This is a genomic window from Maribacter sp. Hel_I_7, assembly GCF_000688315.1.
GTDB classification, from domain to species: domain Bacteria; phylum Bacteroidota; class Bacteroidia; order Flavobacteriales; family Flavobacteriaceae; genus Maribacter; species Maribacter stanieri.
This window is the reverse complement of the sequence record NZ_JHZW01000002.1, coordinates 1957640-2290000: the sequence shown is the minus strand read 5'-3', so window position 1 is coordinate 2290000 and position 332361 is coordinate 1957640. Positions and strand designations below refer to the sequence as shown.

General features: G+C 38.0%; 276 protein-coding genes, 4 tRNA genes, 4 rRNA genes and 6 pseudogenes (2 of these 290 only partly in view). 140 read left to right on the top strand and 150 right to left on the bottom strand.

Features of this window, described 5'->3' with window-relative positions; genetic code table 11:
- From P178_RS0111515 to P178_RS0111485, 7 genes are all read right to left on the bottom strand, one after another.
- Positions 1–1402 (bottom strand): 16S ribosomal RNA (locus P178_RS0111515); it reaches 123 nt to the left of the window's first position.
- A 1302-nt stretch (positions 1403–2704) separates the two neighbouring features.
- Positions 2705–2816: ribosomal RNA gene (gene rrf, locus P178_RS0111510) — 5S ribosomal RNA — on the bottom strand.
- 168 nt (positions 2817–2984) lie between these two features.
- Positions 2985–5815, bottom strand: a 23S ribosomal RNA gene (locus P178_RS0111505).
- Positions 5816–5957: 142 nt separating this feature from the next.
- Positions 5958–6031, bottom strand: a tRNA-Ala gene (locus P178_RS0111500).
- A gap of 158 nt (positions 6032–6189) precedes the next feature.
- Positions 6190–6263, bottom strand: a tRNA-Ile gene (locus P178_RS0111495).
- 179 nt (positions 6264–6442) lie between these two features.
- A 16S ribosomal RNA gene (locus P178_RS0111490) occupies positions 6443–7967 on the bottom strand.
- The 16S, 23S and 5S rRNA genes sit together here with 2 tRNA genes alongside, the layout of an rRNA operon.
- Positions 7968–8557: 590 nt before the next feature.
- Complete coding sequence (locus tag P178_RS0111485) at positions 8558–10549, bottom strand: putative porin (protein WP_027066361.1); 1992 nt, start codon at positions 10547–10549, stop codon at positions 8558–8560.
- Between the two features lie 168 nt (positions 10550–10717).
- Between P178_RS0111485 and P178_RS21915 the strand changes: the two genes are divergently transcribed.
- Positions 10718–14992 (top strand): thrombospondin type 3 repeat-containing protein, encoded by a 4275-nt coding sequence (locus tag P178_RS21915; RefSeq protein WP_231500529.1) that lies wholly within the window; start codon positions 10718–10720, stop codon positions 14990–14992.
- Positions 14989–15714 (top strand): hypothetical protein, encoded by a 726-nt coding sequence (locus P178_RS0111475; RefSeq protein ID WP_027066360.1) that lies wholly within the window; start codon positions 14989–14991, stop codon positions 15712–15714. The genes P178_RS21915 and P178_RS0111475 overlap by 4 nt, the downstream gene beginning before the upstream one ends.
- 63 nt (positions 15715–15777) lie before the next feature.
- On the opposite strand, the gene P178_RS0111470 is transcribed toward P178_RS0111475, so the two are convergent.
- The 5 genes from P178_RS0111470 to P178_RS0111450 all read right to left on the bottom strand — a co-directional run bounded on the left by P178_RS0111470 (position 15778) and on the right by P178_RS0111450 (position 23380).
- Complete coding sequence (locus P178_RS0111470; protein WP_027066359.1) at positions 15778–16479, bottom strand: hypothetical protein; 702 nt, start codon at positions 16477–16479, stop codon at positions 15778–15780.
- A gap of 132 nt (positions 16480–16611) precedes the next feature.
- Complete coding sequence (locus P178_RS0111465; protein ID WP_036146152.1) at positions 16612–17991, bottom strand: aryl-sulfate sulfotransferase; 1380 nt, start codon at positions 17989–17991, stop codon at positions 16612–16614.
- Between the two features lie 116 nt (positions 17992–18107).
- Positions 18108–18845 carry a hypothetical protein gene (locus P178_RS0111460; RefSeq protein ID WP_027066357.1) on the bottom strand — a complete coding sequence of 246 codons (738 nt, stop codon included), beginning with the start codon at positions 18843–18845 and terminating at the stop codon, positions 18108–18110.
- 13 nt (positions 18846–18858) lie between these two features.
- Positions 18859–20295, bottom strand: a complete 1437-nt coding sequence (locus tag P178_RS0111455) for a RagB/SusD family nutrient uptake outer membrane protein (protein ID WP_027066356.1) — start codon at positions 20293–20295, stop codon at positions 18859–18861.
- A gap of 19 nt (positions 20296–20314) precedes the next feature.
- Positions 20315–23380 (bottom strand): SusC/RagA family TonB-linked outer membrane protein, encoded by a 3066-nt coding sequence (locus tag P178_RS0111450; RefSeq protein ID WP_027066355.1) that lies wholly within the window; start codon positions 23378–23380, stop codon positions 20315–20317.
- 207 nt (positions 23381–23587) lie between these two features.
- Between P178_RS0111450 and P178_RS0111445 the strand changes: the two genes are divergently transcribed.
- The 5 genes from P178_RS0111445 (at position 23588) to P178_RS23390 (ending at position 29026) form a co-directional block, all read left to right on the top strand.
- Positions 23588–24169: a ribonuclease HII gene (locus tag P178_RS0111445; RefSeq protein ID WP_036146147.1), complete on the top strand. Its 582-nt coding sequence runs from the start codon at positions 23588–23590 to the stop codon at positions 24167–24169.
- Positions 24170–24212: 43 nt separating this feature from the next.
- A complete protein-coding gene (locus P178_RS0111440; protein WP_027066353.1) occupies positions 24213–26666 on the top strand; it encodes a hypothetical protein in 2454 nt (817 codons plus the stop codon).
- 116 nt (positions 26667–26782) lie between these two features.
- On the top strand, positions 26783–27475 hold the full coding sequence (locus P178_RS0111435; RefSeq protein WP_027066352.1) for a hypothetical protein: 693 nt from the start codon (positions 26783–26785) through the stop codon (positions 27473–27475).
- Positions 27476–27592: 117 nt separating this feature from the next.
- Positions 27593–28219, top strand: a complete 627-nt coding sequence (locus P178_RS0111430; RefSeq protein WP_027066351.1) for a collagen-like protein — start codon at positions 27593–27595, stop codon at positions 28217–28219.
- Between the two features lie 117 nt (positions 28220–28336).
- A complete protein-coding gene (locus P178_RS23390) occupies positions 28337–29026 on the top strand; it encodes a collagen-like protein (RefSeq protein WP_027066350.1) in 690 nt (229 codons plus the stop codon).
- A 32-nt stretch (positions 29027–29058) separates the two neighbouring features.
- Here P178_RS23390 and lipB read toward each other — a convergent pair whose 3' ends face one another.
- The 3 genes from lipB to P178_RS22920 are packed head-to-tail and all read right to left on the bottom strand — an operon-like array spanning position 29059 to position 30702.
- Positions 29059–29772 (bottom strand): lipoyl(octanoyl) transferase LipB, encoded by a 714-nt coding sequence (gene lipB, locus P178_RS0111420; RefSeq protein WP_027066349.1) that lies wholly within the window; start codon positions 29770–29772, stop codon positions 29059–29061.
- Between the two features lie 26 nt (positions 29773–29798).
- On the bottom strand, positions 29799–30536 hold the full coding sequence (locus tag P178_RS0111415; RefSeq protein ID WP_027066348.1) for a hypothetical protein: 738 nt from the start codon (positions 30534–30536) through the stop codon (positions 29799–29801).
- A 10-nt stretch (positions 30537–30546) separates the two neighbouring features.
- Positions 30547–30702 (bottom strand): YqaE/Pmp3 family membrane protein, encoded by a 156-nt coding sequence (locus tag P178_RS22920; RefSeq protein WP_074669928.1) that lies wholly within the window; start codon positions 30700–30702, stop codon positions 30547–30549.
- A 78-nt stretch (positions 30703–30780) separates the two neighbouring features.
- Here P178_RS22920 and P178_RS23385 point away from each other — a divergent pair, with 78 nt between their 5' ends.
- The 8 genes from P178_RS23385 to P178_RS0111370 all read left to right on the top strand — a co-directional run bounded on the left by P178_RS23385 (position 30781) and on the right by P178_RS0111370 (position 43776).
- Positions 30781–31860: a response regulator transcription factor gene (locus tag P178_RS23385; protein ID WP_051638248.1), complete on the top strand. Its 1080-nt coding sequence runs from the start codon at positions 30781–30783 to the stop codon at positions 31858–31860.
- Between the two features lie 97 nt (positions 31861–31957).
- Positions 31958–32521, top strand: coding sequence for a TlpA family protein disulfide reductase (locus tag P178_RS0111400; protein ID WP_027066346.1), 564 nt, complete (start codon positions 31958–31960; stop codon positions 32519–32521).
- Positions 32522–32747: 226 nt separating this feature from the next.
- Positions 32748–34439 carry a lysine--tRNA ligase gene (lysS, locus tag P178_RS0111395; protein WP_027066345.1) on the top strand — a complete coding sequence of 564 codons (1692 nt, stop codon included), beginning with the start codon at positions 32748–32750 and terminating at the stop codon, positions 34437–34439.
- Between the two features lie 55 nt (positions 34440–34494).
- Positions 34495–35925, top strand: a complete 1431-nt coding sequence (locus P178_RS0111390; RefSeq protein WP_027066344.1) for an SLC13 family permease — start codon at positions 34495–34497, stop codon at positions 35923–35925.
- A gap of 197 nt (positions 35926–36122) precedes the next feature.
- Positions 36123–38612: a zinc-dependent metalloprotease gene (locus P178_RS0111385; RefSeq protein ID WP_027066343.1), complete on the top strand. Its 2490-nt coding sequence runs from the start codon at positions 36123–36125 to the stop codon at positions 38610–38612.
- A 180-nt stretch (positions 38613–38792) separates the two neighbouring features.
- On the top strand, positions 38793–38972 hold the full coding sequence (locus P178_RS0111380; protein ID WP_027066342.1) for a hypothetical protein: 180 nt from the start codon (positions 38793–38795) through the stop codon (positions 38970–38972).
- Between the two features lie 162 nt (positions 38973–39134).
- Positions 39135–39590, top strand: a complete 456-nt coding sequence (locus P178_RS0111375; RefSeq protein WP_027066341.1) for a hypothetical protein — start codon at positions 39135–39137, stop codon at positions 39588–39590.
- 256 nt (positions 39591–39846) lie between these two features.
- Entirely contained in the window at positions 39847–43776 is a 3930-nt protein-coding gene (locus P178_RS0111370; protein WP_027066340.1) for a DUF2194 domain-containing protein, read from the top strand.
- 79 nt (positions 43777–43855) lie between these two features.
- Here the strand turns inward: P178_RS0111370 and hemL are convergent, their stop codons facing one another.
- Genes hemL through P178_RS0111350 form a run of 4 tightly spaced genes read right to left on the bottom strand, consistent with a single transcriptional unit; the run spans position 43856 to position 47222 of the window.
- A complete protein-coding gene (gene hemL, locus P178_RS0111365) occupies positions 43856–45136 on the bottom strand; it encodes a glutamate-1-semialdehyde 2,1-aminomutase (RefSeq protein WP_027066339.1) in 1281 nt (426 codons plus the stop codon).
- 18 nt (positions 45137–45154) lie between these two features.
- Positions 45155–45979, bottom strand: coding sequence for a glucosaminidase domain-containing protein (locus tag P178_RS0111360; RefSeq protein WP_027066338.1), 825 nt, complete (start codon positions 45977–45979; stop codon positions 45155–45157).
- Positions 45976–46881 carry a 1-aminocyclopropane-1-carboxylate deaminase/D-cysteine desulfhydrase gene (locus P178_RS0111355; RefSeq protein WP_027066337.1) on the bottom strand — a complete coding sequence of 302 codons (906 nt, stop codon included), beginning with the start codon at positions 46879–46881 and terminating at the stop codon, positions 45976–45978. Before P178_RS0111355 ends, P178_RS0111360 begins: the two co-directional genes overlap by 4 nt.
- Before the next feature lie 11 nt (positions 46882–46892).
- The gene (locus P178_RS0111350) at positions 46893–47222 is read right to left on the bottom strand and encodes a hypothetical protein (RefSeq protein ID WP_027066336.1); all 330 of its coding nucleotides are present in this window, start codon (positions 47220–47222) and stop codon (positions 46893–46895) included.
- A gap of 196 nt (positions 47223–47418) precedes the next feature.
- On the opposite strand from P178_RS0111350, the gene P178_RS23380 reads away from it, so the two are divergent.
- Together P178_RS23380 and P178_RS0111345 are read left to right on the top strand one after the other, a co-directional pair.
- Positions 47419–47577 carry a DUF5522 domain-containing protein gene (locus P178_RS23380; protein ID WP_177214896.1) on the top strand — a complete coding sequence of 53 codons (159 nt, stop codon included), beginning with the start codon at positions 47419–47421 and terminating at the stop codon, positions 47575–47577.
- 74 nt (positions 47578–47651) lie between these two features.
- Positions 47652–48221 (top strand): DUF4136 domain-containing protein, encoded by a 570-nt coding sequence (locus P178_RS0111345; RefSeq protein WP_027066335.1) that lies wholly within the window; start codon positions 47652–47654, stop codon positions 48219–48221.
- A gap of 60 nt (positions 48222–48281) precedes the next feature.
- On the opposite strand, the gene P178_RS0111340 is transcribed toward P178_RS0111345, so the two are convergent.
- Positions 48282–48749: an Lrp/AsnC family transcriptional regulator gene (locus tag P178_RS0111340; RefSeq protein ID WP_036146125.1), complete on the bottom strand. Its 468-nt coding sequence runs from the start codon at positions 48747–48749 to the stop codon at positions 48282–48284.
- 168 nt (positions 48750–48917) lie between these two features.
- Between P178_RS0111340 and P178_RS0111335 the strand changes: the two genes are divergently transcribed.
- The gene (locus P178_RS0111335; RefSeq protein ID WP_027066333.1) at positions 48918–50675 is read left to right on the top strand and encodes an aromatic amino acid hydroxylase; all 1758 of its coding nucleotides are present in this window, start codon (positions 48918–48920) and stop codon (positions 50673–50675) included.
- Here P178_RS0111335 and P178_RS0111330 read toward each other — a convergent pair.
- The 3 genes from P178_RS0111330 to alaS are packed head-to-tail and all read right to left on the bottom strand — an operon-like array spanning position 50665 to position 54897.
- The gene (locus tag P178_RS0111330; protein ID WP_027066332.1) at positions 50665–51279 is read right to left on the bottom strand and encodes a DUF4230 domain-containing protein; all 615 of its coding nucleotides are present in this window, start codon (positions 51277–51279) and stop codon (positions 50665–50667) included. The two genes, P178_RS0111335 and P178_RS0111330, sit on opposite strands and share 11 nt — an antisense overlap.
- Positions 51276–52235, bottom strand: a complete 960-nt coding sequence (locus P178_RS0111325) for a GSCFA domain-containing protein (RefSeq protein ID WP_027066331.1) — start codon at positions 52233–52235, stop codon at positions 51276–51278. Before P178_RS0111325 ends, P178_RS0111330 begins: the two co-directional genes overlap by 4 nt.
- 46 nt (positions 52236–52281) lie before the next feature.
- Positions 52282–54897 carry an alanine--tRNA ligase gene (gene alaS / locus P178_RS0111320; RefSeq protein ID WP_027066330.1) on the bottom strand — a complete coding sequence of 872 codons (2616 nt, stop codon included), beginning with the start codon at positions 54895–54897 and terminating at the stop codon, positions 52282–52284.
- 104 nt (positions 54898–55001) lie between these two features.
- On the opposite strand from alaS, the gene P178_RS0111315 reads away from it, so the two are divergent.
- From P178_RS0111315 to P178_RS0111295, 5 genes are read left to right on the top strand one after another with little or no spacing between them, the layout of a single operon-like run.
- Positions 55002–55979, top strand: a complete 978-nt coding sequence (locus tag P178_RS0111315; RefSeq protein ID WP_027066329.1) for a M23 family metallopeptidase — start codon at positions 55002–55004, stop codon at positions 55977–55979.
- Complete coding sequence (locus P178_RS0111310) at positions 55979–56308, top strand: MerR family transcriptional regulator (protein WP_027066328.1); 330 nt, start codon at positions 55979–55981, stop codon at positions 56306–56308. Before P178_RS0111315 ends, P178_RS0111310 begins: the two co-directional genes overlap by 1 nt.
- Positions 56309–56318: 10 nt before the next feature.
- Positions 56319–56918, top strand: a complete 600-nt coding sequence (locus tag P178_RS0111305) for a LemA family protein (RefSeq protein ID WP_027066327.1) — start codon at positions 56319–56321, stop codon at positions 56916–56918.
- Positions 56919–56921: 3 nt separating this feature from the next.
- Positions 56922–57359 (top strand): TPM domain-containing protein, encoded by a 438-nt coding sequence (locus tag P178_RS0111300; protein WP_027066326.1) that lies wholly within the window; start codon positions 56922–56924, stop codon positions 57357–57359.
- Positions 57340–58134: a TPM domain-containing protein gene (locus tag P178_RS0111295; protein ID WP_027066325.1), complete on the top strand. Its 795-nt coding sequence runs from the start codon at positions 57340–57342 to the stop codon at positions 58132–58134. Before P178_RS0111300 ends, P178_RS0111295 begins: the two co-directional genes overlap by 20 nt.
- Positions 58135–58224: 90 nt before the next feature.
- Here P178_RS0111295 and der read toward each other — a convergent pair whose 3' ends face one another.
- From der to P178_RS0111275, 4 genes are all read right to left on the bottom strand, one after another.
- Positions 58225–59529, bottom strand: a complete 1305-nt coding sequence (der, locus tag P178_RS0111290) for a ribosome biogenesis GTPase Der (RefSeq protein ID WP_027066324.1) — start codon at positions 59527–59529, stop codon at positions 58225–58227.
- 51 nt (positions 59530–59580) lie between these two features.
- Positions 59581–60312 carry an acetyltransferase gene (locus tag P178_RS21905; protein ID WP_036146113.1) on the bottom strand — a complete coding sequence of 244 codons (732 nt, stop codon included), beginning with the start codon at positions 60310–60312 and terminating at the stop codon, positions 59581–59583.
- Positions 60313–60539: 227 nt separating this feature from the next.
- On the bottom strand, positions 60540–61424 hold the full coding sequence (gene era / locus P178_RS0111280) for a GTPase Era (RefSeq protein ID WP_027066323.1): 885 nt from the start codon (positions 61422–61424) through the stop codon (positions 60540–60542).
- Complete coding sequence (locus P178_RS0111275) at positions 61411–62775, bottom strand: alanine/glycine:cation symporter family protein (RefSeq protein WP_027066322.1); 1365 nt, start codon at positions 62773–62775, stop codon at positions 61411–61413. The genes era and P178_RS0111275 overlap by 14 nt, the downstream gene beginning before the upstream one ends.
- A gap of 195 nt (positions 62776–62970) precedes the next feature.
- On the opposite strand from P178_RS0111275, the gene P178_RS0111270 reads away from it, so the two are divergent.
- The 5 genes from P178_RS0111270 (at position 62971) to P178_RS0111250 (ending at position 70139) form a co-directional block, all read left to right on the top strand.
- Positions 62971–63043, top strand: a tRNA-Met gene (locus tag P178_RS0111270).
- A 252-nt stretch (positions 63044–63295) separates the two neighbouring features.
- The gene (locus P178_RS0111265; protein WP_155941625.1) at positions 63296–64366 is read left to right on the top strand and encodes a tyrosine-type recombinase/integrase; all 1071 of its coding nucleotides are present in this window, start codon (positions 63296–63298) and stop codon (positions 64364–64366) included.
- Positions 64367–64819: 453 nt separating this feature from the next.
- Entirely contained in the window at positions 64820–66193 is a 1374-nt protein-coding gene (locus P178_RS0111260; RefSeq protein ID WP_027066320.1) for a hypothetical protein, read from the top strand.
- A 172-nt stretch (positions 66194–66365) separates the two neighbouring features.
- A complete protein-coding gene (locus tag P178_RS0111255; RefSeq protein WP_027066319.1) occupies positions 66366–69515 on the top strand; it encodes a class I SAM-dependent DNA methyltransferase in 3150 nt (1049 codons plus the stop codon).
- Between the two features lie 93 nt (positions 69516–69608).
- The gene (locus P178_RS0111250) at positions 69609–70139 is read left to right on the top strand and encodes a hypothetical protein (RefSeq protein ID WP_155941624.1); all 531 of its coding nucleotides are present in this window, start codon (positions 69609–69611) and stop codon (positions 70137–70139) included.
- Positions 70140–70182: 43 nt separating this feature from the next.
- Here the strand turns inward: P178_RS0111250 and dgt are convergent, their stop codons facing one another.
- The 7 genes from dgt to P178_RS0111215 all read right to left on the bottom strand — a co-directional run bounded on the left by dgt (position 70183) and on the right by P178_RS0111215 (position 76510).
- A complete protein-coding gene (gene dgt, locus P178_RS0111245) occupies positions 70183–71544 on the bottom strand; it encodes a dGTP triphosphohydrolase (RefSeq protein ID WP_027066317.1) in 1362 nt (453 codons plus the stop codon).
- A gap of 493 nt (positions 71545–72037) precedes the next feature.
- Positions 72038–73066 carry a relaxase/mobilization nuclease domain-containing protein gene (locus P178_RS21900; RefSeq protein WP_051638247.1) on the bottom strand — a complete coding sequence of 343 codons (1029 nt, stop codon included), beginning with the start codon at positions 73064–73066 and terminating at the stop codon, positions 72038–72040.
- Positions 73063–73404 (bottom strand): plasmid mobilization protein, encoded by a 342-nt coding sequence (locus P178_RS22910; RefSeq protein ID WP_081819429.1) that lies wholly within the window; start codon positions 73402–73404, stop codon positions 73063–73065. The genes P178_RS21900 and P178_RS22910 overlap by 4 nt, the downstream gene beginning before the upstream one ends.
- A gap of 179 nt (positions 73405–73583) precedes the next feature.
- Entirely contained in the window at positions 73584–74069 is a 486-nt protein-coding gene (locus P178_RS0111230) for a hypothetical protein (RefSeq protein WP_027066315.1), read from the bottom strand.
- Entirely contained in the window at positions 74066–74848 is a 783-nt protein-coding gene (locus P178_RS0111225) for a hypothetical protein (protein WP_027066314.1), read from the bottom strand. Before P178_RS0111225 ends, P178_RS0111230 begins: the two co-directional genes overlap by 4 nt.
- A gap of 29 nt (positions 74849–74877) precedes the next feature.
- Positions 74878–75915: a nucleotidyl transferase AbiEii/AbiGii toxin family protein gene (locus P178_RS0111220; RefSeq protein WP_027066313.1), complete on the bottom strand. Its 1038-nt coding sequence runs from the start codon at positions 75913–75915 to the stop codon at positions 74878–74880.
- Positions 75908–76510, bottom strand: a complete 603-nt coding sequence (locus P178_RS0111215) for a DUF6088 family protein (RefSeq protein ID WP_027066312.1) — start codon at positions 76508–76510, stop codon at positions 75908–75910. The genes P178_RS0111220 and P178_RS0111215 overlap by 8 nt, the downstream gene beginning before the upstream one ends.
- A 318-nt stretch (positions 76511–76828) precedes the next feature.
- Here P178_RS0111215 and P178_RS23245 point away from each other — a divergent pair, with 318 nt between their 5' ends.
- On the top strand, positions 76829–77038 hold the full coding sequence (locus P178_RS23245; protein ID WP_155941623.1) for a hypothetical protein: 210 nt from the start codon (positions 76829–76831) through the stop codon (positions 77036–77038).
- 141 nt (positions 77039–77179) lie between these two features.
- Here P178_RS23245 and P178_RS0111205 read toward each other — a convergent pair whose 3' ends face one another.
- From P178_RS0111205 to P178_RS0111180, 7 genes are read right to left on the bottom strand one after another with little or no spacing between them, the layout of a single operon-like run.
- On the bottom strand, positions 77180–77512 hold the full coding sequence (locus P178_RS0111205; protein WP_027066310.1) for a hypothetical protein: 333 nt from the start codon (positions 77510–77512) through the stop codon (positions 77180–77182).
- Between the two features lie 10 nt (positions 77513–77522).
- Positions 77523–77885 (bottom strand): hypothetical protein, encoded by a 363-nt coding sequence (locus P178_RS0111200; RefSeq protein ID WP_027066309.1) that lies wholly within the window; start codon positions 77883–77885, stop codon positions 77523–77525.
- A gap of 30 nt (positions 77886–77915) precedes the next feature.
- Positions 77916–78695 (bottom strand): PRTRC system ThiF family protein, encoded by a 780-nt coding sequence (locus tag P178_RS0111195; RefSeq protein ID WP_027066308.1) that lies wholly within the window; start codon positions 78693–78695, stop codon positions 77916–77918.
- On the bottom strand, positions 78685–79392 hold the full coding sequence (locus tag P178_RS22680) for a hypothetical protein (RefSeq protein WP_027066307.1): 708 nt from the start codon (positions 79390–79392) through the stop codon (positions 78685–78687). Before P178_RS22680 ends, P178_RS0111195 begins: the two co-directional genes overlap by 11 nt.
- A gap of 3 nt (positions 79393–79395) precedes the next feature.
- Positions 79396–80436 (bottom strand): hypothetical protein, encoded by a 1041-nt coding sequence (locus P178_RS0111185; protein ID WP_027066306.1) that lies wholly within the window; start codon positions 80434–80436, stop codon positions 79396–79398.
- 36 nt (positions 80437–80472) lie between these two features.
- Entirely contained in the window at positions 80473–80691 is a 219-nt protein-coding gene (locus P178_RS22905; RefSeq protein WP_081819428.1) for a PRTRC system protein C, read from the bottom strand.
- Positions 80691–81179, bottom strand: a complete 489-nt coding sequence (locus P178_RS0111180; protein WP_081819427.1) for a PRTRC system protein E — start codon at positions 81177–81179, stop codon at positions 80691–80693. Before P178_RS0111180 ends, P178_RS22905 begins: the two co-directional genes overlap by 1 nt.
- 594 nt (positions 81180–81773) lie before the next feature.
- Between P178_RS0111180 and P178_RS0111175 the strand changes: the two genes are divergently transcribed.
- Positions 81774–82715, top strand: coding sequence for a hypothetical protein (locus P178_RS0111175; protein ID WP_027066304.1), 942 nt, complete (start codon positions 81774–81776; stop codon positions 82713–82715).
- Between the two features lie 264 nt (positions 82716–82979).
- Positions 82980–83864, top strand: coding sequence for a hypothetical protein (locus P178_RS0111170; protein WP_027066303.1), 885 nt, complete (start codon positions 82980–82982; stop codon positions 83862–83864).
- Positions 83865–84217: 353 nt separating this feature from the next.
- On the opposite strand, the gene P178_RS0111165 is transcribed toward P178_RS0111170, so the two are convergent.
- The 5 genes from P178_RS0111165 to P178_RS22675 form a co-directional block, all read right to left on the bottom strand.
- Positions 84218–89224 carry a helicase-related protein gene (locus tag P178_RS0111165; RefSeq protein ID WP_027066302.1) on the bottom strand — a complete coding sequence of 1669 codons (5007 nt, stop codon included), beginning with the start codon at positions 89222–89224 and terminating at the stop codon, positions 84218–84220.
- A gap of 6 nt (positions 89225–89230) precedes the next feature.
- On the bottom strand, positions 89231–89596 hold the full coding sequence (locus P178_RS0111160) for a hypothetical protein (RefSeq protein WP_027066301.1): 366 nt from the start codon (positions 89594–89596) through the stop codon (positions 89231–89233).
- Between the two features lie 10 nt (positions 89597–89606).
- The gene (locus P178_RS0111155; RefSeq protein WP_155941622.1) at positions 89607–89840 is read right to left on the bottom strand and encodes a hypothetical protein; all 234 of its coding nucleotides are present in this window, start codon (positions 89838–89840) and stop codon (positions 89607–89609) included.
- 88 nt (positions 89841–89928) lie between these two features.
- Positions 89929–91188, bottom strand: a complete 1260-nt coding sequence (locus P178_RS0111150; protein WP_027066299.1) for a hypothetical protein — start codon at positions 91186–91188, stop codon at positions 89929–89931.
- A gap of 13 nt (positions 91189–91201) precedes the next feature.
- Positions 91202–91996 (bottom strand): M23 family metallopeptidase, encoded by a 795-nt coding sequence (locus tag P178_RS22675; RefSeq protein WP_051638246.1) that lies wholly within the window; start codon positions 91994–91996, stop codon positions 91202–91204.
- 98 nt (positions 91997–92094) lie between these two features.
- Here P178_RS22675 and P178_RS0111140 point away from each other — a divergent pair, with 98 nt between their 5' ends.
- From P178_RS0111140 to P178_RS0111055, 18 genes are all read left to right on the top strand, one after another.
- On the top strand, positions 92095–93306 hold the full coding sequence (locus P178_RS0111140; protein ID WP_027066298.1) for a hypothetical protein: 1212 nt from the start codon (positions 92095–92097) through the stop codon (positions 93304–93306).
- Between the two features lie 119 nt (positions 93307–93425).
- Positions 93426–94238 (top strand): hypothetical protein, encoded by an 813-nt coding sequence (locus tag P178_RS0111135; RefSeq protein WP_027066297.1) that lies wholly within the window; start codon positions 93426–93428, stop codon positions 94236–94238.
- Between the two features lie 232 nt (positions 94239–94470).
- Positions 94471–95655, top strand: coding sequence for a hypothetical protein (locus P178_RS0111130; RefSeq protein WP_155941621.1), 1185 nt, complete (start codon positions 94471–94473; stop codon positions 95653–95655).
- 45 nt (positions 95656–95700) lie between these two features.
- On the top strand, positions 95701–98166 hold the full coding sequence (locus P178_RS22670) for a type IV secretory system conjugative DNA transfer family protein (protein WP_051638245.1): 2466 nt from the start codon (positions 95701–95703) through the stop codon (positions 98164–98166).
- Positions 98166–98564, top strand: coding sequence for a hypothetical protein (locus tag P178_RS0111120; RefSeq protein ID WP_027066295.1), 399 nt, complete (start codon positions 98166–98168; stop codon positions 98562–98564). The genes P178_RS22670 and P178_RS0111120 overlap by 1 nt, the downstream gene beginning before the upstream one ends.
- 245 nt (positions 98565–98809) lie before the next feature.
- Positions 98810–99484 (top strand): ParA family protein, encoded by a 675-nt coding sequence (locus tag P178_RS0111115; protein WP_027066294.1) that lies wholly within the window; start codon positions 98810–98812, stop codon positions 99482–99484.
- Between the two features lie 2 nt (positions 99485–99486).
- Positions 99487–99927, top strand: coding sequence for a hypothetical protein (locus tag P178_RS0111110; protein ID WP_027066293.1), 441 nt, complete (start codon positions 99487–99489; stop codon positions 99925–99927).
- A 59-nt stretch (positions 99928–99986) separates the two neighbouring features.
- On the top strand, positions 99987–100280 hold the full coding sequence (locus P178_RS0111105; protein ID WP_027066292.1) for a hypothetical protein: 294 nt from the start codon (positions 99987–99989) through the stop codon (positions 100278–100280).
- Complete coding sequence (locus P178_RS0111100) at positions 100213–100569, top strand: hypothetical protein (RefSeq protein ID WP_197026796.1); 357 nt, start codon at positions 100213–100215, stop codon at positions 100567–100569. The genes P178_RS0111105 and P178_RS0111100 overlap by 68 nt, the downstream gene beginning before the upstream one ends.
- A gap of 2 nt (positions 100570–100571) precedes the next feature.
- Complete coding sequence (locus P178_RS0111095; protein ID WP_027066290.1) at positions 100572–100895, top strand: DUF4133 domain-containing protein; 324 nt, start codon at positions 100572–100574, stop codon at positions 100893–100895.
- Positions 100880–103471 carry a TraG family conjugative transposon ATPase gene (locus P178_RS0111090; RefSeq protein WP_027066289.1) on the top strand — a complete coding sequence of 864 codons (2592 nt, stop codon included), beginning with the start codon at positions 100880–100882 and terminating at the stop codon, positions 103469–103471. Before P178_RS0111095 ends, P178_RS0111090 begins: the two co-directional genes overlap by 16 nt.
- A gap of 10 nt (positions 103472–103481) precedes the next feature.
- Positions 103482–104111 carry a hypothetical protein gene (locus P178_RS0111085; RefSeq protein ID WP_027066288.1) on the top strand — a complete coding sequence of 210 codons (630 nt, stop codon included), beginning with the start codon at positions 103482–103484 and terminating at the stop codon, positions 104109–104111.
- Complete coding sequence (locus tag P178_RS0111080) at positions 104111–105025, top strand: type IV secretion system protein (protein WP_027066287.1); 915 nt, start codon at positions 104111–104113, stop codon at positions 105023–105025. Before P178_RS0111085 ends, P178_RS0111080 begins: the two co-directional genes overlap by 1 nt.
- 7 nt (positions 105026–105032) lie before the next feature.
- Positions 105033–105659 (top strand): hypothetical protein, encoded by a 627-nt coding sequence (locus P178_RS0111075; protein ID WP_155941620.1) that lies wholly within the window; start codon positions 105033–105035, stop codon positions 105657–105659.
- A 65-nt stretch (positions 105660–105724) separates the two neighbouring features.
- The gene (gene traM / locus P178_RS0111070) at positions 105725–106690 is read left to right on the top strand and encodes a conjugative transposon protein TraM (protein WP_027066285.1); all 966 of its coding nucleotides are present in this window, start codon (positions 105725–105727) and stop codon (positions 106688–106690) included.
- The gene (locus P178_RS0111065; RefSeq protein WP_027066284.1) at positions 106687–107667 is read left to right on the top strand and encodes a DUF4138 domain-containing protein; all 981 of its coding nucleotides are present in this window, start codon (positions 106687–106689) and stop codon (positions 107665–107667) included. Before traM ends, P178_RS0111065 begins: the two co-directional genes overlap by 4 nt.
- Positions 107664–108215: a conjugal transfer protein TraO gene (locus P178_RS22665; RefSeq protein ID WP_027066283.1), complete on the top strand. Its 552-nt coding sequence runs from the start codon at positions 107664–107666 to the stop codon at positions 108213–108215. Before P178_RS0111065 ends, P178_RS22665 begins: the two co-directional genes overlap by 4 nt.
- Before the next feature lie 10 nt (positions 108216–108225).
- The gene (locus P178_RS0111055) at positions 108226–111582 is read left to right on the top strand and encodes a TraQ conjugal transfer family protein (RefSeq protein WP_027066282.1); all 3357 of its coding nucleotides are present in this window, start codon (positions 108226–108228) and stop codon (positions 111580–111582) included.
- Between the two features lie 44 nt (positions 111583–111626).
- Here P178_RS0111055 and P178_RS0111050 read toward each other — a convergent pair whose 3' ends face one another.
- On the bottom strand, positions 111627–112076 hold the full coding sequence (locus tag P178_RS0111050; RefSeq protein ID WP_155941619.1) for a hypothetical protein: 450 nt from the start codon (positions 112074–112076) through the stop codon (positions 111627–111629).
- Positions 112077–112561: 485 nt separating this feature from the next.
- On the opposite strand from P178_RS0111050, the gene P178_RS0111045 reads away from it, so the two are divergent.
- The 6 genes from P178_RS0111045 (at position 112562) to P178_RS0111020 (ending at position 120694) form a co-directional block, all read left to right on the top strand.
- Complete coding sequence (locus P178_RS0111045; RefSeq protein ID WP_027066280.1) at positions 112562–114013, top strand: PQQ-binding-like beta-propeller repeat protein; 1452 nt, start codon at positions 112562–112564, stop codon at positions 114011–114013.
- A gap of 68 nt (positions 114014–114081) precedes the next feature.
- On the top strand, positions 114082–114522 hold the full coding sequence (locus tag P178_RS0111040) for a hypothetical protein (RefSeq protein ID WP_027066279.1): 441 nt from the start codon (positions 114082–114084) through the stop codon (positions 114520–114522).
- A 71-nt stretch (positions 114523–114593) separates the two neighbouring features.
- Entirely contained in the window at positions 114594–115778 is a 1185-nt protein-coding gene (locus tag P178_RS0111035; RefSeq protein WP_027066278.1) for a TolC family protein, read from the top strand.
- Between the two features lie 18 nt (positions 115779–115796).
- On the top strand, positions 115797–116078 hold the full coding sequence (locus tag P178_RS0111030) for a hypothetical protein (protein ID WP_027066277.1): 282 nt from the start codon (positions 115797–115799) through the stop codon (positions 116076–116078).
- Between the two features lie 20 nt (positions 116079–116098).
- Positions 116099–117601, top strand: coding sequence for an efflux RND transporter periplasmic adaptor subunit (locus P178_RS0111025; RefSeq protein WP_027066276.1), 1503 nt, complete (start codon positions 116099–116101; stop codon positions 117599–117601).
- A gap of 12 nt (positions 117602–117613) precedes the next feature.
- On the top strand, positions 117614–120694 hold the full coding sequence (locus P178_RS0111020) for an efflux RND transporter permease subunit (protein ID WP_027066275.1): 3081 nt from the start codon (positions 117614–117616) through the stop codon (positions 120692–120694).
- 81 nt (positions 120695–120775) lie between these two features.
- Here the strand turns inward: P178_RS0111020 and P178_RS0111015 are convergent, their stop codons facing one another.
- From P178_RS0111015 to P178_RS23555, 23 genes and pseudogenes are all read right to left on the bottom strand, one after another.
- Positions 120776–122755: a heavy metal translocating P-type ATPase gene (locus P178_RS0111015; RefSeq protein WP_027066274.1), complete on the bottom strand. Its 1980-nt coding sequence runs from the start codon at positions 122753–122755 to the stop codon at positions 120776–120778.
- Positions 122756–122823: 68 nt separating this feature from the next.
- Positions 122824–123666 (bottom strand): universal stress protein, encoded by an 843-nt coding sequence (locus P178_RS0111010; RefSeq protein ID WP_027066273.1) that lies wholly within the window; start codon positions 123664–123666, stop codon positions 122824–122826.
- A 15-nt stretch (positions 123667–123681) separates the two neighbouring features.
- Complete coding sequence (locus P178_RS23240; RefSeq protein WP_155941618.1) at positions 123682–123864, bottom strand: hypothetical protein; 183 nt, start codon at positions 123862–123864, stop codon at positions 123682–123684.
- Between the two features lie 292 nt (positions 123865–124156).
- On the bottom strand, positions 124157–125050 hold the full coding sequence (locus P178_RS0111000; RefSeq protein WP_027066271.1) for a cation diffusion facilitator family transporter: 894 nt from the start codon (positions 125048–125050) through the stop codon (positions 124157–124159).
- A gap of 70 nt (positions 125051–125120) precedes the next feature.
- Positions 125121–125912, bottom strand: a complete 792-nt coding sequence (locus tag P178_RS0110995; protein ID WP_027066270.1) for a cation transporter — start codon at positions 125910–125912, stop codon at positions 125121–125123.
- 250 nt (positions 125913–126162) lie between these two features.
- Complete coding sequence (locus P178_RS0110990) at positions 126163–126597, bottom strand: Fur family transcriptional regulator (protein WP_027066269.1); 435 nt, start codon at positions 126595–126597, stop codon at positions 126163–126165.
- 45 nt (positions 126598–126642) lie between these two features.
- Positions 126643–129204, bottom strand: a complete 2562-nt coding sequence (locus P178_RS0110985; protein WP_027066268.1) for a heavy metal translocating P-type ATPase — start codon at positions 129202–129204, stop codon at positions 126643–126645.
- Between the two features lie 4 nt (positions 129205–129208).
- On the bottom strand, positions 129209–129568 hold the full coding sequence (locus tag P178_RS0110980) for an STAS/SEC14 domain-containing protein (protein WP_027066267.1): 360 nt from the start codon (positions 129566–129568) through the stop codon (positions 129209–129211).
- A gap of 69 nt (positions 129569–129637) precedes the next feature.
- Positions 129638–129937, bottom strand: coding sequence for a hypothetical protein (locus tag P178_RS0110975; RefSeq protein WP_027066266.1), 300 nt, complete (start codon positions 129935–129937; stop codon positions 129638–129640).
- 2 nt (positions 129938–129939) lie between these two features.
- Complete coding sequence (locus P178_RS0110970; protein WP_027066265.1) at positions 129940–130374, bottom strand: hypothetical protein; 435 nt, start codon at positions 130372–130374, stop codon at positions 129940–129942.
- A gap of 266 nt (positions 130375–130640) precedes the next feature.
- Positions 130641–130991 carry an STAS/SEC14 domain-containing protein gene (locus P178_RS0110965; RefSeq protein WP_027066264.1) on the bottom strand — a complete coding sequence of 117 codons (351 nt, stop codon included), beginning with the start codon at positions 130989–130991 and terminating at the stop codon, positions 130641–130643.
- Between the two features lie 26 nt (positions 130992–131017).
- The gene (locus P178_RS0110960) at positions 131018–131440 is read right to left on the bottom strand and encodes a Fur family transcriptional regulator (protein WP_027066263.1); all 423 of its coding nucleotides are present in this window, start codon (positions 131438–131440) and stop codon (positions 131018–131020) included.
- Positions 131441–131442: 2 nt separating this feature from the next.
- A complete protein-coding gene (locus tag P178_RS0110955; RefSeq protein ID WP_027066262.1) occupies positions 131443–132075 on the bottom strand; it encodes a cation transporter in 633 nt (210 codons plus the stop codon).
- Positions 132076–132159: 84 nt separating this feature from the next.
- Positions 132160–132498: a P-II family nitrogen regulator gene (locus P178_RS0110950; RefSeq protein ID WP_027066261.1), complete on the bottom strand. Its 339-nt coding sequence runs from the start codon at positions 132496–132498 to the stop codon at positions 132160–132162.
- A gap of 106 nt (positions 132499–132604) precedes the next feature.
- The gene (locus tag P178_RS0110945) at positions 132605–133831 is read right to left on the bottom strand and encodes an efflux RND transporter periplasmic adaptor subunit (protein WP_027066260.1); all 1227 of its coding nucleotides are present in this window, start codon (positions 133829–133831) and stop codon (positions 132605–132607) included.
- A 19-nt stretch (positions 133832–133850) separates the two neighbouring features.
- The gene (locus tag P178_RS0110940; RefSeq protein ID WP_027066259.1) at positions 133851–138254 is read right to left on the bottom strand and encodes a CusA/CzcA family heavy metal efflux RND transporter; all 4404 of its coding nucleotides are present in this window, start codon (positions 138252–138254) and stop codon (positions 133851–133853) included.
- 117 nt (positions 138255–138371) lie between these two features.
- Positions 138372–138767, bottom strand: coding sequence for a hypothetical protein (locus P178_RS0110935; protein ID WP_231500528.1), 396 nt, complete (start codon positions 138765–138767; stop codon positions 138372–138374).
- Between the two features lie 58 nt (positions 138768–138825).
- Positions 138826–139134, bottom strand: coding sequence for a DUF6660 family protein (locus P178_RS23685; RefSeq protein WP_081819423.1), 309 nt, complete (start codon positions 139132–139134; stop codon positions 138826–138828).
- Positions 139135–139248: 114 nt separating this feature from the next.
- Positions 139249–140520 (bottom strand): PQQ-dependent sugar dehydrogenase, encoded by a 1272-nt coding sequence (locus P178_RS0110930; protein ID WP_027066257.1) that lies wholly within the window; start codon positions 140518–140520, stop codon positions 139249–139251.
- Between the two features lie 68 nt (positions 140521–140588).
- Positions 140589–141152, bottom strand: a complete 564-nt coding sequence (locus P178_RS0110925; RefSeq protein WP_036146099.1) for a DUF305 domain-containing protein — start codon at positions 141150–141152, stop codon at positions 140589–140591.
- A 174-nt stretch (positions 141153–141326) separates the two neighbouring features.
- Entirely contained in the window at positions 141327–141542 is a 216-nt protein-coding gene (locus P178_RS0110920) for a heavy-metal-associated domain-containing protein (RefSeq protein WP_027066255.1), read from the bottom strand.
- Positions 141543–141581: 39 nt separating this feature from the next.
- The gene (locus P178_RS0110915; RefSeq protein WP_027066254.1) at positions 141582–141824 is read right to left on the bottom strand and encodes a hypothetical protein; all 243 of its coding nucleotides are present in this window, start codon (positions 141822–141824) and stop codon (positions 141582–141584) included.
- Between the two features lie 871 nt (positions 141825–142695).
- Positions 142696–143038 (bottom strand): annotated as a pseudogene (locus tag P178_RS23555) (heavy metal translocating P-type ATPase); the annotation flags it as partial.
- A gap of 110 nt (positions 143039–143148) precedes the next feature.
- Between P178_RS23555 and P178_RS21870 the strand changes: the two are divergent.
- A complete protein-coding gene (locus P178_RS21870) occupies positions 143149–144465 on the top strand; it encodes a PQQ-dependent sugar dehydrogenase (protein WP_081819422.1) in 1317 nt (438 codons plus the stop codon).
- A gap of 153 nt (positions 144466–144618) precedes the next feature.
- On the opposite strand, the pseudogene P178_RS21865 reads toward P178_RS21870, so the two are convergent.
- The 38 genes and pseudogenes from P178_RS21865 to P178_RS0110705 form a co-directional block, all read right to left on the bottom strand.
- Positions 144619–145293: pseudogene (locus P178_RS21865) on the bottom strand (flavodoxin reductase).
- 267 nt (positions 145294–145560) lie between these two features.
- Positions 145561–145722: pseudogene (locus P178_RS22885) on the bottom strand (zinc-dependent peptidase); the annotation flags it as partial.
- 106 nt (positions 145723–145828) lie between these two features.
- Entirely contained in the window at positions 145829–148120 is a 2292-nt protein-coding gene (locus P178_RS0110890; RefSeq protein ID WP_027066252.1) for a multicopper oxidase family protein, read from the bottom strand.
- 30 nt (positions 148121–148150) lie between these two features.
- Positions 148151–149044, bottom strand: coding sequence for a DUF3347 domain-containing protein (locus P178_RS0110885; RefSeq protein WP_027066251.1), 894 nt, complete (start codon positions 149042–149044; stop codon positions 148151–148153).
- A 94-nt stretch (positions 149045–149138) separates the two neighbouring features.
- A complete protein-coding gene (locus tag P178_RS0110880) occupies positions 149139–149513 on the bottom strand; it encodes a hypothetical protein (protein WP_027066250.1) in 375 nt (124 codons plus the stop codon).
- Positions 149514–149722: 209 nt separating this feature from the next.
- Complete coding sequence (locus P178_RS0110875; protein ID WP_027066249.1) at positions 149723–150517, bottom strand: zinc-dependent peptidase; 795 nt, start codon at positions 150515–150517, stop codon at positions 149723–149725.
- Positions 150518–150531: 14 nt separating this feature from the next.
- Positions 150532–150744 carry a heavy-metal-associated domain-containing protein gene (locus tag P178_RS0110870; RefSeq protein ID WP_009778930.1) on the bottom strand — a complete coding sequence of 71 codons (213 nt, stop codon included), beginning with the start codon at positions 150742–150744 and terminating at the stop codon, positions 150532–150534.
- A 20-nt stretch (positions 150745–150764) separates the two neighbouring features.
- Positions 150765–153023 carry a heavy metal translocating P-type ATPase gene (locus tag P178_RS0110865; protein ID WP_027066248.1) on the bottom strand — a complete coding sequence of 753 codons (2259 nt, stop codon included), beginning with the start codon at positions 153021–153023 and terminating at the stop codon, positions 150765–150767.
- Positions 153024–153188: 165 nt separating this feature from the next.
- Complete coding sequence (gene merTP, locus P178_RS0110860) at positions 153189–153800, bottom strand: mercuric transport protein MerTP (RefSeq protein ID WP_027066247.1); 612 nt, start codon at positions 153798–153800, stop codon at positions 153189–153191.
- A 2-nt stretch (positions 153801–153802) separates the two neighbouring features.
- Entirely contained in the window at positions 153803–154072 is a 270-nt protein-coding gene (locus P178_RS0110855; protein WP_027066246.1) for a thioredoxin family protein, read from the bottom strand.
- A 69-nt stretch (positions 154073–154141) separates the two neighbouring features.
- Positions 154142–154474: pseudogene (locus P178_RS0110850) on the bottom strand (metal-sensing transcriptional repressor); the annotation flags it as partial.
- Positions 154475–154567: 93 nt separating this feature from the next.
- Positions 154568–154768: pseudogene (locus P178_RS21860) on the bottom strand (GDCCVxC domain-containing (seleno)protein); the annotation flags it as partial.
- Positions 154765–155367 carry a mercuric transport protein MerTP gene (gene merTP, locus P178_RS0110840; RefSeq protein WP_027066245.1) on the bottom strand — a complete coding sequence of 201 codons (603 nt, stop codon included), beginning with the start codon at positions 155365–155367 and terminating at the stop codon, positions 154765–154767. The gene merTP (P178_RS0110840) and the pseudogene P178_RS21860, both read right to left, overlap by 4 nt.
- Positions 155364–155738: an ArsR/SmtB family transcription factor gene (locus P178_RS0110835; RefSeq protein WP_027066244.1), complete on the bottom strand. Its 375-nt coding sequence runs from the start codon at positions 155736–155738 to the stop codon at positions 155364–155366. Before P178_RS0110835 ends, merTP (P178_RS0110840) begins: the two co-directional genes overlap by 4 nt.
- 144 nt (positions 155739–155882) lie before the next feature.
- Entirely contained in the window at positions 155883–156530 is a 648-nt protein-coding gene (locus P178_RS0110830; protein ID WP_027066243.1) for a class I SAM-dependent methyltransferase, read from the bottom strand.
- An 82-nt stretch (positions 156531–156612) separates the two neighbouring features.
- A complete protein-coding gene (locus P178_RS0110825; RefSeq protein ID WP_027066242.1) occupies positions 156613–157179 on the bottom strand; it encodes a helix-turn-helix domain-containing protein in 567 nt (188 codons plus the stop codon).
- Between the two features lie 245 nt (positions 157180–157424).
- Positions 157425–159236, bottom strand: coding sequence for an efflux RND transporter periplasmic adaptor subunit (locus tag P178_RS0110815; protein WP_027066240.1), 1812 nt, complete (start codon positions 159234–159236; stop codon positions 157425–157427).
- Between the two features lie 57 nt (positions 159237–159293).
- The gene (locus P178_RS0110810; protein ID WP_027066239.1) at positions 159294–160019 is read right to left on the bottom strand and encodes a PepSY domain-containing protein; all 726 of its coding nucleotides are present in this window, start codon (positions 160017–160019) and stop codon (positions 159294–159296) included.
- 1 nt (position 160020) lies between these two features.
- Positions 160021–160605: a DUF2911 domain-containing protein gene (locus P178_RS0110805; RefSeq protein ID WP_027066238.1), complete on the bottom strand. Its 585-nt coding sequence runs from the start codon at positions 160603–160605 to the stop codon at positions 160021–160023.
- Between the two features lie 23 nt (positions 160606–160628).
- Positions 160629–161387, bottom strand: a complete 759-nt coding sequence (locus P178_RS0110800; protein WP_027066237.1) for a heavy metal translocating P-type ATPase — start codon at positions 161385–161387, stop codon at positions 160629–160631.
- Positions 161388–161389: 2 nt separating this feature from the next.
- Positions 161390–162616 carry a permease gene (locus P178_RS0110795; RefSeq protein WP_027066236.1) on the bottom strand — a complete coding sequence of 409 codons (1227 nt, stop codon included), beginning with the start codon at positions 162614–162616 and terminating at the stop codon, positions 161390–161392.
- A gap of 10 nt (positions 162617–162626) precedes the next feature.
- Positions 162627–163103 carry a YybH family protein gene (locus P178_RS0110790; RefSeq protein ID WP_027066235.1) on the bottom strand — a complete coding sequence of 159 codons (477 nt, stop codon included), beginning with the start codon at positions 163101–163103 and terminating at the stop codon, positions 162627–162629.
- Between the two features lie 18 nt (positions 163104–163121).
- A complete protein-coding gene (locus tag P178_RS0110785; RefSeq protein WP_027066234.1) occupies positions 163122–163670 on the bottom strand; it encodes an ion channel in 549 nt (182 codons plus the stop codon).
- A complete protein-coding gene (locus P178_RS0110780; protein WP_231500527.1) occupies positions 163667–164944 on the bottom strand; it encodes an FMN-binding glutamate synthase family protein in 1278 nt (425 codons plus the stop codon). The genes P178_RS0110785 and P178_RS0110780 overlap by 4 nt, the downstream gene beginning before the upstream one ends.
- A gap of 250 nt (positions 164945–165194) precedes the next feature.
- Positions 165195–165797 carry a DUF2231 domain-containing protein gene (locus P178_RS0110775; protein ID WP_410477203.1) on the bottom strand — a complete coding sequence of 201 codons (603 nt, stop codon included), beginning with the start codon at positions 165795–165797 and terminating at the stop codon, positions 165195–165197.
- A gap of 355 nt (positions 165798–166152) precedes the next feature.
- Positions 166153–166692, bottom strand: coding sequence for a hypothetical protein (locus P178_RS0110765; RefSeq protein ID WP_027066231.1), 540 nt, complete (start codon positions 166690–166692; stop codon positions 166153–166155).
- Between the two features lie 142 nt (positions 166693–166834).
- Positions 166835–167248, bottom strand: coding sequence for a DUF3347 domain-containing protein (locus P178_RS0110760; RefSeq protein ID WP_197026795.1), 414 nt, complete (start codon positions 167246–167248; stop codon positions 166835–166837).
- A gap of 129 nt (positions 167249–167377) precedes the next feature.
- Complete coding sequence (locus tag P178_RS0110755; protein WP_027066229.1) at positions 167378–167830, bottom strand: heme-binding domain-containing protein; 453 nt, start codon at positions 167828–167830, stop codon at positions 167378–167380.
- Positions 167831–168481 (bottom strand): DUF3347 domain-containing protein, encoded by a 651-nt coding sequence (locus tag P178_RS0110750; protein ID WP_027066228.1) that lies wholly within the window; start codon positions 168479–168481, stop codon positions 167831–167833.
- 22 nt (positions 168482–168503) lie between these two features.
- Positions 168504–168974, bottom strand: coding sequence for a DUF302 domain-containing protein (locus P178_RS0110745; protein ID WP_027066227.1), 471 nt, complete (start codon positions 168972–168974; stop codon positions 168504–168506).
- A gap of 10 nt (positions 168975–168984) precedes the next feature.
- A complete protein-coding gene (locus tag P178_RS0110740) occupies positions 168985–169371 on the bottom strand; it encodes a DUF302 domain-containing protein (RefSeq protein ID WP_027066226.1) in 387 nt (128 codons plus the stop codon).
- A gap of 4 nt (positions 169372–169375) precedes the next feature.
- On the bottom strand, positions 169376–169465 hold the full coding sequence (locus tag P178_RS23550) for an SHOCT domain-containing protein (protein WP_231500539.1): 90 nt from the start codon (positions 169463–169465) through the stop codon (positions 169376–169378).
- Positions 169466–169625: 160 nt separating this feature from the next.
- The gene (locus P178_RS0110730; RefSeq protein WP_027066224.1) at positions 169626–170186 is read right to left on the bottom strand and encodes a hypothetical protein; all 561 of its coding nucleotides are present in this window, start codon (positions 170184–170186) and stop codon (positions 169626–169628) included.
- 56 nt (positions 170187–170242) lie between these two features.
- Positions 170243–171536, bottom strand: a pseudogene (locus P178_RS21855) (APC family permease).
- A gap of 2 nt (positions 171537–171538) precedes the next feature.
- Positions 171539–173911, bottom strand: coding sequence for a multicopper oxidase domain-containing protein (locus P178_RS0110720; RefSeq protein WP_036146083.1), 2373 nt, complete (start codon positions 173909–173911; stop codon positions 171539–171541).
- 76 nt (positions 173912–173987) lie between these two features.
- Positions 173988–175205 (bottom strand): TolC family protein, encoded by a 1218-nt coding sequence (locus P178_RS0110715; protein WP_027066222.1) that lies wholly within the window; start codon positions 175203–175205, stop codon positions 173988–173990.
- Positions 175202–178966: an efflux RND transporter permease subunit gene (locus tag P178_RS0110710; RefSeq protein WP_027066221.1), complete on the bottom strand. Its 3765-nt coding sequence runs from the start codon at positions 178964–178966 to the stop codon at positions 175202–175204. The genes P178_RS0110715 and P178_RS0110710 overlap by 4 nt, the downstream gene beginning before the upstream one ends.
- Before the next feature lie 104 nt (positions 178967–179070).
- A complete protein-coding gene (locus P178_RS0110705) occupies positions 179071–179487 on the bottom strand; it encodes an HYC_CC_PP family protein (RefSeq protein ID WP_027066220.1) in 417 nt (138 codons plus the stop codon).
- 270 nt (positions 179488–179757) lie between these two features.
- Here P178_RS0110705 and P178_RS21850 point away from each other — a divergent pair, with 270 nt between their 5' ends.
- Complete coding sequence (locus tag P178_RS21850; protein ID WP_036146079.1) at positions 179758–181992, top strand: TonB-dependent receptor family protein; 2235 nt, start codon at positions 179758–179760, stop codon at positions 181990–181992.
- Between the two features lie 63 nt (positions 181993–182055).
- On the opposite strand, the gene P178_RS21845 is transcribed toward P178_RS21850, so the two are convergent.
- Positions 182056–182640 (bottom strand): RNA polymerase sigma factor, encoded by a 585-nt coding sequence (locus P178_RS21845; protein WP_051638242.1) that lies wholly within the window; start codon positions 182638–182640, stop codon positions 182056–182058.
- Between the two features lie 115 nt (positions 182641–182755).
- Between P178_RS21845 and P178_RS22660 the strand changes: the two genes are divergently transcribed.
- From P178_RS22660 to P178_RS21835, 5 genes are all read left to right on the top strand, one after another.
- Positions 182756–183916: a FecR family protein gene (locus P178_RS22660; protein WP_051638241.1), complete on the top strand. Its 1161-nt coding sequence runs from the start codon at positions 182756–182758 to the stop codon at positions 183914–183916.
- A gap of 147 nt (positions 183917–184063) precedes the next feature.
- Entirely contained in the window at positions 184064–187276 is a 3213-nt protein-coding gene (locus P178_RS0110685) for a SusC/RagA family TonB-linked outer membrane protein (protein ID WP_027066219.1), read from the top strand.
- 215 nt (positions 187277–187491) lie between these two features.
- The gene (locus P178_RS0110680) at positions 187492–188631 is read left to right on the top strand and encodes a hypothetical protein (protein WP_155941616.1); all 1140 of its coding nucleotides are present in this window, start codon (positions 187492–187494) and stop codon (positions 188629–188631) included.
- A gap of 102 nt (positions 188632–188733) precedes the next feature.
- A complete protein-coding gene (locus tag P178_RS0110675; RefSeq protein WP_027066217.1) occupies positions 188734–191280 on the top strand; it encodes a fused MFS/spermidine synthase in 2547 nt (848 codons plus the stop codon).
- A 56-nt stretch (positions 191281–191336) separates the two neighbouring features.
- Complete coding sequence (locus tag P178_RS21835) at positions 191337–192101, top strand: DUF6503 family protein (protein ID WP_051638240.1); 765 nt, start codon at positions 191337–191339, stop codon at positions 192099–192101.
- A 13-nt stretch (positions 192102–192114) separates the two neighbouring features.
- Here the strand turns inward: P178_RS21835 and P178_RS0110665 are convergent, their stop codons facing one another.
- On the bottom strand, positions 192115–192552 hold the full coding sequence (locus P178_RS0110665; protein ID WP_027066216.1) for a ubiquinol-cytochrome c reductase iron-sulfur subunit: 438 nt from the start codon (positions 192550–192552) through the stop codon (positions 192115–192117).
- Positions 192553–192819: 267 nt separating this feature from the next.
- On the opposite strand from P178_RS0110665, the gene P178_RS0110660 reads away from it, so the two are divergent.
- The 49 genes from P178_RS0110660 (at position 192820) to P178_RS0110420 (ending at position 239662) form a co-directional block, all read left to right on the top strand.
- Positions 192820–193242 carry an HYC_CC_PP family protein gene (locus tag P178_RS0110660; RefSeq protein ID WP_027066215.1) on the top strand — a complete coding sequence of 141 codons (423 nt, stop codon included), beginning with the start codon at positions 192820–192822 and terminating at the stop codon, positions 193240–193242.
- 180 nt (positions 193243–193422) lie between these two features.
- On the top strand, positions 193423–194004 hold the full coding sequence (locus P178_RS0110655; protein WP_027066214.1) for a helix-turn-helix domain-containing protein: 582 nt from the start codon (positions 193423–193425) through the stop codon (positions 194002–194004).
- 72 nt (positions 194005–194076) lie between these two features.
- Positions 194077–194481, top strand: a complete 405-nt coding sequence (locus P178_RS0110650) for a c-type cytochrome (RefSeq protein WP_027066213.1) — start codon at positions 194077–194079, stop codon at positions 194479–194481.
- Positions 194481–195638: a hypothetical protein gene (locus P178_RS0110645; protein ID WP_027066212.1), complete on the top strand. Its 1158-nt coding sequence runs from the start codon at positions 194481–194483 to the stop codon at positions 195636–195638. The genes P178_RS0110650 and P178_RS0110645 overlap by 1 nt, the downstream gene beginning before the upstream one ends.
- 25 nt (positions 195639–195663) lie before the next feature.
- Complete coding sequence (locus P178_RS0110640) at positions 195664–195984, top strand: hypothetical protein (RefSeq protein WP_036146077.1); 321 nt, start codon at positions 195664–195666, stop codon at positions 195982–195984.
- 112 nt (positions 195985–196096) lie between these two features.
- Complete coding sequence (locus tag P178_RS0110635; RefSeq protein ID WP_027066210.1) at positions 196097–196912, top strand: prohibitin family protein; 816 nt, start codon at positions 196097–196099, stop codon at positions 196910–196912.
- A gap of 156 nt (positions 196913–197068) precedes the next feature.
- On the top strand, positions 197069–197548 hold the full coding sequence (locus P178_RS0110630; RefSeq protein WP_027066209.1) for a hypothetical protein: 480 nt from the start codon (positions 197069–197071) through the stop codon (positions 197546–197548).
- A gap of 32 nt (positions 197549–197580) precedes the next feature.
- Positions 197581–197847, top strand: a complete 267-nt coding sequence (locus P178_RS0110625; RefSeq protein ID WP_027066208.1) for a hypothetical protein — start codon at positions 197581–197583, stop codon at positions 197845–197847.
- 20 nt (positions 197848–197867) lie between these two features.
- A complete protein-coding gene (locus P178_RS0110620) occupies positions 197868–198083 on the top strand; it encodes a heavy-metal-associated domain-containing protein (RefSeq protein WP_027066207.1) in 216 nt (71 codons plus the stop codon).
- A gap of 28 nt (positions 198084–198111) precedes the next feature.
- Positions 198112–198330, top strand: coding sequence for an SHOCT domain-containing protein (locus tag P178_RS23650; RefSeq protein WP_027066206.1), 219 nt, complete (start codon positions 198112–198114; stop codon positions 198328–198330).
- Between the two features lie 38 nt (positions 198331–198368).
- On the top strand, positions 198369–198584 hold the full coding sequence (locus tag P178_RS0110610; RefSeq protein ID WP_027066205.1) for an SHOCT domain-containing protein: 216 nt from the start codon (positions 198369–198371) through the stop codon (positions 198582–198584).
- Positions 198585–198710: 126 nt separating this feature from the next.
- The gene (locus P178_RS0110605; protein WP_027066204.1) at positions 198711–199157 is read left to right on the top strand and encodes a hypothetical protein; all 447 of its coding nucleotides are present in this window, start codon (positions 198711–198713) and stop codon (positions 199155–199157) included.
- Positions 199158–199210: 53 nt separating this feature from the next.
- Complete coding sequence (locus P178_RS0110600) at positions 199211–199486, top strand: DUF5676 family membrane protein (RefSeq protein ID WP_027066203.1); 276 nt, start codon at positions 199211–199213, stop codon at positions 199484–199486.
- An 8-nt stretch (positions 199487–199494) separates the two neighbouring features.
- On the top strand, positions 199495–200778 hold the full coding sequence (locus P178_RS0110595) for a multicopper oxidase family protein (protein ID WP_027066202.1): 1284 nt from the start codon (positions 199495–199497) through the stop codon (positions 200776–200778).
- 27 nt (positions 200779–200805) lie between these two features.
- Positions 200806–201960, top strand: a complete 1155-nt coding sequence (locus tag P178_RS0110590; RefSeq protein ID WP_027066201.1) for a hypothetical protein — start codon at positions 200806–200808, stop codon at positions 201958–201960.
- Between the two features lie 4 nt (positions 201961–201964).
- Positions 201965–202669, top strand: coding sequence for a lycopene cyclase domain-containing protein (locus P178_RS0110585; protein WP_027066200.1), 705 nt, complete (start codon positions 201965–201967; stop codon positions 202667–202669).
- A 46-nt stretch (positions 202670–202715) separates the two neighbouring features.
- Positions 202716–203186 carry a universal stress protein gene (locus tag P178_RS0110580; RefSeq protein WP_027066199.1) on the top strand — a complete coding sequence of 157 codons (471 nt, stop codon included), beginning with the start codon at positions 202716–202718 and terminating at the stop codon, positions 203184–203186.
- Positions 203187–203281: 95 nt separating this feature from the next.
- The gene (locus P178_RS21830) at positions 203282–204664 is read left to right on the top strand and encodes an NAD(P)/FAD-dependent oxidoreductase (RefSeq protein ID WP_410477207.1); all 1383 of its coding nucleotides are present in this window, start codon (positions 203282–203284) and stop codon (positions 204662–204664) included.
- The gene (nhaA, locus tag P178_RS0110570; protein WP_027066198.1) at positions 204657–205985 is read left to right on the top strand and encodes a Na+/H+ antiporter NhaA; all 1329 of its coding nucleotides are present in this window, start codon (positions 204657–204659) and stop codon (positions 205983–205985) included. Before P178_RS21830 ends, nhaA begins: the two co-directional genes overlap by 8 nt.
- Positions 205986–205992: 7 nt before the next feature.
- Positions 205993–207006 (top strand): type II glyceraldehyde-3-phosphate dehydrogenase, encoded by a 1014-nt coding sequence (locus tag P178_RS0110565; RefSeq protein WP_027066197.1) that lies wholly within the window; start codon positions 205993–205995, stop codon positions 207004–207006.
- Positions 207007–207016: 10 nt separating this feature from the next.
- Positions 207017–208078, top strand: a complete 1062-nt coding sequence (locus P178_RS0110560) for a class I fructose-bisphosphate aldolase (protein ID WP_027066196.1) — start codon at positions 207017–207019, stop codon at positions 208076–208078.
- Between the two features lie 13 nt (positions 208079–208091).
- Positions 208092–209456, top strand: coding sequence for a dicarboxylate/amino acid:cation symporter (locus tag P178_RS0110555; protein ID WP_027066195.1), 1365 nt, complete (start codon positions 208092–208094; stop codon positions 209454–209456).
- Between the two features lie 11 nt (positions 209457–209467).
- Positions 209468–211153, top strand: coding sequence for an alpha-amylase family glycosyl hydrolase (locus tag P178_RS0110550; RefSeq protein ID WP_027066194.1), 1686 nt, complete (start codon positions 209468–209470; stop codon positions 211151–211153).
- 74 nt (positions 211154–211227) lie between these two features.
- The gene (locus P178_RS0110545) at positions 211228–212133 is read left to right on the top strand and encodes an alpha/beta fold hydrolase (RefSeq protein ID WP_231500526.1); all 906 of its coding nucleotides are present in this window, start codon (positions 211228–211230) and stop codon (positions 212131–212133) included.
- A gap of 48 nt (positions 212134–212181) precedes the next feature.
- The gene (gene glgP, locus P178_RS0110540; protein ID WP_027066192.1) at positions 212182–214722 is read left to right on the top strand and encodes an alpha-glucan family phosphorylase; all 2541 of its coding nucleotides are present in this window, start codon (positions 212182–212184) and stop codon (positions 214720–214722) included.
- 31 nt (positions 214723–214753) lie between these two features.
- Positions 214754–214966: a hypothetical protein gene (locus P178_RS21825; RefSeq protein WP_036146060.1), complete on the top strand. Its 213-nt coding sequence runs from the start codon at positions 214754–214756 to the stop codon at positions 214964–214966.
- 87 nt (positions 214967–215053) lie between these two features.
- Positions 215054–216301, top strand: coding sequence for an acetate/propionate family kinase (locus P178_RS21820; protein WP_051638239.1), 1248 nt, complete (start codon positions 215054–215056; stop codon positions 216299–216301).
- On the top strand, positions 216277–218667 hold the full coding sequence (locus P178_RS0110525) for a phosphoketolase (protein WP_036146057.1): 2391 nt from the start codon (positions 216277–216279) through the stop codon (positions 218665–218667). Before P178_RS21820 ends, P178_RS0110525 begins: the two co-directional genes overlap by 25 nt.
- A 55-nt stretch (positions 218668–218722) precedes the next feature.
- Positions 218723–219697, top strand: a complete 975-nt coding sequence (locus tag P178_RS0110520; protein WP_027066190.1) for a 6-phosphofructokinase — start codon at positions 218723–218725, stop codon at positions 219695–219697.
- Positions 219698–219700: 3 nt separating this feature from the next.
- Positions 219701–220969, top strand: coding sequence for an MgtC/SapB family protein (locus P178_RS0110515; protein WP_027066189.1), 1269 nt, complete (start codon positions 219701–219703; stop codon positions 220967–220969).
- 10 nt (positions 220970–220979) lie between these two features.
- Positions 220980–221969, top strand: coding sequence for a 2-hydroxyacid dehydrogenase (locus P178_RS0110510; protein ID WP_027066188.1), 990 nt, complete (start codon positions 220980–220982; stop codon positions 221967–221969).
- A 46-nt stretch (positions 221970–222015) separates the two neighbouring features.
- A complete protein-coding gene (locus P178_RS0110505; protein WP_027066187.1) occupies positions 222016–222789 on the top strand; it encodes an SDR family oxidoreductase in 774 nt (257 codons plus the stop codon).
- A 24-nt stretch (positions 222790–222813) separates the two neighbouring features.
- Positions 222814–223644, top strand: coding sequence for a universal stress protein (locus P178_RS0110500; protein ID WP_027066186.1), 831 nt, complete (start codon positions 222814–222816; stop codon positions 223642–223644).
- 15 nt (positions 223645–223659) lie between these two features.
- Complete coding sequence (locus P178_RS23705) at positions 223660–224214, top strand: potassium channel family protein (RefSeq protein WP_051638238.1); 555 nt, start codon at positions 223660–223662, stop codon at positions 224212–224214.
- A complete protein-coding gene (locus P178_RS0110490; RefSeq protein ID WP_027066184.1) occupies positions 224207–225046 on the top strand; it encodes an ATP cone domain-containing protein in 840 nt (279 codons plus the stop codon). The genes P178_RS23705 and P178_RS0110490 overlap by 8 nt, the downstream gene beginning before the upstream one ends.
- Positions 225047–225084: 38 nt before the next feature.
- Positions 225085–225339, top strand: a complete 255-nt coding sequence (locus P178_RS0110485) for a hypothetical protein (protein WP_027066183.1) — start codon at positions 225085–225087, stop codon at positions 225337–225339.
- Positions 225340–225537: 198 nt separating this feature from the next.
- Complete coding sequence (locus P178_RS0110480; protein ID WP_027066182.1) at positions 225538–226914, top strand: MBL fold metallo-hydrolase RNA specificity domain-containing protein; 1377 nt, start codon at positions 225538–225540, stop codon at positions 226912–226914.
- Between the two features lie 31 nt (positions 226915–226945).
- The gene (locus P178_RS0110475; RefSeq protein ID WP_027066181.1) at positions 226946–228448 is read left to right on the top strand and encodes a thymidine phosphorylase family protein; all 1503 of its coding nucleotides are present in this window, start codon (positions 226946–226948) and stop codon (positions 228446–228448) included.
- A gap of 3 nt (positions 228449–228451) precedes the next feature.
- Complete coding sequence (locus P178_RS0110470; protein WP_027066180.1) at positions 228452–229591, top strand: hypothetical protein; 1140 nt, start codon at positions 228452–228454, stop codon at positions 229589–229591.
- Positions 229533–230426 carry a ribose-phosphate pyrophosphokinase gene (locus tag P178_RS0110465; protein WP_027066179.1) on the top strand — a complete coding sequence of 298 codons (894 nt, stop codon included), beginning with the start codon at positions 229533–229535 and terminating at the stop codon, positions 230424–230426. Before P178_RS0110470 ends, P178_RS0110465 begins: the two co-directional genes overlap by 59 nt.
- Positions 230427–230455: 29 nt before the next feature.
- On the top strand, positions 230456–231073 hold the full coding sequence (locus P178_RS0110460; RefSeq protein ID WP_231500525.1) for a hypothetical protein: 618 nt from the start codon (positions 230456–230458) through the stop codon (positions 231071–231073).
- 6 nt (positions 231074–231079) lie between these two features.
- Positions 231080–231373, top strand: a complete 294-nt coding sequence (locus P178_RS0110455) for a hypothetical protein (protein ID WP_027066177.1) — start codon at positions 231080–231082, stop codon at positions 231371–231373.
- 65 nt (positions 231374–231438) lie between these two features.
- A complete protein-coding gene (locus P178_RS0110450; RefSeq protein WP_036146547.1) occupies positions 231439–233559 on the top strand; it encodes a copper-translocating P-type ATPase in 2121 nt (706 codons plus the stop codon).
- Positions 233559–234767: an MFS transporter gene (locus tag P178_RS0110445; RefSeq protein ID WP_027066175.1), complete on the top strand. Its 1209-nt coding sequence runs from the start codon at positions 233559–233561 to the stop codon at positions 234765–234767. Before P178_RS0110450 ends, P178_RS0110445 begins: the two co-directional genes overlap by 1 nt.
- 44 nt (positions 234768–234811) lie before the next feature.
- Positions 234812–235255 carry a universal stress protein gene (locus tag P178_RS0110440; protein ID WP_027066174.1) on the top strand — a complete coding sequence of 148 codons (444 nt, stop codon included), beginning with the start codon at positions 234812–234814 and terminating at the stop codon, positions 235253–235255.
- A 102-nt stretch (positions 235256–235357) separates the two neighbouring features.
- Positions 235358–236551: a phospholipase D-like domain-containing protein gene (locus tag P178_RS0110435; RefSeq protein ID WP_027066173.1), complete on the top strand. Its 1194-nt coding sequence runs from the start codon at positions 235358–235360 to the stop codon at positions 236549–236551.
- Positions 236552–236689: 138 nt separating this feature from the next.
- Positions 236690–238402, top strand: a complete 1713-nt coding sequence (locus P178_RS0110430; RefSeq protein WP_027066172.1) for a GMC oxidoreductase — start codon at positions 236690–236692, stop codon at positions 238400–238402.
- 77 nt (positions 238403–238479) lie between these two features.
- Positions 238480–238932: a pyridoxamine 5'-phosphate oxidase family protein gene (locus P178_RS0110425; RefSeq protein WP_027066171.1), complete on the top strand. Its 453-nt coding sequence runs from the start codon at positions 238480–238482 to the stop codon at positions 238930–238932.
- A gap of 223 nt (positions 238933–239155) precedes the next feature.
- Positions 239156–239662 carry a hypothetical protein gene (locus P178_RS0110420; RefSeq protein ID WP_155941613.1) on the top strand — a complete coding sequence of 169 codons (507 nt, stop codon included), beginning with the start codon at positions 239156–239158 and terminating at the stop codon, positions 239660–239662.
- A 20-nt stretch (positions 239663–239682) separates the two neighbouring features.
- Here the strand turns inward: P178_RS0110420 and P178_RS0110415 are convergent, their stop codons facing one another.
- A complete protein-coding gene (locus P178_RS0110415; RefSeq protein ID WP_027066169.1) occupies positions 239683–241359 on the bottom strand; it encodes a DUF6035 family protein in 1677 nt (558 codons plus the stop codon).
- Between the two features lie 5 nt (positions 241360–241364).
- Positions 241365–242243, bottom strand: coding sequence for a HEPN domain-containing protein (locus P178_RS0110410; RefSeq protein ID WP_027066168.1), 879 nt, complete (start codon positions 242241–242243; stop codon positions 241365–241367).
- Positions 242244–242409: 166 nt separating this feature from the next.
- Here P178_RS0110410 and P178_RS0110405 point away from each other — a divergent pair, with 166 nt between their 5' ends.
- From P178_RS0110405 to P178_RS0110370, 9 genes are all read left to right on the top strand, one after another.
- On the top strand, positions 242410–246195 hold the full coding sequence (locus tag P178_RS0110405) for a hypothetical protein (RefSeq protein WP_027066167.1): 3786 nt from the start codon (positions 242410–242412) through the stop codon (positions 246193–246195).
- A 261-nt stretch (positions 246196–246456) separates the two neighbouring features.
- Positions 246457–246529: transfer RNA gene (locus P178_RS0110400), tRNA-Met, on the top strand.
- A 15-nt stretch (positions 246530–246544) separates the two neighbouring features.
- Positions 246545–247000, top strand: a complete 456-nt coding sequence (locus P178_RS23545; protein WP_231500524.1) for a hypothetical protein — start codon at positions 246545–246547, stop codon at positions 246998–247000.
- A 128-nt stretch (positions 247001–247128) separates the two neighbouring features.
- Entirely contained in the window at positions 247129–247917 is a 789-nt protein-coding gene (locus P178_RS23540; protein ID WP_410477202.1) for a tyrosine-type recombinase/integrase, read from the top strand.
- Entirely contained in the window at positions 247918–248847 is a 930-nt protein-coding gene (locus tag P178_RS0110390; protein WP_027066166.1) for a hypothetical protein, read from the top strand.
- 102 nt (positions 248848–248949) lie between these two features.
- Positions 248950–249510 carry a hypothetical protein gene (locus P178_RS0110385; RefSeq protein WP_155941612.1) on the top strand — a complete coding sequence of 187 codons (561 nt, stop codon included), beginning with the start codon at positions 248950–248952 and terminating at the stop codon, positions 249508–249510.
- On the top strand, positions 249507–250556 hold the full coding sequence (locus tag P178_RS0110380; protein WP_036146050.1) for an AAA family ATPase: 1050 nt from the start codon (positions 249507–249509) through the stop codon (positions 250554–250556). The genes P178_RS0110385 and P178_RS0110380 overlap by 4 nt, the downstream gene beginning before the upstream one ends.
- A 3-nt stretch (positions 250557–250559) precedes the next feature.
- Positions 250560–250742, top strand: coding sequence for a hypothetical protein (locus P178_RS0110375; protein ID WP_027066163.1), 183 nt, complete (start codon positions 250560–250562; stop codon positions 250740–250742).
- A 60-nt stretch (positions 250743–250802) separates the two neighbouring features.
- The gene (locus P178_RS0110370) at positions 250803–251660 is read left to right on the top strand and encodes a DUF6371 domain-containing protein (RefSeq protein WP_027066162.1); all 858 of its coding nucleotides are present in this window, start codon (positions 250803–250805) and stop codon (positions 251658–251660) included.
- Positions 251661–251707: 47 nt separating this feature from the next.
- Here the strand turns inward: P178_RS0110370 and P178_RS0110365 are convergent, their stop codons facing one another.
- Positions 251708–254842 (bottom strand): CHAT domain-containing protein, encoded by a 3135-nt coding sequence (locus P178_RS0110365; RefSeq protein WP_027066161.1) that lies wholly within the window; start codon positions 254840–254842, stop codon positions 251708–251710.
- 122 nt (positions 254843–254964) lie between these two features.
- Between P178_RS0110365 and P178_RS0110360 the strand changes: the two genes are divergently transcribed.
- Both P178_RS0110360 and P178_RS0110355 read left to right on the top strand, forming a co-directional pair.
- Positions 254965–255711: a hypothetical protein gene (locus P178_RS0110360; protein ID WP_155941611.1), complete on the top strand. Its 747-nt coding sequence runs from the start codon at positions 254965–254967 to the stop codon at positions 255709–255711.
- A 3-nt stretch (positions 255712–255714) separates the two neighbouring features.
- Positions 255715–256884, top strand: a complete 1170-nt coding sequence (locus P178_RS0110355; RefSeq protein ID WP_027066159.1) for a CHASE2 domain-containing protein — start codon at positions 255715–255717, stop codon at positions 256882–256884.
- Positions 256885–256905: 21 nt separating this feature from the next.
- Here the strand turns inward: P178_RS0110355 and P178_RS0110350 are convergent, their stop codons facing one another.
- The 10 genes from P178_RS0110350 to P178_RS0110300 all read right to left on the bottom strand — a co-directional run bounded on the left by P178_RS0110350 (position 256906) and on the right by P178_RS0110300 (position 270643).
- Positions 256906–257205, bottom strand: coding sequence for a hypothetical protein (locus P178_RS0110350; RefSeq protein WP_027066158.1), 300 nt, complete (start codon positions 257203–257205; stop codon positions 256906–256908).
- Between the two features lie 201 nt (positions 257206–257406).
- Positions 257407–258255, bottom strand: coding sequence for a hypothetical protein (locus tag P178_RS21810; RefSeq protein WP_051638237.1), 849 nt, complete (start codon positions 258253–258255; stop codon positions 257407–257409).
- Complete coding sequence (locus tag P178_RS0110340) at positions 258242–260200, bottom strand: AAA family ATPase (RefSeq protein ID WP_027066157.1); 1959 nt, start codon at positions 260198–260200, stop codon at positions 258242–258244. Before P178_RS0110340 ends, P178_RS21810 begins: the two co-directional genes overlap by 14 nt.
- Positions 260193–263204 carry a type I restriction endonuclease subunit R gene (locus P178_RS0110335; protein ID WP_027066156.1) on the bottom strand — a complete coding sequence of 1004 codons (3012 nt, stop codon included), beginning with the start codon at positions 263202–263204 and terminating at the stop codon, positions 260193–260195. Before P178_RS0110335 ends, P178_RS0110340 begins: the two co-directional genes overlap by 8 nt.
- Before the next feature lie 472 nt (positions 263205–263676).
- A complete protein-coding gene (locus tag P178_RS0110330; protein ID WP_027066155.1) occupies positions 263677–265227 on the bottom strand; it encodes an RNA-binding domain-containing protein in 1551 nt (516 codons plus the stop codon).
- Positions 265224–266369, bottom strand: coding sequence for a DUF1643 domain-containing protein (locus P178_RS22655; RefSeq protein WP_051638236.1), 1146 nt, complete (start codon positions 266367–266369; stop codon positions 265224–265226). The genes P178_RS0110330 and P178_RS22655 overlap by 4 nt, the downstream gene beginning before the upstream one ends.
- The gene (locus P178_RS0110315; RefSeq protein WP_027066154.1) at positions 266369–266623 is read right to left on the bottom strand and encodes a hypothetical protein; all 255 of its coding nucleotides are present in this window, start codon (positions 266621–266623) and stop codon (positions 266369–266371) included. Before P178_RS0110315 ends, P178_RS22655 begins: the two co-directional genes overlap by 1 nt.
- 11 nt (positions 266624–266634) lie before the next feature.
- Positions 266635–267963, bottom strand: coding sequence for a restriction endonuclease subunit S (locus P178_RS0110310; protein ID WP_036146045.1), 1329 nt, complete (start codon positions 267961–267963; stop codon positions 266635–266637).
- The gene (locus tag P178_RS0110305) at positions 267963–268895 is read right to left on the bottom strand and encodes a DUF4268 domain-containing protein (protein ID WP_027066152.1); all 933 of its coding nucleotides are present in this window, start codon (positions 268893–268895) and stop codon (positions 267963–267965) included. The genes P178_RS0110310 and P178_RS0110305 overlap by 1 nt, the downstream gene beginning before the upstream one ends.
- Positions 268895–270643 carry a class I SAM-dependent DNA methyltransferase gene (locus P178_RS0110300; protein WP_036146042.1) on the bottom strand — a complete coding sequence of 583 codons (1749 nt, stop codon included), beginning with the start codon at positions 270641–270643 and terminating at the stop codon, positions 268895–268897. The genes P178_RS0110305 and P178_RS0110300 overlap by 1 nt, the downstream gene beginning before the upstream one ends.
- A 422-nt stretch (positions 270644–271065) precedes the next feature.
- Here P178_RS0110300 and P178_RS0110295 point away from each other — a divergent pair, with 422 nt between their 5' ends.
- Entirely contained in the window at positions 271066–272196 is a 1131-nt protein-coding gene (locus P178_RS0110295; RefSeq protein WP_027066150.1) for a hypothetical protein, read from the top strand.
- A 232-nt stretch (positions 272197–272428) separates the two neighbouring features.
- Here P178_RS0110295 and P178_RS0110290 read toward each other — a convergent pair whose 3' ends face one another.
- The 20 genes from P178_RS0110290 to P178_RS21780 all read right to left on the bottom strand — a co-directional run bounded on the left by P178_RS0110290 (position 272429) and on the right by P178_RS21780 (position 301494).
- Positions 272429–273379, bottom strand: coding sequence for a hypothetical protein (locus P178_RS0110290; protein WP_155941610.1), 951 nt, complete (start codon positions 273377–273379; stop codon positions 272429–272431).
- 538 nt (positions 273380–273917) lie between these two features.
- On the bottom strand, positions 273918–275681 hold the full coding sequence (locus P178_RS0110285) for an SGNH/GDSL hydrolase family protein (protein WP_027066148.1): 1764 nt from the start codon (positions 275679–275681) through the stop codon (positions 273918–273920).
- Between the two features lie 49 nt (positions 275682–275730).
- Positions 275731–277611: a cytochrome-c peroxidase gene (locus P178_RS21795; protein ID WP_051638235.1), complete on the bottom strand. Its 1881-nt coding sequence runs from the start codon at positions 277609–277611 to the stop codon at positions 275731–275733.
- Between the two features lie 47 nt (positions 277612–277658).
- Positions 277659–279305, bottom strand: a complete 1647-nt coding sequence (locus P178_RS21790; protein WP_051638234.1) for a metallophosphoesterase — start codon at positions 279303–279305, stop codon at positions 277659–277661.
- 5 nt (positions 279306–279310) lie between these two features.
- Positions 279311–280153 carry a tetratricopeptide repeat protein gene (locus P178_RS0110270; RefSeq protein WP_027066147.1) on the bottom strand — a complete coding sequence of 281 codons (843 nt, stop codon included), beginning with the start codon at positions 280151–280153 and terminating at the stop codon, positions 279311–279313.
- Positions 280154–280195: 42 nt separating this feature from the next.
- On the bottom strand, positions 280196–281224 hold the full coding sequence (locus P178_RS22650; RefSeq protein ID WP_051638233.1) for a carbon-nitrogen hydrolase family protein: 1029 nt from the start codon (positions 281222–281224) through the stop codon (positions 280196–280198).
- Positions 281225–281264: 40 nt separating this feature from the next.
- A complete protein-coding gene (locus P178_RS0110260; RefSeq protein ID WP_081819419.1) occupies positions 281265–282935 on the bottom strand; it encodes a right-handed parallel beta-helix repeat-containing protein in 1671 nt (556 codons plus the stop codon).
- 70 nt (positions 282936–283005) lie between these two features.
- The gene (locus tag P178_RS0110255) at positions 283006–284133 is read right to left on the bottom strand and encodes a M20 family metallopeptidase (protein ID WP_051638232.1); all 1128 of its coding nucleotides are present in this window, start codon (positions 284131–284133) and stop codon (positions 283006–283008) included.
- 45 nt (positions 284134–284178) lie between these two features.
- Entirely contained in the window at positions 284179–285591 is a 1413-nt protein-coding gene (locus P178_RS0110250; protein ID WP_027066144.1) for a Gfo/Idh/MocA family protein, read from the bottom strand.
- 57 nt (positions 285592–285648) lie between these two features.
- Positions 285649–287265 carry a PQQ-dependent sugar dehydrogenase gene (locus P178_RS0110245; protein ID WP_081819418.1) on the bottom strand — a complete coding sequence of 539 codons (1617 nt, stop codon included), beginning with the start codon at positions 287263–287265 and terminating at the stop codon, positions 285649–285651.
- A 35-nt stretch (positions 287266–287300) separates the two neighbouring features.
- Positions 287301–288164, bottom strand: a complete 864-nt coding sequence (locus P178_RS0110240; protein ID WP_027066142.1) for a GNAT family N-acetyltransferase — start codon at positions 288162–288164, stop codon at positions 287301–287303.
- Between the two features lie 9 nt (positions 288165–288173).
- Positions 288174–289241: a dihydrodipicolinate synthase family protein gene (locus tag P178_RS0110235; RefSeq protein WP_027066141.1), complete on the bottom strand. Its 1068-nt coding sequence runs from the start codon at positions 289239–289241 to the stop codon at positions 288174–288176.
- Positions 289242–289324: 83 nt separating this feature from the next.
- Complete coding sequence (locus P178_RS0110230; protein ID WP_051638231.1) at positions 289325–290365, bottom strand: NAD-dependent epimerase/dehydratase family protein; 1041 nt, start codon at positions 290363–290365, stop codon at positions 289325–289327.
- Positions 290366–290407: 42 nt separating this feature from the next.
- Positions 290408–291628 carry an Nramp family divalent metal transporter gene (locus P178_RS0110225; protein ID WP_027066139.1) on the bottom strand — a complete coding sequence of 407 codons (1221 nt, stop codon included), beginning with the start codon at positions 291626–291628 and terminating at the stop codon, positions 290408–290410.
- On the bottom strand, positions 291625–292884 hold the full coding sequence (locus P178_RS0110220) for a hypothetical protein (RefSeq protein ID WP_027066138.1): 1260 nt from the start codon (positions 292882–292884) through the stop codon (positions 291625–291627). Before P178_RS0110220 ends, P178_RS0110225 begins: the two co-directional genes overlap by 4 nt.
- Positions 292885–293132: 248 nt before the next feature.
- The gene (locus tag P178_RS0110215) at positions 293133–294446 is read right to left on the bottom strand and encodes an amidohydrolase family protein (protein WP_027066137.1); all 1314 of its coding nucleotides are present in this window, start codon (positions 294444–294446) and stop codon (positions 293133–293135) included.
- Positions 294447–294559: 113 nt separating this feature from the next.
- Positions 294560–296110: a RagB/SusD family nutrient uptake outer membrane protein gene (locus tag P178_RS0110210; protein ID WP_027066136.1), complete on the bottom strand. Its 1551-nt coding sequence runs from the start codon at positions 296108–296110 to the stop codon at positions 294560–294562.
- A 27-nt stretch (positions 296111–296137) separates the two neighbouring features.
- Positions 296138–299461: a TonB-dependent receptor gene (locus P178_RS0110205; protein WP_051638230.1), complete on the bottom strand. Its 3324-nt coding sequence runs from the start codon at positions 299459–299461 to the stop codon at positions 296138–296140.
- A gap of 193 nt (positions 299462–299654) precedes the next feature.
- Complete coding sequence (locus P178_RS0110200; protein WP_027066134.1) at positions 299655–300773, bottom strand: FecR family protein; 1119 nt, start codon at positions 300771–300773, stop codon at positions 299655–299657.
- Positions 300774–300912: 139 nt separating this feature from the next.
- Positions 300913–301494, bottom strand: a complete 582-nt coding sequence (locus P178_RS21780) for an RNA polymerase sigma factor (RefSeq protein WP_051638229.1) — start codon at positions 301492–301494, stop codon at positions 300913–300915.
- Between the two features lie 580 nt (positions 301495–302074).
- Here P178_RS21780 and P178_RS23235 point away from each other — a divergent pair.
- Both P178_RS23235 and P178_RS21775 read left to right on the top strand, forming a co-directional pair.
- Positions 302075–302428, top strand: coding sequence for a hypothetical protein (locus tag P178_RS23235; RefSeq protein ID WP_155941609.1), 354 nt, complete (start codon positions 302075–302077; stop codon positions 302426–302428).
- A gap of 33 nt (positions 302429–302461) precedes the next feature.
- Positions 302462–303697 carry a glycoside hydrolase family 31 protein gene (locus tag P178_RS21775; protein ID WP_155941608.1) on the top strand — a complete coding sequence of 412 codons (1236 nt, stop codon included), beginning with the start codon at positions 302462–302464 and terminating at the stop codon, positions 303695–303697.
- Between the two features lie 291 nt (positions 303698–303988).
- On the opposite strand, the gene P178_RS0110185 is transcribed toward P178_RS21775, so the two are convergent.
- The 3 genes from P178_RS0110185 to P178_RS22645 all read right to left on the bottom strand — a co-directional run bounded on the left by P178_RS0110185 (position 303989) and on the right by P178_RS22645 (position 307642).
- Complete coding sequence (locus P178_RS0110185; protein ID WP_027066133.1) at positions 303989–306289, bottom strand: type IA DNA topoisomerase; 2301 nt, start codon at positions 306287–306289, stop codon at positions 303989–303991.
- 192 nt (positions 306290–306481) lie between these two features.
- Positions 306482–306922, bottom strand: coding sequence for a DsrE family protein (locus P178_RS0110180; RefSeq protein ID WP_081819417.1), 441 nt, complete (start codon positions 306920–306922; stop codon positions 306482–306484).
- 279 nt (positions 306923–307201) lie between these two features.
- Positions 307202–307642 carry a BLUF domain-containing protein gene (locus tag P178_RS22645; RefSeq protein ID WP_197026794.1) on the bottom strand — a complete coding sequence of 147 codons (441 nt, stop codon included), beginning with the start codon at positions 307640–307642 and terminating at the stop codon, positions 307202–307204.
- A gap of 232 nt (positions 307643–307874) precedes the next feature.
- Between P178_RS22645 and P178_RS0110170 the strand changes: the two genes are divergently transcribed.
- Both P178_RS0110170 and P178_RS0110165 read left to right on the top strand, forming a co-directional pair.
- Entirely contained in the window at positions 307875–308342 is a 468-nt protein-coding gene (locus P178_RS0110170; RefSeq protein WP_027066131.1) for a hypothetical protein, read from the top strand.
- A 130-nt stretch (positions 308343–308472) separates the two neighbouring features.
- The gene (locus tag P178_RS0110165) at positions 308473–308982 is read left to right on the top strand and encodes a peroxiredoxin-like family protein (protein WP_027066130.1); all 510 of its coding nucleotides are present in this window, start codon (positions 308473–308475) and stop codon (positions 308980–308982) included.
- Positions 308983–309091: 109 nt separating this feature from the next.
- Here P178_RS0110165 and P178_RS0110160 read toward each other — a convergent pair whose 3' ends face one another.
- On the bottom strand, positions 309092–309808 hold the full coding sequence (locus P178_RS0110160) for a ribonuclease activity regulator RraA (protein ID WP_027066129.1): 717 nt from the start codon (positions 309806–309808) through the stop codon (positions 309092–309094).
- Positions 309809–309830: 22 nt separating this feature from the next.
- Positions 309831–310799 carry a sugar phosphate isomerase/epimerase family protein gene (locus P178_RS0110155; RefSeq protein ID WP_036146030.1) on the bottom strand — a complete coding sequence of 323 codons (969 nt, stop codon included), beginning with the start codon at positions 310797–310799 and terminating at the stop codon, positions 309831–309833.
- 114 nt (positions 310800–310913) lie between these two features.
- Between P178_RS0110155 and P178_RS0110150 the strand changes: the two genes are divergently transcribed.
- From P178_RS0110150 to P178_RS0110135, 4 genes are all read left to right on the top strand, one after another.
- Positions 310914–313229, top strand: a complete 2316-nt coding sequence (locus tag P178_RS0110150; protein ID WP_027066127.1) for a chondroitinase-B domain-containing protein — start codon at positions 310914–310916, stop codon at positions 313227–313229.
- Positions 313230–313341: 112 nt separating this feature from the next.
- The gene (locus tag P178_RS0110145; RefSeq protein WP_155941607.1) at positions 313342–315582 is read left to right on the top strand and encodes an alginate lyase family protein; all 2241 of its coding nucleotides are present in this window, start codon (positions 313342–313344) and stop codon (positions 315580–315582) included.
- A gap of 21 nt (positions 315583–315603) precedes the next feature.
- Positions 315604–315978 (top strand): cupin domain-containing protein, encoded by a 375-nt coding sequence (locus P178_RS0110140; protein WP_027066125.1) that lies wholly within the window; start codon positions 315604–315606, stop codon positions 315976–315978.
- A 106-nt stretch (positions 315979–316084) separates the two neighbouring features.
- Complete coding sequence (locus P178_RS0110135) at positions 316085–317335, top strand: Nramp family divalent metal transporter (RefSeq protein ID WP_027066124.1); 1251 nt, start codon at positions 316085–316087, stop codon at positions 317333–317335.
- 2 nt (positions 317336–317337) lie between these two features.
- Here the strand turns inward: P178_RS0110135 and P178_RS22640 are convergent, their stop codons facing one another.
- A complete protein-coding gene (locus P178_RS22640; RefSeq protein ID WP_051638227.1) occupies positions 317338–318432 on the bottom strand; it encodes a type I phosphomannose isomerase catalytic subunit in 1095 nt (364 codons plus the stop codon).
- A 634-nt stretch (positions 318433–319066) separates the two neighbouring features.
- Here P178_RS22640 and P178_RS0110125 point away from each other — a divergent pair.
- The 5 genes from P178_RS0110125 to P178_RS0110105 all read left to right on the top strand — a co-directional run bounded on the left by P178_RS0110125 (position 319067) and on the right by P178_RS0110105 (position 326663).
- On the top strand, positions 319067–322102 hold the full coding sequence (locus tag P178_RS0110125; protein WP_027066123.1) for a SusC/RagA family TonB-linked outer membrane protein: 3036 nt from the start codon (positions 319067–319069) through the stop codon (positions 322100–322102).
- A 26-nt stretch (positions 322103–322128) separates the two neighbouring features.
- Complete coding sequence (locus P178_RS0110120) at positions 322129–323658, top strand: RagB/SusD family nutrient uptake outer membrane protein (RefSeq protein WP_027066122.1); 1530 nt, start codon at positions 322129–322131, stop codon at positions 323656–323658.
- A gap of 194 nt (positions 323659–323852) precedes the next feature.
- The gene (locus tag P178_RS0110115) at positions 323853–324554 is read left to right on the top strand and encodes a FadR/GntR family transcriptional regulator (protein ID WP_027066121.1); all 702 of its coding nucleotides are present in this window, start codon (positions 323853–323855) and stop codon (positions 324552–324554) included.
- A gap of 56 nt (positions 324555–324610) precedes the next feature.
- Positions 324611–325888 (top strand): MFS transporter, encoded by a 1278-nt coding sequence (locus P178_RS0110110; protein WP_027066120.1) that lies wholly within the window; start codon positions 324611–324613, stop codon positions 325886–325888.
- 13 nt (positions 325889–325901) lie between these two features.
- Positions 325902–326663, top strand: a complete 762-nt coding sequence (locus tag P178_RS0110105; protein ID WP_027066119.1) for an SDR family NAD(P)-dependent oxidoreductase — start codon at positions 325902–325904, stop codon at positions 326661–326663.
- 59 nt (positions 326664–326722) lie between these two features.
- Here P178_RS0110105 and P178_RS0110100 read toward each other — a convergent pair whose 3' ends face one another.
- Complete coding sequence (locus tag P178_RS0110100) at positions 326723–327739, bottom strand: LacI family DNA-binding transcriptional regulator (protein WP_027066118.1); 1017 nt, start codon at positions 327737–327739, stop codon at positions 326723–326725.
- A gap of 149 nt (positions 327740–327888) precedes the next feature.
- On the opposite strand from P178_RS0110100, the gene P178_RS0110095 reads away from it, so the two are divergent.
- The 4 genes from P178_RS0110095 to P178_RS0110080 form a co-directional block, all read left to right on the top strand.
- On the top strand, positions 327889–328935 hold the full coding sequence (locus P178_RS0110095; protein WP_027066117.1) for a sugar kinase: 1047 nt from the start codon (positions 327889–327891) through the stop codon (positions 328933–328935).
- Between the two features lie 44 nt (positions 328936–328979).
- A complete protein-coding gene (locus P178_RS0110090; RefSeq protein WP_027066116.1) occupies positions 328980–330200 on the top strand; it encodes a 6-phosphofructokinase in 1221 nt (406 codons plus the stop codon).
- Positions 330201–330208: 8 nt separating this feature from the next.
- Positions 330209–330877, top strand: a complete 669-nt coding sequence (locus P178_RS0110085; RefSeq protein WP_027066115.1) for a bifunctional 4-hydroxy-2-oxoglutarate aldolase/2-dehydro-3-deoxy-phosphogluconate aldolase — start codon at positions 330209–330211, stop codon at positions 330875–330877.
- Between the two features lie 291 nt (positions 330878–331168).
- Positions 331169–332361: the 5' portion of a tetratricopeptide repeat protein gene (locus P178_RS0110080; protein ID WP_027066114.1), read on the top strand. It continues 472 nt past the right edge of the window; the window shows 1193 of its 1665 coding nt (coding positions 1–1193); the start codon lies at positions 331169–331171; its stop codon lies beyond the right edge, outside the window.

Here is a 332361-nt window from a genome sequence, read left to right as displayed (position 1 = left end):
CTTGACGGGCGGTGTGTACAAGGCCCGGGAACGTATTCACCGGATCATGGCTGATATCCGATTACTAGCGATTCCAGCTTCACGGGGTCGAGTTGCAGACCCCGATCCGAACTGTGACAGGTTTTATAGATTCGCTCTGCCTTGCGACATGGCTGCTCTCTGTACCTGCCATTGTAGCACGTGTGTGGCCCAGGACGTAAGGGCCGTGATGATTTGACGTCATCCCCACCTTCCTCACGGTTTGCACCGGCAGTCCCGTTAGAGTCCCCATCATGACATGCTGGCAACTAACGGTAGGGGTTGCGCTCGTTATAGGACTTAACCTGACACCTCACGGCACGAGCTGACGACAACCATGCAGCACCTTGCAAATTGCCCGAAGGAAAATCTATCTCTAGACCTGTCAATATGCATTTAAGCCCTGGTAAGGTTCCTCGCGTATCATCGAATTAAACCACATGCTCCACCGCTTGTGCGGGCCCCCGTCAATTCCTTTGAGTTTCATTCTTGCGAACGTACTCCCCAGGTGGGATACTTATCACTTTCGCTTGGCCGCCCAGAACTCAAGGTTCCGGACAGCTAGTATCCATCGTTTACGGCGTGGACTACCAGGGTATCTAATCCTGTTCGCTCCCCACGCTTTCGTCCATCAGCGTCAGTATATAGTTAGTCACCTGCCTTCGCAATCGGTGTTCTATGTAATATCTATGCATTTCACCGCTACACTACATATTCCGGCAACTTCACTATAACTCAAGACCGACAGTATCAAAGGCAGTTCTACCGTTGAGCGGCAGACTTTCACCCCTGACTTATCGGCCCGCCTACGGACCCTTTAAACCCAATAATTCCGGATAACGCTCGGACCCTCCGTATTACCGCGGCTGCTGGCACGGAGTTAGCCGGTCCTTATTCTTACGGTACCGTCAGTAAGCTACACGTAGCTCTTTTTCTTCCCGTATAAAAGCAGTTTACTACCCATAGGGCATTCTTCCTGCACGCGGCATGGCTGGATCAGAGTCTCCTCCATTGTCCAATATTCCTCACTGCTGCCTCCCGTAGGAGTCTGGTCCGTGTCTCAGTACCAGTGTGGGGGATCCCCCTCTCAGGGCCCCTACCCATCGTAGTCTTGGTAAGCCGTTACCTTACCAACAAACTAATGGGACGCATGGCCATCTTGTACCGCCCGAAGGCTTTAACCATATCCCGATGCCGGGTCATGGTACCACGGGGCATTAATCCAAGTTTCCCTGGGCTATTCCCCTGTACAAGGTAGGTTCCATACGCGGTGCGCACCCGTGCGCCGGTCGTCAGCGGAGCAAGCTCCCTGTTACCCCTCGACTTGCATGTGTTAGGCCTGCCGCTAGCGTTCATCCTGAGCCAGGATCAAACTCTTCATCGTTGTTTTGTAAATATTCGTCCCAACGAAGTCCAAATCTCTCCCGGCCCCGACTCTCGATTCAATTCCTTATATATACCTTACGATATACTAAATTGTATGTTTCCTTAATTCTTGTTCCTCTCGAACAGGTCCTCACCTATTCTCGATTCTTATCTCCACAATATTTCAATGAACTTCTATCCACTCCGCACCGAATCTCTCGATTCCCTTGCTTCGTTTCCCTTAGGTGTTTCCCTAAGCGGCTGCAAATATACAACTGTTTTTTAACCTGACAACTTTTATCGAAAAAAAATATTTTTTCTTTTTTCGCCAAACCAAAACAACATATCTATGAACCTTTTTCCAACTAACGATTCAGAACTAATCTTCCTCGTTTGCGGGGTGCAAATGTACACACTATTTCTAAATACACAACTACTTTTAAAACAAAATAAACAAAGTTTTTTGCACCAACTCCCAACACCTTTGTTTACAGGTTTCTATAACTCTGAAATAATATTACATCACTGCTTTTTAATTATAGATCCCATATCGAACCACTATTGACCTATCATATATATGACAACTTCACCCCCTACTACCCTATGCAACATGGAACACATCTACCCCCACAAAACTAAAAAGCAAATCATAACACCATTCTATTGTAGACGTGGATAGTTCATTGAGGCTTTAACCTATATAAGAACGGAATATACTGCTTAACAAAAAGAAGACATAAACGAAACTAAAAGAATTAATACTTTCAATATTGTTGAAACATAAAGCTTCACTTAATTAGAAATTACAGTTTAAACAAAAAGAACACATCATGTAGACAAGTATTTGATGCGAGATTTGGCATAGCCGTTTAAGAGGGATGGCGACATGCCCGGAATATAGATGAGATAATTACAAAATAAAAGGTCTCGACTATCGTATGATACTCGAGACCTTTTTATTTAAAACAATTTTGAAAGACCTGTTACATTCCATATTAACTATTCACATGTACCAATTGAGTCTTCCCTGAATCTTATTTGATCTTGATAAACGGTACAATAACTAAATATTTTCCGTAATACACCCCAGTTATCCTTGATAAACCACCGGCAGGGTTTCGATACACTGTAAGTTTCGGTTCCAAAAAAGATAACTAGTTTATAGCGAACCTCTATAATCGTCTTGTACCGTATGCCGGGACGGGTTCTTGTTGTTATATATAAAATGTTCTTTGCAAGTCTTGATATGTAAGGACCGTACCCCTTGCGTTAAATCTATGGTATAAAAAAAGCCCCTTACATTTCTGTAAAGGGCTTTCGAAAAAGGCGGCTACCTACTCTCCCACTTGGTATAGCAGTACCATCGGCGCAAACGGTCTTAACTTCCCTGTTCGGAATGGTAAGGGGTGGGCCCCGTCGCCATGGCCACCTAAGTTTTAGTTCGGGCATTCCCGAGCGCGGCCTCCGCCGCAATATCGTTGACATGAATGGAACAGGATCCTATAAAGGAAAGAAGCACTTATAGTATTAAGTATGTTTCGGTATAAAAAGAAAGAAGTAAAGATCGTCGTCCGCCCCGTTCCTAAGAACGGGACGAGCGTATGCGCAAGCCTGACGGGCAATTAGTACTACTCGGCTACGGACATTACTGCCCTTCTACCTATAGCCTATCAACGTGGTCATCTCCCACGGCCCTTTAAAGAAATCTCATCTTGTGGCTGGTTTCGCGCTTATATGCTTTCAGCGCTTATCCAATCCCGACATAGCTACCCAGCGATGCTCCTGGCGGAACAACTGGTGCACCAGCGGTCAGTCCAACTCGGTCCTCTCGTACTAGAGTCAGATCCACTCAAATTTCTAACGCCCGCAGTAGATAGAGACCGAACTGTCTCACGACGTTCTGAACCCAGCTCGCGTGCCACTTTAATGGGCGAACAGCCCAACCCTTGGGACCTTCTCCAGCCCCAGGATGTGACGAGCCGACATCGAGGTGCCAAACCCCCCCGTCGATATGAGCTCTTGGGGGAGATCAGCCTGTTATCCCCGGCGTACCTTTTATCCTTTGAGCGATGGCCCTTCCATGCGGAACCACCGGATCACTATGCTCTTGTTTCCAACCTGATCGACCTGTATGTCTCTCAGTCAAGCGCCCTTGTGCCATTGCACTCTACACACGATTGCCAACCGTATTGAGGGCACCTTTAGAAGCCTCCGTTACTCTTTTGGAGGCGACCACCCCAGTCAAACTACCCACCACGCACTGTTCTCTCATCGAGAGTTAGGCCCCGGACAAGCAAAGGCTGGTATTTCAACAATGACTCCACCACACCTAGCGATGCAGCTTCAAAGTCTCCCAGCTATCCTACACATTGCTTGACCAAGGTCAATACGAAGCTATAGTAAAGGTGCACGGGGTCTTTTCGTCCCACTGCGGGTAACCGGCATCTTCACCGATACTACAATTTCACCGAGCTCATGGCCGAGACAGTGTCCAGATCGTTGCACCATTCGTGCAGGTCGGAACTTACCCGACAAGGAATTTCGCTACCTTAGGACCGTTATAGTTACGGCCGCCGTTTACTGGGGCTTCAATTCAATGCTTCTCCCCGAAGGAATGACATCTCCTCTTAACCTTCCAGCACCGGGCAGGTGTCAGGCCCTATACTTCATCTTTCGATTTTGCAGAGCCCTGTGTTTTTGATAAACAGTCGCCTGGACCTCTTCACTGCGGCCCCCCATAAGGGGGCGACCCTTCTCCCGAAGTTACGGGTCTATTTTGCCTAGTTCCTTAGCCATGAATCTCTCGAGCGCCTTAGAATACTCATCCCAACCACCTGTGTCGGTTTACGGTACGGGCTGCTTCACTTGCTTTTCTTGGAAGTCGATATGCTGGATTATCACCTTGACCGTGGTCTCGGTGTACTATCGGGGTATTACTACTCCCTTCAACGTACAATTCCGTCTGTACGCACCAACTTCTCGCCTCCGTCACTTTTAGCGTGAGCAGGTACAGAAATATTAATCTGTTGTCCATCCACTATCCCCTTCGGGTTCGCGTTAGGTCCCGACTGACCCCCAGCTGATTAGCATAGCTGGGGAAACCTTGGTCTTTCGGCGTGCGGGTTTCTCGCCCGCATTATCGTTACTTATGCCTACATTTTCGTTTGTAACCGCTCCAGCATCCCTCGCAGGTACACCTTCGACGCAGTTACAATGCTCCCCTACCCCTCATATTAATATGAAGTCACAGCTTCGGTGATATACTTATGCCCGATTATTATCCATGCGGAACCGCTCGACCAGTGAGCTGTTACGCACTCTTTAAATGAATGGCTGCTTCCAAGCCAACATCCTGGCTGTCAATGCAGTTCCACCGCGTTATATCAACTTAGTATATACTTTGGGACCTTAGCCGGTGATCTAGGTTCTTTCCCTCTCGGACATGGACCTTAGCACCCATGCCCTCACTGCGCAGAAACATTTTATAGCATTCGGAGTTTGTCAGGAATTGGTAGGCGGTGAAGCCCCCGCATCCAATCAGTAGCTCTACCTCTATAAAACTATCTACACGCTGCACCTAAATGCATTTCGGGGAGTACGAGCTATTTCCGAGCTTGATTGGCCTTTCACCCCTACCCACAGGTCATCCCAAGACTTTTCAACGTCAACGGGTTCGGTCCTCCACTATGTGTTACCACAGCTTCAACCTGCCCATGGGTAGATCGCACGGTTTCGCGTCTACTACTACTAACTATGGTCGCCCTATTCAGACTCGCTTTCGCTACGGCTCCGGACCTGAAGTCCTTAACCTTGCTAGTAAAAGTAACTCGTAGGCTCATTATGCAAAAGGCACGCCGTCACCCATATGGGCTCCGACCGCTTGTAAGCGTATGGTTTCAGGATCTATTTCACTCCGTTATTCACGGTTCTTTTCACCTTTCCCTCACGGTACTGGTTCACTATCGGTCTCTCAGGAGTATTTAGTCTTGGCGGATGGTCCCGCCGGATTCATACAGGGTTTCACGTGCCCCGCACTACTCAGGATACCACTATCTAAATGCTCTTTACCTATACGGGACTATCACCCTCTATGGTCGCTATTTCCAAAGCGTTCTAGTTCATTACACCTCGAATGTCGTGGTCCTACAACCCGCACATGCCGGAACATGTACGGTTTGGACTAATCCGATTTCGCTCGCCGCTACTATCGGAATCACTTTTGTTTTCTCCTCCTCCGGGTACTTAGATGTTTCAGTTCCCGGGTTTGCTTGGCTTACGCCATGACATATCTTCAATATGCCGGGTTGCCCCATTCGGATATCTACGGATCATATCGTGTGTGCCGATCCCCGTAGCTTTTCGCAGCTTATCACGTCCTTCTTCGCCTCTGAGAGCCTAGGCATTCCCCATACGCCCTTTTCCAGCTTGTCGCCAGATCTTTAATCTATTCTATTTTATTCGTACTCTTTACTTAATAAAGATTCGTGTTTCTTTCTTTTTTAGTCGGCAATACATTAAAAATGTATTACCTCCTGTTCCAATATGTCAATGAACGTTGTCGACTTTCGTCGCTGTGGAGAATATCGGAGTCGAACCGATGACCTCCTGCGTGCAAGGCAGGCGCTCTAGCCAGCTGAGCTAATCCCCCGTTTTAAGTTGCCGGTGATCAGTAACCAGTAACCAGTTTTTATGCTGTTGTACTGTGTACCGCATACCGCGTACTGTAAACTGGTCTTAACCAACTTCTAAAATTTCCTTCAATACTTAATGAACGTATCGCCTATTGCTAAACGATTTTCTTGTTTGTAGTCCCAGGCAGACTCGAACTGCCGACCTCTACATTATCAGTGTAGCGCTCTAACCAGCTGAGCTATGGGACTGTCCCTACTCTTTCCTCTCGGTATAAATACCTCGCAAAAAAAGCAATTACTTATATATCATAATTATGGAGATCATTTATTGGAACATTTACTAAAGAAACTATTATTAAATCAAAAGACCGGGACCGTAGTTCCATTCTTCACTTCGTCAGGGACCGTCCTTAAAGGACAATCTCTAGAAAGGAGGTGTTCCAGCCGCACCTTCCGGTACGGCTACCTTGTTACGACTTAGCCCTAGTTACCGATCTTGCCCTAGGCCGCTCCTTACGGTGACGGACTTCAGGCACTCCCGGCTTCCATGGCTTGACGGGCGGTGTGTACAAGGCCCGGGAACGTATTCACCGGATCATGGCTGATATCCGATTACTAGCGATTCCAGCTTCACGGGGTCGAGTTGCAGACCCCGATCCGAACTGTGACAGGTTTTATAGATTCGCTCTGCCTTGCGACATGGCTGCTCTCTGTACCTGCCATTGTAGCACGTGTGTGGCCCAGGACGTAAGGGCCGTGATGATTTGACGTCATCCCCACCTTCCTCACGGTTTGCACCGGCAGTCCCGTTAGAGTCCCCATCATGACATGCTGGCAACTAACGGTAGGGGTTGCGCTCGTTATAGGACTTAACCTGACACCTCACGGCACGAGCTGACGACAACCATGCAGCACCTTGCAAATTGCCCGAAGGAAAATCTATCTCTAGACCTGTCAATATGCATTTAAGCCCTGGTAAGGTTCCTCGCGTATCATCGAATTAAACCACATGCTCCACCGCTTGTGCGGGCCCCCGTCAATTCCTTTGAGTTTCATTCTTGCGAACGTACTCCCCAGGTGGGATACTTATCACTTTCGCTTGGCCGCCCAGAACTCAAGGTTCCGGACAGCTAGTATCCATCGTTTACGGCGTGGACTACCAGGGTATCTAATCCTGTTCGCTCCCCACGCTTTCGTCCATCAGCGTCAGTATATAGTTAGTCACCTGCCTTCGCAATCGGTGTTCTATGTAATATCTATGCATTTCACCGCTACACTACATATTCCGGCAACTTCACTATAACTCAAGACCGACAGTATCAAAGGCAGTTCTACCGTTGAGCGGCAGACTTTCACCCCTGACTTATCGGCCCGCCTACGGACCCTTTAAACCCAATAATTCCGGATAACGCTCGGACCCTCCGTATTACCGCGGCTGCTGGCACGGAGTTAGCCGGTCCTTATTCTTACGGTACCGTCAGTAAGCTACACGTAGCTCTTTTTCTTCCCGTATAAAAGCAGTTTACTACCCATAGGGCATTCTTCCTGCACGCGGCATGGCTGGATCAGAGTCTCCTCCATTGTCCAATATTCCTCACTGCTGCCTCCCGTAGGAGTCTGGTCCGTGTCTCAGTACCAGTGTGGGGGATCCCCCTCTCAGGGCCCCTACCCATCGTAGTCTTGGTAAGCCGTTACCTTACCAACAAACTAATGGGACGCATGGCCATCTTGTACCGCCCGAAGGCTTTAACCATATCCCGATGCCGGGTCATGGTACCACGGGGCATTAATCCAAGTTTCCCTGGGCTATTCCCCTGTACAAGGTAGGTTCCATACGCGGTGCGCACCCGTGCGCCGGTCGTCAGCGGAGCAAGCTCCCTGTTACCCCTCGACTTGCATGTGTTAGGCCTGCCGCTAGCGTTCATCCTGAGCCAGGATCAAACTCTTCATCGTTGTTTTGTAAATATTCGTCCCAACGAAGTCCAAATCTCTCCCGGCCCCGACTCTCGATTCAATTCCTTATATATACCTTACGATATACTAAATTGTATGTTTCCTTAATTCTTGTTCCTCTCGAACAGGTCCTCACCTATTCTCGATTCTTATCTCCACAATATTTCAATGAACTTCTATCCACTCCGCACCGAATCTCTCGATTCCCTTGCTTCGTTTCCCTTAGGTGTTTCCCTAAGCGGCTGCAAATATACAACTGTTTTTTAACCTGACAACTTTTATCGAAAAAAAATATTTTTTCTTTTTTCGCCAAACCAAAACAACATATCTATGAACCTTTTTCCAACTAACGATTCAGAACTAATCTTCCTCGTTTGCGGGGTGCAAATGTACACACTATTTCTAAATACACAACTACTTTTAAAACAAAATAAACAAAGTTTTTTGCACCAACACACAACACCTTTGTTTACAGGTTTTTATAACTCCGGAATAAAGAAACACATACAAAACACTAACTACCAGACACTTAATTAATCAGGTAAACATAACTTTCCAATAATCAATGCTTTACAACTTATGCAATAAGGTTAAGAAAAGAAATTCCACACCAAACCAAAGCGTATTACAAAATCTCGATATGGGTAGTTTGGTGCTGCATAGTAATCATACCCTGAGAAAGAAGAATTAAAATGTTCTGCCTTTAAATAAATTCTTGTCTGTTTAATTCGTGCATTAATAAAGAAATCTAATAAAGGATACCCACCTAGCTCTTCTTTATTCTGAACATAAAACTCACCTAAAATAGGATTGTAACCATTCATATTATAACTAGTAAAGTATTTAAAGGTAATACCTGTTTGTAGGTACATTGCTTTTTCAAATACATCGGAAGAAAAATACAGTGTATTCCTTGTGACTAATTGCGGAACATTCAAAACTTGGGTATCTTGAGTTACGTTTTGATACATTACCGTATTATTCAAGGCAAACATTCCTACCTTAAATTCTTTTTCATATTTAACCTTTAAATGTGATACAGTTTTACCTTCTTGTAACGGTTGCAAAAAAGCATTATCAAAACCATCTGCTATTTCTTCATCTGAAACCGGTGCAAAATATGTATAGTTATCTAAATCACTATACTTTACCATTAAGTTACCCCACTTTTTTGATAAGAGCTCCCCTTTTAAACTACTAGTGCGTTCTTTTTCAAAAACATCACTATTATTCCAATTATAATTTAAGTATTCGCTTTGATATAATAGATAATTGAAATCTGGCATCCTTGAAGAAGTGTGCAATGAGAATTTCAACTTATTATTCTTATTAATACTATATGATGCCGAAGCATTAAAAAGGTTACCCGCCAATTGACCTGAAAGGTTATATTTCAAATCAGCATCAAAATCAAAACCTCCTATTCGTTTTTCATACTTACCCCCTATTCCAAACTCTGTTCCATTTAATCTATTAGGTATTATTGTCCCATCTGCTTCTATAAATTGACTATTAAAGTAGTAATCATAATTATACACGTTAATGCCACCCGTTAACCTACCTAGGGTTCTATTATAAAACTCAGCATTAACTTCGTTATAAAAAGATTTTAAAATTGCTTTATCATCTATACTACTTAAAATTGCTTCACCGAACAAATCGTTATTACTCGTCTGGACAAACTGATAATATTTAGTCTCATAATCAAAAGTATGACCTATAGATAAAGATGTTTTTTCAAAGCGAGTTGAATCTAACTGCTTTCTAACTAATTTATAGGTCTGATCCAAATAATACCTTTTACCTAAAATCTTATTATTTGCATCATCTAAATAAACATCTACTCTCGGCCTATTGATGAAATCTGGATCTCCTGATTCAAATTGATCTTCTTTTTCTGATAAACCTCCATTTTCTTCAGAAGTAATATTCTGGGCAGCTATGTGGGCCCTTAACGCATATCTACCGTTTTTAGACAAGTAATTTGTTGTGGTGATAAAGTTTCCTGACTCTATTTCAGTATCATTATATTTCCCTAATGATCTAAAACCGGTATATCCTATAGAGAAGTTTAATCTTCTGGAAGTATTAAAAGTTAAATTGGCATCTAAAAGTTGACCTTCTTCCAATGTTGTTTTAAAAAAGAGCTCTGTCATTGGTGTTGCTACATTATAATAATCTATTTGCTCTTTTTCCAAATACTTGCGATCTTTTGCTTTAGCACCTAAACTGGGATAGCTAGTTATTCTATCAAAATCTACTCCTAATTCATTATAAGCTTGACCAATATTAGAAAAGGACATCAACTCAAAATCATCTTCACGTAAGTAATTATACTTATATTCCTTTTGAATGGTAAGGGTAGTATCTAAAAAAGTAGTATCTCTCTCAAAAGAAATTATTTTATAATCTTCTATTGTCAATGTTATAGAATCTTTCTGCAACTTCTCTTTTGGACTAATTGGTTTGGTCTTTTTACCCGGCGGAAGTGAATCATTCTTTCTTTCTGACTTCTCAATTACATCTTGGCCTAAAGTAATCGAAGTTGTTAAACACAATAAAACTATAATTATATATCTCATGAAGTCTTGTTACCCTTGCAAAGTTAATTTTTTTGTTGCTAAGTAAATGTGAAAATTCAATTGACTTTAATAACCACAATACAAAGGATTCCCAAATTAATATTAAATTTTAACTGATGTCTTTATTATATAAAGGAATATTTTTCTGATTTTTATAAAAAAATGTTAATGAAAATATTGCTTTTTAATGCATTCGCATTCTTAGCGTTTGCATCCGCTTCTGCACAGTTCAATGAAAATGCGCCTTGGATGAAAGAACTAAACGGAAATGAACAAACCTCAAAGTCTTTCAAAAGTACCCATTCTTTATATGATATCTCTGATGCGTTCAATGATTATTGGCGAGATAAAGACTATTCTAAAAAAGGTAGCGGATTTAAACCTTACAAAAGGTGGGAGAATTACTGGAGTTATTATATAGATAAGAATGGAAATTTACCTACTTCTTATGATTTATGGGAATCATGGAAAAGCAAACAAGAAAGTATTGGCAAAGAACTTAACCCAACTGCTAGTTGGAATGCAATAGGTCCTTTTACCCATGACACCTATTCTGGTGCTCTTTCTGGTCAAGGAAGGGTAAATGCAATTGCAGTAGACCCTAATAATGCTAACATTTGGTATGTTGGCGCACCTGCCGGTGGAATTTGGAAATCAATTGACGGTGGCGCTTCGTGGGTAAACTTATTTGACGATTTTCCCCAAATTGGTGTTTCGGGTATAGCAATTGACCCTAATAATTCGCAAATTATATATATAGCTACAGGTGATGATGATGCCGCAGATTCTTATAGTGTGGGTGTTTTTAAATCTATTGATGGCGGAAATAGTTGGAACGAAACTGGATTAAACCCTAGTACTTCTAACATTAATTTATTGATGAATGAAATTACCATTGACCCGACCAACTCTAATACTATTTGGGTAGCTACCAGTGTTGGCCTTCAAAAATCCATAGATGGTGGTACAACTTGGGAAGTAAAAAGAGCAGGTAATATTCAAGATTTTAAATTAAAACCTAATGACCCGAACACAATTTACGCGGTTACGTCTAATACTTTTGTGAAATCTACAGACGGAGGAAACACTTTTACTGAAATAACAGATGGAATTCCTGGAAGTTCAGGAAGGTTAGTTATAGGAACAAGTGTAGCAAACCCAAGTGGGGTATATCTACTTAGAGCTTTAACAGGAGGAAATAGTTTTGCGTTTGGAGGGCTATATAAATCTTTAGACAGTGGTGAATCTTTTACAAAAACAGCAAGTGAACAAGATATCTTTGAATCTAATCAAGCTTGGTTTGATTTAGCCATTGAAGTTTCCCCTACGAATTTTAATGAAGTATACACAGGTTGTTTAAATGTATGGAAAAGTACAAATGGCGGTAACACTTTTATTAGAGTAAATAGATGGAATGTTAGTGACCAAGGTTATACCCATGCAGATATACATACCATTAAAATTTTCAATAATAAGGTATACGTTGGTAGCGACGGTGGAATCTATATGTCTGAAAATGGGGGAAGCACTTTTACCGATTACACTGCTGGAATTTCTATTAGCCAGTTCTATAGAATTTCTGTAGCTAAAAATGATTCAGGGAAAATAACTGGAGGACTACAAGATAACGCTGGTTTTATTAGAGATCAAGAACAATGGAATGTTTTTACCGGTGGTGACGGCATGGATTATGAAATAGACCCAAACAACAGTAGCTTGGTTTATGGATTTGTACAGTTTGGTGGAAGTTTATTTATTTCTTCGGACTCCGGTCAATCTGTTGGTGTAGTTGGTGCACCAAATGATGCCAATGGAAATACAATTCAAGGAAACTGGATTACACCATTAGCTATAAGTTCTGACGGCAATGTTTACGCTGGTTTTGATGCACTCTACAAATTAGAAAACAATGAATGGACTAAAATTTCTTCATCTATAGGAACAGGAAATATAGATGATTTAGAAATAGACCCGCAAAATCCCGAAACTATTTTCGCTGCTGAAAGTAATATACTGTACAGAAGTAGAAATGGGGGGCTTACGTTCAGCTTAGTAAAAGTTATGGATTCTGAAATTTCAGATATGGCCATTAACTCAAACGACAGTAATATAATATACCTCACAACTTCTAATAGAGTAGGACTTGCTTTAACAGACCAACCAGCCGAGAGAGGTGTATTTAAGGTTACTATTGGTGAAACAGAAACTACTTCTGAGAACATAACTTATGACATACCTACAGATCAAGCCTTTTTCTCTATAGCGCATCAAGGCAGACATACAGATAACCCTATATATGTAGGTACTAGTTTAGGTGTTTACAGATTAGATGACACTTTAACCGAATGGGAAGAATACTATACCAATTTACCAAATGTTGCGATTAGCGATATTGAAATAAATTTAGATGGAGAGAAAATTATTGCCTCCACTTACGGTAGAGGTGTATGGGAATCAAGTATACCTATACAAATTCCCGATGATGAAATTAGATTGGTTTCTATAAGCCCATCATCTAATGAAGTTCTGTGTAGCAATTTTATTCCTACGGCGACGGTAGAAAACCAAGGTATTAATACAATTACAGCTGTGGATATTGAATATTCCATAAACGAAAGCCCTACTCAAACCTTTACTTGGACCGGTAACCTTTTAAGCAATGAAACTGCTATAATTGAATTACCCTTAGAAACCACAGTTACTTTTGGTACCTCTACAATAGCGTTAACGGCAACTATTGCCAATGACACTTATAATGATAATAACACTTTACAAAACAGGTTCTTTTTGAATGAACCTGGCTCTGGTGGTACGGTGAACACTTTTGAAACAGAAGAAGAATCGTTAATTACCTATAATGATGGTAATTCTGAAAATGTTTGGCAAAAAGGTATCCCAACAGGAACAAAATTAAATACATCAACATCGGGTACTAATGTTTACGGTACTAATTTAAGTGGCGATCACCCAAACAGTACCAAAGCTATTCTTTTAAGTAATTGTTATGATATGACTACTATTATAGCTCCAGTGCTGAAATTTAATATGGCTTATGACCTAGAATTAAACTTTGATGTGTTGTATGTAGAATACTCTATTGACGGAGGTGGCAATTGGGACATTTTAGGAAATATTGATAGCGAGCCAAATTGGTATAATAGTAATAGAACCAACGCACTTTCTGAAGAAGCGGACGATTGTCAAAATTGCCCTGGTGCACAATGGACAGGTGAAAATACTGATATGACAGCATATGCTTATGATTTTAATTTGAATGCTGCCAATGGAGAACAAAACCTTACCGGTGAAACTAATGTTCTATTCAGAATTGTTTTTCAATCTGACCCTGCAGTAACTCAAGAAGGTGTAATTATTGACGATTTTGTCGTTGATGGTTTACCAGATGATGATGACGATGATGATGATGGTATTTTAGATATTGATGATAATTGCCCATTAATTGCTAATGCCGATCAGTTAGATACCGATAATGATGGAGCTGGAGATGTCTGTGACACTGATGATGACAATGACGGTATTTTAGATGTTGATGATAATTGCCCATTGGTTGCCAACCCAAATCAAGAAGATGATGATTTAGATGGTATTGGTAATGTTTGTGACGATGACAGTGACAACGACGGTGTACCAAACGATATAGATTTATGCGATGACACACCAAATGGTACAGTCGTAAACATTGATGGTTGTGAGGTATTTTCTTTGCCAAATACTAACTTTCAGATTCAAACAATAGGCGAAGGTTGTAGCATAAGTAATAATGGTAGTATTTCAATTACCTCTGCAGATACATCTTTTAACTATAATGCAGTTCTAACAAACTCAAATGGCTCTGCAAACGCCAGCTTTACCGAAGAAAATACATTTACAGATTTAGCCTCTGGCAATTATGAATTATGTGTAACAGTTGAAGGACAAGATGATTACCAAGCATGTTTTGAACTTACTATTTCTGAACCAGATGCATTATCCGTATCCGCTAAGATAAATTCATTAAACAACGAGGTAACACTTAAGCTATCTGGAGGTGAATTATATACCATCTTTTTAAACGATAAAATGTATTCTACCACGGAAAAAGAAATTACTTTGCCTTTGGAAGATGCTTCTACATTAATTTCAGTTAAAACAGGTTTAGATTGCCAAGGAGTATTTAAAGAAAAAGTAGTACTGAGCGATGCTTTACTTATATATCCGAACCCAATTGAAGGAGGAGATTTAACTATTTATCTTGGAGCAGAAGCTGCACCTGAAATAACCATATCACTTTATAACGTAAATGGAACAAGTGTTTTATCTAAAAACATGAAACCATCTAATAACGAAATAAAGCTTAGTGTTGACGGTTTAGCCACCGGAGTTTATCTATTAAATATAAAATCTGGCAGTACACTTTCTAATTACAAAATTATAAGAAAATGAGAATATTAAAATATACATACTACATAATACTAGTAAACCTACTACTAATATCTTGCGGTGGTGGATCTGATAATGACACTCCTGTTGACCCCATAGTACCAGTTGTACTAGATCCAGATGCGGCAAGCTTAATATTTCCAGAAGACAATACGGAATGTAATGAAGGTGTTGTAAGCACTAGCGATGAAACAAAAAGTACCGTTACATTTGAATGGTCAGCTGCAGAGAACACAGATTCCTATGAGATTAAGCTTAAGAATTTAGATACGGGAAGTGTAACAACTGCCGTTTCTAATACTAACGAGAAAGATATCAGTATAAATAGAGGCACACCTTATGAATGGTATGTTATTTCTCTCGCAAATGGCACATCTACTAGTGCAACTAGCGACACTTGGTCTTTTTATAACCAAGGACCTGGAGTTGAAAATTACGCACCTTTTCCTGCTATTGCTATTAGCCCACAAAGGGGATCTACAGTTTCAAGTTCTAGTACCACTATAATTTTAGAATGGACAACATCAGATGTAGATGATGATATTGTCTCTTATGAAGTTTTGTTCGATACTAGCGAAACACCTACAGTTTCTTTAGGTGAAACAACCGAATCAACTATAGAAGCTACTATTGCTTCAGGCAACACTTATTATTGGAAGGTTATTACAAAAGACTCATTTGACAATTCTTCTATCTCTGAATTATTTGAATTTAGAATAGAATAACAAAATTAAAAAAGCCAAGGGTGCAATTGCACTCTTGGCTTTTTTAATTTAATAAATATTTTTTTATAGCGAGTTATAATAATTAAGGAAACTAATTACATCTTTCTCTTGACGAAGGTTCAATTTATTTTCCTTCACATATTCTTTCATTTCCTCTTTTCTATCTCCCGTAAAGTCCAAAATACTTTTTTTCGTTAGACGTACTTTAACCGCATGATTTTCCTCATCGACATCAGTTTCATCTAATAAATAATATGAACTGTTCCACACATATGTTGGTGGAGAATACTTTTCATAAGATGTACTTGGGCTACGTGCTTGTTTCAACAAAGCTTCCGGCTTGAACAATAATTTCAAGTTTCCTTCATTTAAATTCGTAAAATAGCTTGTCTTTATAGATTCATCATTATCAACATATGTATAAATACTGTACATCTTACCACCAATTTCTACCTTTATATAGGCTCGCTTTAATAAGGAATAAAAAGAATCTTTAGAAATATTATCTAAAATCTCTACTTCATTTCTGTATGCGTTATAACGCATCTTCCCTATTTCTTCAACTTTATCATTTACAATAACTTCTCCATGAACAAACTCTTCATTTAAATAAGGTGTTCCCTTGGCTTTTGAAGGTTCTATCTCGGTACTACTAGTAACAAAATTCACTATACCTTCCTCAGGTACTGGCGAATAAGCGTTTTGTCCATTTACGTTGTTGATTACAAAAGTGGCAATGAAAATTACCGTTAAAATTTTATTCATTTTATGCATTGATTATGGGACAATTTAATTGTTTATTATGAATTGAAGTGTTTAAAAACTGTTATTAAAAACTTAAAATATATAGTTTTATAACAAATTATTATACGACCATTCTACTGTTAATTTTAAATATTACGGAGTATCATTATTTAAAAAAGAAATAGCTGGACTATCAAGATTATAGTGATAAGATCTCCAGTAGAAACCAGTACCCTCAAACTCCCAAACTACTTCTTTTGCATTAGTTACTTCGATAACACCCATAGAACCAGAAGTTATCAATGTATTGCCATTATCTAAACGAATTGCTCCCGAAACTCTAGCAGAATAAAGATTATCCCTAGTGTATTGCCATACAGTTTCTGGTTCATTATTTTCATTTGGAATTAAATTCAATTCTGCCGGTAAGCTAAATTCGTAAACTACAGATTGTTTAGTATCGCCATTTCCATTAGCATATACTAAAATATTACCAGCACCCGGCAAACCATCTTTTAAAATATTAGGGAAGTGATTATTGTAGAATAATCGTTCACCACTCTCGTTATTATAAGCCCTAGGATTTCCAAAACGATAAACTAAATCTCCACCTTTACCAAAATTACCACCTGTATCTATTATAGCTTCCTCAGCAGTTGTACTATGATCAATAACCCAAACCTCACTAAAATAGTTTACACTTAAATAAATTAAATCTTTATTACTATCATAACTTAATCCATTTGCATGCATAATATCACCGTCAGGACCTGTTTCCTCTCTTAAAACATCTATAAAGTTGATGTTAATTTTTTCAGGGTTATCTACCACAACACCAAAATACGGTTTAGAACTATCAGCATCTTGAACTATATGGTCCCAAGAATCCCACTTCCAAACAACTTCATTTGTAGTTGGGTTTATTTCTATTATGGATTCCGTATACACTTTTTCCTCCTCACCAAGGTAACCTATGGCGTCAAGTTCATCGGGTAGTCTTAGATCCCACACTAAGGCCAATACATTTCCATTAGGCAACATTTCAACATCATGATGGATGATATGTTCTTCATTTGCCAATATAAACTCCCAATCAATTGAATTATCAGGATTTATTATTTGGATTATTCCACCAAATCCACCAAAACTAAAAGCTGGAGAATCTACTCCCAATGACGCCAAAAGCTGACCATTAGGCATTAACTCCACATCATTACCTAAACCAAATTCTAATTGCCATTCATGAACAATTTTTGCAGAATCTTTTTCCATTAAATACACCCGATCCTCAGTAGCTTCGTTGAACAAAACATATCCTTCTTTTGACAAAGAATTATCATACAGCAATACATTACCTGTTTCCCCTTCAACAGGATAAGCGGTTTGAACAGGATCATCTGGTTCTGACTCCTCTTCTACAACTTCTTCTTCTTCCCTTTCTTCAAAATTATCTACAGTTTCATCATCTGAAGAACATGCAATACTATTTAACAAAAGGCAACTTAATACACCGATAAATAATTTATGTTTCATAACAAGTTATAATTGGTTTTATATTCTGTCGTACTATTAGTCTAAACTTTAACATAAGGTAAAAAAAAATCAGGCTAAATTGCTTCAGCCTGATTTTTATAAATTAAAATAAATCTTTATTGATTAATACAGAACTCTTTAGCTTCTGAAGAACCAAATGCTCCTCCACCTTCAAGTACATTAAGAATAGAACAAGTAATGGTATAACTACCAGTTACAGTTCCGTCAACTTGACCATCGCCATAAGAATCAAAAATTGTGAATGTATAACAACCATCTTCCAAGAAAACTTCTTGTGTATAAGTATCACCTCCTGTTACATTAACAAAAGGACCATCAGAAGCAACTACCGTACCATCGGCATCAGTAATTTCCCAAGTAGTTTCTCCACCATAAGTATCTGTAACTACGGTCACCAAAATATCGTTACATACAATCTCCTTGAAATACTCAATTTCCAAAGTATCGTCAAATGCAACACCACCAGCTGGTGCAGTTAGATTTACTATTAAAGAGTACACCTCACCATCTACTAATGGATCAAAGTTTAAAGAAACATTTAAAACCCCGCTATATTCCCCTGCCGGAATAGTTACAGATCCAAGTGCGTAGTTAGACGAACCACCTACGGATTCTTCATTTACGCTTACATCAAAAGTTCTATCCGCATCAGCTACAGTAGTTACATTAACGGGAACTTCAATATCTAAACCTTCAGTAGGAACAGAAACATTAAATTCAGTTTCTGCAAAAGAAACACCAGTTTGACCATTTTCATTATCAAATACTATATTCTCTTCTTCACAAGAAACAAAAGCAAATAGTACTGCAATTATTAAAATATATTTTTTCATAATTCTTTAATTTTTAATAGCCAGGATTCTGAACCATGTTTTGATTAGCATTGATTTCTGCAATAGGAATTGGCAACTGAAATCTAAAATTGTCCGCTTCTAAAGTAGGAAACTCAGGCGGAGTTCCAGAACCGTCAAGTATATCTCCCATAGTTGAACGCTGTACAGGTTCACCACGACGCTTTAAATCAAAGAATCTATGCCCTTCAAAAGCTAACTCAACTCTTCTTTCAAATTGAATGGCATCTTCTAAAGCTTGACCAATTTCACCACCTTCATATGACACGTATCTTAAATCTCTAAGTTCGTTTAGAGTAGATAATGCGTCCTGACCTAACTCATACTGAGCTTCTGCTTTATTCAATAAAACTTCTGCAGCTCTCATAACTTTGACATCCACACGACCATTCACTTCACCAGCTTCACCTAAAAATTTTGATATAGCATTATACTGATTACCACTGTTTTCACCGATGTAAGAAATCTTGTCCAATCTTAAATCATCTTCATCAAATGAATTGAACAAATCAAAATCAAATGCAAATTCCAAAACATCCGAAGTAGTAGTTTGACTATATAAGACCCCTACATTGTTACCAGTACTTTCAACAGATGTATTAATTGCTAATTTAATTACTAAACCTGCTTCATTAACATCTGTATACATATCCTCTAACTCTTCAGCTGTAGCCAAAGGAATAGATACTTGATTAGCAGCATCTATTGCTAATTGATAATCTCCATTATAAAGATATACTCTAGAAAGAAGACCATAAACACCATCTGCGTTTAATTGACCTTCTCCATTTTCACCAATTAATAAACTTGCTCTTTCCAAATCACCAATGATCTCAGCATAGTTACTTGCAACTGTTTCTCTAGCAGGCTCAGCAAATGGATCTTCTGTATCCCCATCCTCAACCTTTAGATAAACCACACCTAAAGAAGCGTTAGCATCAGCAGACTGTGTAGGTATTTTACCATAGACCCTAACTAAATCAAAATGAGCCCAAGCTCTAATAGCTAATGCTTGCCCTAAAATGTTATCCTTTTCATCACCGTCTGCCAAATTATCTATTTGACCGATAATCAAATTTGCAACATTAACTGCCTCATATGCCTCACTCCAATACAAATCAATAGCACCAGCTGTACTAGCAACATATCTATAGTCGTAATATGCACTATTAGACAACCTACCTGTTTGAACTTGAATTACATTATCAGAAAGGATGTCAGGAATACCCTGTAATCCAGAACCAGTGCTTGAATAATAATTCCATAATTGTCTATATGCACCGTCTACACCGTTTTGGAATGCTGAAACACTATTAAAAAATGTTTCAGGGTTACCTTCTACAAAAGGCTGTAAATCATTCAACTCATCATCGCAGGACATAAAGAATCCGAACGAAAACAAAAGAACTAATAATTTTATATTATTTTTCATTTCTATCTTTTTTTAATTTTTAAAATCCTACTTCAACACCAAAAGTATAAGACCTTGTATTAGGATAACTAAATAGGTTAAATGAACCAGGAACAAATCCATTATCACCAGGCTCACCAGATTCCGCAGAACCTAAACCAACTTCTGGATCTCCATTAAATTCAGTAACTGTAAATAAATTTTGTCCGGCTACGAAGAATCTCAAAGAATTTAATCCAATACCATCAATCATATCTCTAGGCATGTTATAATCTAAAGTCAAAGTACGCAATCTCAAGTAATCACCCTTTTCTAAAAATCTAGTAGAGGTTTGATCAGCCGTACCTTCAAATAATGGACTAGGCAAAACATTGGTATCACCCGGTTGTTTCCAATAATTAAAAGCTTCCACTCTTTGGTTACTTGCAATACTCCCAATTGCGACACCTGAAGAACGCTGGAAGTTATAAATATAATTTCCTCCCTTGTAAACGAAATCACCCCTTAAACCAAATCCTTTATAAGAGAATGCTGTATAAAACCCGCCTTCAAAATCAGCTATAGGCGATTTTCCTTCTTGTATTTGCTGAAAACTATCACTAAACTCATTGGTTATATTACCATCTAAATCATAATACAATGGTTCACCGTTAGCTGGGTTAACTCCTGCATATTCAACCGCATAATAAGAATTGATTTCTTCACCTACGCGTAAAATGTTATCTCCAAATGTACCTGTTATGATATCTTCACCATTTACTAATTCAACAACCTCATTATCAATAAAGGTAATGTTTCCACCTAAAGTCCATTTGAAATTCTGAGTTCTGATAACATCTCCGCTTAAAGAAATCTCAATACCAGAGTTTTGAACTTCACCAATATTAGATGCGATAGAGTTATCCTCATCACCAATAGTATAAGAAATTGGTCTATCTAACAATAATTCTTTAGAATTTTTCTTAAAGTAATCCACAACACCATTTAATCTGTTGTTGAACAAACCAAATTCTACACCAACATCAAATATTGCTTGAGACTCCCACTGAATTTGAGGGTTACCTACACCTACCGGTAAAGCCGTTGTTTGCCCATTATATGTATTTGCAAAATCTAACAAGTTCAAATACTGGAAATCGTCGATATTCTGGTTACCCGAAGTACCGTAAGAAGCTCTTAATTTCAATGTATTGAAAATAGAGTTTTCCATAAAGCTTTCATTAGCAATGTTCCATGCCGCACTACCACTATAGAAGTATCCATATTTATTTTCCGAACCAAATCTAGAAGAACCATCTCTTCTAATAGATCCAGAAAGAATATATCTACCATCATAGTCGTAGTCTGCAAATAAACCTTGAGAGAATAAAATTCTTCTAGATTCTGTAGAAAACGCATTTGTAGGTTCAGCCGCAACAGCTAAATAAGGAATATCTGGTGAAGGAAAGCCTCTACCAGCAGTCAATAATTCTGTTGCAATATTTTCATTATATTCTAACAAGAAACTTGCAGAAAAATTATGAAGCCCATTAAAAGTATCCGAATACGTAAAAACGTTATTTACATTATATTCAAAGTCAACATTTAATTCGTCTGTCTGAGTTCCGGGAAATGCAGCTGAACCTACAATAGAATTCAATACACCCCCTGCTATAGATCTGCTGGTTCTATTGTATCTGTTACTAATTAAACCGACACTAAAATTATTAGAAAATTTATCACTAAAAGTCATTCCAGCAGTTAAATTCCCTATCAACAATAGATTCCTTGTATCTTCTGGCTCAGTAATTAATGCATTTGCAACAGAAAAACCTGATCTGGTTGGGTTATATACATTTTCTCCTTGACTATCCGTAACCAATGACCCGTCATCGTTCGTTAAAAATAATGGCTCATAAGGGTTATAGTCATACATTGCCCTAAACGGATTCTGCACATTGTTCCTATCCCTTGGCAAATCTGTAGTACTACGAGATACAGAAACATTAGCCCCAATATTTAACCAATCTTTTGCTTGATAGTTTGTATTCAATCGAGTAGAAATCCTTTCAAATCCATCGATATTTTCAATAATACCAGAATTCTTGTCATATCCTAGAGATAAAAAATAAGTTAATTTTTCATCACCTCCAGAAATAGAAAGGTTATTTGATTGAATCACAGAATTTTTCAAAAGAGCTTCTTGCCAATCAGTATCTAAAGCAATTAAACGTGCAAGCTCAGCATCATCCGCAGTTGCACCAGGTCGACTTGCAGCAGAAGGCACACCCACAGCAGCATACTGACGCTCCAACTCTAATTTTTGAGATGCATTCATAATATCAAAATTGTCTGGAATTTTTTCACCAAAACCGTAAGAAGATGAAAATTTAATTCTAGCATCACCTGCTTTACCTCTTTTCGTAGTAATTAAAATAACACCATTAGCACCACGAGAACCGTATTTAGAAACGGTAGCCGCATCTTTTAATATTGAGAATGTCTCAATATCACTTGGATTCAAGTTACTAATTGGGTTAAAATCTCTTTCCGTATCAATTGGAATTGGAACACCATCAATAACATACAAAGGAGTAGTTTGTGCATTAATTGAACCAACACCTCTAATTTGAACGAAGGCAGTATTACCTGGTCTACCATTTGCAGCAGTTACCTGTACACCTGCAGCTTGACCTTGCAAAATGTTATCAATACTAGTAGAAGGTACAAATGCTTCAATTTTCTCAGCAGAAACTGTAGAAATTGCAGATGTAGAAAGTTCTTTAGATCTAGAACCATACCCTACAACAACAACTTCTTCCAATGCCTCAGCATCTTCTTCTAATTGTACATTAATAGTGTTAGATGCACCAACACTCATTGTCACTGTTTTTTGACCTAGGTAAGAAAATCTTAATTTTTCACCTTGATTTACGTTGATGGCATAGTTACCATCAAAATCTGTTTGAGATCCGTTTGTTGTTCCAACAACTACAACCGACACTCCCGGTAACGGCAAACCGCTTTGATCGGTTACAACACCGGTCACTGTTTTTTCCTGTGCAAAGGAAAATGTCATGAAGAGCACCAATAAAGGTGTCAACATCCACGTCAACTTCTGTTTCATAAAATTTGTTTTTGAATTAGCTTGCGCCAAAAGTCCAAAAATTTGCTTAGTATTCCAAAAGCTATCTTAACCCAAAAAAGTTATATGTTAAAAAAACACGTATTATTATTTTTTTCTTTTCAAAAGGAGAAATTTGTTGAAAAAAAAACAATTATTTAACAATAAATCATTATTTAAAATTCAAAATTTTAAGTTAAAAAAAACATAATGCTTCTTAATTTTTACAAAAATATTAACGAAACAGGTACCGACGAGGCTGGCAGAGGCTGTTTAGCAGGACCTGTCACTGCTGCCGCAATCATTCTTCCCGAATCATTTGAGAACACTATTTTAACAGATTCAAAGCTATTATCAGAGAAAAATAGAGGATTATTAGAGCCTCTTCTAAAGAGCGCAAGTATCTGTTATGGTATATCTCATATACAACATGATGTCATAGATGACATCAATATCTTAAATGCTTCTATTTTAGCAATGCACCAAGCAATAGATTCATTGTCCAAAACTCCAAATTATATAATTGTTGACGGCAACAGATTTAAACCATATAAAGACATTCCGCATTCATGCATAATTAAAGGAGACTCTAAATATTTAAGTATTGCCGCAGCTTCAGTTTTAGCGAAGACGGCTCGAGATGCCTACATGTTAAAACTTCATGAAGAATACCCTATGTATAACTGGAAGAAAAACAAAGGCTACCCTACCAAAGAGCATAGAGCGGCTATTAAAAAATATGGTCCTACTAAATATCATAGAATGAGTTTTAAGCTTTTGCCCGACAACTAAACCTAATTATACAAATAGTATAACTTTGCAAAAACTTATCTGAATGAGGCATACCTTATTATATGTAGTAATAGTACTATTATGCATAAACTGTACGAATAACAAGACCACGGAGAATTACGTATTAGATTTAGTTCCAAATAATGCTGCCTTAGTTTTTAAAATTAATGATTTTGAGACCTTAACAGATGTACTTTCTACTAACGAAATTTTAAAATCGCTAGAAACTCAAAAGGCATTCGCCAATATAAAAAATACCTTAAAACCGTTACAACATCTATCTAACCAGAAAAAAGGTTTACTAGCCTTATCTATTGACAGCACACACTTAGATTACACCTATATTTCAAATGATAGTCTTTTAATACGCAATTGGGACAGCATTACCAGCAAAAGCATTGAGACCATTTCTTTCAACAATACAAAAATTACAAAATACGTAATTGAAGATTCCACTTTCTTTAGTTCTCATATCGAAAACAATTGGGTTTTGTGCTCTTCTCAAACTTTACTACAAAACATAATAACCAATATTGAAAACCCTAATACCAACGAAGAATTAAAACGATTCTATGATGTCTCTAATGAAGAAAAGATTTTGAATGTTTTTCTTGACATTGAGCATGGCGAAACATTGCTTAAACAGCTTTTTGATGAAGACCAAAATATTTCGAATTTTGCAAGATGGTTAACTCTAGACCTTACCTTAAACGACACGGAAATTCTACTAAACGGCGTTGCAGAATCGAATACTGATGAAAACAAGTTTTTAAGTTTTTTTCAGAATACTAAACCAATACAGAACAAAACATGGAATTTAGCGCCGAGCGATGTAAACTATATAACATCATTTGGTTTAGATGATTTTAAAAAATACTCGGCAAACAAAACAGTCTTAAATTCTGCTAAAACAGCATTAGACTCCTTATTGACTACAGTTGAAGAAATTGGAATTACCGAATATGACAATGAGCATATATTATTCTTAAGAACTTATGGTACGGCAACACTATTGGATTACTTTAATGAAGAAAAAATTTCTACCGATGAATTTAGTGGCAACGAAATCTGGGAGTTAAAATCAAACCTTGAAATTTTTGAACCATTGACCCCATTAATTGGCGAACATTCATTTAAATATTCTAGTATAATCGAAAACACTTTTATCTTCTCAAAATCTAAAAGCGTATTAGAATCGGTTATTACAAAAATTAAAACGGGAGATACTTTTGATAAAACCATGCTTTTTAATAATGCCGAAAGTAAACTTACTTCGTCATCAAGCGTACTTTCTATTTCTAACTTAAAAGGTGCTGTTTCAATTTTAAATGAATCGGTTTCTAAAACACTAGGAGATTCATTTAATAAAAGTGACTTAAACGATTATGTTTATGGCTCGCAATTTATTGCCGATGCCGGTTTTTTTCACACAAATTTTTTAATTAAAAAAATAACAAAAGAAGAAGATCAAAACTCAGTCTCTTCTGCATTTGAAGTTCAATTCAATACAGATCTAGCAACATTGCCTCAATTTGTGACCAACCATAGCAATGGAAGAAAAGAAATTGTAGTCCAAGATCAAGAAAATATACTTTACCTTATTTCTAACAGTGGGAAAATTTTATGGAAAAAACAACTAGACGGACTTATACAGGATAAAGTACACCAAGTAGACCTATTCAAAAACGGCAAATTACAATTAGCATTTACAACAAATAATGAATTCTTAATTTTAGACAGAAACGGCAAGGAAGTAAAACCGTTCACCAAAAAATTTACTGGAGGAAATTTAAACCCTCTGGCTGTATTTGATTACGAGGGCACCAAAAACTACAGATTTGTTGTTACTCAAGATAAAAAAGTGTTCATGTACAACGGTAAAGGTGACATTGTTAATGGTTATAAATATGACAAAGCCGAAGCTAATATTTTAGCTGCCCCACAGCATTTTAGAATTGGGAAGAAAGATTATATTGTTTTCAAGCTTGAAAATGGGCGCTTAAAAATAACTAATAGAGTAGGTAATACAAGAGTTAATGTAAAAGATAAATTTTCGTTTTCCGAGAATGACATTAAACTTTATCAAAATAAATTCACCTTCACATCTGAAGATGGAATCTTGTATCAAATTGATTCTCAAGGAAAATCCACATCTAGTAATTTAAACCTTGCAAAAGACCATGGAATAGATGCCACTTCTAGAACATTGGTTATTATGAATGATAATATATTACATATACGCGATAAAAAAGTGGAACTTGAATTAGGGGTGTATTCTAAACCAATCATTTTCTACCTGAACGATAAAATTTACGTTTCGGTTACCGATATTCAGAATCAGAAAATTTACTTGTATGATAGTCAAGGAGCATCTATACCAAACTTTCCGATTTTCGGCAGTTCCAACATAGATATGGCAGATATGAATCTAAACAAAAGAGCAGAGTTTGTTTTTAAAGATCAAGAAAACAGCATTAAAGTCTTTAAAATAAGATAAAGTATCAAACTGAAAAATACACAAACATTTATACCAATTACACAAATAGGATAAATAGATAATTTGATTTCCATATATTTAAGTAGTTATTAAACAGAACCTTAACTACAAGTAAAATGAAAACTAAACTTCTTCTTTTCTTATCTTTCTTAATTGGCACTACTTCATTTTTTGCTCAAGACAATTGTAGCAAATTTTACCCTATGACTGAAGGTGTATCTATGGAATACACCAATTACAATAAAAAGGGCAAGGTTGAAAACGTTAGCTCGTTTAAGGTTGTTGATGTAAATAATACGGGAGGTGCCACAAATGCTACTATGGATATCAATTTAAAAGACCATAAAGGGAAAGACATCTATAGTACCAACTATAATCTTACTTGCAAAGACAATGTTGTTACTTTAGATTATGAATCATTATTGCCTACAGAAATGATGCAGCAGTATGGTGATATGGATATTGAAGTTTCTGGTAATGATATTGAAATACCAAACAATTTAAGCGTTGGCCAAAACCTTAGAGATGCCAATGTATCTATGAAAATTGGCATGAGCGGCATTAATATGAATATGACCGTTAATATGGTGAATAGAAAAGTAGAGAAAAAAGAGAGTATTACTACTACTGCAGGAACTTACGATTGCTTTGTGCTTTATAGCGAAAACCAATCAAAAATGATGATGGCAAACCAAGTATACCCAACTAGAGTTTGGTTGGCCGAGGGTGTAGGTATGGTAAAACAAGAGACGTACAAGAAAAACGGAGATGTAATGAGTAGTACAATGCTCACAGCATATAGTAAATAACAACTTCTACACCTATCAATAAAAAAAACCGAAGCTTATGCTTCGGTTTTTTTATGCCTTATTGTTAACCTTTAACCAAGTGCTTCATTAAGAGGAAACAATCTTAAAATATTTAAAATGAAGACAACAACAAATTTTATTAAGTGTGCAATTTTGCTATGCGCAATTATATTGACCTCATGTTCAAAAGATGGAGACATTGGTCCAATTGGACCTCAAGGTGAACAAGGAATACAAGGTGAGCGAGGTCCCACAGGAGAAGACGGTGAAGATGGAGAGAATGGTGAAGACGGTGAAGATGGCAACGCCAATGCGATATCTTCTAGTTGGCTTGTAGCAGATTTTCCAAATAATTATTCTTTCTCTGCAGCAACTGTTACCATTAACGATTCTAGAATTACGCAAGATGTATTGGACAATTATACTGTTTTGGGTTATTTTTCTTTTAGTGACAGTTATTCTGAAGTTTATGCCATACCGTTTACAGAACCTTTATTCAGATCTTTTATTATGGAGCAAAAAATGGCTATTGGCGAATATAAAATTACCGAAATGGGTAATTTAGATACTGTAGACACTATTGATCCTGTAGATGGTTTCGTACGCTATGTTCTAATTGCTAATTCCACAATTACACTTAAATCTGGAGAGAATAATCTACATACCGTTAGCGCTATGAAGGCCAACAACGTAAATCTTTCTAACTATCATGAAGTAATGGACTACTTAGGAATAGATTATTAAACTATGAGTTTAATCAAATGAAAAAACCGAGGCTTACATCTCGGTTTTTTTTGTACACTATTGTTAACCTTTGCTACTTAGTTTTCATTAAAAAGAAATAATCTTAAAATAAGAAAAATGAAAACTACAATGACTATTATTAAATGTACACTCATGACTATTGCTATTGCATGTACCTCATGCTCAAAAGATGGGGATATTGGTCCTAGTGGACCCCAAGGAGAGCAAGGCATTCAAGGAGAACAAGGTCCTGCTGGCGAAGATGGCGAAGCACTTGGCATACCAGGTCCACAAGGTCCACAAGGTGAAACTGGAGCCACTGGAGCCACTGGTCCGGCTGGTGAGGATGGTACAAATGGTGCTGACGGGGAAGACGGCAATGCAAATGTATCAACATTCACTTATGATCTTTCAACTGAATCTGGTGCAACTATTGCTATTACAGCCACCGCTTTAACTCAAGATGTTGTTGAAAACGACCTTATACTTGGTTATCTTTTAAAAAATGAAGATACCTACACCCCTATTCCTTCGTCAATATATGCTTTTGGACTAAATGACAATAGTGATATAGCTGTTGAAATACAACTAAATAGATATTGGATGTTTTTTTATGAAGTTGGCACAGAGAATTTTAAATCAGTTACTGCTGGGCAATTGGACGAACTTAAATTAGTGATCATAGAATCAAACAGCACAACTTCTGGAAAATCAAGTAAAGAGGACATACTTTCAAAAATGAAGTCCGATGGAGTAAATACCGATGACTACTACGCAGTAATGGATTACTTCGGTTTAAATTTTTAAACCTATATAAATACACACTAAAAAACCGAAGCTTATGCTTCGGTTTTTTCTATTATTTCAGCTTCAAAAAGTACTTGAAAATGCTTCAGTAATTTTTGTTTAACTTCCACCAAGTCCACCTCTTTTTTTCCTAATTCCACATTTAATGAAGTAACAGCTTTTCCTTTTATACCACAAGGAATCATCATATCAAAGTATCCTAAATCGGCATTTACGTTCAATGCAAAACCGTGCATGGTCACCCAACGGCTAGCACGTACGCCCATTGCACATATTTTACGTGCAAACGGAGTACCAACATCTAACCATACTCCTGTTTCCCCTGGTGAACGTTCAGATTTTATTCCGTACTCTGCTAAAGTTAAAATGACCATTTCTTCCAGAAAACGAAGGTATTTATGTATATCGGTAAAGAAGTTGTCCAAATCTAAAATGGGATAGCCTACAATTTGCCCAGGACCATGATAAGTAATATCTCCTCCTCTATTAATTTTATAGAAAGTTGCACCTTTGGCAGCTAATACTTTTTCATCTACTAATAGATTGGAAATATCACCGCTTTTACCCAACGTATAAACATGAGGGTGTTCAACATATAAAAAGTGATTAGGAGTTTCTAAATCCAGAGCTTCTCTCCTATTTCGGATTTTTAAGTCTAAGGTTTCCTTAAATAACTGTTCTTGGTAGTCCCAAGTTTCCTTATAGTCTTTAAAACCTAAATCTTGTATTAGCACTTTCTTGTTCATCTTACAAAGATATGAAAAGCTAAATCCTATTTTTCTAGCTCTACTTCAATTACAATAGATTCTGGATTTTTCATCATATCCAAGAAATTTACTTCGTGAATCATGGTTTTACCATCCATTGAAAATGTAGCCTCCTCAATATTAGTAGATTTAACCCGCTTTGGAAAATGGTATTTAAATGTATATGTAGAACTGGACAGAAACATTTCTGCACTTGCCAAACTATCAATACTTTTTTCAAATAAGGCTTGATCTAAAATAATAGTCTCACGTTTAAACTTATTCTTTTTAAAAGTATAATTAACTTGTGTTGTCTCCTCTGTTGCACTATTTGGCATAGATTTGCCTCCTGCAATTGGACCTACAGCACTAGCATTTTGAAAAGCGTTGAATGCATCATTTACTTCAGAAACCTTTTTAAAATCTGTATACATATTAAAGTTCATTACCCCATTGTCTGGATCTACCTTCATATGTAATTTAAAAGGCTCTAGCCTTTTCAATTTAGCCTGCTCCTCTGCAGATAATTGAGCAATACTATCCTTTTTATCTTGTAATAAATCTTTGAATACAAGTGTTGAATCTATTGCTTTATCTAATTGTGTAGAATCTGAGGCAGGTAACATTTGCATCATTTCTCCACCATCAAACAGTATGCTCATTTTACCAGAACCGTCTTTATTAAAATAAATCTCTTCGGTAAAATTACAAGCAGCAAAAAGTACTGTTATTAAAACAGCTGACAAAATTTTAAAAAGTCTCATGTATTTGATTCTAATTTGGATTATTCAATATGACCAATGCAGCGATTACACCTGGCACCCAGCCGCAAAAAGTCAAAAGTAGAACAATTAGAAAAGACCCACAACCTTTACCTAAAACTGCTAAAGGGGGAAAAAATATGGCAAGCAATACTCGAATTAAACTCATTTGATTATTATTTTGATTGATTGATGTACCTTATACGTCGCAAGTATAATCGCTTTGTTACAAAATCTGTTATTTTAAATGATTATTATACCACCAATGCTTAGAAAGTTTTTCTTAATTATTATTCTTCTCTCCTCTTCCATTGGTCTATCTCAATATAATTTCAAAGGTCAGATTGCAGAACAAAAGAGCGGCAAAACTATTTATCTCTCCATCATTGAAGATTACAGAAAGTTCGGTAGAATTTCTATGAATCAAATTCTAAAAAAAACCACGACAGACTCTTTGGGTTATTTCAGTTTTAACGGAAACAACCTTATTAACGAAAATAGAATCTATAGAATTCATTTAGATGGTTGTCCAGAATCCTCTTCTAGTTCAGAACATTTTTTTGGCAGTTGCGAATACAGTAAGAGTATACTATTTATAGCCAATAATACTGACACCATTACATTTCCCACCTCATTTAATAATGAAGCCCTTTGTGAAATTACATCTACAAACAGTAAATCATCTACCTTTTTAGATATTGATGTATTAAAGGACCAAATGGCTTTCGATTTTAATGATTTTAGAAGTGACGCCAATAGAAAACTAAACTCCAAAAAATGGTTCTCCACCTTGCAAGATTTTGGAGAAAAACTAGATGAGCCTTTAGCCGAACTATATATCTTCAATTTCTTATCTGACAAAAGAAATGAAACCTACAATTATTACTTAAAAGACATTGGCAATACAGACTACTATATAAAACTTGGCGAAAGATTAAACGCAAAATACCCTAAGGCACCATTTACCAATCTGTACTTAAATGAAATTGCCATAGACCAACAGATTGCCGATAGCAACGAGCCAACATCGCAATTATGGAAATGGCTTCTACCATTATTGCTTACACTGTCAATTGCACTGAATATTTACTTTTTAATTAGAAATAAACAAAATGTAAAAAATGCAGACAATGAAGCTCTTGAAAAATTAACGGAGCAAGAGCAAAATATTGTTCAACAGATTCTTGAGAATAAAACAAATAAAGAAATTGCTTCTTCTATGTTTATAAGTGTTAGTACTGTAAAGACACATATCAACAACATATATAGAAAATTACAAGTAGCTTCAAGAGATGAAATTAAACGGCGATATAAATCCCTAACTTAATTTCCACCTAGGGTCTAGTACCTTTTTCCACCCCATTAAATCCGTTTTGCACTAACAATTTCTAGAATTTTCAGGTCTAATATTAAAACTGAAAATAATGAAATTATCATTTGTATTGACCACACTTCTTTTGAGCTTCTTCCTCAACACATTTTCTCAGAACACCAACCAAGAGGTTAGTATTGAAAATCAGCAGCCGTTTTTATTAGGAGAAATAACTATAGACGGCCTTTTATCCAACACCTATAAAACCTGGTTTATATCTAATTTCGATAATTATAACACCGACAGCAAACAGATAGATTTGATTAAAGATAAATTGAAACCTTATAAAATTTTAGTTTTTATGGGTACTTGGTGTGGCGATAGCAAACGTGAAGTGCCAAGGTTTATAAAAATTCTAGAATCTTCTGAATATGCTATGGATAACTTAAAAATAGTAGCCTTAGATAAGCGAAAAGAAACTTATAAAAAAAGTCCTCAAGGCGAAGAATGGGGTTTGAATATACGTAGGGTTCCTACTTTTATATTCTATAAAAACGGACGGGAAGTCAATAGAATTATTGAAACCCCTATTACAACTCTAGAAGATGACATTTTAAAAATTATTTCAGAGGAAGAATATATCCCTAATTATTCAGCATCATTACATTTCGACTGATGTACTTTTTGGTAAATAAATGCTATAAAAAAAAACAATAATAAATCTAGGTATCACCAACATCTAAAAAAAAGGAATGAACCAAAAAGATTTTGCAATTATTGATAGATTGCATCGTTCAGCACTCAACTATAAAAATTTTGCATAAAGACTATATCCTTTAGTGCTTTCTAAATTGAAAGATTAATACATATCGATTATATTTGCCAGCTAAATAAACGACGGCATGCAATTATCGGAGCAAGAGCTTATCAGAAGAGAAAAATTGGAGAAATTAAGAGCACTGGGTATTAATCCTTATCCCGCTGCTTTATATCCTGTTGATGCTACATCAGCAAGCATAAAATCCAATTATGAAGAAGGCAAACAAGTGGTTGTTGCCGGAAGGTTAATGTCTCGTCGTATTCAGGGGAAAGCATCTTTTGCCGAACTACAAGATAGTACCGGTCGTATTCAGGTATATTTTAATAGAGATGAAATTTGTACTGGTGAAGATAAAACCTTGTACAACGATGTTTACAAGAAATTACTTGATATTGGTGATATCATTGGTATAGAAGGTGACCTTTTTACCACGCAAGTAGGTGAAAAAACGATTATGGTGAAGAAATTTACCATGCTTAGTAAATCACTAAGACCTTTGCCATTACCTAAAAAGGATGCAGAAGGTAAAGTTTATGATGAGTTCAACGACCCAGAATTACGCTACCGCCAACGTTATGTTGATTTGGTTGTTAACCCAAAGGTGAAAGAAACATTCATTAAAAGAACTAAAATAACAACCAGTATTCGTGAGTTTTATAATGCAGCTGGGTATTTAGAAGTAGAGACTCCGATTTTACAACCTATACCTGGTGGTGCAACTGCGCGTCCGTTTTTAACGCACCATAATGCATTAAATATTCCTTTATACTTAAGAATTGCTAACGAACTTTACCTTAAGAGGTTAATTGTTGGTGGTTTTGATGGTGTTTATGAATTCTCAAAAGATTTTAGAAACGAAGGAATGGACCGTACCCATAACCCAGAATTTACTGTAATGGAATTGTATGTTGCATACAAAGATTACAACTGGATGATGGATACCACTGAGAAATTATTGGAGAAAATTGCGATGGATTCTAACGGTACTACAAAAATAACCGTTGGCAAACATGAAATTGAATTTAAAGCTCCGTATGCACGTGTACCAATTCTTGAAGCTATAAAAATACATACCGGTTATGACGTAGCTGGTATGCCTGAAGATGAACTTCGTGAAACAGCAAAGAAGTTAGGTATTGAAGTAGACGAAACTATGGGTATCGGTAAATTAATCGATGAAATTTTTGGTGAAAAATGTGAGCATCATTATGTGCAACCTACATTTATTACAGACTACCCTAAAGAAATGAGTCCGCTTACCAAAGAGCACAGGGACAACCCTGCGTTAACAGAGCGTTTTGAGCTTATGGTTAATGGTAAAGAACTTGCAAATGCATATTCTGAGCTTAATGACCCAATTGACCAAAGAGAACGTTTTGAAGACCAATTGAAATTATCTGAAAAAGGTGATGACGAAGCTATGTTCATTGATCAAGATTTTCTTAGAGCTCTTGAATATGGTATGCCTCCAACTTCTGGTATTGGTATCGGTATTGATCGTTTGGTGATGTTGATGACCAACAACGCATCGATTCAAGAAGTATTGTTCTTCCCACAAATGAGACCAGAAAAGAAGCCTTTACAACTGTCTGAAAATGAAAAGGTAATTTTCGATATTCTAAAGGCGGAAAAGAAGATGGAGCTTGACGCCCTTAAAACAAAGTCTGACTTAAGTAATAAAGCTTGGGACAAAGGCATTAAAGGGATTACAAAGCAACAATTGGCTAAAATCTATAAAGAAGATGACGTTCTTTTAGTGGAAATTTTAAAATAGTCATTTCAAGGAACGTTAAAAAATAGTAGCTTAGAAGCTGGCTAAACCAACCAGCATGAATTTAAGTAGCAAAATAGGTCTGTTTACAGGGCCTATCATATTTTTCATTATCCTTTTTTTACCCAATGTACTTATATCTGAAAATGCAGATGCTGTAATTGCTGTTGCCCTATGGATGGTTATTTGGTGGGTTACCGAAGCTGTCTCCATATCTGTTACCGCACTATTGCCATTGCTGCTTTTTCCTATTTTAAAAGTGATGCCCATTGGTGATGTTGGCGCTAATTATGGTAGCCCTATAGTTTTTCTATTCTTTGGTGGATTTGTAATGGCATTGGCATTGGAAAAAGTCAATCTTCATAAACGTATTGCCCTTAATATCATTAGACTTACGGGTACAACGGCTAATAAAGTAGTGCTCGGTTTTATGATCGCCACTGCCGTATTAAGCATGTGGATCAGTAATACAGCCAGTACGGTAGTTATGCTACCCATTGCCATGTCCGTTATTAATCTGTTGATAGAAGATGAAGACGGTTTTACAAAACGAGACCGAAACTTTGCTTTAAGTGTCATGTTAGGGATTGCATTTGCTGCAAACGCTGGTGGCATTGCTACTGTTATTGGTACTCCCCCAAATTCTGTTCTAATTGGCTTATTAGAAAATGAATACAATATTGAAATATCATTTCTAAAATGGATGATCATTGGGCTACCATTTTCCCTGATTATGATTACTATTTGTTACTTTGTATTGGTGAAAGTATTTTTTCCTACTCACGGCTTAAAATTCAAAGCATCTAAAACAATTATACACAAAGAGCTTCAAAAATTAGGGCCTACATCTGGAAAAGAAAAAATGGTACTTACCATATTTGGGGTTACTATATTTCTATGGATATTTAGAACATTAATCAATTCCATATTTCCGAGTTTAGGCTTATCTGATACACTGATCAGCATGTTTGCAGCCATCACACTATTCGTACTACCTTATAATCTCAAAAAAGGAGATTTTATCTTGCAATGGAAAGATACCCAAAAGCTCGCCTGGGGAATTCTAATTCTATTCGGTGGCGGACTCTCATTAGCCAAAGGTATGTCGGTTTCTGGTATTGTAGATTTAGTAGCAGCAGTTATTGGGCAAAGTGATTTAAGTATTTTACTCACCGCGTCTTTATTGATTATACTAATGTTGTTTATGACAGAGCTAATGAGCAATGTAGCACTTGTTGCCGTTCTTGCGCCTGTAGTTGCAGGTATTGCTATTGGTCTTGGTATACCTATCACCTATTTACTTATACCAATTACAATTGCTAGTAGTTGTGCTTTTATGCTACCAATGGCTACACCACCAAATGCAATTGTTTTTGCAAGTGGTTACATAAAGGTTCATGAAATGGCACGTGCCGGTGTTATTCTAAATCTAATTGCAGTGCTATTATTAATAGGACTATTTCAATTTATACTACCACTAATATTTTAGTTTTCAACTGAATAAAAAAATAAAGCCCTTGCTATTTGCAAAGGCTTTATAATTGACTAATTCAGAATGAAAAAATGTTTATTCCTACTTAATAGACGCCTTTCTCATGGTAATGTTACAAATAGGCTTAAGAAATTATTAACTATTTGTTCCATATATTATTTCAATCTTTGAAAAATTACCTAACTAACTCAAAAATGAAAAGAAAATTACTATTAAAATTATTACTCCTATTATGTGTTCTTGGCTACCAAAATGCCGACGGACAAATCTTTAAAAAGAAGAAAAAAGATACTGAGCAAGAAGCTGGCAAATCATCAAAAGATAAAATTCAACCTTACAATAAGGTAATTACCAAAGATGCCATAAGTGATACCGGACTTTTCACAACACATATAGTTGATGAAAATCACTTCTTTGAAATTCCAGATTCTCTTTTCAATAAAGAAATGTTGATGGTAAGCCGTATTTCTAAAACGGCATCAGGTATTGGTTTTGGTGGCGGAAAAATTAATACACAGGTACTGCGATGGGAAAAGAAAGATAAAAAGGTATTACTTCGTGTAGTATCGCATGATGTGGTTGCCGCAGATTCTTTACCTGTTCATGAAGCTGTTCTAAACTCCAATTTTGAGCCAGTTTTATATTCTTTTGATATTAAAGCTGTTCAAAAAGATTCTCTAAACCCAACTACGGTTATTGAGGTTAATGATATTTTTATAAAAGATACCAAAGCTTTTGGTATGCCAGATAGATTTAGAAAAAGATATAAGGTATCTCGTTTAGATGAAGGCAGAGGCTATATTGAATCGATCAAGAGTTACCCTTTAAATGTAGAGGTACGCCACATTAAAACATATTTGGCAAGTGCCGCACCTAGTAACCAGAGTTTAGGTTCAATTTCTGTAGAAATCAATAACTCAATGGTATTGTTACCTGAAGAACAGATGAAGCGTCGTTATTTTGACGAACGTGTTGGTTGGTTTGCCAGAGGTCAAGTAGATTATGGTTTAGATGCCCAAGAAAGTAAGACTATTAAATTTCTTGATAGATGGCGTTTAGAAGTTAAAGATGAAGACCTTGAAAAATTTAAAAATGGCGAACTCGTTGAGCCTAAAAAACAAATTATCTACTATGTAGATAGAGCTACACCTAAAAAATGGGTGCCGTTCATTAAACAAGGTATAGAAGATTGGCAAGTTGCTTTTGAGGCTGCAGGTTTCAAAAATGCAATTATTGCCAAAGAGCCACCAACTGTAGAAGAAGATCCAGAATGGTCTCCTGAAGATATACGCTATTCTGTAGTGCGTTATTTAGCATCACCAATACCTAATGCTAATGGACCACATGTTAGTGATCCACGAAGTGGTGAAATATTAGAATCTGATATCAACTGGTATCATAATGTAATGACTCTCTTAAGAAACTGGTACTTTGTACAAACAGCAGCTATTAATCCAGCGGCTAGGGGCGTTTCTTTTGATGATGATGTAATGGGCAGGTTAATTCGATTTGTATCATCTCATGAAGTAGGACATACTCTAGGTCTGCCACATAACATGGGTAGTAGCGTTGCTTACCCTGTAGATTCGCTTCGTTCTAAAACTTTTACAAAGAAATACGGCACCGCTCCATCGATAATGGATTATGCCCGTTTCAACTATATAGCCCAACCTGGTGATGAAGGTGTCGCATTAATGCCTGACATTGGTGTTTATGACAAGTATGCTATTCAATGGGGTTACAAGCCAATCTTGAACACTACTGCAGAGGAAGAAAAATCAATATTAGATAAATGGATTACAGCTCATAGTGGTGACCAATTATATCGTTTTGGCCATCAACAGGTAGGAGATATCGTTGACCCTAGCTCGCAAACCGAAGATTTAGGTGATGATGCAATGAAGGCAAGTGAATATGGTATTGCCAATTTAAAAAGGATTGTTCCTAAATTAATTGAATGGACAGCCGAGGATGGTAAGAACTACGAAGACCTAAATAAATTATACGGTCAAGTATTCTCCCAATTCAATAGATACATGGGGCATGTTTCCAACAACATAGGTGGGGTTTACGAAAACCATAAAACTTATGATCAAGAAGGAGCGGTATACACTGCAGTTCCTAAAGCCCATCAACAAAAAGCAATGGCGTTTTTACAAAAGCAATTATTTAATACGCCTATGTGGATGCTAGATCAAGATATTCTTGACCGTACAGAGTATTCAGGATTCTTAGAGCAAATGCGTTCTATGCAAGTACGTACACTTAATAATGTACTTAGCTTAGGAAAAATGGCTAGATTAATTGAATATGAAACCATAGATAAGGCCGAAGCCTATACATTGGTTCAAATGATGAGCGAACTAAGAAAGGGTATTTGGTCTGAAACAAAAAACGGCAAATCAATTGATACCTATAGAAGAAACCTTCAAAAAGCACATATTGATCGCTTGGAATACCTATTGACCGCAGAAAACCAAGCAAAGGCTTCAGATTTTGGTGGCTACAGAAAATCAACAGTTGTCAACACCAGTCAATCTGATATTAGAACTATAGCGAGAGCAGAATTAAATATTTTGAAACGAGATATTAGAAATGCGAAAAATAGAACATCTGATATGATGACAAAATATCATTACGACGATGTTTCTGAGCGTATTAACGTCATTCTTGACCCAAAATAAGAACACGTAAAAACATCGATTAAATGCACCTATCGATGAAAAACCAATATCATCGATGAATGTAATATGTTTACCACATATTAGATATCCTAAACATCAAAAAAAGCCCATTACACAACAATGGGCTTTTTCATGCGTTATTGTTTTTTAGATTAGCAATGAATTTAAAACCCCCAAATCATGACCAACAAATTAAAGAGTCTTATTTACCTAGCTTGTTTTATCTGTGCTTCTGTGATATACCACCAAAACACAAATGATAATGTACAAGAGGATATTGTAAATACTACTTACGAACAAGATGTTGATATAGTTATCAATCCCTACAAAAACATTGAGGGCAGGACTCAACAGAATTAAAAAACATTAAAGAACTTACCTACTTAAAAGCGCGGCCCTAAAGCCGCGCTTTTTGATTTTTAAAACTTTCTTAATCTCGTTAAATATTTACTAAAGTGATTATGATCCTTAAACCTATCTGTAAAATTCATGTCCAAGTAACAAATACAAAAAATAAAAAACATGAAAAAACTAGTAATGGCCATATTAATAATGGCAGGCATAACCGCAAGCGCACAAGATCATAGTAAAAAAGGAAACAGAGGCGATATGAAGGATTTTACTCCAGAACAAATCGCAACTATCCAAACAAAAAAAATGACTTTGGCTTTAGACTTAAATGATTCTCAGCAAGCAAAAATCAAACAGATTCTAACTGAAGATGCGAAGACTAGAAAGGCTAAAATAACCGAGAGAAAAGCCAGTAAGGAAGAAGGTAAAAAAGTACTGACGGCAGATGAAAAATACGCTATGGCAAATGAGCGATTAGATCATGAAATTGCACGTAAAAAAGAAATGAAATCTATACTTAATGATGACCAATTTGAAAAATGGGAAAAAATGAGTAATAGAAAAAAAATGCGCGGTCATAACAAAGAAAGGGACGGCAAGAATGGAAAACGTACTTCTAGAGATTAATATTAAAAAATCAGGATAAAAAAAAGACTTGCTTTGGGCAGGTCTTTTTTGCATTTAATCGATTTGCAAATTCCTCTCCATAGCTCCAAAAACATACTATAATGCACTATAATGATTCATTCATGGATGAATTTGAATATTTGACCAATAAATTTCAATGCCCTATCATTATTAAAGTACTTAGTTAGTTCTAATTGAGAACCAAACATTTTTTGTTTCAAAGGCGGTCTCTAATTAGAACTTAAGACACCAAGCCATGATAGCAAAAAAAATAGGTTATTTATCACTACTTATAGCCTTTAGCTTGTTGACCAGTTGCCAACAGGAATTATACAAGTCTAACAATAAATTTAATATTCCAGAAAAAAGTACGGAGGAGCCTCTTGTACAATTCTTAATTGAACCTACAAATTATAGCGCTATTCTTGAAACCGAGAATTTAGCAAAGGCTTTAGACTATTCCAAAATTGCACATAAAACGCTATGGGTAAATCAATTCAACGAGAAACTTAATATTTCACCGACTACAAGAGTGATAACTGTTCACGAAACTGCTGGTTTAAGTACTACTGCCATAGATAGCCTTTTAAAATTCGTATCTAAGGGCGGAACACTTTTCGTTACCAAAGCAGCTAAAGATGAACGTTTATCTTACTTTTTTGGAATGACACCAGATGCTGACTGGAGTACGAATAGAGAAGCATCAGGGTTGTTCTTCAATAAAGCCCTATTCCCTGGTATGCAAGGGCGTGGTTTTGATAACAAAACAGTTCACCTTGGTTTTGATGGCTCTAACTTTTCTAGTCACGTTAATGTTTTAGTAGCCGCCCACAACAACAAAAACTACCCTGTCTTAATAGAAAATAGAATAGGCAATGGAAAAGTAATTCTTTACAACTCATCTCAAATTCTAAAAAAGGAAATGAGAGGCCTTTTATTTTCCGCAAGTTTATTAGGGCTAGAGGGTATTCCTTATCCAATTGCAAATATTGGAACTTTATTTCTCGATGATTTTCCAGCCGCTATGTATGATGACAACGGAAAAGCCATCAACATACAAAATGGCATCAGTAAATCTGAGATGTTAAAAGCAGACTGGTGGCCTAAAATGAAGAAATTTGCACAAGAAGAAGATATAAAATACTCTGCTTATGTAACTTTTAATGCTAATGAAAAAAACACTGGCGATGCTAATTTTAAAAGTTGGGATCAAACCGGATTATTAGATGGTAAAAATGAGAATGGCACCAACAAATGGCTTACCAACGAATTTACCAATATAGGTCATGAACTTGGTTTTCGTGGTTATAACGACCTTCCGCTTTCTAAAAAGTTATGGAAAGACACTGATCTAATTCTAGATAACGCCAAAGCTTCTGCTAATAAATGGGAAGACGATGTATCAAAAACATTACCAAGCTCATACGCAGCCCCAGACAATCAAATAGATAGTCTAGGTCTTATAGCTTTAAAGAAAGGTTTTCCTAGCTTAAATTTTGTACATACTTCTTTTTCAGGAGATGTGTATAAAGGTGGAAATAGAGAGTTTGACCCAGACCCATTAAACAATAAGTTTTTTGACTACCCACGTTTAAGCAGCGGATATGAAATATCCCAAAAAGATCAATGGGCTTTAGAATCTACTTACCTATATACCGGGATTTGGTCACATGTATTAAATACCAATGATATTTTAAAAATTGGAAGTACAACGAACGCTATCGGTGAACTAAAAAAGCATATTGTAGATTATAAGCGAAGACACCCTTACATGAAGTTTTTAACCGCCAAACAATCTACAGAAGCAGCTATGGACTGGCGTTACCAAAGTATACGCCACTTAAGTTACGAAGGGCAATACGAGGTTTCCAGTTCTTTAAATTCTGACGAGAAAAAGGACTCTTATTGGCTAATGTATGTTGAAGAACATAATAATGTTAAGGTACATGAACAATTATTCTTTAACCAAGTTGAGTTTAGTTCGGTTCCTTTATTGAACGGTTTTCTGTATAGCATTAAAACCAACACCCCAAATATTAGTGTACCAGATATTAGACCAGAAATAAGAACACTTATAGGCACAACCTCAACTTTAATTACCAATACAAAAAACGATTATAAATCGTATAATAAGAGTAAGCAAACTATGGTTCCGTTAAAGCAAAAAATCGACAGATTGGTTGTGGAGGAAAAAACAGAACAGGCAACAAATTTAATGGAGAAGTTATTTAAGGATAATAAATTCATTAATGACCAACAAATAGTTACTTATGCCGAAGGCATGGAAGCACAAGGAAAAACCGAGGAATTGTGGTCTCAATTAAATGGCATGTACCTTAAAAATCCTTCTAGCTCTTATGCAGATTTTTCTAGAAATATTAGCACCGTAAGTAATTATCCATCGCCTGCTGTCAAAAAAATGTGGATGGAGAGACAAATGGAATGGGGACAAAATGACGTAGCTATTCTAAAAGAATATTATCAGGATTTCAATACTGACGACAACACCAAAATCATAGAACAAGTCTTAGAAGTACTATATACTTTAGAACCCACTGAAGCGAATAAATTGACCTATTACGAATTTCTAGTAAAGTCTAATTACGAAGATCTTTTGAGCAAACTTGATGCTATTGAACCCTGTAGTATTTCTAATAAAGATTTAGCAACTTCAATTAGCCATGTCTATGCCGATAAACTAAATTTTGAAAAGGCAGAATTATGGCAAAAATGCGGGAATATTTCTCCGGAAGTTGTTAAAGAGTGGAAGAAAAAAACGAAAACTATAGCAAGCAAAAAGTTTACAGATTTCGAATATTACACAAGATACTTATTGGTCAATGATCCAGATAAGGCGGTTGAAGAATTACAGGATATTGAACCTTGTAGACCAGACCTTATAAGGCTGTCTAAAAATATAGCATTATTATTTGCGCAATATACCCAATACCAAAAAGCATTAGATTGGAGTACCTGTACCAATACTATACCCATATCAAAATTATTAGATTGGAATTTAGAATTTGCCAATGGTAGATATCTAAAGAAAGTGTATGCTGACCATATAGAAAAAAATCCTAGAGATTATAAAACTATGAACCACATGGTGAAGTTGCTATTATTAAAAGGTGATGTAAACGGTGCCGGTGAAATTGCCATGAACATACCATCTTCTAAAATTGATTCTGATTTTAAAATAGCTTTTAACAATGAGGTGAAAACTGAATCCGACGATAAACAATCACTATACATAAGTAAATTCAAAATTCTAATGGATGATGCTATTGTCAAAAAATCAGAGATTGAAGCAAGAAAAAAGAAAGGCCATTCTATAGGTCTAACTTCTACTGCTATAGCCGATGAGTTTAACCCTACATTATTTAACAATGCTTTCAATTTTGGATTTTACAATACAAAATTAGATTTTCATCAGTTCTCTATTGTTCAAGGTACTGCATATTCTGTTTTAAAAGACACATTGGTACCAAATGATATAGGTAGAGATTTATTGGGTGTAGAATATATGTACAAGAAGGAATCTAACAAAAAAAGTCCGTTTTATGTTGGTGCAAAAGTAGAACTTGACAACTTCAATAAATTATTCTTTCACGTAAAAACGGGTATAGATTTTATTGGAGACAACAACAAATCTTCTTTAGCTCTTAAAACTAATCCTGTTACTACCGGACCTGGATATGATTTAAACATCTATGATATTCAAGTTAAGGCTACGCAAGAATTTGAGTATTCCCAGAACCTGAATCACGAATTTTATGTGAAAGGAGATTATTATACAGATAGTCAATACTACGCATTGGGCGGCACAAGGTTAGAATACCATCTAATTAATTTAGATAAGTTTAAAATTGGACCTTTGGCTGAAGGCGCCTATGGTGTTGGTTCTGAAGACAGAAGAAACGGATTTCCATATTGGTTAACAGAAGATAGACTTTTTGCCGGTGGAGGATTACAATTACAGTTAGGAAATGAAGATTCAGATTTTAATCTAAAAAGTGACTTCTCACTTTTTGCAGAACAAGACGAACCTACTTTTCAACGGTATGAAGGTGAATTGTCTTATAGAATTAAAAACTTTACTACTATCAATTTAAACTACTCTTACTTTACTATAGACCAGTTTTTCTCAAATGCTGTTCAGTTGGGTGTTCAGTACAATTTCAAATAAAAAAATAATCACGCATAAAAAAAGAGCCTTGCATAAGGGCTCTTTTTTTATTTCTGTTATTCATATATAATCTGATTTGCTATAAGTCGATTTCCTTTAGTGCATTTATAGTTGCATCTAAATCTTCATAACTTAATGCATCGTTTAGAAAATAACTTTCAAAGGCACTTGGAGGTAGATAAATTCCTCTTTCTAACATACCGTGAAAATATTTCTTGAAGGTGTCGTTATCACCTTTTGCAGAAGATTCGAAATCAACCACAGGCTCATCGGTAAAATGGACGGAGATCATACTACCAAAACGATTGATTTGATGCGGTACATTTTTCTCAGTAAGCACTTCCCCAATACCTTTATGTAAATATGCTGTTTTCTCTGCTAGACTTTTAAATACTTCCTGGGCATTGTTCAACTCGGTCAACATTGCCAAACCTGCACTCATGGCAAGTGGATTTCCACTTAAAGTTCCTGCTTGATATACAGGACCATCAGGCGCTAGATAATCCATTATTTCTGTTCGCGCAGCAAAAGCACCTACTGGCAAACCGCCACCAATAACTTTTCCATAAGTAACAATATCAGCTTTTATATTCAATACTTCTTGTGCACCGCCTTTTCCTAAACGGAAACCTGTCATTACCTCATCAAATATCAATAAGATATTTTCTTGGGTACATATTTCCCGTAAACCTTTTATAAACTCATCGGTAGGCACTATGCAACCCATATTACCGGCTATAGGCTCAATAATAATTGCAGCTAATTCACCTTTATTTGCTTGAGCCAATTTTTTGACCCCAGCCAAATCATTGTACGCTGCCAACAATGTATCTTTTGCCGTGCCCTGGGTAACACCTGGACTATTAGGACTACCAAAAGTTACGGCCCCACTACCCGCTTGAATTAAAAACGAATCTGAATGCCCGTGGTAGCAACCAGCAAATTTTATGATTTTGTCTTTACCGGTATAACCCCTTGCCAAACGTACAGCACTCATACAAGCTTCTGTACCGCTGTTTACAAACCTTATCTTGTCCATATTAGGCACCATAGAGATAGCTAGCTTAGCTAGCTCTGTTTCAATCTCGGTAGGCATACCAAAAGAAGTACCATTTTGCGCTTTTTCAACAACTGCTTTTATAACAGGTTCATATGCGTGCCCTAAAATTAATGGACCCCAAGATGCTATATAGTCAATTAACTTATTGCCATCCTCATCATATAAATAAGCTCCTTTTGCTTTCTTTACAAAAATTGGATCACCGCCAACGGCTTTAAATGCACGTACAGGAGAATTTACTCCTCCAGGTATATATTTTTTAGCCTCAGCAAACAAGGCACTACTTCTTTGATAAATCATTTCTCTTAATTGATTTTACTATTTTTTTACTTTAATAGGTTGCCCAATAGACAAGTCAGAACTACGTAAATTATTCAATTGCATAAGTTCATCAACACTCATATAATACTTTCTAGACAATGAATATAAAGTATCTCCTTTTTGTACTGTGTGTATGTTATCTGAATCTGTAGCAACTATAGTTGTATTATCATAACCTGCTTTTTTTATTTGCCTATCATACTTATGCAAATCATATTTCTCTATTAAATAAATAAGCTTCTGCGGGTATCTTGGATCTGTTGCGTAACCTGCTTTTCGTAATCCTCTCGCCCAACCTTTATAATCCGTATGTTTTAAATCGAATAAAAAAGCATATCTAGACCTTGTAGTTAAAAATATACTGTGGTCTCTAAATGAATACATAGGATGGTTGTATTTTCTAAAACACTCTCCTTTTTCATCGTCATCATGAAAATCATAATCACCCTCCCAACCTTTATGGCATTTTATCCCAAAATGATTGTTCGTTTTCATAGCTAATTCACCTTTGCCATTTCCACTTTCTAAAAGACCTTGTGCTAAGGTTATACTTGCAGGTATTCCATAACCCATCATTTCTAATTGGGCTGTTTCTGCAAATGTAGAAATGTAATCGGGTGGAGAGTCTATTCTAAATTGTATAAATTTTGAAGGTTCTGCAGGTAAATCTTCTTTCCCTATTTTTTTAGAATTAGTAGTTGTTGATTTACTTCGTTCATTTTGAACGTTTTTAGTTCTCAACTGGTCTGAATACCTTTTTTTAGATTTACAAGAGGTAAAACCTAAACCCACCAACAACGCCAATAAAATTATCTTTTTCATATATTCAACAAAGGTAAATTTTTCTTTTCCAGTACACTATTCATGCCAACAATTCCTTGCAAGCCACCGGTATGTATTGCTAGAATTTTAGTATTTGGCACAAAAATATCAAGCTTGATCATATCGAACAACCCAAACATCATTTTTCCAGTATAAATAGGGTCTAAAGGAATTTTAGTTTTTTCCTTAAAGTCATTTATAAAATTAATTAGCTCTTCGGATATTTTTGCATACCCACCAAAATGATAATCGGTATTTAAATCCCATCGGTCATTACTGGCTAATTTCTGAATATCATTTTTTAAAAAATCTCCCTTTAGGGCGGAGAATCCTAATACTCTTTGATGTGAAAAAGAAGCATTTATTAATCCGGATGCCGTACCGCCTGTTCCAGCACTTGTACAAACAATATTGAATTCCTTATCGTTATGTGTCAAAATTTCCTCACATCCTTTTATAGCCAAGCTATTTGTTCCTCCTTCAGGCACTAAATAAAACTCTCCAAATTCTTTTCTTAACTGTTCAATAAACTCGGGATCTTCTTTCTTACGATAGTCATTTCTACTAATGAATTTAAAACGCATTCCATCTTCATAAGCCCGAGATAATGTAGAATTTGATTGCCAAGAATTTTCTAGCTCTTCGCCACGTACAACCCCTATTGCACGAAATCCTTTCTCTTTCGCCGCATATGCGGTAGCTGCAATATGGTTAGAATATGCTCCGCCAAAGGTCAATAAGGTATTTTGATCTTCTGCTTTGGCAGCCAATAAATTGTATTTGAGCTTTCTGTATTTATTACCAGAAATGAAAGGATGCAGTAAATCTTCGCGTTTTAAGACAAGGGTAACTTGCTTTTCTGATAATAAAGGATGTTCAACAAGTTGATTGATGCTTTGCAAGTAGGGCGAATTTAACGCCAAAGATATTTAATAAAGCTAAATGTTCTGCGGCTAGACAGATAATCCATATTATTTTCATGCATATATGCCTCTTGCTCAAAACTAAGATTCTGATAAGCCTTATAAGAATCTAAATACCAAATGGCTCTAATTGCCCACTCGGTTAAGTAAAGTACATAAAAAGGTAAAATCAATAATTCTTGTTGTTGACGTAAATGAATTTTTTCATGATTTATGAGTACATCGTCATTTTTTAAACTTCTAGTTTTTAAAAATATAAAGGGCCATAGTGAAAGCCCCACATAATTTTTATAGAAGAAATGTCTAAAAACCAATATCATAGATTTACTTTGGTATTACTATAACAAAGATAAAGCCAAAAATCCCTTGCTAAAAACTTACCGGTTTTTGTTGCCAACAAAACCGATTAAATGCCAAAGCTAAGCTTAAGCGCTTTTACGTCTATCTTCAAGTCATTAACTACCAAGGTTATCAACAGAAAGAATTAACTTTATATCATTAAAAATCAACGATTACATGAAAGAGATAATTCCGATAGAGGAAGGAGATTTTTACTGGTCTGAAAACGGATTTAGAGTTTTTACAAAACAGTATCACTTAAAAAGAGGTTATTGTTGTGAAAGTGGTTGTAGACATTGCCCGTATGGATATGACCCAAAAACTAATATGCAGTAAGTTTTTAACATAGCTCGGCATGATATTTGTACTTAATTCTATCAGAAAATTGAGTCTTTAAAAAATATAACGTTATGAAAAACATCAAATTACTTGGTTTACCATTGCTACTTCTAGTCCTTATTTCTTCTTGTTCTTCTGTAAGTGTTCTTTCAGATTACGACCAAAAAGCAGATTTTAATGGCTACAAAACCTACGCCTTCTATAAGACAGGTGTTGATAAAGCACAAATATCAGATTTAGATAAGAAACGAATTCTACGCGCCATTGAAACTGAAATGAGTTCTAGAGGCTTCGTGAAATCTGAGACACCAGATTTGTTAGTGAGTATTTTCACCAAAGAACAAGAAAGAGTTGATGTCTACAATAACAACTACGGTTGGGGCGGTGCCTGGGGATGGGGATACAACCCATGGGCTTGGGGTCCTGGTTTTGGCTGGGGAGGAACTAGTGTAAGTGCTAGTACACAAGGCTCTCTTTATATCGATTTAATTGATAACAAATCAAATGAGCTAGTATGGCAAGGAAAAGGTGTTGGCACATTGTCAAACACAAGCAATATTGCTAAAAAGGAAGAACGTATTCGAGAATTTGTCTCTCAAATATTAGAACAATACCCACCTAATGCTATTGCTTTAAAATAATAAAATATCTACTTAAAAAAAGAGGCTGTCAGTACATGTATTGACAGCCTCTTTTTTTATTTACAATAATGGAAAATTAGTATTATTCTTTACCTCATTTAAAACGAATGCACTTTTAACACCTCCAATACTAGGTAATGAAGCAATTTTAAATTTTGCAAAATTATAATATGCATCAAGGTTTTTTACTACGACTTTTAATAGAAAATCGAACTCACCACCCACAACAAAACATTCTACCACTTCTGGATATTTCATAACCTGCTCAAAGAAATCATCCATCATTGCTCCTTTTTGTGCCTCTAAAGAAACAAAGCTAAATACCGTTATGCTCTCCTCTATTTTATCCTTGTTTAATAAAGCTACATAGTTCTTTATAAACCCGTCATGCTCTAATCGTTTAATACGTTCATAAACGGGTGTTTTTGTCAATCCTAATTGCTCTGCTATAGTTTTGGCACCCGTCTTAGCATCTTTCTGTAAAATCTTTAATATCTCCCTATCTATAAAATCCAGTTTCTCCACCATACTTTTTCCTTTTTTTCGAATATAACTTGTGCTTATAAAGTAATTATTCCTTTAAATATATATTTAATAAGTCTTATTTACCAATTTAAATAATATTAACAATTAATTGATCTGTAAATTCTATATTTAATAGAAATAATTAGAGTAAACTCTAGAAAACTTAAGCGTATGAATACTTCTGAATATGAAAGCAATCCTATCTTGGATAAACTTCCTAAACATTTAAGACAGTATATTAAGCCTCAAAATTATGAGGATTATACGCCAGTTAACCAAGCTGTATGGCGCTACGTAATGCGTAAAAATGTGGATTACCTCAGTAAGGTAGCCCATAAGTCCTATACCGATGGTTTACGCAAGACAGGTATATCTATAGACAATATACCTAACATGTACGGCATGAACCGTATTTTAAAGGATTTAGGCTGGGCTGCAGTGGCTGTTGATGGTTTTATACCACCTGCGGCATTTATGGAGTTTCAGGCGTATAATGTACTTGTTATTGCTTCAGATATTAGACAACTCGAAAATATAGCTTATACACCAGCCCCAGATATAATTCATGAAGGCGCAGGACATGCCCCTATAATTGCAAATCCAGAATATGCGGCATATTTAAGACGTTTTGGAGAGATTGGCTGTAAAGCTATTTCAAGTGCAAAAGATTTTGAACTTTATGAAGCGGTACGCCATCTATCTATTATTAAAGAAGCAAAAGGGACTGCTTTAGAAGAAATTGAAAAAGCTGAAAAACATATAGAATTTCTTCAAGATAATATGGGTGAACCTAGTGAAATGGCTTTTATAAGAAATCTTCATTGGTGGACAGTTGAATACGGGTTAATAGGCTCTCTAGAAGACCCTAAAATTTATGGTGCGGGACTTTTATCTTCTATAGGGGAAAGTCAATGGTGTATGACCGACAAGGTCAAAAAACTACCCTATTCTATAGAGGCGGCAAGAACATCTTTTGATATTACCAAACCTCAACCACAACTATTCGTTACACCAGATTTTGCCTTTTTAAGTCAGGTACTGGAAGATTTTGCTAATACAATGGCGCTGCGAAAGGGCGGATTATCAGGTTTACAGAAACTTATAGACTCTAAGGAATTAGGAACCATAGAACTGAGTACTGGATTACAAGTATCTGGTAATTTCGAATCTTTAATTTCTCATGATGGTAAACCTATCTACTTTCAGACTAAAGGGAAATCAGCACTTGCATACAGAGAAAAAGAATTAGTTGGGCAAGATGTAAATCAACATGAAACAGGTTTTGGCTCACCTATTGGGAGACTAAAAGGGATAAATATACCTATAGAAGATATGAGTCCGCGCGATCTAAAAGCATACAAAATTTACGAAGGAGAAATCGTATCCTTAGACTTTACCGGCGGAATCAATGTTACCGGTAAAATTGTAACCGGTACGCGTAACCTTCAAGGTCGTATTATTTTAATCACTTTCGAAAATTGTAAGGTTACCTACAAAAATGATATTCTTTTTGAATCTTACGATGAATTGTATAACATGGCCATTGGAGAAGAAATCGTTTCTGCATACCACGGTCCTGGAGATTTAAAGAGTTTTGACCTTTTAGACCATTCTTTAAGCACCAACTGTTACAACAATCATCAAGAAGGCTTAACCGAATTGGAGTCTTACTATAAATTAATTCGTGATTTTAGAGAGGGCAATAACACTATAATCTCTAGAACAAAAGTTTTTGAAGTAATACAAGAAAAATATCCAAATGATTGGTTATTGCCTATTGAAATTTATGAATTGGCAATTCTAAGCAACGAAAAGAAATTAGCCGAAAGCATAAAGAAACATCTTGAAAATATTAAACTAGACCAACCTAAACTTGGGCAATTAATTGATGACGGACTAGAATTGGCAACTGTTACAACTATGGCTTAACTACTTGTACACCTTCTAAAGATTCTATGGTTTGATCTTGATATGTTAAACGCCACCCCATAGAATTGGTAAGAATGTAGAATTTCTGTAACTCACTGATCAGTCTATTTTCTGCATTGCTACGAAGCGAAGAAGCTTCTACTTTTTTCATTAAGGAAGCTTTGACCGTTTTTTTAATTTTATTGTAATCTGCAGCATCAAACTGATTTAAGTAATCTGCAGTTACATCATAATATTCAAAATCTGGATTTAGTTTTATTTCAGCTTCTGGAATGCTATTTATTTTGACTGTCTTTGTTGCTTCATCAATCTCAAAATTAATGAGACTTAAATCATATGCTACGGTTACATCTGCATTTACTACAACCAATGCCTTTTTTTCTGCTCTTAGCAAAGGGCCAAAAAGCTCCTTAGAATCTTTGTAATTATAAACTTCAGAAAAATGACCTTCGGTTACTATCAATTTAGAAACGTTAGTTATCTCTTGCTGAATGAGCATGGAGTTTTCCTCAAGAATGGATTTATCTACATTACCATCATTGCAGGAACGAACAATAAAAACAATTGCCAAAGTAATTAAAACGCCTGCTACAAATTTCCTCATGCTTTTGAAGTTTTAAAATCCATAAATGGATGTGCATTCTGTATATACGCAATTTTGTGTGTGAGTGATTTTAAAAACTTTTGATGTGCCTCTCCTTCGGGATTAAAAGCCCTATGTTGCAAACCGCGCTTAATTTCATCTACCTTTTTCATTACTCCATTACTAGTTTCATCAATCCATACTTCTACAAATTTCTCCCAAATATATTCTATTGCTATTTCGCTTGGATGAATCATATCTTTAGCATAAAAACGATAATCCCTAAGTTCATCTATCATTATTTCATAACTAGGAAAATACGAAATCCCATCACTGTCAATGACTTGATGAATAGCCGAAATTAAATGCGCTTTACTCAACTGGTTTTCAACGAAACCATCCTTTAGATGCCTAACTGGTGATACGGTAAATATAAATTGCACTTCTGGGTTTACTGATTTCACCAAGGCAATAATACGCTGAAGACTCTCTTTTACCTTCGAAACACTTAATAATTCTTTTGTAAAATCTTTCTGAGGCACTTTGTGACAATTTGCCACAACTTGTGCGCTTATCGTCTTTAGATACACCCAAGCAGTACCTAAAGTAATAATTACGTGACTCGTCTGTTTTAATTGAACCAATGTCTGTTCTACCTCACGATTTAAATCTGAAATTAATTTTTCTTTGGATGGATTACTGAGTTCTGAATGCGCATCAAAACAATGCCATTGTTCATTTATAAAGAACACATCATCTTCAGTATAAACATACTCCTGAACCGCCCTTTGAATTACTTTTTCAATAGCCAACGGATGAAACAAAATCCCGAACGGATTCTGCAGCCCTTGAAATTTATAATACTCAAGTTTAGCACCTATATTTTCAGAAAAACAAGAGCCCAAAAGCAATAATTGACTAGAATAATCAATCTGATTTTGGGCTTTTGATAATGATATTTTCGTTAAGAGATTCATCTATTGGAATTAGTATCGTATTACGAATTTCTTAAACTGGAATTACTTATTTGATATAGCTCTCTGCCATTGTTAATGCCTCATCAATACCTCCAGGATTTTTACCTCCTGCGGTTGCAAAAAATGGTTGACCACCACCGCCTCCTTGAATATACTTACCAAGCTCCCTTACTATAGTACCTGCATTCAAATTTTTAGAAGCCACTAGTTCCTTTGAAATATAGCAAGACAATAATGCTTTACCATTTTGCTCAGAACCAAACAAAAGAAATAAATTATCTTTCTGATTACCCATTTCAAAACTTAAATCCTTGATTCCCGATGCATCCAAATCAATTTTTTTAGCTAGAAATTGTATTCCGTTTACTTCTTTAAGTTCTGACAGCAATTCTCCTTTTAAGTTCTTCGCCTTATCTTTCAATAACTCAGCTACTTGTTTTTTAAGATTGCTATTTTCTTCTTGTAAACCAGATACCGACTTAACCGGGTCTTGAGTGTTACCCAGCACATCTTTTATCTTGGTTAAAAGCATATCATTATCTATATGAAAATCTTTTACCGCATCACCCGTAATTGCTTCAATTCTACGAATACCAGCAGCTACCGCACCCTCAGATTTAATTTTAAATTGCCAGATATCACCAGTATTTTTAACATGGGTACCTCCACAAAGTTCTATAGATTGTCCAAAACGAATAGTTCTAACAGCATCTCCATATTTTTCACCGAACAATGCCATAGCTCCATCATCAATAGCTACTTTCATAGGTACATTTCGCTGTTCTTGAAGTTGCAAATGACCATCTATACGTGCATTAACAAAATTCTCTACCTCCCTTAATTCTTCTGCTGTCATTTTAGAAAAATGCGAAAAATCAAATCTCAAATATTTGGAATGTACCGAAGAACCTTTTTGTTCTACATGCTTACCTAAAACTTCACGAAGTGCTTGGTGCAACAAATGCGTTGCCGTATGGTTCGCCTCTGTTCTACTACGTTGTTTTTTATCTACTACCGCTTTAAAACTTTCTCCTAAATGTTTTGGTAGGTTTTTAGCAAAGTGAATAATCTCATTATTTTCTTTCTTGGTGTCGATAATGTAAACAACATCGCCATGTGCATCTTCTAAATAACCTTTATCACCTACTTGACCACCACCTTCAGCGTAAAATGGAGTGAGATTAAATACCAATTGAAACTGGGTTCCATCCTTTTTAGAAACGATTTTACGGTATTTAGTGATCTTTACTTCAACATCAAGCATATCATAACCAACAAATTCTTGTTCGTTATCTTCTTGTAATATTTCCCAATCTTGTTTTGAAACGACTGATGCAGATTTAGAACGATTTTTCTGTTGTTGCATAGCCTCGTCAAAACCAGCTTCATCTAATTGATACCCCTTTTCACTTAAAATTAAAGCCGTTAAATCTATAGGAAAACCGAAAGTATCATAAAGCTCAAAAGCTTTACCACCATCGACTGTTTTTCCTTTAGTATTTTTAATAATTGTATCAAGCAATACCAAACCTTGATCTAATGTTTTCAAGAAAGAATTCTCTTCTTCCTTAATTACATTTTCAATTAACTGCTTTTGTTCTTTCAATTCAGGATATGCATCCCCTAAAGATTTAGTCAACACATTAACCAAACGAAACATAAAAGGTTCTTTGGTATCCAAAAATGTAAATCCGTAACGAACTGCTCTTCTAAGTATTCTTCTAATTACATAACCAGCACCTGTATTACTAGGTAATTGACCATCTGCAATTGAAAAAGCTACTGCACGTATATGATCACTTATTACACGTATTGCTATATCATTTTCCTCATTCTTACCATATTCGGAATTAGTAATGACTTCTATTTCACGAATTAATGGCATAAAAATATCCGTATCGTAGTTAGATTGTACACCTTGCAATACCATACACAGACGCTCAAAGCCCATACCTGTATCTACATGTTTTGCAGGCAAACTTTCTAATGAACCATCTGCTTTACGATTATATTGCATAAATACGAGGTTCCATATTTCCACTACCTGCGGGTGATCTTGGTTTACCAAGCTCGCACCAGATACTTTTGCCTTTTCTTCTTTAGATCGGATATCAACATGAATTTCAGAACATGGTCCACATGGACCTTGATCGCCCATTTCCCAGAAATTATCCTTTTTGTTACCCATGATAATTCTATCTTCAGGTACAATATTCTTCCAAAGCTTGAATGCTTCTGTATCCAGTTCTAATTGATCCGCATCATTACTTCCTTCAAATACCGATACATAAAGACTATCCTTATCGATTTTAAAAACTTCTGTCAACAACTCCCAAGCCCAGGTAATAGCCTCTTCCTTAAAATAATCACCAAAACTCCAGTTGCCCAACATCTCGAACATAGTATGGTGATAGGTATCTTTACCAACTTCTTCTAAATCATTATGCTTACCACTTACGCGTAAACATTTTTGAGTATCAACTACTCTAGAATTTTTAGATTGGCTTATTCCTAAAAAATATTCTTTAAATTGATTCATACCCGCATTTGTAAAAAGCAGGGTTGGGTCATCTTTAATGACCATTGGCGCAGAAGGCACTATTTTGTGTTCTTTTCCCTTGAAAAAATTCAGAAATTGAGTTCTTGTATCTTTTGAATTCATCTAAAATGCTAAGCTTTTACAAATTGTAACGGTTTATATAAAACTATTTTTATATTTGTTTGTTCCCTAATAATTAAAGAACAAAAATAGGATAAATAACATACATGTCTAAGGTAAAATACTATTACGACCCAGACACGCTGTCGTACCGTAAGATAGAACCCGAAAAATCTAAACGTTATAGAAATATAACCTTCTTTATTTTGGGGGCATGCCTTTTTGGTTTTTTAGGTCTTATTCTTCTTCTAAACACCAATCTTGTCAACACGCCAAGAGAACTTTCACTATCTCGTGAAGTAAAAAATTACGAGCTTCAGTACGAGTTACTGAACAAGAAAATGGAACAAATTGAAGAGGTTCTAGGTAACATAGAAGATAGGGACAATAACATCTACAGATTATATTTTGAAGCTAACCCTATACCAGACGAACAGCGAAAAGCTGGTTTTGGTGGTATAAACAGATATAAATCTTTAGAAGGCTTCAACAATTCTGAAATGATTATTTCTACAACAAAAAGATTGGATATCATTAAAAAGCAAATTGCCATTCAATCGAAGTCGTTGGATGAGATTACAAAACTGGCAGAAGAGAAGGAGAAGTTATTAATGTCCATACCTGCAATTCAGCCTATAAACAATGAAGACTTAAAGCGCATGGCTTCTGGTTATGGATGGAGATCAGATCCTTTTACAAAGGCAAGGAAAATGCATTACGGAATGGATTTCACTGCCCCAAGAGGCACGCCTGTTTATGCTTCTGGAGATGGCAAGATAACCAGGGCAGATAATAACTCATCTGGTTATGGAAAGCACATTCGTATAGATCACGGTTATGGCTATTTGAGCCTATATGGGCATTTGAGCCAGTATAATGTTAAAAAGGGACAAAAAGTAAAACGAGGTGATTTAATAGGTTTTGTAGGAAGCACAGGCCGCTCAGAAGCACCGCACTTGCACTATGAAGTCTGGAAAGATAATGACCGAATCAACCCAATGAATTTCTACTATGGTAGTTTATCACCAGAAGAATTCGAGAACATGTTGAAATTCGCTAATCAAGAAAATCAATCACTGGATTAATGCAGATAGAACTCCCTGAAAAAAGATATTATGGTATTGGCGAAGTAGCCCGTGCCTTTGGTGTAAACGCCTCATTAATTCGTTTTTGGGAGAAAGAATTCGACGTGCTTCAGCCTAAGAAAAATGCGAAGGGGAACAGGAAATTTACACCTCAAGACATCAAAAACCTTCAATTAATTTATCATTTGGTAAAAGAAAGAGGTTTTACTCTTGATGGCGCCAAAACCCATTTAAAAGAAGAGAAACAAAAAACACTCTCCAATTTTGATATAATTCAAAAACTTGAGCGTGTAAAGGCTGAACTAAATAAAATTAAAGACCAATTATAACACAACCATTATGAAAAAAGGAATTATTGCATTAATCGTTATCGTAGTCATCGCATTTGGCTTATACCAATGGGGCGTAGGTTTTAATAACACTGCTGTAGCATTAAAAGAAACATCTACTAAAACTTGGGCGAATGTAGAAAGTGCTTATCAACGAAGAAACGACCTAATTGGCAATTTGGTTAAAACAGTACAAGGCGCAGCAGATTTTGAAAGAGGAACATTAACTGATGTTATTGAAGCGAGAGCCAAAGCTACATCAGTAAGCATTGACCCAAGCAACATTACACCAGAACAATTAACACAGTTTAATCAAGCACAAAGTGGACTTAGCAGTGCATTAAGCAGATTATTGGTAACCGTTGAACGCTACCCTGATTTAAAAGCTAATCAGAATTTTCTTGAGTTACAATCTCAATTAGAAGGTACTGAAAATAGAATAAACGTTGCAAGAGATAGATTTAATGCAACCGTTGAACCGTATAATCTTCACATTAAAAAGTTCCCGAATTCCATACTTGCAGGCATCTTTAATTTCGATGAATTAGCGTACTACAAAGCAGATGTTGGTTCTGAAAATGCACCAGATGTTAATTTTGATTTTGATTAATATATGTCTAAAGTAGAAGATTTTTTAACGGCATCAGAAGAGCAAGAGGTAGTGGGCGCTATTCTTGAGGCAGAAAAAAACACTTCTGGAGAAATTAGGGTACATATAGAAGCCCACACCCGTAAAGAGCATTACGAGCGCGCAAAAGAGGTTTTTCATTTATTGAAAATGGATAATACCAAACAAGAAAATGGCGTTTTAATTTATGTTGCCGTAAATGACAAGAAATTTGTTATTTGTGGTGATAAGGGGATTGATGCCGTTGTACCCAAAGATTTTTGGCAATCTACTAGAAATAGCATTCAAAGACATTTTGAAAAAGGAGAATTTAAAGAAGGACTAGTTGCCGGTATTATAAAAGCTGGTGAAGAATTAAATAGCCATTTCCCTTGGCAATCAGATGACACCAACGAATTAAGCAATGAGATATCTAAAGGTTAGCCTTATAATTCTTTTTTTTTGGTGCACTCCTTCATGGAGCCAATTTGAGATACCAGATAAACCCGCATTACAAACCAGTGTCTACGATTACACCAATCTTCTTACCGATCAGCAAAAGGTAGCATTAAGCCAAAAACTGGTTCGTTATTCAGATAGCACCTCAACCCAGATTGTAATAACAATTATTGCTAGCACTAATGGAGAAAACATTAATTACCTAGGTGCTAACTGGGGGCAAAAATGGGGGATTGGACAAGATGGAAAAGACAATGGTATACTTATAATACTTGCCGAGAATGACCGAAAAGTTGCTATTAGCACTGGTTACGGAGTAGAAGGTTCATTAACAGATGCCCTTTCGAAACGTATTATTGAAAATGTTATCCTTCCAGAATTTAGAACCGGTGATTATTACGCAGGATTAGACAAAGGATCAGATGTAATTTTCCAAGTACTTAACGGAGAATTTCAAGAAGACAGAACCTTTAGTAATAATGGAAGTAATCCATTCTCATCTTTTCTACCTTTTATCATATTCTTAGTCATCTTGTTCATACTTTGGAGTCGCAAAAACGATGACAATGATAGTAATGGCGGCAGAAGACGTAGAGGTTTAAGTCCGTGGGATATGATTATCCTTAGTAATATGGGTCGTTCTAATGGCTCTGGCGGATTTGGAGGCAGTAGCGGAGGCGGAAGTTTCGGCGGTGGTGGATTTGGTGGAGGCTTCGGAGGCGGAGGCTTTGGCGGTGGCGGTGCCTCTGGGGGTTGGTAAACACCTAAATGCGATGTAAAAAAAATTGGTCAAATAGTTTTGTGTAAACACAAAACTATTTGACCAATTTAAACTTATAAATCCTAAAGATTACTTCTTCCTCATAAATACCGTAATCGGCACACCTGTAAAGTCGTATTCTTCTCTTATCTTATTCTCCAGATATCTTTTATAAGGCTCCCTAACATATTGCGGTAGGTTACAAAAGAACGCAAACTGGGGATAAGGAGTAGGTAATTGAGTACAGAATTTTATCTTAACGAATTTACCTTTATATGCTGGCGGTGGATAGTTCTCTATTAAAGGCAGCATAGTTTCATTAAACTTACGGGTAATAATCTTCTTATTACGATTATTATAAACCTCAACCGCAGTTTCTATTGCTTTGAAAATACGTTGCTTTGTCAAAACAGAAACAAAAAGTATCGGCACATCTGTAAATGGCTCAATAGCTTTTTTAATTTTATCAGTATAGTGCTTTATAGTATTGGTTTCTTTATCCTCTACTAAATCCCACTTATTTACAAGAATTACTATCCCCTTATGGTTACGTTGAGCAAGCCAAAAAATATTCTCTACCTGTCCATCAAAACCTCTAGTAGCATCTAACATTAAAATACATACATCGCAATGTTCAATAGCTCTAACAGAACGCATTACAGAGTAAAACTCTAAATCTTCCTTAACTTTTGCTTTTCGGCGTATACCTGCAGTATCGACCAGGTTAAATTCAAACCCGAAACGATTATATTTGGTATCAATACTATCTCTTGTAGTACCTGCAATATCAGTTACTATATACCTGTCCTCACCAATAAGTGCATTAATGAAAGAAGATTTACCAGCATTTGGTCTTCCAACAACTGCAAATCTTGGCAATTCACTTTTTTCCTCAATAACATCAGGTAGTTTCTCAACTAAGTCATCTAATAACTCTCCGGTACCTCCACCATTTATACTAGATAGTGTGTAATACTCACCTAAACCTAGAGAATAGAATTCAACTGCGTCTTCTGCTCTTTTAGCATTATCAACTTTATTGACAGCTAAAAAAACAGGTTTTTTAACTCGTCTTAATAATTTAGCTACATCTTCATCCATACCGGTCACTCCGGTTTCAACATCTACCATAAAGATAATAGCATCGGCTTCTTCAATTGCCAATTCTACTTGCTTATCGATTTCCTTTTCAAAAACATCATCACTACCAACGACGTATCCACCGGTATCAATAATAGAGAACTCTTTTCCGTTCCAATCACTTTTACCATAATGACGATCGCGCGTAACACCACTAACGGCATCAACAATAGCCTCGCGTCTTTGAATTAATCGATTAAAAAATGTTGATTTTCCTACATTAGGTCTCCCTACAATGGCAACAATGGCACCCATAGCTTAAATTTGCTGCAAAGGTAGTACTTATAGTGGCAATTACAATATATCTTAAATGGAGAGATTTGACTTGAACTCATCAAAACTATCTAATTTGAAAAATTGTTGTTTTTTAGGGGTAGACAGATATGGTTCGCCAACAGCTCTTTTTCGAATAATTCTAGCAGGTGAACCATATATAACCAGATTATCGCCAAAATGATCAACAACAAGAGAACCGGCTCCTACAACTGAATGCTGACCTAATACAATGTTATTAACAACTGAAGCACCTAAACAAATTGAAGAGAAACTTCCAATGGACACATTACCGCCGCAACAAGACGATGGAGCTAAACTGGAGTAACTTTCCATTAAACAATCATGCTCCAAAATCGATTGAGAATTAAGTATGCAGAAATCGTGAATAATAGAATTTGCATTTATTATAGAACCTGGCATAATTACATTACCACAACCCAATTGCACATCTTTCCCTAAAACGGCATCAGGATGAATAGTGTTAACAAAATTAAAATATGGAACTATTTTAGAAATTCTATCTACAATCAATTTTCTAGTCCAATTATCACCTATTGCCACTAAGCCTCCTGTAATGTTAAATCTACTTATTAAATATGGTAAGTCAATTTCGCTACCTAAGACCTGGTACCCGTTAATTAGTGAACCTTTCTCTTTAAAAGAATCTACAAAACCAATTACATTGTATTTACCTTCTTTTTCCAAACAATCCAAAACAACACTACCATGACCGGAGGCACCAAAAATGATTATATTTTGCATTTCATCGGATTTTTTAAACAGTTTGTCGATGAATCAAAAATAGTCTTTTATTGTTGTAATGAAGAATTAAAACTCCATTTGAGATAAATATTTTATGATAAATATCAATAAAAAAAGGTGAAATCTAACAAACACCTGATTACTAGCTGTTCATGAAATCCAAGGATAATATTTCGTTTTCCTTTGCTTTATAAAACTGAATTTAACTTAGATATGGTAGAATTTTATTATTTATTGTATCCAAAGCGCTTTAATTGACGAGCATTACTTCGCCAATTTTTATTCACTTTTACATACAACTCTATATGCACTTGTTTGCCAAAGAATTTTTCTAAATCTTTTCTAGACTCAACACCAACTTTCTTTAAAGCTGCACCTTTATGACCAATTATAATTCCTTTTTGAGAATCACGTTCTACCATAATCACCGCGCGCATACGAATGATGTCTTCATCTTCAAAAAATTCCTCGGTTTCTATTTCAACCGCATAAGGAATTTCCTTTTTATAATTTAATAAAATTTTCTCACGAATAGTCTCATTAACAAAAAAACGCTCTGGTTTGTCTGTTAATTGATCTTTTGGGTAATATGCTGGAGATTTAGGCAACAATTCAATAATACGCTCAAACACCCCTTTAACATTAAAATTAGATAGTGCCGATACAGGATGTAATTCTACACTAGGCAACATCTCTTGCCAATATTGAACCTGCTCCTCCAATAATTCTTGGGTAGCAGTATCTACTTTATTCAACAGTAATAGAACAGGAATTTTACTGTTCTTTATCTTTTCAAAGAATGCTTCATCCTTTAAGGCTTTCTCCCCTATCTCAACCATATATAATAGCACGTCTGCATCTTCAAAAGCAGATTTTACAAAATCCATCATACTACTTTGAAGTTGGTATGCGGGTTTTATGATACCTGGAGTGTCAGACAAAATCATCTGAAAGTCATCTCCATTTACAATACCTAAAATACGGTGCCTAGTCGTTTGTGCCTTTGATGTAATTATGGATAATTTTTCACCCACAAATGCATTCATTAACGTTGATTTACCAACATTAGGATTACCAATAATATTTACGAAGCCTGCCTTATGATCTGCCATCCTTATACTTTAATATATATTTCTTCAATTCCACATTTACCTTTGGAGCCAACAAAAGTACGGCAATCATATTGGGAATCACCATAAGAGCATAAGACAAATCGATTAAATTCTTCACAAGTTCTAATGAAGCAACTGCTGCAAATACAATCATTATAACAAAATACCAATTATAAAATCTACCAATTTTAGCATTCGTTAAAAAAGATAATGATTTAACTCCGTAATAGGAATATGTAAAAAGTGTTGATAATGCAAAAGCCGTAACAATTACCATTAAAAGTATATCTCCCCACCCAAACAACGTAGTTTCAAAAGCTGACAAAGTCATTACAATACCACTAGAATCCTCTAAATATGCACCACTTAAAATAATAACTATTGCCGTAAAGGTACACACCAATATAGTATCAATAAAAGGACCTAACATTGCTACCAAGCCTTCGCGAATAGGTTCATCATTTTTAGATTGTCCATGATACATTGGCGCACTACCTAAACCTGCCTCATTGGAAAACATTGCCCTTCGAACCCCAATAATAACAAGCCCCCAAAACCCACCAGTTGCCAATGATTTAAAATTCCATGCCTCTGTTATAATCATTTTTAGAGATGGAAGTATTTGTTCTGAATTTAAGGTCATTACTACAATTACCGCAACTAAATACAAAGCCACCATAAAAGGTACTATTGCGGATGCTACCTTTGCTATATTTGACAAACCTCCAAAAATCACCAAGGATGTTATTATCGCTAAAACTATACCAATAGTCCATTTCCAATTCTGATCACTCATTTCAATCAGTGTAGTACCAGGATCTACAACACTCATGAATGTTTCTGTAAATTGATTAGCTGTAAATACGCCTAAAAATCCGAACAAACCACAAACAGCAAAGAATATTGCTAACGGACGCGCCTTTTCACCTAATCCTTTGGTGATGTAATACATTGGACCACCTTGTAACTTACCCTCAGAATCTATACCACGATACATAATTGCCAGACTACAAGAATAGAATTTAATACACATACCTATTAAAGCTGTCATCCAAATCCAAAAAACTACCCCAGGACCACCGTCATGAATAGCAATTGCAACTCCAGAAATATTACCTAAGCCTACGGTAGCAGCAACAGCGGCAGATAGTGCTTGAAAAGAACTCACATCTCCTTTTGAATCTTTATTATCATATTTACCTGCTGTAATTGCGATTGCATGACCGAAAAAACGGTAAGGCATTAGTTTTGAATAAAAAACAAGAAAGAGTCCGCCTCCTATTAACAAAAGAAACATTGGCCACTCGGTATACGGCAGTGCGCTCGCTATAAAGTCATTAATTGTATCCATAATATTGCAAAAAACCGAAGTTATGGATTTAATGTTTTTTAAAAGATAATGGTCTTAAAAAATATTATTTAAATAAGTTTTGAATATAGAGAAAATGTGTTGTATATTTGCAGCCCGTTACAAATAGTAGCGCCCCCTTTATCTCGTCAGCTTAATGACCTGAAGTTGCAAAACAAGTGAGATAAAAACCCATATCGCGGGGTAGAGCAGTAGGTAGCTCGTCGGGCTCATAACCCGAAGGTCGCTGGTTCGAGTCCAGTCCCCGCTACTAGACAACCCATTGATTAACAGCTTTTTAAAACTGTTGTCAATGGGTTCTTTTTTTGATATATTGCAAAGCGCATACGCTACCGCATACAAACACGGATTGGAGAGAAAAAAATATACGGAACCTAAAATCTATCATGGCGGGGACAATTTCGACCTCTCCAAAAGGTGGTATGTCTACTATTCCTTCGCCAAACCCGACCTTTTCGACAAACTCGGAAATCCCGTGCTGGTTCGCCAGACACCGGTTACGATGAGTGTCAACAAGAATTTTAAGACCAAAACGGCAAGGTTATTACACTTGGGGATCATCAAGGAGGTTTTGCTGGAAATGTTGAAAGAAGGATATTCTCCTTACAAGGACAAACTTAAGCTAAATTCAAAATCCTTGGAATATACGGCGGGAGCGGCACTGGATTATGCGTACGGCATAAAGCTCAGTGAACTTTCAGAAACTTCCGTCAAAGATTACAAAAGCCGATATGGCAGGTTTAAAACTTATTTGGATAAAAAGAATCTACTTGACAAAAGTATCCTCGGCATTACCAAACAGACCGTAAACGATTATCTCCAAACTATTGTCAAAGCGTCAAGCGCAAGAAATAGAAACAACACACGTATTGTATTGAGTTCCCTATTTGGTGAACTTGAAAATAACGACGTCATCCCAAGAAATTTTATCGAGAACATCAAGGTACTTAATACCAAATCGGTAAGCCATAGGACTTATTCCTTAGAAGTTTTGGAAGGTTTGTTTGCCTACATGAAGAAAAACGACCCTGTTCTGTTGCTTTTCATAAAGTTCGTTTCCTATAATTTTTTACGTCCAATTGAGGTATGCAGACTTAGGTTAAAGGATATTTTTCTTTCTCAAAAACTATTGCGCGTTCAGGCAAAGAACAAACCGGAGAAGACTAAAATCATACCTGATATCGTTCTTCGCGAAATTCAGGATTTCGACTTCTCTGTACAAAATCACTTTTTGTTTACTCCTACCGGCATTGGAGAATGGGAAGCCATAGAATCCAGTAGAAGGGATTATTTTACAAAACGGTTTTGGAAGCTGAAAAAGAAATATAACGAATATCTACTTGCAACTGGTGAAACTCTGCAACTGGGAAGTGAATATACCATCTATTCCTTTAGGCATACGTTTATCACGCTGCTTTTTAGGAAGCTTAGAAAAGAGTTTTCATATACCGAAACTTGTGATAAGTTAATGCTAATTACAGGCCATTCCACTCTAGATGCGCTTAAGGCTTATTTGAAGGATATTGATGCAGAGCTTCCGGAAGACTATAGTGGCTTACTATCTTTAATTTGAGGCAAAAGATTGTAGAACAAGGTGATTTTCCAATCAGTATATGCTTCTTGCCTTGTCCAAAGTTTTTCATTGTTGTTATCGTGAAAAACTTTTTCGCTTAGAACTAATCCACGGAGATGTTTTATTCAGTTCTCCCTGCAAGGTTAAAGGAGAATTAGGATACCCGGATTATACATAATGTGAAAAATTCCTAAATTCCTTTACCACAAAAGTGAATTCCACTCTTTACGAAAAGCGGATTTTGTAAGGAGTATCACTTTCGCAAAGTATATTTGAGCTAGTTTATCACAATTTTTCAATCATTGCCATAAGGCATAATGTAAAGAGTCCATTTAAACGCTTACAGGAGTAAACTATATCGGGTTTCCCTTGTCTACAAATACTTGGGTTTTAGAACACAAATTTCAACTAAATGGAAAAATAGAATTTATGTAAAATTCAAACATAACAATTGTGTTAAGGATACCCATTAAAGAATTAGATGTACCCCAATATGACGACGATCATGTGATTCGGTCATGGAAATGGTTTATGTCGTTTATGTCCAAAAAAGATTGGCAAAGAAGAAAAGCTGATATCGAGAATAAGATAGCAGTCCATTTTAAGGCTACACAACCTTTTTCAGGGCCTATTTCAGAAGGAACTTTATTAGTTGAAAAAAACGATGTAATTGGTTGGTATCTATATCTTTTGGATATGCTGATCAATGAACCACATAAGTACGAATACTTTCAGGGATCCAGAATTGTCCCGATTTTCAAACGTTTTGGACTAGACTTCGAATTATTGAAAAATATTGGAGGAGTCGAAAAGAAAATAAAAGATTTGATAAATAAAAGAAAATCAGAAGCCGATGCTTTTCTTTTTGAAATTATGACAGCACTTCTTTGGGCCAGAAATGGATATCAAGTAGCCTTTCTTGATGAAAAAAAAGCCGGTAAAACTTCGGACATCATAGCTAAAAGAGATGAAGAGACCTGGAGTATTGAGTGCAAAAGGCAATCAAAGACTTCCGACTACACTTATAGGGAAAATACGAAAAGACAAAAGATGGTTTCTTATATCAGCAAAACACTCTTAGAAAGAAACATTTTACTGGATATTGAATTTCATGTAGAACTTGAGAACCTACCCGATACTTTTTTAAAAGACCTATTGGAAGAAAAGCTAAAGAGGCCAGTTACTGGAAAAATTGTTTCAAATACCAAAGTGGATATAGAATTATCATTTGTTGATATGTTCAAAATAAAAGAGCATCTAGAAAATAATTCCGTTAAAGATTATTCCCCTATGCTACATAGTTTGATAGGAAAAAAGCCGATAGACAACAAGGGATTTACATGTGGTATAGCTGCCGATTATTTTAGAATTGGAGAAGGTGACGTTAATAACTTATACATATCATATATCAGTAATGCTTTTGGTGTTTATTGTAGCTGTGATGCCAAGGAAGCCTTGTGGGCCAAAGCCAGAGACATTAAAAATCAGGTGCATAAAGCAATGCAACAATTCAATTCTCAAAATAATGCCGTAATTCATGTGGGCATGGAGACATTTGACGGCCCCCAAGTTGAAAAGAAAAGATTTGATAAGATTAAGAGTACAATAGCACAAATAAGCACCGAGAACACTAATTTAAAATGGATTTTTTGTAGCTTTTTTCAAGCATATTCGAGACCTCACGAATATTATATTTTTGACGAGACCGTTTCAACGATATCACCATACTTAACGCCAAAGCCACCTCTTGATACACGTTTGATGATTGTACCCGAAGATGAAAATACCGAAGATGATTTGAATCATTGGGATAGGCCGTTACCATGATAAGAATTCATGTTAGTGATGGGTATATTATAGCCTCCCCTCATCAATCCATAAATTTGGATATATTCCAACCTTTAATACATCATCGATTGTCAGAATCGCAAAATCATTTGTACCTTTAGATTTAATTTAGTAAGTAACTAACTCTCGGGTTTTTTGGACGACCTTCGCTATGATCGATTTTGATATAATAGAAAATCTAGGCTTGGACAAGGCCGTCTCTGTTACGTCGAAATCGAATCAAATTTCTGATAGTCAGTTAGTTGTAATTAATCAAGTAAAAGATTTCGGTATTGATGAGATTTACTTCAGCACCGACGAAAATCATAATAGTTATCCTGCGGTTTTTTTAAAAAGGGTTCAAAAATTTGATGACCGAGCTCTTCGACAAGTTGCAATTGCTCAAAAAAAAATCTGGAACTTCAAAAAGGTTATTTTTCTATACGTTTATTCGGAAACTGAAATTCGTATTTACAATTGTGCGGAAAAACCTCTTTTGATCAAATCAGATGATTTTGATTATAAGAAAGAACTAAAAACACTCGAAATAGAGTCTTACAAGTTCTCGGATAAAGCCAAGCTTCAACAACTTCAAAACCTTTTTTCCACTATTGCCATTGATACAGGTATCATATGGACATTGGAAGAAGCGTTCGAGATTAGAAAGAAAATAAGCCTGCAACGAAGGGTCGATAAATACCTTGTAGAGAGCCTTACATATACTGCTAGGCAACTACAGGGAGAAGGATTGGACGTAAACCTTATCCATAAAATAATAATGCGTTCTCTATTTCTTCTATATTTAGAAGACAGGGGCGCAACTGATGAGAAATTTTATTCGAAAATAAAAAAAGGAGCAAAGTCCTATTTTGATATTCTGGACGATGCAGATAAAACATATTCCCTTTTCAGGAAACTGGAAGAATATTTCAATGGTAATGTTTTTACTCTAGACAGCAATGAGTCAATTTCTAGGGACCATCTAAAAATTATACGAAAGTGCTTTATCAACGGCAATGATAATTCTTTACAGCAGAATCTTTTCGAAGACTTACGTCTTTTCGATTTTAGTATTATTCAAATAGAATTATTAAGTGAAATCTACGAGAATTTCCTTGCCGAAATAAACCCAACTTTAAAGCAAGATACAGGTACGTATTATACACCACCTTCCCTAGTTGAACTCATATTGAATGAGAAATTACCGATTTCTAGAACAGAAAAAAAATTCAATATTAAGGTATTAGACCCAACTTGCGGCTCGGGTATTTTTTTGGTTGAAAGCTTTAAGCGTTTGGTAAAACGCCACGAAAATGCCAAAGGAGAAAAACTTACGGACTTCAATGCGCTGAAGAAGCTATTGACGGATAACATCTTCGGTATAGAGATACACCCTCAGTCCATCAAGGTAGCGGCTTTTAGTCTTTACCTGGCTTTGGTGGACAACTTGAATCCCAAGACGATTTGGCAGAACAAGGACTATCGTTTACCCTATTTGATAAACGACCCTTTGGATGATACCTTAATAGAACAAGGTGGTAACTTATTTCGTAGCGATACAATTCAGAAAAATCCCGAAGTAGAGAAAATCAATTTTGATTTGGTGGTGGGAAATCCGCCTTTCGGTACAAAGAACTTGTCCCAATCTATCCGTGATTATAGTGATAAGCACGGTTTTGCCAAGGAGATGGTTCTTCCATTTCTACATAAGGCGACAGCCTTCTCCGAATACGGGGAAATTGCTTTGATTTTTAATACCAAAATACTCACCAACACTAAAATAACATATCAAAATTTCAGGAAGTGGCTATTCAATGAGTGCTATGTGGAGAAAATATATAACTTCTCAATTTTAAGGAATGCACCTAAAAATTTTGGAGGTCAATTGTTCGGTTCGGCTACTGGTCCAATAAGTGTTGTTTTTTATCAAAAAAAAGCACCCAAGAAAAAATCGAGTACTATTGTTTACTATGCGCCTAAAACTTTTATTAAATCTAATGTAATTGAAGGTGTAAGCATTGATAGTTCAGATTTAAAGTTTTTACCGCGCAAAGAATGTGAAAAGCAAGACACCAAAATTTGGAAAGTTGCAATGTGGGGCGGATTGTCCGATTTTAGACTTATAGAAAAATTAAATTCTAAATCTTACCAAACTATTGAGCAATTCAATAAAGAGCATAGTATTGAATCGGGTGTTGGATTTCAACTTCTGACTCAAAAGAAGGATGAACCCAGACATTCGGAGATATTGTCCGAGCTACCTTATTTAGATGCCAGTTCAATAGAAAGGTTCTACACACAAAGTTCACGATTGAAAGGCATAAGAGATTCTGTTAAAACACCAAAATCAATATCCTTTTACAAAACGTTTTACAATGTAGATGATATCGATGATATTGAAAATTTCTCTCACTTCAGACGTCTTGGAGATATTCAAGCATTTGTAAATACCCACATAGTTGTCAAAAAGGGATTAGAAAAGAATAGTGTTTGCTCATCCTTAATCGATGTAGATTGCTCTTTTAGAGATGGTGTTTACGGTTTTTATTCAAGTAGTAATGATAATTCGATTCTTAAGGTTCTAAATTCATATTTCAATTCCAAGCTAAGTAGTTATTTCTTATTTATGACCATTTCTTCATATGGTATAGAAAGGGAACAGATTATGAAGAACGAATATCTTTCAATCCCCATTAATCTTAAGGAATCTGAGATTTCAAAAATTCTGAAGTTATCCGAAAAGTTTATCAAGAAAATCAAAGGTTTGGATTTTTGGAATATTGAAGAAAAGCGAAATCAATTGATAACTACTTTCAGTAAAACTGTAGAGGGTATTATCAATAAAAGTTTTGGATTGAATGAAGATGAAATTAACCTTTTAAATGATGCTTTGGACTACAGCTTAGATTTGTTTCACTCAAAAGCTAAGTCAAAAGCCCTGCATCCTGTTCGCAGTATTGAGGACTATTCAAAGAAAATTAGTGAAAGATTAAATCAGTTTTTAAATAGGCAAAACCTATTTGCGAATGCTACAGTATTTGATACAAGTCATTTTTCGCCTTTATTGCTAATGAAAATTTCGTTCGAAGAAAATGAAAAACAAGTTTTAAAATCTCAAGAGAATGTAACACAGGAATTACAAAAGCTGGACAAGCATTTATGGACTAAACAAAGCACAAATATTTATTTCAGGAAAAAATTAAATTACAAAACAGGCAACGAGATTTTTATTGTTCGACCCAATCAGAGGCGATTCTGGACTCAATCAATGGCGATTGAAGATGCTTCAGAATTAATACTGGAAATCCTTAATGAAGTATAATAAATGGGATTAAACAAAGTTATAGTTGCCAGCTTCAAAAGAGGCTTTGAAGAAAAATGCTTTCGGCTGATAACAGAATCTTATGTTTCAGCTATGGAAACTAAAGTCATCAAACTAAACTGGGATGAAAATGACATTACTTCGGAGTTACACGATCACGTAAAAAAAAATCCACTTAGATTAAAGTGGAGTATTGTTACGAATGTTGAGCAGCACTTACCAAAAGATGAAATCAAAAAAGAAAAAGGCTTTGCTGCTAAACTACCTAGAATAGACCTTAGATTGGTAACCATAAATTCATCCTTAGAGTATGAATATCATATGGAAGCCAAAAATCTTGAGGAAAATGATTCAGGTTTAAAGCGACGTTATATTGATACTGGAATCAACAACTTTGTTTCAAAGAAATATGAGAATGGATGCCTACTTGGATATGTACTTGATGGGGATTTGGAGAAAACGGTAGACGGAGTTAACAAGCTTTTAAAGAAAGACCACAGGGAGCCTGAATATTTAAAACATCGAACCTCTGATTTACACGATAAATATTACGAATCAGAACACCCAGATAATTTGCTTATAAAGCATTTTATGTTTGATTTCGCCTCTTTACATAGTGCTTAAGGAAAATGAAGGGCTGTTCTTTTTTAAAGTGCTAGGTGCAATTTTAGTTCCGCATACCAATCTCAATCCCCTTAATTTTTCTATATAATTCTGTTGCATAGATGTCCGTCATTCCAGAGAGATAATCAACTATGCCCATCACTTTATCGTAGTTGGATTCGCTTTCAGTTCGATATTGTTTGGGTATTAAGATGAGAGCTTTTTTATCGGATTTCTCTTTTTTCTCTTTTAAGATTGGATATACAAAATGATTTAACAGCTCATACATTACATTATAACCGGCATTCTCTATTTCTACAACTGAACGGTCGTTGTAAATATGCTCTACAGAAAAATCTACAATTTGTTGAAGTGCGTTACAATCCTCAGCTATCATATCGAATAATGCCTTGTTATGTTTTCCAGCCACAATATTATCAAAATGCAGTTTATAAAATTCAAAAGCTTTAAATATCAGACTATTTATGGATTTAGCTCTTAAATAACTAATTCTTTCGTTTTTATCACTTATGGTAATTAGTGTTTTATCAAACTCCGAGACATCTTCAACGCCTAAACATCGAATTAAATTATCGAGCAACCCCTCACAATGGGAAGTTTCAATAATTCTTAGCCTCTGCGCATCTTCTAAATCTATAATATAATAGCAAATATCGTCGGCAGCCTCTACTAACCATACAAAAGGATGGCGTAAATATGATAAACCTGAAACTGACGTATCGATAATCATTCCCGTTTCTAATGCAACTTTTTCAAATGTTTCTTTTTCTGACTGTAAAAACCCAAACTTTTTTCTGTGCGTAAAATCGTTATTCCTAGCAGTAGATTCACAGGGATATTTTGCTATTGCCGCTAAAGTTGAATATGTAAGCCTTAAACCTCCTTTTGGTTTTCCATTTAGTTGCTGTGTTAAAACACGTATTGAATTTGCATTACCTTCAAAATTTGTTAAATCAGAATATTCTTTATCACTAAATCTTGATTTTAATTCCTTCTCATTTTTTTTGAAAAAACTGACCATTGCATCCTCTCCCGAATGGCCAAAAGCTGGATTTCCAATATCATGACACAAGCAAGCGGAAGACAAAACATTTTTTAAATGATTTCGATAGAAAGGCTTACTTTTTGAATCTAAATCATTGGCATAGTTGTCATAAATATACTTTCCAACAAGTGAACCCAAAGAACGTCCTACTGAAGATACTTCTAGTGAGTGTGTTAATCTATTGTGCACAAAAACACTCCCAGGTAATGGAAATACTTGTGTCTTATTTTGAAGACGTCTGAATGCAGATGAAAAAATGATTCTATCGTAGTCTTTTTGATATCCAGACCGTGGGTCATCATTATCCTCGGGTTGGTCAACACCTGTACGTTGGGAAGAATATAGTTTGTTTAAATCCATATGTTTTTTTCAAATTGCACCTAACATTTGATATTTGAAACCTAAAATACTGATTTAACAATTGACTTGAAGAGATAAAGCAACTTTTTCATACGCATTGCCAGATTCTTTAGAAATCGTAAACCATTTGGAGAAGATTAGATTTAGGGCTGATGTTAATACATCGAATTGTACTTCCTGAGGCCGCACTTGGATATACTCTTTACAGATCGCACCTTTTGTTAAGAGTTAATTGTGCAACCAGATTTTTAAATTCTTCCTTAAAAGTACAAATAACGACCTCCTATTTATTTAAGTGTAGCTTACCCATAGAAAGGAATAGGTTTCTATAATGTTTTTTTAGTTTTTCTTTTTCAGTCATGGGTTTGGGTTTATGGTCAGGACATGCCTTAGCTATCTTCTGGGATAGAATAGCTTCCAAATCCTCGACGGACAAGCTATCCACCAGGGCATTTAACAATTTATCGCTGACCAAGCCTCCTTCCATAATATGCTATAATCTCCTTTTTTTTCTCTTCTTCCTTCGCTTCCAGCGGTCAAAATCCTCCAACTCCATTTTGAACGGCGTAAAAGGATCGTCATCTAAGTCATTCTTTTGAGTGCCTCCCAAATCGTATTTTGGTTTTTCACTAATTTGGATTGTCCCTCCCGCAGCATCTTTTGTTTCTCCGCCAACGTTCCTTGATGAGCCTGTATCTTGAGCAACAGCTCCTTTATTTCCTTGTTCTGGATGATTATTTTCGAGAATAACTGTACGGTCTCTGATTTGTTCATAATCGATTTGTTTTATGATGTTGTTCCATGAATATTTTCGGCCCAGACTGCTCCCCTTATAAATCACTCCTTCATATTTGAAGGAGATACCGGAGACCCTTCCCGTTGTTTTGCTGATATTGAATTTTGGTCGAATATCCTTTGACCGCAGCTGTTGAAGAAACTCTTCCGTATTGATGGAACTTTTTAGTGCCGCTCCCAATTGCTGTTGGAGTATGCTTTTGATAGGTGCGCTCCCCGTCCGTATCGCCTTTTCGATTTCTTTTTGGGTCAGTGCCGACTTTTGTTTTATTGTCGGGTCCGGAAGTTGCGAAAGACCGTACTTCTTTTCCAGCTTCCTGACCAGTCCTTCGCTTCGCTCGTAATTTTTACTATCGCTAACTAATTCCCCGGACAGTTTTACCCGATTGGCAACGATATGAATATGCTGGTGGCTCTGGTCATGATGTCTGTAAATGATATATTGGTTGTCATCAAATCCCATACCCTTCAAGTAATCCTTCCCCATGGAAACGAATTGATTATCGGTTAGCTCTTCTCCGGGCGGTAGATTCAACGATACGTGATTGACCGCTCTACCAAGACGCGGACGAAGTTGTCGTATCACGTTGAACTCCTCCGTCATTTCGACCGTGCTTCCCAAATCAATATTTGCATCCAGAACGACCGCTTCGTCCGATTCAACCTTTTTTTGGTTATAGGCCAACAGTCCATAGAAATCTTTCCCGATTATTTGTTTGGCTATCATTGTTTTTTGATTTCGGACTTTAATTCATGCAGGACCCTTCTCAACTCCTCTAATTGGTAGAACAGGCTTTTCGGAGCGTGCATTTTTAAATGGGAGTTTCTTGTCAGTTGATTAATGTTGTTCCCGATACGGCTTAGCTCGACGAACAACTTTCTGTTCTCCGGGCTTATTCTGGTCCTTGGAAGCGGTCTACCGGATATCTTCTTTCTAATGTAATCGGGGATTGTAATTCCCAATGATTCTGCATTATGTGCCAGTGCCAAGTACTGGTCAACTGACAATCTGAAACTTGTTATTATCGCCTTTATCGATTCTATGTCTTTTTTTGGCCTTGCCATATGCTATATTTTAGGGGTTCGGGGAGATTCCCCGACAGGCCACGCGAACAAAGTGAGCGGTTTTTGTTTACAAAAACATGGCTTGCTACGTGACCTCCGATTAACTTAGGCCAAACCTAAAACATATCGCAAGTCAACAGGGGCTTTGGCGTACATGGGGTATTGTACGGTAAATGGATTCAGCAGAGTTTTACATCCTCGAACAGGATTTCGAGGGAAGTTTCGGCTTCGGGAACTTCAAAGTATCTATGAGATTCCAATACAAGATATTGCAATGCCGATTTGTAGCGTGCCTTGGCATGGGCATTGTCCTCATAAAAAGTACAGGGGTCTTTGGGATGTACCTCTGTCGGCGTGGTAAAGGATTTTACGTCCCTGTTCATGTACTCGAACCGTTGGGAAGCCCTTCTGTGAATTCCGTCAAGGGTCAGGTCATTGGGATATTTCGGGACATCGTAATAAAGTTCTTCCAAGATTACGATAAAAGCCCTTCTACGGGAAAGTTTCGGCTTTTGTGAAGCGATGCCGATTGCTTTTTGAAGATCTCGTACCAAACGTTCGGCCAATATAACTTGTGATTGGGAATATTCCTTTCCATTGATTTCTGGATGTTCCTCCTTGGCCAAATCTTCCAGATACCTGAGTAGTTTTTCGGATGGAATCATAACTTTGGACCGCCCCTGCGTTTGTTTATGGTTGGAAGATTCTGCAAAGCATTTTTCAAGGTCGAGGCAAGTTTTTCAGACCGTAAGGAAAGGCCCAATAGGTGTTGTTGCGTTATCGAACCCGCCAACAAATAATCTGTTAGAGCAGACTTATCTGGCCACAGCTTGGACTTCACGATAAGATGCAGCAGTAGTTGTTCATGCGCATCGAGATTATAGCGGGAATTTTCCAATTCCTTGCCAAAATTTTTGAGATAAACCTCGGGACGCGGTTTCTTTTCTTTCACGTTTTTCTCCACATTTTCCCATCCGTCCTGTATTGATAAATGCGCGGCCAAATAAGCCATAGAGAATCGACCATATTCCCATTTTCGGTACGAGGTGGTCTGGTCTAACAGTTCCATTTCCACAAAATCCACTAGCAATTCATTGGTCAATGGTTTTTTCAAATCATACTCAATAATCTGGAGTGCTTCCAACTGTAATTTCGCGTGACCATCCAGGTTGTTTATCAGATGTCTTGCAAATGTTTGGGATAGGTCGAACAGCGGTTGTTTACCTTCCAGAATTGCCTTTAACAGCAGTTCCCTTCGCTCTTCGGGGACTTCGTCGTAATGAAGTCCATACGTAAATACAGTCGCGATAAGGGTTTTCAATTGACCGTCGGAAAGCGTAGAGGTATTGTGGGAAGTGGAATTCAATTCATCCATGACCTCCCCGAAAGATTGTCGATCGATAGGCCGACTAAAATCCAGTACTTTATATTGGGTTTCCGACATGGTATAAATTTAATCAATGTAAATTGTTCTTAACTTTTTGGCAAGGGAAATTCCATTCCCATTTTCCAATCCAATGCATTCATCTTTTTTAAGAAAGCTTGAATTCCCTGTACCAACTTTTCATAGGATGGGGAATCCCCATAAATCATCTGCTCCTGCATTGTTCTGTAATCCGACCTCCATGCTTCTTCAAATTTCGATGATGGAACGGGCCGTATGTGTTGAGGCTGGTGGAAATTATAATCGACCCCACCAAGTTTCGTAAAAACAAATCTATGGTTTACGATGGTTTCATATAATCCTTGGTTATGGATGGCATTGGTCGCAAATTCCGTTTTCGATAATTGAAAAATATCGTATAAATGACGGCTTAGCCTGTCTACCCTTATTTTTTCCTTGGGACGTTGGAATTCCTCGTGCAGTAGGAACAGTTTTTCCAAAAAAGTTCTTTCGGGGGTTACGGAGGGAACGGATACTTGAGGTTCGACAAATTCGGCATCAGGATATTGTTCATCCACAAAAGAGCTTATCGGTTTTACATCAAAAGGTTCTCTTAGGGAGCGGCAACCTAGTTCGACCTGCACCCTTGGCTGAATATATCCGGGAGATTTCGTGATATAAGGATAGTAGATTTCAATAATGCGCGGGTCTTGGTCACTTGATTCGGCGGGAACGATGTTGAAACCGACATCCTTGAATCCTTTTTTCTTAAATCGCTCTTGTAGCTCCGGATAAAATTCCCCAGAAATATAGGAGCTTGTGTCTTTCCTCAACTTAGTGAGTTGTTTTTTTGATAGGTCCCCCGAATACCCAAAAAATCCGCGGTCAACGGCCAAGTCAACATCTTCACTAAACCGTTCTATGAGTTTCCATGCCTTGCTTAGCGAGGTCCCGCCCTTAAAGACCAAATGTCCCGCTATCCCCATTTCAAAGATGACCTTCAATGACTGGACGACCCACCAATCCTTTTCAACGGCAAAATCGGGGATTCCCGTTTTGTTTTCCACATTTTTATAAATGGCAAGCCTGTCCGCTACAGGTATGTCGAAAAATCTCATTTTATTCATGCCCCAAGCTCTTTTCCATAATTTTCCGAATCCATGCCGGTGCCAATGCTATATCGTGAAGTAGGTCTTTTTGGTCTTCTTTTTTCAAAAGCGACACGATTTTTGCTTCTTCCTCATCGGTCAATTGTTCTTTTCCGATTTCACGAAGGGCCTGTATTACCAATCGGCTTATCTCTCCCTTGGCCGATAAGTTCTTGGGCGTGGTCTTCTTTAATTTTATACTCCGTTTTCCCAGTTTTATCTCCCGAGGAGCTCCGTCGGTAAGAAATACGAGTTTCATGGGAACTTGTGTGCTAAGCCCCAACGCACTTAGGGCATATACCCCGGTAGGCACCAACCTGATCTTGTCCCTTTTGGCAATGGCCATTGCAATCTCCTCGGCCGTTGGCAACACCTCTCCCACGTATTTACTTACCGTGGGGCGTACATAAATCCCTTGGGCTACCCTTTTTATAAAGCCCTCTTTTTCTATTCTGTGAAGTGCCAAACGTATTGCTTCGGGCGAACCCAGTTCTCTGAAGTCATCAGGAAATACAAGTTCTCCCCTACCCTTTTTAGAGATGGACTTTTTAATTTTGTACTCAACGCTCTCCATGGATACAAATCTATTTTGTAACAAATTTAGTAAATTTTTGTTACAAATAAGTTTAATGCCACCATTATGGAAACAAGGTCGAACGGAATAGCAAAAAAACAGTCTGAACCGATAATATGAAAGGAAATGTGTGGAATCCCCGTAGGGGACTTCCATACGTTTCCGTTCCGTTTCGAGGGGGTTGCGCGAAAGCAAACCGTTCGGCCCCGACATCCCGCAGGGATGTCGGGAGGCCGATAAGGTGCGGCTTTTGCGCAACTTCCGCAGAAACCATGGGGAGGGAGAGAAAGAGATAGGTCAAATAGCCTAGAACACCGAATGTTACGATTAGGAATACGACTTCTACCAACTTTTTGCAACATAGAATCCCCAAACCGATATTTCGATAGCACCGAAGAGCCATATCAGATCCTTAATAAAGGGTATGCCGACCATAATGAAAAGAAAGAGCAACAACGGGATTCTCAAGAAACGTTTGAACCTAAGCAATCCTTTAATAATAATGGCCATGAAAATGATAAAACCTAGAAAGGGTAATTTTTGATATAGAATTTCAAGTGATAGCATAATCTTTTAATTTTAAGTCGAATCTGTTTTTATATTCAAGGCTGACAAAATCCTTACTTTATCCCTGATTTTATTTGTTTAAGTAGTTTGAACTTTAGGAATTCATTTATGAACCATTGATTTTGATTTTCCAAGATTACCTAAAGCCCTAAGGGCTACAATCTTTAGTTTGCACGGAAAAAAAGTCTTTTTTGAAATCCCTGTTCGTATAAAGCCTATAAAATCCTGATCCGCATACTCTATTACCTTTACACCATAGAATTCATGGTCTGTACCGAAATCCAATGGTTTTCCTTTCAATTGTATTAAGCGGTAGAGGGCTTCGAGTTTTTTCCCTTGTAATCGGTTTCTATCGTTACGGTAGACGAAATCATGGATTACCCAATAGTGTTCTTTTTTAAGAAAAACCTTCTCATGTGTTTCAAAAATTTTCATAATCGGTAACCTATACTATTCTTGTTGCTTTTAGAATTACATTTTTACACATTTCAGCCTGATCCCTTGCCGCCCCCTGATAGGATTCGGGCAATTCCGAAATACAATTAAAAAGGGTGTTTTTGGATTTTTCCAACGCTTCCAAAAGATTTTTGGATTCGACCATTAAAAGGGCATTGGCATTGATTTGTCCTACTGTCAAAGAATAGGGGCATTCGGCTCTGTCCAACGGAAGTTTTGCGATAGTGTTGATATGGTTTTCTGATAATCTGTAATCCGTTATGATTTCTAAATACCTGTGTTCTGAACCGTTGGTAAAAATCGTAGCATTTTCCCTAATAGTCCAATTTCCTTTTGTTCCTTTAAATTCCATTTTTGTTGTTATTTTTTTTTCTAAAAAAAGTCAGACCCCGATCGAGTTTACCTTGCCCGATTCCAAATTCACGAACGCCCCGTGCTTCTGTATCTGCTTATGATACAACAACCGAAACAGACAGTCGGACGCATGTGCGACCAATACATCGTTGATAAACAGGGATTGCTCGTTCAGCTTATCGGAGTAGGCGCATCCCTCCCCTTGTAAGTTTGGGGTATCGTGCGCATCCAAATCGGGGAAGAAATCGATGATGTTTTTCAATTTATCCACCATTTCAAAATCTTCACGCTCCATTTTCCGTTCTTCATCGAAAAGCGTTCCCAAAACGAACTGCCCCGTGTTTCTGCTGTTGCCCATATCCAACCAATAGAACATGGTTTCGTAATCTGCACCTTTATGGGGGTACTGAAATGATTTTGCCAATCGCAAACGAAAGTTGGCGTTGTCAACACAAGTAATGACGATGTTTGCCCGAATATCCTTGCCACTTGACAATGCATCCATCGGAATACCCTGCCATTGCAGTCCAAAAGCCATGTTGACCTTATTGACCGCTTGGAAGACTTTATATTCCCCTACGTCAGATAGGGTGTACAACTGTCGCCCCACATTATTGGCTTCCACTCTATCGGAATCATAGGCGATTACATGAACCCCTGGGTGTCCTGTTTGCCGAAGGGCATAATCTATCCGTGCCAATCTTGCGAGCATCAACGAACCTGTACCCCCTACTCCGATCAACGCTATCGTAATAGGATGTGTTGGGTTGTAAAAATAGTTGGGTGCAAAATGGATTCTAGTTTTCATAGAGTTCGTTTAAAGTCATTTTGTTCACTATCAATAATCCATCATCGAATGACGGTTTCTCGAAATTCTGTTTCATGACGTTTACAATATTGCCATCGACCAAACTAGTATGGTGCGTTTCGGTAAAAACCGAGCGGAAAAACTGTTGTTCGACAAATCCCATAACATCCTCATAGTAATCAAAGCCGTCATAATCCATCGAAGCATTGCCCATACAAACGTTGCCTTGTTTACCTGTATTCAGCATCGGGGCATGATATAAGGCGGTATTGTCCGTTAGAGTGTCCTTTCGTTTTATGGCGAATACCTTTAATGAGTTTCCCTCTAGTTTAAAGACCAGTTTGGGCAAGGGGTATTTGCCTGACGGGATACCCGTTTTGGTCTCAAAATAGAGCATCCGTTGTTTGGGATGGGCGTACCATATCAATTGAAAATTGCCCTTGAAATCGAAGTGTATCAGATTTTTCGGAAGTATTCCCTTAAACCGGAACTTTATCAATTCCCCTTCCAAACAGGTAAAGATGTTTCGGGCGGTGTCCTTTGTCAAGGGCATTCCTGCGGTCAACTTTGTTCCTGCTACTTCGTGATACGAAAAATAGTGGTCGTTGCGGTAATAGTTATCTTCCTTGGCATGCCCGATAATGGCAAACTTAGGTAGATAGTGGTCGGTTGCCTGTAATATTGCTACTCGTTCCATGTGTTAGAGTTCGTTTAAAAGTTCGTTCAGATCGCTGATAAATTCTTCCAATCGGTTCAATCTATAAGGAATCCCTTCATCAAAAGGTTCGATATTGCCATCTTCGGCAATGGTATGTTGATAGGTGGATATGATATCGTAGTCGTTGGAGCAATCGTTCAGCATTTGGATATACCCATTGGCAAATGCACTATCGGTACGATCGACGACTAAAAACGATTCCCAATGCTCGAACATACAATCATACTCGTCCCTGACACTCAACTGAAAAGGCACTTGAAAATCAATTTTTTCCGCCTTTAACAATAGTTCTTTGATTTGCTTGTAAATGGGTTTTCGGGGGCGGTAGCTATCTAATAAGGCTTTCCAATCCCTGATTTCATAGTCTTCCAAAAAAGTCTTGTACCTCGCATAGAATGTTGTGGAATGGTTCTTCATGATTTTTTTGTTGTCTATGTAATTCTCAACTTCCTCGAAAAGAAATTCCCATAACCAATCGATTCTCGATTCATATTTTGGGAACAGACCCCCATAGGGTAGGCTCTTGATAAAGGATAGCAGGATGTGATAAAGTTTGCAATTTCGATGTCTCAGTTCGATTACAGGAAGGATCGGAATCAGATACACCGTGCTGCGGTTGGCGATGAACCGTTTCAGTATCAGTCGTAAATGTGCATCGTCCTGTAACACTTCGATATGATCGATATTGCCCTTCACAACAAGCCTATTCATACAACGAAGTATCAAATCGTCCAGACTATCGGAGACCGAGAATTGCCACTCGTCAATATTGCCCGCAAAATTTCGGGTTACGTTTATCATTAATCGGGCAAGTGCCTTCGTGTCAACGTCATATTCTTCACTCACTAAAGGTTCCGCAAGAACTGGCGCAACGCTTATGTCAGAAAGGGAAAAACTTTCGGTTGCAGTACTTTGGGTCTTTGCGTTCCCCTTTGGTAGTGTTTCTGTTGTACCGCCCGAAACAATCGGTCGTGGAAGGGTGCGAGTTCTTTGGATGGGTTCGATCTGTATTTCGGTGTACATTGTTCTTGTCTCAAAAATTCGTCTACGTTCATGGAATCATCCTTTCGTTCCCGCCAAGGTCTTGAAGTGGATTTCATGGTAGCCGTTTACGATACCCTTGTCCGTGATATTGGCGTTGGTCAGTTCGGGATACAACTGTGAATAGTGTTCCATGACCTGCTCGTGGCTCAATTCGTAATCAATGTCGTCCAACTCAATGGAGTTATTGTTCCCGTCTTGATAAACATACTTTCGTGTGATAGTCGCTACTTCCATTATCTGAACAGATTTGGGGATTCATACACTTCCATGTCCTTGACGACCTTCTGCGCTTCTTTGTGGTTCGGATCTATCTTCAAAATTGCTTTGGCAAGATCGGTCGCCTTTTTGTGGTCTTCCATCGGGTTAAAATCCTTCTCCTTTAAAAGTTGTTTTAACTCGGTCGCCTTCTTGGAAACGGATTCCTTTTTCTTTTTGGCCTGTTGGGTCTTCTGTTCGGTTTCTTTCAATGCTTGCTCAAAGGCAACGGTGTTCCTGAATAGGGCATTGGTCTGTTCCAAAGGTTTTTGAAGTATTTGAAAGAATTTCTCGTCCACTTCTTCAATCGTTCCTCTAAGGGTAAGTGGTTTTAGGGTTTGGAGTGCCTTATCCTTGGCGTTGGATTTTGGAAGCACGGATACGCTGACCGTCTCATCATCGAACAGAATGCTGATGCCGTACTGTTCGATACCCATCTGTTTTAAGGTCGAAAAAAAATTGCTCATCTTGAAGTAGTATTTGATTGTTATACAGTCATTTAACTACTTTCAAGATACGCCCAAACCTTCGGCAATACCCGAAAAACCGGACAAAATTCCACCCTTGACTTCTTTCTCCCTATCCACAAAAAAGCGCCCCGAAGGGGCGTTGGAACAGGTGTTCGTATGTTGGGATTGGGCGGATTGACACAATTGTCTATACGGAGTTCGATTAATTTTATAGCCGATTGTAAAAAATGATTGGAAATAACATTTCAATGATGAAAAATGAATGTGGGGATTGGTTTTTTGAGTAAAATTTTTGAACCTTAAAATGTCCCCTAAAAGGTCAATTAACGAAACTATTAAAAAGGACCAAGTTTGGGACACCCTTAAAATAACAGAACGGCTTTATCCAAAGTGTCCCGACAATTGGCCTTTTTATGAGACAGTTATTTTTCCGACACCAATTCTTTGAAAGTTAAGTTGAATCATCATAGCTGCATAAAACATGTATATGTTTTATCCGCTATATTTGGTGCATAATGAACATATATTTATTATGCCTACGTTGGGGCACATACTGAAAATTTTTAGCATTTGGATAAAATATCTGAAAATATGAAAACTTTGGCAGACACTTTGGGCACAGTAAACCTTCAAAATAAAGTTGGCGTGTCTCCTATGTTAAACGATTCTGTATTGAAAATGTTGAAATCAACTAAATGGCAAAGCCAAATGGCTGGATTTGCAATACAGAAAGAACTGCTGAAAAATATTAATGGACTTGACACAAGGATTGGTTCAATTTTAAAGCAAAGTGACATTGCAAGATTGGCAGCCTTTAAATCGAATACAATATTTCCAAAAACGGTGTTGGATTCATTAGCAAAAATAGAGACTCAACATAAATCTTTATTTGCCAGTTTTGATAATCTAGCTATGAATTTACCTTCTGCTAGCCAAATAGCAAATTTACAATATGCGTTTACTGGAGTGTCTAGCGAATTAGCAAAGTTAGCCGCATCACAACAAAAATGGAATCTCTTTTCGGACTTTGAAGAGATTACAGCTAAAGCAGTTTCAATTAATGAACAAATAGTTAATGACGAAGGGATTACAAAAGAAAACCTTAAGGAACTAGAAGATTTTTTAGGTAAAATAGAAATTAAAGTTGACCAAATTGATAAAGAAGAAAGCTCCGTAATTTGGAAAATAATTGCAATACTAAGTTTTCTTTTAGCTATATCAGGCGAAATAAGGAATTGGACTCCAAAGCCTGACTTTGCTACCAAAGAGGAGATTAACGAGGTTATAAAAACACAATTTTCAACGTTCGAGAAAAAAATCAAGGAACAAAAGGAGTTTAGAACGACCAAAGTTGAGTGTAAAGTAATGCTAAAACCCAAGAAGAAAACTTTGACTCTTGACACTTTGCCACCAGATTTTGAACTGATTGTATTGAATATTAATCACAAATGGGCATTGGTCAGCTATCTAGATTTACAAGACCAATCACCGCGTACAGGTTGGATTATGAAAAAATATCTTACCAAAAAATAGTGGACGGAAAAGTACGATGCCCCAACAATGCTATAGCAAATAGGGCATAAAGTGCTATATTTAATGGCTTGGGCTTGTTTACTAAGTCCGCCAAATCTTCCTTTGGCAATTAAAAAAGAAAAAATAATCACAAAACAAAAAGCTTTGGCTACGAGCGTAGACGTAAACGAAAAGTTTCCTTTCTACCCTACTTGCTGTAGCCGAGACCGTTAGCAGCAAGTTAAACTGACATTGCGTTCATAAACACATAAGTATAGAATTCGAATGTTAACATACGTTGAGCTTATAGAATTAAGAGACAAACTCATAAATAATGAGATTGGGATAGAACTTGCAAAAGAGCAATGTTGGAAAGACTTCAAAGAAGGACAACGTTCTTGGCATACAAAAGACTGGAAAGAAAGAAGGCTGAAATTCATTAAAGAAAAATGCCAAATATGCAGTAGTACAGAAACTTTAACGTTACAGCATCTGTCTCATCCAAAGAAATACAACGAATATTTAAGAAAGATAACAAGAACCTACACAAATCACTACATAGATAGCAATTCCGAAATTGATAAATCCAAATATAGAAATCACGTATTAAATAATTATGAATATGTGCCGATTCCATTGTGTTCAAATTGTATGAGTAAAAACCCGAGCGAAAGGGTAAGAAAAATTCCAAAATATCGATGTGCGGATTGTAAGCACGAATTTGAAGAAGCGATTTATAGGTCGGCAATCGAACTGATTTCTATTTTTTTCGAAGATGAGGACGCATATGAAGTGCGAGATAAGTGCTTTGTTTCAAATGATAAATGGAGAAATAAACATAACCTATCAAATATTAAGTATTGGTTTCAAAGAAATATAGCAAAGAATAAAGACGCTGAATCTATTGAAAAAAAAGCGTTTATACTTTATCTAAACGACAACATCAAATACCTTTCCTTTGAAGATACAATAACAGCTTGTAAAAAATGTGCCTCTAACTATGACTTGTACAAAATGGAATTATGCCCAAAATGTAAGGAGTACTACAAGGGAATTCAATATCCAACTTGTATTCAATGTTTGCCAAAAGAAAAACGAAAAGCAGTAGAGGAACAAATTGAGTTCGGTAAACAATGGCGAGAAATGGAAAAAAGACTTGGAATTGACTAATAAATTAAAATTAATAAAACCAGTTGCTAATAACTAAGAACTATAAGTAATTGCTTGTTCTCGCCTACTTCTGAAAATCCGCGAGGATTTTCAGCTTGGTGTGTACTTGCAAAGTTTATTGCTAACCCACGCAACTACTCGAGCCGAGGCCGTTAAAATCTTATTTTTATCAAAAGTGTTGTAAAGGGAACCTTTTTCGAGACAGTATTCTCTTTTCTGCCAGCAAAAACTATTCAAGTTTATTTGAACTTCTTAATTTCTGGAAGGTTGGGAAATGCAAAAGCTTAAATGAAACAAAATGATATTCTCGTAGAATATTCCTGTTGGGTATATACCTTGGACTGGCCTAGATTTTAACCTGCGCGTTTTCGCTTGAGCGTTTTAATTTCCTCTTTTAAAACCTGCATTTTCGCAATCTTGTCATCAGGAAAACCGATGGCCGTTTTTTTGCGATGGGTTTCCAAAGTACGTAGATTATAGTTCAGATCAAATTTTTTCGATTTGATCTCACGCGCCACTTTTTGACATAACTTGATAAGTTGCATGGCCACTTTTTCAGGGTCGAAGCGCTGCTGCTTTCTACCCGAAATATGTATGTTTTTAAACTCCAACCTAAAAGAGTAAAGATAATGCTCGTTTGAAGGTACATAGTCTGCCTGAAAAGCGAGATTCGCATTTAACGATGGAAAATGGGCGACCCTTTTGTGTTTTTGAATGTTCAGGTTTAGCTTTGACCGTTCTACGATCGTAAAACCTAGATGCCTAAGAAACTCCTTGGGTTCCTTGGTCACGAGTTCTTTGGTGACAAGAACGGAACTTGAAATTAGATCGTTCAGTCCTTCCTTCAATTGAAACGAATCCTCGAATGCATTTTCATCATCCGGTAAGTTGAAGCCTTTTATTACTTTTTGTGCGCCTTCAAGCTCGACCAATTGTGCGATGATATGTTTGTTCTCAGTTTCGATCCGTTCAACGGCCTTATAGGAATTGGCCTTATTGAGTTCGTGCAATCGTTTCTGCGACTGTAAAAACTTAAGATCGTCGGAAAGCTTTACCAATTGAAACTGGTCCATATCGCCAATTAGGGCGGCCTGCATCTGTTCATAGGAAAGGCTTTTGTCATCGGGAACAAGGTCATCGTAAACACGTTTGTTCGGGTCGGCTTCCCTTATCTGTTCCCGAAATTTTTCTTTATGGGTATTGAGCGAATAGGAAAAGATATCGGTGGAATCCTTTATGCCATAGAAGCGTTCTACGACCGTATTGCCATAAACTTGTGCTACCTCATTGCCCTTTCGTAGACCGCGTCCGGCCCGTTGGTCAAAAGCATCGGGGGAATAGGGAATATCCATATGAAATATGCCCACCACCCTTTTTTGAATGTTGGTGCCCGTGCCTAATACTTGGGTACTGCCCAGAGCTACCCGTATTTCCCCGCTCCGGATTTCCTCCTGCATTTTATCGGTTCTATTCCTTGCTTTTTCCTCTTGTGCCAAAGCAATTTCATTTGCAGGGATGCCGTATTCTTCAAGAAGTATCTCACGCACCGTATCGTAGGAATTGTACTGGCCCGGTTTCCAAACGTTCAAGTCGGAGAATACTAGGCAAACCCCTTTGTGTTCCGATGTTTTTTTGTAAAGTTCAGCTACATCGCGACACAGCCGGTGCAGTTTGAACTGGTCAAGTTCCGTAAATTTTACGGCCATATTATCCTTGGCAAGAGGATCGATCAAAAGCGACCTATTGATGTTCAATGCGGTAATATGTGCGGATTTCATTTGTTCATCATCATATATAGGCAACTTGAAAAGCGCTTTTTGGTTCCGGTTCTTGGTAAATTCCAGGGATGCTTGCTTAAGTTCTTCGTATGCCGGAGTGGACTCTAAAATCACAAACTCCCTATCGGCTTCCAGATTATGTGTCTTGAAATGTTTGTCCCGGCAGATGTGCGTAAAGGAATTGTACATCTTGCTCAGCTCGGGGAGGTTGGTATAGTACCGAAAACGGGCGTGCATTCTCGGGTCTCCGAAGATATTGGGTTCAATACTTACACTTTGCTTCAAAAATATAGAGGCCCAGGCATCGAAATTAAAAATGTTCTTGCGTTTCAATGCCGATGGCGTCAGGTAGCGTTGATAGGCGTACAGTTCCGTTACGGAGTTTTTCAAAGGCGTACCACTATAAAAAAAGACATTATTGTCCGTTCCCATCCGCGCATGAACGGATTTGATACTGATTTCAAGGTCGAGGTTCCGTTGGCTGTCCGAATGACTGTTAAGACCTGAAACGTTCTGATGCCGGGTCGTGAAACCGATATTTTTGAAATAATGTGCCTCGTCTATCATCAGGGCTTCGATACGCAAATCGGTCAAGGTAATCTCGGTTTCCGTCGAACGCTCTTTCAACTTTTTTAGTGTGGCCTGTAGCTTGTCCTCCAAGTGTTCCTTTCGTTTGATCATCCCTTTGATCAATTTCTTGGATTCCTTACCATTTCCATATTGCTTTGCGGTTTCCAAATCCTGCTCTATCATCTCGATTTTTTCTTCCAAGGTTTCCAATACAAAACTCCGCTCTTTCGGTATTTGCTTTAGATGTCCATGTTCGGCGATTATCAGGTCAATGGATTTATTGTCTTTTATAGTGCGTAAGGTTTTGGGCCGCTTGCTTTTGGCCATATTCTTGGAACTTAACCGAAGGATGTTCAGTTCGGGAAAGTTGGCCCTGATTTCTTCCTCGATTTGCGGGGCTACACTTTTTAGGGTAAGTAGCATAGTGCGCTCGCTTTTCTCGTGTTGTTTCAATTTATAGCCCAACATAGCCATAGAAAGGGTCTTGCCCTTGCCGACCTGATGGTCGTTCAGGGCGCTTCCTTTTGTAAGACCGAAGAGAGTGGAGTCGATTTGATGCTGATAGGGCGGGTACACCAAGGTTTCAGGAAACGTGAGCCAACCTTTGGGTACGGTAATGTTGATGTCGGCCAAAAAAGCTTGGTAGTAGTTATCCTCAATGGTAGCTTTCAGTTCTTGGCGCCCTTCTATAAAGGATTTGAAATGGAGCTGTAGTTCCTCGTACAGGTTTTGTGCCATCAAGGTAGCGTCCTTATCCAATTTTCTAACGGTCTTCCCTGAGCTGTCCCTGTAAGAAGTGAAAATAACGGGATATCTGTTTTCCGCGAAATGCTGTAATATTCTTTTGTAACCCGCCTTGACCTCATGGTGCAGTACTACGCTAAAACGTTCATGGGCCTCCAGATTATAATCCCTTGGAAATAGTAGCGTCAAGGTTGAATTGAACTGACCTACGTTAATTCGCACTTTTTCGTTAATGAGTTCCTCTAAAAAGGATTCCTTCGCGGTAATTGGGATAAAATGGCTTTCAAAATTGAACTCGATGTCGTTCAGGTCCAGTTTAACCGGCAACAGATTCGATAAGGCCCGTTCCACTTTTTCCGATTCGATTTCATATGGTAGGGGGTTGCCCTTAAAGAATTCGATTTTATCTTGGATGTAGCCGCTGGAAAATAGAAAATAGGGAACTGTTCTATATCCGGTTTCGGATTGCGGATCGGGCTCCAGAAAAAAAGAACGTGTTTCGAGTGCGGTAAGCAACAGGTCCTTTTCATTGGTCTTGAACGCTTCCGCTATTTTTGATAAATCGATTATTCCTTTTTGGTCGAACTGGTAGCGCGCCATTTCTTCAGGATTCTCAAACCGCTTTTCTTCTGGCGTTATATGTAGTTGCTCGCCGGTTTCCGGTATTTGTTCCTCTACCCGTTCTACGGGTTTCGATCGTAAAAATCGTTGCAGGGTAAACTCGGGGTTCTTACCATAGCTTTGTCCCTCCAATTTTTTTTCGAACTGTTGCCGGATATGCTCAAAGTAATGGTCATCTTTCAGAAATATCAGATGCCCCTTCAGGGGGCCCCATTTGAAATGGAAAGTGTCCAACTGGTAATCGATATCCTGAAAGCGTTGGGTAATATCCTGTTCAGAAAGTCTGCCCTTATCTATATTGAGGTTCAAAAGCACTAGGTCGTTCCGCATTCTGGCGTAATCCTGTATCAGCTCGGTAATTTTGTTTGGTACTTTTCTAACGCTATGAGGGTCCGTGTAAAAGAAGACCGTTCCCTTCTCGTCAAAATTGTAGCTGCCAAAGAACAAGCGGGTAAACTGTTTGGCATCGTTGTCCTGCAATTTTATCGGCACGGGACCAACTTCCAATTCAGGAACTGTGGCTACTATGGGTTCCTCTTTATCGATCGCTGATGCTTGGGTAACGGTTTCCTGAACTTTTTGGGTCGTTCGAGGTGGGGCGATTTGTACAAAATCGAAATTATTGGACTGCCGTTCCAAAAACTCCGACAAGGATGTTTCATCAGGTTCGATCACCATACTCGGTCGGTTATGGAAAAAACCAAGTTTCGGACTGCCGTTGACCTGTTCGATATGCTCCTTAAAGAATTGATTGGTCATAAAACTTTGGCCTTCTATTTCAATGGTATCGGTTTCGACAAATTGCATTTCAATTTTGGAAAGGACGTTTTTGTTCGTTGTCTTTCGATAGACCAATAAATCCGATATGACCTTTGTCCCTTCTTCGGAGAACAGATCCGTGTTGAAACGATTGGCCAGGAGTAAATCGTTTTCCATTAAGATTCTTTGTCTAAAATCATCATAGGCACTTCGTTCGGAGAAGGCCGAAGAGGTAATCAAGGCCGTTATACCGCCTTGTCGAACCATTTTAGGTGCGTATACATTGAAATAATTACCAACGTTCTTAAGCGTAGGTTCGGTAAGATAATCGTGCTGGTAGGCCTTGGTAATCGGGATATCCCCAAAAGGGATATTGGTCATGACCAAATCAAATTTCCCCTGTTTTGCATGATTCAAATAGAATTCCTCGAAAGGGATGTTGAGCATCGTTACATTCGGACTTTTGATATTATTGGCCTTCAGTATTTCAAAGGATAGGATATCCGGTTCCAAAGCGGTTATTCGGGCATTGGGGAAGGCTTTTTTTAGCTGCTGAACGTAGCCCCCGTTTCCAGCCGAAGGTTCCAAAATGGTCTTTGGTTCAAAACCATTTTTTTTCAGCAGATTGATTTTATACTCGATTAGCTCTTTTGGCGTATAATAACTGGTCAGATGGTATCGTTTCAGGGAATCGAGAATTTCTTTCGAGGTTTCCGGAAATGCTTCTTTGATAGTTTCTAACAAATCATGTCCTACTTTTTCCTTTCCATTTGGAGGATAGAACAACAGCTGCCCCAATTTTGCCAAGCCACCGTTATTGATATAAAAATCGCCGGGATTGGCAGCTTTTATCGTATCAAGAATGCGCCTCAAAATATCATTTTGCATCGCGAATTATTGAAGGGTTTTTACAATGGCTGCCAGTCCTACGGGCCTTTTTTCATTGAGCGCACTATAGATTTTCAACAGTTCGTTGTTGGCGTGTTCAAGGGCGATCGGCCCGGTATGCCCATCGTCGAGAAACTGTTCCTGTAATCGGGCATGAAGGATATGGGCATTAATGGCGAAATCCAGTCGGTATTCGGCAGCGTCAAGATGTGCAATCAGATTGGGGTATTCCTCCAAGGCATGATAGCAAAAATGAAGGTCGGCGGCACACTCGTCCTTGGCGAGCTGTCGTTCCCAAATCTTGATAGTTTCAAAATGTTCCGCTCGGAAAGCGATAACGCTATGGGTAAGTAAAAGTTCTTCTTGTGTCATTGTATTGATTTTATAAAGGTTCCTTTAATTTATAAGTTAATTCCAAATCAGTTTCTCGACTTGCTAGAGGACTGTTAAGCTCGATAAGCCGGTCGTAAAGAATATTCTTGAAAACCATTACCGTGCTCAATTCAGCGAAACGGTAATCGATATGACACTCTTTTTCGGATAGGATGGTGAGCTTAAAGGTCTTTTCATCCTGGTCTTCGGGGTCATGGATTACCATATCGGTGGATATGTCCATTAAATCCGTGATACTATCCATATAAAAAATATCGTTCAGAATAATATGCCCTACCGTGTCGGTAATTTTGATTTCAAATAACATAGGTTCAAATTGAGATTTTAAAAGCTTTTTGTTTGTGCGACCTTGCAGTTTCCGATTGAATGGTACGTTCGCGAGATGCCCTATATAGTGCATAATAATGAGGATAATTATCCTTTAGCGATGCAATCGGTCTATAAGCTTCCAGCTTTGGCCTGCGTCCATTTTTCATCAAGGCGTAAAATGTCTTGTTGGAACCATAATGTTTATTGATTGTTAGTACCGTTTTCGTACTTTGAATGGGAATGTCATCCGTCATGACGAAAAAGTCCTTCTTCTTGATTACATCGTTTACGATCCTATATTTCAGAAGTTTGGAAATGTTTTTGGAGTTCAAAAAATCGTCAAGCGCAGTCCATTGTTTGAGAGTGCCCCCATAATTTTCTCCCGCCGTCGCTTTTAAGAATAGTTTGTCATTGAAGGTTCCAAGTGATAAACCAATTTTAGTTTCGGCAAAAGGAGTGATCGATTTTTCCCCAAGTAGGGAACGGAATTCTTCCGTTGAAAAATAAACTCGGTTCCGGTCATTGCTCACGGCAAGATAGGGTGCCAAAATCACATAATCCTTCCGGATAGTGGTCGGCACGAATATTCCGTTCTTACCATCTTCAATACGTATGGGCAGCCCACGGGATAATTGCTCGGTAATATCGGTCGGCGGTGCAATGCTCTGAATTCCGTTTTGAAGGAACTTATTCCGCGAATACATCGTTTTCAAAGCGGTATTGAAAAATGCTAGTGATTTCTTTTGGATGGTTTTATCCAGATACGCTACGTCTTTATGAAAATATCGATGTTTCATAAAGAGTTTATCGGATCGGGACGGATAAATACGTTCTACAAGTCTCACGTATTCCGAATTGTCATTGGCGTACCAAACTGGACAATTGTTCACTTTGTTGTAGGATAGGTACTTTTTGCTTTCCGACTTGCAGTACCCTAATAGAATGGACATCAAAGCAGTATCGCCCTCCAAAATGGTTATGCGTCCTACCGGAATGATCGTTCTATCTTTTTGGAACAAAAGATCTTTGTGCTTTAAGCGCGTTAATTGTTCTTTCAATGCCGTATTGATGAAACCGGAGTCGGCCAACTCAAGATTTCGAACATAACGTAACTTTTTCAAGTCGTTCAAATCATCGGTAGGATCGACCTTATATTCAAACTTCTGGAATGTATTGAAACTAGGGTCGAGAAAACGGGACACCAAGTTCCTGACTTTGAAAAAAAGTTTGATCGGACTGCGTGGGTCAAGTTTTATTTTCATGGCTTTTGGTCGGTTATAGGTTTTTCAATTTCAGGTATACTTCATACTTCAAATTGAAGGAGCTTGTTGGGTCTATCCGCTTAGCGTTTTTAATGATTTCGTAGTGAAGATGCGGACCCGTTGAAATACCGGTACTACCTACGGTTCCGATAAAATCGTGTGCGCCGATGGCCTCCCCTTCAGTAACCGAAACCGATTCCATATGGCCGTAAAGTGTTTGGAAACCATGGGAGTGGGAAACAACGATGTGTAAGCCGTGACCTTTTGGACTGTTTTTAATACGTATGACCTTTCCGGCAGCGGTAGCGTAAATCGGAGTATCCTTTGCCGCAGCCAGGTCGACACCAAAATGGTTTTTGGAAATCTTGTGTACGGGATGGTGGCGTTTGCCATAGGGACTTGAAAGAACGTAATGTTCACGAAACAAAGGAACTGCCGAGGGAACGCTATCCAAAATTTTTGGAAACAACGGAAGGAAAGGTTTTATTCGTTCCATTTGTTGGAAATTCTCCATCTGGACGAACAGTTCGCTTAGTTTTAGATATACTATGTCATCCGTCCGTGGCTCGTTTTCAGAAATTTTGGGATGCTGCGTCAAGGCACCAAGGTCTTCCGGTTCTTGAACACCCCCATAAATAAAGCGGTTGGCAATAAAACAGAGAAAGAACAATCCGACGTAAATCCAGTAGGCGGCATTTTGTGGGGTAAAATGATCGACATCGTTTGAATTGGTCACACCGCCTACTTTTGAGGCGTATCCCTTTATCCATCCGACACTTGTTTTCCTAATACTTTTCCACCAGGCCATAGTTTCTCTTTTCTAAATTTTCGACCAAAAGTTTTGACACTCCAACAAATTTATTATATTTGCTGTAATAATTGCAAATATATGTAATTTTTACACACATGAACAGTAAGTGGCGAAAATTTGACGAAACCCTCGACTTGGTTTTTCTATTGGAACATTTTGGATTGGCCGAAAAGCGGAAAATGCGGAAGTATATCAGCTATTGCGCCCATGGTTCCAGTTACATAGTTATCAGCACCGATCTGGGTTATCGGTACTATAGACCGAACGCTCCCGAAAAGAAGCTCACTCCATTTGATTTTATATTGGAGCGTATTTCACGCAACGATACAAATACCAAATCAGGGCTTTGGTCAAGGGTCGATGAGTTCTATACTTTCATAGGTAAGAATCCTGACTTTTTTTTGAACGATACATCTAAAAGTACATTGGAGACCGTTGCGCTCGATTACAATCATTTCAATGATTTCGATTCGGAGTTTTCATTGACCGTGCAAACAGCTCGGTCGGCATCCTTGCAAATCTTCGAGAATAGGATATTCGAAAATTCCAAAGGCCAATTATATTTTCCATATCGGAATCTCGCCAACAACCTTACGGGGTATGTCACGGAAAAGGGAGGCAAGCTATCCTTGCTCGCAGAAAGTGCCATATCCGAATCGGTTTGGTTCAGTAAGGTGCCCAAGACCATAAAAAATCTGGTCGTGTTGCGAAACCCAATGGAGGCCTTGGCATTTCAACGCAGGTTTGAACTGGAAAATGTGATTTTCCTGGCACTTTCCGACATCAATTACAGAAGTTCTAAAATACTCCTGCAAATCTTAAAGCGTACCAAATTGAAAAAGATGGTGCTGAGTTTTACGGGTTCCTCAAAAATCGAAGGTTATATACAGGATTTGATGCTGATCTCCTTTATCAACGATTCCCACTTTTTAGTCAGGGTCGACAAGGAGCATCTTACCGTGAAATTCCACCCCGAGGGACAGAAACCTTTGGCGAAACTGCACAATGAAATCCTGAAATACAACGGTGGTCTGACGAAGGAATACCTGAAATTCAACAAAATTACCGACCAGTCCCTACTCGATAGAAAGAGTATCGTATTGAACCAGGAGAAGGAGTGGGTAGCTTGCCGAATTCCCTATGAGGTAAATGCGCTCCGCTATTTCCTTTGGAGCTATTATCGTAATTACATGCATAAATTCATAGAAATAGTAAAACCGACAAACGCCAATTGGGCAATAGAGTATGAAGAAAACGGGGCCTATACCGGCACCGAAAAATTAAAGGCCTTTAAAATGGCCGTATAAAAAAAGGGGGCGCTCCCGCCCCCTTTTATCCTTAATTCTGAACATGAAAAATGGAAATCTCATGCTTAGAATTGTAAAGTTAACAAATGTTTATTAATCCTTAATTTAAAACTTGAAAAATGGAAAATCAAGCAGAAAAGGTTTACGTAAAGGTAAACCAAAAGTGGCAACGGGCCACGGTAACCGGAAAGCAAGACGGCAAGGTGTCCGTTATGACCAATGATGGGCAATCGTTCAACCTGCCCAAAAACAGCAAGTATTTCGAACCTATCGTTTCCAAAGACCAAAAATTCGCTTATGGCGATGTCAAGGAGCAATTGGAGGGCCAATACATCAGCTACGCAAAACTCTCTGAAAGTGTGCGTGACAATTTGGTCGAAGGGAAAGAATATTTTCACGAGTCCACCTATATTTCGGAAGGGGAGTTGAAAGAGGGCGCGAAGATGGTTCAGATGGTCTACGACCGTAATCTTGGTACTCGTTTGGACGTACAGTATCGAAGAAACGAGGTGGTAACTTTGGATAAAGCCTCGGCTTACAATCATAGCTTTAGTGCCGATGAATTCCGGCGTATGATGGAGCAGAAAGAGTTCGTGGTATTTCAAGGAAGTACGAGCGACGGAGAGGTCTTTCAAAAACTGGCCTATTATGAACCCAGATTACAAGATATCCGCACCAAATCCGCATTAACCCCGAATAAGTATTTCTACGGAGAAAAGTTGACTACTAAGCAGGCCGATGCACTCAATAAGGGCCAAGAAATAGAAATGGTCATCAAGAGCAGAAAACATGGTGTCAAACCTTATTTGGTATCCTATTCTCCGCGAAGGGAATCCTACATTACCAAAAATGTCGAGTTGGCGAAAGCCAAAACCATGGAGGTACATCAGGACGAAAAAAAAAAGCCCCGCAGTCGAGGCATGAAAGTCTGATGGATTGACTATCGACCACCAATAGGCCGTCCATCCTGGACGGCCTTTTTTACCATTTATTTTATTATACAAGACATAAGCAGTGCTCAACTTACGGCATGCTGTGTGTTTTTTTTACGCGACTATGATGATAAACTATTCCGAAGACCCCTTACATTACAAGAAACTGATAGCCCAAATCGATGAGGAGGTCGATTTTTCAGGATACTTGAATAACCAAGGATATCGGATTATGAAAAAGAGTATAGGTTCTCAAGAATTCAAGAAGAATGACGAGCGCATCGTATTACAGACCAAAAGACATCCCGTTACCTATTTTAATCGCAATGACAGTTTGGACAAGGGACGATTTTTTAAGTTCATACATACGCGCTCCGCGAATTTCTACGAAGCCATAAAATCGGGACTGGAAGTAACAGAACGAACATATCCAACGATACATACTACCACACCAAAAAAGAGCACTAAGAATTTAATCAGTTTAGAGGAACGTTATAACATTCAACCTTTGACGAAACCCATTTATTTGACCGAGGGACGACATCTTAGTTTGGAAACGCTTCATTCCGAAGCATTCAAGGGCAGAATCTTCAATGCCTTCCATATCAACGATAACAGAGGCCGTATTGCGAATGTCGCCCTTCCGAAATATGGAACGGACGGCAATATCAAAAATTACACCTTATACAATCGACCATATCGGGACAGAAAAGACGGCAAAACAAAGAAATTTCGATTATTCCTGAACGAGCGGTACAAATACCTTTTTGTTTCAAATCCAGAAGTCAAGGCGGACAAGGTGGTTTGCGTAGAAAGTGGTTTTGACGCTTTGGCATATCATGAACTACATGGGTTTCCAAAGGCCTTTTACATTTCGATGTCGGGCCATATAGATGATCGCAAGTTGGAGCAGTTTTTCCAATGGAATACCTTGGTTGGAGGGGCCACTAATCTACCGATTCATTTAGCATTTGACCATGATATCGAAGGAATGCGCTACGATCTTATGGTTGTGAGGAGTTGGATCAATCGACGGTCGGACCGCGTATTTATGGAACTTGATTGGAAGCGACCGAATATGCAAATTAAGCTGAACTATCATTCCGGCTCTCTGGCCGAAATGGAGCGGGATGCAGACTTTATCAATAAGCAAATTGCCAGTGGCCCGGAAGGGATAGCGCTGGTTTTTGAAAAGGCGATCTGTTTTAAGGACAAGGTGGTTTGGGAACTCGATCTTGACAGAATACAACAGTTTTCACAAGCAACAAGAAGCTATTGGAAGAAGGTAATCGGTATCCTTTCCGAATGTTTTACAAGGGGCACTATTAAAATAGATAAATCTCCTAACCAAAAAGATTGGAACGATGAACTGATTTCGGTAAAAAAAAAGTTTCATTGTCAGCTAGCTCATCTCTAACGAACAAGATGGAAGAACAACAGAAGAAACGCAAACGGAAAGGATATGCAAGATAAGAACAAGGGGTACATGGGAATGTACTTGTCAGCTTTCTACTTCGTCATTATCGCCTTTCGGGAATATTATGCGCTGTATGTTTATCACTATGGTCAACAACCTTTATTGGATAAGACCTACACGTATTTCGTGAAATCCGGTTTACCTACCAAGGGTATGATGGCGCGTGTGCTGTTATTAGGTCTTTTGATGGGCGGGATCATGATATACAGACCCATCAAGAAGGAAAATATCGATCGCACAAAAAGTGTTGTAGGATTTACAATTTCCCTAAGTATTCTTTTTATATCAGGTCTTCCTTACGGAACCGCATTGAGCGGCATGTATATCACTTTGATGCTTTTAGCCTGTGCTTATCTGGGCCTGATGACCTATGGTATGCGTTTGTTCCAGTTTCTCGATTTTATGAACTTGGCCGATAAAGACCCGTTCAACGATGCGAACGAAACTTTTGAGCAGACCGAAGAGCGAATCGATACGCCCCACTCCGTAAATATTCCGTATGCCTATACCCACAAGGGGAAACAACGAAAAGGGTGGATCAATTTTGTCAATCTTTTTCGGTCTTTGCTGGTTATCGGAACCCCAGGTAGCGGTAAGTCTTTTTCGGTAATCGAGGAAATCATGGCGCAGTTCATCGATAAGAAATTCGCTATGGTCATCTACGACTTCAAGTTCGACACCTTGACCCGAAAAGCCAATGGATACTTGCAAGAAGCCAAAAAAAAGCAGGGGGATAATTCTGAAATACCTTTTCCAAAATTGTATCGAATTTGCTTTGACGACCTGAGAATGACCCATAAAAACAACCCTATGGATCCCTACAGACTGACGAATCAATCGGATGCCATCGATACCGCCGCGACCCTTATGAAGAACTTGAACCCGGAATGGATCAAGAGGCAGGACTACTTTTCGCGAAGTGCAATCAGTTATACCGGAGGCTGTATCTGGTATCTTAAGAAAAAATCCGAGGAGACCGGAAACTATATCTGTACCCCAGGTCATTTGACCATACTGACAACGGTCAAAATCGATATACTAATGGAAATCATGACCAAGGACGTCGAAATGAGACAAATACTTGTACCCTTTCGTGACGCGCTCGAAAAAGAGGCCATGGAACAATTATCGGGTCAGACCAGTACCGTTCAGATAAGCCTTTCCAGTATGGCGACCAAAGAAATTTTTTATGTGATGTCCGGCAATGACTTTAGTCTTGATGTCAATGAACCAAGATATCCTAAAATCGTATCGCTTCAGAACAATCCCGAGCGCAAAGAAGTCTACTCCGCTCCTTTGGGCCTGTATATGAACACCATTCTAAAACAGGTCAACAAACCGGGCAAGCGCCCGATGGCCCTTATCATCGACGAAGTGCCAACGTTGTTCATCATGTTGTTACGGACTATTATCGATACCGGTCGGGAAAACAAGATTGCCACTATCTTAGGTCTACAAAGCGTAGGGCAGCTTATCTTGGACTATGGCAGGGAATTGGCCGATGTCATTTACGCCAACTGCGCCAATGTTATTTGCGGTGCGGCCAAAGGGGAGACCGCACGGCGATTGAGCGAACTTTTTGGAAAAATACATCAAGAACGAATTTCAAAAAATACGAGCAGTTCCGATGTGAGTACCAATTGGAGCACACAAATGATGGAACTTTTGCCCAAAAGTAAGGTGGCTTCAATGTCGACGGGTCATTTCGCCGGGATTTTGGCGGATACTTTCGAGCATCAGATACCGGAGAAAAAATGTTATGGCCAGCTACTTCCGGATATTGAAGGAAAAGAACGGGCCATGAAACATGAGCTACCCATTGTCAACGATTTCAGACCTGCGGATTACAAGGAACGTTTTGATGCGGAAATGAAACTTATCCGGGAACTGGAACTTCCGAAAAAAACCAGTCTACTTTTCGCGAGAGAAATCGGTTACATCGAGTTTTACGGAGCGCATCTGGACAAAGTGGGCAAGAGTAGTTTTTCCAACGGTACCAAACGCAGAATCTTTAAAAGCGTGGTCAAGGAACTTCGCCTTTTCGAATACAAGAGTTCAATTTTAGAACTTTTAAACGAAGATGCCGATTCCCTTAAGTGGGGAAAGCTGTTCGGACACATTATAGAAGAGTTTTTGGTGCAAACGGAAATGGACCGGGTAGCTCAGGCGAAATTTGATCAGATCATCAACGAAGTCGATGAATTGGTCAAGGACGAGTATAGGCGCAGCACCGGAAAGGAACTGAAGAGTGCCATATTTGACGAAAAGAAAATAAATGGTGAAATTGCAAAGTCGTTAAATAATTCGGAGACGGAAGTTGCCGAGTTTATGGATAACTTTGAAAAAGAATTGGAAGACCCCGAAATGAGCATTTTGGCCGACCTCCAAGAAGAATCAGAAAACATTTTTGAGGAGAAATTTTCCTCTCATCCCATAGAAAATTTTGAATAATGGATATTGAATCAATCATTGCACTAGACTCCAAAGACCTTGGATATATCGGGGAACGCTTGAGGGAAATACGACTTGAACTCGTCGAACTGGACGATATAGAGGACAAACGGTTCAGTGCGTTCTCCATTACCAATTTGAGCGAATACCTGAACATGGACCGCGCCACTTTGGCCAATGTCGAGCGCGGTTCTTCAATGGTCAATTCGATAAAGATCATTCTCTATTTCTATAGCCTTGGGTACAATCCCATATGGATTCTTTTGCCCGACAATGAATTTATACAAAAGCGGAAGCTTGGGGAGAATATGGTCTATCAGGAAGGTCTTCAAGAAAAATTCCTTGAACTGGAAGAACGTGTGTCGGATGCCATAAAGGATTTTAAATCCGAATTATAGCATCTTTTCGCAGCCCTTAAGTCGACTGGCTTTTAATTTCTTGTAACCGCATAATCCCCTCCTTCGAATACCTACAAAGCAATGGTCATTGCTATATAGCAATATAGATTCAATGCGTTATAGCTGTATAGCAACAATGCTATATAGCCATATAGCGTCATTGTGTTATTGCATCGAATGCCCATAGTACCATATGGCCATATGACGCTATAATCATATGACCATATAAATTTAAAAGTATACCTATGGAAACAAAAATTATCTCCTGTACGGGCGAAAAGGGCGGTTGTGGCAAAACGACCCTGAACATCATCCTGGCCACCAACCTTTTCCATTTGTACGGTAAAAAGGTCGTATTGATCGATATGGACAATCCGCAGTATTCGGTCTACAAAAAGCGGAAACGGGATTTGTCGCAAATCGGTAACATGGAAACAAATGCCTTTCCCGTGGAACGGGCGACCATCCATACCTTGGAACCGTTGATCAAAAAATATTATGGTACCATGGATTTTATTATCATCGATTTTCCCGGAAACCTGAACGAGGAGATGGTCAGGGGTCTTCTCTATGTGGAACACATCTTTATTCCCTTTTTTCTCGACGAATTGGAAATCGATAGTACTGCTGTTTTCTATAAGACGTTACGGAAGAATTTTCTGGGCAATGACAATAGGGTATTACGTTCCGTCAATCTTTTTTTTAACCGTTATGAACTCGTCAAGGTAAATAAGTTCAATGCGGTCCGCAATACTCTGGCGAGCGCGGGAATGCCCATGATGCGACAAGTGGTTATGGAACGAACCATTTACAGGGAGAAATATCGGAATACGCTCGTTCCCATCCCTTTATCTAAAGAAAACGGAGAACGAGGGCTTAAGCGATTTATGGAAGAAGTACTTGAAATATCAAAAAACTGAATATGGGAAAGAAGTTAAACGTCAAAGATTTGCTCGAATCAGCGATTTTGGACAATATGGATACACAAAAAGAAGTTAAAGGTCTCAGGGATGAGCGCGACCCGGACATGGAAAAGGATAATTTGACCGGTAATGATTCGGAAAATTTCAGACCGCAACATTTGATTAGGGATAGTTTTCCCACGTCTAACTTAAATGAGAGTGAACGAAAAGAGGTAGCGGATTTCGAAATGTTTCTTGAGCAGGATCGGTACACCGATAAGAAGGAACAGTTCATCTTTCGGTTGAGCAAGACCTGTTTCGAAGATTACGAAAAACTGGCAAGCGCCTATAATTATAAGTTGAACAAAAAAGTGTCACGCAATGACATCATGCGAAAGGCCTTGGAACTGTATCATGAAAAAAGCGTTATAAGATTAAAAGATATTATCGATAAGATTTGAATTGGCAATGGGAACATATCGTCTATGTGGTCATCTGTACTCTAGGGTTACTTTGGTACATGGTCGTCTTTGTCATACTCAAACGAAATAAAAAAGAAAAGAAAGTTCAGGAAAATGATTCATTTGTGCAAAAATCTTCTATATTTGTAAAAAACACATCTTTAAAGGAAAAAGATATGGACCAGTTACTCAACCGTGTCGATGAAAACGAAACCAGCTCAGAGCTGTTGGATATTTTCAATGCTTCCGATAAGGATGTTCAGAATGAATCCTTAATTCCAGAACATGAAAAATTTAAGATTATCAAAAATTCCGAACCGCCGCCGGAAACGGAGGTGGACGATTCCGTGTAGTTATTTCTTGACTTTCTTCATTACTCTTGCCTTCCATCAGCTTGGCTATGCCCAAATCGACGAACTTGTCGACCAGGTCAACCAAGCGGAACAGGGTACGGTCCAGATCGGCAACAGTATTTTCAGAATCATTAAAGTTGCCGCTAGCGTTCTATTGGGGATCGCGGCCATTGCCTTTCTGATTATCAGGGAACAGAATCAGGACATGGCACGTAAAGTGGGCAATGTTATTTTGGGGCTGGTCATTTTCTATGGCCTTATCGAGATTGGGGAAAACTTGGCCGGGTAGCGATGGAAAACAAGCTGGTAAGAATCCCAAAGGCCCTTCAGAAGGATGTCTTCTTCTTCGGGCTACGCGCTAAATATGTGGACCAAGCCTTCAAAGGCACGTTCCTCTCCTTGATGTTGGGGCTGTTTTTGAGTACGGTCATACCTACTTTTCTCAGTCTTATACTTTCCTTTTGTACTGCGGCACTTTACATCGGGCTGATGTTCTTCTATTCCAAAGCCTATGGTGAAAACGGTTTTATTAAATCCCGAGCGGACAAGAAAGGCCCGGATGCCATCAAAGGGCATGTGAACAAAAAACTCCTCGTGCTATGGAAAAAACGGTAAATCTATTGGACGCCTTTCCCATTTATGGGTACGAGGCCCCTATTCTGGTGTCGAAAGAAAAAGGTTGTATCAGTATTCCGTTGGAATTGGAGCTTCCGGAAATCTACACTATGGATGGAAAGGACTATTTGAACCTGAACCGGATAGTCTCCGGTATTCTGGAAATAATGGGGGGAAATTGCCTGTTGCACAAACAGGATCTTTTCTTCGGGGAAACCTATGCCGTTGATCCTTTGCGGATGAAACGCGATTTTTTCGAGACGCAGGATGAACTCTATTTTAAGAATAGACCTTTTTTAAGACACCGTTCTTTTTTGGCGATTCACAAGGTACCCAAGGGCTATATTGGCCGAACACCCCTAGGTGTCAATTCTTTTTTGAAAAAGGAACGCGGTTTCTATGGGAAAAACCCGCTACCCGCAGAATATTTGAACACAGAGGTCATGGCCGATTTCGAGGCCCGTGTCGGGGCCGTGAACGACCTGATTAACGATTCCGGTTTGATAGGTTCCAAAATATTGGGATATGAAGAACTTTTCGGATCGGCCGGGTACTACGACAATTATCTGGAAGCAAGCTACCAAACGGGTACTGGCAAGGATGTTGATTTTTCGGGGAACACCTTGCACATCGGGGACAAACAGGGGCAGTATTTTACGCTGGAAAACTTGGACCAATTTTCAAAAGAGGATATGGCCTTTCACGAGTACTTCGGAAAATACACCACCGGTGAAAACCTGTTCCCTATCGGGAACCTGTTCTCTTTGGGCTTCAAGATCCCACACGAACATATCATCAACCAATACATCTATATCCCAGAGAAGGAAAAGGCCATGGGCAGGCTAAGGTCAAAGGCGAAACGCTTGAACAAGTACGCCACCAATCGCAAAGGGGACAAAAACAGCACCTACCGGGACCAAATCTATGAGTTCCAACAATCGATACTGAACGACCACAAGGAATTGGTGTATTACCACCTGAACGTATTGGGATTGGCCGATTCCAAAAAGACCTTTCGGTCGATGTGCAACACCGTAAAATCCGCATTCGGAAAATTGGGCATCCATGCCAAGGAAAATTCCGTGGACCGCAAAAATCTATTTTTCGGGGGCATTCTCGGTAACGGCATCGGTACGAGTATGGAACTGTACAGTCCGTTCTCCTCAGAAATGGCTTCCAGTCTATGGTATTTCGAAGGAGGTTATAAAAATAAGCTTCACGGTCCACACGGGCTGCGTATGGTCGATAGGGCCACGGGACAACCTTTACTGGTCAGCCTCTATCGCGAGCCGGAAAAAAAAGACTGGATTTTCAACCGGGGTATGCTCATCGCATCGGGATCGGGCGGAGGGAAGACTTTCTTTACAAACGCCTATCTGTACTCTGAATATCGGGAAGGTGCGGAAATTTTGATTCTTGAAAACGGAAATTCATATGACAAGCTATTGGACCAACTGAACGGGGTCACAATAGCGAACGACGACCAAAACCCGTTTACCTTCAATCCCTTTATACTCGATCCTATAGATGTTGTCGTTAAGGATGGCAAGAAAACCCTGACCGAACATAAACTGACCCAACTTATCGCTTTGGTGTATTTGCTATATGGGCGTAAGGATAATGAAGCAGGGGATACCCATGATAGTGCGGTAGTCCGTACGATCATCGAATTCTTGGTTCAGGGATATTATCAGCATCAGTTTTCTAATGGTAGTTCCGACGATTCTTTTAATACATTCTACGACTACACACATCAAAATTTGAAAGCCCTAATGCAAACGAAGGGCATCCGGGATGAAATATTCGACCCCAATCTGTTCTTATTGTTGCTCAGCAAATACGCTCACGAGGGACCGAGGGCCTATCTCTTGAATAGCAGGGATAAAAGAATAGCCCAACTGAGCCAGGAAAGACTGGTCTATTTCAAATTGGAAAATCTGGTCAATAATGAAGAACTTTTTCCCATCGTGGCATTTTTGATGATCGACGTGTTCGACAAAAAGTTGAAGGATTCAAAGAAACTTTCCCTCAACAAAATATTGGCCGTGGACGAGGCGTGGAATCTGTTCGACAACCCCATTATGGCCCACTATTTCGATGCGAAATCCAGAATGGCAAGAAAGTATGGAGGACAGCCCATATTCATATCACAGAAGGTCGACGATTTCGTAAAATCAAAATTTATCGGCAAGACCATCGTGGTTAACAGTCATATCAAAGTGCTGCTCGACCTTGGTGAATTCGCCAACTCCTTTGATGAAATCCAGAAGATATTGGGTCTGAACGCCAAACAAAAGCAACTGAACCTTTCCGTCAACAAGGATCTGCCGACAGGTCGAAAACTAAGGGAAATGGCAATTTGTTGGAAGGAACGGGTCAAGGTTTTTGGACTGGAAACATCCTTACCGACCAAATGCCTGTTCGAAACGAATCCGAACGAAAAAGCAAAAATCAATAGGCTGCATGAACAGCACGGTTATGATTGGGAACGAACCGCGATCGCATATAAACAATTGGAGATGGAACAAACCGATAGGGATTCGAAAACCCTGAACGGAAATAGTAAGAACACTTAAAACCAAAAAAATGAAAAATCAAAGACTAAAAATGGCTATTGCTATATGTTTTATAGGGATACTCCCTTGTTTGGCAACTGCGCAGATTCCGGTGACCGATGTAGCGGCGAACGCACAATTGGTACTGCTCAACTCAAATGTGGCGACGCTCAATTCGCAATTGGCAACGTTGAACGCGACCATGGGCAAGCTATTAGCACAGATGGAACGCAACGTTACTGCCAATTCCAGTTCCTCCAAAATCCTGAGTCAAGACCTGAGCGCGAAAAGAACGCCGGCCAGCTATGTCATGGGAAGTCCTGAAATGAACGAACTCTACGAACTAAAGGATAAGATCATAGCCGCCTATAAGGGTACGCAGAAGAACCTGCGAACCTTTACCAACTTGGAAAAAGTGGAAAAGAAGAGGGCTGCCGAGACATTGGCGGATGCCGTTTTACAGGTATCCTCCCTTGTTTCCCAAGGTTCACAAATTGCCTCCACCGGTGAGATTATCGAATCAGCGGACAGGCTATCGGCGCTCAGATCGATTTTGGAAAAGATGAACGGGTTATTGGACGATGTCATCAAAGTCAACACATCCCTTCTACAAAAAAACGAACACCGTAAAGCCGTCCAATCACTTATAAAAACAAATTAATGAACGCCTTACAATCAAGTTCGGGCTTTCGGGTAACGGTCAATTCCATATTCGACCAGTACATCGGCGATGCTTTTGCCAGTTTGGGGCCTACGTTGAGCATCGGATTCGGAATGGCGAAAATCGGTTTGGGCATTTTTGCCCTTACACACTTTGCAGGTAATGATCGAGCGGATGTTATTAAGGCGTTGAAATGGTTTCCCTTAATGTTCATTTTGTTCAACTATTCGGAATTCGCACACGCCATTTTTGAATTTTACAATAATCTAGGTTCATCGTTTGTTAGCACCCAAAAAAGTTGGGATACCATCGGACAAAAGATAGCTTTGGCGCAGATCGATGTAGCGGCGAACAACCTTGTGGAATGGAACCTGTTGAGCATGGACATCGATGGGCTACAGTCGTTCGCCCTTACCGGACTGGCCGGTTCGATAACGGCGTTCGCACATATTATTTCCACCTTGATATTCATCGGCATCAAGGCATTGGCCACCATTTATCTTTTCATCCTTATCATTTTCGGGCCTATCAATATCGGACTTTCGTTCATTCCAGCTATTTCGGGACTCTGGAAAGCATGGCTGCAAAAGTTCATGAGTATCTGTCTTTGGCTGCCCATGCTCTACGTGGTGGATATGTTCATGGTCAACCTTGTGGACCAGTTGGTCGATCATTTGCTTCGATACGGTTCCTATGATCTGGGACTGATCTTAAGTTCGTCCATGTTGATACTGATGACCTCTTTTTTTTATATCAAGGCACCCACTTTGGCAAATTTTGTAGTCCAAGGCCTTAATATTTCAGGGGGTGGAATCGTCGCCAAACCGAAACACTATGGTAAAAAAGCGATTCAAACGGCTATGGACGCAAAAAGCGGTGGGGCTACCAAAGCTGTCCGAACATTAATCCAATAATCAACTTATGGAAGGAAAATACGGGATAATCAATGACATCGCCCAGAGCAGAAGGCACAACAATAGATTGGTATACAGTTGTTTGGCAGTTGTCATTATGGTTTTTGGTATGGCCACCTACTATGTAATGAAGGCGGATCAGCGCGCCAAAAACAACGCCTATCTGCTTCATGGAGGGCAGAGATTGCCCATGGCCCCCATTAGGGATGTAAAGGAAAATCTGGAAATACTTTGTGAAGGCCATCTTTACAATTTTCATGAGCTCTTCTTTTCCTTGGAACCTAATTTGAAGCTAATTAAAAGGAACATTGAAGGAAAGGCATTACACATGGTCGACTGGTCAGGCAACCGTTTATACGCCCGTTTGGTCGAAAAAAAGTACTTCCATGATGTGGCAATGCGCGACTATCGCTACTTTGTGGAACTTGATTCGATTCATATCGATTATGGAACCTACCCGTTTCCGTTCACATTTTACGGCAAACAGGCCATAGAAAAAGGCAAATCAACGACGTATAGGAACCTCATTACTAGAGGACAACTAAAAAAGTCGGGGGTCACCCCAAACAATTTAAACGGCATAAAGATTATTGACTTTCAGGTCTTGGACAATTCCGATCTGGAGCGCATGTAGTATGAAATTAAAAGAACAAATACAAGTTGTGAAGAGATTGGGTGGTCAGAAACCAAAAGGTTGCTATGGCTTTACCTCTCATTCTGATAATGACCAGCTTTTTTGTCATCGAAAATCTAAAGGATTTTCAGATGGGCGGTAATGACGCGGCAAACCTGAACGGGTTCAATTCCGAACTACCGGGCGAAACACCAACTTTGGATTCCGATACCGCAGGCCGACTATGGAAGGTCAAGGATTCCTTAGAAAAGGAAGAAGTAGAAAATACCGAAGCTGCAACTAACCTAAAAGATTTGGAAAATTCCGAGAACGACTCGCTTCAGCGGATCTTAAAACAACTGGAAGGGCTGTCCATGAAGTCTAGTACCAAGGAAACCGCCAAAGCGGAAATCCCGGAAACCAGAAAAAACATGGTTAGGGAAAAGCAAACCGAAATAACGGCGAATGAGAAAAAAAAGCAGTTCGCGGAGGAACGGTTGGCCTATCGTGAAAAGCTTTTAGAGGGTAAGGAAAAAATGATCGGCGATACTCAAAACACTCATGGGAATTTGTCCCCCGCTCCGGTTATGGATATTAAAAAGTCGATCTCATATAGAGCTACTGTATATGGCGACCAATTTATATTGCCCAATGAGAATGTCCGATTACTGCTCATGGAAGATATGGTTCTAGAGAAGAAAAGGTTCAAGAAGAATACGTTTGTATACGCCATGGCCTCGATTAAGGAGAATAGGGTTTATCTGGACATCGCCAATATCGAACATCATCCGGTTAGTCTATCGGTCAGAGATTTCAACGATGGCCGGGAAGGCATCTATAGCACACGTGCGGGGGAACTATGGCGGGAATATAAGGCGAATGCAAGCAGTAATTTATTGACCAATGCCACCGATGAGCTGACCAACGGTTCTCCCGATCTGGTGACCGATATAGTAAGAGGATTGGGTTCCTTCCTTAGAAAGAAAAAATTACGGGAGAAAGAGAAGATTCTTTTGATGGACGATTACGAACTTTTATTGGTAACGCAATGAGAATAAAAACCTTCATATCATTATTTGTATTATTCGGTGCGCTTTTTGGAAATGCGCAGACGGACACTATTCCTGTTTCCAGGGATTATAAGACAATACTCGTCCTGCCCGGAATTTTCGATTTCTCCATCAACGGGAAAGAACTCAATTTCATCGAATCCTTCCCTGTCAAAAATGCGTCCGACAATGCAAAACGTATCGTCCTGCTAAGTTACAATGACGTGGCACCCGATACCGAAGATCATACCAATTACACGGTGTATACTAGGGATGGTCTTGCTTATGATTTTATCTTAAGACTGGTTGAAGTTCCTGTTAAGAAAAGATGGCCGATTACTAGATCTATGGCGGAAAACCCGGAAGCATTATCCGCCTCGGATGATATTTCCGATGTCTCAAATTCAAATGTAACGCCACAACCTCAAATCAAGCGTTCCGATAATACTACAACAATAGAAGAAAATCTGGGGGTTTCGTCGGATAAAGGAACGACCGAAGAACCTTTGCCGCTCACTAGGGAACTCTATGTGCTCGACCGCATGGAATACGTTCGTCGGCGATGTTACTATAATCAGTTCAACAAAGGCAAGGTCATTCGCTATTTCGCCAAATACGATGACGTGTTCTTATGGCTTGAAAATGTCTTTTATGAAAACAACGAAATATACCTACAGTTCCGTTTGGAGAACAAAGCGCACATGCCCTACGATGTGAATTTTCTCAAATTCCGTATCGCTTCCAATTATAGGAACAGTCCGAACAATATTGACAAAAAACACGAGCCCTTGTTCCGGTATAAGGTTCCTAAAAGGGTAGAAGGGAATTCCGAAAACTACTTTATGGTGGTCTTCGATAAGTTCACATTGGATCGGAAGAAAGTACTTATGGTCAATGTGGACGAGGATAAAGGCAATAGGAACCTATCCCTGGATATCGACCATAGCGTTATCAATAACCCGTTAGCTTTTAAATTATGAGAAATGTTCGTTTTTGTATAGCGATGGCATTATTGTTATCGGCTTCATTCTGCTTTGGCCAACTGAGGGGTAATCTTGCCTCATCGGTCGGTTTGAGTGGTGGGTATGTCGAAGATGGTTACGGCATCATGGGTACCTTCAATTTCCATCCCGACAGGTACCGGTATTTTCAGATAAGCGTATTGGCGGCCATTGCCGAGGATAAAGGAAGTCAGGATATCCCCTACAATATTTTTACCATACAACCTGGAATCTATTACCGGGTATTCGTGGCACCGCGAAAGAGAAATTTCAGCTTGTTTCTAGGCGGGGGCGGACTCTTCGGATACGAGGTCATCAACAATGGCAGTAATGAACTTCCAAGCGGAGCTTTGATAAACGCCAAAAGTCAATTCGTCTATGGCCTCTATGTCGGGGCGGAAGCGGAAGTAGGTATCAGCAATGATTTTTCCCTGCTCATAAAAGCGAACGAATACTACCATATCAATTCCGATGTTGGGAATTTTTATCCGTATGCCGGAGTCGGCCTACGTTATTTTTTGTTCTAAAAACGATTGTATGAAAATGAATGCCCCACAACGGATATTCGCGGTAACAACGCTATGTTTAGCTCTGATATTGGCATGTAGTAAGGACTTTGAGGATATCGTACAAGATTCCTTCGACTTTACGTTTGAAGGCACCAACGAAGAAAATGGATTCGTATTCGAAGCGACTAAAACGGATTTCATATTGGAACCCGAACGGATGGTTTCCAATGTTTCCTATTTCATGAAATACGATAATATTGACGGAAAAGGATATTACATAGGAACCGAAAACGATACGGTCCATGCGAACGATACCATATCGGTCAAAAATTTCAATCTTTCATACCGTTATATGCCCATTGATACAGGAATGCATAAGATAAAAGTCTTGGCTTGGGATTCCAATAAAATTGAAAAGGAGCTTGAGCTGATATACAATGTCAAGTATGCAAGTTTTAGCTTTTTACTGGGCAAGGGTACCGATGATTTCCTCATCAATAGCCCAAATCCAGTCAATGTGACCTTATTGAGGGATAGGAACACCGCTAATCCCGACCGAGAATCGTCAGAAGAGTTTGAGATTACCTACCAACTGGAAGATGGTTCGGGTAAACTTCTTCTGGGGGATACCGAATACAATGCCGGAAAACCTTTTATGTTACCCAAAGGCGTTACGGAATTTAGCTACCGACCGGAAACCTTGGGAGAACATAAATTGACAATGACCGCAAAGGCTCCCGATGGTGCCACATTGACCAATGAAATGTTATTGACGATAGAAAATATTGACTTTACTTTTAGGGCCACGGCGGCTTCCTCGCAGGTCGAGCTAGAAACCAATTTGGCTATCAATATCGACTTGCAGACCCAAGAAGAAGAAAGTGAGGTTACTTTCGACATAAGCCATTCGTTCTCGTCGGATAGCCAAGGTGCGGGAACCGTTCGGGATCAGAATGGTGGGGTAATGGATCCCGGTACTTTTCGTAAAATCAATCCGGGCAACTACAATTTCACTTTCGAGGACGATGAATTGGGACAGCGTAAAATCTATTTCGACCTCCGCGACAGCAATGGTCAGATAAAAAGGGACAGTGTTGAAATCGAAGTGGCCAATATTCCGTTCACGTTTAGTGGTAACTCGGAAAGTAACCAAGTTTTTGTAAACCAGCGGACACAGCTTAATTTCAACATCAAATCGAACGGCAACACATCCAACATCGATTACTTCCTGACCTATGATTTGGAGGAAGGAAATGGAACGATTTCAGGGGTCGGCGGAAATACGATTCAGAACAATTCGGACTATCCGGTGGACCTGGGCAATTTCCCATTGTTCTATACGCCCGAAACCCTGGGCCCGCATCGGATCAGCTTTCTCGCTACCGACAATTATGGGCAGGCCGTCGGGCCTGTCGAAATCGATTTGGAGGCCAAACAGCTAGAACTGGAATTTAACGCCTCCGCTAATAGCAATGAAGTATTGGTAGGGCAACGGGGCACGGTTTCATTGAGCCTCATCGAAAAGGGGGAGTATAATGGAGTATCCTATGAACTAAATTATTTTATTTCCGGTGGTAATGCCGGACTATACAATGGAAATTCTCAAATTTCTCCTAGTCAATATTTTACTATAAGTCCAGGAAGTTTTGCTTATGATTTTATAGCCGAAGAATCAGGAACTTACGAAATTACCTTTTTGCTTCGAGACAGTAATGGACAGATTTTAGAAGAAAAAGTAACGATGGTCGTTGCGAACAATGATTTTGCTATCAGTATGACCCCATCGAAAGCAACGGAATTTTCCAATATTCCGGTCGGGATTATTGTGGATATTGATGAAGTACCCGAGGGAGCGAACGATAGTTACACAGCCTTCTTTTCATCGAGCCAGAACGGTTCGCTATCGGTCAATGGTGTTAACTACGGTCCCGGGGAAGAATTCCCATTGGGTGCAGGAGTCAATAATCTTACCTATACCGGACTTGAACCTGGCCAGCACAATATCATTCTTAGTGTAGAATCCGGTTCGGATGTTACGCGAACGGCCAACACCACAATCACGTATGACCAAGTGGATTTTACCTTTACGGCGGGAACGCAAAAATCGGATATAACGGTCGGGGAAACCACCGGACTCAATTTCAATATTTCGGAAAGTGTGGGGTCTTCGAATTACACCATGCGCTTTAGCATGAACGGGAACGCACTCATCAGGGATAATAACGGTATCGAAGTAAGCCCCGGGAACAGTTACGATGTCAATATCGGCAACTTTAACTGGTCGCTGGAGGGAACCAATGAAAGTACGGTTCGATTGGCTTTCACGGTTCGAAACGATACAGGATTGGAGAAAACAGTGGATATTACGGTAAATGTGGCGGCCAAGGATTACACCTTTACTGCATCAGGCACATTGCAGCAGGCCTATACTGGAGAACAGGTAGATATTAACTTCAATATTTCCGAAATCGGAATCGGTGGGGATACCTATGAGATGTATTTTTCGGCAAGTGGCAACAATGGTTCTTTTGAATATGGAGGCACTAGCTACTCCGCTGGGGAAAGTTTTGATGTACCTGTGGGGGCATTCTCGGGAAAGTATTCCGGAACGACCGAGGGCAATCACAACATCACTTTCACTGTGCGCTCTTCATCGGATGTGGAGAAAACGGCCAGTGTCAATATAAACTATACAAGGTATGAGGAACCGTTCGAGTTGACCATTAGTCAGGCCCCGGGCGAGCGTTTGGAAGGGGAATTTTTCAACATTGCGGTTATAACCAATGCAATCGGCACACACGACCCCGATGTAACTTATCAGATGACATTTTCCTTTAGTGGAAACCGTGCCGGTTATTTCTTTTACGGTGGAAATAGATATGATGAGGGGCAAACGATTCCATTGAATTATGGGAGTACCAACCTTACCTTCTATCCCGATAGCCAAGATACATTTACCATTGATTTTGAAGTGGAGAATTCAACAGGGCAATCCCAAATCGAAAACACATTTGTGGACACCATACCAAGACCTGTGGCATTGGTCAAAGGTGAAAAGTACAATGTCAGTTGTGGGGGATTGAACGGTTGCGATTATCAAGTCAGGATCTATACCTGTTTTGATATTGGATGTTCGGAGGCCTATGGCGGTGCTACGCTAGATCAGGTAGAAATCAGGATATTCAACAGGAGTTCCAATCGGTGGGATACCCTCTTATTCAATTACAACGAAGCCACGGGCGATGGAGTTGACAGGTATTTTATGTTGGAAGAGGAACCCCGTGAAAGCCGTTTGAAATATCTCGACCAAGACTTCGAGGTCAGGGTTAGGGATACCAATGGCCAATGGAGTGAAAGAGTAGCTGGAAGAGTGGTTAGAGTTTAAGTTTCATGGACGTTTTCTTTACCATTAACTAAAAGCAATTAATACTAGCTTCTCTTAAAAGTATAGGTAATAACGACATCTTGATCATCCAAAAAATCTTCTTGGTCAACGACCAATCGGTTTTTGGTAAACTCTACGATGACCCAATCGTTCCGATTCTCAAATCGTATGATCTCATTGTTTATCAGCTCGTACCTATCATCTTCGACATTTTGAAATGCGGGTACTTCCCCACAGGATAGTCCGTTTTCATTAATAGAAAAAGCACTTTTTTCTCCAGGCCCCCGAGAGCTGAAAAAAGTTAAATTATCTTTTAGACATTGACGTATTTCGTTGGTGTTGAATAAGTCCACGTTGACCGTACCGTCCCCATTGATATCAACGGCAGTATTGGAATCAATGGCCTCGTACTCCCACTGGCCCAACAAAGCTTGGCTCCTGTCCGACTCTGCTACGCCATCATCATCGCCACTACATGAAAAAAATAGTAGCATTGGGAATGCAAGTAAGAAGAAAACATTTGGTTTCATTGGACGTGCCTTGGATTAGTACAAATATATTAATGAGGATTACATATTTTAAACAAAAATTTCCAAAATTAATTGTGCGCAGGCAAGATAAATGCAAGCAGGCGATTTTTTTCGCATGCTTTGGATTTATGTGTGGTTTCGAGGATGTTCAACAAACCTGAAACGGAAAGACCCCGAGTGCGGACCAGCGCAGCGTGTCCGCTCGGGAAGTCTTGTAGTGGAAGGTTTGTTGAACTTCCGCAGGAGCATGGCAAACAAAGCCAATGCACCAGAACTAATGGTGCACACTTTTGATTCCTTTTCATTGTAAACGCGCATACTAAAATTCCTCCATTAGGCTCAATTTTTTTAAAGTTAAAAAAAGATGATTTGCACTAAACTCCATTTCGTCATCAAACTAACTTATCAATTACGATTAAAAATAAATGGTAACGTAAAGCCTTTAAGTCATGGAAAATAAACGCATCCGCATTCAGCTTCTATTTCTACATGCAAAACTAACATTAACTTCATTGTTACTTTTCTTGTTCTTACCTTCGGCTAATTCCCAATCTACGAGTAAGGGAAATGACGGGCACAAAATGATACAAAATCTTCATGCTACCAACACTTCGCCCATAAATAGCAAATCGATTGAAAACATGGACCATAATTGGCACTACGCGACCGAACATCCGGTTAGTCATGCCCCATTGGTCAAAAACGGTGCGGTCTATTTTGGGGATTGGGGAGGCACGATATTTAAAGTGGATGCGGAAGAGGGAAGTTTAATCTGGAAAAAAAATATCGAAAAGCCCATGACAGAATGGACCTGGTACGGTTTTGCGGGAACTGGCAGTCTTGGTGACGGCAAGGTATTCGAAGCGAGTGTAGAGGGAAATGCCTTCGCTCTCGACCAAAATTCGGGCGAACTGCTTTGGCAGACCGAATTTACAACCGATCCTGAAGCAGGTAATCTTAGCGTACTGCTCTATCATGATGGTTTGGTATATATCGGTGTTTCTTCTGTCGAGGAAATGCTTGACTCCCCATCGTTTACCCCGAATCTTCAGGGAAAGGTAATCGCTTTGGATGCAAAGACTGGGGACAAGGTATGGGAAAGATTTCTGGTGGAACCTCCCCAAAATGGCGTACCGATGTGGACGTCATTTGCCCTCGATACTGAAAGCAACACCCTTTATTTTACCACAGGAAACAACTATACGGGAGAAGAGGCCTCCAAGATGTCAGATGCAATGGTTGCCGTAGATTCCAAGACCGGGGATGTCAAATGGTTCTATCAAGTTACACCTCATGATATATGGACGCATCATCAAAAGAAAGGTCCTGACTATGATTTTTCCGGGGGAGCGCAATTGTTTACCGCCGAAATTGATGGGGAAATGAGAAAACTAGTTGGAGCCGGTCAAAAAAGTGGCGTGTATACCGTCTGGGATGCAAAGACTGGTGACAAGGTCTGGGAATCCGTTATTGGATACGGAGGTGTAAAGGGAGGCATGCACAGCGAAGCTTCCATTGCTGACGGAACTGTGTATGTCTGGAGCAACAATAATTATGCGCATAAGCCTCCGACCGACACGCCTCTAACCGTTAAGGCGTTGGATGCAGCCACGGGAGAGTTAAAATGGGTGGCAAACGAATCGCAACCGGCTTCCCTTGTGACGGGATATTTGGCAAACGATGTTTATATCGTTGGATCCGTCGAAGGAACAATTCAGGCCTACAACACCAAAGACGGAAAGAAAATATGGTCGCACAAAAATCCCGCCCCAATAATTTCTTGGCTGATTGTTGATGACGACTCGCTCTTTTTGGGCGGTGGCATTCCTAAAATGTTCGGGGAATGGGCTGGCTCTAACCAAAAAGGACATGGCCTATATGCTTATTCGCTGAAGCAATAAGCTGCAAATCAGTTGTATGTCAAATTTTAAATAAATCCAAAGGATAATTTTTTATACTTTTGTAGTTGATGCAAAAAGCAAATAAAATAGCGGCATTTTTTTTCTTAGGCTTGTTTAGCCTAATGGTGTTGCACCAAGCTTTTCCGCACGTGCATCATCAGCACGAGGAAACGCATTCCCATTCACATATTGCCCATACTGGCGAACGCCATCATCACGATGAAAGTTCTCACGAAAAAGAAGAATCCCCAAACGGTTTCTTTGGGTTCTTTATGGATATGCACGTCCACTCAACGGTATCCAGCGATATTGTTGTACTTAAAAGGAATACGGTTGAGCAGCAGACTATCGTAGATGATAATATCGTAAAATCTAATTCTGATTTTCAAGAATTTTATGTCTTTGATAGTAGGCAAAACAGTAAACCGCCAATTTATCATCCACCCAATAACTATTTTAATTCTTACCTCTCATCCCTCGATTTACGAGGCCCACCATCTTTAGGTTAATCGTTTAGGAATACCTATCGCTACGGAAGGAATCCTTTTATACATTAAGATTAAACCTAAAATTTCAAACAATGAATAAATACATCGTATCCGCGATTTGCGGATGCCTGTTCTTTGTTAATGGTTTCTCACAGAATAAAAACATTGGGGAACTGCTTAACGAAATAGAACAGAACAATACAGAGTTAAAAGGCTATCAATCATTTATTGAAAGCCAACAACTCGAAAACAAGAGCAACAATAATTTACCCGACCCACAGCTTTTAGGATATTATTTACCTTTTGGCGATAATGCGACGGGAAATTATACCGAATATGAAATATCGCAATCCTTCGAATTTCCGACGGTATATGGTACACGCAGTAAATGGAACGAATTAAAGTCAATGCAACTGCAAACTTCCTATGCTAAAAAGAGGCAGGAAGTTTTGTTGGAAGCAAAAACGGTATTGATTGAACTCGCTTTCCTTCAAAAGCAGAGAGCCATAGAAACCCAAAGAAGAGCCCAGAGCAAACAGGTTTTCGACCAGGTTAAAGAACTGTATGAAAAAGAGCAAGTTGGAATTTTGGATTTGAACAAGGCGAAAATTGCTTGGATTCAAGAGCAATTTGTGGTCGAACAGATTGAAAGCGAAATCCAAATTGTACTGTCCAAACTTAAAACCTTAAATGGCGGGCATACCATTGATGGTTTTACTTCGGGTAGCAATATGCCTATTGAAGTTGCTGCGGTAGAAACGCTTTGGCAGGAAAGGTTGGCCAATGACCCTTCTCTACAAGAATTAAAGGCTTCCGAAACGGCTTCACTTCAAAAAGTAAAATTGGAAAAAAACAAGGTGCTACCGAATATGGCACTTGGTTACAATTATCAGGGCGTTAGCGGCAGTAATTTTTCGGGTTTTTACGGTGGCCTTTCCATTCCGTTGTGGAACAGCAAGAACAAGGTAAAAGCCGCCGAAGCGAATTATGAATATCAGCAATCGAATACCCAAGTGATTACGGCCTCGCTTTACGCACAATTTCAAGAAACATACAATCGATACGAATTGATGCTCGAAAAATATAATAAGTATCTAACCACAATGGGTAACTTAAATAGTGAACAACTACTTTTTAAGGCTTATATGCTGGGCGAATATTCGTTTATGGACTACTATTTAGAGCTTCAGTTTTACCGTAATGCATCTGACAGAATGTTGCAAATGGAAAAAGAAATCCAATTACTACAGGCACAATTATTAAAACATCAATTATAAACTATTAAACATACAACTATGAAATCGAAGATTCACGAATACCAAAACAAATATTTAACAATGAGTAAAATTTCAAAAATAATATTCGCAATAGCGATAGGTTCAATGATTACCGTAACCTCTTGCAGAGATACAAAAACCGAAAGTACGGATGACAGCGGCCACGAACACAATGAAGATGGTAGTCATATGGACGATGAAACCATAGAACAAGAAGAATTTCAAGTAGGAAAAGATTCTATGGAAACAAAGACCGAAACCCACAAACACGATGATGGTTCTGAACACCACGACCATTAAAAATCTAATAAATACGAAAGATGAGATATATAATAGTAGTGCTTGCCTTTTTGGCGATGTCCTGCAACAATAGGGAAGAAGATGCACACGCACACAACGAAGATGGTAGTCACGTGGGTGAAGAAATTCCACGATTGAGCGAGACTATCTGGACGGATGAAACAGAGCTGTTTGTCGAGTTTCCTGCACTTGTAGTGGGCAACGGAAGCAAATTCGCAGCCCACTTTACGGTTTTGGATAAACACCAGCCCGTTCGAGAAGGTTCTGTTACGGTTAGCTTGATAAAAGATGGCCAAGGCATCAGAAATACGGTAGATGCACCGATATCACCAGGTATTTTTTCGCCTTCCATTCAACCAAAAGAAACGGGTAGTTACCAACTTGTTTTTGAATTGAAAACGCCAGACTATTCAGATAAAATAACGATTGACGATGTTACGGTTTATGCTAATGCAGACGAAGCCATAAAAGCTTTGGGTGCAGCCGAAGATGATGGGAGCATTTCGTTTTTGAAAGAACAAGCTTGGAAAATCGATTTTCAAACCGCACCTGTGGTTTCAGGTAAAATTTACGATGTCATCAACACCTCTGGTGTTTGGATGCCTTCGCCTGGTTCTGTAAAGTCCTTGGCAGCAAAATCCAATGGGGTGGTAGATTTTAAAGTTAGTAATCTCACGGAAGGCACAGCAGTAAAAAAAGGTCAGCTCTTAATGAGTTTGAACAGCCAAGGTTTGGCATCTAATAATTTAAGTACGGATATCGCTTCCGCGAAAGCGAAATACCAACAGGCCAAATCTGAATATGACAGAAAGAAAGAACTGTACGATTCTAAAATTGTCCCAAAATCTGAATTCGAAAAAGTGGAGAGCAATTTTGAAATCGCCAAAGCCAATTATCAATCATTGGTGTCGGGCGTTTCGGGAGGTAGCAAACAAATTCGTGCACCTTTTGATGGCTTTATAAAATCCATTACGGTTTCTAATGGCGATTATGTGGCACAAGGCGTGGCATTGGTAGCTATTGGCACACACCAATCCAAAGTATTGAAAACCCAGTTAGCACCTAACTATGGACTCACAATGGAGAACGTACAGGGAATCTGGTATCAAACGAGCAACGGACAATGGGCAAATGTAACAGATGCGGAAGGCGAGATTCTTTCCATAGGTAAAGATGTAGAGCGTGAAAACCCATTGATTTCAGTTTTTGCTCAAGTAAATGCAGAGGTCGATATGCCAGAAGGAAGTTTAACGCCCGTGCAAATTGCAATGGGAAATGCGACCCAAAATACTACGATTCCTGTAAACGCCTTGTTGGAAGACTACGGAAGCTATTCTGTTATCGTGCAACTTTCAGGCGAAAGTTTTGAAAGACGACCTGTTAAGATTGGAAAACGCAATGGCGAGAATGTAGAAATAGTACAGGGCTTGGAAGTTGGCGAAGTAGTGGCAACTACAGGAGCATACCAAGTTAAAATGGCTTCAATGTCGGGTTCAACACCTGCACACGGTCACGAACATTAAAAACGAAGAGAAATGTTAAACAAAATATTATCAATTTCACTTCAAAATAGATTGCTCATACTATTGGGAGCGGTTGCCTTGAGTGTGTTGGGCGTGTATTATGCACGTACAATGAACGTCGATGTATTCCCAGACCTTACGGCACCAACGGTAACAATTCTTACCGAAGCACACGGAATGGAATCTGAAGAAGTAGAAAAATTAGTAACCTATCAACTTGAAACAGCCTTAAACGGTTCGCCCAATGTGAGACGAATCCGTTCGTCATCGGCAGCAGGTGTTTCCATTGTTTGGGTAGAATTTGAATGGGGAACAGATATTTATCGAGCTCGCCAAATTGTTAGTGAACGCATCCCGATGGTACGGGAAAATTTGCCTGAAGGTATCGGAGCACCAACTATGGCACCAATTTCATCCATTATGGGAGAGATAATGCTTTTGGGAGTGACATCCGATAGTTTGTCGCCAATGGAACTGCGAACCTTGTCAGACTGGACAATCAGACCTCGCATAAAAGCCATTGGCGGTATAGCAAATGTGGTGGTCATTGGTGGCGATTACAAGCAATATCAGATATTTGCCAATCCCGAAAAGATGAAGTATTACGATGTGAGCCTATCAGAATTGGTGGAACACGTCAAGGAAGCAAACCAAAATGCGCCCGGTGGTATTATAAACCAATATGGCAATCAGTATATCATAAAGGGAAGCGGTAGAGCGTATGCGCTTGAAGATTTACAAGAAGCGGTTCTAAAGGAAGTGAATGGTCAAACCATCAAAATAAAAGATGTAGCAACTGTACAAATCGGAGCTGCCGATAAAATTGGCGACGGTTCATTAAATGCAAAACCCGCTGTGATTCTGACCATTTCAAAGCAACCCGATGTGAATACCTTGGAGTTGACAGACCGCTTGGACGAAGCCATTGCAGACTTGGAAACAACCTTGCCAAAAGGTGTCAACATCAAAAGCCAAATCTTTAGACAGTCCGATTTCATAGATGCTTCTATTAGTAATCTAAATATGACTCTTTTAGAAGGTGCGTTTTTTGTAATGATTATCCTGTTCATCTTTTTAATGAACTGGAGGACTACCGTTATTTCCTTGCTGGCTATCCCTATTTCATTATTGGTTTCCATCATCATATTAAAATGGTTGGGTTACACCATAAATACAATGAGTTTGGGTGGTATGGCCATTGCCATTGGTGCATTGGTGGACGATGCAATTATTGATGTAGAAAATGTGTATAAACGTTTGCGTGAAAATATCAGAAAACCAAAAGCGGAACGGGAATCGACAATAAAAGTAGTGCGTGATGCTTCAGTAGAAATACGAAGTTCCATCATTATTGCGACCTTGATTATCATCGTATCGTTCGTTCCCTTGTTCTTTTTAAGCGGAATGGAAGGTCGATTATTGCAACCGCTGGGAATAGCCTTTGTAACATCTGTATTGACCTCATTGATTGTTGCTGTAACAGTAACCCCAATTTTATGTTCTTATTTATTGGACAATGAGAAGCTTCTAAACAAACAGGCTGATGGTACAAAAGTAGAGCGTTGGTTGCAGAAACATTATGGCAATCTTCTGGAACGAGCGACACGAATACCTAAAACCATTATAGGCGTAACTGTCATTGCATTTGTATTAAGTCTTCTGGTTGTAACGCAATTGGGAAGAAGTTTCCTGCCAGAATTCAACGAAGGCTCTTTGGTAATAAGTGTCGTTGGTCCACCGGGAATGTCTTTGGAAGAAAGTAATAAGACTGGAAAGTTAATAGAGACCATTTTATTGGATATGCCCGAAATAGAGGTCGTTACTCGAAGACAAGGACGTGCCGAACTGGACGAACACGCCCAAGGTGTTAATGCTTCGGAAATTGATGTGCCCTTTGTTCTCGAAGACAAAACCAAAGAAGAGTTCTTTGAAGAAGTCCGAAATGAATTGAGCATCGCACCTGGTGTTAATATCACATTAGGACAGCCCATCGCTCACCGTATTGACCATATGCTTTCCGGAACACGCGCCAATATTGCCATAAAGATATTTGGTTCCGATTTACAACGTTTGTTTGAAGTTGGTAAAAGTGTAGAGCAGAACATAAAGGATATTGATGGATTGGCAGATGTTGCGGTAGATCAGCAAATTGAAGTACCACAAATACGCATCAAACCCAAACGCCAGATTCTCTCGGCTTATGGAATGACGGTTGGTGATTTAATGGAACAAGTAGATATCGCTTTTGCAGGCGAAGAAGTGGGCGAAATTTACGAAGGACAGCAATACTTTGACTTGGTAGTGCGCTATGAGAAACCGTTTCGAGATAATATTGAAAACATTAATAAAACCTTGATGAGTTTACCGAATGGCGGACAAACTACATTAGGCGAGTTGGCAACTGTCCAATCGGTAAGCAGTCCAAACACCATCAATCGGGAAGATGTACAACGAAAGATTGTGGTCGCAGCCAATGTTCAAGGTAGGGATTTACGTGGTGCGGTAAATGAAATAAAGGAAGTTGTGGGCAGCAACGTGAATATGCCAGAAGGCTACCGTGTACAATATGGCGGACAGTTTGAAAGTGAATCCAAAGCATCACAATTGCTTATGATAACAGCCATCGTTGCCATAGCCATCATTTTCCTGTTGTTATACTATGAATTTAAGGATGTAAAACTGGCATTTGTAGTATTGATTAATCTGCCTTTGGCGCTAATTGGTGGAATCTTGATAGTGTATTTCACGTCAGGAATCATCAGTATTGCAGCGACCATAGGTTTTATCAGTTTGTTTGGTATTGCCACACGAAACGGTATTTTATTGGTTTCACGGTATGAAGATTTGAGAAAAGAAGGAGTACAGGGTTTTCAGTTGATAAAAGCTGGGGCTTTAGATAGATTAAACCCTATTTTAATGACTGCCTTTACCACAGGTCTGGCATTGATACCATTGGCTCTAAAAGGTGGCGAACCAGGTAGTGAAATACAAAGTCCGATGGCAGTTGTTATTTTAGGTGGCTTGTTGTCTGCTACTGTTTTAAACTTGGTTGTAATTCCTTGCGTGTATCAATTGGTGGTAACAAAGAAATAAAATATAAGCATTATAAGGTTTTTCGGGGCGGTCGAAATATTAATATTTCGACCGTTTTTTATTGATTAGTAAAAACTTAGGTTAGTCCCACTTCATTCTTTGCAGCCTAACCGCATTGAAAATAGCCAAAAGTGCCACGCCCACATCAGCAAAAACCGCTTCCCACATTGTCGCAAGTCCACATGCACCGAGAATTAGTACAATGACCTTGACACCAAAGGCCAAACCGATATTCTGCCAAACGATTTTTCGGGTAGAACGACCTATTTGAATTGCGCGTGCGATCTTGCTCGGTTGATCGGTCTGGACAATAACGTCTGCAGTCTCAATAGCGACATCGCTGCCCAGACCACCCATTGCGATACCCACACCACTAGCTGCTAAGACAGGGGCATCATTAATGCCATCGCCTACAAAAGCCACTTTCGTATCGGGTTGTTTCTTGAGTTCTTCGACTTTGTTCACTTTGTCTTCCGGCAACAATCCGCCTTTTGCCCAATCGATGTTCAATTCTTTAGCGACTTGCTGCGTAATGGAATCTTTGTCGCCTGACAGCATTATGATTTTGGAAATCCCAGCATCTCTAATTTGTTTAATGGCTTCGTGCGCATCTTCCTTCAATTCGTCGGCTATCGTTACATAGCCTGCAAATTTGCCGTCGATAGAAACCATAACGGTTGATTCCACGATACCATCCGTTTCAGGAGGAACCTCTATTTTGTTCGAGGTCATCAAAGCTTTGTTGCCTACCAGCACGGTTTTTCCGTTGACCGTTCCTTTCAATCCCTTTCCGGCCACTTCCGAAACATTGGCCGCTTCATAATCCGAACCGTCCGCTTTATATTCCAGAATCGCCTTTGCGATGGGATGGGTGGATTGTTCTTCCATGGCCATCAAGTACTTCATAAACTCGGCTTCCCCTTCGGCTCCGCTCAGGGCAGGCTCAAAGGTTATGGACTTGATTTCCTTGATTTTGAAAACTCCTTTGGTAACGGTTCCCGTTTTGTCCATTACGACGGTGTTCACTTTGGTCATCGCATCCAAGAAGGATGCACCTTTGAACAGAATGCCGTTGCGCGATGCAGCACCCAATCCACCGAAATAGCCCAGGGGAATGGAAATGACCAAGGCACAGGGACAGGAAATCACAAGGAATATCAAAGCGCGGTACAACCAATCCCGAAACACGTAATCATCCACAAAAAAGTAAGGCAGGAACGTCAGGCCGATGGCGAGGAATACAACGATAGGCGTATATATCCTTGCAAATTTTCTAATGAACAGCTCGGTCTTGGATTTTCTTGCGGTCGCGTTCTGTACCATATCGAGAATACGGGCAATGGAACTGTCCTTGAATTCCTTGGTCGTCTCGATTTCGATTACGCCGTCAAGATTAATGCTTCCGGCAAAAACCGTATCGCCCTTGGCAATGGTATCTGGTTTGCTTTCGCCTGTCAAGGCCGCGGTATTAAAAGAGCCCTTTTCAGAAAGTAGCATACCATCGAGCGGTACTTTCTCGCCCACACGCACCTGAATTCTCTCGCCTATCCGGACGGTCTCGGGATCGACCGAAACAAAATCCCCATCACGATATACCAATGCCTCGTTCGGGCGGACATCAAGCAATGCCTTTATGTTTCCTTTTGCCCGATTGACCGCTGCATTCTGGAAGAGTTCGCCCACGGCATAGAAAAGCATTACGGCCACACCTTCCGGATATTCCCCGATGGCGAACGCCCCCAAAGTCGCAATTGACATCAGGAAGAACTCGGTAAAGAAATCACCTCTTTTGATGCTTTCCCACCCTTCCCCTATCACGGGAAATCCAACCGGAATATAGGCCACCGTGTACCATAATACGCGAATCCAACCAGAAAAGTGGGGGAATGCTTCAAAATAGTCAAAAAGGATGCCTGCCACCAGCATTACAAAACTGAAGATGGCAGGGATATACTCTCGAATGTTCAGCTGTGATGAAACCTTATTATTCATAGAAGCATCCTTTTTGTCACTATCTGCGACCTTGAGGTCTCTTAAGCTTAATTTTTTCTTTTTCGTCATTTGTTGTCATTAAATATAAGGCACGGAAGTATGTTTTTGAAATACTGAATTTTGGTTATTACAATACCTTATTTAAGTATGAGTATGGGAATACTGGAACCAAAAACTAATTTCCTTCTCAGCCCTTTCTCGAATAATCGTTCAAAAAATTTATGTTCCCTAAAGAGAAGTACCAATACATCAATTGGTTTTTGACTAAGAAACTTGTCAATCCCTTTTTCAGGGTCTTCGTTTTGAAAAGTGTTGAAATGGAATTCTTTTTGTCCCAAGAAGTTTTTATAATATGCACGCACCGCATTTGCATTTAAGGGCATCTCATTTTTATTCGTAATTTGTACAAGGTGCAAATTGGCAGTGAATGATTCCAGCAAGTTGACCAAGAGATCTAAATCGACATCATTTTCTAAACTATCCTCATCCAACGCTAAACCTAAATATCTGATGGAAGTGAATTTTACGCTCTCTGGAACAACCCATACCGAACAAGGGGCATTACGGCTAACTTTTTCACTCACCGTACCTATAAAAAACTCTTCGATTGATGAATCCGCACCTTTAGTGCCCATTACTATTAAATTGGCATTTTCATCTTTTGCTGTTTGGCAAATGACATCTACGGTCGCACCAAAACCAACCTGACTTTTGTAATCGATGGATGTCAGGTCAGGAAAACTTTCAAGATATTCCCTAAGTTTTTGTTTATTTAATTTTTTCTGGGATTCGTGGGTTCCTGAAACTGGAGCTGCCATAGTTCCCATTCCTATTGGGGTGCTCGACGGATATGCCACGGTGTAAGCGTGAACAAAAATAATTTTCGTTTTTAGTTGCTTAGATAGACCAATAACATAGTCCGCCGTATTTTTCGCTACCGGAGTAAAATCTATCGGCACCAAGATTGTTGTTGTTTTCATATCACTCTGTTTTTGTTACGTATTAAAAAGAAGGTAGAAGAAATATAAAATAGCATCTAAAAAGTAAAGGATAAACAATACCATAAACATCGCAGCAAATATCAACATACAGGAAACTTTATCCCTCTTCGTTATTCCGTCAACTACTGGTTTTCTGTCTTTTTTTGTTTGCCTTCTCTCCCTTCTATTCTTAGACATTGTCAATATTTTTTATTGTCTATTCACCATTTATTCAGCCCCCTAAATCATAGAACCACGCTTCAGCTTGCATAATGGCTTACCAAAACAATATCCTACACGCCCAATGACGCACTGGTAACATTAATGACCAACTCAGGGCTGGCGGTAACGATGGCAAGGAATCCCGCCCCTGCGGAAGCGGTCAGTCCCCATTGTTTGCGCAGCATCTTTAAAGGTGTCAACAGTTGGTCCGCACCCCAATGTGCTGCCCAAGCTGCCAATCCTAATACTACTACCCAAAGCCAAGCGTTCATATCTTTGTATTATTTGGTTCTAAGTGAATGTGCACATCCATTATCTGAGGGAATTTATCAAATAATTCATCTTTTACTTGATGTGCAATACTATGCCCTTCCGTAATGGTTTTGTCTCCTTCGATCCATATGTGCATATCAATATGATAGGCCGTTCCCATCTTGCGCAACCGGCATTTTTCAATTCTTTGAACCAAAGGAATTTGTTCTGCACTAAGCTTAATATCTGAAAGGAATTCCGGCTCAATTGCTTCATCAAGCAATTCGCCCAATGCGGGTCTTGCTATTTTATAGGCATTGTACAATATGAAAATAGCGGCAACTATAGCCGCAAAATCATCAGCTATTTCATAACCCTTTCCACCCCACAATGCAATAGAAATCCCTATAAAGGCCGCCAAAGAGGTAATCGCATCACTGCGATGATGAAACGCATCCGCTTTTATAGCATCACTTTTTGTGTGGTTTCCCGTTTTCAGGACAAAACGATAAAGTAGTTCTTTAACGACCACGACCACAATCAACACCACTAAAGTAAAGGGTGCGGGTACTTTATGGGGCGTTTGAATGTGACGGATACTTTCTTTGGTTATTATAAAAGCAGCCAGTGTAAGTATGCAGGATATGCCCAGTGCAACAAGGGCTTCTGCTTTTCCGTGGCCGTAGGGATGACTTTTATCAGGGGCTTTTGAAGACCACCTGATGCCTAAATACAATAAACCTGAAGAAACCACATCTGTAGTGGATTCTATGGCATCGGCGATAAGGGCATAGGAATGCCCGAAAAATCCACCAAAAAACTTGATGATTGCCAAAAACATGCTGACTACGATTCCTATAACCGTAGTTTTCAACCCTTCCTTTGATATATTATTTGGATTTCTGCTCAACTCTTTAGATTCTTACATTAGATGATTTTACTTAATATTCATTATTACTTTTTAAAATAATTTACTTAATTCACCTCGACAGTTTCAATATCCTTAAGGCACCACGCATTACAAATGTGAAAACGATGCCGCCAATCACCAAATCGGGCCATTTACTATTAAGAAAATAGACCAGTACCCCTGCTACTATAACACCACCGTTTACGATAATGTCATTGGACGTAAAAATGGCACTTGCCTGCATATGGGCCTCTTGGCTCTTGGTCTTGTTGATAAGCCAGAGCGATATCAGATTACCTGCCAATGCGAAAATTGAAACGATAATCATCCATTGGAACAAGGGTGTTTCGGTGTTACTAAAAAATCTTCGTAAGACCTCTGCAAACCCAAGTGTCGCCAGGGCCATTTGAAAGTAGCCACTGAATCTGGCCACTTTCTTTTTTCTGGAAATAGCGCCGCCGACCGCGAACAGACTAAGTGCGTACACTATGGAATCTGCCAACATATCCAACGAATCTGCAATAAGGCCCATAGAAGAAGATATCCAACCTGTGGTCATTTCGATAACGAAAAAACCGAAGTTGATGCCCAAGACCCACCATAGAATCTTTTTTTGTTTGGATTGGTCTTCTATTACAGGTGGTTCGGCTTCTGTGGTTCCCTCTAAGGAATCCCCAAGTTTTAAGCTGGCTATAGACGTTTGTATGGCCTTGATACCGTCCACGTGATATACTTCCAATTTTCTGTTGGGAATATCAAAATCCAGATATTTTACTTGAGTGTAAGCCTCCAACTTCATCCGAACCATCTGCTCTTCTGAAGGGCAGTCCATTTTACTGATTTTAAAAGTGCTTTTATTCATTTATATACTACTGAATTAATTGTCCTTTAGTGCTTCATATGTTTATGCGATTCTATATATCTTTCCAAGATTGACTTTAAGCTATCCAAATATTCCACGAACGAGCTGCCGGAAATCTCGGGTGTTTCGCAATCAGGGATTGTAATAGGATTTTCATCAAGATATTGGTATAGTTCGGGGTAGTCCTGCTCAATTCTCAATGTCAATTCGTTAATTTCCTTGGTCAATTGCTGAAGCTTCTTCATCCTTATTATTTTTTTCTACAACTTTCACATATTCCTTTTAACACCAGGTTCACATCGCTCACTTGATAATCGTTTGGTAAGCTTTCTTCCGATATTTTATTTGGTAAACAGATTGTTTTCGTACAATCGGTACAATGAAAGTGCAGATGTAAATCTGTACCGTATTTATCTTTGGCATTTTCATCGGAAATCGCATATTTTGCCACTCCGGTCCCATCATTAATCTGATGAATCAACCCTTTATCCTCAAAAGTCTTGAGATTGCGATAAAAGGTGGTTCTGTTTGCCGTTTTGTTTTTTTCACTTTTGGCGATAAAGACTTTTTGCATTTCCTTTAAGGTTACGGCATAGGTCTTCCTCTTGAGGTATTTGTAAATTTTCAACCTCATTTCAGTAGGGCGTATCCCTTTGGTAAATAATATTTTTTCCGTGTTTGTCATTTAATATTCTTTCAAAAAACTGGATTCTTCTAAGTCCCAATTTTTCTAATCTTTTTTATAAGCCAAAAGGCGCAGCGCATTGGCCACTACTACCAAGGTAGACCCCTCGTGAAATGCCACGGCTATTCCTATGTTTGCCCAGCTCAAAATGGTGGCTGGTATGAGCAGTGCCACAACACCAAGGCTTACCCAAAGGTTCTGCTTGATAATAGCTTTTGCTTTTCTACTCAAGCCAATAGCAAAAGGCAGGGTTTCCAACTTGTCGGCCATTAGGGCAACATCCGCCGTTTCCAAGGCCACATCGCTTCCAGCCGCTCCCATTGCTATGCCCACGGTACTGTTCGCCATTGCGGGTGCATCGTTTACACCATCGCCTACCATTGCCACCTTGGATTCCTTTTCCTTTAGCTCTTTTATGGCATCCACTTTTTCCTCTGGTAACAAGCTCCCCCAAGCATCGGTCAATCCTATTTCTTTCGCCACGGCATCGGCAACCTTTTGGTTGTCACCAGTAAGCATAATCATTCGTTTGATACCGATTTCCTTTAATTTTTTGAGGGTTTCCTTGGCAGCTTCGCGAGGGGTATCCATTAGGGCAATAACACCTATATATTCTTGGTTTTTCCGAATAAGCATCGTAGTATTTCCCCCACCTTCGAGGTCACGGACTTTCGTTATTATCTCTTCGGAAGGGGTGCTCTCATCAAGCCCTTCGTACAGGTCGAGGTTACCGACATAGATTTTGTCATTGCCCAATGACGCTTTTATACCTTTGCCAAGCACGGCTTCCAAATCGGTTGCATCAGGTATTTCCTCGCCTTTCAAACGTTCCTTCCCATCTCGAACCACTGCTTTTGCCAGAGGATGATCACTTAGATTCTCTACGGCTACAGCTATTTTTAAAAGTTCGTTTTCAGAAATATCGCCAAGCGGGACCACTTCGGTAAGCTTGGGTTTTCCTTCGGTCAGGGTACCCGTCTTGTCAAAGGCGAGCGCGGTAATAACCCCCAAGTCTTCCAAAGGACGACCCCCTTTGATAAGCACTCCACCACGAGCGGCCCTCGCCACTCCACTCAATACCGCACTCGGGGTCGAAATCGCAAGGGCACAGGGGCTGGCAGCTACCAATACGGCCATAGCCCTATAAAAACTAGCACTAAACGGTTCATCGACGACCAAAAAAGCAAAGAGCAACAACACTACCAATACCAGTACGGAAGGAACAAAATATCTTTCAAATTTATCGGTAAGCAACTGGGTGGGCGATTTTTGGGTCTGGGCCTCATTCACCAATTTTACCAATCGGGACAGTGTTGAATCCTTTGCCTCTTTGATTACCTTAATTTCAAGCGTATTGTTGCCGTTAATAGTTCCTGCGAAAACTCGGTTTTCGTCCTTTATATCATCATCCTCTGAATAGTCCTTGCCGGAATCTTCCACAGGAACTTTATCTACTGGGACACTTTCCCCGGTAATGGGGGCTTGGTTGACACTGCTTTTACCATCAACAACAACGCCATCGGCAGATATTTTACTGTTTGGCTTAACTACAATAATATCGCCTTTACTCAACTTTTCAATACCAACTTCTTTGGTCTTCCCATCTTTTTTTAGCAAGGCCGTTTTTGGTGCTAAATCCGCCAAAGCCGCAATAGATTTTCGGGCTTTCTCCATCGCATAATGTTCAAGGGCGTGCCCCAGACTAAAAAGGAACAGTAACAAGGCACCTTCCGCCCATTCGCCCAAAGCAGCGGCACCGATAGCGGCGACTAACATCAAGAAGTCGATTTCAAAACCACCTTTGGCCACTGTCTGAATGGCTTCTTTAGCTGTAAAGTAACCTCCAAAAAAGTAAGCACCAATGTAAAGGGATAAACTCACCCAATCCGGTATTGATTGTACGTAGGAAAGGCCAAAACCAATACCCAGAAGCGTACCGCAAATGATGGCAAAAATAAGTTCGGTGTTCTTTCCAAAAATACCACCGTGGGCGTGTGCCTCACCTTCACCCTCCTTGTGGTCGTGTTCTTCGCCATCTTTGTGAACGTGGTCTTCGCTCTCGCCAACGTGTTGATTTTCTTCCTTGTCTTGAGTATCTTCGGATTGTTCTACACCGTTGGAAATTTCCATCTTTTGTAAATACACTTCTGTATCAACGGAAGGTTCAATAATAGTAAGCCCTTGTTTTTCTATTTTCTTTTTAATCGCCCCAAATCCTGTAATACCCTTATCAAATTCCACACGTATCATTCCTGAAGCAGATGCGGAAACTTCGAGAACTCCATCGACCTCCTTGACTGCTTTCTCGATGGTTCGGGCGTGACGGGTGTGGCGTATCCCTTCCACGGCTATTAGCCTATGCCCAAATTTATCCGTGATTTGGGCGCCAGTAGTCTCTGCCAGGGATTGTACCCTATCAAGGGAAATGACATCAGGGTCGTAATGGAAACAGAGTTGCGGAACACCGTCCGCTTTTTCATCGGATACGTGTACATTGTCAATGCCTTGACGTCCTTTTAGTTTATCGATGAGCCTCTTGACACAGGCATCTTTTTCGTCCGGCACCTGCGGAAGGATTACAGGAATGTTGATTTTTAGTTTTTTCATATCCTTAGTTGATTTGTATCCAGTTTTTTGCTTGTTCCTTATCCTGAAGGTCAAAATATTTGACTTCTGAACCGGTAAAGAAATCGGTGGCTTTGGCGGCCCATTTCTGCCATTTCTTATCTCCAACGAATGCCATTTTCCCATAATCCGATAGATGTGCGGCATCTACCTTTAAATCTGCCCATAAACCTTCAAGGTCATAGCCGTCAATATCTTCCAGTTCAAAGTAAAAGTCCACCTTATGGCCTTTTTCGATGATGTTGTGAGTGAGCGGATGGATTTTTTCAATATCCTTCTTTGTAATTTTACAGGTAATCTTGGTGGCAATCACGTTTTCATTTTCTATGTTCAGAATCTGTATCATTTTTCCAGTTTTAATTGCTTTAGGTTAAAATCATAGAATTAACACCCGTGTTGGGGCATTTTTATTTATTCAATTGTATAATGCTTTTCTTGTATAGAACATCAGGGCAAGACTGCTTCCCATAATACCAAACAGGGCATTTTTTAGGATTTGGTCCATATCCCTAAACCTTGCAGCTTGCCCGACTGCTTTTTTGAACAAATACCACCAGTTGCCCACATCAACACCTTGGTCATACTCGAACAGGGAAATGCCCAAAGGCTGTATGATGATTATGCCAACTGCGAACCCTAAAACAATAGCAATAAGAAGTCCTTGCCTGTTCAGTGCTCCTATTTTTTGATTTTGTAAGCCATTGGACGGTTTCATTTTCAGCTATTTCTCGGTTTAGAAATCAGATTGTCCAATTCCAAATATTTTTCTTTCATAAGACTTAAAGCAAAAGCTCCGGCAGATGCACTAAAAACAGAAAAGTCAAGCACTCCTTTAATTCCGGTTGAAAAAGTCATTGACACAGCAAATAGTAACAGTAGAAATCCGCTTAATTTTGCAAATAGTTCTGTTTTAAATCCTATTATCAAGAAAATCGCAAAAACAATTTCGGCTACGGTTGCCAAAATTCCGATTGTTGGGATTAGTGAATTCGGAATCCAAGGATTTATCATTTGGGTATAACTCAAGAAACTGTCCCAATTTCCCCAAACAGAAACTTCTTTGCTCCAAATTCCAAATCTATCGGCTACTGCTGATAAAAAACCGAATGAAATTGCTAATCGCAAAAAGACTTTAATAATTTTGGCATTCATATTTTTTATTTCTCGTTTCTAATTTCTGTAGAGTTCGGTTAAATGCAACGCAACCTGTTTTCCTGTGACCATTTTTTACAATTCTCAAAATCTTTCTCGCTTATTTTGCCTAATACAAAACGTCCCTCAGGAATTCGATTGCACAGTTTTGTTTATGGAATTTGGGATGAGGGTTATCCAGTGCTTCCAGTGTAAATCGCATTCCCCAAATTTTAATAGGAAATTATAGTTCTTTCGTTTAAATTAATTTAACTGTTTTAATTATTTTATTTCTCTATCCATTCCTTGGCTAATTTTTTTTCATCAGGACCGAAAAATTTAATATGCGCCTTTGTAAAGCGTATCAAAACTTCCGTAAACTGTTCTTGCCATTTGGCATTACCCGCTAATGCAACCCGTTTTAATCGTTCCTTATTTGGAAGTTTGATTTCAATACCTTTCCAATACGCACTTGAGGTCCAACCCTCAAAACTTTCCATCTCAATGTACCAGTACACTTTGTTGTGTGCCTGTATGTGGTCCTTTAATTGAGGTATCAAATTTTCATAATCTGTAGCATCCAACCTATTTTGAGCTACCATATATACCTTACATTCCTTTTTATAAATCGTCATCATTGTTCCAATTTTTTAATCAAAAATGGTTAATCCAAATCATCACTGCATTTCTCACAGACACCCTTTACCACAAGATTGATATCTTCTGCCACATAGCCTTCGGGCAGGTTTATCGTCGGAATTTTATGCTCGGTCAGGCACACCGTTTCACCGCAACTATTGCAATGAAAGTGTAAGTGAAGGTCGTTGCCGACCTCACATTCACAATTTTCCTCGCACAGGGCATATTTAACAATACCGGTGCCATCCTCAATTTGGTGCACGATTCCTTTTTCCTCAAATGTTTTCATAGTACGGAAAAGTGTGCTCCTTTCTGAACGTTCAAAATCCTTTTCGAGCTCGCCCAGGCTAATGGCCACGTTTAATTGCGCCAACCGTTTATAGGTCATCAAGCGCATTGCCGTAGGGCGGATGCCTTTGCTTTCTAAAAATTTTTCAACTTCTTGCATATTTACGTGATATTGTAGTTGATATTTTTTGCTTTGTTAAATGCTTCCCAACCTTCTTTTGCAGCGTATGGAACGATGAGCAAGGCCGCTACAGGATCTGCCCACCACCACTCCAGCCAGTTGACCAATAGCAATCCTGTCAATACGACCACTGTCTGGTAAAGACAAATAAAGGTGTCTTTTGCATCAGCCAATAGAGCTGGACTTTCCAGTTTGTTACCATATTTTCTTTTAAAATATATCAAGATAGGATTGACAACGAGCGAGACCAATAATATGACCAGTCCCAACGTGCTCCAGCTTGCGGTTTCCTTATTGATGAGCTTGGTAATGGAATCATAGGAAATGAAAATACAGATGAGCGTAAATGAAACTGCAATCACGTTCAAGGTAATTTTTTGTCTTCGTTTTACCTTTTCTTCATCGATGCCTTTGAGCTCGCCGTGCAGACGCCATCCAAGTGTTGCGGCACTTATCACTTCTATCGTGCTATCAAGTGCCCAACCTACGAGTGCGGAACTATTTGCTGTTATTCCAGCAATAAGCGAGACGACCACCTCTATAACGTCATAAATGACGTTCCAAATTTGAAGTGTTCTGGCCTGTTTTAAATTGGTTTTTCTTGTTGTTTCCATATTTTTATGGCTCTATTATTTTGTATCTTTTTGCTATCCATTTAAGCCTAATTATTTTTCTTCAACGCATTAATTACGAAACAATTAAATTTTGAATTGTTTTAAAGATTCCTCTGTTTTTATCTGAAAAGCATCTTCAATCTCAGACAAATAAATGATGCCATCACCAGGATTTGGGGTTTTGCCATTTTTGAGAATGATGTCTATTGCAGATTGTGCTTCCTCGTTCTGGCAAACGAGTTCCAATTTTACCACAGGGCTGTTTGTTACGTGAAAATCGAGTGAAGGTTTAGCTCCTTTTGCCTTGAAAGCCCCAGTTCCTTCTGCTTGTGACAGGGTCATACTTTTAAATCCGTTATCAGTCAGGGCTTCTATGATTCTTTGTATCCTGTTCGGTTTTACAAATGCTTTTATTTCTTTCATAATTATTTATTTTTAATCGATTTTGAACCGAGCCTATCCTTTAATTTTAACTAACTAAATAAGACGATAAACAGACTCGGAATCAAAACCATTGATTGTTATAGAATTAATGCCCGTGTTCCAGTTCACCCTTGACCATTTCCGAAGAAAGGGTGTAGGCTCCAACTGTGACTACCCTAATATTTTTTGCCATTTCTGAAGGAATATTGATTTCCACAAAGCCAAGGTCATTGACGCCTGTACTTACGGGGATTCTTCTAAATTTCACCGAGTTTTCTTCGGTCTCCTCATCCTCATCCACAGTGAAAATATAGGATTGTTCGCCTTCCTTGACAATGGCTTCCTCTGGAACGGCATATCCTGATTTTTGTCCTTCCGCAATCCTGCCTTCAACATACATACCGGGAAGCAATTCGCCATTTTTATTATCTATATCGGCGTGCACGTGCAAGGCCTTAGGGTCTTCCTCAAAGGTTTTACCGATGGAATGTACTTCTGCGGTCAACAATTCATCGGGTTTAGAAGCTACCGTAAAGATTATTTTCTGTCCTTCCTTTACCTTTGGAATATCCTTTTCGTACACTTTTAAGTCTAAATGGATTTTAGAATTATCGCTCACGGCGAACATCTTGGACTGTGGTGCCACATAGTCCCCAAGACTTACCATTACCTCGTCTACATAGCCCGATATTGGCGTAGTTATAGGTATTGCAGAGTAGATTTCTCCTTGCTCTACCTTGGATGCGTTAATTCCCAATAAACGTAGTTTTGACCTTAAACCGTTTACACTTGAGGTCGTGGAACGAAATTTTGATTGTGCCATCTGGAATTCCTTGCCTGAGGAAACACCTTTGTCGAACAATATTTTTTTTCGCTCAAAATCCTGCTTTAGGAATACGAGTTCATCGTTCTTTTCCTGATATTCCTGCTGCATACTTATAATATCAGGATGTTCAAGATAGGCAAGCACTTCACCCTTGCGCACTTTATCACCTTCTATAACCTTAATCGACCTAACATTACCACCCATAAACGGACTGATATTGGCCTTGTCTTGAGGGAAAAGTTCGAGTCTTCCTGTAACCTTGATATTGTTACCGAGATTACGTTTTTCCAACAGTTTGGTCTCAAGACCAACGGTTTCGATTTGGTCGTTGGTCAGTATTACCACGCCTTCCTGGCCTTCTTCTCCATTTTGTCCTTCATCCTCAACTTCCATTTTATCCGTCACCGCCTCGTTTTCTGAATGCCCTAATTCCGATTTGGGCTTGTCGTTGCAGCCAACCATAAAAAAGGTCATTAATGCTACACTTACTATTGCTATATTTTTCATTTTTTATTCTTTTTTTAGATTATAGGTTACCCAATTGGTATTGCAGCTCAATAAACTGCTGGTTATACTGATTTATAAACTGTAAATGGTTTTGTTTTATCCTAATGGCACTGTTGAGAATGGTGATATAGTTCACATAATCAATTTCACCTTCCTTAGAGGCCAGTTCTGCCGTTGCAATCTGTTCCTCGGCCAATAGCAAGGCACCTTCCTGATAGTAGTCAAGTGTTTTTTGGGTCTTTTCCAGCGATTTTATGAGCTGTGACACCCTACTTTCGGTCATCGCCTTTTGTTCGAGATACTGGTTCTCGGCAACCATAGCATCAGCCTTGGCCGCCTTTACCCTTGATTTCTGGGGAAAGAACCAAAGCGGTATGCTGATACCTGCCTGATAGGTATAGAACCCTGAAGCATTATCTACCTCTTGACGGCCATAGGTAAGGTTGAATTGTGGCAGGAACTGTGATTTCTCGACCCCGATATTGGCTTTGCTTACTTCCGCATTTTGCATAGCATATTGAAGCAAAGGATTATTGGCTGCGGAAGCCGAATCCAAATTGGCCAAAAAATCCATCGGTTCATAGAGCTGACCGACCGTTTCTATTTCTTGATCTATGCCCAAATACTGCTTCAATGCCCTTTTTGCAATTTCAATATCATCATAGGCTTGCTGCCTTAAGACCTGAATCTGTTGATATTCTGAAGAAGCGGCAATAAATTCCAGCTTGCCAGTTTCCCCTGTATCATAGCGCAATTCGGCAGCGGTCCTAAAGTTGGCATAAACACTGTCCAACTGTTCCGCAAACCGCAGTTGTGCCTTGTTATAGTTGATACGGTCGTAAGCCTGCATCACATTACGGATCAATTGCTGTTCGTTGACGGCGTAGAACTTTTCGCCCAGTTCGACCCGTTCTTTGTAGAACTTGGATTTTGAAAAACCGGAAAGTAAATCAATATTTCCCTGTTGTACCCCAATTGTGGTCTGTACACCGGGAAAGTCATTGCCCGCTTCTTCCTTCCCCGTAAAAATCTGCGTATTCCCCAAATCGAAGCTAGTGCCTTTCATCGCCTGTTCACGCTCAATAAAAGCTTGGCTTTCCTTTAGGGAAGGATAATTCTCCTTGGCCATAGATATGGCTTCTTCCAAAGTAAGGGTTTGGGCCAACTGATTGTCCTGTGCATTTGCTGAATTTGGGGTTAAAAGCCCTCCCAAACTCAATAATACAATAATAACCGTTGTGCCTTTGTTAATGTAACTTACATCGCCACCATTCTCCTTCTTTTCTTTTCGGGATTCAAGCCAATAGTATAATACGGGTAGAACAACAAGCGTTAAAAACGTCGCTGTAAGTAATCCACCAATAACCACCGTTGCCAATGGTCGCTGCACTTCCGCACCCCCAGAGGTAGAAATAGCCATTGGGATAAAGCCCATAATGGCTGCCGTTGCAGTAAGCAAAATTGGACGTAAGCGTTCGTGCGTTGCTTCGTATATTCGTTTTTTTAAGTCTGTCATTCCACTTTCTTTTAATTCATTGAATTTGTTTATCAGTACCAATCCATTTAAAACCGCAACTCCAAAGAGCACAATAAAGCCTACGCCTGCGGAAATACTAAAAGGCATTCCCCTTATCCAAAGGGCAAATACGCCACCAATGGCCGCCAAAGGCACTGCCATATAAATCATTAGTGATTGCGAGAATGAACTCAAGGCAAAATAGAGTAATATGAATATTAGGAAAAGTGCAATAGGCACTACAATCATTAATCGGTCTGAAGCACGTTGAAGGTTTTCGAACGAACCTCCGTAGGTTACAAAATAACCAGGTGGCAGTTTCACGTCCGTTTCCAATTTTTGCTGTATTTCCTCGACCATCGACTTTACATCACGTCCACGAACATTGACACCCACGGAAATACGACGAGAGGTGTTGTCCCTTGAGATTTGCATTGGTCCTGGCTTATAACTGATTTCCGCCACTTCCTTTAATGGTACTTGTGCTCCGTTTGGTAGGTCTATGTAAAGATTTTTAAGGTTATTGATATCTTGTCTAAATTCCTTTGCCAATCGGATGACCACATCAAATCGTTTTTCGCCCTCAAAAATTACGCTCGCTTGTTCGCCTGCAAAGGCAGCACTTACATAATCATTCAATTTATCGATGGTCACGCCATATTGTGCCATTTTTGCCCGATTGTATTCCACTGTCATTTGAGGTAAACCGCTTGTAGCCTCAACATTTAAGTCTGCCGCTCCGGGAACTGTTCTGATGACCGCAGCAATTTCCTGTACCTTGTCTGCTAAAACGCCCAAATCTTCTCCGTACAATTTAATTGCCACATCCTCACGAACACCCGTAAGCAATTCATTAAAACGAAGTTCTACAGGTTGTGTAAAAACGAAATTTACGCCGGGAACTACTGAAATTTTTTCTTGGATTTTTTCTATAAGTTCTTCTTTACTATCTGCGGAAGTCCATTTACTCTTATCTTTTTCAAGAATAATGTAACTATCGGCAATGTCCATAGGCATTGGGTCTGTTGGTATTTCAGCCACACCAATCCTTGAGACTACCGTTTTTACTTCGGGAAATTCATTGATTAAATTTTGAAGTTTCTTTGAAGCCTCAATCGACTCGGTAAGACTGCTCCCCGGTTTTATCAAAGCTTGAAACGCAATATCGCCCTCATCAAATTTAGGTATGAATTCGCCACCCATATTACTGAAGATAAATCCTGCTATTAATAATAAGGTAACTGCGCCAATAACGACACCTGCCCGAAAACGAAGTGCAAAATTGAGCAATGGTACATACGCTCTGTTTAGACCCGACATTATTTTATCACTGAACCTATCAATTTTATTTTCAAACTTGGCAAACCAACTATTCTGATTTCTTGTAGGTTTAAGGAACATTGCAGAAACCATTGGCACATAAGTAAGACAAAGAATAATAGCACCTAAAACTGCAAACCCAAAGGTAAATGCCATTGGACGGAACATTTTTCCTTCTACACCGGTTAAGAATAAAATTGGCGTAAAGACGATAAGAATAATCAATTGTCCGAAAAATGCGGAATTCATCATCGTACTTGCAGATTCATAGGCAATTTCGTCCATTTCAGCCTGCTCGATAACCTTAGTTGATTTTTTCATCCGTTGATGAATATGGAAAACCATTCCTTCTACAATGATTACCGCACCATCAACGATGATTCCAAAATCTATTGCACCCAAGGACATTAAATTTGCCCATACACCGAATTGTTTCATCAAAATAAATGCGAACAATAGGGATAAAGGGATTACCGAAGCCGTAATCAAACCACCACGGAAACTTCCCAACAATAGCACCAAGACAAATATCACAATTAATGAACCTTCTATGAGGTTTGTTTGTACTGTGCTTGTGGTTCTTCCTATCAATTCACTTCGGCTTAAAAACGGTGCTATATAAACACCTTCTGGTAGGGATTTTTGAATCTCATCGATACGTTTTTGCACATTTTCTATTACAGTACCCGGGCTTTCGCCTTTTAGCATCAAAATCTGTCCGCCTACAGATTCGTGGCCATCTTGGGTAAATGCACCATAACGCACTTGATTACCGTAGCCTACTTTTTCCGCGACATCCCGGATTAAAACAGGGCTTCCATTTTGAGTCGTCACAACCGTGTTTTCCAAATCGGCGATACTACGTGCCAATCCCTCGCCACGGATAAAATTGGCTTGGTGGTTTTTTTCAATATAAGCTCCACCGGTATTGGCATTGTTCACCTTAAGGGCTTCAAAAACCTGGTTCATTGTAATGCCAAAACTTTTTAGTTTATCTGGATTTATGGCTACTTCGTACTGTTTTACATAACCTCCAAAAGCATTGACCTCGACGACTCCGGGGACTAATGCCATTTGGCGTTTTACAATCCAATCTTGGATGGTACGAAGCTCCATTGCGTCATATTTTTCCTCATAACCATCTTCTACTTTTAAGGTGTATTGAAAAATCTCGCCCAAACCTGTTGTTATGGGTGCCATAAAAGGTGTGCCGAAACCTTCAGGGATTTCTCCGGCAACTTCGGTTAATTTCTCTTGTACCAATTGCCTAGGAAGATAGGTTCCAGCCTCATCCTTAAAGACAATGGTAACTACAGAAAGACCAAAACGGGACACCGAACGTAGTTCGATAACGTCAGGTAGATTTGCCATTGCCAATTCTACGGGATAGGTAACAAATTGTTCTATATCTTCTGTTCCTAAATTTGGGGCAACTGTTATAACCTGTACTTGGTTGTTGGTAATATCGGGTACGGAACCTAGGTTTATTGTGGCCATAGACCAAATGCCCGTGCCGACAAGTGCCACTATAAAGAGTCCAATAATAAATTTATTATTAATGGAATATGAAATGATTTTGTTAATCATAGAAAAAGTATTAATTCAGTTTAAACCTCGCAATGCAATTAGATGCAATGCGTTTATAATGCAATGCTTACTTTGAAAAGCATCACGTAAGGATATAGCTATCCTTAAAAAACTGAATTATACTTTAGGGGGTTGGAAAGGCGATTCCAGATATCTGGAAGTGAGGTTTACATTATGTAAGTTAAACTGTTTTTTTCCTTCAAACTTTAGTTGATTGGTTAAAGCCGAATTGTTGTTCGCAATAATTAATACTAAAGGGTGACAACATTGATTATGGGGATGAACTGGTGTATTCTCCTTATCTGGGTTATTATGATGCCCTTCCTTTTTTGCATCACTGTCAATGTAATCTTCAACTACATATTCAATGAAAGAGTCGCCATAAACTTTATGGTCTTGATAATGGGTAATAATACTTGAAATTTCTTTAATTGGACCACAAAAGTCCATATCTATGCTAATCCCTTGAAAAAAGAATAGAAACGACATGGATATGGAAACAAGTATTTTCATAAAGTTTGACAAAGATACAAATTAATCGATGCACAGTTTGTGCAAAGATTAAACTGAATTATGCCCGAGGTGGCTGTAAAAGGGAAAGTGAAATATCCTTGCCCAAACTGTCGAAATGGGCAAAATTTGCTAGCGAAATAGTAGGCTGGATGGGTTCAAAAATAGCCAGGCCGAAATCGATGGTATGCGAATGGCAACAATGGCATTGACAGAATGGGGAACACAGTTCGCAGTCTTGACCGTGGTCGCCATCGAAGTCCATTACAGAAACGACCTGTGTGCCATCATCAACACTGCTGGCATCGCTACAAGGCACGAAATTGAGTGCCAGAAAGTAGATGGATAATATGATTGCCAAAAATTTCACGATGCAAAGATAAAGGAATTATAGTGCAACTGTGTTGCAAAGGAGTGATGGAAAAAGGGCAACGTTCGTAAGAACGCTATTAAATTAAAATATTAGACAATAAACGTAAAAACTTTAGTCATTAGCGCTTATCCGCCAAATCGTATGCGTTTTATCATCGGTTACCAATAATGAGCCATCTTCAGTGACTATGGCACCTACCGGCCTACCGTATACTTCGTCCTCTTGGGGATCGACGATAAAACCGGTCAGAAAATCCTCTTCGGGCCCGGATGGCTTTCCGTTTTCAAAGGGGATATAGATGATCCGATATCCCGATAGTTTCTTTTTGTTCCAAGAGCCATGTTGCACGACAAACGCCCCACCGTTATATTTTTCCGGGAAACTATTTCCGTCATAAAAGACCAACCCCAAGGAAGCGGTATGCGATTTCAGGGCATAATCGGGAATCAAGGCTTCGCCCCTTCTCGTGGGTTGTTCGATTTTAACTCTCGGATCTTCATGTCCGAAGTAGGTATAGGGCCATCCGTAAAAACCATCTTCTTGAACGCTGGTCAGATAGTCGGGTACCAGAAAGTTGCCCAATCCATCGCGTTCGTTGACCACCGTCCATAGAACTTTTGTTTCGGGTTCCCAGTCCATCCCTACGGGATTTCGAAGACCAGAAGCAAATATTTCCAGTTCCGAGCCATCAGTGTTGCAACGTAGAATATTTGCCTTTAGCAGCTCCTTTTCGATTCCTTTCTCGGCGATGTTGCTCCCACTTCCCACAGCAATGTAGATTTTCGATTCGTCTTCATTCGTTATGATGTTTCGGGTCCAATGTTGATTGGCTTTTCCAGCGGGCAGGGTGGCTATTTTTTCTCCTTTGGCGGTAATGCTCATCTGTCCTTCTTTATACGGATATCGCATCAATGCATCGGTATTTGCCACATAAAAAGAATCTCCAATGAGTAACATACCGAAAGGTTGGTTCAAGCCATCGTGAAGAAAGGTTTCCCTGACATCGGGCATTCCATCCTTGTCCGTATCGCGGAGCAGGGTAATTAGGTCGGCGCTGTTTGAGAGGTTCTTTGATTTACCGGCACCGATAAGCCATGCCCCTATCTGCTTGAAAACTCCGTAATTGGAATTGCTCTGGGCCACGAGAATATCGCCGTTGGGAAGCTCGTACAACCAACGTGGGTTTTCAAAGCCATCGGCGTATTTGGTAACGGTAAAACCTTCTGGCGCTTTGGGCGTCCTTCCGTTTTCCCAGCCTAGTACATTTGAAAAGTTCGAAACGGATTTCGTAGCGAACGGTTCTGGAAGTGAATCTATCGCTTTATCCTGTCCCAAGCCGTAGGCGGATATAATAAGGCTAAAAAATACTGCTAAAGTTCTCATAATGTTCGAATTTGATTGTTGATAGTCAAATCAAAATCAACCTTCCTTGTTTTCCAAGACTAATCTTGCTACTCAGTTAGGTTTCGTGTTTCTTCGTCTAGCTTTCCTTCAAATTTTGGCAATGGCCTGTTTTTCTGTTCCTCTTCCGTTTCTACTACACCATTTTCATTGATATCGTTTATCAGCCATTCCATTTCCATAATTTCCCTACGTTGTGCCTTTATAATTTCGTCGGCGAGTTTCCTTACGCGGATATCCTCAATTTGAGACCGCTCACTTGTCAAAATGGCGATGGAATGGTGTGGGATCATACCTTCCATATAGTCAACGCCCGTCACGGTTACCTGACTTCTAACCAAACCAATACCACTGGCAATCAATACGATGCCCAACCCGATTATCGCTATGTTCACTCCCCGATTTTTGTACATACCCAGCATAAACAGAAGCATTATAATGATCATGGAGCCGGCCATGATTAGAGTCATAAAAAACCTTGTTTCACTAAACCAAAAGTGATCAATAATTTGGTAAGAATTTGTGTACATTAAAAAGAACATTGCCACCATTGCAGTAGCGATCATTCCGAAAAATTTACTATAGTTGTTGCCGCTTTCTTGTTTGTTTTCCATCTTTTTAGATTTTATAAATTAATAGTTTTGATTGTTATTGTTTAAAATTAAATTCTTGTAAGAGTGCTATCCTCTATACAGGCTGAATATTTATGGATGCTCAGGCCTGTGAGGACGATTTGATCTTATGTTTTAATTACCCAAAGTTCATATAACTGTTATGAGTATTTAACGCTAACCGACTTTCTGTGGCTGGATTGAATACTGGCTATTTTGCAGCGCCTCTTGTAAGTTTTCTAACGGCACCTCATATTGGGACTCTACGGTTGCTTCCGCATCTTCCAAATCGACCGACACATCGGCGACGCCCGTTACGTTCAAAAGTGATTTTTTTACATGGCCGCGACATCCGTTGCAGCTCATTCCTTCGATTGAATATGTTTTTTTCATTTTCTTGGATTTTTAATCTGTTACTTTTCTATTACTTCTTCAACCAAACCGCAGTCCATCATCTTTTCCCTGACACGTGGATTTTTGATTTCCGGAACGTTCGACACCATACTCGTCCCCAAAACTTTCTGTGAGGTATTTGGCCACTTTATTAGTCCGGTAGAGTTCCTTGACTTTTTGAGGTGTAATTACCTTTACGCTCTGCTTCTTTTTACCTTCCAAACAGGAGGTCAGCACTAAAAATGGGGCTGGAAATACAGCTGTTCTAAAAATAATTTTCATCTTGCTGTATATTTGAGGTTTCATATTTCACTAACATATCCTTGCAGGCAGCCGCACATTTTCTACAGGCTTCCGCACATTCCACACAATGTTGGTATTCGTGTTTTTCACATTCCGTGGCACATGACGTACAGAGCCTATGGCAATACTTTAGCAGGTCGCCAATGTCTTTGTAGGTCGTGGCCAGTATCTTCGCGGTCGTATTGCAAATTTCGGCGCATACGCGATTGGTGCGAATGCAGTCTACGATAGAGGCGACGTCATCTTCATCCAAGCAGGCATCGGCACAACGATTACACTGAACAACACAATTGTTCAAGGTTTTTATTAATGTCATTGAATTATCCATGATTGTTTTTAGATTTATCCGCTGTTTGGCCTTACCTATTAAAAAAGACAACTTTGCCAAAGTTTTACTAAAAATATCATTCGAAACCGTATAGGGTTGCCGTAAAAGATTTCATTTTTAATTCTATTAGAAAACCAGTTAAGTTATATTGAAATGGTTCTGCTGTGGAGGTCAAAATCAAATTCGATGTTTGAACTATTCTGTGGGGGAGGTAAAAAGTTGGGGATATTTTTTTATAAAGCTTTGGGCAAATAACTGCTCTTCATAAGATTATCAAAAAAATAGAAACCACAAAGGCCGCCCTCTTCGAGGAAGACCTTTGTGGCTTCAATAATTGAAAAGCTTTTATCTAACCAGGTCCAATATTTTAAAAATTATCAGCAACAACATCAATCCCGAAAACCTTCGACCGCATCGCCCAGGTCATAGACTTCTACGCCCTTAATCCGTTTTAAAAGGATGCTGCTCGCCGCTGCGCTACGATATCCGCTTGAACAGTGAACCACCGGATTAGGTTGTAGTTCACTTCCACTTCATACGCTGCAACCTAACCGCATTCAATATAGCTAATAATGCTACGGCTACATCTGCAAAAAACCGCTTCCCACATCGTTGCCAAACCACCAGCTCATAAAATCAACACGATGACTTAAACACCAAATCCTATAATGATATTCTGCCATACAATTTTTCGAGTAGAACGACTTATTTTAATGGCTTTGACCACTTTGGAAGGTTGGTCGGGTTGGATGATTACGTCTGCGGTTTCTATAGCCACATCGCTTCCCAAACCACCCGTTGCAATACCAACATTACTTGCGGCTAAAACAGGTGCATCATTGATGCCATCATTTACTAAATTTACATTTTTATTTTATCGAATAAAATTTTGAATTGATTCGGTTAACGTTTTCCTCATAAAACATCTTTTTTTGATAGTAAAAGAATAGTACTCACCTCTAAAAAGATGTAATTATGAAAAGTAAACTACTTTGCACAATACTGTTCCTTGGATCTCTTCTTTATAGCTTCTCTCAAGAATCCGTAGGGCTCGAATTAGTAGCCGATAACTTTGTCTCTCCTGTGGCCCTTGTCGAATCACCTGATGATTCTGGAAGGTATTTTATTGTGGACCAGGTGGGAGTCATAAACATTTATTCGCCCAAAAGCGGTGTTATCCCTACTCCTTTTTTGAACTTGAAGGATAAAATAGTTTCCCTAAAGGACGAACATGAAGAACGTGGGCTTTTGGGACTGGCCTTCCATCCAGATTATCGGGACAATGGAAAGTTCTTTGTTTACTATAGTGCTCCATTGAGCGATGATGGACCTGAAAACTGGGACCATACCAGCCATATTTCCGAATTTCGTGTGTCTCAGAATAACCCCAATCAAGCCGACAGGTCTTCGGAGCGAATAATTCTGAAAGTGCATCAGCCACAGGACAACCATAATGCCGGTAATATTGCTTTTGGGCCCGATGATTATCTGTACATAGCTCTAGGGGACGGCGGGGGCGCCAACGATATTGACAGAGGCCATGTGCCTGATTGGTATGGCGAAAACGCTGGTGGTAATGGCCAGGATGTAGAACAGAATCTTCTGGGAAGCATTTTACGTATTGATGTGGATGATGAATTTTCCACCTATGGAATTCCTGAGGATAATCCCTTTATTGACAAAGCTAGCATGGATGAGATTTATGCTTACGGCCTACGGAACCCTTTTAGATTTTCCTTTGATCTTAAAGGAGAGAATGAACTAATTGCTGGAGATGCTGGACAAGTTTCTTGGGAAGAAGTAAGTGTGATTTCTAAAGGCGGCAACTATGGTTGGAACGTAAAGGAAGGAACCCATTGCTTTAACGCCTATAATAACGATAAGAGTAAAGAAGAATGCCCCGACGCGGATAAAATGGGTCAGCCCCTAATTGATCCCGTGATTGAGTTTAAACAAGGAGGAACTGATCAAGGTGGAAAAGGCCTTGTTGTAATAGGCGGACATGTTTATAGAGGAGATATGATTCCCACACTGGAAGGCAATTATATATTTGGTACTTGGACCCAACACCATGGCAAGCCTGCAGGAGCAATTTTTGTATCGGATAGGCAGCAATCGGATTCCGGAATGTGGAATTTTGAGGAACTAAAATTAAATCAAGAAAAGGGACTCGGTCATTTTCTTTTGGCATTTGGCCAGAACAACGAGGGTGAAGTATTTGTTCTTACCTCCGACGAGCCCGGTCCTGTAGGTAATACCGGAAAGGTTTATCAGTTGGTAAAAGGTGAATGATGAATGAACGTGACTGAGACCTGTTCCCGAAAAAAGTCCGTCCAGCGAAAATTATATTTTGATTGACATCGTAACTCCAAACGTTGCAGGATTTCCCAAATCAATACAGCTTAATAGCAGAAGAAAGCTTATACCGAACCACTGTATTAAAAATCAATCATAATCTTCAATTACGATTTTTTCGGCAGCAACCCCTAAACTTTTTAAATCCTCAGTAACACTCTCCGTCATTTCGGGTGGGCCGCAAACATAGAAATGTTGTGAAAAATCTGTTATAATAGACTTCAAAAAATCCCTGTCTATATGGCCCGTGGGATACTTTTGCGTTTCTTCTTCAGAAAGGATGTTCATAAACCTTTTTTAAAGTAACGTTTCAAATTCTTGCTCAAGAAAAATATCCTTTTCTGTTTTATTGGCAAAAATCAAGGAATTATGATCCATTTCGTTTTGAAATCCCAATGACTTGAAAATCGCAATAAATGGCGTTACTCCGGCACCTCCAGCCAAAAACACCCCCTTACCCTTGAACTGGATAGCCCCGAAGACATCTCCCAGAATCAGTTCGGCCCCTTCTTCCAGTTTAGAAAGTTTTTTGGTAACCCCATCAAGTGAGGGATAGACTTTAATCGTAAACTTCAAATCTTTCTCTCTTGGTAAATTAGTAAACGTGAAAGGTCTTTTTTCGTTCTTACAACCTTCCAAGTTGATTGCTATTTCTGTGGCCTGCCATGGTTCAAAATCATAATTTTCTGGTTTTTCCGTTACCACTTCCAGAACATTGTAATTTATGAACTCTATGGATTTGATTTTAACAATGTGCTTTTTCATTTACTCCTATTTTCAAATTTGTATTTCTTGACAAAGGCTTTTTTTGCCCAACTTTGAATAGCCATTATCTTTTAATCGGAAAAAAGGTTTTGAAAAAAAATCATATTAATTTTTTCCATCTTATTCTTGACGCATATGGGACTTTCAGCCATACAGTCTTCACAACTATCGAAGAGAGTACAAGGGGGTCAACTATTTTTAAAATCAAATGGATTAACAGTTTACAGGAATACATACGCATTGGAGGATATCCTATTTTTGCCCACGTCAATTATACATAGGCTTCTGCCGGAAACATTCGACTAACATTTGGTACAAATCAGGATGTTTCTTTTTAAGCAAATCTGGACGCTCAAAAAAGTATTCCAAAGCTACCGCAAAGAATTTAGCTTGATTTGTACCTCCATATTTTCGGATATCAGAATAATTGATAAACGTTTACCATAAATTTAAGAACTTTTAACGAGTGTTGCATTCTGTGAATTTTAGAGTTAGGATTTAACTTCTTTAATTGGTTTCTATACGATTGATTTTATTAATAATTTAAATTAAGACCAACCCCAAAACCCATATCGCTGTCGTAATGAGTGGTAATCCCCAAATTACGTGTTGTGATATAACGCAAACCTGCCATATATTCCTTATCTGTATTCCACATCAGGTTCATACGCAACCTTTGGGTTATGGGTATATCATTGCGCTCAAATTGTATTCTGACGTTACCGTCCGTAAATATTTCTGCTTGTGCCATTACCAACATCGGTAGGGTGTAATTGACCCCTACACTCAATAAAGAGCGTTTATCCTTGGTGTTTTTTTGACCGAACAAATTTTCCTCAACCTCCTTATGTCCCAATTTTCTATAGCGCCAGTCAAACCCAACAAACGGCATAAGCCACTGCATTTTTCCAATATATCTTCCTATGTGTGTTTCTGTTTCATAACCGTGCATATCATTGTAGCCCAAACGCCATTCGGTGCCAAAACTCCATCGTGTACTTTGAGCCATCAGCAATCCATCATTTCCGTTGGTCGCAAAATCGTTTTCTACCATCAGGTGGAAATCCCGGTCGTCACCTTTTAATTTTCTTAACGCCAATTCAGGGTTTGGTATCAAAGGATTTGGCTCTTGGTTTTCATAACTGAAAACCCTGCCCATACCGCTCATCATATGGTACAATATGTGGCAGTGAAAAAACCAGTCGCCTTCTACATTGGCCTCAAACTCGATAACATCGGTTTCCATAGGCATAATATCCACTACATTTTTTAGCGGTGCATACTCGCCTTGGCTGTTGAGCAACCTAAAGTCGTGGCCGTGCAGGTGCATCGGGTGTCGCATCATTGAATTGTTATACAGGGTAATCCTTACTTTCTCCCCTTTTTTTATTAATATTTTATCGCTTTCTGAAATAACCTTATTGTCCAAGCTCCAAACATAACGGTTCATATTGCCGGTTAACGTAAAGTGCAGTTCCTTTATGGGTGCATCCTGTGGAAGTTTTGTTACCGTAGGCGATTTCAACATAGCGTAGTTGAGGGTCGTAATGTTTGCAAGTTCGTTGCTCTTGTACATAGCTTCGCTCATCTTCATTCCATCCATATCCTGTTTTCCATCGATTTTGTGGCCATTAGGATCTTCGCCATCCATTTCCATTTTCTTGTCTTTTTCGTTATCCTCAGGACCGGTTATTTCAGGATACATCACCACGTTCATATCCATTTGCTGCATACTCATACTCATTCCCATTTGGTCCAGATCGCCGTTCATCTTCATCATTTCGTTCATCATTTCCATACCTTCAAAATATTTCAGTTTTGGAAGCCGTTCCGTAAGTTGTTTGATGCCCTCTCCAAGATATATGGAAGCCGATTTTGTACGGTCTTCCGGTGTTACTAAAAATTCAAAGGCAGTATTGTCCGCAGGAATGGTAACAACCACATCATAGGTTTCTGATACAGCAATAAGCATTCTATCAACATCCACAGGTTCCACATCATTACCGTCGTTGGCCACCACGGTTATTTTACCACCGGCGTAGGTAAGCCAAAAATAACTGGAAGCACCGCCATTTGAAACGCGCAGCCGTACTTTATCGCCAGCTTTTAAGCCCTTGAGGGATGTATCTTCATTTTCACTTTTGCCATTGATGAGGAATTTGTCATAATACACATCGCTCACGTCCATTGCAAGCATCCGTTTCCATTCATTATGAAGTTTTGTTTTAAAGTGCCCCTTTTTAATAGCCTCGGCATAACTCTGTGTAGTCCCTTTTTTTATGGCAAACCAGTCGGATGCGTTATGGAGCATACGGTGCACATTTTCTGGTTTCAAGTCCGTCCATTCGCTCAATACTATGGGAATGGTGGGCAGGTCGTCAATGCCTTTTCTGAAGGTCTTATCGTCCGGTCTCTTGTTCAAAATCATAGAACCATACATACCAATCTGTTCCTGAAGCCCAAAATGGCTGTGGTACCAATGGGTCCCGTGCTGTATGATTGGGAAGGTATATTTATGGACGGTGTGCGGCGGAATGGGCATTTGGGTAAGGTAAGGTACGCCATCTTCCTTATTGGGCAAAAACAGACCGTGCCAATGCAGGGCTGTTTCTTCATCCAACTCATTGTGCACATAAATTTCGGCAATGTCGCCTTCTGTGAACGTTAGCGTTGGCATTGGTATTTGTCCGTTCACTGCGATGGCACGTTTTTCCTTACCCGTAAAATTTACGATGGTATCACGAACATATAGTTCGTAGCGCACTATATTTTGTGCCTTTATGGAAAGCGTTCCGAGAAACAGGATTATTATAATAATTTTTTTCATTTTGGTATCAAAAATCAAATTTTATTGAATTCAATTTTTATTGTCAATAGTTTCCACAGTAGAGCCACAGCTTAACATTTGAGAACCATAATAGGGATTTTTAACGGTCTTGTCCTTGCTCAACCAATTGGCATCCTGCATTGGGCAGTATTGGTAATAAAGGGTCTCATTGGTATCGTAAAAAGAAGTTATATCGTGCATATATTTTGACAGAACCTTGAATGTTTCCCGTTGCTTGCCAATATCCTTGGTTGCTGCAATGCTTTTGGCGGCTTCCATTAAAGATGGCATTACCTTGGTTACAGCGGTTTGCCCTTCCGCCGTCAACGCTTCTGTTTTCAAGTTTTTTAATATAGTCAACAATTCCGCAGATTTTCCATTCGCTATCGTGGCATTGGTTTTTACCAGGGCATCTTTTATAGCAAGATAATTATTGAACACGGCTTCCATTGGATTTGTTTCCGTCATTTCGGGCATTGTCATCTCCGAATGTTCCTTACCAGATGGCATCGCCATTTCCTGCATTGGTTCATTCGTTTCCATCTCCATTTTGGTATGGTCCATAGCAATTGCGGGCTGCTTTTGCTGACTTTCGTACTTGCAACATTCGGCAAGTTGTGCATACCCAGCATTCGGTGCCAGATATTCGTCGTTGTCATAACCTGCCAACGCGATGCGTTTTAATATTTCGTCCCGATTTGTTTTTTCGGAATCGAAGGTTATTTTGGCCATTTTACTGTCCTTGTTCCAAGTAACGCTGGCCACATTTGTGAGGTTTCCCGCATTTTCGATAGCAGATTTGCACGTATCGCAGTTACCGGGAATTTTTACAGTTTCCGTTTTTGGGTTTTTAATTTGGGCGAAGCCGAAAGTTGTTGATAGCACCACTGATAGCACTATCAATATGTTGAATATTGATTTCATACATGAAAGATTTAAATTATTTGATACGTTTGAATTTTGAAAACAAGGATATAGTTTTCAATCTCACACAGCTTTGGCTGTGAAGGTAGGTGTACTAACTTAATTTTGGTGGAGACCAAATCTGGAAATAGACTGGTTTTGGCTGTTGTTTTGCATAGTTCCAAAGATTTTTGAAAGCAGCCATAGCAACAGGATTTGATGCTTCTGAAGTTGAAGAATAATTTATTGGTAAAATTGTGGTTGATGGGCAATGGCAGGTAATACTTCCACAAGTTCCATCGCAATCCTTTTCTTTCTTGTCTTGGCTTTTATGACCCTTGCAACAATCGCTCTTTGAGTGTTCTGCACTATCTGCACAACTGATTTTTTCAGATGGGTGGGAAAGGGCAATACGTGCCCATACGCTCGTTGGCACTAAAAAAATACCAAGGGTAATTACCATTATCACTATTTGAATCTTTTTTCCCATTTTGAATAACGCAGCGAATGTAGTGAAAAAAGCAATCCGTTTTACAGCTCGGTCTTCTGTAGAATTAAATCTGTGCTTTTATTATGAATGTCTGTCCAACTTCATCAGTTACACTTTCGGAGCTTAATATTTTCGGAAAAGCTTCTCGTACTAAAGAACGATAGAATTAATGAATGTGCTCCTCTTCATTCTGTTCTCATAAATCCATTTTATGGTCTCACATCTTTAGGCACATCAGTCATTTTTTGATTAAAACATTTAACCAACATCCCGTATAGCTCAGGATGCTTCTTTTTAAGCAAGTCCGGACGCTCAAAAAAGTATTCCGAGGCGACAGCAAAGAATTCGGCCTCATTGGTTCCTCCATATTTTCGGATATCAGAATGATTATCGTTTATGGCTTCCATTTCCTTATGAATTAAATTCAACCAAGGTAATGCATATTGATGTTCTAATAATCGCTCTGGAACTCCATCTGTACTATCATCCAGCTTATCAATAAGATGCACAAATTCGTGTATGCCAGTATTACTTTTATCGGTTGTGTTTTTAAAGCCGTGGTACAATGCTTTTTTAGATAAAATCATTTGCTTCTCAAAACGTCCATTCCCAACTATTCCACCAATATTTCTTGAGTTATCCTTACTACTAAATTGCATATCCTCATTAAAATAATCTGGATATAAAAGGATACCGCTTAAGTTGGTGTAATGCCATTCTTTAAAACCAAAAACAGGGATTACTGCGCTTGCCGCAATTAAAATCTTGTCCAATTCTTCCAATTCAAACTGCACAGCATCGATATAGACCTCACTTAAAAATTGCATCATTTTTTGCTGAAAAATAAGCTGCCTATCTTTTGAAAGGTTTCTATAAAACAGCACATTATCCATCAGTAATTTGTGCCAATCCTCTGGAAATGACTTTACACTATGGCGTTTCGCTTTTCTATAAAAATGAACAGCAAAGAGAACAATCACAACTGAAATTAAAATGTAAGCCATATTAAAAAAACGTATTAGTCTACAGGTTCCGCCTTAAATCCTACTTTTTGCAAAGTTGATTTTACGTCTTCTTCGGTTGCACCATCGCTTTCAATGGTTAGGATTTTATCAGGATTAGAGGTATCTACTTCCCAACTTTCTACACCTTCTTGTTTGTTTAAAAAAGGGGTTACTTTCGATACACACCCACCACAATTGATATTTGTTTTAAATTTCAAAGTTTTCATTATATTGAATTTATTTATTATTAAAGTTTTATTCGTTTAAGTCTTAAGCTATTTGCAACTACAGATACGCTGCTGAATGCCATTGCTGCACCTGCAATCATAGGGTCCAATAAAAATCCATTTACGGGATAAAGAACCCCTGCTGCGATTGGAATACCAATGATGTTGTAAATGAATGCCCAAAATAAGTTCTGACGTATGCCCAAAACAGTTCTTTTTGATAATTCCAATGCTTTTGGGATGGATTGTAAATCCGATGTTATCAAGGTCATTTTCGCTACATCCATTGCTATATCCGAACCTTTACCCATTGCAATACTCACATTGGCTTGCGCCAAAGCGTGCGAATCGTTGATACCATCGCCTACCATTGCGACTATCTTTCCATCTGCCTGTAATTTTTCAACAAAAGCGGCTTTGTCCGAAGGCATTACTTCGCCCTGGTAATTTGAAATCCCCACCTGATTTGCCACGGCGGAAGCCGTTTTATTGTTATCTCCCGTGAGCATATAGACCTCGATGCCCCTTTCTTGAAGCGTAGCGATGGCTTTTTTTGAAGTTTCTTTAATCCTGTCCGCAATTGCCAGTATCGCAAGCACTTGATTTTCGTTACCCAAGAATATGACTGTTTTTGCCTTCTCTTCCAGACTTTCTGCTGTTTGTATCAAAGAAGCGTCGATTTGAATATTCTTTTCGACCATAAGTTTATGGTTGCCCACATAATATTTTGAACCATTCTCTGATTGGGCCTTTACGCCTTTTCCCGTGATACTTTCGAAGGAAGTAATTTCTGCTTGTACAATATTTTCCTCTTTTAAATGATTGACTACCGCTTCTGCCAAAGGATGTTCTGATTGTGCTTCGATAGCCAAAAGAATTTCCTTGTATTCATTTTTATTTTCAAGCTTATGCTTCCAAAAAATGTCGGTTACCAATGGTTTTCCTTCCGTAATCGTACCCGTTTTATCAAGGATTACTGCATTCACTTTATGTCCAAGCTCTAGACTTTCGGCATCTTTTATCAAAATATTATTTTCCGCTCCCTTGCCGATACCGACCATTATGGCAGTCGGCGTTGCCAAGCCCAGGGCACAGGGACAAGCGATAACCAATACGGCTACCGAGGTCAATAAGGCTTGTGAGAAGGCATTATCGCCTCCTACTGACATCCAGACAATGAAGGTTACAATGGAAATACCCAATACCACAGGAACGAAAATACCGGCAATCTTATCGACCAGTTTTTGAACGGGGGCCTTACTCCCCTGCGCTTGCTGCACCATTTTAATGATTTGGGAAAGCAGGGTTTCCCCACCTACTTTTTCAGCGGTAAATTGAAAGCTCCCTTTTTGATTAACCGTACCAGCAAACACCTTTTCCCCTTGGGATTTCTGAACTGGCACGGGTTCTCCCGTAATCATACTTTCATCTACATACGAGCTTCCCTTGGAAGCTTCGCCATCCACAGGAATCTTTTCTCCGGGACGTACCAAAATGGTCTGACCCACCTGTACGGATGCAATAGGGATTTCCTTCTCTTCCCCATTCTCAATAATTTTAAGGGTTTTAGGCTGAAGGCCCATCAGCTTTTTAATGGCCGAAGACGTATTTGATTTTGCTTTTTCTTCCAATAGTTTCCCCAAGGAAATAAAAGTGATAATCACGGTAGCCGCTTCGTAATACACGTGAGGTTCGATACCACGACTCAACCAAAATTCAGAAAAAAAAGTATTGAACACACTAAACAGAAAAGCGATTCCGGTGCTTAAAGCTACCAATGTATCCATATTGGCTTTTCCGTGTTTGGCCTGCTTGAAGGCATTGATGAAAAAGCTGCGCCCAAACCAAAAGAGTATAGGAAAAGTCAATACCAAAGAAATCCATTTGCCTGGTTCCCATTGCATATAGAACATTCCCAAAACAAAAATGGGTAGTGTAAGGATAGCCGACCAGATGGTACGTTTTTTTATGTCCTTATAATGCTTTTGTTGAAGTTCTTGCTGTACTTCCGAAGGGTCTTCTGCATCTATTATAATATCATAACCCACTTCGCGAAGTGCATTTTGAAGTTGATTAGGACTCAACTCCTTGTCATATTCCACAAGAACGGAACTATTGGCAAAATTAACACTTGCATCAAACACACCTTCTGTGTGTTTTAATACAGATTCAACACTCGCTGCACAAGAGGCACAGGTCATTCCCGTAACAGGAAATGATTCCTTTACTCCTTTTTTAGTATTCTTTTCTTTGGTTTCAAATATGTTGATTGTCTCCATAAACCCATTCTTATTTGTATGTTACAAATTTCAGGATTAAAAGACTTTAATGTGTTACGTAATATGCTGAATGATTTGTAGAATTTGCTCTTCACAAATTATTACTAACCTATTGGATAAGTCGTTTTCAATTTATCTTTTATCACCGCAATGGATACGTGTCTATCAATCTCTACTATTTGTAATCAAATACCCTTTTGATTGAATGACCTTTTTTATCTCATCGACATTCGTTTTAGTGGTATCAAATTCTATAATTGAAGTTCCTCTTTCGAAAGACGTAGTTACATTTGTAACCCCATTAATTTTGTTTATAGAATGGTTGATATTTTCTTCACAACCAGAGCATACCATCCCTTCAATATTCAACTTTACAGTTTGAATATGTGTATTGTTTGTTGCAACAATTCCTTTTGTGGCCATTGGGTGAAATATTTGTGGATAATAAGAAACCAATGTCATCACAACAACAAACACAGTAACTAACCACAAATAGAATTTCGACTTAAAAAATGATGGTTTATCAGTTTCACAGTTGTCACAATCGTCCACCTTCTTTTTTTTATAAACCTGATAAAAAGCCAATCCCAATGACAAAAATGCTATGGCCAATAGATAAGGTTTCAATGCAATAAGCCAAGAAAAATAGACAGAACTCCCACTAATACCAACTACACTTGTAAGTAGCAAAGGGCCCCAGCAGCATAGTTTGAGGGAAACTGCTGAAAATACAGCAGTCCCCATAGATGCTTTTTTGTTTAATTTAGTAATTGCCATACCTAACAGCTTCCTATGCCTGCATTTACCAAATCATCTCTTGTGATTTTGATGTTGGTGCAGCAATTCAATAGTTTTCCGTTAACAGCAATGGCAGGAACTCTTGTAACCCCATATTCCTTCATTTTTGAAACACAGATTTTACTTTCGCATTGCTCAGACAGATTATGAAGTGTGATTTCGCAGTCCTTTCCTGCTGTTTCTTTTACTAATTGCACCACAGGCTCGCATACTGGGCAACCTGCTGTAAAAATCTCGATTTGTCGTTTCATCTTATTTTAAGTTTAAATTAATAATGGAACAAAGATGAGAACGTGAGGTAGGGGGTCACCAAACTTTTTTTAGTCTTTTTTTTCGTTGTAGTCTTTTAATCTGGTTTCAATGGTTTGGATTTCTTTTAATTTGTTGGTTAAATCTGATAATTCAATATTTGGGAATTCGTTTTTTAAATAGGCTATTTTGTCTTCATTTCCACAATCTCCCGGACAAGAGTCAAAAGCCTTAACGATTCCAATAGCCAGTGCTTTTCTGTAAACCTCATCCAACAGTAAGTAATGTGCTTTTTGAATGCCTTTATCAATAGATTTGAACTGTATGTTTATTTGTTCGGGGTCTTTTCCCTCATCAAGCATTTTAACAATGCCGTTTAATTGACCGCTCAAAGTTTTTAATCTGGATTTAATATCCAAGATTAAATCAGTAGGTAATTTGTGTTGTTCCGTTTTCATAATTTGAATATTATATTGTTGACAACAACTTGCATCATTACAACTTTTATTTTCTTGAATTGGCGGGCAGGCCACAGTACCGTAAGAACAGAATACGCAACAATCTCCCTCGTTTGGTCTTAATACTTCTTTACAATTCTCGCACTCGTAAAAGAATTGACAAGCGTTCGTCGGCATTTCTTCTTCTTTTTTGTGTCCACATTTCGGACAAGTAATTTCTGATTTTAATATAGTTTTCATTCTATTTCTTTTTTGCCAGTCACTTTATAACCTGTAGAATTAATTGCCTTTTCAATAGCTACTTTAGAGGTTTTAGACTTATCAAACTCTACGACGGTACTTCCCTTTTCATACGAAGGGGTTACATTTATAATACCGTCCAATTCATTTACAGCGTGTTTTATGCTTTCTTCACAGCCAGAACAAGTCATTCCTTGAACATTAAAGTTTGCGATTTGAATATCTGATTGGTTTACAATGACCACTTCTTTTTTATTATCCGGATAAAAAATGGATGAATAATATGGAAATGCCAGCATTATAATTGCAAATGCTGTTACTATTCCCAAAAAGGTTTTTGACTGTATAAATTTTGGTTTCTCGTCCGTATCGCATTCACAATCGATTTCCTTTTGAGGTTTTAGTTTTTGATACCAAGCAAAGCCGAGCACTAAAATTGTCAACCCGATTAGATAAGGTCTAAAAGGTTCAATCCAAGAAAATGTTGAGGCAATTCCACTTGTTCCGGCGATTAAGGCCAAAACAGGTGTAATACAACATAATGAAGCCGTAATAGCAGCAAGTAAACCTGCACCAATTAATTTGTTCTCACGTTTCATATCGTTTCTAAAACTTTGTTTTTATCAAGTATTTCAAAAAACGGATTTAACAATGTTGAATATTCAGGGGTTAGTGAGTAAAAAATCGTTTGGGCATCTCTTTCGGTTTGCAATAAATTTCTGTCTTTCATTTTTCTCAAATGTTGAGAGATGGCAGAAATGTTCATTCCGAGAATGTCGCTTAAATCACAAACGCAGAGCTTTTTTTCCTCAAAAAGTAAATAGAGAATTTTCAGTCTCACGTTATTTCCAACCAATGAAAGTCCATTTGCTAAGTAATCAAATGTTTCGTTTAATTCTGAAACTGTTTCTTTACAACGGTTTATCTGTTCAATATCCGCCTGTTGTCTTATACAAGAATTATTTTCCATAAAGCAAAGTTACAATTATTTCTTATTTAAGCAAATGCTAAAATATAAATGTGAAATGATAGATAAATTTTAGCCATTATGTTTCTTTTGTTTTGATTTGTGTTTTTGTGAAAACTTAAACTGCTAAAATGTGCATCTGTTCTTTTAGCTTGTGGGTGAAGGTATTGCTGGCTTTACAGTTAATTGTCTTTTAAAACTACAAAACAGAAAATTCTGTATGGTGTTGAATGGTGTTGTGTGGTCCTCTGTTACACAGTGAATTTTGTCAAATCCTTTTTTTAATTCCGATGTTAATTCCTCTTCATTGTATTGTTTTATTTCAAGTCCGCTACATTTTTTTGGTCCATTTTGTGAAAAGGTTCCTATTATTAAATAACCACGTACAAATTTTGACGCTATCTTAATATATTTTTTAATCTGGTCATCCGTTGTAAGAAAATGAAAAGTTGCCCTGTCGTGCCAAACATCGAAAGATGTGTCAGGTTCAAATTCGATAATGTCGCTTACAATCCAATTTACTTTACTCGCCTTTTCTCCCAGTCTTTTTTTAGCTTTCGCAATTGCTTTTTCTGAAATATCAAGTACAGTAATGTTCTTATATTCTTCTTCAAGTAAATAGTCGACCAGTTTACTGTCGCCACCACCAATGTCTATAATTCTTGCATCTTTATTTAGTTTGAACGAACGTATAAACTCCAGTGAAGTTTTTGGTATTTCTTGCGTCCAACTTACCTGGTCTGGATTTTTAGTTTCGTAAACTGTTTCCCAATGTTTCTTTCTGTCTAATTTCATTTTGATATCTTAATTCAGTTTATTGGTAAATCATTATATTATCTATTGATTTAAAATGTCCCATTAAAAGTGGTAAAAAACCTTAAATCTCATCCAATGATTTTCGGTTTTTGTCCACAGATTTCTTAAACTGCGTAGGTGTCATTCCCGTTACTTTTTTGAATTGATTGCTTAAGTATGCAACGCTACTATAATGTAGTTGAAAAGCTATCTCACTCAAGGTTAATTCATCGTAAACTATAAGTTCTTTAACACGTTCAATCTTCTGGTTGATAATGTATTGCTCAAACGTGATACTTTCTACCGACGAGAATAGGGAACTTAAATATCTATAATCCAAGTTAAGTTCGCCTGTAACAATATCTGCCCATTTGAAATCGGTCTCTTGATTGGAATGATGGATTTTATCTACAACCAATGTTTTCATTTGTTCAATAAGTTGACTTTTACGGTCGTCAATCAAACTAAAACCTGCATTTTGTAGCTTTTTTTGCAAAGATTTTTTTTCGAATTTGTTGAGCATCGAAACCAATTCTACTTCTCCTAACTTGACAGCTTTGTAATCAATGTTCAATCCTACCAAAATTTGGGAAACTGCCGATATACATCTCGGACAGACCATATTTTTTATGTGGATGGTATTATTCATAGGTTGAACAAATGCCTAATAAAATCTAAATTTAGATATATGATTAGTATTACAACAGCAATAAATAATCCTATCATCGCTGAAATTCCGATTACCTTATCTTTTTTTGTAATCGGATTTTTCTGCTTATATGTATTTTTCTTGTTTTTTCTTCTATTTCTTCTACTTTCACTCATCATCTTTCTTCTCTTTAAAAATATCAATGTCTGAAGAATCCTCTTTTTACCAATTAACTCTAAACCTGATTATTTTAATGTATCCCTAACCTCGCCGCAGGTTAACATTGCTTCACCATAATATGGGTTTCGGACTTCTTCCTCTAAACTTATCCAGTACGCTCCCTTGTTGTTGTCTGCCATTGGACAAAACTGGATATATACATCTTTATTGACCCCAAAGAGCTGTACACTACTAATCATATGTGCAGACAAATGCTTAAAATGCCCTCTTTGTTTTGAAATATCCGTATTACTTGAAATAGCGTTTGCCGAAGTATTTAATTCCTTCTGAATAGTCATCCAATGGTTATGTGCTTTTTCATCAGATAATAATTTCATATCCACTTTTTTCAAGGATTGGTTTATTTGTTTTCCTGCCTGTTGAGCGCCCTTGGCATCATCATTTACCAAAGCATCTTTTAAAAGGATATAATCATCAAAAACCTGTTTTAACTGATTCTGAAATTTGTTTGAAACTTCAATCCTTTCTTTCATTTGAGAATGGTTGGCTTCATTTGTATTTTCTCCAGAATTATCTTCTTGCATTCCCAAATGCCCTTCGTGACCCGTCATTGTCTTGCCACCTTCTGCGTTCATCATCGATTTTTTTCCTTGCAATTGGGCTGCAGCATCCACTGTAAATGTCCCATTGGTCACTATTTCGTCGCCGCTTTCCAATCCGCTCAAAATGGTAAAGCTTTCTCCGTTGGTATTTCCCAGAGTGACCTCCCTCATTTCAAAAATCGGTTCGTTGGGGTTGGTCTTTACGTAGACCACGGAACGTTCGCCCGTCCACATGACGGCAGTTGAAGGAACATTAATCACTTCATCGGATCTTTCGCTGGACATATCTATTCTGCCCTCAACGAACATACCAGGTTTTAATAGGTCTTCCGAATTGTTAAGCACTGCACGGACCATTACCGTTCTTGTAGCGGAGTTCAACAGTGGGTCCACAAACGATACCTTCGCCGTAAATTCTTTATTCGGATATGCATTGGTGGTAAGCTTTATCTCTTGACCCGTCTTCAGGGATGCTATCTGGTTTTCGTAGGCATCGAATACTGCCCAGACGGAATTCAGGTTTGCTATTTTATAAAGGGGTTGGCCCTGCTTGACATAATCCCCTTCTTCTACCATTTTTTCGGTTACCGTTCCGGACACTGTGGCGTACACCGGAAAGTTTTCCTGAACCTGCCCCGACTCTTCAATGCTATTGATTTGTTTGTCAGAAAGCTTCCATAATTTTAGCTTGTTACGTACGGCCTTGTATAAGGCGGGCTGGGATTCTTTCATGGATGCCGCCGTAAGCAATTCTTGCTGTGCCGAAACAAGTTCGGGGGAATAGATTGTGGCAAGTAGCTTTCCTTTCCCTACGCTTTCCCCTGTATAGTTTACATACAGTTTTTCAATCCTGCCTGCAAAATAAGTAACCTGTACGGCGTTGGCCTCTTCGTTTTCCCTAATCTTCCCTGATAGTTTCAAGGAATTTCCATCCATACTGCCCTTACCGACCACAGAAGTACGAATGTTGGCTAAGGCCATGGCATTGTCGGTCATCTTGATTTCATTGGCACTAAGGCCTTCGGCCCCGGTCTCCGCAGGAATCAAATCCATTCCACAAATAGGGCAATCGCCAGGTTCGGGCTGCATAATCTGTGGGTGCATGGAGCAGGTCCACATTTGTTCGGCCGTTTCGCCAGAGTGGTCGTGCGTATCCGACATATCTGACAATTCCTTTACCGCCATCTCATCCTTAGACGAACTGCTGAAAATAAGATATCCTGCTAACAGGCCAACAATAAGGGCCGTTCCAATATAAATGATGTTTTTGTTCATGATTTTAAGTATTAATGCTGTTTTATTGCTGTAGAATATTCAGTACAAATTGCTTGACTAATTTTTGTTTTCCTTTTTAGTATTACTTCGTCTTTTGATTTTTATGACCGAAGGCGATGATATATACCATAATAAAAACCCGCTTAAAACGGTTATTAGGCCTAAAAGCGAAAAGGCTCGGAGGACTATGGTATTAAAATCGTCCCTTCCTTGGTAATCCATGGTATGGGTCATCCATAGAAAGTCGAACCAACGCCAATCGCGATGGCGCAATGTTTGGAACGTACCGTCTTTGACAGACACATAGGCTTTTATATTTTCGGGTGTTTCATATGATATAGCATAGGCTGGAAGGGGTCTGCCTCGATATTCGCTATGGCTCCCCACTTCCTCGATTCGTTCTATGCTTTTGACTTTTAATTCAGGCAGCATATTTCTCTCCGCTACCTGAAGGGCATCCTGTTCCGATATTTCAGCTTTTAATGCACCTGTTTTTGCATTGACCAATTGACTGTGATTAACCCAATAATAAGGCTCTCCTGATATTTCTCTTAGTTCCAAAGAGGATATGGCTTTGGCTTTAATTTTTGTTGGACTGATCAAATCCGTATACGAAATTTTATCGACAGGATCCCGTCGAAATTGGTCGCCGTGTATCTCATCGATATCCGTCCAACTGAAATACATGCCGCTGATGGTCCACATTAAGAACTGAATTCCTAAAAAGAGACCTAGATAGCGATGTACCTTTCTTATCTTTAAAGCTGTTTGTCTTTTTACCATCTTATTTTACTTCAAAAGGAAATTCAATAGTGACTTTCTCCCAACTCATTTTAATAGTTCCTGATGTCTCGCTTGTTTTGTTGACTGTATATTCCAGATGTTCCTGAATATTTTCTGAAATCCTAGGAGTTGTCGAAAAGCGCAAAACATCATCCTTCTCATCATATTCATCCTTACCATGTTGGTCCCAGTTGCTATTAAAAATTACTGTCCATTCTTCTTGATTGGGAATTACAAAAAACCCATATTTTCCAGCTTTCAACATTTTTCCATCAATGGTTAAATCTTTGTTCATTTCTATCCAGGTCGCCATATGAGCTCCTGCCTGCCAGATAGCATCATAAGGAAGTAAACCACCAAAAACAATACGGTTCCGAACTCCTGGCGACGAATAATCAATATGAATGTGCGCATCGCCTACCATTGCCATTGTCTCGGTATGTGGACTTAATGACTTTTTCTTATCAGGTTCAGCAGTTTGAGAAATTGTTTCTACCTCTTTCGCCTCAAATTCTTTGGTCTCTTTAACTTCTTGCTTACAGGAAGCAACAAGGATAATACCGAGTACTACTATGATTTTTTTCATTTGTGATAGTTTTATTTTGTGTATTAAAGTATTCTTGTTAACATAACGACTGCCATCACAATCATAATGGTGTTTTCTATAAAGGTAGCTTCGGTCATAGGTAGTTTGAGTGCTGTACCCAGACAAGCGCATTGTATCGATTTTTTGTCCAGCAATATTTTGGTTACGCCCACGGTTGTAATCCCCAAAATGATTAGGGTTGCGATTAATGCGATGGGTATTTCAAAACGCATCAAGAACATCAATCCAAGAGCTGTTTCTATAAATGGATATACCCAAGCATAGGCTGGTACTATTTTGGCAAGTGGGTCATACATTCTAAAACTATCTGGAAAGCCTTTCAAGTCTAAAATTTTAAAGAAGCTAAAAACAATAAAGAACAACCCCATAAAGTCGAGCATCGCACTATTCCAATTTTCCCGTTGATAATTGAGTAACACCGTTGCGATAGCGATATAACCCAAAATAATGAGCAAAGGCTTCAACTGTTGTAGTTTTGATTTTTCAGTTTCCGCTTTCGAGAAAATGTTATCTTCATCGTTACCATTGCCAGTACTCGCAAAAACATTTTTCTCTGTTTTCTTTTCTGAAATGGTGTATTTTTCTGGAAGTGCTTTTTGAAATGTTGCGGTATCTATATGACCTTGCATTTGTATGATGGCTTCTTCCTTTTCAAGATTTACAGATACATTTGTGACACCGCTTACTTCCGAAAGCTTCTGCTCGACGCTGGTACGACAACCATTGCAGGTCATCCCTTGTATGTGGTAAGTGTGTTTCATAATTATGGTATAAAGAATTTTACAATCAGTCCACCTGCCAACCATATATAACAGATATAGGCTGCATATTTTAAAACACTCTCAAGCAATGGACTTTTCGGTGCCATTTCGCTCATTGAGTGCTCTACATCCTTTCTCTTGAAAAACCCTAAGTATATGAGATATCCTGAAATTGCGAGAAAAGCCATATTCAAATAGAAGGTATAGTCAATTTTGAAATGCTCTTTGTCCTGTATTTTAACTTGTGATGTGTCAGGCAACATACCCAACAAATCGAAAGAGTAATGCAGAGCCAAAGCTGTTCCTATTAGTGCCGTAAACAGTAAGAATAAAATGAACAGCGACATTTTCCACCCATAATACTTGGCGTTAATACGAAGTACAGGAAAGACTACCAAATCACTAAAAATAAAAGCCATAACCCCTGCAAAACTCACGCCCTTTCCAAAAAGCAATGCCGCCAACGGAATATTACCCATTGAGCCAATAAAAGTCAAAAATGCGGCAATAGGTCCTACAACGATATGTTCCAATATTTCAAGAAAGGTAAAGTCTGTATTGCCCTGACCACTATTGATAAATAGTGTCTGGAAGAAAGAATCGGGAACGAAGGCTGCAACGATACCTGCAATGGTAAAGCCAACGGTAACGTCCTTCCATACCATCTGCCATTCCATCTTATATTTTTTGGCAACCCTTGCCCAACTATCTTCTTTCTTGATTTGTTTTTTCCAATCTTTGGAATCATCCATTGAATCGTCATCTTCGTTCTCTAAATTCTTGCGCGCTTTTTCTATGAGCTTTTTAGGATTGATTATTCGTATCAAAATCCACGAAATAAGAATTAAAAGGATTCCACCTACATATTCGCCTACTACAAACTGCCATCCCAAAAATATGGAAATGATGATTCCAAGCTCAATTACCAGATTGGTCGATGCAAGAAGAAAGGCAATGGAAGACACAAAGCTTGCACCTTTTTTAAAGATAGATTTTGTGCCCGCTAAAGCCGAAAAACTACACGAGCTGCTTATAAAGCCGAAAAACGTGCCTAAGAGTACACTTTTACCTTCACTCTCGTTCATTGTTTTTTGCATCCTTTTTTCAGTCACAAAAATCTGTATCATACTACTGATGATATAGCCCAAAATGAAAGCCCAAAGTGCCATCCAGAAAAATCCAGTGGTCGTATAGGCTGCTTCGCCCCATTGTTTTAAGAATTCGCTCACAGTTTAAATTTTATTTTACATTTCTTGACGAAGAATGTGTTTTAATAATCTTCCATTTACCATCCATCTTTTTTAAGATTGACGTCGCTACTCCTTTTTTCTTTATTGTTCTACTTTCGCCTTTTTCATCTGGGTTGAGCACGATAGTGTAGATGTAGGTTTCGGTTGTAAATGCATAGGGCAAATCTACTTCCGCATCAATTTCATAATCTGAAAATTCAAATTTTTTGAAATGCCCCAACTCAGGTCCCAAATGGTGTTCTATATAGTGCGCATACGAGCCTTCTACACCACCAGATTCAAATACTTTGGAATCTTCGGTAAATAATTCAAAAGTACCTTCTGTCGTTAGGTTTTGAAGTGCATCCTTATATGTTTTCATTACTGTAAGCACAGCTTCTTTATCCGTATCTGCATCTTGACTGTACATTTGGCCTGTAGCCATTACAAGCAACATTAAGAGTGTTGTTAATTTTAGTTTTTTCATAATTTTTAGTTTTAAAGGTTATTTATTTACTCGAATTCTATTCACATTTGCAATACCAAAAACGAGTACAAAAAATCTAAGTGCCACCTCAAGTGCCACCAATGTCTTAGCTGTAACCGTTATTGGAACTATATCGCCGTAGCCCACAGATGAGAATGTAATTAGACTAAAATAGGACATATCGAAAAATGCCAACAGCCCATTACTTCCCGAACTATTATTTATCTTAAAATGAGCAGAATCAATAAAATGTAATGCTGTATAATCTATGGCAAATGAAAGTACAATCAGAACAATTAAAAATCCGAATAACACCAAAACGTGGCTCAACAAATGGCTCTGTCCGATAATTTTCATCAGTTGATTAAAGGATAAGGCTATGATAAATCCTATTTTTATTAGCGTAAGGCTCAAGAGTATAATCACGGCGTAAGAAGCGTTAATATTAGGCAGGACATAAAGCCCAATAGCACTAGCAATAAGTACTACTAATAGTACGTACTTTGAACTATTGAAAAGTTGCCCATAAAAGGCAGCCGTAGTTTCTATGTCATTTTCTTCGCTCATTCGTTTGAGGGTTTTATAAAAATTTCGTCATAAGTCTTTGTCTCGGTTTCGTTTATTCGTCTAACAATGAACTTTCTAAGTATGCCCTTTCTATTTTCAATACCCATTGAACCTAATAATTCTTTAAGGGCTTTCATTGTGTTTTTATGGTAATTCGCCACTTTGGTTTTCTTGTCCTCTACAACGATGGAAGCAACCCGGGAAGGCACCATTGTGGTGATTCCCGTGGGGCAGGTGTCGAGGTTGCATTTTAAGGATTGTACACAGCCCAAGGCAAACATCATTCCTCTGGCACTATAACAGGTATCTGCGCCGAGTGCCAACATTCTGTAGATATCAAAAGCCGAAATGATTTTACCAGCTGCCATTACTTTTATCTCATCTCGCAACTCATACTTTTTAAGAATGCCGTTTGCGAAATGGACGGCTTCAATTATTGGCATACCTGCCCAATGTAGGGATTCCATATGGGCAGCACCAGAGCCACCTTCGGCACCGTCAATGGCAATGAAATCAGGATAATTTTTCTTTTCAGCAAAAGCACGAACCATTCTTTCAAATTCATCTTTCTGTCCGATACAAAGCTTTATTCCTATGGGTTTTCCACTGGAAAGTTTTCTCAATTTTTCAATGAACAAAATCATTTCCTTTTCGTTTCCAAAGGCAGAATGGTGTGGTGGCGATAAAATTTCCGTTCCCTGCTCCACATCCCTGAATTCGGATATTTCCTTTGTGTTCTTCTTTGCTGGCAAAATTGCTCCAAAGCCAGGTTTGGCACCTTGCGATATTTTTATTTCAATCATTTTCACTACATCGTTGGTTGCGATGTCGGCGAATTTTTTGGCGTCAAAATTTCCTTCTGCATCACGACATCCAAAGTATCCCGTTCCAAACTGGAAGATAATATCTGCACCGTATTCTAGATGGTAAGGCGTAAAGCCACCTTCGCCGGTGTTTTGAGCAAAACCTGCTATTTTTGCACCACCGTTAAAAGCAAGGGTGGCATTTTTGCTTATGGAACCAAAACTCATTCCCGCAAGGTTGAGAATACTGGCAGAGTAAGGTGTTGAGCAGTGGGAACTTCCTATAAGAACCCTGAAATCATCATTAACTTCTTTTGCAGGATAGGTGGAATGGGTAAACCATTCACGACCTACTTTATCATACGGAATTTGTGTTCCAAAAGGCTGACTTTTATTGGCGTCTGCGGCACGCTTATAGACGATTTCCTTTTGTATCCAAGTAAAGGGTTGTCCTTCCGTACGGTTGAGCAATAATGTTTCTTGGATAACGTGGCGCTGCTCCTCAAGAAAATTTGTGATTCTACCAAGCAAGGGATAGGTTCGCCTAATATTATTGGATTTTTGACAATAATCCAAAAGTCCTAAAATTAGGAAAGGAAGTATTACCAAGGCGAGCCACCATAGTAATGGATACAAGACGATTATGGCAACTAATGCCACAACCAAGATGATGCTCGTTATGATAAATCCTTTTCTCATTGCTCTTGTTTATAGTTCTTGTTTAATGTGAATGTTCATCACTTTCTCCGTGACCTTCTTCGCTTTCGGTTCCGATATAATTTCCTTGTGGGCCAACTCCCTCTATATATACCAGCTGCGAACCATAATGTCCTGCTTCGGAAACTGAATATGCCGAAAAGGCCATAACTACAAAAACTGCTATTTCAAAACCACGCTTTAGTTTGACCCAAAACAGGCTTACTATTTTCAGAATAGCTGCAATAGCACTCGACCAAAGTGTCCAATCGGCATATTTGTCGTGTTGTTCCAGTACACTTTTTGCCATTTCGGTAAGACCTTCTGTGTGCGGGTGCACAAATGTTCCAGCGACATACGCCCCAATAAACCCAGACCCTACCATTAAGAGGATTACCCAGTCCATTGTCCGGTTCAAGGTAAACAACTGTATCAATTGTAAAACCACCGCTAACAGCAATAGTACAATGGGAAAATGTACGACCATAGGGTGTAGGTTGGGAAACGCATCAAAATCTGCTTTTACGGAATCTGACTGGGCGACCGATGTTATGCCAACCGCTAATTCAGTTGCATAAAGGCTATTTCGTTCTTCATTTAAGGCAAGGGCTTTTGTCAAACTGCCCAAAAAGGCAAGGATCAAAATGATTGAAAAAAAATGTTTTGTTTTCATCTCTTACGGTTTTTAATTAATCCCCAATTAGTTGTAATGCTAAAGCCCAAAAAACTATGACGGCTATAATAGCATACATTATATAATTGAACCACTTATTTAATGGGTTCTTATTCGGCGCTTTCCGATTACCTGTATTACAACAATCTTTCATTTATTCATTCTTTGTGCCTGTCGAGGGAGGGGCAGTAAACACCAACCATTAACTAACTATTCCCTCCCTAACAGGACTTTTCATATTGATAATCTGGGCGGACACAAAATTTGTTTCACAAACAATCTAAAAACACATTCCTGTCCAACCCAGATTTTACATTTCTAGATTTTTATCAGGCATAAACCGATTAATTCCCGAGAAAATTATGTAAGGCAACAATGCGAATTGTAGTAGCGGAGAAAGTCCAATTTCCACTAATGGCACCAAGGGCATTGCTTCTGCATAGCTCCAATCCCCATGCGCAATATGCCAAATTTCCCCAATAATTGCGCCAACACTTCCAATTAAAATCAAGGGTACTATTTTTTCATTATCTAAATCCATTATCCAATATATATTTCTATAGACCAGAGCAAACCCGAAAAAGAGTATAAGGACCATCAACATATCGGCAATGGATGCCAACGCACAAAATGAGATATGTTGCCAATCGTATTCGAACCCTTCGTACAGTGGGCCTTGCGCCAGCTCCCATATAAAATTCAATACAAAAGACGTTACTGCCACTGCAAACACAAACCTCTTATATTCCCCTACGTCTTTTACCTGTTTCGCAAAATACAAATAGCCCAAAATGACCAAAGTCAACGCTATGGTGGGCACAACGAAAATGCCGAGGCTTAATTCTTCCATTTATTTTCTACTTAGACTGCTTTTTTAATACCACTAAAATTGGCGTTCAATTCTTTGGCCAATACCAACCGAATATTACCTGAAAGGGAAGGGGCTAACCAACTAACCAAACTAAATCGCCCCTTCCCATATCAGGCTTTTATTATTCGATTACTTCCGCAACTTTTCCGCAACTGAGCATTTGGGCGCCGTAATAGGGATTGCGAATATCTTTGATAGATGACAACCAATAGGCTCCACCGTTCAAGGCCATGGGGCAAAAATCCTTATACAGTTTACCCGACGTTATTTTTCCTCTTAGAAGAGCTTCCATTTCAGTACTTAATTCTGAAAATGCTTTTCGCTGTACCTTTAAGTTATCCGTAGCGGCTATCTCTTGTGATACCGATAATGCGGCATTGGCACCTTCAACTTTATTAAGTGCTTCGTTCAACATCTCCGCACCCTTTTGGGCATCTCCCGGATTTGAACCGACCAAATCATTTTTGATGTGTTCGTAATGTTCGTAGACATTGGCCACATTTTCATTGTTGAACTCAAGTGGGGTTTGCTTCATTTCCATTTTGCTGTGGTCATGGTTCAACTTTATCTTTTCCTGTGCGAAAGAAAAAGTAAGGGTTAGTACCAGTATTGCTGAAATCCCGTTTTTCAAATTCTTCATTGTTATCTTTTTTAAATTATTTAATTATAGACTGTCCTTTAATTTTGACACCCAATCCAAAACGATTTTCTTTTCGGTGTCCGAAAGTCTTGCATCTCTATGGATGAGCGTGTAGGATGCAAGCGGCATTTCATCATCCTCGATTTGGCTTATAATGGATTTTAGCTTGCTGTTCTTTCTTCGTGATGAATAGGAATCCCATTCATTAAAATTCAATTCTTCCTTGCCATGCTCCACATGGTCTTCCAAGTACCACGCCACCGGTTGTACCTTATTGTACCAAGGATAGTCGGTATTGTTACTGTGGCAGTCATAACAGGAGGTTTTGATGATGTTCTCGATATTTTTTGGCACCTCGTTTACGACCATAAAATCCGTTTTGGGTATAAAATCGCTTTGATTGCGATCGGTGGGCATAAACTGGATGCCCACCAACGCAACCAAAAGAATCCATCCTGTGACCTTTACCGCCTTCACTTAATTGATCTGCTTTTGTACACTTCCGCAGCTCATCATTTTGCTTCCGTAATAAGGATTCTTGATTTCTTCAGTGGCACTCAACCATTGTGCTCCCTTGTTATTGTTGTACATGGGGCAAAAATCTTGGTACAAGGTTTGTTCCGTTCCTGTGATGGCAATCAGGTCAATTACGTCCTTGCTCAATACATCAAAATGTTCCCGCTGATGATCGATAGGGCTTTTTTCGATATGTTCGGCATGTTCCTTGGCATCTTCGATGATATCCTTTAATTCCTCCTGATGTCCAGAGGGAAAAGAACTCGTATCAAAATCATTTAAGGAAGCAACCATGGTTCCGCCTGCTTTCGCCGCTGCCTCTTTGTCATCGGCAACCAAAGCGTTCTTTAGTTCCAAATAATCCCCGACAATTTTGGAGGACATCATCGAATGTTCGTTCGTAGACATCATACTTTCGGAGGATTGCATGTTATCATGATCCAAATCTGAATGGTCGTCCATTCCATCGCCCATGTGCCCATTGTCATCCATATGTTCGGATTGTACCCCGTCTGTACTATTACCCTCTTTTTTCGTGTCCTTACAAGATGTTGCACTTACTGCAATTACTGCTATTGCCAGAATTCCTATTGATATTCTTACTTTTTTCATTGTTTGTAATTTTTAATATTGATTATAGTTTAAAGTGACTTTGTTCGATGTTATCCAGCACCTTCGTCAAGGTTGCTTTCGTGTTTTTTGCTATATCCTGTATTTCAGATTTCATGGATGCTGCCCAAGTGGTATCCGTATCCTCAATGGCTATTTCTATTGCCGAATTGTCTTGAACCTCTTTGACGGTTACATTGCAAGGAAACAGAATACCCATTTGGGTATCAGTGGTAATCAGTTGTGAGGCCGTTTCCTTCTCGCAGACCAAGAGAATAAGATGCTTGGGCATCTTCTCTATTTTGGATTTTAAATACTGCTGTACATCGAACTCGCCAACAATATCGAAGCCCAATTTCTCAAGTCCGTTTTTGAGTTTTTTTACCGTCTGTTCGAACGTTTGGCCATATCGCCTTGTTATGCAATAGGGAGTGTTCTGGCTTTCCGCGTAATCTTGACCGGGAATTTCCCTTGTCTTCTCTTTGCCGTTTTCCATCGTTCCGTTTTTAAAGCTTTTCTATCACGTGCTCAAGCTTGGCCGTAATCTCGTCGGCCACCTCGGCCAATTTTTCATTTTCTACGGCTTGCATCGAGGCCATTGGGTTTACCGCGGCCACCTCTACCGTACCCTCCTCGATTTCCTGCACGATTACGTTACACGGTAGCATGGTCCCTATCTTATCTTCCGCTTCCAATGCTTTATGTGCATAAGGCGGGTTACAGGCACCGAGTATTTTGTACTTCTTGAAATCGACGTCCAATTTCTTTTTCAAGGTTTCCTTCACATCGATTTCCGTCAAAATGCCAAAACCTTCGTTTTTTAGTTCTTCGGTAACCCTTTCGATTACGCTTTTAAAGTCTTCGTTTAGGGTTTTATTGAAATAATAGTTCATCTTTTTAGTTCTTAGAATTAATCGTTCGTTTTTGTTCTTCGTATTCTTCCCTGGTTATCTCACCCTTTGCGAAGCGGTTGTCGAGGATATCCATAGGATTTTCCTTTCTTTGGGAGCTTCGCGAACTTCCTCCTCTGAAAAGGAATATTGCTAATATCAAAATAACCGGGATCAGTATCCACCACCACATCATCATAACTATATCTTTTTAATTGTTAAACAAACTGTTCTCATTGCCAATGGGATTCGGGGATTTACTGCCCCTTATTCTTCATTTTCTCTTTCATTTTTTGCATCATTTCAGGATTTTTTTCCATCATCTTCTGCATCATTCCCTCCATCATGTCCGGATTCTCTTCCATCATTTTTTTCATTCTTTCCTTCATTTCTTTTTTCATCATTTCATTATTGTGCATTTTTTCCATCAATAGCTGTCGGCCCTTTTCGCTTTCCATCATTTTATCCAGCATTTTGGAATGCATCTTTTTTTTCATTTCAGGGTTCTTGTCCATCATTTGCTGCATATGGGCTTGCATTTTTTCTTTCATTTCCGGATTCTTGTCCATCATTATTTTCATATTTCCCGATTCCATCTGTTCCATATGGGTCTTCATCATTATCTTTTTGGCATCTTCGTTCTTTCGTGCCTCACTGATGAAATTTGTGAACTGAATAGGGTTCGAAATGATTTCCTGATAGACGGCATCTCTATTTTCTTCCACTTGCAAGGTCTCGGTGGCGTTGAAAGTTGATTTGCATCCCGTAATTGTTCCAATAAATCCAATTACTACTAAAATCTTTACCGTTGTTTTCATGTTTTCTAATTTTTAGGTTAATAAATCCTTTATACTGTGTCCGATTTTACATCAGACTAATCTTTTCTTTTCAAAAACCATTTTTCCCCCGTAAATATGAGTACCATCAGTACTGCCGCTACGACTACCACCAGTATATCGCTCGATGCCTTTATATATAGAAAGGCTCCCAGAACGATAAGATCCAGAAAAATGGCAGTTGCGATTATGTAGGTGTTTGCCTCTATTTCCTTTTTCAGATTTTTTAAAATGCCCCAATGGATTCCGATATCCATGATCAGATAGAGGATCGCACCCAAGGAGGCGATTCGTGTGAGGTCGAACAAAACGGTCAACGTGATGGCCAATACAACGGTGTATACCAGCATATGTCTTTGGATATCGCCCGACATGCCAAAATGGTTATGGGGAATAAGCTCCATATCGGTAAGCATGGCCGTCATTCTGGACACCGCAAAAACACTTGCCACGACCCCAGAAATTGTGGCCACAATAGCGATGCCTACCGTAAACCAAAGACCATATTTGCCAAAGGCCGGTTTTGACGCCTCTGCCAATGAATAGTCTTTGGCTTTTATAATTTCTTCTATGGAAAGATTGGATGATACTGCAAACGCTACCAACAGGTATATTAAGGTGCAAATTGCCAGTGAAAATGATAATGGCCCTGCCTACGTTTTTATTTGGGTTTACAATCTCGCCCCCGCTATTGGTTATAGTAGTAAACCCCTTATACGCCAAAATCGATAAGGCCAAAGCCCCCAAATAACTTGTAACGGGATATTCGGTCAAATCGCTGGATGGAATTACCTCGCCAAAAGAAAACCCTGCGGCCCAAAGTCCACCAATGGCAAAAATGGAAATGCCGCCAATCTTTAAGATGGCCATGACCAAGGATGATTTACCGATAATATTGTTCCCTGAAATGTTGATCAAAAAGGCTACGACCAATAGCAGAACACCCAAAATAGGAACCCAAATACTATCATCGCCCACATCGAACAATTGTAAGGTGTAGGATCCAAAAGTGCGTGCGACCAGACTTTCATTGATGACCATCGAAAAGGCCATCAACAATGCCCCGGAAGCGGTCAATGCACTCTTGCCATAAATCTTTTTCAGGTAATTGGCTATTCCACCCGCGGATGGATAGGCATTTGACATTTTTATATAGGAGTACGCACTAAACCCTGAGATAATGGCACCGACCAAAAATGCGATGGGAAACCATTGCCCTGATAGCTCGGCCACTTGGCCCAACAGCGCAAAAATACCGGCACCGATCATGACTCCGGTACCCAGGGATACGGCTCCGGTCAAACTCAGGCTATTTTTTTTGTATTGTCTCATATTTAAAATCTTACCAAAAGTCCGCCGCCCCAACCATATCGATTATTGTAGTTTCCTTGGACTGAAAAATTTCGGGAAAGAATGTATGCAACCCCTACCAACCATTGTGTTTCACTTTCAAAGGATTGGTTATTCTCTAAATCATTGACCCATCCAAAGTCTGCTCTATACTCGTATTCTCCCTCTAGAAAAATTCTAGGAAAAATCAAAAGTTCTCTGTCCAAACGTATTCTTGGGCGCAGTTGATGGTCCATACTCACGTCTACATTAAATCTATAAGGCGTAAAATATTTAACACCAACCAATCCTACGGTATTAAATGTGTCGTAAGAATCTGGTGTTGACGTTTCGGTATTTACTCCTGCATAAACACGTACCCAATCATTCAAGTACCTATTATAACTTACTTCTATTTCGGTATTTTGATTGTAGTCAAATTCGGCACGCAAACTATATTCGTTTCGGATATTACTCGACGTTAAAAAGAGTTCATTAAAGTTTGAACCTGCACGAGCCAATCCCCATGAATAATAATGGTCTGTCTCATCGATAAGTTTCTGAACTGGGTAATCTTTCATTCTTTCATCCCTAGGGGTATTGTAACTAAACACTCTTGCCATACCACCCATCATATGGTACAATACGTGACAATGAAAGAACCAATCGCCATACTCCTCGTTATAAAATTCAATAATAACTTTCTGCATTGGTGGTACGTTCACTGTATGCTTTAATGGGGAACGTTCTCCTTTTTCATTGATGACCCTGAAGTAATGACCGTGCAAATGCATTGGATGGTGCATCATAGTCAAGTTATTTAATGTAATTCTGGTTACCTCGCCTCCTTTAATATTTATCTTGTCGGTTTCTGATAATGGTACACCATTCATACTCCATACATAGCGATTCATATTACCTGTTAGGTTAAGTAGCAGTTCATTTACCGGTAAATCTGCCTTGAATTCAGTTTTTTCTTTTGCCTCTAAAAAATCATAGTTGAAGTAGGTCTTTCGCTCTTCATAACCAAAAGAAGTAGAATCCTTCTGCATCATTGGCATATTGTGCATATGACCTTCCATTTTACCTGATGCTCCATTATGGCTCATTGACATCGAATCTTTTTTCATTCCCATTGTATCATCCATCTTCATATCCATTTGGTCATTCATTTTGCCATCTTTCATCGACATCTTATCGTTCCCCATTTTCATCTCGCCGTCCTTCATATTCATCTTCATTCCGTACTTCTGCATTAAAACTTCGGGTGTATTCTTCTTCTTGTTTCCAACCATTGCAGGTGCTCCCATTTTCATATCCATTTTAGCCATTTGCTTCATCATCGCTACCTTATCAGGTCTATCAATTCTTTTGGCTGGGTAAAGAGTGCCATTACCTAACTGTATAGAGGTATGACCTGAACCATCTTGAGCGGTTGCGGTAATTTCAATAGTTCCTTCTGGAATAGTTACAATTACATCATACGTTTCGGCTATGCCAAAGAGAAATCTGCTTTTGGAAACGGGTTGCACGTCAACACCATCACTGGAAACCAACATTGGGTTACCTCCGCCAAAGTCCATCCAATAATAGGTAGAAGCCGATGCGTTGATAAAGCGAAGCCTTACTTTTTCGCCAGCCGTAAATTCTGGATACTCTGCCAGTTTTTTACCGTTGGACAAAAATGCGGGATAATAAATGTCTGCAATATCAGCTCCTTCCATACGGTCTCTCCAAAATTTAAGTTGAGCACCAAAGGCACCTTCTGAAATGACTCTACTTAATGGCACTGCTGTGCCTTTTTTAACTTGATACCACTCGTTACCTCTTTTAAGGTTTCGTAATACATTCATTGGTTTTTCATTGGTCCAATCTGATAATACCACGACTAAATCTTTATCATATTCCAAGGTTTTCTCTTTTGGATGAATGATAATAGACCCATAAACACCTTTTTGTTCTTGTAGCATTGTGTGGGAATGGTACCAATATGTTCCCGATTGGTTGATTGGAATCCTGTATTGGAAGGTTGTTCCTGGCTCAATCGGTGGGGTAGTTAAATATGGAACCCCGTCGTAAAAATTGGGAAGTATCAATCCGTGCCAATGCACTGAAGTTTCTTCATCCATTTTATTGGTTACGTTGATTATAGCAAGGTCTCCTTCATTAAATTCCAAAACAGGCCCAGGGATACCTCCATTGATGGTCATTGCATTGGCAGTAACACCACCAAGCGTCATTTTGTTTTCTTCAATGGTAAGGTCATACTCCTTAATAGGTCGTCCATCTTCTTTTCTATCTTGTCCGTTGGTTCCTACTTGAGCAATGCCTTCACATGAAATGAGAAGTACCAACAACACCGTAATTTTTCTGATCATGATTCTCTTTTTATTATTTATAATATCCTACTATATCAAATTCAATCAATACATATTGCCCTTATCGATATGGGTCTTAGCTCCTTAAATAATTAATAATGGCCGATTGCACATAGTAGCCCTTGATGGATTCGATTCGATTGATTTGAAACTTTAGCTGTAGCTCTTGAATATCGAGCACATCGTTAAAGTCGATGGTTCCCGTTTCATAACTTTTTATTAGAATTTCTTCGCCATCATTGGCCTGTTGAATATTTTTAGTTTGAGTTCTGAAACGAATCCTGGAGGACATTCTGTTGTTAACAGCCTCGCTCAAAAGCGTCTCCAATTTGTTCCTTCGTTCTTGCTTTTGGGCAGTTATTTCTTCTTGCCTTAATTTGTTCTGTTGGGAAATGGATTTATATTTGTTATTGAATATGGGGATGGATACCGATACCATTGGCATTAAAATATCCTTCCCGTTGTCAGCGAAAGACATATCGGGCCTTTCGGCGACCGGTATATAATCCAATCCGAAACCAAGGTCAGGTAACCCCTCTTTTTGGTTCAAGATTTCGGATTGTTCGACCGACTCGTACAATTTGTCATACTTCAGAAGTTCGGGGTGTAGGTCAAGACTTCCCTCTTCCGTTATCGGGTCTTGTTCCGGTACTGTTAATCCATCGTAAGCAACAACTTGGGTCTGTTCGTCACGATTCAATAGGTTGTTAAACAAGGTTTGTTCTGCCAGATACTCTTGTTCCAGTACCTCCTTTTGCTGTTCAAGTTCGTTTTGCCTGATCTGAAGGCGAAGTACATCAACGGCCGAAGCGTTGCCCACCTCTACCGAAGTCAGGGCAAGACGTTCATAGGTCTCCAGTAATTCAATATTCTCGTCCAGCACACCTTGCTTTGCCCTAATCGAGAAGAGTCGGTAATAGGATTGCGAGACCGATAAGGCCAATTTCCGTTTAACAATTACCAGTTCTTCGTACTGAGCATCGGCCAATGAACTTGCATAATTTTCACGGGCGGTAATAGTACCGAACCACGGAATCATCTGTTTTGCCGAGAACCGTGCTTTCTGTGCTCCGGTCCGTGTTTCGGGTTCGCTTACAAAAAGCCCGGCACTTAGTTCTGTATTGGGCAATGTGTTGACCTCGTTCACTTTTTCGGAGGCGATATTGTACCGCAGCTCAAAAGCCTGGATTTCTGGATTATTAAGTTCAGCTTGCTCGATAAAGTTTTCCAGTTCCTGTCCTTTTACGGAAGCAATGGAGACTATTCCGATCAATATGTATAGGTATTTCTTCATTTGGACACTCTTTTTAATTGAAATTCAGCCTTCCAACTGAATAAAACTGGAACTACAAATAAGGTAACCAAGGCGATAAGCATGCCCCCGAAAGAGGGAATCGCCATCGGTATCATAATATCACTACCGCGGCCCGTGGATGTCAATACTGGAAGCAATGCTAGAATAGTGGTAGCGGTGGTCATCAAACACGGACGTATACGTTTTTCGCCGGCTTCGACGACCGAGTCCCTGACCGCTACCAGTGAATCGGGTTTGTTTCTATCAAAAGTCTGGGTAAGGTAGGTGGCCATGACTACACCATCATCGGTGGCAATACCGAAGAGGGCGATAAATCCTACCCATACGGCAACACTCAGGTTGATAGTGTGCATCTGAAAGAGGTCTCGTAGATTTTCCCCGAAAAAGTTGAAGTTCAAGAACCAATCCTGACCATAGAACCAGATCATCAAAAACCCTCCTGCGAAGGCGACCGCTATACCTGTGAACACCATTAACGATGTACCTACTGAACGGAATTGGAAATAGAGAATCAAGAAAATAATTGCCAAGGCCAAGGGCACTACAACTGATAGTGTTTTTTCTGCGCGCAACTGGTTTTCATAAGTACCTGTAAACAGATAATTGATGCCCTTGGGGACTACCAGTTCTCCACTATCTATTTTTTCTAGTATCAAGGCTTGGGCGTTCTCGACGACTTCTACTTCGGCAAAACCGTCCAACTTATCAAACAGTACATAACCGACCAAAAAGGTGTCTTCACTTTTGATGACCTGCGGACCTTTTTCATACCTAATCGTGACCAATTCGCTCAACGGAACAGGGCTTCCTTTAGCAACGGGCACATAGATATTCTCCAAGTCCGCTGGATTCTCCCTTAATTCCCTTGGGTAGCGTACTCGAACGCCATAACGCTCACGCCCCTCAACGGTCTGGGTAAGCACCATCCCCCCAACGGCAACCTGCAATACGCTCTGCACGTCTTCAATGGTAATTCCGTATCGTGCGAGTCTTTCCCTATCGATATCAATAAGCAAGTAAGGTTTTCCAACAATTCGATCAGCGAATACGGCTTCATCTTTTACCCCATCTGCCTGCTTTAAAATATCTTCGAGCTTGAGGCCAAAGGCTTCTATTTCCTTTAGATCCTGTCCTTTTACCTTGATGCCCATGGGAGCACGCATGCCGGTCTGTAACATGACCAATCGGGTTTCTATCGGCTGTAATTTCGGAGCAGAGGTAACACCTGGGAATTTGGTGACCTTTATAATTTCTTTCCAAATGTCATCTGGAGATTCGATTTCAGGTCGCCAGTTTCTGAAATATTCCCCATCTTCATCGGGAATCAAATCTTTTTGCCGCACCGAATAAACCGATTTTATTTCCGACGCTTTGTATTCATTATCGCCGTCCGTTTCAAGGTTGGGATTGGTCACAAAAGTACCGTCCCTGAGTTCGAACATACCGTCCTCATTAACCTTGAATCGCTGTCGCTCCCTTTTGTCGTTCAACATGTATTCCGGCTTGTACTGAATTAGGTTTTCGTACATGGACAGCGGTGCGGGATCCAATGCAGATTCTGTTCTACCCGATTTACCGACCACAGTGGCTATTTCAGGAATACTGGCGACCGCCATATCCAACTGTTGTAACACCCGTTTGTTCTCTTCGACACCGGCGTGCGGAAGAGAGGTAGGCATCAACAAAAAGGAACCTTCGTTCAATGAAGGCATAAACTCCTTTCCGGTATTTTGCATGATCATAACCCCAAACACTACTATAGCGGTGGGGATAGAGAGAAATATTAGTTTATTGCGTAAAGCCCAACGCAGTATCCTCGTATAATAATTTTGGAATATGGTAAAGAAACCAAGTAACCCGAAACAAATAAGCGAAACGAAAATCAGGTTCCAAAAAATACTTTTATCAAGACCCAGCGGTCTCCAATATTCGGCCAGAACGAAAACAATGGCAAATGCCGAAATAATGATATTGATTAGATTTGCACGTTTTTCCGAAAGTGAAAATCCACCATAAATGCGGGATGCCAATTCCGGATTTTTAAGCAAGCCTACAGTGCCGAAAGCGATTAATATCAGTCCGAGTAAATAACCATAAAAAATGGCCAGGACCCCTAAGAGTATCAATATTCCATTGAGGCCATATCCGGCTGTTTTCTTGATGCTCTTTTTTCGGAAAAGAAACGCCGCAAATGGAGGTAACAAAAAGAGGGCTACTATAAGGGATGCTGTAAGCGCAAAGGTTTTTGTAAATGCCAGGGGCCTGAACAACTTTCCTTCCGCCCCGATCATTGTAAATACCGGAATGAAACTGATAATAGTGGTCATTACCGCGGTTAATATGGCTCCCGATACTTCTGCCGAGGCATTGTAAACTACGGTATTTATAGGTAGGCCCTCCTCATTTTCGTCCAAATGCCTTATGACATTTTCGGAGAGAATGACCCCAACGTCCACCATGGTTCCGATGGCAATGGCTATACCCGAAAGTGCTACAATATTTGCATCCACATTGAATAGTTTCATCGCAATAAATACCATAAGCACTGCAACCGGTAACAGTCCCGATATCAGGATGGATGCCCTTAAATTGAAGACCATGATGATGATAACTAAAATGGTAATCAAGATTTCCAAGGTCAGGGCTTCATTGAGCGTACCGAGCGTTTCTTGAATAAGTTCGGTCCTATCATAAAAAGGAACAATTGTGAGCTGGGATGTTCTGCCGTCTTCAAGTACTTTTGAGGGAAGACCGGCGCTTAGATCATTAATTTGATCTTTTACGTTATTAATGACCTCCATGGGGTTGGCGCCATATCGTGCGACCACTACTCCACCCACAACTTCTGCGCCTTCCTTATCCAAGATGCCACGTCTAGTAGCAGGTCCATAAGAAACATTACCAATATCCTTTAAACGGATAGACGTGAAATCTTCCGAGGTTATGACTGCATTTTGTAGATCCTCGATGGATTTCACATAGCCAAGCCCACGAATCAGATATTCGGCCTGATTGATTTCCAAAGTTTGGGCACCGATATCCCTATTGCTCTGTTTTACCGCTTTTACCACCTGCTGTAACCCAATACCATATTGCTTCATCAATTCCGGATTTACATCCACTTGATATTCGAGCACGTAACCGCCGATAGAGGCTACCTCCGAAACACCGCTTGCGGATGATAGGGCATATTTCACATAGAAATCCTGTATACTGCGAAGCTCCTGCAGATCCCAACCTCCGGTAACATTACCATCTTTATCTCGGCCTTCAAGTGTATACCAAAAAATTTGGCCCAATCCGGTGGCATCGGGTCCCAATGCAGGGTTGACACCTTCCGGTAACAATCCTGCCGGCAACGAATTCAATTTTTCAAGAATACGGCTACGGCTCCAATAGAATTCGATATCCTCTTCAAATATGATGTAGATACTTGAAAACCCGAACATGGAAGAACTACGGATAGTCCTAACGCCAGGAATTCCTAAAAGTGAAGTTGTCAACGGGTAGGTTATCTGATCCTCGATATCTTGAGGTGAACGACCATCCCATTTCGTAAAAACAATTTGCTGGTTTTCGCCGATGTCGGGTATGGCATCAACGGCTACCGGATCTCTCGGTAACGAGCCCGTATTCCATTCAAAGGGTGCGTTTACGGTTCCCCAGCCCACAAAAAGGACTAAGAGCAAAACGGCTACCAATTTATTCTCGATAAGGAATTTAATGCCTTTATTTAGCATGGTATTGATGATTAAGTAATTAGAAGTATTGGCCGAAAACCAACAAAAACAGGATAAGCCCTAAACTGCTATCAATTGGGCTTTAAAATTCTATTACTTAAAAATCAAATGAGGAAAATCTGATCTAGGATTTGTATATCCTTGACCAAAACCGGAGGAGGGTAATCACTAAATGGGACTATGTTTTCAGGTAGTCCCTCATAAAGATTAAGATATGTGTAGTTGAAGCTAGCAACAAACTGTTGTTGTTCAAAACTTAATTTTTCGAAAGATACTTTCAAGTCGTTCTGACCATCAACGGTAAGAACTTCATCGTTACAGCAATCGGTTTTAACCAAATTGCACTCTGGCAATTCTGCTGTTTCTTGAACTTCCATACCACAAGACTCGGCATGGCCGAATAAGGAATAATCCACCAAAATATCGCCACAATAATGCTGATCAACGGCAAAGGAGAACGTCGATAACAGCACAATAACTGCCATTACAAAAGATGATATTTTGAAAAAAACTTTTTTCATGTGGTATGCAAAGCTACAAAAAATTTAACATAAGACTTTTGTTTAACAAAATTTTGCAGTTTTACGTATGTTGATTTAGAAAGTCCAAACTTAGTTCATCCTATTTTTTTACGACATGATATATATCATGTTTTGGCTATATACACAAGCTAGATGAAGTATCGATAAAAAAGATATATTATTTAGAATTATTCTTAATAGTATTGTGAAAGATTTAAAAAAATAATTTATGTTTGCGCTTTATTTTTATTAAATCTAAATAAGTATAATATGAATAGGTTCTTTTTTCCGCTCATTTTTTTTCTTTCTTTTTATAATATTATGCTATCTCAAGAGCAAAATGCCAAGAAAGATTCCGCAACCGTAAAAACCGAAATCTTAAACGAAGTAATTGTAAATGGGAGCACAATATTAGGCAGTAAATTCGAAGCCAAGAACAGAACAGGTTCTGCGGTCTACATATCAGAAAAAGAACTCCAAAAATTTGATTACAACGATATTAACAGAACGCTAAAAAGTGTGCCTGGGGTCAATATATATGAAGAAGATGGGTTTGGTCTTCGTCCAAATATTAGTTTACGGGGTACTTCACCCGAGCGGAGTGCGAAAATCAACCTTATGGAAGATGGTGTCTTAATTGCCCCGGCCCCATATAGTGCCCCAGCAGCGTATTATTTTCCGACCATTGGCCGAATGCAAGCTGTAGAAATATTAAAAGGAAGCAGTCAAATTCAGTATGGGCCAAATACAACTGGTGGAGCGATCAACATGATTTCAACTCGCATTCCCGACCAACTTTCGGGAAGGGTCGTGTTGTCTGCGGGTAATTTCAACTCAAAAAATACACAGGTCATAGTTGGTGACAACTATCAGAATTTTGGGTTTGTTAGCGAATACTACAACTACAATTCCAATGGCTTTAAAAACTTGGACGGGGGTGGCAATACAGGTTTTGATAAATCGGACTATTTGGCAAAGTTTCGTATCAGTACTGACGAGGATGCCAGATTCTATCAATCCCTTCAATTTAAAATTCAGTATTCAGAAGAAAAGGCCAATGAAACGTATTTGGGACTGACAGATATAGATTTCAAGGAAAATCCGTACCGCAGGTATCGGGCCTCGTCAAAAGATGTGATGGATTCGGAACACCAACAGTACCAATTGACGCATTTTTTAAAAATTTCCCCGGCATTGAGCATACATACTACAGGCTACCTTAATAAGTTCAAGCGCAATTGGTATAAATTGGATGACGTTAATCTGGGGGAGCGTGTCGGAATCAACAAAGTGCTCGCAGACCCTGAGAGGTATGTCATGGAATACAATGCATTATTGGGAAATACCGATACGGCCGAAGACGTATTCGGTATAAAGGCCAACAACAGGTCATATTCCTCCAACGGAATACAATCCGTAGCAAGGCTTCAGTGGGGCTCTGATTGGTCGCAAAATCTAGAGCTGGGGATCAGATACCATGAGGATGACGAGGACAGGTTTCAATGGGTAGACAGGCACGGATTTCAAAATAGCGAACTCATACGCACAACGGTCGGTGCTAAGGGAGCCGATGCCAACCGAATCGGTTATGCAAAAGCTGTCGCCACACATTTTTTATATAAATTAAGTATTAACGGACTTACAGTTACCCCGGGATTGCGCTATGAGAATATAACTTTGGGTAGAACGGATTATGGAAGCAACGATGCCTCTAGGTCGGGAATCGACCTTTCCGAAAGGGAGAACAGGGTGGATGTTTGGATTCCGGGATTGGGTGCCAATTATAGATTTACCAATAATTTGTCCGTTTTTGGTGGAATTCACAAAGGGTTTTCCCCTCCAGGAAGTACCGACGGCCAAAATCCGGAACAAAGCATAAATTACGAACTGGGCACACGTTTTAACCACAGTGGCCTAAGAGGCGAAATAATAGCGTACTATAATGATTATCAAAATCTACTGGGCAATGACCTTGCCGCCACTGGGGGTACGGGCAGCCTTGACCAATTCAATGCGGGCGAGGTACGGGTCAACGGAGTAGAGGTACTATTGCACTACGACATTTTTAAGAACAGCTCAGAAAAGTTAAGATTTCCCGTATCGGTATCCTATACCTTGACCGATACCAAGTTCCTCAGTTCCTTTGAAAGTGATACCGATATATTCGGAGAGGTCATGGAAGGCGATGAAATCCCTTACATCGCCAAAAATCAGTTTAATTTGAATCTTGGGCTGGAGCATGGAAAATTTGCCCTAGATATGGGTTTGCGCTATACCGATGCGTTTAGGACACGAGCGGGAACAGGTACGATTCCGGCAAACTTCAAAGTAGATTCCAATTATATTATTGACCTCTCGGGTCGATATTTTTACAACAAGCACCTTATCTTTTCTACGAACATTATCAACTTATTGGATAAAACCTATGCTGTATCCAGGGTTCCGGCAGGGCTAAGACCGGGGCATCCTTTTGGCATCAACTTTTCAATTGGCTATAACTTTTGAAATAAAAATCGAAGATTACTTATTGTTGTATCTGATTTGGTATAAACGTATGTATTTTTGGTTTTATTCCGTATAGCGAAGAATCATGAATAAAATCTGAATCTTATCCTTCAATTTCTCCCTCAAAATTTTGAGGGCCTTAGTAAGATGGCCTTCTACCGTTTTTATGGATAAACCTAGGTAATCTGCGATTTCATTATTGGTCAGTCCTTCCTTTTTACTCAACAGAAATACTGTATTGCATTTTTTTGGAAGATTTTGAATTTCCTTTTCAACAATTTTTATTTTACATTGTATATCTTCTTGATGGGTCCTTAAAATAACATCGTCCAAAGTATCGGCAAAAGCCGTTTCGACTAAACGGATTTCTTTATTATGCTTTTTAATATGGTCCAAGAACTTATTCCGCACCGCTGTATGCAACCATCCTTTTATGATTACGCCGTCCTTTAAAATTTTCCTCTTTTTCCATAATTTAAAAAATGCTTCCTGTACCAAATCCTTTGCCAAAGCCTCGTCACGGCATAAACTCTTGGCGTAGCCAAAAATTTCATTATAATGACGTTTTATGATGGTCTCAAAGACGTCATCATCCACAACCTCAGTCGTTAAAGTTTTAAGATTCGTTTTCTGAAACACTACATACATAATACAATTTTAACAAAAAAAAATTATGTTTTACGTTAAATTATGATAAAAGCAAGGGTTTTATACTATTCAATCGTTTTAAGAACAAGGATTGGCATTTTTTCAAAAAACACTAATGAAGAATAAGAAAATAAAAATTATTGTCCATAGATTTTTGAACCGTACGGCGACCCAAGAAGAGATAAAGGTATTGTCCAAGTGGCTCAAGGAGAATAAATCTACCTTTCGTGAAGAAGTGGAACTCCACCATTTAATTACCGGTGCTATTGAAAAGGAAAAAGCAGAATATCTGAAGAAGGAATTAATAGCTGCTTTCGACCAAACTAACATAATCAGAAGGCCCACGAGAAAGAACAGACTACTGAAGCATGTAGCTGTTTTTGTTGGCCTCATGACGCTGGGTATTTATTCCTATCTGCAACGTGGCCCTGAAGTAAAAACTCTTGAAAAAGAGGCCACCATCACTTTTGAAGATGGTTCGACAAAAGAGACCTTAAATGATAAGGCATCCGGAATAGTATCTTCTACAAATGCTTATGTTGTAAAACAAGAAGGCACTAAAATTACCTATAAAAAGGTAGCATCCGGTCAAAAAGAGACAAGTCAGTTGGTTTACAACACCTTGGATGTACCTTATGGGAAAAGGTTTCAGTTGGTGCTGTCCGATGGTACAAAAGTGTATTTAAATTCGGGGTCCTCTTTAACCTATCCCGTAGCTTTCTATAACAAAGGGGCAAGGAATGTGGTTTTACGAGGAGAGGCCTACTTTACCGTTACTTCGGATTCATTAAGACCATTTACGGTCAGTACCAAGTTTATAGATACAAAAGTCTTGGGTACGGAGTTTAATATATCAAGTTATCAAGACGATGGACATCTTCAAGTGGTGTTGGTAGAAGGTAGTCTGTCGGTTGGTTTGAAAAATACCGCTAACTCAAGTGATTTGCTACTGAAACCAAATCAACTGGCTTCCTATTCCTATTCCGATACTAAATTATCCACCGAGAATATAGATGTTAGCAGTTACGTTGCATGGAAAGACGGCGTACTACTTTTTAAGAACGAAGATTTTTACCATATCGCCAAAAAACTTGAAAGGCACTATGACGTAAAGATCGAGATAAAGGATATGCAGGTAAGTAATGAAAGATTTACAGGGAGGTTTAAAACAGAGACCATAGAAGAAATTTTAAAAGCATTTCAAAGGATTAAAGGATTTGATTATACCATAAATGAAAATCGCATCAAGATAAACCCTAAAAAGTCAAGTATATGAAATGAACTCTAAAAGAATCAGGGATTGCTGTAACAATCCCTTGATTCTAAACAAATTTAAAAACTGAATCACCAATTTTTAAACCATCTCAAAAGTATGAAAAACACACTATGTAAAAGGTATTATACGATTAAAATAGACCTGAAAATGAAAATTACCGCATTGTTTTTATTGCTTGCCCTGTTTCAACTTCAGGCAAGCAATACCTATTCACAGAAATCCAATATTTCTATGAATATGAAGGAAGCCACCATAGCATCGGTATTTGATGAAATAGAAAAAACAACGGATTTCAATATTCTGTATAAGAACTCCAGTTTGGACGTCGGTAAACGGATTTCCGTAAATGTCGATAAAGTCAAGATAAACGAGCTTATGGATCTTATTTTAAAGGAAACCAATGTATCCTTTGAAATTAGAAGAAAGCTTATTGTATTGCTTGAAAAGGACGAAACTTTAAATTCCGACATACGACCCACTTCTTTGAATCCACCAAAGATTCAGGAACAGACCTTGACGATAACGGGGAAAGTAACCGATCAAGACAATATTCCCTTGGGCGGGGTAAGTATTGTAATAAAGGGCTCCACCAAAGGGGTTTCCTCCAATTTTGATGGGGAATATGAGATTGAAGCTTCTGAGGGCGATATACTCGTGTTCTCATACATCGGCTTTACCTCAAATGAGGTCAGCCTAACACAGGAGAAAGTTATTAACGTTACCATGAAGCCAAATTCGATGGATTTGAACGAGGTAATTGTTACCGCAACCGGTGTACGGCGTAAAGTAGAGATGGGAAATTCCATTGCCAATCTCAATGTTGTCGATGACGTAAAACAACGCCCGATAAGTAATGTTTCAGACTTGCTTCAGGGCCAGGCGACCGGTGTTCAGATTTCCAGTAGTGGAGGTTCTACGGGTATGGGTTCCCGAATTAGGATCAGGGGTTCCAATAGTGCATCCCTTTCCAACGAACCCGTAATTTACATTGATGGTATTTTAATCAATAACGAGGCCAATTCGATCTCTTTTGAAACAGGTGGGCAGTCCCCTTCCCGGTTGAATGATATCAACCCCGAGGATATTGAGTCTATCGAGATCATTAAGGGCCCTTCCGCGGCAACATTATACGGATCTATTGCGGCGAACGGTGTAATTCGTATTACCACTAAAAAAGGTAAACAAGGAGAACCGAGATGGTCTGCATTTTTGGAGAGCGGGTTGGTTGAGAACGTAACGACCTATCCCAAAAACTATCAAGCACTTGACGCAGCTGGCAATCCTGGTTTTAACTTTGAGGCGGCAGAAGGTACTTTTGTCCCCAGTACGGTCAATTCTTTTCAGCCCTTGAACGACCCACGCACCTCACCTTTTAGAACGGGACAATCTTATGGCGGTGGGTTGAGCGTATCCGGAGGTTCAGAAGTGCTTACGTATTTCCTTTCAGGAAATATTACCGACGGCGAAGGGGTGTTGCCTGTCAATAATATAAAAAGAACAAATTTCCGAGGGAATTTCGGAGTCAAAATTACCGATGATCTAAAGGTGAATTTAACCACGGGCTACACCAACAGTAACCTAGAACTACCCTTGAACGATAATTTCGCCTTGGCTCTAATGAGTCAGGGTCTTAATGGTACATCTACTATAGATGTTAACAACGGTTGGGGCGAGTTTACGCCCGATGAACTGTTCACGATTGATACCCGTCAACGGATCAATCGTTTTACCAGTGGTCTTGAATTGTTATGGCAACCCTCTGAAAAATTGAATTTCAGGGCTTCTGGCGGGCTTGATTTTACATCCCGATGGGACAGCCAGTTCTTCCCGACCGGAGAAGCGCCCGCTTTTCTTAATTATGATGAAGGCGCAAGATTCTCCAATAGGTTCAATGATTTTGTATATACCTTGGATATGGTAGGCACTTACAAAACGGATTTATGGGAAGGTATTAATTCCCGCACTTCATTTGGGGGCCAATATTTACAGAATTTATCTCAAGGCACGTTCACAACGGGACTTCAGTTGGTTGCAGGGAGTAACTCCATTGCGGGGGCCGCGGTAACACAGAGCAATGAACAGACCATAGAATCACGCACTGTCGGTGTCTTTTTGGAGGAACAGATTGGCTTTAATGATAAATTATTCGTGACGGGTGCGGTAAGGGCAGATCGTGGTAGTTCGTTTGGTGCCTCGTTCAACTCGGTGTTTTACCCCAAGGTAAGTGCTTCATGGCTTATTTCAGAAGAGGATTTCTTTAATAACGCCGATAAATATGGAATAAGCTCGTTACGACTTAGGGGGGCATGGGGTGCCTCCGGGGTACAACCAGGTACCAATGATGCGCTTAGGTTTTTCAATCCTATAGCCGCTACCTTGGATGGACAAAGTGTAACCGGGGTTACCATAGGAAGTGTTGGCAATTCCGATTTAAGCCCAGAGCGGTCCACAGAAGTCGAATTCGGCTTTGATGCGAAACTATTGTCCGAGAAGATCGGTTTTGAAATGACCTATTTTAATAAACGTACCGAAGATGCCTTGATTTTTAGGCAATTACCCTTGTCGCTTGGCGTGGGTGAAGGTCGTTTTGAAAATTTGGGATCCGTTAAAAACTCAGGTATTGAGATAGCGTTAAATACCAGAATCATCGAAACTGATAAATTTTTCTTTGGAGTTGATTTTGTAGGTTCGTTCATAGATAATGAACTAAAAGAATTGGGTCAGGATATTCAACCGATCATTTTTGGTCAGCAGCGCCATGTTGAAGGCTATCCGCTTGGCGGTTATTGGGATGAAACCTATACTTTTAGCGATGCGAATGGCGATGGTTTCATAGGGCAAGATGAGGTGCAAGTAGGAGAAATAGGGTATTTGGGCACCCCATTTGCAACGACCGATATTTCTTTTACCCCAACACTAAGTTTTTTCGAAAATCAATTTGTAGTAAGAGGACTCCTAAACTACAGAGGCGGTCAAAAGCTTTATAATAATACTGGTGCCTGGAGAAACGGGAACAGTAATAACCGGGAACTAAATGACCCCAATGCCTCACTTGCCAATCAGGCAAGAGCCGTGGCATCCAAATTTTTGGGAACAAATGCAGGGTATATCGAGGATGCTTCGTTTTGGAGGCTTCGTGAAATCTCATTGACCTATAACGCACCTAGAACCTTTTCAAGCAAACTGGGCTTTAATCGTATAAGCCTAACACTTTCTGGGCAGAATCTAGGCGTATGGACCGACTATTCTGGGCTTGACCCTGAAATTAGTTCTGAAGGGCAGGCTAATTTTACTACCGAAGAATTTCTCAGTCAACCGCCCGTCCGTTCTTGGAAAGTAAGACTTAACCTATCGTTTTAACAAAAAAATCTAAGAAAATGAAAAAGCTATTAAAAACAAAAAACAACTTTTCCAAATTACTATTTAATGCAATTGTTCTGATAACACTTTCATCATTGAGCATATCTTGCGATTCCGTTGTAGAAGTTACGGATCCTGATATCGTCACACCAGAATCGCTTAACACGGAGGCTGGTTTACAAACCCTGCGTGCGGGATCCTTAGGAGATCTTGCTGTGGCATTAAGCGGTTCTGCGGCAGGCCATGGGGCTACTACGGGATTAATTGTGATGAGTGGCCTTGTAGCGGATGAATATACATATTCGGGAACCTTCCCTACTAGACGCGAGGCCGATACCCGTATCCTTCAGGATATCAATACTGATATGAATACAATTTATGGTAACCTTCATAGATCACGGACCGGAGCAGAAACCACTATAGATCTTCTTGTTGATTTCGGTGGCAACCCCGAAATTGAAAGTGAGATGCAAAGTGTAGTTGGTTACGCTTATGTTATGTTCGCAGAAACCTTTTGTGGTGGTGTTCCCTTTAGTAAATCACCGACGGACGGTGGCGATTTAATTTATGGTGAACCTTTGACTACTGAACAAATGTTCAATGAAGCGGTAAGTTGGTTCGACCAAGCACTTATTAACGCTAGTAGCAACGATAAATTGGCCAATTTGGCGAGAATTGGCAAGGCACGTTCCCTTTTGGGACTAGGTCAGATTGATGCGGCCGCGGCTGAAGTAGCGGCTATTCCGTCAGATTTTGTTTATAATATTGAGCAATCCGATAACAGTTTCAGACAAGAGAACGGAATTTACATCATGAGTACTGTTCGTCGCCAATTTTCTATAGCCGATGGCAAAGGGGGCAATGGTTTAATGTACCGCTCCGCTATGGACCCCAGAACACCTTGGGATGGGGGTACGGAATTTGGTCAAGATGATATTACCTTATATTACAACCAATTGAAATACAATTCATCTAGCGTACCCGTAGCACTGGCATCAGGCATAGAAGCAAGGTTGATAGAAGCCGAGGCAGCGGCCAATGCGGACGATGCTCAAACCGTCGAAGATATACATAATGAACTCAGGGCTACAATAGGTTTGTCAAATTTAGACCTCTCAGGAATTAGTGGTGACGACCTATTGTTTGCCCATTTTTCAGAGCGTGCCTTTTGGTTGTTCAGCACTGGTCATCGTCTGGGAGATCTTAGAAGACTTGTAGATCTTTATGGCATGATGCCCTCCAACGTATTTCCATGGGGTCCCTATTTCAAGGGAGGCGAATATAGTTCCAACCTAAGATTTCCGGTCCCACAGTCAGAATCGAATAACCCTAATTATGTTGGCTGTTTAGATTGAATCGAATACTTCAAAAAAGCGACATAAAAAGAAAAGAGGCTGCTAAAAAGCTTCTTTTCTTTTTATGTTTGTAAGATGCAACGTTGTCCATGACCATTTTTTATGAAAAACAAGTTTACGTTTACAAAATCTGAACGTTCGGGAAACTTTGTTTTTCTATATGCCTTGTTTTTTGTGTCCGGCACCGCCGGCTTGATATTTCAGGTGGTATGGATGTACCGGTTAGGACTGGTATTTGGTAACGCCTCATATGCCACAGCGGCAACATTATCCGCTTTTTTTCTTGGATTGGCCCTTGGGGGACGATTTTTTGGCAAGGCCTCCGCACGTTTTAAACGGCCACTTGGCATGTATGGCCTTATGGAGCTTGGCATTGCGTTAACTGCCCTCTTGTTGGTCCCCGGTATCGATTTTTATGAAAGGTACTATTCCGACATCGTATCTTTTTTAGGTGATACTAAGAGTGTTCTTTTGGGCATGAAGTTCCTCTTTGGTATTTCACTACTATTTTTTCCGTCATTTCTTATGGGAGGGACCTTTCCAGTTTTAGCACAGCACATAGGAAAAAATCGAAATGATCTTTCAAGGCGTGGAACTATTTTATATGCCGTAAATACCTTAGGGGCAGCCCTTGGTGCTTTTATTGCCGCATTTTACTTATTATCCGAATATGGGGTTCGCGTAACCTACGGTTTTGCGGTGGTCTTGGCAATCTTCGTAGGCGTTTTGGCCCTTGTTCTAGATTGCTGGCATAAACCTCCTTATCCCATTATTAATGAAGCATCTAAATATTCTGTAAATAGCAAAAAATCGACTGATTTTGCATTTCAGCTAAACAAAAACCAATTTATCTTAGTCGCATTTTTTTCCGGAGCATTGGCATTATCGGCAGAAACGTTATGGACTAAAATGTTCGCCCAAGTTTTACAAAATTCAGTCTATTCGTTCGCTGCGATATTGGTGGTATTCCTTTTGGCCTTGGGGCTCGGTGGCATTTTATCACATATACTTGTAAGGCTAGGGGCACCTTCAAAAACCTTGCTGGTCCTATTGTTGTCCACGGCGGCTGTTTTGATTGGGTTATCTCCAACGGTTTTCGATAGTGCGACAAACGGACTTGAGTATCTTGCGATTAACGCATCTTGGTTTACGTATATATGGTCCGTCTTTAAGCTGAGTCTTATGGTCATAATGCCTCCAACTATTATTTTAGGGGCTGTGTTTCCTTTTCTGTTGAAAGCGGCCCCTAAAGCCGATATGCCGTCAGGATCCATTGTCGGCAAATTGGTACTCTACAATTCTTTAGGTGGCTTCGTGGGGCCAGTAATAGCAGGTTTTGTTCTGCTTGATATAGCAGGTCTCTGGAACAGCATAAAAATCATTGCTCTTTTGTACGGAATCCTGGCTATTTTAATAGCCTTTCCTTCTTACAGAAAAAAGAAAATTACTTTCCTTTTATGGCCTGCTGTAGTAATTTTAGGAATAATTATTTTGAAAAATCCCCCCGTTGTAAAATTGGAAACCGGTGAAAAAGTATTGGATTATTGGCAATCAAGCGACGGGGTAGTCTCAATAGTACAATTGCCGGAGAATATAGAAATGCGCCTGGATAATTTTTATGTACTTGGTGATTCGAAATCGTTTTTGGTCGAGCAAATGCAGGCCCATGTTCCGCTTATGATCCATCCGGCACCAAAAAAGATATTGTTTTTGGGTATGGGAACCGGTATTACGGCAGGTGCCGCGTTAAACCATGATGTGGAAAAGGTAGTAGCGGTAGAACTGGTGTCCAACGTGATTCCTGCAGCAAAACATTATTTTTCCCCTTGGGCCAATGGACTTTTCAAAGATGATCGGTCATACATAATAGCTGACGATGCAAGAAACTTTCTTCTGGGCTCCAATGAACAATTTGACGTTATTGTCGGAGACCTTTTCACCCCATGGCATGCAGGCACGGGAAGCCTTTACACCCTTGAGCATTTTGAACAGGCCAAAAAGCGGTTGTCGCCTGGCGGGATCTTTGCGCAATGGTTACCACTATACCAGCTTACTTCGGATAACTTCAATACTATTGCGGCTACATTTGCGGCCGTTTATCAACAAGTGACGCTCTGGCGAGCAGATTTTTCGACAACCCACGCCAGTATCGTGCTCGTTGGCCAGGAAGCAGGTGTACGGCTTGATGAGAATACCTTACGCCAAAATATTGTTCATGTAATCGGTGAGCAAGCTAACCCGGAAAACAACCACATGGCCGGCCTTTTTTATCTTGGTAATTTGGAGGCTATTCGAAATCGGTTTTCGGGCGTTGAGCTGAATACCGATGACAGAAGGTCTGTTGAATTTAAGGCGCCTATCCTATCACAGCAGGCCAATTCGGGTCGTGCAACCTATATTACGGGCAAAGAGTTGGATAATTTGTTGTCCCTATTGAGGAGCAATCTTCCTGCCGAGAAAGACCCCTATCTTTCCAACCTACCAAAGGAAGAAATTCGGTTTGTAAAAGTAGGTTCACTCTATCATCGTTATATTGAGCTTATAAATGCGCGGAAAGACAAAGAAGCAAAAATAGTACTTAAACGGATACAGCTTCTGGTGCCCGACTTCTTGAAAAAGGAAACCGAATCCATTGACGAAACAAAATAATAAAGTGTCTAAAAGCATCAAATATTTTAAAAAACTTTAGAATAATCAAAGAACATATGAAACTATTAAATCATAAACCATTTCCTTTTTCTATCCCGATAATCCTGCTCATGTTGCAATTGAATCCCTTAGTAGCGCAAGAAAGCGTCATAGACAAAGCCATAGAGGTTTCGGGTATGGAAAAAATGAAAAATGCGGAGGCTTCCTTTACTTTTCGTGAGCACACCTATGAGTTCAAACGGCAAAATGGACAATTTACGTATACAAGAATCGGTAAGAATAGAGATAGCAGTCTGGTCCGCGATGTGTACACTAATAAAGGTTTTACCCGCTATATTGCCGATACCATTGTAAACCTGACCGAAAAAAGAAAAAATACATATACCAATTCGGTAAATTCGGTGATGTACTTTGCATTTCTTCCGTTGTGGCTAGGGGATGCTGCCGTGATCCTAGAGGATAAAGGAAAGAGCGTAATAAAAGGTAAGGAATACCATAAAATCCGTGTCACTTTTCAACAAGAAGGCGGTGGTGATGATTTTGAAGATGTATTTCTATATTGGTTCGATGTTGAGAATTACAGTATGGATTATCTTGCTTACAAATACTTTACTGGCAAAGGGGGAATGCGGTTTCGTGTGGCCTTTAATCAGCGTACTATTAATGGAGTGCTCATACAGGATTATCGGAACCTGCACCCTAAAATAAAAGATAGTGTTAATTTCGAAAAAATCGAGGATGCCTTTGAAAAGGGCAAATTGGAAGAACTCTCGCTCATCGAACTGAAAAATGTAAAAATCGATTCTATACCCAAACCTTAACTCAGTCTCGATTTCATTCAAAGATCCGAAGTATGTTTCCGGTAAGTTCTGTCTGGAATATTTTCAAGGGGTTACTGGTAATACTGTTCAAGGGCTTTCCGGTTTGGTCAAACCGTGCGCCATGGGTAGAACAGTAGTAAATACCGCCGTCGTTCTCCACAAACCTAACTTCCTCGGTCTGTTGATGGCTACAGATTTGACTGGCCGCAACGAAATCACCCTCTAAATTTTTAACTACCACTACATAATTTTTCAGGATAAAGTCCCCGTTGTTTTGTAGCCCGCCCCCCTCTTCTGAGTTAAGGTCAATGGTAAAATCGATTCCTGTAGGAATAGGTCTCATATCTTCAGGTGCTACGTTGCCATCTTTTGAGCAGCCCTGAACGCAGGGAAAAACTATGGCGAATGCCGCTCCGGCACCCAAACTCCGTAAAAACTCTTTTCTTTCCATATCAAAAAGGTTTATAAAGAATCAACGCTTTCCCATGAAAAATAGTATTAGTCCATAGGCGCTATTAATTATTAGGCGATTTTCAATTTTTACAACATATTTCCTACCAACATGACAATGGTCATGTTTTTGTTTAAACACTTCATTTACCTTTGGACAGTAAATTAGGCCAACAACATCATAACTTACAAATATTTAGTGATTTGTGAATTTAAAAAATAAACCGGCTATTTGTAAATCTTAAACATTTTTGACTACCTTAATATAATGAAACGCTTTTTTCATAAAATATTAGCCTTCACTTTAACTTTCGCAGTGCTTTTTTCCACTACGTCTTTTGCAGCAGATATGCACTTCTGTTGTGATAAATTGGTGGATCTTGCTGTTTTCAGTAAAGCAAAGCTATGCTATGAAAAAGTTAAGAAACAAGATGAAAAACCTACCAAAGAATGTTCCGTAGGGCAAATGGATTGTTGTAGCGACCAAACCTTTGTAAAGCAAGGGGAGGACAATCTAAAATCGGTTTCCTTTGAACTAGATTCCAACAACGTAGTTTTCTTAAAAGCATTTTTCTATACCTATATTAATCTTTTTGAAGGACTTGAGCTTAAAACAGTTCCCTTTATAAACTATGATCCTCCCTGGATTGAACAGGATATACCTGTACTTTACGAAACTTTCTTGATTTGATTTTTATGTAAGCAGATTATTGTTGCGATAATCTGTGCTTCCCATTGACCAGCAGTCCATTGTTGGTTATCTATTGTCGCGCCTATTTTCCAGCGACAACCTTTTTCGACCTGTATTTTATCGGAGAATCAATTCTCTGACAGCTTTATTGCTTAGTTAAGAACACTAACATTTTCATACATGGAATCCACTAGAATTTATTGGATCATGAACATGGTCTGTAGACGCTGTCTGAAGGTCATAAAACATGAGCTTGAAGAAATCAATATTGAGATACTTTCCCTTGAATTGGGAAAACTGACTGTTCGTTCGATTAAAAACATTGACAAAGAAATAGATGCGAAGGTCCTAGGTGTTCTCCATTCCAATGGGTTTGAAATCGCCAAAAGCGAAGATGAAATGTTGGTAGAGGAGGTAAAAATAACGCTCATAGATCTTGTTAAAGATTTGCCAATGCATATAAAGGAAAAGACCTCGGAACATTTGGCAATGACCTTACATCGTGATTATAAGATTTTGAGCAAACTGTTTTCCAAAAACGAACATACCACCATTGAAAAGTATTTTATAAAACTAAAGATCGAGAGGGTCAAGGAGCTGATACAACTGCAACAATATACCTTCTCGGATATAGCCTATATGCTTGACTACAGTAGCGTAAACCATTTGTCGAGACAGTTTAAGAATATCACGGGTATAAGCATGACCGATTATAAGAATGCAGAAGGTTGGGAGCGCAATTTCTATGACGAAATTATATAAATATGAAAGAAAATTATGCAGATAAAGGCGTCCTATTAAAAAGATATTTGTTAACCACGAAATACCAATAAAATGAAAAACAAAAAAGTCGTACCGACCGTGACTTCAATGATGGTCATAAGTTTCCTGTTCATAGGAATCAATTCCCATGCACAGGAGAAATGGGTGGCCCCGGCTAGTGCCGACGAGATAGTCAACCCACTCAATGGAGATGCCAATGCAGCGGACTCAGGTAAAAGAACCTATAAGATGCTGTGTGTCGTGTGCCACGGTGCCAAGGGCAAAGGCGATGGTGTGGGAGGCGCGGGCTTGAAGCCTAAACCAACCGATTTTACCAGTGCCGAAGTCCAAGCCCAGACCGATGGGGCCCTTTTCTGGAAATTGGAAGAAGGCCGCTCACCGATGGCCTCTTATAAAACTGCCATCCCTGAGAAAAAACGCTGGGAGATCATTAACTACATAAGAACCCTTAAGTAATGAAAAAGCTAATAGTATTACTAGTCGCAGTTATTTTTGGCGGTCAGATGTACGGCCAAACATACAACACTTTTGAACCGAGCAAGACCCAGTTTATGCTAAGGGGCTATGGGCATACTGGATTTGAATATATGGACTCTGGGGATGAAACAGAATCCACATTTTTGGGAGCTGCCTTTGCCCCGATATTCTTATACAAACATTCGGACAGGTTAATGTTCGAGGCAGAACTGGAATTTAAACTTGAAGGAAATGAATTGGAGACTGGGTTAGAGTATGCCGATGTGATGTACGTGCTCAATAAGAACATGATTGCCAGGGCAGGGAAATTTCTATTGCCTTTTGGAACTTTTATGGAGCGATTGCACCCAGCTTGGATTAACCGCCTGCCCAATGTTCCTTTAGGCTACGGACATGATGGCATTGCACCCGCTTCAGGAATTGGAGTGGAGCTTAGGGGAGCCTTCGACTTGGGCGGCCCAACATTGAATTATTCGGTCTATGCCACTAACGGCCCAAGGCTAAAAGATGGAAACGATGAACCGGAGGAAGCTGGTATGCTGATGTTTGAAAATTATGAAGATACCAACCTGGGCAAGGCCTATGGTGGTCGCTTGGGATTATTACCCTTTTCCGATTCTTCAACGGAGATTGGTTTTTCTGCCTATTCTACAAGTGACACGGGGGAACAGGACTCGGAATACGAGGATGTCGGGGCGTTTTTGTTCGCCTTGGATTTTTCTTTCGTAAAGCAGATATCGGGGCTTGGTGGAGTAATTGACGTAAAGGCACAATACAACAATTCAAACGTGGATACGGCCACTTATTTTGAGCTGGAGGATGATATACTGGAGGAATACTCTTTTGACAACCAAAGCAACTCCTTTTATGGGCAGCTGAGTTACCGGCCTACTATGGCAAGCAGCGATTTTGTCAAAAAACTGGAGTTTGTGGGCAGATACTCGGACTTTAATGCTCCGGAAGGTGCGGAATGGGAAGAGAAATCGGTCCAGTACGCTTTCGGTCTCAATTATTGGCTGAGCTGGCGTTCGGTTGTCAAACTTAGTTATCAGGCCACTGAAACGGAAGGTGGTCATGACGGAGATGGTTTAACCAACACGGATGGCCTGTTTTTGCATTGGGCCATAGGATTCTAAAAACAATATATAATACATAGAAAACATGAAAACAATATATAAAACAGTAATAGGCGTCATTATCATGACAATTGTGGGCATTACGGCTGTGGCCTGTTCTTCCACAAAAAAGGTATATACCGATGTTCCAGATACCGCCACCGCGGCAGCGGAGGAAAAATTTAAAATCGAAAAATCGGGAGCCCAAATGTGGGGAGAAACCTGTAATCGATGCCATATCGCACCATCCCCTGCGGATTATAACGATACGGATTGGGAGACCATCAGCCTTCATATGAGGGTCAGGGCCAATCTTACGGAGCATGAAAGCAAGAAGATAGAGGAGTTTTTAAAATCGGCCAATTAAGATGGCCAAAACACTCCAATAGTTGCTTCGATAAAACAGCGATAGCGGCAAAATAATGCCCGAATCCAAAAATGTAACAAGACAAATTTAGGACTAATTTAAAATAGATATAATGGACAAATTGCCAAAAATTGCGTTGCCAGCAATAATTATTTTTATTGTACTGGTTATTTTGATCGCAAAATCTGCAGTAACGATTGGATCCGGGGAAGCCGGGGTACTCTACAAGACCTTTGGGGGCGGAGTGGTTACGGATCAGCCGCCTTTGGGCGAGGGTTTTCATATCGTGGCACCTTGGAACAAGGTTTTTGTATATGAGGTTAGACAGCAAGAAGTTTTCGAAAAAATGCAGGTGCTCTCTTCCAACGGATTGGAGATAAAACTGGACGCCTCTGCTTGGTTTGAGCCAAAGAGGGAATTTTTAGGAAAGCTTCATCAAGAAAAAGGTACGGAGTACGTTAACCGTGTACTACTGCCCACAATAAGATCTGCAGCAAGAAGCGTTGTGGGGCGCTATACCCCAGAGCAATTGTATTCCAGTAAAAGAGATGCAATACAGGCAGAGATTTATGAAGAGACCAAAAAAATCGTTGACGGACAGTACATTCAGCTCAATGAGATACTAGTGCGAGATGTTACTTTGCCAGGCACCATAAAAGAAGCTATAGAGCGTAAGCTTAAACAAGAACAAGAGTCGTTGGAATATGAGTTTCGTTTGGTTACCGCCAAAAAGGAAGCGGAAAAAGTAACCATTGAAGCACAAGGAAAGGCGGATGCGAATAAAATTTTAAGCGCTTCCCTGACCGATAAGATATTACAGGACAAGGGTATCGATGCAACATTGGAACTAGCGAAGTCGCCTAACTCAAAAGTAGTCGTAGTCGGTGGTGGCGATTCCGGACTACCGCTGATATTGGGTAATAATTGATTTTTTGTTCAGCACAATGGGACAAAAAGTTGAAGTGAACCCATTTAAAATTTTTGGATCGAAGCGAAAATCAGGGCACAAAATGTGCCTCTGAAACTTCGGAAGTAAGTAAAGGATAAAATTAAAACGAATCGAGTAAATCTTAAATTAAATACAATGAAAACAGCAACACTAATTTTTTTGACGATCGGGTTGTTTGCCTTAAACGGTTGCAACCAGAAAACTGATGTTAACGCAATGCTCGACAACTCCGAGACACGTAGTGAAATTTTTGATGCCATTGCGAACAATCACGCATACATGACCGGCCTTATGGAAAACATGCAAGAGAGCGATCATGCAATGCAAATGATGCAGGGCAACCATAAAATGATGGGCGGCATGATGAAAGGCGATGGTATGCAAATGATGATGAAAGACAGTACGATGATGAAGAACATGATGCAATCCATGATGAAAGATGGTAAGATGATGGGAAATATGATGAAAATGATGCATGAAAAAGGCATGATTAGCGAGGATTGTATGGAGTCCTGTAAACAGATGATGGGAGAAAAAGGCATGGACATGATGGGAATGATGGATGATGACATCAAAATGAAATCATCTGAAGATGACCATTCCGAACACCACTAAAAACATAAAATTATAACGTAAATACAGCAATAATGAAAAGTCATTGGATATGGATGGTTATCGGTTGTGGGTTGCCCCTACTACTGATATTTTTTGCCCCGGCATTGGGGATTACGGGGTATAATGGGCTTTTTGCCTTTATAATCGTGATGTTCGTATTACATCTATTTATGCCGCATGGCTCACATGGTCGCAGTGGCCATAACCATGCCGGCCATAGCGATAAGAAGCAAGGAGAAGGTAAAGAAGAAGTGCTAGATGGGGACAAAAAAGGACATGAAGGGCATCGACATCATTAAAAAACAGTAAAACTTGGACAATGAAACGCAAATTTCAAATCGAAGGGATAAGCTGTGGCGGATGTGTGACAAGGGTCAAAAGAGCTTTGGAAGAACATCCGGCAGTAGAGAAAGCACAGATTTTCTTGCAGCCGAAAGGTGCCACTATTATCAGCATGAAGGACGAACTTTCAGTAGATGAGTTACAAGAGCAACTCAATAAACTTGAAGGCTATACCATAACGGAAATCAATTAAAATAATAATAACCTTTAAATCTAATAGTATGTTTTACAGAGACGGAGTTTTTTGGGGCATGCACCTTATATGGTGGGCCATATGGTTTGTATTGCTGGGCTGGATTTTCTTTGCCCCGTCCAGTTCATCCTATGATGAAATTGAAGACGATGACCCACTCACGTCACTCAAAAGGCGGTTTGCCAAAGGAGAGATTACCAAGAGTGAATATGAAGAATCAAAGGAGCTTTTAAAATCGGACGGATAGTCCACAAAAACAAGTATTAACAACTAAAATTCAAAACTATGCACTTTTTCGACGGACATTACGGCGGTATGCACTTTATATGGTGGATCGTATGGTTCATCCTATTGATATGGGTCTTTTTTGTGCCCTACGACCTTCCCTATACCAAAAACAGGAAAGAAGACCCACTACGTATTCTTAAAAAGCGATTTGCCAAAGGCGAGATCACGAAAGAGGAATACGAGGAATCCAAGAAACTTTTAAAATCTGAATAAGGAGTAAACTACCTCGGGGCAAGCCCACGAGGCATTTAACGGAAAAAACATTTGATTTCGAGGCAAGCCTCGGAGTATTTAAATCTCGATTATCGAATAAAATTTTAACACTTAAAACAAAATGAAATGAAAACAAAAATCAAAATGGCAGCGGGTCTGATTCTGGCCATTTTTATACTATCGGCCTGTTCGCAAAAACAAGAGAGTACCATAAAGGACCAACTCAAGGATCAGTCCCAACAAGAGGAAGTCTTGGCATTCATAGCCGAGAACCATGAATTGGGCCAAAAATTTATTGCAAAGATGATGGATAATGACCATGCCACGGGCATGATGGTGGACGAACTCGTAAACGCAGCGGCAAACGATACCATTCTCGCTGGTAAACTTAGCGATATGATTACCAGATACCCTGAGCTTATGTTGCTAACCACCCACCATTTTATGCCGGTCATCGCCAACGACAGTCTTTTGAGCGACACCTTTTGTGACCATACCTTGGAGCACGAGAATTTGGAAATGACGATGCACGAGAAGATGGAGTACAGAAAGAGTCTAGAGCAAAATCACTAGTTGCCACTTAGGATGGAACTAGTTGTAAAAACTATTAACACAAAACAATAATCATGAATCGTATCAACGTAAAAAAATTTGGATTTGCCATGGGCTTAACAGGAGCTTTGCTCTATGCAGGCTGTATGATTGTTATGGCAACCGCAGGCCAGGAAGGAAGCATAGCATTTTTTAACAGCCTTTTGCACGGCTTGGATACTACGAGTATCATTAGAATGGATGTTCCCCTTTGGGAAGCCACCATAGGCATCATTCAAACATTTATTGTCGCATGGCTTATAGGTGCCCTTATTGCGGCTTTTTACAATGCACAACTTAAAAGAAGATAAACAAAATTATGGATAGAAGAGATTTTTTGGGAACCGGAGCGGTTTCTTCGGCTGGTATGCTTTTTTTTCCGGGCAACCTATTGGCAACAACTGCCAAGGAACAGAACAAGCAACGTCTTGTACAACCTTTGCCTTACAAAATGGACGGGGGGTGGAAGGAATTTGAACTCTATATAGATATCCATACCCACGAACCGGCACCGGGCTTCGAATACCATACCCTGGCCTTCAACGATATAATTCCCGGTCCAGAGATTAGGGTCAACGCTGGTGACAAGGTACGGGTAAGGTTCACTAACAGAACTGATTTGAACCATACCATTCATTGGCACGGCCTATATGTGCCATGGCGTATGGACGGGGTGCCGTTTGTGACCCAACTACCCGTGATGCCCAAAAATGAATTTATCTATGAATTTGTGGCAGAACCCGAAGGCACACATTTTTATCACTGCCATTGGGGAACGTTGATGCATATGCAGGCGGGCATGTTCGGTAGTGTGATTGTTGAAAATCCTGATGACTCGATAAAAAAGAGGTTTCCTTATGAAAGGGAATATACATTGGTGTATTCCTCACATGATACCAACTATATCCGCGAAGAGATGAACAGTATGTTGGAACGAATGAAACAACGCACCTTTTTGATGAAAGAAGGAAGGTTTACCAGTGAGCAATGGGCGGTTTTCGATAGCAAGGAACAGTTAATGGAGCGCATGGAAAAAGGGTATAAGCCGCCTTATTTGACCAATAGAAGAACAAATTCGGACCTGCCCCAGGCACAATGGTTTACCGTAAACGGAAAGTCGTACCCATCAACACCCTACCTATTTATCAAGTCCGGTGAAAATATCAGGATACGGCTTATTAATGCCGGCGCGGAAACACATCATCTTCATATGCACGGTCATGATTTTTGGATGGTTGCAGATGATGGGGTGCCCATTGAACATCCTTGGAAAAGAAATACGGTGCCGTTGACTCCGGGCAAGACCTTTGATATTATAGTCGAGGGCAAAAACAGGGGCATCTGGACCTTTCATGACCATGATACCCGAAAAGTTACCAATAACGGCTTGTATCCTGGAGGTAATTTGCTGGCCTTGGTCTATGAAGATCTTCCGGAAGAGGAACTCATTATTTCTAAATACTCCGGAAACCCCATGTACAATCCGAATGCCGGAATGACCAATATGGAAGGAATGGAATCCATGGAAAAAGATAAAATGGCACGTATGAATAAAATGATGTTTGGACAGGACAAGCTTCCAAAAATTGCCTTGGACGAGTAATAACCGGATAGAATCAATTATAGCAAAATGAGAAAATTAATATACATAGTACTATTCATTTCTGGTTGGGGATATGCACAGATTACGCCCGAGTTTGAAATAGGCGCAAAAGGGGTGTTTTCCGGAAATCTAATTTTAAACTCGGACGAGTCCAGTGCCGTTTCCGATTTTTCGGATACGCAATTATTAATGGGGCTACAGCAAAAGTTATACAATGATTGGAGGACACAATTTGTACTTGGCCTGCAATTTCCTGATGCAAATTCCAATCTTGGTGAAGTATTCTACAACAACATTTTTGTTCGATTGGAGGATAAAAAGAATGTCGTGAAGGTCGGAAGAACGCTCGCGCAGACCAACTTGAACGAATTTCCTACACTTAGGGATGATGATGCGCAACGTTTTACCTATGCTTTGAACCCCTTTTCAGATGGGGTAAATACCGAGCGTGACCAGTATGCAAATGTGTTGGAATATTCACGTATTTTCAAGCAACGGCTTTTTGTTTCGGTACATGGCGAAAATTTCTACGACAGTAGGGAACCTGATGATTTCAGGTTGAATTCCATGGGATTGACACTCATGTACAGGGTTCCTGAAAACCAGCGATGGAACAGGAACGTTTTGCAGGAAATAGGATTGAGTTTTAATAACTACTTTACCGACAGGCCGGGTTATTCCAACGATTTTGATGCTTCGGTAAAGAACGTATTGTTCAGCACAACGGCCAATCTTAAACCGGATCCCATAAACTTTATCGATTTTAGGTTCCAAGCCATCCAAAATTTTGGATGGGACGAAATAACCCAGCTCGATGACTACTTTGATTATACCCGAACGGAATCGACCACCCTCTTTGGAACCCTTCGTTACCTGAAACAGAAGCTAGAGCGGCCACATTATCAATTTTCTATGGGTGCGGGTTACAAATCCCTATCAAACCTACAAACAGATTCAGATCAATTGTTGTTCATCGCCAACGGATTTTATCGACTTGGGGAAAACTTCGATATAGGGCTGCAATATCGATATACCGAAAATTCAGGTTTTACGGAAAATCTCTTTGGTCAAAACGAGCACAGGGTGCAATTGGCAATTGTCTATTCTTTCAGTAAAATATTCAATAAACAATTTGGTGATAGGGAAGATCTATTGAATTTGGAACACAATTATATCAAATAAATAAATGCAATACGTCTGGTTCATATGGTCCCTAATCATCCTCGCCCTTTGGGTGGTAATCTATCTATTTAAAAAGGATATAAGGATAGAAATGCTCAAAATGAGTTGGATCACCATGCCCTTTGGCCTTACGGAACCCCTGTTCGTACCCGAGTACTGGTTCCCCCCTTCCCTATTCAATCTGGCGGAAAATACGGGGTTCGACATAGAGAGTCTTATTTTTTCCTTTGCCATTGGAGGTATAGGAACGGTGCTGTACAACCTTATTTTTAAAAGAAGGTTTGTTGAAATGCCGCATTCGGAAAGAAGCCACCGGAGGCATTCGCTTCATGTTTACATTCTTTTTGTTCCTGTTCTGATTTTTGCGGCACTAAGCCTTTTTACAGGTCTTAATCATATTTATTGTGGGGTCATCGCCTTGTTTTTCGGAGGACTGGCAACCCTATACTGCCGCCCCGATCTAAAGGGTAAAATCTGGGTCGGTGGTATGCTGTTTACAGTGCTCTACTTTGTCTATTTCGGAAGTATCCTTCCGTTTTACCCCCAATATGTGGAGCTGTACTGGAATCTGGAAAATCTAACGCATATTCTTGTTCTGGGCATCCCCATTGAAGAACTTTTATTCGCCTTCACTTTTGGGATGTACTGGTCAGGGCTATATGAACATCTGTATTGGAGAAAAGTAATAAAACCGATAACCATTGATTAATGGTTATTTAATACTAACATAAAGTATCACTTATAAATTAAATGTCATGAAAATACTATTAGCAATAGATGGATCGGAATACAGCAATACAGCGGTGGAAGAACTTTCGAGAATGCCGTTCCCGTCCAATACCGAAGTACGTATCATCTCAGTTTTCGAGAATCCGTTATTGACCGCTCCGGGCGCCGTTCCAATGGGAGGCACTCTTGGCAACTATTATGAAGAAGCCGTGTCAAACGCAAAAAAAATGGCAGAAGACATCGTGCAGAATGCCAGTCAGGTATTGCAAAAGAAGAACGCCGATGTATCCGTTACGACGGATGTTGTGAACGGCCTTCCAAAAATCACGATTCTGGAAGAGGCCGAGGCTATGGGTGCGGAACTAATCGTGGTCGGGTCACATGGCCATGGTGCGTTCAAACGTTTCCTGCTGGGCTCGGTTTCCCAATCCATTTCAGTTCACGCCGATTGCTCGGTATTGATAGTTCGTAAACCCGCTTCAGAAAATGAAAAATGATGGGTTGAGTGCCAATGCTGCTATTGAAAATTAGCATGGATAAAAATGAATACAACAATGTTAACATGAAAAAAGGCAACACGTTGAACACTTCTATGGGAAATACCTGTAAGGTAACAGATTCCATCTGTTTGCCAGACACCAAATTGCCCCGGGCGGTCGTGGTAGGTGGTGGCTTTGCGGGCCTTGCCTTGGTAGAAGGGCTAAAAAAGAAAAACATACAGGTCGTATTGGTGGACAAGAATAATTTCCATCAATTCCAGCCCCTCTTTTATCAAGTGGCCACCAGTGCACTGGAACCCGACAGCATTGTATTCCCTTTTAGAAAACAGATCAGCGGTTACAAGAATGTTCAATTTCGCTTGGCGGAGGTCGAAGAAATAGAACCCTCCCGGAATACAGTGGTTACCAACAAGGGCATATTGACCTACGATTATCTCATATTGGCCACGGGAACGGCCACCAACTTTTTCGGACTTGAAAATGTGGAAAAAAATAGTTTAGGGATGAAAGACATTCGTGATTCCCTGAACATCCGCCACATGATGCTGCAAAACCTGGAACAGGCAGCGATTACCTGTGATGATGAAGAGCGCGATGCCCTGACCAATTTTGTGATCGTGGGCGGGGGTCCCGCAGGGGTTGAAATGGCAGGGGCCTTGGCAGAGTTTTGCAGGTACATCCTTCCAAAGGACTATCCCGAATATCCCTCTTCAATTATGAAGATCTATTTGGTGGAAGCCATGGACGAACTACTGGGAGCCATGTCCGACAAGGCCTCGGAAAAAACATTGGAGTACCTTAAAAATCTTGATGTTGAAGTTCTATTGAACGAAGCGGTCAGTGATTATGATGGCAAAGTAGTACAGACCAAGAGCGGTAAAATGCTATTGGCAAGAAACCTCGTTTGGACAGCAGGGGTCAAGGGACAATTTCCGAAGGGAATCAGCAAAGAATCCATAGTAAAAGGGAATCGCTTAAAAACAAACGGGTATTTACAGGTGGACGGCCATAAGAACATCTACGCCATTGGAGACATTGCCGCATTGATTTCTGAAGCTACGCCGAAAGGACATCCACAAGTAGCACAGACAGCCATTCAACAAGGAAAATATCTTGCCGAAATGCTGACCGATCTAATCGATGACAAACCATCAAAACAGTTTAAATATAAGGATAAGGGATCGCTGGCCACCGTTGGTAAACGAAAAGCGGTAGCCGATCTGGGCAAGCTGAAGTTTGGGGGATATTTTGCCTGGTTATTATGGTCCGTGGTGCATTTGATGTCCATCAGTGGGTTCAGAAACAAACTGTTGGTAGGCTTTAATTGGGTCATAAGTTATTTTACCTATGAAAAGAGCAATAGGGTCATCATTAGGAATTTCAAACAAAGTTCCCATATAGACTCCCCATCGGATGAACAATTTGGGACATTGGAAAAGTCCGAAAATATGCAAAAAACAAAAATCGATGCTTAAAAACCGAAATAACATAGGCATTCGAAAATTCTTTGGCCATTATACCAAGGGCCTCAACAATAGTGGGGTTGTTCTCTTTGTAACCGTAGTTGTTGCAATGGTCTGGGCAAATTCCCCTTGGAAAGAATTTTATACCGGTCTTATGCAAACTGATATCGGCTTTTACATTGCGGATTTTCGGTTATCGGAACCTTTGCTTTTGTGGATCAATGATGGGTTGATGGCACTGTTCTTTTTGCAGGTCGGGTTAGAGCTTAAAAGGGAAATATTGGGAGGCAAACTTTCATCCCCTAAGAATGCTGTATTACCCATAGGAGCGGCAATAGGGGGAATGGTAATCCCCGCCTTCATTTACTATTTGTTCAACGGTTCCGGGGAGGCTTCCCAAGGATGGGGCATTCCAATGGCCACCGATATTGCCTTTTCGTTGGGGGTCCTGGCACTTGTGGGGAAAAGATTGCCCACCGCTCTAAGGGTATTTTTGGTCACATTGGCAATCGTGGACGATTTGGGCGGTGTTCTGGTCATCGCCCTATTTTATACTTCCGGTATTTCGGGAATGGATTTGCTCCACGGGCTGCTCTTCTTCGGACTTCTCATCATAGGAAATTTTGTCGGGGTAAGAAGCACTTGGTTTTATGCTATTATAGGAATAGGAGGCGTGTGGCTGGCCTTCTTTTTTTCCGGGGTGCACCCTACAATTGCAGGAATTCTTACTGCTGTGGCAATTCCGGGTCGGGTAAAAATTAAAGAGGGAACCTTTCTAAAACGTTTGGACGCACTCCATAAAAGATTTCAGGAATCAAAGTCGATCAAAGGCACCCTTATATCCAACCAACAGTTGGAAATATTGGAGGATATTAAAACCACAAGTTCAGAAGCCGAGACTCCGCTACAAAAACTGGAAAGGGCTTTACACCCTCTGGTCAGCTTCATCATTCTTCCTTTGTTCGCCTTGGCAAATGCGGGGATACACCTTCATGGGGATTTGCTGAAGGTACTGACCGGCCCTGTTGGCCTAGGGATTGGTTTGGGGCTGATTTTCGGAAAATTCATTGGTATTACGGCCTTTTCAAGAATTCTTGTGGCCCTTAAACTTGCCAAACTCCCTGAAAACGTGAGTTGGAATATGATTTATGGGACGGCCTTTTTGGGGGGCATCGGTTTTACCATGTCACTGTTTATTAATGAACTGGCCTTCTCAGATGAATCTTTGATTTTCACTGCAAAAGTAAGCATCCTGTTTGCTTCCCTAATTTCAGGAATAGTAGGTGCCATACTCTTGCATAAAAACAGTAAAAAATTAATAACAATTAAATAAAAACAATATGAAAAAAGTAGCAGTAGTAGGATACGGGGTCATCGGGAAAAGAGTGGCCGATGCCATTAATTTACAAGATGATATGAGTCTTGTCGGGGTATGCGACATCATTAGCGATTGGCGCATACAGACCGCCCTGGAAAAAGGTTTTGCGGTATTTGCCGCAACCAAGGAAGCCGATGAGGAAATGCGATCGGAGGGAATATCCGTCGCAGGTTCGATGCAAGAACTCTTGGAACAGGTGGATCTTGTCGTGGATTGTACGCCCAAAAAGATTGCGGCAAAAAATGTTGAAATCTATAGGGAAAAAGGTATCAAATTCATTGTCCAAGGTGGGGAAAAACATGAAACCACCGGTCATTCCTTTAGTGCCGAGAACAACTATAACTCGGCTTTGAATTTGGATTCGACTAGAGTGGTTTCCTGCAACACCACATCCATTTTAAGAACGTTGACCGCACTAAAAAGGGCCGACCTGTTGGACTATGCCAGGGGCACTTTGTTAAGAAGGGCCACCGACCCGTGGGAGAGCCATTTGGGAGGCATTATGAACACAATGGTTCCCGAAAAGGATATCCCCAGCCACCAAGGTCCGGATGCCCAAAGTGTAGATCCCGATCTCGATGTGATTACAGCGGCGGTAAAGGTGCCCGAAACTTTGAGCCATATGCACTACTGGAACGTGAAATTGAAGAAAAAGGCCACTAAAGAAGAAGTGCTAGCTGCCCTTAAAACCTCGACCCGTATCCACTTTATTCGCTATGACCAAGGGCTGGTGTCCAACAACACCATTAAGGAAATGTATTTGGATATGGGACGGCCATGGGGCGATATGTACGAAGTGGCCCTGTGGGAAGATATGCTGAAAGTCGTGGGCGACGAACTGTTTTATGCCTATGTGGTGGACAACCAAGCTATCGTAATTCCTGAGACCATTGATGCCATACGGGCATTGACAGGTATCGAAAGTGATGGTCAAAAATCTATCGTCAAAACCAACAAAAGTTTGGGAATCAATTAAAAAAAAGACAATGAAAACATATGAACATATCGTGGAACTCTTAGGGGATAAAGCATCCTACTATCTGGACCACGTGAGCGAGAAAATCACGAAGGACGAATTGCAACTGCCTGAAAAAAATGTGGTGGACAAGGTATTCGTACCCAGTGATCGGAATACACGGGTCCTCGGAAGCCTATCTAAACTCTATGATCACGGCAACCTTGCAGAAACGGGATATCTGAGTATTCTTCCGGTAGATCAGGGCATTGAACACAGTGCCGCCTTTTCCTTCTATAAGAACCCCGATTACTTTGATCCGGAGAATATCATAAAATTGGCCGTCGAAGCGGGCTGCAATGGGGTGGCCTCCACCTTTGGAGGCCTGGGCCTTTATGCTAGGAAATATGCGCACAAAATTCCCTTCGTTGTCAAGATAAACCATAACCAGCTGTTGACCTATCCCGCTCAATACGACCAAACTCTCTTCGGTACGGTGAAGGAAGCTTGGAACATGGGTGCAACGGCGGTCGGTGCGACCATCTATTTCGGTTCCGAGGAAAGCAATCGGCAGTTGAGGGAGATTTCCGAGGCATTTGCGGAGGCACACAGTCTTGGAATGGCCACTATTCTTTGGTGCTATACCCGCAATGAAGCCTTTAAAACCGATAAGGAAGACTATCATTCATCGGCCGATTTGACATCTCAGGCCAACCATCTAGGGGTTACCATCCAAGCGGATATAATTAAACAAAAGTTGCCAACTACCAATTATGGATTCAAAAATATTGGGTTCGGCAAATACGACGATGCCATGTATGAAACCTTGACCACGGAACATCCCATTGACCTATGTAGGTTACAAGTGGCGAATTGCTATATGGGAAAAATCGGGTTGATCAACTCGGGAGGTGGCTCCAAGGGAGAATCCGACCTGACCGAAGCCATTATTACGGCAATCGTCAACAAGCGGGCCGGAGGATCCGGTCTGATTCTAGGAAGAAAGGCTTTTCAGCGACCGTTCAAAGAGGGTGTGGAACTTTTGCACGCGGTACAAGGTGTTTATCTGGAAAAGAAAATAACAATAGCATAACGGATACTAAGGAATGTTCGATACGGAAATAAAATCACTGAAATCGCTTAACCATTACCTGCAAAAATTGGTGGAAGATAGGTTATGGCTAAAGGTTATCATCGCTCTGTTCCTAGGTGTAGGCCTTGGTCTTTTGTTAAGTCCGCAAAATGGTTGGATAACCAAAGGCACAGCTGATGTTCTGGGCAATTGGTTGGCCCTGCCGGGCATGCTCTTTCTCAAGTTGGTACAAATGATTATGATTCCTTTGATCGTTGCCTCTATAATTACCGGCATTGCCAGCAACGACAAGGAGAATTTAAAAAAACTGGGGGGCGGTGTACTCTTGTATTTTATATCCACAACCATTATCTCGGTAACCATAGGTACAATCCTTGGATTGATCTTTAGCCCTGGAAAGTATCTGCACCAGCAAGCGATTGTCGATCATGAACAGGCTTTGGCCAATACGGCCGAAAGCACGGAATTATCGTTTGGGATAAACGATATTCCCAATGCCATAACAAATTTGTTGCCTGACAATCCGCTGGCATCCATGGTAAGCGGTGAAATGTTGAGTATCGTCATTTTTACCATTATCATAGGGGTCGCCGTATTATCCCTTCCCGATGATTTGCTACGGCCCGTAAAGTTATTGTTGAGTGCCATACAGGAAATCTGCATGACCGTGGTCAAATGGGCCATGTTGTTGGTTCCGGTAGCCGTGTTCGGCTTGATGGCGCAGCTGACCTCCAGCGTTGGTCTAAATTCCCTTTCTGGGCTGGGCTTTTATGTGCTCGTCGTATTGATAGGGTTACTGTTGCTGGTCGTAATTTACCTCATAGTTGTAAGCCTTTTGGGCAAGGTCAATCCGTTCGGGTTTTTACGTAAGATTAGGGATGTCCAACTGCTGGCCTTCTCGACCACAAGTTCTGCTGCAGTAATGCCTTTATCCCTTGAAACGGCGGAAGAAGAACTGGAAGTAGATCCAGCCATCAGTAATTTTATCATTCCAATCGGAGCTACCGTTAATATGGACGGTACGGCACTTTACCAAACCATAACGACCCTGTTTATTGCCCAGGCCTACGGATTGGAAATGGGCCTTATGAACGTTATTGTAGTGGTGATTACTATCGTAGCAGCTTCCATTGGTACTCCGGCAATACCGGGAGGGGGAGTAGTGATTTTGGCTTCTGTACTTTCCAGTGCAGGCATACCTGCCGAAGGAATTATCATCATTATAGGGGTGGAACGGTTACTAGGGATGTTCCGTACCGCAGTTAATGTCACAGGCGACCTTACTGCCTGTATGGTGTTCAACCGCTTCTATGGAAATAAGCCCGCCAAAGGCCCGAAGAGTATTTTGAAAACGAAAAATGAGTATTCCCCTGTTTAAAAACAAAAAAAATGATGAAGTCAATCAACGGTATAGATCTTTCCCCAAAACTGAACAAGGAATATTGGGTAAACTGCCATAGGGAATGGCGAGAGGAAATCATCTACTTTCTTATGGTAGACCGGTTTCATGACAGCAACAAACGGAGCTCCTTGGACTTCGATATTCGGCATTCAGGTTTTGGCAATGAAGACGAATTGCAAAAACCCTTTGGGGGCACTATCAAGGGAATCATCGACAATATAGAATACATCAGAGACTTGGGCTGTACGGCCCTTTGGCTTAGTCCTGTTTTTGAAAACAACCCCCAATCTTACCATGGCTATGCCATTCAGAATTATTTGGATGTGGACAAACGCTGGGGCACAAAAAAAGAACTGGAAAGGCTCGTTGACAAAGCACATAAATTGGATATACGGGTTTTCTTGGATGTCGTTTTGCACCATTCCGGTGACAATTGGTCGTACCCGTTCGATTACCCTTATTACTATGCAAACGGACAACGTTTCCCGTTGGGAGATTGGCGCGAGAAAGATAGGCCGCTACCGATAGAACTAAGAGATCCCGAACTTTACAACCGAAAAGGGCAAATAAGGAATTTCGATAAGTATCCAGAAACCCAAGAGGGCGATTTTTTGACCCTAAAAACATTCCGGAACGATGGTTCCCCTGAAAGCGAGAAGTTAGGGGAACTATTGGCTGCCATACATTGTTACTGGATACGCGAGACCGACGTGGATGGTTTTCGGTTGGATGCCGTCAAACATATGAAGGGACAGGACATTAGCCGTTTTTGTTCCACCATTCGTGAATATGCCTACTCCTTGGGCAAGAGAAACTTCTTTTTGTTCGGTGAGATTATCGGCAATGACGAGACGGGCAATCCGTATCTGGGGCCGAAAATGTTGCCGGAAGACCAGAACGTGTATTATGGGCTGGATTCTGTTTTGGACCATCCGCTACACAGTGTTCTAGCTGGGGTCATTAAGGGTGTTTCCTCTCCTGAAAGACTATTGGAACGCTATTCCTCATTGCAATGGAATGCCCTCAGCCGGGGTGAATATGGGGATTTCTTGGTGACCTATATCGATGATCACGACCAAGTGGGCACTGATTTTAAGCACCGCTTTGGCTATAATGCCACTCCAGAACAGATTGTAGCGGGCATGGGCTTTCTGCTCTGTGCCCTTGGTGCCCCATGTATCTATTATGGAACGGAACAAGGTCTGGATGGAAATGGGATGGATGACCGATATATCAGGGAAGGTATGTTCGATCCAAATGATACCGAGACCAACGTATTGAACCGCAATTCGTGGATATACAGGACAATTGCAGATTTGGCAAAACTTAGGCAAACAGAATCTATCCTGAAATTCGGTAGGATGTATTTTAGGGAAACTTCAAAAAACGCAGTTGATTTTCACTATCCCAATTGCGAAGAATGTCTTTTGGCCTTTTCCAGGGTACTTCACAACGGAGAGATTTTGGTGGTATATAATTCGTCCCCAAAAGATACGAAAGAAGAGTATGTCTTAATTGATAATGGCATCAACAATGAAAACACCTATATGAAATGTATTTATGGAGGTAAAACTAAAATAAAAGTGCAAAAAAATTCAGATAGACAAGATAGCCGACTTTATATCAAGTTAAAACTGAAACCCATGGAGTTTTTGATATTCAAGAACAGTTAGTTAAAACAAGGATATTGTAGTAAGAGCTAGATTATTTTTTACGAATCAAATACTAGTTATAATCGAGTAGAACCATGAAAGATTTCATTATTAAAACGGGAAAAAGGATGTTGGTCTTATTACTGGTAGTAGCCGTACTTTTTATTTCTATAGTTGGGTATCAATACCTTGTTGTTGCCGTAGCACCTAAGTATAATCCCGAAACCATGGCCTTGAATTTTGAAATAGTGGGCTCTGGGGATAGGAATCTGGTTTTTATCCATGGCCTAACGGGCTCCAAAAACTATTGGAAAAGGGATTTGGATACCAGTTCAGGCACACATAAACTTCTGTTGGTCGACCTGCTCGGTTTTGGCGACTCCCCAAAGCCCAATAGCGATTATAGCCTTGAGATGCAGGTGGGCGCTTTGGAAGCGATTATTTCAAAAGAAGGTTTCGATGGGGGCAGAACCGTGCTTGTCGCACACTCCATGGGCACTGTCATCGCATTGGCACTTCTTGAAAAACATCCCGATTGGTTTAAAGGGGCAATAGCGATAGGTACCCCGGTATATAAGGATATGAAAGAATTTAATGATATAATGTCAGAACATTCTCTTTTTGACAGGCTTACGGCAAACAAATATTCCAAATACCTCTGTTTGCTGCATCCCATTTTTATGACCCGGATATTCAAGCCCGAAAACCTGTCGGATGACGTATTTGCAGATGCCAATAAACACACTTGGCAGAGCTATTACAATTCGTTGAACGAAATAATCCTGGATACTGACCTATATGCCATCGCCAGAAACATCGGAAACAAAAAAGTTGTTTTTATCCATGGCGATCAAGATACCACGGCTCCCCTGGTTAATGCGGTAAAATTGGCCAATACCGTTTCAAATGCCGAATTTCTGACCGTCAATGGTGGCGACCATCAACTTTTTTTGAAAGACCCGAACATCGTCTGGAAAGCAGTCACGGATTTTTTCGGTTGATCGGCAGTAAAAATGGATTAGAATAAGAACTGGAAAATAAAAATGAAGATGAAAAAAACAAAGAACACTACGCATCAACTCTACGGATCGATGCACACCGACATCGAGGGAGTAGAAAACCTCATAGAACTTGCCCTCAATATACGATGGTCATGGAACCACGCTTCCGATGAACTTTGGCAACAATTGGATCCCGAACTGTGGGAATTTACGCGGAACCCTTGGGTCATATTACAAACCGTTTCAAGGGATCGGTTGGAGCAACATTTGTCCGATCCCGATTTCCGGGAAAAACTCGACGGTCTTTTAAGACTGAACAAAGAGGTACTCTCCGCTCCCTCTTGGTTTCAGCAAAAGCATCCAAAGACCAAGCTGCGAACCGTTGCATATTTTAGTATGGAATATATGCTGAACGAGGCCCTGCCTATTTATGCCGGTGGCTTGGGCAATGTAGCTGGCGACCAACTAAAATCGGCAAGTGATTTGGGCGTGCCCGTCGTTGCAGTGGGGCTGCTCTACGACAAAGGGTACTTCCGTCAGGAAATTGATAAATACGGCACCCAGAATGCCATGTTTCCTTACAATGATCCAGGTCAGTTACCGATTACGCCGTTACGACTGCCCAATGGGGAATGGCTTCGGTTAAAAGTGTCTTTACCTGGCCACCCGATATGGCTACGTGCGTGGCAGGTAAAGGTAGGAAGGTCTAAGCTCTATCTATTGGATAGTAACGATGCGGCCAATTTACCTGTCCACCGTGGCATAACCGATGAACTGTATGGCGGTGGCCCAGATCATCGTATAAAACAAGAAATTGTTCTGGGCATCGGGGGTTATAAATTGCTCAAGGCCTTGGATATCGATCCCGAAGTTTGCCATATGAACGAAGGCCATGCCGCTTTTCTAGTACTGGAACGTGCCAACGATTTTATGAAGGCGAACGGCACTTCGTTCGAAGAGGCCCTTGCCGTAACCAGGGCGGGCAACCTATTTACGACGCACACTGCGGTCCCCGCCGGTTTTGACCATTTCAGCCCATCGCTTATGGAGCAATTTCTTGGCCGGTATGCCAAGGAAGAACTGGGTATCGATTTCAACGACTTGATGGCTCTGGGTCGGGCAGATTCCAATAATCAATGGGAGAGTTTTAATATGGCCTATCTCGCCATTCGTGGAAGTGGTGCCGTGAACGGTGTTAGCCGGTTGCACAGCGAAGTAAGTAGAAATCTTTTTACCAATCTTTTTCCACGATGGCCAATACCCGAAATCCCCGTGGACCATGTGACCAACGGGGTCCATATGCCGTGTTGGGATTCCAAATATGCCGATGAACTCTGGACGGAGTCCTGCGGAAAAGATCGTTGGAGAGGGGAACTCACAGACCATGAAGCACATATTTCGAAAATTCCTGATGCAAAATTATGGCAATTCAGGAACCGGTCCAGAAATCGACTTGTAAGTTTTATCAGGGAAAGATTTGAAAGACAAGCTATTGTTTCGGGTCTTCCTTCGGAAATAGTTGAAACGGCAAAAAAGGTGTTTGACCCCAACACCTTAACCTTGGGCTTTGCCCGGCGATTTGTACCGTACAAGAGACCGGACCTGCTATTGCACGATCCGGAACGCTTTATCCGTATCCTTACCAATCCAGAACATCCCGTTCAATTGGTACTGGCTGGTAAGGCACCACCTTTCGATGAATCAGGGAAAGCTTTGATACGAAAATGGGTACAATTTATCCAACAGCATAATTTGCACAGGCATGTACTTTTTTTGAGCGACTATGACATGATGTTGACCGAGAATTTGGTACAGGGTGTCGATGTATGGCTCAATACCCCAAGACGCCCGTGGGAAGCCAGTGGAACCAGTGGCATGAAGGTGCTGGTCAACGGCGGCCTTAATTTATCGGAACTGGACGGTTGGTGGGCCGAAGCCTATACCCCGGAGGTAGGTTGGGCCTTGGGAGACGGTCAAGAACATGGCGATGACCCCGCTTGGGATGCCGCTGAGGCAGAAGCCTTGTATGACATATTGGAACAACAAGTTGTGCCCGAATTTTATGCGCGCAACAAAAAAGACGTACCCGAACAATGGGTAGCACGGATGCGAAAAAGCATGGCGACCCTTACTCCCCAATTTTCTGCCAATCGCACCGTACGGGAGTACACAGAACAATTTTACCTTCCTGGGGCGGCAAGATATAAAAAAAGAGCGGCAAGAAAAGGAGCCGCAGGGAAAAGGGTTTTAGATGCTGCGCATGATCTTGGGCAAAAATGGGATGCCATAAAATTCGGAAAAGTTCAAATTGAGAGCGAGCGCCAGAAGCATCATTTTAAAGTCCCGGTCTGGCTGAATGAAATAAATCCTAAAAATATTATTGTGGAGCTTTTTGCAGAAGGCTTGAACGGCAAACCACCTGAAAGAATCAATATGAAATTTGACTGGATGGGAGAACAAGGGGAACATAATTTTTATGCCCAGGTCAATACTCCCCGACCCACCAATCACTATACCGTTCGTATTCTACCGGATTACGAAGGCGTTGCCGTGCCCTTGGAGGACAACATGATTCAGTGGCAACATTAACTAGATATAAAAATTTTAAAATAAATACGCAATGAAAACACTTGAATACCATGAAGTTGTGCTAAAGAAAGTAAGCTTTGACCATGACCTGTTAAAGAAGGAGTTGGAAAAGGCGGTCAGGAATACCACTTGTTCGGAACAACCTGCGCTGTTGGAATGGTGTGCTAGGGAACTAGGACCAAAATATGAAAAAATCGCTACCTTCTATATGGAGGATAAGGATTGTGCCTTGTCAAAGAATTGATTCATGATAAACGAAAGTAATGGGTCAATCGATTCAATGGGTTGAATCTCATTTCTAAAAGCTAAATTTTTTTATCTAATACAAATAATGTACCCTGAAAATTCAAACATATTTACTATAAATGGTGGTTCGTCCAGCATCAAGTTCGCCATGTATGGAATGGCCAAGACTCCGAAGCCTATATTTTCAGGGAGCATAAACCGTATTGGATTAAAAAATACAAGCTTCAATGTTACCTACGTCGATCAGGATGAAAAGATGAGCTATGATGTATACTGTCCCGGTTTTTACGAGGCCGCCATCTTTTTGATACTCTGGTTAAAAAAACAAGTTGGGTTTGATAAGGTCAAATGCGTCGGCCATCGTGTCGTCCATGGCATGGAACATTCCCGTGCCGAAGTGATAGATGCAATTTTATTAAAGGAATTAAAGCGAATAAGGGATTATGACCCAGAACATTTACCCGCTGAAATCGAAATCATCGAACTTTTTAAAAATAGATGCCCGGGAGTATTACAGGTAGCCTGTTTTGATACTGCCTTTCATACAACAATGCCACGCGTGGCAAAAATATTGCCTATACCAAGGCGATTTGACCGAGCCGGTGTTCATAAATATGGCTTTCATGGCCTCTCCTACGCCTATCTCATGGAAGAACTGAAGAAGACAATAGGTGTCAAAGATACTAATGGCCGCATCATTCTGGCCCATCTTGGGAACGGGGCCAGTTTGGCTGCTTTGAAAGATGGCAAGAGTATGGATACCAGTATGGGCTTCACGCCCGCAGGTGGATGTATAATGGGCACAAGGAGTGGGGATTTGGATCCGGGAGTTGCTTGGTACATGATGAACAGTGAAGGAATGAACACCAAAAAGTTCAATCATTTGATCAATCATGAAGCCGGTCTTTTAGGGGTTTCGGAAACGAGTGCCGATATGCAAGACCTTCTGAAAATGGAAAGCTCGGATGTAAGGGCTGCAGAAGCGGTGGCCTTATTTTGCTATCAGGTAAAAAAATGGATCGGCTCATTTATGACCGTATTGGAAGGCCTGGATACCTTGGTTTTTTCTGGCGGCATCGGGGAGAACGCACCCATAATCCGATCAAGGGTTTGCGAAGGCCTTCGTTTTGTAGGAATTGAATTGGACAAATACCGAAACGATCAAAATAAATCCGAAATTTCGATAGAGGGTGGCAAAGTAAAAGTATTGGTAATCCCTACCGATGAAGAGCTCATGATCGCGAAATGTACGACGGACCTCTATATCGAATCAAAAATAAAGAACAACGGTTCAAAATTAAGTAAGACATGGAAAAGCAAAATAGTGAAATAGAACAAGAGGAATTATCCAAAGAACATCTAGCGAAAATAGATGCCTATTGGAGGGCCTCCAATTATCTTTCCGTGGGGCAGATATATTTGCGTGACAATCCGCTGATGCGGGAACCACTGAAACCGGAACATATCAAACCCATGTTATTGGGGCATTGGGGCACTACCCCCGGCCAAAATTTTATATATGTTCATCTGAACCGTATCATCAAAAAATATGACCTGAACATGATATATGTATCGGGACCCGGCCACGGCGGACCGGCTCTTGTTGGCAGCACCTACCTTGAAGGAACCTATGGCGAGGTGTATCCTCACATAAGTCAGGATGAAGAAGGATTAAAAAAATTGTTTACCCAATTTTCCTTTCCTGGTGGAATCCCAAGCCATGTCTCCCCTGAATGCCCCGGCTCCATCCACGAAGGCGGTGAACTGGGCTATTCCCTGAGCCACGCATTCGGTGCGGCCTTTGACAATCCCAATCTCATCGTGACATGTGTAGTGGGCGACGGGGAAGCGGAAACCGGTCCGTTGGCTACGGCATGGCACTCCAACAAATTCCTTAATCCCGTGACCGACGGTGTTGTGCTTCCGATTTTACATCTCAATGGGTATAAGATTGCCAACCCCACTATCTTGGCCCGTATCGGGAATGAAGAACTGGAACAACTTTTTTTAGGGTATGGATGGAAACCCTATTGGATCGAAGGGGAAGACCCAATGGCCATGCACCAAAAAATGGCGCAGCTATTGGATCAGGTAGTCGAGGAAATTAAAGCGATAAAGGAGAATGCCGCCCAGGATGACAATGCGAAACGTCCACGTTGGCCCATGATCATTCTCAAGTCCCCCAAAGGGTGGACGGGACCCAAGTTTGTGGACGGCCTACCGGTGGAAAATCATTTCAGATCGCATCAGGTACCCTTATCTGATGTGGCAAGTAATCCAGAACATCTAAAACAGTTGGAAGATTGGTTCAAAAGCTACGGACCTGAAGCGCTTTTTGATGAACACGGAAGATTTTTACCCGAATTGGCCGAACTGGCCCCTAAAGGTGAACGGCGAATGGGAGCCAATCCGCATGCCAACGGAGGAATTTTATTAAAGGACCTGCACATGCCCGATTATAGGGATTACGGTTTGGACATTCCGGAACGGGGGAAAATGGGAAATGGCGACACCCGTGTTCTAGGCGAATTTGCCAGGGATATAATCAAATTGAACGAAGCACAACGAAACTTTAGGGTTTTTGGCCCTGATGAAACGCTTTCCAATCGCTTAAACTCGGTTTTCGAGACCACTAATCGACAATGGGAAGCCGAAACCATGGCTACCGATGAACTCCTTAAAAAAGACGGTCGTGTGGTGGAAATGTTGAGCGAGCACCAATGCGAGGGCTGGCTGGAAGGGTATCTCTTGACCGGACGACATGGTCTGTTCAATTGTTACGAGGCCTTCATCCATATTATCGATTCCATGTTCAACCAACATGCCAAGTGGCTAAAAGTAACCTCAGAGTTGCCGTGGCGTAGAAAGATTGCTTCCCTGAACATACTTTTGGCGTCCCATGTATGGCGACAGGACCACAATGGGTTTACCCACCAAGATCCCGGCTTTATTGATCATGTGGTCAATAAAAAAGCAGAAATAGTCCGAGTTTATTTGCCGCCCGATGCCAATTGTCTTCTATCCGTCATGGACCATTGTTTTCGAAGCAAGCATTATGTGAATGTTGTGGTCGCCGGTAAGCATCCCGCACCGCAATGGCTCCCTATGGAGGAGGCGGTCATACATTGTGCCAAAGGCATCGGTATCTGGGCATGGGCAAGTAATGATGAAGGTACAGAACCCGATGTCGTTATGGCCTGCGCAGGCGACGTGCCTACCCTTGAAACCTTAGCGGCCGTATCCATACTCCGCGAAAAATTACCGGAACTAAAAATACGGGTTGTGAACGTGGTCGATTTGATGAAGCTCCAGACCGAGACGGCCCATCCACATGGGCTAAAGGATGCCGATTTCGATATGTTGTTCACTAAAGACAAGCCTGTCATTTTCGCTTTTCACGGCTATCCGTGGCTTATCCATAGGTTGACCTACAATCGTACAAACCATGTCAATATACATGTAAGGGGCTATAAGGAAGAAGGCACGATAACTACCGCTTTTGATATGACGGTATTGAACGATATGGATAGATTTCATTTGGTACAGGATGTCTTGGACAGGTTACCGAACCTCGGCGACGAAGTGGCTTACCTGAAACAGGAGATGCAAGACAAGCTGATCGAACACAAATACTACATCCGTAAAAACGGGCAGGATATGCCCGAAGTCAGAGATTGGAATTGGAACGGGCAAGCCTAATATGATAACAAAGCTCTTTTAAATAACAATAATAATAGTTTCTAGAAAAAGGAAAATGGATAATAGTAAAACTAAACATATCGGGGTATTCACTTCAGGGGGCGATTCTCCGGGAATGAACGCTGCGCTCTACGGAACAGTAAAGGTAGCTGAGCAACATGGCATCAGGGTAAGCGGCATCCTAAAGGGGTACGAAGGCATGATAGATGGGAATTTTATCCCTTTGGAAAGCCAACAGCTACAAAAAACGGTACACCGTGGTGGTACGGTATTGAAAACCGCCAGAAGCGAGCGCTTTATGGCCGTGGAAGGAAGGCAACTTGCCTTTAAAAACCTTCAGGACAATGATATCGATGCTGTGGTAGCCATTGGTGGCGACGGTACTTTTAAGGGCCTGCTTGCTTTTTCAGAAATTTGTGACATCCCATTCATAGGTATTCCCGGGACCATAGATAACGATATTTCCGGCACCGATTACACCCTTGGTTTTGATTCCGCGGTCAACACAGCCATTGAAAATATCGATAAAATTAAAGATACTGCCGAATCTCACAATCGGGTATTTATTGTGGAAGTAATGGGCCGGGATAGCGGCTATATTGCCATTCATTCCGGATTGGGCGTTGGTGCCGATGCCATATTGATACCTGAGAGCGGTGAAGATTTTCTCCAGTTGCTTAAAAAAGTCAAGGACTATAAAAGTGAAGATGGGTTTATCGTAGTGGTTTCGGAAGGAGATGAATTGGGAGCAGGACTCGTGGCGTCAAAGATCAAGGAAATCAATTCAAAAGTGGACCTGCGGATTACAAAACTTGGTCATGTGCAACGGGGAGGAAACCCCTCGTCCCTGGACAGAATGTTGGGAATCAGGCTTGGATCGGCCGCAGTGAGGGCACTTTTGTTGGGCCGAAGAAATGCAATGGTCGGGGTTTTGGACAATCAATTGAGCCTTACCCCCTTTGAGCAGGTGGTAAAACAGCACCAAGTTAACGATGAACTGCAAGAACTTTTAAAGATATTTGGAAAGTAAGAAATGATAGAAGTCTTTAAAAATATTAACCCATTTATCCTCGGATTGCTAATCAGTCTGGGCATTGGCCTTATTCTGGGGCTGGAACGTGAATACGATAAATTGAAGGATGAACGAGGTTTTGCAGGTATAAGAACCTTCCCTATTGTGGCAATCATTGGTTTTATATTAGGCAACCTTACCACAGCTTACACACCTTGGTTGGTCATTATTATTTCGGCAGCATTTCTTTTGTTTTTATCCTTGAGCCATCTTTCTATCGTACAAAAACACATAATGACGGGTATAACCACTAATATGGCATTGTTCGCTACGCTGATTTTGGGCGTGATGGTTGCCAATCATTTGCACAAGGAAGCAGTTGCCACTGCAGTTATAGTGGTTACCCTGTTATCATTGAAAACTACCTTTAATACCTTCATTAAAAATATTACTTCAGAAGAGCTTTTTGCTTTTATTAAGTTTTCAATTATTACGCTTCTTATATTACCTTTCTTACCAAATCAAGACTATGGTCCAGAAGGATTGCTCAACCCTTTTGAGATTGGAGCAATCATAGTGATTGTCTCTTTTCTGAATTTCATCGGCTACTTTCTTGTAAAATATGTCGGTTCTAAACGAGGTATTTTGCTCACGGCAATTTTAGGAGGATTGATTTCAAGTACAGCCGTAGCTTGGATATATGCTTCAAGAAGTAAGGAATCGCCAGAACTTTCAAAAGAATATGCTGCGGGTATCATTATAGCTTCCGCCATAATGTTTCCCAGACTTGCAATTCTGGCCTATATTTTCAATAGTGCCATACTTTCCTATTTATTAATTCCATTTACTATTCTTACCCTTATTTGCTTGATTAGCGCACTCGTATTCATTAAAAAGAATACAGATGTGCCAAAGACAGCTATCAAGCTTGGTAATCCACTCAATATTTGGAACGCACTCGGGTTTGGGGGTATTTATGTGGCTATCCTTTTTGCCGTTTTTTATGGAAATCAATTTTTTGGCGAAAGCGGTTTATACTATTCAGCCCTCATTGCTGGATTGGCGGATACGGACGCCATTACCATTAGTATGGCAAAATTTGGGTCGTTGGAAGAAAAACTAACGCTGGCCACCAATGTTATTATAACAGCAACGATAAGCAATATGGTTGTAAAGTTGGGGATAGCCTATTTCAAAGGTTCTAAAAAGACAGGTAAACTTGTAATGCTAATTTTTGGAACTGTTGTCATTGTAGGGATAGCCTACATAATAATACAATCAGTAATTTAAAAATGAAATAATGAAAACAACGGTATTTAGTGCACATAAATTTGAAGAAGCCCATTTAGTATCCGCAAACAATGGCAGACACGAACTGAACTTACTTGAGCTGCGATTAACTGAAAACACGGCATCCTTGGCAGAGGGGTCCGAGGCTATCAGTCTTTTTACAAGTGATGATGCCTCGGAGAAGGTACTTGAAAAGTTAAGTGCCCTAGAGGTAAAATACATCGCGCTTCGTACGGCGGGTTACAATAACGTGGCCACGGAAAAAGCGAAAGAATTGGGCATCAAAGTTTCCCGAGTTCCAGCCTACTCCCCTTATGCCATAGCCGAACATACGGTCGCACTGATATTGGCCTTGAACAGAAAACTGATCAGGGCGCACAATAGGGTACGAGACATGAATTTCTCCTTAAATGGTCTCACTGGTTTTGATCTAAACGGAAAGACGGTGGGCATCATCGGTACCGGTAAAATCGGAGCAATCCTTGTTAAAATCCTTCACGGGTTTGGATGTAAGATACTGGCCCATGACACTTCTGAGGATGTAGATCTTATAGAAAAGTACGGCGTTCGCTATACCGATTGCGAAACGCTATGTGCCGAATCGGATATCATTAGCCTACATGTTCCCTTGACTTCTGGAACTAAGCATTTAATTGACACGAATCAAATTGGAATGATGAAAAAAGGGGTCATGCTGATCAACACAAGCAGAGGGGGCTTGGTGGATACCAAGGCGGTCATCGAAGGTCTAAAAACAGGTAAAATCGGCTATTTCGGGATGGACGTGTATGAAGAAGAGGAAGGACTTTTCTTCGAGGACCGTTCGGACGAAATACTACAAGACGATGTCATTGCGCGTTTGATGACCTTCAACAATGTTTTGATAACCAGCCATCAGGCTTTTCTGACCGATACGGCGTTGACAAATATTGCCGAGACCACAATCTACAATTTGGATTGTTTTGAGAAAGGAAAAAATTCTGAAAATGAAGTCTCTTAATTGAGAAAAACAAAATATGAATACAATAATTATATAAACTTAAGATATGGATCGAGTAAAAAATAAGGTGGCTATTGTCACAGGAGGTGCCTCCGGCCTAGGAAAATCAAGTGCTATTTTGTTGGCGCGGGAAGGAGCAAAAATAGTTGTAACCGATATCGATGAAGAAAATGGAAATCAGGTAGTTCAACAAATAAAGAATAATGGCGGTGAGGCCATATACATTGAACAAGATGTATCCAAAGAAAATCAATGGGAAATGGTTATCGAAACTACGTTCAAAAAATTTGGAAAGCTCCATGTTGTAGCTAATGCCGCAGGTATTGGACTCGGTGGAACGGTAGAAGAAGTTAGCCTTGAAGATTGGAAAAACCTTTTGGATATAAATCTGAACGGCACCTTCTTAGGTACCCAATATGGCATCAAGGGGATGAAAGAGACCGGAGAGGGCGGCTCAATCATTAATTTCTCGTCTATCGAAGGGCTTATTGGTGACCCCAATTTACCAGCATACAATGCGAGTAAAGGAGGTGTTACCATATTTACCAAATCTGCTGCGCTCCATTGTGCCAAACAAGGTTATAAGATTCGGGTCAATTCTATTCATCCAGCTTATATCTGGACACCGATGGTAGAAAATTTTCTGAAAGCCCAAGGTGATGTGGAAGAAGGCAAAAAACAATTGGAAAGTTTACACCCCGTCGGACATTTGGGAGAACCCGATGACATAGGTTATGGCGTAGTGTATCTGGCCTCTGACGAATCTAAATTCATGACCGGCTCCGAATTGGTAATCGATGGAGGTTACACCGCACAATAAATGTTACACCAAAAATTAGAAAGAATGAGAAATATACTAGTACCAACAGATTTTTCCGAAAACTGCAATAAAGCTGCCAATCTCGGAATAGCGATGGCCAAACTTTTTGATGCCGAAATCCATTTCTATCATTTAATACATACCCCCGTGGACTGGGTCAAATTGGATAAGCAAAAGGAAAAAAGATATCCTAAAACACTTAGAGAAATCGGGGCCGCAAAATCTGCTTTGCGCGAATTGGAAAAAAGGGCGGAAAAGGAAGGTCTAGAATGTCGAACCTTTTTGGAATATCAAGTTGAGACTACTAAAATTCTCAAACATTCCGGTCATTTTCATCATGATTTTATCATCACGGGGAGCAGTGGTACCAAAGGTACGGTCAGGGAATTGTTCGGTAGCAACGTTGAAGAAATAGTACGAAAATCAGTTGTTCCCGTTATCGTGGTCAAAGAGGAAGAGGTTTCATTTCCATTTAAGAATATCGTGTTCGTTTCTGATTTTGAAGAGGATGTAAGTGAAGCCTTTAAGCATGTAATCTCCATCGCTGACAAGTGTAATGCACATATCCGTCTATTGCGCGTCAATACGAAAACGGATACCAATAGCATTGAAGCGGGACTAAATCCGATTAAAACTTTCCTTGAAAAATTCCCAGACCTGAAAAATTATTCCATGTTCGTCAATAATGAACCTTCGGTAGAAACCGGTATCAATACTTTCTTAAACTATGAACCGGCGGACTTAATTGCCATGTGTACCCACGGAAGTACCGGTTTTTTGAGCTTATTCTCAAAAAGTATCGCCGAGGGTGTGGCCAATCATTCCACACTTCCGGTTATGACGATTAAAATTTAAATAAATCATTTTAAGATGTCGGGAAGCTTAAATCAAATACGAGAAAAACCCTTTTATAAATTATTGTTGGGAAGAACGACCTTGCCCCTTGTTACCATTTTGGGTATTGGCATCCTGTATGTTGTTTTAATGTCAATGGTCGACCATAAATCGTTGCCATTCCACATTATCATTGTAACAGCAGCATTGGGTAAGACCATCGTTATTACGATGACCACTTTAAAACGATTATCAAAACTGATAAAGATCTGTAATTCGTTGGAGCGGTTGCTATGGGTTTTTGGTTTGATAATCATTATAAGCATTTTTTCTTTTGCAACTGATTATGCCTGCCTTTTTCAATTCAGTCCTACCACATTTGAAGGTGTTCCCGATTATTCAAATTCGTACTTGTACAATTTGTATCATTTTTTCTACTTCAGCGTGATAACTTTTTCAACGGTAGGCTATGGCGATATAATTCCAACGTCGGATGTAGCCCGGTTCGTTGTTATGCTCGAAATATTCTTAAGTTTTTTCTTGATCGTCTTTGCTTTGGCCAATATTAAAAAAATACACATTAATGGATAAGATAAATATCATAAAGGCAAGTGGCGAGAAAGCACCTTTTGAAATAGAAAAAGTGATACGTTCATTAGAACGGGCGGGTGCCGATAAATTGTTGATCAAAGAGATAGTTCAAGATATTGATAAGGAAGTTCACGACGGAATGACTACAAAAAAGATATATCAAATGGCCTTTAACATATTAAAGAGAAAATCTAGGGTAAGTGCCTCAAAGTATAAGCTGAAAAAAGCCCTGATGGAGTTGGGCCCATCAGGATACCCCTTTGAAAGGTTCGTTGGTAAGGTATTCGGCCATGAAGGTTATGAAACCAAAGTAGGGATTATTGTTCAAGGCCACTGCGTACAACACGAAATTGATGTAATCGCGAAAAAAGATAATAAACACTTTATGATTGAATGTAAATACCATAGCGATCAAGGCCGATTTTGCAATGTAAAGATTCCGCTATACATCCAATCACGATTTCTGGATGTACAAAAGCAATGGGAAAAACAACAAGGCCATAAAACCAAATTTCATCAAGGTGGTGTTTGTACCAATACCCGTTTCACGAGCGATGCCCTACAATATGGGAACTGTGTCGGATTGATGCTTGTAAGTTGGGATCATCCTAAAGGTCACGGTTTGAAGGAACGAGTAGACAGACTCGGCCTACATCCTTTAACCTCTTTGACCACATTGACCAAAGCTGAAAAATCCAAACTATTGGATGCAGGCATTGTGCTCTGCAAGGAAATTAACGAAAACCCATCACTATTGGAGCAAATAGGTATCCCCAAACAAAGACAAAAAAACATTATCAAAGATTCAAGGGAATTATGTACAGCACATTAAAATAATTAAACATTTAGTAATCCTAAAAAATAATACAGATGAAAACAAAAGAATTGCAAAAACAGAAGAGTATCAAGTTAGAGCCATTTTACCAAGCAATGGAAGACGATCCAATGTTGCTGGAAGAAGCCTTTGAAATACTATTGGAAATGGTCAATTCAGAGCCTAAATCTGCTAAGAAACTAGCCCTTTTGATTAAAGAGGACTTTCACGATTTGTATAAGGAAATAGAAGCATTGTGCAAACCGGACCAAGACAAAGGAAACACACCTTCCTGCTGTGGGGGACTCTAGCAACGGACAAATAAAAGACCTCAACAAATGGCAGTATCCATTGAACAGGTCTATACCCCTGCCAAGGCGCGGGTTAGTGAATGTAGTGATAAGTAAAATTAGTAATAATAAAATGTGATGTTGAGTTTGGAGACAAGCGGTAAAACGATTTTAGGAGATTTACAAGAGTTCGGCAACCAGCATTAACGAATAAAAGTAATGGAAACAGATACGATAAAAATTCATTTTTTAGGTGCGGCGGGAACCGTTACCGGCTCCAAATATCTTCTGGATACAGGGGACAGAAAAATACTTGTGGATTGCGGTCTATTTCAGGGGCTCAAAGAACTACGCCTGAAAAACTGGGAATATCCACCTGTAAATGTCAACGAAATTGATGCCGTATTGCTTACCCACGGCCATATGGATCATACGGGCTATCTACCGAGATTGGTAAAGCAAGGTTTCAAAGGGCCAATTTATGGCACCTACCCCACTCTGGACATCGCCAAGATTATATTGAACGATAGTGCCAAAATACAGGAACAGGAGGCTGAACGTGCCAATAAGGAAGGGTATTCAAAGCACAGTCCCGCAGAACCGCTGTACGATTTAAAGGATGTTGAAAAGACCATTCCGTATTTCAAGGGAATACCGCCCAACCAGTGGCTTCCCCTGTTAAAGAACGTAAAGGCAAGATTTCAGTATAACGGACATATTCTCGGGGCAACCTATATTGAATTGGATGTGCAGGGTAAACGATTTGTCTTTTCAGGGGATATTGGTAGAACGAACGATTTGCTCTTATATCCTCCAGTAAAACCAAAAAGGGCGGATGTGTTGTTTATGGAATCAACCTATGGCGGCAGGTTCCATCCCGAAGAGGAAGAGGCCATCCCTCTTATAGAAAAATTGGTCAACGAAACCATTTCAAGGGGCGGTAGCCTCTTTATTCCGAGTTTTTCGGTTGAACGCGCGCAATTGATGATGTTGATATTCTGGAGGCTTTTAAAGGAAAACAAAATCCCGAAAGTTCCAATGATAATGGACAGCCCCATGGGAGCGAATGTCTTGGATCTATTTCACAGAACACGGGACTGGCACAGATTGGAAGATGACGAGTGTGACAAAATGTGCTCCCATTTTACGGTCGTGAGCAGTTACCATGAAACTATGGAACTGAGAAGTGATGACAAACCAAAAATTGTCATTGCCGGAAGCGGAATGCTCACAGGTGGCAGAATGTTGAACTATCTGGAAACGCAGGCACAAAACCCCGACAACACTTTACTCTTTGTTGGCTATCAAGCAGAAGGTACCCGTGGAAGAAAATTGTTGGAAGGAGAAAAGGAATTAAAAGTGTACGGAAAGACCGTATCCTTCAAAATGCAAGTGGCCGAGATAGAAGGACTTTCGGCCCATGCAGACCATGCCGAACTGCTGGATTGGTTGAGCAATATAGAAGAAAGACCGGAACGGATATTCATAATCCACGGAGAAAAGGAAGGAGCGGAAGCCTTAAAAAAGGGAATTAAGGAAACCTATGGTTGGGAGAGTGAAATTCCCCAACTCTATGGTATCGAAGAGATAAGATAGGTAATGAAAATAGACAAAAATTAACACGGAAATGGAACAAAAATCGAATATCCTTAAATATAAACCTCTAGGTATTTACACACAGAACGAGAACGTTGTATACATGAGGGAAGATTGTCATGTATGCATTTCCGAAGGTTTTGAGGCATTGACCCGAATACGGGTGTCCAAGGTAAGTACCTCGGTTGTGGCGAGCCTTCACATAATTACTTCTGACGTACTACGGCACGGCGAAATAGGGCTGTCACAGGTAGCGGCGAAAAAACTCAAAGTATCCGACGGCGAAACATTATATGTGTCCCATTTGGAACCAATTGAATCGTTGAGTTATGTGCGGGCAAAAATTTACAATCAAAAGCTCGATTACAAAGCTTACAAGGACATCATTACGGATATTATCGAAGGGGATTACTCCAACATCCACCTATCGGCATTCATTACCGCTTGTGCGGGCGACCGAATGGATATCGATGAAATCTCCGACCTTACCAAGGCGATGATAGCCTCGGGAAAACAATTGGATTGGAACAAGGAAATAGTGGTGGACAAACACTGCATCGGAGGCCTACCGGGGAATAGAACAACGCCTATAGTTGTCGCAATTGCTGCCGCATACGGGCTGACCATGCCCAAAACTTCATCACGGGCCATTACTTCGCCAGCGGGTACGGCCGATACCATGGAAGTACTAACGAATGTTACCCTCTCTGGCGAAGAAATCAAACGTGTCGTGGAACAGGAGGGTGGATGTTTGGCTTGGGGCGGCACCGCCCAATTAAGCCCAGCGGATGATATTCTCATTAAGGTGGAAAAAGCCTTGGATATTGATAGTGAAGGCCAGCTAATCGCCTCTGTATTGTCAAAAAAAGCGGCAGCAGGTTCCACCCATGTGGTCATCGACATCCCTGTTGGGGAAACGGCCAAGGTGCGCAGCGAAGAGGCCGCACAAAAACTCAAGGAACATATGGAAGCCGTAGGCGATGCCGTGGGGCTTAAAATTAAGGTGGTCATTACCGATGGCAGCCAGCCCGTGGGCAAGGGTATCGGCCCCAATTTAGAGGCGGTCGATGTCCTACTCGTTTTGCAGAATAAGGAGGATGCACCACAAGACCTTAAAGAACGGGCACTATTGTTGGCAGGGGAACTTTTGGAACTATCGGAAAAAGTGGAGACAGGAAAAGGCTTTGAAACAGCCAAAGAACTGTTGGAAAGCGGAAAGGCCTACCAAAAATTTGAGGCCATCTGCAAGGCCCAAGGAAGATTTTCAAAAACCTATGTTGCCCCTTATCAATTTGAGATGCATGCCCCTAGACGTGGTACGGTCAAAAAAATAAACAATCGAAAGATTGCAAAACTCGCAAAATTGTCGGGAGCGCCACAATCGAAGTTGGCAGGCATTTCGATGAATGTCCGTTTGGGCGATGCCATTGATAAAGGAGAGTTGCTCTACAAACTCCACGCCGAAACAACTGGGGAATTGAACTATGCCCTCGAATATTATGAGAATCACGATGACATTATCGAAATCGAATGATGTATGGTAGAGAAAGATAAAATATTGATAATCGGAGGGTACGGTACCGTTGGATCTATTGTCTCGCGACAGCTTGCATTGCGATATCCTTCAAAAATAATCGTCGGAGGCAGAAACAAGGTTAAGGCCCAAATGCTTATTGAACAAAATGGACTTAGTGCCAAGGCCATATATTTAGATGTTGAGAAAGAAAGGTTTAAAGAAGTAGATTTCAATGAAATACATACTGCTGTAAGTTGTAGAGAAACCATGAATATTTCCTTTATTCTTGAGTGTCTACAGTTCAATATTAATTATACAGAGGTTGGTGCCTCTTTCAAGGCACACAAACGATTTTTTGAACTATCGGATTACATCGACAATGCCGATTGTTTAGTAATTCCCAGTGTTGGTTTGGTGCCAGGTCTTTCCAACATTTTTGCATTAAACGGTGCTAAACGATTTGCCGAAATAGATGAAATACATACCTATGTGATGCTTGGCCTTGGAGAATCCCATGGTATTGATTCCGTTAGGTGGATGCTGGAAAAGGCAAATAGTTCATTCAAAATAAAGACAAAAGATGGCAGTGTTTCCGTGAAGGGTTATACCCATCCAAAATCGACCCGGTTATTGAACGAACAAAGGGAACGGACTTTCTATTTGTTCGATTTCTCGGACCATCACACCATTCCACTTCTTGTCGACACCAAGGCCATAGATACCCGCATCGGTTTCGATTCCAGAACGATTACATATTTGTTTTATCTACTTCAGAAAATCGGTTTTTTGAAATGGTCTAAAAATCTAGGTCCAAAAAGATTTAAAAAAGTTCTGGATTTCATCCGGATGGGTTCGAAACGGTTTGGGCTACAAATAGAGATTAATGGAAGAGACAGCTTAGGTATTCAATCCAGTATGAAATATTTGGCAACCGGCGAAAACGAAGCTATTGCTACGGCAACGGTTACTTCATACGCCGCAGAACTGATGTACTTGAATAAAACCCAAAAGGGATTGAAACACATTGAGGAAGTTTGTGATTTTGATGAATTGAAGGGCTATCTGGAAAAACATAATGTTAAAATTTTAAATACAAGTGATTATGAAAACGATACTGTTCAGCCTTCCGGGCAACCAGGAACTTACGGCACAACTAGCTAAAAAGATGAACGCCGAAATCGGGGAGTGCAAATTGCGCAAATTTCCTGACGGCGAATCCTATACCCGTATCCTTTCCGATGTGAAAGGCAAATGTGTAGTAATGGTCTGTACCCTTCACGAACCCGATGAAAAACTGTTGCCGCTCTACTTTTTAAGCCATACGGCCAAATCATTAGGCGCTATGTGCACCTGTTTGGTGGCACCCTATTTGGCATATATGCGTCAGGACAAAGTGTTTCACGAGGGGGAAGGGGTTACCTCCACTTATTTCGGAAAATTGATTTCAGGATTTGCGGATAGCATCACTACTATTAACCCGCATTTGCATAGAATAAGTTCTTTGGGCGAGGTATACGATATTCCGAATAGGGTCATCCATGCCGCGGATGCCATCTCCAAATACATCAAGGAAAATATACACAATCCGGTACTGATTGGCCCTGATTCCGAAAGCGAGCAATGGGTCTCCGATGTGGCAAAAAAAGCAGGGGTTCCGTTTACCGTATTACAAAAGGTTCGTCATGGCGACAGAGATGTTGAAGTTTCCGTACCCGATGTAGAAAAATATAAAGAATCCACCCCGGTTTTGGTGGATGATATTATATCTACGGCAAGGACCATGATAGAAACCACGGAACACTTGAAGAATGCCGGAATGAAACCAGCGATATGCATTGGTATCCATGCCGTTTTTTCCGAAAATGCCTATCAAGACCTTTGGGATGCCTATGTAGAGAATATCATTACATGCAATACAATTCCACATCAATCCAACCGCATTGACCTAAGCGATATTATTGCCAAGGAAGTAACAGAGCTGATGCACCATACATGAAAAGAACCATTTACATATTAACCGTTTTAATGTCATCCTTTTTAGCGCAGGCACAAGAAGAAATGCTTATCGGCCAACTCGTAGACAGATTGGTAGTAAGGGAAAATTATAACGAAAATGGAGTTTTTCTGAACAAGCAAACCTTTCAGGCGGGAGAGTTAAAAGAAACGGATGGATATTATGAAATTGAAGTGGTCACCGAGCTTTTCGATAAAAACGGAAAATCCACGGATAAATATTCTACAAGCTACAGATGTCGGCCCGAAGAGTCGAGTATAATGGTAATGGCCTTTCCCTTTTCCAATCCCAAATCGAAGGAAACCGAAATCAACACCAACTCCGAGAATTTCAAGGAGCTGTACGATTTGGATAATTTGGAAGATGTTGAACTGGAAATGAGTTTCGATTCAGGATTACTGGACTTCTTTGGCTCCAAAAGCAAGATCAAAATTTATGACCGGATTTTGGAATCCAATGGAAATGGTAAAAGCATCAGATCAAAGATCAATATCAAAGCCTATGCAATCGGTATACGAATTAAGCAGCTTAATTACGCTGTAAATGAAAATCTGAATAATAAAGGATTGCTCTCCCACCAGAAATTCACTGAAGAAGACGGTAGCTATTTTACAATGACCTATAAATAAGAAACGATGAAAAGTTACGATACACTTTCCGAAGCGATACAAGACCTTCAAAAAAGGGGTTATATCTATGATTTCAATCTCAAGCCCCATTGTTTGGAATGCGCTTCCCTAAAACTGGAAATACACCCAGATGACTTTGAGATAGATGAATTGCACCGTTTTGAAGGGATGAGCAGTACAGATGACAATAGTATCCTGTATGCCATCTCTTCTAAAAATGGAATCAAGGGAACCTTGGTTGATGCCTACGGAGTATATGCCGAGAATATTTCAGAACAAATGCGAAAAAAATTACGTTAACCCTTAAATAGAACAAAATGGACGATAACAAAGATCACAAGGACAAAAAAATGGACCATTCGAAGATGGACCACTCAAAAATGGATCATTCAAATATGGACCACTCGAAAATGGAAGACCCAAAATCGACCGACCATAGTAAGATGGACCACAGTAAAATGGATCATTCAAAAATGGATCATAGTAAGATGAAACATGGTGATCATGACAGCATCCCCATGGGTATGGCAGGCCACGACCACCATAAAATGATGATTGCCGACTTTAGAAAAAGGTTTTGGATCACGTTGATTTTAACCGTACCCATACTATTCTTTTCTCCGATGATCCAGGAATTCTTTGGATATAGTTTTCTTCTTCCTGGAAACCCATACATTCTTTTCGCCCTTTCTACCGTAGTATATTTCTATGGTGGCTGGCCTTTTCTAAAGGGTCTCGTTTCTGAGATTAAAAAGGGTGCACCGGGAATGATGACCTTAATATCCATGGCCATTAGCGTCGCCTATTTTTATAGTTCAGCGACGGTTTTCGGGTTACAAGGCGTCGATTTTTTCTGGGAACTGGCTACCCTGATTGCAATTATGTTGTTAGGGCATTGGATTGAAATGAAGAGTGTTCTAGGTGCATCAAAAGCCCTACAATTATTGGTCAGTATGATGCCCGCTGAAGCACACCGGGTAAAAGGAGATACTATTGAGGACATCAAGTTGGAAGACCTTTTAAAGGACGATGTTATTCTGGTCAAGCCTGGGGAAAAAGTACCTGCCGATGGAATCATTACAGAGGGCTCCAGTTACTTGAACGAATCTATGCTTACCGGAGAGTCCAAACCGGTCAAAAAGGAGTTGAACGATAAGGTAATCGGGGGTTCGGTAAATGGAAATAGTACCCTAAAAGTCAAAGTAGAGCACACCGGAAAAGACAGCTATCTCAACAAAGTGATCAAGATGGTAGAGGAAGCACAGAAAACCAAATCCAAAATGCAGAACCTGTCGGATAGGGCCGCAAAATGGCTGACCTATATTGCATTGGCCATTGGTTTTGGCACGTTGGCGGTGTGGCTTATTTTGGGCTTCCCATTTGTGTACGCCTTGGAACGGATGGTTACGGTCATGGTCATTGCCTGTCCCCATGCCCTAGGTTTGGCGATTCCTTTAGTAGTTGCCATTTCCACGGCAGTTTCTGCACAGAACGGGTTGCTGATCCGTAATAGAACGGCATTTGAAGAATCCCGAAAAATATCGGCTTTGCTGTTTGATAAGACCGGTACCCTGACCAAAGGGGATTTTGGGGTTACCAGGATTGAATCGGTAGATACGAAGTATTCTTCAGCTGAAGTCTTAAGACTGGCCAGTGCCTTGGAACAAAGTTCCGAACACCCGATTGCCGTTGGAATTATCAAAAAAGTCAAGGAAGATAGTGTGGCCGTCCCAAAACCAGAAAATTTCAACGCCATTACAGGAAAAGGTGTTGAGGCGACCGTGGAAGACAAAAAAGTAAAAGTGGTAAGCCCCGGTTATTTGAGGGATGAGAAAATAACCATTCCCGAAGATGCCTACAGCGATGCTGCCGAAACAGTGGTATTCGTTTTAATCGATGGAAAACTGGCAGGTTACATCGCCCTTGCCGATGAGATCAGGCCAGAATCCGCCGAAGCCATTAAGATATTTAAAAAGAACAATATCAAAGTATTGATGGCAACTGGGGACAATGAAAAAACCGCTAAGGCAGTAAGCGATAAACTTGGCTTGGACGGTTATTATGCCGAAGTATTGCCCCACCAGAAAGTGGAAATCGTAGAAGAATTACAAAATAAAGGGGAATTTGTGGCTATGACGGGAGATGGGGTAAACGATGCCCCAGCATTGGCAAAGGCTAATGTCGGCATTGCCGTTGGATCTGGCACCGATGTTGCCGCAGAGACCGCCGATATTATTCTGGTCAACAGCAACCCACAGGATATCGCCAACCTGATTTTATTCGGGAAGGCCACCTATAACAAGATGATCCAGAACCTGATTTGGGCTACTGGTTATAATGTTGTTGCCATTCCGTTGGCTGCCGGGGTATTATATTCTTCAGGATTTGTTTTAGGCCCGGCCGTTGGAGCGGTGTTTATGAGCCTATCCACCATTATAGTGGCCATTAACGCCCAACTATTAAAAAGGAAAATCGGAAAAAAATAATGGACAAGAAAGAAAAGCTCAACAGGATATTTTTGGTTCTGTTGAGTCTATTTGTGGTAATGTTGGGTTATGGTATTCTGCTGCCCATTCTTCCCTATTATACGGAAAGATTGGCGTTAGAGGATAATCTGGATCCTGACCTGATCAATTTCCATATAGGAATGTTGACCAGTATTTATCCACTTTTCCAGCTCATATTTGTGATTGTATGGGGTAGACTTTCCGATAAATATGGTCGTAAGCCCATAATTTTAGTGGGACTTATCGGATTTATAGTAATGAACTTGCTGACCGGCCTGGCCACTTCGCTTACGATGCTATATGTCGCCCGTATCTTAGGGGGGATATTTACTTCCTCAGTGATTCCTGTCAGCAATGCCTATCTTAGTGATATAACTTCGGAGAAACGAAGGACCAAGATAATGGCATGGTCCGGGGTTGCCATTAGTTCCGGTCTTATCTTCGGCCCTGTGTTGGGAGGTCTTTTATCACAGACCAATGTCCATTTGAAGTACTCATTTGGGATATTCCATTTAGACCGATTTTCGGTTCCTTTTCTTTTTGCTGCAGTACTAGGTTTAATCGTATTGTTCGTTATAATAAAATGGCTAAAGAACACAGCTATAGTAACCAAGATTAGGAAAAAAGCGACAAAATTCAGTGTCTCCTTTAGTAGCTATTTTATAGTTCTGTTAACGCTGTCTTTCGTTATGCAATTTGTTGTGACCCTCTTTGAAACCGTCTTTTCTATTTATGGTAAGAATGAATTAGAGTTCAATAGTAGCCAAGTTGGTATTGGTTTTATGCTTTGCGGTTCCGTAATGGCGGTTTTACAGCCAGTTTTCGCTACTTATGGGGAAAAGATAATGACCTCGAAACAACAAATCACAGTAGGCTTATTGATAACCGGACTTTCGCTCATTGTATTTCCCTTTATGGGCACTGAGCTATCTGTATATGGACTGATAATACTATTTGCTACTGGTGGTGCAATGGTAACCCCAAATCTGCTTTCAGCGGTCTCTTTGTTATCCAAGGAAGATACGGGTAGAAACATTTCCGTACAAAGCTCCACGAACAGCATCGGACAGATTTTGGGCCCCGTATTGGGAACTTGGTTGCTCGCCGGAGGGTTTTATTATCCTTTTATAATTGCAGGATCGGTCGTTTTGGTTGCAATAGGATTGGTTTATTATTTAAGGCAATAGAATGGAAGGTTTTCATTTTGTATTGCGATTACAGTAGAAATGATATGGGAATAATTAAAAAAATACTAGTGGCTATTGACGGAAGCGATTCTGCCTTGAACGCTGCAAACTACGCTATAGAACTAGCAAAACAGATTCATGCGCAATTAGAAATAGTTTACGTAGTGCGCTATTCTCCGGGAAGTATTCCAGCGGGTATATTTCCAGCTGACGTTGAGGCCCAAGAAAAGGCAAATGCCATCGAACTAATCAATAAAATTAAGCAGGCACATCCAGAAGTAAAGATTCAAAATTTTGAAACCCTTGGTCGACCTGCTGAAGAAATCAATAAAACCATACGGAATTGGAATGCGAATTTACTCGTTATTGGCCACCATGCCCATCGATTCTTTACACATTTGCTAAAAAATAGTATCGAGAAAAAGCTGTTGAAACATCTCAAAGTCCCATTGTTGATTATTCCCGAAAACTATACAATAGAACCCTGAGTCAGTTATTTGATAACGCTAAGCAAAATTCCAGATGTATAGACTAATTATAAATTGTATTTGAGAATTGTCCGAAAATGGAAGGCATGCTAAACCTAAAAAATGATGGTTCATAGATCAACAGAAGAAAATATCAAAAAATCAGGGCACGACATGAGCCATGACGAAGAATATATTGAACTGGTCCATTCAGGCGAAGATTATTTTTATAGGTTGGAAAAAATAATTGGAAAGGCACAAAAGGAAATCCATCTACAAACCTACATTTTTGAAAACGATAGTACGGGAAATCGGATAGCTGCCCAACTGAAGGAAGCCGCCCGACGAAATGTAAAAGTGTATGTACTATTGGACGCTTATGGCAGTACTTCGCTTCCCAATAGTTTTATCAATGATTTCGTACAACATGGTATTTCACTACGTTTTTTCTCCCCTTTGTTCTCTTGGAACAATTTTTATCTCGGTAGGCGCATGCATCACAAAGTAGTCGTTGCCGACGGAAAAACAGCACTGATCGGGGGAATCAATATTGCCGATAAATACCACGGCACAACTGAATCCGAACCTTGGCTTGATTATGCCGTGCAGTTGTATTGTCCGGCCGCAGAAGATTTACAGAAACTGTGTAGGGGTTATTTTTTTAAACAAAGTAGCTCAAAAAAAATAAAGCCCGTCTTGCATTTGGTGGAAAAAGCAAGGGTTGGAATCTTACAGAACGACTGGCTTAAAAGTAAAACTGAAGTCTGCGATGCCTATACCAATGCCATACTTCATGCTGAAAAAGAGATAGTTATCGTAGGCTCGTATTTTTTGCCTGGAAGCATAATGGCAAAGGCATTGAAAAAAGCCTGCAAAAAAGGAATAAAGACAACGGTAATCTTAGCGGGCATTAGCGATGTGCCGTTGGTACGTAGGGCAACCGAACATTTGTATTCCTCTTTTTTAAACCACCATATGAGGATATATGAGTGGAACAAATCTGTAGTGCATGGTAAAGCTACGGTGGTAGATAAAAAATGGTCCACCGTAGGCTCATTTAACCTGAACAGTCTCAGTTGCTATGGCAGTATCGAAATGAACGTGGAAATTCACTCCGTAGAATTTGCCGAAAACCTTCGCACTGACTTTGAAAAGGTTATCAGCGAGTGTAGCGAAATTACCTGCGAGACACTCAGACAAAGAACAGGGCTAATCAACAGGTTGGCAAATTGGGTTTCTTATCAAATGGTACGTACAACCATGCTTTTTTTAACCTTTCTTCCACATTTAAGGTTTTTGAAAGACTACAGGTTATAGAATATTGATAAATGGTTATATGAACTATGGTGTCCGATTAGAAAGCTAAATACTCTAAGATGATAAAAATGTGAACACAAAGTCATTTATACATTTTAAGATAGCGAAAGAATGAATGGCTTATTAAAAGATTTGACAATGAAAAAATTTTATTACAACGAAGAACAGCAATCCTATGATGCGATTGTTGTGGGAACCGGCATCAGCGGTGGCTGGGCCGCCAAAGAATTATGTGAGAACGGTCTTAAGACCCTGGTTTTGGAACGCGGAAGAATGGTGCGTCATATCACGGACTACCCCACGGCTTACAAAGATCCTTGGGATTTTACGAACGGAGGAAAGCCGACACAGGAAGACCTTAAAAAACAACCAAAGCAGAATAGGACAGGCTACACGACCAATGCGGCAAGTGCCCTGTGGTTCGTGAACGACTTGGAACACCCCTACAACGAAATCAAACGTTTTGATTGGATGCGGGGCTACCATGTGGGAGGGCGCTCCATTATGTGGGGGCGACATAGTTACCGTTGGAGCGATATCGATTTTACCGCCAACCAGCGCGAGGGAATCGCAGTGGATTGGCCCGTTAGATATAAGGACATTGCCCCTTGGTACGATAAAGTAGAAACCTACATCGGAGTATCGGGGGAAAATCTTGGTCTGAAGCAATTGCCCGACGGCCAGTTTTTACCCATGATGGAACTCAATTGTGTCGAACAACATTTTAGGGAAAAGGTAAGTGAGAATTTAAATGGCCGTGTGGTCACGGCAGGAAGAGTCGCCAATATCACTGGAACTAAAAAATTCGAAGGCCGGCAACATTGCATGTTCCGAAACCGCTGTATACGTGGTTGCCCATTTGGGGCGTACTTTAGCAGCAATTCCTCTACCTTGCCCGCCGCCGAACGAACCGGAAACCTAACGCTAAGACCCGATTCTATTGTACACGAAGTGATGTATGATCCCGATACCAAACGCGCGACAGGAGTAAAGGTCATCGATAGGATTACCAAGGAAGCGCATGAGTTCAAGGCCAAAGTAATTTTCCTATGCGCCTCGTCCATTGCCTCAACATCCATATTGATGCAATCAAAATCCGATCGCTTCCCTAACGGTATGGGCAATGATTCCAATCAGTTGGGAAGGAACATTATGGATCATCATTTGGGTGTGGGTGCCCAAGGCAAGTTTGACGGGCTTGAAGACAAATATTATAAGGGGCGAAAACCAAATGGGGTATATATCCCGCGCTTTAGAAATCTTGGTGGCGATTCCGACCGCAAAGATTATAAGCGGGGTTTTGGCTATCAAGGCGGTGCCGGAAGAGGCAATTGGGACGATGCCGTCGCCGAACTCTCTTTCGGGAGAGATCTAAAAGAGGCCATCCTGAAACCAGGCGGATGGACCATGGGTCTCGGCGGCTTCGGCGAAGTGCTTCCGTACGAAGAAAATAGAATGACCTTGGATTATGATAAGTTGGATGGTTGGGGGCTACCTACGGTAACTTTCGATGCCGAATTCAAGGAGAATGAATGGGCCATGCGGAAGGACATGAAGGAATCTGCTGTCGAAATGCTCGAAAAAGCCGGGCTACGCGATGTGGAACCTTTTGACAACCCCGGGGCCCTAGGCCTTGGAATCCACGAAATGGGCACCGCACGTATGGGAAGGGACAAAAGAACATCGGTACTCAACGGAAACAACCAAATACACGAAGTGCCCAATGTATATGTGACCGACGGATCGTTTATGTCATCCGCAGCCTGTGTAAACCCATCCCTTACCTATATGGCATTTACGGCGCGAGCCGCAAACCATGCAGCACAACAACTTAAAAAAGGAAATATATAATCGATGGCGGAATACAAGCGAAACCTACACATCGTACAACTCATATTAAAAGATCAGTAATTTTAAAAAAAATGACTATGACAGATTTAACAATTAGCGCAAGTGCGAATGTCCTCAGAAACAATTACCTGGGCCACTTGGCCTATCTATGGCAAGGAAAATCCTATTTGATTCCTATTACCTATTATTTTGATCATGCGGACAATACAATTATTAGCTATACATCGGAAGGCCATAAAATCGATGCGATGCGAAAAAACAACTCGGTTACCGTACAGGTCGAAGAAATGCAATCTATGTTTAATTGGGAGTCGGTTATGGTGCACGGCACATTCGAAGAACTTGAAGGCACCATTGCCAAACAAAAGTTACACCTATTTACAGAAGGCATTAAAAGTATTATAAAACGAAAAGAACATAAAGAAGTCGAGTTCATCAACGAATTTTCAAGTAAATTATACTCCAGGGGCATTCCTATTGTTTACCGTATTAAAATACTGGAAATTATGGGAAAACGCAGGGAAACGTAAAGGCAACATCGCTAATCAGATGGACCTTTTTGGCTTTAAGAACCCTAACAGATCTAAATTCCAAAGTAAGAATCTCAATTGCCAACTTAAAAATAATTAGCGGACGACCATTTAAAATAACTTTTGAACTCATCGAACAATCGCTATTTGCAATTGGAGAAAAAATGCTAAAGATAGATATGTTGAATGTTATGATAAAAAGTAACTTTATATTAGTTAAGTTATGCTAAAACAAACAATTTACATATTGTCACTTTCATTGTTGGTTATCATGGCATGTAACGACGATGACCAAAGTTCACAACAGGTTAATCTGTTATTTACTGAAGATAATCTAGCAGGGGATTGGAAAAGGATTGCAGAATTTAGAGGGCAACCTAATGATTCGTTGGGAATTTTAGAGCCTACCGAAGATTTATTCGCTCAAATCGAAAGTTGCCAAAAAGACGATATGATACGATATGTAAAGGCATTCCAACAAGAAGAGAACTCCTATTTCTGGGGAATCGGAGAAGTTGCATGTCATAGCCAGATAGCCCAGTCATTTATAGAAATTGGTACTTGGACTTTTGAGGAATCAGGAAAACTAAGCCACTTTAATTCTGAGGTTAGCAAACCATTTATTGTGGTCCTATTGACGGGTCAACGATTGCGAATTCGAAAGGAATCGGGAATGGTAGAACCTGATGGGACTATCTATGAATTCACTGAATATGAACGTGTGAGATAAAGCTATTGGGCAAATTCTAATTACCATTCGGATTCTTCCTTTTTCAATTCAGGATATAAAGCATTTAGCAAGGGTATGCAATCAACTTTCTGGTTTGGACTCGTAGCATGGAACTTTGCCAACTTTTTTTGAAAGGTTTTCTTTTTGTCTAAAAGCATCAATTTTTCCCAAATACCATAGTTCTTAAAGGCTTTTTCGATGTAGCTCCAATAGTCGGTATAACTATGTATGGCATTGTTTGCGAAGGCTATCCATTGATTTTTTTGATATCTGTAGCCGATAACCTTATCTCTTTTTGCGCTTTCAATTATGCATATAAGAGGTTTGTGTTCGAAAAGTTCACCAATCATGTAACTATTATTAAGCTCATTTGCCAAACGAAAAATTATTAATGTCGATTCGTATTCAATAGGATCTGTTTCGATTTGGGCCAATATTGTTTCGTCCCCTTTCTTTAGTGTATACCCTTTTCGGATAAGTCTTCTTAAAAGCCACATTTTATCCTCAATAGCTTTATTTTCAAACATAGTTGCAAGAAGGGTATTATTGTCCTTGGATTTTTCGTTTAAATCGATTTCCAAATATGAACTATCGATCATATGCTCAAGAAAACCCATATGACCCTTTTTTGCTATTGAAAACCAGTAGTGAATTCTTGGCTGGCCATCTTTAGGTTTAAAAGCATCGGATTCATTCAATACTGATAGTTCGAATTCGTCCAAATTTTCCATATCATTTTCGATTGAAGAAAAATTATAACCTTTACTTTGCCATAAGAATCGAAGGTCATCTATTATAGAACTTGCTTTTTCTTCTGCCACTACCTTCCTTCGATGCGTTTGCATTTTGACTTGCTCTTGTCTTTCCTTTTGAAGAAGTTTGGCATGTTCCTTCTCCCTAACCTTCAGTTTTTCCGCATAGTCATAGTAATAAACCTGACAGGATTCAACGCTGAACTTAAGTTGCCGAATGCTCACAGATTTTTCTATCCATTTGCTAAGCAGTTTATTATCATCCGTTAGAAATGGATATTTGTACGTACACAGCAATCTAAAAGGTTCTGAGTCTTCATCCAGTTTGAAGAAGTTTTGAAAATCCGTAAGATATTTGATATCGCGTTCCATTTGTCGCTGGCCATGAACATCAAAATCATCCAATATCCAAATAAGAAAGATCCCTTTCCGTTGGTAAAAATCATGGCGGTCATAGATATAACGCAGGGATAGGTCGGATAACTGTATCTCGAAAACAAGTTCTTTGTCCAAATATTTACAATACACATCGGGCCTGCGTTTTTCATTTTCATCGTAAATAAAGGTATCATCTACGCAGATAGAATGAACACCATCTATGTTGGAAAGTTTTTCGGCTATTTTGTTCTTGAGTGTTTTGTGCCTTGTACTTTCTTTTCCCCGATAAAGCTGTGCCATTTGGTCTGTTTCCTCTTGCGATAGGTTGGCTTCTTTTAAGTAACAGAACGACGCATTTGGTGGGTGCTTAAAATGTAGTCTATCATACTTGCTACTGGAAACATTCAATTTTTGGTCACACTCGCAACAGTAGAGTTCTACTTCATCCCTATGATACTGCCTGCGAAGTTCAAATGAATTTTTAGCTGTGTCAAAGACATCATCCGCTTCAAGAATCTCTCCTGAAGTTTTGTCAAAAGCTACTTTTATTGATCTTTGAAATGGCATTTCTATTATTGAGTAGTTTTAAGGTTCGAAAACAAGTTTTGTAACACTTGTTTATTCGCATTCATTTTCTCCAATCGAAGTATCGCCTCCTTTAACAATTCCATAAAATCCAATTGTTTCTGTACAATCGGTAGTTCTTTGATGTAAATGCTCTCTGGATTGATTCCGTTGTTGGGATATCTTGTCATAGAACTATGTTGAATGGTCAATAGAGCACAGAAGTACAACGTATAATCTATAAATATAGAATCAAATTGAATTGGTATTAAACGATGTATTATATCTTGAAAAAAGCTTTGCGATTTATTTTTATCCGCAAGCAAATCCATAATTTCCTTTTCTGCTTCTAAAGCATCTACCGTTCCAAATTGGCCAAAGTATTTTGCCATGGCTTGCAAGTGCGATTTAAGTGTTGAATTACTATTTTCCGGAAACTTATATTCTATAGTTTTTAACCCTTTTAGCAATTCTAGATAGTCATCGAGGTCTTCCAATGTAAAATTAACCAAATCGTAATTTTTCAAACTGTCTATGACACGAATACCATCCGAAATTGATTTGTAGTATCTGGCAAAACCCTCATTAGAAAAATGCTCTAAATCTTTTGGCATTGGATAGAGTTCAAGAAGCTCTATTGCAGCCTTCATTTTTTCTTCTTTTCGCACCATAATTTTTCTGGGGATTTTAAATTGATTGTGGGAGGCCTCCTCGACTTCCTTTTCTGTAAAATCGCCGGAGAAAAGAGCCGCCGCTTTATTGGCTTTCTCACTTGCCTGCTGGAACAGGAAATAAGAGTTTCTAAAATGTCCTTTTTGATGCAGTATGGAGGCAGATTCCAAATCTTTATCGGCAATATTTAGCCAAGTATTAACAGCTATTCTCATAAGGGATGTACGTGTTGCGTGAATAATAATATTGATATTTCAATCAGTTTGTAAAACATAAACCGGCATGCCAATATACTTTCTTAAATTTACTAATAGTAAATGATAAGTTCCTGCCATTTTTCAATGGTCATTGAGATTTACTATTGCGAAAAAATATTGGCGAATGCAATTAATAGATAGAAAAGATCTAGAAAACTGGGCAGACACCTATGATTCCATGGGCTATCTGCCCTACTTGATGTTGCGTTTGACAAGGGCTTCTACACCGAATACGACTTTCGTTGATATTCCGTTCGGAAGTGCTGTGACCGTTGGGGGTTGGGACGGAGTTGTAAAATGTTCGGGTTGTGGAAACCATGTTCCCGATGGAATTTCATTATGGGAGTTTGGGACAGATTCAAATGTCAAGGGCAAAGCAGAAAAAGAATATACTAAACGAACTGCCGATCCCTTGGGTTATGACATAGGTCAATCCACTTTTGTTTTTGTAACACCAAGATTTTGGAAGTTCAAAGAGAAATGGAGACAGGAAAAGATTGCCGAAAAGAAATGGAAAGATATAAGGGTATACGATTCTTCTGATTTAGCACAATGGTTGGATTCAACTATGGCGGTTGCCAGATGGTTCTCAAGTTACATCGGAAAATACCCTATGGACGGTATTGTTACGGCTGATGAATATTGGGAGGAATGGTCTTCGGGACCGGCTGGAATTCTACCTCCTGAGACGGTTACCTCGGGACGGCAAAAGGAAATGGAATTATTGGCAAATTTTCTAAATGACCGTCCTGCAATTAAAGGTGTTAAAGCTTCGACCAAAGGAGAAGCGATTGCCTTCATTATTGCTTGTGCGAAACAATTTGATCAGCCACTGAACGAGAGATTCTTTTCTAAAACCCTATTGGTCGATACTGAAGGAAATTATAGAGGTATTCGCATTAACACGACAGCTCTCAACCTAATTCCAAGATTTGAAGACACCCAACCCCTCTATGCGGCAATAGCCAAAGGTCATCACGTGCTTGTTCCGCTTGGAGGGGATGATTCCTTCAATCAAGATACCATTGTGCTACCAACGATTGAAAAAGATGGGCAAGTAGCTAGTCTAATTGATATGGGCCTATCAAGGGAGGATGCAGTAAAGTATTCTAGGGAATCAGGTCGCAACATTACAATTCTAAAAAGATTGATAGGTTTTCCACATTTGTCCGCAAAGTGGCTAAATAAGGAAGATATCCGAGATATAGTACCAGCACTACTGCTCGGCAGATGGAACGAAAACCACCTTGGAGATAGGGAGCTTCTGGAACAACTATCGGGTCAGACCTATGCCGACTATATTAAAGTCATAGCATACTGGAGGGATATCGATGAGTCCCCGATAATTCAAATAGGCGAAACTTGGAGGCTCCTCTCTCCGCTGGATGCATGGACGCAATTGGCACCTGTACTACAGGAAGAAGACTTAAAACTTTTAGGGCAGTGCTTTCTACAGGCTTTTCAAAATGGAAATCCCGATATAGAGGATGCTAATCCGTTATTTTCTGAAGTGCAATATTTAAGTCGAGAGAAAAAATTTTCTGGTTGGGCGCGAGAAGGCTTGATACAGTCTTTGATACTGATAGCACATTTTGGGAAAAGTCTTAAAATTCCCCAACTTGCCATGCCACAAGATTGGGTGGATGGACTACTAAGTCAATTGCTTAATGATGCGGACGGAAAACTTTGGATATCGTTGGATCATGAATTACCACTAATTTCGGAAGCTTCCCCAGAGGTTTTCCTTAATTCGGTCGATAAATCCCTGTCTATGGACCCGCCCCCAATAATGGAAATATTCGAGGAGCATGAAGGGTTCTTGTATAAGAATAGTAATCATACCGGTTTGTTATGGGCATTGGAGGGATTGGCTTGGGCTCCTGAATACTTGTATGAAACAACCGTTCTATTATTAAAGTTATCCAAATTGGATCCCGGTGGAAATTTATCCAATCGACCTACCAATAGCCTTGCTGAAATTTATAAGCCATGGCACTATCAGACCCTAGCTGATTTTTCCGAAAGAATGGATGTTTTGAAAAGGGCGGTATTTGAGGAAAAAGAATTAGGTTGGGTACTATTATTGAGTATGCTGCCAGATAGCTTGGGTGTTGCACAGCCCACTCACAAAATGAGATGGCGTTTGTTTGCCGAGAATGTCAATCTTACGTACACCTATGATGAAATCTTTGGCACATATTCCACTGTCGTTGATTTACTTATTTCAATTTTTGACAACTCCGATGACAGATTGTCCGAGCTGATAAAAAATTCTGTAAAACTTTCCCCGCCTGATAGGGTTAAAATTATAGAATTGGCGAATCAGAGTATTGCAGATTTGAAACGGAACAAATTTGTTACGTGGGATGCGATTAGGGAAATCCTAAACCATCATCGGTCATACCCCGAAACCGATTGGGCGTTGCCGGAAGAAGTATTGGCTGATTATGAAGCCCTCTATAAAAAACTAGAGCCTCAAAATACCGTCAAAAAACACCTATGGCTTTTTAATGACCACTGGCCCCATTTTCCAGAGGGCTTTAAAGATGTCAACGATGCAGCGGTCGATCGCTATAAAACACAGGAAATAAAAATTGACGAAGAAAGAGAAAAAGGTTTGATGGCTATTCTGAAGGAATTGGGCATTGGTAAAACTCTTGAATTAGCTTCCGACGTTAAGGAGAAATGGAGTTTTGGCAAGGCATTGGCTCATATAACGGATAACCATGGATCTGTGCTGACAGTACTAAAACTTCTGAAAACAGGAGATTTTGAAGAATGGTTTGTCCACAGTTATATATACTTTAAAGTTCATGAGAATGGTTTTGAGTGGCTTTTGGAATTTTATGAACAAATAAAAGGAGATTTTAGCGATGAACAGTTAGCGCATTTGTTCATACCATTGGATCAATCGAAAGAACTTTGGGAGTTCATAGATAACACTAACAACGAATTAGTCGAAAAATATTGGGTCAACATGTTACCTAGATTTCATAATTTAAGCCAAAAAGAAAAAATATACGGTACAAACCGGCTGATATATTTCAAAAGATTTTTTACAATCATCAATAGTGGACATACAATTTTCGAGGACATCCCATCGGATTTGTTGGTTGAACTATTAGAGAAAACGGCGTTAGTCAAGGCGAATGAAAAAGTCAATTTCAGGGAATATGAACTCTCCAAAATTTTCGAGGTTCTTGATGCAAGGAACGATGTTGAGCACCAAAAGCTCATAAACTTAGAATGGTTGTACCTTCCTGTATTGGCAAGATATGGTGCCCATAGAAGTCCAAAAATTCTTCATAAAGAACTCTCTGAAAACCCAGATTTCTTTATTGAATTGTTAAAGTGGGCTTATAGGCCGAAAGATAATGATAAAACAGAGGCCGAAGCAAAAGATACTTCGGATCCGGATATTCAGGAGCGTGCAAAACAAGCCTATCAGCTTTTAAGCTCATGGAAAGGTATTCCTGGGGTTGAAACAGATGGAACCATTGCTAAGGATAAAATGTTGAGCTGGATCGATCGCGTAAGAGATTTGGCCAAGAAAGCGGATCGTATCGAGGTAGCTGATGCAAAAATAGGGCAAAGTCTGGCTCAGTATCCGGAAACTGGTATAGAATGGCCACCCGATGAAATCTGCGAAATTATCGAGCGAATAAACACGGATAGCTTAAAAAGGAATTTTTCAAGTGCTACCAGCAACAAGAGAAGTTTTTCCTCGAGGGGTGCCTTTGAAGGTGGCGACATAGAACGTGATAAAGCTATGTATTTTGAAAAATTAGCTTTAAGGATAAAATCAAAATATCCGAATGTTGCAGCAATACTTCAAAGGTTATCAAAAGGATATTTGATAGATGCAAAAAGAATGGATGATCGTGCTGAAAGAGATAAATTGGAGTATTAATCCAAATTATGCATTTTAGGAATCCTCCTTTTCAGAGGGGTAAACCGAACTTTGTCTGAAGTTAAATTAATGTGTAAAATCATGTCGCCATGATTACCCACAAGTGAAGGTTGTTATATTTTTTTCTGAAATATCCATACGAATCTTTTGAAACAAAACTTTTTTATGATACTTTTACCGCATATAAAACCGCATACTTTGTATGTAGTTAATGAAATTTAAGCGATTATTAACTCGCTGTTAATTAAAGAGTTATAAAACCGCGGGATAGAGCAGTAGGTAGCTCGTCGGGCTCATAACCCGAAGGTCGCTGGTTCGAGTCCAGTCCCCGCTACTAAGACTTAGGTCAATGAAAACAACGGTTTGTGTACGCACAAACCGTTTTTTTATGTCTTCTATTTCCGTACTTTTACTTAACGTACACGAAAACGTACACGTTTTACGCATGAAACTGAACTATTCCGACCCCAAAATCTATACAGGTGGAGTCGATATTACCCAATGGTCAAAACTGACAAGAAAGGAGCAAAAGACCGCACTTCTAAAAGATTGGTATGTATACTATCGATTTAGAAATCCAAAAACAGGAAAACTTGTCAAACAGACAAATCTAAAGTTGGGTGCCAATAGGTACAAAGATAAAACTAGCAGATACCACATTCTAAAACAGATTAAGCTAGCAATAGAAATTATTTTACAAGAAGGGTTCGATCCATACGGTGATAATGGAAACCTTAAAAAATACCTAGAGAATAGAGGTAAGGAAAAACACCTACGATTCAAAAACCTGTCATACAAAAGGTAACACCAACCCCAGAACAGTCCATCAGTATCGAAGATGCTTTTAGCACAGCTCTCAAAATCAAAGAAAAGGTATTAGGAGAAGATTCATTTAAAAAATACAAGAGTAAAATATCACGTTTTCAGAAATGGTTGACCGCTAACGGTATTACACCAAAGCATGCTATAACTTCAATTACCAAAACAACTGTAATACAATACTTGAACGATGTATTACAAGATACTAGCCCAAGAACAAGGAATAATTCACGAACTGATATAGCTTCATTGTTCCAAACCTTAGAGAATAATGAAATCATAGAATCCAATTATGTAAAAAATATAAATAAATTACGAGCCATACCAACTCGGCATAAAAGCTATTCCCCTCAACTATTAGAAAAAATAGACTTCTATTTAATTGAGAATGAAAAGGTGTTACGTCTATTCATACAATTCCTTTGCTTTAATTTTCTAAGACCGATTGAAGTATGCCGACTAAAAATTAAAGATATTGATTTAATTAACAAACAACTTTCTGTAAAAGCAAAGAACCAATCCCTTAAAGAAAAATTAATCCCACAAATGATGTTAGACGAGATGCCCGATATTTCTTCATTTGATAAAAATGGCTATCTATTCAATAAGAACTCATTAGGTGGGACATGGGATGCAAAAGAATCAAGTAGAAGAGATTACTTTACTAAGCGATTTAAAAAGGTCAAAGAGCATTTTGACTTAGGAGAAGATTACACCATGTATAGTTTTAGACATACATATATAAGTAAACTATATAGAGAATTTGAAAAAGAATTTAGTCCGAATGAAGCTAAAGGCAAACTTATGCATATTACCGGTCACAGCACCATAAAGGCGTTGGAAGATTATTTGAGAGAAATTGATGCAAGCCTGCCAAAAGACTATTCAAAATATTTAAAATAAATGGTTTATAAAAATTTCGGAATTGTAACGCAACCAGAATTCAGTGATTGGAATGAAGATACTCAAAACCAGTATCTACACGAAAAAGGATATTTTACTACAAAACTATCCGCTACCAGTATGCCCACTAAAAACTTAAAGGTTCCAGGCGAGTATAATTTTACTTTTCAATTTAAACAAGAGGATTTAATTTACATCTGTAGTACCAAGCTTCAAAAACTTATTTACAATTATTTACTAGATAGATATATATCCTATTTGAAAGTCATTTCTTTAACGTTCTTTAAAAATTTTAATGACTCAATATTTGGAAAAAAAAACAAGAAAGCCAGAAAAGTAGCGCTAGATAATTTCAATAATATTTATAATAATTTAAACATTAAATCGAATTCATTAAAAAGCAGATTCGAACTTTTAAAGTTAGAACGAGAGTATTATTCATCAGTATTATCAGAAGAAAGAGAGATTGTCCTAGCATATTTGACAGGGGACGAAGAATTTTTCAATGTTTCCTTATATGATTCCAATAAATACTTACAGAACATTATTTTATTCGAAGGAAATCTTGAAATTTTGCTAGAACTGAATAACTTATATGATTTTGAGACTGATATCTATTTTGATGAAAATGCGGGCTTATTTGAAAAATATCAAAACATTGACAACCCATCGTTTTCTTTCGAAGTCTTTAAATTTATGAATCATCAGATTAAAACTCTAGAAAAAAGCAAACGTTCTGATTTAGTAAGCCTATTATTCTTTTTAAAAGAACTTGAATTGTTTTCAGGAACAGAGAAAACATTTCGTAATATGATAAACGACTTATTTCTCCCAATTTCAGCCGAGTTAAAACTCGCTGACCCAACAAATAAAAATCACATAAAGAGAATGGAAACATTGAATCTAGAATGGAGTAATTACAATAAATAAGTGTTAAAATTTTCAGCTCACCCTAATTAGGTCAAATTCACCCTAATTCACCCTAGTTTCACCCTAATTATCACCTTTTACACATAGTTAAAAACATAAATCTTGCAACTCGAACATAAAAGTTCAAGTATAATGGATATAACTATAAATATTAGGGCTAGTGAAACCCTCAAAAATTCACTACTAGAACAAGCGGAATTATATGACACTACTTTGTCAAATTATTCTAGAAACATTCTCATAAATCACATAGATGACCTGAATAATTTAGATTCTTCTTACCTAGATGAAGAAGATGAAAATTATATTGACGATTCTATTGACGACCATGAAGCATCCTTTGAGAATCCTTACGAAAAATCATATGAGTTTACATCTCTTCTCGTTTGGCTATTTTGCAGACAGATGCATCCGCAGGATAATAATCCAAAAAACGTTCTCAGTTCATTCAAACTGAAAATTGAAAAAGTACTTTCAGAAAGTTCCTTCTCTAATGAGTTAAAATTGGAATTTTTAAAAGTTCTAGGGGACTTGAACAGGTTCTTACTGGAACCAGATTATGAAGGTAAAAAGTTTGAATTCCCTGTACACGGTAATCATCTTTCCTTTGACTACTACAAGTTGATGAACGAAATATGGTCACTTGAAATTCCTGTGCTATGAATTCAAAAAACAACACCAACACAATAAAGCACATAATTCAATCAGATATTCAAAGCTTAGAAACAGATTTAATTAAAAAGGAATCAGCTAAGGAATGCCTAATTATAAAGCCCGTTAATGTATGGATGGATGAAGCAAAAAACCGTCCTATACCAAACATGCTTTTCAGTGAATTATGGTATGAAAATGAAGTTTGTATTCTATATGCTGACACCAATGTTGGCAAATCAATTTTAGCGGTTCAAATTGCCCAAAGCATTAGTTCCGGTGTTCCAATTAAAAATTTCAAATTAGAAGCGCAACCCCAAAAAGTGTTGTATTTAGATTTCGAACTTTCTGATAAACAGTTTGAAAAAAGGTACTCCATTGACTATAAAGATCATTTTATATTCCACTCCAATTTTCTTAGAGCTGAAATTAATCCAATGTTGGATATTCCTAAACCATATAAAGGTCCTGAGGATTACCTAATTGCGAAATTAAACGGGATTATTGAGAAACATAAGGCAAAGGTTGTAATCATCGACAACCTAACTTTTTTGCAAAATGATAACGAAAAGGCTAAAAATGCTTTAGAACTCATGAAGCAACTAAAAATAATATCAAAGCAACAAAATGTTTCTGTGATGGTTTTGGCACATACCCCTAAACGTGATGAATCTAAAGCTATTAGCGTTAATGACTTAGCCGGAAGTAAAATGTTAAGTAATTTTTGCGATAGTGCATTTGCAATTGGCAAAAGTACCGAAGACCCTAATTCCAGATATTTAAAACAAATTAAACAGCGGAATACCGAGCATTTGTATCATACCAATAACGTTATAATATGCTTATTGGAGAAAGATTATAATTTCCTGGGATTTCGATTTCGATTTTTTGATTCTGAATCAAACCACCTTAGACAAATAACAACTAACACATTAGAGGATAGAGATGCCGAAATGATTAGCCTTGTCAAGGAAGGACTATCTAAGGTTGCAATAGCCGATAAATTGAACGTAAGCGAAGGTGCAATAAGAAAAAGGCTTAAAAAGCTTGCAATCTAAAAGATGAAAGCTTCTGACGTATATACAATAGCCAAAGCACTTTCCTCTGAGGAATATGCACTGCTATACAATATGCTCAAAGCAGATTTTAAGGAAACTAAAACGACAAAGAAAGTGCGTAAAAAACGACCTGACTATACTGTTGAAGATGCACTACAAGATTTATTAAAATATCACATCAAATAATTCAATTCGTACCATCGTACCATCTTAGAAAGGTACGATGGTACGAATCACCAAAACATTATGAATTCATATAAGTACACATTAGATAAATCAAGTAAAAAATTTCGTTGCCCAAATTGCACTAAAAAAACATTGGTGTATTACGTGGATAGCGAAACAGGCAACTACCTTAGTTCCAAATACGGTAGATGTGATCGTGAAAGCAATTGCGGCTACTTTAATCAACCATCTGGCAACAAATCTATAATAGCTCCATTTCAAAATATTCAGACGTTAAATCCTTCATATTTAAGTGAAAAGGTTATCGAATCATATTGTAATAAATATGACGACAACAACTTCGTAAATTATTTATTGGAACATTTTCCAGAAGAGGATGTAATACAAACTATAGAAATGTATTACATAGGCACTACTGATATATGGAATGGTGCTACAATTTTCTGGCAAATAGACAATCACCATAAAATACACACTGGAAAAGTAATGTTATATGACTGTGATACAGGCAATAGAGTTAAAAAACCATTTCCTCATGTAAATTGGATGCACAAAGTATTACAAATTGAATCTTTTGTATTACAACAATGTCTTTTTGGTCTTCATTTAATTTTAGAGCACACTCAAAAGAATACTATTTGCATCGTAGAATCAGAAAAGACTGCAATTATCATGAGTATGATATTACCGAATTATCATTGGATGGCTACCGGTTCAAAAACCAATCTAAAACATGAGCTACTTAATCCAATAAAGAATTTTAAAATAATCCTATTTCCTGATAAATCAGAATTATTAGTGTGGGGTGATAAAATGAAAAGTTTAATAGATTTAGGCTATAATCTTAAATGCAGTAGTTTAATCGAAAATACAAATTACATAGATGGATTTGATTTAGCTGATTTTATTATGAAATAGTTGCTTTAAACTTTCAGCTATAATTACCTGTAAATACTCTAAGAAACTTACTTAATTAAGACAAAAGCTGCCCAATAATATGGATTCTTATATTTTTTTTTAAAGGTTTCCTGTGTAGCTAAATATGAATCACTTATGCTCATCTCATTTTGAACTAAATTTTCATAAAAACTAACCATATACTCGCTAGTGATTTTATCATCTACTTTCCAAAGTGACACCAACATATTATCTACTCCTGCCATTTTAAGCCCTCTCTGTATTCCGAAAACTCCTTCATTTGCATTTGATTCACCTAGCCCAGTTTCACAAGCAGACATAACAATTAATTCAACATCATTCATATTTAAATTAGACAATTCATTTGCAGTTAAAATACCATCCTCCAAATTATCACCAATGTTTTCACCATTTCTCCAAAAATAATTAGCTCCAGACATGGCTAATCCTGAACGGTTCATAGGATCGTTATCTTCTTGAAATTTAGCAAAACCTAGCATGTTAGTCATAAAGTATTCATCTGTTAAAGGTTTTAAATAAAATGCATGAGTCGCAATATGCATTATACTTGGCTTACTTGTAAGTGCAGAAATAAAATTACTTTCCGTTGCCTTGTCATTTTCATAAGTGAGGGTATTTATACTATTAGAAATTAAAATTTCATTAATATTTTCAATTTCATTCTTTGTACCAGTTAAATAATCAAAATCCCCACTTCTCAAGCCAGAATTGCTCATGGTAGAATTATTCAATTTATCTATTTCATAAGTAATATCACCAAACAAAATTGACGACTCGATACTACTAATTTCATTATAAGAAATCACTTCTTTGGTACTAGTTAATTGATGTAATATGAATTTCTCACCTAGAAACATATTGTCATTGTTTGGTAATGCTGCTAAAGCTACATTATGGATTATACCTGTAGGTGAAAAATAAACATCCTCGACTCCTTGCAAATGGGTTTCTAACTGCTTCCAAATTAAATTATATATTTTATTACCATTGACTTCATATAAATCCTTAATTACGCTAGCAGGATGATTGTTTTTTTTAACGATAGGACTTATTAAATCATTCAATTGAGATTCTTCAAACAAGTTAATATAAATGGGAAACTCTAAGTCTTTTCTTAAAACAAAAGCTCCATAATAACTTTCTTTTCTATTCACTTCACTAGGCATAAAGTTTACAAATTCTATTGCGACATCTTTTTGTTTAAGACTGTTTTTAACATCTTTCCAATCTACCCTTGACCTATTATAGCTCTCTAAAATTGAATTTTTACCTCTTAAAACAAGTTCTTTTTCATATACCCTAGACAAATCCATTAATGAATCTCGATTAGTTACATTTATTTTTTTTAACTCTTCTTTGACTTTTGTCCATTTAGAATTTATATCTCGTAATTCTGGAATTTTATCTAAAGAAGCATTGTTTCTTATTGTATTTGAAGTGTTAAGCAATAGTTGTTTTGTCATTAAGGCATAATTATACCCAAAACCAACCAGGGGTTTTGATGGATCTTTACGTTTGGACAAAAAATAGAATAATAAATCGGGATTATACTTTTCATTCTTGTAGCTTAACTCTCGTGTCTCTTCATCCAACCCCAATAATAATTCAAAATAGGGTAGTTCAAACTTTTTAGCAAACGCTAACATATCATTATCAGCTTCATTAAAATCTTTTCTATGAAAATTAACAAATGCACTTTCAGCTAGTTTATATAAATTATATATTTTGAAGTATCCCTCTTTTTCCTCCATTTGTGTTAAATCAAGATACTTTTTAGCTTCTGAATATTGTTTATTAGCCGCCAAATAGACAGATAATTGAAAATAGGCCAAAGAAAACATATAATTATACTCGCCAGATTTAGACTCATTTAAAAATTTTAAATACTTTAATTGCCACTCAACAGCTTTTTCAAAATCATTTAGTTTATAATATATTTCAGCAACAGTAATGTAATCGAAACTATCATCTGTAACTTTATCTTCAATAGCTTTTAAGGAGTATTCTAATGCTAATTCAAATTTGTTTTGAGAAGAGTACAACATTGATAAATTACTATAATAAGAGTGATTTTCAACCTCTTTTTGAACGAGTTTACTTAATTTAGGATAATAAACATTTGCTTCATTTATGGACTTCAGGGCATTGTCATAATCCCTAAGTGCAAGATAATTATAGAAATTAAACTTATAAATCTGATAACTTAGTTTATTATATTTTTCAGGATCTGACTCATCGAAGCCATAATTTTTAATTACTTCCTGCAATCTCGTTTGTTTATTGATTTGCGTCTTAAGCATTCCTGTTGTATATAAATTTAGATTATTAGTAAACTGCTTCTCAAAAAAATCAATATTTCGCTCCGTATTAGGGGCTATTCTGGAATTATTGGATTCTTTCACATAGGATTGAAACTCACCATTTTGAAGCATTTTCTGATTTAACAAAATTTTATTTAAACCTATTAATGACTTAATTCTTTCAATAGCAGAATCTTTTTCTTCAAATTCTTTAGTTATCTTAAGTTCTCCTAAAAGACCATTTAATCTCATTTTTACTTTTTGTAAATCTTCAACCGTCTCTGTTTTCATGGCATTTACCATACTTAACTTATTAGCAAAATATTGGAAGTAAATATATTCTTGTAAATTATTTTGCAACTCTTTGTCATCGAAATATGTTCTCTTGAATTCATTTTTAAGAGCAGTTAGCCTTTGTGTCGATTTTTTTTTAGACTCAAAGGATTCATCCATTGCTTCAATATAATTATCGGCAGCATCTATCTTTTGTCTAAAATAATAGTCTGAGTGTTGATCACTATACTTTTTATATGGCTTGATTCTTTCTGCTTCTAAATATTGAAATTCATATAATTTTAGAAATTCTTTTCTTTTTTTATATATTCTAATTTTCACTTTGACCGCAGCCATATAATTACCAAAAACGTTCGGATTTTGTAGATTGTCAGTATCAATTAGTTTTTGGTGTATAGCTGTAATCCTTTCTAACGGTTTGCTTAAATCTTCGTTATCAAGACTATTTCTAACATTACGAATAGCCTTATGCTCTTCAGAAAAAAGATAATGATCCTGTCCTTTAATAGACGTAATAGCAAAAACAGTAATAAAAAAAATAATTTTATACTTAAATAAGTAGCTCAAAATGGAATAATTAAATTATTAGAATAAAAACCAATTAAAAATAATTAATACTTATTAAAGAAAGTTATTTTTTATATTGAAAATCAATTCATTAGATTTATAAACAATACAAAAGTTGCTTTATGAGAATATTTTTTTGTTTTTATCTATTAGGGACATTACTTGTCTCTTCGCAAGAGAAATTCAGAGTTATGCAAGTCTTCGGCACTATAACCACAGATTCATTAAACCAAAGTATTAAACCTGATGATATTATTAGCGGTAATCCAACTTTTCATTTTTCAAGCAAACATGATAAAGCATTATTGTTAAGTAATTCAAAAGCAAGAGTCGTATTGTTTCAAAATATGGCAGATTCTAAGCCGTCAGGCAAATTAATTTACTATTTTGAAAGAAACATTCTTCCATTTAAAGATTACACTGGCACAAGGGGATTTGAGCAAAATACTCAATTTTTATTTTTTGATAACTGGACATTGAAAAAGGTGAAGAGAATGAAAATTTCTAAAGCACCTTCTTCTAGCGATTCATTTTATCAAATTTCATATAGCTTGTCTAGAAAAAATTACACTAGAAAATTAAGTATTGGTCAGGAAGGATACCTAGAAATAAAACCTGAAACATTCAACAACATAGGTAAATACAAGCTTTTACCACAGCAAATAAAACTTTCTTATTATGATTCTAACACTGACACATTTATTGAATTAAATAATCTATACTTTCAGAGTATAAGTATCAAACAAATTAAACAAGAAATTGAAATTTATACTAAATGGCTTAAAGAGTTAGGAGAGGTGGATATTGAAAATAAAGTTAATCGTCATTTAAAAAGTGTTTATGGGAATGATTTCAATTTAAATCATTAAAAATTGAAATACTTCAATAAAAAACATGCTAGATTTAGTTTGATTAATGCAACTGTTGCAATTATTCTATTTTTCATAGCCCAAACTATCTACGTTCTGCCCGGCCAAGACAATAAAGCTTTTTTCTATGGACCAATTGTAAATGATTTTTTGTTTAAAAATGAACCTAACCTAAAAGATATAGTTTTCATTAACACCCATTATGACAACATGATTGTCGATAATTTAGATGAACATGGGTTTTCAAATGGAAATACAGTAATTACTGATAGAAATAAACTAATTAAGTTTACCCAGTTACTCCAGCAAGAAAATAGTTATAAATATGTGGTATTTGATATCTTTTTTGAGGACAAATCTATGTATGACAGAAAATTAAGTGATAATTTAAATAAATTAAAAAACGTCATCTTACCTAGGAAAGATTCCCTGAACAAAACCCTAGTAGACTTTAGGTATTTAAATTTAGGGTTGGGAACAATAACTAAAGCTGGAGATATATTCTTTAAATACAAACTCTTTAACAACAGTATAAATGGTAAATCTTTACCACTTAAAATGTATGAAGATTTAAACAACGTAAATTATACTTCTTATGGTCCTGTAGGTTTTTTAGATGGGCAATTGGTTTTAAATGACTTCGTTCCAAATATAGAGGTAAGTAATTATGATCTCTATTCTAAGAAATATAGCTTATACAATTTAAGTGATTTTATTAAAGATGACTTTACCAGTGCTGATTTAGAATTTTACAGGTCTATAATTAAGAATAAAATTTTAGTGATTGGTAACTACGAGACAGATATTCATTCAACAATTTACGGGGAAATACCTGGTTCTTTAATTTTAATAAATACATTCTTAAGCCTAGAAAAAGGTGCAAATACTATAACTATACTTTTAATTATCTGTCTTTGGTTTATATTTTTCTTCTTTTCTTTTTTAATTATCAAAAAAGAAAATAATTTTAAAAACAGACTGCTAAAATATCCTGTCTCTAATTTCCTTTTAACTTCTGTAACCTATTTTCTTGTATTTACAATAGTATCAATTTTAGTGTATTTAATTTTTGGTAATAACATTAGCTTGACTTTAGTTACTATTTTCTTTTTTCTTGAAAGGCTTGTAGTGAAGAATAAATCCATTTTTAGAAAAAAAGAAAAATTGAAATAATCAATTTACTTAAAACCCTTATTACTTTAGAATACCCCTTTCCCCTATCACTTCCATATTAACAATATAAGTAGTATCTATTCTATCTCTAAAGGTCACCGTATATTCAGCGATAATATTGTTAGACTTATTGCGGATGACATCTTTCTCTTTTAAAGCGATAAAAAGAAAATCATGACCATGAACTTTCTCACAGAGCATTTTCAATACATGTGTCCAAAGAACTTCTTCATAATCATCTGCAATAACATGTAATGAACGTTTTCCATTAGGCTTACCTTTTTTATGATATTCGACATTATAAATAAATTTTCCATCCATTTTGCAACTATTTAGTTTCGTGCAAGTTTAGGATAGTTTTTTAACTTAAGAAAACACTATATCTTATCGTGTTGCGTTCGGTATATCCAACAACCTAAATCATCTTTTTTGTTTTGGAATAACACTTTCATTTTCAAAGTTATAGCTAGTTTGTATCTCAAAAAAACTAATGAAATTCTTTTAATCTACCTACTATATTATTCACGAAAATAGTGCATCCATGTATGGCTGACAATTGGTTAATTCAATAGATAATAGGCTTTTCCAGTGATTAAACCCAAGTGTACTTCTGTTTAAATTATTATATTCGATTATTATATCAATAATATCCTGCCTAGCGAGTCTCCCTTTACTTACCAAAATTTGATGTTCGATGTTTGTTATTACTTCATTTGTATTCATTTCAAATCTCCGTAAAAGACCCAATCTAGTGTAATGAGTTTCAATAATTGAGTATAGCAATGGGTCTATTCCATTTGGATTTGCTATTGTAAAATTAACCGCAGGTAATCCATCAGCAAAACTAACTGACACAAATAGAAATTGAAGATTAGGGAGAGTATCAGTATATAAATTAAGAAACAATAATTGTCCTCCATCTTGCCAATACCTATTTTTCTTTCCATTGCATTCCATACAAGAGGGAAATAAATTTTTGGGATGTACAGAAAATTCACTTAGCTCTTCTTTAGGTAGAATATGGTCTAAACTATTTACAGCATTTATTGTACAATTTTGGCAAGTATTAATTACTCTATCTTTAGATGAAGTAGTTACTTCAACCTTTAATTTTTGCAACAAAGGCGTGTCATACTTATAAAGTCTTAATAAATCTTTCTTTACCGGGTCAACATAACCTTGTGGGGGTGTAGTCCCTAAACTTCCACTAATAAACCTATGATTGTAATCAGCAAAATGAAGTCTAATATTTGGTTTGTATGTATTAACTCTTGATTTATAATTAACATCTTTGGGAGAATTCTTTTTAGATGCTAACACCCTATCAAAAAAGTCATCTGGGTCTTCATTGGAAACTCTAAGATTGGTCATTTAATAAACTTTTAAGATAAATACTTGCATTAATACTTAACGGGATTTGACCATACTCTAGACGCTCTTTTATCTGTTCATAAGTCAATCTTGAATCTACCATTTCTTTCAGTATGATTTGATATTGTTTGGGTATCTCTCGATTTCCGAACACCTCTTCGCTCAAAATCGATAAATTTTCCCCAAAAGACTCAATTCCAATCCTTCGTATCGAAGAATAATACCCCTCCCTTTCAACAACATATACATTTTTAGAAATAATTTCTTGAATGATTAATGGTGAATGAGTTGTTATTATACAGTAAGACTTGAATTGATGAACTAAATGATAAATCGTATTTACTAATTGAGAAATGGCATTTGGATGCAAGTGTGTTTCTGGTTCATCATATAGAATCAATGAATCAAAACGTATTTTTGCAATTAACTCAGTAATTATAAATAGAATAATACTTTGTCCAGAACTCAGATGTTTCACCACCTTACTAAACGCTTCGATATCGAACGTAAACACCTTATCGGTAGTCTCAGAATGTTCCATTTCGAAGCCCATAAATTGAGATAATGAATCCTTGTCAATAAAATTCTTTAAAGTATCAATCCATTGACCGATTCTACCTAATTTTTCAATATCTAATCGAGTTTCATGAAACCTTAAAAGAAGTTCTTCTTCCGTTAAAAGCTTATTATCCTCATTCCTAAGCCCACAATAATTATAATTAAATTTTGCATTGTTTCTAGGTAGTTCAAAGCTATCAAACGAACTGTAAGAGACAGCAATCACCTTACTAAATAGTGGTGCTTTTGGCTTAAAAATTGTATCATTTTTTTTAGAAATATCTAATGGAAGAGATGTGATTAATTGTGTTTTTCCTGTACCATTCTTACCTATTATCCCATAAATTCTATCATAGGCAAAATCACTATCTTTAAAATTAAAATCTACGTTCAAATTATTTTCTGCGAACTTAGGATTGAATTTATACGAGAAGGAATATAGATTCTCTAAATCATAATCATATAGTAAATATTTCGCTTCTCTAAGTAATCGCTCTGCTGTATTTTCCCTAATTAAAGAATTTTTAAAATTGGAATTTTGTTCAAAACGCTCTCTATTTTCCAAGAAAAAGGCTGAATCTCTTAACGCCCACAAAATATCTTCAAATTCTTTAGGAAACAACTCCTTTAAAGTTTTATAATATTGACTACTCTGACCAAGTGAGCAGAAATCAGAAGTTAGATTTGTAAATTCAGCAGGAACAACCTCAGAAGCATTAGTCGCACTTTCATGAATAATTTTAACCTCCCCAACATGGTAAGCTTGAATATTGTCTCTATGAAAGAACAAATGAAATGTGGATTTTATTTTATAATCATTCCATCCGTAATTAAAAGCTAAAACAAAACAAGGAAATTTATTGATTCTCCTATGAGATTTTATTCGGTTTGAATGCCCGTTGGGTCTAAAATCAACTATAAATGGAATTGAATTATCTTTTAAACCAAATGTACTTATACTATTTTCTTCGTATTGTTCAACTTCATATATTGGTAATTCATTCGATTTAAATGCCTTACGTTTAAAACCTAAATCAGCCCTCTTCAAATAAGGTTGCAAAAGGTAATAGTATGCCATTATACTTTTTTCGTCACCTCGTGTATCAGGATGAATTATTCTATTTAAGAATTTTATAAAAATATCATTGCTTTCAAGTAGATTTAATCTTTCTATAAATAAGTACTCATAATCCCAATCATCATTATTAATTATATGTTGAATAATATCACCATATGCATCTTTATATCTTCCATCTGTATCCGGCATTGCTCTTAAATCCCAAATGGATAACAGAAACTCCATAATATCCCCATCTTCACGATAATAGAATGGTGATTGCTGAGTTAATAGTTCTCTTAGTATTTCGAGTTTTAAACCTTTATTCATTCAATCGTTTATAAACCTTCTTAAGCATGTAATTCTTCACTAAAGCACCAAAATCTTTATCATCCATCATCTTACTAAAGATGTCTTGGTTCTGCTCCATACGTCCAATTAGCTTATCCATAAAAGCATCTTCGAAACCAAATTTAAAGTTGTCAAGAGTATTACTCTGAGCTTGTTCTGATAGCTTGCCATCTGCAACCAACTCTTCTTCAATCTGGTCAAAGAAAAGTTTATCAGCCTCTGCGAACTCAGTACCAAATCTTTTGTTTAATACATTAACAATTTCCGACAAAGCTTCTTTTTCCTCTTTAGTAGCTCTAATCCCAGATTCAGAAATACCATCTAAACCATACTCCCCTTGACTTTCTAGTACTAAATTTTGTTCTGCAATTTGTTGTAGTCTATAGTACTCTAATGAAACTTCATCACCTAACTTAAATCTGTCTTGCTGACTTTTTCTTGGTAGTTTTTTTAATAAAAATCTACTATAGGTAAAGAGCTTTTCTAGGTCAACATCTGCAAAAGGCATTATTTGAGTTAAAAAAGAGTAGGTTCTTGTAAAAGTCTGTAAAGCATGCTTAAAATTATCTTGTGTTACTTCTGTTCCTATTACATCATCTTTAGAGTCTTCCTCTGGTAGTTGTTTAAACCGTTCAACAGCAGGGTCTACAAATGCATTTAACTTACCTTGCTGTTTTACATTCAGCACACTCATGGACTTGAAATACACATTACAAAAATTATCCACCTCTGACTCCCAAATTATTTGAGCTTTTTCTATCTCTCCTTTTAAATCGTATAAATGGTTTGGGTTTGTATTGGTTTCTATAGTGGTTAGCTCATAATAGGGCTGAAAAGAATTTACAATGTCCTCAACTTCGTTTGTAAAATCTAAAATAAAAGTATCTTCTTTACCTGCATGCATTCTATTTAACCTAGATAAGGTTTGCACACACTTAACCCCAGATAATTTTTTATCTACATACATTGTATGCAATAGTGGCTGGTCAAAACCTGTCTGGTATTTATCTGCAACTAAAAGTAGCTGATACTCATTACTAGAAAACTTTTTGGGTAACTCTTTTTCTTTAAAACCATTCAGTTCTACTTCTGTTACTCCTTCTGGGTAAGTATCATAAATTACTTTACCAGAAAATGCTACTACGGTTTTAATATCTGTATAACCTTTATCTTTTATGTATTTGTCAAACTCTTCTTTGTAACGTACCGCATGAAGCCTAGAACCTGTTACAACCATTGCTTTAGCTTTGCCACCAATCTTTTTGGATACTATTTGTTTAAAATGCTCAATTATCACCTCAGTTTTTTGAGCCAAATTATGTGGGTGCAATGACAAGAACCTTCCTATAGCTCTTGAAGCTTGTTTTTTATTTACTTTGGGGTCTTCTTCTATTTCCTTGGATAGTTTAAAATAGGTCTTATAGGTCGTGTAATTTTGAAGTACATCTAAAATAAAACCTTCTTCAATAGCTTGTTTCATACTATATAAATGAAAAGGCTTTGGAATATCATTTGTCCCTTTAGAACCAAATACTTCTACTGTCTTAGCTTTTGGGGTTGCTGTGAATGCAAAGAAACTTAAATTATGTTGCTTACCTCTCGCTTCCATTGACTTTCTAATCTCATCTTCTGCATCTTCATCTAAGCCTGAATCTAATTCTAAATCTTGTGCTTCTTCTAAGGTTTTAGCAGATAGCACTTCTTTCATTTTTTTTGATGCTTCTCCTCCTTGTGAAGAATGTGCCTCATCTATTATGACAGCATACTTTCTATTTGGCAACTCTCCTATCTTATCTAAAATAAAAGGAAATTTTTGAAGGGTAGTAATTACAATGTTTGACCCTGCCATTAAAGAGTCTGCTAACTGTTGAGAATTTTTATCTATTTTTTGAACAACTCCCTGTTTGTGTTCAAACTGGTAAATAGTATTTTGTAATTGACTATCTAAAACTTTCCTATCGGTGATAACAATTACGGAATCAAAAATCCTATTGTTTTCAGCATTATGAAGACTAGACAATCTGTAAGACAACCATGCAATGGAATTGGATTTACCAGAACCTGCTGAATGTTGAATTAAATAATTTGTACCTGCACCCTTCGCTTTTGCATCCGTAGTCAACTTACGAACTACATCTAATTGGTGGTAGCGGGGAAAAATTAATGTTTCTTTTTTCTTACTTACTCCATTAAGTTCAAAGTCTTCTATTTTTAAGTGTAGAAACTTTCCTATAATATCTAAAAAGCTGTCTTTTGCCCAAACATACTTCCAGAGATAATCTGTCCTATACCCTTCCTTATTGATTGGGTTACCTGCTCCGTTATTATAGCCTAAATTGAAAGGAAGGTATCTTGTTGACTTACCACTTAATTTAGTGGTCATAAAACACTCATCTGTATCAACTGCAAAGTGAACCAAGGCTCTTTTCTTAAAGGAAAAAATAGGCTCATTAGGTTCACGGTCAAACACATATTGCTTTTTTGCATTGGTAACATTCTGACCCGAAAATTGATTTTTTAACTCTATTGTTGAAACTGGTAAGCCGTTAAGACTTAAAACCATATCTAAAGAATTGTTGCCTTTTCGCTCATAATACAGTTGTCTTGTTACGCTTAAATGATTCTTACTATACAACAGCTCATCATCTTCATTGAGTGTTGTCTCAGGCTTAAAAAAGCCCATTTTAAACTTTACTCCATAATCGGTAAATCCGTTTCTAACAACATCAAGTGTGCCTCTTAAATCTAATTCCCTTATTAATCTTTGAATTACTTTATCTTCTACCTCTTCTTTATGAATGTTACTTAACTTATCCCATGCTTTAGGTTGAGAATCTTTAAGAAAGTCTGTAATATAAACAGGAAATAAACCTAACTGAGTATTAAAGTCTCTAGAATGTCCTTTAACATAACCACCATCTTCTAATAATGATACTTCTATAGCTTCTTCAAAAGTTAGTTCTGTATGTATTCCTTTAGCCATATTCTAATCTTCTTATTTATGTTACCCTTTTAAGTTGTCTATTCAGTTTCTCTCCTTCCTCTTCATTCAACTTCTAACTTAGTTACTACCTTAGTTACCTCCTTAGTTACTTTGTAAGTTTCTCTATTAACTTCTTACTTAGTTTCTACTTCTATATCTTGTTTAGTTTCTCTCTTAGATACTGTAGGTATTACCCTCTTATCAACTTTTTAAGTTTCTCTCTTTCCTCGTCATTCAACTTCTACCTTAGTTACCTCCTTAGTTACTTTGTAAGTTTCTCTCTTAACTTCTAACTTAGTTTCTCCTTCTACATCTTGTTTAACTTCTCTCTTAGATGCTGTATGTATTATCTTCTTATCAACTTTATAAGTTTCTCTCCTTCTTCTTCATTCAACTTCTAACTTAGTTACTACCTTAGTTACTTTTTAAGTTTCTCTCTTATTTACATTTTTACTTATTCTCTTATTAACTCCTATTTTATCTCTCCTTCTTTAATAACATGAAGGACTCCTTTTCCTAAGTTAGAAGTATAGTATTTTTGCAATTGGCTAGTTGGTTTATCTGGTAACGTCATACTAATTAAATTCATATCCATTAACGGTTCTATATGAGTGGTAAAATTTTTAGTCTGATTTGACATCTTCAAACAATCTTCCAACAGTTCTTTTTTCTTAACAGGCTCTAAAGCATACTTCAATATTTCTATTTGAAGCTTATCTAATGATTTTGCTATTTGTACATACTTTTCGACATTTTTACTCATTACATCTATAAATGTATCATGAATAGGTAACTCAATTAAAAAATGAGTTCTTTCTGGCTCATTAGTATCAAACTTTGGCTCACTAGACCCATTATCTTTTAAAGCCTTTACAATAGTAGGTATACCTGTACCACGACCTTCTGTAAGTCTCAATTCCTTTAAAAACTCCCCTACTCTTCTATTTCTATAACGCCTAGCTCTAACAATACCCTTATCAAAATCAGCTTGTTTTAAAGCAGGGTCTGCACCATTAAAACTTATTATCTCAATAGCTTCTGGCAAAATTCTTACTTCTATAGGGTCTTGCAACTCATAATTTCTATGATATACTGCATTAGACAAAGCTTCTTCTATAGCATTAAACGGATAATTAAAAACCCTATCAGAAGCAGCCTTATTGACATGTTTAATTACTTTCTCTTTTATAACATTTGTCTTTATATAGGAAAGCACATCTATCAATTGTTTTTGAATTGCTCCTTCAAAAATTTTCTCATTAAACTCTTTTGCAGCAACTCCTTTAGGAAATTCCACAACATCTATTTGAATACCCTTAAAGTACTTTTCTGGATGGTTTGAAAACATAAGTAAGCCCACATTTTTAGGAAACAGATGTTCTTTTGCTCCCTGAGATAGGTTCATTTTTTCTGCCAATTCTTCAACAGTCATAGAATCACTTTCTTGATATAATCTACTTTTAGTTTTTTGTAAATGTTCTCTCATTAAAGAGAAACTTAAATCGTCAATACTGGCTTGCGTATTTACCCTATCATCAAAAGGAATTTTAGAGGTCAATTGAATTAACTCTGTTTCTTGTTCTTTATTCGGAACTATACTATTGGACTGAAAACGAATACGATAGTTATAGGTTTTATGTTTAGCGATAACATCGTCAGGAACTTCATAAGGTCTGTTGCTACCTGCCGGAATCCATAATACCAAAACATGTTTATCATCAATACTTTCAAGTGAAACTCTTGGAAAATATGAAGGCTTTATAGTATTACAATACCCCAAAAGCTCTTTTTCAACCTTTTCAAGTTGGGCAGGGTTAAACCCAAAAACAGGTCGTATAGGTTTACCATCAACTTCTTCAACACCAATTATAATATAACCACTCCCTTCATTCTCAAAATCGTTGGCAAAAGCGCAAACAGAACGCATTATAGGTGTAGGATTCCAACCTTTTTTAAACTCCATACGAGTGCCTTCTACGACACTCCCTGACAACAACTCTTCTATACCAACTAATATACTCATAGACTTTCAAGATAAGAGGTAATATTAAATTCTGAAAACTCTTTATCATAGGATACATATAATGGATGTCTTGGATGACCATATTTGGTAAGTTCGTCATAATGAAGCCACCTATAAGAGGAATTAAAATTTTTAGAAAGCTCAGTTAAACAATCTTTTAAATTTGCTCTGTGTTCTATGGTTGTTCCCCATGCTGCCCATAAATCAGTAAAATCATAGCTACTCAACACTTCCTTAATTGCTTTGTTATTTTCTTTAATAAGATATGCATCACTTTCTGTACCTAAGTTTTCTGGATAGGTATCTCGTTGAGGATATACATTGAGCATTAACCAACCATCATATCCTTTTTGTTCTGCTATGTTGCTTACTTTCCTTAGTGTTGTATCTAGTTTATCTGGAGTTGCTGTGCTAGGGTTAATACCTACACAAATTAAATTCCGATTTCCTACCTTACCCAAAGTATATCTAGCAGTATTATCTTCATTATGCGCATAAACCCACTTATGCTCATTAGACTGCATTTTTAAGAAATAAAATGCTCCTTTATTTATCCATGTAAAATTGTAACTACCTTTCAAAATAATAGATACTTCTTTCCCTCCTATTGGAGTATTTAACTCAATTCCATTTGCAATACTATGTCCGTCAGAGATATCATAATCCCAACTTTTACCATTTTTATTTCTTGGAAACACAAAATTTCGAGCATCAGTCATAGTTAATTGTACTCCCGATATACGGTTATCACCAACATAAGACTCCAACAACTCTAAATCTTCATAAACTCCAAATTTAAAGAGGTCTTGCGCACCTCTTAACTTACCACTAGATGAACTTATATTCCTATAGCATTTCAATTCAATGGGTAACTCAATTTTATCCGTTCCTTTTTCAATATGAATTATAATATCGCAAACTCTAGTTTTCTCACCAACTCGAATTCCCATTTCAAGCTCTAGTTCAACAGATTCGTCTTCGTTATATACAACCAAGTCCAAACTATTTTTGATCAAGTACGCAAACTGTAACTGCATTGAAGCTTCTTTATTAATAACAATAAGACCACAACCAACTTTTGCCGAGAAACTATCCCAACACAAATCTATAATACCCTTAACCCTATTAATTATTGCTTCCATTAAATTCTCTCAATAAATTTTGCCAGAATATTAAACTCTTCTGTACTTGATGTATATGTACTTTCAAAGTCTTCTACCTTTAGATATATTTCCTGAACATCTTTATCAATGTTATTTCTTCTATCAACTTCTATTTCTTGATCATTCCAGTTGGTTCTGTATCTTGATTTACCTATACACTCCCATTCTACCTCATTGTTTAACTTTGCTTGTTGGAGTGCTGAAAATAATTCGCTTATCTCTTTAAATTTCATATTGTAAAATTCTAACTTAACACTTCTTCTCTAACATCAATTTTACCTGTAACCACATCACTAATTAATGTAGTTTTGTATTCTTTTAACAAGCTAATTTCATTAGAAATTAAAAGTGTTGTATTCTCAATTTTATAAAATTTATTTTTAATTGATTCAGCTATATTAATTTGCTCTTCTTTACTTGGAAGTGCAATTTTAATATTGTTCAAATCTTGAGTTGTTATAGATGGGTAACTTACACCTTTTGACAATGAAATTATCTCCCCAATAAATCCTTCGTCTCTTACTAAATAACCAAGATATTCTGATACAATTAATTTTGGTGTCAAGACAGCAAATCCCGTTGATGCAATAAAGCCATCAAACTCTTCATCAATTGATGCTATCGCCTTCAAATATGTTCTTACCGTGGATACAATTACATCCCCTTTAGAAATTATTCTTCTCGCTCTTGAAGGAGCATTTTTAAATTTATAACTGGTATATTCTTGAATACCATCAGAAGTACTAACATTTCCAATTTCAATGTAATTTATTTCCAAGTCATCAGCAGTTTGTTCAGATAAACTTTCCTTGTTACTTTCAACCAAATACTTTAATGGCTTAACTTCCCAATGTTCTGGAATCTCACCCAACCAAACAATACCAGAATCTTTCATTGGTACTGTAGAGTCAAGACCTTTGGTAACTGCTTGGTTTATAATAACAGTACGCTCTTCTTCTAATAGTTGAATGAGTTGCTCTTTTTTGGCTATTAACCTATCTATTTGAATTGTTTTTTGGTCGAGGTAATTAATTATACTTCTTTGTTCTTCTAAAGCAGGACATGTAAACTTAAACTCATTAAAGACATTTTGATAAAGATGTTGAATTGTGGAACCAGACTTATTATAATCATAAAATGACTTAAATACATCAGACTCCAAGACCCAATACAGATATTCTGAGGTATAATCATCCGTTTTAGGTCTAGTAACAAAGACACCACTATTTAAGGTTGCTATTTTCGGCATATCCTTCACAACAGCAATTTTCCCGATAGTCCCATCTTTTGTGATTAACAAATCATCTTCTTTAAGCTGTATAAATGGGTCTTCATCATACCTATCCTTTGGAACTTGATAACAAGTATTCCATTTTACTATTCCGTTTTTGAAATCTGTACCAGTCACTACATAACTATCACTTTTTTCTAGAAATTCATCCGACCTTAACCCCTTCCAGCCTATTCGTCCTTTAACATAAGTAGTATGTTTAATTCTCTTCAGTTTCCAAGAAGCTGGAATCTCACCAATCCACTCTACACCAGAATCTTTATATGTTTCGTAACCCTTCATTAATAATATTTAGAAAATTCTTTAGCCATTTTTTCAGCCTTTTCAAGGAGCCAACTAAAATAGGTCTCCCACTCTTCTTCATTTTTTAGGTCGGCATTTCTTCCAACGGTAATTCTTGAAGCTAAACGTCCTTCTAATTCTTGCCATTCTAAAGAGAACCCCAATCCTTCTTCTATAGCCTCCTTGTTTAACTTGAATTTGTCAAATAATTCTGGTGACCTTGATATATAAATACTTGATGCTATAACATTGTCCCTCGTACTTATTGTTAAAGCAATATGTGCATCAGAAGTCCCAAAACTTATATTATACCAATGCTGCGCTCTAGCTTTTCTACCTATTCTTAAAATAGTATTGTTGGATTTAGCATAATCCATAAACTGTTTCCAAAAATCTAACTGACTTAATTTGGTATCGGTCAATTCTTTAGTTGCAGTAGTGCTTTCTTGTAATGCTTTTGCCCAGTCATTAGGCTCAACTATAATATGAAATTTTGGAGCAAAAGGTGAATCACCAATTTGCCACAATTCCATACGAATCAAAAAGAAACTTAAATCTGCTGAAGTGTTGTTGTTTAGCCACTCCATTGCTTTTTGGTGTTCCTCTCTAACTTCCTTAACAATCCAAATTATCATACTGGCATTATAACCAGATGCATATGTAATTATTTGACCTAGATGTTTATGGTCTGTATATTCTAATTGATTTTCTATTATCACTTTACGCTCAGAATCTTCATCGGTAGCCACTAAATCAACATTATATCTCCCTATAGCCTCTTCTGGTCTAACATTGACAAGCGAAACACCTATTTCGTCACTTAATAACTGAATATTTTCCTCTTTTGCTAACCATTGGGTAAAGTCAAGAGCTTCATGCGCCCAATATTCCCTTAAATTGACTTTGTTTAATTTCCCTAATCTTTTATTCATTACCTTATAACTTGTTTAATTAAACCATCAGTTTCTTCCTCCAATGCTAAAATATCAGCCCTTATTTCTTCTAAAGACCTTAATGGCTTGTACTCATAAAAGTATTTGGTAAAGTTAATTTCGTAACCAATATTCGTTTTCTTTTCGTCTATCCAAGCATCTGGCACATGAGGCAATACTTCCCGTTTCAAATACTTAGCAATATTTTCTTTTAGAGGTATGTTTTCGGTATCGCGTAATTTACTATCTGGTTTTGGGTAGCCTTTGCTATCGGTAACTATTTTACCATTTTTTAAAACTGGACGTTCTACGGTTACTTTAGAATAACCGAAGTCTTCATTATCAAAAATTTTGCAATACTTACTCTCTTTAAAGTTCCCGTAAAGAGCTGTAATCTCTTTTATATGTTCTTCACTTAACTCATTACGTTTATCTCCCAATGACTTGCTCATTTTTTTAAAGAAGTCAATAGCATTAATAAGCTGCACTTTACCCTTACGTTCAGCAGGTTTATGATTGCTAATTATCCAGATATAAGTACTTATACCTGTATTGTAAAACAATTGATTAGGGAGAGCTATAACAGCTTCTAAGAGGTCGTTTTCAATTATCCATTGTCGTATAGTGCTTTCATTTTTTTTGCTGCTAGGCGAGCCGGAAAACAAAGGTGAACCATTAAAAACAATTGCTAAACGAGAACCACCTTGTTCTTTAGGTTTCATCTTAGACATTAAATTCATCAGGAACAAAAAAGAACCATCACTTACCGAAGGTAAACCTGCCCCATAACGCCCACCGTGACCCAATTCTTCATGTTCGTCTTTCACCTCTTTCTGCACCTTACCCCATTTTACACCAAACGGAGGGTTTGTAATTAGATAATCGAATTTCTGGTTTACAAACTGATCACCTTTTAGCTTGGTATCATCTTTACGCTTTAAGCTATTGCCCTTTGCAACGTTAGAAGGGTTTTGACCTTTAATTAGCATATCCGATTTGCAGATAGCATAGGACTCTGGGTTTAGCTCTTGACCAAATACCTCTAAGCGCGCATCTGGGTTTAATTCTACTAAATATTCCTCTGCTACAGACAGCATGCCCCCTGTACCCGCACAACAGTCAAAAATTGTCTTTACGATTCCTTTTTGGGTTAGAATTTCCCTGTCATTCATGAACAACAAATCGACCATTAACCGAATAACCTCCCTAGGTGTAAAATGTTCTCCTGCTGTTTCATTAGAGATTTCAGCAAACTTTCTTATAAGCTCCTCAAACATATAGCCCATTTCCATACTAGAAATACGCTGAGGGTGCAAATCAACTTCCTGAAAGCGTTTTAAGACCATAAAAAGTAGATTGGCATCATCTAGCTTTGTAATCTGATTATCGAACTCAAATTGCTCTATGATTTCTCTGGCATCTTCTGAAAATCCATTAATATAATTTCTAAGGTTAGAGGCTATATTATTTGGGTCTGCTATTAACTTGTCAAAATTGAAAGGGCTTTTATTGTGAAAGTTATAACCTGCCTCTTTATTAAGTATGGGGTCAAGATTTTGTATGCTCATTGTCTTCACCTGATTATACTTTTTTATTACATCAGGTTTGGTGTTTTGCAACACACAATCTAAACGCCTTAGAACAGTTAACGGCAATACTACCTTGCCGTAATCACTTTGCTTATAATCACCTCTTAAAAGGTCTGCAATAGACCATATAAAGTTAGCTGACTCTTTTATGTTAGTCATAGAATACTCTAAATTAAAATTGTTAGGGGGAATAAAAATTGAAGATAACAAAGTTCTAAATTATAGCGACCCTATTCCCATTTAAAAGTTACATTTTCAATTTCCAACTCATCGACAAGTTCAGATAATAAAAAAATCCTAATCTGTAATTTTAAACTCAAATAGGTTCTTGTTCATTTTCATAAGACAGTTGAATAAACAACTTATAATTCCAACTTTATAAGTGTATAATTAGCATACACGGAATATTCTCACAAGTTATTCATTATTGCAAATCTTTGATTACGGAAAACCGTAAAGCAAATTTCTAACGCATATTTAATTATAATATAATTTTTATACCAAATGATTCCAAAAATCAGTACTCTCCTTTATTTTATAAATGCCTATCTAATAAATTATAAATATGGTTAAAATATAAAATGAATAACAAGACATTTTCAAGATTAGAATTATACGAATTAGTATGGTCGAAACCAATCTCAAAAATTATTCAAGAATTTGCGATAACTAATAATGCTTTTAAAGAATTATGCAAAAAAAAAGATATCCCTTTACCCCTAAAAGGTCATTGGTCTAAGATAAAATACGGAAAGATAGTGGCTCCAATTCCCCTATTAGAAAGTTCTATTGACAATAGCGATATAATATTACCTAAACGTATTTCAGGAGAACCAGTTTTAAGTAAATTAACTGAGTTAGATTTATTAATTAGAGATATAAAAAGTGACAATATATTACCTCAAATAATAACAACAAAACTTAATAAACCAGATAAATTAGTTAAAACAGCTAAAGAGTATTTTACAAAAATTAAAAAGGCTAAAAAATATACCAGAATTGACCCGCCAAAAGAAGGAGTATTATCCATTAATGTTTCTAATAAATTAGAAAAAAGAGCATTAATTTTCACTGATGCACTAATCAAGCTATTAAATAGAAGAGGACATTCTTTAGTCGTGCACGCTAATCAACAATATGCTAATCATAACGGCACCAAACTAATTGTTTTTGGAGAGACATACTATATAAGAATTAGAGAAAGCAACATCAGGGTAATGGAGCAACACCCAAAATACGATTGGAAAGAAGCTAAATATTTTCCTTCAGGTAAACTAACACTTAAACTTGATAACTTTCATAAATATACTTGGAGTGATTCCAAAAATAAATTACTAGAGCACAAGTTACCTGACATTTTAGCTTATCTAGAGCTCAGGGCTAAGCGTGAGATTAAGGAAAGAAAGGAGAGGGAAATTTGGCACAAAGAATATGAGCGGAAGAAAAAAATTGAAGAAGAATTAAAATTACGAAGAGCTAAAGAATTAGAAACCTTCAAGTCTGTTATAAACCACTCTAGCCGCTGGCAAAAATCAATGGATTTACGTAACTATATAAAAGCTGTAGAGCTTAATGCTATAGAGAATAACAAAATGACTTTAGAGCTAAAAGAATGGTTAAATTGGATAAATCAAAAGGCTGATTGGTATGACCCATTAATAGAAAAAGAAGATAAATTATTTGAAAATATTAATCGTGATACGCTTCTATAGTTATTTAACTAAAACAAAAAATAATTTATCTTACTCCTACTCTTTTTCGCATATGTATGAGCCTTCGGTAAAATAACTGTTTAGTCAATAAGCATTCGTTTTATAGATTTTCTAATTTTCAAATCACATTATTTAAGATTTTCATCGCTTTACAAAACCATTCTTAAATGAGATAAATTATTTATCAAACTTCCTAATCAAACTCACTTTAAAAAAGTTAACAAAAGTCATTTTAGTGATTGTTGACTTTACTATACAAATCATATTCATTTATAATTGTAGTATCACGTGCAGTAACTTTTATTGAAAAATAATTACCATGACTATCTAAACCATTAGATACCGAAAATGGTATAATTTCAGATTCAACATTATCATTACCGAAAACATAATAAAGTCTTTCTTCTACTTCAAAAACTTCCAATGTTCTTTCGGGAAAAATTCTCGAATAATATACACCCTCCCATAGTTCGAAAGTTTTTTCGTCTACCATAAAACTTTGGTCAATAATAGGTCTATCTAATGATTTGGCAATTTTCTGATAACATTTTATCGCTTTATCTCTATATGTTAGGGCATAATTCAAATGACCATTAATTCCAGTATCCCAGTAATGCTTTGCTTCATTTTTAAATCTCCAATCTAAAATAATTTTGATCAAATCATCTCTAAGCATTTTTGTGGATGAATAAAATGGGTTATTTTGTACACGATAGGTCGTATTATCATTAACTAACTCATCCATTTTTATATTATAGAGCTCTACTCCTTTCTTATCAGACAAATTTAACTTTGTCAAATCTTCTACAGCTTCCTTATATTTGGAAGGAATTACATCAAGGTTATTTGTTAAATGTTCATATGCAAACTGACCTAATTCTATCTCTGTAATATCCTGAGTAAGATTATATATTTCATATAATTCTTCATTTGTCAGCTCATCAAACGAAAATTCATAATTAACATACTTTTTATAAATAGAATCTTTCTGATTATAGAAACGAAATAGAGAATGTGTATTGCCAATATTTCTAGACAATTCGATTAAAACATCTTGCATTATCAAATCAATTTTTTGATTTGATTTATTATTTTCATTATTATTATTGACTTCTACAGCTATAAGAATACCAAGTACGATTAAAATAACCTCACCTATAGCGTAATAAAAATACTTTCCCAATCTATTCTTATTAATCATAAACTTTCTAATCCTGCTGAAATATGTTATCATAATTAAGATAGTTAAATAGTATGTCGTGAATACCAACACAACAGTTCTATACCAACGGTTTAGAAGATGGTTAATTGTAAAATATTTACTACAATTAACAAATATCTTTTGATAAAACTATCTCTTTGATAAATCACCCCTTATTACAAAATATTGATTGAGAGAAGTTCTATGACGACGTTAGTTGAAGTTCAATGAAAATTGATTGCTATTTTAAAATTCAAAAAAAACATGTATTTTTCAATTTTATTAAATGTATAATTAGCGTACACGGAAACGTACACGTTTTCATTACAACAAGTCAATAAATACGGGAAAAACGGAAGGTTTTGGTGAGCTCATAACCCGAAGGTCGCTGGTTCGAGTCCAGTCCCCGCTACTAAGTTTAAAGCCTCTGAAATTTCAGAGGCTTTTTAATTTCTAATCTATTTTTGAATTGAAACCTTTATTTACAAAAAATAAAATAGGCAATCAACTCTACAACTGATTATTTATCTTTTATAATTCTTTCTAACTGCTTTCCCATAATCATATAACCTTCACGATTAGGGTGTAACCCATCTGTAAATAATGATTCATTTATTATTCCATTCATAAGCAATAATTGGTCATCTATCTTTCTAAAATCTACAGCTTCTAAAACTGCTAATTGCGCTATTTTAAGATTTAGTTCTTTTATCAGTTTTTCTTTACCAGTTCTAGGTAATATTCCTATCATTAAAATTTTACTTTTAGGTTGACGGATTTTAATAGCTCTTATTAATGTTTCTAAACCTATAATTATTTCAGTATCACTATTAGAATTTATATTGTTAGTACCTATCATTAAAATAATCTGTTCAGCTTCAAAACCATCAAGTTCATCATGGTATACTCTCCAGAGAACATTTTCTATTCGGTCCCATCCAAATCCAAAATTACGAACTCCTAAAGGTTTCAAAATACCATCCCAAGAATCTTGCCCTCTGGCTATGGATGATACTGGCTCTCCTCCCCAAAAATTGATTATTGAATCGCCAAAAAGACATATTTTTGGCTCATCCACTTTATTTAGCTCAAGTACTTCTTGATGTCTTTCTTCCCATTTATAAACATCAATATCTCTACTCTGGGTTTTAGGGGTAGTAGTACTTAAATCTCCAATCGATTCTTTTAAGACCTCTCTAATTAATTCCTCATAAACCATCGCATATTGGATCATACCATAGTCATTTGGATGTATATGATCTACATACATATCAAAACCAAAGGCTAAATCTTGCTTTTTTAGTAGAAAAATATTTTCTATTCCTTCTGATTCTAAGTCATTATGAGCTCTTTCTAATTCCTTATTAAGCTTTATAACTTCTTCAGCACTTTTCTTTCTGGTCAATTCATCTGCATAACCAATATGCGTAGTAAGGATTATAGGTACATTAGGTCTTTTTAATCTAATTTTTTTTACCGCATCTATCGTAAGTGAATATGTGTCATCTGTATTGGGATTCAAATTTGGCAAACAATCTAAAATGTACAATTTTGAATCAATTTCAGTCATTAGACCTATGACTTCCGTCTCTAATTTTCCATTTCCTGAAAAGCCAAGATTAATGATTGGTCTTTCAAGATTTCTCTCTAATATATTAGTCCAGGCCATTCCTGGGCGTGAAGCACATGCTCCTTGACAAATAGAAGTTCCGTAAGCAACTATAGGCTTCTCTTTTCTGATTGGGAGCACCTCGAAAGAGTATTTTGAATCTACACCTATTTCTAAAACCTCAACTTCATTATAAAGTGGTAAAAATAGCTGATACTCCCTACCATATTTTTTATATGATTCAGAATCATCGTCAATTCTGAAAGAATAATTGCTTTTTGTTTCAATTAAATAAGACCCCCAACTACGAAGCCATTCCCCATCATACGTTTTACTGTATAAGTCTAAACCACTAACTCCTGTAGCAGGCATGTGCACCATATCGATAGCTTCCTTAAGCTGATATTTAACAAGAATACTGTCGGCATTAGACCAAAAACGTATAGACAAACCTGCTGACTGTTTAGATAAATTCCAAACTTTTTCTCTAATAGACTTTTCTGCTCTTTCCGGAAATCGGTGATAAACAGATTTCACCTCATTGGGCCAAGCTTGACCTGAAATTACCGGAACTACACTATTGACCGGGTTCCACCATTCTATTTTCTTTTCCGATTGGGAAAAAGAATTATGCACAATAAATATATACAGTAATAATATTAATGATTTTCTCATCATAGTATAATTAGTTCCAATAAAAATTATCTCATTTTAAATTATTCAGCTAATTCATTAAAGTTATAAACCTCTCTATATCTGTTAGAGATTCCATAAACGCAATGATATCTTTAATTTCTTGTTTGGACAGATTTAATGGAGTACTAGATAATGTTTGGTTTTCAACTGGCAATCCCATTCCTGCACCACCACCAAGATTGTAAAACTCTAAAACCTCTTCCAAAGAAAGGAATGAACCGTTATGCATATAAGGTGCTGTTAATTCTATATTTCTAATAGAAACAGTTTTGAAAGAATTTTTAAAAAAAGGATAGTTATCTGCTTTTAACCCATTTTTCATTCTACCTAAATCTTCATCTAATTTTGGATTAATTGAATCAAAACCTTGTATTATCCCTAAAACTTCCGATTCAGATTCTACGTAAAAAGGAGGTACACTACCATTAAAAATTGGTGCAAAATGACAACTACCGCAAGCTCCTTTACCCATGAATAAATTAAAGCCTCTTTTAGCACTCTCTGGATATTCATTAATTTCATTTCGCACATACTTATCAAACTGGCTATTAAATGATTTTAAAGAATTAACATAAGCCGCAATAGCATTGCTTATTGAACGCTCATTAATATCATTTTTTACAATGCCGCCGTAAGCAGTTTTAAACAGTTTTTGATAGTTAGAATTTTTATTCAACTTCCTAATTATTGTATCAAAACTGGTATTAAACTCTAAATTATCATCAATGACGTGAGTTACTTGCTTTTCTAAGTTAAACTCACGCATATCCCAAAAATATCGCGTAGCGTATCCGGCATTTATTACAGTTGGAGAATTTCTTGCAGTAAAAAATCCTTCTTTATTTGATGCACTTTTAGGTAGCCCATCAGTAAAACCCAGATTTGGATTATGGCAGCTTAAACAAGACATTGTATTATTCTTGGATAACTGCGCATCTTCAAACAACATCTTTCCTAAGTCAATTGTCTTAGGGTTGTCTAATGGTAGGTACACTAATTCTGAATAAAAATTAGTGCTCAAAAAATTGACATCGAAAATGTTTTTTGATTTATAGTCTTGCGCATGCTTTCTATATGGTTCTAGTTTAATACTATTTAAATTCTGAAACTCCAATAACCCCGCATACAAAGGATTAATTACTTCTTTTAAAAACACCATTCTATCAAAATCATTAAAACTTGTATTAGAGCTTAATAAGCTTTCTCCTTTCTCAAAGAGTTTTTTGATAGTATTGAATTTACTCTTGGCCTGGGGCTGGATATCTGCTTCAAAATACATTAATGCATTTTTCATACTCCGAAGGCTTACATAACTTTCTTGTATTCCATTTACAGATCCTGGTGTATCAAAACCAGTAATACCTAAAGTAAAAATTCGTACCAATCCTGATCTGATACTTTCAATAATTTGACTGGGCTTTAATTGAAGTGGAAAATGTATTTTTGAAACATAATCAACATGTGTTCTTAATCCTGCTGCTAATACTTTTATGCGTTTTAATTGCTCTTTGGAAGCTTCTTCAAAGACAGCTTCATCTAACGCCTGCAAACCTGATGGTTCAATAACATTTCCTCCTTCAAAATATTCACTTATTTTAGGTAAAGGAGCCCCATTAATATAAGCTCCATTATATGCAGATTGGTAATAATCGAAAATAAATTCAATCTTTTTATAAGCCAGTCTCGTTTTTCCAACTTGCCTTTGCAATTGTAATTCATTTCCAAACATTGAATTATCGGCTAGGCTTACTAATACTTCTACTTCGTTTTTGAAACTTTGAAAATTGATTGCATATACTTTCTCCAGTTTTTCTGGAATAGTCTCAGAGACAGCATACTCTACCTTTTTACCTGACCAGATAAAAAAGCAGATAAATACTGACCCTAATAAAATACATCCCTTTTTCATTTTTGACTAGAGATATTAATACGCTTTACATTAGCGTAATTAGTAGATTACTTAATAGTAACAGATTCTGTATATGTCTTTTTATTTGTAACAACCTCAACAACATATAAGCCTTTTGCCATCTTACTTACATTGATGATGTCTCTTCTACTTTTGCTAACCAATTCGCCTATACTATTATAGAATTTCACCTTCTTTAAACGTTCTTTCTCATTTACAGCAATAGTAATTAACTTACTATCTGCTATATACGTAAGTATTTTACTTTCTTGACCTGAATTATTTTCGTTAACATTTGGTGTTACAATTCCTGTTTTGTTTATCGTAAAATAATCATCGATCTCATTATTTTCCCTAATAAACTTTACAATCAAATTTTGCCCACCTTTACCATCATCTTCTACCTCCATAACACAAGAGCCTAGTTGATTTAAGGATATATACATGGCTTGATGATTTAAATCTCCACCTGATATTTGACCTGCAGAACCTGTAGTTATATAAACAGCACCTTCAGTTGCATCTTTACCTTTTTCATATGCACCATTGCTGTCCGCTTTTCCATCTCCATGGCCTGTTGAACCAACGGTATGCCCACCTTTAGAAATTTCATCTGGATTAAAAGTATTTGCAAAACCTTGGTGTCCGTTTAAAAAATAAGAACGCTCGTAAGAATGACTATGACCATTTAAAACTAAATCAACCCCATTAGCCTCTAACATTGGCATAAAATTTTCTCTCATTTCTATAGGTCTATGATCCTCATCAGAATCATGAGATCCCTTGGAATATGCTGGATGGTGAAATAAGGTAACAATCCAATCATTTTTAGTATTCTGAATATCTGTTAGTGCCCAATTATACATAGCCCCCCCAACTTCGCGACTAGAATGATGAGAATCTAATATGATGAAATGAATATTGGCATAGTCAAAAGAATAATAGGCTTCTGTACCTGAGGCTGTACCCCCAGCTTCCCCTTCTGTTGGAAAAGTAAAAATATCATAATAAGGTCCAGATTGTGTAGCTGAATCTGCTGATTGACCATCATGATTTCCTAAGCATGACCATGCTACAGACTTTTTAAACATATCTCCATAAACATCAAAAAAGGCATTTTGATATTCAGCATCTTTACCCGTGTTATAAGCATTATCACCCAAGAACAACATCATGTCAGTTTTTCCTGTGTTTATTGGAGCTGTGGCTACGTAATCATAATAGGCATCTCGCACTTCTCTTTGACTATTATTTGCTGTACCAGGATCACCTAATATCCATGCACGAACAAATTGTTTTGTTCCATTAACTGGTGCCGTTATCACATACATATCTCCTAGAAGATCTTGATATAAAACTTCACCTTTATTACCAATATTAAAGTAGTACTTTGTGTTCGGAGCCAAACCAGATAAAGTCACTTGATGATCAGTATTCAAAGAAGTATCCTTTTTAGTCATCGACAATGAACTTAATACTGTACCGTAATTAACTACAGATTCTGTTGCAATATTTGTCCTCCATTTTACAATTACACTTGTAGGTGTTCCGCTTTGTAAATACGGTCCCCTCTCTACAGTTATAGATGGTGCGCTATTTATAGATTCAACAATTGCAGTCTCTACTATTTCCGTTTGCGAAAATGAATACACAGTAAAAAGCAACATTACTATTTGGGTAATTTTCTTCATCATAATATCTAATTGTTAATAGTGCTTTCTAAGCTTTTAATTTCTTTTTTTAATTCTAAAATTGAATCCATATTTTTAAACTTAGTATCCAATTTTTCTATTGTTGCGGTAGCTAGTTTCAAAGATATGTTCGCATCTATTGGCTTATTAACTGAAGCTAAATACGCTGCTTTTTTATAATACCAAAACTCTTTTCTCTGATACTCAAGAATAAAATAATTGTATTGTTCTATTGTTTTTTCTACTTGACCTGATTTTTTTAAGTATTCCAATTTTTTAAGCTGAAGTGATAATGTATTTGCACCAACTTTTGCTAATCCGAAATCTATAACATCAATTGCCTTTGAGAAATTCTTATTGTTTTCTGCCAATATGATACTAGTATATTCTAAGATGTCTTCTGGACGAATATCAACCATAGTATTCATAACAAAATGGTAAGCGTCTATAGATTCTTTATACGCTTCTAACTTGAATAGTATTTTAGCTTCAAGCTTTTTAGCTTTTACATCTACGCTATCTACTTCTAAATACTTTTTTATATTCGATAAGGCATTCTTATAATCTTCGGATAAATAGTTAACCTCTGCAATTCTATACATTAAGACTTTATCTGTATTGCCTAAAGATGTAGATTTAAGATAATCTTCCATTGCCTTATTCAATTCAACGTGTTGTTGATATAAAAAACCTCTTTCGTAGTATAACTTATAATCATTAGGACTTTCTGCTATCTCTTTTGTTTTCTGATTTATTCGTTTAGTTAAATCTCCATGAGAAAAAACTTGACCTGATATAAAAACAAACGTGATTATAAGTAGTGCTCTATGCGTTACTAGTTTTAAAATCATTTTTTATGAAATATTATAAATTACTTGTGTTTTATAAGACTATTACGCTCTAAATTTCTTTTGCATATCTGTAGCACTTATAATGTGTTGCTTATGCGTTTTAAGCTCAAATTCTTCAAGTATATCTGCAACGTTAATATCAGGAGATAGGCTTTCAATTATTGACCATTCTTCTTCATCGTAATTGGTGATCTTTACTTTTCTTCCATATTTAGCATGTATATCTTTGAACTTCTTTATGTATGGCCATGTGTGTAAAAATGCTTTATCAAGATTTAATGGTGCTATTGCCCAATACTTGTCCCAGAACCCGGTTTTTGCAACTTCATCACCAGTTACATCACATATTTTAGCGGTACCATTAATTGTACTAGACACAACACAATATTTGTTTTGCCAAGCCCTAGTATTAATCGCTTTTCCCCCAGAATATGCGGAACAGAAAAATACAATCTCAGCTCCTTTTTCCTTCAGTTTTTCCCATCCATCATTCCATTCAAGGTCAAAGCAAATTTGCACCCCAATTGTTCCGAAATCGGTTTTAAATACTGGTGGATCAAGTGGTCCTGGTGTAATTCCCTTACCCATCTCCCCTTCGGTAGTATGTGTTTTTCTGTATTCGCCTACTATATTCCCACCTCTATCAATAACAACAGCAGCATTATAATACTTACCATTCTCAGTAGTATAAAGTGGGCAAATTATATATGTATTATGCTTCTTGGCAAATTCAGAAAACCTACTAGTTATTTTCCCCAACGGTTCTTCTGCAACTTCAGCTATTAATTTCTTTTCTGAAATATGGAAAAATGGAAAAACTTCAGGGAGACATATTATATCTGGATTATAATTGACAATATCTGCCATATGACCTAGTACCTCGTCAACCATATCTTCATGATTAACTGCATCAATCTTTGTTAAAGTAAGGGTAGCTATCCACACTTCTCTTGGCAACTTTACAGGCAACAAATTTTCTTTACTATTAGAGGCTATTGCTGCCGAAGGAGCAAGAGTAATTCCTGCACCTAGACCAAGTGCTGAGTTTCTTATAAAATTTCGTCGTTCCATATGCTTTATTTGAAGTTGTTAAGAAATCATGTTTACCGAATTAATAACTTTCTATTGCTCCTATATCAGGTGCATTACCTTTATACAATAAACTTACCGGTGCTTTATCTTTCCATTGTATTGCGTTCTCTAAAATCATATAACCCGTGTCATAATCAATACTTTTTATCTGAACTTTATTATCTCCAACACGAATGATATCTCCTTCAACAATACTAAAGCCATCAGTAAAGAAATAAGGATCCTTGACTTTCAAAACAATACTTGTATCACCTGCGCCAATAGCATAGGTCAAAAATGCACCTGCATCTATACAAATACTATCTTCTGACAATCTATAATCGTCTTTCACAATATGTTTTAGGTTGGGATTTTCAATTTTAAATAGCGGATTTCCTTGAATATTATTCTGAATATAATCTGGATAAGTTTGTTCAAATGCATTTAAAGTAAACCCTTTATCTTCCTTTCCTATAAAAAATACCTCTTCATCTTTATTACTCTGAGCTGTTATGTTATTATTATAAAAACGGGTTTCGCTGGGATTGCTAGAGGTGCTAAAAGCAACTTGAACACTTGGTACATCTCTTTTTGTGTGTGCATCCTTAAATATTCTATTTGCATAAAATATATTGTTCATGAAGATATTATCGTAAAATTCAGTGTGTAAGTTATGTGACACCTTAACTCCCGGTCCACTGCCATAGCGTCCTTTTCCTCCATTGGAATAGACCGTGTTATTGTAAAAACGGTTGCTATAATTGAAAGCTGCTTCTGGAGAATCATCGCCACCGCCAACCTTACCATATCCACAAATATCCATACCACCTTCACAGCCTGCGAAAATATTATTTCGCATTATACACTTTACCCCTGCAAATTGTACTCCCCAACTTGCCGGTGGCTCTTTACCATTGTAATGCCCTTCTCTATGCGAATTAGGTCCGAACAGATTATTTTCAATTAGAATATGCTCGCTTTTACGATACGGGGCAGACCATTCTCTATCACGAGTAGCAAATATTTCAAGTAACTTTTGATTCGGATTAATTAATGAGTTATTTCGAATAGCAGAATCATGCACCCCCATAAAAACTAAACATGTATGTGATGCCGTATCAAAAGTATTACCTTCAATTAAATGAAAACTACCCCCTTGTATAGAAAGTAGATCGGTACCATTTTTTACGATATTATTTCTAAAAAGAAAAAAATCGCCCATATCTTTTAGCTGACAAGATTCCCACATTGTACTGTTTTCAAATTCACAGTTTTCAATATTAATATGTGAAGCTGCTCTTATGGACATAAATTGAGGGCAATCTTTAAATTTTAATCCGTCTATAGTAATATATTGCTTTTGGTCAATCGAAATAGCGGGGGCTAACGAAGCACCAGTAAACTCAACTATTTCGTTTCCATAATTTTTAAATACAATATAATTGTTCTCCCCCCCAGAGGATTGAGGACTAAGCTGTTCTTTAAATACATCCTCCCTAATCAACACCTGAGTGCCTGCCGTGGCAGCATTCGCAGCCGATTTTAATGTTTTATAAGCATCACCATCTACACCATTACAGGCACGGTTAGAAATAGAATAAGTACCATTACAGTCAGTTGGCAATAATGTATCAACATAAATTATCTGTGCATACGAATGCATGCTGCCTATTAGCGTAAAAAAAAGGAACAGTAAATAGTAATTTTTCATTTATTTTTTGAATAATGCTTAATTAAAAAAGACATCGCTCGTTGATGATATCATCAAAAGAAAAATATGTTTATTCAGTAATAGCGTTTTTATTTAAAATTATATTGGTATAAATCTCTACCACTTTTTCTATCTTATCTACATAGCAAAACTCATCTGTTTGATGAGCCATTTCTGGTTGACCCGGACCTAAAATAACCGTTGGAATACCTCCATACGCACCTTGAAGCACTGAACCGTCGGTGAGATATGGCAATGCTTTAGGATAACCAGGAGAATTCTTTAAAATACCACAAGCATTATACACCCTTTCAACAAAAGGGTCTTTTTCTTCAGTGGAAACTGCTATTAAATCCGTTAAGGTTTCAATCGACACTTCCTCTCCCAGTTCGTCTTTAATTTTAGCTAAAAGCTTATCGTGATCTACCTTAGTTGTAGTTCTAGCATCAATGGTGAATTCAGCATAATCTGGTACCGAATTAATGTTTTGCCCACCAAAAACCTTTCCTACATTCACTGTCGGCAAACCAAGTAAATCATCTTCTTCAACGTCAAAATCAAATTTCTCAATCTTTGAAATAGCCTTAGCTGCTTTATAAATTGCATTTTCTCCTAAATGTGGCATAGAGGAATGAGCTGTGACCCCAGAAAATGAAAGATTAAGATAGAGTCCGCCTTTATGACCAATTGCCGGAATATTAGCAGTTGGTTCACCAACCACAATACCACTTGCCTTACCAAGTCTTGGATATGTTTTTATTAAATCTTTAGCGCCTTGGCAACCCAATTCTTCTCCTGCTGTTAATACCAACCTCACGCCACCTTCAGGAGACCCTAATGAGAAAGCATTTATCGCAGCTACAACCATAGCAGCAACTCCGCTTTTCATATCACTTGATCCTCGTCCATATAATTTTCCGTTCTTCTCTTCTCCTCCAAAAGGATCTACTGACCATTTTTCAGCACCTAAGGGAACTGTATCAAAATGCCCTGTAAAAACTATTGGCAAATCAGTTTCAGAAAATCCTTTTCCTGCAATAACATGTATTCGTTTACCTTCAAAAGGTACGTATTCAACATCAAACCCATTTTCCTCCAATAATTCACCCACATATTTAGCCGCATAATACTCGTTGCCCGGAGGGTTTACGGTATCCATAGCTATGAGTCTTTTTGTAAGATCCAATACGTTAATCATAATTTGAAATCTTTTAAATTATTAATATTGATTAAATCATTAGACCTAACTAATTATGTCTAATGGCTTGGTTGTTTTCCAATTTCCTCTTGTAAAATCAGGAAACTCTTGTGGGGCACCATTTTGTGCAACAGAAGCTTCACTTAATGCGCCAACAGAACTCCAATAACAACCTTCATATACGTTTTGATCTAAAGGCTCTCCATTTCTTAAACACTCAATAATCCGGTATCTCATTATAAAGTCCATTCCACCATGCCCACCCATTTTCTTTGCTAAATCTCCCAAGCGTAAGTATAATGGATGTTCATACTTTTCAAATATCTTTTGTAATTGCTCTCCTTCGGCATATTCATGGTGATTTTCAGGATCTCCCTCTACGCCACCTTCTAAAGCAACACGAGTTGGAAAACCAGTTAAAGTACCTTTTGTTCCTTGAATCAGGTTATGTCTAGTATACGGTCTAGGACTAGTTTCGTCCCACTGAACCATAATTGTTCTACCTAAATGCGTTTTAACGATAGATGTATTTATATCACCACCCTTAAAATCTAATTGGTTCCATTTATGGTCAGGTGGAAAGTTTTTAGCAGCATACAAATTCCTTCCTTTTCCCGGAGAAGAAAATGAGTTTATAAATTTAAAGTTATCTTCTCCCCTTGCCAAGTTCATGTATTGAGCAACCGGACCTAAACCATGTGTTGGATAAAGGTTACCATCGCGATTTACATATTCATATGTTCGCCAAGAGCCAGTACCACGTACTACATCGTTCATCTGAAATCTTAATTCATGAATGTAGGCAGCCTCCCCATGAAGTAATTCGCCAATAACACCCTTTCTACACATATTCAAATAGAGTAATTCTTCCCTATTATAATTGACATTTTCCATCATCATACAATGCTTCTGGGTTTTCTCAGAAGTATCAACTATCTCCCACATTTCTTCTAAAGTCAAAGCAAGGGGAACTTCCACAAAAACGTGTGCTCCACTTTTCATAGTTTCAATAGCCATCGGTGCGTGTAAAGACCATGGAGTACAAACAAAAACTGCATCTGGCTTTTCCTTTTTTAGCATTTTTTTCCAATCGTTTTCACCATCGGTATATAAAGTAATATCCTTATGTCGGGTTCCAGCACCGTTTTCTAAACAAGCCTTCGCAGATCTTTCTGCTAAATCTTCATATAAGTCGCTGATTGCAACGACCTCTGTTCCTTCAATAGCGGAAATTTGTTCCACGTGACCCGCTCCTCGATCACCTACACCTATAAACGCACATCTAACCGTATCTAATTTTGGTGCGGAAAAACCGCCCATATAAATGGCTCCTGGTTTTGATGCTGGTATATTATTAATACTGCTACCAAGAATTGAATTTGACCATACCGAGGCAGATGCCAATCCCATACCTGCAATCGATGTTTTTTTTATAAAATTTCTTCTATTAGAACTCATGAGTTATGTTTTTTCTATTAAATGTTATATTTCTAAATAGTCTGGTATTTGCTAATTTTAGAGTGCCGCTTTAACCTTTGAAACTTCATCTTCAGTAATACTTGGGTGACCGTTACCAAATGATGCCCTTACATAACTAAGCACATCTGCCAATTCTTTATCTGTAAGAAATTTAAAACTGGGCATATCTTGGTTATATGTTTTTCCTTGAACTACTAATTTACCAGACACCCCCTCAATTACACTTTTCATGAATCTCTCTTTATCGCCAACACCTTCTGTTTTGGATAATGGAGGAAAAAAACCATCACTACCAGAACCATCGGCTTTATGACAAGAGGCACAATATTTTTGATAAACAGCCATACCCGCACCAGCAATACCATTGGCCATAGCAGCATTATCAACAGGCGTCTGTTTCTCTGTCATCTCTACCAAACTGCTCCTTAAATCATCACTTGCCTGTCTAATTCTAATTATGCGATCATCATCTATCATTGGTAATTTTGTATCACTATAAAATTCAGGATTAGCTTTTGGGTGCCAGTCTTTATTACTAGTACATAAATATATATCGCCATTAGGCGCTACTATAACATCTCTAATTCTACCAAACTGTCTATTGAAAGCTACGCTCTCCCCTTCAACTTTTGTTCCGTCCGAAGAAAGTTTCAAAACTCTTAAGCTTGTACCTTTTAGAGACCCTACCAGAATGCTGTTAGTCCACTCAGGAATTGTGTTTGAACCAAAATAAGCGATACCTGAAGGTGCAATGGTCGGTGTCCATTCTTTTATAGGCTCTACTATTGTAGAATCTTTACAGTATGCAATTTCATAAGGTTCATTGCAATAGCCTGTAACATCTGGCCAACCATAATTGCCATTTGCTTTTATAATATTCAATTCATCATCATTAGCTTCGCCATGCTCCGAACTATATAGTATGTTATTGGCCATCACCAAGCCTTGCACGTTTCGGTGACCTCTAGAATAAACAGGACTTTCTTTTATAGGATTATCGATGGGTATAGAACCATCAAGATTTAATCTCAGTATTTTGCCTGATATTACACTCGTATTCTGAGCTAATCTTTTTTTTCCGGCATCACCAAGGCACAAGAAAACTTTATTATCTGGAGAAATTACAATTCTACTTCCGTTATGATAGCTTCTTCCGGGTATATCCTCCAACAATATTAAAGGGGTTTCTAACCTTCCATCGTTATAAGTATACCTAATTAGTTTAGACCGTATCTCATCATTTTTAGCATAGGTATAATGCAAAAAAACATAAGGATGCTTTTCCATATCTGGATGCACTGCAAAACCTAAAAGACCATAAGATTTCTTTACTAAAACATCATCTACCTGTAATAGCGTTTTAATTTCTCCAGTATCGGTATTCAATTGGTTAACTGTCCCTTTTATTTCTGTAAACCATAAGATGTTACTGTCCTCTCCTCCCCAACAAAGATCCCAAGGATACTCCAAATCTTTTGCAACAACAGAAACTGCCAATTGAGACGTCTCTAAAGACTTTTTAAATAAATACTTTTGATAAGATTTATTTTCACTTGATTTTTTATTAGAATCCGCACAGGAAAAATTCAATACTATTAGCAACAAAAAACATGTGTTTAAAGCTATTGCTGTGATACTTCGTTTTAAATTCATTCTTTTATTATTACATTAAGTGGCTAAAAAACCAATTACCCCAACTCTGGTCCCGCAATTAAAAACTGTTTATTAACCAACCCCGCAAACGAATTATTTTTCAAATACATTCTTACAAATGATCTTTGAAAGGAGAAACCTAGGCTAGCTAGTCGCTCTTTAAATTTGAACTGATCATGCAAAACATCGATAACTATAGATTGACCTACGTTATTTTCAAGTATAATCTCAATAAGGTTTAAAGCATCATCGACGGTTTCTGCCATAAGTGGACCTAGTTGAAAATAATTACGTCCAGGTCGTACGAAAACATACCCTACGATACATTCATTTCTAATAAGACACCATCCTTTATTTTTTTTCTTTAAAAAATTGATTAAATCAATTCTGTTGGCTCCAAAAAATTTCGAATCAAGTTTAGATAACTCAACCAAATCATTCTCTGATATTACTCTAACAATGTCTCTACTCCTATTATTTATAATTGAATTAAAGGGGGTAGTTACCATTCGATCAATTTCCAATTCTTCTTGAAAACCTAATTTTTTATACACTGGAATACCTGCAGCAGTCGCATCTAATTTTATTGATTTACAACCTTCTAATTTTTCAATAATGGTATTTAAAAGACTTTTACTTACTCCCAAACCTCTAAAGGCTTTAGACACCAGCATCATCCCAATCCATGCAACATCATTTTTATAGTTTATTGCTGTTACTGTACCTATTATTGCAGTTTTATATGTTGCCACAAGACATAAATTGGAGTTCAATTCTAAAAACATTTGCCAATCTACCTGGGTTTGGTTCCAATTTTCTGCAAGAACCAATTGCATTGCTCCTGGTATATCTGTAGCAACCATTTGTCTGACATTAATATTTTTTGGTACAATTTCCATATTCACTTATTATTTAAGCCAAGCTTCTAAATTCTCTGCTATAAAACCATCATCATTAAGTTCAGGGTAAGCCCCATAAACCCTATCTATTTCTGCCTTTTGTAATGGACTTAAATGATCCTTTTCATTTAAGGTCCAAGTACCTTCTAAAAGCCCTTGTCTTCTTAAAACTTCATGCAGCCCCACAATACAGCCTTTGAAATTATTTGCAGCATCAAAGAATGCAGCATTACTATCTGTAATTTTAGCTGCCATGGTTAACATTTTAATCGAGTCTGTAGAATAAGACCCTTTCTTGATATTTTCTAAAAGAGTTACTGCCTCTTTTGCCCAAACGGACCAATGCCCTAACAAGCCCCCTACGATTCTCTTTTTTATGATTTCACCATTTGATTGAACTTCAAATTCAGTCATTAAATCAACCAAAATATTATCATCATTACCAGTATATAAAGCTATTTGATCTGCCCGACCAGAATTTATAACAGCACGTACTACATCAAACGTTTGATATCTATTGAAAGGAGCCATTTTAATTGCGACTACGTTCTCAATTTGTGCAAACTCTAACCAAAAATCAAAATCTAGATAACGACCACCAACAGCAGTTTGCATATAGAAACCTATTATAGGTATCACTTTAGACACCTCTCTACAGTGATTCAACAAATCTTGATTAGATGCATTTGGTAATGAAGCTAAGCTTAACAAAACAGCTTGATATCCTAGATCGGACGCTAACTGAGCTTCTTGCAAAGCTTGATTAGTATTACCAATTACACCTGCAATACGAAGAATAGTTCTATTTGTCTTTGATGTATAATTATCCATTTCTTCTTTAGCCAATTCTAATACTGGCTTAAAAAGATTTATATCTGGCTTTCTAATTTCAAATTGGGTTGTATGAACGCCTACTGCTAAACCTCCGACGCCCGCATCTAAATAATATCTTGATAATGCTCTTTGCCTTTTCTCATCTAACTTTCTAACTTGATTTAATGCCAAAGGATGTGCTGGTATTACCGTACCCTCATGAAGTAATTCTTTTGCTTTTGGGGATAATTTATTTATGCTCATATGTACTCATTAATATTATTAACCGTTTATTGACTCACCGGTATTAGCAACCTATTTGCTCTTTTAAAAATCATTTAGAATTCTTAATACTTTCCGTCTTTCACTTCAAAATGTGTTGGCTTTCCATGAACAGACTTACCTGCCTTTACCCAATCAGCAGTCCATTTAATTACCTCATCGGCAGAAACTTCTGGGCTACCCATTTCTTTAGTGATCAATGATGAATTTGAAAGAAGCGCTACATCGTCTTCCTCTCCTGTAACCACCACTTCTTTGCCCATTAGTTGTCCAAATTCAATAGCTACATCTTTTACCGAAATTGTTTCCAATCCGGTTATATTCAATATTTTAGCAGGACTTTCACACATTAATAATGACCGTAATATAAATGCATTAGCATCACCTTGCCAGATAACATTGGCGTAGCCCATAGTAACATCTACTGGTTTATTATTCTTAACTTTTAAGGCTATATCTACTAAAACTCCATACCTCATTTCAACAGCATAATTAAGCCTGATTAATGAAATTGGCGTCTTGTTTTCCATACTTCCATATTGAAACAGACGTTCTCTTCCTAAACATGATTGTGCATATTCGCCAACAGGTAATGCCTGATCTGATTCTAAAGAACCTCCAGAATTTACATCTACCAAAGGATAAACACAGCCTGTAGAGAGAGCCACGATACGCGATGTTTTATACTGCTCAACCACTAGTCCTGGGATAAAAGAATTCATAATCCAAGTGTAGGGTTCATTTCCTTGTGTGCCGAATTTTGTACCTGCCAAGTAAATTACATTGTCAACATCTGGTAGGCTTTTTATAAAATCTTGACTAACAAGGTCACCAGCAATCGTTTCAATACCAAGAGATTCTAAATAATCTTTATTCGCTGCTTGACTAAAACGAGAAACGCCAATTATCCTCTTAGTAACACCTGCCAAGTCACAGGCTCTTTTAGCCATATGAGCCATAGAAATACCCATTTTTCCAGAAACTCCTAAGAAGATAATATCTCCTTTAAGTTCTTTCATCATATTTACTACAGATAGCGTTGGTCTAGATATGGCTTCTTCCAATTCTTCTTCATTCTTAAAAACCTCTGGATATGTCTTTTTCATCGTTCTTTATTATTAATTATTTCATTTAAATTTTACCGCCCTTTATATTGTTAGATACCCAATAAGTTTTCCGTACATAAAATAGACAAGAGCACTAATTAGAATAAAACCTATAACCGCCATAATGTTTTGTAGAATACTGTTCTTATACTTGCCCATTATCGACTTGCTATTAAGTACCAAAAACAAACCAATAGCAATAAGTGGTACACCCAGTATAGAAGACGCTTGGGCCATTATTAATGCATATATTACATTACCTCTAAAAAAGACGGCAATGATCATACCTGCCAATAGTATTATAACTGTAAATACTTTAGGCATCTTTTCGTTCATTGAACTACCTAAGCCCATGCTATCTGCCAGTAATCCACCACCAGTAACAGAATTGACCACAAGCGAAGAAAATGCTGCAGCCATAAAACCAAAACCAAATATATACTTAGCAAAACTGCCTAGTAACATTTCTAATTGAATGGCCATATCTGCGGCAGAGTTCACTGATATTCCCTTAGGTTTCAATGTGGCCGCTGCTGTAACCACAACAAGTGTCGATATTAAAGCAAGTAGAAATACCCCTATTTTAGTGTCTCTTATACTTTTATGCATATCTGCTAATTTCCAACCTTTACCTTGTACAAGGTATGCTTGAAAGAAGGCATTATGTAATACAAAAGTTGTCCCTACCAGGGCAGCTATTTCATTAAAATCACTACCAGAAATTGCTCTTGGTATAAAGCCCATAGCAGCAGCCTCTAAATCTGGTTTTATAAAAATAAGATTGATAATGAACGCTAAAATTAAGATGACCACCATAGTCATCATTATTTGTTCAAGTGCTTTATATAGGTTTTTTGTAAAAAATACCAACACAATTGCCAAAGGCGTAAATATTAAAGGCCAAATAGTTTCATTAATTCCGGTTAGCGTCTTCATGCCCATACCAACCCCAAGATTATTACCAAACTGAAAACTTAATGCTGCTAAAAATGAACATACCCCAATGGCTACTGAGAGCCATTTCCCATATTTCTCAGCAATCGTAGTCAACAGCGATTTCTCATGTAAAACACCATAACGTACACTCATTGTAGTATAAACACTCATAGAAATTGCTCCTAACGCTATTACCCACAATAATGAATAGCCATGTGTGGCTCCTATTTTAGAAGAAACCGTTATACTACCAGGACCTAAAACTACCGCTGCTATTATAAACCCAGGACCTAAAGCTTTAAAGAAATTTTGAATTTTAGATTTCATATAGATGGTTTGTATTGCACAATAACAGGATTAGACAATTGGTTGTAAAGCGTCTGTATTTCTTTGGATGGATTTGTGTTATCAAACTTGAAAATTGAATACACATTATCTTCAAAATATCTACTTCCTTTTGGCACTTTTAATTCTCCACTATCTACAAACCTTCTGTCCCAATATCTCCCTTCATTATTAGAGTAGGATATTTTGGTTTGAGCATCGGTCATTGGTGACATAGCACCATCTAAGTTTTTATAATCAAATCGAAGACGAAGACTTCCAAACCCATAATTAGTACTATCATTATAAAAACCAAACCAATTCGCATTTGCATCAATTGGATGCTTACGAAGTTCTTTAACTGTATAATGAGAAATTAACGGAGGTTTATCATACAAGATTACTGTCTTTACTTTTCCATTCTTAAGTGGGGCAAATGCATGGGTGAAAAATTTATTCATTGTCATTTCATCGTTTCTTAACATGGTCACCGTTAAACTATCTATCATAGTCATTTCTGAAGAAAACCGAAAGAATGGTTGACCTGCATAAAACTTGTATTCTCCTTTAAGTTGAATTTCTTCATAACCTTTAACTTTCCCTGAGCGATATACCGAAATAACATAGGGACCTTTGTCTATATGAATCGAATCAAATTCATGTAAATGTGCCATTGTTTTATACTCCTCATTTTTCTTTTGAAAACTAGGGGACCAATGCATTTTAATATCTGGTCGTTCTAATTTTATTCCATCATATTCTTTTAAAGAAATGAAAGTAATTTGCCCTGGGGCCAATGGTATATTTTTTGAAGATTTTTTAGCTGTTAAATCTGCCTTATAGAATTCATTTTCCACAAAAAGATTTAACCACTCACCTTCTGCTTTCAAATCCGTAATAGTCTCTTCATCTTTCTGAACAACAACCTGATATATATTGGTTTCATTTGATTGAATATGTATCGGAAATAAACAGCGAACGAGGTTAGAATCTAGTAATACTTCTGACGCATTTAAAATCTGTCCTTTTACTAAATTGCCATCATTAGTATCTTTTAAAAAAATAGCATTATTCTTAAGTTGATGTGTATCTATTGGTATTTTCACCTCTACATATTCCAAACCACGAGCCACACCTATCGGTTCTGTAATAGTTAGAGAACCTATAACACCATCATCTTTACAAGAAAAAAGCATTAATAGAACAGCGCCTATTAAAATGTAACCACATGTGGTGAAAAAAATAATTCTTGATTTCATTTCTTTGTGTCTTATTATTTAAAGCCAAACTAAATTTCACCAATCTTTTCTATCAATATTCTCCTAAACCTTTATAAACAAAGGGGGTAGAAAGAATTTTACACTAAAAAAAACAATTAAAACCAGTCACTAAATAGTCACTACTAAAATCTTAGAAGATTTAGCTGTCAACATAAATAGTATGTCCTCATTATGGATAAAATCAATTATAATAAACCAATCTTGACTATACTGTCAACAGATTGGTACTACTCAAGCCAGATGCCATTTAACATCACCCTTTCAATGTTATACATATCTCGTATATTTTCAGTGGGATTACCACTAATCAAAAGTAAATCTGCTTGTTTGCCTTTTTCAATACTACCAAGGCGATGGTCTATTTTTAAAAACTTAGCATTCTCTAAAGTAGATGCCTTCATAATTGCACCATTACCCATACCCGTCTTAGAAAGCAAATCCATTTCATGTTGATACGACCAGCCCAATTTAGCATAAGGCACCCATGGCCCATGAGAGCCAACTGCAATTCTCACATTAGCTTTTGCACATCTACCAATAAATTCACTCATATGTTGAAAAGCAATTAATGCAGTACTATCTGTCTTATCTCCCTCAATTATATACTCGTAAGGTCCTAAAGTTGGTGTTAAGAAAGTTTGATGTTCTTCAAAAAACTTAATCAAAGAATCTGCTTTTTTACCATTTACATCAATGTCTTTCCACATTTCTAATCGCCCAGAAATTCGTGACTTATTATCTGCCATCATTTTTTGACGAAACGCTTCAGCTTTTCTTTTAGATACCAATGCTGTTCCTAATGACGTTATATGTTCAACCCCATCTAAGCCAGCTAAAACTGCTTGTCTTACATCTGTAATTTCTAAATGGGCAGTAACCGGTAACCCTTTACTATGAGCTATATCCGTAACTTCTTTAATTAAACCAAGAGGTAAATTTTGATAAATTTTAATAGCTGATACATTCTGACTAAAGAGATAATCCATAGCCTCTTTTACTTCGGCTTTATCCCTAACCATATAAGAATCTTTAGGCCATGATGGCGGCGGCATGTCTATATGTGGACCTGTTAAAAATAATCTAGGAAGAGGATCACCTGTTTCACGTTCAAAATCAAAAGCTTCTATCCATTGCCCTGGATCTCTAACAGAAGTTACTCCATTACGAACAAATTTTGTAGGGAAATGTTTAACATGGTCATAATGAAAATGGGCATCGACCAAACCTGGCATAAGAGTAAGACTATCGCCTTCAATTACCGTAGCATTCTCTGGTATTTCAATTTCTTCTTTTGGACCTACCTTATCAATTAAACCATTTCGAACTATAACAGTAGAATTTTCAATAGTAGATTCGCTTAATCCATCAAAAAGTGATACTCCAACGATTGCATATATATTATCGCCTAAAGGAATCTCCTCATGATTTACCTCTACCGGAAAAAATTTTATTTCTTTTTCAGAACCTTGCTCTTGCAAATTCTCTTTACAAGAAAAAATGACTATTACAATTGATAGATATAATAAGCTATACTTCTTCATTTTAGTTTTGTTTAATGACAAAACCAGTAACTCTAAAATTTATTTATGTTCATTGGTATAAAGGCATTCTTCCTAAGAATGAATGCCCATATACAAACTAAACTAACAAACTCTTAGTAACCTGGATTCTGAACGAAATTCTGATTCTTGTCTATTTCTCCCTGTGGTATTGGCCACAAATATCTAAACTCACTAAAATTTGATTGAGGCTCTAATCCTGATGGACCAAAAACTTCGCTTCCTAAATTCCTACGTACAATATCATACCATCTTTTAAATTCAAACGCTAATTCAATACGTCTTTCCTCCAAAATTATAGTTCGCAAATTATCAGTACCAGTTGCAATAACATCTTCAGGATAAATGGACGGAGCGTAACTGTCATAACCACTACCATAAAAATCAATAGTTCCTGCATTTCTAGCACGACCTCTAATTTGATTTACATAACCTATAGCTTCAGAAGCAATCCCTAATTCATTTGCAGATTCCGCTGCAATAAGTAAAACTTCGGCATACCTAAAAGCTGCGTGATCAAAATCAGATCTCCAACCAGCAGTTGTTCTTCCCTCGCCAGGAAACCTATTAAACTTTGCTATATGAGGTCTAGCTACCTCGAATTCAGAAAATGGTCTAACAATATCCGTATCATCAGCCAATATCAATGAATCGGCCATACTCACTTTTAGCCTATAATCATTGGCATCCCAATTATTGTAAACATTAATATGAGGTACTAGCATACTCCAACCTCTTATAGGTTTTGCACCACCTTCAACACCGTTGAACGGTCCTATTTTATTATCATTTTCATAAGTAATTGGGTTTGGATTCTCACCAGTTTGATTGCCCGTAAAATCTATAGAAAAGATATACTCTTGAGAAGCCCATTGTTCACTTTCTCTAAACACATCTTGAAAATCATCTGCCAATGCGTAATTTAATGTCCCTGCATTATCTATTACCCATTTAGCATTATCATAAGATTCTTGCCACTCGCCAATTGTCATATACACTGAAGCTAAATATGAAGCTGCCGTTCCCTTTGAAGGTCTTGATCTTACACTACCGCGCGGCTCCATTTCTAAATTATCAAAAGCAAATGTCAAATCTTCAATAATTTTCACATATACTTCTTCTGTAGTAGACTGCTCAATGCTTAATGGATCTTCTATATCTGGACTATCAATATATGGTATATTACCATAAAGCCTTACTAAATGATAATACATAAAAGCCCTAACAAACCTAGCTTCGCCTTCTGCCAAATTCTTATCACTCTCATCTACATCATCACCTAAAAGCTCTACCCCTTGAATAGCCGTATTAGCTGTAGCTATAGTTTGGTATGATGTAGCCCAAACTCCACTTACAAAAGAATTTGTAGGGGTTACTAAGAAAGGACTAAACTCAGTATAATCACTAAATTCAAGTCCGTTATCAACCATATCACTTGATAATTGTAATGGCGTGGTAAGTCCACTTCCATAATAATTTGAAGATGCCATTAAACCATACGTGCCATCTGTCATCGCATTAACATCATCTATTGTATTAAAAAAACCGATGGGAGTTAATGTCCCAATTGGTTCTTCATCTAAGTTCGCGCACCCAACAACAAATGTCAAAATAGATAGTGCAGAAAATTTTATTATATTCTTCATAATTATATTTTTGATTATTGTTAAATACTAAAATCCAATATTTAGACCTAAAGTGTAAGACTTCACATTTGGATAACTACCATAGTCCAACCCAAGATTACTACTTGAATTACTATAAGATACTTCTGGATCAACCCCTTTATAATCTGTAAGTGTGATTAAGTTTTGACCACTTATATATAGTCTAGCTGATGATAATTTAATTTTTGACAATAATGATTCAGGAAAATTATAACCTAAAGAAATGTTTTTCACTCTAATGTAGCTGCTATCATCTATCCATCTATCAGACGTCACATAACTTCTACTAATTCTAGCCTGTGGTATATCTGTATCAGTATTGGTTGGAGTCCATCTATTAAGTGCCGCTGTAGTTACATTGGTTCTGCCATTTAAAGCTCCTAATTCCATAAGGGAATAATTCATCATTTCACCACCTTCTGATCCCTGAACGAAAATATTAAGGCTTAAATTTTTATAGCTAAAATCATTGTTCCAACCCCACGTAAAATCTGGGTGAGGATTTCCAATAACACTACGATCATCATCAGTTAAGGCTCCATCTCCATTAAGATCTTTAAACTTTTCACCACCGACTTCTTCTCCTCCTTCAAGAATAATATCGTCTGCTTGAACAACACCATCGTAAACATATCCCCAAAATTGACCTACTGATAGACCTTCTCTTAGTATCTGTGTATTTCCCGCTCCAGATAAAGGAGCCGAAGAATAGTAAATATCATTTCCTTCGGTATCGTTATCAACTAGTTTAATAATCTCATTATCATTAAATGAAATATTAGCAAATGTTTTCCATTTAAAATCGCCTTGAAAAATAGCTGCGTTTACTGCAAATTCAAATCCTTTATTTTGTACCGTACCAATATTTTGTAGCTGTGTTTCAAACCCTGTATAATTTGGAGTAGGAACATTAAACAAAAGGTCGTTTGTCTCCATTATATAGTAATCGGCAGTAAAACCAAATCTATTTCCTAAAATACCAAAGTCCAAACCAATATTTGTTTGAGTTGTAGTTTCCCAAGTTAAATCGTTATTAGAAATCGTTGAAGGTCTTAAAGCTGTTACCGCATTACCCTGTACTGTCGTGAATACATCTGTAAATGATGCTAAAGATTGATAAGGACTGATAGCCTGGTTACCTACTTGACCATAACTTGTACGAAGTTTTAGTAAACTAATAGTATTAGAATCGACTAGAAATTCTTCATCAGAAATTTTCCAACCAAAAGCTGCAGAAGGAAAAAATCCATACTTTTTATTTTCTGCGAATACAGAAGCTCCTTCGTAACGGCCAGTAAACGTAAACAAATACTTATCGTTCAAGGTATAATTCAATCTACCAAAGAATGCTTCAAAAGTAGATTTTGTCAATTCTGAATCAACAGATGCCGCATTTGTACCTGCACCTAAATTCCAAAATGAAAAAGAATCAGAAATAAAACCTGAAGTTATAGTAGATGAGATTTCGGTTCTATCTTTTTGATAAGAATAACCTGCCATTAAAGAGATATCGTGGATATCGGCAAACACCTTTGAATAGTTTAAATAATTCTCATTAATTAAACTTGTGTTTCTATAATTAATAAAGGTTGCTTCACCACCAGTACCATTACCACGTTCTAAAGTTGTTGGGTAATACTGACCCGTTCTTGACCCATTAGCTTTGACACCTAAAGTTGACTTAAATTTTAAGCCCTCAGCAATTCCGATTTCAGCATATACATTACCTTGAAACAAATCGCTAATAACTTCATTCTGGTACTCTGTAGCCATGGCATATGGGTTATCAATAGGATAACCAACCACACTCAACGAATAAACGCCATTTTCATCAACTAGACCTTGAGTAGGAGAGAATTTATAAGCTCCCGAAACAACTCCAGTTTGAGATGCATCACCACCTTCTTGAGTTCTAACTCCATTTCTATTAGTTCTACGTGCGAAAAGACTTGACCCTATATTTACTGACTCAGATACTTTTAAATCTAAATTAGATGTTATTGAGTATCTCTTATAATCAGAATCTTTAATGACACCCTGTTGGTCAAAAATTGCACCTGATAAATAATAGCTTAATTTATCTGTACCTCCAGAAACTGATAATTGGTAATTCTGAATATCACCCGGTCTATAAATTTCATCTTGCCAGTCTGTACCAGTACCAGTTAGTTCTGGTACAAAATCTGGATATAGTTCTTGAATATAGCTGGTAAACTGATCAGCGTTTAATAAATTTAAATTATTGATTTCTGTTTGAGAAGAGTAAGAAGATGAAAAACTAAATTGTGGCTTGCCTTCCGTTCCTCTTTTAGTAGTTACAATAACAACTCCATTTGCACCTCTAGCTCCATAAATAGCTGTTGACGAAGCATCTTTAAGAATTTCCATAGACTTAATATCCTCAGATGGAGGCATTATACCACCAATAAATCCGTCAACTACAATTAATGGATCATTACCCGCATTAATAGAAGTATTACCACGAATTTGGATACTATAATCTGATCCAGGAGCACCATTTGTAGATTGTACAGTAACACCCGCTGCTCTACCCTGTAATGCTTGAGTAGCATCAACTACAGGAAAAGCCACTAAATCTTCTGAACTTACAGATGATACAGAACCTGTCAAGTCACTTTTCTTTACACTTCCATATCCTACAACAACAACCTCATCTAAACCAGCAGCATCTTCCTCTAGTTTAACAGAAATATTAGTTTGCCCATCTATGGATACCTCACGTGTAGAAAACCCTAAATAAGAAATTACTAAAACACCATTTTCATCTTGAACATCTAAGGAAAATTTACCGTCAAAATCTGTTTGCGTTCCGTTGGTAGTTCCTTTTTCAACAATACTTGCACCAGGTAATGGCTGATCCTTAGAATCTAATACTACACCTTCAATTGAAGTTTCTTGAATTGAATTAACCGTGCTTACTTTTAAGTCTTTTTTAGGTGCTAATTGTGACTTCTTCACCAAATAAACGCGTCTGTCATTTATATTGTATGTAGACTTGCTATCTTTAAATATGCCATTTAAAATGGCATCTATTCCTTCATTTTTAACTTTAATAGATACAGTTCTATTTAAATCTACATCCTCTATTTTATATACAAACTGAAATTCAGTTGTACTTTCAATCTCATCTAAGAGATTACCAATAGAAACATTGTTAAAGTCTAAAGTTATTTTTGTGCGTTGTGCATAGCTATCATTGGCATGAAGACTAAAAAAAGTAACCAATATAAGCAGCGTACTTAATTTCATTTTTAAGTTATAAGAAGATAAAGGATATCGCCTTCTTGAGTAATTAAGAAGTTTTTTCATACTTTTAAGGTGTTAAAATGTGGTTATTATTATGATAATCACTAGTACTAAATCGGGAGATGTTCGAGCATTTTCCGATTTTTTTTGTCCGTTTTGACAAGTTGTATTCAGTAATTATTTTCTTGGTATTCTTTTTAGACTGTACTTTTTATTTCACTAGCATCTGTTTTAAATTTTTATAATTATTGTTTTTTTAATCAATTACAACTTTACCATCATCCATAATCTTATAATTTAGACCATAGTTGAATTTTAATTCTTCAAGGACTTTCTCTATTGGTTGATTCCCGAAATTTGCATTGAATTTTTTAGCGGATAAAACTCTGTTATTATTAACTATAGAAACATTATAATGTCTTTCAAGCTTCTTCACTATGTTATCAAAGGTCATGTCTCTAAAAATAAGTTCACCATGCATCCAAGAAGTATATATTTCTGTATTCACTTGATTTTTATCCATTTTGCCATTAATCTTGCCAAAACTACCTTTATAACCAGGTTCTAATAAAATTTCATTCTGAACATCATTTTCTTTTAAACTACTAGACATACTTACAGATCCTTCTATTAGAACAACTTCTGTAATTTCATCTTCCGGATATGTTGAAATATTAAATTGTGTTCCTAATACTCGAACATTTAATTCCCCTGCATTGACTATAAATGGATGTGCAGAATCTTTTGCTACGTTCAAGTAGGCTTCACCTGATATAATTACGTTTCTATCTTGACCCTTTAAAAATTTGACCGGATATTTTAAAGATGAACCAGCATTAAGGGTTGCAATTGTACCATCTGAAAGTTTCAATTCAAATTTTCTTCCAAAAGGCACATTCAATGTATTGAAAACAAGTTCCTCTACACTACTATCTTCTGAATAAACTAATTGATTTCCATTTTGCTGACCTAATACAGCACCTGTCTTATCGGTAACTTTAACCGTTCCATTTTCCTCTATAATCTTTAAACTTCCATCTTCAAGTTCTAGAGTAATGGCGTTTTCTGGAATGTTATATGAAGTAGAAGAATTCGTATTAATAAAATTATAACTTAATACTCCAATAAAGATAGCAGCAGTAGCTGCTAATAATTTCCATGTATTGGTTTTACCCTTTTTCAAATTACCTTGAGTACTTATCTCACTCCACAAAGAATCTTTGATATCTTTTTTATCAGATTCATTCTTAAATTGTACATTCTTATTTGCTGAAGAAACCTCTTCATTAAATTGATTAAGAAGGTTATTCTCTTCCTCAGAAATTGAACCACCCAAGTACTTTTTCAATAATTCACGAAATTCGTGTTCACGCATATTTATATCTCTATAATTATATGAACCGAATAAGCCATCTAACTCACATCAGAAAATCGAATTTAACATTTTATTAACATATTTTGATTAGATGAGCTACATCCAAAATAATAACAAGACTATTATTATAGTGACTAGATTAATTAAAAAAGAAAAAGATTACTATTGGTAATTTATGCAGTACTCCTAAGTTTCGTCTAATTAATTTTAGTGCTAAAGACACTTGATTTTCAACAGACCGTTTTGATATACCTAACTGTGAAGCGATTTCTTCATTAGTATTATTTTCAACTCTACTTAGTTGATAAACTTCTTGACATCGTGGAGATAATTCTTTTAATGAATTAGTTATTACAATTTCAGTTTCTTCTAAATCGTATTGATTTTCAATTTCTGGTTTACAACATCTTAATGAATCAATTACATTAAGTTGCACTGTATTGAATTTATTATCCCTTAAATATTTAAAACAACCATAATTAACCGCTCTAAATATATAAGCTTCAAAATTCTTAATTTCTCCACTTTCTTTCCTTTTCCATAATTCTACCCAAATATCTTGAACAATATCTTTCGCAACATCTTCACTAGAAAGTATACTTTTAGCTTTCAGAAACATAGGTTCCCAATAAAGCTCAAACAGTTTTTGAAACGCCTTTCGGTTTCCGTTTCTATACTGAGAAAGAAGCAATTCGTTCATGTAAGCTTTTTCTTTCGACATTGTTATCGACTATTCGATTATGAACTTTGATAGATTATAAATGTATAAAAAAATATAGTACACAGTCTTTCTCAATATTTGAATTAAGTGAATAAAACACAGTAAAGAGCCAAAATATTTAATGAATTAGGTAAATTAAAATTCATCATTAAATAGTATTCAAGCATTATTACCACAAATAAATAAACCAAAACAATACTTCTTTAAATAAATGTATTACAGGTAATTGCAAAATATTCATTTATATAAAATAAAAAGTAAATAGCTAGAAATAGCTTGCAAATAAGTGATAAAATCAAGCTATTTAGATACAATTATGAGTATAGTAAAATTGACAATAACTTAATATCAATTTAAAATCTAGCATAATAAATTGTTTAAAAATCAAAATTTCATTTCCAGTTCATAAATATTAACAAAATGTTAAACTCGATTTTCTGATGTGAGTTAGTTGGCTCATTTGGTTCATATATGTGTACGAAGTAAAAACAACTCACATAAATCTATAGATGTTCCATTATCAAATTGTACTGACAGAACTATCACTAGAAGCAATTTTTACATAAACCAATTCAAAAATATGAGAAGAGCGATTTTAATTTCACTAATCTTAATAACTGTCTTTAATGCTTATTCTCAAAATGAAGAAAAAATAGATATAACAATACTAGAAGATGAATATTGGTGGGGAGGACTAAGTGCTATTGGTCATAATACACCTTATGATGCAAATACAACCGAAAGTCATGACCTTTGGGGTGATAATAAGGGAAATCAAGCACAACCTTTACTTCTATCTAATAAAGGTCGGTATGTCTGGAGTGAATCGCCAATAAAATATTCTTTTAAAAACGGACATATTACCGTTTCTACAAGAGAGGGTGAAATTAAATTTGGAACTGCAGGTAAAAATTTACGCGATTCATATAATTAAGCCGTAACCAATTTTTTCCCACCTAATGGAAAAATTCCAGAAGCCTTATTATTTACAAAGCCCCAATATAATACTTGGATAGAATTAATCTATAACCAAAACGAAGTCGATATTTTAAAATATGCACAATCTATTATTGATAAAGGCTACCCACCAGGAGTTTTAATGATAGACGACAATTGGCAGGAATATTATGGTACTTGGGAGTTTTCTCCTCGCAGATTCAAAGACCCTAAAAAAATGATTGAAAAACTTCATGAAATGGGCTTTAAAGTTATGTTGTGGGTGTGCCCTTTTGTAAGTGCAGATACAGAAGTATTTAGACATTTGGAAAAGGAAAAAATGTTACTATTAGATGCCGATAAAACACAAGATGTGCTGTGGGCAAACACAAAAAATAAAGCTGCAATATTTAGATGGTGGAACGGTGCAAGTGCCTGTTTAGATTTAAGTAACCCAAAAACTCAGGGTTGGTTTGAGGAAAAGTTAAATTATTTAATGGATGAATATGGAGTAGATGGATTTAAATTTGATGCGGGTGATGCGGGGTTTTATACCAATGATATAGTTTCTTACGCTCCTAATACCAATCCTAATGACCACACTACCTATTTTGCCAAATTAGGATTAAAATTTCCACTAAATGAATATAGGGCATCATGGAAAATGGCAGGTTTACCTTTAGCACAAAGGTTACGAGACAAACTCCATACTTGGGATGATTTAGAAAAATTAGTCCCAGATTTGATGTCCCAGAGCATTATGGGTTACGCATATACTTGCCCAGATATGATTGGTGGCGGAGAACACCAATCTTTTGAAAACTCAACAACAATTGATGAGGAGTTGGTAGTACGTTCAGCCCAAGTTCATGCCCTAATGCCTATGATGCAATTCTCTGTAGCACCTTGGCGAGTACTTTCTGAAGAGAATAACCAACTATGTCTTGAGGCTGCATTATTACACACTAAAATGGGAAACCTATTTTTAGATTTAGCAAAAGAAGCTTCTAAAACAGGAGAACCAATAGTTAAACCTATGAGTTTGACCTACCCAGATAGTGGTTACGAAATGGTTAAAGATCAATTCATGCTTGGAGACGATATATTAGTTACTCCAGTCGTTAGAAAAGGGGAACGTAAGCGTAAAGTAGTTCTACCAAAAGGGAAGTGGAGAGATGAGAAAAACAAAACCTTTAGAGGAGGACAATCCATTGAGATTGAAGTTCCTCTAAACCGTTTACCCTACTTCACTAAAGTTCAAAAATGACATTGAATTTAAATGATTTCTATCTTAATTACTTATATAATATATTGATAATCAAAAAACTAAAACTGCATACATTTTTGAACATGATTTTATAATTTGATAGCGGCTGAGCCCAATAAAACTGCAGAAAATTTTCCTGACTAGGAGCTTATAAACAGTAGGTCTCTGGATCGAGTCCAGTTCTCGCTACTAAGTTTAAAGAGTTAATTATCTTTTAATACGAAAGTTCATGCTATTAATTTGAAACTAGTATCTCTTCTCATTTTTCCATTTTAGCAAAACCTAAAACGTCTAATTTTCTCTAAATATTTTAAATACTAGATCTTTGGTAAGTGGTTGTCCCTTTGCCTTATCCCGAATTTCATCAAAGCTAAATCTAAAATCACAACCAGCTTTATATTCACTGCAGCCATAAGCTGTTTTTCCTTTTAGAATGGTGCCTTTGTTGCATTTCGGACAAGTATTATCTTCAGAATTACTTTTTACTTGAACTTTACCTTTTTTAGGTTCTAACTTGAGTTTGAAATTTTCATCAAACCTAACTAATCCTTCAACTGAAGTATTATTAATTTTAAAGCCTTTTAAATTTACCGTAGACCCTTTTTGAAACAACCTAACAAACTGTTTTTCTGAAATGGTTTTACCTTCAATTTTAAATGGCATTACAAAATCGCAAGTCTTATTAAATTCAGAACACCCATAAGCTGTTTTTCCTTTTCGAATGGTGCCTTTCTTACATTTAGGGCAAACCTCTGTTGTTATTCCTGTGGCCTTTTTAATAGCTTTTTTCTTAGAAGCCGCTGCTGCCGGTTTATTATTTATCGCTGAAATATTCGCCTTTTTTGTTTCACTTCGCACTTCGTAAACCAAATGATCTACCATTTGCTTCATTTGCTTAATAAAACTACCAGCACTAAAAGTTCCTTTTTCAATATCTTTTAACTGCTTCTCCCATTTACCAGTTAGCTCGGCAGATTTTAGCATTTCGTTTTGTATGGTATCAATTAATTGAATACCTGTAACTGTTGGAATTACCTGCTTTTTATTTCGCTTTATATATTTTCTACGGAACAACGTTTCAATAATATTGGCACGTGTAGAGGGTCGTCCAATACCGTTTTCTTTCATTATCTCACGAAGTTCATCATCATCAACTTGTTTTCCTGCAGTTTCCATTGCTCGTAATAGTGAGGCTTCAGTAAATTGTTTTGGCGGCTTCGTTTGCTTTTCAATAAACGAAGGTTGGTGTGGTCCCTTTTCGCCTTTCTGGAAAGTTGGCAATATTCCAGGCTCTTTGGAGGTGTTATTGGGTGTTTCGAAAACAACACGCCATCCTTTTTCCAAAATCTCCTTACCTGTTGCCTTGAATTTTACTTTCTCTGCTTTACCAATTACAGTTGTATTAGATACTTTACAATCTGGATAAAATACAGCAATAAATCGGCGTACAATTATATCGTAAACCTGTTGCTGATTGTATTGTAAGTTTATTTGTTGCCCCGTTGGTATAATTGCATGGTGATCCGTAACCTTACTATCATCAAAAACCTTTTTAGTTTTCTTTAATTTCTTCCCATCTAGCGGTTGCGTTAAAGTTGCATAGTTAGTTAAGTTCTTTAAAATTCCTGGAACTTTTGGATATACGTCATTTGGCAAAAAAGTGGTATCTACTCTTGGGTAAGTCACTACTTTTTGCTCGTATAATTTCTGAACTATTTTTAAAGTTTCATCGGCACTAAAACCGAATTTGGTGTTACAATAGACTTGTAAACCTGTTAAATCAAATAGCTTGGGTGCATATTCATTACCTGCTTTTTTGGTCGTAGAAACAATTTCAAAATCATGCTCTTTTACAATAGAAGCTAATTTCTCCCCGTCTTCCATTTTAAGAAAACGCCCTTCTTCATAACTAAATAGTGTATCGCGATAAAGTGTTTGTAATTCCCAATACGGTTGTGGTTTAAAATTTTCTATCTCATTAAACCGGTTAACCAACATTGCCAAAGTAGGCGTTTGCACACGACCAACAGATAACATTTGTTTATAGCCACCATGTTTTAAAGTATATAATCGTGTTGCATTCATTCCTAAAAGCCAATCTCCAATAGCTCTAGAAAAACCTGCGTAATATAGATTGTCGTAATCTTCTGATGGTTTTAAGTTTTTGAAACCTTCTTTTATGGCTTCTGTCGTAAGTGAAGAAATCCAAAGTCGTTCAACTTTTCCTTTATAATTGGCTTGACTTAAGACCCAACGTTGTATCAGCTCTCCTTCTTGACCAGCATCCCCACAGTTTATAACAACATCTGCTTTATCAAATAGTTGCTTAATAATTTTAAACTGTTTTTTTATACCAGAATCTTTAGACACTTTGGTTTCAAAGCGTTCCGGCAGCATGGGTAGATTGTTTAAATCCCAACTTTTCCAATGTGGCTTGTAATCATTTGGCTCCTTTAAAGTACAAAGATGTCCAAAAGTATACGTTACCGCATAACCATTGCCTTCATAATAGCCATCACGTTTGGTATTAGCTCCAAGTACAGAAGCAATTTCTCGTGCTACAGATGGTTTTTCGGCAATACAGACTTTCATTTTATAAATTATACAGGTATAAATATTGTGCACACTAGCAGAGTGCTAATAAAAACAGCGCTAAAATACAGTTATGTAGATTTTGAATTAGTGTATTTAGTAAAAATAATTGCGACACTAAGCAGTAGCAGCGAAAATACCATTAACAAGTGAAGTGTTATGGGTTCCTATTTTCTAGATTTATATTTTTACCTAGTACGTCAAGGTATTATAACCATTAGCTTGTAATTGAAGCACCCTTACCGAAGCTGTTGGCGTTACGTTGAGTCCATCAAAAAGTGTCTCTTCAGCTACACCTAATTTTTCCATGGCAACACTACATACGCTTACTTTGACCTTTCCTTTATATTTTTGAAAAAACTTCTCTAGTTCAGAATCTTTTACCAGTTGCGTAACTACTTTCCCTTTGACCACTATTTCATAATCTTCTATTAAAACTCCATTTTCAATAAGTAAATCGTACATATTTAAAACTCCTTTAAAATGCCTTTCTGTAGTAAGTACAAAAGCATACTTAGGTGTTTTTTGTAAATCGGCAACCGCTTGTTGGTCTAATTTTTTCTGCCCTTGAACTTCTACTGTAGCAGTAATCATGACCATAATGACTAGAAATGTTCGGAAAATATTGTTCATGACTTTTATTTTAATATATATATTAAATAAAAATACAGAATTATAATGCCATTTCTAATTTACGCTATGTGAAAATCCATAACTCTATTTACATCATTAGCATTTTACTACAAAATGACTAAGAACAAATTAAAAAGTAGTAAAAAATACGATCGCTGACAATGACTGTACTAACATTTAATTCGTTCAGAAATCAAAATAAATTAAACAATGTCAAAAATGAAATAATTAAAATTACACAGCTAAAAGCTCTCCGTAATTTTTGAAATGAAGTGCTTTTTAATTGAGTTTCTTTTGCTCTAATTTATTAAGTAAATTCTTAGCCGCTAGCCAAAACCGCTTGGAAGTTGGGTTGGGAATAACAGACATTTCAGGAATATCGGATTCAGGACTGACCATTAATTTAATATATTGAAAAGCTTCATTTGGTATGTCATCTGATAGATAAGCCATACTCCAAGTATCAAATTCTCTTGAATATATATTGCCCTTAGAAAGTAAAATCACTTCATAATGACGTGAATCTACCCTAATTTTTTCAAATAATGCTAGAACTATCTCAGCTTCCCCTTCCAAATACTGTATAAAAAATCCTTTATGATATATCAGGCAACCTGTAATATCATGTCTCTTATTGAAATCTCTTGACTCATTTAAAATATCATCAACTTGCGTTGAAGAAAGAGTATTGGCTGTGGATCTATACACAAGATTGTACATATACATCTAAGAATTAGAAACTATTCAATTAAATTATAAGTTAACAACTTTCAACGAATAAAACTCTCTAAACGTATTCTTTTTCTTACATATTTGTTTTAATGAATAGGCTTCATATCTTATGATAATGGTATTCAGCAATTAAATCTGATGCGTTAATTTTAAATTTAATAGCGACTATTGAAACCCATTTTTAAACATAATTTTCAACAGAACTTTAAACTGAGAAATTATGAAAAATAAAATATTAGCAACTTTAGTATTAACGGTAGTTTTAGCTTCTTGCTCAGGCACTAAAAAAACAACTTCCAATACTGAAAAAGCAGATACAGTAGTTTCTGCAGAAAAGGAAAATACCGAAAATAGCAATACAACTTCACAAGTATCTAATGCTTCAACTCAGCCCAATATTGCCGTACAAACAAACGGTTCTACAGGTGCTATGAGTAATAGTATGGCAAAGATCAATACAAAAAGTACTTCTAAAGAAAACTCTCAAATGTTCAAAGCCCTTGAGATGAGCGAAGAACAAGTTACCACATATAATACTGCAATGAACCAATTTAAAACTAAGCAAGCCAATATGCCAAGTGGTGAGATGTTAGGTAGTATTGAGAGTGAGCGAACACGACAATTAAAAAACATTTTATCTAGTGCCCAATTTGCTAAATACGAAAAATGGCAGGCAGATAATCAGTAGACATACATCTTAGAACCAGTTTTAAAAGATATGATTGTGCAACTTATAGAATCAATTCTAAAAGGTATTCAACTAACATACCGCTATTACCTCTTGTAACTTTACGGCATAACATTTAAAGAACATAACAATGATAAAACCCACAGCACAAGTACCTGAGTTAAAATTACCTCTTATAAACGATACACAATGGAGTTTATATGATCAAGACAGTACATCATTTACCATGCTAGTATTCTATCGTGGTCTGCACTGTCCTGTTTGTAGAAAGTATTTAGAATCTTTAACTAAAAAACTTAAAGATTTTAGTGGTCGAGGAGTACATCTAATCGCAATTAGTATGGATAGCGAAGAAAGAGCTAAAAAAGCTGGAAATGAATGGAATATTCCTGAACTTCCTGTTGGATATAATTTACCTATTGAAAATGCAAGAGAATGGGGATTATACATTTCTAAAAAAACGTCTGAAAAAGAACCAGATGTATTTTCAGAACCAGGGCTATTTTTGATAAGACCTGATAATTCACTTTATGCCAGTTCTATACAAACAATGCCTTTTGCAAGACCAGACTGGGACGACATTTTAAATGCTATAGACTATATAACTAAAAACGATTACCCTGCCAGAGGTGGAGAGTAATCTTACATTTACTTAAAATAATCAGTTAAAACACAAAAGTGATTTGTTCCTTGATATGAACAAATCACTTTTTTTATGTTATTCTTACTTTATAATTAGAACAAGTAATTTAATTTTTATCTGACTTCCATTTTTCGAACATCGCTTTTATTTCTTCATCTACCATTGGGTACAAGCCTATAATAGCTTTACCTCCCTTTACTTTTTCCAAAACAAAATCTTCATAAAAAGTCATTTGAATACATTCATCCGCAACCTCATCCGCCAAATGTGCAGGTATTACCATTACTCCATCATCATCACCAATTATAACATCACCAGGAAAAACGGCTACATCTCCGCAACCAATTGGGTCGTTAATCGCTATTGCTTGATGCAATGTTAGATTAGTAGGTGCGGTAGGTCTATTATGATAGGAGGAAAAATCTAAATCCGCTATTTCTGCAGAATCCCGAAAGCCACCATCTGTAATAATACCAGATGCTCCCCTTACCATTAAACGTGTTACTAAAATTGACCCTGCCGATGCTGCTCTTGCATTTTGGCGACTGTCAATAACCAACACAGCTCCCTCTGGGCATTCCTCTACTGCTACTCTCTGTAAATGCTTAGGGTCCCTAAAAACCTCAATGGGATTTAAATCTTCTCTCGCAGGTATGTAGCGCAAAGTATAGGCTTCACCCACCATTGTTGGTCTTCCTAATCTTAATGGTTTTACACTCTGTATGAATTGATTTTTTAACCCTTTTTTAAAAAGACAAGTAGCAACCGTTGCCGTACTTACTTTTTTTAGTTTTTCTTTGGTAGAAGTTGATAGTTTAGTCATGATATCTTTTCTATAGTTTATCTTATTGCGCTCTTTGCCATGCTTCCCTAATAAAAAGCAAATCATGTTTCATTTTGGCAAATACTTCCTTTTTATCCATGGTAATTTCTTTTGCTCCATGTTCTGCCCCGCCAAGGTCATATTCTAAGTGTAATGATATTGGCACATTGATTTTATATTTTTTAAGAAGCGAAAAATACTTATCAAACTCAACCACCCCTTCACCTAATGGAGTATTAATAGGTTCGTATTTTCCATTTTTATAACCCCACTTAAAATCTTTTATAACTATCGATTTGATAAGCGGCTCAATACGGCGCAAATCTAATTCCCAACTTTTTCCACCTTCTACTACTGCATGCCGAATATCATATTGGCACCCCATATAATTATCATCTGCTTTTGATAAAATTGTAGGCAAATCCCAAATAGGTGCTCCAACATGATTACCAGCGTGGTTTTGATAACAACCAATTAAACCCAGTTTTTTGTTGACCTCCCCAAGTTTAGCTGCTTGCTCTGAGAATATGGCCTGACTCTCTTCTATTGAAGTATTCTCTGGGTATGTAAGCCAACCTGTACGGTAGTGATTGAAACCTGCCTTACTTGCCGCCTCTAAAACACGCTGTTCAGTTTCATTAGAAATATCCCAAACGTTTGTTGTCAACATTTGTGGTTTTAACCCATACTTCTTCATTGCTTCTACCGCTTTTGGCAAATCTTCTGTAACATTTTCCGGTAGTACATGACCTTTTGGACGAACGGTTAAATCCAACCCATTAAAACCAATATCAGCAGCAGCAGAACACATTTCATTATAGTCTAAAAATTGTAGATGTTTAGAGAATAAATTCACCTCAATATCATTTCTAGAAACTATAGAAGAAGCTAAAAGAGGGCTCCCTATTTGCAGTAATGATATGCCTGCCAATGCAGTAGCAGATTTCTTTGTAAAGTCTCTCCTTGATATCCCTTTATTATCATTTCTCATTTTAACGAACTTAAAATTGTTTTAAAGGTAGATTTTATGTTAAAAATTTGGATGTCTTACAAATATATGTATTTTTGGTCAACCAAACTGGTTAACCAATATTATCAAATTCAAATGAAAAATAAATTCTTATTCAAGGCATTTTTATTGATCATGTTTATCTTAACAATTTCTTGGGTAAATAAAAATGATGTCCTAGTTCATAATATCGCTGAATTTGACGAAGCAGTTTCTAATGCAGAGCCTGGTACTGTAATTGTCTTGGCTAACGGAATATGGAATAATGTTCAGTTTAAATTTACAGGAGAAGGTTCCAAAAATGCTCCAATTACAGTAAAGGCAGAAACACCGGGCAAAGTATTTATTGAAGGGATTTCTAATTTAGAAATTTCCGGAAATTATTTAATAGTTGACGGACTGTTTTTTAGAAATGGTCATACCCCAACTGAAAATGTAATTGCGTTTAGAACAAGCGAAGAAAATGTAGCTAATTACTCTAGGGTAACTAATTGTGTAATTCTAGATTATAATCAGCAACAACGAGACAAAGATGATCTCTGGGTTCAGTTTTATGGTACTCATAATACACTAGACCATTGTTATATTGCTGGTAAAACAAACGGTGGACCAACAGTTAGGGTAGATTTGAAAGGAAACCAAAGCATTAGAAATTACCATCAAATTGTTGATAATCATTTTGGACCAAGACCTAGAAAAGGTGGCGCTAGAGGAGAAACTATTCAACTAGGAAGCAGCTTTACCTCTATGTCGCCAAGTAATACAACTATCGCCAATAATTTATTTGAAGAATGTAATGGGGAAGTTGAGATTATTTCTAGCAAGACAAATTTTAACGAAATTAGAAATAATGTATTCTATAAAAGTGAAGGTTCTGTTGTAACACGTCATGGTAATTATGCCGTTATAGATGGTAATTATTTTATTGGTGATGGAGAAAATAAAAATTATGGTGGAATAAGACTTGTAAATACAGGACATTGGGTTATTAATAATTACTTCTATAAAATTATTGGTGAAAACTTTAGAAGTCCATTAGCTGTAATGAACGGAATTCCTAAATCACCATTAAACAGATATAATCAAGTTACAGATGTTGTGGTTGCCTATAATACGTATGTTGATTGTAAATCGCCATGGCAATTTGGAGTGGGTACAAACATTGAACAAAAAGATGTACTTCCAGAATCAGAAATACGCTCAGCCCGAGCTCTTAGAACAGAAGTTGCCAATAATATTATCTACAACAGCATAGGTGATGAACATATAATCATTGAACATGACAAAGCTGATGGAGTAAAATTCAAAAGCAATATTATTAATAACCAAGGGATAGGTTTTGGCGATACAGCAAGAATTAAGGCTAGTGAATTTCAATTGACAAAAGTTGGCGAGTATGTCTATCTACCTAAATTAACCAGTGAGTTTGATATTTACCAAGGTTTTGGTTTTAATACAATTACCAAAGATCTTTTTGGAAATTCTAGAGAAGATAAAAATTCAATTGGTGCTGTGGTTCAAGGTGAATTTAAGGACACTGATATTTTAAACAAAGCTAAATACGGAGCAAGTTGGTATTCTAATATTGTAAAAACTACATCTCCTAACATTATAGAAGTTTCCAAAACCAAAGGAGAATTAGCAGCCAAAATAGCTACTGCTAAAGCAGGAGATATTATCTCTTTAAAACCAGGAAAATACAAAGTATCAAAATCGATACTAATCAACAAAACAATTACAATTCAATCTAAAGAAAACGAAAAAGCTGAAATCGTTTTTACCGGAGCAGATAACACTCCTCTATTTGAATTAAACCCTTATGGAATTTTAAATCTTAAAAATGTTTCACTTAGCGGTAACGGTAAACAAAAAGCATTTTCTAACCTAAAAGAAAATATGTCTAACCAATACGGGCTAACCGTTACGGGTTGCGATATCAATAATTTCGATTATGTATTAAAAGCTTATAAACAAACATTTGCCCAAGAAATCACTTTTAAAGATACTGCAATTGCCGATTGTGAAAACGGTATTGAATTGTCTGAAGAAACGAATGACAAAGGAGATTACAACGTAGAATACTTAACTATTCAAAACTGTACATTCATTAACGTTAACCAAAATGTGATCGATTATTATAGGGGTGGCTATGATGAATCAACCATTGGAGGAAACTTATTGGTTACAAACTCTAGCTTTTCAAATTGCGGCTCTAAAGAGGAAAACGGAATTTTGTTAAACACTAGAGGTATCGTAAATGTTGATATTTCAAATAATACTTTTAAAAACAATAATGTAAAATTAGTAGCATTACTTTGGGGAGCAAAGAATAATTCACATGCTGATAATGTAATTACAAACTCAGGTCAGATTAAGGTTGAAGAAAATTTGAAGATGAAATTAATGTACTAATCCAAAGATAAAAACACTACCCTATAATTCATTTGTTTCAACCTTCTGCAATAAAATAGTTTTCAGAAAAGAGATACAATTTCAAATGATTTTTGAATAGCAAAATAAAAGAATGTATATAAAAAGAATCAACTGGGCGATAATAACTATCACATGTTTATTTATAAGCATATGCCCTCTAATCATTCAAGCTCAAGAACATCCTAACCTTATTTTAACCAAGGCTGGGGTAGAAAAAATTAGAGCTCAATTAGGTAATGTTCCTCTATTTGATGCTTCACTTCAAAAACTAAAAGAAGAAGTAGATGCAGAAATGGCTCTAGGTATAGACACACCTATTCCTAAAGATTATTCTGGTGGCTACACACATGCACGTCATAAGCGGAACATGACAGTAATGCAACAAGCTGGTGTTCTATATCAAATATTGGACGATGAAAAATATGCAAAGTATGTAAAAGACATGCTAATGCAATATGAGGGTATGTATAAAACATTACCGCTGCATCCAAAAACAAGATCTTATGCTAGAGGTAAATTATTTTGGCAATGTTTAAATGATTCTAACTGGTTAGTTTACGTTAGCCAGGCCTACGATTGCATCTATAATTACCTAAAAAAGGACGAAAGAAAAAAATTAGAAAAGAATCTTTTTAAGCCATTTGCAGATCATATTTCGGTAGATAGTCCGCAATTTTATCAAAGAGTTCACAATCACAGTACATGGGGTAATGCCGCTGTTGGTATGATAGGTTTGGTAATGAATGACAAAGAGTTAATTAATCGTGCGCTATATGGTATCAAAGGGGTGAATTTAGATAAAACCGCTAAAGATGACGATGGTGGTTTTTTGAATAAAGATGGAAAAGCAGGTTTCTTAGCGAATATAGAAGAACCATTTTCTCCTGATGGATATTATAATGAAGGTCCTTATTACCAACGTTACGCGATGTATCCTTTTTTAATTTTTGCTGAAGGATTACACAACGTAAAACCTGAATTAAAAATATTTGAGTACAAAGATGGTGTCCTTTTAAAATCAATTAATGCACTCATTAATTTATCTGATGCCGATGGCGATTTCTTTCCATTAAACGACGGACAAAAAGGGATGTCATACTATAACGATGCTTTAGTTACAGCGGTAGATATTTCTTATTTTTTCGGGAACCAAGACCCAGGCTTGTTAAGCATTGCTGAAAAACAAAATAAGGTCTTATTAGACGATTCTGGCTTGGCAGTTGCGCTTGGAGTTAAAAATGGTGAAGCCAAACCATTCGATAAAAAATCAATTAACCTATCTGATGGACCAGATGGTACCCAGGGTGGAGTTGGTATTTTACGTAACGATGATTTAGAGCTTGTTTTTAAATATGCTTCGCAAGGATCAAGTCATGGTCATTATGATAAGTTGTCCTATTCATTCTACGATAATGGAGTTGAAGTACTACAAGATTACGGTTTAGCCCGTTTTGTAAATATTGAGCAAAAAGGTGGCGGTAACTATTTAAAGGAAAATAAAACTTGGGCAAAACAAACCATTGCCCATAACACACTAGTGCAGAATGAGAAGTCTCACTACCAAGGTAAATATGATATTGGAAGTAAGTATCATCCAGATTTATATCTTTTTGATGTTTCTAATGCCAACGTTCAATTAGTAAGTGCAAAGGAAACAAATGCGTATCCAGGGACGGAAATGCATAGAACTATGGCTATTATCAAAGACGAAAGTTTTGAAAAGCCATTCATGCTAGATATTCTTAAAGTCAAATCTGACAGCACAAATCAATACGATTTACCCTTTTATTTCATGGGACAAATATTGAACACAAATTTTGAATATGAAGTTCCTAAAACGCTAGAACCTTTAGGAAAAGACAATGGATATCAACATTTATGGTCAGAAGGTTGTGCTAATACAACAGACGAAAACACCAAATTAAGTTGGTTAGAAAAAGGGAGATTCTACACCTTAACATCTGCAACTTTAAAAGATGATGAACTACGGTTTGTAAGAATAGGAGCTAACGACCCAGAATTTAATTTAAGAAGAGAAGCGGGCTTTATTATTCGTAGAAAGGATTCTAAAAACACGCTGTTTGTTTCGACGATAGAAGCACATGGTAGTTATAGTCCTGTCTCAGAATCTGCGTTGAACTCTAAAAGCAACATTACAGATTTAAAAGTGATTTTAGATACAGTAGATTATACAGCTATTTCAATTACTACTATAAATGGTAATAGTAAATTGCTTATTCTAGCAAATAATAATGCTTCTAAAGAAGCGAAACATATTTTGCAAATAAACGATAAGGATTACACTTGGACGGGTTCTTATTATTACAATTAAACTAATATTAAAACAAAAAAAATGAAGCGATTTAGTGAAAAGTACGTCATTTCAAAAGATATGGAATGGGAAAAACTTGGAGGAGGTGTATTACGAAAGTTTTTAGGTTACGATAATCAAATCATGATGGTGAAAGTAAAATTTGACAAAGGAGCATTAGGTGCGCCACATCAACATTTTCATACTCAGGCTACTTATTGTGTTTCAGGTAAATTTGAATTTGAAATTGATGGGGTAAAGCAAATTGTAGAAGCAGGTGACGGAGTTTATATAGAACCTAATTTATTACATAGTGCCGTTTGCTTAGAAGAAGGTATGCTAATTGACACTTTTAGCCCTGTAAGAGAAGATTTCTTAAGCGGAGGTGCGGTATCTTATTTCGGAGATAAAGAATAGATAACCATCAATCATTATTATAATTTTAATGGTTGTATTTCAATTCGAAAATATTTCATGAAGTAAATATTATTTTAATCACATTTTAAATGCTGAACTAAAGATTATGACAACGGAAAATATATCCATTACAGGGAAATTTAAAAGGAGTCTTAAGAATTTTGGTCCAGCATTTTTTATTATCGGCTATGTTGTAGGCACAGGTAGTGTAACCTCTATGGTAGTTTCTGGTGCTAAGTATGGGCTTAGCCTTTCATGGGCACTTCTACTCTCTTGCTTTTTCACATACTTCTTATTGGTGTCTATTAGTAAGTTGACCATCGTTTCTGGAGATACCCTAATGCTCAATTTTAAAAAGGTTTTTGGAAAACCGCTCACCATTTTTATTATTACCGCATTACTGGTATCAATAGTTTCTTCATGTATAGGTGTAATGGGTGTTGTTGCCGAAGTAACTATGGAATGGATTTCAGTAAAAACCTCCGTTTCATTTCTTAACAAACCTATTGTTTCTATCTTTTTCATCGCATTACTTATTGGTCTTTTTTGGACCGGTAAACACGAAAATTTCATAAAGGCAATGAGTATTATGGTTGGCTTTATGGCACTGGCTTTTATCATTACTAGTTTTATGGTGGTACAGGAAGCTGGCACTTCTATTTCCGAGTTCTTCCCAGAATTACCTAAAGGCGATAATAACGGATTAGTAATTGCCGGAATAGTAGGTACTACTATGGCGGGTGTTTGCTTAGCTTCTAGAAGTATTTTGGTTCAAGAACAAAACTGGGGCTTAAAAGATTTAAAGACAGAGAATAAAGATGCCATGTCTTCAATGGTAATGACGTTTTTAATTAGTCTTGCCATAATGATCAGTGCAACTGGCACGCTTTACTTTAAAGGTGCTCCTGTAGATGATGCTACTGATATGATGCATGCTTTAGGACCATGGGCAGGAGATTTTGCCCTTACCCTATTTACGTTAGGTATTATTGGCGCAGGATTATCATCAATCTTCCCCAACCTATTATTATTTCCTTGGCTGATCGCAGACTATACAGACACTGAGCGCGATATGAAAAAACCACTATATAAGGGTATAGTAGTTTTAGTAGCACTATCTGGTTTAATCGTTCCTATTTTAGGAGGAAAACCAGTTTGGATACTAATAGCCTCTCAAGCATTGAGTCCGTTCGTAATGCCTTTAATTACGCTCTTTCTTCTTATCCTTCTAAATAAAGAGAGCATTATGAAAGAACATAAAATAGGTCTTTGGATGAACCTGGCTTTAGGTGCTACTTTTATATTCAACTGCTATATGCTATACGTTGCCTTAAATGGATTTATTGATTTTATCTAATCTTACTTAGGAGGATAACAAAGTAATATCTTCGATGCAATTTTGGAGGTAAAAACAACCTCATCTATTGCCGCGGAGAAGAATATTTCATCACCTTGAGAAAAACTATATTCTTTTCCCCCACATGTAATGCTACCCTCACCAAAATAAATTACCGCAACAAAAAAGCTACCATTGGCTTTGATTGAATGCTCTCCATTCAGATCCAATTCGCTTAAACCAAAGCAATCTGTGTGCGTCTCGTTAAATATGGTATTTAAGGTATGGGTATCAGAAGAATCTATTGTTCTAGGAGACACCTTCCATCTTTTCAAGGCTTCCTCATAAGAACAGCCATCATAATGAAAACAGTCTAACATATTTTGCTCTCCTACTCCCTGATGTATCAGTTCATCCGAGATTTCTAGACCTGCAGGTGTAATCTTTTCCACACGCATGGTATAATCCGTAGGTTCTTGAACTTCCATTAAAAAACAACCACTACCAATAGCATGCGGAACACCACCATAAATCATATACGCATCACCAGCGTTTACTTCTATTTTATGTAAGCACCCCAACATACCTTCAATATTTTGATTTACAAATAGGGTTTCCCATTGTTCTTTTGTAACACCTTCCTTAAAGCCCATGTAAATGACACTTTTTTCGCCATTTACCTCGCGCTTGTTCAATACATACCAAGATTCAGTTTTACCGAAAGCCGAGTTAAGCATAGTGCGGGCATAATCTTTATCTGGATGTACTTGAATGGTTAATCGCTCTTTAGAATCAAGCATTTTAATGAGCACACCAGTAGTGCCAAATTTATCAGCTAAAGCTTTTCCTAAGTATAATTCTTTGTTAGAAGCCACTAATTCTTTTAACGAATGTGTGCCCGACGGTGTTTCAACCAAAGACAACCCTTCATTCTCAGGTCTTCCATTTCCTCGAGCCGTAACGGTAGACATAATCCACTCTTCTGGCATACTACCATCCACTTCTGGAGTCACTTGTTTCCACTTATCTATTAATGCGCCACCTTCATAAGTACGCCAAACCCTATTAGAATATTGTTTTAATGGTATATATGCGTATTGCTCAAAATTGTTCTTCATAATACAATGCTTATTGTTCAATAAAATTATCAGAACCCAATGAATATCAAAAGTTTGAATTCATTGAATACTATCTATTCTTAAAAAATAATTGAAAAATTAGAGAGGAAAACCATTCAAATTTAGTGATTTTACGACTAAAACCCTCTCCAAATAAGAGCATATTTGAGAAAATTAAAAAAGCCTTATTTGTTAACAAACTGCTATATCCTCAATAATTTATAGGGTTAAAAGAATATTTCAAAAATTATAGCGACTCTAAAGTTGTTAAAATGCAAATTTCTCTTTTTTTAACGATTAAATAACATATATTTGGTAAACCAAATTGGATAACCAGTTTGGAAAACCAAAAATGAGTCATCATTCCTTAAATTAAAATCGAACTTAAATTTCACTTAAACTCAATGACAAAAAAATCAGATTAACACATTTACAACATTACTTCTCATTTAAATGGAGAAGATTAATTACAACATGTATTATTTGCTGTTCATGTTTTTTCCTTAAGCAAGAGTTTAACAACTTGAAAAGAACATAACAGATGTAAAAATGAAGTTTTACTCAAAGTTTCATTTTAGAATGCTTTAATCAGACTTTAATAAGTCGAACTTAAATTAACATAACAAGACTACAAATGAATTTAAAAACGAAATTAGTATTAATGATGGTATTGTTACTCAACATATCATTATTCGCACAAGACGGCTACACCTTAACTGGTACGGTACTGGACGAAACAAATATGCCCGTTCCAGGAGCTAACGTTGTTATCCAAAACACAACTACAGGTACTTCTACCGATTTTGACGGTAATTTTTCAATTACAGTTTCTAACGGTGATGTTTTAGAATTTTCTTCTATTGGTTATGCAAAAAAAGAAGTAGCCATTACCGGTCAACAAACTTTAAACGTTGTTCTTGCTGAAGACGCTAGCCAACTTGAAGAAGTTGTTGTTGTAGGTTACGGTTCTCAGAAAAAGAGTTACATTACCGGTTCTGTCTCTTCAGTTAAATCTGAAGAATTGAACGCATATCCTGTGTTAGATGCTGCTCAAGCTCTACAAGGTCGTGCAGCGGGTGTTGTAGTACAATCCAACAACGGTGGTGAACCAGGCGCTCCAATCAGTATAAAAATTAGAGGTAATACTTCTATTAATGCGAGTAGCTCTCCGCTTGTTGTTGTAGATGGTTTTGTAGGTGCTTCTATGCCACAGGCTAATGACATTGAGTCAATGGAAGTTTTAAAAGATGCATCAGCAACTGCTATATACGGATCAAGAGGTTCAAATGGTGTTATACTTGTAACAACTAAAAAAGGTAGAAGCGGAAAATTATCAATTGAAGCTAACACCACTTACGCAATTCAAAATATATCTAACAGATTAGATTTGTTGAATGCTAGTGAATTTGCCGATTATCAAAATCAAATTAGAACTAACAATGGTGTTTCTACGCCATATGCTCAAGGACCTGCTAATACTGACTGGCAAGATTTAATCTACAGATCAGGTAGCACATCTAATAACCAAGTATCATTTTCAGGTGGTAGCGAGAAAATTAATTTCTATGCTTCTGCCAACTACTTTAAACAAGATGGTATTATAATCGGTTCTGATTTTGAAAGATTAACTTTCTTATCTAACATCGACGCTCAAGTAACAGATAAATTAAAGTTAGGAATGAACCTTTTTGGAAGTAGAGGCATTAAAAATGGTTCTGCAACACAATCTAACGGTTCAGTTTCTGCTGGTGGTGATGATGTAATTACATTAGCTTTAAGATATGCACCGGATCAACCTGTTTATAATGCAGATGGAACTTATACATTTGGTAACACTGTAGGTGACCCTGTTGACAACCCATTTGCTGTTGCAACAGAAAGAATTGATGAAACAAAAACTGATAATTTTAGAGCTAACTTATATGCTAATTATGAAATCTTAGAAGGTCTTAGTTTTAAAACTACTTTTGGTTTAAGTACAGAAAATCAAACTAGAGGTATCTTCTTACCATCATTATTAACCCAGACTGCAGGTGGGGAAAGCGGAAGAGCAATAGTAGATACTAATAGAGAAACAAGTGTTTTAAGTGAAAACTATTTGACTTACACTAAAGAATTTGGTAAAAGTAATTTAACTTTATTAGGAGGATATTCTTACCAAAAAACCGTTAATGAAAACTTTTTCTCTGAAGCTACCGGTTTCATCTCAGATGGTTTTTCTTACTATGGTTTAGGTTCCGCAACAAATATCTTACAACCAAGTTCTTCAAAATCAGATGTAGAAATTCAATCTCAATTTGGTAGATTTAATTATGACTTCGATGATAAATATTTATTGACCGCAACTATAAGAAGAGATGGTGCATCAAACTTTTCGGCTAATGAAAAGTATGCTCTTTTCCCTTCTGCCGCTTTAGGATGGAAAGTTTCTAATGAAAACTTTCTTAAAGACAGCAAGGCTATTTCTAATTTGAAATTTAGAGCTAGTTACGGTGTTACTGGTAACCCTTCAATTGGTGCTTACGAATCTTTATCAAGACTTGAGACGCTTTATGCTTCAAGCAACGGACAAACTGTTAGTGCTGTAACTCCAGAACAACCTGAAAATCCTAATTTGAAATGGGAATCTTCATACCAAACAAACTTTGGTATTGATTTGGGTCTTATTAACAATAGGGTATCTGTATCCTTGGATTACTACAACATAGATACTAAAGATTTGATTTTAACGGATAACAGTATCACAGAATATTTAGGTTTCTCTGGTGATGATATTTTAGCCAATGTTGGCGAAATAAACAACAGAGGACTTGAAATTGCTTTAAGTACAAAAAACATTCTTAAAGAAGATTTTAGATGGACAACCGATTTCAATATTGCATTCAATAAAAATGAAGTAGTTAGCTTAGTTAATGATGCAGATTTGTTTTTCGATGCTACGCCAAGTTATTTTAGTCATGACAGAAGTTATGTTTTAAGAGTTGGTGAAGAAGTTGGTCTTTTCTGGGGTTATGAATATGCTGGTGTTTATCAAGGCGGTACAGCTCCTGCAGGTACACAAACCTTATCAGGTGGTGTAGCAGGTGATCCATTATTCGCAGATATTGATGGAAGTGGTGATATTACAGAAGCAGATAGAACAACGATAGGTAATCCTAATCCTGAATTTACATGGGGCTTCACTAATAACTTTAGCTACAAAAATTTAGATTTAAGTATATTTCTTCAAGGTTCTCAAGGCGGAGATATCTTTAACTTGACCAATGTTCAGTTAACGAATGGAGATGCAAATACTACTAGAGCTTACTATAATAGTGCATGGACTCCAACAAATACAGACACAAACGCTCCGCGTGTTGGTAACAACAGTAACAGAGAAATTTCTTCTCGTTTTATAGAAGATGGTAGTTATGTTAGACTTAAGAATATTTCTTTAGGTTACACAGTACCTTCAGATATTACAGAAAAATTAGGTCTTGATAACCTTAGATTATCTTTAAGTGGCCAAAACCTATTAACCTTTACAAACTATTCTGGCTTAGATCCTGAAGTAAGTTACTATGGTTCTGGTGGCAACAATAACACTTCATCTAATACCGCTCAAGGTTTTGACTTTGGTAACTACCCAACGGTAAGAACTGTTACTATGAGCCTTAATTTAAAGTTTTAATAAAGAATTAATTTAAAATAAGAAAAATGAAAATATATAAATTATTACTATTATTGGTAGGGTTATCAATAATGGGCTGTTCAGATTTAGAAGAAGAGCCTGTAGGTATATTGTCTGCTGAAGGTTTCTTTGAAACTCCTGCAAATATACAAACAGCGGTAGATGGTTCTTTAACTCATGCAATCAACGAGAAGTTTTGGGGTAGAAAATTGTCAATTGCGTTAATGTTACGTTCAGACATGGTTAGTCTTGCTTCTAATGAAACAAGAAGGGTTGAAATGAACGAGTTTACTACTCTTGCCAGCAATGGTATGATCAGTGAATTTTGGCCAAGAACCTATCAAGGTATTGCTGCTGCGAACGCTGCAATTGCTGGGGCTGAAGATGTAGATGTAGATGATTCCATAAAAAATCCTATAACAGCTCAAGCTTATTTTGCAAGAGCGTTCTACTATTTTCACTTAGTACGCCTTTTTGGAGATGTTCCTTATATCGATGCTCCAGTAACTGATTTTGATGCCGCTACCTCTATAACTAGAACTCCAGCTGCAGAAGTATATGAAAATATAATTTCAGATTTAGAGTATGCAAAAACATGGTTGCCAGCAACAGTAACTTCAAGAGCCACCCCTTCAAAAGCGGCAGCTAGTTCTTATCTAGCTTTAGTTTATTTGACATTAGAACAATGGCAAAATGCTTATGACGAAGCTCAAGAAGTTATTGATAATGCAGGAACTTATAATTTAGCATTAGAGTCTAACTTTCAAAACCTATTTAATGCCGATGCCATAGATGCATCTCTTGAACCAATTTTTGCATTAGATTATAATAATTTTGAAGCTGATGATAATGCCTATGACCAAACAGCTCCTATGACCGGTATCAGAGGAGACGATAGAAACTTAGGAGGAGGATGGTCTGTAGCCGTACCAACTTTAGAAGTTTATACAACATGGGATGCAGGAGATTACAGAAGAGCTGTTAGTATGGACGACGAAGTATCTATTGGAGGTACAGTTGTTGACTACACTCAATTTGACATCAGTGGTCATGAATTTGCCAAGAACAACCCTTACGTTGCAAAATACACACGTTTTCCTGGACCATTTGCTCGTGCAAACGCTAGAGCAACTAGCCATAACTATTCTATGATCCGTTATGCAGAAGTATTATTGATCGCAGCGGAAGCAGCAGTAGAACTAGGAGACAACGCAACTGCACTTAACTATATCAACCAGGTTAGAGCAAGAGCTAGAATGGGTGGAGAAACTCAAACTGGGGCAGGTGTTCCTGTAACTTTTGAACCAAGTGCAGTTCCTGCGGACCTTACAGGAACCGTTACAATTGACGACATCTTAGAAGAAAGAAGATTAGAGTTTGCTTTTGAAGGAATAAGATGGTACGATATTGCTAGAAGAAAAATAGGAAATGAAGTATTTGGAGCATCTGGATTAGAAGGTGAAAAGCCATTTTTCTCTGAAGATGATTATTTACTTCCATTACCTGAAGACGAATTAGAAAGAAACCCTAACCTTACACAAAACCCAGGGTACTAAATAATATATAAGTTAATTAAAAGAGAGTTGTTTGAGTTAGTTGTTAAGATTGCTGGCTTGTTAAGCGAGCCAGCAAATCTTTTAGAATAAGTATCTAACATTAAGTACTTGAAATAATTAATAACGAGGTTATTTTTATAAATTTGAAAAACCAATCTGGTTAACCAATTTTTTGAAATAACAAAATGTGAAATATGAAGCTACAAATCCTTACTAAATCCGAACATAAAGATCTTCATAATGATATTATCGCTAAAATTCGAGATTTAATCAATAACAAAAATCTTGAGCCTGGAGATAAATTACCTTCAGAGCGTATGTTATCAGAACGATTTAATGTAAGTAGAGGAAATGTGCGCGAATCAATTCAGAAATTAGAATTCTACGGAATCCTAAAATCTAAACCACAAAGTGGAACATTCGTAGCGGACATTGGTCAAGTAGCAATGAACGGTATGATGGATGATATTCTTGGACTAGAAGACCCAGATTTTAAATCATTGGTGGAAACAAGAATCTTATTAGAACTAAAAACAGTACGACTAGCTGCACAAAGAAGAACAGATGCAGATTTAGTAAAAATGGAAGCGGCATTAGATGCTTACAAAGAAAAGGTATTGAATAATGAAGATGCTGTTCAAGAAGATTTACTTTTTCATTTAGCAATTGCCCAAGCTTGTAGAAATAGTACTATCAATAGAATGATGCTAATTATTACACCAGAGATCATAAACAATTTTGAAAAATATCATGTTTGTGACAAGGATCAAAGCTTAAAAGGAATAAAAGAGCATCAAGATATTTTTGACGCTATAAAAAGACAAAATACACAGGAAGCAAAACAGATGATGAAAGTACATTTCAATGCTCTTTATCAATATTGTTACAATATATAAAAGGCTTTCCTTTAAAAAATTTATAACCAAGCACTAACCAAAAAGAACAAATTATTATGAAAGTTAAAGGTTTAAGATGGTGGATTATCACATTGATTTGCTTGGCTACAGTAATCAATTATATCGATAGAACAGCTTTCGGTGTCATGTGGCCAGAAATGGGCAAAGATTTGGGTATGGACGAATCTGACTACGGAATAATGCTTAGTATTTTTATGGGCACCTACGCCATAGGTAAATTTCTTTCAGGTAAACTTTATGACATTATTGGTACAAGAATGGGGTTCGTTGTATCAATTGTTGTTTGGTCAGTAGCATCTGTATTTCATGCTTTTGCTAGAGGACTTATTTCACTTACTTTATTTAGAGCCCTTTTAGGTTTAGGGGAGGCAGGTAATTGGCCGGGAGCCGTAAAAAGTAATGGAGAATGGTTTCCTGTAAAACAACGTGCAATAGCTCAAGGTATATTTAATGCAGGTGCATCTTTAGGTAGTGTAATAGCTCCACTATTAATTGCTTTCCTTTATGGGCATTTTGGATGGCGAATGACATTTATAATCATTGGTTTAGTAGGTTTAATATGGGTAATTCCATGGTTGTTCATTAATAAATCTAAACCAGGAAAACACCCTTGGATTACAGAGGAAGAGCTAAAATTTATTAATAGCGATAGAATTGTAGATTTAGATAAAGATGATGATGAAAAGGGACTATCTGTTGGTCAAATATTAAGTTATAAAGAATCTTGGGGTGTATTAGCATCTAGATTTTTTATAGAACCTATATGGTGGCTATTTGTAGGTTGGATGCCACTTTACTTGAATTCTGAATTCGGCTTTAGCGTTGAAGAAATTGGATCGACCATTTGGATTTCTTATTTAGGTGGAATGGCTGGTAGTATTATTGGAGGTTGGTACAGTGGAAAATTAATGGAAACCAAATCTGTAGATGCCGCTAGAAAAATTACTATAACTATTGGCGGTGTCTTAATATTCCTAGGTCTACTCGGAATCATTTTCTTAGTTAATGAAAATAACCCAATGACATTTATTTATATAGTAGCTGTTGTTCTTTTTGGCTTTCAATTCGCCATTGGTAACATACAAACTATATCAAGTGACCTCTTTAGAGGCCCATCTGTAGGAACCCTTGCAGGTTTAGCAGGCACGGTTGCCGCTGTATCGGTAATCATTATGAACTCTTTAATTCCAATGATTGCGCAGGTATCATACACTCCGGCATTTATTGTAATAGCAGTATTAGCCCCAATGGCTGTGCTGTCCATTTATGTATTGATTAAAAAAATTAGACCAGTAGAAGTTGAATCAGAATAACAATTAAATAATTATGAGTACAGAAGGAAAAGTAGCAGTAATTACAGGAGCAACTGGAGGAATCGGTTTTGAAGTTGCTAAAAGATTAGGACAAGACGGTTTTACAGTTATCTTAAATGGTATAGATGACGAAGCTGGCGCCAAAAGAGTAAAAGAATTGACCGCAGAAGGTATTACTGCAGAATATTTAGGTTTTGACGTTACTAATGAAGAAGCTGTAACCAAAAACATCAAAGCAATTGGTGATAAATACGGTAAAATTGATACACTAGTAAACAATGCTGGTGGATTAGGAGGTAGATCAAGATTCGAAGAGATGACTACTGAATTTTACAGATCGGTAATGGCATTAAACCTTGATTCTACATTCTTTGCATCAAGAGCAGCGATCCCTTACCTTAAAAAAGGTGAACACCCATCTATAATCAATTATACATCTAATGCAGCATGGACCGCAGGTGGACCAGGTGCAGGTATATATGGTACATCTAAAGCAGGTGTTAATGCAATAACTAGAGCTTTAGCTAAAGATCTTGCAGAATATGGTATTAGAGTTAATGCAGTATCTCCAGGTACAATTGATACTCCATTCCATGCACAGATTAAAGCTACTAAACCAGAAGTTTTCGCTTCTTGGGCAAATAACATTATGTTAGGTAGATTAGGTCAACCTAGTGATGTTGCTGGTGTTGTTTCTTTCCTTGCAGGTAAAGATGCAGCTTTCATTACAGCAGAAACTATCCAAATTGGTGGTGGTCAAGCTTTAGGAATCTAGATTAAATTCTTTATATACATACTAAAAAAGCGTTAATGTAATTTCAATAACGCTTTTTTTTATTCAGATGAACTTCTAACTATTAATTCTGAATCTAGTATTATTTTATTCAAAGATTGTACAACAACATCACTTTCTAAATATCCCAAAAAAGTTTCAGCGGCCAGCTTACCTATTTGCTCACTATGTTGATTAATACTAGTAATTGAAGGAGTAACCAAAGAAGTGAACGGCTCATTTCCAAACCCCACCAATTTTATTTCTTCGGGTACTTTTATTCCTTTTTCCTTTAAAACCTGTAGAGAACCCAAAGCAGCATAATCACTTGCTACATAAACCGCATCTGGTCTATTTTTTAACGCCAACAATTTTTCTATTTGTTGCCTTCCATCTTCTAAAGTCAAACTACTTTCTATCAATAACTCATCATCATGTGGCAAGTCGTGCTTTTTTATCGCATCGATATAACCCCTTATTCTGTTATTAAAAATTCGCGTTCTTCTATATCCGCCAATATGTGCTATACGCTTACAACCTTGTGATACTAGATGATCAACAATCATATGACTACTCTTATAATCATCGATACCAACATAATCCACATTTAAATCATTCTCCCCCCTATCAAAAAGAATTAGCGGAATTCCATAAGATTTTATTTTTTCATAATAAGATAAATCGACCGTCTCATTCGCCATAGATGCAATAATACCATCTACCTGGGTATACAATAGGGCATCAATATTCTTACATTCCTTTTCAAAAGACTCGTTAGATTGTGTGATAATAATATTATACCCGGCTTTATTGAGTACCTCCTCCATGTTTTCAACCACCGATGAGAAAAAACTACTATTAGTCCTAGGCACTATTACCCCTACTAAATTGCTTTTTCCTTTCCTAAGAGCACTTGCTAAATGATTAGGTTGATAATTTAATTCTTTGGCTACTTGCTTAACTGCTTTTTTGGTTTTTACGCTAATGCGCGCATCATCGTTTAAAGCTTTGGAAACAGCTGCGGTAGAAATACTTAAAACATTAGCAATGTCTTTTAAAGTTGTTCTTTTTTTATTCAACTTCTTTATATATATTTGTTTAATCGATTAACCAAAAGTAAGACTTTAATTAACTTAATCAAAAAATGTCTTTTTTGGTTATTTTTTACCCTAATTGGTTAATCGATTAAACAAGCAATAAATTATTACATATTTAACTAATAGTCAACATGAAAAAAGTAGTAACATTCGGGGAGATAATGCTTCGCTTAGCACCTCAAGGATTTTTAAGATTTTCACAAGCCAATAATTTTGATGTCGTATACGGTGGTGGAGAATCTAACGTAGCGGTTTCTTTAGCTAATTATGGTGTTCCTGTAGATTTCGTAACACGTTTACCAAAGAATGATATTGGTGAATGTGCGATGATGGAAATGCGTAAAAGAGGTGTTGGAGTAGATAAAATCGTTTATGGTGGTGACCGTTTAGGTATCTATTTCTTAGAAACCGGAGCAGTATCTAGAGGTAGTAAAGTAGTTTATGACAGAGCACATTCGGCAATTGCAGAAATTGAATCAGGAATGATTGATTGGAATGCTGTTTTTGAAGGTGTTGAATGGTTTCATTGGACAGGTATTACGCCAGCAATATCTCAAGGAGCCGCTGATGTTTGTTTAGAAGCTGTTAAAGCTGCAAGTGCAAAAGGAATTACAATCTCTACAGATTTAAATTATAGAGCTAAACTTTGGACATACTGTGACGATGCTCACAGAGAAAAAGTAATGGCTGGTTTAACTGAGTATTGCGATATTATTTTAGGGAACGAAGAAGATGCTGAAAAGCATTTTGGAATTCACCCAGAAGGATTGGATGTTCATAAAGATGGTGCCGATGTTAAAGCGGAAGCTTTCTTATCTGTATGTAAGCAAATGATGAAGAAATTCCCTAAAGCTAAAAAGGTAATTACTACTTTAAGAGGTTCTATCTCTGCATCGCACAACACATGGGCAGGTGTATTATGGGACGGTTCTAAAATGTACGAAACACGCCAATACCAAATTACAGATATCGTTGATAGAGTTGGTGGTGGAGATTCTTTCATGGGAGGTTTGATCTACGGATTATTAAAATACCCAGAAGATGACCAAAATGCATTGGACTTCGCAGTTGCTGCATCATGTTTAAAGCATACAATTAAAGGAGATGCCAACCTAGTAACAGTTTCTGAAGTAGAGAAACTAATGGGTGGTGATGCTTCTGGTAGAGTTGCTAGATAATTCAACTCAATTATAACACTTAGAATATCCTTTAAAATCTAAATATGTCTAAAAAATCTGTTTTAATTCTTTGCGGTGGCGGACCTGCACCAGGTATAAATACCGTTATCAGTACCGTTGCAAAAGCATTTTTAAAAGATGACTACAGAGTATTAGGACTTCATGAAGGTTTTAAAGGAATATTCGATAAAAATCCTAAAATCAAGGAGTTTGATTTTTTCTATGCAGATAGGATTTTTAGCAGGGGTGGCTCAACATTAATAATGAGCCGTTTTAAACCTAAAAACGAAAAACTAAACACTAACCTGTTTATTGATAATAATGTAAAACTGTTGGTAAGTATTGGTGGTGACGACACTGCTTCTACTGCCAACAGAATTACTGGATTTTTAAAGAAAGAAGGAATAGCTATTGCTAATATTCACGTACCCAAAACCATTGATAACGATTTACCCTTACCAGATAGAAACCCAACATTCGGTTTTCACTCCGCAAAGGATGAAGGTGTACGTATTGGCAATACAACTTATGAAGATGCACGTACCAGCCAAAACTGGTTTGTAATGTCTACTATGGGGCGTTCCGCAGGGCATTTGGCATTTGGAATTGCAGCAAGTTGCCACTTTCCAATGATGATTATTCCTGAAATGTTCAACCGTACTTCTATCACTTTTGATAAAGTGGTACGTATGGTAATTTCTTCCATGATCAAACGTAAAATTGAAGATATCCATTATGGTGTAGCTCTAATTAGTGAAGGAGTTTTTCATAATATGCCTGAATCTGAATTGGATAAATGTGGTATTAGTTTTACCTATGATGATCACGGACATCCAGAATTAGGGAATGTTAGTAAAGCGCATATTTTTAATATGCTGGTTCAAAAAAAATTAAAGGAGTTAAGTATTGATATTAAAAGTAGACCGGTTGAACTGGGCTACGAATTACGCTGTTGCAGGCCCATAGGTTTTGACCTTACACTATGTACGGTTTTAGGTCTAGGCGTAAAAAAATTATTTGACGAAGGTAAAAGTGGCTGTATGGTCACCGCTAATTCTAGAGGGGAAATAACGCCCCTATTCTTATCGGATATTCAAGATGAGAATGGCAAAATTGCACCTCGTTTGGTAGATATTAATTCAGAATTAGCTGAGTTATGTTTCCAAAACCTATTCTATGTAAACGAAGGTGATTATAAGGAAGCAAAAAAATATGTACCCAACCCTTCAGAATACGATTTCAACAAAATTTTAACCGAGAAATAAAAATACAAATGGCACAATATTCAAGAATAGAAGTAGCAAATGTAATGAAGGAATCTGGTATGGTCCCTTTGTTCTACCACCCAGATATAGAGTTAGGTAAAAAAATATTACAAGCTTGTTATGATGGTGGTGCAAGATTAATGGAATTTACCGCTCGTGGCGATTTCGCTTTTGAAGTGTTTTCTGAATTAAACAAATACGCAATTAAAAATCTTCCAGGTATGATTATGGGTGTAGGATCAATTACAGATGCTGCAGCTGCTTCATATTATATGTCTATTGGCGCAAATTTTATTGTAACACCTTCTTTAAGAGAAGATATAGCAATTGTTTGTAACCGTAGAAAAGTATTATGGTCTCCTGGCTGTGGTTCTTTAACGGAAATAAACAAAGCCGAAGAAATGGGCTGTGAAATTGTAAAATTATTCCCCGGAGACCTTTACGGCCCTGGTTTTGTAAAAGGAATTAAAGGACCTCAACCTTGGACAAGCATAATGCCAACAGGTGGTGTAAGTACAGATGAAGCCAACCTTAAAGCTTGGTTCGATTCTGGAGTTACTTGCGTTGGTATGGGATCTAAACTTATCAGTAAAGATATTTTAGCAAATAAAGATTACGCAGGATTAGAAGCTTTGGTTAAAGATACCTTAGCCAAAATCAAAAAAATGCGTTCATAAAGTATAAAGGCATCCTTAAATGAATTAAACACTCATTTTCTGTAGCCTTATAAAAGTGCATATTTAAGTTGTTAGTTGGAAAAGAGCATTAAAATCTATGGCATTACGTCAGATTTTGTGCTCTTTTTGTTTTTATATTACCAAAACAGAATACTGCCGTTCAAAATTAAAACTACCTAATTATTTAACTATCAGACAGATAAACTTTACGCCTTTAATTAATGTAAATTTTACACGTTACATTACTTAAATCAGAAATGTAAATACACAAATTGTTTTTACTTTAGAGGAATGGAATACAAAAAAGTGCCATCTCCCAACCATATATTTTTCCTCTTTATTTGGATTTTACTACTACCTTTTTATTCCATAGCACAAATATCAAATGACACCATTCGCTATTACCATAATGCCATTACAAACCCATCTGTACCACTAGATCTTCCTTCTGGAATTCAATTCTTCACCAAAAAAAAACAGATTGATTTAAAAACAAACGACACCTTAAGCGCCATATATGATTTAAGGTTATTATCTATTGCTGAATTCAAAATTGGAAACAATTTTAATAGTGAAAACCACATTGTTGAAGCGCTAGACCTTATACAATCGATGACTTCAGGAGATACGTTGATTAATGCAAAAGTTGGTCTTTACAATCAACTTGGTAGAATTTATAGAGCTTCAGATAACTTTTCGGAAGCCATAAAAACTTATGACAAAGCTTTAGCCATTGCCCACAAGCTAAATGATAGTGTTGTTATTCTCAACAATAAAGCAAACATATACAAAGACCTAACAGAATTTAATAATGCCTTAGGCATTTATACATTACTAAATGATAAACGTTCGCAATTAAATAACGACAACCAAAAATCTTTGATAATTGATAACCTTGGGTATATACAATCTAAACTTAATTTACCAGAGGCTTTTGAAAATCTGCAGAGTGCTTTAGCGCTACGAGAAAAAAATAGTGATCTCATTGGTCTTCATGCTAGTAATACCCACTTATCTGAGTATTATTTAGACAAAAAAGATACTACCAATGCTATTATTTATGCAGAAAAAGCGCTGTCTTTATCTAACAAAATCAATAGTAATTCCTTTAAACTTGAATCCATTTCTAAACTTATGGATATGAATAAAAATCCACTTATTCATGAATATAGAAAATTGACCGATAGTATTGCAAAAGCCAAACAAGTTGCCGAAAACAAAAATGCTTTTCTAAAATATAATGTAGCTGAAGAACAGAAAAAAACACAAGCCAGTAAATTACTTCAAGAAATTGAATCTCGTAAAAGACTAGCATACCAATCGCTTGCCTTTGTCATTTTTCTAATTTTAATTGGCTCCTACTTTATTTATCGTAATAGATATAGAAAAGCGAAGATTGAAGAAATCTATAAGACAGAAACCAGAATTGCCAAAAAAGTACATGATGAAGTTGCAAATGATGTGTATAAACTAATGGCTTCTCT

Excerpts from the sequence above, each read along its gene's own strand:
- P178_RS0111485 (WP_027066361.1), bottom strand. The coding sequence starts at position 10,549 with ATGAGATATATAATTATAGTTTTATTGTGTTTAACAACTTCGATTACT.
- P178_RS21915 (WP_231500529.1), top strand. The coding sequence starts at position 10,718 with ATGAAAATATTGCTTTTTAATGCATTCGCATTCTTAGCGTTTGCATCC.
- P178_RS0111475 (WP_027066360.1), top strand. The coding sequence starts at position 14,989 with ATGAGAATATTAAAATATACATACTACATAATACTAGTAAACCTACTA.
- P178_RS0111470 (WP_027066359.1), bottom strand. The coding sequence starts at position 16,479 with ATGAATAAAATTTTAACGGTAATTTTCATTGCCACTTTTGTAATCAAC.
- P178_RS0111465 (WP_036146152.1), bottom strand. The coding sequence starts at position 17,991 with ATGAAACATAAATTATTTATCGGTGTATTAAGTTGCCTTTTGTTAAAT.
- P178_RS0111460 (WP_027066357.1), bottom strand. The coding sequence starts at position 18,845 with ATGAAAAAATATATTTTAATAATTGCAGTACTATTTGCTTTTGTTTCT.
- P178_RS0111455 (WP_027066356.1), bottom strand. The coding sequence starts at position 20,295 with ATGAAAAATAATATAAAATTATTAGTTCTTTTGTTTTCGTTCGGATTC.
- P178_RS0111450 (WP_027066355.1), bottom strand. The coding sequence starts at position 23,380 with ATGAAACAGAAGTTGACGTGGATGTTGACACCTTTATTGGTGCTCTTC.
- P178_RS0111445 (WP_036146147.1), top strand. The coding sequence starts at position 23,588 with ATGCTTCTTAATTTTTACAAAAATATTAACGAAACAGGTACCGACGAG.
- P178_RS0111440 (WP_027066353.1), top strand. The coding sequence starts at position 24,213 with ATGAGGCATACCTTATTATATGTAGTAATAGTACTATTATGCATAAAC.
- P178_RS0111435 (WP_027066352.1), top strand. The coding sequence starts at position 26,783 with ATGAAAACTAAACTTCTTCTTTTCTTATCTTTCTTAATTGGCACTACT.
- P178_RS0111430 (WP_027066351.1), top strand. The coding sequence starts at position 27,593 with ATGAAGACAACAACAAATTTTATTAAGTGTGCAATTTTGCTATGCGCA.
- P178_RS23390 (WP_027066350.1), top strand. The coding sequence starts at position 28,337 with ATGAAAACTACAATGACTATTATTAAATGTACACTCATGACTATTGCT.
- lipB (WP_027066349.1), bottom strand. The coding sequence starts at position 29,772 with ATGAACAAGAAAGTGCTAATACAAGATTTAGGTTTTAAAGACTATAAG.
- P178_RS0111415 (WP_027066348.1), bottom strand. The coding sequence starts at position 30,536 with ATGAGACTTTTTAAAATTTTGTCAGCTGTTTTAATAACAGTACTTTTT.
- P178_RS22920 (WP_074669928.1), bottom strand. The coding sequence starts at position 30,702 with ATGAGTTTAATTCGAGTATTGCTTGCCATATTTTTTCCCCCTTTAGCA.
- P178_RS23385 (WP_051638248.1), top strand. The coding sequence starts at position 30,781 with ATGATTATTATACCACCAATGCTTAGAAAGTTTTTCTTAATTATTATT.
- P178_RS0111400 (WP_027066346.1), top strand. The coding sequence starts at position 31,958 with ATGAAATTATCATTTGTATTGACCACACTTCTTTTGAGCTTCTTCCTC.
- lysS (WP_027066345.1), top strand. The coding sequence starts at position 32,748 with ATGCAATTATCGGAGCAAGAGCTTATCAGAAGAGAAAAATTGGAGAAA.
- P178_RS0111390 (WP_027066344.1), top strand. The coding sequence starts at position 34,495 with ATGAATTTAAGTAGCAAAATAGGTCTGTTTACAGGGCCTATCATATTT.
- P178_RS0111385 (WP_027066343.1), top strand. The coding sequence starts at position 36,123 with ATGAAAAGAAAATTACTATTAAAATTATTACTCCTATTATGTGTTCTT.
- P178_RS0111380 (WP_027066342.1), top strand. The coding sequence starts at position 38,793 with ATGACCAACAAATTAAAGAGTCTTATTTACCTAGCTTGTTTTATCTGT.
- P178_RS0111375 (WP_027066341.1), top strand. The coding sequence starts at position 39,135 with ATGAAAAAACTAGTAATGGCCATATTAATAATGGCAGGCATAACCGCA.
- P178_RS0111370 (WP_027066340.1), top strand. The coding sequence starts at position 39,847 with ATGATAGCAAAAAAAATAGGTTATTTATCACTACTTATAGCCTTTAGC.
- hemL (WP_027066339.1), bottom strand. The coding sequence starts at position 45,136 with ATGATTTATCAAAGAAGTAGTGCCTTGTTTGCTGAGGCTAAAAAATAT.
- P178_RS0111360 (WP_027066338.1), bottom strand. The coding sequence starts at position 45,979 with ATGAAAAAGATAATTTTATTGGCGTTGTTGGTGGGTTTAGGTTTTACC.
- P178_RS0111350 (WP_027066336.1), bottom strand. The coding sequence starts at position 47,222 with ATGATATTGGTTTTTAGACATTTCTTCTATAAAAATTATGTGGGGCTT.
- P178_RS23380 (WP_177214896.1), top strand. The coding sequence starts at position 47,419 with ATGAAAGAGATAATTCCGATAGAGGAAGGAGATTTTTACTGGTCTGAA.
- P178_RS0111345 (WP_027066335.1), top strand. The coding sequence starts at position 47,652 with ATGAAAAACATCAAATTACTTGGTTTACCATTGCTACTTCTAGTCCTT.
- P178_RS0111340 (WP_036146125.1), bottom strand. The coding sequence starts at position 48,749 with ATGGTGGAGAAACTGGATTTTATAGATAGGGAGATATTAAAGATTTTA.
- P178_RS0111335 (WP_027066333.1), top strand. The coding sequence starts at position 48,918 with ATGAATACTTCTGAATATGAAAGCAATCCTATCTTGGATAAACTTCCT.
- P178_RS0111330 (WP_027066332.1), bottom strand. The coding sequence starts at position 51,279 with ATGAGGAAATTTGTAGCAGGCGTTTTAATTACTTTGGCAATTGTTTTT.
- P178_RS0111325 (WP_027066331.1), bottom strand. The coding sequence starts at position 52,235 with ATGAATCTCTTAACGAAAATATCATTATCAAAAGCCCAAAATCAGATT.
- alaS (WP_027066330.1), bottom strand. The coding sequence starts at position 54,897 with ATGAATTCAAAAGATACAAGAACTCAATTTCTGAATTTTTTCAAGGGA.
- P178_RS0111315 (WP_027066329.1), top strand. The coding sequence starts at position 55,002 with ATGTCTAAGGTAAAATACTATTACGACCCAGACACGCTGTCGTACCGT.
- P178_RS0111310 (WP_027066328.1), top strand. The coding sequence starts at position 55,979 with ATGCAGATAGAACTCCCTGAAAAAAGATATTATGGTATTGGCGAAGTA.
- P178_RS0111305 (WP_027066327.1), top strand. The coding sequence starts at position 56,319 with ATGAAAAAAGGAATTATTGCATTAATCGTTATCGTAGTCATCGCATTT.
- P178_RS0111300 (WP_027066326.1), top strand. The coding sequence starts at position 56,922 with ATGTCTAAAGTAGAAGATTTTTTAACGGCATCAGAAGAGCAAGAGGTA.
- P178_RS0111295 (WP_027066325.1), top strand. The coding sequence starts at position 57,340 with ATGAGATATCTAAAGGTTAGCCTTATAATTCTTTTTTTTTGGTGCACT.
- der (WP_027066324.1), bottom strand. The coding sequence starts at position 59,529 with ATGGGTGCCATTGTTGCCATTGTAGGGAGACCTAATGTAGGAAAATCA.
- P178_RS21905 (WP_036146113.1), bottom strand. The coding sequence starts at position 60,312 with ATGCAAAATATAATCATTTTTGGTGCCTCCGGTCATGGTAGTGTTGTT.
- era (WP_027066323.1), bottom strand. The coding sequence starts at position 61,424 with ATGGCAGATCATAAGGCAGGCTTCGTAAATATTATTGGTAATCCTAAT.
- P178_RS0111275 (WP_027066322.1), bottom strand. The coding sequence starts at position 62,775 with ATGGATACAATTAATGACTTTATAGCGAGCGCACTGCCGTATACCGAG.
- P178_RS0111265 (WP_155941625.1), top strand. The coding sequence starts at position 63,296 with ATGAGTGTCAACAAGAATTTTAAGACCAAAACGGCAAGGTTATTACAC.
- P178_RS0111255 (WP_027066319.1), top strand. The coding sequence starts at position 66,366 with ATGATCGATTTTGATATAATAGAAAATCTAGGCTTGGACAAGGCCGTC.
- P178_RS0111250 (WP_155941624.1), top strand. The coding sequence starts at position 69,609 with ATGGAAACTAAAGTCATCAAACTAAACTGGGATGAAAATGACATTACT.
- dgt (WP_027066317.1), bottom strand. The coding sequence starts at position 71,544 with ATGGATTTAAACAAACTATATTCTTCCCAACGTACAGGTGTTGACCAA.
- P178_RS21900 (WP_051638247.1), bottom strand. The coding sequence starts at position 73,066 with ATGATAGCCAAACAAATAATCGGGAAAGATTTCTATGGACTGTTGGCC.
- P178_RS22910 (WP_081819429.1), bottom strand. The coding sequence starts at position 73,404 with ATGGCAAGGCCAAAAAAAGACATAGAATCGATAAAGGCGATAATAACA.
- P178_RS0111230 (WP_027066315.1), bottom strand. The coding sequence starts at position 74,069 with ATGATTCCATCCGAAAAACTACTCAGGTATCTGGAAGATTTGGCCAAG.
- P178_RS0111225 (WP_027066314.1), bottom strand. The coding sequence starts at position 74,848 with ATGTCGGAAACCCAATATAAAGTACTGGATTTTAGTCGGCCTATCGAT.
- P178_RS0111220 (WP_027066313.1), bottom strand. The coding sequence starts at position 75,915 with ATGAATAAAATGAGATTTTTCGACATACCTGTAGCGGACAGGCTTGCC.
- P178_RS0111215 (WP_027066312.1), bottom strand. The coding sequence starts at position 76,510 with ATGGAGAGCGTTGAGTACAAAATTAAAAAGTCCATCTCTAAAAAGGGT.
- P178_RS23245 (WP_155941623.1), top strand. The coding sequence starts at position 76,829 with ATGTTACGATTAGGAATACGACTTCTACCAACTTTTTGCAACATAGAA.
- P178_RS0111205 (WP_027066310.1), bottom strand. The coding sequence starts at position 77,512 with ATGAAAATTTTTGAAACACATGAGAAGGTTTTTCTTAAAAAAGAACAC.
- P178_RS0111200 (WP_027066309.1), bottom strand. The coding sequence starts at position 77,885 with ATGGAATTTAAAGGAACAAAAGGAAATTGGACTATTAGGGAAAATGCT.
- P178_RS0111195 (WP_027066308.1), bottom strand. The coding sequence starts at position 78,695 with ATGAAAACTAGAATCCATTTTGCACCCAACTATTTTTACAACCCAACA.
- P178_RS22680 (WP_027066307.1), bottom strand. The coding sequence starts at position 79,392 with ATGGAACGAGTAGCAATATTACAGGCAACCGACCACTATCTACCTAAG.
- P178_RS0111185 (WP_027066306.1), bottom strand. The coding sequence starts at position 80,436 with ATGTACACCGAAATACAGATCGAACCCATCCAAAGAACTCGCACCCTT.
- P178_RS22905 (WP_081819428.1), bottom strand. The coding sequence starts at position 80,691 with ATGGAAGTAGCGACTATCACACGAAAGTATGTTTATCAAGACGGGAAC.
- P178_RS0111180 (WP_081819427.1), bottom strand. The coding sequence starts at position 81,179 with ATGAGCAATTTTTTTTCGACCTTAAAACAGATGGGTATCGAACAGTAC.
- P178_RS0111175 (WP_027066304.1), top strand. The coding sequence starts at position 81,774 with ATGAAAACTTTGGCAGACACTTTGGGCACAGTAAACCTTCAAAATAAA.
- P178_RS0111170 (WP_027066303.1), top strand. The coding sequence starts at position 82,980 with ATGTTAACATACGTTGAGCTTATAGAATTAAGAGACAAACTCATAAAT.
- P178_RS0111165 (WP_027066302.1), bottom strand. The coding sequence starts at position 89,224 with ATGCAAAATGATATTTTGAGGCGCATTCTTGATACGATAAAAGCTGCC.
- P178_RS0111160 (WP_027066301.1), bottom strand. The coding sequence starts at position 89,596 with ATGACACAAGAAGAACTTTTACTTACCCATAGCGTTATCGCTTTCCGA.
- P178_RS0111155 (WP_155941622.1), bottom strand. The coding sequence starts at position 89,840 with ATGGACATATCCACCGATATGGTAATCCATGACCCCGAAGACCAGGAT.
- P178_RS0111150 (WP_027066299.1), bottom strand. The coding sequence starts at position 91,188 with ATGAAAATAAAACTTGACCCACGCAGTCCGATCAAACTTTTTTTCAAA.
- P178_RS22675 (WP_051638246.1), bottom strand. The coding sequence starts at position 91,996 with ATGGCCTGGTGGAAAAGTATTAGGAAAACAAGTGTCGGATGGATAAAG.
- P178_RS0111140 (WP_027066298.1), top strand. The coding sequence starts at position 92,095 with ATGAACAGTAAGTGGCGAAAATTTGACGAAACCCTCGACTTGGTTTTT.
- P178_RS0111135 (WP_027066297.1), top strand. The coding sequence starts at position 93,426 with ATGGAAAATCAAGCAGAAAAGGTTTACGTAAAGGTAAACCAAAAGTGG.
- P178_RS0111130 (WP_155941621.1), top strand. The coding sequence starts at position 94,471 with ATGAAAAAGAGTATAGGTTCTCAAGAATTCAAGAAGAATGACGAGCGC.
- P178_RS22670 (WP_051638245.1), top strand. The coding sequence starts at position 95,701 with ATGCAAGATAAGAACAAGGGGTACATGGGAATGTACTTGTCAGCTTTC.
- P178_RS0111120 (WP_027066295.1), top strand. The coding sequence starts at position 98,166 with ATGGATATTGAATCAATCATTGCACTAGACTCCAAAGACCTTGGATAT.
- P178_RS0111115 (WP_027066294.1), top strand. The coding sequence starts at position 98,810 with ATGGAAACAAAAATTATCTCCTGTACGGGCGAAAAGGGCGGTTGTGGC.
- P178_RS0111110 (WP_027066293.1), top strand. The coding sequence starts at position 99,487 with ATGGGAAAGAAGTTAAACGTCAAAGATTTGCTCGAATCAGCGATTTTG.
- P178_RS0111105 (WP_027066292.1), top strand. The coding sequence starts at position 99,987 with ATGGTCGTCTTTGTCATACTCAAACGAAATAAAAAAGAAAAGAAAGTT.
- P178_RS0111100 (WP_197026796.1), top strand. The coding sequence starts at position 100,213 with ATGAAAAATTTAAGATTATCAAAAATTCCGAACCGCCGCCGGAAACGG.
- P178_RS0111095 (WP_027066290.1), top strand. The coding sequence starts at position 100,572 with ATGGAAAACAAGCTGGTAAGAATCCCAAAGGCCCTTCAGAAGGATGTC.
- P178_RS0111090 (WP_027066289.1), top strand. The coding sequence starts at position 100,880 with ATGGAAAAAACGGTAAATCTATTGGACGCCTTTCCCATTTATGGGTAC.
- P178_RS0111085 (WP_027066288.1), top strand. The coding sequence starts at position 103,482 with ATGAAAAATCAAAGACTAAAAATGGCTATTGCTATATGTTTTATAGGG.
- P178_RS0111080 (WP_027066287.1), top strand. The coding sequence starts at position 104,111 with ATGAACGCCTTACAATCAAGTTCGGGCTTTCGGGTAACGGTCAATTCC.
- P178_RS0111075 (WP_155941620.1), top strand. The coding sequence starts at position 105,033 with ATGGAAGGAAAATACGGGATAATCAATGACATCGCCCAGAGCAGAAGG.
- traM (WP_027066285.1), top strand. The coding sequence starts at position 105,725 with ATGGCTTTACCTCTCATTCTGATAATGACCAGCTTTTTTGTCATCGAA.
- P178_RS0111065 (WP_027066284.1), top strand. The coding sequence starts at position 106,687 with ATGAGAATAAAAACCTTCATATCATTATTTGTATTATTCGGTGCGCTT.
- P178_RS22665 (WP_027066283.1), top strand. The coding sequence starts at position 107,664 with ATGAGAAATGTTCGTTTTTGTATAGCGATGGCATTATTGTTATCGGCT.
- P178_RS0111055 (WP_027066282.1), top strand. The coding sequence starts at position 108,226 with ATGAAAATGAATGCCCCACAACGGATATTCGCGGTAACAACGCTATGT.
- P178_RS0111050 (WP_155941619.1), bottom strand. The coding sequence starts at position 112,076 with ATGCTACTATTTTTTTCATGTAGTGGCGATGATGATGGCGTAGCAGAG.
- P178_RS0111045 (WP_027066280.1), top strand. The coding sequence starts at position 112,562 with ATGGAAAATAAACGCATCCGCATTCAGCTTCTATTTCTACATGCAAAA.
- P178_RS0111040 (WP_027066279.1), top strand. The coding sequence starts at position 114,082 with ATGCAAAAAGCAAATAAAATAGCGGCATTTTTTTTCTTAGGCTTGTTT.
- P178_RS0111035 (WP_027066278.1), top strand. The coding sequence starts at position 114,594 with ATGAATAAATACATCGTATCCGCGATTTGCGGATGCCTGTTCTTTGTT.
- P178_RS0111030 (WP_027066277.1), top strand. The coding sequence starts at position 115,797 with ATGAAATCGAAGATTCACGAATACCAAAACAAATATTTAACAATGAGT.
- P178_RS0111025 (WP_027066276.1), top strand. The coding sequence starts at position 116,099 with ATGAGATATATAATAGTAGTGCTTGCCTTTTTGGCGATGTCCTGCAAC.
- P178_RS0111020 (WP_027066275.1), top strand. The coding sequence starts at position 117,614 with ATGTTAAACAAAATATTATCAATTTCACTTCAAAATAGATTGCTCATA.
- P178_RS0111015 (WP_027066274.1), bottom strand. The coding sequence starts at position 122,755 with ATGACGAAAAAGAAAAAATTAAGCTTAAGAGACCTCAAGGTCGCAGAT.
- P178_RS0111010 (WP_027066273.1), bottom strand. The coding sequence starts at position 123,666 with ATGAAAACAACAACAATCTTGGTGCCGATAGATTTTACTCCGGTAGCG.
- P178_RS23240 (WP_155941618.1), bottom strand. The coding sequence starts at position 123,864 with ATGTCTAAGAATAGAAGGGAGAGAAGGCAAACAAAAAAAGACAGAAAA.
- P178_RS0110995 (WP_027066270.1), bottom strand. The coding sequence starts at position 125,912 with ATGAATAAAAGCACTTTTAAAATCAGTAAAATGGACTGCCCTTCAGAA.
- P178_RS0110990 (WP_027066269.1), bottom strand. The coding sequence starts at position 126,597 with ATGACAAACACGGAAAAAATATTATTTACCAAAGGGATACGCCCTACT.
- P178_RS0110985 (WP_027066268.1), bottom strand. The coding sequence starts at position 129,204 with ATGAAAAAACTAAAAATCAACATTCCTGTAATCCTTCCGCAGGTGCCG.
- P178_RS0110980 (WP_027066267.1), bottom strand. The coding sequence starts at position 129,568 with ATGATACAGATTCTGAACATAGAAAATGAAAACGTGATTGCCACCAAG.
- P178_RS0110975 (WP_027066266.1), bottom strand. The coding sequence starts at position 129,937 with ATGAAACCGTCCAATGGCTTACAAAATCAAAAAATAGGAGCACTGAAC.
- P178_RS0110970 (WP_027066265.1), bottom strand. The coding sequence starts at position 130,374 with ATGAATGCCAAAATTATTAAAGTCTTTTTGCGATTAGCAATTTCATTC.
- P178_RS0110965 (WP_027066264.1), bottom strand. The coding sequence starts at position 130,991 with ATGATGACGATTTATAAAAAGGAATGTAAGGTATATATGGTAGCTCAA.
- P178_RS0110960 (WP_027066263.1), bottom strand. The coding sequence starts at position 131,440 with ATGCAAGAAGTTGAAAAATTTTTAGAAAGCAAAGGCATCCGCCCTACG.
- P178_RS0110955 (WP_027066262.1), bottom strand. The coding sequence starts at position 132,075 with ATGGAAACAACAAGAAAAACCAATTTAAAACAGGCCAGAACACTTCAA.
- P178_RS0110950 (WP_027066261.1), bottom strand. The coding sequence starts at position 132,498 with ATGAAAGAAATAAAAGCATTTGTAAAACCGAACAGGATACAAAGAATC.
- P178_RS0110945 (WP_027066260.1), bottom strand. The coding sequence starts at position 133,831 with ATGAAAAATATAGCAATAGTAAGTGTAGCATTAATGACCTTTTTTATG.
- P178_RS0110940 (WP_027066259.1), bottom strand. The coding sequence starts at position 138,254 with ATGATTAACAAAATCATTTCATATTCCATTAATAATAAATTTATTATT.
- P178_RS0110935 (WP_231500528.1), bottom strand. The coding sequence starts at position 138,767 with ATGAAAATACTTGTTTCCATATCCATGTCGTTTCTATTCTTTTTTCAA.
- P178_RS0110930 (WP_027066257.1), bottom strand. The coding sequence starts at position 140,520 with ATGAGAACTTTAGCAGTATTTTTTAGCCTTATTATATCCGCCTACGGC.
- P178_RS0110925 (WP_036146099.1), bottom strand. The coding sequence starts at position 141,152 with ATGGAAAACAAACAAGAAAGCGGCAACAACTATAGTAAATTTTTCGGA.
- P178_RS0110920 (WP_027066255.1), bottom strand. The coding sequence starts at position 141,542 with ATGAAAAAAACATATTCAATCGAAGGAATGAGCTGCAACGGATGTCGC.
- P178_RS0110915 (WP_027066254.1), bottom strand. The coding sequence starts at position 141,824 with ATGAAAATTATTTTTAGAACAGCTGTATTTCCAGCCCCATTTTTAGTG.
- P178_RS21870 (WP_081819422.1), top strand. The coding sequence starts at position 143,149 with ATGAAAAGTAAACTACTTTGCACAATACTGTTCCTTGGATCTCTTCTT.
- P178_RS0110890 (WP_027066252.1), bottom strand. The coding sequence starts at position 148,120 with ATGAAAAAAATTATTATAATAATCCTGTTTCTCGGAACGCTTTCCATA.
- P178_RS0110885 (WP_027066251.1), bottom strand. The coding sequence starts at position 149,044 with ATGAAATCAATATTCAACATATTGATAGTGCTATCAGTGGTGCTATCA.
- P178_RS0110880 (WP_027066250.1), bottom strand. The coding sequence starts at position 149,513 with ATGGGAAAAAAGATTCAAATAGTGATAATGGTAATTACCCTTGGTATT.
- P178_RS0110875 (WP_027066249.1), bottom strand. The coding sequence starts at position 150,517 with ATGGCTTACATTTTAATTTCAGTTGTGATTGTTCTCTTTGCTGTTCAT.
- P178_RS0110870 (WP_009778930.1), bottom strand. The coding sequence starts at position 150,744 with ATGAAAACTTTGAAATTTAAAACAAATATCAATTGTGGTGGGTGTGTA.
- P178_RS0110865 (WP_027066248.1), bottom strand. The coding sequence starts at position 153,023 with ATGGAGACAATCAACATATTTGAAACCAAAGAAAAGAATACTAAAAAA.
- merTP (WP_027066247.1), bottom strand. The coding sequence starts at position 153,800 with ATGGCAATTACTAAATTAAACAAAAAAGCATCTATGGGGACTGCTGTA.
- P178_RS0110855 (WP_027066246.1), bottom strand. The coding sequence starts at position 154,072 with ATGAAACGACAAATCGAGATTTTTACAGCAGGTTGCCCAGTATGCGAG.
- merTP (WP_027066245.1), bottom strand. The coding sequence starts at position 155,367 with ATGAAACGTGAGAACAAATTAATTGGTGCAGGTTTACTTGCTGCTATT.
- P178_RS0110835 (WP_027066244.1), bottom strand. The coding sequence starts at position 155,738 with ATGGAAAATAATTCTTGTATAAGACAACAGGCGGATATTGAACAGATA.
- P178_RS0110830 (WP_027066243.1), bottom strand. The coding sequence starts at position 156,530 with ATGAAATTAGACAGAAAGAAACATTGGGAAACAGTTTACGAAACTAAA.
- P178_RS0110825 (WP_027066242.1), bottom strand. The coding sequence starts at position 157,179 with ATGAATAATACCATCCACATAAAAAATATGGTCTGTCCGAGATGTATA.
- P178_RS0110815 (WP_027066240.1), bottom strand. The coding sequence starts at position 159,236 with ATGAACAAAAACATCATTTATATTGGAACGGCCCTTATTGTTGGCCTG.
- P178_RS0110810 (WP_027066239.1), bottom strand. The coding sequence starts at position 160,019 with ATGGTAAAAAGACAAACAGCTTTAAAGATAAGAAAGGTACATCGCTAT.
- P178_RS0110805 (WP_027066238.1), bottom strand. The coding sequence starts at position 160,605 with ATGAAAAAAATCATAGTAGTACTCGGTATTATCCTTGTTGCTTCCTGT.
- P178_RS0110800 (WP_027066237.1), bottom strand. The coding sequence starts at position 161,387 with ATGAAACACACTTACCACATACAAGGGATGACCTGCAATGGTTGTCGT.
- P178_RS0110790 (WP_027066235.1), bottom strand. The coding sequence starts at position 163,103 with ATGAAAAAACTAAAATTAACAACACTCTTAATGTTGCTTGTAATGGCT.
- P178_RS0110785 (WP_027066234.1), bottom strand. The coding sequence starts at position 163,670 with ATGAGCGAAGAAAATGACATAGAAACTACGGCTGCCTTTTATGGGCAA.
- P178_RS0110765 (WP_027066231.1), bottom strand. The coding sequence starts at position 166,692 with ATGGAAGAATTAAGCCTCGGCATTTTCGTTGTGCCCACCATAGCGTTG.
- P178_RS0110760 (WP_197026795.1), bottom strand. The coding sequence starts at position 167,248 with ATGAAGCAAACCCCACTTGAGTTCAACAATGAAAATGTGGCCAATGTC.
- P178_RS0110750 (WP_027066228.1), bottom strand. The coding sequence starts at position 168,481 with ATGAAAAAAGTAAGAATATCAATAGGAATTCTGGCAATAGCAGTAATT.
- P178_RS0110745 (WP_027066227.1), bottom strand. The coding sequence starts at position 168,974 with ATGGAAAACGGCAAAGAGAAGACAAGGGAAATTCCCGGTCAAGATTAC.
- P178_RS0110740 (WP_027066226.1), bottom strand. The coding sequence starts at position 169,371 with ATGAACTATTATTTCAATAAAACCCTAAACGAAGACTTTAAAAGCGTA.
- P178_RS23550 (WP_231500539.1), bottom strand. The coding sequence starts at position 169,465 with ATGGATATCCTCGACAACCGCTTCGCAAAGGGTGAGATAACCAGGGAA.
- P178_RS0110730 (WP_027066224.1), bottom strand. The coding sequence starts at position 170,186 with ATGAAAACAACGGTAAAGATTTTAGTAGTAATTGGATTTATTGGAACA.
- P178_RS0110720 (WP_036146083.1), bottom strand. The coding sequence starts at position 173,911 with ATGATCAGAAAAATTACGGTGTTGTTGGTACTTCTCATTTCATGTGAA.
- P178_RS0110715 (WP_027066222.1), bottom strand. The coding sequence starts at position 175,205 with ATGAAGAAATACCTATACATATTGATCGGAATAGTCTCCATTGCTTCC.
- P178_RS0110710 (WP_027066221.1), bottom strand. The coding sequence starts at position 178,966 with ATGCTAAATAAAGGCATTAAATTCCTTATCGAGAATAAATTGGTAGCC.
- P178_RS0110705 (WP_027066220.1), bottom strand. The coding sequence starts at position 179,487 with ATGAAAAAAGTTTTTTTCAAAATATCATCTTTTGTAATGGCAGTTATT.
- P178_RS21850 (WP_036146079.1), top strand. The coding sequence starts at position 179,758 with ATGAATAGGTTCTTTTTTCCGCTCATTTTTTTTCTTTCTTTTTATAAT.
- P178_RS21845 (WP_051638242.1), bottom strand. The coding sequence starts at position 182,640 with ATGTATGTAGTGTTTCAGAAAACGAATCTTAAAACTTTAACGACTGAG.
- P178_RS22660 (WP_051638241.1), top strand. The coding sequence starts at position 182,756 with ATGAAGAATAAGAAAATAAAAATTATTGTCCATAGATTTTTGAACCGT.
- P178_RS0110685 (WP_027066219.1), top strand. The coding sequence starts at position 184,064 with ATGAAAATTACCGCATTGTTTTTATTGCTTGCCCTGTTTCAACTTCAG.
- P178_RS0110675 (WP_027066217.1), top strand. The coding sequence starts at position 188,734 with ATGAAAAACAAGTTTACGTTTACAAAATCTGAACGTTCGGGAAACTTT.
- P178_RS21835 (WP_051638240.1), top strand. The coding sequence starts at position 191,337 with ATGAAACTATTAAATCATAAACCATTTCCTTTTTCTATCCCGATAATC.
- P178_RS0110665 (WP_027066216.1), bottom strand. The coding sequence starts at position 192,552 with ATGGAAAGAAAAGAGTTTTTACGGAGTTTGGGTGCCGGAGCGGCATTC.
- P178_RS0110660 (WP_027066215.1), top strand. The coding sequence starts at position 192,820 with ATGAAACGCTTTTTTCATAAAATATTAGCCTTCACTTTAACTTTCGCA.
- P178_RS0110655 (WP_027066214.1), top strand. The coding sequence starts at position 193,423 with ATGGAATCCACTAGAATTTATTGGATCATGAACATGGTCTGTAGACGC.
- P178_RS0110650 (WP_027066213.1), top strand. The coding sequence starts at position 194,077 with ATGAAAAACAAAAAAGTCGTACCGACCGTGACTTCAATGATGGTCATA.
- P178_RS0110645 (WP_027066212.1), top strand. The coding sequence starts at position 194,481 with ATGAAAAAGCTAATAGTATTACTAGTCGCAGTTATTTTTGGCGGTCAG.
- P178_RS0110640 (WP_036146077.1), top strand. The coding sequence starts at position 195,664 with ATGAAAACAATATATAAAACAGTAATAGGCGTCATTATCATGACAATT.
- P178_RS0110635 (WP_027066210.1), top strand. The coding sequence starts at position 196,097 with ATGGACAAATTGCCAAAAATTGCGTTGCCAGCAATAATTATTTTTATT.
- P178_RS0110630 (WP_027066209.1), top strand. The coding sequence starts at position 197,069 with ATGAAAACAGCAACACTAATTTTTTTGACGATCGGGTTGTTTGCCTTA.
- P178_RS0110625 (WP_027066208.1), top strand. The coding sequence starts at position 197,581 with ATGAAAAGTCATTGGATATGGATGGTTATCGGTTGTGGGTTGCCCCTA.
- P178_RS0110620 (WP_027066207.1), top strand. The coding sequence starts at position 197,868 with ATGAAACGCAAATTTCAAATCGAAGGGATAAGCTGTGGCGGATGTGTG.
- P178_RS23650 (WP_027066206.1), top strand. The coding sequence starts at position 198,112 with ATGTTTTACAGAGACGGAGTTTTTTGGGGCATGCACCTTATATGGTGG.
- P178_RS0110610 (WP_027066205.1), top strand. The coding sequence starts at position 198,369 with ATGCACTTTTTCGACGGACATTACGGCGGTATGCACTTTATATGGTGG.
- P178_RS0110605 (WP_027066204.1), top strand. The coding sequence starts at position 198,711 with ATGAAAACAAAAATCAAAATGGCAGCGGGTCTGATTCTGGCCATTTTT.
- P178_RS0110600 (WP_027066203.1), top strand. The coding sequence starts at position 199,211 with ATGAATCGTATCAACGTAAAAAAATTTGGATTTGCCATGGGCTTAACA.
- P178_RS0110595 (WP_027066202.1), top strand. The coding sequence starts at position 199,495 with ATGGATAGAAGAGATTTTTTGGGAACCGGAGCGGTTTCTTCGGCTGGT.
- P178_RS0110590 (WP_027066201.1), top strand. The coding sequence starts at position 200,806 with ATGAGAAAATTAATATACATAGTACTATTCATTTCTGGTTGGGGATAT.
- P178_RS0110585 (WP_027066200.1), top strand. The coding sequence starts at position 201,965 with ATGCAATACGTCTGGTTCATATGGTCCCTAATCATCCTCGCCCTTTGG.
- P178_RS0110580 (WP_027066199.1), top strand. The coding sequence starts at position 202,716 with ATGAAAATACTATTAGCAATAGATGGATCGGAATACAGCAATACAGCG.
- P178_RS21830 (WP_410477207.1), top strand. The coding sequence starts at position 203,282 with ATGGGAAATACCTGTAAGGTAACAGATTCCATCTGTTTGCCAGACACC.
- nhaA (WP_027066198.1), top strand. The coding sequence starts at position 204,657 with ATGCTTAAAAACCGAAATAACATAGGCATTCGAAAATTCTTTGGCCAT.
- P178_RS0110565 (WP_027066197.1), top strand. The coding sequence starts at position 205,993 with ATGAAAAAAGTAGCAGTAGTAGGATACGGGGTCATCGGGAAAAGAGTG.
- P178_RS0110560 (WP_027066196.1), top strand. The coding sequence starts at position 207,017 with ATGAAAACATATGAACATATCGTGGAACTCTTAGGGGATAAAGCATCC.
- P178_RS0110555 (WP_027066195.1), top strand. The coding sequence starts at position 208,092 with ATGTTCGATACGGAAATAAAATCACTGAAATCGCTTAACCATTACCTG.
- P178_RS0110550 (WP_027066194.1), top strand. The coding sequence starts at position 209,468 with ATGATGAAGTCAATCAACGGTATAGATCTTTCCCCAAAACTGAACAAG.
- P178_RS0110545 (WP_231500526.1), top strand. The coding sequence starts at position 211,228 with ATGAAAGATTTCATTATTAAAACGGGAAAAAGGATGTTGGTCTTATTA.
- glgP (WP_027066192.1), top strand. The coding sequence starts at position 212,182 with ATGAAAAAAACAAAGAACACTACGCATCAACTCTACGGATCGATGCAC.
- P178_RS21825 (WP_036146060.1), top strand. The coding sequence starts at position 214,754 with ATGAAAACACTTGAATACCATGAAGTTGTGCTAAAGAAAGTAAGCTTT.
- P178_RS21820 (WP_051638239.1), top strand. The coding sequence starts at position 215,054 with ATGTACCCTGAAAATTCAAACATATTTACTATAAATGGTGGTTCGTCC.
- P178_RS0110525 (WP_036146057.1), top strand. The coding sequence starts at position 216,277 with ATGGAAAAGCAAAATAGTGAAATAGAACAAGAGGAATTATCCAAAGAA.
- P178_RS0110520 (WP_027066190.1), top strand. The coding sequence starts at position 218,723 with ATGGATAATAGTAAAACTAAACATATCGGGGTATTCACTTCAGGGGGC.
- P178_RS0110515 (WP_027066189.1), top strand. The coding sequence starts at position 219,701 with ATGATAGAAGTCTTTAAAAATATTAACCCATTTATCCTCGGATTGCTA.
- P178_RS0110510 (WP_027066188.1), top strand. The coding sequence starts at position 220,980 with ATGAAAACAACGGTATTTAGTGCACATAAATTTGAAGAAGCCCATTTA.
- P178_RS0110505 (WP_027066187.1), top strand. The coding sequence starts at position 222,016 with ATGGATCGAGTAAAAAATAAGGTGGCTATTGTCACAGGAGGTGCCTCC.
- P178_RS0110500 (WP_027066186.1), top strand. The coding sequence starts at position 222,814 with ATGAGAAATATACTAGTACCAACAGATTTTTCCGAAAACTGCAATAAA.
- P178_RS23705 (WP_051638238.1), top strand. The coding sequence starts at position 223,660 with ATGTCGGGAAGCTTAAATCAAATACGAGAAAAACCCTTTTATAAATTA.
- P178_RS0110490 (WP_027066184.1), top strand. The coding sequence starts at position 224,207 with ATGGATAAGATAAATATCATAAAGGCAAGTGGCGAGAAAGCACCTTTT.
- P178_RS0110485 (WP_027066183.1), top strand. The coding sequence starts at position 225,085 with ATGAAAACAAAAGAATTGCAAAAACAGAAGAGTATCAAGTTAGAGCCA.
- P178_RS0110480 (WP_027066182.1), top strand. The coding sequence starts at position 225,538 with ATGGAAACAGATACGATAAAAATTCATTTTTTAGGTGCGGCGGGAACC.
- P178_RS0110475 (WP_027066181.1), top strand. The coding sequence starts at position 226,946 with ATGGAACAAAAATCGAATATCCTTAAATATAAACCTCTAGGTATTTAC.
- P178_RS0110470 (WP_027066180.1), top strand. The coding sequence starts at position 228,452 with ATGGTAGAGAAAGATAAAATATTGATAATCGGAGGGTACGGTACCGTT.
- P178_RS0110465 (WP_027066179.1), top strand. The coding sequence starts at position 229,533 with ATGAAAACGATACTGTTCAGCCTTCCGGGCAACCAGGAACTTACGGCA.
- P178_RS0110460 (WP_231500525.1), top strand. The coding sequence starts at position 230,456 with ATGTCATCCTTTTTAGCGCAGGCACAAGAAGAAATGCTTATCGGCCAA.
- P178_RS0110455 (WP_027066177.1), top strand. The coding sequence starts at position 231,080 with ATGAAAAGTTACGATACACTTTCCGAAGCGATACAAGACCTTCAAAAA.
- P178_RS0110450 (WP_036146547.1), top strand. The coding sequence starts at position 231,439 with ATGGACCACTCAAAAATGGATCATTCAAATATGGACCACTCGAAAATG.
- P178_RS0110445 (WP_027066175.1), top strand. The coding sequence starts at position 233,559 with ATGGACAAGAAAGAAAAGCTCAACAGGATATTTTTGGTTCTGTTGAGT.
- P178_RS0110440 (WP_027066174.1), top strand. The coding sequence starts at position 234,812 with ATGGGAATAATTAAAAAAATACTAGTGGCTATTGACGGAAGCGATTCT.
- P178_RS0110435 (WP_027066173.1), top strand. The coding sequence starts at position 235,358 with ATGATGGTTCATAGATCAACAGAAGAAAATATCAAAAAATCAGGGCAC.
- P178_RS0110430 (WP_027066172.1), top strand. The coding sequence starts at position 236,690 with ATGAAAAAATTTTATTACAACGAAGAACAGCAATCCTATGATGCGATT.
- P178_RS0110425 (WP_027066171.1), top strand. The coding sequence starts at position 238,480 with ATGACAGATTTAACAATTAGCGCAAGTGCGAATGTCCTCAGAAACAAT.
- P178_RS0110420 (WP_155941613.1), top strand. The coding sequence starts at position 239,156 with ATGCTAAAACAAACAATTTACATATTGTCACTTTCATTGTTGGTTATC.
- P178_RS0110415 (WP_027066169.1), bottom strand. The coding sequence starts at position 241,359 with ATGCCATTTCAAAGATCAATAAAAGTAGCTTTTGACAAAACTTCAGGA.
- P178_RS0110410 (WP_027066168.1), bottom strand. The coding sequence starts at position 242,243 with ATGAGAATAGCTGTTAATACTTGGCTAAATATTGCCGATAAAGATTTG.
- P178_RS0110405 (WP_027066167.1), top strand. The coding sequence starts at position 242,410 with ATGCAATTAATAGATAGAAAAGATCTAGAAAACTGGGCAGACACCTAT.
- P178_RS23545 (WP_231500524.1), top strand. The coding sequence starts at position 246,545 with ATGAAAACAACGGTTTGTGTACGCACAAACCGTTTTTTTATGTCTTCT.
- P178_RS0110390 (WP_027066166.1), top strand. The coding sequence starts at position 247,918 with ATGGTTTATAAAAATTTCGGAATTGTAACGCAACCAGAATTCAGTGAT.
- P178_RS0110380 (WP_036146050.1), top strand. The coding sequence starts at position 249,507 with ATGAATTCAAAAAACAACACCAACACAATAAAGCACATAATTCAATCA.
- P178_RS0110375 (WP_027066163.1), top strand. The coding sequence starts at position 250,560 with ATGAAAGCTTCTGACGTATATACAATAGCCAAAGCACTTTCCTCTGAG.
- P178_RS0110370 (WP_027066162.1), top strand. The coding sequence starts at position 250,803 with ATGAATTCATATAAGTACACATTAGATAAATCAAGTAAAAAATTTCGT.
- P178_RS0110360 (WP_155941611.1), top strand. The coding sequence starts at position 254,965 with ATGAGAATATTTTTTTGTTTTTATCTATTAGGGACATTACTTGTCTCT.
- P178_RS0110350 (WP_027066158.1), bottom strand. The coding sequence starts at position 257,205 with ATGGATGGAAAATTTATTTATAATGTCGAATATCATAAAAAAGGTAAG.
- P178_RS21810 (WP_051638237.1), bottom strand. The coding sequence starts at position 258,255 with ATGACCAATCTTAGAGTTTCCAATGAAGACCCAGATGACTTTTTTGAT.
- P178_RS0110340 (WP_027066157.1), bottom strand. The coding sequence starts at position 260,200 with ATGAATAAAGGTTTAAAACTCGAAATACTAAGAGAACTATTAACTCAG.
- P178_RS0110335 (WP_027066156.1), bottom strand. The coding sequence starts at position 263,204 with ATGGCTAAAGGAATACATACAGAACTAACTTTTGAAGAAGCTATAGAA.
- P178_RS0110330 (WP_027066155.1), bottom strand. The coding sequence starts at position 265,227 with ATGAGTATATTAGTTGGTATAGAAGAGTTGTTGTCAGGGAGTGTCGTA.
- P178_RS22655 (WP_051638236.1), bottom strand. The coding sequence starts at position 266,369 with ATGGAAGCAATAATTAATAGGGTTAAGGGTATTATAGATTTGTGTTGG.
- P178_RS0110315 (WP_027066154.1), bottom strand. The coding sequence starts at position 266,623 with ATGAAATTTAAAGAGATAAGCGAATTATTTTCAGCACTCCAACAAGCA.
- P178_RS0110310 (WP_036146045.1), bottom strand. The coding sequence starts at position 267,963 with ATGAAGGGTTACGAAACATATAAAGATTCTGGTGTAGAGTGGATTGGT.
- P178_RS0110305 (WP_027066152.1), bottom strand. The coding sequence starts at position 268,895 with ATGAATAAAAGATTAGGGAAATTAAACAAAGTCAATTTAAGGGAATAT.
- P178_RS0110300 (WP_036146042.1), bottom strand. The coding sequence starts at position 270,643 with ATGACTAACATAAAAGAGTCAGCTAACTTTATATGGTCTATTGCAGAC.
- P178_RS0110295 (WP_027066150.1), top strand. The coding sequence starts at position 271,066 with ATGAATAACAAGACATTTTCAAGATTAGAATTATACGAATTAGTATGG.
- P178_RS0110285 (WP_027066148.1), bottom strand. The coding sequence starts at position 275,681 with ATGAGAAAATCATTAATATTATTACTGTATATATTTATTGTGCATAAT.
- P178_RS21795 (WP_051638235.1), bottom strand. The coding sequence starts at position 277,611 with ATGAAAAAGGGATGTATTTTATTAGGGTCAGTATTTATCTGCTTTTTT.
- P178_RS21790 (WP_051638234.1), bottom strand. The coding sequence starts at position 279,305 with ATGATGAAGAAAATTACCCAAATAGTAATGTTGCTTTTTACTGTGTAT.
- P178_RS0110270 (WP_027066147.1), bottom strand. The coding sequence starts at position 280,153 with ATGATTTTAAAACTAGTAACGCATAGAGCACTACTTATAATCACGTTT.
- P178_RS22650 (WP_051638233.1), bottom strand. The coding sequence starts at position 281,224 with ATGGAACGACGAAATTTTATAAGAAACTCAGCACTTGGTCTAGGTGCA.
- P178_RS0110260 (WP_081819419.1), bottom strand. The coding sequence starts at position 282,935 with ATGAAAAATTACTATTTACTGTTCCTTTTTTTTACGCTAATAGGCAGC.
- P178_RS0110255 (WP_051638232.1), bottom strand. The coding sequence starts at position 284,133 with ATGATTAACGTATTGGATCTTACAAAAAGACTCATAGCTATGGATACC.
- P178_RS0110250 (WP_027066144.1), bottom strand. The coding sequence starts at position 285,591 with ATGAGTTCTAATAGAAGAAATTTTATAAAAAAAACATCGATTGCAGGT.
- P178_RS0110245 (WP_081819418.1), bottom strand. The coding sequence starts at position 287,265 with ATGAATTTAAAACGAAGTATCACAGCAATAGCTTTAAACACATGTTTT.
- P178_RS0110240 (WP_027066142.1), bottom strand. The coding sequence starts at position 288,164 with ATGGAAATTGTACCAAAAAATATTAATGTCAGACAAATGGTTGCTACA.
- P178_RS0110235 (WP_027066141.1), bottom strand. The coding sequence starts at position 289,241 with ATGAGCATAAATAAATTATCCCCAAAAGCAAAAGAATTACTTCATGAG.
- P178_RS0110230 (WP_051638231.1), bottom strand. The coding sequence starts at position 290,365 with ATGAAAAAGACATATCCAGAGGTTTTTAAGAATGAAGAAGAATTGGAA.
- P178_RS0110225 (WP_027066139.1), bottom strand. The coding sequence starts at position 291,628 with ATGAAATCTAAAATTCAAAATTTCTTTAAAGCTTTAGGTCCTGGGTTT.
- P178_RS0110220 (WP_027066138.1), bottom strand. The coding sequence starts at position 292,884 with ATGAAATCAAGAATTATTTTTTTCACCACATGTGGTTACATTTTAATA.
- P178_RS0110215 (WP_027066137.1), bottom strand. The coding sequence starts at position 294,446 with ATGAAGAAGTATAGCTTATTATATCTATCAATTGTAATAGTCATTTTT.
- P178_RS0110210 (WP_027066136.1), bottom strand. The coding sequence starts at position 296,110 with ATGAAGAATATAATAAAATTTTCTGCACTATCTATTTTGACATTTGTT.
- P178_RS0110205 (WP_051638230.1), bottom strand. The coding sequence starts at position 299,461 with ATGAAAAAACTTCTTAATTACTCAAGAAGGCGATATCCTTTATCTTCT.
- P178_RS0110200 (WP_027066134.1), bottom strand. The coding sequence starts at position 300,773 with ATGCGTGAACACGAATTTCGTGAATTATTGAAAAAGTACTTGGGTGGT.
- P178_RS21780 (WP_051638229.1), bottom strand. The coding sequence starts at position 301,494 with ATGTCGAAAGAAAAAGCTTACATGAACGAATTGCTTCTTTCTCAGTAT.
- P178_RS23235 (WP_155941609.1), top strand. The coding sequence starts at position 302,075 with ATGAGAAGAGCGATTTTAATTTCACTAATCTTAATAACTGTCTTTAAT.
- P178_RS0110185 (WP_027066133.1), bottom strand. The coding sequence starts at position 306,289 with ATGAAAGTCTGTATTGCCGAAAAACCATCTGTAGCACGAGAAATTGCT.
- P178_RS0110180 (WP_081819417.1), bottom strand. The coding sequence starts at position 306,922 with ATGAACAATATTTTCCGAACATTTCTAGTCATTATGGTCATGATTACT.
- P178_RS22645 (WP_197026794.1), bottom strand. The coding sequence starts at position 307,642 with ATGTACAATCTTGTGTATAGATCCACAGCCAATACTCTTTCTTCAACG.
- P178_RS0110170 (WP_027066131.1), top strand. The coding sequence starts at position 307,875 with ATGAAAAATAAAATATTAGCAACTTTAGTATTAACGGTAGTTTTAGCT.
- P178_RS0110165 (WP_027066130.1), top strand. The coding sequence starts at position 308,473 with ATGATAAAACCCACAGCACAAGTACCTGAGTTAAAATTACCTCTTATA.
- P178_RS0110160 (WP_027066129.1), bottom strand. The coding sequence starts at position 309,808 with ATGACTAAACTATCAACTTCTACCAAAGAAAAACTAAAAAAAGTAAGT.
- P178_RS0110155 (WP_036146030.1), bottom strand. The coding sequence starts at position 310,799 with ATGAGAAATGATAATAAAGGGATATCAAGGAGAGACTTTACAAAGAAA.
- P178_RS0110150 (WP_027066127.1), top strand. The coding sequence starts at position 310,914 with ATGAAAAATAAATTCTTATTCAAGGCATTTTTATTGATCATGTTTATC.
- P178_RS0110145 (WP_155941607.1), top strand. The coding sequence starts at position 313,342 with ATGTATATAAAAAGAATCAACTGGGCGATAATAACTATCACATGTTTA.
- P178_RS0110140 (WP_027066125.1), top strand. The coding sequence starts at position 315,604 with ATGAAGCGATTTAGTGAAAAGTACGTCATTTCAAAAGATATGGAATGG.
- P178_RS0110135 (WP_027066124.1), top strand. The coding sequence starts at position 316,085 with ATGACAACGGAAAATATATCCATTACAGGGAAATTTAAAAGGAGTCTT.
- P178_RS22640 (WP_051638227.1), bottom strand. The coding sequence starts at position 318,432 with ATGAAGAACAATTTTGAGCAATACGCATATATACCATTAAAACAATAT.
- P178_RS0110125 (WP_027066123.1), top strand. The coding sequence starts at position 319,067 with ATGAATTTAAAAACGAAATTAGTATTAATGATGGTATTGTTACTCAAC.
- P178_RS0110120 (WP_027066122.1), top strand. The coding sequence starts at position 322,129 with ATGAAAATATATAAATTATTACTATTATTGGTAGGGTTATCAATAATG.
- P178_RS0110115 (WP_027066121.1), top strand. The coding sequence starts at position 323,853 with ATGAAGCTACAAATCCTTACTAAATCCGAACATAAAGATCTTCATAAT.
- P178_RS0110110 (WP_027066120.1), top strand. The coding sequence starts at position 324,611 with ATGAAAGTTAAAGGTTTAAGATGGTGGATTATCACATTGATTTGCTTG.
- P178_RS0110105 (WP_027066119.1), top strand. The coding sequence starts at position 325,902 with ATGAGTACAGAAGGAAAAGTAGCAGTAATTACAGGAGCAACTGGAGGA.
- P178_RS0110095 (WP_027066117.1), top strand. The coding sequence starts at position 327,889 with ATGAAAAAAGTAGTAACATTCGGGGAGATAATGCTTCGCTTAGCACCT.
- P178_RS0110090 (WP_027066116.1), top strand. The coding sequence starts at position 328,980 with ATGTCTAAAAAATCTGTTTTAATTCTTTGCGGTGGCGGACCTGCACCA.
- P178_RS0110085 (WP_027066115.1), top strand. The coding sequence starts at position 330,209 with ATGGCACAATATTCAAGAATAGAAGTAGCAAATGTAATGAAGGAATCT.